This is a genomic window from Pseudooceanicola marinus (genome assembly GCF_002786295.1).
Classification (GTDB): domain Bacteria; phylum Pseudomonadota; class Alphaproteobacteria; order Rhodobacterales; family Rhodobacteraceae; genus Pseudooceanicola; species Pseudooceanicola marinus.
In genome coordinates this window covers 167,866-542,496 of the sequence record NZ_PGTC01000018.1, presented here as the reverse complement: position 1 = coordinate 542,496, position 374,631 = coordinate 167,866, and the positions used below count along the sequence as shown (strand labels likewise).

The following is a 374,631-nucleotide window of genomic DNA, read 5'->3' as shown; positions in this document are numbered from 1 at the left end:
GCTGAAGAGCCACGGCATCGTCGCCCTCCCCATCCATGATGCAGTCCTGGTCCCAGCCTCAGCAGCAGCCAAAGCTATGGCTGTCATGCTGGAGGTCTTCAAGAAGAGGACGGGACAGGAGGGGGTGGTAGACCTCATCACCAAGGAGCAGCTTGAAACAGCTGATGACACTTCGGATGAAGCTGAGGTCCATGCTGAGCCACTACAGCTTGTAGCCTAAGGCTATAGGTTCAAGGGAAGGAGGAGGGGGACTATCAAGCATAAGCAATAGCTACAGCAGGTAGCTACAGGTAGCTCCCCATAGTGGGACCCGTAAGTGAAAGCTGAAGCTCTTCCTCCCCCCTCCCATACCCAAGATGTTTATGGGGCAGATAGCTGAGAGCCCGATCTTATGTATCGAGCTTCGGCGTTTCCCCCGGTGGGGTGGGTCACTATTCGTCCTCTGAGGAAGAGGCCTCCTTAGCTGCGCCGTAGAGGGCCCTAGGCGCTCACCTGCGGTGAAGCTTAGGCCAACCCTAGCTGAACCGTTTAACCACCTCACAGCGCCTCTCTGCGGTCCTGCTACCGTAGACCAAACCGTAGACCAACTGGTGCCTGTTGACGCGGTGACTCCCCGGCTGATAGCCCTTGTTTCGCTGGAGCTACCAGCTGACGCGATGCCTGCAACGGGAATACAACCCGTGTGGGGGCACCATAAAATCAATTACTTAAGAGAAATTCTGTTTCGTCGTTTCGACCTGTTTCGACGGTGTTTCGACGGCAGGTTCACTGCGTGTTCCTGAGCTTCACGACCTTTGCGATGGATTCGTCTCGGCCGCAGGCATAGTGATCGGTTGTTGTCACGTTCAGATGTTACCCCGCGTCGCGCAGAATGTAGGGGCAGCGCCCAGATTCTTCGCCTGGGCGGTGAAGAGTTCGCGCGGCGTGAGTACGCGCATGCGGATGTCGGCGATGACGTAGCGGGTGCCGGCGATATCGAGGGTGACGGACGTCAGCCGTTGGAGGCCACACGAAGGCCGCAGTTCGCCGTCGAACTATTCGCATCGTTCCATGTCCTGGAATGCACATGGTATCGGTCGCAGTAGCTGACATGGCATAGGTAAGAGCCTCCGCGCTGGATACGGGCGCTGCCCGTTTGGGGGCCTGTCGGGTCCTGTTCGGGCAGGCGAGAAGGCGTGGGGCGGGGTCCGTAGAAGTCTTGGACCCACTCCCAGATATTGCCGGTCATGTTGTAGAGACCATAGCCATTGGGCGCATAGCTGCGCACCGGCGCGGTTCCAATGTAGCCATCCTCGCCCGAGTTCGTGTGTGGGAAGTCGCCCTGCCAGGTGTTCATGGCAAAGCCGCTCTCGGGGACCAGCTTGTTGCCCCATGGGAATTTCTTGTTCACCAGTCCACCACGAGCGGCGCGCTCCCACTCGGCCTCGCGGGGCAGCCTCAGCCCGGCCCAGGTCACATAGGCCAACGCGTCGAACCAGGTCAGATGGACCGCCGGGTGATCAGCGCGATTCTCCCAGCTTGAGCCCGGGCCCTCGGGCTGTGCCCATGAGGCACCATGCACAAGTCGCCACCAAGGCAGGCCCGGCGGGTGGAGGGGCCAAAGCGTCGGATCCGCAAGTTGCAGATGGAAGACATAGCTCCAACCCTCGACCTCGCTGACGGTGCGGTAGCCGGTCTCGTTGATGAAACGGGCATATTCAGCATTGCAGACCGTCGCATCGGCGATCCTGAAGCCTGAGACCTTCACCCTGCGGCGAGGGCTGTCCAGGTCCCGAGCGTAGCGAGAGACCCGGGTGCCCATCTCGAAATGCCCAGCGGGGATAGAGACCAGCGCGTCGTGCAGTTCCTGGCGGGTCCCATGTGCAGCCAGCGGAACGGCGAGAGCCGCGGCCATGTAGCTTGCATCATCCTGGCGCATGCAGTCCGGCTTGCGCCCTCTACCGCAGCAACTGCTCTCGTTCTGGTTGACCATCATAATACTCAGGGCTGTGTTGTCTTGGCCTTTCGCTCGGCCCGCGGCAAGCCTGACAGCGCATCGCGGGCTGAGGGGGATATGTCCGGGTCCAGCTATCGTGGCACGGGCGCACAGCCTCTGGTCGAAGGCCGGTGCCGGGGTGGGCCGACCGTGGGTGTTTCAGCTCGTGGCCGCGCATGGAGGGCGGACGTTCTTGCCTGAGGCCAGATCCGGAGGGCAGTCGGGCGAGGCAAATCCTGCCCCGCCCAAGTTCATCTTTGCTAAGGCCCGGTTGACCTGGTTCAGTTGCCGGCTTTCTGAAAGTCATAGATCCACGGTGTGATGTTGTGCGACGGCACAACCACGCGCACCTCGTCATTGGTGAAGTAGACACCGTCAATCTGGTACCAGGGCGCGAACCAGGCGTTATCTACAAGGTAGGTGGTGATCGCCTGGAATGCTGTGTCCTGGTCTTCCAGCGGCGCATTGCGGGCCGTCTCGATCAGCTGGTCCAGTTCGTCGGACTGGCTGCCCGAGGGGTTCCAGGGGGCGTCCGGTCCGATGTACTTCAGCACGTCTCCCCAGGCGGTCTGAGTACCAAGGCGGAAGAGGAACATCGGATACTTGCCGGACAGCAGTTCGGGGATCGTGCCCGTGGGAGAGATCTTGATCCAGTCCACGGTGATTCCGATCTGCGCCAGCTGCTGCTCGACGATGGGGTTGTAGGAGGCCATGGAGGCCACTTCCGGCATCGACACGGTAAAGCCGTCTGCGTAGCCGGCTTCGGCCAGCAGCGCGCGCGCCGCTTCGGGGTCGTAGTCGTAGCTGCCTTCGAGGTCGGGGTTGTTCAGTGCGTTCGGAGAGACCAGCGGCTGGTTGGTCACTTGGCCATAGCCGTTGTCGATGTACTCGAGGATTGAGGCGCGGTCGAAGGCCATGTTGATCGCCTGGCGCACGCGCACATCGCCCAGGGCGGGAACCATCTCACCGGCGCGGTCAGCGATGAAGATGCCGAAAAAGTTGTTCGGGTTCGACGCGACGGTCAGGCCTGTGGCTTCGGCCTCGGACGCCGCACGGGGATCGCCGGCGCCGGCGTCGATCTGGCCGGATCGCAGGGCGTTCATCCGCGCACTCATGTCACGGATCGGGGTAATGGTGATTTGCTCGAAGGGGAAGTCCTGAGGGTTCCAGTAGTCGGGATTGCGCTTGTAGACATACTGCCGTCCAACGACCGAGGCCTCGGTGTCGTAGATGTAGGGGCCAGATCCGACGGGAACGGTCTTGGCCTCTTCGGTGCCCAGGGTCGAGGGCGCGGCCAGCGCGCCGCCGACGGTCGCCAGGCCAAAGAGCAGCGCCGGGTTGGGCTCCTCGATATGCAGCACGACCTCGGTCGGCGACACGACCTCGACCTCGCTGATGCCGCCGACCATCCACTTGTTCTGACCGGTGGCGTTCTGCAGGAACTCAATGTTGGCTTTCACTGCGGCGCCGTCGACCGGCTCGCCATTGGTGAAGCTCAGCCCCTCGCGCAGGATCAGGGTCAGGCTGCTTCCGTCCTCTGCGAAGCTGTAGTCCGTCGCCACGTTGCCCGAGATATTGCCCTCGGCGTCGATGCGCAGCAGCGTGTCGAAGACCGGCTGCCAGTACTTCGCCCAGTGCGAGGCCTGAAGCTGTCCGCGATCAAAGGTGCGGTTGTCGAGAAAACCGCCGATGGCCAGAGTCTCGGCGTCGTTCTGAACCTCGGCCATGGCCGGCGTGACAAGAGCAGTGGTGGTCGCCAGCGTCAGAGCAGCGGCGGAAATGAGTTTGAACATGGTGCCTCCCTTTTTGGTCCGCCGATAAGCCGGACCAACTCTGCCGCCGGTGATACGAGGCAAATAGATGCGGATGAAGTGCATTTAATCGAGTCAGCGATGCGTCAATTTAATCGCTCAGAGGTGCGCGTCCGGGGCGCCATCGAAAGGATCAACGGGATTGCTGCCAGCGAAGGGCGCGCGTCCCATCAGCGCCTCCAGAACCGCCGCCTGCATGGCGGGGTGTGTGGCATAGGCGTTGATGTAGGTGGGGACCCGGGGTGCATCGTAGAGGTAGTACGGGTATCCGAAGGAGATCATCACCGTCGGTAGCTGGTGCCAGGGCCGGGCCATGGACAGCTTGAAATGACCATGCAGGGCGCGCCAGTCCAGGAAGATGCGGCCCCGGGTCAGGAGGGTTTCCTCCCCAAAGAGGTAGAGCACCAGATCCTTTCCCGTCAGGTCAAGCGGGGTGCCATAGGGCGCCACGGTCACCTCGAATCCTTCCTTGCGCAGCATCTGCGGCAGGTCGAAAGGCAGACGGGCATTCTGCATCGGCTCGATGATGCCTGGTGTCAGCACCAGGATGCGCCGGTGCCGCGTTGGGTCGAGGGGGAGCGTTGCGTTGCGGTCCTTGACCAGGGTCGGTGCCTTGGCGAAGGCCCGATTGGCGATGGCCTGTGCCGTGTCGGCTTCCGGCGCCAGACGGGGCTGTGCCGCTCCGGTATGCAGTCCCAGAGAGGCCTTCAGGCCAAGCACCCGCATCAGGGCGGCTTCGAAGCGTTCTCGCGGGATCTCACCCGAGGCGACAGCCTCGCGCACGGCGCGGATCTCGGCCTCCGGATCCGAGGAGAAAAGAACCATGTCACAGCCGGCCTTGATGATCTCGACCTTGGCTTGGACCATCTCGACGACCGACGTCAGTCCGGCCATCTCGCTGGCATCCGAGACGATCAGCCCGTTGAAGCCCAGGTCCCCGCGCAGCAGGTCGATATTCAGGGCGTGGCTGATGGTGGCGGGCAGCAGAGCGGTCTCATCGTCGGTGGCGGGGTCCTTCTCGCGCAGGTAGGCGGGCAGGGCGATATGGCCGGTCATCACGGCGCGGACGCCGGCCTTTATCGCGGCCCTGTAGAGCTTGCCGAAGCTGGCCTGCCATTCGGTCATGGAAAGCGGGTTCACCGTGGTCACCAGGTGCTGGTCGCGGTCGTCATAGCCCTCGCCCGGCCAGTGCTTGACCGTCGCGGCGAGGCCTTCGGCCTCGAAGGCGGCGATCTGGGCCGTGGCATGACGCGCGATCCGCTCGGGGTCCGAACCGAAGCCGCGGGTGGCGACGATGGCGCTGCGCGCCGCCGCGTTGATGTCGATCACCGGCGCAAAGGCCCAGTTCACGCCGATGGAGAGCGCCTCCTGCGCCATCAGTCGTGCCACCTCGGTCGTCAGGTCAGCGTCATCGGCGGCGGCCAGGGCCAGGGGGTTCGGCACGGCAGTGCCGAAGGGCAGGCTCATCCGCGAGCCTTCCAGGTCCGCAGAGACAAGCAGCGGCACCTCCGCCTGCTGCTGGATCTGCGCAAGCGCGTGGCGCTCTGCCGCGCCGTCCTCGCCGAAGAAACGGGTGAGCCCGCCGGGAGAGAGAGTGGCCAAGCGCGCCAGCTCGGCCGCGTCGACGGGGTCACGGGAGTTCAGGTTGAACAGCTGCGCGGTCGCCACCTGATCATCCAGACTCTCTCGGGTGCGCCGAACCCACTCCAGCGCCTCGCGGTCCAGATTGAAAGGCGGGCGGCTCAAGTCTTCCAGGCGCATGATCTCTCCTATTGGTTCAGATGCAGGTGCTGGACCCCGACCGGCCCGGTTTCGGGCAGTCCGAGACGCTGGTACTGTTCGGGCGGAGCCTCACTGGCGCGCATCTGCCGGACCAGCAGCTCGGCCATCCGTGCCTCAAGCCCAGGGGCGTTCAGGGGGTGTTCCTGACCCGGGTCGGACTCCAGGTCGAAAAGCAGCGTCGAGAGGTCGTCGGGGCCACGCTGCGGTGCGCCCGGCATGCGGAGAACCTTTGCCCCCTTGGTGAAGCTGAAGCCCGGATGCAGTTCCGCCCGGGCAAGCTCCGCAAGCGGTTTGAAACCGCGCATCCGCGTCGGCATCAGGGTGTATTCGCGCAGGGGGGCCTCGGTGTCGGATGGGCCGCGCATGTAGACATGGCGCCCGTCGGTGACTGAGACATGCAGGCCGAAGACGCCGAAGAGCCCGGCGTCGCGCACTGGCGTATCGCTGGCGATTGTCGCAGTCAGCGGCTGGCCCTGCATGTGCGGGGTGGGGGCGTGGCCGAAGGCATCCAACAGGGTTGGCGCGATGTCGATGGTCTGTACCAGCGCCTCGCGCCGTTCGCCCGCTATCCGCGATCTTGGGTCCCAGACGAAAAGCGGAGTGTGGATGGCCTCGTCGTACCAAGGCATGACGTTCTTGCCCCACCACCCGCGTTCGCCCAGCAGGAAGCCGTGATCGGTGCAGACGATCAGCATGGTGTTGTCCCACAGGCCTTGGGCGTCGAAGACATCCAGCACGCGGCCAAGGTTGCGGTCGCATTGCGCCAGAACCTTCAGGTAGTGCTGCTGCATCGCCGCAACGCCCTCGGGCGTTTCGGTGACTCGGCCGTAGGTGGGCCAGTCGTCTCCCTCTTCTCCGGGGACGAAAAAGGGCTCGTGCGGGTCGAAGGTTTCGATTTGCAGGAGCCAGTCGTCCTGGTCGGCGTTGCGCTCGAGGAAGTCGAGACCAGCGTCGAAGACACGGGTCTGCGGCATTTTCTCTATGCTGTCGATGGCCTTGCGGTTGGCGGCGTCCTGGGTGCGGGCGCGTTTCGGCGGGACCTGCATCACCGTGCGGTCAAGATCGGCGAGGTAGGGTTTCCAGGCGTCGCCCTCCTGTCCGCGCACCGTCTCATGGGTCGAGAAGCGGGTCAGGTATGTGGCGCCGCCGTCTTCCCAGTAGTGCTGGTGGTCGGTGACGATATGGGTATGCACCCCCTGACGGGCCAGGATCTCGTAGACGCTGTCGTCGAAGGGCTCGATGGGGCCCCAGAACCGGTGCAGGAAGTTGTAGCGTCCCGTGTGCATCTCGCGCCGGGCGGGCATGCAGGGCATCGAGCCCGCGTAGCAAGTGTCGAAGGTAGCCGAGTGTGCGGCCAGCCGGGCGAAGTTCGGTGCCTGCTCGTCCGGCGCGCCCCAGGGGGGCAGCATCCGCCGGTTCAGGCTGTCGTACATGACAATGACGGCGCGCATTGCTCAGCTCCTCGCGTCGAGGGTCAGGAAGTCCTGCCGCCGCTTTGCCTGACGGATCGGATCGGCTACCGGGGCTGCAAGCAGCAGGCGGCGGGTGTAGGGATGCTCCGGGCGGGCCGTCACCTGGTCGCAGTCGCCGAACTCGACGATTTCGCCTCCGCGCATGACGGCGACCCGGTGCGAGATATGACGCACCACCGCCAGGTCATGACTGACGAAGAGATAGGCCACGCCGGTGCGCTCCTGAATCTCGATGAACAGGTCCATGACCGTCGCCTGCGTGGTCAGGTCCAGGGCCGAGACCGGCTCGTCGCAGACGATGAGCCGCGGCGACAGCGCCAGAGCGCGGGCAATTGCTACACGCTGACGCTGCCCGCCCGAGAACTCACGCGGGTAGCGATGCGCGGCATCAGCGGGCAGGGACACCTGATCGAGCAGTTCGCGCACCTTGAGGCGGGCCTCGTCGCGGGTGGCGATATGGCGGGCGACCATGGGTTCGGTCAGGATATCCTCGATCGTCATCGACGGGTTGAGAGAGGTGTAGGGATCCTGGAACACCGCCTGGATTCGGGCGGCATCGCCGACCCGGTCGCGTGGCGCAACATTGGCGATATCACCCCCCTCGAAGAGGATCCGGCCCGAGTTCGCCGGGCCGATCCCGAGGATCGAGCGCCCGATTGTTGTCTTGCCGGAGCCGCTCTCGCCGACCAGGCCGACGGTTTCGCCAGGGCGGATGTCCAGGCACACGTTCTTGATCACTTGGTGTGTCGCGAAGGAGACACAGAGGTCGCGAACCTCGACCAGACTGTCATGGCTCATTGGGCTGCCTCCTGGGGGGCGAATTTGGGCGGGCTGTAGCGGCGCACCTCGACATCGTCCAGAACCGCGGCCAGCAGGTTTTTGGTATAGTCATGGGTGGGGTTGGCGAAGAGATCGGTCACCTTGTTCTGTTCGACGATCTCACCCTGGCGCATCACCGCGACACTGTCGCAGATATCGGCAACGACGCCGAAGTTATGAGTGACCATGACAATAGTCATGCCAAACTCGGCCTGAAGTTCGCGTAGCAGTTCGAGGATCTCGGCCTGCACTGTGACATCCAGCGCCGTCGTCGGTTCATCCGCGATCAGCAGGTCGGGGTAGGTGGCGACGGCGCCAGCTATCAGCACACGCTGTGCCATACCGCCCGAAATTTCGTGGGGGTAGGCGTTGAAGGTGCGTTTGGGGTCAGGCAGGCCAACGCGGCCCAGCATGTCGAGCGCGTGGGCGCGGGCCTCTCTTCGCGACATGCCTTGTGCCGTCATCAGCGGCTCGACCAGCTGCGAGCCGATGCGGAAGCTGGGGTCGAGGTTCGACATCGGCTCCTGTGGGACATAGGCGATACGCTTGCCCCGCAGCCCATGCATTTCCTCGTCGCTCTTGCCGAGCAGCTCTTCGCCGTCGAAGAGGATCGACCCATCCAGCACATGACCTCCGGTTCCGAGCAGGCCTAGAACCGCGAAGGCCGTCTGCGACTTGCCCGAACCACTTTCCCCGACAAGGCCGAGGACTTCCCCGCGGCGTACGTCGAGGTCGACGCCATGGACGACCTCGCGCCAGCCGGACGTCCCAGGGTAGCCGATCTTCACGCCACGCAGCGACAAGAGCACGTCTGCTTCCGCCTGTCTGTCAAAGACGGAGCGGCGCTCGGGCAGCTTGGGCAGGCGCGCGGGCGGGCCGCCGTGCTGCAGCTGGTCACGGATCGAGTTGGCGAGCAGGACAAAGGAGGCCACGGTGATCGAGATCGCGAGACCGGGCCAGATCACCGCCTGCGGCGAGACGTACATGTTCTCGAAGGCCGACTGCAGCACTCCGCCCCAGGTCGGGGTGCCCGGGTCGCCGAGGCCAAGGAACTCCAGACCGGCCTGGATCACCAGGGCGATACCGGCGACGATGGAGGTCTGGATGACCACGGGCGCGCGCACGACGCGCAGGATATGGCGAGAGATGATGCGCAGGTTGCTGAGGCCCGAGACCCGGGCCGCGTCGACGTAGAGCTCGTTCTTGACGCCCTTCACCAGGGTGCGGGTCAGCCGGAAGAAGCCGGGTGAGAGCATCACCCCGAAAACGACCATCGACAGGTGGATCGAGGCGCCAAGGGCCTGGTAGAAGGCAAGCAGCACGATCATCGCGGGCAGCGCCATCAGTGCGTCGAAGAGCCAGCTTGCGCCAACCTCCAGCTTGCGGCCATGGTAGCCGGCGGCCAGCCCGGCAGAGACCCCGACGATCGCTGCGACACCGACTGCGATCAGTGTGCCAAGCAGCGTATTGCGGGCGCCGTAGACAAGGCGGCTGAAGATGTCACGTCCCGAGCCGTCTCCCCCCAACAGATAGCCGTCGCCCGGCGCCGCATTGACCCTGAAGATCTGGATCGCGGCGGGGTCGTTGGCGGCGATCAGGGGGGCGAAGAGTGCGGTCAGCACGACGGCGAGGATCAGCAGCACCGACAGCGCGCCGAGGGGAGACTTCAGGACGGATTTCACCATCGAACGGCGCTGCGGTCCCTGCGAAGCAGTGGCGTTGGTCTGGGGCGAAGCGTCGGTCATTGCAGGCGCACCTTCGGATTAAGCATGGCATTGAGGACGTCGATCATGATGTTCACGATGACCACGACGATCACGAGCGTAACGACCACTCCCATGAGTACTGGCACGTCGCCCTGCAACGCTGCATCCACGGTCAGCGAGCCGAGGCCGGGGATAGCAAAGATTCGTTCGATCACGGCGGCGCCCCCCAATAGGGCGACGAACTGCACCGAAAGCACGGTCAGCGCAGCGGGCAGCGCATTGCGCAGCGCGTGGCGATAGAGGATTGAACTGCGCCGTACTCCGCGTGCGCGCAGCGTGCGCACGTAATCTTGGTTCAGCGCGTCGATGACGGCTCCGCGTACCTGTTGCGAAGAGGAGGCGATACCGGAGAAGACAAGGGCTGCGACAGGGAGCACCAGGGCCGCGGCCCATTGCTTTGGCGAGGCGGAGAAAGAGACGTAGCCCGTGGGCGGCAGCCACTGGAGATGCACGGCAAAGAGCAGCACGAGTAGAAGCCCCAGCCAGAAGTTGGGGATGGCGAAACCGACGACGCTGATCACCTGGATGATCTGGTCGGCGAGGCCCCGGCGCACCGCGGCCGTTACACCCAACACCACCGAGAAGACTCCCGTCAGCAACACGGCGACACCGACGATCGACAGGGTCACCGGCAGGCGGCTTTGCAGGGAGGGGGCAACCCGCTGGTTGCGGGTCCAACTGTCGCCCAGGTCACCGCTCAGCGCGCCCTGCAACCAGCTGCCGTATTGCACCAGCAGCGGGCGGTCGATGCCCAGCTGGTGATTGTATGCGGCGATATCCTCGGTCGTGGCGCTCTCGCCCAGGATATTGCGTGCGACATTCTCGGTCGATCCGAAGATCAGTACGAAAGTCACCGCAGAGACGATGAACAAGAGACAGATACCCGACAATAGCTTTCGGGACAGATACTTCAGCATAGTTCCTCCGACACGGAGATCCGTTGCCGGTCATACCCGGGGCAGGGCAGCCCGATGAGCCGGCGGGATCTCTCGCAAACCTCCCAATGCGCCTGCGAACCGGCCCTGCGAGAGGGCACCGCAAGGCGCGGTTCTTCAGAGCCTGGCACGCCCTAGCACTTGCGGGGTAGAACCAAAAATGAAATTAATGGCGCAAGTGATCTCTTGAACTCATCGCATCGGCACCAATGCTCGACATCGTTACCCATCTCTTCCGACTGCAGGCGATCGTCGAGGAAAGCAGCCTCAGGCGCGCTGCCGCACGGCTGAATGTCACGCAAAGCGCCCTATCGCGCTCGCTCGCCCAGCTCGAGGCCTATTTCGGTCGGCCGATCCTGGAACGACATGCGCGCGGCGTGCGTCCGACGCCCTTCGGTGAGCGGGTTCTGTCGGAATCTATGCGCCTTCAGCGGCAGTGGACGATCTCCGAGCAATCACTGCTGGTCAATGCAGTCCAGGAAAAGCCGGTGCTGCGTGTCGGCGCCGGGCCGGTCTGGCGGGCCCTGGTGCTGCCTGAACTGGTGATTTCAATGCACCAGGCCTTCCCAGACATCCGGTTCGAGCTGCAGAATTCACGGTATTCCCAGTCTCTTTCCGATCTGAGCGAAGGTCGGCTGGACGTGCTCTTTACAGGCCAGCCGCCTATTGAGAGCGCGGCGCGGCGCTTGGTCTTTCACCCGGTAGCTGAGGTGGTCGACAACGTCGTGGCGCGCTGTGATCATCCCATCTTCGACCAAGTGAAGGAAGGGGAGCTGCTGCCAACGGATGTGCTTCTCAACTATTCTTGGGTGATCTACAGCGAAATGCCGATCTATGGTGAAACGGCTCGCAATGCCCTCTTCGAGAAAACCGGAGCCGAGCCGACCATTGCGGTGAGCTGTGAAAGCCTGATGTCGGCTCTGACGATCCTACAGGGCGGAGACTTTATCTCGGTTTTGCCGGGTATCGCCGCCCGGGGAAATTCACGGCTGAGGAATGTACCGGTGGATCTGCGTAGCCGCACCTCCACCGCCTCGCTGGCGTATCGCGAAGAGATGCAGGACTGGGAACCTTTGCAGGGGCTGATCGCCCATGCCGACGCTCTCTTCCGGGATGGGGAATGGATGTGACGCCCTGTGCGTTTGCCCATGCCGCCTCTGATAGACGTCGTGCCGCTGCCAGGGCTTGTGTCTGACCTTTAGTGATCCAATTGACGCATCGCTCTGCGGCTTCTTTGCAATTTTACTGCAACTCGGATCCTTCTAGCCTGCGCGATGAAGTCAAGCTGCCGAAAGAGGACCCATGCGCCCGAATATCATTTTCATCATGTCCGATGACCACGCGGCGAGGGCAATTTCGGCCTATGGGGCGGGTATCAACCAGACCCCCAATATTGACCGCCTGGCCTCGGAAGGGCTGCGCCATGATGCGTGTTACGTGACCAATTCGATCTGCACACCCTCGCGCGCCGCCATCCTGACCGGCACCTACAACCACGTGAACTGCGTCACCACGCTGACCACGGACCTCGACAACCGCCTGCCGAACGTCGCCAAGCTTCTGTCCACCTCGGGCTATGCCACGGGGATGTTTGGCAAATGGCACCTAGGCGAGGGGCCGGCTCACGAGCCGACCGGATTCGATGAATGGCAGGTGGTTCCGGGGCAGGGGGAATACTGGGACCCCGCCTTCATCGGCCCCGAGGGGCGCCGTCGCATCCCGGGCTATGCCACTGATATCATCACCGATATGTCCACCGACTTCATCCGGCGCCACAAGGATCAGCCCTTCTTCCTGATGTGTCATCACAAGGCGCCGCACCGCCCCTTCGAACCGCACCCTCGCCACGATGCCCTATGGGCCGACGAGGACGTGCCGCTGCCCGAGACGTTCAATGACGACTACCGGAACCGTGCGGCGGCAGCGGCGGCGGCGAAGATGCGCATCAAGTCGGACCTGACGTGGGAAGACATCAACCTGGTGCAACCGATCGGCCCGGCAGAGGTGGCCGGCGAACGCGTGGTCGACTTCCTCAACATGCGTCGGGTGCCCGAACTGCAGGAGGGCGAGAGTATCGAGGTCATCTGTGCCTCCACCGGAGAGCGCTTCCGCTTCGACGATCCGCAGGCCTTTGCGGAGTTCAAGTACCAGCGCTTCATGAAGCGCTACCTGCGCACGGTGCAGGCCATCGACGATGGCGTGGGCTCGATCCTCGACACGCTGGAAGAGCTGGGCCTGGCCGAGAACACTTTGGTGATCTACACCTCGGATCAAGGGTTCTTCCTCGGCGAGCACGGCTGGTTCGACAAGCGTTTCATGTACGAGGAGAGCCTGCAGATGCCCTTCCTGGCGCGTCTGCCTGCCGCGATCCCCGCCGGTACCACCACGCGGGACATCTGCTGCAACGTCGATTTCGCTCAGACCTTCCTGGACTATGCAGGGGCGGTCCAGCCGAGCTTCATGCAGGGCCGCTCGATGCGGGCGGTTCTGGAGGGCAGGACGCCCGATGATTGGGACCAGTTGGCCTATCACCGCTACTGGATGCACAACGATGCCTTCCACGGGGCCTGGGCCCACTACGGCATCCGCGATCAGCGGTACAAGCTGATCTACTGGTACAACAAGGCCCTGGATCAGCACGGGGCCAAGGACAATGGCGCCCCGCCCGAGTGGGAGCTCTTCGACTGCGAGCAGGATCCGCACGAGCTTTGGAACCTTGCCGATGATCCCGAACACGCGGGTGTCTTCGACGCCATGCGCGCCAAGCTCGATGCCAGGATGGCTCGCATCGGTGATCTCCCAGAACACTGAAGCGCCCTTCGTCGTCGTGATGTGAAACCCCCGATACTCGCAGAGTTCGAGGGAGCAAGCAGTCGCAGGAACGGAACACGCCTGGGTCAGCTGCCGGAGGAAGAGCAGAAGCTCTACGCGAGCCGACCTTCGTTGCACCGTGCCCGGGCGTCTGCTGTGCGGACGGAGCTGCCGTTCGCCGCTTCCGCTCAGTTTGCGTGGCGGCTAGGAAGCCGTCCGGTGACATGGGCGCGTAGCGAACCTTTGACAGGTGGTGCAAACTGCCATGAACGCAGGAGATGATTGCTCGAAGTTCCTCTCCTCGTTCGTCTGGGCGCTCGTGGCCGAAGGCGCGACAAAGGAGCGGCTCGGTCAGGGTCCGTGCAAGAAAGCTCCTGCACAGGACTATCCGAGATAGACTTTGCTCGCGGGGTACCCAACTCGTGGCTTGGATCGTGTTGCAAGGAAGAAACCCAGGGTCAGGGGGCCAACCCTGCCGACAAACATCACCGCGATGATCACCGCGCGACCGAAGCCGTCCAGCTCTCCGGTGGTCCCCCGTGACAATCCGACCGTACCGAAGGCCGAGGTCACCTCGAAGGCAAGATCGATGAAGTTCCCATCGTGGGACAGGGTCACGAGGAAAATCGCGACCAGTACCGTCATCAGGCTCACCATGGTCAGGGCGAGAACCTTCATGACCTCTTCGGCACCGATACTCCGCCCGAAAACGTGCAACTGCTGACTGCGCCGGAAGAAGGCGACAGTTGCCAGCAGAAGGACGATGAAGGTGGTCACCTTGATGCCTCCGGCCGTCGAGGTGCTGCCTCCACCGATCACCATGAGGGACATGAACATCATGGAGGTGCTGTCATGGATGCCGCCGATGTCGACGGTGTTGAAGCCTGCGGTTCGGGTCGTCACCCCTTGGAACCAACTGGCCCAGAGCCTGTCACCGGTACTGGCAAGCCCGCCGAGCGTCGCAGGGTTGGTCCATTCCAGCACAGCGAAGGTCAGCACGGACCAGACGATCAGAGCCAGAGTGCCGACCACCATGAGCTTTGTATGCAGCGAGAACGCCCTCCAGCTGCGCTTGCCGTACGCCTCGGTCACCACGATGAACCCCAGCCCGCCGAAGATGAAGAGCGCCGGTATCGTGAGGTTGACGATAGGGTTGCCAACATAGCGCGACAAACTGTCGGGGAAGAGCGCAAAGCCCGCGTTGTTGAACGCCGAGACGGTATGGAAAAGCGCCTGCCACAGCCCCTCTGCCCAACCGAATTCCGGCACGAACACGCCGGACAGCAGCGTGACGCCCAGAAGTTCGCAGGCCAGCACGGTCTTAAGGATCCCACGGACGAGGACCAGCAGGTCGCTGATCGAAGTCTGGTTGAGGTCCTCGCGCAGGAAGATGCGCTGCGAGATGGTCACCGGAAGGCCCAGCATCGAAAGCAACAGCACGGCAAAGGTCATCAATCCCAGTCCGCCCAGCTGGATCAGCAGCATAATGATACCCTGGCCGATCAGGGTGAACTGGCTGCCGGTGTCCGAAATCACGAGGCCGGTCACAGTCACGGCGGAGGCGGCGGTGAAGATCGCGTCCGACCAGGTTATTGGCAGCGCCGTCGCTGCGGGCAGCATCAGCAGAGCGCCCCCCAGGACGATCAGCACCGCGTAGAGACCGGCGAGGAGCGCGGGCGGGGGCAGCTGCATGCGCCATACCCCCCTGGACCATAAGGGCCGCATCGGCGCTCAGAGCCCGTCTGCGAAGCGGCGCAGGTTTTCCCTGCGACCGAGGAGCAGCAGCTTGTCGTCGGCCCTGAGTTCGGTCGCCGCATCCCGGCAGTCCACATAGTCGCTGCCGCGCATGAGCCCCAAGGCCCGAAGATCGAATTTCTCGGACAGGCCGATCTTGTCCATTCGAGTGCCGTCAAGGCTTTGCGGCACGCGGAAGTCCACGACGTGGAATCCGTTGCCGAGGCTCACGTAATCGCGGACCAGCGGATTGTGCAGCATCTGGGCGATATGGCGACCGATTTCCTGTTCGGGCAGGATCACCCGGTCGGCACCAAGCTTGGACAGGATGCGATGGTGCGTGCGGTTCATCGCCTTCACCAGGACCGTGGGCACGCCAAGCATCTTGACATTCATGGTGCACAGGATGTTGGCGTCGAGTTCTTCGCCGATGGCGACGACGGCCACATCGTAGCTGCCGACTCCGATCTCGCGCAGGGCCTGCTCGTCGCGGCCATCCGCGATCACCGCTTCGGCAATCGTGTCAGCGACACGTGAGACGTTACGTTCCTGCAGGTCGACGCCAAGCACGTGGTTGCCGAACCGTGCCAATTCAGAGGCGACGGTTGTGCCGAAGGTTCCAAGGCCGATGACAGCGAAACTGCGAGACTTCGGTTTGGGCATGATGGCCTCCTTGAAGAAAGAAGGAGGTAGAGCCGGGTATCAGCGTTGTCAATTGTCAGGCCGGTCGAGAGCTAGCTTCTACAATCAGTATCATCGGTTAGGGGAGGGCAGGGCGCGGCGCCCGTCCGCCTACCTCATGTGCTGAAAGCCCTTGCCGCATTGGGCTCGTGGGGGCGGCGTGTGTGTGGTGAACCTCCCTCGGCGAAAGCGGCAAGGAACGGCCAGGCAGCAGGCTTGGCCCCCGCTTGAGCCTGCGGCGTCTCAATCGCTCCACGTCATGGCCGCTGAAATCCTCCGCTGGATGAGGTCCGGGACACGGCTCAGACCCGGGGCAGCCGGGGCGGCGATGGAAGGCGCTCTGGGCTGCGCGTGCGCGGGGCAATCGGCACGGTGCGTGGGGGGCTGGGCAAGGGGCGCTTTTCGGGGGAAAAGGGGGGGATGATCGGGAAACTCGAAATGTTCATGGCGCTGGCCCGCGAGCAGCACTTCGGTCGTGCGGCCGAAAGCCTCGGCATCACCCAGCCCAGCCTGTCGACGGGCATCCGCCAGCTGGAGGATCAGCTGGGGGTGAAGCTGGTGCTGCGCGGATCCCGCTTCGGCGGGCTGACGCCCGAGGGCCAGCGGGCGCTGGTCTGGGCGCGCCAGATCGTCGGTGACGCCCGGCGCCTGCGCGAGGAAATGCGCTTCGCCCGCGAGGGGCTGGCGGGGCACCTGCGCATCGCCGTCATTCCCACGGCGCTGACCTGGGCCTCGCGCCTGGCCACCGGGTTCCGCGCCAGCCATCCCGGGGTGGAGTTCACCATCCTCAGCCGCAACTCGGCCGAGATCCTGTCGATGCTGGAGAATTTCGAGGTCGAGGCGGGGATTTCCTATCTCGACAATGAACCGCTGGGCCATGTGTCGACCGCCTTTCTCTACCGCGAACGCTATGCCGCGGTCTGCCGGCCCGATCACCCGCTGGCGGCGCGCGAGGTGCTGGACTGGTCCGATTTCGCCGGACAGGACATGTGCCTGCTGACACCTGACATGCAGAACCGCCGGATCATCAATCGCGCCTTCCTGGAGGCCGGGGTGGCGCCGGGGGCGGGGCTGGAAAGCAATTCGACCGTGGTACTGGCCAGCCATGTCGAGGGCGCCGGGCTGATCACGGTCCTGCCTGATGATCTGGCGGCCTTCCTGGTGTCGGGGCGCAACCTGGTGACGGTGCCGGTGGCGCCGGGGGACACCGGCCCGGCCGTCGGGCTGGTCGCGCCCTACCAGGAGCCGCACACCCCCGTCCTGCAGGCCCTGCTGGACACGGCGGAGCAGCTGGCTGCGCCCTGATCCCCCCGCGTCACCGGCCCCCCGCCACGCTGCGCTGCGGTGGATGCGGTTTCGTAGGTTGATAGGCTTTATCAATCGAATGACGGAAATGCGATATTGATCCTGTATCGCCTTTTCGCCATGACTCCCCGACAAGCCAGCGAGGGGAGACGAACATGAACCCGCAGCCACGCGCGCCGCAGGCGCTGCCAGAGGTCGGAGAGGAGGAGATCCGGCCGCTGATCGACCGCAATCTGCACCTGGAAGGGCCCCTGCTGCCAATGTTGCACGACATCCAGGCGGCCTTTGGCCATATTCCGGAAACGGCGGTGCCGATGCTGGCGGCGGCGCTGAACCTCGGCCGGGCCGAGGTGCACGGGGTCATTTCCTTCTACCACGATTTCCGCAAGGCCCCCGCCGGGCGCCACGTCCTGAAGATCTGCCGGGCCGAGGCCTGTCAGTCCATGGGCGGCGAGGCGATGGCCGAACGGCTGCTGGCGCAGCTTGGCCTCGACTGGCACGGCACCTCGGCCGATGGCCGCGTGACGGTGGAGCCGGTCTATTGCCTCGGCCTCTGCGCCTGCGCGCCGGCGGCGATGCTGGATGAAACCCTGATGGGGCGCGCCAGCGAGGCGCGGCTGATGGCGGCTGTCGAGGGAGCGGAATGATGAAGATCTACCTGTCGATGGACAGCGCCGCCAAGGCGCTTGGCTCCGAAGAGGTCGCGGCGGCGCTGAGCGCTGCGCTGGAGGCACGTGGCGAAACGGCCGAGGTAATCCGCGTCGGATCGCGCGGCATGGTCTGGCTGGAACCCCTGCTGGAGATCGATCGCGGCCAGGGCCGTGAGGCCTGGGGCCCCGTGGCCCCCGAGGACGTGGCCGGCATCCTGGCGGGCGAGGTCGAAAGCCTCGGGCCCACCGAGGAGATCCCCTTCTTCGCCCGGCAGACCCGTCTGACCTTTGCCCGCTGCGGCGTGATCGACCCGCTGTCGCTGCCCGACTACGAGGCCCATGGCGGCCTCGCCGGCCTGCGCCGGGCCGCCACCATGACCGGCGAGGCGATCATCGACGAGATGAAGACCTCCGGTCTGCGCGGGCGCGGCGGCGCGGGGTTCCCGACGGGGATCAAGTGGGACACTGTTCGCATGGCCCATGCGGATCAGAAATACATCGTCTGCAATGCCGACGAGGGCGACAGCGGCACCTTTGCCGATCGCATGATCATGGAAGGTGACCCCTTCTGCCTGATCGAGGGCATGGCGATTGCCGGCCTCTGCACCGGGGCGACGAAGGGCTATGTCTACACCCGGTCCGAATATCCCGACGCCGTGGCGGTGATGCGCGAGGCGATCATCCGGGCCCGCGCCGCGGGTGTGCTGGGCGACGACGTGCTGGGATCGGGCCGCGCCTTCGACATGGAGGTCCGTGTGGGCGCGGGCGCCTATGTCTGCGGCGAGGAAACCAGCCTGCTGAACTCGCTGGAAGGCAAGCGCGGCGTGGTCCGCGCCAAGCCGCCGCTGCCCGCGCTGGAGGGCTTCCTGGGCAAGCCCACCGTGGTCAACAACGTGATTTCCCTGGCGACCGTGCCGGTGATCTTCGAGAAGGGCGCGCAGCATTTCGCGGACTTCGGCCTGGGCCGGTCGCGCGGCACCATTCCCGTGCAGATCGCGGGCAACGTGAAGCACGGCGGGTTGTTCGAGACCGCCTTCGGCATGTCCCTGGGCGATCTGGTCGAGGAGATCGGCGGTGGCACCGCGTCTGGCCGCCCGGTGAAGGCGGTGCAGATCGGTGGCCCGCTGGGCGCCTATTTCGGGCGCGAGAAATTCGACACGCCCTTCGGTTACGAGGAATTCGACGGCCAGGGCGGGCTGATCGGCCATGCGGGCGTCGTCGTCTTCGACGACAGCGCCGACATGCTGGGCATGGCGCGGTTCGCGATGGAATTCTGCGCCGTGGAAAGCTGTGGCAAGTGTACGCCCTGCCGCATTGGCGCGGTGCGCGGCGTCGAGACGCTGGACCGGATCAAGCAGGGCGACGGCGCGGCGGTCGAGCTGCTGACCGATCTCTGCGAGACGATGAAGGATGGCTCCCTCTGCGCCCTCGGCGGCTTCACCCCCTATCCGGTGATGTCCGCGCTGGAGGCCTTCCCGGAGGAATTCGGCATGGCGAAGGAGGCGGCGGAATGATCGGTCAGCAGATCAAGGATCGCGCAAACGGACAGGGCGGAGCCATGACGCTCCCTCGCGCACCCCGGAGTGTTTCGAACGAAGTGAAGACGACGGGGCGCGCCCTGTCCGCAGGCGGGAGGACCTGAACCATGAAGGATTTCATCATTCCCAACGACAAGTCCTTTGACGACAAGGACATGGGGACGCCGGCGCGGACGGGCAAGCCGGTGCACCTGACCATCGACGGTGCCGAAGTGACCGTGCCTGCGGGCACCTCGGTCATGCGGGCGGCGGCGGAAGCGGGCCTCGACATTCCTAAGCTCTGTGCCACCGACAGCCTGGAGGCCTTCGGCTCCTGCCGCCTCTGCGTCGTGGAAATCGAGGGGCGGCGCGGCACGCCGGCCTCCTGCACCACGCCGGTGCATGACGGCATGGTGGTGCACACCCAGTCGGAAAAGGTGCGCAAGATCCGCAAGGGGGTGATGGAGCTCTACATCTCCGATCATCCGCTGGACTGCCTGACCTGTTCGGCCAATGGCGATTGCGAGTTGCAGGACATGGCCGGCGCCGTCGGCCTGCGCGACATGCGCTACGAGACGGGCGAGAACCACTATGCGCCGTCACTGGCCGGCATGCTGTCGAAAAGCGACCGCCGCGCCCAGGCACCCGAGGGGGAAGCCAACCCGCAGTATCTGCCCTGTGACGAGAGCAACCCCTATTTCACCTACGACCCGTCGAAATGCATCGTCTGCAACCGCTGTGTCCGCGCCTGCGAAGAGGTGCAGGGCACCTTCGCCCTGACGATCGAGGGTCGCGGGTTCGACAGCCGGGTCTCGGCGGGCACCGGGCTGGATGATTTCCTGTCCTCGGATTGCGTCAGCTGCGGCGCCTGCGTGCAGGCCTGCCCGACGGCGACCCTGCAGGAAAAGAGCGTGGCCGAGATGGGCACGCCGACCCGGTCCGTCGTGACCACCTGCGCCTATTGCGGCGTCGGCTGCTCCTTCAAGGCAGAGCTGCAGGGCGATCAGCTGGTGCGCATGGTCCCGTGGAAACACGGCAAGGCCAATCGGGGCCATTCCTGCGTGAAGGGCCGTTTCGCCTATGGCTATGCCGATCACCCTGACCGCATCCTGTCACCGATGATCCGCGACAGCATCGACGAGCCTTGGCGCGAGGTCGGCTGGAAGGAGGCCCTGAGCTTCGCCGCCGGCAAGATGCGCGGGCTGCAGGAGAAATACGGCCAGAAGTCCATCGGCGTCATCACCTCGTCGCGCTGCACCAACGAGGAAACCTACCTGGTGCAGAAGCTGGCGCGCGCCGTCTTCGGCAACAACAACACCGACACCTGCGCCCGTGTCTGCCATTCGCCGACCGGCTACGGCCTGGGCCAGACCTTCGGCACCTCGGCGGGCACCCAGGACTTCGACAGCGTTGAACAGACTGACGTGATCATCGTCATCGGCGCCAACCCGACCGACGCGCACCCGGTCTTCGGCTCCCGCATGAAGAAGCGGCTGCGCGAGGGCGCCAAGCTGATCGTCATCGACCCGCGCAAGATTGACCTGGTGAAATCGGCCCATATCGCCGCGAACCACCACCTGCCGCTGCGCCCCGGCACCAACGTCGCCGTGGTCTCGGCGCTGGCCCACGTCATCGTCACCGAGGGGCTGGCGGATGAGGCCTACATCCGCGAGCGCTGCGACTGGGACGAATACCTGGCCTATGCCGAGTTCATCAGCGAGGACCGTCACAGCCCTGAGGAGACCCAGGCGCTGACCGGCGTGCCGGCGGAGGAACTGCGCGCCGCCGCGCGCACCTTTGCCACCGGCGGCAATGGTGCGATCTACTACGGCCTGGGCGTGACCGAGCATTCCCAGGGTTCGACCACCGTCATGGGCATCGCCAACCTCGCCATGCTGACCGGCAACGTCGGTCGCCCGGGCGTGGGCGTGAACCCGCTGCGCGGGCAGAACAACGTGCAAGGCTCCTGCGACATGGGCTCCTTCCCGCATGAACTGCCCGGCTATCGCCACGTGAAGGGCCAGGAGGTGCGCGACATCTTCCAGAAGACCTGGGGGGTGGAGATCGACCCCGAGCCGGGCCTGCGCATTCCCAACATGCTGGACGCCGCCGTCGATGGCACCTTCAAGGGCCTCTACTGCCAGGGCGAGGACATCCTGCAATCGGATCCCGACACCAAGCATGTCTCGGCGGGTCTGGCGGCCATGGAATGCGTCATCGTGCATGACCTCTTCCTGAACGAGACGGCGAACTACGCCCATGTCTTCCTGCCCGGTTCCACCTTCCTGGAGAAGGACGGCACCTTCACCAATGCCGAACGCCGCATCAACCGCGTGCGCGAGGTGATGGCGCCCAAGGCGGATTACGCCGACTGGGAGGTGACGCAGCTGCTGGCCAATGCCATGGGCGCCAACTGGTCCTATTCCCACCCGTCCGAGATCATGGCCGAGATCGCCATGACCACCCCCAGCTTCGCCGGCGTCACCTATGACGTGCTGGAGGAGAAGGGCTCGGTTCAGTGGCCGTGCAACGAGGAACACCCCGATGGCACGCCGCTGATGCATGTCGACGGTTTCGTGCGCGGCAAGGGGCGGTTCATCGTGACGGAATATGTCGCGACCGAGGAAAAGACCGGCCCGCGCTTCCCGCTGTTGCTGACCACCGGGCGGATCCTGTCGCAGTACAACGTGGGCGCCCAGACGCGCCGCACCGACAACTCGATCTGGCATGACGAGGATGTGCTGGAGATCCACCCCCACGACGCCGAGGTGCGCGGGCTGACCGATGGTCAGTGGGTGCGCCTGGCCTCGCGGTCGGGCGAGACGTCGCTGCGCGCCAAGGTCAGTGACCGGATGTCGCCGGGCGTGGTCTATACCACCTTCCACCACCCGGACACCCAGGCCAACGTCATCACCACCGACTTCTCCGACTGGGCGACCAACTGTCCGGAATACAAGGTGACGGCGGTGCAGGTGTCGCTGTCCAACGGGCCGACCGACTGGCAGGAGGAATACAACGCGCAGGCCGAACGCTCGCGCCGGATCCTGCCTGCGGCCGAGTGATGGCGCAGCCGGTCAGGACCCTGCCGGGCCGTGCCATCGGCCCCTCCGGCGCGCGGGAGATTACCCGCGCGCTGCCCGAGGAATGGCCCGTGGCGCTGGTCTACGACGGCACCACCCAGGCGGTGATGATGTGCACGCCGCAGGATCTGGAGGATTTCGCCCTGGGCTTTTCCCTCTCCGAAGGGATGATCAAGGGCGCCGAGGAGATCCGCGATTTCGAACTGGTCGAACATGAGACCGGCAGTGAATGCCGGTTCTGGCTGGTGGCAGAGCGGGGCCAGGCCCTGACGCGTCGGCGCCGTGCGATGCTGGGGCCCGTCGGCTGCGGCCTCTGCGGCATCGACTCGCTGGATCAGGCCGTGCGCCCGCTGCCCCGGGTCGGTGCCGGCCCGTGTTTCGATGTGGCCGAGATCGAAAGCGCCACCGAGGCCCTGCGCGCGCAGCAACCGCTGCATGATGAGACCCGCGCGGTGCATGCGGCGGGTTTCCTGCTGCCGGGGCAGGGGCTAGTGTTGGCCCGCGAGGACGTGGGCCGGCACAATGCGCTGGACAAGCTGATCGGCGCGCTTACCCGTGCCGGGATCCGTCCCGCCGACGGCGCCTTCGTGATGACCAGCCGCCTGTCGGTGGAGCTGATCCAGAAGGCCGCCCAGACCGGCTGCACCACCCTCATCGCGGTCTCGGCCCCCACGGCCCATGCCGTGCGCCTGGCCGAAGGCGCCGGCATCACCCTTGCCGCCTTCGCCCGGGGCGAGGGCTTCGACATCTACGCCCATGCGGAGCGGATCCGCGAAGGAGAGACCCATGTCGCCTGAGAAACTCGTCATGATGGCGAACCAGATCGCCACCTTCTTCAAGACCCAGCCGGGCGATGATGCGCCCCAGAAGGTCGCAGCCCACCTGAACGATTTCTGGGAGCCGCGCATGCGTGCCCAGTTCTTCGCCCATGTGGACGCGGGCGGCGAAGGTCTGGACCCGCTGGTCCTCCGCGCGGCCGAACATGTGAAACGGCCTGCAACCGCCTGAGACGGGGCGTATCGACCTGCGGTCGATGGCCTCCGGCGGGAGGTATTTGAGACAAGGTAAACGAGGGGCGGCGCGCGCGACATGATCACGTCCGCGCCTTTCGGCTGGATCGACCGCCTTTTGCCAAAGTCGGGTCCTGCCGTGGCAGAGGCGCGCCAAGCCGGGGCGGTGCGCCTCCCCCTGTCTTCACCTCGACCGAAATACTCCGGGGGAGTCCCGGGCCCCGCCCGGGACGGGGGCAGTGCCCCCTCCGCCCCTCAGGTCAGGCGCAGGATCCGCATCGCCTCGAAGATCGCGGCGTGGATGTTGCGCGCGGCCACCGCGTCGCCGATGCGCACCAGGTCAAAGGCGGCTTCGGGGTGGCGTTGTGGGAACGGATCGCCCTCGGCTGCGACCAGGGCGTCGATCGACACCTCGCCCCGGTTGCGCGACAGGGGCTTCAGCTCGAAATACAGCTCATCCATAGGCGTCGTGCCCGCGTTCACCAGCACGGCGTCGTAGTGCCCTTCGGTCGTCCAGTCGGAATACTCGGTGCCGATCGTGGCGCGCAGGCCGTTGCCGTCACGGGTCAGCGCATCAAGCCGGCGGGCCACGGTGAAGGTCACCCCCTTATCCTGAAGCGCGCGCATGTAGGGGACGAAGTTCATGCCGAGGATCTCTGCCGAGAGGCCGCGTTCGCGGTTCATGATCTCCACCGTGCAGCCAAGCGCCACCAGCTTCTCGGCGGCCTGCAGCGCCGCATGATCGCCCGCCTCGTCATAAATCAGCACCGAGCCGGAGGGTTTCGCGTCACCCGACAACACGTCCCAGGCCGAAAGCGCCAGATCGGCGCCCGCGATGACCTCCGTATGGGGCAGGCCGCCGGTGGCGATCACCACCAGGTCGGGGGAGAGCGCCGTCACGTCCTCGGCCTCTGCGAAGCAGTTGAACCGGAAGGTGACGCCAAGCGCCTCGCATTGCGCCATGCGCCAGTCGATGATGCCGATCATTTCCGCCCGGCGGGCCTGGGCCAGCAGGCGGACCTGGCCGCCGGGCTGATCGGCGGCCTCCAGCACGGTCACCGCATGGCCCGCCTCGGCGGCGATGCGCGCGGCCTCCAGCCCGGCGGGGCCGGCGCCGACGACAACCACCCTGCGCGGCGCAGCGGCCGGCGGCGTGGCATGGGGATGGGTCAGTTCGCGTCCGGTATGGGGATTGTGCACACAGAGCGCGCCGCCGGAGACATAGACCCGGTCGATGCAGTAGGTGGCGCCGACGCAGGGGCGGATCTCATCCTCGCGGCCCGCGGCGATCTTGGCCACGATATGCGGGTCGGCGATATGGGCGCGGGTCATGCCCACCAGGTCCAGCTTGCCCTCTGCTACGGCGTGGCGGGCGGTGGCTACGTCGGCGATGCGCGCGGCGTGGAAGGTGGGCAGGCAGACCTCGGCCTTGATGCGCCCGGCGAAATCCAGGTGCGGCGCGGCCGGCGTGCCGCCGAGGGGGATCACGTCGGTCAGGTTCGGTTCGCTGTCCACGCGGCCGCGGATCACGTTCAGGAAATCGACCAGGCCCGAGGCCTTCAGGCGGTGGCCAATCTCGATCCCCGTCTGTTCGTCGATGGAACCGGGGTGCAGGTCATCGGCCGTGTAGCGCACGCCCACCAGGAAATCCGGCCCGGTGCGGTCGCGGATCGCCTGCAGCACGTCGAGGGAGAACTTCATCCGTGCGTCCAGGTCGCCACCATAGGGGGCGTCCAGCTGGTTCAGCTCCCCCGACCAGAAGGCATCGATCAGGTGGCCGTAGCATTCCAGTTCGATCCCATCGAGGCCGGCGTCCTTCATCCGTTCGGCGCCGAGGGCGAACTCCTCGATCACCCGGGCGATGTCGAACTCCTCCATCACCTTGGGGATGACCCGATGCGCGGGTTCCTTCCGGCGGCCCGGCGCGATCACCGGCAGCCAGTCTTCCACGTCGTAGCGGGTGCGCCAGCCCAGGTGGGTCAGCTGGATCATCACCGCGCAGCCATGGTCATGGCAGGCCTCGGTCAGCTTCGCCATCCAGGGCACGACCTCGTCCTTCCAGGCGGCGACATTGCCGAAGGCCGCCGGGCTGTCGCGGGACACCACCGCCGAGCCGGCGGTCATCACCATGCCCACGCCGCCCTTGGCGCGTTCCTCGTGGTAGGCGCGGTAGCGGTCCTTGGGCAGTCCGTCCTCGGTATAGGCGGGCTCATGCGCGGTGGTCATGATCCGGTTCTTCAGCGTCAGATGCCGGAGCTGATAGGGTTGCAGGAGCGGATCGCGGGAGGCGGTCTGGCGGGCGGCAGTGGTCATTGGGCTGGTCCTGAAGTCTGGCAGACGGGAAGGGCGACGCCAGCCGGGCGGCGATCCGGCAGGGCATGGCGGCCCGGGGCGAGCCAAGCATGCGCGCTGTGAGTCTGCCAAGACGACAGTTCACGCTGACCCGCCGCGCGGGCGCGAATTATCGCGAAAAGAGCCATTGGACTGCCCATTTCAGGCGCCTCTTGCTCCGGCGTTGCCTGCCATAGGGCAGGCGGATCGCGGGAACCTAAAAGCCAAACAAAATACTCGGGATTGACTTAGCCGAGCGTTTTCGTCAGAAAAGCCGCAAAGGAGATCCCATGACCTCAGCTGCCCACTCCCTTTCTCTGCCCTGCCACCTGGCCGCGTGCCGGGGCACGATGGGGTGCCGGGCATGAGCGCGGTGCGCGGCGCCGAGGCGGTGGCGAAGATCACCACCCTGCCGCTGCACGAGGCGCTGGTCATTGGCGCCCTGCGGGCCCGCTGTGACGGCGCCGCGGCCCATGGGACCTTCGTGGACGAACTCGCGGGCCTGATGGGGCCGGCCACGGCCGAGCGGATCGAGGCGGCGCTGGATGGCTTCTTCGACCTGGTGCTGCGGCACGGGCGCCGTCCGGTCCTGCGTCATTCCGCCAGCTGCGCCTGTGTCGGCGCCGACGAGGCGGTCCTGGCGCATCTGGTCAGCATCGCGACCGGCGGCGACAGCGAGGACGCCATGCTGATGGCCTGCCTGCTGGTGCGCGCCGATATGGCGCCCGCCGTGGTCTCCCAGGCGCGACTGCTGGGCCTGGAACTTCAGCGGGGCACACCGGATCACCCGCATCCGCCCGCGGTGCAGGGACGCGCCGTCACCTTGCACTGAGCCTGACGATCAAGACGACTGAAAACGCAGACAACATGCGAACAGAAGGGACTTCCATGACACGCATTCTGAAAGCCGCCCTGGCCACCACGGCCCTGGTTGCCGCCCCCAGCCTGGCCCTGGCCGTCGAGAAGGCCGAGGTGCTGGACACCTACGCCGACATCGCCGCCGCCGCCTACGGCGACAGCCTGAGCACCGCCAAGACGCTGCAGGCCGCCGTGGACGAGTTGATCGCGAACCCCTCGGCCGAGGCGCTGGAGGCCGCCAAGGCCGCCTGGCTGGAAGCCCGCGTGCCATACCAGCAGACCGAGGCCTACCGCTTCGGCAATGCGATCGTGGATGACTGGGAAGGCAAGGTGAACGCCTGGCCGCTGGACGAAGGCCTGATCGACTACGTCGACGCCTCCTATGGCGGCGCGACCGACGAGAACGAATATGCGGTGCTGAACGTCATCGCCAACCCCACCTTCACCCTGTCGGGCGAAGAGGTGGATGCCGCCGCGATCACGCCGGAACTGCTGGAAAGCACCCTGCATGAGGCCGATGCGGTCGAGGCCAACGTGGCCACCGGCTACCACGCCATCGAATTCCTGCTCTGGGGCCAGGACCTGCATGGCACCGAGAAGGGCGCGGGGGAACGTCCCTGGACCGACTACGCCGCCGGTGACGATTGCACCAACGACCATTGCGACCGGCGGGGGGAGTACCTGAAGGCCGCGACTGACCTGCTGGTCTCGGACCTGGAATGGATGGCCGGGCAGTGGGCCGAGGGCGGCGAGGCGCGCGAGACGCTGATGGCCGACGAAGACGCGGGCATCGTGGCCATGCTGACCGGCATGGGCAGCCTGTCCTACGGTGAACAGGCCGGTGAGCGGATGAAGCTGGGCGTGCTGCTGAACGACCCGGAGGAAGAGCATGACTGCTTCTCCGACAACACCCACAATTCCCACTACTACGACGGTCTGGGCATCCGGAACGTCTACTTCGGCAGCTATACCGGCGTCGACGGCACCGTGACCGAAGGCCCCTCGCTGTCCGACCTGGTGGCCGAGGCCGACGCCGACGTGGATGCCACCCTGAAGGCCGACATCAACGACACGATGTTCAAGCTGGCGACGCTGAAATCGGCCGCCGAGGCGGGCTTCAGCTACGACATGATGCTGGAGCGCGGCAACGAGAAGGGCGAGGCCCTGATCATGGATGCGGTCGACGCGCTGGTCACCCAGACCCGTGGCATCGAGCGCGCCGTCACCGCGCTGGAGCTGGACCAGATCGGTTTCGAAGGTTCCGACAGCCTCGACAACCCGGACGCCGTCTTCGAGTGATCCGACACGGGCGCGCGGACAGTCCCGCGCGCCCGCCACCACCCAAGGTCGTGGCGGTGCGCCGCCCCGACCAGCTGTTCAAGAGCCTGCGAAGGACCCCCGCCATGATGGTCTGCCACTGCCATTCGCTCACTGATCGCGACATCCGTTCCGCCGTGGACTGGATGCGCGCCGCCGACCCTGAGACGATCATCACCCCCGGTAAGGTCTACCGGGCATTGGGGAAAAAGGCCGAATGCGGGGGCTGTTTGCCGCTTTTCATGGACACCATGCGCGATTGCGATAGTTTCGAGGTACCAGACATTCTGCGCGGCCTGCGCCGCGCGACGACAAAGGAGACTTCGGATGAAAGGCGACGCAAAGGTCATCGAGTACCTTAACGCAGCGCTGCGTAGCGAGCTGACGGCGATCAACCAGTACTGGCTGCACTACCGGCTGCAAAAGGACTGGGGCTACGGCAAGATCGCGGCCAAGTCCCGTGAAGAAAGCATCGAGGAGATGCACCACGCCGACAAGCTGGTCGACCGGATCATCTTCCTGGAAGGCCACCCGAACATGCAGAAGCTGGATTCGCTTCGCATCGGCGAGACCCTGAAGGAAACGCTGGAGGCCGACCTGGCCGCCGAGCATGACGCCCGCAACCTTTACAAGGAAGCGCGCGATCATTGCGAGAGCGTGGGCGACTACGTCAGCAAGAACCTCTTCGAGGAGCTGATGGCGGACGAGGAAGGTCACATCGACTACCTTGAAACCCAGCTGGAGCTCTACACGTCGCTGGGCGCCGAGAAATACGGCCTGCTCAACGCCTCTTCTGCGGACGAAGCCGAGTAAGCATCTCTGGCGATGCGATGTTAAGGGGGAGGTCCGCTGGGCCTCCTCTTTTGCATTGGGGCGGGCCCTCGTCGCCGGATGGCGACAAGTTGAGAGGGGCCCCGTCGCCGGATGGTGGCAAATTGAGCGAAAGCAGCGGCTCCGACCCTTCGCCCACTGGGCGATACGTCGACGGGGGCGGGAGCTCTGACCCCTTGCGCCCTTGCGGGCTCAATTCCCCCCCCCTCGGGATATTTCTGGCCAACAAATAACAGAAGGCGTCAGGCGGGGGCGGTCTGACCCGGCTGGTTCTGGGCGGGCGTCATGCCGCAGGGTGGGACCGCATTTCTGATTGAACCGCTCAGGAATTGGTGGCAAGCCACGGGGCATCCTGAAGAGCAAGAGTTGCCGATGTCCACGCACCTGACCCATCCGATCCGTCCGGCCGGCAGAGGCCTGGCCTCCGCCCTGGCCTTGACGCTGGCGCTGTCGCCCCTGGCCCTGGGGGCCGAGACCGTGCGGCTGTCCGACACGCTGACCGCCCCGATCCTGGACGTCGTGCCCCGCACCGAGGCAGAGCGCGCGCGCATCGCCGCCGCCACCGCGCCCACGACCGATTTCAGCGCCCCCGAACGGTTCGAGCAGAACCCGGCCGGCGCGGCCACCACGCGGGCACGCACCGACGCCGATGCCTTCAGCCAGTTCTCGGCCAATATCGGTTTCGAAGGAGAGATGACCTTCAAGCTGGGCAACGGGCTGTTCAAGAAGCTCTGGGTCAGCTCTCCCAGCTCCACCAAGGCCAGCGACGGGCTGGGGCCGCTCTACAATGCGCGCGCCTGCCAGCGCTGCCACCTGAAGGACGGGCGCGGCCATCCGCCCGAGGGCCCCGAGGATGACGCGGTGTCGATGTTCCTGCGCGTCTCCGTGCCCGCGGAGGAGGCCGAGCCGATGTCGGAGATCGAGGCCTTCCTGCTGTCCGCCGGCGCGCCGAGCGCGGCGCGCACCCGGCCCGATCCGGTCTATGGCGGCCAGATGCAGGACTTCTCCGTCCACGGCTTGCCGGCGGAATACCGGCTGGGCGTGACCTGGGAGGAAGAGGTCGTCGAACTGGCGGGGGGTGAGACTGCCAGCCTGCGCCATCCCACCTGGACCGCCGAGGACCTGGGCTATGGCCCGCTGGCCCCGGGTGCCATGCTGTCCCCTCGCGTCGCGCCGCAGATGATCGGCCTCGGCCTGCTGGAGGCGATCCCGGCGGAAGACATCCTGGCCAAGGCCGACCCAGAGGATGCCGACGGCGACGGCATCTCGGGGCGGGCGCAGGTGGTCTGGTCTTTCGAGAACGACCGTCCGGAACTGGGGCGCTTCGGCTACAAGGCCGGTGCGCCCAGCATCAAGGAACAGTCGGCGGCGGCCTTTGCCGGGGACATTGGAATCTCCACCCCGCTTTTCGACGCGCCCTGGGGCGATTGCACCGAGGCCGAGGCGGGCTGTCGCGCCGCGCCCCACGGGGATGACGACGCGCGGGGCACCGAGATCGACGCCGAGGGGCTGGATCTGGTCACCTTCTACAGCCGCAACCTTGCGGTGCCGGAACGCCGCGACGTGGGTGATCCGCAGGTCCTGGCCGGAAAACAGGCCTTCTACGAGGCCGGCTGCACCTCCTGCCACACGCCGAAATACGTGACCCACCGGCTTGAGGATCAGGATCCGCAGAGCTTCCAACTGATCTGGCCCTATACGGACCTTCTGCTGCACGACATGGGCGAGGGGCTGGCCGATCACCGGCCCGAGGGCCGCGCCGATGGCACGGAATGGAAGACCCCGCCGCTCTGGGGGATCGGGCTGACGCCGCAGGTCAACGGGCACAGCTACTACCTGCACGACGGCCGCGCGCGTTCGCTGCTGGAGGCGGTGCTGTGGCATGGGGGCGAGGCTTCACAGGCGCAGCAGAATGTGGTCGACATGGACCCCGACACCCGCGCCGCCCTGATTGCCTTCCTGGAGAGCCTCTGATGCGTTTCCTGCCTGCCGCCGCCCTTATCCTGAGCCTGACCGCCACCACGGCCACGGCCGATGTCGCCGACGCGGTGGAGCAGGAGATCCTGCCGGGCACCGCTGCCTTTGCCGAGGGCGCCGAGGCGCTGAAGGCGCAGGCCGATGCGAACTGCCTGCCAAACGTCGAGCTGCAGGAGGCCTGGAACGACGCCTTTGACGGCTGGATGGGCATCTCGCACCTGCGCTTCGGCCCGCTGGAGGTTGATGGCCGGGTCAACGCCATCGCCTTCTGGCCCGACAAGAAGGGCTTCACCCCGCGGATGCTGGGCCAGATGGTCGCCGACGCGGACGAGATCGTCGATCAACCTGATGAATTCCACGAGCTTTCGGTCGCGGCGCGCGGTCTCTTCGCCCTGGAATATCTGCTCTACGATGATCAGTTCGCGGGTTACGAGGCCGACAGCTATACCTGCCGCCTGGTGCAGGCCATTTCCACCGACCTGGCGCGCATGGCCGAAGAGATCGACCAGGAATGGCGCGACGAGGCCGCCCCGGCGCTGCTGAGCGCGGGGGAGGCGGGCAACACCACCTATCTCGACCGGGACGAGGCGGTGCGCGTCCTCTACACCTCCTTGTTGTCGGGGCTGGAGTTCACGGCCGACAGCCGTCTTGGACGGCCCCTGGGCACCTTCGATCGCCCCCGCGCCAGCCGCGCCGAGGCGCGCCGCTCGGGTCGGTCGCTGCGCAATGTCACCCTGTCGCTGGAGGCCCTGCAGGGCCTCGCCCGTGCCCTGATGGCGCCGGAGGAGATGCCGCAGAGCGAGGCGGCCTTCGCCTCCGTCTTCGAGGCGATCGAGGCGGTGGAGACGCCGGACCTGTCGCAGGTCGACGAGACCTCGGGCCGCCTCAAGGTCGAGATCGTGCAGCAGCGCGTGCAGCTTCTGCGCCGGACCGTAGAAGGCGAGGTCGGCGGGCATTTCGGGCTGTCCGCCGGGTTCAACTCGGCCGACGGCGACTGAGCGCGCCGATCGCGCCAGGCTCTCAAATCCGCCCGTGCCGGCCGGACCGGCGCGGGTCCGCATCCGAACGGAGTTCGCCATGATCCCCCGCCGCGCCTTCCTTGCCGCCATGGCGGCCTCGGCCCTGACCCCACGCCTGAGCTGGGCCGACGCCGGGTCCCCCGCCTTCCTGGCCTTCGCCAAGGAACCGGACGGGCAGCATGCGCTCTTCGGGATCGACGTGATGGGCCACGATGTCTTCCGCGTGCCGATGCCGGGGCGCGGCCACGCGGGCGCGGCGCATCCGGTGGCCCCCGAGGCCGTGGGCTTCGCCCGCCGCCCGGGCACCTTCGCCCGCGTCATCGACTGCGCCAATGGCCGGGTCCTGACCGAGCTTCACAGCCCCGAGGGACGGCATTTCATGGGCCATGGCTCCTTCCTTCAGGGTGGCGATATCCTGGCCACGCTGGAGAATGACTACATTTCCACCCGCGGCAAGATCGGGCTGTGGTCGCGCAGCCAGGGCTACAAGCGCGTGGGCGAGATCGAAACCCACGGCGTCGGCCCGCATGAGGCGCTGCAGATGGCCGATGGCACGCTGGTGGTGGCCAATGGCGGCATCCAGACCGATCCCCGGGTCGAGGACGGGCGGGGCAAGCTGAACCTGCCGACCATGCAGCCGTCGCTGGCCTATATCACGCCGGAGGGGGAGCTGCTGGAGCAGGTATTCCTGGATCCCGATCTGCATCTGAACTCGATCCGCCACCTGGCGATGACGGGTGACGGGCTGGTCGGCTTCGCCATGCAGTGGCAGGGCGACACGATGGACGGGGTGCCCCTGCTGGGGCTGCACCGCCGGGGCTGGGCGGAGGCCAAGCTGGCCGAAGCGCCCCTGGGCGAGCAGCTGGCGATGAATGGCTATGCGGGCTCCGTCGCGCTGTCCGGCGACGGGCGGTATTTCGGCATCACCAGCCCGCGCGGCGGGCGGCTGCATATCTTCGACCATGGTGCCAATTTCGTGGCCGTGCACCGTCGCCCGGACATCTGCGGCCTGGCGGCGGGGCCCGAGGGGTTCCTGGCAACCGACGGGCTGGGCGGCGTCTGGCATGCCACCGCGGAAGAATTCCAGCCCTTCACCCGTGCCGAGCGGGCCTGGGACAACCACGTGGTCACGCTCTAGCCCGGGCGCAGGGGACAAGGGGCAGGGGGCAGTTGATCGTGGCAGGGGCCTCGCCTAACGTGGTGCGACCCCGAGGAGGACGGACATGCCGCCCCGACAGTTTGATGCCCGTTTGCGCTCCTATCTTATGGGTTTTCTGCGTCTCCTGACCCTGGCCGCGCTTCTGGCCTTCAGCCTGAAAGGCGCCGCCATGGCCGATACCTCCGCCCCGATGGGCACAGACCACGCGCTGATGCTGGATTTCTCCGTCGCCCCGGAAAGCGGCCCCTTGAGCTATTTCCTGGTGCCCGACGGCGTTGCCACCTTCTGCGCCGTCTCTGCCGGGCAGGATCCAGCGGCCCGGGCGGAGGCCGATCCGCAGGGGGCGGCCTTCTACGCCCGCCTGACCCCGGCCCCGGTGGGCGAGGCGCACCTGCGCCTCGCGGCCTTCGATGCAAAGGGGGATCTGCTGTTGGAACTGGAAGTCGAGGAGAAGCGCGAGGATGGCATCTGGACCATGCTGTCGGGCGTCGAGGCCGTCTGTGCCGCGCCCGAGAAGGTGTCCGCGCGCTTCTCGATCTTCGAGGGCAAGCTGGTGGCGCTGATCGAACCCTGAGGGCCGCTGGTCTGGACCAGGGCAGAAGCGCGCGCGGGACCGGGGCACGTCACTTTCCGCTTTGCCGAGCGGCCGCTCTTCGGCTAGAAGATCCGCACGGACCCGCGCGCCGATGGCGTCGGCGCGCATTCCCGGTCCGATAGGTTCACCCCTGTCCTGTACGCCCGGACGTTTGCGCCGGGTCGTGGACGTCTCTCCCGCTCCGGCCTCCGGAATGAGGATTGAGACATGGCCGATCTGGCAACCCAACTGAACACCCGCGTCGATACCTTCACCTGCCACAATGGCGACAAGGCCCCGCTGCCATTCTCCGCTGCCGAATACGCCGCGCGCCTGGCACGGCTTCGCGCGATCATGGCCGAGATGGACCTGCCCGTGGTCGTGCTGACCTCGATGCACAACATCGCCTATTACTCGGGCTTCCTCTATTGCTCCTTCGGGCGGCCCTATGCCTGCGTTGTGACGGCCGAGGCCTGCACCACGGTCAGCGCCAATATCGACGCAGGCCAGCCCTGGCGGCGCAGCCATTGCGAGAACGTCATCTACACCGACTGGCAGCGCGACAATTACTGGCGCGCGGTGCGGGACCTGGCGGGCGGCGCGCGCCGGGTGGGGATCGAGGGCGATCACCTGACCCTGGCGCAATCGGCGAAGCTGGCCGAGTTCCTGGGCGCGCCCGAGGTGGTCGATGTGGCCCCCGCCACCATGCAGGCTCGGATGATCAAGTCGGCTGAAGAGATCGCCCTGATCCGCGAAGGCGCCCGCATCGCCGATCTGGGCGGCGCAGCGATCCGTGCCGCGATCCAGGAAGGCGCGCGCGAGATCGACGTGGCCATGGCGGGCCGCGACGCGATGGAGGCCGAGATTGCCCGCGCCCATCCCCACAGCGAGCTGCGCGACACCTGGGTCTGGTTCCAGTCCGGCCTGAACACCGACGGCGCCCATAACCCTGTGACCACCCGGGCGCTGGAAATGGGCGACATCCTGTCACTGAACTGCTTCCCGATGATCTCGGCCTATTACACCGCGCTGGAACGCACCCTGTTCCTGGGCGAGCCCGATGCGGCCAGCCTGAAGATCTGGCAGGCCAACGTGGCGACGCATGAGCTGGGCCTGTCGCTGATCAAGCCGGGCATCAGCTGTGCCCAGATCTGCGATGAGCTGAACCGCTTCCTGGCGGAGGAGGGTCTGCTGCAATACCGCTCCTTCGGCTACGGCCACAGCTTCGGCGTGCTGTCGCACTACTATGGCCGCGAGGCGGGGCTGGAGTTTCGCGAGGATATCGACACGGTGCTGGCGCCGGGCATGGTGGTGTCGATGGAGCCGATGCTGTGGCTGCCCGAGGGGATGCCGGGTGCGGGCGGCTACCGCGAGCATGACATCCTGGTGGTGGGCGAAGATGGCGCCGAGAACATCACCAGGTTCCCCTATGGCCCGGGGTCAAACATCATCGCTTAAGCGAGTGGGCGAAGGGCGGGGATGTTCCCGCCCTTTTCCTTGGGGTCGCCCTTTCCGACCGTCCCTGGCAGGGGTGGCCAGCCCGGACCGCACCCCGTGCCGAGACCGGCTTTGCGAAGAGGGACGCGCCCGACCCTGGGCGGGCGCCTTGAGACCTTTCTCCTATCGATGCATCTCAAAGTCCCGCCGTGCCTCAGGCTGCGCATGACATCGCCGTGCGCCCTCCCGGGGGGAGGGGCGGGCGCGGCCCGGGCTTGCAGCCCGCGCCAAAGGCAAGGCTAGAGCGCGCTATTGCGAGGAGACGGGCGCGATCTGCCTCGCTCCGCCTACAGGGGCGATGCGCCGGGCGGTGCCGGCGTCGATGGCCGACAGCCGGTCTGTGCCATAGCGCGCGGTCGAGGCGAGGAAGCCGTTAACCTCCGGGTTCTGGTGCGTCGTGCGGCGGCCCGCCGAGATCGACAGGTCGACCTCGGCCTCCTCCAGCGCCAGCCGGGTGGGAATCGCGTTCAGTCGGTCCTCCATCTGCCCGCCCAGATCGTCGAAACTGACCATGCCCACGAAGAACTTCAGGTCGCGGCAATCCCAGCCTGCCGCCGAGCCGCGCAGCCGCGCCACCTCGGCCAGGGTCAGGGAACAGCGGTAGTCCACCAGATCCTCCTGCCAGCGGTCCAGTTGCAGGCGCATGGCGTCGAATCCGGTGCGCGAGGCCGCGGTCATCGCCGATTGCACGATGGCTCGCGCCAGCTGCCCGCCGCCCGGGCCATGCATCCGGGTCGTCCAGTCGTTGGGCTGCTCGACGCCCGCATCGGCCACCAGGAACAGCAGCCGCGACAGTTTCAACGCCTCGCGCGCCGAAAGCGGCGCGTGCGGCGCCTCGGCGCGGGCCCGTTCCACCGCCAGGCCAGTGGTGCCGAAGTTGTCGGTGATGCCCCCGTCCAGCAGCTTCACGAACCGCATGTCGGGGTCGGTGGCATAGCTTTCCAGCGCCGCCGCATGGGCGCGCATGGCGCCCGTCGCTTCGGAGTTATAGCGCGCCGCCGTCAGCCAGTCGGGCGCGCGATAGGCGCAATCGCCCTGGTGGCTGTCCACGACGATGGGTGAGAAAACCAGCGGATAGGCCGCCGAGGCCGCCACCGCATCCGAGATCGGGAAGCTGGCCAGGTCGGAACAAAGCGCGTCGAAGGTTTCCGGCGTGAACAGGAAGGTGGTCTGGTTGGCCACGTCGGTGGCATTGACCCAGGTGATGATCGGCGATCGCCGCGCCAGGTCGCCGAAGGTGGCGCCGTGAAACAGCGCCTCGTCGAGGAACCGCCCGAAGGTCTTGCGCCCATTGGCCCCGCCCGAGAGGCCGCGCGCGATGGTCACCGGGTTCAGCGGATTGTTGGCCATGTAGCGTTCGCCGTCCTGCACCAGATAGCCGTCGCGGTAGCCATCCACGCCCTCGGCGCCGTACAGCCCGTAGTAGGCCGCCGTGACCGAGCCGCCCGAGACGCCGGTGACCAGCCGTAGCTCCGACAGGATGCCGTCCGGGTCGCCGGGCCGGGCGGTCATGACGCGCAGCTCTTCCACCACCCCATGGGCGAAGGCCGAGGCGCGCATCCCGCCGCCCGAGAAGGCCAGGCCCACCCACAGCTCTTCGTCCCCGGCAGGGGTGGCCCGGGTGGTTTCGTTCACGCCTTGGTCACGCAGCTGGTTCAGGGGCGGGTTCAGGACGGCGCAGGCCGACAGGGCGAGGGCCAGGGGAAGGGCGGTCAAAAGGCGTGTCTGAAATCGCATGCAGGTCCTGGGGTCGGGGGATCAATCCCGCGACAGCTTAGGCCAGGCGATCTCGATCCGGAAACCCTTTTCGCTTGCCGGCAGGGTGAGTTTGGCGCCGTGGCGGGTGGCAATCGCCCGAACCAGCGCCAGACCCAGGCCGTAGCCAGCCACGTCGCGATTGCGTTCGGCCCGGACGAAGCGGCGGGTGATCTCGGCGCGTTGCGCCTCGGGCAGGCCGGGACCGGTATCGGCGAGGGTCATCACCAGGCGGTCGCCCCGGCGGAGAGGAGCATCGCGATGCTGTCGCCGGGGCGGCAGAACGTCATCGCGTTGTCGAGGAGGTTGGACAGAAGCTGGGCGATCAGGCTGCGTTCCCCCATGGCCGCCGCGGCGCGGGTAGGCGAAAGGCCGGGTGCAGGGGTGGGCCCGGTCAGGGTGAAAAGGGCCAGGTCCCGCGCCCGGTCCTGCCGGAGCAGCGTCGCGCTGCGCCTCTGGCCATCGCCGAACCGCGCGACGATCTACGCCTGCCCCGATCACATGGGTATTGGTGACGAGGATCGGTTTCGTCCCGAAGAGGAAGCTGCTACCGAGAAAGGCAGGTGAGCCCATGTCGGTGTAGAGCTCTGCCGTCGCTGCCAGACCGCGCGCCAGCGCCGCGGCGAGCAGGGCGTCCGGCGCGGTCTCGGCCCGCAGGGTGGCCTGGGGTAGATAGATGCGGGCGAGGGTGGCACCGGGGAGAAGCGCTAGGGCCGTCCCCAGTCCAACCATGACCGGCCAGGCCCATCCCCGCGCGGGGCGACATGCGGGCGCAAAAGGCGCGCGAACAGGCGACGGGGCAGGGGCATCGGCAGTCCTTTCAGGCCTCCGGCAGGGACGGTCCTGTCAATTTGTAGTGCTAACGCCGCGATCCGGGCAGCTCACATGACAAGTTGTGCCATGGGGTCGGATGGTGGCCGTAGGGGCGCCCGCATTCCAGATTTTCGTTGAAATGCCTCCGGGTGGGGGCAATCCTTCGGGCAGCATTTCCGACACGAGATTTTCCCATGCCCGTTTCGCTGCCCCGTTTGCCTGTTTTGCCCCGTCCGTCCGTTCCGCGTCGTGCCCCGCGCCGCTCCGCCATGGCGCTGGCCCTGGCGGCCCTTATTGGCCTGGGGGGCACCCTGCCGGCAGCGGCCCAGAGCGTGATCCGCAACGCCGAGCTGTCGGCGCGGCTGTTCGAGGCGGCGCAGGATCTGCGGGATCCGATGCTGGCGGTGGCGGCGGCCCGGTTGCGCAAGTCGGTGCTGGCCATGCAGGTGCAGCGTCAGCCGGTGAAGGAAGGGCCGTCCGCCGAGGGGATCACCCCGGAACCCCGGCTGCTGTCCTGGCAACGGATGCTGGACGCGGCTTTGGAGATGTCAGGCGGATCCGAGACGATTGCAAAGCTGGCCGACGACGTGAGGTTCGCTGGCACCAAGGGGGTCGCCTCGGGGCAGGTCTATTCGATCACCACGATCTCGGGAAATGGCAAGGATACCTATCCGCCGCTGGAATACATCGGCGGGGACTATGCGGAGGTCTATGTCGAGGCGAAGGATACCGGGGCGGACCTGAACCTGTTCGTGCGCGACGGACTGGGGCGGCTGGTCTGTTCGGATACGGACATAAGCGCCATTGCCTATTGCGGCTGGCGCCCGGCCACCTCCGAGGTCTTTACCGTCGAGGTGGTCAATCGTGGCCCCGCCGCGAGCTCCTATTCGCTGATTACCAACTGATCCCATGGGCCGCGTTCCCGCCCTCCTGTCATGGCAGGGCGGCGGGTCCGGTGGCGATGGCGGGGAAAGGACGAGCGGCGTGGCTGGCGATCGGCTCGGCGTGGGGGCCGCCGGGTGACATGGGGGGGCGACCGGCGGTGAGGAGGGACCCTTGAAGGCCTCTGCCGGGGCTATCGGCTTTCAAGCCCTCGCAGAACCTGGTCGAGGAAGGCCTCAGCTGTGATTTTGGGGTCGGCGCGTCCGCCATGCTGTTCCAGGCTGTAGGCCATGATCCAGTTGATGGCGGCGAAGAGGAACAGGGACGTGCTCTCGGTCTCGACCTCGCGCAGGCGGCCTTCGGCCACGGCCCGGTCGAGAAGGCTCTGGATATGCGCGCGCAGCGTTTCGCGACGTTGCACCAGCTGCTGCTGCATCGAGGCCGGCAGGGCGCGGATGTTGACCAGCGTGGCATAGGTGCCGCCATCCTCGATGACGTGGCGCAGAAAGGCGAGGTAGAAGGTGCGAAACCGATCAAAGGCGCCCGGCCCGGCCTCTTCGGTCTCGGCCTTGGCGCGTTCCCCGGCCTTCAGACTGATCTCGATGCACTCGTAGAGCAGCTCTTCCTTGTTACGGAAGTAGTAGTAGAGCGCCGTCTTGGTCACGCCGATACGGTCGGCGATCTCGTCCAGCGATGTCGCGTGGTAGCCCTTTTCGTTGAAGAGACGGGATGCGACCCGAAGTGCGGCGCGGCGTTTGCGTTCACGCAGTTCCTCGCGCGATGCGATCTCCCCATTCCAATCTGCCATTTGCCCCTCAGTCATTTGTTGGTGTGTGATTCGGGATTCGCACCCGTTTCACGACGAAGCTGTAGACAAACAATATTGCCGATTAATCCGGAGCGACATTGTCGCGCAGGAAACTCTCCAGACTCACGGGTCATTGAACTCGCGTCTAAGAATGCCCTATGCGCTAAGCCGGACGCTGGGCACCGAAAACTCCGGTTCTGAGAAACCGGCGGAGCGACCTGCAATAAAACGCAATATGCCCGCATTCCGGTTGGAGCGGCGGGGACGCGCCATATCGGATTTTATTTTGGCCCTTGCCTACGCTGGGGACGGGTCATGTCGCAAGTGGTCTCTGCCGAGCCGCGTCAGTTTTATTCCCTGCAAGTACCGTGTGTATTGGCGCTAAATCACCCCTCAAGGGGCGTGCAGCCTAGGGATGTGGAAAAGTTACGGGCGCCACCCTGGGGTGCGGGGCGGCGCCTGAACAGATGCTCAATTTCTGGGCGGGTATTCGCCGATCAGCCGCGGGTCCAGCCGAGCTGCGCGGCGAGCCGGTCCTGCGCGGCGAGATACTCGGCCTCCAGACGGTCGACCAGTTTCGCGGTCGGAAGGATCTCCTTCACCGCGCCGATGCCCTGGCCCGAGCCCCAGATCTCCTTCCAGCTTTTCGGCTTGGCGCCGCCGAAATCCATCTTCGACGGGTCCGAGATCTCCAGCGCTTCTGGGTCCATGCCGGCCGCCGCGACGGAGGGCTTCAGGTAGTTGCCCCAGACACCTGTGAAGAGGTTGGAATAGACTATGTCGGAAGCACCGCAGTCGGTGATCATCTGCTTGTAGGCCTCGGCCGCGTTGGCCTCCTCGGTGGCGATGAAGGCGGACCCGGCGTAGCCGCCGTCGGCGCCCATGGCCAGCGCGGCCAGCAGGCTGTCGCCGCGGGCAATGGCGCCCGAGAGGAACAGCGGGCCGTCGAACCAGGCGCGGATTTCCTGAACCAGCGCGAAGGGGGATTGCGCGCCCGCGTGGCCGCCGGCGCCGGCGGCCACGGCGATCAGGCCGTCGGCGCCCTTCTCGATGGCCTTGTGGGCGAAACGGTCGTTGATGACGTCGTGCAGCACGATGCCGCCGCCGGCGTGGGCGGCCTCGTTGACCTCGGGCCGGGCTCCCAGCGAGGTGATCCAGACCGGCACCTTGTGCTTCATGCAGATTTCCACGTCCCGCTCCAGCCGGACGTTCGACTTGTGCACGATCTGGTTCACCGCGTAGGGCGCCGCCGGGGTATCGGGGTTGTCTTGGTTATGCCGGTCCAGCTCTTCGTTGATCCGGGTCAGCCAGCGTTCCAGCTCGATCGGCTCGCCCGCCTTCTCGCGCGCATTCAGCGCCGGGAAGGAGCCGACGATGCCGGCCTTGCACTGGGCGATCACCAGATCGGGGTTGGAAATGATGAAAAGCGGGCTGCCGATCAGCGGCAGACGCAGGTTGGAGAGCGCTTGGGGCAGGCTCATGGGTTCCTCCCGGGTGTTTTCCTCGGCTTCAGAGGTGGCACGCGGCAGGCCGGGTGTCACCTCTGTCGCTGCGTCACGGGGGGGCGTCGGGACCCGGTAGCGCCGGCAAGGATTGGAAGGGGCTCTCTGGCCGGGGGCAAGGTCTGCGTCAGGCCATCGCCCAGACCGGGCCGGCGCGCAGGCTGACGGCCTCGCCGCGCTGCAAGGGGCGCGCGCAGGTGAAGGGCAGGGGCTCGGCCAGTCCCGGCACCTCGGCCAGTGCCTCCCAGTGGCCGCCGCGATAGGTCACGCGCGAGACGGTGCCGCGCAGTGCCCCGGGGCTGCCGGGGTCCGTCCGGCTCAGATCGGCGGGGCGGATCACCACGCGGCCCGGGCCCTGCCGGTGGCGCGCGGCCTCGGTCAGCGGCACCTGCGCGGGACCAAGATCGGCCAGGCCATCGGCGAACCGCGCCTGCAGCACGGCGGATTGCCCGATGAAACGCGCCACATGTTCGCTGGCAGGCCGGTCATGGACCTCCTCGGGCGTGCCTTCCTGGGCGAAACGGCCGTTTTCCATGACGGCGATCCGCGTGGCCAGTGCCATCGCTTCGCGCTGGTCATGGGTGATGTAGATGATCGTCGCGCCCGATGCGGCGTGGAAGGCGGCCAGTTCCTCTTCCATCCGCGTGCGCAGATGCGGGTCGAGGTTGGCCAGAGGTTCATCCATCAGGACGATCCTGGCCCCGCTGGCCAGGCAGCGGGCCAGGGCGACGCGCTGGCGCTGCCCGCCCGACAGTTCGGCCGGCTTTCTCGTGGCGTAGGGGGTCAGGGAGACGGTCTGCAGGTGCGTCTGTGCGGCCTCGCGGGCGCGGACCCGGGGCATGCCGTCGCATTCCAGCGGAAAGGAGACATTGCCGGTCACATCCATGTGGGGCCAGAGGGCATAGGTCTGGAACACCACGGCGACATCGCGATCCTCGGGGGGCACGTGGATGCCGGCGCCGGAGGCCGTGGCGCCGCCCAGGCGAATCTCTCCGCCGTCGAGAGGCTCCAGGCCGGCGATCAGGCGCAGCAGGGTGGACTTGCCGCAGCCGGAGGGACCGAGCACGGTGAAGAAGGCGCCCTCGGGAATCTCGACAGAGATCCCGTCGACGGCCGTTTCCGTGCCGAACCTCTTTACTGCATCGGTGATGCTGACCGCCATGACCGCCCCTCTTTTGACCGGCGGTTTAGTATGTGATGCGTATCAAGTTAAGAGCAAGCAGTGTGAAGCTTTTGCGACGTAACAGGGGCGCAGGCGACGTGAGGCCATGCCGTCGGCCCCGAAGGGCGATGATCTGTCATGAAGTGGGAAAGTTGGAGCGGGCGAGGCGATTCGAACGCCCGACCCTTACCTTGGCAAGGTAATGCTCTACCCCTGAGCTACGCCCGCATCCGGTTCGACAGGTGGGTTCCTGTCTGGGGTCCAAAATGGAGCGGGCGAGGCGATTCGAACGCCCGACCCTTACCTTGGCAAGGTAATGCTCTACCCCTGAGCTACGCCCGCTTCCTTTTGGTGAGGCACGATGTACAAAGACGGCCCGGCGGCTGCAAGAGGAAAATTCGGGCTTTTCGCGGAAATTTTCCGATGCGCGTCTGGCCTCAGGGGCGGCTGGTCCGGCGCCCGGGTGATGGGCCAGGACGCGGTGGCGTCCCGGCCTTGGCTGCAAGGCGTGCCGCTTAGGCGCGGCCCACGGTCACGTCGATATTGCCCCGGGTGGCATGGCTGTAGGGGCAGACCTCATGGGCGGCGCTGATCAGCTGATCCGCCGTGTCGGCCTCCAGACCGGGCAGATCGACGGTGATCGCCACCTGCAGGGCGAACCCGTCATCGGCGCGCTTGCCGATGGACACCTCTGCTTTGGTCGTCGCGTTGTCGGGCACCTTGATCTTCTGCCCGCGCGCGACCGCTTTCAGCGCCGAGAGGAAACAGGCGGCGTAGCCTGCGGCGAACATCTGTTCGGGGTTGGTGCCGTCGCCACCGGCACCACCCAGTTCCTTCGGGGTGACCAGGGCGACCGACAGGGCGCCATCGGCAGATTCGGCACGCCCTTCGCGACCGCCGGTTGCGGTGGCGCTGGTGGTGTAAAGCGGGGTGATAGACATGAGGAACTCCTTTAAGGTCGAATGCGATTATATCGTGTGCGATATACTTAAGGCCCCTAGTCCCGCTGGCAAGGCCTTGGCCCGCACTTGCGATAAAATCGCCCGCGATCTATCTCGGAAACATGACGCAGGCCCCCGATCCCTCCGCGCCGTTGCCCGGCGCCGCCGCAACGGAGCCCGACGCGCCCCTGGCTGCGACGGAGGCCCTGCTGTGTTTCAACCTCTACGCCGCCAGCCATGCCTTCATCCGGCTTTACGCGCCCTACCTGGAGCGGTTGTCGCTGACCTACCCGCAATTTCTGGTCCTGCTGCTGCTGCATGAGAAGGACGGGCAGGGAGTGGGCGAGATCGGCCGGGCGCTGTCGATGGAGACTAACACCCTGTCGCCGCTGCTGAAACGGATGCAGGGGGCAGGGTTGCTGGATCGGGTGCGGTCGCAGGCGGATGAACGGCGGGTGGAGATCCGACTGACAGAGGTCGGGCGGACCCGCGCGACCGAGGCGGCAGAGGTGCCGGGCTGCATCGCCCGCGACGGCGGTATGACCGAAGAGAGATATCACCAGAGCCTCGCGACCCTGCGCGCGTTGCGACGCGAGATCGCGGAGACCGAGGCGCGGGCCCAGTCTCGGGTCGAAGGCGATCAGCGGTAGGGCGCGCGCCAGCCGGCGGCCAAGGCCTCGGCCTCGCTGCAGAACCAGCGTTCGCCCCTGGCGGTGTCGATCCGCGTCCGGTCATAGTGGGCGGAATAGGGGGTGTGGTAGATGCGCTGGCCCTTGCCATTGATGTTGCCTTTGATTGGACAATCGGCGCGCGGGGTGCTGGCCGCGGTCTGTTGCCAGCGCCCGGCGCGATAGTCCCAGGGCATCACCGGCGTGCCCCGCGCCCAGAGGCCGCGCCCCTCGATCCGGGCCACCTTTTCCTGGTCGATATAGGTCAGGCCATAGCGGCGGAAGGCGACAGCCTGGCCGGCCAGCACCATCTCGGCGCCCAGATCACGACCGTCGACGGAGCAACGAGCCAGCAGGCGGTCATAGGCATCCATCTCATCCCCCTGGCAAGTGACCTGCTGCCCCGCGGTCAGTCGTTTCAGAAAGGCGGTGGCCTCTGTACCGCAGGGGGCGCCATGGCAGTCCTGCCCGGTTTCCGGCGCGTCGATGTCCAGCAGGCGCACGACCTGGCCGCGCAGCTCCAGCGTGTCGCCATCGATGATCCGCGCGGGGCCCCGCACCTCTCGCGCCAGGGCCGAGACCGGCAGGACGAGGCAGAACAACAGCAGGAGAGGCAGACGCATTGGGGGAGGTCCAAGTGTTAACGAAGGTTAACGCAAGACCTAGTGCCGAAGGGCCGAGGTGAGCAAGCGCTTGCCGGAGCCGTGGTAAAGAGGCATGAGCAGCGACAGCATGGGCCAAGGAGACAGCCATGGATTATTCGAAGATGGGCGCGGCCAGGCCGCACAAGGGTGTGCCGCGTCACACCGAGAAGGGCCAGGATCGCGCCGTCGGGCAGAAGGGGCGTCCGTCGAAGGCCGATCTTCTGGCGCGGATGAAGAAGGCCGCGGCGCGCAAGGAGGGCTGAGGCCTGGCAGGAGCGGTGATCGGGGCAGGAGCTCTGCCGCCGCCGCCAGATCCGCGCCCCCGGGATTGAAGGAATAAGGGCGCCTCGCGGGGCGCCCTTTTTCATATCCGAAAGCTGGAAATACTCCGGGGGAGGCGCCCGAAGGGCGGCGGGGGCAGCGCCCCCTGCCGTCCCCTCACTCCTCGTATTCCACCAGCAGGTCCTTGGCGTCGATCTGCGCGCCCGGGGTGACATGCACGGCCTTGATCGTGCCGTCGCGGTCGGCGTGCAGGCCGGTTTCCATCTTCATCGCCTCGATGGTCAGGATCAGGTCGCCCTGCTTGACCGCCTGGCCTGCGTTGACCCCGATGGAGGCCACGACGCCCGGCATCGGCGCGGCCACATGGGCAGCGTTCGTCGGGTCCGCCTTGGGCCGCGCCGCCGCGCCGCCGGTGGCGGAGCGGTCGGCCACGCGGATCACGCGGGGCTGGCCGTTCAGCTCGAAGAAGACCCGTGCCTCGCCGTCCTCATGGGTTTCGCCCACGGCCTGCAGCCGGATCTCCAGCGTCTTGCCCGGGTCGATTTCCGCCGAGATCTCCTCACCCTGTTCCATGCCGTAGAAGAAGGTCTTCGTGGGCAGGGTGCGGACGGGGCCGTAGAGCTCGTGGCGCGTGGCGTAGTCGAGGAAGACTTTGGGGTACATCAGGTAGGAATTGACGTCCTCGTCGTCGATCTCCCGCCCGCCGAGCTTTTCGGAGATTTCGCGGCGCACCGCCTCGAAATCGACGGGGGGCAGATGGGCGCCGGGGCGTTCCGTATTGGGCGCCTCGCCCTTCAGGATCTTGGCCACCAGCGCGGGCGGGAAGCCGCCCGGGGGCTGGCCCAGGTTGCCGCGCATCATGTCGATCACGCTGTCGGGGAAGGAAATTTCGCGATCCGGGTCCTCGACCTCCTCGCGGGTCAGGCCCTGGCTGACCATCATCAGGGCCATGTCGCCCACCACCTTGGACGAGGGCGTGACCTTCACGATGTCGCCGAACATCTGGTTCACTTGGGCATAGGTGTGCGCCACCTCGTGCCAGCGTTCTTCCAGCCCCATCGACCGGGCCTGTGCCTTCAGATTGGTGAACTGGCCGCCGGGCATTTCGTGCAGGTAGACCTCCGATGCGGGGGCCTGCATGCCGGATTCGAAGGCCACGTATTGCGCCCGCACTGCTTCCCAGTAATCCGACATCTGGCGGATCTGCTCGATGTCCAGCCCGGTGTCGCGGTCGGTGAACATCAGCGCCTCGACGATCGAGCCGAGCGTCGGCTGCGAGGTATTGCCCGAGAAGCTGTCCATCGCCGCATCGGCGGCATCCACGCCGGCCTCGGCGGCGGCCAGGATGGTGGCGCCCGCGATGCCCGAGGTGTCATGGGTGTGGAAGTGGATCGGGATCTGGATCTCGTCCTTCAGCGCCTTGAACAGCACCCGCGCCGCGGAGGGTTTCAGCAGGCCCGCCATGTCCTTCACACCCAGCACATGGGCGCCGGCGGCCTCCAGCTCCTTCGCCATGGCGACGTAGTATTTCAGGTCATACTTCGCCCGGTCGGGGTTCAGGATGTCGCCGGTGTAGCAGACGGTGCCTTCGCAGATCTTGCCGGTGTCGATCACCGCGTCCATGGCGACGCGCATGTTTTCCACCCAGTTCAGGCTGTCGAAGACGCGGAAGACGTCCATGCCGGTCTCGGCGGCCTGTTTCACGAAGGATTGCACCACGTTGTCGGGGTAGTTGGTGTAGCCCACGCCGTTGGACCCGCGCAGCAGCATCTGGGTCAGGATATTGGGGCAGGCGGCCCGGATGTCGCGCAGCCGCTGCCAAGGATCTTCCTGCAGGAAACGGAAAGCAACGTCGAAGGTGGCACCGCCCCAGCATTCCAGGCTGAACAGCTGGCTGAGGTTCGAGGCATAGCTGGGCGCGGCGCGGATCATGTCGACCGAGCGCATGCGGGTGGCCAGCAGCGACTGGTGGCCGTCGCGCATGGTCGTGTCGGTGATCAGCAGCGGCTCATGCGCCAGCATCCAATCCGCCACGGCCTTCGGGCCCTTCTCGTCCAGCAGGGTCTTCGAACCGGGGGGCACCTCCGGCCCGGCGGGCGGCGGGCTGGGCAGCTTGAACCCCTCGGGCAGGCCGGCGCGTCCCTTGGTTTCCGGGTGCCCGTTCACCGTCACGTCGGCGATGTAGGTCAGCACCTTGGTGCCCCGGTCGGCAGGGGTGCGGAAGTCGAACAGCTCCGGCGTCGTGTCGATGAACTTCGTTGTGTATTGGTTGTTGAGGAAGGTCGGGTGCTTCAGCAGGTTCTGCACGAAGGCGATGTTGGTGGAAACGCCCCGGATGCGGAATTCGCGCAGGGCTCGGTCCATCCGCGCGATGGCCTTCTCGGGCGTCTGGGCGCTGGCCGTCACCTTCACCAGCAGGCTGTCGTAGTAACGGGTGATGACCCCGCCTGCGTAGGCCGTGCCGCCGTCCAGGCGGATGCCCATCCCGGTGGCGGAGCGATAGGCGCTGATGCGGCCATAGTCGGGGATGAAGTTGTTCTGCGGATCTTCGGTGGTAATCCGGGTCTGCAGGGCGTGGCCGGTCAGGCGCACGTCGTACTGGCTGGCCTTGCCGGTGGCCTCCGACAGGCTCTTGCCCTCGGCGATCATGATCTGCGCCTGCACGATGTCGATACCGGTCACTTCCTCGGTGACGGTATGTTCCACCTGCACGCGGGGGTTCACCTCGATGAAGTAGAAGGCGCCGGTGTCCATATCCATCAGGAATTCGACCGTGCCGGCGCATTCGTAATTCACATGTGCACAGATCTTGCGGCCCAGCTCGCAGATCTCCTCGCGCTGCGCCTCGCTGAGGTACGGGGCGGGGGCGCGTTCCACGACCTTCTGGTTACGGCGCTGCACCGAACAGTCACGTTCGTAGAGGTGGTAGATATGCCCCTGCTGGTCGCCTAGGATCTGCACCTCGACGTGGCGGGCGCGGGTGATCATCTTCTCCAGGTAGCCCTCGCCATTGCCGAAGGCGGCCTCGGCCTCGCGCCGGCCTTCCAGCACCTTTTCCTTCAGTTCCTCGGGGCCGTTGATCGGACGCATGCCGCGCCCGCCGCCGCCCCAGCTGGCCTTCAGCATCAGGGGATAGCCGATCTCGCCCGCCTCTTTCTCGATGGCGTCGAAATCGTCGCCCAGCACTTCGGTCGCGGGAATCACCGGCACGCCGGCGGCGACGGCCACCTTGCGCGCGCTGGCCTTGTCGCCAAGCGCCCGCATGGTTTCGGCCCGGGGTCCGATGAAGGTGATGCCGGCGGCGACACAGGCGTCGACAAACTCAGGGTTCTCCGACAGCAGTCCGTAGCCCGGGTGGATCGCATCGGCGCCGGACATCTTGGCGACGCGGATGATCTCCTCGATCGACAGGTAGGCGGCGACAGGGCCCAGGCCTTCCCCGATCTTGTAGGCCTCGTCCGCCTTGAAGCGATGTAGCCCCAGCTTGTCCTCCTCGGCATAGATGGCGACGGTTTTCTTGCCCATCTCATTTGCCGCACGCATGATCCGGATGGCGATTTCGCCCCGGTTCGCGATGAGAATTTTCTGGAATTCGGCCATGTCTGCTCCTCGTCTGCAGGCTAGGGTCGCGGCGCGGGCGCCGTCCTTTCCGACAGCAAACGCGATGCCGCAACGCAGCGCAAGTCTGGAAGTAATTTGCGTGAACAATTATCCCGTCTGGCGAATAGCTTGATTGCGCAAACACTCAGCCGGAGTGGCCTTTGCTGTTCCGGGCGCTGTGACGGACCTTGGCGCAGCCATGCGTCTGGCGCCGTGGCCGGATGCGCACGAAAAGCACAGGAACAGAGTGGGAACGTCTCTTTTCCTCAGTGCCGCTTTTCGTTATTCTGGCGCGCATGAGCAGTTATTCCGAAGACGACGCTTTCGAAGCGGCCGCCGCCCCCGCACGTGGATCCCTCAGCCAGCAGGCGATGGCGGGGATGCGCAGCACGGCCTATCTGGACGACCTGAACCCGGCGCAGCGCGAGGCGGTGGAAACGCTGGACGGCCCCGTCCTGATGCTGGCCGGTGCCGGCACGGGCAAGACCAAGGCCCTGATGGCGCGCGTGGCGCATCTGATCACGACTGGGCGCGCACGACCGGACGAGATCTTGGCGGTGACCTTCACCAACAAGGCAGCCAAGGAGATGAAAACTCGACTTGCAGTCACGCCCTACGACGTCAACGCTCCACTGCCTTGGATGGGAACCTTCCATGCGATCTGCGTTAAGCTACTGAGACGCCACGCAGAGCTGATCTCGGAGAAAGCCCTGGCTGCGCAACCTAAGACACAACCGCACCCAAACGCGGTGTTGGAAGACATAGGCGCAAACGAGCGAGTAGGTTGGGGGGGCGGGCTACACCTCAAATCGAATTTCACAATTCTTGATAGCGATGATCAACAGCGCCTGCTCAAACAACTGATCACGGCCGCCGGCATTGACGAGAAACGTTGGACAGCGAGGCAGCTTGCAGGTCTCATCGACCACTGGAAAAACCGCTGCTGGACACCTGGGAAAGTGCCCGCAGCCGAAGCCGCCTCATTCAACAACATCGGAACCGAACTCTACGAACAATATCAGCGCCGCCTACTAGAGCTGAACGCCGTCGATTTCGGTGACCTTATTGTCCACATGGTCACCATCTTCCAGGCCCATCCCGACCTGCTGGCCCAGTACCAGCGGTGGTTCAAGTACATCCTGGTCGACGAATACCAGGATACCAACGTGGCACAGTACATGTGGCTGCGCCTGCTGGCCGGCGGGCACAAGAACATCTGCTGCGTGGGGGACGACGACCAGTCGATCTATGGCTGGCGCGGCGCCGAAGTGGGCAATATCCTGCGGTTCGAAAAGGATTTTCCGGGCGCCAAGGTGGTCCGTCTGGAACAGAACTATCGCTCCACCCCGCATATCCTGGCCGCCGCGACCTCGGTGATTTCCGGCAACGAGAATCGGCTGGGCAAGACGCTCTGGACCCAGGCGGAGGAGGGCGAGAAGCTGCGCCTGATCGGCCACTGGGACGGGGACGAGGAAGCCCGCTGGATCGGGGACGAGATCGAGGCACTGGAAAAGGGCACGCGGGGCCTGCGCCCCTATTCCGCGGACGACATGGCGATTCTCGTGCGCGCCTCGCACCAGATGCGCGCTTTCGAGGATCGATTCCTGACCATCGGTCTGCCGTACAAGGTGATCGGCGGCCCGCGATTCTATGAACGGCTCGAGATTCGCGATGCCATGGGCTATTTCCGCCTGGTGACATCGCCCGCCGATGACCTGGCGTTCGAGCGCATCGTCAATACCCCCAAGCGGGGCTTGGGCGACAAGGCCCGGCAGAAGATCCAGATGGTGGCGCGCGCAAACGGCACCTCGCTGCTGGATGGGGCGCGAATCCTGCTGCAGGACAAGGGACTGACCGGCAAGGGCGCGGCGCAGCTGTCGCTGTTCATCGACCAGATCGACCGCTGGCACGAGGTGGCGCGGCTGCATGCCACCGCCACGACCCTGGCGGACGAGGATGACGTGGTGATGGACGACGACCGCCCGCAGGCGCCGTTTTCCCATGTCGAGCTGGCCGAACAGATCCTGGACGAGTCGGGCTACACGGAGATGTGGCAGAACGACAAGACTCCTGAGGCGCCAGGACGGCTGGAAAACCTCAAGGAACTGGTCAGCCAGCTGGACAATTTCGACAACCTTCAGGGGTTCCTCGAACATGTCAGCCTGGTGATGGACAATGAGCAGTCGGGGGACGAGCCCAAGGTCTCGATCATGACCCTTCACGCCGCCAAGGGGCTGGAATTCCCGGTGATCTTCCTGCCGGGCTGGGAAGACGGGCTGTTCCCCTCGCAGCGCTCCATGGACGAATCGGGCCTCAAGGGCCTGGAGGAAGAACGCCGCCTGGCCTATGTCGGCATCACCCGCGCCGAGGAACTCTGCACGATCTCCTTTGCCGGCAACAGGCGGGTCTTCGGGCAATGGCAAAGCCAGCTGCCCTCGCGCTTCATCGACGAGTTGTCCGAGGAGGACGTGGAGGTGCTGACGCCGCCGGGCCTTTACGGCGGCGGCTATGGCGCGGCCTCGGGCGGATCGGTGCAATCTGGCATGGAAAGCCGCATGGCGGAGACCAATGTCTACAACTCCCCCGGCTGGCGCCGGATGCAGGCGCGTGCCTCTGACCGCCCGGTCAGCCAGCCGCGCGAAACCCGCGGCTCGGTCATCGACATGACGGCGGCCTCGGCCCACACGGTGGGCGAACGGGTCTTCCACCAGAAATTCGGCTATGGCGAGATCCTGGGCGTCGAGGGCGACAAGCTCGAGATCGCCTTCGACAAGGCCGGGGTGAAGAAGGTCGTGGCGAAATTCGTCACCAACCCGGACGACGTGCCCTTCTGAGGGCGCCTGGCCACATCCCGTGGCCACCCCGCTCTGATGTCCCCCGAAAGGACGCCGCAGCCGCAGCCCGGCTGTAGGGTGGCCTACTTTTGCCAAGAGCAGTTGGACCGCCCGATCCCGTGCGGCCCGATGCCCCCGTATTTCGCTGCCCCCTGCTTCACCTTGTCGGAAATACTCACGGAGCTGACCTGCGCCCCGGAGAACACCCGTTGGATGGTGCCAGCGAAGAAGGGCAGCGCCCCGTCCGCGTTTCTCATGTCCTGAAAAAGAAAAACGGCGGCGCTCAGGGAGGAGGAGAGAGCGCCGCCGTCATTCAACGCGGACCCAGGGAGGAGGAGAGGGGCCGCGTATGGGGGGCCAAGCGTCCGGCGGGAGCAGGGAGGAGGAGAGCTCCCGCCGGTCTTGGCATCACCGCTCAGGGAGGAGGAGAGAGCGGCGAAAGACTCGGGATGGACCTTTCGGAACGTCCCCTATGTAGGTCCGGAGATGCCAGGGAGGAGGAGAGGCATCTCCGGGAACAACGCGCGCCCAGGGAGGAGGAGAGGGCGGCGTATGTCTGGGGAAGGACCTTCCGGAACGTCCCCTATGTGGGTCCGGAGATGCCAGGGAGGAGGAGAGGCATCTCCGGAATACAACGATCGCTCAGGGAGGAGGAGAGAGCGACCGTATCTGCGGTCAGTGTCCGGCGGGAGCAGGGAGGAGGAGAGCTCCCGCCGGTCCTGACATCACCACCCAGGGAGGAGGAGAGGGTGGCGAACTGTTGGAGCGTTCAGCTCCGATGTAGGTGCGGCGGTGCCAGGGAGGAGGAGAGGCACCGCCGCCAGTCTCAGTGGCCCAGGGAGGAGGAGAGGGCCGACTGATCCCAAGTGTCGTTACGCCGAGGCGCCGTAAGCTTCCTCGTAGGCGACCGACTTGATCATCGAACGGTGCAGACCCAGGTCCGACAGCTCACGGTTGGTGAGAGCGGACAGCTCGGAGATGCTGCGCCGGTACTTGGAGTAGCGGGCGTAACGGGTCGCGACCGACCCCAGGATCCGGGAGATGCCTTGCTGGGGGGCCAGAGCGGCCGGAGATTGCGTTGCGTATGCCATCTTACTCATCCTTCACGTAACGAACTCGACAACGTTGAAACGGTCGAAACTGGTATTGCGGGTCTGGGTCCGGTCGGTGGCGCCTGGTGTTGGCGCTAACGTTCCGGCTTGCCTCGCCGCTGCTGTTGGAACCTTATTTGCGCATTTGCTGCGGATGCACAATGACCCGTTCTACAACGCCGCTATGCAGCAAGCGCATAAGCATTGATGACCTAAAGTTACGTGGTCCCTGTTGCCCGATTTCTGGGCGGAATGTGAAGGTAGTCCCAGTAAAACAAGCCTGCGCGTCGTGACGCCACGTCGCGCAACATGTTTGCATGAAAATGAAGTGCCTGAGTCAGCTTCGGCTTTTGCGCTGATTTTCCCAGTCGGCATCGAGGGCGCCCCAAACCGCTTTGGTTGCCGCGGATGCTGCGATGCAGAAAGTCTGTGCGCCGCGGCGCAATCGGTTGCGGGGCCTCAAGGGGCCACGCCCCCTTGTTCCGGGCGCCAAAATGCGCACCTTGGCCCAAAGCCCGCCGTTGGCCAGAAGGAGTACCCCCGTGACCGTGACCCGTGACCAGATTCTGGACGAACTGAAACGCCTGACCCTGCCCGACGGGGGCAACCTCGTCAGTCGGGACATGGTGCGCGCGCTGTCCGTCGACGGCCCCCAGGTGCGCTTCGTCATCGAGGCCCCCGATCCCGCCACCGCCCGCAAGATGGAGGCGATCCGCGCCGCCGCCGAGGAACTGGTGCAGGCGCTGCCCGGGGTGGAGAAGGCCAGTGCCGCACTGACCGCCCATGAGGGCAAGCCCACGGGCGCCCCGCGCGGCGCTCAGGCGGCGCCGGCCGGTGGTGACAGTGCCCCCAGCCTGAAGATCGGTGGCCACCCGAAGCCCCAGACCGCGCCGATGAAGCCGGCGGGCATCAAGCATGTCCTGGCCATCGGCTCCGGCAAGGGTGGGGTGGGCAAGTCCACTGTCTCGTCGAACCTCGCCGTGGCCCTGGCGAAACAGGGCAAGAAGGTGGGGCTGCTGGATGCCGACATCTATGGCCCCTCGCAGCCGCGCATGATGGGCGCCACCAAACGGCCCGCCTCGCCCGACGGCCAGACGATCGAGCCGCTGACCGCCCATGGCGTCACGCTGATGTCGATCGGGCTTATGCTGGATGAGACGAAGGCCGTGGTCTGGCGGGGGCCGATGCTCATGGGCGCCCTGCAGCAGATGATGACCCAGGTGAAATGGGGCGAGCTGGACGTGCTGCTGATCGACCTCCCGCCGGGCACGGGCGACGTGCAGCTGACGCTGGGCCAGCGCTCTGCCCTGGACGGGGCGATCATCGTCTCGACCCCGCAGGATGTGGCGCTGCTGGATGCGCGCAAGGCCATCGACATGTTCCAGACCCTGAAGGTGCCGCTGGTCGGCATGATCGAGAACATGGCGTCTTACATCTGTCCCGAATGCGGGCATGAGGCGCATCCCTTCGGTCATGGTGGCGTCGCCGCCGAGGCCGCGAAGCTGGGCGTGCCCCTGCTGGGCGCGCTGCCGCTGGACCTGGAGACGCGGCTGGCTGGGGATGCCGGCACGCCGATTGCCCTGGGCGACGACAAGCAGGCGGCGGCCTATGCCGCCCTGGCAAACCGACTGATCGAAGATGGCTTGGCCTGATCCGTCGGCTGGTGCCCGATCCGTCAGGTGAGGCCACGTCTTCCCGGACCCCCGACGCCGCTGTGCCGGGGGTCTTTTGCTGCCCGTTCTTGATGGCTCCGGCCGGCGCGCGTTCCTGGTGGCTCTTGGTCGGGGGAGGGCATGGGACATTCCCATGGGATCGCCCGGCACAGACCATGGGATCCCACTGCACCGGGTCATGGGATAGCCGGGCACTGGCCGTGGGATCGGATGGGTCAGGGCGTGGGATGGGCCGCCACCGGCGGTTTTGACCGTCCCTCACGAACCAATCGCGTTCCGCTCGCAGCGAATCACCCCGACGTGACCGTGGAATAGGGTGGGCTGACATGGGATTCACCCTGCCTTTACCTCGATTTCTCCCTGTCGGTGGTCTGGCATGGGACATTCCGGCACGCGCGGGGCGGGCCTGCCGGGACTACCATATCTGGTATTTCCGCCCCCGATGTTCCGCTAATTGAGCTCTCCTGGCGGGTCCGGTGCCCCAAGATCTTGTTTCGCGAAGGCCTCACGGACTAGATTTTCCCATGAAATCCCGCAAAAACCATTTGCGTTCCATGAAATCCCGTGACAACCATGGCGACAGATGAGGACGGGAACACATAGGGGCCCAAGAGGCGCAAGACCTCCCAAGATGTCCCAAGGCAGTGAGTAGTACAGGCCCCGCCTTCATCACACATAACCAGAGATCCGGCGCGCGGGGCGAGCAGACATCCCCCCAGGTGGCCGCGCGCAGTCGGACTACCCGGAAACGGGACGAGGGCGGCGGATAGGGCAGTGGCAGCAGTCCTATCCGCCGTTTTCCGTTTCAGGGAATCGCATCTGGAGAATCAGGTCAAGGGGGACAGGGGACGAGTGGAACCTTGAGCGAAAAAAGGTTCACGGGTGAGGAGGAGTTCAAGGTGGACTCCAAGGGTCGGGTCTCCATCCCGGCCAAGTTCCGTGCCGTGCTCGAATCCCAGGACAGCGAATACGCCCCCGGCAAGACCGCCCGCATGTATGCCGTCTTCGGCGGCCACCTCGACAATCACGTGGAATGCTACTCGGCCGAGACCATGTCCGAGACGGTCGAGATGATCCTGCGCCTGCCGCAGTCGAAGCCGCGTACCAAGCTGATGCGCCGCTGGTACATCTCCCAGTCCACCGAATTTGCCATCGACGACACGGGCCGCATCGTCCTGCCCGCCAAGCTGCGCGAGAAGATCGGCGTTGGGGCGGGTGAAACCGTGCTGTTCGCCGGCGTCGGCAAGACGTTCCAGATCTGGCGGCCCGAGGCCTACGACGCCATGGTCGAGGAGCAGGAGGCCCTGCTGGACGACGAGGACGAAGATTTCGATCCCGAGGCGCTGCTGGATGACCTGCGCGCCGAGGCCCAGGCGCGCCCGCATCTCTCTGTTGTCCCGACGGAGGAGTGAGAGATGGCTGATCGCCCCGAGACCCCTTCCACCTCCGGGCCCGAAGCCAAGGCCGAGGCCCCGCATGTGCCCGTCCTGTTGCGCCCGCTGCTGGCGGCCGTGGCCCCTGTCACCGGCACCTGGATTGACGGCACATTCGGTGCCGGCGGCTATGCCCGTGGCCTGCTGGAGGCCGGTGCGGACCGCGTGATCGGCATCGATCAGGATCCGCTGGCCCTGCAGATGGCCGAAAGCTGGGCGCCCGCTTGGGGTGATCGTTTGCAAATCGTGCAGGAGAACTTTGCAAACATGGATGCCGTGGCCGAAACCCATGCGCCCGAAGGGCTTGCAGGGATCGTGCTCGACCTCGGCGTGTCTTCCATGCAGCTGGATCTGGCCGAGCGCGGCTTCTCCTTCCTGCGCGACGGGCCGCTGGACATGCGCATGTCGCAGTCGGGACCGTCGGCGGCGGACCTGGTGAACGAGATGGAGGAGGGGCCGCTGGCTGACACCCTCTACCTTTACGGCGAAGAACGTGCCTCGCGTCGCATCGCCCGCGCCATCGTGCGTGCCCGCGAAGAGGAACCGATCACCACCACCCTGCGCCTGGCCGAGCTGATCGAACGCACGCTGCCGCGCACCAAGCCGGGGCAGAGCCACGCCGCCACCCGCAGCTTCCAGGCACTACGCATCGCGGTGAACGACGAATACGGTGCCCTGGCCGAGGGGCTGATGGCCGCCGAACGCGCCCTGCCGCCGGGCGGCGCGCTGGCCGTGGTCACCTTCCACTCGATCGAGGACCGGATGGTGAAACGCTTCTTCCAGCTGCGCACCGGCCATTCCGGCAACGTGAACCGCTACGCCCCCGTGCAGGAGGCCGAGGCCGCCGCCTTCACCCAGAAGACAAAGAAGGGCATCGGCCCGGATGACGACGAACTGGCCGTGAACCCGCGCTCGCGGTCCGCCCGCCTGCGCGTCGGCTTCCGCACCAGTGCCCCCGCCGAGGATGTCGATCGTGCCGCCATGGGCATGCCCGGCGCCGCGAAGCCCGGCGGCAAAGGAGGAAGAAGACGATGAGGACCTTTCTCTACCTGATTTCCGCGCTGTCGGTGATCGGCCTGGCCTTCTGGGCCTACCGTGAGAACTATGAGACCCAGTCGGCCATCGCACAGTCCGAACAGTTGCAGGACGACATCGCGCGGGCCCGGGCCCGGCTGAATATGCTGCGCGCCGAATGGGCCTATCTGAACCGGCCCGATCGCCTGCGCGACCTGGCCGAGATCAACTTCCCCGACCTGCAGCTGCAACCGCTGGACCCGTCGCAGTTCGGCAAGGTGGCCCAGGTGCGCTTCCCGCCGGCCCCCGCGCCCGCGCCCGAGGCGGAGGTGGTGTTCAACAATCCCGTCGATGTCTCCTCGCTGGGGCCCGCCCCCGACCAGAGCGGCGCCGACGACAGCACGGAGGGCGCGGAATGACACGCACGCCGCTGCGCCCCCTGGCCCGTATCCTCGACGCCCGCGCCCGGGGCGAGAACCCCGACGTGATCGAGCGGGAGAACATTCGCCGCCGGCACGAGGAGATGCGGGACCATTCCCGTGCCCGCGCCGAGACCCGGCTGCTGGTGATGGGGCTGGCCTTCTTCTGTGCCTTCTCGGTCATCGGCCTGCGCATGGGCGTCATGGCCGGCTCCGAAGGGGAGGAGCCGCGCACCGCCCGCGCAGGTGTCGCGTCGCAGATCGTGCCGACGCGCGCCGAGATCGTGGACCGCCGGGGCCGCATCCTGGCGACCAACATGGAGACCTCGGCGCTTTATGCGCACCCGCACCAGATGATCGAGCCCGAGCGCGCGGCCAAGGAACTGGCGAAGATCTTCCCCGAGCTGGATGCCGAGACACTCACCCGCCGTTTCACCACGCCGGGATCGAAGTTTTACTGGATCCGCCGCACCCTCAGCCCCGAACAGCGCCAGCAGGTGCATGACATCGGCGAGCCGGGCCTGCATTTCGGCCCGCGCGAGATGCGGCTTTACCCCAACGGGCCGATCGCGGCGCATATCCTGGGCGGCTCCACCTTCGACAACGAGGGCACCCGCTGGGCCGAGATCAAGGGCTCTGCCGGGCTGGAACATGCCTTCGATGAACGGCTGCGCGACCCGGCCAAGGCCGGTCAGCCCCTGCGCCTGTCGCTGGACCTGACGGTGCAGGCGGCGCTGGAACAGGTGCTGGCGGGCGGCATGTCCCTGATGAAGGCCAAGGGCGCGGCGGCCGTGCTGATGGATGTCAACACCGGCGAAGTGGTGGCCATGGCCAGCCTGCCCGATTTCGACCCCAACGACCGCCCGCACAACCCGACCTCGGGGCACCCCGACGACAGCCCGCTGTTCAACCGCGCGGTGCAGGGCGTCTATGAACTGGGCTCTGTCTTCAAGGCCTTCACCATCGCCCAGGTGCTGGAGGAGGGCATCGCCACCCCCGACACGGTGATCGACATTCGCGGGCCGATCCGCTGGGGGCGCTTCTCGATCTCCGATGACCACTACCTTGGCACCGAAACCGACGTGCGCGAGATCCTGGTGGAAAGCTCGAACATCGGCACGGCGCGCCTGGCGCAGAAGATCGGGCCGGAACGGCAGCAGGTATTCCTGCGTCGGCTCGGCATGATGGAGACGGTGCCGCTGGAGATCGCGGAAGCCTCCAGCGCCGATCCGCGCACCCAGTCGAACTGGTCCGAACTGACCACGATGACGGTCTCCTACGGCCACGGCATGTCCGTGTCGCTGGCCCATGTGGCCGCTGCCTATGCCGCCATCGCCAATGGCGGGCGCCTGCTGAAACCCACGCTGCTGCGGCGCGACACGCCGCCTGAAGGCACCCGCGTGATGTCCGAAGGCACCTCCGCCACGCTGCGCCAGATGCTGCGCGAAGTGGTGACCGAGGGCACGGCCTCCTTCGGCGATGTCGAGGGCTACGAGGTGGGCGGCAAGACCGGCACGGCGAACAAGCTGCGGCCCTCGGGCGGCTATTACGAGGACAAGACGATCGCGACCTTCGCCTCGATCTTCCCGGCTTCCGATCCGCGCTACACGTTGATCCTGATGCTGGATGAGCCGGAAACCCATATCTACGGCATGGACCGGCGCACCGCCGGCTGGACCGCCGTGCCGGTCGCGGCCGAGGTGATCCGCCGGATCGCCCCCCTGTTGGGCCTGCGGCCTGCCGTTGAACCCGTCTCGGCGGCTGATATAACGCTGACATCGAACTGATCCGCCCCGCGATGCCCCGGGCGGGCCGGGCCTGCGGGCTGCGGCCCCCGGGCCACGGCGCCGGGGTGGAGACAGCGCACAGCGTGGGCGGGGGCCCGGAAAGGCGACGCGAATGACCGACGAACAGGGCAGGGCGAACGGAGGCGGCGCACGGGCCAAGAGCCTGGCGGAACTGGGGCTGACGGCCCGTGCGGGCCGCGAGGTGCAGGTCACCGGACTGGCCGTCGACAGCCGCGAGGTGGCCCCGGGCTTTCTCTTCGCCGCCATGCCGGGCACCCGCATTCACGGGGCCGAATTCATCGCCACCGCCCTGACCCAGGGCGCCGCGGCGATCCTGACAGATGCGGAGGGCGCGCGCATCGCTACCGAGGTGCTGACCGGCTCCGACGCCGCGCTGGTGGTGGCCGAGGATCCGCGCCAGGCGCTGGCCTGTGCCGCCGCGCTGTGGTTCGGCGTGCAGCCGCGCATCATGGCCGCTGTCACCGGCACCAACGGCAAGACCTCCGTGGCGACCTTTCTGCGGCAGATCTGGCAGGCCTTGGGCCATACGGCGATCAACCTCGGCACCACCGGGGTCGAGGGGGATTTCACCCATGCGCTGGCCCATACCACGCCCGAGCCGATCACCCTGCACCGGGTCCTGGCCGAGGCGGCGCATGCCGGCGTGACCCATTGCGCGATGGAGGCTTCCTCCCACGGGCTGGCGCAGCGGCGGCTGGACGGCGTGGTGCTGGCCGCCGGCGGGTTTACCAACCTGACGCAGGATCACCTCGACTACCACGCCAGCTTCAACGACTATTTCGAGGCCAAGGCCTCTCTCTTCACCCGCGTCCTGGCGCCTGAGGGCCACGCGGTCATCAACCTCGACGGCGCGCGGGGCACGACGATGGCGACCCGGGCGGAGGAGCACGGGCTGGACGTGCTGACCGTGGGCGAGTCGGCAGAGGCCGAGATGCGCCTGATCGCGCGCCGCTTCACCCCCCACGGGCAGATCCTGCGCGTCGGGTTCAACGGGCAGGAATACCAGGTGCCGCTGGATCTGATCGGCGGCTTCCAGGGGGAAAACGTCATGCTGGCGGCGGGCCTTGCCCTGCTGACCGGGGAAACCCCGGACGAGGTTTTCGGCGTGCTGCCGCATCTCAAGGGCGTGCGCGGCCGGATGCAGCTGGCCGCCACCCGCGACAACGGCGCGGCGGTCTTCGTCGATTACGCCCATACGCCCGATGCCGTGGCCACCGCGCTGAAGGCGCTGCGCCCGCATGTGATGGGCCGCATCCTGTGCATCGTCGGCGCCGGCGGAGACCGTGACCGCACCAAGCGCCCCCTGATGGGGGAGGCCGCGGCGGAAAACGCCGACCTGGTCTTCGTCACCGACGACAACCCCCGCTCCGAGGACCCGGCGGCGATCCGTCAGGCGGTCCTGATGGGCTGCCCCGAGGCGATCGAGGTCGGCGACCGGGCCGAGGCGATCCTGCGCGCCATCGACGCGCTAGGCCCCGGCGACGCGCTGCTGATCGCGGGCAAGGGGCATGAGACCGGCCAGATCGTGGGCGACACGGTCTATCCCTTCGATGATGTGGAACAGGCCTCGGTGGCCGTCGCCGCCCTCGACGGGAGGCTGGCATGAGCACGGATCTGTGGCCCGCCGCCGAGGCCGCCCGCGCCACGGGCGGTGAGGCGCGCGGCGACTGGAGCGCCTCGGGCGTCTCCATCGACACCCGCACACTGGTGCCCGGCGACCTCTTCGTGGCTCTGTCGGCGGCGCGCGACGGGCATGAGTTCGTGGCCCAGGCGCTGGAGAAGGGCGCCGCGGCTGCCTTGGTGACCCATGTGCCCGAGGGCGTGGCCCCCGATGCGCCGCTGCTGATCGTCGACAACGTGCTGGAGGGGCTGGAGGGCCTGGCCCGTGCCGCCCGTGCCCGGATGACAGGCCGCGTGGTGGCGGTGACCGGCTCGGCCGGCAAGACCTCCACCAAGGAAATGCTGCGCGAGGTCTTCGCCGCGCAGCGCAAGACCCACGCCGCCGAGGCCAGCTACAATAACCACTGGGGCGTGCCCCTGACCCTGGCGCGGATGCCGCGCGACACCGACCTGGGGGTGATCGAGATCGGCATGAACCACCCCGGAGAGATTGCGCCCCTGACCCGGCTGGCGCGGCCGCATGTGGCGGTGGTGACCACCGTCGTCGCCGCGCACCTGGAGGCCTTCGACAACATTGAGGGCATCGCACGCGAAAAGGCCACCATCGTCGAGGGGCTGGAACCCGGCGGGGTGGCGGTGCTGAACGGGGATCTGGACACGACGCCGATCCTGGTGGCGGCGGCGCGGGCCCAGAAGGCCAAGGTGCTGCGCTTCGGCGAAAGCCGCAACTGTCACCACCGGCTGATGCAGGTCACCCTGGCCGAAGATTGCCTGGTCTGCGAGGCGCGGGCCTGGCGCACGCCGGTCACCTGGAAGGTACAGGCGGCGGGGCGGCATTTCGCGCTGAACGCGCTGGCCGTGCTGGCGGTGTCGCATGTGCTGGGCCTCGACCGGGCGCTGGCGCTGGCCGCGCTTGGTCGCTGGGTGCCGCCGCCGGGCCGCGGCCTGCGCCAGTGGCGCATCCTCGACCCGCTGGACCGCGCTCTGTCCTTCGAGCTGATCGACGACGCCTTCAACGCCAACCCGGCCTCCATGGGGGCGGCGCTGGACGTGCTGGCCGCCTCGCGTCCGCGCGATAACCTGGGCCGCCATGCCCAGGGACGCCGGATCGCCGTGCTGGGCGAGATGCTGGAGCTGGGCGCGCAGGAGATGGAAATGCACCGTGCCCTGGCCGAGCACCCGGCGCTGGAACGGGTCGATCTGGTCCATTGCGTCGGCACCCGGATGAAACCCTTCTACGATGCGCTGCCCCTGCATCAGCGGGGCCGCTTCTGCGAGACAGCCAAACCCCTGGCGGCGAACGCGCTGCGGTTGGTGGATGCGGGCGATGTCGTGCTCATCAAGGGCTCCAAGGGGTCGAAAGTCTCGACCGTGGTTGACGCCCTGCGCAAACTGAGCCATCCCGCCGACGAGTGAGGCCCCGCCCGACCCGGCGGCTCGCTCCGCCCCCGTATACGCCCGAAAGGACCCTTCCCAGATGCTTTACTGGCTGACCGCCCTGTCCGATGGCGGTGACGTGTTCAACCTCTTCCGCTACATCACCTTCCGCGCGGGCGGGGCCTTTCTCACGGCACTTTTCTTCGGCTTCTTTTTCGGGCCGCGCCTGATCAACGTGTTGCGCCGCAGCCAGGGAAAGGGCCAGCCGATCCGGTCTGACGGGCCGGAGGGGCACCTGTCGAAGGCCGGCACGCCGACCATGGGCGGGCTGCTGATCGTCGGCGCACTGACCACGGCGACGCTCTTCTGGGCACGGTGGGACAACCCCTACGTCTGGCTGGTCCTCTTCGTGACCCTGTCCTTCGGGGCCATCGGCTTTGCCGATGACTACGCCAAGGTGTCGAAGCAGAATACCGCCGGGGTCTCGGCGCGGATGCGCCTGCTGCTCGGGTTCCTGATCGCCCTGGTGGCCTCGCTCTGGGCCTCCTGGTTCCATCCCGAGGACATGCAGTTCGCCCTGGCCTTCCCGATCTTCAAGGACGTGCTGCTGCACCTCGGTGTCTTCTTCGTGCCCTTCGCCATGTTTGTGATCGTCGGCGCGGCCAATGCGGTGAACCTGACCGACGGGCTGGACGGGCTGGCGATCATGCCGGTGATGATCGCCTCCGCCGCACTCGGGGTGATCGCCTATTTCGTCGGCAACACCACCTTCACCGACTACCTCGGCCTGCACTATGTGCCGGGCACGGGGGAGATCGTGATCTTCGTCGCGGGCCTGATGGGCGGCGGCCTGGGCTTTCTGTGGTACAACGCCCCGCCGGCGGCGGTCTTCATGGGCGACACCGGGTCCCTGGCGCTTGGCGGCGCGCTTGGCGCCATCGCCGTGGCCACCAAGCACGAGATCGTGCTGGGCATCGTTGGCGGCCTCTTCGTGGTCGAGGCGCTGTCGGTGATCATCCAGGTCCTCTACTTCAAGCGGACGGGCAAGCGCGTCTTCTTGATGGCCCCGATCCACCACCACTACGAGAAGAAGGGCTGGGCGGAGCCGACCATCGTGATCCGCTTCTGGATCATCTCGCTGATCCTCGCGATCATCGGTCTGGCCACGCTGAAACTGCGCTGAACGGCGCCCTGGCCCGGTGGGGCGGGGTCTTTGCCCGCCTTGAGGCCGTGCCGGGCTCAATTTCCCCCGGGATATTGCCGGCAAAGAGAAGGGGCGGGACAGCGCCGGGGAGGCGACCGCCCTTCGGGCCGGGCCGGTGCCACCTCGGGGCAGGCGAGCGCGGGCGCCTGGCTGGCGCCGCCATCCTGTCTTCACCTTGTTCCAAATACTCACGTCGAAAGGGCGGCGGCGGGGCGTGACCCCGGGGCAGGCCGCCTAGCGGCGGGCAAGCTCCAGCCGCGCGATGAGGCCGTGGGCGCCATCCTGGAAGGACAGGCTGCCGCCGTGCTGTTCGGCCACCGCCTGCACGATGGTCAGGCCCAGGCCGAACCCCTCGGTCGTCGCGGCGTTCTCGCCACGCCGGAAGGGGCGCATCATGGCCTCGACCGCGCGGGCGTCCATCCCCTGGCCCGCATCCTCCACCAGAATCGCCACGCGGTCGGCGGCAACCTCCAGCGCGACCTCGGCGTGACGACCGTATTTCAGGGCGTTGTCGATCAGGTTGCCTATGGCGCGGCCCAGGGCCACGGGGCGGGCGGTGACCAGCACCGGGCCCGCGCCGGGGCCAGGCAGGGCGCCGGCCCGGGCGCCGCCCCTTGGGGCAAAGAGCGTGCCCTGCGCCGCGATCCGCGCGGGCACCGACGCGCGCAGCCGCACCGGGCTGCCCATGTCGCGATAGTCATCCACCAGCGCCTCCAGCAGGGAACTGAGCGACAGCTCACGCGGGGCCTCCGCCGACATCTCGGAGCGGGTGTAGGACAGCACGCTGTCGATCATCCCTGTCATCCGGTCGATGTCATGCTCGAACTTGCCCCGCAGGGCGTCGTCGGCGATCAGGCGCGCGCGCAGGCGCAGCCGGGTGGCCGGGGTGCCCAGGTCGTGACTGACCCCCGACAGGATTTCCGCCCGCCGGGCGAGGCGGGCGCGTTCATCCGCCAGATGATCGTTGACCGCCTCCACCAGCTCCGCCAGCTCGGCCGGGCCATCGGCGGAGTAGCGTTCCGGCCCGCCCGCCACACGCCGCCGGCCCAGGGCGCGGGCGAAGCCGGAGAAGCGCGCGGCCACCTCTGTCACCCGTGTCCACAGCACGGCGAGGGCGATCAGCGCCAACAGCAGCGCGCCCAGCCGGTAATCCCCCGGCGCGGCGGCGCAGCCCCAGACGGCGGCCCCGTCGATCCGCATCCAAGGCGCCTCGCCCGCGCGGGCAAAGAGCACCGGGTCGTTGCAGTAGCTGGCCATCAGCCGGGTGACCTGGCCCAGCTTTTCGGGGGCGGTGCGCGCGCCGCCCTCCAGCCGGGCGACCTCGTAGCGCAGCCCGTCGGACACGATGGCCAGCCGCAGGACGGGGCTGCCGAAGTCCTCCGCCGTGCTGTCGCGGATCGAGGCGCGGGTGACCTGGGCTGGCACCGGCACGCCATCGAGCCGGGCGAAATCCCCGGCCTCGGCCCGCGCCTGGTCGTCGCGGGCCAGCGGGGTCATCACCAGGTCTGCGGGCGGGGTCGAGCCCCGGGTCAGGCTGTCATAGAGGGTGACGCCGGCGATCTGCGCCCGGCCCAGATGTTGGGCCCAGGCGTCGCGCGATCCCATCCACAGGGCGGTGGCCGCAACGCCTGCCGCGAAGGCCACGAGGACCCAGATCGTGCCGATCCCGCGCAGGCCGGGGCGCCAGGGCAGGGTCAAGCCGCGCCCCTCTCCACGTCGCTGGCCAGGACATAGCCGGTGCCGCGCACCGTCTTCAGGATCGCCGGTGCCTTCGGGTCCCGCTCGATCTTGCCGCGCAGCCGGCCCATGAGGACGTCGATGGCCCGGCCCGAACCTTCTTCCTCGGCGCCGAGTGCGGCGGCGATCTCCTCCCGGGTGAGGGGGATGCGCGGGTTGGCCAGCATCACCTTCAGAAGCTCCGTCTCGCGACGAGACAGGGCGACCTGGAACCCGGCGGGGGAGGTCACCTCATCGCGCTTGCCGTCATAGGTCCAGCCGGCGAACTCGAACCGGTCGGAGGCGCGGCGGTAGACCAGCGAGGGCGTGCGCCGGGCACGCTTGAGGACGGCGCGCACCCGCGCCAGCAGCAGGTCGGGGTTGAAGGGCTTGGCGATATAGTCGTCCGCGCCCACCTCGTAGCCCGCCATGCGCTGGTGATCGGCCGAGAGGGCGGAGACCAGGATGATCGGCATGTCATGATCGGCGCGCAGGCTGGCACAGATTTCGACCCCGCTTTCATCGCCCAGCATCACGTCCAGCAGGATCAGGTCGATCCGCCCCGCGCTCAGGGCCGCGTCGATCTCGGCCCCGGTCGCGGCGCCGTTGACGAAGAAGCCCGAGGCGCGCAGATACTCCGTCAGCATCTCGCGCATCTCGGCATCGTCGTCGACAACCAGCAGGCGGGCAATGGTCATGGGGTCTCCCTTTTTCACCCGCGAAGACTAGTGGTTGGCGCGGGACGGAGCAATCGCCGCGATCCGCGCTGCATCGCGGCAATTTTCCCTTTCGTAACAGCCTGTAACAGACGGGCGGAAAATCTGCCCCTTCCCCCGGGGTCAGCCCCTTTGTCGGACTTGTCAAAGGCCCTGCTGCACGGAAAGACTGCCCCATCACCGCGCCGGGAGGGGTGCGGGAGAAATGTTCAAGGGAGGACATTCCTATGAAGACGACATCCGTTCTGGCGGCCTCCGCCGCCGTCACCTGCTTCGCGCTGCCCGCGCTGGCCGAACCCCAGGCAGAGGTGCTGCACTGGTGGACCTCCGGCGGCGAGGCGAAATCCGTGGCAGTGCTACAAGAAGAGTTCGCCGAGCGCGGCGGCACCTGGACCGACATGCCCGTGGCGGGCGGCGGCGGCGACGCCGCGATGACCGCCCTGCGTGCCCGCGTCCTGTCGGGCAACGCCCCGACCGCCGTGCAGCTGAAGGGCCCGGCGATCCAGGAGTGGTACGAGGAAGGCGTTCTGGCCGACATCTCGGACGTGGCCGAGGAACAGGGCTGGGCCGACGTGCTGCCCGAGCAGCTGGCCGCGCATATGAAATGCGACGGCAATTGGTGCGCCGCGCCGGTGAACGTACACCGCGTCAACTGGATGTGGGGCAACACCGAGATCCTGGAAGCCAACGGCATCGAGATGCCGACGACCTGGGAGGAGTTCAACGCCGCCGCGGAGAAGTTGCAGGAAGCGGGCATCACGCCGCTGGCCCACGGCGGTCAGGCCTGGCAGGACGCCACGATCTTCGAGACCGTGGTCCTGGGCATGGGCGCCGACTTCTACCAGCAGGCGCTGGTGGAGCTGGACCCCGAGGCGCTCGGCTCCGACACGATGGTGCAGGTCTTCGACCAGATGCGCACCATTCGCGGCTATGTCGACGACAACTTCTCGGGCCGCGACTGGAACCTGGCCACGGCCATGGTGATGAACGGCGAGGCGGCCTTCCAGATCATGGGCGACTGGGCCAAGGGCGAGTTCCTGGCCGCCGGCAAGGTGCCGGGTGAGGATTTCACCTGCGCCGCGACGCCGGGTGATGGTTTCCTCTACAACGTCGACAGCTTTGCCATGTTCGACGTGGGCGGTGACGAGGATAAGGTGGCAGGTCAGAACCTGCTGGCCGAGCTGATCGTCGGCCCCTCCTTCCAGGAGACCTTCAACCTCAACAAGGGCTCGATCCCGGTGCGGTCCGACGTGTCGCTCGATGCCTTCGACATGTGCGCCCACCTGTCGGCCGAGGACATGGCCGCGGACGCCGAGGCCGGCACGCTGCTGCCTTCCTACGCCCATGGCATGGCCCTGCGCGGGGAACCCGCCGGCGCCATCACCGACGTGGTGACCGCGCACTTCAACTCCGAGATGTCCTCCGACGAGGCCGTCGAGATGCTGGTGGATGCCGTCGCCAACGCGATGTGATCCGCACCACGGACCCACGCCGCCCGGCCCCGCGCCGGGCGGCGCTTTCTCTCCCCGCTTCCTTCTTTCCGCCCGGACGCCCCGCGCGTCCGCCTCTATCCGGACACCCCATGACCAAATGGCTTGAAAATCATGTGCCGAAGCTGGTCCTGGCGCCCAGCTTCGTGGCCATCCTGCTGTTCGTCTACGGCTTCATCGCCTGGACGGCCTGGGTTTCGCTGACCCAATCACGCCTGATGCCCCGCTACGAGTTCGAGGGCTTCGGCCAGTACGTGAAACTCTTCTCCACCCCCCGCTGGGACACGGCGATGACGAACCTTGCCATCTACGGCATCCTGTTCATCGTGATCTCCATGGCGCTCGGCCTGATGCTGGCGATCCTGCTGGATCAGCGCATCCGTGTCGAAGGGGCGATCCGCACCGTCTACCTCTATCCGATGGCGCTTTCGATGATCGTCACCGGCACCGCCTGGAAATGGATCCTGAACCCCGGTCTGGGGCTGGAGGCCATGGTGCGGGGCTGGGGCTTCGAGAGTTTCACCTTCAACTGGCTGATCGACCCGAACATGGCGATCTACACGATCGTCCTGGCGGGTGTCTGGCAATCGGCGGGCTTCGTCATGGCGCTGTTCCTCGCCGGGCTGCGCTCCGTCGATGGTGAGATCATCAAGGCCGCGCAGGTCGACGGCATCCCGCACTGGCGGATCTACACGGCGATCATCATCCCCTCGATGGCGCCTGTTTTCCTGTCGGCCTTCATCGTGCTGTCGCACCTGGCGATCAAGAGCTTCGATCTGGTCATCGCCCTTACGGGTGGCGGTCCGGGCTACGCCACCGACCTGCCCGCGACCTACATGTACGCCATGGCGTTTTCGCGCGGGAACCTGGGCCAGGCGGCCAGCTCCGCCATGGTGATGATGGCCGTCGTCTTCGCCATTGTGGTCCCCTACCTCTATTCCGAGCTGAGGGCGAAACATGACTGACCTCGCTTACGTCTCCCCCCGCGCGGGCCAGCGCAGCACGGCCTCGCGCCTGGGCCGCGTCGCCCTGCGCTGGACGCTTTACCTTCTGCTGGGCCTCTTCGCCCTGTGGTTCCTGATGCCGCTTTTCGTGATGGTCACCACCTCGCTGAAATCGCTGGACGAGATCCGCACCGGATCGCTGGTGGCCCTGCCGCGCGATGTGACCTTCGAGGCGTGGAAGACCGCCTGGGGGTCTGCCTGCACCGGCATCCAGTGCGAGGGGCTGAAGCCCTACCTGTGGAACTCTGTCCTGATCGCGGTGCCCGGCGTGGCGATCTCCACCATCATCGGGGCGCTGAACGGCTATGTCTTCGCCCAATGGCGGTTCCGCGGCGCCAACCTGCTGTTCGCAGCCCTGCTCTTCGGCTGCTTCATCCCCTTCCAGGTGGTGCTGCTGCCCATGGCGCGGATGCTGGGCATTCTCGGGCTGGCGGGCACCATCCCGGGGTTGATCCTGGTGCACACGGTCTACGGCATCGGCTTCACCACGCTCTTTTTCCGCAACTACTACGTGACGATCCCGCAGGAGCTGGTGCGGGCGGCCAAGATCGACGGGGCGGGGTTCTTCCGCATCTTCTGGTCGATCTTCCTGCCGCTGTCGCTGCCGATCTTCGTCGTCTCGGTGATCTGGCAGTTCACCCAGATCTGGAACGACTTCCTCTTCGGCGTCTCCTTCAGCTCGGCCGGCACCCAGCCGGTGACCGTGGCCCTGAACAACATCGTCAACTCCACCACCGGCGTGAAGGCCTATAACGTGGACATGGCCGCCGCGATCCTCGCGGCCCTGCCCACGCTTCTGGTCTATGTCGTCGCCGGCAAGTATTTCATCCGCGGCCTGACGGCCGGATCCGTGAAGGGATAAGCCCATGGCACCGATCCTCGACATCAAGAACCTCGACAAGTCCTACGGTCAGACCAAGATCCTGCGCGACATCAACGTGGCGATAGACCAGGGCGACTTCCTGGTCCTCGTCGGCCCCTCGGGCTGCGGCAAGTCCACGCTGCTGAACTGCATCGCCGGGCTGGAGCCGATCTCCGGCGGCTCGATCGAGATTGCCGGGCAGGACATGACCGACGTCAGCCCCAAGGACCGCAACATCGCCATGGTGTTCCAGAGCTATGCGCTCTACCCGACCATGTCGGTGGCCAAGAACATCACCTTCGGCATGAAGGTGCGCGGCATCGACCAGGCAACGCAAAGCGCGAAACTGGCCGAGGTGGCCGACCTGCTGCAGATCTCGCAGCTGCTGGACCGCAAGCCGGGGCAGCTCTCGGGCGGGCAGCGGCAGCGGGTCGCCATGGGCCGCGCCCTGGTGCGCGATCCCGCGCTCTTCCTCTTCGACGAACCGCTGTCGAACCTCGACGCCAAGCTGCGGGTGGAGATGCGCACCGAGATCAAGAAGCTGCACCAGACCCTGGGTGCCTCGATCGTCTATGTGACCCATGACCAGATCGAGGCGATGACGCTCGCCACCCGCATCGTGGTGATGAAGGGCGGGGTGATCCAGCAGATCGGCACCCCTTCGGAGATCTACAACACCCCCGCGAACCTTTTCGTGGCCGATTTCATGGGCAGCCCGGCGATGAACCTGATCCCTGCGAAGGTCGCAAAGGACGGCAGCGGCCATCGGATCGAGATCGCCCGCGCCTCGGAACCGCCGCTGGTGCTGGCCGATCCGCGCCCGCTGGACCTGCCGGCCGATGTCATCCTCGGGCTGCGCCCCGAGGACATCGCCGAGGCCGGCTATCGCTCGGGCGATCAGGTGCAGGAGGCCGCTTGCCAGGTCGACATGGTCGAGCCGGCGGGGGCGGATACCTACGTGGTGTCGCATCTGGGTGGCAAGCAGGTGACGGCACGGCTGCATGCGGAGACCTCCGCCAAACCCGGCGCGCCGCTGAACCTGGCCTTCGATCTGGCGAAAGTGTCCTACTTCGCGCCGGAAAGCGGTGAGCGCCTGAACTAAGGGGCCAAGGGGGGAGGGGGCCTGCCCCCTCCTTGCGCCTTCGTCGTCTCCGGGGTTCCGCCCCCGTGAGTATTTCGACGAGATGAAGCAGGGGCGCGTCCCCGTTCGTCCTGCCGTCGCGCAGCCCCCCGGGGCGCCTATCCGGGCGCCACCCCCTGTCTTCACCTTGTTTGAAATACTCCCGCCGGAGGCATGGCGCGCAGCGCCATAGCAGGCGCCACGTCGCGCCTGGCCGGGCAGGGTGCCTTGCAACTTCCCCGTCGGCGGGGTCAGTCTCGGCGCGACGCAAATCAGGAGGCGCGCATGATTCCGGTCGATGGGTTTTCAGGTCAGACCGTGGCCATTCTCGGGCTGGGCCGCTCCGGCCTCGCTGCCGCCCGCGCCCTGCGTGCCGGGGGCGCCGAGGTGGTGGCCTGGGACGACGGCCCGCGCGCAGCGGAGATTGCCGAAACCGAGGGGCTGGCGCTGCGCGACCTGACCAAACCCGGCGCCTGCGAGGGGCTGGCCTGTCTGGTGACCTCGCCCGGCATTCCGCATCTCTACCCGCGCCCGCATCCGGCCATTTCCAATGCCCTGGCCGCCGGCGTACCCGTCGACAATGACATCGGTCTTTTCTTCCGCTCGCTGGGACAGGGAGACTGGATGCACTTCGACACCCCGCCCAAGGTGGTGGCGGTCACCGGGTCCAACGGCAAGTCCACGACCTCGGCGCTGATTGCCCATGTGCTGGCCGAGGCGGGGCGCGAGGTGCAGCTGGCCGGCAACATAGGGCGCGGGGTGCTGGACATCTCGCCCCCGGGGGACGGCGGTGTGGTGGTGCTGGAGCTCAGCTCCTACCAGACCGAGCTCGCCCGCGCGCTGACCCCGGACATCGGGGTCTTCACCAACCTGTCGCCGGACCATCTGGACCGTCATGGCGGACTGGGTGGCTATTTCGCCGCCAAGCGACGCCTCTTCGCCGAGGGCGGGCCGGATCGCGCCGTGATTGGCGTGGATGAAGCGGAGGGGCTGTTCCTCGCCGGGCAGCTGTCCGAAGGAGCTGCGGACGACCGGGTGATCCGGATCTCCTCGGGGCAGAAACTGACGGGACCGGGGTGGCTGGTCTTCGCCCGCAAGGGCTTCCTGTCGGAGTACCGCAAGGGCCGTCAGGTGGGGTCGATCGACCTGCGCGAGGTCACGGGGCTGCCCGGCGCCCACAACCACCAGAACGCCTGTGCCGCCTATGCGGTGGCACGCAGCCTCGGCCTGGCGCCGCGGGTGATCGAACGTGCCTTCCACAGTTTCGAGGGCCTGCCGCACCGCTCGCAGCGGGTCGCGGAGGTGAAGGGGGTCACCTTCGTCAATGACAGCAAGGCGACCAATGTCGACAGTGCGAAACAGGCCCTGAGCGCCTTCAAGCGCATCCGCTGGATCTGTGGCGGTCTGCAGAAGGAAGGCGGGCTGGAGCCGCTGCTGGAGGCCGCGGGCGAGGTGGTGAAGGCCTATGTGATCGGGCGCGAGGCGGAGGATTTCGCCATGCAGCTGAAGGGCATCGAGGCCGAGGTCTGCACCGACATGGCCACCGCCGTAGCCCGGGCCGCAGCCGAGGCGCAGCCCGGCGAGACGGTGCTGCTGGCGCCCGCGGCGGCCAGCTTCGACCAGTACGACAGCTTCGAGAAGCGGGGCGAGGATTTTGCCGCCCGGGTGATCGCGTTGTCCGGGAGCTGACCGCGCCGGGGTCTACCGGACCTTGCGCCGGGCTGTGACGTTTTCGTGATCGCCCGGCCGGGGCGGAATTTCGTCTTGCAAGCCGGGCGGTTGCGGCATCGAAGACGACGCAGCGGCCGCCTGTCGCGGTCTTATCGGAAAGGTCTGTCCCATGAAACGTCTCGCCGCCGGTGTCGCCGGAGCCATCCTTCTTGCCAGCGCCGCCCAGGCGCAGCCCGTCACCCGCGCCCAGACCACGGCCGAAAGCGCGCCGGTCATCCACCTCAGCTGCTATCGCGGCCCCACGGAGCGGGTGATCTGGGATCGTCCGGACGGCACCTTCGTCGAGGATCTGGTGGCCTACGGTTACGACTATGCCAATGCCGAGGCGATCGCCCGCACGATCTGCACCGATCAATCGCTGGTCGGCAAACCCGATGCCATGGCCGAGGCCCTGAAGGCGACGGTGCGCAAGGTGCCCCCGGCGGGGCGTCGCTGACCCTGCTGCAGGCGCGGTATCAGCCCGCGCCTGTGTCCCCGGCGCGCAGCGCCCCTGCGGCGGCCATGGCGCTGGCCCAGGCCCACTGGAAATTGTAGCCGCCCAGCCAACCCGTCACGTCAACGCATTCCCCGATGAAATAGAGCTGGGGCAGGCTCTTGGCCGCCATGGTCTTGCTGTCCAGCCCGTCGGTCGCCACACCGCCCAGGGTCACCTCGGCGGTGCGGTAGCCTTCGCTGCCCGAGGGCGTGAGGCGCCAGGCCGTCAGCCGGTCCGACAGCGCCTGCAGCGCGCGGTCCGACTGGTCGGCCAGATTGCCCGACAACCCCCAGGCCTCGCCCAGGTGGTCCGAAAGGCGCGCGGGCAGCAGCATGTCGAGGCTGCGCACTAGGCTGCGGCGCCCGACCTTGGGGCGTGCGGCGCGCAGGGTGTCGAAGGGCGTGGCACCGGGCAGCAGGTTCACCTCGATCTCCTCACCCTCGCGCCAGTAGGAGCTGGCCTGAAGGATCGACGGGCCGGAAAGGCCCCGGTGGGTGAACAGCAGCGCCTCGTCGAAGGCGTGGCCGGTGGTGACGCGGGCCGGCAGCGACAGGCCCGACAGCCCGGCGAAGCGGCCCTCGGGGAAGGTCAGGGGCACCAGCCCAGGGCGCGTGTCCGTGACGGCCAGGCCGAACTGGCGCGCGATGTCGTAGCCCAGCCCGGTGGCGCCCATCTTGGGGATCGACTTGCCCCCCGTGGCCACGACCAGGTTTGGCGCGCGTGCGCTCAGCGGGCGGCCGCGCTCCGTCAGCGCCACGGTGAACCCCTCGGGGCCGTGATCGACCCGCTCGACGGAGGTTTCCAGCGCCAGGCGCACGCCGGCGGCCTCGCACAGGCCGGTCAGCATCGCCACGATCTGTTTCGCGCTATCGTCGCAAAAGAGCTGCCCCAACGTCTTTTCGTGCCAGGCGATGCCGTGTTCGCTGACCAGCGACACGAAATCCCAGGGCGTATAGCGGGCCAGGGCGGATTTGCAGAAATGCTGGTTCTCGCTGAGGAAATTCGCCGGGCCGGTGTCGGTATTGGTGAAGTTGCAGCGTCCGCCGCCTGAGATGCGGATCTTCTCTCCGGGCCGCTTCGCGTGATCCACCAACAGGACGCGCCCGCCTGCATGGGCGGCGCACATCAGGCCGGCCGCGCCGGCGCCGAGGATGATCGTGTCGAAGTCCATAGCGTTCTCTTGAGCGAGAAGCGGGGCGGGCGCAAGGGGGCCGCACGGGTCGGCGCCACGCGGCCCCTGTTTTGCAAGGGCGGAGACCCGCCCCTGACGCCTCCGTGAAAGCTTTGGTGCTGGCCTCAGGGGGGGAAAGGCGCTACAGTTTCCGCCAGAGGTCCTGCCAAGGGACCCGATGAGGCAACAGAGCACCGGGAAACCCGGGCATCGAGCGGACGTCATGACTGAGATGGTATATGGCGCCATCCCCGTGCGGGATGGCGAACCGGTGGTTCCCAAGTGGTGGCGCACGGTGGACAAGCTGACCCTGGCCTGCGTGCTGGGGTTGTTCGGGGTAGGGCTTTTGCTGGGCTTCGCGGCCTCGCCACCCCTGGCCGAACGCAACGGCGAGGCGCCGTTCTACTACGTGCAGCGGCAGGCCTTCTTCGGCGGTCTGGCCCTGTCGGCGATGGTCATCACCTCGATGATGACACCGGCGACGGTCAGGCGGCTGGCGACCATCGGCTTTGCCGTGGCCTTCGTCGCCTTGGCGGCGCTGCCGGTCTTCGGCACCGACTTCGGCAAGGGCGCGGTGCGCTGGTACTCACTGGGCTTTGCCTCGCTGCAACCCTCGGAATTCCTCAAACCCGTCTTCGTCGTGGTGGCCGCCTGGATGATGTCCGCCTCGCAGGAGATCAACGGCCCGCCGGGGCGCGCCTATTCCTTCGCCATGATGTGCGTCATCGTCATGATGCTGATCATGCAACCCGACTTCGGCCAGGCCAGTCTGATCCTCTTTGGCTGGGGCGTGATGTATTTCGTCGCCGGGGCGCCGATGCTGCTGCTGGTGGCGATCGCCGGTCTGGTCGTCCTGGGCGGCACCGTGGCCTACGAAAGCTCTGACCACTTCGCGCGTCGCATCGACGGCTTCCTGGCACAGGACGTGGATCCGACCACCCAGCTTGGCTTCGCCGCCAATGCCATCCGCGAGGGCGGCTTCTTTGGCGTCGGCGTGGGCGAGGGGCGGGTGAAGATGTCGCTGCCCGATGCCCATACCGATTTCATCATTGCCGTGGCGGCCGAGGAATACGGTCTGGTCCTGGTGATGATCATCATCGCGCTTTACGCCACGGTGGTCCTGCGCAGCTTCAGCCGGCTGATGAAGGAACGTGACCCCTTCATCCGCTTGGCCGGCACCGGGCTGGCCGCCGTCTTCGGTGTGCAGGCGATGATCAACATGGGCGTCGCCGTGCGCCTGCTGCCCGCCAAGGGCATGACGCTGCCCTTCGTGTCCTACGGGGGCTCCTCGCTGATCGCGGGGGGCATCGCCGTGGGCATGTTGCTGGCCTTTACCCGAACCCGCCCCCAGAACCAGATCGTGGATCTTCTGGCGGGCCGTGGACGATAAGACGACTATGAACTTGAATGCGCCTCTCCTTGTCATCGCCGCCGGAGGGACCGGCGGCCATATGTTCCCTGCCCAGTCCCTGGCCGAGGAAATGCTGGCCCGCGGATGGCGGGTGAAACTGTCGACCGATGCGCGCGGCGCGCGCTACTCGGGCGGTTTCCCGAAGGAAGTGGAGGTCGAACAGCTGTCTTCGGCCACCTTCGCCCGCGGCGGGCTGCTGGCCAAGGCGGTGGTGCCCCTGCGCATCGCTGCCGGGGTTGTCGGCGCCACCTTCCGCATGTGGCGCGACCGCCCGGCGGCCGTGGTGGGCTTCGGTGGCTACCCGGCGATCCCGGCCATGGCCGCGGCCTTCCTGCTGAAAAAACCGCGCATGATCCACGAACAGAACGGGGTGCTGGGCCGGGTGAACCAGGTCTTCGCCTCCCGCGTCGATGCCATCGCCTGCGGCACCTGGCCGACCGAACTGCCCGAGGGGGTTCAAGGCTGGCACGTGGGCAACCCGGTGCGCGCCGCGATCCGCGACCGCGCCGGTGCGGGCTACATCGCCCCCGGTGACTACCCGATGTCGGTGCTGGTCATGGGCGGCAGCCAGGGCGCGCGGATCCTCAGCGATGTGGTGCCCGCCGCCATCGCGGCGCTGCCGGAGGCCTCCCGCGCGAACATCCGCGTGGCCCAGCAGGCCCGTCCCGAGGACATGGAGCGCGTGGCGCAGGCCTATGCCGAGCAGGGCGTCGATGCCGAGGTCGAGCCCTTTTTCCACGATGTGCCCCGCCGCATGTCCGAGGCGCAGCTGGTCATCACCCGTGCCGGGGCCTCGACCATCGCGGATCTGTCGGTGATCGGCCGCCCGTCTATCCTGGTGCCCCTGGCCATCGCCATCCGCGACGAACAGACCGCCAACGCCCGCGGCCTGGCCGAGGTGGGCGCCGCCATCGTCATGCCCGAAAGCAAGTTCACGCCGGAAACCCTGGCCGAGAACATCCAGCTTGTGCTCGACCACCCGCAGGGGGCAGAGCAGATGGCCCGGGCCGCCCTGTCGCTGGGCAAGCCCGAAGCCGCCACGACCCTTGCCGACATGGTCGAGGACCTGGCCGCCCGCGCCACGACGACGAAAAAGGACTGAACCGATGAATGCCGCCACCAAACTGCCCGGAGACGTGGGACCCATCCATTTCGTGGGGATCGGCGGGATCGGCATGTCCGGCATCGCTGAAGTGCTGCTGAATCACGGCTACACCGTGCAGGGGTCGGACCTGAAACGCTCGCCCATCACCGAGCGGCTGGAGGGCCTCGGCGCGCATGTCTTCGAGGGGCAGAGCGCCGACAACCTGGAAAACGCCCAGGTCGTCGTGATCTCGTCGGCCATCAAGCCGGGCAACCCGGAACTGGACGAGGCGCGCCTGCGCGGCCTGCCGGTGGTGCGCCGGGCCGAGATGCTGGCCGAGCTGATGCGGCTGAAGTCGAACATCGCCGTGGCCGGCACCCATGGCAAGACGACCACCACCACCATGGTCGCCACCCTGCTGGACGCGGGCCATTTCGATCCCACGGTCATCAACGGCGGCATCATCCACGCCTATGGCTCCAACGCGCGCGTCGGCCTGGGGGAGTGGATGGTGGTCGAGGCCGATGAAAGCGACGGCACCTTCAACCGCCTGCCCGCGACCATCGCCATAGTGACCAACATCGACCCGGAACACATGGATCACTGGGGCGATTTCGACACGCTGCGCCAGGGCTTCCTGGATTTCGTCTCCAACATTCCCTTTTACGGCATCGCCGTCTGCTGCACCGACCATCCGGAGGTGCAGGCGCTGGTCGGCAAGATCACCGACCGCCGCGTCGCCACCTATGGCTTCAACGCCCAGGCGGACGTGCGGGCTGTGAACCTGACGTACAAGCAGGGCGCGGCGCATTTCGACGTGGCGCTGCAGGCCGAGGGGCAGGTGATCGAGAATTGCATCCTGCCGATGCCCGGAGATCACAACGTTTCCAACGCCCTGGCTGCCGTCGCGGTGGCCCGGCATCTCGGCATGAAGCTCGATGAGATCCGCGAGGCTCTGGCCGCTTTCAAGGGGGTGAATCGTCGCTTTACCAAGGTGGGGGAGGCCAATGGCGTCGCCATCATCGACGACTACGGCCACCATCCGGTGGAGATCGCCGCGGTGTTGAAGGCGGCCCGCCAGGCAACCGAGGGCCGCGTCATCGCCGTGCACCAGCCGCACCGCTACTCGCGGCTGCATTCGCTGTTCGATGATTTCTGCGCCTGCTTCAACGAGGCGGACGTGGTGGCCATCGCCGAGGTCTACAGCGCCGGAGAGGACCCGATTCCCGGGGCATCCCGCGATGACCTGGTGGCGGGGCTGATCCGTCACGGACACCGCCACGCGCGGGCCATCGACTCCGAGGAGGACCTGGAACGGCTGGTGCGCGAACAGGCGCAGCCGGGCGACATGGTGGTCTGTCTCGGCGCCGGTACGATCTCGGCCTGGGCGAACCGTCTGGCCGGACGCCTGACCGGCTAGGGGCGGGCGCAGCGGGAACCTTTGAAAAGGGGCGCGACGGCGGGTCGGCGGAATGCCGCGCCGTGCGCGGCCCTCCTGGCACCATTTGCATGAGCGTCTTTCTGCCGCCCTGTCGCGGGCGGTCCGGGAACGGCTGCCGTCGGTTTCTGCAAAGACGCTTGCGCGGTCATCGAAGTCAAAAACTTTCTTGTGGATGCAGGGTGTTGCGGGTAAGTTATTGCGTAAGAGCAACAGGCCGCGAAAAAGTGCATTCGGCCGGGGTCGTGCGTCGCCAGGCGGGTCGCACCGGCAAGGCCCCGCCGAAAAGACCCAAGGAGGCAGCACGATGAGTGAATCGATTCTTCTGGCAGCCCTCTGGGGCGTCGCGGCCAATATCCTGGCGATGGTTCCTTCGCGCGACAATCATTGGAGCCGCGCCTATCTGCTGATCGCCTGCGGCATTCCCATCCTCGGTTTCGTCACCATGCAGCACGGGCCTGTCGTCGGGCTGATCGTTCTGCTGGGGGGCATGTCCATCCTGCGCTGGCCGGTTGTCTACCTGGGTCGCTGGGTCCGGTCGCGACTGGACTAGGGCGGCGGGGGCGTGGATTTGTTTCTGCTCCTCGGTATTCCTCTCGTTGCGGGTCTTGTGGTGGCTGTGATCTGCTTTCGCTATGCGCTTGACGATGATCTGGGTCTGGCTTTTGCCCTGCCGGGGATCGGTCTTTTCACCATCCTTCCGATGCAACTCCTCGGGCTTCCCCAGCCCGTGCCGGGGATGAATGCCTCGATGCTGCCCGGGATCCTGCTGATGCTGGGCTGGGCGGTGCTGGTCTTTGGCGCGGGCGGGGCGCTTCTGGGCTGGCTGATCGCGGCGCTGCGCGGCTGACGGGCGGGCGCACCGCTTGTCCGGTCGCTCCGGTGCTGCTATCTCGCGGCAACCGGGCAGGGGGCCTTGCCCAAAGCGCCCGGATTTCCTGCAGGCAAGAAGAAGGCAGCCGCCCCATGGCCCGACCGGACGAGATCGAGATCAGGGGCACCCTGACCCGCGACAAGGCTCTGTCGCGCCTGACATGGCTGCGCGTGGGTGGTCCGGCGGAATGGCTGTTCCAGCCTGCCGACGAAGAGGACCTCTGCAGCTTCCTCGCCGCCCTGGACCCAGAGGTGCCCGTCTTTCCCATGGGGGTCGGCTCGAACCTGATCGTCCGTGACGGTGGGATCCGTGGCGTGGTGATCCGGCTGGGGAAGGGGTTCAACAGCTATGAAATCGCCGAGGGTCAGCTGATCGCAGGCGCAGCCGCACCGGACAGCAACATCGCCCGCAAGGGGGCGCAGGCGGGGTTGGACCTGACCTTCCTGCGGACGATTCCCGGCTCCATCGGCGGCGCGGTGCGGATGAATGCGGGATGCTACGGCGTCTATGTGGCTGACGTGCTGCGCGCCGTGCGCGTGGTCACCCGGGCGGGTGAGGCGCGGGTGATGACGGCGGCGGAGCTGAGCCTCAGCTATCGCCACGCGGATCTGCCCGCCGATTGGGTCATCACCCAGGCCACCTTCGCGCCGCCCGCGGGCGATCCGGAGGCGCTGGCCGCCCGCATGGCCGAGCAGCTGGCGATGCGGGATGCGACCCAGCCGGTGAAGGACCGCTCCGCCGGGTCGACCTTCCGCAACCCGGCGGGCTTTTCTTCCACCGGGCGCGCGGACGACGTGCAGGATCTGAAGGCCTGGAAGCTGATCGACGAGGCCGGCCTGCGCGGCCATGCCATCGGCGGCGCCCAGATGAGCGAGAAGCACTCGAATTTCCTCATCAACACCGGCGAGGCCACGGCGCGCGATCTGGAGCTGCTCGGCGAGGAGGTTCGAAAAAGGGTTTTTCAAAGCCGGGGAATAGAGCTACACTGGGAAATCATGCGGATAGGTGATGTCGCCCCGGGCGAGACCTCGGTCGAGGACGGTCTGGAGGACGCCGCACGATCCGCAAAGACCGATTGATAACAGCGCCTCAAGGCGCGATCATTACGACGCTGAACCGGCCTTTCGGGGTGGGGGAGGTTCCCGGCGCAATTGGGCGCCGGAAGGAACGATAAAGGGCCGCAAAAGGTCCGGGATACTGAGGCAAATGGGTTCGTCGAGCAGGGCAAACCCGAAAGTGGCACTCCTGATGGGCGGCCCCTCCGCAGAGCGCGAGGTGTCTCTGTCGTCGGGGCGTGAATGCGCCGCCGCTTTGCGGGATGAAGGGTTTGAGGTGGTCTGCGTGGATGCGGGGCCCGACCTTGCCGCACGTCTGATTGAGATTTCTCCCGACGCCGTCTTCAACGCGCTGCATGGTCGTTGGGGCGAGGATGGGTGCGTGCAGGGCGTGCTGGAATGGCTGCGTCTGCCTTACACCCATTCGGGCGTGCTGGCCTCGGCGCTGGCCATGGACAAGGAAAAGACAAAGGACGTCTACCGCGCCGCCGGCCTGCCGGTGGTCGACAGCCTGCTGGCCGACAAGGCCGCGATCCGCGCCGCCCATGTCATGGACCCGCCCTATGTGGTGAAACCCTACAACGAAGGCTCTTCCGTCGGGGTCTACATCGTGCCGGAGGGCGCCAATGCGCCGCCCGCCGTGGCCGATGACATGCCCGACACGCTGATGGTGGAGGCCTATGCCCCCGGGCGCGAATTGACCGTGTCGGTCCTGGGCGATAGCGCCCTGGGCGTGACCGAGATCCTGACCGACGGCTGGTACGACTACGAGGCGAAATATGCCCCAGGTGGGTCGCGCCACGTCTGCCCCGCCGAAATTCCCGACGACATCGCCGAGGCCTGCCGCGATTTCGCGCTGCGGGCCCATGCGGCACTTGGCTGCCGCGGGCTGTCGCGCACCGATTTCCGCTGGGATGACGCCAAGGGCCTCGCGGGCCTCGTGCTGCTGGAAACCAACACCCAGCCGGGCATGACGCCCACCTCGCTGTCGCCTGAACATGCCGCGGCCAGCGGCCTGTCCTTCAGTGCGCTTTGTCGCTGGCTGGTGGAGGATGCCTCATGCGAGCGCTGATCCGGTCCCGCCGCAAGACCGGGCGCCACGATCCCGCGCCCTCTCGCTGGGCCTATCGCCTGCAACGGTTCATGCTGACCCCGGGCTACCGCCTGGCGCTGCGCATCGTCCTGCCGGCGGCGATCTGTTTCGGTGCCGTGCATCTCTACATGGCTGACGAGATGCGTCGCGATGCGGTGGTCTCCACCCTCTACGACTGGAAACATCGGTTCGAGACAATGCCGCAGTTCATGGTGCAGGTGATGGAAGTCACGGGCGCCTCGCCGGTGACCGAGGAGGACATCCGCGAGGTGGCCGAGCTGGACCTGCCGCGTTCGTCCTTCGACATCGACCTGCCCGGCCTGAAGACCTCGATCGAAAGCCTGCCGTCGGTGGCCGAGGCGGCCCTCCAGCTTCGCGATGGCGGAGAACTTCGGGTGCGGATCACGGAACGGCTGCCGGTGGCGATCTGGCGCGGGCGCGCCGGGCTCGACCTGGTGGACCCAGAGGGCGTGGTGACCGGCGCCGTGCACAAGCGGCTGGACCGGCCCGATCTGCCCTTGCTGGCAGGGGCGGGCGATCCCGCGGCCATTCCCGAGGCACTGGCGATCATCGCCGCCGCCCAGCCCATCCGCGACAGGCTGCGCGGGCTGGAACGGATCGGCGAACGCCGTTGGGACGTGGTGCTGGATCGCGATCAGCGGATCATGCTGCCCGAGAAGAAGCCGGTGCAGGCCCTGGAACGGGTGCTGGCGCTGGACGAGGCGCAGGAGCTGCTGGCGCGGGATCTGGTGGCGGTGGACATGCGGCTGGCGAGCCGGCCGACCCTGCGGATGAGCGAGGGGGCGGTGACCGAATGGCGCCGCATCCAGGACATGCTGCAGACGGCCAAGGCCGGCAATTGACGACGACGAGCAGATAATTCGGCAACCAAGACCGACAGCAAGAGGCACAGGCGACAGATGATGACGGAGCTCTATCAATCCCAGCGGGCCATGCGGAACATGCGCAAGGCGGCGATGCAGCGTGGTGTCGTGGCGGTGCTGGACGTCGGCACGTCCAAGATCGCCTGCCTGATCCTGCGCTTTGACGGCAACGGCCGGGGCGCCCTGCCGATGGACGGCGTGGGCAGCCTGGCGGGGCAGGCGGGGTTCCGGGTGATCGGCGCCGCCACCACCCGCTCGCGCGGGGTCCGCTTCGGCGAGATCGACGCCATGCCGGAAACCGAACGTGCCATCCGCACCGCCCTGCAGGCGGCGCAGAAGATGGCCAAGGTCCGGGTCGACCACGTGATCGCCTGTTTCGCCGGCGCAGGCCCGCGCAGCTACGGCCTGGCCGGTGAGGTCGAGGTCGAGGGCGATCAGGTGACCGAACAGGACGTCAGCCGCGTGCTGGCCGCCTGCGACCTGCCGGACTACGGCGAAGGCCGCGAGGTGCTACACGCCCAACCCGTCAACTTCGCCCTGGATTTCCGCTCCGGCCTGTCGGACCCGCGCGGGCAGACCGGCAACACCCTGGCCACCGACATGCACATGCTGACGGTCGATGCCACGGCGGTGCAGAACCTGGCCCATTGCGTCAAACGCTGCGACCTGGAACTGGCGGGGATCGCCTCCTCGGCCTATGTCACCGGCATCTCCTCGCTGGTGGAGGATGAGCAGGAACTGGGCGCGGCCTGCATCGACATGGGCGGCGGCACGACCTCTCTGTCGGTCTTCATGAAGAAACACATGATCTACGCCGATGCGGTGCGCATGGGCGGCGAGCATGTCACCGGCGACATCTCCATGGCGTTGCAGATCCCCACGGCCAATGCCGAGCGGCTCAAGACCTTCTACGGCGGGGTCCACGCCACCGGCATGGACGACCGCGAGCGGATCGAGATCGGCGGCGAGACCGGCGATTACGAACACGACCGCCGCACCTGTACCCGGGCCGAGCTGATCGGCATCATGCGCCCCCGGGTCGAGGAGATCCTGGAGGAGGTGCGTCATTGCCTCGACGCTGCGGGCTTCGACAGCCTGCCCAACCAGCAGATCGTGCTGACCGGCGGGGCCAGCCAGATCCCCGGTCTCGACGGCCTGGCGTCCAAGATCCTCGGCCAGCAGGTGCGCCTGGGCCGGCCGCTGCGCGTGCATGGTCTGCCGCAGGCGGCGACGGGGCCGGGCTTTGCCTCCGCCGTCGGCATGTGCCTTTTTGCGGCGCATCCGCAGGACGAATGGTGGGACTTCGATCTGCCGCTCGACCGCTATCCGGCCCGTTCGCTGAAGCGCGCCGTGCGCTGGTTCCGCGAGAACTGGTAACCGCAACATAAAGTGCTTTCGGCGAAATGCCGCGAACGCGCGGGTTTCGCGCGCCAGATTTGGTGTTTTTCGCTGATTTTGGGGTGACGAGCCGTCGGGAAAGCGTTAAAGTTTTACTTGATAGGCAGAAAAAACCCCGCAAAGGGGCCAAGCAGGCGGAAAATTCTATGACACTGAACCTCAGCGTTCCCGGCATGGGAGAAGAGTTGAAGCCGCGTATCACCGTTTTCGGTGTGGGCGGGGCCGGCGGTAATGCCGTCAACAACATGATCGAGAAGGAGCTGGAAGGTGTCGACTTCGTCGTCGCGAACACCGACGCCCAGGCCCTTCAGCAAAGCCAGGCTCAGGCCCGCGTCCAGCTGGGCGTGAAGGTCACCGAGGGTCTCGGCGCCGGCGCCAAGCCCACCGTTGGTGCGGCCGCTGCCGAAGAAAGCATCGAACAGATCGTTGACTACCTTGCCGGCGCGCACATGTGCTTCATCACGGCCGGGATGGGCGGCGGCACCGGCACGGGCGCAGCTCCGATCATCGCGCAGGCCGCGCGGGAACTCGGCGTGCTGACCGTGGGCGTCGTCACCAAACCCTTCCAGTTCGAGGGCGTGAAGCGGATGCGCCAGGCCGAGGAGGGCGTCGAAGCCCTGCAGAAGGTCGTGGACACGCTGATCATCATCCCGAACCAGAACCTGTTCCGTCTGGCGAACGAGAAGACGACCTTCACCGAGGCCTTTTCGCTGGCCGATGACGTGCTCTACCAGGGCGTCAAGGGCGTGACCGACCTGATGGTCCGTCCGGGCCTGATCAACCTCGACTTCGCCGACGTCCGCGCCGTGATGGACGAGATGGGCAAGGCGATGATGGGCACTGGCGAGGCCGATGGCGAAACCCGCGCCCTGCAGGCCGCGGAGAAGGCGATCGCCAACCCGCTGCTGGACGAGATCAGCCTGAAAGGCGCGCGTGGCGTGCTGATCAACATCACCGGCGGTCACGACCTGACCCTGTTCGAGCTGGACGAAGCCGCGAACCGCATCCGCGAGGAAGTGGACCCGGACGCCAACATCATCGTCGGTTCGACCCTGGACGAGTCGATGGAAGGCGCGATGCGCGTCTCCGTCGTCGCCACCGGCATCGATGCCTCCGACGTGCACCAGGACATCCCGGTGCCCCGTCGCCGCATGGCCGAGCCGCTGAAGCAGGCCGTGCAGATGGAAGAACCCGCCGCCGACGCCGAGCCGCAGCCCGCCCCCACGGCGCGCCAGCAAGAGCCGCAGCAGGGCTACCAGCAGCCGGCAGCCCAGCATGTCGAGGACGACTACGACAATGCGCCGGGTCTCTTCGATGACCTGGACGGGCAGGGCGCCCAGGACGACGAGATGGACTACCACCCCATCGACGATGGCCACCGCGGCTACGCACCGCAGCAGCCCGAGGCCTATGAGTCCCGGCCCGCACCGCGCACCGGTTACGCGCCGCAGTCGCAGGATGACCTGCCGCCGCCGGCCTACCAGCCGCGCCGTCCCGAGGCCGCGCCGATGGCCCATGCCGTCGACGATCACCAGGCCCAGCGGGAACAATACGTCGCGCCGCAGCCGCGCCGCGCCGGTCAGCCCTCGCCCGAGACCATGGCCCGCCTTCAGGCTGCCGTGTCCAAGGCGCCGCGCGCTGAAGGGGCCCGTCCGGTGCAGCAACAGCCGCAGCAGCCCGCGCCCCGTGCCGTGCCGCAGCAGCAGGCCCCGCGCGAAGTGCCCCAGCAGAAGCGGGCCGAGTTCGGTGAACCTGCCGGTGGCGAACGCTCCCGCTCGCGGATCAACTCGCTGATCAACCGTATGACCGGCCACGGTGAAAGCGGTGGCGGACAGGCGCCGCAGCAACGCAGCCAGCCCGCCGTTCAGGCGCAGCCGCGGGTCGAGCCCTCGGCCGCACCGGCACCGCGCCGCGCGCCGCAGCAAGAGTCCGATCCTGACCAGGAGCGGATCGAGATTCCTGCCTTCCTGCGCCGCCAGGCCAACTGATCACGCTGGCGGCGCGGCGGGGCTCCGCCTCCCCGCCGCGCCGCGATGTGACAGACTGAAAAGCCGCCTTCGGGCGGCTTTTTTATTTTGTGTCAAGGGTTTGGCGTGGGGTGTCGGAAGGCCCGGGAAATGTTGCAGGCGATGTTTCAAACCGTTGCAAAGAGTGAGTTGAGGGTTTTCGCCCCAGCCCTTACCTAATCAGCAGTTAACGGCCGGGACAGGTCGTATCGGACATTTGGGGTGAGCAACGTGCAACAGACGATCAAAGCGCCGGTCAGCTTCAGCGGTCAGGGCCTGCACTCGGGCGCGCCCGCCACGCTGACCATTCGCCCGGCGAAAGCCGGCTACGGGATCTGGTTCCGTCGCTCCGACATGTCCGAGGAAGAGGGGATGATCCCCGCCCGCTGGAACGCGGTGGAGCGCACGGCGCTCTGCACCCGGCTGATCAACGCGACCGGCGCCACCGTCTCCACGGTGGAACACGTCATGGCGGCGCTGGCCGGCTGCGGCATCTCCAATGCCCTGGTGGAGATCGACGGGCCGGAAGTGCCGATCCTGGACGGCTCCGCCGCTCCCTTCGTGCGCGGCATCCTGTGGCGTGGCCTGATGGCGCAATCCGCGCCGCTGCGCGCCATCGAGGTGCTGCGCCCGGTCGAGGTGCAGAACGGCCCGGCGATCGCCCGCTTGCTGCCCGCCGATCAGCTGGAGATTTCCTTCCACATCAATTTCCCCGATGCCGCGATCGGCGTGCAGAACCGGGAGTTGGTGGTGAAGAACGGCGCCTTTGTGCGCGAACTGTCCGACAGCCGTACGTTCTGCCGCCAGTCCGACGTCGAGGCGATGCAGGCCAACGGCCTGGCCCTTGGCGGGACGCTCGACAATGCGGTGGTTGTGGACGGTGATGCGATCCTGTCGCCCTCCGGCCTGCGCCACACGGATGAGCCGGTGCGTCACAAGATGCTGGACGCCTTGGGCGACCTGGCCCTGGCCGGCGCCCCGATCCTGGGCCGCTACGAAGGCATCCGGGCGGGGCATGCGCTGACCAATACCCTGCTGCGGGCGCTCTTTGCCGATCGGCGCAATTACCGCATCCGCTCCTGCACGCCCGAGGTGGCCGCGCGGCTGCCCGGCGTCGGCGTCAGCCCCGCCGAGATCCCGGCGGTGGCCTGATCCGGCCTGCCGTCCGCCCGCGCCGCAGTCCCTTGATTTCCTGTCCTTCCGGTCTGTCGTGGCCGGCTGACGTCCTTCCGTTTCGGGAGGACGTCGCACATTTGGGGCGCGTCATCAGGCTTTGCCCGCCTGCCGGGCGTAAAGGCGTTTTGCACCGGAATTTTCTGTGCTAGGACCGACCTGCGGCCCCCGTGCGAGGGGCCCATCGAAGATGACGCTGAAGGGGTTTGCAGGCATGAGCGGCGGCGGTTTCCGAACAAAGCTGGCAGGAGGCGTTCTGCTGATGGGTCTTCTGGCATCCTGCGGGGGTGGCCCCGGGGTCAACGACCGCAAGGTGCCGATGGACTCCTACACGGCCGAGCAGATCTTCGAGCGCGGCGAATACGAGGTCGAGGAAGGCGCATACGACGACGCTGCCGAGTACTTCTCCGAGATCGAGCGTCTCTATCCCTATTCCGAATGGGCGCAGCGCGCGCTCATCATGCAGGCCTTTGCCCAGCATTCGGCCCGTAATTACGACGAAAGCCGCGCCGCCGCGCAGCGCTACGTCGACTTCTACCCGCGCTCCGAGGATGCGCCCTATGCGCAGTATCTGCTGGCGCTGAGCTACTACGACCAGATCGACGAAGTGGGTCGCGACCAGGGTCTGACCTTCCAGGCTCTTCAGGCCCTGCGCCAGGTCATCGAACGCTACCCCGACAGCGAATACGCCAAGTCCGCCATCCTGAAGTTCGAGCTGGCCTTCGACCACCTTGCCGCCAAGGAGATGGAGGTCGGGCGCTACTACCTGAAGCGCGACCATTTCGCCGCCGCCATCAACCGCTTCCGCGTTGTGGTCGAAGAGTTCGAGACGACCTCGCATACGCCCGAGGCGCTCTATCGTCTGGTCGAATCCTACCTGTCGCTGGGCCTCACCGACGAGGCGCAGACCGCCGGCGCGATCCTGGGCTACAACTTCCGCTCGACCGAGTGGTACGAGGACGCCTACGCCCTGCTGACCAAGCAGGGGCTGGAGGCCAAGTCGCGCGGTGACAACTGGCTGGTGCGGATCTACCGCCAGACGGTGAAGGGCGACTGGATCTGATGCAGAGCCCGGCGCCTGTCCGCTATTGCCCGGCCCCCTTCGGCGCAGACCGCCGCGGGGGCGCCGCCGCGCCGCGCTGAGGGCCCCGCGATGCTGCGTGGCCTCGACATTCGCGACATGCTGATCATCGACCGGCTGGAGCTCGACTTCCAGCCGGGGCTGAACGTGCTGACCGGCGAAACCGGGGCGGGCAAGTCCATCTTGCTCGATTCGTTAGGCTTCGTGCTGGGCTGGCGCGGGCGGGCCGATCTGGTCCGGGGCGGCGCCGAGCAGGGGGAGGTGACCGCCTGGTTCGAGCTGCCGGAGGATCATCCGGCCCAGGCGGTTCTGGAAGAGGCCGGTTTGCCCACGGGTGAGGAACTGGTCCTGCGCCGCATCAACACCCGCGACGGGCGCAAGACCGCCTGGATCAACGACCGCCGGGCCTCGGGCCAGGTCCTGCGTGCCCTCTCCGAAACCCTGGTGGAGTTGCACGGCCAGCACGATGACCGCGGGCTGCTGAACCCGCGCGGCCACCGTGCGATCCTTGATGAGTTTGCCGGCACCGCACCGCTGCGCGCCGAGCTGCGGGAGGCCTGGCGTGCCCGGTCTTCCGCCCAGAAGAAGCTGGATGCGGCCCGCGCCGCGCTGGCCGCCGCCGCCGCCGAGGAGGAATTCCTCCGCCATGCCGTGGCCGAGCTGGATCAGCTGGCGCCCGAGCAGGGAGAGGAAGCCGATCTGGACGCCCGCCGCCGCCTGATGCAGGGCGCCGAGAAGTTGCGGGCCGATGTGGCCCGGGCCCATCAGGCCCTTGGCAACGATGGCGCCGAGGGGCCGATGAACGATGCGCTGCGCTGGCTGGAGGGCGCCGCCGACGGGGTCGAGGGCCGGCTGGATGAACCGTTGGCCGCGCTGACCCGCGCCCTGGCGGAACTGGATGAGGCCGCCGATGGTGTCGTGCGCTGTCTGGAAGCGCTGGACTTCGATCCGCTGGAGCTGGAGACGACCGAGGAGCGGCTCTTTGCCATCCGGGCCCTGGCGCGCAAGCATGACGTCGCCCCCGATGAGCTGGCCACCCTGGCCGAGGATCTGCGCAACCGTCTGGATGCCATCGACAACGGCGCAGGCGAGATCGCCGCGTTGGAAACCGCGCTGCGTCAGGCTGATGAAACCTATGCCGCCCTGGCGGAGAGACTGACCGCCGCCCGGACCGAAGCCGCAGCGCGCCTGGATGCCGCCGTCGAGGCAGAGCTGGCCCCGCTGAAGATGGAGCGCGCGCGCTTCGTTACGCAGATCGAGGCCGCCGAGCCCGGTCCCGATGGTCGCGATGAGGTGTCCTTCACCGTGGCGACCAACCCGGGGGCCCCTTCCGGTCCGCTGGCCAAGATCGCCTCGGGCGGGGAACTGTCGCGCTTTCTGCTGGCGTTGAAGGTCTGCCTGGCAGGCGACGACACGCAGATCACCATGATCTTTGACGAGATTGACCGCGGCGTCGGCGGCGCCACCGCCGATGCGGTTGGCCGCCGCCTGGCGCGGCTGGCCGAGGACGGGCAGGTTCTGGTCGTCACCCATTCGCCGCAGGTCGCGGCGCGCGCCTCGCATCACTGGCAGGTGGCCAAGCGGGTGGAGGGTGACGCGACCCTGTCGACCGTCCTGTCGCTGACGCCCGAAGCGCGGGTGGATGAACTGGCGCGGATGATTTCCGGCGATGCGGTGACTGAAGAGGCCCGCGCGGCGGCGCGGAAGCTGATCGCCACCGACTGATCCGCGCCTTTGCCCGGGCTGAGCTCATGTCTCCGGGCGCACAGCCCGGCTGAGGCCTCGGTGGGGGGGACCGTGCCGCAGGCGGCGCGAGCGACACCGGGAAGTGCCGACACCACAGCAAACTCGTCACCCTGCTCAGAGTTGCAGATTCGACCCCTGCGGGCATACCCCAACCGGGGGAAGCCGCCTGAAAGCGGGGCGTCAGCTGTCGGGGCTCGCCCGGCCATGGGACCCCGCCGAGCCCCACCGCCTCTTTTACGTTTCAGGCCTTTGTCCTAGAAGGGAAAGGTGGCGACCGCCGCGTTGCGCCCCGGCGACAGGGGCGCGCGGAGGCGGGTGGGCCGGGCACGACAAGGCAGGGGTGTGACTTCGGATGAGCGGGCGTGACGGGAGTTGGCTGGCACGAGGCCTGGCGGTGATCTTCGCACAGCTGCGGTCCTACTGGTCGATCCTGCGCACCCGAGGCCCCAACCAGTTGCAGTTCTGGCTGATCGCCCTGGCGATCGGCGTAGCCGCCGGTGGTGCCGCGCTGGCCTTCCGCCGCGGCATCGCCCTGCTGCAGAAACTCTCCTACGGCGCCGAGGACGTGCACCGGTTGCATTCCTTGGCGGGCGGGCTGCCGTGGTACGTGGTGCTGGTGGTGCCGATCATCGGCGGGTTGATCGCCGGCATCCTGCTGCATGTCTTCACGCCCGACGGGCGCGTGCGCTCCGTGGCCGACGTGGTCGAGGGGGCGGCGCTGAACGAGGGACGGGTCGAAGGGCGCGCGGGCCTCGGCTCGGCGCTGGCGTCGCTGGTCACCCTGGGCACCGGCGGCTCCTCAGGCCGTGAAGGGCCGGTGGTGCACCTCGTCGCGGTCATGTCCAGCTGGGTGCTGAACCGGCTGAAGGCAGACGGTATCAAGGGCCGCGACCTGCTGGGTTGCGCCGTGGCCGCAGCCGTCTCGGCCTCCTTCAATGCGCCCATTGCCGGTGCTCTCTTCGCGCTGGAGGTGGTGCTGCGCCACTTCGCCATCCATGCCTTCGCCCCGATCACCGTGGCCGCGGTGGCCGGCGCCGTGATCTCGCGCCTGCAGTTCGGCGAAACGGTGGAGTTCGTCCTGCCCGGCAGCTCGATCCTGGAGTTCTACGAGGAATTGCCCGCCTTCCTGCTGCTCGGCGCGGTCTGTGGCGTGGTCGCGGGGCTCTTCATGCGGGCGATCTTCCTGTCCGAGGATATCGGCACCCGCCTTCAGGGCCGCTTCCGCATCCCGCGGTTTCTGCGTCCCGCCGTCGCCGGCGCCCTGCTGGGCGTCATGGCGATCTGGTTCCCCCATATCATCGGCGTGGGTTACGAGACGACGCTGCGCGCGCTTTCGGGCGAGCTGCTGCTGCAACAGGCGATCCTCTTTGCCCTGATCAAGGCGCTGGCCACGGCGATCACCATGGGCGGCCGCATGGGCGGCGGGGTCTTCTCGCCCTCGATGATGCTGGGCGCGTTGACCGGCCTGGCCTTCGGCTTCATCGCTACGGGGATCTTCCCCGACCAGTCGGGAAGCCCGTCACTCTACGCCCTGGCGGGCCTGGGCGGTGTGGCGGCGGCGGTGCTGGGCGCGCCGATCTCCACAACGCTGATCGTCTTCGAGCTGACCGGCAACTGGACCACGGCTCTGGCGGTGATGGTGACGGTCTCGATCTCCACCGCGATCGGGTCGAAACTGGTGAAACGCTCCTTCTTCCTGACGCAGCTGGAACGGCGCGGCATCCACCTGGCGGCCGGGCCACAGGAATACCTGCTGGCCATGTTCCGCGTGCGCGACGTCATGCGCCCCTGCGGGGCCGAACGTGCGGCAGCCGAGGCCACCTGCTGGGAGATGGTGGAAAAGGGTCTCTACATCGATGGGGGCGCCACGCTGGAGGCCGCCTTCCCGGTCTTCGAGCGAACGCTGGAGCCCTACTTGCCGGTGGTCTCCTCCCCCCAGCCCGGCAAGGCGCCGGAGCTTCTGGGCGCGCTCTTCCACGTCGATGCCCTGCGTACCTATAACCGCGCGCTCGCGGCCACCGCGCGCGAGGAGCACAGCTAGGCCGGGGCTGCGCCGCGCGCCTCGTTTGCCGCTGCGCCCGACGCCCCTCTCCATTTGTTGGCCGAAACTATCCCGGGGGGAATTGAGCCCGTCAGGGCCCAAGCGGGGCCGAGCCCCCGCCCGCCGCCGTAGCGCCGGGCGGGCGAGGGTCAGGTGCCCTCAGATCTGTTCGATGGTCACGAAATCGGTCGCGTGGAAGGCGATGTGCCCACCGATCTCCTCGACCCCCGCCAGCGGGGCTTCGTAAGACCAGGCGGCATTTTCCAGGGTTTGGCTCTTGGTGGCGATGGAATAATAGGTGGCATCGCCCTTCTTCGGGCAATGGCTGCCGTGGTCACTCGGGTCGAGAAAGGCCATGGCGATGTCGTCGCGCGGAAAATAGATGATGTCCGGGTAGCCCGGTTCGCTCAGCTGCAGGGCGTCGCGGCTTTCGGCCAGGACCGCGCCACCGGCGCGGACCGACCACAGGCCATCGGCCTTGCGGATCGTGATATCACTCATGTCTGTCCCTCATTGCCCCTGCTTCCTGACGCGCCGCTGTAACAGGGGCGTGTCAAAGCCCGCGATCCGGGCCCGAAGTCAGAGTGTCTCCGTGGCCCGATCCAACCACACTGCGGTCGCTTCGTCCAGAAGTGGACGAATGCGGGCACGCACCTCGGCGTGGTAGGCGTCGATCCAGGCCCGTTCCTCGGCGCTCAGCCGGTCCACCAGGATCAGCCGTCGCTCGATCGGCACCCAGGTCAGGGTCTCGAAGGCCAGCATGTCGCGCGCGGCGTCCGCGCCCTCCAGCGCCGGGGCCGACTCGACGGCTATCAGGTTCTCGATGCGGATGCCGAAGGCGCCCTCGCGGTAATAGCCCGGCTCGTTCGACAGGATCATGCCGGGGCGCAGGGGCACGTCCGACACGCGGCTCAGGCGCTGCGGCCCCTCGTGCACGCACAGGTAGGCGCCGACGCCGTGGCCCGTGCCGTGGTCATAGTCCTGACCGGCCAGCCACAGCGGATAGCGTGCCAGCGCATCCAGGTGCTGCCCCGCCAGGCCGCGCGGGAAGCGCAGGCGCGAAATGGCGATCATGCCCTGCAGGACGCGGGTAAAGGCGGCCTTTTCGGCCTCGCCCGTGTCTTTTCCCACCAGGAGGGTGCGGGTGATGTCGGTGGTGCCGTCCAGGTACTGGCCGCCACTGTCCACGACAACCAGCTGGCCGGCCTCCAGCGTGCGATTGCTGTCGGTGGTCACCCGGTAGTGGGGCAGGGCGCCGTTCGGCCCGGCGCCGGCGATGGTGTCAAAGCTGATCTCCATCAGCTGGTTGGTCTCCCGGCGGAAGATCTCCAGCCGGGTCACCAGGTCGATCTCGCTCAGGCTCTCCTGCGGGCCAGCGTCGAACCAGGCGAGGAAGCGGCACATGGCCACCGCGTCGCGTTCATGGGCCGCGCGCATGCCGGCCAGCTCGGCCTCGGTCTTGCAGGCCTTGGGCAGGATGCAGGGATCGCTGTCCCAGTGGATCTCCAGCCCGGCCAGGCGGTCCTGCACCCAGACGGGGCAGCTGGCCGGGTCCAGCCGCACCGGCCGTGTCAGCCGGCCCGCCAGATGCTCCAGCGTCGGGCCGAAGCTTTCGGGGCCTTCGATGTTCACGTCCGGGCCGAGGTGATCCAGCAGCGCCTCGTCGCATTTGGCGTCATCGGCGAAGAGGGCGACCTGCCCGTCGGCGAAGAGCAAGGCGAAGACATGGGGCACCGGGTTGCGGGCGATGTCGCTGCCGCGGATGTTCAGCAGCCAGGCGATGCTGTCGGGCAGGGTCAGCACGACCATGGCCTCGCCGGCTTCGTCCAGCAGGGTGCCCAGGCGGCGGCATTTGTCCTCCAGGCTCTCGCCAGTGAACTCGATGGGCTGCGGCACGATGGGGGCCAAGGGCGGCTCGGGCTGATCCTCCCACACCGCATCCAGCGGGTTCTCCGCCACCGCGCGCAGGCGGATGCCGGACCCTTGCAGCGCCGCCTCAAGCCGGTCGATCTCGCCCCGGGCATGCAGCCAGGGATCGAAGCCCAGCACACCCCCCTGGGGCAGCGCCTGGCGCGCCCAGGCGGCGATGGAGGTTTCCGGCCAGGCGATCACCTCGAAATCCTCGGCGACCTGCGCCGGGGCTTGCACCCGGTAGCGCCCGTCGACGAAGACGCCCGCGCGGGTCCCGGTCACCAGACAGAACCCGGCCGAGCCGGTGAATCCGGTCAGCCAGGCCAGCCGCTCGTCCCGGGGCGCCACATATTCCCCCTGGTGGGCATCGGCGCGCGGTACCAGGAAGGCGTCGAGCGACTGCGCGGCCATGGCATCGCGCAGATCGGCCAGGCGCGGCGGCCCCTGCTCGGGGGAGGACGGAGTCTCAAAGGTCTGGAACATCTTGATCCCTCGGGGTCTTTCGTGTCGCGGCCACTTTAGGGGGGCCGGTTCCGGGGGGCGAGGCGAAAACGCCCGGATCGGTGCGCCTTGCCCCGCCTGTTTCTCTGGGCGCAGCCTCGCGTCGGGGCACAGCGCCACTTTGTCTATTTGTTGGCCGGAAATATCCCGGGGGGAATTGCGTCGCAGACGCAAGGGGGGCAGCGCCCCCGCTTGCTTCTCCCTCAGGCTCAGCTCGCCTTGCGAATGCCGGCAAAGCGCGCCCGGGCGCGCGGGTCATTGTCGAAGAGGCTCGCCAGCTGCTCGGTCATCGCGCCCGCCAGCTGATCGACATCGGTGATGGTGACGGCACGCTGGTAGTAGCGGGTCACGTCGTGGCCGATGCCGATGGCGATCAACTCCACCGCCTTCTTCTTCTCGATCATGGCGATCACGTCCCGCAGGTGCTTTTCGAGGAAGTTGGCGGGGTTCACCGACAGCGTCGAATCGTCCACCGGCGCCCCGTCGGAGATCACCATCAGGATGCGCCGCGCCTCGCGCCGGCCCATCATCCGGCGGTGTGCCCATTCCAGGGCCTCGCCGTCGATGTTCTCCTTCAGCAGGCCTTCCTTCATCATCAGGCCGAGGTTCTCGCGGCTCCGCCGCCAGGGGGCATCGGCCTGCTTGTAGATGATGTGGCGCAGGTCGTTCAGGCGGCCCGGTTGCTGCGGGCGACCATCGGCCAGCCATTTCTCGCGGCTCTGCCCGCCCTTCCAGGCGCGGGTGGTGAAGCCCAGGATCTCCACCTTCACGTTGCACCGCTCCAGCGTGCGGGCCAGCACATCGGCACAGATCGCCGCGATCGAGATCGGGCGGCCGCGCATCGAGCCGGAGTTGTCCAGCAGCAGCGTCACCACGGTGTCGCGGAACTCCATGTCCTTCTCGACCTTGAACGACAGCGGCGTCGTGGGGTTGGCCACCACGCGCGCCAGGCGGCCCGCATCCAGCACGCCCTCTTCCTTGTCGAATTCCCAGGAGCGGTTCTGCTGCGCCTGCAGGCGGCGCTGCAGCTTGTTGGCCAGGCGGCCAACGGCGCCCTTCAGCGGGTCCAGCTGCTGGTCGAGATAGGCGCGCAGGCGTTCCAGCTCGGCGGCCTCGGCCAGTTCCTCGGCGAGGACCTCCTCGTCGTAGGCATCGGTATAGACGGCGTAATTCGGATCGGCATCGCTGACGGGCGCAGGCGCCGGGGGCTCCTGCGGCGCCTCGCCCTCGGGCATCTCGGCCTCTTCGCCCGCCTCCTGGTCGGCCATGTCATCGGCGCTGACCTCGGCTTCGGACTGGTCCTGCTGGTCTTCCTGGCTCTGCTCGGGGCTGGCCTCGGGCTGATCCTCGCTGTCGTCTTGGCCGGTGGAATCCGGATCCTGCTCTTCGTCGTCGGGGGCCTCCTCGGCGTCGTCCGCGGATTCGTCGTCCTCGGCGTCGGGGTCATCGCCCAGCTGGTCCCCATAGCCCAGGTCGTCGATCAGCTGGCGGGCGAAGCGGGCGAAGGCGGCCGGGTCCGACAGGCGCTCCTGCAGGTCTTCCAGCGTGGTGCCGCAGCGTTCTTCCATGAAGGGGCGCCACAGCTCCATCACGTTCTCCGCGCCCTCGGGCATCGGACGCCCGGTGGCCAGGTGGCGGATCATGTAACCGGCGGCGGCCGGAAGGGGGGCCTGTGCGCGGTCCTTGATACCCTCGTAGCCCATACGCCGGGCCTCGGCGCCGATCTTGTGGTCGATGTTGCCGGCGGTGCCGGGCATGTCGCGCGCGCCCATGGCCTCGCAGCGGGCGGTTTCCATCGCCTCGAACAGCTCGCGCGCCATCTGGCCCTCGGGGCGATAGCGGCCGTGGGTGGCGGCGTCGTGGTAGCGGTGGTGCAGGGCCAGGGCATCGGCGGTGCCGCGGGCCAGCAGCACCTCGTCCTTCGACATGCGGCGCGAGATCTGCGGCAGGCGCATCTGATCCGCGGACATGCCGGAGGGATCGACGCTGTACTGCACATTCAGCTCGGAATCGTCGGCCATGACCTTGGTGGCCTCGGCCAGGGCCTTCTTGAACGGATCGGCGGGGTTGTCGCTGGACTTGCTCATGGGGAAGATAAAGCATTCCCCCGGCGTACTCGCAAGCGCGAAGCGACGGCAGCCGGGCGCGGGTCCGGCGGCGGCGCCCGATTGCGAGAGCCGATGGCCCAGGAGTTGCCGGCTTCCGTGGGGGCAAAGGGGCGGTCGGGTCGAGTGGGGGCATTGGGGGCGCTGCCCCTCTTGGGCCTTCGGCCCAATTCACCCCGGAGTATTTTCGACGAAGTGAAGCAGGGGGCGGGGCGCGGGACTGGGCTACGGAGGTACTGGGGGCCTGGCGAGCGTGCGAAACCGGGCCTGCATTGCGTCAGTCGGGCAGCAGGGCGCGGCAGAGGGCGATCTCGGACCGGGCGCGCCGGGCGGCACGGGGGGAGGGGGGCCCAAAGGTGGCCCGCGTCAGCAGGGCGGCCTGGGCCGCCTTGGCCTCGATCCGGGCGGCCAGCAGGGCGCGGGTGATGTCCGCCGCGGGCTCGGGACCCGTGGCGGCGGCGAGCAGGGCAAGCATCCGGGCGCGCAGGTCTTCCGTTTCTGTCGATTCCGGTGCGGCCATCAGCCACTGGTGTTCGAGCAGGGCCGAGAGCCGCCCCGTGCAGTCCGCCAGAAGGCGCGGGGCATCCGGCAGCGCGACCGCCTGCGGCGCGGCGCGGCAGGCCGGGGCCAGCAGCAGACAGGCGAGGGCGGTGGCGAGGGGGCGGACATGACGCATGACGGACCTCCGGGGCAGGAGGCGTCAGGCTGACGGAAAGACGTTCAGATCCGGTTCACGTGGATGACTTCGGAGTGACGGTTGGGGCGGCAGCGGGGAGAACCGGGCAGGAAAAAGGGCGCGTCGCCCGTGGCGCGCGCCCTCGCATATCCTGTCCTGTCCGCGGGGTCAGCTGGCCGCGGCGGCGGCGCTTTCGGGCAGTTCCTCATCGAAGCAGCGCTGGTAGAACTCGGCCACCGTCTGGCGTTCCAGCTCGTCGCACTTGTTGAGGAAGGTCAGGCGGAAGGCATAGCCGGTGTTGCGGAAGATCTCGGCGTTCTGGGCCCAGTTGATCAGCGTCCGGGGCGACATGACGGTCGACAGGTCGCCGTTCATGAAGGCCGTGCGGGTCAGCCCGGCCAGGGTCACCATCTGGCTGATGGTCTTGCGCCCGGCGGCGGTGTTGTAATGCGGCGCCTTCGACAGCACGATCGCGGCTTCGGCGTCATGGCTGAGGTAGTTCAGCGTGGCGACCAGCGACCAGCGGTCCATCTGGGCTTGGTTGATCTGTTGGGTGCCGTGGTAGAGGCCCGTCGTGTCGCCCAGGCCCACCGTGTTGGAGGTGGCGAAGAGGCGGAAATACTTGTTGGGTGTGATCACCTCGTTCTGGTCCAGCAGCGTCAGCTTGCCGTCCGCTTCCAGCACGCGCTGGATGACGAACATCACGTCGGCGCGGCCGGCGTCATATTCGTCGAAGACGATGGCGGCGGGGTTGCGCAGCGCCCAGGGCAGGATGCCCTCGTGGAACTCGGTGACCTGCTTGCCGTCCTTCAGCTTGATCGCGTCCTTGCCGATCAGGTCGATGCGGGAGATGTGGCTGTCGAGGTTGACGCGCACGGTGGGCCAGTTCAGCCGGGCCGCGACCTGTTCGATATGGGTCGACTTGCCCGTGCCGTGGTAGCCCTGCACCATGACGCGGCGGTTGTGAGAGAAGCCTGCCAGGATGGCCAGCGTGGTGTCGGGGTCGAAACGATAGGTCTCGTCGACCTCGGGCACGCGGTCGGTGCGCTCTTCAAAACCCTTCACCACCATATCCGTGTCGATGCCGAAAGTCTCGCGCACGGAAATCTCTTCGGTCGGTTTGGCGTTGCTGTCGAGCGATCCCTCGGCCATGGTCGGTCTATCCCTTCCTGCATTGTTCGCACCCGCAGCATTCCGCGGGTCTGACGTGCACCATATCGAAGCGAACGGCGAGGGAAAGGGCAAAATCGCGCAGGCCGGGACCGCCGGCCGCGAGGGGCAGACGGGGACGGCATGGCGACGCTGGAAGACATCGAGGAGCTGATCGGACAGGTGGCCGAAGGGGATCGCGCGGCGTTTCAGCGGCTTTACGCGCTGACATCGGCCAAGCTATTCGGCGTGTCCCTGCGCATCCTGCGGCGCCGGGCCGAGGCCGAGGAGGCGTTGCAGGACAGCTTCGTCAAGATCTGGCGCCATGCCGATCGCTACCGGGCCACCGGTTACAGCCCGATGACCTGGCTGATCACCATTGCCCGAAATACCGCCATCGACCGTCTGCGTGCGCGCCGCGCGCGGGGCGAGGATCTGTCGGAGGCCGAGGACCTGGCCTCGTCCGCGCCGGGGCCGGAGGCGCAGGCCATTGCGTCCGACGAACGCGCCCGGCTGACCGCCTGCCTGGAGGAGCTGGAGCCTGACCGCGCCGAGGCGGTGCGGGGCGCCTACCTGATGGGCCATTCCTACAAGGAGCTGGCGGAGGCCCATGAGGTGCCGCTGAACACCATGCGGACCTGGCTGCGGCGCAGCCTGCTGAAGCTGAAGGAGTGCCTGGGCCGATGAGCGACACCCCGCCGCCCCCTTCGGACGACACACCGCCGGACAGCGACCTGCTGCGTGCGGCGGAATATGTGCTGGGCCTGCTGGAGCCCGCCGAGGCGGAGACCTTCGAGGCGCGGCTGGCCACGGATCCGGCGCTGCGGGCGTTGACCGCGGCCTGGGCGGATGACCTGGTGGCGATCACCGATACGATCCCTGAGGCTCAGGTGCCCGATCACGTCTGGCAGGCGCTGCAGGCCCGGCTGTGGCCCAAGGCGCGGGCGGAGGGCGGCGCGATCCCGCGCAGCTGGCGCGGCTTCCTCGCCTCGCTGGGGCTGGGGGAGCTGGTCATCGGCACGGTGGCCGCCGCTCTGCTGGCCTTCGTTGCCTGGGAGTTTGGCTGGATGCAGCCCGACCCGGATCTGGCCGCGCCCGAATACGTGGCGGAGATCGGCGAGGTGACCGGCCCCGTGCGCTTTGCAGCCGGTTATGACGCCGACAGCGCCACGTTGGCGCTGGAGCGGCTGGCGGGCACGGCGGCTGCGGGGCGCAGCCTGGAGCTTTGGCTGATCGCCGGGGATGCTGCGCCGGTTTCGGTCGCGGTCTGGCCCGAGGAGGCGGGCCGGCAGGAGATCGTTTTGCCCGCGGGCTTGGCGGCGCGGGTGCCGGAGGCGGTCCTGGCCGTGTCGGATGAGCCAGCGGGCGGTTCTCCCACCGGGGCGCCGACGGGCGCGGTTCTGGCCACCGGCACGGTGCGGGCGGTCGCGGGGTAGGCCGACATCGGGCGGGGGACTATGTTCCCGCCAGGGCCGCCGCGACTCCCCGGGGATATTTCCGGCAAAGAGACGCGCGGGGCGTGGCGCCCGGTGACCTGCCTTGGGGCCGGGCGTTCTGGGGTTCGCGAAGGGCGCGACAGGGCGCCCCTCGCCGAAGGGTCAGGGCTTGCAGGTGAAGCTGGCGGCGGCCATCGGGTCGCCTTCGCCGTTGTAGCGCGGCACCTCGGGGTATTCGCACAGCGGGCGTTCCGCCGTGACCCGGTCGGCCTTGGGGCTGGAATTGACCATCGGCCCCGGCGCCTCGTCCTCCTCGACCCAGGCTTCCAGTGCCGAGAAGAGATCGGCTGCCGCCGGCATGTCCTGCGGACCGATGCCGGCATGGGTGATCGCCGGGAAGATGTAGAAGCGCGCGAAGTCTTCGGCGGGCACATCCGTGGCTTCGGTCATCCGCGTCCAGTAGGCCGCGACCTCCTGCGGGGGAACCTCGGAAGCGCCACCGGCATACATGATGAGCTTCGTGCCGCCTTCGGCCAGGGGCGTCAGGTCCGGGTCGGTGGCGTCGATGATCTCGGCCACTTCCTGAATGCGCGCGCGCAGCGCCGGGTCGTTTTCGTCGAAGGTCAGCGCGTCATATTCGGCGTCCTGGGTCACGAAGAACCGTGCGTAGCCGTCGCCCAGGGCATAGACATAGGCATCCTTGCCCAGCTCCACCGGCGTGCCCGGTTGCGGGCGCTTGCCAAGAAAGCTGCCGGACCAGACGATATTGCCCCAGGGATAGCCGGCGTGGCCAGTCAGCCCGTTGGGCAGCTCGTAGTCCAGCTCCAACGGGGCGTGCAGCTCGTTGATGGCGGCCAGCTGGCCTTCGGTCAGGCAGTCGGCCCCATCCTCGCCCTCGCAGAGCATCACCGACAGATCCGGCTGGCAGCCCTCGAAATCGGCGATCCAGCCGTCTTCCAGCCCGTCCAGCCCGTCGCACTGGGCGATGATCTCGGCGGTGACGGCCTGGGCGGTTTCGGGCGGGACCCAGTTTTCGCCACCGTTTTCATAGAAGACGCGGGTGCCCTTGAGGTGGGTCATCTTCAGCCCCGAAAGCGCCATGACCGGATCTCCGGCCAGGATGCCGTCGTAGTTCTCGGCGTGGCGCTGCGCGGCCACCATGGCTTCCTTGCCGCCCTGGCTGAAGCCGACGAAATAGCTGTACTCGGGCAGGCGGCCGTAATGGGCCTCTACCAGCGTCATGGCCGCGTCGAAGGTCTTGGGTACTGAGGCCCCGGCGTAGTTCTCGAACTCCTCCGGCACCAGGGCGAAGGAGGCGCCGCGCGGGTCCACCTCCGGGCTTTCGGGCAGGTCGCCCTGCTGGTGGCCGCTGTCGCCCTCGAAAGTGACGTGGTTCTTGAACGGAAAGGCCGCTTCGGCCTCGGGCGTCTGCCAGCGGGCGCCCTGGTTGTCGTTGATCACGCCGTTGAAGCCGCCGCCGCCGTATTGCACGCTGCGCCCGCTCCAGTCGGTGGGCAGGGTGACGCGGAAGTTGATCGGCGAGACGCCCTCGCCCTGGGCGAGGCTGGCCATGACGACGCAGGCCTCGGGGCGGCTGTCGTCGGCGGCGACGGTTTCGGCGCTGGTCACGCTCAGGGCGCCGTCCTCGAAATCGGCCAGTGCGGCGCAGTCCCCGGCGGCCAGCGCCTGGCCGGTGCCGCCCAGGGCGGCGAGCGCCGCGATCAGGGCGATGCGCGTGCCGCGGGTACGTCCAAGGGGGCGCCGGATGGCGCCTTGGGTGATTTGAAATGTCATGTCTGAACTCCTCCCGTTCGTCGACATCTCACAGATTTGTATACACTAAATCGGGAGTCAAACCGAAATGCGGGCCTTCATGGGTATGTTTGCGCGCGAGGGTTGAGTGGCGGATGCCGTCATGCATACATTTTGCCAGCAGGTGGCAGGCTAGCGAGGCTTCTTCCGGGCAAGCGCCGCGCGCCGGTCCGGCGTCAGGAACATGTCACGGCGGGTCTCGAACCACGCCCCGCAGGCCGCCTCCAGCGCGGCGGTCGGTGCATCGCGGCGCCAGTCGGCGAGGCGGGCTTGCAAGGCTGGCGCCTGGTCGGCCAGCGCCCGGGCCTCGACCTCGTTGCGGTTAGCCTCGCGGTGCCAGCGGGAGCCGAGATGATACTTGCCGTCATCGGCCTTGCCCTGGCCGTCGCCCCGATCGTTTTTCATCAGGAAGCAATCCTCCGAGCGGACCGCGTAGTGGTAGAGCTGCGCCGCACGCGCCCCGGCTGCGATCTCATGCGGCCGGAAGCGGGCCGATTTCGCCTGGTAGAGGGATCTGTTGGACAGCTCCGCCCCGTCGGGGGTCAGCACCAGCGGGTCGGCGACCTGAGGCTCCAGTGGGTTGTGATCGGTGGCGCGGGCGAAACTGGCAACGCGGAAGAGGCACTTGAACTTGGTCCGCCCCGGTTCGGGGGCGGGTTCGGCCCGGGCGTTGCGCTGCGTGACCAGATCGCCAGGGGACCAGCGGGTGATCCCGCTGTCGCCGAACTTGCGCCAGGGGATCGGCACCACGTCCGCCGCCTCCGTCCGGGCCAGCAGGTCGGCCAGGGTGCCCTCGCGCACGGCGAGAAACTCGTCGCTGTCGATATGCAGCAGGTGCGTCAGCCCGGTGGCACGGGCATGGGCCAGGGCCAGGTCCATGCCGCTGTCCTGTGGCGCCGTGCCGGGGGCCACATCCTGCCGGATATGGGTGACACGGCCCAGCTCTGCCAGCCGGTCCAGCAGCGCGTCGGATCCGTCGGTGCAGGCGTTGGTAACCACGATGATCTCGGCGAATCCCAGGGCGGCGTGATGGGCCAGCCACTCCAGCACGAAGATCCCTTCGTTGCGCATGCAGGCGACGAGGGCGGGGCGTGCGGCTGTCTGCGGGGCAGGGTGCGGGGCGGTCATCGGCGGGGTCCTCGGGGTCCGGTCCCTCCTGCATAGGGGAAAGCCCGACACAGGTCAGGGTTTTCTTCGTTGCGCGGCGGCAGGGAGGGCCAAGGTGGTGTCATCGGCTGTGAAACTTTTGTAACAGGCGGATGACAGCCTGTGGTCCGGTCAGCCTTCCGCGGCCGGTGGTAACGAAAACGGAGGGACGCATGTCCGGTAACAGCAACCTCGATCCCAGTCACCTGGAGACGCTGGATCGCGACCTGGGGCGCCTGTCGACCCTGGAGCGCGCGACCTCGTCGGCCAGCCGTCCCTTGCTGGGGATGGGGGTGGCACTGATCTTCGTGGTCTTCGCGGCGATCCTCGCGGCCCTGATCTTCGGCCATGCGGACAACACGTTGATCGTGGTGATCGCCGCCGCCTTCGGCGCCTACATGGCGCTGAACATCGGGGCCAACGACGTGGCCAACAACATGGGGCCCGCCGTGGGCGCCAATGCCATGTCGATGGGGGCCGCCATCATCATCGCCGCCGTCTTTGAAAGCGCGGGCGCGCTGCTTGCGGGGGGCGACGTGGTGTCGACCATCGCCAAGGGGATCATCGCGCCCGAAAGCATGGGCACCTCGTCAAGCTTCATTGCCGCGATGATGGCCGCGCTGCTGGCCTCGGCCCTGTGGGTGAACCTGGCGACCTGGATCGGCGCGCCGGTCTCCACCACCCACTCGGTCGTGGGCGGTGTCATGGGCGCGGGCATTGCCGCGGCCGGCTTCGCCGCCGTCAGCTGGGGCCAGATGAGCGCCATCGCCGCCAGCTGGGTGATCTCGCCCCTGCTGGGCGGGCTGATTGCGGCGGGCGTGCTGTGGTTCATCAAGGCCAACATCATCTACCGCGACGACAAGATCGCCGCCGCCCGTCGCTGGGTGCCGGTGCTGGTGGGGATCATGGCCGGGGCCTTTGCCAGCTACCTGACGGTGAAGGGGCTGAAGAAGATCGTGTCGGTCGACTTGGGCGGCGCGCTGCTGATCGGGGTGGCGGTGGCCGTGGCGGTCTGGCTCTTGATGATCCCGGTGATCCGGCGCCAGTCGCGCAACCTGGAGAACCGCAACAAGTCGCTGAAGGTGCTCTTCGGCATCCCGCTGATCGCCTCTGCCGCACTGCTGTCCTTCGCCCATGGTGCCAATGACGTGGCCAATGCCGTGGGGCCGCTGGCCGCCATCGTGCAGGCGTCGTCCACCGGGGATTTCACCCAGGCGGTGTCCATCCCGCTGTGGGTCATGGTGATCGGGGCGCTTGGCATCTCCTTCGGGCTGTTCCTTTTCGGACCGAAGCTGATCCGCATGGTGGGCAACCAGATCACCAAGCTGAACCCGATGCGCGCCTACTGCGTGGCGCTGTCGGCGGCGATCACGGTGATCGTGGCCAGCTGGCTGGGCCTGCCGGTCAGCTCCACCCACATCGCCGTGGGCGGCGTCTTCGGCGTGGGCTTCTTCCGCGAATGGGACACCGCACGTCGCATGCGCCGCGCCCGCCAGCCGGTCGCGGGCCTGTCGGTGCCGCCAGAGGAACGCCGCCGCCGCAAGCTGGTGCGCCGGTCGCATTTCATGACCATCGTCGCGGCCTGGGTCATCACCGTGCCCGCCGCGGCGATCCTGTCGGCGGGGATCTTCCTGGTGATCCGCGGCATCACCGGCTGAGGCCGCTGCGCGACACGGCAAACGAAAGGGGCGGCGCCATCGGCACCGCCCCTTTTCCATTGTCTGCACTCCAGCGCCCGCAGGCGCCGCGCCTCACTTGAAGCTGCGGCTGTCCTTGATCTGATCCCAGGCCCAGACGACCTGTTGCAGCTGTTCTTCCTGGCTGCGGTCGCCGCCGTTCATGTCGGGGTGCAGCACCTTGATCAGCGCCTTGTAGGCCTTGCGCACCTCGGCCTTGGACCAGTGATCCTTGGCGTCCAGGATCTCGATCGCCTGGCGTTCCTTGGGGGGCAGGCGACGGGTATGGCCATTGTTGTTGCTGCGCCCGGGGTTCTGGGTGGCGTTCTGGCCCAGCACCTGGTGCGGGTCCTCGATGCCCAGACGGGCCCAGGCGCGGGCCTCGGGGTCGCCCAGGGGCTTCGTCTTGCGTTCCCAGACCTTGTCATCGGATTCCTGGGCGTTCATCTCGGCCTCGGTCTTGCCGTCGAAGAAGCTCCATTTCTGGTTGTATTCCCGGACATGGTCCTTGCAGAACCAGTAGTAATCGTCCAGCACATCGGGGGCCTTCGGCGCGCGGTACTTGCCGGGCTGATCGCAGCCGGGGTGCTCGCAGATACGCGTCGAGGTTTCGGAGGCCCCGGACATGCCGCGGCGACCGCGGTTCTGTTTCTTCTTGGCAGAAGAAACGGACATGTCGAAACCGAAGGGATCGTTCTTGGGCATGGGGGCGGGCCTCCTGGGTCGTGGGGGAGCTTTCCGAGTCAGGCGCTGCAGTTTAGACTTTTGACCGGTAAGTTGAAGAGGCTAGGAGAGAAAAAATGAAGCGACAGGCAGAGATCCGCGAGCGGCTCGAAGCGGCCTTCACCCCCGAGATGCTGGAGGTGATCGACGACAGTGAGAGCCACCGCGGCCACGCGGGCTACCCGGAGGGCGGGCAGAGCCACTTCATCGTGAAAATGAAGGCCGAAGGGCTGGCCGGCAAGAGCCGCGTCGCCCAGCACCGGGCCGTTTACGCGGCCCTGGGCGACCTGATGCCCCAGATCCACGCGCTGAACCTCGACCTCAGCGCCTGAGCGCAGGATTGCCGTGCGCGCTGCACCAGCGGCGCGCGGCGGCTTCTGCCGACGGAGCTTCTGCGACAGCGCCCAGGCGACACCGCCTTCGAGAGGCAAGATCAACGAGCGCGGAGGCCGTGGAGCGCTGCGGCCCTGTCGTCTCTTTGCCGAGAATATCCTGGGGGGAATTGAGCCCGTAGGGGGGCATGGGTGGCAGAGCCCTCTGCCACCGCCTGCATTCGCAGGAGCACTGACGAAAGCACTGATGCCTTTCGCCGCTGCTGCGGTCCGTGAAAGGGGGAGCCGCAAGCAAGGGGCAGGCTGGGCGCCCGTGCCCCTTCACCTGCTGTTTAGAACCGGCGATTAGTCCTGCGTGCGCGGATCGGCCACCGGCGCCTTGGGGGCGCGGCCTTCATCTTCGTCGGGCGTGGCGGTCAGGGGACGCGACGGGCGGCGCATTTCCTCGTGCTGGAACAGCGGCGCTTCGCCCTTGGCCACGACAGGTTCCTGCCGTTTGCCAGGCCGCGCCAGAACCCCATCCAGAAGACGCCCCACACCCGATCGCAGCCGGCCGCCAGGACCGGGACGCTCCGCGACCGGTTCACGCAGGGACAGCTCCTCGGTGCCCTCGGGGGCGGCCAGCCCGGCCTCGCGGCGGAAGACCAGCAGGTTGCGATAGGTGACCCGGCTGCGCCGCTCTTCCTGCGGCAGCATCTCGGCGCGGCAGTATTCCCAGCCCCGGGCGGCCATCTCGTTGATGACGGTCTCCACGGCCAGCGCGAATTGCGCTTCCGCGCCCTTCACGCCGCGCGCGCGGCGCCCCTTCACGGGGGCAGGTATCACCCGGTAGTTCCAGTTCATTTGCGCAATCCCATCGGTTTGCCGACCCAATCCGGCACCGGCTCCTTCTGGTGTTCCGCCAGGGCCGCGTCAAGCCTGGCCTTCACGGCCTCGGGGAAGGGAGCGACCTTCGGCCCGGATTGGTCGACGTGCAGGGTGATCCCTTCGCCGGTGGCGGCCACCCAGCCGTCCTCGTGGATCAGTTCCTGGATGTAGTGGAAGGATTTCGGCCCCACGTCCACCAGCCGCAGGCTGACCCGCAGCTTGGCATCCGCATGCACCTCTTGCAGGTAGCGTGTCTTGAACTCGGCCGCATAGGTCGTGCAGCCGGTCTCGGCCAGGTAGCTCTGCCCCATGCCCATCTCTTCCGTGAAGGGATCGCCGCCGACGTCGAAGAAGACACCGTAATAGGCCATGTTGAGATGGCCGTTGTAGTCGATCCACTCGGGTTTGATGGTCATCAGATCACTGAGATAGGGCATGGGGCCTCCGTTGTTGCGTTGCGGCGAAGGTAGCAGAGGCGCAGGGGAGGGCAAGCGGGTCGGGCTCATGGGGACCGCAGGCGCAGGGAGGATATGGGGCCCGCGCAGCCGGACCGCTCGGGAGGCCAAACGCGAAAAGGGCGGGGTCAGACCCCGCCCTTCCGCTTTATCAATTCTGTCGCGGCGGGCCTTGGCCTTACAGCCCCAGCTTGGCCGAGACGATGTCGTTCACGGCCTTGGGGTTGGCCTTGCCGCCCGTGGCCTTCATCACCTGGCCGACGAACCAGCCCGCCAGCTTGGGGTTCTGCTGGGCCTTCTCGACCTGCTGCGGGTTGGCGGCGATCACCTCGTCGACCGCCGTTTCGATGGCGCCGGTGTCGGTGACCTGCTTCAGCCCCTTGTCCTCGACGATCTGCGCCGGGCTGCCGCCCTCGGTGAAGGTGATCTCGAAGACATCCTTGGCGATCTTGCCCGAGATGTCGCCCTTCTTGATCAGGGTGATGATCTCGGCCAGCTGGTTGGGCGAGACGGGGCTGTCGCCGATGCCGAGGTCGTCCTTCTTCAGACGCCCGAAAAGCTCGTTGATGACCCAGTTCGCCGCCAGCTTGCCGTCGTCGCATTTCGCCACGACGTCCTCGAAGAAGGTTGCGTTGATGACCTCGGCGGTCAGGACGGAGGCGTCGTATTCCGACAGGCCGAAGTCCTTGACGAAGCGGGCCTTCTTCTCATCCGGCAGCTCGGGCAGGGAGGCGGCGATATCGTCCACCCAGTCCTGTTCGATCTCCAGCGGCAGCAGGTCGGGATCGGGGAAGTAGCGGTAATCATGCGCCTCTTCCTTCGAACGCATCGACCGCGTCTCGCCCTTGTCGGGATCGTAGAGGCGGGTTTCCTGCACCACTTCGCCGCCCGATTCCAGAATCTGGATCTGGCGCCGCGCCTCGAAGTCGATCGCCTGCTGGATGAACCGCATGGAGTTCATGTTCTTCAGCTCGCAGCGGGTGCCGAGGTGGCTGAAGTCCTGGGTTTCCATGTACTTCTCGTACTGGCCGGGACGGCAGACCGAGACGTTGACGTCGGCCCGCATGTTGCCGTTCTGCATGTTGCCATCGCAGGTGCCCAGATAGCGCAGGATCTGGCGCAGCTTGGTGACATAGGCGGCGGCCTCTTCCGGGCCGCGGATGTCGGGGCGGCTGACGATCTCCATCAGGGCGACGCCCGTGCGGTTCAGGTCGACGAAGGACATGTTCGGGTCCATGTCGTGGATCGACTTGCCGGCGTCCTGTTCTAGGTGGATCCGCTCGACCCGCACCAGGCGCGCGACGCCCGGGCCCATGTCCACCAGGATTTCACCCTCGCCCACGATGGGGTGGTAGAGCTGGGAAATCTGGTAGCCCTGCGGCAGGTCGGGATAGAAGTAGTTCTTGCGGTCGAAGGCCGAGCGCAGGTTGATTTCGGCCTTCAGGCCCAGCCCGGTGCGGACCGCCTGTTCGACGCAGAATTCGTTGATGACGGGCAGCATGCCGGGCATGGCGGCGTCGACGAAGGCGACGTTGGAATTGGGCTCGGCTCCGAACTGGGTGGAGCCGCCCGAGAACAGCTTGGCCTTGGAGGACACCTGGGCATGGACTTCCATCCCGATGACCAGTTCCCAATCATGTTTCGCGCCCGCGATGACTTTGGGCTTCGGGGTCTCGTAGGTGAGGTCCAGCATGCTCCGTCCTTTCCGGGATTGGCTCGGATCGGGTTCTAGGACAGGGCGGGAAGGGGAGCAAGAGGCGTCGGCGGTCTGCCTAGTGATGACGCGCCCCCGAGCGGCGCGCCTTGACGATGGCGGCGATCTGGGCGGCATCGGCGGCGAGGTCGGCCGGCGACATCGGTTGCTCGGGCAGGGCGAGGGCCGGTCGGGCGCCGCGCAACCACAGCTCGGGCCGGATCTCGGTCATGTGGTGCTCGATGATCGCGTCGGCGGCGCTGTAGAGAACGGTGCGGCTGCTGCGCGCGGCCTCGCTGAGGCCGGCAGGCGCGCGGCCCGGGGCCATGGCCAGGGCGCAGAAGCCGGCCAGAAGGTTCGCCACCTCCTGTTTCTCCACGCGGTCGAGGATGTCGAAAAGGCCCCGGCGCAGGCGGGTGGCGTCGCAGGCCGCCGCCGCTTCGGCATCGGTGGACAGGGCGTCGAGCCAGATCCAGGCATAGGCGCCGTCGCCCCAGATGTCGGCCAAGCGGTCGGCGGTGGCACTGGCGGCGGCGTCGATGGCGGCGGCATCGGTGCCATACCAGTCGGGCGTCAGGTGGAGGCCGAAGGCGCGCAGCGGCCCGGGGTTGGCCGGGTCCAGATCGATCAGGTCCTCGAAGTCGTCGCGCACCCGGGCGCGGGCCTCCACGTCCCCGGCCAGCAGGCCGATCCGCGCCTCGGCCAGCATCGGGCTGTCTTCCTCGATCGGGCTGTAGCCGTCGAGCAGCCGGGTGGCGCGGGCCATATGCGCCTCGAAGGAGATCGAGGGGCGGGCGGGGCGCGACACGGGCGGCAGGTCCCCATGATAGAGCCAGGCCAGGTCCATGTGCAGGCGGGCGACGGTTGCGGCCAGCGGCCAGTCGCCGGCGGAGGCCAGGTCGTCGAGATCCGCGAGCGAGGCATCGCAGGGCTGGACGCCCCGCTGGATCGCCTTGCGCGCGGCGCTGACCATGTCGGAACGTGCCCCGGCGGCCAGCACATCGGACATGCGCACTCCCGCGGGGGAGGTTTCGCGCAGGCGGTCGGTTTCGCGGATCATCCGCGACAGCAGGTCCCAGCGGTCCTGGCGGGCCAGGGTGCGTCCCTTGTCGAAATAGGCGCGGAAGGTGGATTGCTCTCGCGTCGCGTGACGGATGGGCAGCAGCCGACGCACCTCGGTCGAGGCAGGGGCCTCGGCTCGGGCCTCGGCGGCGCTGCGGATGCGGATCTGGCGGCCCCCCTCCGGCGTCACGCCTTCCGACATCAACGCGCCCTGCGGCATCGCTTCGGGCGACGGGGTTTCACCGCCGAAAAGGCTGCGAAGGCTGGAAAGATCTGGCAGGCCGCGCATGGGTATCTCCGCTGTGGTCGTCCCGACGTTTTGTCGGGGCATTTGGGCTGAAACGTGGCGCCCAGGCGGAGATATGGCGTTAAACCGTCGCCAGATCGTTAACATTCGAGAGGAAGAGTGGAGGCTTGTTTCCCGGCGCTGGCGCGCGCCGGGAGGTTTTCCTTTGCGATCAGGGGTATATCAGTCACCCAGGATGCGGCTGACCATTTCCGAGGTGTCGCGGGAAAGATCCTGCTGCGCGCCGATCCGCTCCAGCTGGGTCTTCATCATGGCCTGCCGGTCGGCGTCGAAACGGCGCCAGGTCTGGAAGGCGGCGCACATGCGCGCGGTGGTCTGCGGGTTCAGCGGATCGAGCTTCAGCAGCCAGTCGGCCAGCAGCTCGTAGCCCGCGCCGGAGGCATGGTGGAAGCCCGCGGGGCTCATCGACAGGGCGCCGAAGACCGCGCGGAAGCGGTTGGGGTTCTTCATGTCGAAATCGGGGTGCTCGACCAGGGCGGCGGCGGTCGCGGCCGTCTCCGCCGGCTTGGCATAGGCCACCTGAAGCGAGAACCACTTGTCGATCACCAGCCGGTCGGCCTGCCAATGGTCATAGAAGGCGGCCAGTTCGCCCTTGGCCGCGTCGATGGAGAGCAGGCAGGACAGCGCGGCCAGCTGCTGGGTCATGTTGTCGGCCGAGGCATATTGCGCCCGGGCCTTTTCGCCGCCGTCGAGGCGGGTCAGCAGCGACAGCGCGGCATTGGCCAGCGCGCGGGAGGCGGCGGGGCCGGCGTCGGGCTGATAGGTTCCTGGCACCTGATGGGCATGGAAGAGCTTCTCCAGCAGATCGGGCATCCAGCGGGCCATGGCATCGCGCATCTCTTCGCGCTTTTCCCAGATACGCTGCGGGTCGGGCGTCATGCTGCTCTCATGCAGGGTCTGGGCCAGGTCGTCCTCGGACGGCAGGGCCATGGCCAGCGCCCGGAAGGCCGGGTCCAGGGTTTCGTCCGACAAGAGCGTGTGCAGGGCCCCCAGGTAGGCCTCATCCGGGGCGGCGCCACCTGCGATCATCCGCATCAGGGCCTGTTTCGCCAGGCCACGGCCCGCTTCCCAGCGATTGTAGGGATCGGTGTCATGGGCCATCAGGAAGGCGCGTTCGGCGTTGTCGGTCTCGCGCTGCAGGATCACCGGGGCGGAGAAACCGCGCAGGATCGACGGCACGGGGCGGGCGCCCAGGCCGGTGAAGGCAAAGCTCTGCTCGGCCTCGGTCATCTCCAGCAGGGTCGTTTCCACCACCTCGTCGCCGTTCGGGCCGATCAGGCCGACCTCGATCGGCAGGACCTGTGGCTGCTTCTCGGGCTGGCCGGGGGTCGCGGGCGTTTCCTGGCGGAAATGCAGGGTGAAAGTGCCATCCTCCCAGGTCTCGGTGACATGCAGGCGCGGGGTGCCGGCCTGGGAATACCAGCGCTTGAACTGGCTCAGGTCGCGGCCCGTGGCCTCCTCGAAGACGGCCAGCCAATCCTCGATGGTGCAGGCCTGGCCGTCGTGGCGGGCGAAATAGAGGTCGAGCGCCTTGTAATACTCGTCGTCGCCAACCAGCCGCTTCAGCATGCCGATCACCTCGGCGCCCTTTTCGTAGACGGTGGCAGTGTAGAAGTTGTTGATCTCCTGGAAACTCTCGGGGCGGACGGGATGCGCCAGGGGGCCGTTGTCCTCGCGGAACTGGCGCGCGCGCAGGTCGATCACGTCGCCGATCCGCTTCACCGGCTCGCTGCGCATGTCAGCGGTGAACTGGGCGTCGCGGAAGACGGTCAGCCCTTCCTTCAGGCACAGCTGGAACCAGTCGCGGCAGGTGATGCGGTTGCCGGTCCAGTTGTGGAAATACTCATGCGCGATGATCGCCTCGATCCGCTCGAAATTGGCATCGGTCGAGGTTTCGGGGCTGGCCAGCACGCAGGAGGAGTTGAAGATGTTCAGCCCCTTGTTTTCCATTGCCCCCATGTTGAAATCGTCCACGGCGACGATGTTGAAGATGTCGAGGTCGTATTCCCGGCCATAGACCTCCTCATCCCATTTCATCGACTTCTTCAGCGCCTCCATGCCGAAGGCGCATTTGTCCTCATCCCCGGGGCGGACCCAGATGTTCAGCTCGACCTGCTTGCCGGAGCGGGTGGTGAAGCTGTCGGGGTGGTTGACCAGATCGCCCGCGACCAGGGCGAAGAGATAGGCGGGCTTGGGCCAGGGGTCATGCCATTCGGCGAAGCCCGCGCCGCTGTCCACCGGGTTGCCGTTGGCCAGCTTCACCTTTTCGTCGCCCTCGATGCGGACGGTGAAGGTGGACATGACGTCGGGCCGGTCGGGGTAATAGGTGATCTTCCGAAAACCCTCGGCCTCGCACTGGGTGCAATACATGCCGTTCGACATATACAGGCCTTCCAGGGCGAAGTTCTGCGCCGGGGCGATCTCCACCTCTGCTTCCCAGGTGAAGGGCGCGTCGGGGACGTCGCAGGTCAGGCCCCGGGGCGTGACCTCGGGCGAGACGGGGGCGCCGTCGATCTTCGCCTCGATCAGCTTGAGCTGTTCGCCGTGCAGGAAGAACCGATCCTGGCGGCCCTCGGGATTGGGCGCAAAGCGGATGCGTGAGGTGACGCGGGTCGCGTCGGGGGAGAGGCGGAAGGTCAGGTGCACCTCCTCCACCGTCCAGCCGAAGGGAGCGTAATCGGCCAGGTAGACGGTGTCGTGGGAGGTTGTGGCGGCGGCGTCCTTCATCGGGGGTCCTTTCGCATCTGTCTGGGGCCGATGTTGCGCCGCAGCGCGGGGATTGCAAGGGGCGGGGCGGGAACAAGGCTTGGGGGCTTTGCGTTGACCCGGGAGCAATCTGGAGGAGTAGATGAGCCCACCTGACACCAACGTCGAGACCGAAAGCCGTAAGCACAAGGTGCCGATCTGGGGAATTCTGCTGGCCGTGATCTTCGGGCTGTTGATGATCCTGGCGATCGTCACAACGGCCTTTGAACGTTCGGACGAGGAGGCCGCGGGCGAAGCCGCGGTGGAAGGCCAGCCCTGAGCCGCCCTTGCCCTGCGCGGCGCAGGGACAACGCCCAAGCTAGACAGGCCCGCCGGGGAGGATACCCGCGGCGGGCTTTCTGCATTTCTGCCGGCTTCCGAAGCAATCACAGGTGGCGGTGCGCCCCTGCACATCGATTTCCGTTTAATTCATGCCTCTGAGGGACTAGATTGCGGAGCATAGCAAGGGGCCCGGACATGACACGACCGTTGATCGGCATCATCACCAACCTGCACGTCATCGACGGCAGCTATCGCACCCATGCGGGAGGCGTGATGAATTGCGAAGCGGTGGCCGAGGTCTGCAAGGCGCAGCCGGCGCTGATCCCCGCCGATCCCCGCTATGTTTCGGTCGACGAACTACTGGAAACCTATGACGGCTTCGTCCTGACCGGCGGGCGTCCCAACGTGCACCCCAATGAATACGGCGAAGAGGAAACCGAGGCCCACGGGGCCTTCGACCGAGCGCGGGATTCCATCACCCTGCCGCTTGTGCGGGCCTGCGTCGAGCGCGGCCAGCCCTTCCTCGGCATCTGCCGCGGGTTCCAGGAGGTGGCGGTGGCCATGGGGTCGACCCTGCACCCGGAGATCCGCGACCTGCCTGGCCGGATGAACCACCGGATGCCCCCTGACGGCACGCTGGAGGAGAAATTCGCCCTGCGCCACAAGGTGACCTTTACCGAGGGCGGCGCTTTCCACCGGATCATGGGTGCGCAGGAGGTGATGACCAACACCCTGCATGGGCAGGGGGTGGTGACGCCCGGCAAACGCTTCGTCATCGACGGCCACGCCCCTGACGGCACGCCGGAGGCGGCCTATGTCGACGGCGCCTCGGGCTATACCCTGGCCGTGCAGTGGCACCCGGAATACAACGCCGCCAACGACCCCGTGTCGCGCCCGCTGTTCGATGGGCTGGGCGAGGCGGCGCGGGCCTGGGCGCACGGCCGTCAGGCCTGGCCGGTGCTGCGCAGCGCCTGAGCTGCTCTCGCGGCACTGGATGCGAAAAAGGGCTCCGACCGGAGCCCTTTTGTCGTTTCGAAGGTCGGAAACGCCCGGTCAGACCTGACCGCCGGCCAGGGGCACCTCGGTGCCGTTGACGCTTTCACACAGCGGGTTGCACAGCCACAGGGCGGCGGCGGCCACTTCCTCGGGCGCGATCAGCCGCTTGTGGCGGTTCAGATTCACCATCATGTCGCGCGCCTCCGCCTCGCTGACGCCCGCGCGGGCCGAGATCGCATCGGTGTTGCGGCTGACGATGGGCGTGTCCACGTAGCCGGGGCAGATCGAGTTGAAGGTGTAGGGCTGGCCCAGGAAATCCTCGGCGAAGCTGCGCATCATGCCGATCACCCCGTGCTTGGAGGCCGCATAGGCGCCAGCGCCGGCGGAACCGCGCAGACCCGCAATCGACGACACGGCGATCACCCGGCCCCAGTCTGTGGTCAGCATCGACTGCAGGCTTTCGCGCACGGTGTAGAAGCAGCCGTCCAGGTTGGTCGCCATGATCTTGCGCCAGAAGTCAGAGCTGGTCTTGTGCAGCTTGCGACCCTCGGCGATGCCGGCGTTTGCCACGCAGATCTGCACCGGGCCGCGCGCCTCCACCGCGGCGGCGGTGACATCGCGGATGGCGGCCTCATCCGTCACATCCATCACCGCCGGGTGCAGGCCGGGGCCCGCGACCTCCTGCAGCACCTCCATTCGGCGCCCGGTGATCGTCACCTGCGCGCCGTGGTCCGCCAGGGCGCGGGCGATGGCCAGACCGATGCCCGTGCCCCCGCCGGTGACGAGGGCGTGTTTGCCTTTCAGATCCATGTCTCTCCTCCCATTTGCGGAAAATTTTTCCGCATATCGAAAGAAAGCCTAGGATGAAGGCAAGGGGCGGATCAAGGGGCGCCGAAGTCGGCCATTCGTAAGGCGCCGGCCCATGACTGCCCTGCTGCGGCGGCGCCAGTGTCGTCAAACGGGCGCATTCGGTGTACCAAAGCTTGGATCACAAGGGTTCGGGCTGGAAATCACGACAGCGCGACATATGCTTGTGTTTGACAGGGCGCGGCATTCCGGGCAAACCCGGATCAGCCTGCGCGCAACAATGTTGCGCGTCCAAAGAGCGAGCGGGCCGGAAAATTCCGGAGCCTGCGACAATACGTTGGACCAGAAGGGGGACGACACAGGTGAAGATCGGAACGCCAAAGGAAGTGTTCGAGGGAGAGGCACGTGTCGCGATGACACCGGACTCGGCGCTGCAACTGCAGAAGCTGGGCCACGAGTGCCTGATCGAAAGCGGAGCCGGCACCCGAGCCGGCTTCCTGGATGCCGCCTATGAAGAGGCCGGGGTGACCGTCGTCGCCGATGCCGGTGCGCTCTACGCCCAGGCGGACGTGGTGGCCAAGGTGCGCCAACCCTCCGAGGAAGAAGTGAAGCTGCTGCGGGAAGGCCAGACCCTGATCTCCTTCCTGAACCCGGGCGGCAATGCCGAGCTGCTGGAAGACATCAAGGCGCAGGGCACCACCGCCATCGCCATGGAAATGGTGCCGCGTATTTCCCGCGCGCAGAAGATGGACGCGCTGTCGTCCATGGCCAATATCGCGGGCTACCGCGCCGTGATCGAGGCGGGCAATAACTTCGGCCGCTTCTTCACCGGCCAGATCACCGCGGCGGGCAAGGTGCCCCCGGCCAAGGTGCTGGTCATTGGGGCCGGTGTCGCGGGTCTTGCCGCCATCGGCACCTCCACCTCGCTGGGCGCCATCACCTATGCCTTCGACGTGCGCCCCGAAGTGGCCGAACAGGTCGAGAGCATGGGCGCCGAATTCGTCTACCTGGACTTCGAGGAAGAGCAGCAGGACGGCGCTGCCACCGGCGGCTATGCCTCCGTCTCCAGCCCCGAATTCCGCGAGGCGCAGCTGGCCAAGTTCCGCGAGATCGCGCCGGACATCGACATCGTCATCACCACGGCGCTGATCCCCAACCGCGAGGCACCCAAGCTGTGGCTTGAGGACATGATCAAGTCGATGAAGCCAGGATCGGTCATCGTCGACCTGGCCGCCGAAAAGGGCGGTAACGCAGAGGGCACGGTGGCCGACGAGAAGGTCGTGACCGACAACGGTGTCACGATCATCGGCTATACCGACTTCCCCTCGCGCATGGCGACGCAGAGCTCCTCGCTCTACGCCACCAACATCCGTCACCTGATGACGGACCTGACGCCCGAGAAGGACGGCGTGATCAATCACGACATGGAAGATGACGTGATCCGCTCGGCCACCGTCACCCATGATCACGAGATCACCTTCCCGCCGCCGCCGCTGAAGGTGCAGGCCATCGCCGCGCAGAAGCCGAAGCCCAAGGCGCCGGAACCGACCCCGGAAGAGAAGCGCGCGCAGGAAGTGGCCGCCTTCAAGAAACAGACCAAGACCCAGGTGACCCTGCTGGCCGTCATGGCTGTGCTGATCCTCGGCGTCGGCCTGATCGCCCCGTCGAGCTTCATGCAGCACTTCATCGTCTTCGTGCTGTCGGTCTTCGTCGGCTTCCAGGTGATCTGGGGCGTCGCGCATTCGCTGCACACGCCGCTGATGGCCGTGACCAACGCCATCTCCTCGATCATCATCCTGGGCGCGCTGATGCAGATCGGCTCCGGCTCCTGGTTGGTGATCCTGCTGGCCGCGCTGTCGGTCTTCATGGCCGGGATCAACATCTTCGGCGGTTTCCTCGTGACGCGGCGCATGCTCGCCATGTTCCAGAAATCCTAAGGAGAACAGAAACATGGACTTCGGATTTACGACGGCGGCCTACGTGGTCGCGGCTGTTCTCTTCATCCTGTCGCTGGGGGGCCTCTCGGGGCAGGAAAGCGCGAAACGCGCCGTGTGGTACGGCATCGCCGGCATGGCGCTGGCGGTTGTCGCCACGCTGATCGGCCCGGGTTCCGGCCTGTGGCTGCTCTCGGCGATCCTGATCGCCGGCGGCGGCATCATCGGCTGGTATGTGGCCAAGAAGGTCGAGATGACCGAGATGCCGCAGCTGGTGGCGGCGATGCACTCGCTCGTCGGCCTGGCGGCGGTCTTCGTCGGCTACAACGCCCATATCACCATGGCGCGGATCACCGGCGGCGCGGAGCCCTCGGGTGTCTTCGGCGACCTTGTGGCGCACAAGTCCCCGGTCGAACTGGGTATCCTGTCGGTCGAACTGTTCCTGGGCGTCTTCATCGGTGCCGTGACCTTCACCGGCTCGGTCATCGCCTACGGCAAGCTGGCCGGGAAGGTGTCGTCGAAGGCGGAGAAACTGCCGGGCGGCCACGCCCTGAACATAGCGGCTGCGGCGATCTCTGTGCTCTGCCTGGTGTGGTACATGTCGACCGGCGGGACCTTCCCGCTGATCCTGATGACCCTCGCCGCGCTCTTCATCGGCTATCACCTGATCATGGGCATCGGCGGCGCCGACATGCCCGTGGTGGTCTCGATGCTGAACAGCTACTCGGGCTGGGCGGCGGCGGCCATCGGCTTCTCGCTGTCGAACGACCTGCTGATCGTGGTGGGTGCGCTCGTCGGCTCCTCCGGTGCGATCCTCAGCTACATCATGTGCAAGGCGATGAACCGTTCGTTCATCTCGGTGATCCTGGGCGGCTTCGGCGGCACCGCGGGCCCGGCGATGGAGGTCGAGGGCGAGCAGAAGCCGATCGACGTGGACGGCGTGGCCCAGGCCCTGGACGAGGCCGACAGCATCATCATCGTGCCGGGCTACGGCATGGCGGTGGCGCAGGCACAGCAAAACGTGGCCGAACTGACCCGCAAGCTGCGCGCCAAGGGCAAGGAGGTGCGTTTCGCCATCCACCCCGTGGCAGGCCGTCTGCCGGGGCACATGAACGTGCTGCTGGCCGAGGCCAAGGTGCCCTACGACATCGTGCTGGAGATGGACGAGATCAACGACGACTTCCCCGACACGGATGTGGTCATCGTCATCGGCTCGAACGACATCGTGAACCCGGCCGCGCAGGAAGATCCCAACAGCCCGATCGCCGGCATGCCGGTGCTGGAAGTGTGGAAGGCGAAGCAGGTCTTCGTGTCGAAACGTGGCCAGGGCACGGGCTACTCGGGGATCGAGAACCCGCTGTTCTACAAGGACAACACCCGCATGTACTATGGCGATGCGAAGTCCTCGATCGGTGACCTTCTGGCGAAGATCGACTGATCTGCCAGGCAGAGACAAAGCGAAAGGGCGGCGCGGTGGCGTCGCCCTTTTTCGTTCGGGCAATGGGGGAGGGGGCTCTGCCCCCTCTTGAGCCTGCGGCTCTTCCGGGGCTCCGCCCCTTCGCCGCTGAAATCGTCCACTGGACGATTTTCGGCACGCGGCTCAGCCCCCGGAGTATTTTTGACAAAGTGAAGACAGGGGCGAGGGACCCGGTTCCCGACCTGCCCTGAGGGTGTGGAGCGGCGCGCGCTTTCAGGCAGGCGGTGCGACGCAGCGTCGGGCTGGACCGGAGGCGCGGGGCGGGCAGACTGGGCGGCGAGCAGAGATCGGGAGGATTGGAAATGGATCTGATACCCTTTGGCCAGGAGATCCTGGACGCGCAGCCCTTTTCGAAGGAGGTGGGCATCGAGATCGCGCGGTTCGAGATGGGGTTTTGCGAGCTGACCCTGGAGATCGAGGAGCGCCACAAGCAGCACAACGGTTTCGTCCATGGGGGCGTGACATCGACCCTGGCGGACCTGGCGCTGACGTTCGCGGGTGGCTCGGTCCTGCAAGACGTGCTGACGCTGGAATGGAAGATCAACTTCCTGCGTCCGGGCGTGGGGGAGCGGCTGGTGGCGCGAGGGCAGGTGATGTCCCATGGGTCGACGCAGGCCGTGTGCCGCTGTGACATCTTCGCGGTCACCGATGGCGCGGAGAAGATCGTGGCGGCGGCCCAGGGCACCATCGCCAAGCGGCCGACCAAGATGAAGGGCAGCTAGGCGCGTCATCGCCCTACCGGAACGAGAAACGCCCGGGCCTTGCGGTCCGGGCGTTTGCTCTTGTCGACAGCGGAGGCCTCAGCGGCCGCGAATGCGCGGGTCCAGCGCGTCGCGCAGACCGTCGCCCAGGTAGTTCACCGACAGCACCGTCAGCGAGATGGCGATCCCGGGCATGACCACCCGTTCGGGGTTCTGCTGCATGTAGTCCACCGCGTCGAACAGCAGCCGTCCCCAGGTGGGGAAGTCCGGCGGGAAGCCGAGGCCGAGGAAGGACAGCGCCGACTCGGTGATGATCGCATTGGCGATGCCCAGCGTGGCCGAGACGACGATGGGGGAGATCACGTTGGGCAGGATGTGCCGCATGATCATCATCGCGTTGGTGGTGCCGATGGATTGCGCGGCCAGCACGAACTCGCGTTCCTTCAGGGCGAGGACGTCGCCGCGCACAATCCGCGCCGTGGGCATCCAGGAGGTCACGCCGATGGCCGAGACCATCAGGATGAAGATCCCCGTCTCGATACCGAAGGCGGCGGCCAGCGGTTCGCGGAAGAGCAGAACCATGACCAGCAGCAGCGGCAGCAAGGGCAGGGCCAGGAAGAGGTCCGTCAGCCGCATCAGGATGTTGTCCAGCCGGCGGAAGTAGCCCGCCAGCACCCCGATCAGCGTGCCCAGTACCAGCGCCAGGAGCATCGCGGTGATGCCCACCGAAAGCGACACGCGGCCGCCCTCGATCATCCGGGCCAGCATGTCGCGGCCCAGCTGGTCGGTGCCGAAGGGATGCGCCCAGGTGGGCCCGACGTTGCGGGCGCGGAAGTCGATGGCGGCGGGGTCCAGTGGCCAGAGCCAGGGGCCGAAGACCACGCCCAACAGAATCACCAGGAAGACGATGCCACCGGCCATGGCGCCCTTGTGGTGCCGGAACTGGGTCCAGACCTCGTACCACTGGCTGCGCGGCGGGGTGGTGGGCATCGGCCCGGCAAGGACGCCGCCGGCTTCGGTGGCGCCTCCGGTTGCGGGGACGGTTTCGTCGATGGGGTCAGTCATAGCGGATCCGCGGGTCGAGGATGCCGTAAAGGACATCGGCGATGAGATTGAAGAGCACGATCAGGACGGCAAAGATGAAGGTCAGCGTCTGCACCATGGGCAGGTCATTGGCCTCGATCGCGCCGATCAGCAGGTGGCCCAGGCCGTTCACCTTGAACACCTGCTCGGTGATGATGGCGCCGCCGAAGACCTGCGGCACGCCAAGCGCGATGACGGTCACGACGGGGATCAGCGAGTTGCGCAGCACGTGCACCAAGACCACGACCCGTTCGCCGGCGCCCTTGGCCCGGGCGGTGCGCACGTAGTCCTGGTTCAGGTTGTCCAGCATCGAGGCCCGCATGAAGCGCGAGATCTGTGCCGCGTTGTAAAGCGCCAGCACCATCACCGGCAGGAACATCTGCCGCACCTGGAAGCCGAAGGCGGACCAGCTGTCGACCACATGGGTCGTGTCGTAGATCGAGGGGAACCAGAAGAAGCTTTCGCGCGGCATGTTGACCGAGAAGATCACGATCAGCAGCACCCCGGTGAAGAAGGTGGGCACGGAATAGCCCACCATCGAGATGAACGTCCCGGCCTGGTCGAAGACTGAGTACTGGCGATAGGCCGAATAGATCCCGATGGGCAGGGCGATCAGGATGCCGACGGCATAGGAGGTGCCGACGACCCAGAGCGTCTGCGGCAGGCGCTGCACCACGATGTCCATCACCGGCGAGCGGGTCTGCCAGGAGATGACGCGCAGCTTGCCCTCGGACAGGGAGGTGCCGAAGACATGGTCGATCAGGACCTGGGGTTCGATCCAGAAGAACTGGACCAGCCACTTCCAGAACTGGATGTGGATCGGCTCGCCAAGGCCCAGGGCCTCGCGCATGCGCTGCTTGACCTCCGGGGGGACCGTCAACGGCACGTTGGCCATCGGGTCGCCCGGGGCGAGTTGCAGCAGGCCGAAGATGACCACGGCACTGGCCAGCAGGGTCGGCACGGCGATCAGGAGCCGCCTTAGAGTGAAATTCAGCATGAAGGGTCCCGGCGTCTGTGGCGCTGATCCGGTCCTTGTCCCGGCCTTGGCCCCATGCTCGGGCTCTCCCGGCCCGGGGGTCCTTGGCTGGCGCTGTCAGACGAGATCAGGCGGGAGGGTCGGAGACCCGGGCCCGCAGGCCCGGATCTCCGGGGAAGGATTTATTCCTCGATGCGGTACCAGTCGGCCACGTTCCACAGCTCGGAGTCCCAGGTGTTCAGGACCACGCCACCGAGCGTGTTGGAGTGGGCAGAGACACGGCCACGGTCGACGAGCGGAACGATGGTGTAGCTTTCCTTGGTCAGCATCTCGTTCAGCTTGATCGCGATCTCGCCGCGCTTCTCCAGATCGCCGGTCTTCGCCAGCTCGTCGAGCAGGGCATCGTATTCCGGATCGCAGTAGCGGTTGATGTTCTCACCCTGCCACTGGTTGTCGGGCTGGGGCTCGTTGTCGCAACGGTACTGGGCCAGGTAGGCCTGCGGATCGGTACCGTCGAAGTTGTTGGCGTACATCTCGGTGTCCGCATAGAACTTCTGGAAGGTGTCGGGCGAACCCGCGTCCCCACCGAAGAAGACCGAACCGGAGACGTTGCGCAGCTCGACGGAGACACCGATCATTTCCCACCAGGCCTTGATGGCGTCCTGGAAGTTCTGACGCACGGCGTTGGTCGAGGTCTGGAAGAGGATCTCCATCTCGACGCCATCCTTGTCGCGGATGCCGTTGCCGTTGGTGTCGACCCAGCCGGCTTCGTCCAGCAGCGCCTTGGCGCCTTCCAGGTCCTGCGTCAGGCAGTCGGTGTTGGGCGAGGCGTAAAGTTCGGGCGCGGGGACCAGGTTACAGGTCGCGCGGCCGGCTTCGCCGTAGCCGATTTCCACCAGGATCTCGCGGTCGATGGCCATCGACAGCGCCTTGCGCACGCGCACGTCGCTGAGGAAGGGATGCGGCGCCTCACGGGTGGCGCGCACGTCGGCCGGCAGGTCGGAGGAGGGATCTGTGAGGTTCATCTCGATCCGTTCCACCAGGGTGCCGAAGCCCACGACGGTCTTGCCCTGGCCGCCCTCTTCCATCTCCGCGATGACCTCGGGGGCCAGCTGCAGGTTCCAGGCGTAGTCGAATTCACCGGTTTCCAGCACGGCACGGCCGGCGGAGGCTGCGTCGCCGCCGCCCTTGAAGGTCACGGTGGCGAAGGCGGGCTTGTCCGGATCACGATAGTTCGGGTTGGCCGACATGGAGATCACGTCGTTCGGCTTGAACTCGTCCACCACGAAGGGGCCGGTGCCGATCGGGTTGAAGTTGGCCTCGGTGCAGGTCGATGCCGCTTCGCCAAGGCAGTTCTCGAACTGGGCTTTCTGGAGGATCGGCGACTGGTTGCCCATGAAGGGCAGGTAGGGGTTGGGCTGCGGTGTCTTGAAGGTGACCACCACGGTCAGGTCATCGGGGGTCTCGATCGACTCCACGCTGTCGAACTTGGCGCCCTGGGCACAGCCGAACCCTTCGGCGGTGCAGTAGTCATAGGTGAAGGCGACGTCCGCCGAGGTGAAGGGCGTGCCGTCCGACCATTTTAGGCCGTCTTTCAGCTTCCAGGTGATCACGGTCAGGTCTTCGGACACGCCGCCATTGTCGACGGTCGGGATCTCGGTTGCCAGGAAGGGCACCATGTTGCCGTCCTGGTCGAACCGGCCCAGCGGTTCCAGGATCATCGAGGCGGATTCGATATCCTTGGTGCCGCCCGACATGTAGGGGTTCAGCACCGAGGGGGCCTGCCAGTAGATGATGTTGACGTGGCCATCGGAGCCGCGCTCGGCGAAGGCCGCGGGCGCAATGGCGGACAGGGCCGCTGCGCCGAGCAGGACAGATCTCAGACTCATAGGTATCTCCCAGTTGAGTGCCGGGCCTCTGCGGCCCGATCGTTGACCCGGGTGATATTGAGAACGCCCGGCGCGCCTTTCGGCAGCCGGACGTCAGGTCCCACCCGTGGATACCTTATCGAAAATCGGATTCGATCAAATTGCAACCCTTCGCAGAGCGTCATCCGGGCCGAGCGCGGGTGACCTGAGGGGAATGTACGGAGCCGTTTGACAATGGCGTGACCGCCTCTGTAGCGTTCGGGCAACTCTTTCCGAACAGGTCTCCATATGCTCGACGCTCCCGGCTCCGCCAACCCTATCGCCCGCATTGAAAACCTGCGTGTTTCCTTCGAGACCAAGGACGGCCCGGTGGTTGGCGTGAAGGACGTTTCCTTCCAGATCAACCCCGGCGAGACGGTCTGCATCGTGGGCGAATCCGGGTCGGGGAAGTCGGTTTCCTCGCTCTCGCTGATGCGGTTGATCGAATATGGCGGCGGGACCATCGCCGGCGGGCGCCTAATTTTTGACCGAAAGGACGGAAAGGAGTTGGATCTGGCCTCGGCGGACCAGTCGTTGATGCGCACCATTCGCGGCAACGAGATCGGGATGATCTTCCAGGAGCCGATGACGGCGCTGAACCCGGTCTTCACCGTGGGCCGGCAGCTGGCCGAGGGACTGATGCTGCACAAGGGCATGAAGAAGGGCGAGGCCATGAAGAAGGCCGTCGATCTTCTGCGCGAGGTGCGAATCCCCGAGCCCGAGCGTCGCATCAAGCAGTACCCCCACGAGCTGTCGGGCGGCATGCGTCAGCGGGTCGTCATCGCCATGGCCCTGGCCTGCGAGCCGCGCCTGCTGATCGCGGACGAACCCACGACCGCGCTGGACGTGACCATCCAGGCCGAGATTCTGGCCCTGATGGACCGGCTGAAGCGGGAAACCGGCACCGCCGTGATGTTCATCACCCACGACATGGCCGTGGTGGCCCAGATGGCCGACCGCGTCGTCGTGATGTTCCGCGGCAACAAGGTGGAGGAGGGCCCGGTGGAGGAGATCTTCGCCGCGCCCAAGCATGACTACACCAAGGCCCTGCTGGCGGCCGTGCCCAAGCTGGGCGAGATGACCGGCAAGCCGCTGCCGGAACCGATGAAGCTGTTCGGTGTCGAAGGCCAGAAGATCGAGCCTATCCCTGGCAAGGACGAGGTGCTGCTGTCAGTGAAGAACCTGACCACGCGGTTCCCGGTGAAGGGTGGCGTGCTGCGCAAGACCGTGGCGAACGTGCATGCGGTCGAGGATGTCAGCTTCGACATCAACCGCGGCCAGACCCTCAGCCTGGTCGGGGAATCGGGCTGCGGCAAGTCGACCACGGGCCGGTCGGTCCTGCGTTTGGTCGAGCCGCTGTCGGGGGAGATCAACCTGGACGGCAAGGACATCATGGCGCTGAACGACCGCGACCTGCGCAAGGCGCGTCTGGACATGCAGATGATCTTCCAGGATCCCTTCGCCTCGCTGAACCCTCAGATGCAGCTGTCCGATCAGGTGGCGGAGCCGATGAAGAACTTCGGCACGCTGAAGGGCAAGGAGATGCAGGAGCGGGTCGAGATGCTGTTCGACCGTGTCGAACTGCCACGCAACTTCATGCGCCGCTATCCGCATGAGCTGTCGGGTGGGCAACGCCAGCGGGTCGCCATCGCGCGGGCGCTGGCGCTGAATCCCAAGCTGATCGTCGCCGACGAGGCGGTCTCGGCGCTGGACGTGTCGGTGCAGGCGCAGGTGGTGAACCTGATGATGGAATTGCAGGCGGAACTGGGCCTGTCCTTCCTCTTCATCTCCCACGACATGGCCGTGGTCGAACGGGTCAGCCACCGGGTCGGCGTGATGTACCTGGGCCGCATCGTCGAGATCGGCAGCCGTCAGGCCGTCTTCGAGAACCCTCAGCACCCCTATACCAAAGCGCTGATGAAGGCCGTGCCGATTGCCGATCCGACCAAGCGCAAGTCGGAGCGCGAACTGAACTTCAAGCCGATCCCCTCGCCGATCCATGATCTGGACTATCAGGCCGAACCCTCGGTCTACGAGAAGGTGGGCGAAGACCACTTCATCCTGACCACCGACAGCGGGTACTGATATGCCCGCCGATCCGGTGACGATGCGCCCGGGATGTCCCGGGCAGCCCCGCAGTTATGACCGCGCGCCGCTGTGGCGCGGGACAGGAAAGACCCGACGATGACGTCCCGACTATCTCCGCGTGAGATCCAGGAGAAACTGATCTCCTTCCCCACGGTCAGCCGCGACACGAACATCCCGCTGATCGACTGGGTGCAGAGCTACCTCGAAGAACACGGCGCCACCTGCATCCGCCACCATCACGAAAGCGAACCCAAGGCGGGCCTCTGGGCCTTCGTCGGCCCGGCGGAAGAGGACGGCGTGGTCTTGTCGGGCCATACGGACGTGGTGCCAGTCGACGGGCAAGAGTGGTCCTCCGATCCGTTCACGGTGACCGAACGGGACGGCAAGCTCTTCGGGCGCGGCACGGCGGACATGAAAACCTTCGACGCCATGGCCGTCTGGGCCCTGGCCGAGGCCAGCTCGAAGGCGCTGACGAAACCTTTGCACCTGGCTTTCACCTATGACGAGGAAATCGGCCTTCTAGGGGCGGAGCCGCTTCTGGATGATTGCCTGCCGCAGGTGCCGAAACCCGCCGTGGCCATTATCGGCGAGCCGACGGAGATGAAGGTGGTCGCCGGGCACAAGGCCGGCGTGGCCTTCGATACGGTCGTCAACGGCTTCGAGGTGCACAGCTCCATCGCCTATCGCGGCGTCTCCGCCGTCATGGAGGCGGCGAAGCTGGTCGACTGGGGCAACCAGGTGAACGCCGCCAATGCCGCCAAGGAGGCCACGGGCACGGACGCCATGTTCGATCCGCCCTGGACCAATGCCCATGTCGGCACGATCGAGGGTGGCACGGCCCATAACATCACCGCCAAGACCTGCCGTTTCGTCATGTCCTTCCGCTGCATTCCCAGCGAAAGCCCCGAGATCTACGCGGAGGCCTATGAGACCGAGGTGCGCCGCGTCGAGGCGTCGATGCAGGCGATCCGGCCCGAAACCTCGATCACCGTGACGCGCATGTTCTCTTCCAAGGGGCTGACGCCCGAAATCGACGGCAAGGCCGACGCCCTGGCGCGCAAGCTGACGGGCGACAATGGCAGCCACGTGGTCAGCTATGGCACCGAGGCGGGCTATTTCCAGGCGCGCGGCATCTCTGCCGTGGTCTGCGGACCGGGCAACATCGAACAGGCGCATCAGCCGGACGAGTTCATCACGCTGGAAGAGTTCGACAGGGGCCATGCCTTCATGCGCCACCTGATCGCAGAGCTGGAGGTCTGATCTTGCCGGTCCGCAATCGCATTGCCGAAATGGCCGAGGAGGTGACCGGCTGGCGCCATCACCTGCACGCGCACCCCGAACTGCGGTTCGAGGAACACGAGACGGCGCAATTCGTGGCCGAGAAGCTGCGCGCCTTCGGTGTGGATGAGGTCGCGACCGGGGTCGGGGGCACCGGCGTGGTCGCCGTGATCCGTGGCAGCCAGCCCGGGCCGACCGTGGGCTTCCGCGCCGACATGGATGCCCTGCCGATCCTGGAGGCAACGGGGCTGCCCCATGCCTCGACCATCCCCGGCAAGATGCACGCCTGCGGCCATGACGGCCACACCTCCATGTTGCTGGGTACGGCGAAGTACCTGGCCGAGACGCGCAACTTCGCCGGAACCGTCGTCTGCATCTTCCAGCCCGCCGAAGAGGGCGGGGGTGGCGCCAAGGCGATGATCGAAGACGGACTGCTGGACCGCTTCGCCGTGGATGAGGTCTACGGGATGCACAACTGGCCCGGGATGAAGGTCGGTGATTTCTCCATGCGCCCGGGGCCGCAGTTCGCCGCCCCCGCGCGCTTCGACGTGGTGCTGACCGGCAAGGGCGGCCATGCGGCCATGCCCAACCTCAACGTCGACACGACCCTGGCCGCCGCCCATGTCGTCACCGCGCTGCAGAGCATCGTCAGCCGCAACGTGGATCCGGTGCAGAATGCGGTCGTTTCGGTCTGCGGCTTCCGGACGGAGACCAATACCTACAACGTCATCCCCGAGGTGGTGGAGCTGAAGGGCACCTTCCGCGTCCACGACGATGAGGTACAAAAGCAGGTTCGCCGCCGGATCGAGGAGGTGACGACCCAGACCGCCGCCGCCTTCGGGGTCGCGGCCGAGATCACCTTCCTGCCCGGCCCGCCGGTGCTTATCAACGACGCGGCCTCTGTGGAACACGCCGCCGAGGCCGGCCGCGCCGTCTCCACCGCCGCGACCGACTTCCCGCCCGTCATGGGCGCCGATGATTTCGCCGAGATGCTGCGCCTGCGGCCCGGCGCCTACGTGGTGGTGGGCAACGGCGACAGCGCCGGGCTTCACCACCCGGAATATGACTTCAACGACGCGGTCATCCCCTATGGGATAAGCTGGTTCGCGGAGATGGCCGAGCGCCGTCTGCCGCTGCCTCGCTGACCGCCCCAACCGACACGAGGACCAAACCCATGCCCGTCAAGAACCGCCTGGCCGAGCTGCAGGACGAAATTACCGCCTGGCGCCGCGATCTGCACGAAAACCCCGAAATCCTGTATGAAACGCACCGCACCTCGGCCATCGTCGCCGAGAAGCTGAAGGAGTTCGGCGTCGACGAGATCGCCACCGGCCTCGGCCGCACCGGCGTTGTGGGCGTCATCAAGGGCAAGGCCAACGGGTCTGGTAAGGTGATCGGCCTGCGCGCCGACATGGATGCCCTGCCGATCCACGAGGAAACCGGGGTGGACTACGCCTCCAAGACCCCCGGCGCCATGCATGCCTGCGGCCACGACGGCCATACCGCCATGCTTCTGGGCGCGGCCAAGTACCTGGCCGAGACGCGCAATTTCGACGGCACCGTCGTGGTGATCTTCCAGCCCGCCGAAGAGGGCGGCGCCGGCGGCAAGGAAATGTGCGATGATGGCCTGATGGAACGCTTCGGCATCCAGGAGGTCTACGGCATGCACAACTGGCCAAAGATCCCGGTGGGCCAGTTCGCCATCCGCTCGGGGCCCTTCTTCGCCGGCACCGACCAGTTCGAGGTGAAGATCATCGGTAACGGCGGCCATGCCGCCAAGCCGCACCAGACCGTCGACCCGATCGTCGCGGCCTCGCACGTGGTGGGGGCGATCCAGTCGATCGTCAGCCGCAACGCCGACCCGGTGCATCAGATGGTGATCTCCGTCACCTCGATCGAAAGCTCGTCGAAGGCGTTCAACGTGATCCCCTCGAACGTGGTGATCCGCGGCACGATCCGCACCATGACGCCCGAGATGCGGGCCCTGGCCGAGGAACGGTTCAAGGCCGTGGTGGGCCAGGCGGCGGCGGCCTTCGGCACGCATGCCGACATCCAGTGGTTCCCGGGCTACCCGCCCATGGTCAACGCCGAGGAACAGACCGAGTTCGCGGCCGAGGTCGCGCGCTCCGTTTCCGGCGATTGCGCCCATGCGGAGATGACCCTGGGGGGGGAGGATTTCGCCTACATGCTGGAAGAGCGCCCCGGCGCCTATATCCTGGTCGGCAACGGCGACAGCGCCGACGTGCATAACCCCGCCTACAACTTTAACGACGACGCCATCCCGGCCGGCTGCTCCTGGTGGGCCGAGATCGTCGAGAAGCGGATGCCGGCGGCCTGAGGGTCGGATCCCGTGGAATGACCGGACGTGATGACAGCGGGCGCCCTCGTCTGGGCGCCCGTTTTACGTCAGGGCAGGGGACGTGTCGGGCGGCCCTGAGGGTTGCCGAGCGCCTGAGGCGCCCCACCTTCTCGATCTGAACAAGATCGGAGGCATCCCTCATGGCACAGAAGACACTTTTCATCACCGGCGCATCCTCGGGCATCGGGGCGGCGACCGCACGGCTGGCGGTCGAAAAGGGCTGGAACGTCGGCCTCTTCGCGCGGTCCGAGGACAAACTGCAGGCGCTGGTCGAAGAGCTGGGCGACAAGGCCCTGGCCCTGCCGGGTGACGCCAGCCAGCTGGAGGAACAGCGGAGGGCCGTCGACAAACTCGCCGGCCATTTCGGCGATGTCACGGCCGCTTTTGCCAACGCAGGGCGCGGCACCTCGGCGGCAGGTACGCTGGAGGGCGACCCGGAGGACTGGCAGTCCATGGTGACGCTGAACGTCATGGGCGTGTTGTGGACGGCCAAGGCCATCGCGCCCTACCTGCAGAAGAACAAGGGCGACCTGGTGCTGACCGGCTCCGCCGCCGGGCGCCGCCACATCAAGGGCTCGGTCTATTCCGCGACCAAGTGGTTCGTGCACGGCTATGCCGGCAACCTGGCCGAGGAATTCCGCGAATGGGGCGCCCGCGTCACCGTCGTGGCCCCGGGCATGGTCGACACGCCCTTCTTCGACGAAGCCAAGCCCGACAAGCTGAAGCCCGAGGATATCGCCGCGTCGGTGCTTTTCGCGCTGGAGGCTGAACGCCGTGCCAGCGTGCGTGAAATCTTCGTCATGCCGACCGACTGAGGTCGCGCACGGGCGCCATCAACTGCTCAACGACAAGACCCGCGCCCCCCGGGGTGCGGGTCTTCAAGTTTCATAAAGCTCCAGCGGCAATCCGTCGGGATCGGCAAAGAAGGTGAAACGGGCGCCGGTGCCCCTATCGACGCGAACCGGTTCGACCGGCACGCCCTTCGCCTCCAGCTCGGCCACCGCCGCATCCAGGTCGGCCACGGCGAAACACAGGTGTCGCAAGCCCTGCGCCTCGGGGCGCGTGGCACGCGGCGGCGCGCCGGGGAAGGTGAACAGCTCGATTTGGCCGCCACCGGGCAGTGCGAGATCCAGTTTCCAGCTGTCGCGTTCGGCGCGGCAGGTTTCCGCGATCACCGACAGGCCCAGCACCTCCGTGTAGAAGGCCTTTGAACGGGCATAGTCGCTGGCGATGATCGCGACGTGGTGGAAAGCGGTCAGCAGGGGCATGGGCGCAGCCTGGCGCCGGTATCAGCCCTCGGCAAGAAGATCGCGGTAGATGGCGACCAGGGCAGCAGCCTCCTGCTCGATCCGGCAGCTTTCCAGGACATGGGTGCGGGCGTTGGCGGCCCATTGGGCGCGCCGCGCGTCATCGTCCAGAAGGGCGGCGGTTTCGGCGGTCAGCGCGTTCAGGTCCTCGATGTCGACGATGGCGCCGGCCTGTCCCGCGGGGATGAAATCCTCGAAGGCGCCGGCACGGGTGGCGACGACGGGCACGCCGCAGGCCATGGCCTCCATCGGCGTCAGGCCGAAGCCCTCCCTGCGTTGCGGTGCGATGTAGAGGTCCAGCGCCTTGAACCAGCGCGAGATGTCCCAATGCGGGTCCTCGGGAAGGAACAGGATGCGGTCCGACAGACCGGCCGCCTCCACCTTGGCCTTCAGCCCTTCGTGGAATTCGCGGAACTGGTCGGTCACGCCGCCCATCATCACCGCCGTCACGTCGGGACGGTCCGGCAGCAGGCGCAGCATCATGTCGATGAAAAGGTCATTGCCCTTCTGGGGCCGGATGCGGCCGAAACAACCGACCAGCTTGTGATCCACCGGCAGGTTCAGTTCGGCCCGCAGGGCGGTCTTGTCGGTGGCGGGCTGGAACAGATCCGCGTCGATGCCGTGGTGGATGACCGTCGCCGGCACCTCCAGGAATGAGGCGGAGCGGGCGGAGGTCGCCACCACGCGGTCCATCTGCCGGATCAGCCACTTGGTGAACCCCTTGTGGTCGCGCTGTGCGGCGGAGGTGAACATCAGCTTCAGCCGCTTGCCCAGCAGACGCTTGAGCGCGATGCCCGCCAGCATCTCGTTGTTGCGCCGGGCATGCCAGACACGCGGGCCGGACGGGCCGCGGCGCGACATGGTGGCCAGCGATCGCAGCGACACCTCGGGCACGCCTTCGGGGATGGCGGGGCCGGCGGAGGCGATGGCGATCTCCCGCGCCTGCAAGGGCACCAGCCGGTAGACGGTCGAGGTGACGCCCGACATGCGTTTCTTGAAATTCGGTGCGATCACGTCGATGCGCGCGATGTCTGGCTCGCTCATCCCGGTTCCCTTCGGTTGCCGGACCCGATTACACCAGCGGCGCAGGGTCGGAAAGGGGCGCGAGGCTGTCCAGCAATTCCTGCGCCACCGCGTCCAGCCCGCCACGCTGGTCGGCCGACAGGGCGCGGGTCGCCTCGCTCAGGGCCGTAAGGGCCGCCTCATCCGTCAGCAGCCGCGCGACCTCGGTTCCGAGGGCCCCGGCATCGGGCACTTCCAGCGCGGCGCCGGCACCGTCGAAAGCGGCGTAGGTCTCGGCGAAGTTGGCGTAGCGGGGGCCGTGCAGGACCGGCGTGCCGAAACAGGCGGGCTCATAGGGCGTATGGCCGCCCGCGTCGCAGAGCGACCCGCCGAGGAAGGCGAGCGGGGCGAGGGAATACCACAGGCCCATCTCGCCGAAGGTATCGGCCAGGTAGACCTCTGCACCGTCGGGGGCCTCCCCCTTGGAACGTTGCGCCAGGCCAAGGCCCCGGTCGTGCACCAGCCGGGCGATCTCCTCGGCGCGATCAGGATGACGCGGGATCAGCAGCAGGCGCAGGCCGGGGATCTGCGCCCGGGCGGCCATGTGGGCGTCCAGTACCTGTTCCTCCTCGCCTGCATGGGTCGCGGCGGCGGCCCAGAGGGGGCCGGGCAGGGTGGCGCGCAGCCGCTCCAGCTCCGTGGCATCGACCGGGGGCGGGGCGATCATCGCCTTCAGGTTCGGCCCCTGTGCCACCCGGGCCGGATCGGCGCCAAGCGCCAACAGCCCGTCCAGCGTCGCGCGGTCCTGGGTGCGCACCAGGTCGAACTGGTCAAGCAGGAAGCGGAAGGTGTCGTCGAAGCGGCCCCAGTTGCGCAGCGATCCCTTGGACATGCGCGCGTTGACCAGCGCCAGCCGTGTCCCGGCGGCCCGCGCCCGCACGATCATCTGCGGCCACAGCTCGCTTTCCACGAAGATGCCCGCGTCGGGCCGCCAGTGGCGCAGGAACCGACGCAGGGCTGCGGCGGTGTCGAGGGGGGCGAACTGGTGCCGGGTGCGCTCCGGCAGGCGATCGGCCAGCACCTTGGCCGCGCCGCCGGTGCCCGAGGTCACAAGGGCCTGCGCCCCGGGGCGGGCGGCCAGCATGCGCTCTACCAGCGCGAGGACCGAAACGCTTTCGCCGACGCTGGCGGCATGGAACCAGAACAGCGGACCCTCGGGCCGGGGCAGGGTGGCGTGGCCCTGACGTTCACGGATGCGGGCGGGGGCGATGCCCTCGGCCGTCAGCTTGGCGCGCACGCGGCGCCAGGCCAGCGGCGCCAGCATCGTCGCCACGCCACAGTAGAAACGATAGAAGGGGGTCATCCCCGACGGCTGGGCCATCACCCGCCCGTGTGGCTCATGTGGCGCGAGACCTGACCATCGGCGCGGCGGCGCGAATAGTCGAAATCATGGCCCTCGGGCTTGAGCGAGATCGCGCGGCGGATCTCCTGCTCCAGCGGGCCGTCGTCGTGGGGGAAATTGCGCAGGGCAGGGCGCAGATCCAGCATGTCTTCCTGGCCCAGGCACATGAACAGTTCGCCGGTGCAGGTCATTCGCACGCGGTTGCAGCTTTCGCAGAAGTTATGGCTGAGCGGCGTGATGAAACCGATCTTCTGGCCCGTCTCTTCCACCCGGACGTAACGGGCGGGACCGCCGGTACTCTCGGCCAGGTCGGTCAGGGTGTACTGCTGTTCCAGCTGGGCGCGCAGGTCGCGCATCGACCAGTATTGCCCCACGCGGTCCTCGTTGCCGAGATCCCCCATGGGCATCACCTCGATCCATGTCAGGTCCATGCCGCGCTCGGAACAGAATTCCGCCATGGTGAACAGCTCATCCTCGTTGAAGCCCTTCAGGGCCACCGCGTTCAGCTTCACCTTCAGGCCGGCCTTCTGGGCGGCGTCGAGGCCGCGCATCACCTGGGGCAGGCGGCCCCAGCGGGTGACGCGGGCGAATTTTTCTTCGTCCAGCGTGTCGATGGAGACATTGATGCGCCGCACACCGCAGGCATAAAGCTCATCCGCGAAGCGTTCCAGCTGACTGCCGTTGGTGGTGATCGTCAGTTCCTGCAACGCGCCGCTGTCCAGGTGACGGGACATGTCGCGGAAGAAATGCATGATGTTGCGCCGCATCAGCGGCTCGCCGCCGGTGATCCGCAGCTTTTCGACGCCCAGATGCACGAAGGTCGAACACATGCGGTCCAGCTCCTCCAGTGTCAGAAGCTCCTTCTTGGGCAGGAATTTCATGTTCTCGGACATGCAGTAGACACAGCGGAAATCGCAGCGGTCGGTGACCGAGACGCGCAGGTAGCGGATGGCCCGCTGGAAGGGATCGACGAGAGGTTCAACCATGTGGGGGAAAGTAGGGGCGCGGGGCGTCGCCGACAAGGACTTTCCCCGATTGCCAGTCCCGGCGGATGGGCTAGGTTCGGGATCATGACCATATTGCGCCCCCTCCTGCTGATTCCGTTTCTGGCCGCCTGCCAGTCCCTTGTCCCCATGCGCGGCGATGATGCCCCGCGAATGGAGGCGCCGGCGACAGACGGCGCCCCGCTCTCCGCGGAGGCGCAGGACGACGCGGACGCGGGCGAGGAGGCGTCAGCGGCGCCTGCCGGCGCGCTGACGGGCTCTCTGGGCACGTCCGTCGCGTCGCTGGGCACCGCCACGGAGCAGGGGATGTGGATCAAGACCGCGCTCGTGTCCGCGCCGCAGCCCGGACGCGTGCGGGCCGCTGACACGGGGCGCGAGGTGGCAGTCACACTGCGGCCGCTGGCCGGTGGTGCCGCCGGGGCCGGCGCGCGGTTGTCGCTGCAGGCGATGCAGGGCCTCGGCCTGCCGCTGACGGCACTGGCCGAGGTGGAGATCTTCGGCGGGTGATCGGGCCTAGGGCCGGTCGCGTCTGCCCGCGCCCTTAGCCCGCGTCTGACAGGTACCTTCCGGCTTCCTTGCACGCGAAGGGTCTCATCGCGTCGCCATGGGCCTCAAGGAAGGCGGTGACCGCCGCCGCATCGTGTTTCGACAGGTCGCGCAGCCACCATGCCACGGCCTTCTGGATGAACCACCGCTGATCGCTGACATAGCCAGCGGCCCAGCCCAGCACCCGTTCGCGCGCGACGCGTTCGGCGGCACTCGGGTGGTTGGCCTTGGTCAGGCCCAGGGTCATCACCAGGGCCGCGCGTTTCGTCCAGAGGTGATCGTGGGTCGTCCAGGCTTCGACCTCATCCAGCCGCGACAGGTCGGCCATGATCCGCCGCTGGCCTGCGGTGCAGACGTGATCTGCGATCGCCCAGGCGTCGAACTGCGGCACCCAGGAACAGATCAGCCACCAGACCGAGGCGTCGTCGGGCCGGATCCGCGCCTGGGTCAGCAGCTTGGCGGCAACCACGCGCGCCTCGTGGATGTTCGTGTCCCACAGGCGCGCCGCCAGGGCGATGCGCGCCTGCAACGTCAGCCCGGCGCGCCAGTCGCGCGCCAGGTCGTTCAGCACCGGGTTGGGCACGCCGAGATAGGGGCGATCCACCTTGTGATAGGCGGCCATGCCGTCGGCCCGTTCGGGATCCGCCTGGGCCTGCAGCGCGGCCAGCGCCGCCTCCAGGGTCGGGCCCTGCGCCACCGTCGTCTCGGCCGTTCCGGTCATTCCACCGTCACCGATTTCGCCAGGTTGCGCGGCTGGTCCACGTCGGTGCCCTTGGCCACAGCGGTGTGGTAGGCGATCAGCTGTGCCGGGATGGCGTAGAGGATGGGGGATAGGACCGGATCGACCTGCGGCATCTCGATGCTGCGCCAGATGCCGTCCTGCGCCGCGGTGATCCCGGCGTGGTCGGAGATCAGCAGGACCTGCCCGCCACGCGCCATCACCTCCTGCATGTTCGACACGGTCTTGTCGAACAGCGCGTCGCGCGGCGCCATGACAACCACCGGCACATGCTTGTCGATCAGCGCGATCGGCCCGTGCTTCAGCTCGCCGCTGGCATAGGCCTCGGCGTGGATATAGCTGATTTCCTTCATCTTCAGCGCGCCTTCCAGCGCCAGCGGGTACATCAGGCCCCGGCCCAGGAACAGCACGTCCTGCGCCTCCGCCAGTTGCAGCGACAGGGCCTCGGCGGTGGCGCCGTCGTCGATGGCGCGCCCGATGACCGAGGGCAGGCCGCGCAGCGCCGACAGCAGGTCCGCCAGACGGTCTGCGTCCAGCGTGCCGCGCTGGCGCCCGGCCTCGATCGCCAGCAGCAGCAGGACGGTCAGCTGGCAGGAAAACGCCTTGGTGGAGGCCACGCCGATCTCGGTGCCCGCCAGGATCGGCAGCGCCAGGTCGCTTTCCCGCGCGATGGAGCTTTCGGCGACGTTCACCACGGAGACCACGGTTTCCGCCTTGTCGCGGCAGTAGCGCAGGGCGGCCAGGGTATCCGCCGTCTCCCCCGACTGGCTGACGAACAGCGCCATCGTGCCGGGCGTGACCGGCGGTTCGCGATAGCGGAACTCGGAGGCCACATCGACCTCCACCGGCATGCGGGCGATCTGCTCGAACCAGTATTTCGCGGTCAGGCAGGCGTAGTAGGCCGTGCCGCAGGCGACCAGCGTCAGCCGTTCCAGCTTGGTGAAGTCGATCCCGTCGCCGGGCAGGGTGATCCTGTCGCCCGCCTCGCCCAGGTAGAACCGCAGGGCCTCGCCCAGAACCTGGGGCTGTTCCGCGATTTCCTTGGCCATGAAGTGGCGGTGCCCGGCCTTGTCGACGCGGGCGTTGTCCAGGGTGACCTGTTTCACCGGGCGGTTGGCGATCTGTCCGGCGGCGTCGTAGATCGTGACGCTCTCGCGGGTGACGACGGCCCAGTCGCCTTCCTCCAGGTAGGTGATCCGGTCTGTCAGGGGCGCCAGCGCCAGCGCGTCGGAGCCCACGTAGTTCTCCCCCGTGCCATGGCCGATGGCCAGCGGTGAGCCCTTGCGGGCGGCGATCATCAGGTCATCCTCGCCGTCGAAGAGGAAGAGCAGGGCAAAGGCCCCTTCGAGACGCGGCAGGGTGCGGGCCACGGCCTCCTGCGGGGACAGGCCCTCGGCCACGTATTGGGCGGTCAGCATGGCGACGGTTTCGGTGTCCGTCTCGGTCTCCGGCACCAGCCCTGCCTCGGCCAGTTCGGCGCGCAGCTCGCGGAAGTTCTCGATGATGCCGTTGTGAACCACGGCCACCTTGCCGACCCGGTGGGGGTGGGCGTTGACGGCGGTCGGGCTGCCATGGGTGGCCCAGCGGGTATGACCGATGCCCGACTTGCCGGCTAGCGGCGCATGCACCAGCTCGTCCGAGAGGTTCACCAGCTTGCCGACGGCGCGGCGGCGGTCCAGGTGGCCGTCCTGCACCGTGGCGATGCCGGCGCTGTCATAGCCGCGATATTCCAGCCGTTTCAGCGCCTCGACGAGGAAGGGCGCGGCTTCGTGGTTTCCCAGATACCCGATGATTCCGCACATTATTCCACCCCCTTGGCCGCGCGGGCCTTCTTGAGTTTCAACATTTCGAACAATTTGCGCGCCATGCCCGGTTTCGTCACCTGGCGGGCGCGGCCGATGGCAAGGGCGCCCGGTTCCACGTCCTGGGTGATGACGGACCCGGAGCCGGTCATCGCCTCGTCGCCCACGGAGACGGGGGCGACGAGCATGGTGTTCGACCCGATGAAGGCCCGCGCCCCGATGCGGGTGCGGTGCTTCATCACGCCGTCGTAGTTGCAGGTGATGGTGCCGGCGCCGATGTTCGTCTCCTCGCCGATGTCCGCATCTCCGATATATGTCAGGTGGTTGACCTTGGCGCCACGATCCAGCCGGGCCTCCTTCACCTCGACGAAGTTGCCGATCTTCACGTCCTCGGCCAGTTCCGCGCCGGGGCGCAGGCGGGCGTAGGGGCCGACGACACCGCCACGGCTGACGTGGCAGCCTTCGAGGTGGGAGAAGGCGCGGATGCGGGCGCCGTTCTCGACCGTGACGCCGGGCCCGAAGACCACGTTGGGTTCAATCACCGTGTCGCCGCCGATGAAGGTGTCATAGGCGAAGAAGACGGTCTCGGGCGCCTGCAACGTCACCCCGATCTCCAGCGCCTCGGCGCGGGCGCGGGACTGGAAAAGCGCTTCGGCGACAGAGAGTTCCGCGCGGGAATTCACGCCCAGCGTTTCCTCCTCGGCGCAGGTGACGGCCCCCGAGGACAGGCCTGCGGCATTGGCCAGGCCCACGATGTCGGGCAGATAGTATTCCCCGGCGGCATTGTCGTTGCCGACCTGCTCCAGAAGTTCGAAAAGCACCTTGCGGTTGGCGCAGACAACACCGGAATTGCAAAGGGTTATGCGGCGCTCTTCATCCGTCGCGTCCTTGAATTCGACGATCCGGTCCAGCCGTTCGCCCTGCATCACCAGCCGCCCATAGCGCGCCGGGTCCGCGGCCTCGAAGCCCAGGACGATCACGTCATGCTTGGCGCGGGCGGCCTGCATGGCCTCCAGCGTTTCGGGCCGGATGAAGGGGGTGTCGCCGTAAAGGACGATCACATCGCCGTCGAAATCGGCCAGCGCCTCACTGGCCTGGGCGACCGCATGGGCCGTGCCCTTCTGCTCCTGCTGCAGGACGACCTGGGCGGGCGGGAAAGCCTCTTCGGCCGCTTTTGCCACCGCTTCGGCGCCGTGACCCGCGACGACGATCACCCGCGAGGGTTCCAGCGCCAGGCCGCTGCCGATGGCATGCATCAGCATCGGTGCGCCCGCGATTTCGTGCAGGACCTTGGGCAGGTCCGAGTTCATTCGTGTGCCCTTGCCCGCGGCCAGGATCACCAGTGCCGTGCTCATCTTGCCCCCTCGCCAGGCTTTGCCCGGTCGGTTTGTCGTGCCGGATGCGCCCGCCTCTTGCACGGGCGGCGCGGATCCCCTGCGGCCCACGGGCCCCTTGCACGGGGTCTGGGCCATTGTTCTTTCGTCGCGCCCGTTTTATCCGGTGGGCAGGGGCGTGCAAGGTCAGCCGCGCCGCCCCGCGATCAACTTGGGTTTCGCCCCGCAACAATCGCGGCGAAACGGCGCCTGCCTGTGGCGGGCCGGATATCCGGGAAGGACAGACATGCGCGCGGTGGTTTTCGATCTCGACGGGACGCTGGCGGATACCAGTGGCGATCTGCTGGCGGCGGCCAATGCCTGTTTCCGCTCTCTCGGGGCGGGCGACGTTCTGACGCCGGGGGATGCGGGTACCGCGCTGCGCGGCGGGCGTGCCATGCTGCGCCTCGGGATGGCCCGGCTGGGCCGCGACGGCGACGAGGCGGAGATCCACCGCCTCTATCCCGTCCTGCTGGAGGCCTATGCCGGTGACATCGCGCGCCACACCGTCCTCTACCCCGGCGCGATGGAGGCGGTCGCGGCCCTGCGCGCCGACGGGCATGCGGTGGCCATCTGCACCAACAAGCCGGAAGGGCTGGCGCGGCGCCTGCTGACCGAGCTTGGCGTGCTGGGCGATTTCGCCGCCCTGGTGGGCGCCGACACTCTGCCGGTGAAGAAGCCCGACCCGGAGCCCCTGCGCGAGGCCGCGCGCCGGGCCGGCGCCGATCCCGCGCGCTGCTGCCTGGTGGGCGACAGCGACACCGACCGCAACACGGCCCGCGCCGCCGGAGTGCCCTCGATCCTCGTGGGCTTCGGCCCCTCGGGGGAGGACATGGCGGCCCTGGCGCCCGAGGCGCTGATCGGCCATTTCGACGAACTGCCCGGCGTCGTGGCCGGGCTGTCCCTCTAGGCACGAAAGGAACGCCCATGACCGAGCGGTTCACCGGCAGTTTCACCCAGCAGGAGCCGATCCCCGACGACGCCATCGAGGCCGCTGTGGCGGTGATGCGAAGCGGGCGCCTGCACCGCTACAACACCCTGGCGGGTGAGACGGGCGAGGCCGCGCTGCTGGAGAAGGAGTTCGCCGAGCTGACCGGCGCGAAGTATTGCGTCGCCACCGGCTCCGGCGGGATCGCCATCACCACCGCCCTGCGCGCTGTGGGGGTTCAGCCGGGTGATCCGGTGCTGACCAATGCCTTCACCTTGGCCCCCGTGCCCGGCGCCATCGCGGCTGTGGGCGCGCGCCCGATCTATGTCGAGGTCACCGAGAGCCTGGTGATCGACCTGGACGATCTGGAGTCGAAGATCGGCCAGGCCCGCGTCCTGCTGCTAAGCCACATGCGCGGGCATCTGTGCGACATGGACCGGCTGATGGCGATCTGCGATGCCGCGGGCGTCAAGGTGGTCGAGGATTGCGCCCATACCATGGGGGCCGCCTGGAACGGCCAGATCAGCGGTCGTCAGGGGCTGGCGGGCTGCTATTCCACCCAGACCTACAAGCACGTCAATTCGGGCGAGGGGGGCTTCATGGTCACCGATGACGCGGAGGTTGCCGCTCGCGCCATCATCCTGACCGGCAGCTATATGCTTTATGGCAAGCACCTGGCCGCCCCGGGCCCGGAGGTCTTTGAGCGGGTGAAATACGACACGCCCAATGTCTCGGGCCGCATGGACAACCTGCGCGCTGCGATCTTGCGTCCGCAGCTGCGCAATCTGCAGGCCCAATGCGCCGCCTGGAACGACCGCTACCGCGTGGTCGAGGACGGGTTGCGCGGCACACCCGGCCTGACGGTGATCGAACGCCCTGAGGCGGAGACCTATGTCGGTTCGTCCATCCAGTTTCTGTTGCTGGACTGGTCCGAAGAGGCTGTGCAGGAGGTGCTGGCGCGCTGTGCCGCCCGTGGGGTCGAGCTGAAGTGGTTCGGCGCGGCGGAGCCTCAGGGCTTCACCTCGCGCTACGACAGCTGGCGCTATGCCGACAGCCCGCCGCTGCCGCAGACCGACCGGGTGCTGAAGGGCATCCTGGACATGCGGCTGCCGCTGACTTTCTCCCTCGACGATTGCGCGCTTCTGGCGCGGATCATCCGCGCCGAGGTGGGGGCGGTCTGGCAGGCGCAGGGCTAATCACTCTTTCTTTTCCGGCATTCCATCGACACCGGCCCCGGCAACGGCGCCGGTGTTGTCGCGTCAGCGGGTCAGGTGCCGACATGTCCAGTTATCCGATCGCGTATTGACGTGGGTGGCGGCCCGGCCCTATTGTGTGAACAAGTGTTCATAAACGGGAAGGGAGGAGCCCGATGTTCACCGCATCCATGCGCTTCGATCTGGGCGAGGATATCAACGCGCTGCGCGAGGCGGTTCACGCCTGGGCGCAGGGGCGGGTGAAGCCCATGGCCGCCGAGATCGACAGCGAGAATGTCTTTCCCCCCGCGCTCTGGCGCGAGATGGGCGACATGGGCCTTCTGGGTCTGACCGTTGACGAGGAATATGGCGGCACCGGCATGGGCTACCTGGCCCATGTCATCGCGGTGGAGGAGATCGCGCGGGCCTCGGCCTCGGTCTCGCTGTCTTATGGCGCGCATTCTAACCTCTGCGTGAACCAGCTGCGGCTGAACGGCACGGCTGAGCAGAAGCAGAAATACCTGCCGGGGCTGGTCAGCGGCGAGCATGTGGGCGCGCTGGCGATGAGTGAGCCGGGCGCTGGTTCGGATGTGGTCAGCATGAAGCTGCGCGCGGAGAAGAAGAACGACCGCTACGTGCTGAACGGCAACAAGTACTGGATCACCAACGGGCCGGATGCCGATACGCTGGTGGTCTATGCCAAGACCGACCCGGAGGCGGGCAGCAAGGGCATCACCGCCTTCATCGTCGAGAAGTCGATGAAGGGCTTCAGCACCTCGCCCCATTTCGACAAGCTGGGGATGCGTGGGTCGAACACGGCCGAACTGATCTTCGACGACGTCGAAGTGCCCTTCGAGAACGTGCTGGGCGAGGAGGGCAAGGGCGTGCGCGTACTGATGTCCGGCCTCGACTACGAACGCGTCGTGCTGTCGGGCATCGGCACCGGCATCATGGCCGCCTGTCTGGATGAGATCATGCCCTACATGGCCGAGCGGAAGCAGTTCGGTCAGCGCATCGGGGATTTCCAGCTGATGCAGGGCAAGATCGCCGACATGTACGTGAAGCTGAATTCGGCCCGCGCCTATGTCTACGAGGTGGCTCGCGCCTGTGATCGGGGCGAGGTCACCCGCGCCGATGCCGCCGGTTGCGTCCTTTATGCCTCCGAAGAGGCCATGGTCGTGGCCCATCAGGCGGTGCAGGCCATGGGCGGCGCGGGCTTCCTGGCCGATGCGCCGGTGTCGCGCATCTTCCGCGATGCCAAGCTGATGGAGATCGGCGCGGGCACCTCCGAGATCCGGCGCATGCTGGTCGGGCGCGAGCTGATGTCGGCAATGTCCTGATCATGCGGCCCGGTGCGATGACATACGGCGCGGGGGCCCGGCGCGGAACGCGAAACGGGCGCGCCGCTATGGCGCGCCCGCTGGGCCGGCTCCCGAGGGAGCGGGTCGGCCCTTTGTCTGATCGGGGATCAGAAGGTGTGGACGTAGGAGACGCCCACCACCAGCGGATCAACCTCGGCGGTGCCGATGTCTGCGCCGTTCAGCTTGGCATCCATGTCGATATCCATCCAGCGGACATCGGCGCGGATCTGGCCGCGTTCGCTGATCCGATAGTCGAGGCCGGCATGCAGCGCGAGGCCCCAGCTGTCGTCCAGGTCCAGGTCGCCGAGGGGCGAGTCGACGTCCAGAGCGGTGGTGTAGTTCACACCGGCACCGAGGAAGGGCGTCACGTCGCTGGCGTTCTGGAAGTGGTAGTTCAGGGTCAGGGTCGGCGGCAGATGCTTGACTTCACCGATCTTGGCGCCGTCGAGGTTGATGTCGTGGGTGAAGGGCGTCGCGGCCAGAAGCTCGATGCCGAGATTGTCGGTGATGAAGTACTCGACCGTCAGGGTGATCTGGGTGTCGTCGTCGATGGTCAGTTTGCCACCTGCGACATCGCCGTTGTCATCTTTCGGGTTCACGTAGCCGAGGCCGAGGCCGAGGGTAATGTCGCCAGCTTGCTGAGCGGCGGCACCGGACGCGCCGAGCGCCAGGACGGCGGTGGCGGAGAGGAGAAGGGTCCGGAGTTGCATAGGGTTTCCTTTCAGTCTGTCTCGACCGACCGTTTGCGCCTGTTTGGCGACGCGAACCTTGATCTGAGTCAACCGGAATGGCCCGAGGGTAGGGCTGCGACATTCTGGCATAGGGCGCTGGCCCCGAACGACAATATGAGGAGAGCGGCATGAAGCTCGCGTCAACGATCCTGACCGGTGGGGATGACTTCCGCACCAACCTGGCCGCCCATGAGGCCGCGCTGACCGAAGTGCGCGCCGCCGCCGAGGCCGCAGCGGCAGGCGGCGGGGAGAAGGCGCGCGCGCGGCATCTGTCGCGGGGCAAGATGCTGCCGCGGGACCGGGTCGCGGGGCTGCTGGATCCGGGCTCTCCCTTCCTCGAAATCGGCGCCACGGCGGGCCATGCCCTGTACGACGGCGCCGCGCCGGGCGGGGGCATCATCGCCGGTGTGGGCCGGGTGCAGGGGCAAGACGTCATGGTGCTGTGCAACGACGCCACGGTGAAGGGCGGCACCTACTATCCCATCTCGGTAAAGAAGCACCTGCGCGCCCAGGAGATCGCCGAGGAGAACCATCTGCCCTGCGTCTACCTGGTCGACAGCGGCGGGGCGAACCTGCCCAACCAGGATGAGGTCTTCCCCGACCGCGATCATTTCGGCCGCATCTTCTACAACCAGGCGCGGATGTCGGCCAAGGGCATTGCCCAGATCGCCGTGGTCATGGGCAGCTGCACCGCCGGCGGCGCCTATGTGCCCGCCATGTCCGACGTGACCATCATCGTGCGCGAACAGGGCACCATCTTCCTCGCCGGTCCGCCGCTGGTGCGTGCCGCTACCGGCGAGGTGGTCACGGCCGAGGATCTGGGTGGCGGCGATCTGCACACGCGCCTTTCCGGCGTGGCCGATCACCTGGCCGAGGATGACGCCCATGCGCTGGAGCTGGCCCGCGCCGAGGTCGCCGCGCTGAACCGCACACGCCCCGGCGGGATTGTCCGCCAGTCGCCCGAGGCGCCGGCCTATGACCCCGCCGAACTGCTGGGCGTTGTGCCGGCCGATGCCAAGACCCCCTATGACGTGCGCGAGGTGATCGCGCGGCTGGTCGACGGCTCTCGCTTCGACGAGTTCAAGGCGCGCTTTGGCGAAACGCTGGTCTGCGGTTTCGCGCACATCGACGGCTGGCCCGTGGGGATCGTGGCCAACAATGGCGTGCTGTTTTCCGAAAGCGCCGTGAAGGGCGCGCATTTCGTCGAGCTGTGTTCGATGCGGAAGATCCCGCTGGTCTTTTTGCAGAACATCACCGGCTTCATGGTGGGCCGCAAATACGAGGCCGAGGGGATCGCGCGCCACGGCGCCAAGATGGTGGCCGCCGTCAGCTGCACCTCTGTGCCGAAGATCACCATGGTGGTGGGCGGCTCCTACGGGGCTGGCAACTACGGCATGGCGGGGCGCGCCTATTCCCCCCGGTTCATGTGGACCTGGCCCAACTCCCGCATCGCCGTCATGGGCGGCGATCAGGCTGCTGGCGTGCTGGCGCAGGTGCGGCGCGAGGGGCTGGAACGTCAGGGCCAGAGCTGGAGCGCCGAGGAAGAGGCCGAGTTCAAGCGCCCCATGCAGGAGCAGTTCGCCCGGCAGAGCCATCCGCTTTATGCCTCCGCGCGTCTCTGGGACGACGGGATCGTCGACCCGAGGAAGAGCCGCGAGGTGCTGGCGCTGAGCCTGTCGGCCAGCCTGAACGCGCCCATCGAGGAGAGCCGCTTTGGCATTTTCCGCATGTGACCGGAGGCCGCGTTTGCAGCGGGCGGGGAGGGGGCTCTGCCGCCGTCACGGCTGTGCCGCGGCTGCGCCGGGATATTTTGGGCAACGAGAAGACAGGGGCGAACGATGATCGAGACACGTGTCACCCGGAGGTTCAACCTGCGATATCCGGTGGTCTTGGCACCCATGGCGGGGGTTGCGGGCGGTGCGCTGGCCGCCGCCGTCAGCGGTGCGGGTGGGCTGGGGCTGGTGGGGGGCGGCTATGCCGATCCCGACTGGGTGCGGCGCGAATGGGCGGCGGCGGGCAATGCACGCCGAGGCTTGGGCTTCATCACCTGGGCGCTGGCCGAGACCGGCGCGGCGGGCGAGGCCCTGCTGGACGAGGTTCTGGCGGAGGCGCCCGAGCTTCTGTTCCTGTCCTTTGGGGATCTGGCGCCTTTTGCCGCCCGGGCGCAGGCGGCGGGCGTGCCGGTGATGGCGCAGGTGCAGAACCTGGCGCAGGCCCGCGCGGCGCTGGAGGCGGGCGCGATGGCGCTGGTCGCCCAAGGCACCGAGGCCGGGGGCCATGGCGCGCGCCGGGCCACGATGACCCTGGTGCCCGAGCTGGTCGATCTGCTGGCGCGCGAGGCGCCCGACGTGCTGCTCTTGGCCGCCGGCGGCATTGCCGACGGGCGCGGCCTGGCCGCCGCGCTGATGCTGGGGGCCGAGGGCGTGGTCTGCGGCACGGCCTTCTGGGCCGCTGCCGAGGCGCTGGTGCCCGAGGGGCAACACCGCGCGGCGATGGCCGCCGGGGGCGATGCCACCTACCGCAGTAAGCTCTGGGACGTGGCGCGGCAGAAAAACTGGCCCGAGGGGTTCGATCTGCGGGGCATGCGCAATGCTTTTTCCGAGGAATGGGAAGGGCGGCTGGACGCGCTGGCCCAGGACGAGGCCGCGCGGGCGCGCTGGCTGGACGCCGCCGCAAAGGGCGAGGCCGACATCGCGGGCCCCATCGTGGGCGAGGGGATCGGGCTGATCGACCGGGTGCGCCCGGCGGCCGAGATCCTGGAGGATATGGCAACGCAGGCCGAGGGGCTGCTGGCGGGCGGGTGGAGGCGGACATGAGCCTGACCGTCTGGCAGGGCGACATCACCACCCTGGCCGTAGACGCCATCGTCAACGCGGCCAACCCGCAGTTGCTGGGCGGCGGGGGCGTTGACGGCGCCATTCACCGCGCCGCCGGGCCGGGCCTGCTGGCCGAGTGCCGCACCCTGGGCGGTTGCCCGCCCGGTGAGGCGCGCATGACGGCCGGGCACGGTCTGCCGGCGCTGCACGTCATTCACACGGTGGGGCCGGTCTGGAAGGGTGGCCAGGCGCAGGAACCCGAGACGCTCGCGGCCTGCTATGGCCATGCGCTCGATCTGGCGGCCGAGGCGGGGCTGCGGTCCATCGCCTTTCCAGCGATCTCGACCGGGGTCTATGGCTACCCGGCGCGGGCAGCGGCGCAGATCGCCGTCTGTGCCTGCCGGGCCTGGCTCGCCGAGGCCCGGCACGAGATGGAGATCACCCTGGTCGCCTTTGATGCGCGACAGGCAGAGATACTGAGGGAGGCCGTCGATGGCTGAGGGGCAACTGTTCACCAAGATCCTGATCGCCAACCGGGGCGAGATCGCCTGTCGGGTGATCGAAAGCGCCCGGGCCATGGGCATTGCCACCGTCGCGGTGCATTCCGACGTGGATGCCGAGGCGCGCCATGTGGCCCTGGCCGACGAGGCGGTGTCGCTGGGCGGGGCGCGGCCCGATGAAAGCTACCTGCGGGGCGATGCGATCATCGCCGCTGCCCGGGCCACCGGCGCACAGGCGGTGCATCCGGGCTACGGCTTCCTGTCCGAGAACCCCGATTTCGTCGAGGCGCTGGAGGATGCAGGCCTCGTGTTCATCGGCCCGTCGGCCAGGGCGATCCGGTCCATGGGGCTGAAGGGCGCGGCGAAGGCGCTGATGGAGGAGGCGGGCGTGCCGGTCGTGCCGGGCTACCACGGGGCCGAGCAATCCGAGGCGCATCTGGCGGCGGAGGCAGAGCGCATCGGCTATCCCGTCCTGCTGAAGGCCGTCGCAGGGGGCGGCGGCAAGGGGATGCGCCGCGTCGATGCGCCGGCCGCGTTCTCGGAGGCGCTGGCTGCGGCCAAGGCCGAGGCCAAGGGCGCCTTCGGCAATGACGAGATGCTGGTGGAGAAATACATCCTCAGCCCGCGCCACGTGGAGGTGCAGGTCTTCGGCGACGGCACCCGCGCGGTGCATCTGTTCGAACGTGACTGTTCCCTGCAACGGCGCCACCAGAAGGTGATCGAGGAGGCCCCCGCGCCGGGCATGTCCGAAGAGGTGCGCGCCGCCATGACCGGCGCCGCCGTGCGCGCGGCCGAGGCCATCGGCTACAAGGGGGCGGGCACGATCGAGTTCATCGCCGACGGCAGCGAGGGCCTGCGCGCCGACGGGTTCTGGTTCATGGAGATGAACACCCGCCTGCAGGTGGAACATCCCGTAACGGAGGCGATCACCGGGGTCGATTTGGTCGAATGGCAGATCCGCGTGGCGGCGGGCGAGCCTCTGCCCTGCGCCCAGGCGGACCTGGCGATCCGGGGCCATGCGGTCGAGGCCCGCCTTTACGCCGAGGATGCCGCCGCCGGTTTCCTGCCCGCCACCGGACGGCTGGACCGGCTGGCCTTTCCCGACGGCCTGCGCGTCGATACCGGCGTGCGCGAGGGGGATGAGATCAGCCCGCACTACGACCCGATGATCGCCAAGGTGATCGCCCAAGGCCCGACCCGCGATGTGGCCCTCGCCCGTCTGAAGGCGGGGCTGCGCGGGACCGAAGTTGCGGGCAGCGTCACCAATCTCGGCTTCCTTGAACGGCTGGTGGCGCAGGAGGACTTCCGTGCCGGTGAGGTGGACACCGGTCTGATCGAACGGCACCAGGCGGCGCTCTGCGAGGCGCCGGTGGCCGATGCCGCCGCGCTGGCCTGGGCGGCGATGATTGCGCTGGACCTCGAAGGCGCCCCCGCGCCGCGTCGGGGCTTCACCCTCTGGGCGCCGCTGCGGCGGATCGTGACGCTGGCCCACCAGGGCGAGACGGTCGAGCTCGCGGTTGAGAGCCGCGATGACGGCAGCCATGTCATCACGCCCGTTGATGGCGAGGGCACGGCCATCGAGGCCCGCTGGCAGGCCGATGGCTGGCGCCTCGACGGCCAGCGGGCGCCGGGTTGGCACCGCGAGGGGCAGCGCATCACCCTCTTCGGCGGCTGGCCGCTGGAAATGGAGCTGATCCTGCCGGGGCAGGGAGGCGAGGCCGCCGCCGGGGGCGACGTGATCCTGGCGCCGATGCCCGGTCTAGTGCGCGCCATCTTCACGCGCGCGGGTGAAACGGTTGCTGCCGGGCAGCGATTGGCTATCCTTGAGGCCATGAAGATGGAACACGCGCTTGTCGCCCCGCGAGATGGTATCGTTGCCGAAATTCTGACCACGGAAGGCGGCCAGGTCGACGCCGGCGCCGCGCTCATCCGGCTGGAGGCGGCGGAGGCGGGAGACGCCGCATGATCACGCTGCATCACTGTGCCGGGTCGCGCTCCATGCGGGTCTTGTGGCTGCTCTACGAGCTCGGCGTGCCCTTTGAAATGTCGATCCGCCCCTTCGACGCCTCCCTGCGCCAGCCTGACTACCTGTCGCTGTCGCCCGCGGGCCGCGTGCCTGCGCTGGAGATGGACGGCGAGACCTATTTCGAAAGCCTGGCGATCATGGAGATTCTCTGTGAACGCTTCCCGGAACGTGGCCTGGGCCGCTCGGCGGGCGACTTGGACCGCCCCGACTGGCTGGTCTGGCTGCATTTCGCCGAGACGATCTCGCAGCACTGCGCGGCGCTGACGCAGCAGCATCTGGTGCTGCACGAGGACTGGATGCGCTCGCCCACCATCATGAAGATCGAGGTCGCCAGGCTGAAGAAATGCTTCGCCGCCATCGAGGGGCGCCTGTCGACCCTGGTCGAGAACCGCGACTACCTGCTGACCTCTGGCTTTTCCGCCGCCGACATCGCCGTCGGGCAGGCGGTGTGGATCGCGCTGCATTTCACCGACATGGAGGGCTTCCCGGAGATGGCCGCCTGGTACGAGCGGATCACCGACCGGCCGAGCTTTGCCAATGCCCGGCCCGATCCGGGCACCGGGGTCTATGCGCAGGAGTTCTATCCCGCGCTGGAGGAGACGGTGCCGCAGTAAGGCGCGACAGGAGAGGGAGGGGGAACCATGGCCGAGAGGGTCGAGATCTTCGAGGTGGGTCCGCGTGACGGGCTGCAGAACGAGGCGCGGGCCATTCCGGTGGCCGAGAAGATCGCGCTGGTCGATTGCCTGAGCCGCGCGGGCTTTGCCCGGATCGAATGCGCCAGCTTCGTCAGCCCGAAATGGGTGCCGCAGATGGCCGGCAGCGCGGAGGTGCTGGCGGGGATCACCCGCGCGCCCGGCGTGCGCTATACCGCGCTGACCCCCAACATGCGGGGCTTCGAGGACGCGGTTGCGGCGGGCGCGGATGAGGTCGCGGTCTTCGGTTCAGCCTCCGAGGGGTTCAGCCGGGCCAACATCAACGCTTCCATCGCCGAGAGCCTGGAGCGGTTCCGCCCTGTGGTCGAGGCCGCGCGTGCGGCCGAACTGCCGGTGCGCGGCTACGTCAGCTGCGTGACGCATTGCCCCTACGACGGGCCCGTGGCGCCGGGCGCGGTCGCCGAGGTCGCCGTGGCGCTCTTCGAGATGGGCTGCATCGAGATTTCGCTGGGCGAGACCCTGGGCCGCGCCACGCCCGAGGAGGTCGCGCCGATGCTGCGCGCCGTCCTGCATGAGATCCCGAGCGATCACGTCGCCGGGCATTTTCACGACACCGAGGGTCGGGCGCTCGACAATATCGACGTGGCGCTTGAGCAGGGGTTGCGCATCTTCGATGCCGCCGTCGGCGGTCTGGGCGGCTGCCCCTATGCGCCGGGCGCCAAGGGCAACGTGGCCACCGAGGCGGTCCGCGACCGGGTCGAGGCGCGGGGCTTTGCCACCGGGCTGGACGCGGCGGTGCTGGCGGAGGCGGCGGCGATGGCCCGCCAGATGCGGCAGGGAGAGACGGCATGAGCTACGAGACGATCCGGATCGAGCGCGACCCGCGCGGCGTGGCCCATCTTTGGTTGGCCCGGGCGGAGAAGCACAATGCGATGAACGCGGTGATGATCGACGAGCTGACGGCGGCGGCGGCAGACCTGGGGGCCGATCCGGCGGTCCGCGCGGTCGTGCTGGGCGCGGAGGGGCGGACCTTTTGTGCCGGGGGTGACCTGGGCTGGATGCAGGACCAGATGCGCGCCGACAGTGCCACCCGCCGGCTGGAGGCGCGCAAGCTGGCGGACATGCTGGGCGCGCTGGACGCGCTGCCGAAACCGCTGATCGGGCGTGTGCAGGGCAATTGCTTCGGCGGCGGGGTCGGGCTGGCGGCGGTCTGTGATGTGGCGATCGGCGCCGATGTGGTGAAGATGGCCCTGACCGAGACCCGGCTGGGGCTGATCCCGGCCACCATCGGCCCCTATGTGGTGGCCCGCACCGGCCCGGCTGGCGCCCGGCGCATCTTCTTCCAGGGCAACCGCTTCGACGCGCCCATGGCACAGTCGCTGGATCTTCTGGCCCGGGTGGTCCCGGCGGCGGAACTGGACGCGGCCGTCGAGGCCGAGCTGGCCCCGATCCTGGAGACCGCGCCCGAGGCCGTGGCACGGGCCAAGCGGCTGGCCCGACGCCTGGGCGGCGCCCCCTCCGAAGCCGAGGTGGCGCATTCGGTGGAGGAACTGGTTGCCTGTTGGGAAGGCAGCGAGGCGCAGGCGGGCATCGCCGCCTTCTTTGCCAAGACCACGCCTCCCTGGCAGGCCTGAGTGGCCTCTGCCGCGGGACGTGGCGCGCTGAGGGGGACCAAGGTCCTGCTCGACGACGTTGTTGCCGGCCCCGGCGTGGCCTGCCGGTGTCCTTTTCCATACGCTGCAGTGCAGAGCCGGTCACAACGCCCGCCCGGGGGCGCAGGCTATGATGCTGACGACGGGGCACTTTCCGCGCTCTGCGCCGCGGCGCCGCGGGGCGTGCCGCAAAACCAAGTGATTCCGTCATGTATTTCCGAGTGATTCCGTTGGGTACCGTTCCCGATGCGGCAATGCGGCGTTAACCGTCGAGGCGAAGATCAATTCCTTGGTATTCAATTGTTTACAAAGGGAGTTCACGACACATCGTGACCGTCTAAAACGCGCGCCCTCGGTTGACCCTGCCGGGGGGCGGGCGTAAAACCCGTCACAGCCTTGAGGGTCCGGACGCGCGGACCCCCGCCGCCCATGAAAGGAGCCATTCGTGGAAGAGATGCTGCGGGAATACCTTCCCATCCTCATCTTTCTCGCGGTCGCGATCGCCCTTGGCCTGGTCTTGATCCTCGCCGCGCTGATCCTCGCCGTGCGCAACCCTGATCCCGAAAAAGTCAGCGCCTACGAATGCGGCTTCAACGCTTTCGACGATGCGCGGATGAAATTCGACGTCCGGTTCTACCTGGTCTCGATCCTGTTCATCATCTTCGACCTCGAAATCGCCATGCTGTTCCCCTGGGCCGTGGCCTTCAAGGACATCTCGATGGTGGGCTTCTGGTCGATGATGGTCTTCCTGTTCGTCCTGACGATCGGCTTCGCCTATGAATGGAAGAAGGGAGCTCTGGAATGGGAGTGATGACCTCTGCCAATACCGCCCAGGCCGACAAGGAAGTCGGGACCCAGGCCCTGAACCGCGAACTTCAGGACAAGGGCTTCCTGCTGACCTCCACCGAGGACCTGATCAGCTGGGCCCGGACCGGGTCGCTGCACTGGATGACCTTCGGCCTGGCCTGCTGCGCCGTGGAGATGATGCACGTGTCGATGCCGCGTTACGACGTGGAACGCTTCGGCACCGCGCCGCGCGCAAGCCCGCGCCAGTCCGACGTGATGATCGTTGCCGGCACGCTGACCAACAAGATGGCGCCGGCGCTGCGCAAGGTCTATGACCAGATGCCCGAGCCGCGCTACGTGATCTCGATGGGGTCCTGCGCCAACGGCGGCGGCTACTACCACTACAGCTATTCCGTGGTGCGTGGCTGCGACCGGATCGTGCCCGTGGACATCTACGTTCCCGGCTGCCCGCCGACCGCCGAAGCCCTGCTTTACGGCATCATGCAGCTGGCGCGGAAGATCCGCCGCACCGGCACTCTGACGCGCTGAAGGGGGCGAGATCATGAGCGAAGCTCTGAACGAACTGGGCGCCCACATCGAAGCCAAGCGCCCCGACTGCGTCGCCGCCTGGGAGGTCTCCTTCGGCGAGCTGAACGTCGACGTGACGCCCTCGAACATCGTGGGCTTCGTCGAATTCCTGCGCACCGACAGCAGCTGCAAGTTTTCCTCGCTGGTCGACATCACGGCCGTGGACTACCCCGAGCGGGCCAAGCGGTTCGACGTGGTCTACCACTTCCTGTCGATGTACCAGAACCAGCGCATCCGCCTGAGGGTCGCGGTGCGCGAGGATGAGATGCTGCCCTCGATCACCAGCGTGCACAAATCGGCCGACTGGTTCGAGCGCGAGGTGTTCGACATGTTCGGCATCGTCTTCTCCGGCCACCCGGACCTGCGCCGCATCCTGACCGACTATGGCTTCCGCGGTCACCCGCTGCGCAAGGACTTCCCCACCACCGGCTACACCGAGGTGCGCTACGACGAGGTGCAGAAGCGCGTCGTCTATGAACCCGTCAGCCTGGTGCAGGAATACCGCCAGTTCGATTTCATGTCCCCCTGGGAGGGGGCCGAGTACATTCTTCCCGGTGACGAGAAGACCGAAGAGGGGGCGAAGTGATGGACGGATCCAAAGGTTTCGACGACGCCCAGACGGGCGAACAGCAGATCCGCAACTTCAACATCAACTTCGGGCCCCAGCACCCGGCGGCACACGGCGTGCTGAGGATGGTGCTGGAACTGGACGGCGAGATCGTGGAGCGGGCCGACCCGCACATCGGCCTGCTGCACCGTGGCACCGAAAAGCTGATGGAAAGCCGGACCTACCTGCAGAACCTGCCGTACTTGGACCGGCTCGACTACGTTGCGCCGATGAACCAGGAACACGCCTGGTGCCTGGCTATCGAGAAGCTGACCGGGGTGGAAATCCCGAAGCGCGCCTCGCTGATCCGCGTACTGTTCTGCGAGATCGGGCGGATCCAGAACCACCTGCTGAATGTCACCACGCAGGCCATGGACGTCGGCGCGCTGACGCCGCCGCTGTGGGGCTTCGAACCGCGTGAAGATCTTTGCATCTTCTACGAACGGGCCTCCGGCGCGCGCTTCCACGCGGCCTATTTCCGGCCCGGCGGCGTCCACCAGGACCTGACCGACAAGCTGATCGACGACATCGAGGAATGGGCGATCGAATTCCCCCAGAAGCTCGACGACATCGACAGCCTGCTGACCGAGAACCGGATCTTCAAGCAGCGCAACGTCGACATCGGCGTAGTCAGCGAACAGGATATCCTCGACTGGGGCTATTCCGGCGTCATGGTGCGCGGGTCGGGCCTGGCCTGGGACCTGCGTCGCAGCCAGCCCTACGAATGCTACGACGAGTTCGACTTCCAGATCCCCGTCGGCAAGAACGGTGACTGCTATGACCGCTATCTCTGCCGCATGGCGGAGATGCGCGAGTCGACCAAGATTATTCGCCAGGCCATCGTGAAGCTGCGGGAAACCCCCGGCGACGTGCTGGCCCGCGGCAAGCTGACCCCGCCGAAGCGCGGTGAGATGAAGACCTCGATGGAGGCGCTCATCCACCACTTCAAGCTCTACACCGAGGGCTTCCACGTCCCGGCGGGCGAGGTCTATGCCGCCGTCGAGGCGCCCAAGGGCGAGTTCGGCGTCTACATGGTCTCCGATGGCACCAACAAGCCCTACCGGGCCAAGCTGCGCGCGCCGGGCTTCCTGCACATGCAGTCGATGGATCACATCGCCTCGGGCCACCAGCTGGCCGACGTGGCCGCAATCATCGGGACGCTCGACATCGTGTTCGGCGAGGTCGACCGTTGATGATGGGCGACGTCACGATTTCTCTCTGGCAGGTGCTGGTCGGCGCCGTTTGCGGTGTCGCGGCGGTGCTGGCGGCACGCGGCGGATCGCGCCTGCTGATCGGGGCGATCGTGGGAGCCGCCGTCGCGGTTCTGATGGATATCGGTCGGGGGTACCTGTGATGAAGACGCACCGTATTGCTTCGCGCCTGGCCCTGATGGGAGGTCTTCTGGGGCTGGCCGCCTGCGCCATGCCGCCCAGCGACCTGCCCGCAGGTGCTGCGGAGAATTTCAACGACGCCGTGGCCTCGGTCGGCTGCGTGCTGCGGACCGAACGAGATTACCTGCCGGTTGAACTGCAGACCGGCTTGACCCGGGAACAGACCATCGCGCTGGCGCAGTACAAGATCGTCAGTGGCGAGGCGATCTCGCTGCCCGACGGGGCGGTCCAGCTGACGGTCGGTGACTGCGCCGTCTGAGGCGCCGGGCCGACGACAGGCGGGCCCCCCGCCGAGGACGACAGCGACGGGCGACCGTTGCAAGAGAACAGGCCCGAGGGGCCGGAGCGGGGCCTCCCCCGCGCCAACGACAGAGTAAAGGACGGGACCTGAGCCGATGCTGAGACGCCTGCACCACGAACAGCCGGAGAGCTTCGCCTTCACCGAGGCGAACATGAAATGGGCCGAGGGCCAGATTTCGAAGTATCCGGAAGGCCGTCAGGCCTCTGCCATCATCCCGCTGCTGTGGCGCGCCCAGGAGCAGGAAGGCTGGCTGAGCCAGCCTGCGATCGAATACGTGGCCGACCTTCTGGGCCTGGCCTATATTCGCGCGCTGGAGGTTGCGACCTTCTACTTCATGTTCCAGCTGCAGCCCACGGGCTCGGTCGCGCATATCCAGATCTGCGGCACCACCACCTGCATGATCTGCGGCGCTGAGGACCTGATCGGGGTCTGCAAGGAAAAGATCGCGCCGAAGGCGCACGCGCTGTCCGCCGACGGCAAGTTCTCCTGGGAAGAAGTCGAATGCCTGGGCGCCTGCGCCAATGCGCCGATGGCCCAGATCGGCAAGGACTACTACGAGGATCTGACCGCCGAGGGTCTGGCCAAGCTGCTGGACCAGCTGGCCGCAGGCGAGGTGCCGACCCCGGGGTCCGAGATCGGTCGTTTCTCCTCCGAGCCGGCGGGTGGACCCGTGGCGCTGAAGCAATGGGCCGACGACAAGCTGGAGCATAACGCCTCCGTCGCGTTGGCCGTCGAACTGGGCGACACCGTCAAGCGGATCGACGGCACCGAGGTGCCGATCCTGACCCCCTGGCTGAACGCCAAGCCCGCGACGAAGCCCGAAGGCCCGGCTGAAAAGCCCGTGGTCGAGCAGGAGGCGACGCCCGCAGCCGGCAAGCCCGCCGACGAGACCGGCGTGACCAAGCAGGCCGCCGAGGCGGAAGCCACTGGCAAGCCCGAACCCGCGATTTCCGTCGAGGCGATCGAAGCGGCGGGCGAGGGAGAGAAGCCCGAGGCGCTGGACGGTCCGCGCGACGGCAAGGCCGACAACCTGAAGGAAATCTCCGGCGTCGGGCCGAAGCTGGAAAGCGTGCTGAACGAGATCGGCATCTACCACTTCGACCAGATCGCCGCCTGGGATGCGGCACAGGTCGCCTGGGCGGACCAGAACCTGGTCGGCTTCAAGGGCCGGGTCAGCCGTGACGATTGGGTGGGGCAGGCGCAGGCGCTGGCCTCCGGCGACAAGGACAAGTGAACTAGGTCATGGCGATGATGAGCAGCGATCTTTGCAGGACGACGGGGCAGGCGCTTGGCGCTGCTCTGGCGCTTGCGCTGCTCATCGGTCTGACCGCCCCGCTGGGGTTCCTGGGCGCGCTGGTGCTGGCCGTTCTGGTCGGTGCGGGCCTGGTGATCGGACTGCAACGCTTCGTCTGTCAGGACAACGCGGGGCAGGGGCCCGTGGCAACCGCCGGAACGCAGGCCGCCGATGCGGTCGCGGCGCCGCGTGGTGAGGTCCAGCCGGGCCCGGCAGCGCGTAAGGCGCCCGAGGCCGAGGGGATTGCCGCGCCGGTCGCGACACGTGCCGAGGCGGCCCCGGAAGACGCCGAGGCGGCCCCTGCCGCTGCCAAGCCGTCCGCTGCCGCGCCTGCCGCTACGCCGGATGACCTGCAGCAGCTGAAGGGCGTGGGGCCCAAACTGGCCGAGGCGCTGGCCGCTGCCGGGATCACCCGGTTCGATCAGATCGCCGCCTGGACCGAGGCCGACCTGGCCTGGGTCGACGAGAACGTGAAAGGTGCCCGGGGCCGGGCCAGCCGTGACGGCTGGATCGCCCAGGCGCAAGAGCTGTCCGCCGCCAATGGGGCGGGCTGAGGAATGGAGATGACGGAAGACAGGGCAAAAGACCTGGAGCTGGCCCGCAAGGGGCGCCTGGTGGGAATCGTGATCGCGGTGACCATGGTGCTCTGGATGGCGCTTCAGGTCGTGGGCGGCCAGCTTGGCCTGCCTGAACGTTTCGTCTTCCTGTTCGATTTTGCCGCCATTGCCGCCTTCGTCTGGGCGCTGGTGGTTGTGGCGCAGATCTGGCGTGCGCGCCGGGATGACAAAGGGTAAGACATGCTCAAGGATCAGGATCGTATCTTTACCAATCTCTACGGCATGAACGACCGCACGCTGAAAGGCGCGCAGGCACGTGGCCATTGGGATGGCACCGCGGGCATTCTTGCCAACGGGCGCGACTGGATCATCCAGCAGGTGAAGGATAGCGGGCTGCGCGGCCGTGGCGGCGCGGGCTTCCCCACCGGGCTGAAGTGGTCCTTCATGCCGAAGGAAAGCGACGGCCGGCCCGCCTATCTGGTGGTCAACGCCGACGAATCCGAGCCCGCGACCTGCAAGGACCGCGAGATCATGCGCCACGATCCGCATACGCTGATCGAGGGCTGCCTGATTGCCGGTTTCGCGATGAACGCGGTCGCGGCCTATATCTACATCCGCGGCGAATACATCCGCGAGAAGGAAGCCCTGCAGGCGGCCATCGACGAGGCCTACGAGGCCGGTCTGATCGGCAAGAACGCCAGCAAGTCGGGATATGACTTCGACATCTACCTGCACCACGGGGCAGGGGCCTACATCTGCGGCGAGGAAACCGCGCTGATCGAAAGCCTGGAAGGCAAGAAGGGCATGCCACGGATGAAGCCGCCGTTCCCGGCCGGTGCCGGCCTCTATGGCTGCCCGACCACGGTGAACAACGTCGAATCCATCGCCGTCGTGCCCACCATCCTGCGCCGCGGCCCGGAATGGTTCAGCAGCTTCGGCCGTCCGAACAACGCCGGCACCAAGCTGATGGCGCTGACCGGCCACGTGAACACGCCCTGCGTCTTCGAAGAGCAGATGTCGCTTTCGGTCCGTGAGATCATCGAGACCCACGGCGGCGGCATTCGCGGCGGCTGGGACAACCTGAAGGCCATCATCCCCGGTGGCGCCTCCTGCCCGGTTCTGCCGAAGGAGAAGCTGGAAGACGCGATCTTCGACTTCGACTGGATGCGTCAGAACCAGTCGAGCTTCGGCACCGGCTGCATGATCGTCATGGACAACTCCGTCGACGTGGTGAAGGCCGTGTGGCGCCTGGCCAAATTCTTCAAGCATGAGAGCTGCGGCCAGTGCACGCCCTGCCGCGAAGGCACCGGCTGGATGATGCGGGTCATGGATCGCCTGGTGACCGGCGAGGCCGAGCCGGAAGAGATCGACATGCTGCTGGACGTGACCAAGCAGGTCGAGGGCCACACCATCTGCGCCCTGGGCGACGCGGCCGCCTGGCCGATCCAGGGCCTGATCCGCCACTTCCGCGACGAGATCGAGGACCGGATCAAGCGCCAGAAGACCGGCCGGTCCACCACCATCCTGACCGCGGCGGAATGATCGCATGATGACCCTGTCCGCCTCCAAGATCGCGACCCGGCTGGCCCTCGTGGCCTGCGTCGGGCTGAGCCTGAGCGCCTGCTCGCGGCTGACCCCCTGGGCCAGCAGCAACCGTCCGGTGTTCGACGGGCAATACTTCCGCGCCAAGGTGGCCTTCGAGAAGGAGTCCCCTGCGGCCTTCACCGTCACCGTCCGCGACGCAGGCAAGAGCCTGGCCGGTGCGCGCGAGGCGGGACGCCTGGAGGCGACCACCCACTGCATCGCATACTTCGGTGACAGCCGGATCGAATGGGGCGCCAGCAATCCCGATGCCGAGGAGGGCGCGCTGCTCTTCCAGGACGGGTCGCTGGTCATGTCCGGAACCTGCCGCGGATGGTGATCCGCGCCGCATATCCCCCGGCCCAGCGGGCCGCGATCCGTCCGGGGCCGTCCGGCACGGGCCTCGCGGCGCGGGCGGGATCTGCGGTGCTGCGCCGCGTCTTGGGCGGTCTTCGGCGCATGGGCGCCCACGCGCGGGCCCTGCTATTGAATAGCAAGGCGTCGGATCTCGATCTGCGGGGGATCACCCCGCAGAAAGGACATCCCATGAAACCTGCATTCTCCGCCTTTGCCCCTGTTGCCGCCACCGCGCTGGCCCTCACCCTGGTCCTGCCCGGCGCCGCGCGTGCCAGCAATGACCTGCCGCCCCTGCGCGAGGTCGAGGAGATCGACCGCAACATGCTCTGGGTCGCCCTGGCGATCGAGATCAGCGACAAGTGCGATCAGATCGCGCCGCGCAACCTCAAGGGGCTGCTGGTGCTGAACGACCTGCGCGGCCAGGCCCGTAACCTGGGCTATTCGAACGCGCAAATCGAGGAATACGCCACCAGCGATGCCGAAAAGGCGCGCATGCGCGAGCTGGGCGAGCAATACGTGAAATCCCAAGGACTGGACCCCGATGTCTCGGCGGACCTGTGCAGCCTCGGCAGCGCCGAGATCGCACGGAACAGCCGGATCGGCGCCCTCTTGAAAGCAAAGTGAGCACCCATGTCTGACCTTCGCAAGATCATCATCGACGACCAGGAGATCGAGGTCGATCCGGCCCTGACGCTGCTGCAGGCCTGTGAACAGGCCGGGATCGAGGTGCCGCGCTTCTGCTACCACGAACGTCTGTCCATCGCCGGCAACTGCCGCATGTGCCTGGTCGAGGTCGTCGGCGGCCCGCCGAAGCCCGCCGCGTCCTGCGCGATGCAGGTCAAGGACATGCGCCCCGGTCCCGACGGCGCGCCGCCGGTCATCAAGACCACCTCGCCGATGGTGAAGAAGGCGCGCGAAGGCGTGATGGAGTTTCTGCTGATCAACCACCCGCTGGATTGCCCGATCTGCGACCAGGGCGGTGAATGCGACCTGCAGGACCAGGCGATGGCCTATGGCGTCGACTTCTCCCGCTACCGCGAGGCGAAGCGGGCGACCGACGACCTGGACCTGGGCCCGCTGGTCGAGACCCACATGACCCGCTGCATCTCCTGCACGCGCTGCGTGCGCTTCACGACCGAGGTCGCGGGCATCAGCCAGATGGGCCAGACCGGGCGCGGCGAAGATGCTGAGATCACCAGCTACCTGAACGAGACGCTGAACTCGAACCTGCAGGGCAACATCATCGACCTGTGCCCCGTGGGCGCGCTGGTGTCGAAACCCTACAGCTTCACCGCCCGTCCCTGGGAGCTGACCAAGACCGAGAGCATCGACGTGATGGACGCGCTCGGCTCCAGCATCCGCGTGGACACCAAGGGGCGCGAAGTCATGCGTTTCCTGCCGCGCAACCATGATGGCGTGAACGAGGAATGGATTTCCGACAAGACTCGCTTCGTCTGGGACGGCTTGCGCCGTCAGCGCCTCGACCGTCCCTATGTGCGCGTCGACGGCAAGCTGAAGCCGGCCACCTGGCCTGAGGCGCTGGCCGCCGCGGCGAGTGCGATGAAGGGCAAGAAGATCATGGGCCTGGTCGGTGACCTGGCCTCCACCGAGGCGGCCTTCGCCCTGAAGGAGCTGGTGACCAGCCTGGACGGCGAGGTAGAATGTCGAGTCGATGACGCCAAGCTGCCCGCCGGCAACCGCTCGGCCTATGTCGGCACGGCTAAGATAGAGGACCTGGATAGCGCCCGGAACGTCTTCCTGGTCGGCACCAACCCCGCCGTCGAGGCGCCGGTGCTGAACGCCCGGATCCGCAAGGCCTGGCTGAAGGGCGCGACCGTGACGATGATCGGCGAAGATGCCGATCTGACCTACGAACACGCCCATGCCGGCGACGGTCGCACCGCCCTGACCGATGCCGCCAAGGGTGTCTCGGACGAGGTGAAGGATGCACCGTCGGTCGTCGTGGTGGGGCAGGGCGCCCTGACCGCCGAGGATGGCGCCGATGTTCTGGCTGCCGCCCAGGCCCTGGCCGAGGCAACTGGCTCGAAATTCATGGTTCTGCACACCGCCGCCTCGCGCGTCGGTGCGATGGACCTGGGCGCCGTCTCGGAAGGGGGCATTGCCTATGCCGCCTCCGCCGAGGTGGTCTATAACCTGGGCGCCGACGAGATCGAGATCCCCGAGGGTCCCTTCGTGATCTACCAGGGCAGCCATGGCGACCGCGGCGCACACCGCGCCGACGTGATCCTGCCGGGCGCGGCCTACACTGAGGAAAACGGCCTGTTCGTGAACACCGAAGGTCGTCCCCAACTGGCCATGCGCGCGGGCTTCGCCCCCGGCGACGCCAAGGAAAACTGGGCGATCCTGCGGGCCCTGTCGGCCGAGCTGGACGCGACGCTGCCCTTCGACAGCCTTGCGCAGCTTCGCCAGAAGCTGGTCGCCGCGGTGCCGCACCTGGCCAAGATCGACCAGGTGCCGGAAAACGACTGGACCCCGGTCAGCGGCAAGGCCCTGGGCAGCGCGCCCTTCGGCTCGCCCATCCGCGACTTCTACCTGACCAACCCGATCGCCCGTGCGTCGGAAGTCATGGCGGAACTGTCGAAGATGGCGGCAGACCGCGCCGCTGCGCCGATGGCGGCTGAATGAAGGTTTCCGCGATCATAGGTTCCGGGGCCCTCGCGGTCCTCAGCGGGTGCGGTACGCCCTGCGCCGGTCCGGAGGGCAGCTGCGCGTCGCAGCCCGCCACCCGTGCCGCGCAGATGCCGGCCGCCGCGCTGGCCTATGACGGGATCGAGACCCGCCTTCTGGATGGGGACCTGGTGAATTTCCACGTCTCCATGCGGGGGGCGCGCGGGCCCGAGGATGTCTCGGACTACGCGGAATGTGCGGCGGCGCAATATGCGCTGATCCGCGGCTACGGATTTGCAAGACATCTGCGCACAAATGTCGCCGAGGTCTCTGGTCACTGGGAAGCAGATGCGGTTTATACCGTCTCGGCAGCCCTGCCCGAGGGTTTGCGCACGATCGATGCGGAAGTTGTCGCTGCGCATTGCGCGGAAAACGGAATACCGACGGTGTGAGGACACATGGCTGAGTTTTTCACCTCTAACCCGCTAGGCATCCTACTGACGATTGTTGGACAGGTGCTTTTGATCGTGGTGCCCCTGCTGGTGTGCCTCGCCTTTCTGCTTTATGCGGATCGCAAGGTCTGGGCTGCTGTCCAGCTGCGTCGCGGACCCAACGTGGTCGGCGTCTTCGGTCTGCTGCAGAGCTTCGCCGACTTCGGCAAGTATATCCTGAAGGAGGTCGTGGTGCCGGCGGGCGCCGACAAGTTCGTCTTCTTCCTGGCACCCCTGATGAGCTTTGTCCTGGCGATGGTCGCCTGGGCGGTCATCCCCTTCAACGATGGCTGGGTCCTGTCGGACATCAACGTGGCGATCCTCTATGTCTTCGCCGTCTCCTCGCTTGAGGTCTACGGCGTGATCATGGGGGGCTGGGCGTCCAACTCGAAATATCCCTTCCTGGGGTCGCTGCGCTCTGCCGCGCAGATGATCTCCTACGAGGTGTCGCTGGGTCTGATCATCATCGGCATCGTCATCTCGACCGGCTCGATGAACTTCGGTGACATCGTGGCGGCGCAGGATACAGGCTACGGCATCTTCAGCTGGTACTGGCTGCCACACTTCCCGATGCTCTTCCTCTTCCTGATCTCGGCCCATGCCGAAACCAACCGCCCGCCCTTCGACCTTCCGGAAGCGGAATCGGAACTGGTGGCCGGTTACCAGGTGGAATACAGCTCGACCCCGTTCCTGCTGTTCATGATCGGGGAATATGTCGCCATCGTGCTGATGTGCGCGCTGACCACCACGCTGTTCTTCGGCGGCTGGCTGTCGCCAATCCCGGGTCTGCCTGACGGCTTCCTGTGGTTCTTCGGCAAATGCGCGCTGGTGTTCTTCATCTTCGCCCTGACCAAGTCGGTGGTGCCGCGTTACCGCTACGACCAGCTGATGCGCATCGGCTGGAAGGTCTTCCTGCCGCTGTCGCTGGGCTGGGTCGTGCTGGTGGCGTTCCTCGCGAAATTCGAACTCTTCGGCGGTGCCTATGCCCGCTGGATGATTGGAGGCTGATCATGGCAAGCGTCGACTACACCCGCGCCGCCAAGTACTTCCTGCTGATGGACATCTTCAAAGGCTTCAAGATGGGCCTGAAGTACCTGGTGAAGCCGAAAGCCACGCTGAACTACCCGCATGAAAAGGGGCCGCTGTCGCCCCGCTTCCGCGGTGAACATGCGCTGCGTCGCTACCCCAACGGGGAAGAGCGCTGCATCGCCTGCAAGCTGTGCGAGGCGATCTGCCCCGCGCAGGCCATCACCATCGACGCCGAACCGCGTGAAGACGGCTCCCGCCGGACCACGCGCTACGACATCGACATGACGAAGTGCATCTACTGCGGCTTCTGCCAGGAAGCCTGCCCGGTGGATGCCATCGTCGAGGGCCCGAACTTCGAGTTCGCGACCGAAACCCGGGAGGAGCTGTTCTACGACAAGGACAAGCTTCTGGATAACGGCGCCCGCTGGGAAGCCGAGATCGCCCGCAACCTGGAGCTGGACGCGCCGTACCGATGATCTGTTCCAGGGGACATACGACAGGGAAGGGGGGCGCCCGTGGCTGACTCCCAGAACCCGTTCGAGATGTTCATCCGGCATGCCCAGGACATGGCCAAGTCCATGAACCCGGCGCTGGAGAGCTTCACCCCCAAGGGGTTCGAGGCGCTCTGGCCGACGATGCCCAAGGAATGGATGGAGTTCGCCTTCGGCAACACCGTCAACAAGGATGGGCTGGACGCAAAGACCCGCCTGTTCCTGACCCTCGCGGGTCTGACGATGCAGGGCGCACAGGCCGAAAGCCAGTTGCGCGTCACCGTGCGCCACCTTCTGGAGGCGGGCGCGAAGAAACAAGAAATCGCCGAGGCCATCGCACAGATGTCGATGTTCGCCGGTATTCCCGCCATGACCAAGGCCGCCCAACTGGCGAAAGAGGTCATGGACGAGCAAGAGGATGATGAGACATGACTGTCGCCGCCTTCTCCTTTTACCTTTTCGCGCTCTGCGTGCTGGCCGGTGGCCTGTTCACGGTGATCTCGCGAAACCCGGTGCATTCGGTGCTGTGGCTGATCCTGTCGTTCCTCAGCGCGGCGGGCCTCTTCGTCCTGCTGGGCGCCGAGTTCGTCGCGATGCTGCTGGTCATCGTCTACGTCGGGGCAGTCGCCGTGCTGTTCCTCTTCGTGGTGATGATGCTGGATGTCGACTTCGCCGAGCTTAAGGCGGAAATGGCCAAGTACATGCCGCTGGCGCTGCTGATCGGTGTGATCCTGCTGATGCAGTTCGGCCTGGCCTTCGGGTCCTGGACCGAGGCGGAAACGGCAAAGGCCGCGCGCCTGGCCGTCGCGCCCACGGATGTGCAGAACACCGCGGCCCTGGGCCTGCTGATCTACGAACAGTACTTCCTGGTCTTCCAGCTGGCGGGCATGGTCCTGCTGGTCGCGATGATCGGGGCGATCGTGCTGACCCTGCGCCACCGTCCGAACGTCAAGCGCCAGAACGTGCTGCACCAGATGTGGCGCGACCCGGCCAAGGCGATGGAACTGAAAGATGTGAAACCGGGGCAGGGGCTTTGAGCCTCTGACCGGTGTCAGATTGGCCCCGGGTGCGCCCGGGGCGAAATAAACCCGGAGCAGGCCGAGGCCGGCTTCAAAGAAATTGAAAAGCGACCCCGGACCGATCCGGGGGAGGGAAACGGGACAGCGATGAGCATTGCCAGCTGGATAGCCATCATTTTCGCGGGCGTCTTCCTGCCCGTCACCGTTGGCCTCGCCAAGGGCTGCAAGGCGGGACCGAAAGCAGAAGGAGACCGCGGATGATCGGAATCGAACATTACCTCACGGTGGCGGCGGCGCTGTTCGTCATCGGGATCTTCGGGATCTTCCTGAACCGGAAGAACGTGATCATCCTGCTGATGAGCATCGAACTGATCCTGCTGTCGGTGAACATCAACCTTGTGGCCTTCTCCAGCTTCCTCGGGGATCTCGCCGGCCAGGTCTTCACCCTTTTCGTCCTGACGGTGGCCGCAGCGGAGGCGGCGATCGGGCTTGCCATTCTCGTCTGCTTCTTCCGCAACCGCGGCACCATCGCCGTGGAAGACGTCAACGTGATGAAAGGCTGAGCCCATGGTCCCCATCATTCTTCTCGCGCCGCTTGTCAGCGCCATCATCGCCGGCTTCGGCTGGCGGCTGATCGGCGTGAAGGGCGCGCAGATCCTCACGACCGGCGTTCTGTTCCTGATCTGCCTGCTCAGCTGGATCACCTTCTTCACCACCCCCGATGAGGCGCAGCACATCGAACTGCTGCGCTGGATCGAAAGCGGCTCGCTCTCGACCTCCTGGGGCATTCGCCTGGACCGGCTGACCTCGATCATGCTGATCGTGGTGACCACCGTCTCGGCGCTCGTGCACCTCTACAGCTTCGGCTACATGGCGCATGACGAGAACTTCAAGGAGGGCGAGGAATATCGCCCCCGCTTCTTCGCCTACCTGTCCTTCTTCACCTTCGCGATGCTGTCGCTGGTGACCTCGGACAACCTGGTGCAGATGTTCTTCGGCTGGGAAGGCGTGGGCGTCGCCTCCTACCTGCTGATCGGCTTCTACTACAAGAAACCCTCGGCGGGCGCGGCGGCCATGAAGGCCTTCGTGGTGAACCGGGTCGGTGACTTCGGCTTCCTGCTGGGCATCATGGGCCTGTTCTTCCTGACCGACAGCATCTCGCTGGACGTGATCTTTGCCTCGGGTGCGATCCTGGGTGAGACGACGCTGCACTTCCTGTGGCGCGACTGGAACGCGGCGAACCTGATTGCCTTCCTGCTGTTCATCGGTGCGGCCGGTAAATCGGCACAGCTGTTCCTGCACACCTGGCTGCCGGACGCGATGGAAGGCCCGACGCCCGTGTCGGCGCTGATCCACGCGGCCACCATGGTCACCGCGGGTGTCTTCATGATCTGCCGCATGTCGCCGATCATGGAATACGCCCCCGAAACCATGGCCTTCATCACCTTCATCGGCGCGACCACGGCCTTTTTCGCCGCGACCGTCGGCCTGGTGCAGAACGACATCAAGCGCGTCATCGCCTATTCGACCTGTTCCCAGCTGGGCTACATGTTCGTGGCGGCTGGCGTCGGCGTCTACTCCGCCGCAATGTTCCACCTGCTGACCCACGCCTTCTTCAAGGCGATGCTGTTCCTCGGCGCCGGCTCGGTCATCCACGCGATGCACCACGAGCAGGACATGCGGAACTACGGCAACCTGCGGAAGAAGATCCCCTACACCTTCGCCGCGATGATGATCGGCACGCTGGCCATCACCGGCGTCGGCATCCCGCTGACCCACATCGGTTTCGCCGGCTTCCTGTCGAAGGATGCGATCATCGAGAGCGCCTATGCAGGCACCCAGGGCGGCTATGCCTTCTGGATGCTGGTGATCGCCGCGCTGTTCACCTCCTTCTACTCCTGGCGCCTGATCTTCATGACCTTCTACGGTCCCGCGAAGGGCGACAAGCACACGCATGACCACGCGCATGAAAGCCCGATGGTCATGCTGATCCCGCTGGGCGTGCTGTCCCTTGGCGCGATCTTCTCGGGCATGCTGTGGTACGGTCAGTTCTTCGGCGATCATGACAAGGTCAACAGCTTCTTCGGGATCCCGCATCACGTCGAAGCCGCGGCTGAAGGCCATGGCGCAGAAGGCGAGGGCGCGGCGCTGACGACCGAAGCGCAGGCCACCGAGGAGGCCGCGGAGGACCACGGCACCGCGGCGGCAGATGCCGGTCACGCCGTGGCCACGGGCGAGGCACCGCAGGGCGCGATCTACATCTCGGCCGACAACCACGTCATGGACGAGGCGCACCATGCCCCCACCTGGGTCAAGGTCAGCCCCTTCATCGCCATGCTGATCGGTTTCGTCACCGCCTGGGTCATGTACATCAAGCAGCCCGGCCTGCCGGCCCGCGTGGCCGAGGTGAACCGCCCGCTGTACCTGTTCCTGCTGAACAAGTGGTACTTCGACGAAATCTACAACTTCATCTTCGTGCGGCCCGCGGCGTGGCTTGGCCGGCTGTTCTGGAAAGGCGGTGACGGCAAGATCGTCGACGGCGGTATCAACGGGCTGGCCATGGGGATCATTCCCTTCTTCACCCGCCTCGCTGGTCGCGCGCAGTCCGGCTACATCTTCACCTACGCCTTTGCGATGGTCATCGGCATCGCGGTCTTCGTAACCTGGATGACGCTCACCGGAGGGGCGGAATAATGAGCAATCTTCTCTCCATCGTCACATTCATGCCCGCGATCGCCGCGGTGATCCTGGGCGTGTTCCTCCGGGGCGAGGACAAGGCGGCACAGCGTAACGCGAAGTGGGTGGCGCTGATCGCCACCACGCTGACCTTCCTGGTGTCGCTGTTCATCCTGGCGGGTTTCGATCCGGCGGATACCGGCATGCAGTTCGTGGAGGAACGCGACTGGCTCCTGGGTCTGCAATACAAGATGGGCGTTGACGGGATCTCGGTCCTCTTCGTCCTGCTGACCACCTTCATCATGCCGCTGACCATCTGGTCCTCCTGGGAAGTGAAAACCCGGGTGAAGGAATACATGATGGCCTTCCTGCTGCTGGAGACCCTGATGCTGGGTGTCTTCATGGCGCTGGACCTGGTGCTGTTCTACCTCTTCTTCGAGGCCTCGCTGATCCCGATGTTCCTGATCATCGGTATCTGGGGCGGCAAGAACCGCATCTACGCCTCGTTCAAGTTCTTCCTCTACACCTTCCTCGGGTCGGTCCTGATGCTGGTCGCGATGGTGGCGATGTTCGCCGACGCGGGCACCACCGACATCCCGACGCTGATGGCGCATGAGTTCAGCTCCTCGCCGGTCACCGTTCTGGGCATGACCATCACCGGCGGCATGCAGACGCTGCTGTTCGTGGCCTTCTTCGCCTCCTTCGCGGTGAAGATGCCGATGTGGCCGGTGCACACCTGGCTGCCCGACGCCCACGTGCAGGCGCCGACCGCCGGGTCGGTCATCCTGGCCGCGATCCTGCTGAAGATGGGCGGCTACGGCTTCCTGCGCTTCAGCCTGCCGATGTTCCCGGTGGGGGCCGACGTGATGTCGACCTTTATCCTGGCGATCTCGGCCATCGCGATCGTCTACACCTCGCTGGTGGCGCTGGTGCAGGAAGACATGAAGAAGCTGATCGCCTACTCCTCGGTCGCCCACATGGGCTACGTGACCATGGGCATCTTCTCCGCCAACCAGCAGGGCCTCGACGGCGCCATCTTCCAGATGCTGTCGCACGGCTTCATCTCGGGCGCGCTCTTCCTCTGCGTCGGTGTGATCTACGACCGGATGCACACCCGCGAAATCGACGCCTACGGCGGCCTGGTGAACCGGATGCCGGCCTATGCGATGATCTTCATGTTCTTCACCATGGCCAACGTCGGCCTGCCGGGCACCTCCGGCTTCATCGGGGAATTCCTGACCCTGGTCGGCGTCTTCCAGGTGAACACCTGGATCGCCCTGATCGCTGCCTCCGGCGTGATCCTGTCCGCCTCCTACGCGCTGTTCCTCTACCGTCGGGTCGTCATGGGTGACCTGATCAAGGAAAGCCTGCGGTCGATCACCGATATGAAGGCCCGCGAGAAGTGGATCTTCGCGCCGCTGGTCGCCATGACCCTTCTGCTGGGGGTCTACCCCAGCCTCGTGATGGACATCATCGGCCCGTCGGTCGGGGTGCTCGTCGACAACCATGAAACCGCGCTGGCCGCTGCGGATCGCCTCGGCGATACCGGTGCCACCGTGGCCGCATCGCACTGAACCGGAGGCCAAGAGACAATGCTTCAGGCTGATCTGAATGTCATCCTGCCGGAAATCGTTCTGGCAATTTACGCGATGCTCGCGCTGGTCGGTGCGGTCTACACCGGCAAGGACAAGCTGACGGCGCCCCTGACCTGGGCGACCGCCGCCGTCTTCGTCCTGCTGGGCCTGTGGATCGCCGGTCGCGACGTGGCCGACCTGGCCTTCGGCGGGTCCTTCCACGCCGACGGCTTCGCCAAGTTCGCCAAGGTGGCGGTGCTGTTCTCCGCCGCGGCCGTTCTGGTGATGGGGCAGGACTACCTCGCCCGTCGCAAGGTGACCAACTTCGAATACCCCGTGCTGGTGGCCCTGTCGGTCCTCGGCATGATGGTGATGGTCTCCGCCGGGGATCTGATCGTGCTCTACATGGGCCTCGAACTGATGTCGCTGGCCCTCTACGTCGTGGCCTCGATGCGCCGTGACAGCATCAAGTCGACGGAATCCGGCCTGAAGTACTTCGTGCTGGGCTCGCTGTCCTCGGGCATGCTGCTTTACGGGGCCTCGCTGGTCTACGGCTTCTCGGGCACCACGCTGTTCTCGGGCATCATCCAGGCTGCTGAAGACGGTCGCGCGCCTCTGGGCCTGTTGTTCGGTGTCGTCTTCATGATCGCCGGCATGTCCTTCAAGGTCTCGGCCGTGCCGTTCCACATGTGGACGCCGGACGTCTACGAAGGCGCGCCGACGCCGATCACCGCCTTCTTCGCCACCGCGCCGAAGGTCGCCGCCATGGCCCTGTTCGCCCGCGTGACGCATTCCGCCTTTGGCGGCATCGTTGCCGACTGGCAGCAGATCATCGCGCTGATCGCCGTGCTGTCGATGTTCCTCGGCTCCATCGCCGCCATTGGCCAGACCAACATCAAGCGCCTGATGGCCTATTCCTCGATCACCCACATGGGCTTCGCCCTGATGGGCCTGGCCGCAGGCACCGCCTTCGGCGTGCAGGCGATGCTGATCTACATGGCCATCTACGTGGTGATGAATATCGGCGTCTTCGCCTTCATCCTGACCATGGAACGCGACGGACAGCCGGTCACTGACATCGCCGCGCTGAAGATGTATTCGACGGCCTACCCGGGCCGGGCGCTGGCGCTGCTGATCCTGATGTTCTCGCTGGCAGGCGTGCCGCCTCTGGTCGGCTTCTTCGGGAAGTTCTACGTGCTGCGCGCCGCCTATGACGCCGGCCTGATCTGGCTGGCCGTGCTGGGCGTGGTCGCCTCGGTCATCGGTGCCTTCTACTATCTGCGCATCGTCTACTTCATGTACTTCGGCGAGGCCGAGGAGCCGCTGGACAAGCCGAAGGGCGCGATCCTCTGGGGCTTCCTCATGGCCTCCGCCGCGATCATGCTGCTTGGCGTGGTGAACCTCTTCGGGATCGAGGGCATGGCCCAGGCCGCCTCGCTCGCCCTGGTGAACTGAGCCTGACGTGACGGCCCTTGACAGCTGGCCATCCGGTATCGACCGGGTGGTCCTGGCAGAGACCACATCGACTTTGGACGAGGCCAGAACCCGCTTTGCCGCGGGTCTGGCCTCACCGCTTTGGATCCTGGCGCTGAACCAGACCGCCGCGCGTGGTCGGCGCGGGCGGCCTTGGGTACACCCCAGGGGCAACTTCGCGGCCTCCCTGGTGCTGCCCCTGCAGGCCGGCCCGCAGGAGATGGCCCTGCGCAGCTTCACCACATCGCTGGCCCTGCATGACGCGCTGGTCGCCCTGACCGGCCGGGCCGAGGCCTTCGCGCTGAAATGGCCCAACGACGTACTGCTGCACGGCGGCAAGCTGGCGGGGATCCTGCTGGAGACGCTGAGCCGGGGCAATCGCCCGGCGGCGCTGAACATCGGCATCGGCGTCAACCTGGCCCAGGCCCCCGAGGCGGGGGAGGTCGAGGCGCGCGCGCTGCGGCCCGTGTCGCTGTCGGGGGAGCTGGGCGTCGCCGTCCCCCCCGAAGACATGCTGAACGCCTTGGCGCCCGCCCATGCGCATTGGGAAGCGGTGCTGACCAGCCGGGGCTTTGCGCCGGTGCGCGACGCCTGGCTGGCCCGCGCCGCGCGCCTGGGCGAAGAGGTGACGGCACGTTTCGGCACACATGAGCTGACGGGCATCTTCGAAACGGTGGACGCGCAGGGGCAACTTGTGCTTTCCACCGGCGGCAAGCGCCATGCGGTGGCGGCGGCGGATATCCACTTCGGAACCGACGGCCACGCCTGAGGGGGAGGGAACTTATGCTTCTGGCAATCGACTGCGGCAACACCAACACCGTGTTCTCCATCTGGGATGGCGAGCGGTTCCTGTGCACGCTGCGCACCTCGACCGAACATCAGCGGACGGCGGATCAGTATTACGTCTGGCTGTCCACGCTGCTGGCGCACCACAGGATCCCGATGGACATCGACGCGGTCATCATCTCCTCGACCGTGCCGCGCGTGGTCTTCAACCTGCGGGTCCTGGCGGATCGCTATTTCAACTGTCGCCCGCTGGTGGTGGGCAAGCCCGAATGCGGCCTGCCGGTGGAGCCGCGGGTGGACGAGGGCACACAGGTCGGCCCCGACCGGCTGGTGAACGCCGCAGGTGCCTATGACCGCTACGGCGGGGACCTGATCGTCGTCGATTTCGGCACCGCCACCACCTTCGACGTGGTGGGGCAGGACGGCGCCTATGTGGGCGGTGTCATCGCGCCGGGCGTCAACCTGTCGCTGCAGGCCCTGCACGAGGCAGCCGCCGCGCTGCCCCATGTGGACGTCACCAAGCCGCAGAAGGTTATCGGCACGAACACCGTCGCCTGTATGCAAAGCGGGGTCTTCTGGGGCTATGTCGGCCTCGTCCGGGGCATCTGCGACCAGATCAAGGGCGAATATGAACGGCCCATGACGATTATCTCGACCGGGGGGCTTGCACCCCTGTTCCAGCAGGGCGATACGCTGTTCGACCATTTCGATGAGTTCCTGACCATCCACGGCCTCAGGATCATCCACGACCACAACCAGTCATTGGGGACCGCATGAGCAACGAACGGCTGATCTACCTGCCTCTGGGCGGCGCCGGCGAAATCGGCATGAACGCCTACGTCTACGGCTATGGCGAACCCGGGCAGGAGCGGCTGATCCTGGTCGACATGGGCGTGGCCTTCCCGGATATGGACACCACCCCGGGGGTCGACATCATCTTTGCCGATATCTCCTGGCTGGAACAGAACCGCGATCGGCTGGAGGCGGTGTTCATCACCCACGCCCACGAGGACCACGTCGGTGCCGTCGGCCACCTGTACGACCGTCTCGGCCAGCCGAAGATCTACGCCCGTGCCTTCACCGCCAATATCGCCCGCGGCAAGCTGGCGGAATACGGCGTGGCGGACGATGCGGTGACCACCGCCTCCGCCTGGCCGGAACAGATCAAGGTGGGGCCCTTCAAGATCGGTTTCCTGCCGATCTCCCACTCCATCCCCGAAAGCTCGGGCCTGGTGATCGACACCAACGCGGGCCGCGTGCTGCACACCGGCGATTTCAAGCTGGACCGCAATCCGCTGGTCGGTGAGGCCTGGGATCCGGATCTCTGGGCCGACGTGGCCAAGGGCGGCGTCAAGGCGCTGGTCTGCGACAGCACCAACGTCTTCAGCCCGAACCCCGGCCGCTCCGAGGCCGAGGTGGGCCCCGAGGTCGAGAAGCTGATCGCCGAAGCCAAGTACATGGTTGTCGCCACGACCTTTGCTTCCAATGTGGCCCGGGTCCGCACCCTGGCCGAGGCCGCCGAACGCGCGGGCCGGTCGATCTGCCTGATGGGCCGCGCGATGCGTCGCATGGTCGAGGCGGGTCTGGAAACCGGAGTGCTGTCCAGCTTCCCCACCGTGGTCAGCCCGGAAGAGGCGCGCGATATCCCGCGCGAGAACCTGATGCTGCTGGTCACCGGCAGCCAGGGCGAACGCCGGGCAGCCTCCGCCCAGCTGGCGCGCGGCAAGCATCACGGCATGACCCTGAAGGAAGGGGACCTGTTCCTCTTCTCCTCGAAGACCATTCCGGGCAACGAGAAGGGCGTCATCGCCATCATGAACCAGCTGAGCGAGCTGGGCGTGGATGTGGTCGACGACAGTTCGGGGCGCTACCACGTGTCCGGCCATGCCAACCGTCCGGACCTGGAAACCATGCATCGCGTGACGGATCCCCAGATGGTGATCCCGATGCACGGCGAACACCGCCACCTGCGCGAACACGCCAAGATCGCCATGGCCGCCGGCCGCGGCGCCGAGGTCTGCGTGAACGGCATGATGCTGGACCTGTCGGGCAATGCCCCCAAGGTGGTCGAGCATATCGAGACCGGGCGCACCTACCTCGATGGGTCGGTGCAGATCGGCTACCTGGACGGGGTCGTGCGCGACCGGATCCGGATGGCCCTGAACGGCCATGTCACCGTGACCGCCGTGCTGGATGAGCAGGACGAACCCCTGGGCGATCCCTGGTGCGACCTGATGGGCCTGCCGGAAACCGGCAAGTCCAAATCGCCGCTGTCGGACATCCTGGAACATGACCTCAGCCAGTTCCTGGGCCGGGCCGATGCCAAGACCCTGCGCGACGACGACAAGCTGGAAGAGGCCCTGCGCCGCATCGTGCGCAACTCCGCCAACGACGAGATCGGCAAGAAGCCCGAGGTCACGGTTGTGGTGTCGCGCCTGACCGCCTGATCAGCGCCTCGCGGGCGGCCAGTGCGGCCGCCTGCGCCGCCCCCTTACGCCCGTGCCCACGGGCGGTGACGCGGGCGAAATCGAGGTCATCGCCCGCGGTGACCAGTGGTGGGGCGCCCGCATGGGTCTCCTCCAACTCTGCCAGCAGGTTCAGAAGCGCCGGCGCCCGGTGTGCGACGGGCGCGAACTCCAGCCCCATGCGGCGGTCCGAGGACCAGCGCGGGCTGGCGCGGAAATGTCCCACATCCTCCAGTCGGAACAGCATGCGGCCCGGGGTGCCACCCGAGGCGCCGTAGTTGGCGACATGCATCGGCAGGCAGATCCCCGCGCCCCCCAGCGAAATATCCACCAGCATGGCGGAGATCGTCAGGTCGCCCATGGTCAGCGAGCAGGGGCGCCGCAGCGGATAGCGCGGAAAGCGCCGCCGGTTCTGCTGGTTCTGCGGCGGTAGAACGATGCTCATGCGCGTGGCCCTTTCCCGTGATGCCCTTCGGCCTGCCATAGCATCGGGAGCAGGGGTTACCTTTCCCTGAAGTCCTGCCGCTAGAGTGAGGCGAATTCAGCAGATCACAGAAGGGGGCAGGGGCCACGAAAAAGGCCGCCCGAAGGCGGCCTTGTCGATCTTCATGGAGGGGCGCCTCAGCTGGCGCGACGCTCGTCGAAGGACAGCGCGATGAAGCTGGGCAGGTGGTCGCCCATGCCGACCACGGCCTTGTCGTTGCCACGGCCCTTGCCGCCGCGCGAGGACGACCCGCGCGACCGGTCGGAGCCGCCGCCGCGGTTGTCCTGACGGTCGTTGCGCTCGGCCTTCGGCTCATTGCGGGGCTGTTCGGCAGCCTCGGCCTTGGCAGGGGCCGCAGGAGCCTTGTCCTCGGCCTTGGGCGCCTCTGCGGCGGCCTCGGTCACGGCCTCGGGGGTCGGGGTCTGCTCTTCGTTAGGCTTGCGCGAGCGCGAACGGGTGCGCGACCGGCTGGGCTTGCCCTCGGGCTTGGCGTCCTTTGCCTCTTCACCAGCGGTCTCGGGGGCCTCCGCCTTGGGGGCGGATTTCACGCCCGGCAGTTCCAGGCGCGGGATCTCGCGCTCCACCAGCTTTTCGATGTCGGCCAGGTTCTTCTCGTCGCGGGGCACGCAGATCATTACCGCCTTGCCCTTGCGCCCGGCGCGGCCGGTGCGGCCGATGCGGTGCACGTAGTCCTCGGAATGCGAGGGCACGTCGAAGTTGAACACGTGAGAGACCGAGGGCACGTCGAGACCGCGCGCGGCCACGTCGGAAGCCACCAGGATCTTCAGCGAGCCGTCGCGGAAGCCGTCCAGCGTCTTGGTGCGGTGCGACTGGTCCAGATCGCCGTGGATCGGCGCAGCGTCATAGCCGTATTTCTTCAGCGACTTGGCGGTGACATCGACATCGGTCTTGCGGTTGCAGAACACGATGGCGTTGGTCAGGGCCTCGCCTTCCATGTCGATCAGCTGACGCAGGATGCGGCGCTTCTCGCTGCCTTCGCGGTCCTTGCGGCTGGGTTTGTACATCACCACCGATTGCTCGATGTTCTCGCCGGTGGTGGCCTGGCGGGCGACCTCGATCCGCTCAGGCGCGGAGAGGAAGGTGTTGGTGATGCGCTCGATCTCGGGCGCCATGGTGGCCGAGTAGAACATGGTCTGACGGGTGAAGGGCGTCAGCGAGAAGATGCGTTCGATGTCGGGGATGAAGCCCATGTCGAGCATCCGGTCGGCCTCATCCACCACCATCACCTCGACGCCGGTCAGCAGCAGCTTGCCGCGCTCGAAATGGTCCAGCAGGCGGCCGGGGGTGGCGATCAGCACGTCGACACCACGGTCGATCAGCGCGTCCTGCTCCTTGAAGGACACGCCGCCGATCAGCAGGGCCTTCGTCAGCTTCATGTACTTGGTGTACTGGTCGAAGTTCTCGGCCACCTGCGCGGCCAGTTCCCGCGTGGGGCAGAGCACCAGCGAACGCGGCATGCGAGCCCGCGCACGGCCCTTGGCCAGGCGGGTGATCATCGGCAGGGTGAAGGAGGCGGTCTTGCCGGTCCCGGTCTGCGCGATGCCCAGCACGTCCTTGCCCTTCAGGGCATGGGGAATCGCCCCGGCCTGGATGGGCGTCGGGGTTTCATACCCGGCGTCGGCGATGGCTTTGAGGACCTTCGGGTCCAGGTCGAGGTCAGAAAACTTGGTCATTTGTATCCGATCTATACGGACACATCTTGGCCCGTAGCGTCTAACGTCGTGGGGCAGAGCGCCCCCGCGCGCCTCACGGCATCGCGATTTACGTGCCGTCGCATACCTTAGACGGGCCAAAAGGTCAACGAGCGTGGGATCTTGTGACGCTGTCTGACACGAAACAGAGGGTTTCGCGCCGCCTCAGGCGCCCACATCGGGAAAATGGCGGGCCCGCAGGGCGGCAAAGTCCATGGTCACCTCGCGCAGCAGGCCTTCGGCGGCCAGCCGGTCGCGCAGGGCCGGGGTGTCGGCGCAGACCTCGTCGAAGAAGCGGCGCAGGCCGGGGTCCCCTTCGCTGTCCTCAAGGGTCGACAGCAATGTGTGCAGGTTGACCGATCCCGCGTCGGCCCGGCGCGGTGGTTTCAGCTCTGCCCGGTAGGCGCCGCGATCCAGGCGGAAGCGGTAATGGGCCTGCCAGTCCGCCCAGGACGTCGCGTGGAAATGCGCCACCGGGATCTCCGGCAGCTCTTGCTGGCCGGGGTCGGCCTCGCCCGCACTGAGGACCCGGTGGATTCGGAACCGGACATCGGGCAGCCCCCTGCGGACGAAGAGCTTACCCGCAACATGCGACAGCATCCCGCCATTCAGGAAGGCGCCGAACTCGGGGTAGATCCGTTCCGTTTGCGCATGGCGTTGCGCCAGGGGCAGGGAGAAGGCGCGCAGATGCACTGGCGCCTCCGTGTCTGATCCCTCCGCGTCGGGCCCCTGCTCCTCAGGGCGGTCGGGGCGGGCCAGCACCTCCATCGGGCGCATGCGGGCCGAGAGGACGTCGGGTGGCAGGGCCGCCAGGATCTCCGCCACGGGGCGGTCGGGCAGCAGGAACTCGTCTACGTCGATATGCGCCAGCCAGTCGTGCCGGTTCTTGGCGTTGTAGCAGTGGCTGGCGTTCAGGGTTTGGCGCATCTGGTGCTTGTCGGGGCGGCCGTCCCGCGCCACGCGCCGCCAGTAGCGGTCGTCGCATTGCATCGCGCGGATCTTCGGATGGGCCTTCAGGATCGGGTAGGCCGGGTCCTCCGGGTCATCCAGGTAGATGTGCAGCCTTGCCGCCCCCAGCTCCAGGTGCCAGGCGGCGAAGGACAGCACCTCTTCGACCGGCGCCTTGACGGTGGCGACGGCGGCCCAGCTGTCGCTCATGCCGGCTGCTCCTCCGGCAGACGCCCGAAGACCCGGCGACAGCAGTCGTCCAGCTCCAGGTCGCGGGTCAGCAGCATGCCGTATTGTCCCAGCCTCTCCCGCAGTTCGGGCGTGTCCGCGCAGACCTCCTCGTAAAGCTGGTGCAGCCCGGTTTCCCCCTCGCTCTCGCGCAGGAATTCGACCACGTCGTAAAGGCCGAAACGGTCGTCCTTCTTGCGGTAAGACCCTTCGGTCAGGCGGAAGTCCAGCTTCTCGCGGAACTCGGCCCAGGACCGGACATGGGCATGGCCCACGTAGCCGCCCAGCAGGACCGCGCGGTTCTGCACGTTGGCCCCGTTCAGGGTCAGGTGATGCACCGACAGGCGCACGTCCTCCAGCCCGGTGCGCACGATGACCTTGCCGGTCACATGACTGAGGAAGCCGCCCTTCAGATGGCCACCGAAGGTGGGATAGACGGCGGCCAGGGCGTATTTCTCATGCCCCGCGTCGCGATCGGTCAGCTTGAAGTGCCGCTCGGACCCGGCCAGCATCTCGGCCGGGCGGATCTGCAGTGCGGCGATCTTGTCGGGCAGATGGGCCAGCACCCAGTTCATCGGCTGCGGCGGCATCAGGTATTCGTCAACGTCGATATGGGCGAGGAAATCCAGCTCGCTGGCGCGGTAGGCCAGGGTGGCATTGCGCAGCTGGCGCAGCTGGTGCGTTTCGGGGCGGGGTTTGTCCTGCGCCTGCCAGTAGGCCTCGTCGCACTGGGTCACGCGCACCCGGGGCTCGTCCCCGAAGAACTGCCCCACGACGGGATCGGGTTGATCCAGGTAGAGGTCGATCTGCGCCGCGCCTTCCTTCAGGTGATAGGCGGCGAAGCGGGCGATCCGCGCCAGTGGTGCCTTCACCGTGCTTACGACCCCCCAGCGGATCTTGTGCGGATCGTGTTCGATGCGCTGCCCGGCGGTGGAGGCCACGCGGGAGCGGTCGCTCACTCTCTTGATTTCGAACAGCTTCTTCGACTCGCGTGCGGTCTTGGTCTGCCGCGCCTCGCGCATCAGCTTGAACCGGCGGAAGACATTGCGGTCGTCCCCGTCCAAGAGCAACAACAGGCGTTGCGCCAGGGGCCAGATCACCGCGTCCTCCGAGGCGTCCTGCCACAGCCGGCCCAGCATGTTCACGTCCAGCCCACCGGAATGGATCGCATAGGCGTCCATCTTCAGCGCCAGGCGGCGCGGGCGCTTGCGGATCTCGGTGAAGGCCTCCCAGGGCTCAATGCCGGAATGCAGCCGCTCGGTTTCATAAAGCTTGATGGTGGAGAAGAGCACGGTCAGCGCCTGGCCCAGGCGCCGCTGCACCTCTGTCTCGCCATGGTCGGCGAAGGTGGTCACCGCCGAAATCAGCCAGCGCGCGTCCAGGTGTTCCAGCAGGAACTCCGGCTCTTCGCGCCACATGCGCAGGAACAGCGGCGCTGTCTGGGCGGGCTGGTCCCGCCGCCGCAGGCTGGCGATCAGCAGCCCGTGCAGGGCCAGCAGCTCTGGCTCGCCCTCGAACTGGGCCGACAACTCGCGCAGCTTGTAGGCGAAGGTGCTGTCGGAGGAGCGGAAGGGCTCTTCGACCGGGCGCACCAGCCGAGTCTTCAGTGGGGCAAAATCCAGATCCTCGGGGGGCAGGGCCTCGCCGGGGCCGAAGGTCATGGGCGCGCGGCGCCCTTCCATCTGGGTGATAACGCGGCGAAAACCGCCGTATGTCGAGGAGCCGCTCATGGCGCGACAATGCCCACTGGGCGGCTCCCCTGCAAGTCAGACCATCATCTCTTTCGTGGCCGACAGGGTGATGTCCGGGTAATCCCGGTCGACCCGGTCGATGTCCCACTGCAGGCGCGTCAGGTAGACGACGTCGCCGTCATGGTCGTAGGAAATGTGCTGCTTGTTGGCGTTGACGAACTTGTCGACCGCCAGGCGGTCCCCCTTCACCCAGCGGGCGGAGGTGAACTGCGACGGCTCGAACCGCACCGGCAGGCCGTATTCCATCTCGATCCGGCTGCCCAGCACCTCGAACTGCAACGCGCCGACGACGCCGACGATGAAGCCGGAGCCGATGGCGGGTTTGAAGACCTTGGCGGCGCCTTCCTCGGCGAACTGCATCAGCGCCTTTTCCAGGTGCTTGGCCTTCATCGGGTCACCCGCGCGGACGCTTTGCAGCAGTTCCGGCGCAAACGACGGGATGCCGCTGACGCGCAGCGCCTCGCCCTCGGTCAGCGTGTCGCCGATGCGCAGCTGGCCGTGGTTCGGAATGCCGATGATGTCGCCGGCCCAGGCTTCCTCGGCCAGTTCCCGGTCGGAGGCCAGGAACAGCACGGGGTTGGAGATCGACATGGGCTTCTTGGTGCGCACATGGGTCAGTTTCATGCCGCGCTTGAAGTGGCCCGACGCCATGCGCAGGAAGGCCACCCGGTCGCGGTGCTTGGGGTCCATGTTGGCCTGCACCTTGAAGACGAAGCCCGCGACCTTGGTTTCTTCCGGCGCGATCTGGCGCGGCTCGGCCGCCTGCACCTGCGGCTCGGGGCCGTAGGTGCCGATGCCGTCCATCAGCTCCTTCACTCCGAAGGAATTGATGGCGGATCCGAACCAGATCGGCGTCAGCGTCCCGTCCAGCAGGGCCTGACGGTCCAGCGGCGGCAACAGTTCGCGCGCCATCTCGACCTCTTCGCGCAGCTTCTCCAGCAGGTCGGCGGGGATGTGTTCATCCAGCTTGGGATCGTCCAGACCGTCGATGCGGATGGATTCCGCCACCCGGTTGCGGTCGGCGCGGTCCATCAGCTCCAGCCGGTCGTTCAGCATGTCGTAGCAGCCGAGGAAATCGCGGCCCATGCCGATGGGCCAGCTGGCCGGCGTCACGTCGATTGCCAAGTTCTCCTGGATCTCGTCGATGATGTCGAAGACCTCGCGGCTTTCACGGTCCATCTTGTTGCAGAAGGTCAGGATCGGCAGGTCGCGCAACCGGCAGACCTCGAACAGCTTCTGGGTCTGGCTCTCCACGCCCTTGGCCCCGTCGATCACCATGATCGCCGCATCCACCGCCGTCAGGGTGCGATAGGTGTCTTCGGAGAAGTCGCTGTGGCCGGGCGTGTCCACCAGGTTGAAGCGGAATTCCTTGAAATCGAAGGACATGGCGGAGGCCGAAACGGAAATGCCCCGGTCCTTCTCCATCTGCATGAAGTCCGACCGCGTCCGCCGCGCCTCGCCCTTGGCGCGCACCTGGCCGGCCATCTGGATGGCGCCGCCGTAGAGCAGGAATTTCTCCGTCAGGGTCGTCTTCCCCGCATCCGGGTGAGAGATGATGGCGAAGGTCCGGCGCCGGGCGATCTCGGGCGGCAATTTGGGGCGGTTGGAAGCGGTATCGAGCATGTTGCGGCGTATATCAGGGATCGGAAAAAGGGCAAGCGCGCTGCGTGGCCGTGCGGCTGACTGCCCATGGCTGGCGGCAGCGAAAGGCGGGGAGCGTGGTGCCTGCGGCGACTGTCGCGCAGATGAGTATTTGAAACAAGGTGAAGACAAGGGCGGGCGCCCGGGGCCGCCGGCCATCCGTCGGCTCCAACCGGCGCGACGGGGCATCTTCGGCGGTCCGGCCCGCCCGGGGCGCCCTTTCCCCCCATACGTTGGCCGGAAATACTCCGGGGGAGTCTCCGGCACGGAGACGGGGGCAGCGCCCCCTCTGCCCGTGCCGTCAGTGGCGCCGGGCGGTGGGGGGCGTCACCCCGCGCAGGGCGTCGCGCAGCAGCTCCAGCGCATCGGGGCGGTCTAGCGTCTTGGGGGCCACCTCGAACCGCAGGTGCGCCTGATCCGCATGGCGGGGCAGTGCGTTCTTCAGCACGCGGCCCAGCTCCGGGTCCAGTTCGGGCGGCAGGGCCGCCATGGTGCGGGTGTCCAGCAGCAGGGTCTCGGCGGCGATGCCCTCGGCATAGATGATCTCGTGCCGGTCGAAGAGCAGCTGGAAATAGTCAACGAACCCGCCGTCCTGACGATAGATCGTCTCGCCGTCGACCAGGTGACGGGCGCGCACCAGCACCTCCTTGCGGCCCAGGCCCAGCCGGTCCTGGCGCTGGTAGATGAACAGCCGGTGTTCGGGGCTGACCACCAGGTCGTTGCTGTTCGACAAGGCGCCGGCCTTGATGACGATCGGGGCAAACTCGCCCGTGGCCCGATGGGTCTGGTGGCCGATCCATCGGATCTCCTGCGGGCCGTCGTCGCGGGTCAGCACCCGGTCGCCGACCTGCAGATCCTCGATGGCGCGCTGCGCGCCGGAGGCCATGGTGATCATCGTGCCCCGGGTGAAGGAGACGCAACCCACCTCGGCGAACTTGCGCGGCGCGCCCTGGCGGTCGATGCCGACAAGCCGGTAGTCGTGGCGCGGCATAAGGGGCGCCAGGGGCAGGGCGTAAACCTCGTCCACGTCGCCCTCGTCGTCCACCGCGACCAGCACCAGCACCTCGCTCGTCTCGCCATCGGGCGACATGAAGATCAGGCAGCTGTCGAGGTGCAGCGCCTGGCCCGCCTCACCCGTGGGCGAGCCGGCCGCCACCTGCATGGCGCCATCGGCGCGCATCTCGACCATCATCCGGGCCTGCAGGGCGCGGCCATCGAACCAGTAGATATCATCCGGCACCAGGTCATCGGCAAAGGACAGGGCGTCGCCCTCGTTGACGCCATGGACGACTTCGAGCGCGGCGGATACAAACACCGGGATGGCGGTAGCCGGTTGGCTGGGCAGGTTTGTCATGGCGTTCAGGTTACCTCCGGTCTCGGTCCTGCCGAAAGGCCTAAGCGGCGATTGTGGCGGGATACGGGCGAGTAACGGATCATTTCGCGGAAAGTTTCCAGTTGGTTAACCACAATTGGGTCGGCTGCCGCAGCACAGGAGGACGATGACATGGATCTGGGAATCAAGGGAAAACGCGCGCTGGTCACCGCCTCGTCCAAGGGGCTGGGGCGCGGCTGCGCCCTGGCGCTGGCCGAGGCGGGCGTGGATCTGGTGCTGAACGCGCGCGGCGCCGAGGCGCTGGAGGCGACGGCGGAGGAGATCCGCACCTCCTACGGGGTCGAGGTCACGGCCGTCGCCGCCGACATCGTCAGCGAAGAGGGGCGCGCCCAGGTGCTGGAGGCCGCGGGCCAGGTGGACATCCTGGTGACCAACGCCGGTGGCCCGCCCCCGGGCATGTGGACCGACTGGGAACGCGAGGATTTCATCCAGGCGCTGGACGCCAACATGCTGACGCCGATCGCGCTGATGAAGGCACAGCTTCCGGGCATGATCGAGCAGGGCTGGGGCCGGGTGGTCAACATCACCTCGCAGTCGGTGAAATCCCCGATCGGCGTGCTGGGCCTGTCGAACTCGGCCCGCGCGGGCCTGACCGGCTATGTCGCCGGCACCGCGCGCCAGGTGGCGCCGCATGGCGTGGTGATCAACAACCTGCTGCCCGGCATCCATGACACGGACCGCGCGGCCTCGCTGGACGGGGCAGTGGTGAAACAGCAGGGCATCACCATGGAAGAGGCCCGCGAGGCCCGCATGGCGAACATCCCGGCGCATGCCTATGGCACGGCCGAGGCCTTCGGCCAGACCTGCGCCTTCATGTGCTCGGCCCATGCCGCCTTCATGATCGGGCAGAACGTTCTGCTGGACGGCGGCGCCTTCAACTCGACCTTCTAGGCTCGACGCCTGAGGCAATCCGCCCCCGACGGCCTGTCCCGCCCGCGATTGCGCGGGCCGGGGCGGGCTGCTATTGGGGCGGAACCTGACGTAATTCATCGGAAAAGAGCCAAAGTGCCCGAGCAGCAGACCCCGCGCCTGGAGATCCGCAACCTCTGCCGGTCCTACGATGGGCGCGCGGTCGTGCAGGATGTGTCGCTGTCGGTGATGCCGGGGCAGGTGACCTGCCTGCTGGGGCCGTCGGGCTGCGGCAAATCCACCACGCTGCGGATGATCGCGGGCGTCGAGATGCAGGACAGCGGCACCATCCACGTGGACGGCAGCCTGATCTGCGACACCCATTTCCGCATCCCGCCCGAGCGGCGCCGCATCGGGCTGATGTTCCAGGATTTCGCCCTGTTTCCCCATCTGACCGTGGCGCAGAACGTCGCCTTCGGCCTCGACGGCGGCAGGGCCGAACAGCGCGCCCGGGTCGAGGAACTGCTGACCCGTGTCGACCTGATGCGCCACATCGACAGCTACCCGCACCATCTGTCGGGCGGCGAGCAACAGCGCGTGGCCCTGGCCCGCGCCCTGGCGCCGAAGCCGCGCGTGATGCTGATGGACGAACCCTTTTCCGGTCTCGACAATCGCCTGCGAGACGAGATTCGGGACGAGACGCTGGACGTGCTGAAGGAGGAGGGCGCCGCCGTCCTGCTGGTCACCCATGAGCCGGACGAGGCGATGCGCATGGCCGACGAGATCGCGCTGATGCGCGGCGGGCGGATCGTGCAGCAGGGCGCACCCTACAACATCTACAACGCCCCGCGCGACAAGGCCGCGGTAGCTTTCTTCAGTGACATCAATGTTATACGCGGTACAGTTCAAGGCGCCCTGACCGAGACGCCCTTCGGCCGCTTCCTGGCGCCGGGTCAGCCCGATGGCGCCGAGGTGGAGATCGTGATCCGCCCGCAGCACCTGCGCATCGACTTCGACCGCAGCGGCCAGGGGCCTCTGCCCACGGCGGAACATGGCACCCCGGCGCGGGGCGTCGTGCAGCGCGCCCGATTCATGGGCAACGAGTCCCTGGTGGAATTCCGCATGGATCACGACGGCTCGGTTCTGAAGGCCACGGTGCCCAATGTCTTCCTGCCCAAACCGGGCAAGGCGCTGTGGCTGACGATCCGGCGCGACCGCTGCTTCGTCTTTCCCGCCGGGCGGGGCTAGACGCCCTGCGCGGGCCTCTGCGACCTGTCGCGCGAAAACGCACGCTGGCTCAAAAAACCGGGTGGCGCGTGCATTGGTTCTTTCAACCCGCCGCGCGAGATATTAGATAGTCAACCACCAAGGAGGCGAGGCCTCCGATCCAGGGGAGAGCTGCAAAATGCTGAACAACATCGGTCCCATGGGCCTTCTGCTCATCGCCGTCGTGGTGCTGGTCCTCTTCGGACGTGGCAAGATTTCCTCGCTCATGGGCGAAGTCGGCAAGGGCATCACCGCCTTCAAGAAGGGCGTGAGCGACAGCACCGAAGAGCTCGAAGAGCAGAAGTCGGCTGAGGCGCGCGACGTGACGCCGGAAGAAACCAAGGACAAGGCCTGATCACGGCATGTTCGGAATGGGCGGCACGGAGGTCCTGCTGGTCGGGATCGTAGCCTTGATCGTGGTCGGACCGAAGGAATTGCCGGGGCTGTTTCGCTCCGTCGGGCAGTTCGTCGGCAAGGCCCGGGGCATGGCGCGCGAGTTCTCTCGCGCCATGGAGGACGCGGCCGACCAGTCGGGCATGAAAGAGGCCACCGACAGCCTGAAAGGGGCCAGCAACAGCCTGAAGGGCCTGTCGAACCCGAAGAAATACGGGCTGGACAAGGTGAAGCAGGCGGCCAACCCGCTGAAGTGGGAAGAGGGCAGCGAAACCGCGAAGCTGGCGGCGGACCGGGCCGAGGCCGCCAAGAAGATCCACGAGTCCACCGCAAAGGCCGCGCAGACGCGCCTGGACGCCGAGGCCGCCGCCGCGAGCGAGACCGCCAAGACGACCACGGGCCAGGGTCTCGCTGTACCGGAGCTGCCCAAGGCGCCCGTGCCCGCGCCCAAGGCGCTGCGCATCGACCCGGAGCCCGCCGCGCCCGCACAGACCGAAGGCCTGCGCCAGACCGCCGGTCAACGGGCCGCAGGGGCCGCGCGCAAGCCCGCCCCCGTGCAGCCGCGCCGCAATCAGAAGGCTGGCGCCACAGCCGCCCGCCGCCGCCCCGTCCGCAAGGGCTGAGGCGCATTGACGAGGAACCCCATCCATGGCTGACCAGATCGAGCAGGACGAGCTTGAAGACAGCTCCGCGCCGCTGATCGAACACCTGGCGGAGCTGCGCACGCGGCTGATCCGCTGCGTTCTGGCCTTCGTCGTGGCCATGGTGCTGTGCTTCTCCATCGGGGGGCAGCTTCTGGACTTCCTGCTGGTGCCGATCGAGAAGACGATGCGCGCGCTTGGCAACCCGAACCCGGTGATGCAATACACCGCGCCGCAGGAATACTTCTTCACCCTGGTGCGGATCTCGATGGTGGGCGGCCTCGTCCTGGCTTTCCCGATCATCGGCCACCAGATGTGGCGCTTCGTGGCGCCCGGTCTCTACAAGAACGAGAAATCGGCCTTCCTCCCCTTCCTCATCGCCTCGCCGCTGCTGTTCCTGATGGGCGCGGCCTTCGCGCAGTATGTCGTTGTGCCGATGGCCATGACCTTTTTCCTGGGCTTCGCCGACGTGCCGTCGCTGGTCGCCGCGCTGGCATCGGGCGCCAACGACCTGGGCGAGGCGGTGGAAAGCACCGGCATCGACATCGTGTTCAACGGCAAGGTCAACGAAAGCCTCGACATCACGCTGAAGATGATCGTGGCCTTCGGACTCTGCTTCCAGCTGCCCGTGCTGCTGACCTTGATGGGCAAGGCCGGTCTGGTCAGCGCCCAGGGCCTGAAGGACGTGCGCAAATACGCCATCGTCGGCATCCTGGTGCTGGCCGCCCTGGTGACGCCGCCCGATGTCGTGACGCAGGTCGTCCTCTTCGTCGTGGTCTACGGCCTTTATGAGATCTCCATCTGGCTGGTCCAGCGGGTCGAGAAGAAGCGCGAGGCCTATCTGAAGGCCGAAGGTCTGTGGGACGAAGACATCCACGGCAAGGGCGCGAATGACGACGATGAGGCCGAAGAGACCAAGTAAGCTCTCTAGGGGGGACGCATGACCGAGGATCTGACGCGCATCGCCGCGGCGCTGGAACGCATGGCGCCCGCGCCGTTGGAGGCCCCCGATCTCGACAGCGCCGATGCCTTCGTCTGGCACACCGCGCCGGAACGGTTGGAACCCATTGCGCAAGTGTCCCGCGTGGACCTGTCGCTGCTTTTGGGCATCAACCGATCGCGCGACACCCTGCTGGCCAACACCCTGCAATTCGCCCGTGGTTATGGCGCCAACAATGCGCTCCTCTGGGGCGCGCGCGGGATGGGGAAATCGTCGCTGGTGAAGGCGGTCCATGCCGAGGTGCTGCGCCAGGGCCTGGACCTGAAGATCATCGAGCTGCAACGTGAGGATCTACCCTCGGTCAGTCGCCTGCTGTCGCTTCTGGCGGGCAGCGATCATCGTTTCCTGCTGTTCTGCGACGACCTGTCGTTTTCCCATGACGACCAGCATTACAAGTCGCTGAAGGCCGTGCTGGATGGCGGCATCGCCGGGCGCCCGGAGAACGTGCTGTTCTACGCCACCTCGAACCGCCGCCACCTGATGCCCCGCGACATGATCGAGAATGAACGCAGCTCGGCCATCAACCCGGGCGAGGCGGTGGAGGAAAAGGTCTCGCTGTCGGACCGTTTCGGCCTCTGGCTGGGCTTCCATCCCTGCGATCAGGACGAATACCTGGCGATGATCGACGGCTATTGCGCGGCCCACGGGCTGTCCATCGATCCGGACACCCGGCGCGCCGAGGCGATCGAATGGCAGGCGACGCGCGGCGGGCGCTCGGGCCGGGTGGCCTGGCAGTTCTTCCTCGACCTGGCCGGGCGGCACGGGGTTGCGGTACGCTGAGACCCCTGGACAGTTGACGCAGGGCAGGGCGCGCGGCACCCTTTCCCCGACAGCCCTGTAGGGGGCCGGACCCGGGGGACCCCATGCTGCGCCTGTTCTTTGCCCTTCTGCTCAGCTCCCTGGCCGCGCCCGCGCTGGCGCAACCCCTGATGAAGAACTTCGCCGAGGTGGCCGTGCGCGGCGAGGTGGCGCCAGAGGCCAGCGCCAATTCCTACGCCCTGATCATCGCCAATTCCGCCTACCGCGATGGGGCGATCAGCGATCTGGCGGTCACCGCCAATGATGCCCGCGCCATGGAAAAGCTGTTCCTGGGTATGGGCTATCCGGCCGACAACGTGACGCTGCTGGAAAACCTCGATCGCGACCGGCTGGAGGAAGAGGTGCTGCTGTTTGCCGGCCGCCTGCGTCCCGACGCGACGGTGGTGGTCTACTACTCGGGCCACGGGCTGACCTTCGAGGGGGATCCGCAGAACTACCTGGTGCCGGTGGACATGGATCCGAACGTCGGCACCACGGCGATGGCCCTGCGCCAGCAGATCTTCAAGCGCCGCGCGCTGCCGCTGGAAAGCGCGGTTCTGGACATCCTGAAATCGGTGGACCCGGCGGGCATCGTCGTCTTTTACGACGCTTGCCGCAACGCCCCCTTCGCCGTCGATCCCAATGCCCGCAAGAGCGTCGGCGGCGGCGACAGCTTCGTGCCGGCCCGTGTCGACGGCACGGCGATCTTCTATTCCGCCAAGCGCGGGCAGGAAAGCATCGCGAAGCTGGCCGGTGACGGGGACGAGGTGAACCTGTCGCTCTACACCCGCGTGCTGGTCAGCGAGCTGTCCGCCAATCCGGCCATTCGCCTGCGCGACCTGCATCCCGTGCTGAACGGCCGCGTGGCGGCGCTGGCGCGCGAAGGCACCAATGGCGCCCGCAGCCAGGACCCGTCGATGGAGCAGGAGCTGGACTATTCGCGCGCGCCCCGGCGGGAATTCTGTCTTGCCTCCGTCCTGCGCGGCGGTGAGGCGGTCTGTACCGGGCCGGAGGCGCAGCCCGCGGCCCAGGTCACGGCCCCGGCGCCCATGCCCGATGTCGAAGCGGCCTTCTGGGCCGAGATGCGCGCCCGGCACACGGCCTTCCATTACCGCCAGTACCTGCAAAGCTATCCCGACGGCGCCCATGCGGTGGAGGCGCGGCAGCTGATCTCGCGGCTGGAGGCGGAGGCGGCCAATGCGGAGATGCTGCACGACTGGCAGGTGGCACAGCAGATGGATGAGCTGGAAGGCTATCGGCATTTCATCAGCCGCTATCCGGACACGGATCAGGCGCGCCTGGCCGAACAGTTCATCACCCTGCGCGAGGCCGAGATGGCGCAGGTCGCCGATGCCGGCGCCTGGGACGCGGCGCAGCGGATCGGCACGGTGCACGCCTACCGCGAGTATCTGGCGGCCTTCCCGCAGGGCGGTTTCCGCGCCGCCGCCCAGGACCGGATCGAGGCGCTGACCCCGCGCTATCGGGTCTGCTACGTGGATGACGTGCGCCCGCCCGACGCCTGGCTGTCGCTGCGCACAGCGCCGAGCCAGGGCCAGACGATCGCCAACATGCCCTCGGGCACGGCGATGGAAATGCTCGGCCCGGAGCAGGGTGACTGGCACCAGGTGCGCACCGCCTATGGCACCGGCTGGGTCAGCTGGAAAGTGGCGCGTTGGATCCGCTGCTAGGGGGCCGGGGGGCGCCTAGTTGCCCGATAGCATCTGCGCGATGCGCAGCGCGTAGCGATCCGTCATGCCGGAGGTGAAATCGGCCAGCCCGTGCAACGCGGTTTCCGGGCTGTCGACCTCGGACAGGTCCAGCGACAGCGCCCGGCGCAGCTGCTCCATCGGACCGGACAGCCTGTCGGCCTCCCAGCCCTTCGTCGCCAGCTCCTCATAGACCGGCAGCACGCCGGTCAGCACGTTCTGCACGATGCGGCGGCCCGAAACCTCCAGCTCCGTCTTGCGCGGCGAGGTGAAGAGACGGTTGCGCGCCAGCCCCTTGATCGCGGCAAACTCCGCCGCGCGGTCCGAGGCGTCGATCAGCGCCTTCGGGAACTGACCGGCCATGATGGCGTCGTAGTGCCGGTCGAAGGCCTCGACGCAGGCGGTGACGGCGGCGCCGATGGCCACGGCGCGCAGGGTGGCGACGTGGTCGGCCTCGCTCTGGTCCGGGCGGCGGTCCTTGGGCGTGCCGCCGATCAGCGCCTCCAGCGGCGCGCGCACCTCGTCATAGCGCAGGTCGCGGGTGGTGAACCCGTCTTCCAGGTCGACGATATTGTAGCAGATGTCATCGGCCGCCTCGACCACCAGCACCAGCGGGTGACGCCGCCACCAGGGCGCCTGCGGCAGCCCCTCGCGCGGCAGGCCGAGGGTTTCGGCCACATCGGCGAAATAGGCCGCCTCGGTGGAGAAGACGCCAAATTTCTTCAGCCCGTCATAGCTGCCGCGCGTGCCCTCGGGCAGGGCGGCGCGGGTGGCGGCGGTCAGCGGGTACTTGGTGAAGGCGCCCAGCACGGCCTTCGACAGGCGCATGCCGCCGCGACCGCGGTACATTTCCAGCCGGGTCAGGATGCGGAAGCCCTGGGCGTTGCCCTCGAACGCCGTGAACTCCTCCCGCAGGCTGGGGGCCAGATCGCCGCAGATGCCGGTGCCCGCGTCGAAGCGTTCGGCGAACCAGTCGCCGATGCTTTCCTCGCCGGAATGGCCGAAGGGTGGGTTGCCGATGTCATGGGCGGCGCAGGCCGCCTGCACCACGTTGGCCAGGGTGTATTCCTCGCCCGCCGCCAGCGCGCCGCGCTCCACCAGACGTTCCCCGATGCGCATCGACAGCGACCGGCCGACGCTGGCCACCTCGATCGAATGAATCAGCCGGTGGTGGATATGGTCATGCTGGTAGAGCGGGTGGACCTGGGTCTTGTTCGCCAGCCGCCGGAAGGGCTCGGAAAAGACGATCCGGTCGTAGTCCTGCACGAAGACGGATCGTCCCGGCGTGCCCCGGTAGCCGTCGTCGCCCAGCCGTCGTGCCGACAGAAGCCGTTCCCAATCCATTGCCCGCGCCTTCTCTTGCTGCATCCCGTTCGCCGTAGGGCGTGGCCGCCGTCAGGCGCCCGCGCCGGCCGGTCAGGGCAGGTAGTCCTTGGGATCCACGGTCTCCAGGCCGCGCCGCACCTCGAAGTGCAGGTAGGCGTCGGAGCCGGAGGGCAGTCTGGCGATCTGCTGGCCGCGGCTGACGCTGTCGCCCTTGGCGACGGAGATGCCGGCGATGTTGGAATAAAGGCTCAGCAGGTTGTCGTCGTGCTTGACCACGATGACCGAGCGCTGGTCAGTGTCCTCGATGATCGCCGCGACGGACCCGTTGCCGGCGGCTTTCACCGGCGTCCCGGGGTCGGCGGCGAGGTCGATGCCGTCGCTGCGGCCCTTCTCGTAGTCGCGGATGATGCGCCCGCGCAGCGGGTAGTCGAAGGTGGTCGTCGCCGGGGCCTGTTCCGAGGACAGGTCGGGGGCCAGATCCTCGCGCGCTTCGGCGGCCTGTTGCTGCGCCTGCTGCTGCGACGGCGGGGTCTCTTCCGGCAGGGGCTGAGAGGCGGAGGGCGGCACGGGGGTCGCCGATCCGGTGCCGGGTTCCTCGACCACCGGGGCGCGGCTGGTGCGGCTGCCGTCTTCGGCGACCAGCGGGATCAGCAGGTACTGGCCTTCGCGGATGGTGAACTGGCTGTCCAGGCCGTTCCAGTCCGACAGGGCCCGCACCGACACGCCGTAGAGGCGGGCGATGGTATAGGCCGTCTCGCCCCGCTGGACGCGGTGACGGATGGGTTCGTTGCCAACCTGGCGCGCGGGTTCGCCTGGGGTGGCGGGGGGCAGGGTGGCCACCGAGACCTCGTTGCCCGAGGCGCGGTCGATGGCGGAGCCGGCCATGGCCGAGATGTCGACCGCGCCGGGGTTCATGATCGGACCGGTGCCGGGCGCGCCGGTGGCGGGCGAAGGTTCGGCCACGCGGGTCGGCAGGGCCAGGATCTCGCCATCGCGCAGGCGGCTGTCGACCTCCAGCCCGTTGTAGCGGGCCAGTTCCGCCGGGTCCGTCCCGATGCGCAGGGCCACGTCGCCCACGCGATCGTCGCGCCGGGCCACGACGACCTGGTAGTTGGGGTAGGAGATGATGCCTCGGTTGTCGGGGCTGGGCCGAGGGGCGGTGGCGTTCAGCGCGGCGTCCCGCGTCGAGAAGGTGTCGAACCCGCTGCGCAGGTCGCTGTCGAAGGTGCATCCGGCCGCAACGGCCAGCAGGCAGGTGGCCGCGAGAAGGCGGGCCGGGCTGCGTTTCTGTCCGGTCATCTGTTCGATCCTCATCCGTGCGCCCCTGGCGGGGCCTGTCCCCTCCGGTCTGCGGCCGGAGTATCGCGGGCCTCGAAGGCCCATGGCGCCGGCTGGCTCCGGCGGCGGTGTCGGGGCCCGTCTGCGGGACCCCGGGTGTTCAGTCCTTGCCCATCCCCTCGACCAGCGGCACGAAACGGACGGGGCGCAATTCGTCGTAGTCCAGGCCCGTCTCCGTCTTGCGCACGCGGATCAGGCTTTGCACGTGGTCCGACTGGCCCACGGGCAGGACCATGATACCCCCCGGCTTCAGCTGAGCCAAGAGCGGCCCCGGCGGGTCTTCGGCGGCGGCGGTCACGAGAATGCGATCAAAGGGCGCGTGATCCGGCAGACCGAAGGAGCCATCGGCGGCGAAGGTGGTCACGTTGACCAGCCCGAGGGCGTCGATCACCTTCTTCGCCTCGCGCACCAGGCGCGGGTGGCGGTCGACGGTGTAGACGCGGCGCGCCAAGTGCGACAACACGGCCGCCTGGTAGCCGGATCCTGTGCCCACCTCCAGCACCTTGTCGCGCGGCTGCACGTCCAGAGCCTGGGTCATCAGGGCCACGACGGAGGGCTGCGAGATGGTCTGGCCGCAGGCAATGGGCAGCGGCATGTCTTCATAGGCGCGATCGGCGAAGATGCCGCGGATGAAGGCGCCGCGGTCGACCTTCTCCATGGCTTCCAGCACGCGTTTGTCGGTGACCCCGCGGGAACGGAGCGCAAAGAGGAACTGCATCTTTCTTTCCGCGATGGAAATGTCGTTGTCGCTCATGCGGGTGGGCCGGCGGTGCGGCGCTCTCCTCTTGTCGGCGTGGGCACGGTCGGCAGAGGATCGCCCAAACCGGGCCGCAGGAAAAGGGGGGCTGGCCTATTCGATGGCGCGAAGACCCTCCAGCAGGTCGTGGGCGGTCAGATCCGCCCGCATCGGCGTCACCGAGATGTAGCCGGCCATGTTGGCGTCCACGTCGCCGCCCGGGGTGGCCGGGCTGTGCTGGTCGCCGCCCTTGGCCCAGAGGAAGCGGCGGCCCGAAGGCGAGGTGTCGGGGATGACCGAAAACCGCGTCTCGGGGCGGTAGCCCTGGGGGACGACCCGCACGCCTTTCACGCCGGCGGCGGGCTGGGCCGGGAAGTTGATGTTGTAGAAGGTGTTGTAGCTGCCCGAGACGGGTTTGTGCTGCGCCAGCACCTTGCGCACCACCTCGGCGCCGTGCTGGGCGGCGGCCTCGAATGGATCGTCGAGCTGGTAGTTGGCCGGGCCGTAGTATTGCGACAGGGCCATGGCGGTCAGCCCCTGCAGCGCGCCTTCCATGGCGCCGCCCAGGGTGCCGGAATAGACCGCGTTCTCGCCCGAGTTGTTGCCCCGGTTCACACCCGAGAGCACCAGGTCGATGGTCTGGCCGGCCAGCACGTCATGGACGCCGGCCAGCACGCAGTCGGCGGGCGAGCCTTCGGCGGCGAAACGGCGCGGGCCCATTTCAGAGATCATGGTGGGATGGGCGTAGGAGATGCAGTGGGCCACGCCCGACTGTTCGAAGGCAGGTGCCACGACCCAGACCTCGCCCTCGGGGCCGGCGAGCTCCGCCGCGATGCCTTCCAGCACCTTCAGCCCCGGCGCGTTGATACCGTCGTCGTTGGTGATGAGAATGCGCATGCCTATGCTCCTGCCCCTGTCCGCCTGGTTCGCGCCCTGCATAGGGGAGGGGGGGCAGAGGAGCAAGCGCTCGCGGCGGTGGGACTGGCGGGTCCGTGGCCCGGGGGCGACAGGCGGGGACGGGCGTGTCCCCGGCGGGGGCTCTGCCCCCCTTTGAGCCCTCGCGGGCTCAATTCCCCCCGGGATATTTCCGGCCAACAAATGGACAGGGGCGGGGCGCGTCAGGGGTGTGAGGCGCCCGGTGACCGGGCGCGGTGAGGGGGCCGAGGGGGTACCCTTTGCCCATCTCCCTGCCGCGCGCCTGTCAGGCGATCTCGGCCAGCAGGCGGCGGGCCTCGGCGCCGGGATCGGCCAGGGGCGTGCGGTCTTCGCCGGGGAAGAAGCGGGCGCGGGTGGCCGTGGGCATGGGGTTCGGCGTCATGACATGGACGCGAGGACCAGTGTTCACCGTCTCCGCCGCCCAGGAGCGGGCCATGGCGATCTGCGCGGCCTTGGTGGCGCCGTAGGAGGCGAAGAACTTCGCCGCCGGTGCCCCCGGGTCGTCAAAGAACAGCGCCTGGCCGTTGCGCCCGAGCAGGGGCGCGATATAGGGCACCAGATGGCCCATGGCACTGACGTTGGTGGCCACCGACTTCGACCAGTCCTTCGCATCCACATGCGAGGCGGGTGTCAGCGGCGCGGCGTGGACCGCCGTATGGGCCCAGACAGAGAGGGTGCCCCAGCGGTCGTAGATCGACCGGCAGAGCTGGGCCATGGCCTCGGGCAGGCAGATGTCCATCGGCGCCAGGGTGGCCGAGCCCCCGATGCTCTTGATCTGGTCGTCGAGCTCTTCCAGCCCGCCGACGGTGCGCGCCACGGCGACGACATGGTGATCGCGCGCCAGTTCCAGCGCGAGCGCCGCGCCGAGGCCACGGGAGGCGCCGGTCACCAGCGCAACGGAGGTCTTTTCGGTCTGTTCCATGCGCCGGGGTGTGCGGCTTTTGCGAGCGTCGGTCAAGAGGGCGCGCGGGCCGAGGGCTGCGGCGGATTGCGCCTCAGCCGCCGGGGACGAGCAGGCGGTAGGTCTTGCCGTGTTGCAGGACGTGCACCACGCCGGGCGCGATGGCCGCGACCTGCAGCCCGGCCACCTCGTCCCCCGGTTGGGCGCGGGCGATCTTGCCGCCGGGCAGGCGCAGCAGGGCCTCGGGGACGGGTTTTCCGGTCAGGGTGCCGATGAGGGACAGTTCGCGCATCGGCAGGCTGTCGGGTTGGGTGGCGGTGGCCGCCGGATCCCGGGGGGCGTCGGTCATTCAGGCTCTCCAGTTCTTGCGAGAGGAGGTCCTGACACGGGGCGCGTGCGATGCAAAGAGGCCCCGCAGGCGCCTGCCGGGGGATCGGCGGCGGGACGCCCGGGGGCCTTGTTTTACAGGCGGCAGGCTGCCTGTCGGGCGCGGGGGTTGCGCTCAGTCGGCGGAGAGCTGCGCGCGGATGTCGTGATCCGTCGCGGCGTAGAGATCGAGGAGCTGATCGAAGGAAATGCCCTCGTCCTGCGCCTCGGCCAGGGGGCCATCGGTGGCCACCAGCAGCGGTCGCGCGCCTTCTCCGCCGGGTTGCAGCTCGACCTCGGCGCCAAGGCTGCCGGCGAAAAGCGGCAGATCGTTGGCCAGCTGCCCGGTGCCGGGCGCGAAGGGCGCGCCGTCGGTGATGTGATCCAGGTAGCCGTAGAAGGTGTCCGCGCCGACCTCGACCCAGGGCGCGATGAAGAGCGTATCGTCGGCGCCCCGGATCGGCAGCGGCAGGATGACGTGGAGGAACCGGCTGTCGCCCAGGCGGCAGAGTTCCGGCGCCAGGCGATCGGGGCCGGCCACGACCTCGGGCGCCTCCTCGGTGGGTTCGGCGTGGGGCCAGGCAGCCGGCATGTCGAAGCCGATGTCGAAGACGCCGCCGAACTTGTCCTGAAGGCGGCGCCAGCGGGCGTCGAGAGCGAGGAGAGACATGGGCGGGTCCTTTCGTTTGAGCCTGTGTAGCAGGGGGGCTGGCAGGATCAACTGTTGCGGCGGGGGGGCTGTTCCATCTTCAGAAGTCGGGAAGGGCAAGCCTCCGCAAGGGAAGCCGTGACGACCAGGGGCTGCGGCGCCGGTTGGAGCTCTGACCGGTGCCTCAAGTCTCTAGTCAGATGCAGGCAGGCCGGGTCTGTGGACTGACCCAAGGGACGGAGTCGTCCGCGGGTGGACGCATCGCGCCCGCCCGAGGGGGCGGACGGGCGCGGCCCGGGCCGTTAGCGTCCCGGGCGGGACAAGTCGTGACGGTGTGCAGAAAGACAGTTGCGCGCGCAGCTGTCTTTGCGGACGTGGGAACCGCCGCTGACCCGCGAGGATCGCAAACGAACACATGTTTTCGTGACGCGAGGTCCAGGAGGGAGGTCGCCTCCTGTCAGATGCGCAAAGAAAAAGGCAGCCCGGAGGCTGCCTTTCACGATGGATCTGACCAAGGCGCGCCTTACTCGGCGGCCTTCAGCTGGAAGCCCTTCTCGATCTGGTCCGAGGGCGCCACCGGGTATTCGCCGGAGAAACAGGCATCGCAATACTGCGGACAGCTGTTGTCGCGGCCTGCGGCCTCGCCCGCGGCACGGTAGAGACCGTCCAGCGAGATGAACTTCAGGCTGTCCACCTGCAGGTGGTCGCGCATCTCGTCCTCGGACATGGTCGCCGCCAGCAGCTTCTCCCGCTCCGGCGTGTCGACGCCGTAGAAGCAGGGCCAGGCCGTGGGCGGGGAGGCGATGCGGAAGTGCACCTCGGCCGCGCCGGCATCCAGGATCATCTCCTTGATCTTGCGCGAGGTCGTGCCGCGCACCACCGAGTCGTCGACCAGGATCACCCGCTTGCCCTTGATCAGGGCACGATTGACGTTCAGCTTCAGCCGGACGCCCATGTTGCGGATCTGCTCGGTCGGTTCGATGAAGGTCCGGCCCATGTACTGGTTGCGGATGATCCCCATGGCATAGGGGATACCGCTTTCCTGGCTGAAGCCGATGGCGGCGGGGGTGCCACTGTCGGGGACGGGGCAGACCAGATCGGCGTCGACCGGGGCCTCGCGGGCCAGTTCCACGCCGATCTGGCGGCGGGTTTCATAGACCGACCGGCCGCCGATGATCGAATCGGGGCGGGAGAAATAGACATGCTCGAAGATGCAGAACTTCGACGGCTGCGGGCGGAAGGGCATGCGGCTTTCGACGCGGCCATCCTCGGTGATGATGACCATCTCGCCCGGGGCCACTTCGCGCACCAGTTCGGCGCCGATGATGTCCAGCGCGCAGGTTTCCGAGCTGAGGCAGTAGGCATCGCCCACCCGGCCCAGCACCAGTGGCCGCACGCCCAGCGGGTCGCGCACGCCGATCAGCTTGGTGCGGGTCATGGCGATGACGGAAAAGGCGCCTTCGACCCGGCGCAGGGCATCTTCCATGCGGCTAGGGATGTCCTTCTGCAGCGAGCGGGCCATCAGGTGGATGATGCATTCGCTGTCCGAGGAGGACTGGAAGATCGAGCCGCGCTCGATCAGCTCGCGACGCAGGGCGTCGGCATTGGTGATGTTGCCGTTATGGGCAATCGCCGCGCCGCCCCGGGAAAACTCGCCGAAGAAGGGCTGCACGTCGCGGATCACCGCGGCCTTCTTGCCGGCGGTGGAGTAGCGCACGTGGCCGATGGCCAGCGGCCCCGGCAGCGTCTGCATCACGTCCTGGGAGGTGAAGTTGTCGCGCACGTAGCCGAAGCGGCGGGCGGAGTTGAAGCCGAACTCGGGGTGGTGGCAGACGATGCCGCCGGCTTCCTGGCCGCGGTGCTGCAACGCGTGCAGGCCGAGGGCGACAAAGTTGGCCGCGTCGGTCACCCCGGTCATGCCGAAGATGCCGCATTCCTCCTTCAGCTTGTCGTCGTCGAAGGGGTGGGCGTGAAACCGTTTCTGGGCGGCAAGCGAGGCGGGGGGCGCGTTACGGGCGGCCTTGGTCATCTGTGCGACGTCCTGGGCTGAGGGCTTGGGCTGCAAGGGAGATGCTCCGAATCCGGTCATTCCGTCGCGCCCCTCTTACGCCGGGTGACGCGCAGTGTCACGAAAGGATCACATGGAATCTTGTGTCAGTCCATGTCGGGACGATCACGACAGGGATCAAGGGGCGGAAAATGACCTTTGCCGGGCCGCGCGGGGCCTCAGCCCTCGACGGCGGTGCAGGTGGAGGCCAGCTCTTCGTACTTGGTGGTGATCCAGCCGAGGGCGCGCTCGGGGTCTTCGCTCTCGATCTTGTTGGTCAGCTTGTCGAAGACCACGGCAGAGCGCGAGTTGTCGACCATAGGCACCGCCTGGCTGGTCAGCATCGTCTTGTAGACGAAGAAGGCCAGCGCCACGAGCAGGACGCCGCGCGCTACGCCGAACAGGAACCCGGCCGCCTGGTCGATGCCGCCGAGGAAGCTGCGCTGAACCACCGAGGCGAAGGCCGGGGTGAAGAGCGAGGCCACGGCCAGCGCCAGGGCGAAGATCACGCCGAAGGCGGCGATGATGGTCAGTTCACAGCTGTCGCCCAGGTATTCCCCGATCACCGGGATTTCCTTCATCAGCGGTTGCAGCTGCGGTGCGAAGACGAAGGCCACCACGGCGGCGACGATCCAGCCGAGGATGGCCAGACCTTCGCGGACCATGCCGCGCGAATAGGCCAGGATGGCCGACAGCAGGATGACCGCCGCAACGATTCCGTCGATCAGAGTGAAACCTTCCATACGCCCGCGTCCCCGCCTTGCTATTCCTGAGCGGGATCGCCTTTGGCGAACGATCCCAGGGTGTTAACGCCTCATCCGGCGCCGAAAACCTCTCCGACGAAGCTGGTCAGATCGCTCATTTGCATCAGACGCAGCCCCTGATCGCCGCCGGGCTTTCCCCCGGCAGGGGCGATCGCGGACGAGAAACCAAGTTTCGCCGCCTCTTTCAACCTGTTTTCGGTCTGGCCCACGGGCCGCAGGGCGCCGGAGAGCGAAATCTCTCCGAAAACCACGCAGTCCGCGGGCAGGGCGCTGTCCTCGCGGGCGGACAGAAGGGCCGCCGCAACAGCCAGATCCGCCGCCGGTTCGCTGACCTTCATGCCGCCGGCGACGTTCAGGTAGACATCAAGCCCCGCGAAGGGGATGCCGCAACGCGCCTCCAGCACGGCCAGGATGGTGGCCAGCCGCCCGCCGTCCCAGCCCACGGTCGACCGCCGCGCCTGGCTGTGCGGCGAGGGCGCGACCAGCGCCTGGATCTCCACCAGCACGGGCCGCGTGCCCTCGATGCCCGCGAAGACCACCGAGCCGGGGGAGGGCTGGCCGCGTTCGCCCATGAACAGGGCAGAGGGGTTGGACACCTCGCTGAGGCCGCCGCCGGTCATCTCGAAGACGCCGATCTCGTCGGCGGGGCCGAAACGGTTTTTCACCGCGCGCAGGATGCGAAACTGGTGGCCGCGCTCGCCCTCGAAGTAAAGCACCGTGTCGACCATGTGTTCGACCACGCGGGGGCCGGCGATCTGGCCTTCCTTGGTGACGTGGCCCACCAGGATGACGGCGGCACCGCGCCGCTTGGCGAAGGTCGTCAGCTCATGCGCGGCGGCGCGCACCTGGCTGACGGATCCGGGGGCGCTGTCGACGGTGTCGGACCACATGGTCTGGATCGAATCGATGATGACCAGATCGGGCCGTTCGTCGTCCAACGTGGTCAGGATGTCGCGCAGCGCGGTGTCGGCGCCCAGTTTCACCGGCGCGTTTTCCAGGCCCAGGCGGGCGGCGCGCATGCGCACCTGGGCCGAGGCTTCCTCGCCGGAGATATAGAAGGTTTTCAGACCCTTGTTGGCAAAAGCTGATGCAGCCTGAAGCAGCAGGGTCGATTTGCCGATGCCCGGATCCCCGCCCACCAGGACGGCGGAGGCCGGGACGAGGCCGCCGCCCAGCACGCGGTCCAGCTCATCCAGGCCGGACGAGGTGCGCGGCGGCGGGGTTTCCCGCGCCGACAGGTCGGTCAGCGCGACCTTCTGGCCGCGCATCGACCCCAGCCCCTTGCCCTTGGGGCCGGTGGACAGGGGCACGTCCTCGGTGATCGAGTTCCAGGCGCCACAGGCCTCGCAGCGGCCCGACCACTTGGGGAAGGAGGCGCCGCATTCGGAGCAGGAGAAGGTGGTGATGGGTCTTGCCATGCCCCGGTTCTGCCCGAGCGAGGGCGGCCGGGCAAGGGGCGATGTGAACAAAAGGGGATCGCCGCGCGCCGTGCCGGTTTTCTTGCGTCCCCGCATCTGATTCTCTTTGCCTGAAATAGCCGGGGGGCTCCGTCACGGAGACAGGGGGCAGCGCCCCCTTCCCCCGCCGTCAGACGCGCGGTCCTCACGCGGCGCCCAGGAACCAGGCCCAGCCGAGCAGGCCGATCAGGGCCACCAGCAGCACGATCGTCATGACGTCGGCCACCCGCCAGCGGGCATGCGGCAGATTGCGCGCCCAGTCCCACAGCACCGAGACCGCCAGACCCAGGGTGATCAGCGTGCCGAGCGGAGGGTGCAGCGCCGCCGGGCGCAGGCCCAGGGTCCAGCTCACGGCCCAGAGCACCCAAAGCACCCCGGCGATCAGCCCCAGGCGGAAACCGTCGCCCGATTCATGCGCCTGCAGCCGCTGCCACAGGGAGATCGCCGCCAGGATGGGGATGGTCCAGATCAGCAGGGCCGCCGCCCAGCCCCAGCCGATCAGGGCGCCTTCGGTCAGGCCGGGAAGATGCATCCGGGGACTCCCTTCGTCACATGCAGGTCACGCCCTTGGTAGCGCCAACACCGCCCCGGGAAAAGGCGACAGCGCCGCGCAGCCGGCCCGAGCGTCAGCGCAGTGCGGCGATCGGCCCGGTGGAAGAGCCGGTGATGAACTGTTCGACGTAGGGATCGCCGGAGGCGTCCAGCTCGGCCACCGGCCCGGTCCAGCGGATCTTGCCGCCGTGCAGCATGGCCACCTCGTCGGCGATGGCGCGGACCGATCCCATGTCGTGGGTGATGGTCAGGGCAGTGGCCCCCATCTCGGCGGTGATCTCGCGGATCAGGTCGTCAATGACGCCGGCCATGATCGGGTCGAGCCCGGTGGTCGGCTCGTCAAAGAAGATGATCTGCGGCTCGGCGGCGATGGCGCGGGCGAGGCCCACGCGTTTCTGCATGCCGCCCGACAGCTCCGCCGGGAACTTGTCCGCCACATCCGGCGACAGGCCGACGCGGCGCAGCTTTTCTATGGCGATCTCGCGCGCCTCCGCCTTGGGGCGTTTCAGCGCGCCGCGCAGCAGGCGGAAGGCGACGTTCTGCCAGACGGGCAGGCTGTCGAACAGCGCGGCGCCCTGGAACAGCATGCCGAAGCGGGCCAGGAAGGCATCGCGGTCGCCCTTGGTCGCGTCCTGGCCATCCACTAGGATGCGCCCGCCGTCGGGCGTTTCCAGCCCGAGGATACATTTCAGCAGCACCGACTTGCCACTGCCCGAGCCGCCGATGATGACCATCGACCGACCCTGAGGCACGGTCAGGTCGACACCGGCGAGCACCTTGTGGGGGCCAAAGCTTTTCTGCAGGTTTTCCAGCTGGATCATACCGAGAAGAAGACCCCCGTCAGGATGAAGTTCGCGGTCAGGATCAGCACCGAGGCGCTTTCGACCGAGGACTTGGTGGCCTCGCCCACGCCCTGGGCGCCACGGCCCGACCGCATGCCCGCATAGCAGCCCATCAGGGTGGAGATGAAGCCGAAGGCCACGCCCTTCACCAGCGAGGAGATCACGTCCAGCGGTTCGAGGAAATCCCAGGTGTTGCGGATGTAGACCGCCGGGTTGAAGCCCAGGGATTTCACGCCGACGGTGAAACCGCCGAGGATGCCGATCACGTCGCCCAGCCCCACCAGGAGCGGCACCACGATCAGCCCGGCCAACACGCGCGGCACGGTGAGGTATTTCATCGGGTGGGTCGACAGGGTCACCAGGGCGTCGATCTGTTCGGTCACCTTCATCGTGGCGATCTCGGCGGCGATCGACGAAGTCACGCGCGCCGCGATCATCAGGCCGACCAGAACGGGGCCCAACTCGCGCACCATGCCAAGCGCCACGATCTGCGGCACCACGGCTTGGGCGTCGAAGCGCGAGCCGCCGGCGTAGATCTGCAGCGCCAGCGCGCCGCCGGTGAAGAAGGCGGTCATGCCCACGACCGGCAGCGACAGCCAGCCGATATTGCCAAGCGACACGACGAACTCCCGCCCGTAGAAGGGCGGGGTCAGCAGGTGGCGGAAGAACGACAGGGCGAACAGCGTCACCCGGCCGATCATGGCCAGCAGACCCAGGACGGCCCCGCCGAGGCCCGCGAGCGCGCGAAGGGGAAGGGAGGCGGCGTCGCGCATCAGGCCGCGGCGCCGGTGAAGCTGCGCGCGTAGCGGCCACCCAGCGACGTCAGGATCTCATAGCCGATGGTGCCTTCGTTGGCGGCCAGCCGGTCCACGCCCTGCACATCGTTGAGAAGCGCCAGGTAGTCGGGCACCTCGGTCAGCGCGGTCACGTCGACGGTGATCAGATCCATAGAGATGCGGCCGACCAGGGGACAGGCGGTGTCGCCCGCGTAAAGCATCGTGCCGGGGGCCATCAGCCGGTGCAGCCCGTCGGCATAGCCGGCCGCGACCGTGGCGATGGTCGACGGGCGGTCCGCCACCCAGGCATTGCCATAGCCCACCGACTCGCCCGGTTCGATCTGCCGGGTCTGGATGACCGGCAGGTCCAGGTGCACGACGGGCTTGGCGTCTGCATAGGGCAGGCCGCCGTACATGCCGCAGCCGGCGCGGGTCACCTGGAAGTGATAATCGGGACCGTTGATGATGCCGCCGGTGGCAGCCAGCGAGCAGGGCGCCTCGACGCCCGCGACCATCTCGCGGAAACAGTTCAGCTGCTGGCGGTTCATCGGATGCTCGGGCTCATCCGCGCAGGCCAGGTGCGACATGACCAGAACCGGGTCCAGCGCCAGCGCCTCGTCGCGCAGGGCGGCCCAGTCGGCGGGCTCCAGCCCCAAACGGTTCATCCCGCTGTCCAGCTGGATGCCAAAGGGCGCCTCGGGCAGGGCCTCGCGATGGCGGCGGAACTGCTCAATCGAATTCAGCATCGGCGTCAGCCCGGCCTGCGCCAGCAGGGCGGTATCGCCCTCCATATGGCCCGAAAAGACATGGATCGCCGGCCCGTCGCCGAGCGCCTGACGCACGGCCAGACCCTCTTCGGCGGCGGCGACGAAAAAGGTGCGCGCCCCGGCTTCGGCGAGGGCGCGGGACACGGGCGCGGCGCCGAGCCCGTATCCGTTGGCTTTGACGACGGCGCCGGTTTCGACTGCCGGCGCAGACATGGCGTCGAGCGCGCGCCAGTTGGCCCGGAGCGCGTCGAGATCGATGAGGAGACGAGAGGTGGTCATGCCCCTTTTCTTGATCCGACCGCCGGGCAGAGGCAAGGGGAAAAGCCGCGTCCCCCTTCGATGTCGCGGGCGGGCGGATGGCGCGCCGGGGGCATGGTTCCCCAAGGTCACCCGTCTTGGCCCCTAAGTCACCACAATTTTCCCCAAATTCAGCCCCGGGCAGGCTCTACGACTTTCGTCTAGGGACTATGTGTGTGTGGCCGGCTGCCGGTCGTAAGAGTGATAGAGACAGTATGTTAAAGAATTTCAGAAAGCCCGCGACCGATGTCCGTCCGCGGCGGATCGTGCCGCAAGCCAGGCAGCAGTCGATACATGACACCTCCGACACCTGGGTCGAGGTTCCCAAGGACTACACCGCAGCGGCCAAGTGGACCCCCAGTATCGGCGAGTATTTTCCCAACTTCTCCGGGATGTCGACGGAAGGGCGCATCACCTTCCATCCCTATGTCAGCGGGCACTGGACGATCTTCTTCAGCGTCGCCGACGCTTTCTCGGAAACCTGCACGCGCGAGCTGTGCGCGATGGCGCCGGTGCAGGATGACCTGCGGCGCGAAGGCGTGCGGATCATCGGCGTGGCGCGCAACCCGGTCGCAGAACTGGACCGTTGGCGGGACGAGATCCACCTGCGCAGCGGCCACAGGGTATCCATTCCGATCATCGCTGACACCGACGGCATCCTGACCAACACCTTCGGCATGATCCATCCGCTTCAGGCCGAGGCCTCTGCCATCCGCAAGACGATCATCATCGACCCCAACCTGCGGGTCAGCATGCTGTTCGAATATCCCCTCTACATCTCGCGGTCGATGGAAGAGACGCTGCGCACGCTGGACGCCGCGCGGGGTTTCTATGAGGAGCAGGATGCCGTGAGCGGCGGCTACTAGGGGACATCGCGATCTGCCTGCATGGGGGACGTGGGACTGACAACGGGGCCGGAGGATCCTCCGGCCCCGTTGCCTTTTCTGGCCCCTGACGCCGGGGATGCCGCGCCTCACGCGCGGACACGAGGCCGTGGGGCGGATGCTTTGTCGGGCCCGGACCCTCGACGGGCGGGACAAGGGGCATAGGTTTATTTGAGGACCGGAAGGGCTGTTGCCCTGCGCGGTCCGCAACGACGCGCCGCCCTGCAAGAGGACCCCGCCATGACTTCCATCCGCCTTTCCGCCCTTCTTCTGACCGGCGCCGCGCTGGCCGCCCCCGCCAGCGCGCAGGATTTCAACGCGGCACCACCCAATGCCGCCGATCAACAACCCGCCTTCGAGGGACAGACCCGTGCGCCCGTTCTTGAGGACGAAGTGACCCTGGACCGCGCCGTGGTCGCGGAGGGGCTGGACCATCCCTGGGGTATGGATCAGCTGCCCGATGGCCGCTTGCTGGTGACCGAACGCCCGGGGCGGCTGCGCATTATCACGCCCGGGGGGGAGGTTTCGGACCCGGTCGAGGGGCTGCCGCAGGTCGATGCCCGCCGCCAGGGTGGCCTGCTGGACGTGCAGGTGCGCGATGATTTCGACGTGACCCGCCGCGTCTGGTGGAGCTATGCCGAACCGCGCGAGGGGGGCGAAACCGGCACTGCCGTCGCCACCGGCCTGCTTTCAGAAGATGGCAGCACAATGGAGGAGGTCGAGGTGATCTTCCGCCAGATGCCCGGCTGGGCCTCGACCATGCACTATGGCTCCCGCCTGGTCTTCGACGGCTCGGGTGCGCTGTTCATCACCACCGGGGAACGGTCCCTGCCGGAACCGCGCCAGCTGGCGCAGGATCCAGCAACCCATCTGGGCAAGGTTTTGCGCATCGATCCCATGGGCGGCGCCATGCCCGGCAATCCGCAGATCGAGGGCGGCGCGCCGGAGGTCTGGTCGCTGGGGCACCGCAACATCCAGGCCGCGGCCATGGGGCCAAACGGGGCGCTCTGGACGATCGAACACGGGCCCCGGGGCGGGGATGAGCTGAACCGGCCCGAGCCGGGCGGCAACTACGGCTGGCCCGTCATCACCTACGGGATCGATTACAACGGCAGTCCCATTGGCAACGGCGAGACGGCCTCGCCCGAGATGCAGCAGCCGCTCTATTACTGGGACCCGGTGATCGCCCCCTCCGGCATGGCCTTTTACGAGGGCGAGATGTTCCCCGACTGGCAAGACAGCATCCTGGTGGGCGCCCTGGCGGGCCAGGCGCTGGTGCGGCTGGAGCTGGATGGCACGTCGGTCACTGGCGAGGCGCGGTATCTGCAGGGGCAGGGCCGGGTGCGCGACGTGGACGTGGCCGCCGATGGCGCCGTGATGATCCTGACCGACGCCGACAATGGCGAACTGCTGCGGCTGACGCCGTCGGAGTGATCTGGCCCCGGGCGGGGTCTGCCCGCCCGGGATCATACCGGGGCCTTCGCGCCCTTACTTGCTCACCGCCTTGTCCGCGATCTGCAGCATCAGGCTGGTCGCCACTTCCATGTCCTGGACGGAGATCCATTCCAGCGGCCCGTGGATGCATTGCATGCCGGTGAAGAGGTTGGGCGTGGGCACCCCCATTTCCGTGAGGCGCGAGCCGTCGGTGCCGCCGCGGATCGGCACCGAAATCGGCTCCACCCCAAGCGCGCGGGTGGCATCGCGGGCCAGTTCCACCGGCGTCATGTCGTTTTCCAGCCAATAGCGCATGTTGCGATACTGCTCGGTGATCTCGCATTTGATCTGCGCGCGGGGCTCTGACGCGCCGACGGCATCGCAGATCTTCGTCAGGATCTCCCCCTTCTGCGCCAGCCCGTCCCGCTCAAAATCGCGCAGAATGAAGGTCAGCTTCATCTCGGCGGCGTCGCCTGTCATGTCGGTGCAGTGGATGAAACCCTCGTAGTCCTTCGTGGTGTCCGGGGTCATCGTATGGGCGGGCAGGGCAGTGATGACCTTCGACGCCAGCTGGATGGCCGAGACCAGCTTGCCCGTGGCCTGCCCGGGATGGATCGAGACGCCGGTGACGGTGACATGGGCGATGTCGGCGGAGAAGGTCTCATAGATCACTTCCCCCACCTCGGCGCCGTCGTAGGTATAGGCGAAGTCGCAGGCGAAATCTTCCGGCAGGCGCCTGTCCACGCCACGGCCGATCTCCTCGTCCGGGGTGAAGGCGATGCGAATCTTCGGGCGGGCGATTTCGGGATTGTCGATCAGGTGCTTGGCCGCCGTCATGATGATGGCGATGCCCGCCTTGTCGTCGGCGCCCAGAAGGGTCAGGCCCGAGGCGGTGACGATGTCATGGCCCTGCTTTTCGGCGAGATAGGGGAAATCCTTTGGCGACAGCACCAGATCCGGCGCGTCTGGGTAGGTGATGTCGCCGCCGTTGTAGCCCCGGATGACCCGCGGTTTGACGTCCGTCGCATTGTACTGCGGAGCGGTGTCGAAATGGGCGCAGAAGCCGACCGTCGGCCCCGGGGCGGTGCCCGGCACGGTGGCCAGCACGGCGCCGTAGTCGGTGACCTCGACCTCCTCGGCGCCGATCTCTCGCAGCTCGGCCTCCAGCAGGCGGATCATGTCCCACTGGATCGTGGTGCTGGGCGAGGTGGGCGACAGGGCGTCGGACTGGCTGTCGACGGCGCAGTAGCGGGTCAGGCGGGTTTCCAGATCGGGGGCGAACGTGGCGGACATGGGAGGCTCCTTCGGTTTGCGCGAAGGGTTGGGCGCCGGGGCGCAAGTGTCAAGCGGGGTCGCGCGGTGGGTCGGTTGGGGGCGGGGGCGCTGCCCCCGTCGCTGGCGCGACTCCCCCCGGGATATTTCCGGCCAACAAATGAGGAAGGCGGGTGCGCGGTGTCTTGGTCGCGAGAGATGTGGGGGAAGGTTCCCACATATCAGGGGTTTGGGGGCTGCCACGGATTGGTGACCATGTCACTGAGGGCCGCGGGAAAGGGGCGTAGGATCGGATCAGATATCCAATGGAGGATTTGATGATGTCCCGCGTGACCCGTCCGGCTGACCAATGGTCGCCGCTTTATTACCTGACTTCGGTCGGGGCCGGTGGCCTCGCCGTGACCTTCTTCATGTACCTGATGTTCTGGGTGCCGCACCCCGGTCAGCCGGTGCCGGTGGCCGAAGACATCGGCGCGGCTCTGGTCACCGCCAGCCCGCCGTTTGCCGCGACCATCTACCTGGCCCTGGCGGGCATTGCCGTCTTCGCCGCGATGAACCTTTACCTGCTGGTCTGGAACCTGCGGCGCACCGGGGCCTTCCTGCGCTCGCCCGCCGGCACGGCCCTGGCGGGCGGGCAGGGGCAGACCCAGATGACGGCGATGCCGCTGGCGCTGGCCATGTCGATCAACGCCCTGTTCATCCTCGGTCTGGTCTTCGTGCCCGGCCTCTGGGGCGTGGTGGAGTACCTTTTCCCGCTGGCTCTGGCGGCCTTCCTCGCCGTGGGTCTGCTGGCCTTGCGCCAGGTGGGGCGTTACCTGTCCCAGGTGATCGGCCATGGCGGCTTTGACTGGACCGCCAACAATTCCCTGTCGCAGATGCTGCCCGCCTTCGCCCTGTCGATGGTCGGCGTGGGCCTGGCAGCCCCGGCGGCGATGAGCGGCGTGACGGCGACCGCCGGAGTGGCCTTTGTTCTGGCCACCGTCTTCTTGGTGATCGCGGTGATCTACGGCGCGGTGAAGCTGGTGTTGGGCGTGCGGTCGATGCTGGAACATGGCGTCGCCGTTGAACAGGCGCCGACCCTGTTGATCGTGATGCCGATGGTCACCGTCCTCAGCATCCTGCTGGTGCGTCTGGATCATGCGCTGCACGTCCATTTCGGCGGCCATTCCACCCCGGCGGACATGCTGGTCTTCCTGACGCGGATGCTATCAGTGCAGCTGGGCTTCACCCTCTTCGGCCTGACGATCCTGGCGGCCACGGGCTATATCCGCCGCTTCGTCACCGGGTCGGAGGCTTCGGTCGGCTCCTACGCGCTGATCTGCCCGGGCGTGGCCCTGTCGGTGCTGATGCACTTCTGGATCAACAAGGGTCTGGTCGCGGTCGGACTGATCGCCAAGTTCGGCACCGCCTTCTGGATGCTGAGCGGGGTGGCCGTGGCGCTGCAGCTGTCGATGATCCTGCTGCTGGTGGTGCTGAACCGCCGCCACTTCCTGGCGCGGCGCGCCCCGGCCCAAGTGCCCGCGGAATGATCCGCGCGCCCCGGTCCTGGTGACCCCCGACCCCGCCCGGCAGCTGCCCGGGCGGGGTCTCTCCTCGCGACCCGTAGCCCAGGAGCCGCTGCCATGCCCCCTGTTTCCCATGCCTTCGGGACCCCGCCGGAGACCTCCGCCCGGTCCGGGCCGCGGGTCCCCCTGGACGCGCCCTGTCCCGACGCCCCCACAGCCGCGGCGGCCCGCGACCTGGTGGCGGCCGTGCGCGCGGCGGGCGGACGCCAGCAGGAGGCCGCGGCCGGGGCCCTTGCCTTCCGCTGGTTCGGCCCGCCGCGGGGTTTTGTCCTGCTGGTGACGGGACGCCTGTCGGTGCGGTTTCACACGCGCAACCGGTTGGTGCCCATGGCGGAATGCCGGGCCAACGCGGGGCAGGACTGCATGCCGGTGACGGCAGCGATCCTGTCGGGTACCGGCCTGTCGGTGGCCGCCCATTGCCTGGAGAGGACCCGCTGGCTGACGCTGGATCCTGCGGCGTTCCGTCGCCTCGTGGCGGAGGACGCAGGCTTTCGTCAGGCGTTGTTTGCCCAGCATGCAAGGCGTTTGCCCTATTTCTTCCAGCGTGTTGCGGGGCCTGTCACCCTCAGCATGGAACAGCGCGTGGCGGAATGGCTACTGGCAAATGCGCGCGCGGATACGGTAGAGACGACGCACCAGGCCATGGCCGCCGATCTGGTCACTGCGCGCGAGGTCATTTCCCGCCGCCTGCGGGCGTTCGCCCGCCAAGGCTGGATCGAGCAGGGGCGCGGCACGATCCGTCTGACCGGGGCGGCGGCGCTGAGCCGCGTGGCGCGGGGCCAGACCGCCTGGGGCAGCACATCGGGCCAGCGGCCCGAGAACGACAGGACGCGCGAGCGGGAGGCCAGCGCCGACAACAGCAAGACCGGGCGCCGCTGAGCCCCGGCAGGGCAGAAGAGGCGAGGCCAGATGCAGGACGTTGCGTTGCCGGACGGTGCCGGGTTGGATCCCGAAACGGCACAGGCGGTGCCCGATGCGGCTCCGCCCGGAGACCGCCGGGCCGCCCGCGCCGCCATGCAGGACCGCATCATCGCCCCGGTGAAACCTCTGCTGCGCCGAGCCGGCCTCCTGAGCATCCTGTCGGGTCTTCTCTGGCCGGTGCAGGCCGCCGCCATCGCTTGGGCCGTCTCGGGCTGGGCCAGCGGCGCCCTCGCGCTGGAGCGCAGCCTCTGGGCGGCCGGGATCTTCTTGCTCTGCGGGTTGATCCGCGCAGGGCTCGACCGGGTGGCGGGCGGCATCCTCTACCGCGCAGCGGATGAGACGATCGCGCGCGAACGCGAGCTGCTGATCGGCCGCGAGGCGCGGCGTCCCGGCGGGGCAGGCTCCGCCGCCGTGGCCGCGCTGGCGGTGCAGAAATTGCCGCTACTGCATCCCTGGATCACCCGCTACCACGTCGCCATGCTGCGCACCTCGGTCATTCCGCTGGTCTATCTGGCCGTGGCCTTCTGGTTCTCCTGGGCCATCGGGGTCGTCCTGCTGGTCGCCGGGCCGCTGATCCCCGTCTTCATGGCCCTGGTCGGCATGGCGGCCGAGGACGCCAGCCGCCGCCAGATGGATGAGATCGGCGACATGAACTCCATGCTGATGGACCGGCTGTCGGCCTTGCTGGACATACGCCTGCTGGGGGCGCGGGCCCGCGCGGCCGAGGATTTCGAGACCCGCGCGGACCGCCTGCGCGAGAAGACCATGGCGGTGCTGCGCATCGCCTTCCTCAGCTCCACCGTGCTGGAGCTCTTCGCCGCCATCGGCGTGGCCATGGTTGCGGTCTTCGTCGGTTTCACCCTGCTGGGCGAGGTCGGCTGGGGCAGTTGGGGCAATGGGCTTACGCTTTACGAAGGGATATTCCTGCTGCTGATCGCCCCGGAGTTCTTCCAGCCCCTGCGCGATCTGGCCGCCGCCTGGCACGACCGCGCCTCGGGTGTGTCGGTCGTGGAGGAGTTGGAGGCGATGGACGCCGCGCCGCGCGTCGCCTTGCTGGGGGAGGGGGCGCAGGCCACGCCGCTGCCCGGGCCGCTGTCGGTTTCGATGCGGGGCGGGGTTGCCTTCCTCCCGGGCCGAGCGCTGCCCCTGCCGGACCTGGACGTCGGGGCGGGACAGAGCCTGGCGCTCGTCGGGCCCTCTGGCGTGGGCAAGTCCACGGCGCTGTCGGCGCTGGCCGGGCTGGTGCCGCTGGTCGAGGGCCGGATCGAGGTCTGCGGGCAGGAGCTGAACGCCGGCACGGCAGACGGCTGGCGCGCGCGTCTCGCCGTTGTGCCGCAGCGGGTGCATTTCCCGGACCTGCCCCTGAGCGACTGGCTGTCGGGCGGGCGAGCGATGGGCGAAAGCACGATCACTGAGGCGCTGGATCTGGCCGAGGCCCGCGCCGTGATCGATCGCCTGCCCGAGGGTCTGCAAACGCGGCTGGGCGAAAGCGGTGGCGGCGTTTCGGGCGGCGAAGCGCGGCGGCTGATGATCGCCCGCGCGGTGCTGCAGGACGCCGATCTGGTGCTGGCGGATGAACCGACGGCGGACCTGGATGCGCTGACCGCCGACCGGGTGACCCGCGCGTTGCGCCGGTTGCAGGGGCAGGGGGCGGCGCTGGTCGTGGCGACCCATGACCCGGCGCTGGCCGGGGAGATAGATGCGCAGATCGTCATGACCGGGGAGAACGAGGCATGAGGGCGCTCTGGCGGGTTCTGAAGCTGTTGCTGGGCGCCAGCCCCAAGGCCATGGCGCGCGGCGCGGCGCTGGCCGTCACCGTTTTGCTGATGGGCGTGGCCCTGCTGGGGCTGTCGGGCTGGTTCATCACCGCGACCGGGCTGGCGGGACTTGCGGGGATCGGCATCGCCTTCAACGTCTTCCAGCCCTCGGCGGGCGTGCGGCTGCTGGCCCTGGGGCGGACGGCGGCGCGCTATGGCGAGCGTCTGCTGACCCATGACGCCACGCTGCGGGCGCTGGCTGCGCTGCGGGTGGACCTGCTGCGCCGCCAGGCGCGGGCCGGGGGGCGGGCGCTGGCGCGACTGCGCAGCGAGGCCACGCTGACCCGCATCCTGGCAGATGTGGATGCGCTGGACGGGCTGGTGCTGCGCCTGGCGCTGCCGGTCTTCGCGGCGCTGCTGACCCATGCGGTCGTCTTCGCGATGCTGGGCTGGCTGGCGGGGTGGCCTGTGGCGCTGACCGTGGCCGCGATTTACCTGCCGCTGGCGGCGCTGGTGCTGGCACTGCTGGCGCGGTCGGGCATGGCCCCCTCGCGGGAGGGCGAGCGCGAGGCGCAGGCCCTGCGCCGTGGCATGATCGACATGATCCGCGACCGCGAGGCGCTGATCCTGGGCGGCCAGCTGGCGGCCCGGGAAACGGCGCTTCGCGCGGGCGACCAACGTGCGCGCGCCGCCTCGGGGGCGCTGGATCGCGCCGAACGGCGCGCCGGCGCGCGGCTCTCGGCGCTGGTGGCACTGTCGGTGGCGGGCGCGCTGGTGGCGGGCGGCTGGCTGGCCCAAGCGGGCGGGCTGGACCCGGCCCGTGCGGCCATCGGCATCTTCGTGGCGCTGGCCCTGGCCGAGACCGTGCTGCCGCTGCGCCGGGGCTTTGCCGAGCTGGGCCGCATGGTCGATGCGGCCTCTCGCGTCGATCCCGGGGCATCTGCGCCCGGCGACGACAGGGAAGGACAGGAGACGGAGCGGGCAGAGGCGCCGATCCTGTCGATCGACCGCCCCGAGGCTCGGTTCACCCTGAACCGGGGCGAGGCGCTGGCGCTGGAAGGGCCCTCGGGCGTGGGCAAGACCACGCTGCTGCTGCGCATCGCGGGCCTGATGGCGGGTGAAGGGATCGCCATCGCCGGCCATGCGCCCGAAAACTGGACCGAGGGCGCCCTGCGCGCCCGGGTCGCCATGCTGCCGCAACGCTCCGCCCTGATCGCCGGGACGATCCGCGACAACCTGGCCCTGGCCGCGCCCGAGGCCACGGATGATACGCTCTTGCAGGCGCTGCAGGTCGTGGCCCTCGACGCCGTTGTGCGCGATCGCGGCGGGCTGGACGCCCGGCTGGGGGAGAGTGGCGCGGGCCTCTCGGGCGGGCAATCGCGGCGCCTGGCGCTGGCGCGCTGTGTTCTGCGCGCGCCCGATCTGCTGCTGCTGGACGAACCGACCGAGGGGCTGGACCTGGAAACCGCGACCCGCGTGCTGGACAATCTGCGCGCCGCGCTGCCCGACAGCGCGATCCTCGCGACATTGCACCGTGGCGGGGATCACGTAATCTTTACCGAGCGACTCACCATTTCCCGCCCCTGAGGCTGTCGGTTTTGCCTCAGGTCAAAAACTGAACTCGAAATTCCAGTAAGTATTGTGACGACGTCACTGCCCTTGGTGACGAAGTCACACAGGAATTCAGTCCGGCGGGGCTATGCCCGGGACAATTGGAGAGTGGCCGAGTCGTGTTTTCTCCCCCGCGGCGCTCTCCCAAGCAAGGAGGCCAGAGATGGAGCTCGACATCGTTGAGCTGTCACGACTGCAATTTGCAATGACAGCCATGTACCACTTCCTCTTCGTGCCGCTGACGTTGGGTCTTTCGATCCTCGTGGCGATCATGGAGACGGTCTATGTCATGACCGGACGCCCGATATGGCGCCAGATGACCAAGTTCTGGGGGACGTTGTTCGGTATCAACTTCGTCCTCGGCGTTGCTACCGGCATCACCATGGAATTCCAGTTCGGCATGAACTGGAGCTATTACAGCCACTACGTTGGCGACATCTTCGGGGCGCCTCTGGCGATCGAGGGGCTGATGGCCTTCTTCCTCGAAGCGACCTTCGTCGGCCTTTTCTTCTTCGGTTGGGACAAGCTGAGCAAGGTGGCTCACCTCGTCGTTGCCTGGCTGGTCGCGCTCGGCTCCAACTTCTCGGCGCTGTGGATCCTGATCGCCAACGGTTGGATGCAGAACCCGGTGGGGGCGGAGTTCAACCCCGACACCATGAGGATGGAGATGACCAGCTTCTTCGACGTGCTGTTCAACGAGGTGGCCCAGGCCAAGTTCGTGCACACCGTCAGCGCGGGCTACGTCACTGCCTCGGTCTTCGTGCTGGGGGTCTCGGCCTTCTACATGCTGCGGGGGCGTCATACGCGCCTGGCCAAACGCTCGATCACCGTCGCCGCCAGCTTCGGCCTGGCCTCGGCCCTGTCGGTCGTCGTTCTGGGGGACGAGTCGGGCTATTCCGCCAGCCACACCCAGAAGATGAAACTGGCCGCCATTGAGGCCATGTGGGAGACCGAGGAAGCGCCAGCGCATTTCACCCTGGTCGGCATCCCCGACAAGGAGGCGCGCGAAACCCATTACGCGGTGCATATCCCCTGGGCCATGGGCCTGATCGGCACCCGGTCCCTGACCGAGGAGATCCCCGGGATCAACGAATTGGTCGACGAGGCGCATGATCGCATCGAAAATGGCATCATCGCCTATGACGCGCTGATGACCATCCGCGAACAGCGCGACGCGACCCCGGCCGATGTCCGCGCCACCTTTGAGCAGCATTCCGAGGACCTCGGCTTTGCCATGCTGCTGATGCGCTATACCGACGATCCGCGCACCGCCACGCCCGAGATGATCACCCAGGCCGCCAATGACACCATCCCCGGCGTCTTCCCGCTGTTCTGGGCCTTCCGGATCATGGTCGGTCTCGGCTTCGGCTTCATCGGCATGATGGCCTACTTCTTCATCCGGTCGAGCTTCTACGGGCAAAGCTACCCCCGTTGGGCCCTGCATGCGGCCGTCTGGCTGATCCCGGCGCCCTGGATTGCCGCCGAGCTGGGCTGGTTCGTGGCCGAGTTCGGACGCCAGCCGTGGACCGTCGACGGGGTCCTGCCAACCGCGCTGTCGGTCAGCCACCTGTCGGTCGGTGACCTGCTGCTGACGCTTGCCGGCTTCGTCACCTTCTACAGCGTGCTCTTCATCATCGAGATGGGTCTGATGATCAAATACATCCGCAAGGGCCCGACCGAAGATGTCGACGAAACCGAAATCTGGGAAGAGCGGCACGCGGCCCGGCTTCAGGCCGATCCCGCCATCGCTGCCGCGGAGTAAGAACCATGATCCTTTACGAACTTATCAGCTATGACGTGCTGCGGGTGATCTGGTGGGTGCTTCTGGGCGTCCTTCTGATCGGCTTTGCCCTGACCGACGGTTTCGACATGGGGGTTGGCGCGCTGCTGCCCTTCGTGGCCAAGACCGACGTGGAACGCCGGGTGGTGATCAACACCGTCGGCCCGGTCTGGGAAGGCAACCAGGTGTGGTTCATCCTCGGCGGTGGCGCCATCTTCGCCGCCTGGCCGCCACTCTACGCGGTCAGCTTCTCGGGCTTCTACTTGGCGATGTTCGCCGTGCTGGCCTGCTTCATCCTGCGGCCCGTGGGGTTCAAGTACCGCTCGAAACGCGAAAGCGCGCGCTGGCGCTCGGGCTGGGACTGGGCGCTGTTCGTCGGCGGGGCCGGTCCGGCGCTGCTCTTCGGGGTGGCCGTGGGCAATGCCATGCTGGGCGTGCCCTTCCACCTGAACGACCTCTTGATGCCGATGTATGACGGCACCTTCTACGGCAAGTTCCTAGGCCTGCTGCGGCCCTTCGCGATCCTGTCGGGCGTGGTCAGCTTTGCCATGCTGATAATGCACGGCGCCGCCTGGCTGGCGCTGAAGACGGAAGGCGAGATCAATGCCCGCGCCCGTCGCATGGGCTCTGTCGCGGGGATCGTGGCCATCGTCGCCTATGCCCTGGCCGGGGTCTGGCTGGCCTTCGGGGTGGACGGGTTCACCCTCACCTCCGACGTGGTTGCCAATGGTCCGTCGAACCCGCTCTACAGCGAGGTCGCACGCGGCGGTTCCTGGCTTTCGGCCTATGCCGAGCGGCCCTGGATCGCCATTGCGCCCGCGCTCGGCTTCCTCGGGATGGGGCTGGCGGTGCTGGGCCTGCGGTCCCGGCGTGAGGTCTCGACCCTGCTGTTCTCGAAGCTGGGGATCCTCGGCGTCATCAGCTCGGTCGGGCTGACGATGTTCCCCTTCATCCTGCCGTCCACGGTGGATCCAGCCTCCTCGCTGACGGTCTGGGACGCCTCGTCGTCGCATCGCACGCTGTTCATCATGCTGGTCTGCGCGCTGATCTTCATGCCGCTGATCCTGGCCTACACCGCCTGGGTCTACAAAGTCCTGTGGGGCAAGGTGACCGAAGATGACGTGACCGGCTCGTCGCACAGCTACTGACACGAAAGGAACAGTTCAAATGTGGTACTTTGCCTGGCTTCTGGGCCTTCCGCTGGCCGCCATCTTCGCCGTGATGAACGCGATGTGGCTGGAAATGCAACGCGACCGTCGCCTGGCCGACGAGCATGACGAGGCAGGCGGCAACTGACGCCAACTGCCCCGGCCGGGGATCCTCATGGGGAGGGGGCCGGCCGGGGCATTTCGAAGGGACCGGGTCCGTGGGGTGCCCCGAACGTGGTGGAGGAGAGCGGCATGGTAGACCGCAGAGATTTCCTGAAACTGGCGGCGCTCGGGGCGACCGCCAGTATCGCGACGGGCACACAGGCCGCGCCGCAACCTGATCCGGTCGAAACGACCGCCCGGATCGTCATCATCGGCGCGGGGGCCGCAGGTACCTCCCTGGCCAACCGGCTGGTGCGGCGTCTGGACGGGGCGCAGATCACCCTGATCGACCCGCGCCGCGATCACCTTTACCAGCCCGGGCTGTCGCTGGTGGCAACAGGGCTGAAGCCCGCCGATTACGTGGTGTCGATGACCACAGACTGGCTGCCCGACGGCGTGGATCTGATCCCCGACCGCGTGGCTGCCGTCGACCCGGAGGCGAAGACCGTCGCCACCGAGGGCGGCGAGGTCCTGGACTATGACTGGCTGGTCGTGGCGCCGGGGCTGGTGCTGGACCACGACGCGATCGAGGGCTTCTCGCTGGATCTGGTGGGCCGCGACGGCATCGGAGCGCTTTATGCCGGGCCGGACTACGCCGCGAAGACCTGGGAGGCCGCGGGCCGTTTCACCGAAGAGGGCGGGGTGGGCATCTTCACCCGGCCCGCGACAGAGATGAAATGCGCCGGTGCGCCGCTGAAGCATACCTTCCTGATCGACGATATCGCCAAGCGCCACGGCGCCGCGCGCGAGGTGGTCTATGCCGCGCCGCAGGGCAGCCTGTTCGGCGTGCCGATCGTGGCGGAAAAGGTGCGGATGCTGTTCGAGGATCGCGGCATCGATACGATGATGCAGTCGACCCTGGTCGCGGTCGAACCGGGTGCCAAACGCGCCACCTTCCGCACCGAGACCGGGCTGGAGGAACGCGATTACGACTACCTGCACGTCATCCCGCCGCAGCGCGCGCCGGATTTCGTGGTGCAATCGGGCCTCGCCTGGGCCGACCGATGGGTCGACCAGGGTTGGGCCGAGGTCGACATGCACAGCTTGCGCCACCTGCGCTACCCGTCGATCTTCGCCCTGGGCGACGTCGCGGGCGTGCCCAAGGGCAAGACGGCGGCGAGCGTAAAATGGCAGGTGCCGGTGGTCGAGGATCACCTCGTCGCCGCCATCGAAGGCAAGGAGGGGACAGGCTATTACGACGGCTACACCTCTTGCCCGTTGATCACCCGCGTGGGCCGGGCAATGCTGGTGGAGTTCGACTACCACAACAACCTGACCCCCAGTTTCCCGGGCGTGATCGCGCCGCTGGAAGAGCTGTGGATCAGCTGGCTGATGAAGGAAGTTGCGCTGAAGGCCACCTATAACGCCATGCTGCGCGGCCGCGCCTGAGGAGGAGGACAGACCATGAAGGACATGACATTCAGCACCCTGATCGCCGTCTTCGAGGAGATTTTCGGGCGCGGGCTGTTCTGGGCCATGGTTGCCGCCGCCGCCGTGGTGACGCTGGCCTATCTCTACGTGCTGATCCGTGACCGCGCGGTCAGCTGGCGCAAGTTCCTGCTGGCGCAGCTGTCGATGCCCGTGGGCGCCGTGGCCGCCGTGATCTTCGTGCAGGCGATGACCCATTCCGGGTTCGAGGACATCGGCGGGCCGATCGACGTGATCGTCCTGTTGGCGGTGGCCGTGGTCGGGGCCATCGGCATGGCAATCCTCGTCTACACGGCGCAATCCCTTCTGACCGGACGGAGATCTGAGGAATGACCGACGCCACCAGTGCCCCGCGGCCCTCGCGGCTGGAACATTTCCCGATCTCCTTCTTCGGCATGTCCATGGGGCTGTTCGGCCTGGCTCTGGCCCTGCACGCGGGCGGTCTGACGACCTCTGCCCACTGGGTCGGGGCAGCGGCGCTGGTGGTCTTCGCCGCGCTGGTTCTGGCGCTGGCCGCCAAGGCCGCGCTGCACTGGGAGGCGTTGAAGGCCGAATGGCACCATCCGGTGCGGCTGGCCTTCTTTCCGGCTACCTCGATCTCGCTGATCCTGCTGGCCACCTTCCTGCGCGAGGTCTCGCCGCCCGCGGCAGAGGGCATCTGGCTGGTTGGCGTGGCAGTGCAGGCGGTGCTGACGCTGGTCGTCATCTCCGCCTGGATCTCGGCCCGGGCCTTCGGGCCGCAGCAGCTGTCGCCGGCCTGGTTCATCCCGGCCGTGGGCAATGTCATCGCCCCGCTGGCCGGCGTACCCCTGGGCTATGTCGAGCTCAGCTGGTATTTCTTCGCCGTCGGCATGATCTTCTGGGTGGTGCTGCTGACGCTGGTCTTCAACCGGCTGATCTTCCACGATCCGCTGCCGGGCAAGTTGCGCCCGACGCTGGTCATTCTGGTGGCCCCGCCCGCCGTGGGGTTCCTGGCTTGGATGAAATTGCAGGGCGGGCAGGTGGACGCCATGGCGCGCATCCTGCTGAACGTGGGCTATTTCTTCACCGCGCTGGTGGCGATCCAGGTGCCCGCGCTGCTGAAACTGCCCTTCGCCCTCAGCTTCTGGGCGCTGTCCTTCCCGCTGGCGGCGATCACCACGGCCAGCTTCCGCTTTGCCGCGCTCACCGGCTCGGGCTTCCATCTGGGGCTTGGCCATGTCCTGCTGGCGGTCCTTGTGGTGACCATCGCGGCGCTGATCCTGCGCACCGCCCGGGCCGCCGCCGCCCATCAGATCTGCATACCGGAGTGAAACGGAGATGAGCCAGACCGCCAATCTCGATACCGACGACAGGATCGAGGCCAGTCTGACCAACTGGATCGACCGGTTCGACGGGCTGAAGTCCCTGCCGGACGACACCCGTAACCGCCTGGCGCGGGGCAGCCGCGTGCGCCGCTTCCCGGAGGGTGCGGTGCTGTTCGAACCGGGGCAGGAGGCCGACCGCCTGCTGCTGCTGCTGTCGGGCACGGTCCGGGTCCAGCAAAGCTCCGACCAGGGGCGCGAGGTCTTCCTCTACCGGGTGAACGCCGGGGAAAGCTGCGTTCTGACCACCGCCTGCATGCTGGCCTTCGAGGATTACGCGACCACCGGCATCGCGGAAACCCCGGTGCTGGCCGCCGAGATCCCGCGCGGCACCTTCGACGCGCTGGTGGCCGAAAGCCGGGTGTTCCGCGAGTTCGTCTTCCGCGCTTATGCGCGGCGGATCACCGATCTGTTCACCCTGATCGACGACATCGTCTTCCAGCGGCTGGATGTGCGCCTGGCCGGGCGGCTGGTCGAGCTGGCGGATGCCGATGGCGTGGTCCATGCCACCCATCAGGTGCTGGGCACCGAGCTGGGCACGGCGCGAGAGGTCATCAGCCGCCTGTTGTCGGATTTCCAGAAACGGGGTCTGGTGAAACAGGCGCGCGGTGCGGTCTGCCTGCTGGACCGGGACGCGCTGGACCGGTTGGCGCGGGGCGGAGAGCGCTGATCGTCACGGGATCCCGCAGGTTTGGTGACAAGGTCACCGTGGGTCCGGGGGCATCGGTGGCAAGATGGCGTTCTGAAATCCTGGAAAGGAATGCGATATGTCCGTGAACATGGGAAAGATCGACCGCGCCCTGCGCCTGGTCATTGCCGCGGTGCTGGTCTGGCTGGCCTTCGGCAGCGCGGTGGCCGCCGCCGGCCTGCTGCACTGGCTGGCCCTGATCGTGGCCGCGGTGATGGTGCTGACCGCCGTGATCGGCAACTGCCCCCTCTACAGCCTGATCGGCCTGAAGACCTGCAAGAGCTGCTGACGGCGCCTTGGCGCGTGGCGGCCAAACTGACGACAAGGGCCGGGCGATCTGTCCGGCCCTTCGTCGTTTCCGGGCCCCGTGCATAGAAAAGGCCGCCCCGAAAGGCGGCCAGGCTGGGAGGAGGGACGGGAAGTGCGGGTCACGGCTCCCACTGGTTGCGGAAGCGTTGCCAGGCCTTTTCGCCCGCCAGGCAATCGGCGGCGGGGCTGCGCCCGGCGGCGGGGCGGGTCAGCACGGTGCCGGCGGGGATGACGCGGGGCTGGGCGGCCGCGATTTCCAGCACGATCTTGCGGCGGACAGCATCGGCGAACTCATCCCAGCTGCGCACCGGGATCATGAAGGCACCATGGCCGCCGATCACGCAGTCGCGGTAATAGACATCCAGATCGTCCAGTGACCAGCGCGAGCCGACGCCTTCCTCGGTCATCAGCGGCAGCCCGTTGATCGTCACGCCCTGGGCCAGAAGCCGGTCGCGGGACGGTTCCACCGGCATGCCTGAGTTGTTCGGCCCGTCGCCGGAGATGTCCACGACGCGGCGCAGCCCCTGAAAGCCATTGGTGCGCAGCGTATCGGCGGCATAGTCCAGCGCAGATGAGATCGAGGTGCGTTGCATCCCCACCGGACGCGCCTGCATCAGCAGGGCCGCGACACGGGCAGCCTCCTCTGGGCCGGCGATTGTGGTCCAGTCGACCACGACGCGGTGTGAGCCCGGTCCTGCCCATTCGACGTAGGTGATGGCGATCCGGCCCAGGAAACCGTCCCCGATGACCCCCAGCACGGCGTCCGAGGTCAGCGCCGAGGCATAGCCGCGCCGCTGGATGTCCAGCTCGTTCGGGGTCATCGAGCGGGACACATCGACCATCAGGGCCAGTTCCACGTCCACCTCGACGACAGTGGGATCATAGGCGAACAGCTCGGCGCTGTCGGCCAGCGCAGGGGCGGGGAGAAGGAGGAGGGAGAGGAGATGTAACAGGCGCATGACAAACTGTCCGGTGACTTGGGCAGAGCTGTCCAGTGCGCGTGCTGCGTTGCAGCATATGTGAACGGTAACTGCCGCGTGAGATGCGCAAGAAACTAGCTAATTTACCTTAACGGGAGATTGTGGCCTGCGGACTCTCAACAATTGTCCATATTTTGCAACTCGACTCAATTCACCTTTCTTGAACAATCAAGTGAGTACGGAAATGCTGCGCATGCGAAGGGATCCCCCTGCGGTCTGGCCGCAGGGGGCAGACAGGCATCGGGCGCGCCGGAGGGCGCGGCCACAGAAGCCGGTTTTCGTCCCGAAGATCAAACCTTGGGCACGCCCCGCGGCGCTGCCCGGATCAGTAGTCGCCCTGACCGTTCTGCCAGGGTTTCACCAGGTTGCCGAAGCGGGTGAAGCGGCCCTCGAAGGACAGTTCCACGGTACCGATGGGGCCGTGACGCTGCTTGCCGATCACCACTTCCGCCTTGCCGTGCAGACGTTCCATCCGCTCCTGCCAGGCGGCCATTTCCTCCAGCTTGTCGTCCGAGGGTTTTTCCCGTTCGACGTAGTATTCCTCGCGGAACACGAACATCACGACGTCCGCATCCTGTTCGATCGAGCCGGATTCCCGAAGGTCCGACAGCTGCGGGCGTTTATCGTCGCGGCTTTCCACCGTCCGGCTCAGCTGGGACAGGGCGATCACGGGGATGTTCAGCTCCTTCGCGATCGCCTTCATGCCCATCGAGATCTCGGCGATCTCCTGCACCCGGTTGTCGGCGGTGCCGCGGCAGAGCTGCAGGTAGTCGATGATCAAGAGGTCGAGACCATGGGTCCGCTTCAGCCGTCGTGCCCGTGCCGCCAGCTGCGCGATCGGCAGGGCGGGCGTGTCGTCGATGTAAAGCGGGCAGGCCTCCAGCGACTTGGCGGCCTCGACGAAGCGGCGGAATTCCTCCTCCGTCATGTCCCCCTTGCGGATCTGCTCGGACGGCACCTCGGCCGCCTCCGACAGGATCCGCGCGGCCAGCTGTTCGGCCGACATTTCGAGCGAGTAGAAACCGACGACGCCGCCCTCGATGGCGCCTTCGGTGCCGTCATGGCGCAGGCCGCGCTTGTAGGCCTTGGCAACGTTGAAGGCGATGTTGGTCGCGAGCGAGGTTTTCCCCATCGAAGGACGGCCGGCAAGGATCAGAAGATCGGAGGGGTGAAGCCCCCCCAGCTTGCGGTCCATGTCGATCAGCCCGGTGGAGATACCGGCCAGCCCGCCTTCGCGCTGGTAGGCGGCATTGGCCACGTTCACCGCGTCGGTGACGGCCTTCAGGAAGGACACGAAGCCCGATTCCGACGTGCCCTGTTCGGACAGCTTGTAGAGCTTCTGTTCCGCCTGGACGATCTGTTCCTTGGGGTCGTTGTCCACGTCGACCTTGGCGGCCCCGTCCGAGATGTCACGCCCCAGACGGATCAGCTCGCGCCGGATCGCCAGGTCATAGATCATCTGGGCGTAGTCGCGCACCGCGTAGGACGACACGGCGGCGCCGGCGAGTTTTGCCAGGTAGGCGGGGCCGCCCAGTTCCTTCAGGCCCTCGTCGTCGGACAGGAAGGCCTTCAGCGTGACCGGCGAGGCCAGCTGGTTCTTGGCGATCCGTGCCGCCGCGATCTCGTAGATGCGGGCATGGACCGGGTCGTAGAAATGGGTGGCGTTGATGATCTGGGCCACGCGGTCGTAGACGTCGTTGTTGGTCAGGATCGCGCCCAGAAGCTGCTGTTCGGCCTCGACCGAATGGGGCAGGGCCTTCGACAGCTCTGCGTCTTCGCCGGTCGCGTTGAAAGTGGTGATTTCGTTCATGCCTGTCCCCGGATCTGCCCTGGTTTCGGGATCTGCGCGATCCCGCGGCGGTTGCCCGGATCGCTCCGGCACCAGCCGCGGGACGGACCTGCCTCGGCCGTCCGTGCTGTGCCGCCGGATCGTCCCCCGTGGACAGAGGTCTTAGCCCGCCCGGGCGCCTCGCGACAATCTGGAAAAGCTGTGGATAAGCTGTGCATGACTGGAGCCTACCATATGCGGTGGGTCCTTGCATCGGCTTCCGCCAGATTTCGCAAATCCCCCAAGCGGAGCGAGCGTCAAAGGCGCCTCGGCTGGCGGCATTCCGCCCGTGAATTCGGCAACGGCCCCGCGCGGGGGCCGTTCCGGTCGATCTGGCGCCGCGCCTGCGGCAGCGCGGCGAGTCGCGGCTCAGCCCTTGCGGGCCTCCTGCCAGGCGCGCGGCGCCTTCAGGAACTCCTCGACCTCGTCCAGGGTGGCGGCGTCGAAGGCGCCGCGGGCGCGGGCCTCGGCCAGCACGTCCCACCAGGTGCACAGGTGATGCAGGCTCACGCCATGCTCGGCCAGGCGTTCGGTCGTGCCTTCGAAGATGTCGTAGTAGAAGATGACGGCGGTGTGGTTGCAGCTGGCCCCGGTGTCACGGATCGCATCCACGAAGGACAGCTTGGAGCCGCCGTCGGTGGTCAAATCCTCGACCAGCAGAACGCGCTGGCCCTCGGTCATCACCCCTTCGATGCGGGCGTTGCGGCCATATCCCTTGGGCTTCTTGCGCACGTAGGTCATCGGCAGGGCCATGCGTTCGGCCACAAGCGCGGAGAAGGGGATGCCCGCGGTTTCACCGCCCGCGATGTTGTCGAAGGCCTCAAGGCCGGCGTTGCGCATCACGGTGCAGGCCATGAAATCCATCAGCGCCGAACGGATGCGCGGGAAGGAGATCAGCTTCCGGCAATCCACGTAGGACGGCGACGGCAGCCCCGAGGCCAGGGTGAAGGGCGTCTCGGTGTTGAAATCCACCGCCTTGATATCCAGAAGCATGCCGGCCGTCAGGCGCGCGATCTCTTCTTTCGACGGGTAGGAACTGGGGATCATCGTCGGTGTCCTCTCATTGCGCTTATGTTCATCCGGCAGCTGAAAATACTCCCGCCGGAGGCTCGGGGCGCCCGCAGGGCGTCCCGAACGGGGCGCGCCGGTCAGTCGGCGCTGACGGCGCTGACGTGCCAGGCGGGGGTGAAGCCGGGATCGAAGACGGTCACGGGGCCACCGGCCTGCGTCTCGATCTTGGCGGGATAGTCGATGGGCGAACGCTCCAGCGTCAGGGTGCCGGGGTTCGGCGCCAGACGGTAGAAGGCCGGACCGTTGAGGGAGGTGAACCCCTCCAGCTTGTCCAGCGCGCCTTCCTCCTCGAAGACATGGGCCAGGATCGCCATGGTGTTGGTGGCCGTAAAGCAGCCGGCGCAGCCGCAACCGCATTCCTTGGCCGGGTCCACGTGGGGCGCGCTGTCGGTGCCCAGGAAAAAGCGCGGATCGCCGGAGGTCGCGGCCTTGCGCAGGGCCTGCTGATGGGTGGCGCGTTTCGCTACGGGCAGGCAGTAGTAATGCGGCTTGATGCCGCCCACCAGGATGTGGTTGCGGTTGATCACCAAGTGGTGCGTGGTGATCGTGGCGCCCAGGCCGGCATTGGCCGAGCGCACGTAATCGGCGGCGTCGGAGGTGGTGATATGTTCCATCACCACGCGCAGCTGCGGGATCTCGCGGCGCAGCGGATCCAGCACGGTGTCGATGAAGACGGCCTCGCGGTCGAAGATGTCGATCTCCGGGTTGGTGACCTCGCCGTGGGTGCAGAGCGGCAGGCCGATCTCGGCCATGCGCTCCAGCACCGGCACCACCTTGCGGAAATCGGTGACGCCCGAGGCGGAGTTGGTCGTCGCGCCTGCCGGGTAGAGCTTCACCGCCTTGACCAGGCCGGAGGCGGCGGCGGCGGCCACGTCCTCGGGGTCGGTGTCCTCGGTCAAGTAAAGCGTCATCAGCGGCTCGAAGGACATGCCCTCAGGCAGGGCGGCCAGGATGCGGTCGCGATAGGCACCCGCTTGGGAGCCGGTGACGACGGGGGGCACCAGGTTCGGCATGATGATGGCGCGGGCGAAATGGCGCGCAGTTTCAGGCAGGACGGCCCGAAGCATCTCGCCGTCGCGCAGATGCAGGTGCCAGTCGTCGGGGCGGCGGATCGTGAGGCTCTGGGTCATGCCCGCGCTTTACGACATGCGCGCCGCGCGCGCCAGATATTAGTCGTCGATGATCCGCGCAGCCTCGTTCATCTCTCCGGCGACGCCGGGCAGGCGCCGCAGCCGGCGGCGGAAACGCGGCAGGTTCATCCGCTGGGTCACGTTCTGACACAGCGCCTGGATCAACGGCTCGCGTTCGTCGACCTCCAGCTGGGACAGGAGGTTGCGCAGGTAGGGCGGATAACGCCGGCGGCGGCGATAGAGCGTGGCGAAGCTGTGCCGGTCCAGCCGGTCGGTGCCCACGAGGCGCAACAGCGTGTGCAGCATCCCCATGCGCAGCAGCGCCCCTTGCAGCGCCGCGCCCATGTGGCGCAGCCGCAGCAGCGTGACATTGGGCCGGGCGAAAAGGGCAGCATGCATCGCGTCCAGCCGGTCCATCGGATCGTAGAGCACGAAGGCCTTTTCGGCGGCGTCCAGCATGTCGGGGGCGTAGCCATAGCGCGAGGTGAAATCGAGGCGGCGCATCTCGCGGAACCGTTCGTCCCATTCCGTCATCGCCGGGTCCAGTGTCGCCTGGGGCTGCACCGCCAGCACATGGGCGCCCGGGGCGGCGACCGAGAAGGCACAGGCGGCATAGGCGCAGGGCCCCGCGCCGTAGAAGATCACCCGCTCGAACTCCTCGAAGAAGCCCCGGTCGACCAGATCGTCGAAATAGGCATAGACCGCCTCGTCGCGGAACCAGGTGTCGCCGTCGGAGGCCAGGCACAGGTTCGACCAGCCCGCCTCGCGGACCAGGCGCCATCCCAGCGGCTGCGCCTCCTCGGTCAGGCCCTGGATGCCCGCCTGGGTCTCGAAGGTGACAAGCAGGGTCGGCCCGGCGGAGATGAAGGCCGCGAAATGCCGTTTTCCCAGTTCGCGGAACCCGCCGCGCGAACTGGCGATGCCGGCCAGCCGGTTCAGCCAGTCGGACTTGCCCAGCCCCTGCAGGGAGGCCGGCAGTTCTTCGGGCGTTTTGGCGGTGCGTCTGGCGGACATGGAACCTCTGTGACAGGAGGCGGCGCGTGCCGCTGGATGGCTTCCCAGTCTAGGCGGGGATTTGGGCGAAATTGAGATATTTCGGGCCGCTGGGGAAGGGGCTTCGCGGGGTCAGGCGTCGCCCTGCCGACCCGGCGTCGTCCCCGTCGTCTGCGTGTCGCCCTGGCGGCGCGCCTCGTTGGCGAAGCGGGCGAGATATCGCGCCGCCGGCAAGGGCAGGGGGCGGGTCGGCGGCGTCAGCAACAGCCGCCCCATGAGGGCCCGGAAGGGCTCAGCCAGCATCAGCTGCTTCAGCCGGTCATGGCGCCAGGCGACGGCGGCGGCGTGCAACTCGGCCAGGCGCGCGTCCTGCATCAGCCGCGTGCGTTCCGCCTCCATCGCCGGAGCCAGGCGCAGGATCGTCCGGTCGTCGTCGCTGGCGAAGTTGCGTTCGACCCAATAGTCGAGATCGAGCATGTGATCGGCATGGACAGCCCGACCCCGGTCGGCCTTCAGCACATAGCTTTCCATTGCGCCCAGGGCATAGTGATTCAGCTGGGCCAGCCCATAATTCGGCCGCCCGAAGGTCGAAAAGATCCGCTCTGTGCGGAATTTCTCCGGCAGCGCCCGCCCGTGGCTGTCGTACCAGCGGGCCTCGTCCAGACGGTCCTTCACCGGGGATCGGGGCCGGTGCACACCGACCTTCCGGTAGGTGCCGTCGTTGCGATAGAGCGTCTTGAACATCGACGCGCGCCAGGGCCAGTGCAGCACCTCGGGCGCGGCGCGGGTGAAGGTCTGGGTGACGGGGCGGTCCTCATAGTGCACCACCCCGCCATTGCCGAAAAGCCGCCAGGTCAGGGTGATCGCCGTGGCGTCCGGCAGGGCCGCCAGCAGGTCGGGCAGGGTGCCGTCGCCTGCGTGAATGTTGACGAACTCGTCGATGTCGAAGGGCAGGATCCAGTCGGCCTGCCGCACGATCTCCAGCTTTTCGCACTGCTTCAGCGCCGTGAACTGGATGCCGCGCGCGTCATAGGGGCCGTCGTTGCGGATGTGGGTCACCTCCCCCATCTCCGCCAGCCGGTCCAGCATCGCGTCGGTGCCGTCCTGGCAGTCGTTCGAGAAGACCAGGAAATCGGTGAACCCCACGGCGCGGTGATGGGCCAGCCATTCCATCAGGAAGGCGGCCTCGTTGCGCACACAGAGGATGGCGAGGAAGCGCATCAGCTGTGGCCCTTTGGGCGGAGGGCGTCAGCTTTCGACATCAAGGGCCAGCGCGTAGGCCACGCGCTCCGTTTCCGTCAGTTTCAACTGCAACGCCTGGGTATAAAGCTCTTCGAACTCGGGCATCCCGTGCAGTTCGGCGGCCTTGGCGCGGTGCCAGGCGAAACCGGACTCATGCAGGGCGCGCAGCCGGTCGTCGGCCAGCAGCCTGTCCAGTTCCTCGCGGACTCGGGGGATATTACGCTGGATCGTCACGTCGCGATTGTCGGACCAGTCCATGCGCACCCAGTAGTTCAGCCCGATGGAGCGGTCGACGTGCAGGGCGCGGCCCCGCTGCCGCTTGACCAGGTAACTCTCGGCCGAGCGCAGCGCGTAGTGGTTCAGCTGCAGCAAGTCGTATCCCACGGTCTTCTTCGAGGACCGCCAACCGTTCTTCAGCACGTCCTTGGTCATCGGCTGGCCCGAGCCATTGACCCAATGCACCTGTCCCTCGGCCCCTTCGGTCAGCTTGTTGGGCCGGTGGCAGGAGATCTTCTGATAGGCGCCCATGTTGCGGAACATGGTCTTGAAGCCCCAGACCGTATGCGGTTTCGGGCAGAATTTCGGCGCCGCATGGTCGAACTGGGCGATCACCAGATCGTCCTTCAGTCTGGTCACCCCGTTATGGCCAAACAGGCGCCAGGTCATGGCAACATTGGTGGCCTCCGGCACGCGGGCAAAGAAATCGTCCAGCGTGCCATTGCCGCAGCGGATATTGACGAACTCGTCGACGTCGAAATGGGCGATCCATTCGGAGTTCTGGATCACCGGCTCTTCCAGGGCACTGTCCAGCGCCCATTGCTGCGGCGAGTTGCCCTTCCAGTTGTCGTTGTTGCGGTGCTGGACCACGCCCAGCTCCTGCAAGCGATCCAGGATCTCGGAGGTGCCGTCGGAACAGTCGTTGGTGTAGATCAGGAAATTGTCGAAGCCTATGGCGCGGTGGTAAGCGACCCATTCCAGGATATAGGGCGCCTCGTTCTTCATGCAGCCCAGCACCACGCGGCCCGAGTTGCCATCGGGCAGGTCGCGGGGGGCGATTGGATCGTAGGGCGGCAGCTCTGCCACCTCGTCCACCTGTCCCAGCCGGTTGTGCGGCGCGAAGGCCCCGCCTTTCAGCGCGTCGAAACGGGCCACGGCCTCGGGGGGCAGGATGGCGCGGGCCTCGGGCGACAGGCCGGTGCCTGCGGGCGCGGTGTCGGTCTTCGGCGCAGGGGCTTCGCCCGTCACGACCTTGGCCTCGGCGATCTTGCCGTCGCGTTCCTCCTTGGTGGCTTTGGCGATCCGCCAGCGGAAGGACAGCAGGTATTGCGAGGCGCGGTAGCCGAAGAGGGGATTGGCCTCGGTCCAGTCGCCTGCGGGGGCGGGCAGGGCCAGGTGGCCTGCCTCGAGCGCCGGATGGGCCGCGACCAGCGCGGCATTGCCTGGCGCGAAGCGGGAGCAGAGGGCGGACAGCGTGGCGGGGTCGGTGACCGGGCCGTCTACCGCGATTTCGCGCAGGAAGCGCATCCACAGCTGCCGGGGCAGGATCGCGTCATGTTTGCCCAGGTAGGCCAGCAGTAGGTCGTTCATCTGTCGCGCCCGGGTCAGACTCGCTGCGGGCTCTTGCCCCGGCGCCGGGGTCACTGGGCCGCGCCCGATCTGATCCTCGATGCCGAAGGCCGCGCGGATCTCTTCCGTGATCGCCTCGGAATGGAAAACCTCCGGCACGTAAGGCCGCAGGGTCAGGGCACCCGCGCCAAAGACGCTCTCCCAATGGGCCTGAAGGGCGGCGTAGTCGAGCCAGAAGAGCGGGCGTTGGATGGCGGGGAAAGAGCCGCGCAGCGGGTCGGCCTCGGGCGTCTGATCCAGGCAGGCCTGCCACCAATCCGCCTCGGGCGCGATGCCCTGTTCGACCGCCAGAGAGGTGGCGCGTCCCTCCATCACCTGCGCCGCATAGGCCCGCGCCATGGTCGAGGCCTGATCGCCCACATGCATCAGCAGCGAGATGTCTTCGGAGATCGGGCGCAGCAGGTCGCGCAGGGTTTCCAGCTCTGACACCCAGGTCAGGGCGCTGGCGGCCTGGGTCATCGACAGGATCAGCGTCTGGGCGCCCGCCGCCTGGGCCTCGCGCGCCAGATCGCTGGCCACTTCCTCGCGCAGCGCGCGTTGCTTTTCCTCCAGGATGAAACCCCGGTTGAAGCGCAGCGGGTCCACCTGGTCGGGATCGGTGACGGCCATGAAGAGCCGCGCATGGTTCTTCTTGCCGACCGAGCGGGCATAAAGCACGCCCTTGGCCGCCAGCTGCTCGCGCTTGTCGTGCAGCGCGGTTTGCAGGGCCAGGGCGCCGGTGGCTTCTGTGCCGATATGCAGGATGATCTTCATGCGGGATCCTCGGCGGGGCGGTCGGTGTTCTCGTTCGCGCGGCCCCACCAGGGCAGGTCGAATCCCAGGAAATCCTGCAACCTGGCTTGTGCCTCCGGCTCGGCCACGTCGAATTGCAGGAAGCCCGGGTCGCCGGCAAAGATCGCCTCAAGATGCGCATAATGCCCGTCGATCCAGCGCGTCAGTTGCCCCTCGTCTCCGCCGAAGCCCACGGGCAGGCCGGGCAGGGCGTTGCCCTCCAGCCGGGTGGCCATATTCGTCCAGCGCATCATGGAATTGGCCAGCTTGGCGGCATCGCGCCGCGTGGCGGTGAATTTTACATGGGGGTGCCGGTCGCGGATCGCCATCAGCAGCGCATGGTCCATCTGCGGCCAGGCCTGCCGCCCGCCGTGCAGAAAAGACGCCTCGGCCACCGCGTCGAAGTCGCCCAGTTCCGCCAGCGGGTCGCCCGAGCCGTAAAAACCGCGGTAGAGCGCCTGGCCGACGAAATTCCGCGTCAGTCCCGGGTCGCTTGCCTGACCCCGCCGGATGCGGTGATCGGCGACGTTCAAACCGGCGGCGGTCATCGCCTCGGCAAAGCTGGTGGTGCCCGATTTAGGCAGGCCCAGGTTGATGACGCGCATGCGGTGTTGGGTCATCACAGCCTCTCCAGATCGGCCAGCAGGGCCTCTTCCATCGGCGGCAGGGTCGGCGTGGCGCGCAGCTGGTCACGCATCGCGCGATAGCCGGGCTGGGCCAGCAGTTCGTCGCGGCGGGCACGGTGCAGGGCGCAAGCCTCCTCGTGCAGATCGGCCACCCCGGGCAGCGCCTTCAGCCGCTCCATCTCGGCGCGCAGGGCGGGCAGGTAGCGGGCGATGGACAGGTCTTGCCAAGCCACATCCGCCCGCTCACGCCAGTAGCTGTCATCAAAAGCGCGGTACTCGCGGTTCACGTCGCCGCGGTCGTTCTTCACCAGATAGCTGTCGAGGGACCGCAGGGCGTAGTGGTTCAGCGTCGCGAAGGCGCGCGCGCCCTTGGCGGGGAACTTGCGGATGCGGCGCGGGTTGTCGGCCAGCAGGAACTTTTCCGGCACCGCGCGGCCCGCGCCATCGGTCCAGCGGGGCCGCTTGGCAGGCGCCAGCCGTTTGCCGAAGAAGGGCCGGTGCGCGCCGTAATAGCGCAGGGGAAAGTCCTGGCGCACAAGGGTTTTCACCTCGATCGCCGTTTCGCCGCACCAGATGTCGGGGTTGTGAGAGCGGGTGAACTGCTCGATGACAGGGCGGTCCTCGAACCCCTCGATCCCGTCATTGCCGAAGAACTGGAAGGTCACGGAAATCGCCTGCGGGTCGCCGCAGGCCGCGATCAGCGCGGGGATCGTGTGATCGCCCACATGGATGTTCAGGAACTCGTCCACATCGGCGATCCAGACCCAGTCGGCCTCGGTCACGAGGGTCTGTTTCGCCGCGTCCTTCAGCGCCTCCATCTGGTAGTTGCGCCCCTGGGCGGGATTGGGCAGGTGCCACAGCAGGTCGTGCCCTTGCAGGCAGTCCAGCAGCCGGTCGGTCGCATCTGTGCAATCGTTGGAATAGAACAGGAAATCGGTCACCCCGATCACCCGGTTGAAGGCGATCCATTCCAGCAGGAAGGGCCCCTCGTTCTTCACGCAGGTGACGGCGGTCACGCGCATGGGCAGGCCTCCATGTTGGCCGGGCCACACGGGCCGCAAGGCTGTCCGATCATCTGCACTCCGCCCTTCACCGCTGCTTCTGGCGCGGTCCCCGACCTGACGGCCGAATGTGGTTCTTCTTGGGCGGAAAGATCGCAATTTCCGGCCTTTGCGTCAATCGCGCCCCGGCGCCGCAGGGGGCGGACGCGTGACGTGACGCTTGACGGCGCCGGCCGCGAATGCAGGCTGGACGGGAGGAGAGAGGGAGGATGCCATCATGGCCGAGGAGCGGATCGCGCTGCCCACCGATATCGACGCGCTGACGGCGCTGCTGGCGGGGCAGGATTACGTGGCGGGCCGGCCGCTGGCGACGGTGGCCTTCCTGGCGCTGCGCCTGGGTCGGCCGCTGTTCCTGGAAGGCGAGCCGGGCACCGGCAAGACCGAGATCGCCCGCGCCCTGGCCACCGGGCTGGGGCGGCGCCTGATCCGCTTGCAATGCTACGAGGGCCTGGATGCCACCCAGGCGCTCTGCGACTGGAACTTCCCGGCGCAGATGATCGCCATCCGCACGGCGGAGGCCGTGGGCGAGGCCGGCGGCGCGCTGGACCGCACCGCCCTGCAGGAGGAGCTGTTCGGCCCCGATTTCCTGATCGAGCGCCCGCTGCTGCAAGCCCTGCGTCCCACGCCGGAAGGCCCGCCGGTCCTGCTGATCGACGAGCTGGACCGCACCGATGCCCCCTTCGAGGCTTTCCTGCTGGAGATCCTGTCGGACTACCAGGCGACGATCCCTGAACTGGGCACCATCCGCGCTGTCGAGCCGCCGATCGTCATCCTCACCTCCAACCGCACGCGCGAGGTCCATGATGCGCTGAAGCGGCGCTGCCTCTACCACTGGGTCGATTACCCGGCGTTGGACCGGGAACTGGCGATCCTGGCGGCCCGCGTGCCCGACGCCTCGGCGCGGCTGTCGCGTGAGATCGTGGGCTTCGTCCAGCGCCTGCGCACCGAGGATCTGTTCAAGAAACCCGGTGTGGCGGAGACCATAGACTGGGCGAAATGCCTGCTGGCGCTTGATGTCATCAGCCTCTCGCCGGAGGTGATCGCGGATACCATCGGCGCGATCCTGAAATACCAGGACGACATCGCCCGGCTGGAAGGCTCGGAGGCGAAACGCCTGTTGGAAGAGGTGCGCGCGGCCCTGCCGATGGAAGGCCCCTGATCCATACGATGGCTGAAAATACTCTGCAGGGGGTGCGGGGGATGCAAAATCCCCCGTGGCGCGGCGCGCGCCCTCAGAACGCCATCTGGTAGGTGACCGAAACGCTGCCGCCGGTGAACCCGGGCCCCGGATCCTCGCCCCGGTTCCAGGGAAAGCGGTTGTTGCTGTAGTTCTGGTAAGACACCAGCCAGTCGTCGTTGATCCGGTAGCTGGCCGTATAGGTGTAGTCGGGCTGATAGGTGTCCTGGGCGTCGGCCAGGTAAAGATGTGTCGAGGCTCCCAGGCGCAGTTTCTCCGCCACCAGGTAGCTGCAGGACAGGCTGAACGCCGTCCGGTCCGGGCGCGGCAGGCCCAGCGAGGCGCTGCAGGGCAGGTTCTTCTCCGTCCCCAGGGGCAGGGGCGGCAGGCGATAGGTGGCGCGCAGGGTGCCATCCAGCAGCCCGGCCAGGTCGCCGCTGCGGAAGCGGGCAGAATAGTTGCTGTAGCTCAGTGTGATGCTGTCGCTGAAGCGATAGGAGAGAGCGTAGGTGTAATCGGGATCCCAGGACCGCTGCTGATCGGGGTTGAAATAGCCGATCAGGCTGGTGCGCAGGGTTAGCTTCTCGGTCAGCCGCGCACCGCAGCCGAGACTTGCACGCGGTTTGGCCACGCCCCGGCTGTCCGACCCGCCTGTGGCGGCCAGACCCGCCAGGCCAGCACTCACCGTGACGGAGCAGGAGATATCAAAGCGCTCGATGAGCGAGGGGCGCGGCTCGGGCGTGCCCTCTGCGGATGCCGCAGAGGTTGGCGCAGCGGTTGGCCCCGGGCGGGCGACGCCGGACAGGCGCGCGGCGCCGTCGCCGGGGGTTCCTAGGGGCGCATCAGGCGGCGGGGCGGCGGCCACGGCGCAGGCACCGGGCATGAAAGGATCGGGCTCCGCGCAGGTCGGGTCGGTGCTGTCGACCCGTTCGGACCCCGCGCCGGTCTCGGCGGTGCGGGTCTGATCGGGTGCTGCCCCGGCGGGCGGGGTCGTTATGGCGGGCGGGGGCGTCCCGGCGGCGTCGGACAGGGGGACGGCGGGCACGCTCGCCGGCTCGGGCTCGGTCGGTTGCTCCGGGGGCAGGGGCGGGGCCGTGCCGGCCAGCAGCCAAGCCGCCAGGTAGCGGGCGACGCTGTCCAGGTCGGTCCGCGCGGGCAGCTCGGGGCGCAGGCCGCGCCCCACCTCGACTGTGAAACCCATGCCGTCGCGCCTGCGGATCCGGCAGGCCACGCCCGCCTCGCAGGTCAGCTCTGCCGCGATGGTCTTGCGATCCGCGCCCTGCAGGATGCGCGCGGTGCCGTCCGGGAAGAAGACGTAGTGCCATTCGCCCAGTTGGCCGCGCTGTTGGCGAGACCAGTGCAGGGCGTTGGGAATGTCCTGCACGATCTCGCGGGCGTCGGGGGCGGCGGGATCGGCGGTGTTGACGAAGGGCGGGCCGGGGCGTGGCGGACCTGGCGCCGCCGTCTGGGCAATTGTCGGCGCCGCCGCAGAGACCAGGCCGCCGGCCACCGCGGCCCGGATCGGCACAGCACGCCACCACCGCCGCGCGATCATGCGCGGCGCCCTTCGCGGTTGGGGGCGGAGGCCAGGGGTGCCGGTGTCACTGCTGTTGCCGTTTCGGTTGCCGGGGCCTTGTTGTCGGTCAGCCCTTCTGAGGTAATTTTGCCAGAACCGGGCGATCTTTGCGACTGCCTTTTACCGTCCCCCGCCGGGCCGCGAAGTTTCGCGCGTCCGGTAGGCGGAGGGGCGGCGGGTCGGACCGCCTCTTCACTTTGACGGGAGTGGGTTCTTCGCTAGGCTGGCGACGGGAGGATCCATCATGAGACCGACAGCCCTGCGCCCGGCCTGGCGGGCGGAGCGATGAGCGTGGCCGCGCCCCTCGACCTGCCGGAGCATCCGCGCCTGGTCGAGAACCTGGCGCATTTTGCCCGCGCCCTGCGCCGGGCCGGCCTGCCCGTGGGGCCGGGCCAGCTGATCGAGGCCATCCGCGCGGTCGAGGCGACGGGGTTCGCCGAGAAGCGCGATTTCTACTGGTGCCTGCATGCGTGTTTTGTCACCCGCCCCGAGGAAAGCCGCGCCTTCGCCCAGGTCTTCCGGCTGTTCTGGCGTGATCCACGCTACATGGAACACATGATGGCGATGATGCTGCCCAGTCTGCGCGGCGTGGCGGAGGAGCGCGCGCCGCAGGCCGCCGAACGCCGCGCCGCGGAGGCCCTGCTGGCCGATGCCGACCGCGATTTGCCGCCCCCGCAGGCGCAGGAGGAGGAGCAGGAGGTGCAGATCGACGCCCGCGCCACCGCCTCGGAGGAGGAGAAGTTGCGGCAACTCGACTTCGAGCAGATGAGCGCGGAGGAGATGGCGCGCGCGCGCCGCATGCTGGCCGAGCTGGCGCTGCCGGTGCCGCCGATCCGCACCCGGCGCCTGCGCGCGGTGGCGGCGGGGGATCGGATCGACCGCCGCAGGCTCCTGCGGGATGCCGGGCGCAGGGGCGGCGAGATCCATCGTTTGCCCCGTGCCGCGCCGCGGACCCGCTGGCCGGACCTGGTGGTGCTCTGCGACATCTCCGGATCCATGTCGGCCTACAGCCGCATGGTCTTGCACTTCTTGCACGCCGTGGCCAACCGGGAGGGACAGGGCTGGGCGCAGGTCCATGCCTTCACCTTTGGCACGCGGCTGACCAATATCACCCGCCAGCTACGCCAGCGCGATGTCGACGCGGCCCTGGCCGCCGCCGCGGGCCAGGCGCGGGACTGGGAGGGCGGCACACGCATCGCCGAAAGCCTGCATGCCTTCAACCGCGACTGGGCGCGGCGGGTGCTGGCGCGCGGGGCCGTGGTGCTGTTGATCACGGACGGGTTGGACCGCGACGGCGCCGAGGGGCCGGATCTGGGACGCGAGACGCAGCGCCTGCGCCTGATGTCGCGACAGCTGATCTGGCTGAACCCGCTGCTGCGCTGGCAGGGATTCGCGCCACGCGCAAAAGGGGTGGCGGCGATGCTGCCGCATGTCGACAGCCTGCGCGCCGGACACTCCGTCGCCTCCCTCCAGGCGCTGGCAGAGGCCCTGACACGACCCGGCGACGATGGTGAAAAAGCCAGACTTCTCAGGTCTTTGGGCTGATGTTATCCAATATCATTCAGTCGTCATTGAACCGCAACCCGTCCTTGGGTGTTGGTGTGGGGATTGAGGACGCACCACGCGTCCGCCGACGACAGAAGGACTGTTCGAATGACGAGTCGTGTTTTCCGCAACGGGACGGCCCTGGCGCTGAGCCTGGCGATGGCCATTCCGCACGGGGCCGTGGCGCAAAGCGCCCAGGGCCAGAACAACGGTCAGGACAATGGCCGCGCCGCCGAAGCCTGCGAGGGGCTGGACGGCGACGCGCTGCAGGACTGCCTGCAGGCGCCGGAGCGAGCTGAGGGCCAGGAAGCGGCTCCGGAGGCTGAACTCTCCGATGAAGACCGGCTGCGCCAGGCGCTGGAGGGCGAGCAGGGCGAAGCTGACGCCCCGGCAGAGGAACAGGCGCCGGCTGCCGAGGCCGAGTCTGAACTGCAGGCCCGTGAGACGCAGCCGGAGCCTGAAGCCCAGGAAAGCACAGACCGCGATCGGCTGCGCGAGGCCCTTGAGGGGGAACAGAGCGAAGGCGACGCCGCCGAAGCCGTAGAGCAGGCACCGACCGAACAGCCGCAGGCTGAGGCCGAAGCCGCTGAGCCGGAAGCCACTGACGGCGCCGAAGCGACCGACGAGGAACGTCTGCGCGAAGCCCTCCGGGGGGAGCAGAGCGAAGGTGACGCCGCCGAGGCCGTAGAGCAGGCGCCGGCCGAACAGCCGCAGGCCGAGGCTGAAGCCGCTGAGCCGGAAGCCACTGACGGCGCCGAAGCGACCGACGAGGAACGTCTGCGCGAAGCCCTCCGGGGGGAGCAGAGCGAAGGTGACGCCGCCGAGGCCGTAGAGCAGGCGCCGGCCGAACAGCCGCAGGCCGAGGCTGAAGCCGCTGAGCCGGAAGCCACTGACGGCGCCGAAGCGACCGACGAGGAACGTCTGCGCGAAGCCCTCCGGGGGGAGCAGAGCGAAGGTGACGCGGCCGAGGCCGGAGAGCAGGCGCCGACCGAACAGCCGCAGGCCGAGGCCGAAGCTGCTGAGCCGGAAGCCACTGACGATGCAGAGGCGACCGACGAGGAACGTCTGCGTGAGGCCCTTCAGGGGGAGCAGGGCGACTCCGCCACCGCCGACGCAGAGACCGAGGAACGTTCTGCCGAGGACACGCCGCTGACCGAGGAAGAGCAGCGCGAGCTGGAGCGCCTGCAGGCCCGCCAGCAGGCCGAGCGCCAGGAAGAACGCTCTCAGGCCGCCGCGGCCCAGGCCGATGCCGAGGCCGAGAACGTCGAGGAGCAGGAGGTGACCGAGGAGAACAGCCGGTCCTCCGATGAGGAGTTCGACAACAGCGTCAACGACACCGCCCCGGCGGCCCGCGAGGAAACCCGCGCCCGCGAGGACGATGACGACGACGATGACAAAGACGAGCTGCTGCGGGCCTTGGGCACCGCAGCCGCCGTGGGGCTCGGCGCCTATGCGGTCGGTCGCATTATGAACAACGGCGACGAAGTGGTCTCCAACTCGGGTGACCGCGTCGTGGTCGAGCGTGACGGCCGCTACGTCGTGCTGAAGGACGATGACACCCTGCTGCGTCAGCCGGGCAACGATGTGCGCACCGAGACCTTCAACGACGGCTCAACCCGGACGACGGTGACCCGCGATGATGGCAGCCGCGTGGTGACCATCCGCGCCGCCGACGGCACGGTGCTGCGCCGGACCCGCGTCCTGCCCAACGGCCAGGAGGTGCAGCTCTTCGATGACACCCGCCAGTTCGAGCGGGTCGAGGTCGAGGACCTGCCGCAGGCGCCGCGCCGCGAGTTCACCTTCGACGAACGCAACTCCGATGAACTGGAACGCGCCCTGGCGTCCTACCGTCCCGATGTCGACCGCAGCTTCTCGCTCGGCCAGGTCCGTGACATCCGCGCGGTGCGCAACCTGGTGCCGGAGATCGCCGTGGAGAACGTCAACTTCGAGACCGGCAGCGCCGTGATCCGCCCCGATGAGGCCCGCGACCTGGCCGAGCTGGGGCAGCTGATGGCCGACATGATCGAGGAAAACCCCGGTGAAGTCTTCCTGGTCGAAGGGCACACCGATGCCGTGGGCCGTGCCAGCTACAATCTGGCCCTGTCGGACCGCCGCGCTGAAAGCCTGGCCCTGGCCCTGACGGAGTATTTCGACGTGCCGCCCGAGAACATGATCGTTCAGGGCTACGGCGAAAGCGACCTGAAGGTGGCCACCCAGGACGCAGAACGCGCCAACCGCCGCGCCGCCGTGCGCCGCATCACGCCGCTGCTGGAAGATCGCTGACGGCGACTGACGGGAAAATGAAAAATGGGCGGGGCCTCTCGGACAAGGGGCCCCGCTTTTTGGGGGCCGCGCCGCCGTGCCGCCTCTTCACGATCTTCCGGTCCGGCCCGCCCCTTGCTTGTATCCCGTCCCGGCTTGCCCCTAACTGGGGCTGAACCAAGGGAGACGTCCGATGGACCGCTTTGACAACATTCCCGAACAGGCGCTGGACTGGCACCTGGCCGGGCGCCGCGCCGCGCTGGCCACGGTGGTCGAGACCTGGGGCAGTGCGCCTCGCCGCGTGGGCAGCCAACTGGCCGTCTCGGGCACCGGCGAAATGGCCGGCTCCGTCTCCGGGGGCTGTGTCGAGGGTGCGGTGGTGACCGAGGCGCTGGAGGCGCTGGAGGATGGCGCGCCGCGGATGCTGGAATTCGGCGTCAGCGATGGCGATGCCTTCGCCGTTGGCCTGGCCTGCGGCGGCACGATCCGTGTGCTGGTGCAGCCCGTGGGCGAGGCCTTCGCCCCGGACCTGTTGCAGGAGCTGGTAACGGCCCGGGCCGATCGGGTCGCGGCCGCCGTGATCTCCGACCCCGAGGGGCGGGTGATCGAGGTGACGCAACAGGGTTACCCCGAGCGGTTCCGCCTGGATCGGTCGGGGTTCGAGGACGATGGCCGCTTCGTCGCCGTGCACAATCCGCCGCTGCGGCTGGCGGTGGTGGGGGCGGTGCATATCGCCCAGACACTGGTGCCCATGGCCCGCGCCACCGGATTCGACCCCGTGGTCATCGACCCGCGCGACAGTTTCGCCAGCCCCGACCGTTTCCCCGACACGCGCATCCTCTCGGACTGGCCGGATGAGGCGGTGGCCGAGATCGGGCTGGATGCGCGCACCGCGCTGGTATTGTTGACCCATGATCCGAAACTGGACGACCCGGCGCTGGAGGCCGCGCTGGCGGGGACATGCTTCTACATCGGCGCGCTTGGCTCCAGCCGGACCCATGCCAAACGCCTCGACCGGATGCGCGAGAAGGGCTTTGACGAGGGGGCGCTGGCGCGGATCCACGGCCCTGTGGGCCTGGACATCGGCGCCGCCAACCCCGCCGAGATCGCCGTGTCGATCCTGGCGGAGATGGTGCAGGTCCTGAGGAAGGGCGCATGAAGTTCGGACCTGTCGCGGTGTCCGCCGCTGAGGGCGCGATCCTGGCCCATTCGCTGGACCTTCCCGACGGGTCGCGCCTGCGCAAGGGCCTGCGCCTGGGCAAGGTGGAGATGGAGCGCCTCGACTGGTACGGCGTGGAAGAAGTCGTGGCCGCGCGTCTGGAGGCCGGCGACGTGCATGAGGATGCCGCCGCCGACGCCCTGGCCCGCGCCCTGGTGCCGGAATTGGACGGGCTGCGCCTGGGCGTGCCCGGCACAGGCCGCGTCAACGTCTTCGCCGAGACGACCGGCGTGGCCGAGATCGACGCCAAGAAGATCAACGCGGTCAACGCCCTGCACCCGATGATCACCGTGGCCACCGTGCCGCCCTGGCAGCGGATGGCGGTGCGCGGCATGGTGGCGACGGTCAAGGTGATCTCCTACGCCGTGCCCGGCGCGGCGCTGGAGGCCGCCTGTGCCGCGGGGCAGGGCGCCCTGCGCCTGCGCCCCGTCACCCGGCGGCGCGCCACGCTGATCCAGACCTTCGTGGGCGAGGAGCTTCAGGGCAAGGGGCCGGAAGCGGTGGCGAAACGGCTGCATCGCCTAGGGGCAGACCTGGTCGCCGAAAGCAACGTGCCCCATGAGGAGGAGGCGCTGTCCCTGGCGCTCGCGGCCGCGCGGGAGGCGGCGCAGAGCGACGTGATCCTGATCCTCACGGGCTCTGCCACCTCCGATCCCGACGATGTGGCGCCTGCCGCCCTGCGCCACGCGGGGGGGCATATGGAACGCTTCGGCATGCCGGTCGATCCCGGAAACCTGCTGTTCTTCGGCGATCTGGCCGGGCTGCCGGTGATCGGGCTGCCGGGCTGCGCGCGCAGCCCCGCCCTGAACGGCGCCGACTGGGTGCTGGAACGCATCCTCTGCGATGTGCCGGTGACGGATGCCGATGTGGCCGCCATGGGGGTCGGCGGGCTCTTGAAGGAAATCCCGACACGCCCGCAGCCGCGCGACCCGAAATAGCGGCAGGGCCGGGCGCGGCCCTTGCCCCCGACGCGGCGCCATGGTTTGCTGCCCCCAAGGCCCGCAACCCAAGGCGACGAGGAAGCCATATGCCCAGCATCAGCTTGAAAATGAACGGAAAGACCCGGACGGGCGAGGTCGAGGGCCGCACCCTGCTGGTGGATTTCCTGCGTGAGGGGCTGGGCCTGACCGGCACCCACGTCGGCTGTGACACCTCGCAATGCGGCGCCTGCACGGTGCATGTGGATGGCATGCAGGTCAAAAGCTGCACCATCTTCGCGGTGGAGGCCGATGGCGCCGAGGTCACCACGATCGAGGGCATGGCTGAACCGGATGGCACGCTGAACAAGCTGCAGCAGGCATTTCAAGATCACCACGGGCTGCAATGCGGTTTCTGCACGCCCGGCATGGTGATGTCGCTGGCCAAGCTGATCGAGGAGACCCCGAAACCCAGCGAGGCGCAGATCCGCGACCACCTGGAGGGCAACATCTGCCGCTGCACCGGGTACCACAATATCGTCAAGGCGGCGCTGGCGGCCACGGATCAGCTTTAATCCACTGGCCTGCGTCTGCCTGATCGCCCGTGCCAGGCGATGCCTCCGGCGGGAGTATTTGCGACAAGGTGAAGACGGGCCGTGCGCCTTGAATTCCTGATGGCGCCCCGGCTGCAAGGGCCGCCGACGGGGCGGCGGGCAGGCGCAGGCGGGCAAAGCACGCGCCCTGTCTTCTTCTTGCCGTAAATATCCTGGGGGACTCTCAGCTTGCTGAGAGGGGGGCAGGGCCCTTTCTGACCTTCGATCCTGAAAGAGCCCACGGGTGAACGAAAAACGCCCCCCGGAAACCGGAGGGCGTAGATCTGTCGGCGGTGCCGGAGGAGAGATCAGCGCGCGAGCGGGCCGATCATCATCACCATCTGGCGACCTTCCATCTTGGGCATGTTCTCGACCTTGCCGAGTTCCTTCACGTCTTCGGCGACACGTTCCAGAAGCTCGCGACCGAGGTTCTGGTGCGCCATCTCGCGGCCCCGGAAGCGCAGGGTGACCTTCACCTTGTCGCCCTTTTCCAGGAACTTGATGACGTTGCGCATCTTCACTTCGTAATCATGCTGGTCGGTGTTGGGGCGGAACTTCACCTCCTTCACCTCGATGATCTTCTGCTTCTTGCGGGCTTCGGATTCGCGCTTCTGCTGTTCGTACTTGAACTTGCCGAAGTCCATGATCTTGCAGACCGGCGGTGTGGCGTTGGGAGAAATCTCGACAAGGTCGAGACCGGCCTCCTCGGCCATGGCGAGGGCCCGGGCGGGCGGGACAACGCCAACGTTTTCTCCCTCGGCGCCGATCAGGCGCACTTCGGGGGCACGGATGCGGTCGTTTACGCGGGGGCCGGTATCACGGGTCGGCGGCGCGTTGTGGGGTCTGCGAGCTATGGTTTTCGTCCTTTGATCGTTGATCTTAATTAGGCCGGCAAAATAGGCCCGGGCCGGGATTCTTTCAAGCGGCAATTCCAATGGCCGTCTTGCCGTTCCGTTGGGGATAACGCAAGTGGGGCGGCCCCGGTTCCGGCCGCCCCACTGCATTTTTTCAAGCACTTGTCCGGTTGGCACCGGCCGGCGTCGCGGATCAGTCCACGAAGGCCTTTTCGACGACGTATTGCTTGGGATCGGAATTGGCGCCCTCTTCGAGGCCGTAATCTTCCAGCATTTCCTTGATCTCGAGGTTGAAGGCCAGGTTGCCGCAGACCATGGCGCGGTCATCCTCGGGGTTGATCGGCTTGATGCCCAGATCCTCGAAGACCTCGCCCTTGCGCATCAGGTCGGTGATGCGGCCCATCTTGGGGCTCTCCTCGCGGGTGGTGGTGGGGTAGTAGCGGATCTTCTTGTGGAAGTCCTCGCCCATCAGTTCCGCCAGCATCTCGTCCTGCTTGATCTCCTCGATCAGCGCGGCGCCATAGGCCAGTTCGCCCACGGTGCGGCAGGTGTGGGTGATGACCACCTCTTCGTAATCCTCGTAGGTCTGCGGTTCGCGCAGCAGCGAGGCGAAGGGGGCGAAGCCGGTGCCGGTGGCGAAGAACCAAAGGCGCTTGCCCGGCAGCAGGGCGTCATGGACCAGGGTGCCCACGGGCTTGGGCCGCAGGATGATCTGGTCGCCTTCCTTGATGTTCTGCAGCTTGGAGGTCAGCGGGCCGTCGGGCACCTTGATCGAGTAGAATTCCAGTTCCTCGTCCCAGGAGGGGGACGCGATGGAATAGGCGCGCAGGATCGGTTTCTGCTTGCCGGTCTTCTCGTCCGGGTCGCCCATAAGACCGATCATCACGAACTCGCCCGAGCGGAAACGCAGGGAGGCCGGGCGGGTCACGCGGAAGGAGAACAGGCGGTCGGTCCAGTGCTTGACGAAGGTCACGGTCTGGGCATCCGGCAGGGCAGGCGCCTTGGGCGCGGTCTTCGGCTGGGTCGCTTGATCGGTCACGGCAAGGCTCTCATTCATTAGCACACAAATGGATTTCTCAATCCATCCTCTAGCGCGGTTGGGCACCGCTTGAAAAGGGGTTTAACATGGATCAGCCCGCGCGGAGGCGTGACTGATAGTCATGGGCGCGCCAGTCTGCCCGAAATTTCCACTGTTCTTCCGGCTGGCGCGCGGCGAGTTCGTCCGAGATTTCGACATCGTCGAAGCCGCTGCGGCGGGCCATGGCATATTGGTCGGCGATCACGTGGCCGGAGGCTCGCAGGTGACCGGTGAAACCGCGCTGGCGCAGTTCGCGGGCAATGGTGAACCCGCGCCCATCGGAGAAGGAGGGGAATTCGACGCGCACCAGGGCGGCGCCGTCGAAGTCCACTTCGCGCGGGTTGCTGTCCGAGGGCAGGGTCAGGACCTCGGCCTCGGAGCAGGCCGCGGCGGCATCGCTTTCGCTGCCTGCGGAGACGAAGCCCTGGTCGGTGACGATGATACTCATGCTTGCGGTCCTCTCACGATCTGACCATCCACGACGTGGATGCCGCATTCAACCTTGTCCTGGCCGCGCCAGCGGCCCGCCCGCGGGTCTTCGCCGGGCTTGACGGGCGTGGTGCAGGGCCAGCAGCCGATCGACGGGTAGCCCTTGGCGACCATCGGGTGTTTCGGCAGCCGGTTCTCTTCCATGTAGGCGCGCACGTCCTCGGGGTGCCAGTGGGCCAGCGGGTTCACCTTGATCCGGTCGACGCCGTCGGCCTCGAAGAAATCGAGCGCCGCGCGGGTCGAGGACTGGAACCGCTTGCGCCCGGTGATCCAGCCGTCGAAGCCCGAGAGCGCCCGTTCCAGCGGCACCGTCTTGCGCAGGGCGCAGCAGGCGTCGGTGTCGAACTGGTGCAGCGTGCCGTCCGGGTCCTGGCGCGCCAGGTCGGTGTCGGTGGCGCGGATGATGCGCATGTCCTTCAGGTTCAGCCGCTCGGCCACCTCCTGCTGGTATTCCAGCGTCTCGGTGAACAGCAACTGGGTGTCGATGAAAAGCACCGGCACCGTGTTGTCGATCACCGACACCAAGTGCAGCAGCGCCACGCTTTCGGCTCCGAAGGAGGAGACCATCGCAAGGTCGCCCACGTCGTGATCCTTCAGCGCCGCTTCCAGCACCGAGGTCGCGCCGTGGTGCCGGTAGCGGTCGTTGAGGCGCGCGATCCGCGCCTCCAGTTCTGGCGAGATCTCGGTCGCGCCGAAATCCATTGCGGCTTCAGGCGGCATTGGCTTTCTCTTTCTCCGGGTAGAGCGCGGCCTTGAAGGGGCCGGGCCCGGTCCGGCGATAGGCTTCGAGGAAGGTCTCGTCCTCGCTTTCACGCAGATCGAGATAGGTCGTCAGGATGGTTTCGATGGCGCCGGTGATCTCGTCATAGGCGAAGCCCGGGCCGACGCGCTGGCCGATGGTGGCCTCTTCCGACCCGTCGCCGCCCAGGGTGATCTGGTAGTTCTCGACCCCCGCGCGGTCCAGGCCGAGGATCCCGATGTGACCCACATGGTGGTGGCCGCAGGCGTTGATGCAGCCGGAGATCTTGATCTTCAGCGGGCCGATGTCGTGTTCCAGCTTCAGCTCGTCGAAGCGGGTCGCGATCTGCTGGGCCACGGGGATCGACCGGGCCGTCGCCAGGGCGCAGTAGTCCATGCCGGGGCAGGCGATGATGTCCGACACCAGGCCGATGTTGGCCGTGGCCAGATCCGCCGCCTTCAGCGCCGCGTGTAGCGCCGGCAGGTCGGACTTGTGCACATGGGGCAAGATCACGTTCTGCTCATGGCTGATGCGGATGTCGTCGTGGCCGTATTGCTCGGCCAGATCGGCGATCACGCGCATCTGCTCGGAGGTGGCATCGCCCGGCGTCTGGCCGTGCTTCTTCAGCGAGATCGACACGATGGCATAGCCCGGCGCCTTGTGGTCGGACAGGTTGGTGTCGGCCCAGGCACGGAAGACCGGATCGGCCTCTCGGGCCGCATCGTATTCCATCGTCGGCGCATTGCGGAAGGCCGGCGGGGCGAAATGGGCGCGGATGCCGTCCAGCATCTCCTGGTCGACGCCGGTGAACAGCGGCTTCAGCTCGGCAAAGCGGGCCTCGGTCAACTCTCGGAAGGTATCCAGGCCGTTCTCGTTGACGGTGATCTTGATGCGGGCCTTGTACTTGTTGTCGCGGCGGCCCAGCACGTTGTAGGTCGACACGATCGCCTCGGAATAGGGCAGCAGGTCTTCCTCGGGCAGGAAGTCGCGGATCACCTTGCCGATGACCGGCGTACGGCCCAAGCCACCGCCGACCAGCACGCGGTAGCCGCGCTTGCCGTCCTTTTCCACCAGTTGCACGCCGATGTCATGGGCCCGGATCACGGCGCGGTCATGCTCGGCGCCGGTGACGGCGAACTTGAACTTGCGCGGCAGGAACTGGAATTCCGGGTGGTCGGTGGACCACTGGCGCAGCAGTTCGGCCACGGGACGCGGGTCGCCCACCTCATCGGCGGCGGCGCCGGCGAAATGGTCTGCGGTCACGTTGCGGATCGTGTTGCCGGAGGTCTGGATCGCGTGCAGCTGCACCTCGGCCAGGGCATCCAGGATGTCCGGGATGTCGGGCAACTTCGGCCAGTTGTATTGGATGTTCTGACGGGTGGTGAAGTGGCCGTAGCCCTTGTCCCACTTGTCCGCCACATGGGCCAGCTGGCGCATCTGGGTGCTGCCAAGGGTGCCATAGGGGATGGCCACCCGCAGCATGTAGGCATGCAGTTGCAGGTAGAGGCCGTTCATCAGGCGCAGCGGCTTGAATTCGTCCTCGGTCAGCGAGCCGTCGATGCGGCGCGCGACCTGCTGGCGGAACTGGGCGTTGCGCGTCGCCAGGAAGGCGGCGTCGAAGTCATTGTAGCGATACATCTCAGGCCTCCGCTTGCTTGCCGTGGAAATAGTTGGAGGGGCCGGTGCGCCGGAAATCCTCGCGGAAATGGGTGGGTTCGGGGCCTGCCTCGCCGGGGGCCATGTCGGCCAAGTAGGGGCCGACGACCTCGTGCTGGCGGGCGTTGGCGTCGATCAGGCGCAGCTCCGCATGGGCTTCGTCGGTCAGCAGCTCGGCCTCGCTCAGGTCGCGGGTCCAGCGGTCGTCGGCAGTCAGGTAGACCACATCGCCTTCCAGCAACGCGTTGGCGGTGACGACTTTGGGGGTGAACGGACGGGGCATATCAGGCGGTATCCTTCAGTTGCGCCGCGTCCTGCGCGGCGATGCCGGGAATGAGGTCGACAGAAAGGCCGGCGCGGCGACAGCTGGCCAGCAGCTTGCGCGGCAGGGGCGCGGCAGAGAGGTAGACGACATCGGCGCCGCCATCGGCCTCGGTCAGCAGGATCTGGTCGAGGGGCGGCACGTCGAGAGGTTCGGGCAGGGCGACGAGGCGGGCCTCGCGCCGGGCGAGTTCCAGCACCGCGGGCGAGATCGCGGCGTCATGGACGACGACATCGGCGCGGTCAAGCGCGCGGCGCGCCTTCATGGTCAGCAGGTCGGGATCGTCCGAACCGGTAAAGGTCAGCGTCAGCCGGCCTTCGGGGGCGGCGTGGTCCAGGTGGCGGGCCAGCAAGGCGTGCAGGGCGTCGGTCAGGTCGCGGCCGGCGTCCTGGGCGGCGGGGCCGGCGGTGTCGAACCACTCGGCCCAGAAGGCGCGGCGCGGGGCCCCTTGGGCCAGCGCCTCGGCGTCGGCGCGGAAATCGCGGGCCGCGGCGGTCAGCGCGGCGGTCCCGGCGGGCAGGTACTCTTCCAGATGGCGTTTGACCTTGCGCGCCAGCATCGGGGCGGCGCCCTCGGTGCCGATGGCGACGGTCAGCGGCGCGCGGTCGACCATGGCGGGGGTGATGAAGGCCGAGGCCTGCAGGTCATCGACCACATTCCACAGGACCCCGGCGGCCTTGGCGATCTCGACCGTTTCGGCGTCGGTCAGCGCCTCCTCGTCGGCGGCATAGACCAGGGTGGCCCCCGCGAGGGCCGCGGGGGTCAGTGGGGCGTCGGTGAGGATCAGGCGCCCCTCGGCGGCCCAGGCGCGGATCTCCTGCGCCGGCTCGGTGGCATGGACGATGATCCGCGCGGAGGTCTTCAGCAGCAGGCGCAGCTTGGCGATCGCCGCCTCGTCCCCACCCGAAAGGACCACGCGGGCGCGGTCCATGTCGAGGAAGATCGGGAAGTGACGCATCTGGATGGCCTCGTCGCTGTCGTTGACTTGGTCCCAATTTAGGAAATAGTCCTGTGCCGGCGCCATGGGGGCGCGGAAATAAGAAAAACGGTTCCTTCGGGGCAGGTGCCCGTGGTCCGCGTTCCATAGATAGGGGGAAAGGGCGAATGGCTGTCCGCCTCGACCAGACGGATCGGAAAATCCTTTTGCAGCTGCAGCAGGACGCGGCGCAATCGCTGGATGATATCGCCAAGCAGGTGGGGTCTTCCAAGACGCCGGTGTGGAACCGGATCCGCAAGATGAAGGAGGCCGGAATCATCGGCCCTCAGGTGGCCCTGCTGGATGCCGAGGCCCTGGGCTTTGACGCCTGCTTCTTCGTGCTGATCCGCACCAGCGAGCATGAGGCCGAGTGGCAGGTGAAATTCCTCAAGGCCCTGAAGGAACGCCCGGAGGTGCAGGAAGCGCACCGGCTGGCGGGCGACATCGACTATATCCTGAAGGTCCGGGTGAAGAACGCCCGCGCCTATGACGCCTTCTACCAGGCGCTGATTTCAGAGGTGAAGGTGCACAACGTCACCGCGCTGCTCAGCATGGAAGAGATCAAGTCGACCACCGCGCTGCCGCTCTGACCCTGCTGCGCGCCCGGTCTGACCCGGTGCAGATGAGTATTTGGAACAAGGTGAAGACAGGGGGCACGCGCCCCGGATCGGCCTACTTTTGAGGACGGGCGCGTGGCACGCTCCTGATTGCCGAAGGAGGCCGCCTCGGGGGCGCCGTCCCACCTCTTCACCTTGTCGGAAATACTCCGGGGGGAGCCGCAGGCGGGGGGCAGAGCCCCCCTCCCGTCGGTGCCGTCAGCGACGGACCATCAGCCGTTCCAGCCCGTGGAAATGGTAGAGATCGGCGAACTGCGGCTCTTCGGTCAGCGCGAGGTTCGGACAGCGGGCGAAAAGCACCGGCAGCGCCACCTGCAGCTCCAGCCGGGCCAAGGGCGCGCCGATGCAGAAATGCGCTCCGGCGCCGAAGGCCGCATGGGTGCGTACGGGGCGCGTCGGGTCGAAGCGGTCGGGATTGGGCCAGACGTCGGGATCGCGGTTAGCCGCGCCCAGAAGGAGGGCCACGCGGTCGCCGCGTTCAAAATGGCGCCCGGCCACTTCGCAGGGTTCATGGGCGTAGCGGGTGAACATGTGAAGCGCGGGGTCGTGGCGGAAGATCTCCTCCACCGTGCCCTCGACGCGGTCCGGCGCCAGCCAGTGCGCGGCGTCACCGTGGCGCAGCAGGTGCATGGTGCCGATGCCCAGGGTGTGCACCGTCGCCTCGTGGCCCGCGTTCAGCAGCAGGATGCAGGTGGTGATCAGCTCGTCCGTCGACAGTTTCTCGCCCGCTTCCTCCGCCGCCAGCAGCTCGGAGATCAGGTCGTCTGAGGGCGTCTTGCGGCGCTCTTCGGCGTAGCTGCGGATGTAGGCGGCGAACTCGGTGGCGGCCGCGGCGGCGGCCTCCTCGATCGCGCGGTCGCGGCGGGCCTGGTACATGGCCACCATGCGGTTCGACCAGTCCAGCAGCTGTGGCGCCATGGTCTCGGGCACGCCGAGCAGGCGGCAGATGACGATCACCGGCACCTGGGTGGCGAAGGCGGACAGCAGGTCGAAGGGTTCGTCCTTCGGGAAGGCATCGACCAGGGATCCCGCGATCTCCTCGATCTCGGGGGCCAGGGCCTTGATCCGGCGCGAGGTGAAGGCGCGCAGCACGAGCCCGCGCAACCGGCGGTGCACGTCGCCGTCCAGTTCCAGCATCGAGTGGTCCTCGATGTCGTAGAAGGGGCGTTGATGGGCCGGGATCTCGGGCGCCAGTTCCGGCGGGCACTGGCGCCCGAACCGGCGGTCGCGCAGCAGCGTGTTGACCAGATCGTAGCTGACGGCGCAGGGCAGGCCGTAGTCGGCCCAGTCGATCAGCGGGCCTTGCGCGCGAGCGCGCGCGTAGAAGGGGTAGGGGTTCTGGACGAAGGCGGGATCAGTAGGAGATTGGGTGAGCGTGACCATGCGCTCTTGTGACGGGATGCGCTTTCCAAGACAAGAGGGAGAGGCGCGCGGTCGCGCCGGGTGGAGGGGAAATGTCGCGACGTCTGATGGTGCTGGGGTTCCTGCTGCTGACCACCGCAGCGCTGTCGCTGGCGGTGTTCCATGCCGCCTATCGCCAATCGCTGCGCGCCCTGGTCGAACGTGGCGAGGCCGACCTGAGCCTGGCGGCAGACCGGCTGACCGGACAGTTGCAACGCTACCAGGACCTGGCCGTTTTGCTGAACGCCCATCCCTCGGTGGCCGCCGTCCGTTTCGGCGCCTCGGGCCGGGCGGAGGCGGAGGAGCTGCTTCAGTGGGCCATCGACCGGACCGGGGTGCTGAATGCTGCCGTTGTGGCGCCCTCGGGCCGGGTGCAGGCGGCGGCGCGCCCTTTGCCCGACGCGGCCTGGCCCGACTACGTGGCGGGCGCGCTGGACCGGGCGCGGGACGGGGCGCTTGGCACGGGCCACGGGACCACCGCCGACGGGCTGCGCGTCTATGTCTTCGCCGCGCCGCGCTTTCGCAGCCAGGGCGGTGTCGCGGGGATCCTGCTGCTGTGGGTCAATGTTGAACTTCTGGAACAGGAATGGCGCGGAGATCGCCCGGCGGTCTATTTCACCGATGCGGGGGGCGATGTCTTCATCTCCAACCGCTCCGAGATCCTGGGCTGGCAGCGGCGCCCGGACGGCGGGCTGATCCCCGGCGACGCCTCGGCGCCCGAGATGACGCGGCGCGACGTGGCCGGGCTGGACCTGTGGCGCATCGACTGGGGGCCCTACCTGCCGCGCCGGGCGCTGCACCTGGTGCGCGACCTGCCGCAGGTGGACATGCGGGCCGAGACGCTGGTGGATGCGGCGCCGGGGCGGCGCGTGGCGTTGTTGCAGGCGGCGGTCGCGGGGCTGGTGCTGCTGGTCGCAGGCGGCACGCTGGCCATCGTCACCGCGCGCCGCCGGGCACTGGCCCAGGCCAACCAGCTGCTGGAACAGCGGGTCGAAGCGCGCACGATCGAGCTGAAACGCGCCCAGGATGAGCTGGTGCAGGCCGGCAAGCTCTCGGCCCTCGGGCAGATGTCGGCCGGGCTGAGCCATGAACTGAACCAGCCGCTGATGGCCATCGGGCAGTTTGCCGAGAACGGCGCGCTGTTCCTGGCCAAGGGCAAGACCGACCGCGCCGCGCAGAACCTGGAGAGGATCGCCGAGCTGTCGGCCCGCATGGGGCGGATCATCCGCAACCTGCGCGCCTTCGCCCGGCAGGAGGCGGAGCCTGCTCGCCGGATCGAGCTGGGCGCGGTGCTGGACACCGCTCTGGAGATGACCGAGGCGCGCATCGCCAAGGAGGGCGTCACGCTGGAGGTGATCCGCCCCGACGGCCCGGTTCCCGCGCGCGGCGGCGAGGTGCGGCTGGCCCAGGTGCTGGTGAACCTGATCACCAATGCCGTCGACGCCATGGCCGCCAGTGAACCCCGGTGCCTGACCGTCACGCTGGAGGGCGGGCGCGCCCCCCGCATCCGCGTGGCCGACACCGGCCCCGGCATCGCCAGCCCGGAGAAGATCTTCGATCCCTTCTATTCCACCAAGGAGGTGGGCGCCTCTGAAGGCATGGGGCTGGGCCTGTCGATCTCCTACGGGTTGGTGCAGAGCTTCGGCGGGGCGATCCGGGGGCGCAACCGCGCCGAGGGAGGTGCCGAGTTCACCGTCGAGCTGGAAGGCATCGGGGGCGCTGGCTGAGGCCGGGGCAGGGGGACGCTGTCCCCCGGCGCGCGGCCGCGCCTCCCCCCGAAGTATTTTCAGCTTCAGGATCGGGTGGGGTGCGCCCTGGCGGTGCGGTGCCGCAGGGCCGGCGGGGCATGGTCTTTGCCGCCGCCGGGCGCTAGGTTTTCGCGGGGAGGTCCGGGGTGATGATGAGCGAGACGGGAATGGTGAGCCGGGTTCTTCTGGTCGATGACGATGCCGCCGTGCGCGAGGCGCTGGCGCAGACGCTGGAACTGGCGGACCTGGAGCCGCTGTTGGCGGGCAGTTTCATCGAGGCCAAGGATCATATCGGCGCCGGGTTCGAAGGCGTCGTGCTATCCGACATCCGCATGCCGGGCCGCGACGGTTTCTTCCTGCTGGATCACACGCTGAAGACCGATCCCGAGCTGCCGGTCATCCTGCTGACCGGCGAGGGCGACATTCCCATGGCCGTCGACGCCATGAAGCGCGGCGCCTTCGGATTCCTTGAAAAACCCTGCAAGGGGACCGAACTGCTGCCCGTGCTGGAGCGGGCGCTGAAGACCCGCGCCCTGGTGCTGGAGAACCGCCGGTTGAAGGCGCAGCTGGAAAGCGGTGACCCGGCGGCGCGGATGATTTTCGGGCGCAGCGAACAGAGCCAGGCCCTGCGCCGCCGGGTGCGGCAGGTGGCCGGCACGGGGGCCGAGGTCCTGGTGACCGGCGCACCGGGGGCAGGGATCTCAAAGGTGGCGGAGGTGATCCACCTCAGCTCCCGCCAGGCGCAGCGACCCTTCGTCAAGCGTGCGTCCGCCGCGCTGTCGGTGGCGGCGCTGGAAGGGGCCTTTCAGGAGGCGCTTGGCGGCTCGCTCTACCTCGATGAGATCACGCAGCTGCCCGGGGACACCCAGTTCGCCCTGTCGGAGGTGCTGGAACGTCAGCCCGGCGCGCGGCTGATCGCCGGCAGTGCCGCCGCGCCCGAGGAGGCGGTGGACGCGGGCCGGTTCAGCCCTGACCTTTTCTATCGCCTCGACGTGATGCGGGTGCATATCCCGGCCCTGTCGGAACGGCCCGAGGATATCCCGGTGATGTTCCGCCAATACGTCGCCCAGGCCGCCGAACAGGCGGGCCTGGCCGCACCGGAGGTGACGCCCGACCATGTGGCCTGGCTGATGGCGCGGGACTGGCCCGGCAATGCCCGCGCGCTGATGTCGGCCGCCATGCGCTTCGTCCTGTCGGGGGGCGAGGGCGAGGCGGAGGAGCAGAGCGACCTCGGCCTGGCGGAGCAGATGGCGCAGATCGAGAAGAGCTTGCTGGTCGCCGCCCTGCGTCGCCATGAGGGCCGCGCCGGCGCCGCGGCCGAGGCGCTGAAACTGCCGCGCAAGACCTTCTACGACAAGCTGGCGAAATATGCGCTGAAACCGGGCGAGTACCGCTGACGGCGTCGGCCCTGGGTGCTCTGCCCGATGGTCCTAGTGGTGCAGCAGTTGGACGGCAGCCAAGTGGGGGCAAAGCCGCGCTGCGTAGGAGGCCGGCCTATGTATCGCGTGACGCGCAAGACCTGTGAAGGTGAACCGTAGACCGAGCTCACGGCCCTGTGATTCCGCATCCCGAATGTGCGGAAATCCGCACGTTACCGGGAATAGTCTGTGCGAAATGTCGCACATTTTCTGCATGGCGGACTTGCGCTCAGCGCATGACGCTCTGCCAAGTCTCTGGCAGAGCGTACTTTTTCATCTGATGGGTACAGGGGGTGACTTTTCCTTGAGCGGGGCTCCGCCGTTCCCGAATGTCTCCGCATCGGGGCAGGACGCCCCAGACAGACCGTTCACTCCGGGGAGGAGACCCAGATGAAATTCCTGACCAGCACCGCCATCGCCCTTGGCCTGGCCATCACCGCATCCGCCGCATCGGCGGACTGCGACGACGGCGAGATGGTGATCAAGTTCAGCCATGTCACCAACACCGACAAGCACCCCAAGGGCATCGCCGCGGAGCTGCTTCGCACCCGCGTCAACGAGGAGATGGACGGGACCGCCTGTATGGAGGTCTACCCGAACTCCACCCTCTACGATGACGACAAGCTGCTGGAAGCCATGCTGCAGGGCGACGTTCAGCTGGGTGCCCCCTCGCTGTCGAAATTCGAGACCTTCACCAAGGTCTTCCGCATCTTCGACCTGCCCTTCATGTTCAAGAACATGGAAGCCGTGGACGCCTTCCAGAACTCCGAGAACGGCCAGGAGATGATGTCCTCGATGGAACGTCGTGGCCTGGCGGGCCTGGCCTTCTGGCACAACGGGCTGAAGCAGTTCTCGGCCAACAAGCCGCTGCTGATGCCCGAGGACGCCGAGGGTCTGAAGTTCCGCGTGCAGCCTTCCGATGTGCTGGTCGCCCAGATGGAAGCCATCGGCGCGAGCCCGCAGAAGATGGCCTTCTCCGAGGTCTACGGCGCGCTGCAGCAGGGCGTGGTCGACGGGCAGGAGAACACCTGGTCGAACACCCTGGGCCAGAAGTACTACGAGGTGCAGGACGGCATCACCGAGACCAACCACGGTCTGCTGGACTACATGGTCGTGGCCTCGGTCGACTGGCTGGACAGCCTGGATGACGACGTGCGCGAGCAGTTCCTGACCATCCTTCAGGAAGTGACCGAAGAGCGGAACGCGGCGATTGCCGAGGTCGACGCCGCCGCCCGCCAGGGCGTGCTGGACGCCGGCGGCACCATCCGCGAACTGACGCCCGAGCAGCGTGAGGCCTGGGTCGAGGCGATGAAGCCCGTCTGGGAACAGTTCACCGCCGACGTTGGCCAGGAAAACATCGACGCGGCGCAGGAAATCAACGCCAGGTTCTGATCGCTCCTCGGGGAGATCCGGCGGGGCGCAACCGAAAGGTCCGCGCCCCGTTTCGGTCCCGTGCCGCCCACCCGCGGCGCGGGCTTTGCGCAGGACGCGCCCGCCGCGCGCCACCTTCTGAGACCAACAAAAAGAGAGGGACGGGCCATGCATCCTCAGCCCGGGGAAAGTGTCGTCGACCGCATCGAGGAGACCCTCATCGCGGTCATTCTGGGCGCCATGACGCTCATCACCTTTGCCAATGTGGTGGCCCGCTATGTGTTCAATTCGAACATCCTCTGGGCGTTGGAAGCCACGGTGTTCCTGTTCGGCTGGCTGGTCCTGCTGGGCGCCTCCTATGCGGTGAAGAAGAACGCCCACCTGGGCGTCGACGCGGTGATCGACATCGTGTCGGCCCCGGTGCGTCGGGTGCTGGCGATCATCGCCATCACCATCTGCCTGGTCTTCGCCTTCCTGCTGCTGAAGGGCGCCTGGGACTACTGGGCCAACTTCGCCAATCTGCCGCAGACCGAGGGCCGCTGGTTCCCGACCGGTTTCGAGGAGAGCTTCCGCCCGAAATCCTGGTATGAGGTGAACGATATTCCCATGCCCGAATGGCTGCGCTTCCTGGAAGGGGCGATGAACGAGGGCGAGGAATACGAGAAGCTGCCGCGCTTCATCCCCTATGCCATCCTGCCGGCGTCCATGGCGCTGCTCCTGTTCCGTTTCGCCCAGGTCGCCGTCGGCATCTGGAAAGGCAAGTTCGACCGTATCGTGGCCAGCCACGAGGTCGAGGACGACATCGCGGAAGTCCGCGAACAGCGCGGGGAGTTCTGATCCATGTCCGTCGCCATTCTCTTTGGCCTCGTCGTTGGCTTCATGCTGATCGGCGTGCCGATCGCGGTTTCGCTGGGCATGAGCTCGGTCCTGTTCCTGCTGTTCTACAGCGACACCTCGCTGGCCTCGATTGCCCAGACCCTGATGGGGGCCTTCGTCGGCCATTTCACTCTGCTGGCGATCCCCTTCTTCATCCTGGCGTCGTCCTTCATGTCGACGGGGGGCGTGGCGAAACGGATCATCCGCTTCTCCATCGCCTGCGTCGGCCACCTACAGGGCGGTTTGGCCATCGCGGGCGTCTTCGCCTGCATGATCTTCGCCGCCCTCTCGGGCAGCTCGCCCGCCACCGTGGTCGCCATCGGCTCCATCGTCATCGGGGCGATGACCAAGGCGGGCTATTCCAAGGATTTCGCCGCCGGCGTGATCTGTAACGCGGGGACCCTGGGCATCCTGATCCCGCCGTCGATCGTGATGGTGGTCTATGCCACTGCCACTGACGTCTCGGTCGGGCGCATGTTCCTCGGCGGCGTGATCCCGGGTATCTTGGCGGGCCTGATGCTGATGATCGCGATCTGGATCATGGCGCGGATCAAGAACATGCCCAAGGGCGAGTTCGCGGGCATGGGCGAGGTGCTGTCGTCCTTCCGCGAGGCTTTCTGGGGTCTGATGCTGATCGTCATCATCATGGTCGGCATCTACGGCATTCCGGGCGTCACCGGCGCGATCTTCACGCCGACCGAAGCCGCCGCCGTGGCCTCCGTCTATGCCTTCATCGCCGCGAATTTCATCTACCGTGACATGGGGCCGCTGGCGACCGAAGGCGAGGGGCGCAACAAGTCCCTGCTGCAGAAACCCGTGGCCCTGGTGACCGCCTGGTTCCACCGCGATACCCAGAAGACGCTGTTCGAGGCGGGCAAGCTGACCATCACGCTGATGTTCGTGATCGCCAACGCCCTGATCCTGAAACATGTTCTGACGGATGAGCAGATCCCGCAGATGGTGGCCGAGGCGATGCTGTCGGCGGGCTTCGGCAAGATCATGTTCCTGGTCGTCGTGAACGTCATCCTGCTGATCGGCGGGCAATTCATGGAACCCTCGGGCCTTCTGGTCATCGTGGCGCCCCTGGTCTTCCCGATCGCCATCGAGCTGGGCGTGGATCCGATCCATCTGGGCATCATCATGGTGGTCAACATGGAGATCGGCATGATCACCCCGCCCGTCGGCCTGAACTTATTCGTCACCTCGGGCGTGGCGGGGATGCCGATGATGCGCGTGGTGAAGGCGGCGGCGCCCTTCCTGGCGGTGCTCTTCGTCTTCCTGATCCTGGTGACCTATGTGCCGGCGATCTCCACCGCGCTGCCGAACGCGGTGATGGGGCCGGAGATCGTGACGAACTGAGGTTTGGAAAGGTGATTGGTTGTGTGGAAGCGGCGGTCCTTCAGGGCCGCCGTTTTTACATCCGCCGGGCAGGGGCGGGATCGGCCTTCGGCCGACGCCTCCGGCGGGAGTATTTGTGCCTCGGTGAAGGAGTGGGACAGCGCCCAGTGAGGCGGCCGGTTTTCGCAGGAGCGGCGTGCCACGCGCCTCTTGCAAAGGCCCGTCGCCCGGACAGGCAGGTGCTGTGCCTGTCTCTTGGCTGGGTTTTGGGGGACGCGCGGCGGGGGCACGGCCCCCTTTGCGTCAGGCGTTTTCCAGCGCGGTGATGATCGGGGCGAAATCCGCGGCCTTCAGCGAGGCGCCGCCCACCAGTGCGCCGTCGACGTTGGAGATGGCGAAGATCTCATCGGCGTTCGAGGCCTTCACCGACCCGCCGTAGAGCAGGCGCACGGATTTGCCGACGCCGTAGCCGAAGCGGTTCTCCAGCCGGTCGCGCATGAAGTCATGCACCTCACCGATCTGGTCGGCGGTGGGAACCTGGCCGGTGCCAATGGCCCAGACGGGTTCATAGGCCACCACCAGGTTCTCTCCGTTGGACCCGTCGGGGATCGACAGCGACAGCTGGCCGCCAATGATGTCCAGCGTGTTGGTCGCCTCGCGCTGGAACTCGCTTTCGCCGACGCAGATGATGGTGGTCAGCCCGACCTCTTGCGCGGCCTGGGCCAGCAGGCGCACTTCCTCCGAGGTCTCGCCATGATCGGCGCGGCGTTCGGAATGGCCCAGGATGACGGCGGTGGCGCCCACGTCCCTCAGCATCTCGGCGGAGATGTCGCCGGTGTGAGGGCCGGCCAGCTTGTGGTGGCAGGTCTGGCCGCCGACGAAGAGCGGGCTGGACCAGCACATATCGACGGCCGGGGCCAGCAGCGTGGCGGGCGGGCAAATCAGGATGTCACAGCCCGGATCGGGGTGTTCATCCTTGAGCTTCTCCAGCTCCTTCAGCGAGGCGCGGAGCCCGTTCATCTTCCAGTTGCCGGCGGCGAGTTTTCTGCGCATTCCCTGATCCCTTTTTCGGGCGATTTCCACGGTCTCCCCGGGGCTTAGCCCGGGGCGTCGTGGGGCCGGGACATGGCGCCCCGGTATCCTTGTCCGCATTCTTGCCCTTCGGCGGGCAAGGTCAAGGGGACGGTAGCGCTCACAGCCGGGCAATCCACCCCAGAGGCCGGCACGCGCCGATCCCTGCCGGCGTTCAGCCTTTTCGACGGGCCGCCCTGCGCGCCTTGGCGGCCCGTTTCGCCAGTGCCGCCTCCCGGGCGGGGCCAAGCGACAGCCGCGCCCAGTGCAGTGCCTCCTCGGGATCGTCGAGGGCGCTTTCGGGCAGGGACATCAGGCTGGGAACCACCCGCGGGCCCGTCTTGCGGGAATAGGTGAAGGGCTCGGATCCGGCGGCGCGGAAAGCCGCTTCGGTCGTTTCATCGGATTTCATGTAGATCGTGCCGGAGGCGGAGATCATGGCGATCATTACGTCCTGCTCGACGTAGAGCGCCGCGCCCGAGAACATACGCCCGACCCGCAAGGGGCCGAGGTCGGCGAAAAGATCACGCAGGTGTTCGAGGAAGTCGGGATCGACGGCCATTGTGCCCTCCGGAATGGGCGCAGACTGGCCGGAGGGGGCGCGGCGCGCAAGAGGCGCGGCGCCCGGGGCTCACATATCGGCGAACTTGATCGACTCGCCGCAGCCGCAGGCTTCGGTGACGTTCGGGTTGTTGAACTTGAACCCGGATTCCAGCAGCGCGACCTCGTAGTCGATCTCGGTGCCGAAGAGGAACATCTGCGCCATGGGGGCGATCATCACCCGTGCGCCGTCCTGTTCGACGACCTCGTCGTTGGGATCGACGCTGTCCACGTAGTCCATGGTGTATTCCATGCCCGCGCAGCCGCCCTTCTTCACGCCGATGCGCAGGCCTTCGTGGCCGTCCTTCTTCATCAGCTTGACGATCTGCTGTGCCGCGCGCGGGGTCATGGTGACCGCCTGTTTGCCGGGAATGCTGAACATGGTGTCTCCTTTGGCGCCCTTTGGGGCGGGGCGCTTTGACCCCAAGATAAGGGGAGCGGGCGGCGATTCCAAGGGACCCTGGCGGGGCAGGGTGTGGCTATGCGCGCAAGGGTCTGTGTCCGGCCAGCAGATCCGCGTTGTCCCGGTAGAGCGCGGCGAGGCGGGTGATCAGGCGCCTCAGGGGCGGGCGGTGGCGGTCGTCGGCGTGAAAGACGAGGTGCTGGGTTTCCTCCAGCGCCTCGATCGGCGGGCCGGCGCGGGTCAGGGCCGGGTCGCGGTCGCCGGTCATGCAGGGCATGACGCCGATGCCGGCGCCGGCGCGGACCAGCTCGTGCACCGTGGCGACCGAATTGGCCAGCACGGCGACGGGCAGGTCCTGGTCATGCAGCCAGCGGGCGGCAGGATGGCGGGCGTGGTCGGGGTCCATGGCGACCCAGCCCAGCCCTTCCGCGCCGGGCAGGGAGTGGCTGCGGTAGGGGGCGAAGTGCAGGCGGCCCAGGGGCCGGGAGGCCAGGTTGCCGGCCTCCGGCGCGCGGTTGCGGATGCCCGCGTCGATCTCGCGGTGCGCGATGTCCAATGTGGCTTCGGTGGTGATGAAATGCAGGCGGAAGCCGTCACCGGGACGACAGATCTCGGCCACCCGGTCGGCCAGGAAATGCGCGGTGGCAGTCCCGGCGGAGAGGCGCAGGAAGGGCGTCTCGGATGCCTCGCCGAAAAGCGCCGCCACAGGCTGTGCCGCGGCCTGCATGGCGCGGACCCGCTCGTGCAGGGCGCGTCCCGCCGGTGTCAGCTCGTAGCCCGTGGGGCCGCGCCGAAAGAGGCTCTGGCCCGCCATCTCCTCCAGCGCCAGCATGCGACGCCCGATGGTGGGCGCGCTGAGCCCGCAGCGCCGGGCGGCGCCGCTGAGGCCGCCGGCCTCGGCCACGTGATAGAAGATATGCAGGTCGTCCCACTTCAGATCTTTCATCTGTGAAAAGCCCCTTGCCGAACCAGGCGCAGAAACCCGCCTTTCCGCAAGTTACCTTTCCACATACGAAAGGAAAAGGACGGCCAATGCTACCACTCCTGCCACCCTCGCCGCGGCGCCTGCTTTCAGAACAGGAGGTCTGGGATCTGGGCGCGCAGACCCCGCGCAACCGGATGCGCGCCCTGTGCGCCTGGCTGCGCCGCAACGCGAAAAGGGCGCCGCCGTGGCGCCGCCCTTCGCAAACTTCAACCGATGCGGTCGGTCAGGCCACGGCGCCCACGCGCTGCGGCACCATCGGGCTGCCCTCGACCTCGGCCAGCGCCTCCGACAGGGCAGGGTAGCCCGCGCCCATCAGGGCCTGGCGCACGGCCTGGCGGGTGATCCCGAGGCTTTCGGCCACGGTGGAATGGGTCGGTGCGTCCTGCGACAGCATCGGTAGGACGGCCTTGGCCTGGGCCGCGGTCCAGCGGGCCGAGACATGATCCACGAGCCGCGCCACGGCGGCCAGTTCAGATCCATCGCCGTGGCCGAAGCGCGCGCCGCGCAGACCGTCGAGGATCCCCAGCGAGGTCAGGAAGGCCAGCCCCTCGGCTTGGCCGAGGTCGCGGCTGGCCGGGATCGCGCCGGGGCCGCTGACCATGGCGATGGCGGTGTCGAATTGCCGGCCCTTCTGGCGGATGCCGGCGCGCATTGCCAGCGCTTCGCGCAGGGCAGGGCGGGCGGGACTGAGCACGAGTTGCCAGCCGTACTGGCCGATGCGCGTGAAACAGACCGGCATGTCCTGCCAGGATCGGATCAGCCGGGCCGCCTGGCCCAGACCTTCGTAGCACTCCGCCAAGGCGGACTCGTCCATCTTCGCCCCGGCCTCGATAGTGCCGGAGAGGACGGTGATTTTCTGTGACATACTGCTCTACCTTGCCCGTTTTATATCTTGGTTGCCTGTTTGATTTTTTGTGGAAAGGTTAACCCCTTTCGCGAGATCTGGGAAGCCCGAAAGCTTCCTGTCAGGATCTGTGGCCCCGCCGCTACATCTCGCGTGGGCGCCAAAACACGCCGCAATGGATGGGTTCAGACAGGCCGGTTTTCAGGGCAAAGGCGCGATCGTCGCGCGCAGAAGCGCATCGGAGGCCGGGGTCGGCGGGCGGGAACAACGCGCGCGGGACGGGCGGATGTGCGCCCAAAAGAAAAGGCCCCGGGTCTACCGGGGCCTTCGGATCACATGAAGCCCAGTTCCAGCCGGGCCTCGTCGCTCATCATGTCCATGCCCCAGGGCGGTTCCCAGGTCAGTTGCACGTCCACCGTCTTCACCCCGTCCAGCGGCTCGACCGCATCGGCGATCCAGCCCGGCATGTCGCCAGCCACCGGGCAGCCGGGGGCGGTCAGGGTCATGATGATGCGAACGTCGTTCTCGTCCGTGATGTCGATGGTATATATCAGCCCCAGGTCGAAGATGTTCACCGGAATTTCCGGGTCGTAGACCGTGCGACAGGCCTCGGCCACCTTGTCGTAAAGCGGGTGGTCGGTCGAGGAGGGCGCGATCAGCGGGGCGCCTTCGAGGGGCTCTGATTGCTCGGTCATGGTGTCTCCGTCCTATTCCTGACCCGCCATATAAGGATTACACCCCGCGAGGTCCAGTGCCGCGCAGGTGTTCCGGCCCGCTCAGAGCCGCTCGATGTCGCCCTGGTCGCGTGTGGCGTGGAAATCCTCTTCCCAGGCGTCGAAGCGGCCCGCGGCGATGGCATCGCGCATGCCCTGCATCAACTCCTGGAAGTAATGCAGGTTGTGCCAGGTCAGCAGCATGCCGGAAATCATCTCGCCGGCGCGGTAGACATGGTGCAGGTAGGCGCGCGAGTAGTGGCGGCAGGTCGGGCAGGTGCACTGTTCGTCCAGGGGCCGGGGGTCGTCGGCGTGGCGGGCGTTTTTCAGGTTGACCTGACCTCGCCGGGTCCAGGCCTGGCCGGTGCGGCCGGACCGCGAGGGCAGCACGCAATCCATCATGTCGACGCCGCGTTTCACCGCACCGACGATGTCGTCAGGCTTGCCCACCCCCATCAGGTAGCGCGGCTTGTCGACGGGCAATTGGCCGGGCGCGTAGTCGAGAACCTGGAACATGATCTCCTGGCCTTCGCCCACGGCCAGGCCGCCGATGGCGTAGCCGTCGAACTCGATGCCCTTCAGCGCCTCGGCGCTTTCCGCGCGCAGCTCTTCCACGTCACCGCCCTGCTGGATCCCGAACAGCGCATGGCCCTGCCGGTCGCCGAAGGCATCGCGCGAGCGCTGCGCCCACCTCATCGACAGGCGCATGCTTTCGGCAATGCGCGTGTGATCCGCCGGAAGGGCGGGGCATTCATCGAAACACATGACGATGTCCGATCCTAGGAGCTTCTGGATCTCCATCGACCGTTCCGGCGTCAGCTTGTGCTTCGAGCCGTCCACGTGGCTGCGGAAGGTCACGCCCTCCTCGGTCAGCTTGCGCAGCTCCGCAAGGCTCATCACCTGGAAGCCGCCCGAGTCCGTCAGGATCGGCTTCTGCCAGTTCATGAACTGATGGAGCCCGCCCAGGCGCGCGATACGTTCCGCCGTGGGCCGCAGCATCAGGTGATAGGTATTACCCAGCAGGATGTCGGCGCCGGTGGCCGCCACGCTTTCGGGCATCATCGCCTTGACGGTCGCCGCCGTGCCCACGGGCATGAAGGCAGGGGTGCGGATCTCGCCCCGGGGGGTGGAGATCACGCCGCTACGGGCGCGGCCATCGGTGGCCTGCAGGGAAAAGGAGAAACGCGTGCTCATGACGGGGCCATAGCGCGCGGGACGGCGCTTGGCTAGAGGGTGGGGCGCTGCCCGGCGGCCCCTTGTGCCGGGCCCCCGTTCATCCGACAGCTGAAAATACTCCGGGGGAGTCTTCGCCCGGCGAAGACGGGGGCAGCGCCCCCGCACCCGGCCTGCTGACCGCCCGCCCTGTGGACAAGTGTCTCCGGGCTGGTTTTTCCCCGATGGCGCCTTATATCCCGCTTGCTGCCGCCTCGCCCCACGGGCAGGATGGCCGGAACCACGGTTGAAGATCGCGGGCCTCGCGCCCAGATTAAGAGACTGTAAACCGGAGAAGGCCATGGTTGCCGCCGCGCGGGGCCGGTGCCTTCTGCCCAAGATCAAGGATAGAGCATGCAAGAGCCTCTCAACCCGTCCTACGCCGTCCTGCCCCTGCGTGACATCGCGGTCTTCCCGCATATGATCGTGCCCCTCTTCGTGGGGCGCGACAAATCCGTGCGGGCGCTGGAAGAGGTGATGACGGAGAACAAGCAGATCCTGCTGGCCAGCCAGAAGGATCCGGCGGAGGACGATCCCACCGCCGAGGGCATCCACCGCACCGGCGTGCTGGCCAATGTGCTGCAGCTACTGAAACTGCCCGACGGCACCGTGAAGGTGCTGGTCGAAGGCTCGATCCGCGTGCGGATCGCCGAATACCTGGACAACGACGATTTCTTCGAGGCCCGTGCCGAGCTGCTGGAAGAGGAACCCGGCGACGAGGCAACGACCGAGGCGCTGCTGCGCACCGTGGCCGAGGAATTCGAGCGTTACGCCAAGGTGAAGAAGAACATCCCCGAGGAGGCGCTGACCGCCGTGGCCGAAAGCCATGAGCCCTCGCGCCTGGCCGACCTGGTTGCCGGTCACCTGGGTATCGAGGTGGAGCAGAAGCAGGAGCTTCTGGAGACCCTGTCGATTTCCGACCGGCTGGAGAAGGTCTATGGCCTGATGCAGGGGGAAATGTCCGTCCTGCAGGTCGAGAAGAAGATCAAGACCCGCGTGAAGTCCCAGATGGAGCGGACGCAGCGTGAGTACTACCTGAATGAGCAGATGAAGGCCATTCAGAAGGAGCTGGGCGACGGCGAGGACGGCGAAGGGGAGATCGCCGAGCTGGAACAGCGGATCTCCGAGACCAAGCTGTCTAAGGAAGCCCGCGAGAAGGCCGAGGCCGAGATCAAGAAACTGAAGTCGATGTCGCCGATGTCGGCCGAGGCGACCGTCGTGCGCAACTACCTCGACTGGATGCTGTCCATTCCCTGGGGCACCAAGAGCCGCGTGAAGAAGGACCTCGGCCTGGCCGAGCGGACCCTCGATGCGGATCACTACGGGCTGGAAAAGGTCAAGGAACGCATCGTCGAATACCTCGCGGTGCAGCAGCGCTCGAAGAAGCTGAAGGGGCCGATCCTGTGCCTCGTCGGCCCGCCGGGCGTCGGCAAGACGTCCCTGGGCAAATCCGTGGCCAAGGCCACCGGGCGTGAGTTCATCCGCATCAGCCTCGGCGGCGTGCGAGATGAAAGCGAGATCCGCGGTCACCGCCGGACCTACATCGGCTCCATGCCCGGCAAGATCATCCAGGCGCTGAAGAAGGCGAAGACGACGAACCCGCTGATCCTGCTCGATGAGATCGACAAGATGGGCCAGGATTTCCGCGGTGACCCGTCCAGCGCGATGCTGGAGGTGCTCGACCCGGAACAGAACGGCACCTTCGTCGATCACTACCTCGAAGTGGAATACGACCTCAGCAACGTCATGTTCCTGACCACGGCGAACTCCTACAACATGCCGGGCCCGCTTCTGGACCGGATGGAGATCATCAGCCTCGCGGGCTACACCGAGGACGAGAAGCGCGAGATCGCTCGGCAGCACTTGGTCGATCAGGAGGTCAAGAACCACGGCCTGAAGAAGGACGAGTTCGAGATCACCGACGGCGCCCTGACCGAGATGATCCAGCGTTACACCCGCGAGGCGGGGGTGCGGAACCTCAAGCGCGAGATCGCCAAGCTGGCGCGGAAGGCCGTGACGCAGATCGTCAAGAAGGAGACCGACAAGGTCGTCATCACCGAGGAGAACCTCGACGACTTCCTGGGCGTGAAGAAGTACCGCTACGGCCTGGCCGAGAAGGAAGACCAGATCGGTGTCGTCACCGGGCTGGCCTGGACCAGTGTGGGCGGCGATCTGCTGTCCATCGAGGCGCTGCGCCTGCCGGGCAAGGGCCGGATGAAGACGACCGGCAAGCTGGGCGACGTGATGAAGGAGTCGATCGACGCCGCTTCCAGCTACGTCCGTTCGGTCGCGCCCGAGATCGGTGTGAAGCCGCCGCGCTTCGACCACTGGGACATCCACGTCCACGTGCCCGATGGCGCCACGCCGAAGGACGGCCCCTCGGCCGGTCTGGCAATGGTGACCTCCATCGTCTCGGTGCTGACGCAGATCCCGGTGCGCAAGGATGTCGCCATGACCGGGGAGGTCTCCCTGCGTGGCAACGCCATGCCGATCGGCGGGCTGAAGGAGAAACTGCTGGCCGCGCTTCGGGGGGGCATCAAGACCGTCTTCATCCCCGAGGAGAACGAGAAGGATCTGGCCGACATTCCCGACAACGTGAAGGAAGGGCTGAAGATCATTCCCGTGACCCACGTGAAGGAGGTTCTGGAACAGGCGCTGGTGCGTCAGCCGGAGCCCGTGGAATGGGACGAAGAGGCCGAGGAGGCCGCCGCGGCGGCCCGCGCCAAGGCTGCCGAAGAAGCCGCCCGCCAGGCGGTTGCCCACTGATGCAAGGGTCGGCGCCCCTGTCGCGGGCGTCGTCACCCCGGCAGATAACGCTCAGGCCGTGCCTTCCCACCGGAGGGTGCGGCCTTTCTTCTGGGCATCCGCCGAAGCGTCGCCACGGCACGCCCGGGGTAGGGCATGCGGTGTTGGCCACGCGGCATGCGTCTTGCTAGGCTTCCACGAACCGAAGCCGCGCAATCCAGAGGGACGAACCATGGCCACCAAACCGACCAGCACCAGCGGCAAGACCGCCGCCAGCCGCGCGGCCACCGCCAGCCGGCGCGCCGCGCAGAGCAGCCGAGCATCCCGCGCCGAGGCGCCTGACGAGGAAACGCCAATGGGGGAAGGGGCCCCCGACGATGGAATGACCTCGGACATGGGGACAGAACAGACGCCACTGAAGAAGAAGGAGTTGATCGACCGCGTCGTGGCTCGCTCGGGTCTGAAGAAGAAGGACACCAAGCCGGTGGTCGAGGCGCTGTTGACGGTGCTGGGCGAAACCCTGTCCGAGGGGCGCGAGGCGAACCTGCAACCGCTGGGCAAGATCAAGGTCACCCGGAGCAAGGATCTGGCCAATGGTCGGGTCATGACCGCCCGGATCCGACAAAGCGGGCCAGCCCTGGCGGAGCTGGATCAGGCCACGGCAATCGAGGGTGAAATTTTGTCGAATTCGCCTCTTGCAGATGGCGAAGAGTGACGGTAGAGAACGCGGCACGGCGGGTGATTAGCTCAGTGGTAGAGCGCTTCGTTCACATCGAAGATGTCAGGAGTTCAAATCTCTTATCACCCACCATCCAGCTAACTGAAAAGCCCCGGTCAATTCCGGGGCTTTTGGTTTTTGGCGACATGTTCCTTGGTCCATTGAACCAGTCACCCGGATGTCAGGGACGTGAGGTCCAGGACATTGACGGCATCCAGCATGTGTTCTCGCAGATGGCGTCCAGAGGTCGAGAAGGTCACCGGTGCATTCGAGTGGCTCTGGACCTGCGAAACCTTCTCCCGGGGGATGCCCTGCGACAGCATCGTGGCCGCCGTGATGTGGCGCAGGAGGCCGCGCAGGATAGTGTTGCTGGCGTGAAGCAAGTCGCAGCCGGAAGCTCTTAAAGGTTGCGTTCGCAGTAGGGCCCATTTTGCAAAAATGGCTAGGGTCAGGAAGCATTGATTTCGCGCGAACAGCATGATTCACGGCTTTGAAAACGGAGCGGCGACATGAGCGATCTCTTCTGGCGGACCGACGCGCACCCGATATGACCGGTGCCCGAGGGTCTTCCTTTCGGCCATCGCCCTCGCCGCCCTCGTCATCTACTGGGTATGAATCCTGACCCTAAGCCGCCCTTCGTGCCAAGCGCCGCGGGTGACCGCTCGCAGCCTTTCCACGATATTCGTGCCAGGCGCTGCAGGACGCTAGGCGCGGGCAGGAAGGGCGGGAAGCGGGCTTTCGCTGTGGCTTGCGCCAAGGTTTGCTCAGGCGACCATTTGGACCTGCGATGTGGCACTGCGCCATGGCCCGGCTTGACGCCGCAAGACGATGGCGACCTCCGGCTTACCAGCCCCCGCCGCCGCCGCCCCCTCCGCCGCCGCCGGAGAAGCCACCGCCGGAAAAGCCGGAGGAACCGGAGCCCGAGCCGGACGTGGTGCAGGCGTTGACGCCACTCGTCATTGCCTGGCACGCCGCCGAGATCCCGCCGCCGAAGGATCCACCGTTCATATTCGTGCCGTGATACCAGGGCGGCATCCAGACATGGGTCGGCACGCGCCCGCGGGACATGGCGCGCGTGAGGGCGTCTTCGTAGGCCCCGGCGAATTGCTTTTCCACGCCAAGAGCGATGGCATAGGGCAGGAAGGCCTCGAACCGGCGGCGGGCGTTGCGGCGGGAACGGCCCTTGAGGCGGGCCGCGGAAAGGTAGCGGCGAAAGCCCTCGATCTCGATCTTGTGGGCCCGTCCGGTGGCCGTTGTCAGGCCGATGCGCGCGGCGAAGACGGCAAAGATCACCGGCAAGGCGATCAGGCCCGCCCCCGACAGCAGGCCGAGCGCCCCTGCCAGCGCACCGAAGATCAGCCACATGAGGCAAGAGATGCCCAATGCGATGCCCAGCATCAGCGCGACGTCCCGCAGGGTGCCGCCGACCAGCGCCGTCAGAAGCGGAATGGCAAGCGGAAGCGCCGGCATGATGTGCAGAAGCCAGGTTTGCCCGGCCAGCGCCTGCCACATGATCGCAAATGCCAGCCCATAGCCGCCAACACCGGCCAGAAAGATCCAGTTGGCATGTGAAATGTGGAAGGTTTCGCCGTGTTCGTCCCGCATCACCGCGGAGAACACATCCAGCAGGGCAAGGACAGCCTTGCGATTGTCGGGGGATATGACGAGTGGCTCCTCCAGTTCGTCCAGGTACGTCAGGATCGCGGCCTCGCCCACAGGCAGGGTGCCGTCATTGGTCTTCCCGGTCCGTGTGACCGACCATGTGGTGTCGTTTTGCGAAATGACGACGAAGCCCTTGACGCCCAGGTTGATCGTCGCCGCCACCATCGCGGAATTGGTCACCCCGCCGTTCGCGCGGATATATTGGGCCAGCGCAGGCGAAATCCCCTCGGGCGGGGTGCTGCGGAGACGGATGCGACCCAGCGGCGCGTCCTTGCCCTTGCGCCGCCAGATCAGCCACAGCGCAGCCCCCAGAAGCAGGGTGCCGAACAGGGCGATCATGTCGGCAGGACGGTCACGGAACGTGAAAAGGATGCGGTCAATGACCGAGGGGCGGGTCACGATGCCGGTGGGAAAGGCGATGGCCGTGGTCAGGCCCTCGTGCCAGTCCAGCGCGCCGTCGGCCATGACATAGACTGTGCCTCCGCCGTCCTCGATCTGTTCGAAGGCGTCCTGTTCCCGCGATCCCAGGGGGCCGGTGAACGTTTCGACCTCCGTGGCCACGGCCCCGTCGGGCAGGCTGATCCGGGCAGCGGCCCTGTCGATACGGAAGGCCCAGGCGTTGCCTGTGACGTTCCAGTAAAGTTCGTCATGATCGTCAAGGAACCGGACCTGCCGCTCCACGTCGTAGCGCAGGCGGAAACGGTGCTCGCCCGGGCTGACGACCGTATCCTCATCCCCCAGGTAGATGCGGATCATCCCGTCCCGGCGTTGGATGCGGGTGTCCACCGGTGCGCCATCCATCGTGGCCTCGACCAGATCGAACCCGCCCCAGCGGATCCCGTCCTTTGTCAACGGCAGGTCCCGGAAGATGCCGTGGCGGATGCGCTGCCCTTCGGCCTGCACGTCCAGCGTCTCGATCACCTGCAGCCCGCCGGCGTCGTCTATCGTGATTTCACTGATGAAGCTGCGGATGCGTTCATCCGCGTGAAGCGATGCTGCGGACAAAAGGATGAGGAGAAGGGCGGAGAGGGTACGGAATGGAAAAAGCATGCCGCCATTCTATGACCGGCAATATTCCGAGCACAACCAATGACTTGGGTTCACATCAGAAACCTGTCTGTTAACTTCGCACCCAGCCACAGGGGGACGCATGACATATCGAACACTTGGCTTCGGCCCGATCCTTGCGATTTTCGCTAGTGCCGCAGCTGCGGAAACGGTCACCTTCGATCCACAGCCGGGCGCGGCGCGCACATGGCGGATGGAGATGTCGGTTCGCCCCGGGCGCGAGGGGGAACCACCGGACTATAGCTATGGCACGCAGCGTATCTCGTCGCTGACCCGGATGGAGGTCACCGACGCCCAAACGCTGCATATCCTGCCACTGTGGTTTCAGACGGTGGTGGCCGGCGAAACCTACGGCACGCAGGGGCCGCTGCCCGACACGATGCGGCAGGCCATGACGGATGGATTTGACGCCATGCTGAAGGCCGGGGTCATCACAGACGTCACGCCCCACGGGACCGCAGATGTCCCGCAGGAGGTGATGACGGGAATGAGCCAGCAGTTCGGTGCCGTCCTGCCCCCCGCGCGCCTTGAGGCCAAGACGGGGTGGAGCACGACCATCGCGGAGTTCTCGGGCGTGCCGGACGTGACCGTGACCGTCACTCACGTCACGGACGACAGCGTCTTCCTGAGCTATGCGGGCGATGATGCGTCGTTTCGCCTCGCGGGGCTTGCGGTGCTGGATCGTGAGGAGGGCTGGCTGCGCCGCGTCGTCATGACCACCGACCAGACCGCCGATGACGGCACGACCCTGCGCACCACCCTTGCGATGGCACCGGAGGACTATCCTTTCCCCATCCATGCCGACTACACCTATGAGCGCCCCGACTGGCATCCCGTGTCCGATGGCCTCTCCGCCGTGGAGCCGCTGCCGACCGAGGCCGATATCTTTGCCCACGATCAGGGCCGCGTGCGGCTGGAGAACGACCTTCCGTCGCTGGATTTCACCCATCTGCATGAGAAAATGCCCAGCACCGGGCGCCTGGTGGTCAGCGACCCGCAGGTGTTCCGGGGCGAGCAGCCGGTGGATATGCCGATGCTGGCCCTGCCGTCGATCACCCTGCCGAACTATCATGAGGAAGACGGTGATCCGACCTTCACCTCCACGACCCTGATCCCCACGGAGCAGACGCAGATCCTGCCGGATGTGCTGGATGCGACCGAGATCCGCGCGACCGTGGCGTGGTATCCGGCGTCCCCCTTCACGATGACGCTGACCCCAGACGAGACCGGCCATGCCGAGGTGACAAAGAACGGCGCCACCGCGCGGCTCTCTCCCACCGACGAGGGCTACGACCTGATCGTGACGGGGCGTCAGGGCGACGACTTCATGTGGGCCGTCGACGAAGGCACCGAGGCGGGCAGCATGATCTATGCCGCCGATCGCGGGCCGGATTGGCTGACGCCCGCCGAAAGCCTTGCCCGCCGCATCGCCTCTCCCCAATACAGCAGCGTGCTTGTGGCACTTAAGACCGATGCCCCCATGCCCACCCTGTCGGTGCGGGTGATCCGTCACCCGGACACCCCTGCCGTGACGCGCGAGATGGCGTTCCTGACCGATCACGGGCGCCGCATGGACCCTGACCGGGCCCCCGACAAGGTGCTGCTCTTCAAGGGCGCGCCGCCGCCCTCGCTGGATGACGTGCGCCCGGAGGGGCTGGACGCCGCCGCGCTGCACTTCCGCATGGGCACCCTTCAGGCCGCACGCTGCTCCGCGGAGTTCGCGTTGCCGCAAACGGAGGCGGTCTTCGCCGAGGTCACGCCGAACTCCGACGGCTATGGCGGCACCCGCCTGTTGCGGATGCAGTCGCCTGATGGCACCCGCACCCATTTTTACGAACACGGCACGCAGGACGTGACTCTGACCTGCGATGCTACCGTGACGTGGGAGGAGACGGAGGTGCAGCCCGATCCCGACCACCCGTGGCAGATCGACGCCGAGGCGCTGGATATCTCGCCCGATCTGACCTACGCGCAGCTGATGGACCAGATCCGCTTCGTGGACGCGCACGGCGACGCGCTGGCGCTGACCACGCCTAACGGCCGGGGTCTGGCGCTGTCCGACAGGATCAAGTGGGCAATCTTCCCCGACGGAACGCTGCGGGTTGCAGGCAGGCCCGCCCGCATCCTGCGCGCCGTCAGCCGCCCTGATCCCTTCACCCGCAGCTTCACCGTGACCTTCCCCGACCTTCCCGTGCCGGAGGAGGCGCCGCAATGATCCGCACGGCAGCTCTGCTGATCTGTATCGCGACGCCCGCCCTGGCCCAGGCGCCCGATGGCCTGCAGAAGCAATACTACGACGACGGCACCCTGGCAGGGGAGATCACGCGCAGCGAGGGCAAGCTGGATGGTCCCTGGCGCTCCTACTATCCCTCGGGCCAGCTGCGGGAGGAAGCGTTCTACAAGGCGGGCCGCATCGATGGAGTCGAGCGAAAGTTCCACGAGAACGGCCAGCTTGCCGCCGAAGTTCATTGGACGGACGGAGAGCGCGACGGAGCCTTCCGCGACTATGATCGTGACGGCAACCTGACCATGCAGGGCACCTATGACATGGGACAGCCCTCCGGCACGCGCGAGGCATTCTGGCCCTCGGGCGCTCTGCGCGCGGTGCGGCATTTCGACGAAGGCCGCGAGGTAGGTCTGTCACGCCGCTGGACGCGCGACGGCGTACTGACGCGCGAGACGGAATATACCGACGCCGGCGTCTTCGTGCGGGAACGGCGCTGGAAGGAGAAGACGCTGATCTCCTTGCGCGAACCCGTGCAGATCGACGGCCATGGCGAAGGCGAGAAGCTGACGGAATACCAGGGGAATTTCACCGAAACCGACATCAAGGCCGAGGGTTACCGCCTGACCACGCGAAGCCTGAACGGAGAGCTGATCGACCGGTCCGAGGTGATCGACGGCCAGATGCAGGGCCTCTACATCAGCACGGACCCGATCCAGGGCGACGTGACCCGCGTCACCTATGTCGACAACCAGCCACATGGATTGTTCACCCGGACGTGGAAAGGCAGGGTTCTGGACCGGGGCATGTACGACCACGGGAAGCGTGTCGGCGAATGGCGGCGCGAAGAGACGACGCCTTTCGTGGAGCTGGAGACCTACGACGCAAAGGGACGGCTGGACGGCGAACAACGCACTCTGGGCCAGGACGGAAAGGTGCGCATGCGCGTGACCTATGCCGCCGGAACGCTGGACGGGCCGTATGAAACCTTTGGCTCCGGTGGTGAGATACTCGAAGTGGGGCAATATGACATGGGCCAGAAGACCGGCCTGTGGCAGGAGATATCCGGCAACCTGGAGGACCTCCACTCCGGCAGCTATGTCGAGGACAAGCGCGACGGGCGCTGGACCATCACGGGTGCGGATGGCCATCCGGTCGAGGTCATCCACTACGACATGGGCGAGGAGGACGGACTGCATTACCTCTTCGCCCCCGATGGCGCGGTGGACGAGGTGCAGGCCTGGCGCGACGGTGTGCGCGACGGCTACACCACGTACTATCAGGACGGTCGCCCGGTCCTGCGCGATCTGTGGCAGGACGGAACACTGACACGAACCGACCTGCCGGTGGTCCCGGAATGACGTTCGGTCGGGCCATCCGAACGTGCCTGCGCAAGTTCGTCCGCTTCGGCGGCCGGGCCTCCCGCGCGGAATACTGGTTCTTCGTGCTCGCCCTGGTCATCGCGACCTGGGTCACCGGGACACTGGATTACATGCTCTTCGACGGGCGGCATCCCCTTGGCTTGTTCCTTACCGTCGTCACCTTCCTTCCGGTAACATCTGCCGGATGGCGGCGTCTGCACGATGTGGATCGGCGCGGCTGGTGGCTGCTGTTGCCAGGCGTCGCGTCGCTGATCTTCCTCGTCGGGGCCTTCGCCATTCGCGGCCTGACCGCGCAGCCGATGGCGGAGATCCCCACTGTCACCAACTCCGAAGGCTGGCTTTACACCATCCTGCTGGGGTTTCCTGTGGTGTCGCTTGTCTCGACGATCTGGCTCGTCGTGCTGCTGGCGCGAAAGGGCGATCCGCAGGACAATCGCTTCGGTCCCGCACCGCAGGACGGCGAGGGGGTAGCGGATGCGTAGTGCTCTGATGCCAACGGGCGTACCAGCCAGCCTCGGCACAGCTGCCGCCGCTCGGGACCGGCTGACGGCCGACATCCTGCACCCGATCTGCAGGCCGACATGATCCCTGTCGCACAAGGTGGGCTGACCCTCCTGCTTCTCGGCTGGCAGGCGATCGCGGTGATCGGCGTCGTCGCCCTGGCCGTCGCGCACAAGGACGGGCAACGACGCCCGTTCTTTCGCCGCCATTCGTTTCTCTATGGCCTGCTATGGCTGATCGTCGCGCCGGTGGTGGGCGCTTACCTGCTGCTGACGTTGGCAGGGGTGGCCGCTCTTCTCTGGATGTGGATCAGCGGTGATTTCGGCTGAACATGAAAGGACTTCCCATGCGCACACTCCTCCTGATTTCACCACTGCTCTGGGCCGGCACCGCCCTTGCCGAACCGGTGATCTTCCAGCCCGCCCCGGACAGCACGCGAAGCTACAGCCTCTCGGTTGGCGACGAGGCACGCCCGCTGGCCTACGACGCGCTCTATGGCCGGTATCTCGACACATATTTGGACGTGACGGCGACGGAAGACGGGGTTCATACGATCCCCACGCGCGTCGAACTGCGGGAGGATGACCAATACGCAAGCTCGTCCTCGCCGGGACAGTGGTCAGACGCGCTGACTGCTCTGCAACGCGCCGGTTATGACACGGTGATCTCAGGCGACGATACGGCCCGCACCGTCACCAGCGCCGCGCCTGACGTGGAGCAGGGGGCAGGTGACAAGGCCGCTCAGCTGCACGCCGCCCTGTCCGATCCCTTCGCCAGCCCCGCCTTCCCGATCACGGTTCAGGCCGAGGAAGGTTGGTCGACCACCCTGCCGGAACTGGGCAGCTATGAGGACGTGGAGGTGCGCGTGACGGCGGTGACCGAAGACGAGGTGCGCGTCGCCTTCACGGGCGGTACCGGCCCCGACACGCCCCCCGACGCCGACGATCCCCGCCCGTGGCGCACGCGCGGCCACCGCATCGCCGGGCTCGCCGTTCTGGATCGTGCCGAGGGATGGGTGATCCGTCAGGTGGTCACCCGCGAAACGACGCTGACGCTCAATGGCCAGAAGCTGCCTTCGCGCCGCACCACCGTGCTGACGCCACTGACCGACGGCGAGGAAAGCTTTGCGCCCGAAGGCAGCCGGTGGCCCCGTGACATCGAGAAGGTGATGGCGCCCACGGATCTGCCCCCCGCCACCGAGGACCAGATGTTCGGAGACGAGGCGACCTTCGAATTCTACGGCGCGCCCGCCCTTCTGGCCATTCCTGCCGAGATGGAGAGCTTCATTCAGGCCGGCAGGATGACCTTCAACGACCTGCGCCTGTTCGATGAGGCCGGAGAGCCGGTCGATCTCCGCACACATATCGGCACGGTCTATGCGCAACCGGATTTCGGCTACCCCGACAGCCTGCGGTCTGCCGCCCTCGTGACGCCGAACGTGATCGGCCCCGTCATGTTGGACCAGATGTCCCGCATGACCGCCGAGGTCGCCTGGTATCCCTCGACGACGCAGGTCATCGAGATGACGGCGGACGAGGACGGGCGCGCGTCTGTCGACAGCAACGGCCTGCGGGCCCAACTGCATCCCGGCGACAGGCCCGGCACCTACATCCTGCGCTACAGCGGGCAGAAGGATGACCTGATCACATGGTCGGTGCCGGAGGAGATTTCGGGTCAGGCCGCGCTCTACGCTCATGATCGCGGTCCAGACTGGCTGTCACCCGCGGAAAGCCAGGTCCGCATGTTCGCGGCCGAGCACCCCGAGGGGCAGACGCTGGTCCTGGACACCGAAACCGCCCCGCAAGCCATTCACCTCCGACTGGCCCGCCCTGCCGAACAGCCGCAGGTGCGTCGTGAAATCACTTTCGCACCACGCGAGTACGGTCGCTGAGGAGGCACCTCGCCGAGGCCTCCGTCCCTGAGCGCGCTGCGCCCAAACGGGCATAAGCAGGCGCTTAGGGTGGGCAAAAGCAGCGTGCGTGCAATCGACCCCACCCACGGGGAGGGACTTTCTGCGGATCAGCCGGGGCGCCCTGCCGCCGGTCTCCAAGGAAAGGATCCCTGACATGAAACTGCTCGTGACCACCTGTGCCCTGGTGCTGGCCCCGCTGGCTGCCGCCGCCCTGCCGGCCGTCGGTGACATGGTCGGCACCGATCCCGCCTCCGCCACCACCGCGCTGGAGGCCGCTGGCTGCATGGCGCCCCGGTTCGAGGCCGAGGACGGCAAGATCGAGGCCAAGTGCCATGACGCCGAGATGCGGAAGTGGGAGATCTACATCGACCCGCAAAGCGGTCAGGTGGCCAAGGTGAAGGCGGATGACTGACGCCCGCCAGCCGGCGGAGGAGGGCGGGGCCGTCGCGCCGCCCGATCCCTGGGACCCGCTGGTGCGGGTGACCCACTGGCTGATCGCCCTGGCCGTGCTGCTGAACGCTGTGCTGGATGAGGGTGGCTCGGCGCTTCATGTCTGGGTCGGCTGGATGGTGCTGGCCGTGCTGGCGATCCGCCTGCTCTGGGGGCTCATCGGGCCGGCAGAGGCGCGGTTCTCGGCCTTCCCGCCCGCGCCGCGCGCGGCTCTACGCCACCTGAAGACGCTGCTGCGCGGTCGCCCGCGCGAACACCGCTCGCACAATCCGGCGGGGGCGCTCATGGTCTATGCGCTCTGGGCCTGCCTGGCGCTGATTTCCGCCACCGGTCTGGTGATGACCGATGCCCGCAGCCCCGTGACCCTCGCCGAGGAAAAGGCCGCCGTGGCCGCAGGGGACTGGTCGGTGCTTGCCTCTGCCGACGACAGGGCGGAGAATGGCGAGATCAAGGAGATCACCGAGGAGATGCATGAGATGCTGGCCAATCTGTTGCTTCTGCTGGTGGCGGCCCACGTGGCCGGGGTGGCGGTCGAAAGTCGTGCCCTGCGTCGCAACCTCCTGCGTCCCATGCTGACGGGATCGCGCCGGGGATGACCTCCGGCGCCGTCCCTTCCCGCGGGCCCCGCAGCGCGCGCCGCTTCTCCGCCGCGCTGGCGGTCACCGTGGTCCTTCAGACCATGGCGGCGCTGTTCTTCGTGGCCGATGCCCTGGCCGACCTGGCCGAGGATCCGGCCGCCCCGCACAGCATCTTCGAGTCGCTGGTGGCGCTGGCGCTGATCCTGGGCGTGGTCATGGGGGTCTGGCAATTGCGTCGGACCCTGGCGCAGATGCGGCAGCAGGAACGCGCCCTGGACACGGCGCGTGGATCGCTGGCGCAGGTGATCGAGGACCAGTTCGATGCCTGGAAACTGACGCCGGCGGAACGCGACGTGGGGCTGCTGGCGCTGAAGGGGCTGGACGTGGCGGGCATCGCCGAGATCCGCGGCGCGGCCCAGGGCACGGTGCGGGCACAGCTGACACGGATCTATGCCAAGGCCGGGGTCAGCGGGCGGGCACAGTTCGCCTCCTGGTTCGTCGAGGACCTGCTGGACCCCGACCCAAGTTGATGGATGACGGACCGGATCCCTCCGGCCGAAAGGACGATCATGAAACGCAAGATACTTCGGACCCTCGGCGTGGCCGTCGCGCTGTTGCTGGTGCTGACCGCCGGGGAGCAGCAGGTGTTCCGCTTCGGCGCGGATGAGGCCCAGGCCGCCATCCTTGGCGATTTCCCCGCCCGCGATGACCGCGCAACGCCGCAGCAGGTGCTGGACCAGGTGGCCGGGCAGGGCGACGAGCTGACCCTTCTGGCCGCGGGCGACGTGGCCGAATGCGGGCGCGAGGATACCCTGGGACAGGTCTGGCCCGCGCTGACCTACGACCTGGGCCTGCCGGTCGAAGTGGATCGAGACGGGGCCGGGGCATTGCAGACCGCCGCCCTGGCTGACCGCTATCCCGACGACCTGGTCCTGGGACTGGGGGACCTGGCCTACCATCGCGGCACGCGGGCCGAGTTCGACACCTGTTTCGATCCGCTTTGGGGCGCGCTGGTGCCACGCCTGCTGCCGACGCCGGGCAATCATGAGTATCGGGTGCCGGGCGCCAACGGATATTATGAGTATTGGGGACAACAAGCGGGCGCGGACCGCACGGGCCACTATGCGCTGAGCTGGCGCAACTGGCTGTTGCTGTCGCTGAACTCGGAAGACGATGCCGACGAGGGCTCGGCGCAGCGCGCCTGGCTGGATGCCCAGCTGGCAGCGCACCCCGATGCCTGCGTCCTGGCCTATTTCCACAAACCCGCCTGGTCGCTGCGGGACCGCTCGGGCAGCGAGGCGGCGCGGGCGCTCTTTGCGCGGCTGGAGGAGGCCGGGGCAACCGCCGTGCTGAACGGACACAACCACTTCTACGAGCGCACGCGGCCCCTGGATGCGGTGGGGCAGCCGGCGCCCGAGGGGCTGATCGGTTTCACCATTGGCGTCGGCGGGGAGACGAGCCACGCCACACCCACAAAGGCCAGCACCGCGCGCGCCGTCTTCGGGGAAACCGGGCTGCTGCGGTTGACACTGGGTCAGGACAGTCTGGGTTGGGATTTCCTGTCGGCAGGTGACGGTGAGGACCTGGACAGCGGCGTGATCCCCTGTCGCGCGCGCGGGCAGGACGCCTGAGCGTGGGGCTGGTCGCCGGAAAGGGGCAGACATGAAAAGGGTCCGGGACTAGCTGGCCCCGGACCCTGCCGGAAGGCGTCTAGACCCGCTGGCCCGGCCAGGGGCGCTCAGGCGCCATACTCTTCGTCGGTGACCTTTTTGCATCCAGGTGACGGGGGAGCCGTCGGTGCTGTCCTGGATGGCGATGTGGTTCATGGCGTTCTCGGGGGTGGCGCCGTGCCAGTGCTTCTCGCCGGCGGGGAAGAAGACCACGTCGCCCTTGGATATTTCCTCGATCGGGCCACCTTCACGCTGAACCCAGCCACGACCGTAGGTGATGAGGATGGTCTGGCCCGCCGGGTTGGGGGTGCCAGGCGGTACGGTCACCGGGCTCGAAGGTGACATGGGCGCCGGAGGTGCGGCCCGGTTCATCGGCCTGGGAAAAAGAAAGACCGGCGCCCGGCGCCGGTCTTTCGCGTTCCGGCCAGGCCGACCGGGAGTTTGGAGACAGGACGGCCTGTCCGGGCGCGTCCGGCCCGGGGCGGGGCCGGGCGCGCCGCGCATCGCAGGGAGGGGGCGATGCGCAATCCCAAGGCCGCACCCTCGCCCCCGGGACGAGGGGAGGGCCCGGCTTGATCATCCCGCCGGTCTTGGACCGGGCCCGGCACCGGGGGCGAGATGGAACGGCGACCCCCGGTTTCCGGACCGCGCCAGCGGGACGACGCGGGCGCTGGCCTTAGAAGAAGCCCAGCTTGTTGGGGTTGTAGGACATCAGGATGTTCTTGGTCTGCTGGTAGTGGTCCAGCATCATCTTGTGGTTCTCGCGCCCGATGCCCGATTGCTTGTAGCCGCCGAAGGCCGCATGGGCGGGGTAGGCGTGGTAGTTGTTCACCCAGACCCGGCCCGCCTGAATGGCGCGGCCCACGCGGTAGCAGCGGCTGGCATCGCGGGTCCAGACACCGGCGCCGAGGCCGTACATCGTGTCATTGGCGATCGCCAGTGCCTCTTCCTCGTCCTTGAAGGTACAGACCGAGACGACGGGTCCGAAGATTTCTTCCTGGAAGACGCGCATCTTGTTGTGGCCCTTCAGGATCGTCGGCTCGATATAGTAGCCGCCATCCAGTCCTTCGACCTGCGCGGCCTTGCCGCCCGTCAGCACCTCGGCGCCTTCCTCGACCCCGATGGTCAGGTAGGAGAGGATCTTCTCCTGCTGCTCGCGGCTCGCCTGGGCGCCCACCATGGTGTCCATGTCGCGCGGGTCGCCACGCACGATGGCCTCAACCCGGGCGATGGCACGCTTGATGAACTCCTCGTAGATGTCTTCCTGGATCAGGGCGCGCGACGGGCAGGTGCAGACCTCACCCTGGTTGAAGGCAAAGAGGACGAAGCCCTCGACCGCCTTGTCAAGGAAGGCGTCATCCTCCGCCATGACATCGCTGAAGAAGATGTTGGGGGACTTGCCGCCCAGTTCCAGCGTGACGGGGATCAGGTTCTCGGTCGCGGCCTGCATGATCTTGCGGCCCGTCTCGGTCGAGCCGGTGAAGGCGATCTTGGCGATCCGCGGTGAACTGGCCAGGGCCGCGCCCACCTCGCCGCCGAAGCCGTTGACGATGTTCAGCACGCCGGCGGGCAGCAGATCCTGGATCAGGTCCATCAGCACCATGATCGCGGCGGGCGTCTGTTCGGCGGGTTTCAGCACGATGCAGTTGCCGGCGGCCAGGGCGGGCGCCAGTTTCCACGCCGCCATAAGGATCGAGAAGTTCCACGGGATGATCTGGCCGACGACGCCCAGGGGCTCATGGTAGTGGTAGGCCACGGTATCCGCGTCGATCTCGGACATGTTGCCTTCCTGGGCGCGCAGCACACCGGCGAAGTAGCGGAAGTGGTCTACCGCCAGGGGAATGTCGGCCAGGGTCGTCTCGCGGATCGGCTTGCCGTTGTCCCAGGTCTCGGCCCGGGCCAGCAGGTCCAGGTTCTCCTCCAGTCGGTCGGCGATTTTCAACAGGGTGTTGGCGCGTTCGGTGGCCGAGGTGCGGCCCCAGGCGTCCTTCGCCAGATGGGCGGCGTCCAGCGCCAGGTCCACGTCGGCCGCGCCGGAGCGGGCCACCTGGCAGACCACCTCGCCGGTGATCGGCGTCACGTTGTCGAAATAGGTGCCGCTGACGGGTGCGGTGAACCGCCCGCCGATGAAGTTGTCGTAGCGGCTCTGGAAGGGTGAGGTGCGGCTCAGGTCGGGTTGGCTCATCTCGTTCATGACAGGTCTCCTCCGTCTGTCGGAATTCCTCCGGCACCCTCCTCGGCGCCGGTGAAGAAGATCTGGCATTCTGGGGACGGCATTGTCAGCGGGGGCAAAGCGGGGGATGGGGCAAAACTGTCTCAGCGGTGAGACACCTTGCGGCGGGCGGCCATGTTGCAGCTGCGAGATGCGGGGCGTCGGGGTCAGTCCGCGCCGGAAATGCCCAGCCGTTTCATACGGCGGTAGAGCGTCGCGCGCCCGATGCCGAGCGCGCGGGCCGCGGCGGAGACATTGCCGTTGGCGCGCGCCAGGGCGCGGGTCAGCGCGGCCTTCTCGGCGCCCGACAGCCCTTCAGAGGTCTCCCCCAGAACGTCGCGCAGGGGCACCGGGCGCAGGGCGCCCTGACGTGCCAGGCCACAGCCGATCCGCGCGCTGCGCGTGGCGCCCACGACCAGCCCGTCGCGATCCACCGCCAGCAGGGCGGTGCCGGCGCGGTCATCGCCGACCAGGACGATCTGGCGGTCGCTGTGGATGTCGCGGAAGAGGTCGATCTCGATCTTGCTGGCAATGCCGCTGACCATGGCGCCGATGAGCTGGTTGAACCCGTCGCTTTCGGCGCGGGGCGAGGACACGTCCAGGGCCGCGATCAGCGTACCTTCGTGATCGAAGACCGGCGCATCGATGCAGCTCATGGCAATATTGCGCGCCAGGTAGTGCTGGTCGCGGTGGATGATCAGGGGGCGTTTCTCGGCCAGGCAGGTGCCGATGCCGTTGGTGCCCTGGGCCTCCTCGCTCCAGTCGCCGCCCGCGACCAGGCCGGAGCGGATGAAATCCGCCTCGTCCGCCGCCCGTTGCCGCGCCCGCAGGATCAGCCCGCGCGCATCGGTCATGAAGACGCCGTGGCCGCTTTGGCCAATGGTGGAGAACAGCTCGTCCAGGCGGGGGCTGGCGACATGCAGCAGCCGGCCCAGCATTTCCTCCTGTTCGGCCAGGCGCGTGGTGTCGCGGTCCTGCGGTGGGGCGGCGGCCGGATCCAGGCGGTGATGGGCGAAGGACCGTTGCCAGGAGGCGGCAAGGCGAGAGCGCGCGGCGGAGGCGTCACAGCTGACGGTCCGCATCACGCGGGTCACATGGTCGTGGTCACGGCCGGTCATCGGGCGCCTCCTCCCTTCCTCCCGGGTGGCCCGGCTGTCCGCCGGGCGACCCGAGGTTAGAGTATGACCGGGCCGCCGCGCGGCTGGCAAGACCCAGTTTGCGACAGGGTAACGGCGACCGAGGCACAGGGGTATCGCGTCAGCCGGCCTTGTCGATCAGGCCGAAGTGGATGTGGCGATTGCTGCCTTGCTGCAGGCGCGTCCGGTCACCGGGGCCCGCAGCGGCCTCCAGCAGGCGCGCCAGCGGCGCAGCGTCGCGGTCGGGCAGGTGCTGGTATAGGCGAAGATGGCGCGGCCGAGGGCGGTCGAGGCGGGCGCGGGCCGCGTCGGGCTGGGCGGGCAGATTGGCCGCCTTGGGCGTGGTGGTGGGCGGCATCCGGTTGCGGGGATGGGAGTGCATCGTGGCGCGCAGGGTCGCGCTGGAAACAGGGGATGGCATCGGACATCTCTCGAATTGCGGAAGGAAGCGATCCGCGTCGGGGCAGCGGATCGGGGCCAACGGGTTAGGCGGCAGTGGCAAGGGGGGAGCCAGGCCGGTGCGGGGCATCTGGCCTGGCAGGATCGGCAGGCGATCCTAGATCAGGCCGAACCAGCGACGCGGCGGCAGGTCGTGCCGGGTCAGGCCGATATCCTCCAGCAGGTAATCGGGCAGGTCGTGCAGGCGCCGGTAGTCCTGTTGCGTGGCCAGAGGCGAGCGCGGACTGTGATCGGGACCGAGGCGCGGGGTCGGCCGGGTCATGCCGGATACGAAGCCGCCGAAGAAAAGCTGGGTGAGCATCTGTTTGTCTCCTGGAAATGTGCTGGGAAATGCGTGGGGGATGAAATCCGTGGCCCCGGGGGATCAGCGGGCCATGACCCGGGCGTTGGTCGCGGGGCGACGGGGGTGGTTCGCGGCCGCGGACGGGGCAGGCGCCGCCGCTTTTTCGGTTGCAGGCCTCTGGGGCGGGCCGCCAGCCGTGCCCATCGCCGCCAGCGCGGTTTCCAGGTCCGGGGCAAGGGGCAGAAGGTGGCGCATGCTGACACGGTGCAGCCAGCCTGCCAGCTCGGCCTCTGCCACCAGGCGGAACTGTCCCCGGGCCGCGCGGATCAACGTGGCGGCGACGATCAGGCCGCGCACCGCGGGGCGGGCAAATTCCACCCCCGGAGCGCAGACCACGATCAGGCGCCGGTCACCGTCGCGGATCCTGTGCACCAGGTGATCGCAGAGCGTGCCGGTCTGGGTGGCATCGATCCGGCCCTCCAGATGCAGGATGCAAAGACCATCGATGCTGTCGAAATAACTATTCATAATAAAGTCCCTGAATGTAGCCCCGCGCCAGGGCGCGCTCGGCGCCCAGTGAAGCAAGGAGGGTGGAGAAGAGCGGCCTGCAATCCTAGCCTGATTTAAGTCTATACCTTTGGGTTGGATTGCCTTGCCCGCCGACCGTGGTGGCGAACGTTGTCATCAGCGTTGTTTTCTGGCCTGATCAGGGTGGTTTCAGGGTGTTTCGGGCCTGATGCCATTCAAATGCGATTGCCATTTTCCGAAGCCAAACGGATGGTGCGCCAATGAATGAAATTAATGAATTTAAAATATCTCTTTTTGGGGAGCTGACAGTCAGTGACGGCAACGGGCCCGTCCCGTTGCCCGCGTCGCGCAAGGCGCGGGCGCTTCTGGCCTTCCTGGTGACCACCGACCGGCCACATCGCCGTGAACGATTGTGCGAGATGTTCTGGGACCTGCCCGATGATCCCAAGGCGGCCCTGCGTTGGGCCCTGAGCAAGCTGCGCAAGGTCGTGGATCGACCAGGGGCGCCGCATATCCTGGCGGACCGGGAACGTGTCGCGTTCTGCGGCGAAGGCGTGGCTGTAGATCTACGTGATCTGCGCGCGCGCCTGCGCGAAGGCCCCTCGGCCATGAGCCTGACCGAATTGGAGGCCGCCGCCGCGCAGATGACCGGTGTGCTGCTGGACGGGCTGGACGGTGCCGGGGACGAGGTCTTCGACAGCTGGCTGATGGCGGAGCGCGATGATGCCGAAGCGGATCGGATCGAGGTCCTGCGCCGCCTTGCCCGGCATCCGCAGGCCACCCGCGCGGCTGCCGCGAAGTGGCGGCGCCTGTGGCAGCGGGCCGACCCGGAGGCGGAAGACGCCGCCGCCGCGCCCGATGGACCATCCGTCACCACGCCGGAGACGGGCGGTCCGGCCACATCGAGTCCCGCCGGGCCGGGGGCCTTCGAGGCGGCCGATCGCCGGGCGCATCTGCGCGACCAGAAGATCGGCTTCTGCCAAGTGCGCGACGGCACCAAGATCGCCTATGCCACCGTCGGCGACGGGCCGCCGCTGGTGAAGGCGGCGAATTGGCTGACCCATATCGAACATGACTGGGATACCCCCATCTGGGGCGCCTGTTTTGCCGACATCGCCCGCGACCGCAGTTTCGTGCGCTACGACGAGCGCGGCTGCGGCCTGTCGGACTGGCACGTGGAGCGGCTGGACCTGACGGCCTTCGTGGATGACCTGGAGGCGGTGGTCGACAAGCTGAGGCTGGAGCGGTTCCCGCTTCTGGGGATTTCCCAGGGCGCGGCGGTCTGCATCGAATATGCCGTGCGCCACCCCGATCGGGTGTCAAGGCTGATCCTGATCGGCGCCTATGCCATCGGCTGGCGCCACCATGCCAGCCCCGAGGAGATCGCCCGGCGCGAGGCGGTTCGGCAGTTGACCGAGCTGGGCTGGGGCACGGACAATCCCGCCTATCGCCATATCTTCTCGCAGACCTTCATGCCCGACGCGACGCCGGACGACCTGAAATGGTTCGATGCCTTCCAGCGCCAGACGACCTCCGCCGCCAATGCGGCGCGGTTCCAGGAAGCTTTCGGCGACATCGACGTGCGCGACCGGCTGGACCAGGTGCAGGCGCCGACCATCGTGCTGCATGCGACGCAGGACCAGCGGATCCCGGTTGAACAGGGGCGCCTGATCGCCCGCAGCATCCCGGGGGCACGGTTCGTCCCGCTGGACAGCCGCAACCACGTGCTGGTGGATTATGAACCGGCCTGGGCGGTCTGCATGGCGCAGATCCGCAGTTTCCTGCAGGAGACCGGAATCTGAGAGCGGACAAGGAAAAGGCGCCGCCCCGAGGGACGGCGCCTTTCATCCGGCGGCCCTGCGCGCGCGTCAGCGCAGGATATTCAGGCTGTCGAAGTCGACACTGTCGGTGGCGCCGGCGAGGTCCTCGATCGAGTCGTAGAGCAGTTCCAGGGCGTAGTGCGGATTATGCGCGTAGATGCCCGGATCTGCGGTGACCAGCTTCCAGTTGTAGGCCGCCTTCAGCGAGCGCGGCGTCCAGGCGGCATAATTGACACTGCTGCCGTCCACCTGGTCGGCCACCCCGTCGCCATTGGCGTCGGCGAAGAAGTAGGGATAGTGCGGCTCAAAGACCAGCGCGGTGCCCGCGACCTCGCCGGTGTAGGTCACCAGCGTTTCCATCAGCAACTGCGCATTGGCCGCGATGTCCGAGCGGATGCCAACCGACAGGTTGCCGGAGCCGTCATAGCTTTGCTTGCGGATGCGGATCGCCTCCGGGGTTTCGGCATCGTGGCAGGTGGCGCAGGTCTCGACCTTCACCTCCAGGCTGTGCGGGTTGTGGCAGGACACGCAGGAGGCCACCGGGCGGGCATGGAAGAAGCGGCCCGAGTAGGTCTTGCCCGGGTAGTGATAGCCCGCGCCCCCGTAGCCGCCCAGCCAGCTGGCGGCGGCGGTGGCATAGTGCGGGTTCACGAACCGCAGCTCTGCGTCGACGGTGTCATCGGGTTTCGACGCCGTCGCATTTTCCACCGTCACCCCGGCGGCGCGTCCCTGGTGGCAGGTCATGCAGGCGGCTTCGACGCCCACGACGGGATGCACGACGCCCGACGGCAGGGTCAGTTCCGAAATCGAGGCGAGGCCGTCGTTGTGACAGGTCTCGCAATCCACGACGCCACCGGCGGGAATGGGCGCTTCGGGCAGGCCCGGTTCGCTACCATCCAGCCCGTGGAAGCTGCGGAAGCCGGCGCCTGCGTGACAGACCGAACAGTTGGGCGGCACCGCGCCTTCGTCATCCCAATGCGTGAAGGCCTCGGCGGTGGCATCCGCATGGCCGCCCTTCAGCCAGGCGGTGATCGCGGCGGTGTTCTGTTCGCCCAGGGATTTCGGCTCGAACGGGCCGGCGTCCGGCAGCAGGAAGGGCGTGATCGCCTCCTCGCCGGAGGGGGCGGATGAGTCCTGTGCCTCTGCGCTCGGCGTTCCCGTCAGGAAACAGGCGAACAGCAGGGCGAGGACCGATGAAACGGTAATAAATTTCCCACGCATTGGTTTTCCCCGGCAGTTGGCTATCAATTAGGCTACGGATCCGATGATACCTTGGGATAGCGTTCGGGCAATGACATGAACGTGAATGTGGCGAAAAAACTCTCATTCAAATATATGTTGCAAAAGCACTTTTTAATTATCGCGCGGAATTGTCAGGGTTTTGTGGACGTGGTGCGTAATTTGGCAGAAACCTGTCCCAAGGGTGAATGCAGGTAGGAGAGACAATGCTGTCGCAGCTCATGCAGGCAGGGCTTAGTCCGAATGTGCGTTCGGCGCCGCTGACAGGCGGTGAGCCGGTGGAGCATTGGACGGAGGAGGCTGCGGTCGTGCCGCAGCACCGTGAACACCTGCGTGTCGACATGGTCGTGCGGGAAGGCGAGGCCGTGGCCGGTGGCGCGCCCGTGGCCCGCCTGCGGGACCATCCGGAGATCGCCCTTGTCGCGCCGATGCCCGGCCGCGTGGCGAAGGTGCACCTCGGCCCGGGGCGACAGCTGCATGAGATCGTTCTGTTCCGCGATGCGGGCGGAGACATGCGCCGCCACGACACCGAGGCGGCCGGGGCGGGCGACGGCAGCGCGCTGCGGGCCCTGCTGCAGGACAGCGGGCTATGGCGACAGTTCCGCGCCCGGCCTTTCGGCCGGATGCCCGCGCCCGACGCCAAACCGGCGGCCATTCTCGTCATGGCCGCGGACAGCCGTCCCCTGGCGCCCGACCCGCTGGCGATGCTGGAGGCGCGCGGGGAGGATCTGATGTGGGGGCTCGCCGCCCTTGGTCACCTGACCGAGGGGCCTGTCTACCTGTGTCAGCGCTCCGGCCCCGCGCTGGCTGGGCCGGGCGCGGTCGAAGGGCGGCTGCGCCTGCTGCGCAGCGGCCCGCGACACCCGCAGGGCCTGGCGGGACACCAGTTGCACCATCATCACCCCGCGTCCGTCGCCGCGCCGGTCTGGGACATCCACGCCGAGGATGTGGCCGACCTCGGTACGCTGCTGGAGACCGGCCTGCGCCCCGCGCTGCGCACCGTTTCGGTGACCGGCCCGGCCCTGAGCGAGGCGCGGCTGCTGCGTTGCCAGGACGGGGCGCATCTGGCCGGGCTGTGCCACGGGCTGACCGTGCCGGGGCCGCATGACCTGGTGTCGGGCTCGGCGCTGGACGGGCACAGGGCGGTCTGGCTGGCGCCGCGGGACCGGCAGCTGTCGGTGATGACCCATCACCATGGCGCGCCCCGGGGCCACTGGTTCCGCAACGCGCTCAGCCGGGCCGCGCGGCCCGTGCCGCTGATCCCCACGGCCGCGCTGGAACAGGCGCTTGGCGGGGCCCTGCCGGCCGTCGCGCTGCTGCGGGCCCTGTCGGCCGGCGATGACGAGACCTTGGCGAAGCTGGGCGGGCTGACCCTGCTGGAAGAGGATTTGGCCCTGGCTGATTATGTCACCGGGGCCGAGCCGCGCCTGTCGGCGCTCCTGCGTGGGGCGCTCGATCGGATCGCGGCGGAGGAGGGTGCATGATGCGCGGCATCTGGGATCGTGAAACCGTGGCCCTGCTGCTGCTGGCGGCGCTGATGCCGCTGGCGCTGGCCTGGCTGTGGTACGGCGGGGTCGAGGCGGCGGGCCGGCTGGCGCTGACCCTGCTGGTCTCCGGCCTCTGGCACCTGATCTTCATGCTGGCCCGGGCCCAGCCCCCCAGCTTTGCCGGCGCCCTGACGGCTTTGGCCGTGGCCATGCTGGCGCCCGAGGATCTGGGGATCTTCCGCCTGGTCATGGGCATCAGCTTCGGCACCGTGATGGGGGAGCTGGTCTTCGGCGGCTGGGGGCGCAATGTCGTCAATCCGGCGACGATCACCCTGGCCTTCCTTGGCTTCGGCTTCCCGGCGGCGCCCTGGCCTGACTTCGTGCTGCCGGTTGCCTGGGCGGCGATCCCGGCGGCGGGGCTGGGGATCCTGCTGGGCGTGATATCGGGGCGCATCATCGCGGGGGCGCTGCTGGCGGCGCTGTTGGCCTGGGCGATCCCGGGCGGGGCCTGGCCCGCGAGTCTGGAAAAGGTGCTGCCGGTGGCCTGGATCGGGCTGGTCCTGCTAGTCTGCGATCCCGTCGCCAGCGCCGCCACGCGGCCCGGTCGCTGGGGCAACGGCCTGCTTTACGGCGCGCTGATCGCGCTGTTCGCCACCGGCTGGGACGGCGGGGCGCCGGTGCAGATCACCGTTTCCGCCGCCCTTCTGGCCTCTCTCGCCGCCCCCATCCTGGACGAAGCCGCCATCGCGCTTTGGCGCGCAAGACGCCATCGCGCGCTGGCGCGCAAGACGGAGGACACATCTTGGCTGACCTGAACCCTTTCTCGGCCTGGCGTCGCCTGCTGGCCCTGCCGAATGAAAGCCGGACCAAGACCGTGCTGGTGGCCTTCCTGGTCTCCGCCTGCTGCGCGGTGATGGTCAGCGGCGCCACCGTCGTCCTGCGCCCGATCCAGGCGGCCAACCGCGCCGCCGAGGAACAGGCGCGGCTGTCGGCGCTGGTGGCGGGCATCCCCGGCATGTCGACGCTGCTTGAACAATCGGGCGGGGCCCTGTCGACGGTGGTGATCGACCTGGACACCGGGCGCGCGGCGACCGAGGTGAGCCCGGCGACGCTGGAAACCACCCTGGCCGATGCCGGCAACTGGACGGTGCTGGAGCCGGGCGAGGATATCGCGGGCCTCGTGCAGCGCCCCGACTATGCGCAGATCTACCTGCTGCGCAGCGAGGGCGAGGTCTCCCTGCTGCTGCTGCCGTTCAGCGGGCAGGGCTACAACGGGCGCATCGACGGCATCCTGGCGTTGAAGGGCGACATGCACACCATCGCCGGGCTGACGATCACCGGCCAGTCCGAAACCCCCGGCCTCGGCGCCCGGATCGAGGAACCGGCCTGGCAGGCGTCTTTCAACGGGGTGGAAACCACGGATGACAGCGGCGAGATCCGTTTCGCCGTCGCCCGCGGCCCGGCCTCGACTGAATATGAGGTCGACGGGATCACCGGTGCCACCCGCACCTCCTCGGCCATGACGCGCATCATCCGCTTCTGGCTGGGCGAGCAGGGCTATGGCCCCCTGATCGAGGCCGTCCGGCGCGGGGAGTTCTGAGCCATGACCGCGCCGTCCCCCCTCTGGTCCACCTTCACAGATCCGCTGGTGCGGCAGAACCCGGTGACCCTGCAGATCCTCGGCATCTGTTCGGCCCTGGCGGTCACCACTTCGCTGCCCACGGCGCTGACCATGGCGGCCTCGCTGACCACGGTGCTGGTGCTGTCGGCCGGCGTCATCAGCCTGATCCGGCGGCATATCCCCGACACCATCCGGCTGATCGTGCAGATTGTCATCGTGGCCTCGCTGGTGATCGTCATCGACCAGCTGTTGCAGGCCTATCTGTTCGAGATCAGCCAGAGCCTTTCGGTCTTCGTCAGCCTGATCACCACCAACTGCCTGGTGCTGGGCCGCACCGAGAGCTTCGCGCGGCTGAACCCGCCGGGGCGCTCGATGGTGGACGCGCTCGGCAACGGGCTGGGCTATTCGCTGATCCTGTGCCTCGTCGGCGCCCTGCGCGAGCTGTTCGGCGCGGGCAGCCTTATGGGCCTTCAGGTGTTGCCGCTGGTTGAACAGGGCGGCTGGTTCACGCCGCTGGCGCTGATGCTGCTCGCGCCCTCGGCCTTCTTCATCCTGGGCGGGCTGGTCTGGGCCATCCGCTCGATCTGGCCAGACCAGGCGGAGGCGCCCGACACGGTGCCGCCAGAGGTGGAGGAGGGCACGTGATGGCAGACCTCTGGTCCCTCTTCCTGTCGGCGGCCTTTGTCGAGAACCTGCCGCTGACGCTGTTCCTCGGCCTCTGCACCTTTCTGGCGCTGTCGAAACGGCCCGAGACGGCCGTGGGCCTGGGCATCGCCATGATCGCCGTCATGGGCGTGACGGTGCCGCTGAACCAGCTGATCTACCACGCCCTGCTGGCCCCCGGCGCCTGGGCCTGGGCGGGCTATCCTGAAATCGACCTGTCCTATCTCAGCCTGGTGGCCTTCATCGGGGTCATCGCCGCCATTGTGCAACTGCTGGAAATGCTGCTGGATCGCTTCCTGCCCAAGGTCCACGCGGCCTTCGGGGTGTTCCTGCCGCTCTTGACGGTGCAATGCGCCATCCTGGCGGGCAGCCTCTTCATGGTCGAACGCAACTATGACCTGGCCGAAAGCTTCGTCTTCGGGATCGGCGGCGGCACGGGTTTTGCGATCTCGGTCATCATGCTCTCGGCGATCCGGGCGCGGCTGGCCTATGCCGACCTGCCCGCCGGGCTGCGGGGCCTGGGCATCACCTTCATCCTGGCCGGGCTGATGTCGCTCGGCTTCTCCTCCTTCGCACAGATGGCCGCGCAATGACCGACGAGATCCTCCTCGCCTCCCTCATCGTTGTCCTGCTGGTGGTGGGGCTGACCTTGGGCCTGCTGCTGGCGCGGCGGCGGCTGGTGCCGCAGGGGGGCATCACTATCACCGTGAACGGCACGAAGGAGATCGAGGCGCATCGCAGCGACCGACTGCTGGGCGTGCTGCATGGCGCGGGCATCGGCATCCCGGCGGGCTGTGGTGGCTCGGGCACCTGCGGGCTCTGCCGCGTGGTGGTCGAGGGGGAGGGCGCAGGCGAGGCGGGCGCCACCGAACGCGGTATCCTGTCGGCGGCGGAACGCAAGGCGGGCAAGCGGCTGGCCTGCCAGACGCAGCTGCGTGGCCCCTGTTCCGTCACCGTCCCGGAGGATTTCCTGTCGGGCGGCGGTGGCTTCGACTGCACCGTGGTGTCGAACCGCATGATGGCCCCGCTGATCCGCGAACTGGTGCTGGAGCTGCCCAAGGGGCACGACTTCAACTTCCGCGCCGGGGGCTTCATGCAGCTGAACGCGCCGGCCTACAGCCTGGATTTCGCCGATATGCCGGTGGATGAGACCTTCCGCGCCGCCTGGCACCAGGCCCGCTGGTACAGCCTGACCTCGGAGATCGACGATCAGGTGACCCGCGCCTATTCCATCGCCTCGCGCCCCGAGGATACCGCTGCGGGCCGTGTCGTCTTCAACATCCGCCTGGCCGTGCCGCCCGCAGGGCGCGAGGAAGAGATCCCGCCGGGGCAGGTGTCCTCCTGGCTCTTCGCCCGCCAGCCGGGCGACGTGGTCGAGGTGTCGGGACCGTTTGGGGAGATCCACGTGCAGGACACGACCTCGGACATGGTGTTCATCGGCGGCGGTGTCGGCATGGCGCCGCTCAGGGCGATGATCCACGAACAGATCGGGGCGGGGACCACGCGCAAGATGCGCTATTTCTACGGTGCGCGCTCCGTCGCGGATCTTTTCTACGTCGAGGAGTTCAATGCCATCGCCGAGGCGCACCCGAACTTCGACTGGACACCGGCCCTGTCAGACCCCGCGCCGGGCGACCGCTGGACCGGGGCGACAGGATTCATCCACGAGACGGTGATGCGCGCCATGCAGGGCCATCCCGCGCCCGAGGATTGCGAATACTACCTCTGCGGCCCGCCGGTCATGATCTCGGCCGTGCTGGCCACACTGGAGCGGCTCGGGGTCGAGCCGGAGAACATCTACAAGGACGATTTCGGAGCCTGAGCCATGCAAAGCGACTTCTCGAAACGACCGACCCGCCGCGCCCTGCTGGGCGGGGCCGCCGCGACCCTGGCCCTGCCGGGACTGTTGCGGGCGGGTACCCGCGCGGTGGAAACGCTGACCGGCCCGGCCTTCGGCACCAGCTGGCAGGTCACCTTGCCTGCGGGCCGGGGGATAGAGACGCTGCGCGGGCCGATCATGGATCTGCTGGCCGGGATCGACAGGCAGATGTCGCCCTGGCGCGCCGACAGCGACATCAGCCGCTTCAACGCCGCCGGGGCGGGCACCTGTGCGCTGCCCGCCGAGACGCTGGCGGTGACCCGCGCGGCGCTGGCTCTGGCCGAGCGGAGCGGCGGGCATTTCGACCCCACGGTCGGCCCGCAGGTCGCCCGCTGGGGCTTCGGCCCGATCAACGGTGATGGCGCGGCGAACTGGCACGGGCTGACGGCGGACGACGGCGCCGTCATCAAGGCGTGGGCCGGTCTGACGCTGGATCTGTGTGGCATCGCCAAGGGCCATGCGCTGGACCGGATGGTGGCGCTGGTTCAGGCCGCGGGCCACGACGACCTGCTGATCGACCTGGGTGGAGAACTGGCCGCGCGCGGAGGGCACCCCGAGGGGCGCGCCTGGCAGGTCGCGGTGGAGGATCCGCGCCCCGGGACCACCGGCCTCGCGGGCATCCTGTCGCTGACCGGTGCCGTTGCGACCTCCGGCCTGAAGACGCAGAGCTATACGCTCGACGGCGCCCGCTACGGCCATATCATCGACCCGGAGACCGGCGCGCCCGTGGCCTCTGGCCCGCTGTCCGTTTCGGTGCTGGGCGCCTCCGCCATGGAGGTCGACGGCTGGGCCACCGCGCTTTTCGCCGCAGGCGCCGAGGGGCCCGCGCTGGCCCGCCGCGCCGGGATCGACGCGCTGTTTGTCAAGGCCGCGCCCGGCGGGCTGACGTCCGAGACCACCGGCGCCTTCGCCACCCACCTGAAAGGGGTCTGAGATGGAACTGTTCCTCGTCCTCGCCATCTTCCTGCTGGCCGCAGGCGGTCTGGCCCTGGGCCTGGCCTTCGGGCGCGACCCGGTGCAGACCTCCTGCGGGGGCGTCGCGAAATGCGGCAAGGCCTGCGAGATCTGCCCCAACCGGATCGCGGCCAGGGAGGGCGAGGCATGAGCACCGAGGCCCGCGTCTCCGTCCTGATGCAGACCGACTGGGTGGAAGTGACCCCCGAGACCCCCATGCGCCGCGCTGCCGCCCTTCTGGTCGAGGCGCGGGCGGCGGCCGCTGCGGTGGTCGACGACGAGGGGCTGCTGGTCGGCATCCTCAGTCAGAAGGACTGTTTCCGCCCCGCGCTCTATGCCTCCTACTACCAGGAATGGAAGGGCAACGTGGCCGAGAATATGAGCCGGGGCGCCATCACCTGCAACGCCGAGGACGACCTGATCTCTGCCGCCGAGGCCTTCACCAACTGCCCGCACCGGGTCTTCCCGGTCGTGGAAGAGGGCCGCGTGGTGGGTATGCTGCGCCGGTCCGACGTGCTGGCGGCACTGATGGACATGGGCTGAGACCGGGGGGAGAGACGGGCGGGCGCGCTTTGCGCCTTGCCGGTCTCCGCCGGATCGGATAGCCCGGCAGGCTCTTCCGACGCAGGAGCTTGTCATGTCCGCCTCCGAACCTGTCCTGGCCATCGATTTCGGCACCTCCAATTCCGCTGCGGCGATCCTGGAGGGCGGGACGCTGCGCCGCATCGCCATCGAGGCGGGCGAGGAAACCCTGCCGACGGCCGTCTTCTTCGACAGTGACACCGGCGCCATGCGGATCGGCGCGGCGGCGGCGGAGGCGCTGATCGCCGGCGATGAAGGGCGCTACATGCGGGCGCTGAAATCCGTGCTGGGCACCAGCCTATTTCACGAAAAACGGCTGGTCGGCGGCAAGCGCCGCACCCTGGCCGAGATCGTGACGGCCTTCCTCGTGGCGATGAAGACCCGTGCCGAGGCGGAAACGGGCCGGACCTTCACCCGCGCCCTGTCGGGCCGCCCGGTCCATTTCCACAGCAACGACCCAGAGCGTGATGCCCAGGCCGAGGCGGATCTGCGCGGCTGCTATGCCGCCGCCGGGTTCAGCGAGGTGCAGTTCATGTTCGAACCCGAGGCCGCCGCCCTGGCCAGCCTGGGCGACGGCCACCCGGGCGAGGTCGGCCTGATCGTCGACATCGGCGGCGGCACCTCGGATTTCACCCTCTTTCGGGCCGAGGGCAATGGCATCGGCATCATCGCCAGCCACGGCATCCGCCTGGGCGGCACGGATTTCGACCACGCGGTGTCGATGACCCATGCCATGCCCGAACTGGGCCTGGGCGGAGAGCTGCGCCGCACCTTCGGGGAGGGGCTGCTGCCGGTGCCGAAACCGATCTATGTGGACCTGTCGACCTGGGCCAAGATCCCCTTCCTCTACACCGCCGAGACCGCCCGCGCGGTGGCCGACATGGAGGTCCATGCGGTGGATCCCGCCCGCATGGGGCGCCTGGCCAGGGTGATCGAGGACCAGCTGGGGCACGAACTGGCTTTCGCCGTGGAACGCGGCAAGATCGGTGCCAATGGCCCCGAAGGGGCCGGGGAGATCGACATGGGCATGGTGGAACGCGGCCTCACGGTGCGCACCACCGCCGGGTCGGTCAACGCGGCCCTGTCGGAGGCGCGCGAGGCGCTGCGCGGTGCGATCTACGACACGCTGGTGGCAGGCGGCGTGGCGTCGGGGCAGGTCAGTTCCGTGATCCTCGTCGGCGGGTCGTCCCTGATGGGGCTGGTGCAGGAAGAGGCGCAGGGCATCAGCCCGACCGCCACCCTGCGCCGATCCGAAGCCTTTACGGCCGTTGTGGACGGGCTGGCGCTGGCCACCGCCTGAGCGGGAGGCCCGAGACCCTAGAGACCCGCCAGCCGGTGCAGCGTGTCGCGCAGCGCGCCGAACAGGTCGGGCAGGCCCAGGGCCGCCTTCAGATCCTCGCCCCAGAAGACCGCGGTCAGCAGCGGATCCATCAGGGCGTCGGGCAGGGGCAGCTCGAACGCCCAGTCGACGATCCGCTCGCCCGAAAAGGCCCAGAGCAGGACCAGCGCGGCGCAGAGGGTGAGGAAGAAACGCAGGTTGCGGGCCATACTCATCCCCCTAGAACTGGAAGTAGATGAAGGGCGCCACGCCCTCCTGCGCCATGGCGAAACAGAGGACCAGCCCGGCGGCCAGCGCCAGGGCCTGCACCTCGGGCGCGACGCGCGCCAAAGCCTGGCCAGACCGGGTGAACCAGCGCAGCGGCAGGGCGTTCAGCGCCAGCCCGGCGGCGATCAGCAACAGCGCGAAGCCGTGCAATGGCACGGCGTAATCGCTGGCCGGACGGGTGAGGGCGGCTAGCATCTGACCCACCTGGTCCATGTCATGCGCGCGGAAGGGCAGCCAGAGCAGCGTGACCAGCGCGAAGACCACCGCGATGCGCAAGCCCCGCGCACGCGTCGCGCGGTGCTGCCCGGTCAGCCGTTCGACGGCCACCAGCGCCCCATGGGCCAGCCCCCAGAGGACGAAGGTCCAGGCCGCCCCATGCCAGAGGCCCGCCAGCCCCATGACCACCAGCAGCGTGACCGCCTGCCGGCCCTTGCCGCCCTTGCTGCCGCCCAGCGGGATGTAGAGGTAGTCGCGGATCCAGGTCGACAGAGAGATATGCCAGCGCTGCCAGAACTCGCGGAACGACGCCGCGCGGTAAGGCTGGTTGAAGTTGGCATTGAACCGATAACCCAGCAGAAGCGCCACGCCGATGGCGATGTCGGAATAGCCCGAAAAGTCGCAGTAGATCTGAACCGCATAGCCCAGCATAGCCGCCAGCGCCTGCGGCGCGGCCTGGGACGCGGGATCGGTATAGGCCGGATCGACCAGCAGCACGGCGATGTAATTCGCGATCACCAGCTTCTTCACCATCCCTGCCAGGATCAGCGCCACGGCCATCCCGCGCATGGCGGCGTCGGGCCGTTCGGGCCGGTCGAGCTGCGGCAGGAAATCGGCGGCGCGCACGATGGGGCCCGCCACGAGCTGTGGAAAGAAGCTGACATACAGGGCCACGTCGAAGGGGTTGCGGCGCTCGGCGCAGTCACCGCGCGCGCAGTCGACGATATAGCTGATCCCCTGGAAGACGTAGAAGGAGATCCCCACGGGCAGGACCACCTGCGCCCAGCTGAAATCACGCGACAGGCCCGCATCCCCCAGCAGGTTGGAAAAGGACAGCAGGAAGAAGTTGAAATACTTGAAGAACGCCAGGCACCCAAGCAGCCCCGCGATGCAGAGCGCGCGCAGCGCCGTGGCCTTGCGCCGCCCCGGCAACCCGCCCAGCCAGGCCAGGACGATCACCCCGGTCATCAGGGCCAGGAAACGGACATCCCAGGCGGCGTAGAACCAGTAGGAGGCCGCCAGCAGCATCCCCTTGCGCCAGCCGTTCCAGGCGAACAGCACCAGGTTCAGCCCCAGAACAGCCGTGAAGAACAGCACGAAGTCGAGTGTCGGAAAGACCATTGCCCGGGCTTACTGCAAGGCGATGAAGGTCAGCTGCTCCGGGGCCGGTGCCAGCGACGGGAAGCGCCGCACCAGGTCGTCCAGCACCAGGTCTGCGACCATCTGGTAGCCGCGGATGGTGAAATGCGACCCGTCGCCGGAACGGATGGTCAGCGTCTGGTCCCCCAGTTGTGTTGTCGGCACCCAGGTGAACCCTTCGCCGGAGGCATGGGGTTCCAGCGGGAAGTAGATCCCGCCGTTCTCCTGCGCAGCCTGGGCCAGCAGCGGGTTGATATGGTCCAGGTGGGCGTTGAGATTGGTGTTCCGGTCGGGCGCCGGCCCAAGCATGTAGAACAGGGTCCCGGCTTGTGCCGCTTCGGCCACGATGCCACTGGCGCGGGCCTTGTAGGCGCTGTCCCAGGCCTCGGTCTGGAAGGGTACGGTGCCCTCGGCGGTACGGATCGACTGCATGTCGTTCGAGCCGAAATGCGCCACGGTGAAATCGGGCCGGGTGGCGGCGAGCATTTGGGAGAAATTGCCGGGCCAGTCGTAGAAATCCCCGCGGCTGAGCCCGGTGGAATTGCGCCCGCGATTGACGACCCGCAGGTGCAGCCCGCGCGCCTGGGCCCTCTGGATCAGCAGCATGCCGAAGCCGTCGGACAGGCTGTCGCCGATGACCAGAAGCGTCGCGGGCGCCTCCGCCGAGAAGCGGCGCGAGGGCTGGGCGACGGGTAGGGCGCGGGCATTGCCCTCGGGACGGGTCAGCAGCTGGCCCAGATCCTGGGCGGAGGTGCAGCCCGCCACCGGCAGCGTCGCCAGCAGCATCAGCCCGAAGGCGCGGCGGACCTTACTGAAGCGCTGCATTGCCGAAGATCGCCTTGCGTTCACGGGTGGCCATGGCGTCCTTGATCTCGGGGGCCAGGGCAGCGGCGATCAACTCGTACCCCAGTGGGGTGAAGTGGATCTTATCGGGCGCGCGCAGCTGACGGGTGCTGCCGTTGACCACGGCGTTCATGGCGAAATCCTCGGCGCCGAAACGCGACAGCTCGCGGATGTCGTGGAAGGGCAGGTTCAGCGCGGTCAGCGTCTGCGAGATCAGGGCGTTGACGTGTTGATACTCGGGTTCGAATTTGCCTTCGCCCACCACCGGCAAGCCGACCCAGAGGAGGCGGTCGGCGCGGTCCGACAGGGCGCTGGCCAGCTCGCCCACGCGCTTGGCGTAGAGCGTGTCCCATTCGGGGGTGCCGTAAGGCACGCGGCTGCGGTCGTCGCGCAGCGGGCGTAGGTCGTTGGCGCCGATCTGGACGATGAAAACGTCTTGTGCATCAGTGCTTTGCGTGGCGGCGTTGAAGCGTTGGATCCATTCCTCGGGGGGCGTGTGGGTCAGCCCGTCACTGACCTGCGTGAGGCGCAGAACCTCGACGCTGCCGCATTGGCCAAGGGCGCGTTGCACGGCGCCCCAGAGGCCGTCGGCCAGGCTGTCGCCCAGCACGCCTAGGCGCACGGTGGAGCGCGGGCAGGACAGGCTGTCGAGGCCCATGGTGGTCACAATGGGCACCACGCCCTGGGCGCGGGCCGCGTCGGGCGCCAGGGGCAGGGCCAGCGCGGCGGCGGCCAGCGTGCCCAGGGCCGCGTGGCGCAGGCGGGTCATGCGGTTTCGGTTCGGTGTCATGCGTCTGTCCCCTGTTGGCCCGACCCCACGCGGGCCGCTGTCTGTTGTGCCTGTGTTCCGACCCTGTCGCGACCGCCGCCGGGGCGGGGCCGTGGGCTAGTGCTGTCGTGTCTCAATTGTCGGGCAGTGCCGCGTAGGCCTCAACCGCGTTGATCGTGCCCGGACCCGGCAGCCCGTCCAGGGCGCCCCGGTAAACGCCAGCCTCCTGCAGGCGAGACTGCACGGCGCGCACCACGGCGCGGTTGCGTTCGCGCAGCTGGGTCGTCAGCTTTTCCAGCGCCAGCCGGTCGTCTTCGTAAAGCGCATCGAGGTAGAGCGCGGCAGCCTCGGTGGCTGCCTCCGGCTCCTGCGCCACGGCGGTTTCCAGCGTTTCGGCCAGCAGGGTCATTGCCGGGACATAGCCCGCGTCGACCGAGTGCTTCAGCCACTCCCGAGCGGCCTCCGGATCCGGCCGGCCCGAGGGGCCATCGCCGCGCAGGAAGAAGAAGCCGAGGAAATACTGCGACACCGGATCGCCCTCGGCGGCGACGGTCTCGGCCACGGCGAAGGCATCATCGGCGCCTTTGCCGTCGATGAAATTCTGCGAATAGAGCAGGACCAGAAGCTGCTGCGACAGCCAGTCGCCCAGGGCGGCGCCGGCCAGGCCCAGCTCTTCGGCGCGGTCGTAGTCCGGGGCGCCGTCGCCCTCGGCCGGGTCGAACAGCATGTAGCCTGCCAGGCCGTGCGCCATGGGCACGCCCGCAGCGATGCCGGCCTCATAGGCCTGCCTGGCGGCGGCGGTGTCACCGGCGGCCTGGGCGATGCGTCCGGAGATCGTCAGGAAGGCCGGGTCGTTAGGGAAGGCGGCCAGGGCGGCGTCGCAGGCGGCGCGGGCCGCGGCCTGGTCGATGTCGCTCAGAAGGCGCGGCCCCCCCAGTTGCGACACGGCGGCCGCGCGCAGGCAGGGGCCGGCCAGTTCGGCCCGGCGGGCGAGATCGTCCAGCGCGGCTTCGGCCTGCGGGCGACGGTCGCAATAGGCGCAGTCCTCGATCCAGGCGCGGATCGCGTCGGTGTCGCGGGCGCGGATCGCCTGCTCCAGCGCCTCGGCCTCGGCGTCGTAGGCGGCATCGGCCTCGATCTCCGCGATGCGGGCCCGGGCGGCCTCGACATGTTCGCAGGTCACGCAGCTCTCGACGTAGTCGCGCAGCCCCTCCAGGTCGAAGGAGGCGGCGAGCTTCGCGTAGAGACGGCTTTCGGCCTCGGCGGCCTCGGCCTTGGCAGCCAGGCGGGCCAGGGTCTCTTCGGCCTCGGTGCGATGCGCACAGAGCTCGCAGCGGTCCAGGTAGACCTGCAGGCGAGCGGCGTTCTCCGGCGCGCTGGTGATACGGGTCCAGATCTGGTCCTCGATCGCCGCCTGGGCGGCGCGGCGGTCGATCTCGGTCAGCCGCGCCTCCAGCTGCGGGGCCGTCGGGCAGAACCGGCAGCTGTCCAGGTAGGCGCGGATCGGGGCCGGGTCGGTCCCGGCGGCCAGGAACTCGGCCTCGAATTCCTCCAGTGTCAGGTCGGCCTGCAGTGCGGGGATGTAGACCGGGCTGTCGTGTTGCAGCACCGGCGCCGCGGCCTCGCCGCCGTGGTCGAAGACGACCGCATAGGCACCGGGACAGCCGGTGTCCCGGGCCAGGGCGCGGGTCAGGCTGCGGGTGACGAAGGTTTCCGCCTCGGCGAAGGAGGTGGCGCCATCTCCGTCCCCGAAGGCCGGGCGATCGGCCACGCCCGCCAGCAGCGACAGGGTGACGGCGCGGGCCAGCGGCGCGGCGCAGGCGCTACGGGCCTCGGCCTCGGGGCCGGGAGCGATCAACAGCACCCAGAGGCCGAAATCACTGACCCCCAGCATCTCGCGCAGGGGGCCGATCTGGCCTGGGAACAGGTCCTGCGGATCAGACATGACGGCGACGGCCGCCGCCTGATCCCCGGGGCCGAACCCGCTGGCGAGGGCCGCGATACCGGGGCCAAAGTCCTGCGGAGACAGATCCTGTCCACCCTGGCGCAGCCCGAGGGGCTGGTCCTGGCCGCCGGTCAGCTCAAAAGCGGTTTCCAGCACCAGCTGCTTGGGGGCGCTGGCGGCCGTCAGACCACTGTCGCCGGGGCCGGCGGCGCCGATGGTCGACACGGCGCGGCTTTGCAGCATAGTGGCGGTGATCAGGGTCGAGACGGCGTCGGCGTCCGGCAAGGTGGCCAGGGGATAGAACCCGATACCTTCCGCTTCCGGCGCGCTGGCCTCGGTGGCGAGGCTCAGAAGCGCCATCTCCGGGGACGGGGGTGTCTGCGCCCGGGCTGCGGGAAGACCCGACAGACCTGCCAGCAGACCCGCGCCGAGAAGGGTCTGCGTGCTGAGACGGGACAAGCGCGGCTTCGGGAAAAGCATGCCGGGGCCAAACCGCATTAAGAACCTCTTACGTCATTCCAGATCCGGCCGTTGGTTCCGTTCCGTCTATCCCGAAGGCGGGCAGGGAGGCTAATGGCTCCGTCGCATCGGCCCGTACCTGCGTGCGATCCGGCCACAGGGCCTGTCGGGTGGTGCAGCCGGGGCGGACAAATGCCGGATAAACAACCGATAATTCCCGACATTGGGCGGAGCGCCCCGGCATCTGTCAACCCTGTTTGGGTCCGGTTTCGGCCTTGCTGGCCCGGAACGTCACCCGGCAGACACGGGTTTCGGGCATCGGGGCGTGTAAAGCGGATATGCTTTCCCGTCTGCCTCAACTCAGACGTGCGGCGTTGCCACGGGATGTAGTGCCGAACGGGTCGCGGCGGGCCGCATGGTGACCACGGCGAATCGTGCGGCCCGGCGCGCGCCGCCGGTGGCTGTGCACAGGTTACGGCCATTTGCAGCGCCGGCGGGCCTTGCGAGAGGCCCGACCGGGGCACGGCGGCGCTGCGCGCTTGAAACCCCTTGCGCGATCTGGGACATCAAGAGGACGTCACAAGGGAGCCACGCTCACATGACCGCAGAGTCCTCGTCGACCTTCCACCACAAGCTGGAAACGCTGGTGCGCCAGATCTATCCCGATCACGAGGTCGAGACCCTGGCAGAGGAGCTGGCCGAGGCCTTCTGGCCCGAGGGTACGACCCGCCGCCGCCGGGGCCGGGTGCCGGGCAATCGGCAATGGTCGGAACGGGATGCGCTGGTCATCACCTATGGCAACTCGATCGTCGACGGCCAGCACAAGCCGCTGGATCTGCTGCGCCACTTCCTGCACACGCATCTGTCGGGGGTGGTCAACGGGGTGCATATCCTGCCCTTCTTCCCCTGGACCTCCGACGACGGCTTCGCGGTGACGGACTACCGCGCGGTGAACCCGGTGCTGGGCGACTGGTCGGACATCCAGCGGATCGGGTCCGAGTTCCTGCTGATGTCGGACCTGGTGCTGAACCACGTCTCCAGCAGCTCTGCCTGGTTTAACGCCTACCGTCAAGGCCATGATCCTTATGACAAATTCTTCTTCGAGGCCTCGCCCGACGACGACCTCAGCGACGTGGTGCGCCCACGGACCCACCCGCTTCTGCGGGAGGTGAACACCTCGCGCGGGATCCGCCATGTCTGGTGCACCTTCAGCCATGACCAGGTCGACCTGGACTTCCGCAACCCCGAGGTGCTGAAGGAATTCCTGCGGGTGATGCGCCTGCATGTCGACAACGGCGTGCGGATCATCCGGCTGGACGCGGTGGCCTTTATCTGGAAGCAGATCGGCACCAAGTCGATCCACATGCCGCAGACCCACGCCATTGTGCGCCTGATGCGGTTGTTCGCGGATTTTTCCAGTGAATCCATTATCTTGCTGACCGAAACGAATGTGCCGAACGCGGAGAACCTCAGCTATTTCGGCAACCGGAACGAGGCCCATGCGGTCTACAACTTCTCCCTGCCGCCGCTGGTCCTGCATGCCATGCTGTCGGGCACGGCGAAGAACCTGATCCGCTGGCAGGGCTCCATGCCGCCGGCGCAACTGGGCTGCGCCTACCTGAACTTCACCGCCTCCCATGACGGGATCGGCATGCGCCCCGCCGAGGGCATACTGACGCCGGAGGACACCGGCGAGGTGGTGCAGAAGATGAAGGACTTCGGCGGCCGCGTGTCGATGCGCGCGCTGCCGGGCGGGGGCGAGGCGCCCTATGAGCTGAACATCACCTGGTTTGAAGCGATGAAGGGCACCTTCGCGGGCGAGGACGCGCACCAGATCGAACGCTTTCTGGCGTCGCAGTCGCTGGTCATGGCGCTGGAGGGCATCCCGGCCTTCTACATCCACTCACTGCTGGCCACCCCCAACGACCAGGACGGGGTGGAGAAGTCGGGCCACAACCGCGCGATCAACCGTCACCGCTGGGATTACGAGGAGCTGCACGGGCTGTTGGAGGATCCCTCGACCACCCAGCACCAGGTGCTGGAGGAAATGCGCCGCCGGATCGGCATCCGCCGCCGTCAGCGCGCCTTCCACCCCAATGCCACGCAGTTCACCCTGCAACTGGATCACCGCATCTTCGGCCTCTGGCGGCAGAGCCTGGATCGCGATCAGTCGATCTTTGCCCTGCACAACGTCTCCGACGATGCGCTGGAGATCGACGCGATGGCGATCAACCTGATCGACGGCGAGGACTGGGTGGACCTGCTCTCGGGCGAGGCGATCCGCCCCGATGGCGGTCCGATTCCCTTCGCGCCCTACCAGTGCCGCTGGATCACCAACCGCGGCTAGGCCGGGCGCGTGATCGTTTCAGGGCGTGGATCTGACTGGCACCTGCCTTCGGCGAGAGTATTTTTTCCGAGGTGAACGAGGGGGCGGGGCCCGGAGAGGTGACAGCCTCCCGGACGTCGGGCGTGGCACGCGCCCCTTGCGAAAGTCGGCCGCTACGGGGGCCACCGTCCCGCCTCTTCACGTCGTCAGAAATACTCCGGGGGAGTCTCCGGCACGGAGACGGGGGCAGCGCCCCCTGCCTCGGGGCGCGTTACTTGTATTCTTCGAGATCCGCGGCCACGCCCTTCAGCATGTCCGACATCAGGTCCGGGTCGGCAGAATGGACGCGGTTCCAGGTCGGGATGAAGGGGGTTTCGTGCGGGTTGGCGAGGAACATGTGCCCGGCGGCGATGATGTTCTCGGCAAACAGCTCCACCGCCGTTTCCTCGGCATGGCGGTCGACGTAGAGGCCATTGGCCTTGGCGTCGTTGTAGTAGCTGTCCAGAAGGTCCAGGGCGGAGCGGTAGTAGGTGGCCTTCAGCGTGCGGAAAACCTCCTCGTTGAAGACGGTGCCGTCGGCGGCCAGTTTGCGGAACATGGCCTTGCAGATGTCGATGGACATGCGCGACAGGCCCTTGGTCTTGTCCTCCGGCGAAAGATCCTGGTGCTTGTGGTCGTAGTTGTCCGCGATCTCCACCTGGCAGACGGATTTTGGTGCCAGGTTGCGCCAGGCCTCTGACAGCACCCCGATCTCCAGCCCCCAGTCCGAGGGGATGCGCAGGTCGGGCAGGATGCCGGTGCGCATCGCCATCTCGCCGGACAGCGGGTAGCGGAAGGCACGCAGGTAGTCGAGGTAGTCGCGATCCCCGATGGTGCGTTTCAGCGCGATCAGGATGGGCGAGACCAGGGTGCGGCTGACCCGGCCGTTCATCTTGTTGCTGCCGACCCGCGCGTAGAACCCCTTGGAAATCTGGTAGGGGAAGGAGGGGTTGGCCACCGGGTAGACCAGCCGGTTGAGCAGGTCCTTTTCATAGGTGACGATGTCGCAATCATGGATCGCCACCACCGAACTGTCGGCGCAGGCGATCAGAAAGCCCAGGCAGGACCAGACGTTCTTGCCCTTGCCGTCCTCGATCGGCCCCAGGCCCAGTCCCGCCAGCCGGTCCTGGATCGCCTGCATGCGGGGCGAGGAATTCCAGATCACCACGTGGTTCTGCGGCAGCACCGAGAAGAACTCCCGCGCGTGGCGGTACTGGTCTTCGGTCGCCTGGTCGAGGCCGATGACGATCCGGTGCAGATAGGGCACCTGCGCCAGTTCGTTGAGGATGTTGGGCAGCGCGTCGCCTTCCAGTTCGGAATAGAGCGAGGGCAGCACCAGGGAGATCTTGCGACTGGCGCCGAAGCTGTTCAGTTCGCGGGTGATATCCTCGGACGAGCGCGTGCGCAGGTTGTGGATGGTGGCAATGTTGCCGTTCTGGTGAAAGTCTGCCACCGGGTGTCCCCCTCGTCGTTCAGGTCAGTCTTGATATTAACTTCAGCATCATCTCGTTCCATCCCGCAGGGCCGATTTTGCTACTGCGCAGGATGCTGCCGCTACGTTCGCCGCAAAGTTCGGGCATCGGCGCACCATGGGGATTGGCGATGATGACGCCGATGTCGGCATGGTCCAGCATCTCGCGGTCATTGGGCGCGTCGCCGAGTGCGATGGTATGGGGGCGATCGAAGAGGGCGCCAGCCTCGTCCATGCGATCGGCCTTGGTGCCGCCGAACGAGAGCGTCAGGTAGCGGCCGCCACGTCGGGCGTGCAGGCCTTTTTCTTTCAGCGCCTCCAGGAAGGCGCGACGCTCTTCGGCGCTGCCGTCCCAAAGACCCGGTTCGGAATAAGCGCGCTGGCAGGCCAGGCGCGCCTTGTCGGCGGGCAGCCCCGCATCGGCCATCACACCTTCGGGTCCCATGTCTCCGAAGCCGCGGAAATGGCGGCGCAGCGCGGGGGCGATCTCGTCCAACGCGGCGCGCAGCCGCTGGTAGGTCTCGGGCGCCTCTGGCGGGGCCTCGTGCGGCATCAGCAGCCCGGCGCCGTTTTCCACGATGGCGGGCGAGGCGGTCAGCCGCAACTCCTCGCGCAGGGCATGCAGCTCCGGCGCGGTCTTGGAGGAGGCCAGGACCACAGGCACGTTGCGCGCACGCAGCTGCGACAGGGCGGGCAGGGCGGCCGCGTAGGAGTAGGTCTCGTGGTCCAGCAGGGTGCCATCGAGATCGGTGAAGACCATGAACGGAGGTTTTGTCATGTCACCACTTGCACCCCTCTGCCGCTTTGGGGTAATCGGGCGTCCGTCGGGTGATTAGCTCAGTTGGTAGAGCGCTTCGTTTACACCGAAGATGTCGGGAGTTCGAGTCTCTCATCACCCACCACTTTTCACTAATATTATCAGTCACTTGTTACTGCCTTGCTGCTCCTTGACGAAGCGCGCTCTGGGTCTTTGAACCTAGTTCAGCTTGGAGATGGACGCGAAGTCCAGAACATTCGCCGCATCCTGCATGTGTTCGGGTAGATATCTGCCATAGGTCGAGTAGGTGACGGATATGTTAGAGTGTCCGAGAACCTGCGCCACCTTCTCGATGGGGATTCCGCGGAAAGCATCGTGACCGCCGCAGTATGACGCAAATCATGGATCCGAACGTGCCCGATTCCTGAGCGCTCGACAGCGTTTGAGACGCCCTTCTTGATGGATTTGACCTGCCGTCCGCCGTACTCGATCACGAAGTCGACAGCGCTGCGCCGTGGGCCACCTGTAGTGCTGCTCTCGTGCTGCACTTCATCGGAACGATGGCGCGCCCTTTCCGGGTGGCGGCATCCGCGAGCCGCAAATTGATCACTCCGCGCTCGAAGTCGATGCGATCCCAGGTGAGTTCGAGCAGCCGCCGCAGGACCTTCACGTCGTAGCCGCGCCCCTTGGCCTCGGCCATGACCTCCTTCTGTTGTTCGGCGATGTCCTTCTTCTCCGCCGCCAGGTGCTCGAGGCGCTCGATGAAGCTGCGAAGCTCGCCTGCCGCCACGCGGAAAGCGCCGTCTCGCACCTCGCGGTCCGCGTCGGTCTCTTTCAACCCGGCATCGTCCTTTGATGCCTTTGGGAACCCCATGTCCTTCATCGCCCCACCCCCTCAGTCGCGCGTCGGCATGAGAACCCAGAGCGCGTCGGGATCCTCGGTGACGATGCGGGCGGGCTCTCCGCGCGCGGCGCTGGAGAGGGTGAAGGCGGGCGCGATCCGGGCGAACTCAGAGAGCAGGGCGAGGCTATAGGTGGCGGTCTGGTCTTCCCCTGGACATCGTACCAGACGTCGGCGGTGATGCAGCCGTCTGCCAGCTTGGGCAGAAGCCCCTCAGGCGGCCACAGCCGAAGACCGCGCTGCAGTCGTCGGCGCGCCGGTTCGCGGTGGCTCGGGCACCTTTGCGGAGCCGGAACTCTGGCAGGTCGATACCTCTCACGACAAGGTAGCGTCGTCGAACCTGTGACGTTGCCCAGTCTGCGCCTTTGAGTGCGCTATGCTTGCCCCGATGCCGACAGGACTAAAGCAAGGCCACCGGGCGGCACCAGCCGGCGGAGCCGCGGGCCACTTTCACCGGGAAGCAGATGACCTCGAAGCCGTTGTCGGGCAGTTGGTCGAGATTGGCCATCTTCTCCATGTGGCAATAGACGGTCTCGGCGCCGGCCTTGTGGCCTTCCCAGAAGAGATCCCACTGGCCGGTGGCCTTGGCCTTGTCTGCCACGCCCTTCAGCGGCGCGTCCCAGCTCCAGGCGTCGGTGCCGCAGACCTTCATGCCGCGTTCGGTCAGCCAGAGCGTCGCCTCGCGTCCGATGCCGCAGCCCGCCGCCAGGTAGCCCGGCTCTCCGTAGAGGGCGCCTGCGCGGGTGTTGACCAGCACGATGTCGCCCGGCTTCAGCTCATGGCCGATGCGGTCGAACTCCGCTGCCATCTCGGCGGCGGTGACCACGTGGCCGTCGGGCATGTCGCGGAAGTCGAGCTTCACGCCCGGCCCCATGCACCATTCCAACGGCACCTCGTCGATGGTGATGGCGCGCTCGCCTTTGTTCATCGTCGGGTGATAATGCCAGGGCGCATCCAGGTGGGTGCCGTTGTGGGTGGTCAGCGAGAGCTTTTCTGCGGCCGCGCCGGCCCCGTCCAGCTGGTGCTCGACGGGGATGCCGAACATGCGGGCATAGTCCTCGGCGCCGGTGTCATGGGCCTTGTACTCGATCGAGGGGCCCATGCCCGGCGGATCGGTGGGGAAGGCGTCGGTCAGCGTGACCGAGAGATCGATGATACGGCGGCTCATGCGCGGCCTCCCTTGACGACCTGCTGGTCGATGGCCCCGAAGAGCGGTGACTGGTCGCGGCTGCGGCACTCCATGAAGACGCGGTCGCCGAAGTGCATGTAGGGGGTGCTCTGCTTGCCCTCGTCCAGCAGTTCGATGGCCCGGCGCTCGGCGATGCAGGTCGACCCCACCTCGCGGTAGGTCTCGTTCGAGACCGTGCCGGAGCCCAGCACCGTACCCGCCACCAGGTCGCGCGACTGCGCGGCATGGGCGATGAGCTGGTCGAAGCCGTAGCTCATCGGGTAGCCTTCGGCGAGGCCGAAGCGGTTACCGTTGAGGTCTACCTGAAGCGGCAGGTCGATGCGGCTGTCGCGCCAGGCCTCGCCCAGCTCGTCGGGGGTGAGCGCGACGGGGGCCACGGCGCAGGCGGGCTTGGCCTGCACCCAGCCGAATCCGGTCTTCATCTCGACGGGGGCGATGGCGCGCAGCGACCAGTCGTTGATCTGCACCAGCAGGCGGATGCGCGCGGCGGCCTCGGCGGGCGTGCTGCCCATCGGGACGCTGTCACAGATCACGCCGAATTCGCCCTCGAAGTCGATGCCGTCGTCTTCCGAGGGCAGCGGCACGTCCTGCGCCCCGCCAAGGAAGCAATGCGACATGCCCTGGTACATCAGCGGGCGGCCTTCCGGGTTCGGATCGGCGCCGAAGACCTTCTGCATCAGCGCGCCGTGGCTGTCATAGGCCGACCCGTCCAGCCATTGCCACGCGCGGGGCAGGGGGGCCAGCGCTTCGGCGGGCTGGAAGGGGGCGCCGCCGCCGTCGTTCAGGGCGGCATATTCCGCCTCGAGCGCCGGGGCGAAGCTGTCCCAGTCCTCCATCAGCAGCCTCAGGCTGGAGACCGCCGCCGCAGGAATGCAGCGACTGTTGTCACGGCTGACCAGGTGCAGCCGCCCGTCGGAGCTGCCGTCTGCGAGAGTGGTAAAGCGCATCTCAGCCCTCCACGCCGGTGCGACCGCCGAGGGTCTCGGCGAACCAGTCGGCGATGTAGTTGCGGCCGAAGCTCATGTTGTCGGCGCCCACGTGCTCCACGCCGCCTTCACGCTCGGTGAAGATCTTCAGCTTGCGGAGCGGTGAGTTGACCAGCTGGTCGTAGGACTGATGCGCGTAGTCGAGCGCGATCTGGCGGTCCTTGGACCCATGGGTGACCAGGAAGGGCACCTTGATCTTCTCCATCTGGCCGTCGAGGCAGAAGCCCGCTGCCTTCTCGAAGAAGGTGTCCATATCCTTGGCACCGAAGACCCACTTCACGTGGTCCCAGTAGTGCGGCACGGGGTTCTCGCCCTCGCGCTTCAGGCGCTTCTGCTGCACTTCGGCCCAGTTGTGGTTGGCGCCCCAGACGGCACCGGAGGCAAAGCGCGGCTCGTTGGCGCAGACGCGGGGCGCGTAGTAGCCACCCAGCGAGATGCCGGTGATGCCGATGCGCGCGGCGTCCACGTCGTCGCGAGCCGCCAGCCATTCGTAGATCGGGGTGCCCCACTTCTCGCTGTCGTAATGCGCAGGCAGGTCCAGCAGGCGCAGGCTTTCGCCGGTGCCGGGCTGGTCGACGCAGAGCGTGGCGATGCCGCGCTTGGCCAGTTCATGGGGCAGCCAGGACCAGTAGAGCAGCTCCTTGCAGCTATCCAGGCCGTTCAGGTAGACCACCGCAGGGGCCGGGCCCTCGACTCCCTCGGCGGGGGTGTAAAGCACGGGGATGACCTTGTCGCCGTAGGGAACCTCGAAGCGCTGGACCTTGTCGCCGGCCTGCCGGGTGCCCTGCGCGAAGTTCGCGAGGCCCTTCTTGTAGGTGACCATGCGTTCCGGATCGCCCTGGCCCTGCATGCGTTCGGCGACGATGTAGTAGAGCGCCGCGCGCTTGCGCATCTCTCCAGCCGAGAAGAAACGGCCCTCGGCTTCTTCCTCTTCCGCCAGCCCGATCAACTTATCGGCGACGCGAACCCAAGCGTGCATGAACTCGCGCGTGCCTGCGTCTTCGCCGTTCTTCGCCTTTTCAAGCAGCGGCTGGCACATGTCCATGATCTCGCCGATCTGGCCGCCGGAGCCGAGCGCGATGGAGACGGTCAGGTTCCAGACGTAGTTGGGGAAATAGTTGAACATCGCCATGGGGAGGGTCCTTTGATCTTCGGGAATTGTCCCGGGGGACGAGGCCCCGGTCAGAGTGAGCTATGTGGCCTCGTTCCATTCGGGAAATGGAAAGTTATGATGCGGGGCATTCACTTGATGAATGCCCCGTCTTGTTCAGCGGTTGGCGCGGATCCCGCGTGCGAAGCTGGCGACGGAGAGGGCTGCGACGACGACTGCCATCAGGCCAAGCGCTTCGATGGAGAAGCCTTCGATCAGCGCGCCGCCGATGATCGGGCCAAGGGCTGAGCCGATCATCAGCATCGCCGGGGTGGCTGCGGCCGTGCGGCCGGAGGTATCCATTTTCGACAGCAGGCCGAACGCGAAGGTGTGCGTGAAGACCTGTACCGCAACGAAAACCGCCGCGACGGGTGCCCAGATCGTGAAGACCGTGGCGAAGGTGATGACAAGAGCCAGCACCGCCTGGACCATCGGCCCCGCGATCACCACGCTGCCCGCCGCGATGCGCTTTTCCAGCAGGGCGGCCAACGGGGCGGGGCCGACGAAGTTCACCAGGCCGAGCGCGATCAGCGTGCCGACGATGGCTTGCGGTGCAAAGCCACGGGTCGAGCCGATCACCTCGACGAAGGAGAAGACCATCGCCTGGTTGAAGGTCATCAGGCTGACGCCAACAACCACGGCGAGAACTCCGGGCGCAAGGGGGCTGCGGGGGGCGACATCAACGCTACGTCCGCCGACATCGGGAAAGGCCAGCAGGGCGGCCAGAGACGCCAGCGCCATGATCGCGCCAAAGCTGAAGAACAGCACCGTCCCGCCATGCTGAAGCATCAGCTGCGGGACGAGTCCCATGTAGATCACGCCGAAGAGGCCAAGGCCGATGCCCGCGTAGGCAAACAGCCGGTGCGGGTTGGCAGCGCGGCCCATTGATCCGTGCACCAGGCTCAGAGCCATGCCGTTGGCCAGGCCGCCCAGCACATGCAGCAGGGCCAGCGGCAGGAAGGCGCTTTGTTGCGAGGCCAGAAGGAAGGCCAGCGCGGCCAGGGCGAATCCCATCACGGCCAGTGCCTTGCGCGGCAGCCGGGTGAAGTTGCGCGCGGTCAGGACGCTCGCCACCACGGCACCGATCAGAAACAGCGTGACAAGGGCTCCAGCCTCTCGCGGGCCGAAGCCGAAGCGCGAGATCAGCGCGCCGACCCAGACGGGCAGTGCAACGAGGTCGACCAGACCTGCGCAGTGCCCGACCACGAGCGCGGCAGCGCCGCTGCGTTTCATGCCGCGCGCGGGGGGCATCGCGGCCGCAGGCGTTCCAATATCAGTCATTTAGGGTCCTCCTCCCTGTCGGTCGGCTCCTCAACCGACCTTTTCATTGGTCCGCCCCCGGGGAGGGGACGGGATGGCGCGTTGACGGGTCAGACCGGCTCGGTCAGGGCCATCATGGACTGTCCCATGATCGTGTTGTGCTCGGCCTGATCGCCGCGCTGCACCTCGATTTCGGAGAGCCGCGCGGAATTGTTGACCACCATGTTGCAGCGGTCCCAGCGGCGGGCCTCGTGCGCGGTGAAAGCCTCCGCCACGGTTCCGGCGCGCAGCAGTTCCTCCGCCAGGACGACGCCGTCCTCCATGCCAATACAGGCCCCGGCGCCCAGATGCGGGGTAGTCGCGTGGACGGCATCTCCGATCAGCATGACGCGCCCGACGTGCCAGGGCTGGGGCAGCAGCAGCTTTTCAAGCGGGCGATAGATCAGCTTGCTGTCCTCGCTCAGACCCTCCTTGACCGCGGTCAGGATCGGCGAGGGGAAGCGGTCCAGCATGGCCTTCATGGCGGGCAGCAGGTCGTTCTGCTCGATCCAGTCGTTCTCGGGCCGGTCCTCGGTGATGAACATGTAACTGCGGCCTTCGGAGACCGGGTTGATCCCCACCTTCAGACCTTCGCCCAGCCACATGTTGAGGGAATTGAGGCCCTCGGGCGTTGGCAACTCGGCACGCCAGACGGCCTGGCCCACATAGTCAGGCTTCGGTGCGTCGGGCATCAGCGTGGTGCGGGTCTTGGAATAGAGGCCGTCGGCACCGATCACCGCGTCGTAGCGACCCGAGGTGCCGTCGGTGAATGTGATGGTCACGCCCTCGGCATCCTGTTCGATGGTCTCGAAGCTGTGGCCCAGCTTGACCGAGACCCCGGCGGCGCGGGTAGCCGCCGAAAGGATTGCGGCCAGCGCGGGGCGCATGATCGCGGCATTGCCGGGCAGGCCGGTGCCGGGCATCGGCGGGGTTGGCAGGGTGACGATTTCCTGGTCGTTGTGCGGCATCCGCACGATCAGGCCATCGGTCGCCGCTCCTTCCCGCTTGAAGGCGTCGAGGATGCCGAGTTGCTGGAAGATGCGCAGCGTCGCGCCGTGCAGGCTGATGCCGGCCCCATAGCTGCGCCAGCCGGCGTCGATCTCCACCAGGTCGGTCTCGATGCCGCCGCGGGCCAGCATGATGGCCGCGGACATGCCCGAGAAGCCGCCGCCGATGATCAGGACCTTGCGGGCACTTGCCATGATCTCTCCTCCCGTTTTCACTGTCAGCTCTCCCGTGCTGCGCGTCCGGCGACCTGGGCCGGTACGCTGATGGACCCGTCCGGCGCCTCGCTAAGGGGCACGCGGGTCAGTTTTCTTCCCAGGCAGGGGCCTGACACGCAGGCCCCCGTTTCAATGTCGAAGAGGGCGCCATGGGCATGACAGGCGAGATGCGCGCCCTCGCTGTCGAGGTAGGCATCCTTGCGCCAGGCCATGGGTGTGCCGCCGCGGTAGTGCGGGCAGGAATCCATGTAGGCATGGAGCTGCCCGCCGCGGTTCACGACGATGACATTGCGCGGCGCGTCGGGCAGCGGCAGGAAGCCGCGGGCGGCGCCTTCGGGAATGTCATCGCGGTGACAAAGTCTCAGCTGGTTTGCGCTCATGCGCCGGAACCGCCTTCGGGACCTCCGCTGGGCGCCCATTTCTCGCGCCATTGCAGCAGGAAGATCTGGCTGGCCTCGGGGCCGTTCGGCGCTTCGCGTGCGACCCAGCTGTCATCGTGCTTGTCCATGTCGGCGTCGTATTCGAAGTGCACGCCGAGGGGGCTGTTGAAGTACCAGAACCAGTTCGACCCGAACTTGTGCCGACCCGGTCCCCAGAAGCTCTGGTAGCCCTTGCGGACGAAACGATCGCCCGCGACCATCAGCTCGGTCGGGCCGCCCATATGGAAGGCCAGGTGTTCACAGCCCTGCATGTAGGCGGGGGTGCGGATGAAGAAATGGGTGTGGTGGTCGTCGTTGGCCTGGGGGCGCAGGAAGGGACCGGCGCCGGTCAGCACATCGGTGACCACGAAACCCAGACGGTCGCAGAAGAAACTGACCACCTTGTCCATGTCGGGCACGAACAGCACGACGTGGCTGAGCGAGCGGGGCAGGGCCGCCATGTCGTCGGTCACGCCCAGTTCGTTCGGCGCGCGTTGCGCCGGGGCGCCGGGGGCGTTGATCTTTTCAGCGGGCATCGACAGCTCGCGCCGGATCGTCACCTGGAAGCGCAGCTCAAAGCCCAGGTCATCCTTGAACTCGATCCCACCGTCCGACAGCCGGGTGACACGGCGGTCTTTCGACATCTCGGCCTCGATCTCGTTCAGAACGCTGGCATCCTCGACGCCGTAGATCTGCTGGCGCAGCATGTTCTTTGTCTCAAGCGGCGCGGGCAGCTTGGGGTCGGCCTTGGGACGGATGATGACCCCGGTGCCGTCCAGCGCCTCGTAGAGCCAGCCGGTGTCGTCCAGCTGCACCGGCTTCAGGCCGAAATCTTCGAGGTAGGTCTTCGATCCCTCCAGATCGTCAACGCCGAACACCAGGTAGTCGGGTCCGATGATACGCATGGCTGAGCTCCTCCGTCTGCCTGCACCCGGATCGGACCGGATGCGAATCCTGCTTGCCAATCGTGTAGCTCTGGTAGAGGTATTTAAGAAATTGCTCCGATGAATGTCTGGCATTCACGTGGTAAATTCGAAGGGGGGAGAGGCACATGCGTTTCAACAAACTCGACATGAACCTGCTGGCGGCGCTGGATGTTTTGCTGAAGACGCGAAGCGTCACGCGGGCGTCGGAGGAGATGTTCATCACCCAGTCGGCGATGTCGAATGCGCTTGGCCGTTTGAGGATCTTCTTCGACGATCCGCTGCTTGTGCAGGTGGGCCGTGGGATGGAGCTGTCGCCGCTGGCTGAAACCCTGCGCGAGCCGGTGCGCGAGATCATGATGCGGGTGGAAAGCGCGACGCGGATCCGGCCGCTCTTCGATCCCCTTACGGACGCGCGCACTTTCAACATCGTCCTTTCGGACTATTCGCTGGCGGTGCTGGGGGTGCATCTGGCCCGTGCCGTGGCTGAACAGGCGCCGAACATTCGGCTGAACCTGCGTCCGCAGCACGCCGATCCGAGCAAGCTTCTGGACCGGGGTGAGGCGGACATGCTGATCGTGCCTGACTATCTCGGGCCAAATGACCAGGATCACGAGATCATTTTCGACGATGGTCTTGTCGTCCTCGTTGATGGCGAGGGCCCCTACGCAGAGGGTGAGATGACGGCAGAGCGGTTTGCCGCCGCGCCCCAGGTGCTGATGGAGCCGCTGAGCGGACAGAAGAGCTATTCCGAGGTCGCGATGCGGAATGCGGGCATCGTGCCGCGGACAGTGATGTGGTCCTATCTCTTTTCCGCGATCCCCGATCTGATCCGGGGGACGGACCGCGTTGCGCTGATCCAGCAGCGCCTGGCGCGGATCGCGGTTGCGCGCGGGGGACTGCGCACCCACCCGGCGCCCTTTGCGATTGCGCCGCTGAAGCAGAGCATGCGCTGGCACAAGCACCGGACCCGAGACCCGGGGCTGATCTGGCTGCGCGGTATCGTGAAGGCCTGCGTGACGGCCTCCGAGGCCGGGATGTGAAACGGCGTGAATGCCATGGCATTCACGCTGTAAATACATGCATGCAGTACAATCAATTTTTAGTTTGCCCCGGCCTCTCGTTACGGTCCGAGTCGTGAGGAGAAGCGCGGTCGACGGGGGACGTTGCGACCGCGCGGAGGAGGAAAGGACAACTTTGTAGGCAGTCCGCTGTCTCGGGGCCTCTCGGTGCCGGGCCACCGGGTCTGCAAATCCGCGGCAGGTCTGCGGCAGGCGGGTCCCAGCTTTGACCAGCGGGGCGCGACCGGTCGGATCTTGCCCGTAGACTGGCCGCGCAGCTTTGCGTGCCATCTGACCCGCGGGGGCAGGAGGGCCCTCGCATCATCATAGATCAGTGGAGGAGCGAGATGCTCAAACTCATTGCGACCTGCGCTTTGGGCGCGGTAACCCTGTGCCCGGCAACGGCAGCCCAGGCGGACGGGGCGCCACCCATGGGAGCTGGCGGCCCGCCGCCCCTTTCGATCCAGGTTCTTGCCAACATGGGCAAGAGCGGGCTGCTCGGGCTCATGGCCTCGAACGAACGCTACGGAACCGTGCAGTCCCGCGTCGGCGTTGGTCGGGCGATGTCGGCGCTGGCGGATCTGCCCGGTTCCCCGACATCCGGCTACTCGGATGATCTTGGTGATCTGATCATGCCGCTCGGAGCTACGGTGCGCCTGAACGCCGGACCCAGCGAAACAGCCTCCTATCTGCGCTTCAGCACTGACAACCGCTGGACGGATGCGGCGCGGACCCGCAACGGTGGCACCGAACTGGAAACCGATAGCGAGGAGCACGGGGTCTCCGTGCAGTACCTCTATGCGCCTAGCCGCGACCTTCTGATGGGACTCGGTGTCGAGGTGAGCCGGAACGAGATCGATTTGCGCCACAACGGCGGCAGCATCGAGAATGACACTCTGTCGTTGCGCGCGGATGTGCTGAAAGTGGTCAATGACCACTGGGGCCTGGCAATGCGTGCCCAGTGGTTCGATGAAACCTCGGACACCAGCATTCCGCTGCCCATGGCAACCCTGACGTCGGAGCAGGATCTGCAGCGCCTTTATCTGCAGTTCGATGCGGTCGGCACCTATACCAAGGCGGATATCCCGGCGCTGCCCGCGGACTGGATACTGCGCCCGAATATCGGCGCCGCTTGGCAGAAGGTCTGGTTCGATGAAACCACGGATTCCTTCGGCGGGACGGTGACCGGTCCTGGTGGCGACAGCACCGAGACCTATGGGTCGGTCTATGCCAAGGCTTCCCTTCATCATGTCGGTCCAGGGAACATCCACCCCTATGTCGGCCTGGGCGTCGATCTGGAATTCGCAAATTCCTACGAGAACCTCGTCGATGAGGCGGCCTATCTGAACAGCTTCATCGGCGCGACGGCCACTCTGTCTCGTTCCGCGATGCTCCATGCGGTGTACGGACGCTATGATGGGTTCAACGGACATCGCACGAAAGAAACGCTGGTGGTCGGGCTCGACATTACCTTTTGATCTGGCGGTAGGCGCTCACCGCAGCAGTTGACAGCAATGCCCCGGAGTTTCCGGGGCATTCTGCGAAGTGTGACCGTCAGAGCGTATTTCCTGTGGTTGGGCGCTGCCGGCTTTATGGTCAGGCGTAGTAATTTTGTGCTGTCGGCGCCGGATCTCGGTGTCTTTCTCACCCTGTCCCGGTGAAGCCTTCGCGCACCTCTGCCTCTAGGCGTATGCGCTCTCTATGTCAGCGCCTGGCGTCGCCCGGCATTCTGTAGGCATGTCTTGAGAAAGTTGGGGACATTCATTCGTCGCGAGTAGTCAAAGCGTGCGCTGCGAACCGGTCGCGCCGCGGCGCACCCGAGTGTCTTCCCTTTCCTGCGCGGCTGGTTGGAGAGTAAATCCAACGTATGCAGGCAGGCCGGTCCATGGGGCCTGAGCCTATCGCATCATGCGGGCGGTGATGGGACCGGCAAAAAGGACAACCACCGCAAGCACGGGCATGGCCACGGTGAAGGCGCTGGCGGCGCCCTGGGCTTCGACCAGCGATCCCAGCATCGGCGGCACTGCGAAAAGCGCCAGCAGCGAGACCAGGGAATAGGCCGCCATGGTCCGCGTGGGCGACCGGGTCGGGTGGCGCATGGCCAGCGACGTGGCAACCGGCGCCGCAAGCGCGACACCGCCGCCGATCATGGCAAAGCCTGCGCCTAGCCCGAACGCCCCAAGCCCGAGACCGGGCGCAACCAGGCTCAGCAGCAGTCCCGTCAGGCAGAGGATGGCCATGCTGCGCAGCAGCAGCGGCACGGACATCCGAGCGCGCAGCCCGTCCCCGATCATCCGCGCGGCGAACATGCCCAGGGTGAAGGCGGCATAGATGCGGGCGGCTCTGACGGCGTCCATCTCCAGCGTATTGCGCAGGTAGAACATCGACCAGTCATAGACGACGCCCTCGGTCACGCTGAAGCCCGCGACAAGCACCAGCAGGCAGAGGACGAAGGCATCGGGCCGGGCAAAGCGCGGGCCGTCATCGGGCACCGGCGGGGCGGCGGGATCGCGGTGGCGCAGCAACAGCGCGATCAGCGGCAGGCAGGCAACGCCGAGCAGCAGAAGTTCACGGCTGGGCGACAGCCCGGCATCGGCAGCGCGCCCGCCCAGAAGCGCGCCGACGAACAGCCCCGCGGACCAGAATCCGTGACTGCGGGAGATCACGTTGCGGCCGCTGTCTTCCTCGATCCGGGCGGCAATCAGGTTCTTGGCGACCTCCATGATCGCCATGGCGACGCCGTAGCCGAAAAGGGGCAGGGCCAGTCCCAACAGCCCCGGAGCCATGACGCCCGAAGCCGCGAGAGGCAGCAGCGCCATCGCCGCGAGCAGCGTTGCCCCCGCCACCCGGCGCGCGCCCAGCCGGTCGATCAGGCGCGCCGCCAGCGGAAAGCCCAGAAGAGTGCCTGCCATCTGCGCCAGCAGCGCCAGCCCAAGCGTCGAAGGACCGATGCCCTGCGCCGCCGTGACCTCCGGCAGGCGCGAGAACAGCGTGACGTACAGCAGCGCATTGGCGAAGAAGATGCTGGCGGGCAGGGCGAAAAGAGGCAGGGAGAGGGGCCGGGTCAGGGGGCGGGACAGCTGGGGGATCATGGGGTCTTCCTTGAGGCACGGCCCGCCTGACCAGTTTTCCGGGCCGCTGTCAAAATCCATTGCCATGTCGAGCCGCAAAATCATCAAGCCGTCATCAAGCCCTTACAAAAGCGTAACATTTCGCTCCTATCAGCCCGGCTCGTAGCCTGCCGAACTCCCCGGCGGGACAAATGACCATGCAGGAGCTCCCATGTCCTCCCCTCTTTCGCGCCGCGCCTTCCTCGGCACCGCCGCTGCTTCGACCGCCGCCCTGGCATTGCCCCGCATCACGCTGGCGGCCGACGGCTTCGTCAACGTCTATACCGGTTCCGACAGCAACATTTCCGACTTCTGGACCAACGTGATCCTGCCCGGCTTCAAGTCCGTGAACGCTGATGCGCGCGTGCGTGTTGTCGATGCGGGCGACGGCGCCGGCCTGCGGGCGATGGCCGACCGCGCCATGGCGGCACTGGGCACCGACAGCGACCCCCAGGTCGACCTGTTCGAAGCCTACACCCCCGATCAGACCGAAGGGTCGATCGACGCGGGCCTGTGGGTCAACTTCGCCACTGCCGGCATCGACAACATGGAAAAGGTCAACCCGGCCGCCAAGCAGACCGATTTCGATCTGCCCTATCGCGGCAGCCAGGTCCTGCTGGCCTATGACGCCTCCAAGGTGTCAGCCGAAGATGCGCCCAAGACCTGGGACGAGATGACCGCCTGGATCCACGCCAACCCTGGCCAGTTCATCTACAACCGTCCCGACAAGGGCGGGTCGGGCGGCAACTTCGTGCGTCGCGCCATCCACGAGGCCAACGGTCGTGACCCGCAGAAGTTCACCCTGGACAACTACTCCGACGCCTACGCGGAAGAGACGCTGCCGGGTGCCTGGGACATCCTGAACGGCCTGGCACCCAGCCTCTACGAAGGCGGCTCCTACTCCTCGGGCAATACCCAGTCGATCCAGCTGCTGGCCCAGGGCGTCGTCACCATGACCCCCGTCTGGTCCGACCAGGTGCTGCAGTCGATCACCATGGGCGTTCTGCCGGAAAACACCGGCCTGGTGCAGCTGCAGGACCTCGCGCTCTGCGGCGGTTTCTCCCGTATCACCATCCCGACCAACGCGGCCAACCTGGAGGTGGCCAAGCAGCTGGCGGCCTATGTCCTGTCGGAAGAGGTCCAGTCCAAGATCATCACCGAACTGGGCGGCTTCCCGGGTGTGACCTGGGACAGCGTCGATGCCGCCCTGCGCGAGAAATATGCCGACGTCATTCCCGCCTCCATCCCGACCTTCCCGGGCGGCGACTGGGACGCGGCGATCAACGACCGCTGGTATCGCAACGTCGCCCCCGGCATCGCGCGGGGCTGATCGCGATGACCGATCTTTCGTCCACCGGCCCTGTCCGGACGGGCGGCACGGCAAGACGCAACGGAAGGGGGCTCACGGGCCTCCTTCTCGTTTCTGTGCCGGTCGCCCTTCTTGGCTGGCTCATCATCTACCCGATCTTCAATGCCATCGGCCGCACAATCCTGCGCACGGATGGGACCGGCCCCGGCTTCAGCCTGGATACCTACGTGCGGTTCTTCAGCGATGGCTACTCGCTGGCAAACCTCTGGCTGACGCTATGGGTCACGGCGGTCTGTGCGGCACTTCTGCTGGCGATCTGCCTGCCGCTGTCGCTGTACCTGCGTTTCGCGAAAAGCCGAGTGGCCGCCGTCGTGCAGGGCCTGTCGCTCTTCCCGATGTTCGTGCCCTCGGTCATCCTGGCCTATGCTCTGATCCGCACCATCGGCCCGAACGGCGGTGTCGACCTGGTGTTGAACGCCCTTGGCCTGCCCAAGATCAATAGCCCCTACCTGACCCCCTGGGGGCCGATCATCGGCTTGGTGTGGGACAACATTCCGCTGACCACCCTGATGCTGGTGGCCGGGCTCGGGGCGGTGTCCGACAATGCCGTCGAGGCCGCCCGCGACGCCGGCGCCCGCCCTTGGGCCGTGCTGCGCCACATCATCCTGCCGCAGATCGGCAACGCGGTGCTGGTCGTGCTGTCCTTCACGGTGCTGTCGATCTTCTCCGCCTTCACGCTGCCTTACGTCCTCGGTCCTGCCTCGCCCGAGATGATGGGCCCCTTCATGCAACGGACCTTCGGACAGGTCATGGATACGCGCATGGCCGTCACCCAGGCGGTGATTACCTTCGCCATCTGCGCGGTCTTTGGCGCCTTCTACGTCCGGTCCATCGCGCGCAACCGAAAGAACGGCCGATGACCATCGCAGAGACTTCCCTTGCCACGGCCAATCCCGTGGCCAGCCGCAAGACGCGCCGCCCCGACTGGATCGGGGGGCTGCTGGCCGTCCTGCTGGGCATCGTGGTGGTGGTGCCGCTGATCGTGGTGGCGATCTGGGCCTTCGCCGAGGTCTGGCGCTATCCCAGCCTGCTGCCGCAGGAATGGGGCCTGCGCTTCTGGACGGCGACGCTGTCGCGGCCCGATGTTTGGACTGCCATGTCGTTGTCGATCCGGCTATCGCTGGTCGTCACCGCGCTCTCCGCGCTGATCTGCCTGCCCGCAGCCTATGCCTTTGCGCGCATGGATTTCCCGGCCAAGAACGTGCTGTTCCTGTCCTTCCTCGCCTCCCACGCCTTCCCGAAATTCGGCCTGCTGGTCGCCATCGCCGGGATCTTCCTGAACCTCGGGCTGATCTCGACCTTCTGGGGCGTGGTGCTGATCCAGCTGGTCGGCACCCTGATGATGATGATCTGGATCCCCGTCGCGGCCTTCCAGAACGTCGACCGCGCGATGGAAGAGGCGGCGCGGGATGCGGGCGCCGGACCCATCCGCGTCTTTTGGTCCGTCAGCCTGCCGCAGGCCGCCCCCACCATCTTTGCCGCCGTCCTGCTCAGCTTCGTCGGCACCTTCTATGAAACCGAGGGCGCCTGGCTGATCGGCGCGCCCGAGATCCGCACCATGCCGGTGCTCATGATCACCTACATCAACAACCAGATCGTCGTGCAATATGGCGCGGTGCTGTCGGTCCTGCTGTGGATCCCCAGCTTCGTCGCGCTGATGTTCACCCGCCGCCTTGTCGGGTCGTCATCCTTTGCCAAGGGCTTCGGCGTGTGAGGAAACTGAAATGGCACAACTGACACTCAAGAACCTGGGCAAGTCCTTCGACGGCACCGATGTGATCGCCGACCTGTCGCTGGACGTGGCCGACGGCGAACTGGTTTGCCTGCTGGGCCCGTCCGGGTCGGGCAAGTCCACCGTGTTGCGCATGGTCGGCGGCTTCGAGACGCCGGAACGCGGCGCCATCCTGATCGACGGCGAGGATGTCACCGAGGTCCCGCCCGAAAAGCGTCCCACCGGCATGGTCTTCCAGAGCCACGCGCTCTGGTCTCACATGACCGTGGCCGACAATGTGGCTTTCGGCCTGAAGCTGCGCCGCCTGCCCAAGGCCGAGATTCGGCGCAAGGTGACCGAGGCGCTGGATTTGGTGGGCCTGGGCGATTTCGGCAACCGCCGGGTCTGGCAGCTGTCCGGTGGCCAGCAACAACGGGTCGCCATCGCCCGGGCCCTGGTGCTGGAGCCGAAGATCCTGCTGCTGGACGAACCCTTTGCCAGCCTCGATCAGCACCTGCGCGAACGCCTGCGCGAGGAACTGCGCGATATCCAGCGGCGCCTCGGGATCACCACGCTTTTCGTCACCCACGGCCAGGACGAGGCGCTGGCGCTGGCCGACCGTATCGTCGTACTGCGCGGGGGCGAGATCGAACAGGCGGCCAGCCCCGACCGCATGTACCGCGCCCCGGAGACCCGTTTCGTCGCGGGGTTCATCGGGTCGATGAACTTCCTGGCCTGCGACATGCGCGGCGGTCGGGCGGATCATCCGCTGTTCCCCGTCGCGGCAGTGGTGCCCGACGGCCCGGTGGAACTGGCGATCCGTCCCGAGGCGCTGACCGTTTCGCCGGGACGCAGCGCCGGCATGTCGGCGCGTGTCCATCGGAAGACCGACTACGGCACGCACCTGCTGCTGGACATCGTACTGGAGGATGGCGCGCGGGTGAAGGCGATGTGCCCGCCCTCGGGGGCGTTTGAGGCGGGGCAGGAGGTGCGCCTCACGGCCTCCCAAGTGGCGCTCTTCCGGGACGAGGTGAAACTGGCGGAGGTGCGGACGGAGGCGCGCGAGGTGGCCCATGTCTGAAGGCGCGCGGTCTGATGGCGCGGGCCGCCCCCCGGTGCGCATCGCTCACGCCGCCGGGGAAACCTGGCTGAAGTGGCATAGGGGCCGCAGGGCCGGCGGGGATTTCGAATTCGATCCGCGCCGCATTCTGGAGGGCATGCGCCTGGGTGCATCGGTGGAGGTGGACCTGCGCGCACATGCGGGCGACGGCTTTGCGGTGCTGCATGACGAAGGGCTGGAACGGGCGACGACCGGTGCAGGGCAGGTGGCCGACGCATCGACCGAGGCACTGCGCGCGCTGACCCTGCGCGACAACGCGGGCCGGGATACCGGCGTGCCGGTCGCCCTTCTGGGCGATCTTTGCCGCGACCTGGCCCAGGGTCAGATTGGCGATGGAGCGCTGTTACAGCTGGACCTGAAGGAAACCTCTGCCACCCTGACCGACGCCGATGTCGCGGCTTTTGCTCGCGATGTTGGCCCGGTGCAGCGGCACGTGATCCTGTCGGGCGGCGATGCGACCGCGGTTCAGCGGCTGGCTGCGGCCCTGCCCGGGATGCAACTGGGCTATGATCCCTGTCACAACGGCACGCGTGAGACGCTGGCGGTATCGGGAGACGACGCCGGGTTCCTTGCGCGCGCCTTAGCCGGGGCGGGCCCTGCGCGCATGATCTACCTGGATATCCGGCTGATCCTGGATGCCTTGTCGCGCGACTTCGACATGATCGGGGCCTTTCATGCAAAAGGCTGCCGGATCGATGGCTACACGGTGCAACGGCCCACGCCGCAGGCCGTCGCGCTTTGCAAAAGGCTGATGGGGCTGGGGGTCGACCAGATCACCACGGACGACCCCGAAGGGCTTTACGCCGCGCTGACGGGCTGATCGGCGAAGCCCTGCAGAAGCCAGGGGTGCATCCCGGCGCTTCCCGCGAGGATGGCGCCGGGATTGCGGATGTCGCCGCCGTCAAACCCGGTGACGATCCCGCCCGCCTCGCGCAGGATCAGCACCGAGGCGCCGTAATCCACCAGCGACAGGCTGTCTTCGAAGAACCCGTCGAGGCGCCCCGCCGCCACATAGGCGATCGACAGCGCAGAGCTGCCCAGTCGCCGCACGCCCGAGGTCTGGTCCATCGCGCGCCGCAGTGCCGCGTGATAGACCTGTTCCGGTACGCTGCGCACCTGGCCACGCACGGGCAGGCCGGCGCCGATCACGGTGTTTTCCACGTCCGACACGCCGCGCGCATCCAGTGGCGCACCGTTCAGCCAGGCGCCCTTGCCCTTTTCGGCGGCGAACAGCTCTCCCATCATCGGGTCATGGGTGATGCCCGCCGTGACCTCGCCCCGATCCATGCGGGTCACCACGACGCCGAAATGCGGGATGCCCCAGGCATAGTTGGTGGTGCCGTCGATCGGGTCGATGACGAAGGTGGGGTGATCCTCCTTTGCGATCCGGTCGCCCACTTCTTCCTCGCCGCGGATGCCGCAGCCGGGGAAAGCCTCCTTCAACACGGTCAGGATCGCCGCCTCGGCGGCAATGTCGCCATCGGTCTGGTAATCGTGGCGGCCCTTCAGGACCATGTCTGCCGCGCGGCGACGCGCCAGGCTGTTGCGGGCGGTTTCGCCCCCGGCCAGGGCGGCACGCGCCATGGCACGCAGGCTGTCGGAGGCCTCCCGGGGCAGAAGGGTGGCAAGATCGGTCATCTGGGGAAGGGGCATTGCAGGCTTTCCAGTGGTCGTTGGTCGGTCTTTCCCTGTCGCGGCTGAACGGGCGCCACAAGTGAACCTTTGATGACAAGAAGAGGGGTGGCCAAGGGAACGAACAGATCGTTCAACCAAGAAGAGAAATATGCAGATCAAAGTCACAGATGTTGTCTATCCTGACAACTTCGAAAGGGGTTCGTTCAGGTTCACTGTGCCCAAAGCCGACCTAGTTGACAGCAGTATGACGGCTGCGCGCGAGCAAGTAAAAGAACAGGCTGCATTTGCATTGGCGGGATTGCTGCCTTCGCTAACGCGGTGGCTCGGGCACTACGGTGGAACCTCGCTGTTTGCACTGCTCCTCGACAGCATATCTCCGGAAGAGCACGACTTCGGCGAAAAAGGTACCAACGACCAGTTGGCCACGGAACTGCTTGCCGCCTTTGGTACACCGGTCTCTTCGTTATCAGCGCGAAGGCCAGGTCCGTGAGTGCCCTGAGGGTGCGGACGCGGCATGTCGCTTCGGAGAGGACGTCGGTCCGCAGGGAAAGGCAGGTGGCCGAACTTTGACCAGGGTTCGATATCTCGACCCAGGCCTTCGGCAGCCGGCGGCTGAAGAAGTAGCCTGGGGGTGTTTTCGAGATGAGGGGGGGCGACTCCGGCCATGTGGGCCGCCTCCGAAACGGGTTCCAGGGCATCCGGGAGTCTGGATTAGTGCACCGGTGCGGGCACGCGTTTGTGCACCTATTTGTGCATGTGCGCGCTTGGCTCCGACCCCGGTCGGGGCTAACGCAGCGAAATCAAATGCTTATAAGGATTTTGGCTCCGGCGGTAGGGATCGAACCTACGACCAATTGATTAACAGTCAACTGCTCTACCGCTGAGCTACGCCGGAGCATTTGGCGTCGGGCGGGGCGCTGTGCGCTGCCGTCCTGCGGTGTGGGCGGGGTATAGCAATGAGATTCCGGGTCGGCAAGAGGCATTCGGACAGAAAATCGGGATTTTTTGCCGGGGCCTTTGGAGGCGCTGCGCGTGGGCCTGCTACCGGCTGTCAGGCTAGGGAGAAAACCGTCTCCGTGCCTAGCTCGCCATCGTGGGTCACCCGGGATTTTCCCGTCAGGTCAATGAGATGCGCCAGGACGTTGCGGGCGGCGGCCGGCAGCATGGCGGGGGAGATGTCGGTGTAGACACGAGCGGCGAGATCCGCGGCGGACCCGGGGCTCAGGGCTAGGGCTTGCAGCAGCTGCGCCTCGCGCATTTCGCGGTGGCCGATCAGCCAGTCAAGGCGGTCCTGCGGGGCGGTGACCGGCGCCCCATGGCCGGGCAGGAAGAGCCGGGCCGGTCGATGGCGCAGTCGCCGGCAGGAGGCCATGAAATCGGTCAGATCCCCGTCGGGCGGCGAGACGAGGGTGCTGGCCCAGCCCATCACCAGGTCGCCGGTGAAGACCAGATCTCCCATGGCGAAACACAGGTGGTTGCCGAAATGCCCCGGCGTCCAGATCGCCTCGACCTCCCAGTCGGACCCGGCGATGCGGGCGCCATCCTCCAGCGCCACGTCGGGCAGGAAGGCATGATCGGTGCCTTCGCCTCCGCCCAGGTCACCCGCGGCGGCGAGGCGTGCCATCACTTCGGACCGCCCGGCCAGGGCCGGGCCGTGGGCCAGCACCGGGGCGCCGGTTTCGGCGGACAACCGGCGGGCCAGCGGCGAATGGTCCAGATGTGCATGGGTCACCAGGATATGCGTCAGGTGCTGGCCGGGGCCGAGGGCTGATAGCAGCGCGTCGAGGTGCCGCGCATCCTCTGGCCCGGGGTCGATGATGGCGATGTCGGGGCCGTCGCCCAGCAGGTAGCTGTTGGTGCCCGGCCCGGTGAGGGGGGAGGGGTTCGGCGCCAGCACACGGCGGATGCCCGGCGCCAGGGTCACCACCCGCTCCGGGATCAGATCATCGCTTGCCTCTGCCTGCATCTCGCTTTTCCTCCGCGCGGCCCGGGGCTAGGGTAGCGCATGTTTTTCGATTGGCTCAAACGATATGTGCCCCGGGGGATCTACGGGCGGGCGGCGCTGATCCTGGTGCTGCCGGTGGTCACGCTGCAGCTGGTGGTCTCGGTCGTCTTCATCCAGCGCCATTTCGAGGGGGTCACGGTACAGATGTCCCGTTCCGCCGGGCGCGACGTGCAGATGGTGTTGCAGGAAACGATCGAGGGGGAGGGGCGGGAGGCGGCCGCGGTACTGGAGATGCAGGTTTCGCAGGTGCCAACCGCCTCTGTGCCGGATGCGGGCCGCCTGCGCTGGTTCGACCTGTCGGGCCGGGTCATCAGCCGGGTCCTGCGCGAGGAGGTGCCGGCACTGCGCATCGTCGACCTGCCCGATGACAACGATGTCAGCCTCTACCTGGTCCAGCCCGGGCTGGAGGGGGAACTGCTCCGGTTGGATTTTGACCGCACGCGGTTGTCGGCCTCGAACCCGCATCAGCTGTTGGTGAATATGGTGTTCTTCGGGGTGCTGATGACGGTCATCTCCTTCATCTACCTGCGCAATCAGCTGCGCCCGATCACCCGCATGGCCCAGGCCGCCGAGGCCTTCGGACGGGGGCGCCACGTGCCCTACAAGCCGGCAGGCGCGGTGGAGGTGCGGGCGGCGGGGCATGCCTTCCTTGACATGCGGGCGCGGATCGAGCGGCAGATCGAGCAGCGCACGCTGCTGCTGTCTGGGGTCAGTCATGACCTGCGCAGCCCTCTGACGCGGATGCGCCTGGCGGTCTCGATGCTGGAGGAGGCGGACCGCAAGGAGCTGGAGCGGGATATCGACGACATGCAGCGCATGCTGGACGAATTCCTGTCCTTCGCCCGGGGCACCGCCGAGGAGGTCGAGACCCGCGTCGATCCGATCCAGCTGGTGCGCGAGATCGTTCATGATGCGGGCCGGGCTGGCCAGGACGTGACCCTGGTCGAGGCGGTCGGGGAGGGCGAGATGCCCCTGCGGCCCATGGCGATCCGGCGTGCGGTCGAGAACCTGATCGGCAACGCCGTGCGCTATGGCTCCCGCGCCGAGGTCAGCGTGGACCTGACGCCCAAGGCCCTGCGTATTCGCGTGGAGGACGATGGGCCGGGCATCCCGGCGGAGAAACGGGACGAGGCGGTGAAGCCCTTCAGCCGGCTTGATACCGCGCGCAACCAGAACCGGGGGTCGGGCGTCGGCCTGGGCCTGTCGATCGCGGTGGATACGGCGCGGGCCCATGGCGGGGCGCTGCGCCTGGGCGAAAGCAATGGGATGGGCGGGCTGCAGGCGGATATCGTCATCGCCCGCTGATCGCCGCCTGTCGCGGCGTCGGCCCGCACGCTAAGGGGATGGGGCGTGTCCCCGGCGCTTCATGCGCTGCTGCCTTAGGCGTTTGTCTTGTGACATTGCCGCTCTACCATAGTCTGGGGGCGATGCGGCTTTCTGCCGACTGTTCCGTACGTTAGACAGGGATACCGTCCCGATCACGGGCCAGACAGAGACACAGGATGACAGACGACAGCCGTTCGGTGCCCCCGCCCCAGGAGGCGGGCTTTCACAAGGCCAACTGGCCCTTTTACTGGATCACCCAGACGTCCAACCGTTACATGCAGGTGATGGAACGGCGGCTGAAGACCATCGGCATGGATGTCGCCTACTGGCGTGTGCTGATGTCTCTCTACGAGGATCAAGCGCTGTCGATCTCCGAGATCTCCAGCTATTGCATCATCAAGCCCAACACGGCGACCAAGATCATCCAGAGGATGACGGCGCAGGGGTTGGTGACGACCGGGCCGCGGCCCAGTGACGGGCGGGTGACCGAGGTCTGCCTGACGCCAGCCGGCCATGAGATGCGGCGCAATGCCCGGTCCATCGCTGACGAGGTTTTCGTGACCGCCTTCCAGGATCTGTCGCGCGAAGAGCAGATGGTACTTAACCTTCTGCTGGAAAAGGTCTACCGCAAGCTGGAGTGATCCGGGCGCCGCTCCGCTGTCACCGGCTACGGTCGACCAGCGCGACAGCACATCGGTGGTCTTGCCCGCCTCTGAAAATACCATGGCGCAGGTGTAGTCTGTGATGTCCTGGGGGACGGTGACCTTGCCCTTAAGGCCCCAGCCCTTGGGATGCACCACGCGCTCGGGGATGCGTTCGCGGTTTGGTGGGCTGGCTCTTTCAGAAGGTCGTGATCCTCCATCAGGATCCGGTCGTGCTCGACGGCGGTCTTGGCGGAATAGGGCGTGCCGGAGGACGAGGTCAACGTCGGCCCTCGGCACGGTCTCCATCGATGAGGTCAGGGCGCGGTGTCGCGTCCGCGATCAACGAGGGGGCGGAGCGTGAGTCCCATACGCTAAGGGAACCCGCCCCGCCGGGTGATCCGGCGAGGCGGGGCATCAGGGGGAGCGTGATCAGACGCCCAGTTCGCGCTTGGCGAAGTCGAGCATCTCGTCGGTGACCTCATCGGGGGTCATGGTGCCATTACCGGTGCTGTTGTAGGCGGCGGCAAGGGCCTCGCGCAGCGCCTCGTCGCCGGAGGCGGCAGCGGTTTCCAACTCGGTCGCCTCGGCGGCATCGAGAACGGCCTTGTCGGCCAATGCCTGATCCAGCGCAGCCTCGGCGGTTTCGAGATCGGCCAGGGTTTCCTGGTAGTCCTCGTAGCCCGCTTCGCCTTCGGCGACGGGACCGGCCTCCAGTTCGGTGCGCAGATCCTCGATCTCCTCCGCCCAGGTTTCGGGCGCGCCGGTGATGCCCAGGTCCTCGACGGCGGTGGCCAGAACGTCGTAGCTCTCGGCGTAGACTTCCTGTGCGTCTTCGAGGGCCTCGACGGCCTCGTCGTGCGCCGCCACGGCTGCAAGGTACTCGCGCGCCGGCTCCATCTTCGGATCGGCCGAATTGACGATGCCGTTCATGTTCCGCTTCAGGGAGTTGAGCGACTTCAGGGATGCGGCGAGGGGGCGACGATCTTCCGGCGCCACGGCGCTGTTGCCACGTCCGTTGGCTGCTGCGGCGTTGCCGCTCATGCCGGAGTTGCCGCGCTCGGAGGCATTGCCAGCACCGTTGCCGCCGCCATTGCCGCCACCATTGCCGTTGCCACCGCTGTTGCCTTGCGCCTCAACGGCGCCGGTGCCGGTGATGTCGGCCACGATCACGGGGGCTGCGAACGTCAATACCGTGCTACTGATCAACAGATTCATAATTAACTTCACGGGATTGGCTCCTCTTTTGGCTATCCGTTCCGAAATGAGACCATGCTCACGCTTCCGTGTCCAGAGGGGCGGTCGGGTCGGACGCTTCCTGCCGTGGGGCGGAGCCGGGCAAAGCAAAACCGCCCGGCGCGGGGCCGGGCGGTTGGTGGGTCATCAGGGGGCGGGTCGGTTCAGGCGAACTCGGGGCGCTCGCGCTTCATCTTGCGGACCATGGCGTCGAAGAGCAGCGTGGCGAAGGAGGCGCTGTCCTTCAGGCGCTGCGCATCGGCGGCGCACTTCTGCTTGATCTCTTCCGGCAGCTGGCTGTCGGGGCCGGGGATGGCGGCGGCGGCGCATTGGATCTCCGCCGCGCGCTGGAAGGTCCAGAGCAGGAAGAAGGTCAGCGGAATGTCCGCCTCCATGCAAGCCACGCCGTGGTTCTTCAGGACCAGCACGTGCTTGTCGCCAAGCGAGTTCAGCATCCGCTCGCGCTCTTCGTCGTAGATCGTGATGCCCTCGAAGGCGTGGTAGGCAACCCGGCCATAGAGCTGCGCGCCGTAGAAGGAGTTATGGTCGATGCCGTAGCCCTTCATGGTGATCGCCGAGACGGGGGTGGTGTGGGTATGCACCACGCAGCCCACGTCGGGGCGGTGTTCGTGGATCACGCCGTGCAGGGCGAAACCGGCGGGGTTCGGCTTGTACTCGCTGTCGCGCTTCAGCTTGCCGTCGACACCGACGACCAGCAGGTTTTCCGGCGTGACCTCGTCGTAGTGCAGGCCCATGGGGTTGACCAGGTAGGCATGCTCGGCGCCCGGCAGGCGGACGGAGATGTGGTTGAAGATCAGCTCGGTCCAGCCGAGGTAGCTGACGAGGTGGTAGAAATCCGACAGCTGCACGCGCAGCTCTGCCTCTGTCATTCCGTCCATCGGGGGCGACATCTCGTTCATGACGGGGTCCTTTCCAGGGAGGTGAGGGAAGTGAGGTCGGACAGGGCGGCGGCGCATGCGGTGCCGTCCAGCGGCAGCGTCGTGGCGATGTCCAGGGCGTGGACGATGGCCGCGAGGCAGCGCATCGGCTGCCCTTGGTCTTCGGCCAGGGTCATGGCGGCGCGGGCGATCGCGTCCAGTTCCAAGGTGCGGCCCGCGCGGGCGTCCTGCAACATGGAGGTGGCGAAGGGCCCGGCGTCCAGCAGCAACTCGCGCAGCCACGGGTTGGGCGGCAGGTCTCGGCCCAGGTCGGCCTTGGCCCAGGCGCGGAATTCATCCGCCACCGCAAAGGCCAGGGCGCAAAGGTCGTCGCGCTGGCCGATCTCTTCCAGGGTGCACCCGACCAGGGCCGACAGGGGGTTGGTGGTGACATTGGCCATCAGCTTCACCAGCACCTTGGCGCGGATGTCATCAGACAGGTCGGTGACCACGCCGCCTGCGTTCAGCGACTCGATCAGTGCGTCCACCTTGGCCCCGTCCGCTCCGGGGGCCACGGGGGCCAACGACAGGGTGGGGGTGTTGGTCGACAGCGCCACGCCCGTCTCGTCCATCGAGACGGTCATCAGCAGCACCGCGCCCAGCACCTGTTCGGGGCGCAGCAGGCGGGCCAGGATCCCCTCGGGGTCGGTATGGGGCACGGGCCGCGCATCGGGCAGGAAGAACCAGAAGGGCAGGCCGTTGACCATGGGTATGACCAGGGTCTCGGGGCCGATGCCCGCGCGGTTGGTGTCCAGCGCCGCGCCAAGCTGTTGCGACTTCACGCAGAGGAAGACCGCGTCCTGCACCTCGCTCAGCGCCTCGGTGGCCTTGGGGCGCGCGTCATGCCGCGTGCCCCGGTCGTCCAGCGCAAGCCCGCCCTCGGCAATCGCCTGTAACCGGGCGCCCCGGGCCACGACGGTGACCTCGGCGCCCGAGTTGCAGATCAGGGCGGCCATGGCGGTGCCGATATTGCCAGCGCCTATGATGGCTATCTTCATAGTCTTGCCTCCGTCAGGTCAGCAGCAGGACAAGGCCCGGCACCGCCGTCAGCAGCGCCACGCGAACCACGTCCATGGCAACGAAGGGGAAGAGCCCGCGGAAGATCGTGCCCAGCTTCACATCCGGCACGACCGAGCGCAGGACGAAGGCGTTCATGCCCACGGGCGGGGTGATGTAGGAAATCTCGGTCACCATGACGACGAAGATGCCAAACCAGATCAGGTCGATCCCCTGTGCCGCGGCGATGGGATAGAAGACCGGCACGGTCAGCATGATCATCGACAGGCTTTCCAGCACGCAGCCCAGCACAAGGTAGATGCACAGGATCACCAGGATCGTCACCAGCGGCGTATCCCCGAAGAGGGTCAGGAACGCCTGGATGTCGCCGGTCATGCCCGACATGTTCACGTAGTTGGTGAAGGTCAGCGCCCCGAAGAGGATGAAGAACATCATCGCCGTGGTCTTCATCGTGTCGAAGAGGACGGAGATCATGCTGTCGATGCTGAACTTGCCCGACAGGATCACCAGAAGCAGCGCGCCCCCGGCACCCATGCCGGCGCTTTCGGTGGGGGTGAAGACGCCCAGGTAGATCCCGCCCATCACGAAGACGAAGAGAACCAGCGCCCCGGCCGTGCCCTTCAGCGCTTTGATGCGGTCGATCAGGGGCAGCTTCTCTTCGGTCGGCAGTTCGAGGTTCTGCAGCTTCATCGAGATGCGCACGGCGATGGCATAGCCGATGACGCCGATGACGCCGGGGATCAGCCCCGCCATGAAAAGGCGCCCGATGTCCTGCTGGGTCATGATGCCGTAGAAGACCAGGATGACCGAGGGCGGGATCAGGATGCCCAGGGTGCCGCCGGCGGCGATCGAGGCGGTCGACAGCTGGTCGGGATAGCCGTAGCGGCGCATCGAGGGCAGGGCGATCCGGGTCATTGTCGCGGCCGTCGCCATGGACGAGCCGCAGACCGACGAAAAGGCGCCGCAGGCCACGACGGTGGCCGTGGCCAGCCCGCCCTTGCGGTGGCGCAGCCAGGCATAGGCGGACTTGTAGAGCTCTTCGGCGATGCCCGATTGCACCACGAAGTTGCCCATCATCAGGAAGAGGGGAAGCACGGACAGCGAGTAGTCGCGCCCGTTGTCGAAGAAGGTGGACCCCAGGAGAGAGAAGGCGGGGGTCCAACCGATGATCGAGGCGACGCCCACGAGCCCGACGCCCGCAAGGGCGAAGGAGATCGGGACGCCGATCAGCAGCAGCAGGCTGACGACGGCCATGCCGACGGGCCAGTATTCCATGGGGTCAGGTCCTGTTCTTGAGCCGTCGCACGAGGTCCAGCAGGGGCACGGCGACGGAGAGGAGGGCACCGGCGGCCGTGCAGACCGCGCAGAAGTAGCCGAGCGGGGCAATGGGGATACGCAGCGAGGTGGTCACGCCGCCATAGCCGCCGATCTGTCCGGCATAGATCCAGATCCGCCAGGCGACGATGGCCAGTATGACGGCCGAGAAGATCCCGGTCAGCGCCAGCCGCCAGGGTTGCAGGCGGAAGGGCAGGCGGTCGGTCAGCAGGTCGACCGTGACATGGTCGTTGGCCAGTGACACGGCCGGCAGGCCGAGGAAGATGGTGGCGGCCAGCAACAGCTCGGTCAGTTCCGTGGCGCCCTGCAGCGGCGAGTTGAAGAGGTAGCGGCCGATCACGTCGACGACCGTCAGCCCCATGAGCACCATCAGAAGCACCCCGCCCAGCACGGCCAGGATCATGCGCAGATCGAAGGGGTTCCGGGACGCCGGCAGCAGATCTTCTGCCGGCTCCTCGGACACGTGGGTAGACGTGGCGGGCTTCATTCGGCCGCCATTTCCTTGGCGATCTCGGCCTTGAAGAAGTCATAGGCGGCTTCGGCGTCGACGCCGGTGGAGGCCACTTCTTCCATCTTCTCGGCGACCAGCGGCTCCAGCATGGCGGTCCAGGCCGTCATCTGTTCCTCGGTGGCCGGGGTGACCTCGATCTTGCCTTCCATGTTCTCCAGGCCCTTGGCATCGACGCGATCCCACATCTGGCCGGCCATGCGGGCCAAGGCCTCGCCGGTGACGCTGTCGATCTGCTCCTGCTGTTCGGGCGTCAGGCTGTCCCACTTGGCCTGGTTCATCACGATGAAGAACGAGGTGTTGTAAAGGCCGCCGGGCACGGAGACACCGACGTTCAGCTGCGGGATCAGGCCGAAGAAGTCGACAGACTCGTAGGGGAAGAGGATGCCGTCGGCGACGCCCTGGCTCAGCAGTTCATAGGCCTTGGAGGAGGGACCTTCGACCGGCACGGCGCCGAGGCCGGTGGCGATCTCATGCACGAAACCGCCGCCGACACGGAGTTTCTTTCCTTCCAGGAAGTCGGGGTTGCTGGCGTCGCCCTCTTTCACGAAGATCTCGCCGGGGCCGTGGGTGAAGACGGCCAGGACCTTCACGCCGTCATATTCGCCGGCGGGTTTCAGGTACTGTTCCCAGGTGCGCCAGTAGGCGACCGAGGTGGCCTCGGCGCTGTCGCCAAGGAAGGGCAACTCGCCCAGGTTGGTGGTCTTGAACCGGCCGGCGCTGTAGCCCTGCACGCCGAAGGTGATGTCGGCCACGCCGTTGACGGCGAAGTCGAAGTGGGCGGGCGGCGGGCCCAGGGGGGCGGGCAGGATGTTGGCGGTGACCGAACCGTCGGTGGCTTCGGCGATCTGCTCGGTCATCGGCACGACGACTTGGGAGACCAGCGGGTGCGACGGCGGCAGCCAGTTGGCGACGGTCAGCACGGTGTCCGCGGCGGCGGCACTTGCCATCGACAGACCGAGGGCGGTAGCGGCAAGAAGATGTTTCATTGTTGGCGTTTCCCTGTTGGTTTTACGGGTCATGGTCCCGGGTTGTCCCGGTTGGTCGTGTGGCCCGCGGCGATCAGCTCGCCGCGCGCAGGTGGTGAAAATCGCGGCCGAACCAGATGAGACCGGACCGGTCCCCCTCGTTCAGCGCGATCTCTTCGACTTCGCAGAAGAAGACGGAATGGGTGCCGACCTCGGACCGGCCGGTGATCCGGCAGTCGAAGGCCGCCAGCGCGTCGCCAAGCACCGGGGCCCCGGTGGCATGGGTGGTCCAGCCGGTGTCGGCGAAGCGTTCCTCGGTTCCGGCGCGGGCGAAGATGCCCGACAGGTCCTGGTGCTGCGGCCCCAGGACGTTGACGCAGAGCGTCCCGTTTTCCAGGAACATGTCGTGGCTGCGGTTGTTCCGGTTCACGCAGACCAGAAGGGTGGGCGGCGTGTCGGTGACCGAGCAGACCGCCGAGGCGGTCATGCCGTGGCGGCCGGCCGACCCGTCGGTCGTCAGAACCGTGACGGCGGCGCCCAGGCGGCACATGCCTTCACGAAAGAGGTCCTTCATTTCCATGCGCTCGTCCTCCGTCAAATGTCCAGGACCAGGCGGCCCTTGGCGCGCGAGCAGCAGCAACAGATCTGGTCGCCGTCCTCGCGTTCCTCTTCGGTCAGGAACTGGTCGCGGTGGTCGATCTCACCCTCCAGAACGTCGGTCACACAGGTGCCGCAGATGCCTTCCTCGCATTTCACCTCGATCTTCAGACCCTCGCGGGCCAGGACCTTGGCGATGGTTTCATCCGGTCCGACGGTGACCGTCAGGTCGGATTGCTCGCAGTACACTTCGAAGCTGTCCCCGGTGGCATCGACATCCGCCGAGAAGTATTCGCGGTGGATCTGCTTCCCGGGATAGCCTGCCTTTTCGGCCTCTCCAATCACCCAGTCCATGAAGCCCTGCGGACCGCAGACATAGACGTGCGTGCCTGCCTCCGCCTTGGGCAGATCGCGCGCCAGGTCCAGCGGTTCGGCGCCCTGGCCGTCATCGTGATGCAGCACGATATTGGCGCGGAAGGGCAGGCCTTCGATCTGGTCGAGGAAGGCCGTCCGCTCGGCCGAGCGGGTGGCGTAATGCAGGGTGAAGGGCGCATCGCGGTCGTGCAGCTCCCAGGCCATGGCCAGCATCGGGGTCACGCCGATGCCGCCACCAAAGAGTACGGTGTTGGTGGCATCCGTCGCCAGGGGGAAATGGTTGCGCGGGCCTTCCACGTGCACCTTCTCGCCGGTTTTCACCAGCCGGTGCAGGGCGGTGGAGCCGCCCCGGCTTTCGGGATCCTTCAGGATGCCGAGGCGGTAGCAGTCGCGGTCGGCGGGATTGCCGGCCAGCGAATACTGCCGCCACAGAGGGCCTTCGGGCGTCTCGACCAGCAGGTCGATATGGGCGCCGGCGGTGAAGAGCGGCAGTGGCCCGTCGCCCTTCAGGGTCAATTGCATGATGTCCCCGCGGTCGTCGAAACGCTCGGCCACGGTCAGGATCATGGTTTTGGTATCGCTCATGTCCTTCATGTCTCCCTCAGCGCATGTAAAGGCCGCCGTTGTAATCCCAGCAGGCGCCATTGACGAAGGCAGCCTCGGGACCGGCGAGCATGGTGACAAGCTGACCAACGAAGGCGGGATCGCCCAGTTGGCCGACGGGGATGTTCTTCAGCATCTGGGGCATGTTCTCGCCCACCAGTTCGTGCACCATCGGGCTGTCCATCGGACCGGGCGAGATGCAGTTGCAGGTGATGCCGTACTGGGCCAGGTCGCGGGCGAAGACCTTGGTCAAGGTCATGATCGCGCCCTTGGAAGCGGCGTAATGTGCCCCCGTGGTCGTGCCTCCGTTCTGGCCCGCCAAGCTCGCCATGTTGATGATCCGGCCATAGCCGCGCTCGATAAAATGCCGCCCGAAGATCTGGGAGCCGGCGAAGACGCCGCCGGCGTTGATCCCCATCACCTCGTTGAAGGTGGCTGGGTCGATCTCCATCAGCGGTTGCGCGCGGGTCACGGCGGCGTTGTTCACCAACACCTCGACCGAGCCCCAGCGATCCACAACCTTGTCGAGGACGGTCTGGAAATCTTCGGGCTTGGACACGTCCAGGGTGGCGGTCAGGGCCATCTCGGAGGCGAGGTCCAGCTCCTCGGCAAGCTTGTAGGTCGCGTCACCATCCACATCGGTGATGATGACCCGGTATCCGGCCGCGTGGAGGGCACGCGTGATTTCCGCCCCGACGCCGTTTCCGGCGCCGGTGATGACGGCTGTCTGTGTCTCAAGGGGAAGCGGTTTCGACATCAGAACAGATAGCTGATCGACGTCAGCACCCCATCGGAATTCAGCAGGCGGATGACCTTGTCGCGGATCATGAAGCCGTCCTCGGTCACCTTCAGTTTCCAGGTGACATTGGCGGCGAACATGCGCTGGCGGCCGAACTTGTCCTCGATCACGTGCTGGGCGGCACGGACGGTGACGGTATCGCCCTCGGCGCCCTCGATGACGAAGCGCGACAGGGTGCGCACGCTATCCGCCGGCGGGGCGGAGGAGATCGAGAACCCGGCCTGGAACCGCTCGACGCGCATCTTGCGCATCTTGGCGTCATCATAGGCGATGTTCAGGCGGTTGGCGAAATCATCGCCTTCCTTGTCGACGGGGATGACGTAGAAGCCTTCCTCGGTCCACAGGTCCAGCCAGGTGTCGTAGTCGCGCCGGTCCAGAAGATCGGCTTCCATCCACAGGAATTCGGCGATGTCCTGCAGTTTCACGTCGGTTGCGGCCATGTCTTTCATTGGTCCATCACCTTCTTCCACTGTTTGTAGGCGGCGCGCATGCCGGTCTCGGCGGAGATGTCGCCGACGGGCAGGCCGTTCTTGCTTTCCTTCTCCAGGCCCAGGCCACGGTTGACCATCACGTCCACGTCGCCCGCGCCGGCGGAGCCGCGCTGCACCCGTTCCCAGACCTCGGCGTCATCCGGCGAGCCGAAGCCCATCGGGCCCTGGAAGTGCTCATGCAGGCGCATGCGCATCTGGTTGGCGACTTCGGGGCCACCGTCCATGCCGAGCGCGATATGACGGATCTCGGTCTCGTTCACCGAGACGGGGCGCAGGATGCGGAAGAAGGACAGCGAGCAGCCGGCGTTCGGGAAGAGGTTCAGGTTGAACCCGCAGCCGCCCACGGCGCGCACGATGCGACGGACCTTCTCGTCCTCGTAGCCCTGTTCGGCCAGCTCGGCCGCCAGTTCCTTGAACCGCTCGGGGATGGGCGCGTCCAGGTTCTCGTCCAGGTCGATCAGTTCCGGCATCATCACCATGACGGAGTGGCCGTTGCCGAGATCTTCGACGTAGCCGTCGTCATCATCCATGAAGGAGAAGGTCTCGTTCGCCTCGCCGTCCAGCGATTGCAGGAAGGACTTGTGCACGATGGGGAAGTGGTAGGCGTCAGTGGTGTTTTCCAGCTGCACCTTCCAGTTCATCGGCACCTTGAACTGGTGCTCGCCCAGGGTCTTCACCGGGAAACCGCCGCCCTGCTTCATGAACAGGCGGATCCAGGGCTTGGCGTTGCCCAGGAAATCTTCCAGCGGCTCGGCGTCATGGTCGAAGTTGGCGAAGACCATGCCTTCGAAGGTCTCCACGCGGAGCTTCTTCAGGCCGAAGTTCTCCTTCTTGAAGTCGTCGCTGTAGCCCTCGGAGTAGGGGATCGCGCGCAGGTCGCCGTTCAGGGCGTAGCCCCAGCCGTGGTAGGGACACTGGAAGGAACTGGTCTTGCCCTTCTTGATCTCGCAGACCGAGGCGGCGCGGTGGCGGCAGCGGTTCACCAGGACGTGGATCTCGCCCTTGCGGTCGCGCGAGACGATCACCGGCTGGGTGCCGACCCAGGACAGCACGAAGTTGCCCTTGCCGGGCACTTCGGATTCATGGGCCACCCAGACCCAGGATTTGCCGAAGATCCGTTCCATCTCCACGTCGAAGAGCGCGGGATCCTCGTACATGGGCGTCGCGACGCGGTCGCCCTTCATCAGCTCGTCGGTCTGCGGACCGCTGGGAAATTCATCCAGAGACATGTCGAATTCCTTTCAATGGCCGGCGGCAGGCGCCGGGATTTGGGCGGGAGCGTTCCAGTCACCGACCGGACGCGCGTAAAGATTGCGGGTGGAGAAGCGGTGCATGCGCCAGGCGCCCGCCTCATGGGCAAAGTCGATCTCCAGCCGGGCGGCCATCAGGAAGCTCTGCCCGTCGTGGAAGGTCGGCGTCTGCAGCATCAGCCAGCGGCCGGTGACGGTACCGTCGTCACTGTGGGTGATCGCCTCGGACGACAGGAAATGCGCGTTCATCGCGAAATGCGGCGGGGTGGTGCAGAACTGCCCCAGCCAGCCGATGATCGCCGCGCGCCCGTGGTGGGCGCCGAAATCCTTGGCATAGCGGTCGCCCGCGCCTCCCCAGACGGCCTCTTCGGTGAAGAGGGCGCCCAGGGCGTCGAGATCCGTCTCCGCGTCCAGCCGGTCGCAGATGTCCATGTAGTCGGACAGGCAGCGGCGGCAGGCGTTTTCGGCCTCCAGCCGGTCGAGCCGCGCCAGGATCTCGCCTTGGATTTCGGACAGATCGCTCACAGGTCGGGGATCTCCAGGGCACGGCCCATGCGGGCCTCGACGGTCATGTACTTCCACAGGCGGTCGTTGCCTTCGCCCACGACGATGGTGCGCAGCAGGTTGCAGGCGGCCTGCACGGCTTCGCGGTTGGGGAAGTCGGCCAGGATGTACCAGGTGTAGGGGAAGCCCTGGGAGGCGCCGACGAAGGTCTGGTCATCATCGAAGGTGCCGACGATTTCCACGCCGTCCAGCTTGTTGATGCCGGACATCAGCTCCTGAGTGGCCTTCCAGACCGGGCCGATCTGGTCGAAGGGCAGCGAGAAGAAGGTGCCGTGGTTGTTGAAGCACAGAAGAGTGCGCAGTTTGGGCTCGCTCATGGGATGGCTCCTGTCGGTAGGTGTTCCGGTTTTCTGGTGCCGGGCCTGGGGCGGCCCGGCGGGGTTTCGGGATCAGGGGAAGCCCGGGGGGGTCTTCTCGCCGAACATGGCGGCGCCGGCGGCGGTCCAGGTGCCTTCACCCATGAAGGCGTGCTGGGCGACACAGGCCGCGTCGATCATCATCCGGCCTAGCGGGTGGCCCTGCATCATCGTGCCCGCGCCGCCCATCAGGAAGGCTTCGCGCGCCACCTCGGCGCCGTCATGGGCGGCCACGGTGGAGGCCAGGCGCAACTGCACCTTGGTCTCGGGCGAGACCTCGTCGTCGTGTTGCAGCTCTTCCCAGGCCTTGGCGGTGGCGTCGTAGAACTGGGCGCGGGCGCCGGCCAGGGTGCCCTCTGCGCGGGCCAGGTGGGCCTGCACATAGGGGCGGGCGCCGGGGTTCGGCGCGCCGGTGATCGAAGCGCGCTGCGCGGCGTCGGACTTGATGAAGTCGAGCGCCTCGCGCGCCGCACCGAGCGCCACAACGGCCAGCACCTGGGCGGCCAGCGCCATGGCGGGATAGCGGAAGATGGGGTCGGTCATCTCGGACTTGGAGCCGCGGATGAAGGTCCATTCCTCGGGCACGATCACCTTGTCGGCGACCAGGTCATGGCTGCCGGTGCCCTTCAGGCCGATGGTGTGCCAGGTCTCGTCGATAGTGACCTTGGACTTGGGCATGACGGCGGTGCGGGGCAGGGGCGTCTCATCACCCTCGATCTTGATGCCACCGCCCAGCAGGTCGGCGCCCATAGAGCCAGAGCACCAGGACCAGCGGCCCGACACTTCAAGGCCGCCGTCGACGCGGTAGGCGGGCTGCGGCGGGAAGAGACCGCCGGCAAAGACGGTATCGGGGTTCTCGCCATAGATCTTGTCGAAGGTCTCCGGCGGCAGGGCCGCGAGATAGGTCGAGGACACGCCGAAGGAAGCAACCCAACCGGCGGACGGGTCGGCGGCGGACAGCGTCTCGATCAGCTCCAGGAACTGCATCGGGTCGATGTTGTCGCCGCCCAAGCGGGTGGGAACGAAGGCGCGGTAGACGCCGATCTTCTTGAAGCCCGCGACGATGTCGTCGGGGATGTGACGCAGCGTGTCGAACTCGGCCCGGCGGCCGCGGATCTCCTCGCAGAGCGCAGACAGCTCGGCTGCCTTGCCCAGGGTGGGGTCGGGTTTGTTCATGGCGTTTCCTTCGAGGTGTCGGCGGGGGTGCAGCGATCGGCAAGGCATTCGGCCAGCGCGCACAGGCGCGCCTCGGCGCCCTTGCGGGCCACCAGTTGCAGACCGGCGGGAAGCCCGTCTGCGGTGCGGATCGGCAGGGTGACGGCGGGGTGGCCCGACAGGTTGAACGGGCGCACCAGAAGGGTGAGCGGGATCAGCGCGCGGGGATCCGTCGCCTTGTCCAGGGTGGGGGGCACGGTCGGCATGGTGGGCAGCACCAGTGCGTCCAGCCCCTCCAGCGCGGCGTCCACCTCGGCGGTGAAACGGGCGCGGATCTCTTCGGCCTCGGCCATGTCTTCGGGCGTCACTGCCAGGGCGGCGCGGACGCGGCCCTGGATGTCGGCGCCCAGCGTGGCGTTGGACCGGGCCAGCTGGCCGAACTCGCCCGCCAGTTCGTAGTTGATGACGGTCAGACCGGCGCGGTAGGCATCGGCGAAGGAGGGCAGAGAGGCCTGCGCCATCTCCAGCCCGGCCAGGGCCGCATCGGTGGCGGCTGTGATCTCGGGGGCGACCTCGACCTCGGCGGGCAGGGCGACGCGGCCTAGGCGCGGGGTGTCGATGGTCTCAGACGCGAAGCCCGCCAGCATCATCGACGCGGCCTTGGTCAGCATTGGCGCGGAGGCGGCGAAGGGGCCGATCACGTCCAGCGAGGAGCCGCGCGGGATCGCGCCGCGCCGGTCGATGGCACCGAAGGTCGGCTTCAACCCGAAGACGCCGCAGCAGCAGGCGGGTTGACGGACCGAGCCGCCGGTGTCGGTGCCGATTGCGAAATCGCACAGGCCGGCGGCAACAGCCGCGGCGGAGCCGGAGGAGGAGCCGCCCGGGATACGGTCGGGCCAGCCGGGGTTCACGGCGGTGCCCGCGAAGGCGTTGACCCCGGTGACCCCGAAGGCCAGCTCATGCATGGTGACGGTGCCGATGACATGGGCGCCGGCGCCCAGCAGTGTCTCGACCACGTGGGAATGGGCAGTTTCGGCAGGGGCCTCGGCGAAGGCGGCTGAGCCGCAGCGCGTGGTGATCCCCTCGATCCCGAGGCATTCCTTCACCAGGACGCGCGGGCCGCTTTCAGGGCCGAGGTCCAGGTAACGGGTCACGATGGAGTTGGCTGTGTCGGTCATCATCGCTCACTCAGAGTAGTTAAGTGAAAATTACCGTAAATTCGTTTTCGGGGAACCCACTTCGTGATCGGAGGCAGTCCAGGGAGCCGTTTAAGGGGGTGTGTGACGCCAATATGAACCCTGTGAAACAATGATTTAGATCAATTTGCACAAAATATGTGCGGGATCGGTTTTGGCTCTTCTTGAGCGCTAACATTGCCGGAGAGCGGCGGCCATACGGCGCGGAATAGGGCCTGGATTCGGCCGAAAATACCTCGATCTAGAGGTATATCCGTCGTGCCTGTATTCTGCTGGTCGCTATTTAAATACCTGAAACTAAACGATAAATATTTGGACTGTACTAGTTTCTGCTTTGCTTCGATTCGGAGGGCTGCCTGACATGGCACTGTCTCAGTTGGGGTCTTGGTGTCGCGCAAATTCCTTAGAGAAGTCATCAGATTTCGATTCGCGCAGGTACTCACGGCGCGTGAACAAAAGAGTGAATTTTATCACAATTTTGCCGCAATCTTCGGCAAACCATGAAAATTCACGCAATCTAAATGGGCAAGATCGGTTTCCGCCGGAAGCAGCCTTGCCCGCCATTTGCCCGGAGTGCGCCCTCAGACTCATCTACTTCAACCGCTCCCGGGCGGTCTTCCCCGCACATAGCCAGAAACGAAGGACCCATGACCAGATCCAACTTCCTTTCCCGTACCGCCCGTAACGTCGCAGGGGCCCTGGCGGGCGCCGCGCTTCTGTCTTCCGCTGCGGCCGCCGCCGACATGTCCATCGACGTGCAATCGGCCTGGCCGCTGACCCTGCCGGCCTCCGGCCAGAACGCCCAGCATTTCGCCGACACGATCAACGAGATCTCCGGCGGCGCGCTGGAGGTCGATCTGTACGGCGCCGGCAAGCTGGTTCCGCCGCTGCAGATCTTCGACGCCGTGCAGCAGGGCACCCTGGATGCGGGCTATACCTCGCCGCTCTATGTCGCCGGTCGTTTCCCCGCCGTGCAGCTTTTCGGTGGCGTGCCCTTCGGCCCCGATGCCATCGACTACATCGGCTGGATCTACAACGGCGGCGGCCTGGAAATCTGGCGTGAGATCTACGAGGCCCAGGGCGTCGTCACCGTTCCCTGTGGCGTGATGGATGCCGAGGCCGGTGGCTGGTACACCTTCGAGATCGACAGCCCCGAGGCGATGGAAGGCAAGAAGATCCGCTTTGCCGGTCTCGCCGGTGAGGTGATGAAGAAGATGGGCGCCTCCATCGTGCTGCTGGCCGGGGGCGACATCTACCCGAACCTGGAACGCGGCGTGATCGACGGCACCGAGTTCTCGATGCCCGCCATCGACGTGGCCATGGGCTTTGAGAAGGTCGCCGACTACTACTACCTGCCCGGCTGGCACCAGCCCGCGGCCTTTAACGAGCTGATCATCAACAAGCGCAAGTGGGACAGCATGACCGAGGCCCAGCAGGGCCAGATCGAAGAGGTCTGCAAGGCCACCAACATCTGGTCGCTGACCTCGACCGCGCCGGGCAACGCCGCCGCGATCGCCCAGTTCGAGGAAGCCGGCACCGAGATCAAGACCTTCCCGCCCGAAGTCCTCGCCGCCTTCGAGGAAGCCAATGACGAAGTGATGGCCGAGCAGGCCGAGGCGGATGAGACCTTCGCCCGCGTGCTGGAGAGCCTCAACAGCTACCGCGCCTCGGTCGAAACCTGGTCGGCGCACAAGGAATAATCCTGCGTGCCACGGACAACGGGCGGGCCTTCGGGCCCGCCCAGTGACTTTTCAGGACCCTCCGCATGTTTTCCTCGCTGACCCGCTTCATCGACCGGGTGGCGGAACTGACCGGCAAGGCCGGTTCCTTTGTTCTGCCGCTGCTGGTCGTCACCATCCTTCTCAACGTCATCCTGCGCTACGTCTTCAACATCGGCATGATCGAGCTGGAAGAGCTGCAATGGCATCTCAACGCCCTGGTGGTCATGTCCTGCCTGGCCTGGGCCTACCAGACCGACACCCATGTGCGCGTCGACGTGCTGCATGCGCGCATGCGCCCGCGCACCCAGGCCCTGGTCGAGGTGCTGGGGGTGATCTTCCTGCTGCTGCCCTTCGCCGGCCTTGTGTCCTGGCACGCCTGGAAGATCTTCTCCTTCTCCTGGGCGCTGAAGGAAGGCTCGCCCATGCCCTCGGGCCTGCCCGCGCGCTACATCATCAAGGGCGTCATGGCCGCAGGCATGAGCCTGCTGGCCCTTCAGGGCGTGTCGATCCTGATCCGCAGCCTGCAACGCCTCGGCACCGCCTGGTCGGAGGCCCGCTGACATGGACGCGCTCTTCATCTTCCTGTTCTTCGCCAGTTTCATGGCGATCCTCTTCTCCGGCTACCCGGTGGCCTTCGTGCTGGGCGGCGTCGGCGTCCTTTTCGCGGCCCTCGGCACGCTGATCGAGCCGCTTCAGATCGCCGACGTGGCCGAGCTGCGGATGATCGGGTTCGTCGCCAACCGCGTCTTCGACACGATCTCCAGCTATTCGCTGATCCCCATGTCGATGTTCATCTTCATGGGCTTCATGCTGGACCGCTCCGGCGTTGCCGAACGGCTGCTGAAGTCAATGCGCGGTCTGCTGGGCCCGGCGCCCGGGGGGCTGGCCATCTCGGTCGTGGCCATCGGTGTCGTGCTGGCGGCCTCGACCGGCATCATCGGCGCCTCTGTGGTGCTGCTGGCGACCATTGCCGTACCAACCATGTTCCAGGCGGGTTACAACCGTTCCGTCAGCCTCGGCATCGTCGGCGCAACCGGTTGCCTCGGCATCCTGATCCCGCCCTCGATCATGCTGGTGGTCATGGGCGACCAGCTGCGCATCCCGGTGGGCGATCTGTTCATGGGGGCCATCGTGCCGGGCGCGGGGCTGGCGCTGCTGTTCATCCTCTTCATCGTCGCCACCGCCGTCATCGCGCCGCACGCCATGCCGCGTTATCAGCGCGAGGGGGGGCGTCTGCCGCCGATGAAGGCCCTGGCCGAGTTCACCGGCGCGCTGTTCGCGCCCCTGGCTCTGGTGCTGGCGGTGCTGGGCTCGATCGTGGCGGGCATCGCCTCTCCGACCGAGGCGGCGGGCATCGGCGCGGCGGGCGCGACCCTGCTGGCGGCGCTGAACGGCAAGCTGAACCGCGACGCTTTCAAGCAGGTCTGCTATGACACGGGCCGTACCAGCGCGTTTCTCTACATGCTGATCTTCGGCGCGTCCTGCTTCTCGGTCGTGCTGCGCGGCTATGGCGGGGACGAGACGATTGAGGCGGCGCTGCGCGCCCTGCCACTGGGACCGCACGGCGTGCTGGCCTTCATTATCTTCATCGTCTTCCTGCTGGGCTTCTTCCTGGACTGGATGGAGATCGTGCTGATCGTCGCGCCGCTGGTGATGCCGATCCTGACCAGCTTCGGCTTCGACCCGGTCTGGGTGGCGATCCTGCTGGCGATCTGCCTGCAGACGTCCTTCCTGACGCCGCCCGTGGGCATGGCGCTGTTCTACCTGCGCTCTTCGGTGCCCGGGGCCTCGATCACCGAGGTCTACAAGGGCGCCTTGCCCTTCGTGCTGATGCAGGTGGCGGCGCTGATCACCGTGGCGCTGTTCCCGCAGCTGGCGCTGTGGCTGCCAAGCGTCGCCGGGCGCTGAGGCAAGCCTGCATGATGGCAAAGAAGAAGGCGGGGCCGTGTCGGACCCCGCCTTTTTCATGTCCGTCGACCGGGTCGGGCGTCACTCCGTCGCCGCGTTCTCGATCTCGGCGCAAAGCGCACGGTCGAGCGCGGCAATCGCCTCGGTGACCGTCAGCCCGGTGGCGCTGTCTCCCAGGGCGCGCTGCAGGGCCTGCCGGGTTCTCGGCCCCATCATCCCGTCTGCCGCGCCGGGGGCGAAGTCGCCCTCCTGCAAGAGTCGTTGCAGCGTCATGACCGGTGAACTGCCCTCGTCGATCGCCGACAGCCCGCACTGTCCCGAAGGCAGCAGGTTCGGTCCCAGCCGGACCGTGTCCTGTTGCGGTCGTGCGGGGGCCTCGGTTTCGCCGAAGGCTAGGGGTCGGTCATCCTCCGGGACCTCGGGGATCACCGGCGCGGCCGTGTTGTCGGGGTTGCGCAGCCCCTCCAGCGCGGCTGCGGCGGCCAGGCCGGCGGCCGGGTTCTCCGGCCGATCCGCGTCGGAGGAGACGCCGGCGCCGGGCGGCAGGCCGGTGGCGGGGCGCGCATTTTCGGATGGGGCGAAATCCTCCGCCGTGACCAGCCCGCCCAGCAGGCAGCGGCCCAGCACCTGCGCGGTGCGCGAGGCGGCGATCGGCGCCAGCCCGTCGAAGCTCTCGTCGCAGAGGCCGGAGGCGGGATCACAGGTCAGGTAGACCTGCCAGGCAGGGTTGGTAGAGCCGTCGTTCACCTCGGCCGTGAGGTCCATGAACAGCCGGTAGGTGAACCCGGCGACGCGGCCCTCCTGCCAGATCCCGGGATAGCGCGCCGAGGGCACGTCGGCGTAGCGGCGCTGCACGTTCTCGGCCCCGGGCAGGGGCTGGTCGAAGGCCGGGCCGACACATGGCTGGGCCATCCCGGTGGTGGGCAGAAGCGACAGGGCGACAAGCGTGGAGAAACGGGCGGAGACGAAGCGGCACAGGGTCATTCAGGGTCCCGCATCAGGGGGCCGGTGGCCTTGAACGACAGCGCGGCCAGAACCACCGCGTTGGTGTTGGTGGTGGTGGAGGTGTTCACCTCGCCGGTCTGTTCATAGATCCCCTCGGGCCAGCCCTTGCCGGCCTGGGCGGTCTCGGCGATCTCGGCCACCAGCGCGGCGGTGTATTCGGTCCCGAAAAGGGCATCCCAGCCGAAGGCGGCCTTGGTCGCCACGGTGCGCTTGCTGTCGATCCGCTCCCCCTGGAAGGTCAGCACGGCCCAGGGTGCGCCCCCGCCCCAGACGGTGGAATAGGCGAAATAGGGGGCCTCGTTCAGGTGGCTTTCGGTGACGGCAGTGAACTGGCCGGTTTCGGCATGGCGCGCTTCCTGCGCCCGGTAGATCGCCGAGGCGAAACGGTGCGAGCGCGCGTCAAAGCCGAACTCCAGCCCGTCGAAAAGGTAGGGTTCGCTGACCACGAAGGCGGGCGTGGTGGCGCGGTGCAGCCGGGTGTCCACCGGAATGGGCTGGCCCAGCACCTCCTGCACCATCAACTGCGGACGCACGTCATAGGCGCGGTACGTGTCGAACCCGAAGAGCATCATGCCCTTGGCGGCATATTGTTCATAGCCGACGCGGCCTTCCTGGTTGGGGCGCGGCGTGCCCTCGACCACGTTCATGCCGATCAGTTCGCCATCCTCGACCATCCGCTCCAGCGCCCAGGTGTCGATCAGCGCCTCGACCGCCCCCGACAGCTCTGGGTGATTGCGTTCCACCAGGCCCAAGGTCGCGACGACCCGCGCGATGTCCAGCGCGGACCAGCCCAGGCCCAGTTCCACGGGTTCGTTCGCGTAGTTCACCAGTTCCAGCGTGCGGGCGTGGTAGGCCTTGTTGGGCAGGGTGTCGTCGAAGAGCCGCAGCGATGCCAGGCTGTCGAGGACGCGGGCAATGCGGTTGTGCGCCTCCTCGGCGGAGATGAGGTCCAGCCGCTCGGCCGATAGCACCGCGACGAGATAGGAGCCGGTCTCCCACATGGTGGTCGAGGGGTAGTTGTCGACCGAGTTGACCAGCCCGGTTTCCTCGTTGGTGTTGTTGCGGAAATAGCTCCAGGCGATGCGGGCATACTCCTCGTCGGTCTCCGACAGGGGCGCGGGGTCGCGCAGGGGCAGGGGCTCCAGGTCTTCGAAGGGCTGCATCGGGTCCTCGGGCAGGGGGGCGGCGATCTCGGGCGCGGCGGCGACGGTGTCAGCGCCGTCGCTCTCAACGGCATTTGTCGCAGGTGGCTCGCCGAGCTTTTCAAGCTGCAGCACCAGAATGAGGCCGCAGACGAGGGCGACGAGAAAAACGATATGGCCGCGGGCGCGGGTCAGATTCTGGCGGAAGCTCACGTCGGGGTCTCCTCGGCTTTCATCAGGGGGGGCTCGGCGGTGTCGGCGGGGGTTTCGGGCGGCTGCCAGAGGGCAGCGGCGATCATGCCCCACATGGCGACGCAGTTGTTCAGACCCCAGAGGCAGTTGGTCACGACGCCGGTCAGGCTGTGCTGGGTGCCGCCCAGCCACAGCGCGCCGAGGCCCCAGAGGCCGCCAAGGGCGGTGAGCGCCAGCACGGCGATCTGAGGTTTCACCAGCCGCAGGAAGGTGTCGGCGTTGCGGTCCTTGGGCGTCACGGTGAAGGAGATCTTCTCGCCCCGCAGGACGGTCCAGATCGCTTTCAGCCCCAGGGGGAAGAAGGACAGGTAGCTGGCCTTGGCCGCATAGCCCGCAATGCCCCAGGTGCCCACCATCATCGCCAGTTCCAGCGTCACCAGGAAGGGGATCACATGGGCGAAGAAATCGTTGGAATAGGCTGACACCGGCGCGATGCCGGTGAACAGATAGACGATGGGCGCAAAGAGGAAGATCACGTTCCAGATCGAGCCCAGGTAGCTGTAGAACGTCGCCCCGTACATCATCCGCTGGGCGAAGGTCAGTCCCTTTCGGAACAGAGGGTTGTCATGGAACAGGATGTCCAGGCTGCCGCCGGCGTATTTGTAGCGCTGGATGGTCCAGGTCAGCAGGTCCTGCGGCGACAGCATCTTACTTTCGACGTAGGGGTGCTGGTAGGATTTCCATTCCCGCTCACGGTCCGAATGCAGCACGATGGAGGTATAGATGTCCTCGGAGACGTGGAACTTGTAGGGGGTCAGCACTTCCTCGGTGACGGCGGCGGTGCGCAGCGCCTCCAACAACTCGGGGGAGACGCGGTTTTCGCGGCTTTCCAGGGTGATCTCCTCCTCGGCGGCGATCACCCGGCGTTCGACACTGGCGCCGAAGCTGCGCAGCGAGGCTTCCAGCACCGCTTCGCGGCGGTGGATCGACCCGGCGCCACAGCAGAAGGACGCGTTGGCGTGGTTCCGGCGGCGCTGGATGATGTCGTAGAACATCTTGGGGTCGTTGACGAAAGGATCCTCGCCCAGGCGGATCTCACCCAGCACGCCCTCGACCGCGCGCCCCGTCCAGCGCCCCAGCAGGCCCAGTCGGCGGTGCATCACGTCATGCAGCCGCTCACCCGCCGGCAGATCGTAGAACCACTGCGGGGTCTGCACCCAGGCCATCTTGGGGTCGCGGAAATAGCCCAGCGTGCGTTCCAGCAGCGTCGGGAAGGGGCGGGTGTCGGCGTCGCAGATGACGATCAGGTCGCCCGAGGTCTGCTCCATCGCGTTGCGCAGGTTGCCGGCCTTGAAGCCCTCGTTCGTCTCGCGGGTGATGTAGCCGACGCCCTCTTCCTCGGCCACGCGACGCATGTTGGCGCGCTTGCCGTCGTCGAGGACGTGGATCTTCACCTCGATCTCGTGCGGGTAGTTCAGGGCCTTGGAGTCCAGAATGCCCAGCCGGACCAGCTCCGGTTCCTCGTTGTAGGTGGCAAAGAGGATGTCGATGGTCAGGGGCCGGTCGCCCTCGGGCGAGGTCGGGTCGATGTCGCCCAGGGTGGCGGGGGGATCGCGGATCTCGATCGGCTGGTCGCGCCAGAGGTTGTAGACGAAGAGGATCAGCCCGACGTAGGCGAAGGTTTCGGCCAGCACAAGCGGGATGGCGAACCACATCGCGTCGGGGTTCAGCGAGCTGGTCCAGCGCCACCAGATGTACCAGCCGCCGACGACCAGGGCGAGGGTCGCCAGGAACTGCCACAGCATTTCCCGCGCGGGGGAATAGGGCAGCGGCTCTGGCGGGCGCCGGTCCTCGAAGGCGCGGAAATAATCGTCCATCAGCTCAGCCCTTCGTTTCCGCGGTGCCGCGCTTGCGCGACCATTTCCAGGGCGCGGGGCCGAGGCCGATGGTCCAGGCCAGCAGTCGCGTCTTTTCGAGCGCCATGGCCAGACCGAAGGCGCAGGGCAGGGCCACGGCATAGCGCAGCAGCACCAGCAGCGTGGGCGTCAGCAGGTCGGCCAGCCCGGTCTTCGCCACGGCGATGTCGAACAGGTCGATCACCGCCGGGTGCACCAGGTAGACGCCGAAGGTGTATTTCGCCAGATGCGACCAGCGCGGCGACCAGTCGGCGAACTGCCCGCCCATGAACAGCGCGAACATGAAGATCGGCATCAGGAAGTGGCCGTAGTAGTCCCAGCCGGTGCGGATCCCCCAATGCCCCTCGAAGAGGGCGGTGCCGAAGAAGGGCAGGGTGGCGATATAGGCCATCGAGGCGAAGTAGAGCGCACCGCGCCGGATCAGTTTTGACTCGCCGCGCGGGATCCCGTCGCTCCATAGAGAATAGAGCGCGAAGGCGGCAAAGCCGTAGCCGACGTAGCCCCAGACCTTGGTGATGCGCACCAGGTATTCGCGGGTCAGCGACGTGAGATCGAGCGACCATAGCCAGCTTTGCACGTGGTCCATGGCGCCCAGGGTCGCAAACAGCAGCACGCCCATAAGCGGATAGCGCCAGGCCAGTCGCATCACCGGGAAGAACAGGAAGATGGCGAAGAGCGTGGGCAGGAAGTGCATGTGGTACTGCGACTTGCCCAGCAGGAAGAAGGAGACCCAGACCCGCGTCTGGCTCAGCTGGTCGAGATACCAGTCCTCGTAGTTGAAGGCATAGGCCTTCACCAACCGGAAGGCGGCATAGAAGAACGTCCAGAAGACAAAAGGCACCAGCAGCCGTTCGGCCTGGGTCATGATCGCCTGCCGGTAGGGCGGGCGGTGCCGGTCCACCCGCATGGCCATCAGGAACAGCGAGAAGAAGAAGAACATCTCCGAGCCGGAGAATTCCCCGAGCGAGCGCAGGAAGACCGGCACTGCCCGTTCCGCCACGGAGGCGTCGGGGAAGGGTTGCCCGCTGAAGTCGGTGGTCGAATGGATCAGCACCACGCCGATCGCCGCGCAGACACGGTTGGCGTCGAACCACAGAAGTCTCGGTTTGCCGCTCGCGCTGCTCATCATTGCCCCCAGGGCACGCGACACGCCTGCGGCAGGACGTAGCGCGGTTCGGGCTTGGCAAAGCTCTGTTCCGTCGTGCCGCAGTCGGTGGCGCCCAGGCCGTAGGGGCCGTTGACGGGTCGGCAGAACAGGAACTCCTCGGCGGTGACGGCGGGTTTCGGCTGCGGCAGGTCCTCGCAGGCACAGCAGGTCAGCTCGACCACCTGGGTTTCCGGCAGGCACTTGTTGGCCCGGATGTCGGTGCCGGCCCAGGCTGTGTCCCAGTAGCTGGTGTTGTCATTGGTAAACTGCAACACCGGCCCCTGCGCCTTGTAAAGGAGAGCGGCCAGGATGATGCCGTTGTTGTTGGCGGTCTGTAGCGGAATGAAGCCGTTGCCGTTCTCGTAGAGCCCTTCGTAGAAGCCGCCCTCGGCCTCCGACAGGTCGGCCACGGTTTCGAACAGCAGGTCGGTATAGTCGTCTTCCCAGAGCGCCCACATGCCGATGGCCGCCTTGGCGGCGACCGCGGCGCGGTCCGGCTGGTAGGTGTCCGACGGGTCCAGAGTGTTCCAGGCATAGCCGTCGGCAAAGATGCTATCGTAGACGAAGTATGGCTGCCCATCGACCTGGTGTTCGGAGCGTGCGGTGATCACGCCCGTCGCCTCGAACCGGCGCTTCTGCACCTCGAAGATGCGATGCGCGAACTCGGCACGCCAGCCGTGGCTGGCATTGCCCGCTCCGGCGGGATCGGACACCGGCAGATCCCAGCCCAGTTCCAGGCCGTCCAGCAGGTAGCTTTCGGTCAGCACGTAGTTCTGGTTGTGGAAGACGCGCGGGTCGCGACCGTCGTAGGGAATGTCGATGTCGTAGATGCGGGTGTAGTTCAGCGGCTGCGGATCCAGCGCCGCGGTGACGTCGAAGCCCCAGAGCGCGAAGCCCTTGGCGGCATATTCCTCGTAGCCCAGCCGGCCTTCCTGCACGTAGCGCGTCTCGCCATCTCCCCGCACGAGAGAGCCGAAGAGCCGCCCGTCATCGTTGACGATATTACAGTAGTTCCAGCGTATCGGCACGTTGTCGACGCCGTTGGCCAGGTAGGGATAGCGTTCCTTCAGGATCCGCAGCCAGACCAGCATGCGGCCCATGTCGAGCACGGAATAGCCGATCTCGCCGGGCTGGTTGGCATAGTTCACCTTCTCGCCGGTCTGGGTGTTGTAGACCTTGTTGGGCGCCTCGCCACGGAACAGGTCGAGGTTGCGCAGGGTGCGGATCAGCTTGGTCGCGCGGGTGTCGAAGGTGCGCTTGTCGATGATGCCCAGCTCATAGGCCGCGACCAGGCCGCTGATGTAGGAGGCGGTGTCCCACAGCGTCGTCGACGGGTAGGAGCCGACGGCATTCACCAGCCCGGTTTCCGGCTGGTAGCGTTCGACGAAATAGGACCAGGCGGTGCGCGCCATCTCCATCTCGCGTTCGGTCAGTTCGCCATGGCGACCGAAGGGGCGGGGATGCGTCTCGACCGGCTCCGAAGGAGCCTCGGCAGAGGCCAGCGGGGCCAGGCTCTGGGGCAGGGTGGTGCCGCTTTCCTGCGCTGGGGCGGGGCTGGCGCCCAGTCCCAGCGTGGCGCAGGCCAGGGTCAGCAGAGGACGCATCGGGCGCGTGGAGGGACGCGTCAGGCGCATTTCGAGTTCCTTTTCTCTTCGGCGAGGTCGGCGACCTCGTCGCGCATCAGGCGGACCTGGTCGATCAGGGACTGCACCAGATCGGGCGCATCGGCACGGGCGTCGGGCAGCGTTTCCAGAAGGCGGCAGTGGTTGGTCATCTTTCCGCAACCGAGGGTGGAGGCGATCCCGACCAGCGAATGGAAGGAGCGGTACAGCAGGACATCGTCGCGCGCCTCGCCCTCGGCGCTCTGCTGCGCCTCCAGCGTGGAAATATGGCGCGTCAGGTCCGAGACGGTGGCCTTCAGGATGCCCTTCACGGTGTCGGCGCCGAAATCGCGGTCCATCTCGAGCAGTTTCTCGTTCAATGCCTCGGCATCGCAGAACTCCGACACCTGGCCCGCGATTGGCGTCCCGCCGGCGTCGTCCGCCGCGCTGCGCGCCCGCCCCAACGATTTCGTCGTGACGGCTTCCTCGTCCGCCGAAGGCAGCTCGATCCCGTCCTCTGCGCCGCTTTTCTGCAGTGCGAACTGCTTCCAGCGGTCCAGGGCGCGCTCCAGCTCATGCTTCAGGATCGGCTTGGTCAACACCTCGTTGAAACCGGCCTTGAGGTAGAAACTGACCTGATCGTTGCCGGCGTGGGCGGTCAGCGCCAGGATCGGGATGGCGCTGACATCGGTGGGCAGGGCGCGGATGCGTTGCGTGGCGGTGGGGCCGTCCATCACCGGCATCGACACGTCCATCAGCACCAGATCGTAGTCGAATTTCTGCACCGCCTCGACGGCTTCGGCGCCGTTGACCACCAGGTCTACGTTCTGCCCGAGGCGTTCAAGCATGGAGCGGGCGACCAGCTGGTTGGTGCTGTTGTCCTCTGCCACGAGGATCCGCATGCGCGGCACGTCCAGCCCCTCGGCCGGGGGCTCTTCGGGGCCGCGTTCCAGGGCATTCTCGGCCGGCTCGACCGGCAGGTCCAGCCAGAAGGATGAGCCTTCGCCCTCGGCGCTGTCGAAGCCCATCGTGCCGGACATCAGTTCGGCCAGACTCTGGCTGATCGACAGACCCAGCCCGGTGCCCATGCGGCGATTGTTGCCCGAGGCGCCCAGCTGTTCGAAACGTCCGAAGACGCGGGAATGGTATTCCTGCGGGATGCCGGCGCCCGTGTCCTCGACCCGGAAGCGCAGCCGCAGCGGTGCGCTGTCCGTCTGCGGCAGGGCCGAGACGTAAAGCATCACATGGCCGCTGTCGGTGAACTTGATGGCGTTGCTGACGAGGTTCGACAGGATCTGGCGGATCCGTCCGCTGTCGGCGCGGATCCAGGGCGGGATGTCCGCGTCGATCCGGCTGTCCAGCACGATCTGCTTCTCCGACGCGCGCTGCGCGTAGAGGTGGATCACGCTGCGCACCATGCTGTTCAGCTCGAATGACTCCTCTTCGATCTGCAGGCGGCCCGCCTCGATCTTCGAGGCGTCCAGAATGTCGTTGAGGATCACCAGCAGGGAGTTGGCGGAGTTGCGCGCGATCTGCACCTGTTCACGCTGCGCATCGTCCAGCTTGGTATCGTTCAGCGCGCCCAGCATGCCCAGCACCCCGTTCATCGGCGTGCGCAGCTCGTGGCTGATGACGGCCAGGAACTCGCTCTTGGAGGCATTGGCATGTTCGGCGGCGGCCACCGCGTCATGCAACTCCGCCTCGCGTTTCACGTCTTCGGTGACGTCGCGGATCACGCCCGACAGGGTGTCGGGTCGACCATCGGCATCATGGGTGACCTCCAGCTCGATCCGGGCGTGGATTTCTTCGCCGTTGCTGCGGGTCAGGCGCAGGGACAGGCGGTTGTGATTGGGATCCTGGGCGGTCTCGGCGGCGCGCATCTTGTTCAGCGCGGCACGGTAGGCGGGCAGATCCTCGGGACGGATCAGGGTCGACAGCGACACCGGCCCCTGCGCCGGGTCGCGCCCGGTCAGCGCATAAAGGCTGTCCGACCACGTGATCTTGCCGTCCTTCAGGGTCTTGCGCATCCAACTGAGGTCGGCCACGCGCAGCGCGCCCGCCAGATTGCTCTCGCTCGTGCGCAGCTCGGCCTGTCGTTCCATCTCTTCGGTCACGTCGCGGATGGTCGAGATCATGTAGAGCGGCCGTCCCTCGCGATCGGCTTTCAGTTCGGACAGGGCAGAGACGTCCATGATCCGACCGTCGTGGCTTTTCACGCGATAGACGATTTCCCGCCGCGCGGGCTTTCCGGTTTCGGCTGAGACCTGCAGCGCGCGTTCCTCACTGGACACCACCCGGTCGACGTATTCCGGCAGCAGCATGCCGGCGAACTGCGTGCCGGTCATCTTCCCGCCGGGTTCCAGCCCGAGAAGACGGGCGTATTCGTCGCTCCATACCACCTCGTCGCGGACGAAATCCCAGCGGACCGTCCCGATACGGGCGATCCGCTGAGCTTCCTGCAGATCCTGGGCGACCTGCGCCAACCGCCGACCGCGGGCGCGGTAGGCATAGCCCTGCAGCACCAGCGCAACAATCGCCAGCACCACCGACAGGAGGGCAACGGGGTATCCGGGTTCGATCAGCAGGCTCATCATGTTTCGAGGTCCGGGTGAAAGAGAAGTTCCAGCCGGTTGTGACCGGGGGCGGGCTCGAAGGTCAGGTCATCGACGCAATGCCGGATCAGCGACAGGCCACGGCCGCTCTCGGCCATCAGGTCGATCGCATCGGGGCTGGCTAAATCCTCGTAAAGATCCTCGGGGCCCTGTGTGCCCGCGTCAATGATTTCGATCAGCAACCCGCGCGGACTGTCCGAGAGTGTGACCTTGATCGGCTGATCGGGCGCCACGCTGCCCTCCGACGACGCTAGGCCGTGACGCACCGCATTGGTCAACGCCTCCGACAGGGCGATCTCGAAGGTGGCCAGCTTCATCTCTGACAGCGCCTTGCCCGCGGCCTCCTTCAGGGAGGTCACGACCATGTCCACCTCGGACAACTCCGGGCGCATCTCCAGCGACAGAAGCGGCACTAGGCGTTTTCTCTCAGCGCCCGCAACGCCGCCTCGGCGGTGTCGTAGCTGGAAAAGACACGGTCCATCCGGGTGATGCGGAACATCTGGCTGACATTGTCCGACAGGCCGGAGACGACGATTTCGCCGCGGTGGCCGATCCGCTTCAGCAGGCCGACCAGCGCCCCGATGCCGGAGGAATCGACGAAGTCGACCTTGCTGAGGTCGATGACGAGGCGGCTGGTGCCCGCGTCGATCAGGCCCAGAACGTCGTCCTTGAACGAGGTGGCGTTGGCGGCGGTCAGCCGGTCGGTGCCGGGCTCGACGATGCCAAGGCCGTCCGCGGCATCACCGTGAAACTTGATCATTTTGTTGGGTCCTTTCGCACACGAGGATGGTCAGATCGTCTTGCAGGGTGCGGCCGTTGCGCCAGCGGGTCAGGGCCTCGACCATCTTGCCGGGGATGGTGTCGGGCCGGGGCGCGGCCTCTTCCAGCACCGCCCGGAATCGGGCCTCGCCAAAGCCCTCGCCGGTCAGGCTTTCGGCCTCGGTGGCGCCGTCGGAATAGACGACCAGGGTTTCTCCGCTGTCGAGCTGGTCACACCGGTTCTCGAAGGTGACCATGTCCAGCAGCGCGACAGGGAAGCCGCCGTCGCCGATCTGGCGGGTCACGCCGGTCGGGCCGATCGCGACCGGGGAGGGGGCCCCGGCCTGACAGTAGTGTAGCCGGCCGCTCTGTTGTTCGAGGATACCACAGAACATGGTGAAATACTCGGTGCTGTCCTGACGGAAAAAGCGTTCGTTCAGCGTCGCCACCAGGGCCGCGGGATCCGGCGCGCCGGTGTCGTCGAAGGCCCGGCGGCGGAAGTATTCCGCGGTCAGCAGGTGCCCCAGGGCCACGGACAGCAGCGAGGCGTGCACGCCATGGCCGGCCACGTCGATGGTATAGAACCCGATGTAGCCCGGCGCGACCTGGTAATAGGCGAACATGTCGCCTGACAGGATGTTCGAGGGCATGAAGGCGGAATGGAAGCTGCAGTCGCCGACGCGCGCTTCGGGCTCGGGCAACATGCGGCGTTGCGCTGTCGCGGCGGCCCGCAGGTCCGCTTCGATCTGCTCCTTGGCCTCGGCCAGCACGCGATTGCGTTCGGCCAGCAGCATCTCGTGGCGCAGCAGGCGGTCGGCCGAGCGGATGCGTGCGGTCAGGCTGGCGCGGTCCAGCGGCTTGGCCATGAAATCGTCCACCCCGGCCTCCAGCGCTCGTTCGCGCTCCGCGCTCTGGCTCTGGCTGGTGACCATGATGATGTGCACGTAGTGATCGGCCTTGTCCTCGCGCACGCTGCGGGCCAGCTCGTGCCCGTCCAGGCCGGGCATGTTGAGATCGCACAGCAGGATTCGCGCGCCCAGCTGGCGCACCAGATCCAGCGCCGCCGCGCCATCCTCGGCCTCGTAGGGGTCATAACCCAGCTTGCGCAGCAGCGCGGAGGCATGGGCGCGCTGCAGGGCATCATCATCTGCGACCACCACTTTCAGCGGCGGAACCAGGATCGGATCGGTCATGGTCAATGGCATTCTGCGCACTGGCCTCACTCTGGGTCGAAAACAGGCGACCAAGGGGCCGCCGCGAACTCTCTGAACTGGTGCTCACTATTGTGTCAGAAGATGGCGATTTTTGGACCCGGGCGCCGGTTAATTCTGCTCTTTCAATGGCAAGGGGCCGTCGTTTTCCGACCCGATGTCCGCCGCGAGGCTGCGAGGAGGGTTCTGGCCGCGCGCCGTGGCGCCCTGGCGCCTTCCGCTGAGTCGCGAGAGGGACCCCGAAGCGGTGCGTTGGCGCTGTCCTGACCCATCCGGGCAGGGAGGAGGTGCCGCGCCCCGGCCTCGGGTAGACCGCCCGGGTGAGGCGCCACCCCATCGGGCTACACCCTTCGGGCAATGCCCCATCCCAGCCTCCCCGAAACGGGCGATGCCCGTCACGTCAATTGCTGGCGATTGGTCCGGAAAAGTAAGTTGATTGGGAGGCTTAGACCTCAACTCGACGGCTCGGCCGACGGTGACGCCGGTCGGGCGAAAGTGAAACCAGCAGGAGGAATTGAAATGAGACTTTTCGTTATTTTGGCATCTGCCGCCGCCCTGGCCGGGGGTAGCGCCTCGGCACAGGTCGTGCTGGGCACCGGGTCCTGGTCGGGCTCCGAAAGCGGGGTGATCGCCTCGGGTGGTTCGGGCGCGGGGACCTTCGGTGGTCTCGCCGGGGCGACCAACAGCACCTCGATGGAACTGGCCAGCGCCGGCACCGCGGAAGGCTACACGGTTCTCGGACCGGGCGGCGCGATTTCCGGCTCGTCGTCCTCGACCGCCACGGTCGGCGGGGTCGAGAACACCTCGACCGCCGGCGTCTTAGGCTTCGGCGCGGCAGGGGCCACCGGCGGCTACACCGTCGGCAACGGCAGCAGCAGCGGCGCCTTCGGCGGCCTTGGCATCATGTTCTAGGACCTGATGCCAAAGCCCGGTCCCGTGTCCCATCGGGTCGGGCTGGCCGGAGCAGCTATCCGAACGTACTGCTCCGGCCTCAACCTAGACCTCTGCGTTCGGGGAGGAGAAACCCATGTTCAATGATATCCAGAAAGCACCCGCCAAGTTGCTGGTCAACGCTGCCGGCGCCATCTGCGTCTCGGCCATGCTGGCCACGACCGCCGCCGGCCAGAGCGCCAGCAGCGGTTCGAGCTCCAGCTCGTCCAGCTCCGCCCAGGTGTCGACCAGCTCGACGTCCTCGGCCGCGGGCGGCCATTCCAACGCCCAGATCTACCTCGATCAGCGGACCCCGGGGGAGATCACCACCAATCATCGCTACGGCGGGTCCTACACCGTGCGCAACGCGCCGGCCGTTCAGCCGCCCTCTATGGGCTCGGGGCATCCCTGTTCGCTGTCCTCCAGCGTCGGCATCTCGCTGATCGGCGGCGGGGCGGCCGGGGGCAACTCCCGCGTGGACGAGGCCTGCCTGCTGGCGCAGATGGGCCAGGGCCAGGCGGCGCTCATCATGATCGCGCGGCGTGATTCCGAGGCCTGCCAGGCCCTGCGGCAGGTCGGCACCCTCCCGCCCAGCAGTGTTTGTACCGCCAACGAGCGGCGGCAGGCGGCCCAGGTACAGCGCGCGTCATTCGCGGCCACCACAACGCCGCAAAGCGCCACCACTCAGGCGCCGCGCCCGCTGTCGAGCTATGTGACGTGCTCTCGTCGTGATGACGGGGTGATCCTTGCGCGGAAGCAGCGCGGCACCCCGTTCAACGATGAACAGGTGGCTGACTACTGTCGCTCGAAGATGCAGTGATCGTCCCCCCATCACTGCATCGGTCCTGCCCCGGATGTCCCGACCGGGGCAGGACTTTTTCCAGGGTCATCACGCCGGTTTCGCCGGCGCGATGGCGCATGAAACGCGCGATCGCATCGGGCCGCAGGGCCGCAGGTGACAGGGCCCGGGCGTAGTGATCCCGGAGGGCGGCGGACAGGTTGCGGAAGTAGCGCGCGAAGGAGGGGACGGCCATCAGGTGGCGCGGCATGACCACGACCATCGCCTGGGAGGTCAGGCCGGTCTCATAGAAGGCGACGGTGTCGTGGATCCGTTCCGGCAGGTTGGCCCGCAGGGTCATCGAGACATGGCAGGTGGCCAGCCCCGCGGCGACGATCTCGACCGCGCCGACGTGTAGGTCGCTGACATAGGAGGGCGCGGCATCGGGTAGCCGGGTCCTGTACCAGTTGGCGCCGACGTCGGACCATTCGTGCGGGGCCCGCACCACGACACGTTTTTGCAACGCCGGCGGCAGGTCCCGCGCCCCGGCATCGCCTGACAGCACCGCGCGCACCAGCCCTGGGTCGATCGAGCGTGGCACCGCCCAGACGATCTGATCCATGTAGATCTCTTCTGACATGAGCGAGCGCGTCTGCCTCAGCTCCTCGGTCATGGCCAGCAGGCCGATCCTGGCCTTGCGGATCGCGAGGTAGTCGAGCAGGTCGGCACTCGACGGGGCGAGGCTGACCGAGACCTCGGAGAAGCCTGGGATGGCCCGCGCCACCGCCGCCGCGATCCCCAGCGACCGCCCGGCATGGGAGGGGATCGTCGCGAAGCTCATCGTGTAGCCTTCATGGCCGAAGATCTCGCCGTGGCGTGTCCGGCCTTCCTCCAGTTCGGTCAACACGCTGCTGGCGGTGCGCGCCCAAAGCTCGCCGGCCCCGGTCAGGACACCGGGATGCCCCTGGTCGCGGCTGACCAGTTCGGAGCCGAGCGCGGTTTCCAGTTTGGCGAGCTGCGCGGAGATGGTGGGCTGGGTCAGCCCGAGAAGCTTGGCGGCCTTGCGGATTGAACCGGCGGTGGCGATCCCGTCGAGCACCTCCAACTGACGAATGGTAATCGGTTTCGAGCCTGTCATGTCACAGCTCCGGAAAAGATACGGTCCCCGCTGGACGCTTCTTTTCCCGACCTCGGGTGTCCCGCGGATCTCAAGCAATTGTTGAAGCTAATCATGAAGTTCGACGTTTGCGCCAGAACGGATTCCGGTCAGCTTCCGAGCCGCGCCGCCGCATTTCTCGCGCCGCGGGGCAGCAATCGAGGGCCTGCGGGGCAGGGCGCGCGGCGGGGCGTCAGCTGTTGGAGGGGGAGGGCGCCTGTGCCGAGGCGTGGCCGTCACCGGCGCCCTCGTGCAGGAAGAGTATCGCCGCTTCGGTGCGGTTGCTGACCCCCAGCTTGCCCATGATCCGGTGGATGTGCAATTTCACCGTATGGGCCGACACGGACAGGTCGCGGGCGATGACCTTGTTGGGCCGGCCCGCCGCCACGAGGCGCAGAACCTCCTGCTCTCGTGGGGTCAGGACGGTCAAGGCCTCGGTCGGGGTGTAGTCGCCCTCCCCCCCGGCGTCCGGGGGCGTCGCGCCCTCTGCATAGGGGGGCGTCAGGTCGAACGCGCAGGACGGCAGGTAGTGTTCGCCGCAGTCCAGCAGGCGCAGCAGCTGGATCCAGGCCGTCAGGTGCAGGTTCATCGGAAGGATGCTGACGTGGTGCTGCACCAGGTTGTGCCCGTCGCTGCGCACCAGTTTGGCCGCCCCCAGGGACGTGCGCGCGGCCAGGGCCAGCCGGGTGTTCTCCATCTCAGTCGGGCGCCGTCGGAGAAGCAGGAACAGGTCGTCGACCTGCCGTTCATCCACTACCAGCAAACGGGTTGGCGGAGGCGGGTCGGTCGGGTGATCCAGCACCGTCAGCGCCCAGGTGGCGAGCTGCGGGTATCTGGTCGCGCAAATGCCGGCAAACTCGGTGTCGATCGTGCGCAGAACCACGTCCGAAAACAGCGTGCCGGAGCCGATGAAGGTGAAATGACTGAGCTCGGCCGTACCGTTGCCTTGGCTCTGTGGCGCAGAGCCGCTCTCCGTTCCTCCCGGTGCACTCATCGGATCCCCTTTCCTGGCGCATGAGGTGATGTGCGAGAGCCCGGTGCAGTCGCGGGCAGTCACCTCTTCTGCTTGGCCTCGACGCTAGCCAGAAATTACTGTCGCGTTAATCTATTCACAGGAAAGGCTTTTCCTATCACCTCGGGTGCATTTCTGCCGCGCCTTGGCGTCAGGGAGCTTTTGGCCGCCCGGGATGGAAATCGCTGCAGCCGGCCTTCCGGGCGGGGCTGGGGCTGGGGCCGCCTGCTGTGACCCTGTCGGTCTCGTGATCCCGAGGTGTCAGCCGCCGTCCCGTTCGGCCAGGGCCTGTTCCAACAGGGCGATCGTCTTGTCGTAGGAATTGCGCGACTTGGGAAAGAGGTCACGCTGTTCGCGGTAGAAGGCCAGCCACCGCTCCAGCGTGTCCAGCGGGTAGGTGTTGCCCCATGTCTCCAGGTTCAGGGTAAAGGTGCCCGCGGCCCGGTCGATCTCGCATGTATTCTCGCTCATGGGCGCCTTCTGCCGCGCCTCTCGGGGAGGCTCAAGAGCCATTGTCGCCGGGGATGACGATCCCGCCTGTCGCCCACCGCGGGGGTGCCGGGGGACGGGCCCTGCCATGGGCGGCGAGGCCATATCCCGCTGGCCCTGCCATCGTGCTGCGCTGCGTCATGAAAAGCAGGGGCGGATGTGCTAGACCAGAGGCAACGTGCCAGAAGAGGCACGCAGAGAGGAGGACCCATGCAACCGATCAACGCATCCCAGCAGGCGAGCGCGCTCTACCGTGCGCACGGCCCGGCCGCCGAGGCGAAGGTGGCGGAAAAGATCCGCGCCTGCGAGGCGTCCGGTGAAACGGATCAGGCTCGCGACTGGAAGCTGATCCGCCACGCGCTCCGCGAGTTGAAGCACTAACGGCAGCCTGCCATGGCCGGGAGCGGGGCCAGGTCCCCCGTCCCGACAGTCTGCGATCGCGGTGAGAGGCCAACCGAGGCAGGTCCTTGGCTGAGCCCTGGGGGCCGCCTTGTGGTCGCCGACGTCGCGCGGAGAGTTGGAGGTCTGGTAGGCCCGGCAGGGATGGCAGGCATCAAGTAAAGGGATTAAATAACAGATGCTTAAGGGGTAATGTGGACCACGCGAAAAGGGTGCGTGGTCCACATTTGCCTGATGCTGCCGCCCTCCGGGGCGACGCTGGTCTGTCTATCGGAGCGGGCCAAGCATTGTGGACCGCCCGCTTTGATCCTAGAGATTGCCCCCGTCATTTCAGGGGGTGCCGATGATCAGCTCACAAACAGCAGAGCACTACAAATGGGGTGAGGATTGCGATGGCTGGATCCTGGCCTCGGGAAGCGACCTGCTCATCATCGAAGAGCGCATGCCGGCGAACACGAAGGAAGTTCGTCACTATCATGCTAAAGCGCAGCAATTCTTCTACGTCCTCTCCGGGTCCCTGACGATGGAGCTGGACGGGGTGACGCAGACCGTGCCCGCGCGAAGCGGCATCAACATTCCTGCGAACGCCCCTCACCAGGCCCGGAACGACAGCGAGTCCGAGGTCGTCTTCCTGGTGATCTCGGCGCCGACCTCCCGGGGTGACCGTCACGACGCCCCGTTCGCTTGAATGGCAAGGCGGATCATCGGTTCGGCCTTCAACTCGTCGAAGGTGAGGTCGGGTGTGCGGTGCCTTAGAGCGCCTTTTTAGCCTCTGCCGCCCGCGTGCCCGGCGGGCGGATGTCGTCATGCTGTGGCAGCGATCAGCACTTTCGGGCGGCGGCCCCAACCGGACAGCGGTTGGGCTGTCAGGGGCCGGCCAGGGCGTTGCATTAGCCGTTGTCGACGGCAGCCGTCGTGGGGGCGCTGAGGTCGAGTTCAGCCAGGCAGGCCTTCGCGAGATCGCGATCCGGGCTTTCAGTTCCGGGCATCGTAGCCCAACCAGCGTCCATCACTGCATCACGCTGGCGATAGCTCGACGCGGCGCGGACGGTCTCCAGCTTGGAGCGCAGTTGCGGATCCCGGCGCGCCTGTTCAAGGCAGACGGGGACCATCGCGGTGGTCAGTTCGGATGCAGCCAGTTCCTCGGCGCGCTCCTGCGAGGTGCCGTCGGTGACCCAACCGCCCCAGGTGAAGCCGATGATGCCAAGTGCTGCCGCGCCGATGAGGGCACCGTAGATGCCCGGCTTGAGCCATTCGGGAGTGGTCATGAGAAGTCCTCCCGCGGAGAAAGCGCCGCGTCGCTATATGTGTGGTGAAGGTCGTCGGCGTGAGGCGAAGAGCGCATCAATCGGTCCGGCGGCGTCAGACGCGGTCGGTGTCCGTACACGGCGCAATGGACCGCGGCGTTGCCCGGTTTGTCACCATGGTGTCGATGTCGTGGAAGTTCTGCTGCCCTTCGCAGCAAGACGTGATCGTCTCAAGAACCAATAGCCTATCCCGGCGCGAAATACAACTTCCGTGCGGCCCCGCTGGGGGTGTTTCGCTCTATGTGAGTTGGTCGATCCGGTGGGCTGTTTCGCAACCTCAGCCCCCGGGGCATCGGGAGTGACTTCGGCTCGGGCGACCGCCGCTGATCTTCACGCCGCGTCGGTCGCGGCGCTGTGGCTGGGTTCATTCGGTTGCCCCGGGATCGAGGCCCGGAGCAACCGTTGAGCCTACAGGAAGGTGAGGCCGAGCGAGATCACGACCCCGCTCAGGACCAGGTGCAGGGTGCAGAAGCCCATGATGTCCTTCGCCTTCAGGCCGGCGATCCCGAGGATCGGCAGGGCCCAGAAGGGCTGCACCATATTCGTCCAGGCATCGCCCCAGGCCACGGCCATTGCCGCGCGGGCCGGATCGACGCCCAGCTCTGCCGCAGCGGGCAGGATCACCGGGGCCTGCACGGCCCACTGTCCGCCGCCCGAGGGCACGAAGAAGTTCACCACGCCGGCGCTGAGGAAGGACCAGAGGGGCAGGGTGGCCTCGGAGGCGAGAGAGACCATGCCCGAGGAGATCGACTCGGCGAGCCCAGAGTCGACCATGATCGCCATGATGCCGGCATAGAAGGGGAACTGGATGACGATCCCGGCGCCGCCCTTGATGCCGTCGTTCAGGCTGGCCAGCAGGTTGCGCGGGGTGCCGTGCAGGATGATCGCCACAAAGAGGAACAGGAAGTTGACGATGTTGAGCGTCAGCGTTCCGCCGTTGACGAAGTAGTCGAACAGGAAGGCCAGGCCCGAGAGGCCGATCAGCCAGGTCAGGATCCGGCTGCCCTCCAGCCGCTCGGCTGGGGTGTCGCCCTTCGCCACCGGGGGCTCGGATTCGGTCAGCAGCTCGGGATCGACGTAGACACTTTCATCCGGCTTCGGCAGCATCATGCGGTTCAGCAGCGGCACAACGATGAAGAGGCACAGGACGATCGCCAGGTTGAAGAAGGAGAAGATCGTCTGATCGGTTCCGATAACGCCGATCATGCTCTCGAAGGGGTGTCCCTCTGTGGCGATGGCCAAGGGCACGGAGCCCGCCAGCCCGCCATGCCAGACGATGAAGCCGGAATAGGCAGAGGCCACCAGCAACCGGTAGTCGACCTTCACCTTGCGCGCGACCTCCTTGGCAAAGAGCGCGCCGACGACCAGGCCGAAGCCCCAGTTGAGCCAGCTTGCCGCCAGGGCGGTGTAGGTCACCAGCAGGATCGCCGCGCCTGGTGAGCTGGCGAGGCCGGCCAGTTTCTGCAGACCGCCTTTCACCAAGGGCGTGGAAGCCATCATGAAGCCGGTGACCAGGACCAGCAGCATTTGCATGGCAAAGGCCAGCAACCCCCAGAAGCCGCCGCCCCACATCTCGACCACGGCGACGGGGCTCTGTTGCTCGAAGACCATCGCGGAGACCATGACGATCAGGGTCAGGATGACGACAAAGATATAGGGGTCGGGCAACCAGCGCTCGACCAGGCGCACCAGTGGGCGCGACACGGCATTCAGCATGGGGATCCTCCAATCCGTCAGGCTTGGGCCGCGGTGCGGCCTCCTCCTAAGATGGGATTTGTGTCGCCGGTGGCTCGGGGCAACAGAGAATAGGCGCCGATCGCTGCAAACCTGCTACGTACGCTTCTGCTTCCTGGCATGTTCCTTATCGCCGACGATGCCCTAATGGTTTTCCTCGCCGCGGCCTGGCTCGCCTGGCACTTCGCGGGCGAAGTCGACCGCCTGCAGGCCCGTGCCCGGACTCTCAACACCATGCTGGCCGGCTGCAACGGCCGGGTGGCGGACCTTCACCAGGACAAGGAGCGCGACCATGCGCTGGACAGCATTCCCGGTTCCGATCTCGGCCCTTTTGCGCCTGACCGCTGGCTCTTACCTGCGGAGTGATCCTGTGCCGGCAGCGCCGCCGCCCGGCCCGGCCTTTTGCGACGTGGAGGAGATGCGGATCTTCAGCGAAGCGGAGATCGACTGGCGGGCCACCCATGCGCCCTGGAACCTGCGGCGGGACCTGAAGACAAATGCGACCTGGGAGGCCGAATGCCCCGCTACTTCGTGACCATGAGCAACGAGGCTCACGGCTACTACTACCCGCCGCGCGAGGTGCCCTTCGAGGCGCCCGACGCTCGCGCCGCGCGCGAGGCTGCCCAGGACTGGGACCATATCGCGGAGATCCACTCGGTTCGCGCGGCCGATCCGGCCGAGTTGGACGACTAGCGCCCGGATCGGGGGCAGCGGTGCGCAAACACCGCTGCAGCCCCAGGGCGCCTTTGAACTGCATCGGGGCACTTTTCTCCGGGCTTGGGCCCGTACCGGTGGCTTTAGTCCAGTGCGATTGTCAGGCGGAGGGTGATGACGCTCGCGTCCGCACCGATCTCATACTCCTGCGGCGCGCCCAGGCCGGAGATCTCACCGGAAGCGGTGCGCGCCTGGAAGTCGACGTAGCGATAGTTGATGCCGACCGCATACCGATCCGTGATCCGATAGTCAGCGCCGATGCCGGTAAGGAAACCCGTCGACATGCCATCCAGCGAAACCCTGCAGGGGGTCGGGCAATAGGGGGCCTCATTGGGCACGCTAAGTTTTGCGATCGCCACGCCGGCTTCGCCGTAGAACAGCCAGTTGCCGTAATCTTTGCCGACCCGGCCTGCGAGAGAGGCCATCGGCCCGATCTCGGTCGCGAGCGTTTCGCCCGGGGAGAAGGGGGAGGCCTTTCGTTCTTCATGATCGAGACTCGTCAGGCCAACCGACCAACCGAGCAGGAAGTCGCCTCGGCGGTACATCTGACCGACTTCACCACTGATCGCCAGGCTGTCGGCGGTGCCGTGATCCTCGTAACCGGTAGGGGCGAAGATGGGTACGCCTCCTGCGGTCCAGTCCAGCCGGCTGTGGCTGCTGCCGAGGCCGATTGAGGCGAACGGTCCAGCCCAGTCGTCGGCATTGGCCGATCCTGCCAGGCATAGCCCTGTCAGTGCGGCGGCTGTAAAATGCCGGAGCGTTTTGTTGCGAGTGATCATTGCGAAGTCCCCTAATCGAGTGTTTGGCGACGCTAGGACTTCTGGAGCATTGTGCCAATGAAAATACATGCGGTTCGCATCTGAAATTAAGATGCATCGTCTGAAAAGCCACGCCGGACCCTTGCGCTTTCGAGATGAGGGTAGTGCAGGGAAGCCTTTGGGAACGGGCCAATTGACAGGTGCTCGTCTGGCCTTTCGGCGATTGCCGTCGCTGCAACCGCCGTGTTCCTGCTCTGAAGATAACGCGCCTGGCCCCCTAGCGTTCGGGATGGAGCGTGTGAACGGTGCCAGCACTATCCCCGTGTTCGACCATCTCGTCGTCGCCCGGTGTTTCAATGCTCTTTGCGATTTTCTGGGTGATCGCCGACGCCATCATCAATCCTGAAACGCCCTCAGCGCAGGTGCGCCCGACAAGTTGATACCCTAGACTTTCTAGCCGGGCGGAGATCTCTTTCAGCTCCTTGACCTCGAGCTCAAGCTCCTTGGCTTTCGCAACAAGATATCCATCAAGACTTATGGCCACTGGTACAGTCCTTCGAACGAGATAGCAGGCAGTAGATTGCCGCGAGCTAGGAAATATTGTGGGAGTGCAGACTCCCGTCAGGTTACGCGACGCGTTCCACATCGAAGTTTCAAAGTCAGAGAATTCGGCCTGACGTCATTTCGGGGCGTCGATGAGTATTCTCCGAAGCCTGTCGAGCAACAGGTTCTTTCCACCTTTGGGGGAACCGCCCGCGACGTGTCAACGCTTACATCTTTGGCTATCCGTTTGGGTATTGTGCTTGAAAATAAGGGTTGGAGCTTTGGAGTTTAAGCGTGACAACGCCTTCTGAGAGGGGCGGGACATCGCATATCTCGTGACTGCCAATCTAGGGCGGTCGTGCCAGGTTTGCGACGACCTGCGAAGTCGGCGTGACCGAGCGGGGCCGCGGCCCACGGACAGGAGCGTTGTTGTCCGGGCCTGGCGGTCAGGCGTGTCAGGCCTTGTGCTCTTATGAGCTTCTTTGCGTGTAGACTGGGCACCTAAGAACCTGAGCGAAGGGTTTCTTCGAAACTCCCGCTTGAGTGGCTGCCCGCCGCTTCATATGCGGGGCCCGACGCGATACATTTAGGTGAAAATTATCGTAATCAGGTAGGGAATCGCCCGTGTCTCAAGAATACATCAACGCCCTGGAAACACGTGTCGCGGTCCTAGAGGCCGAAGCCGAGGTGCGCCGCCTGCAGGCGCGCTACATGTTCTTATGTGATACGCCCAACCCGGAATATGGGTGCGACAGCGATGCAGAGCGCATTGATCGCATCATGGAGCTCTTCGCGCCCGAAGCTGTCTGGGAAGGCGTTGGTGAGTACTACGAAGGTCAGTTCGGCCGCGCCGAGGGCTGGGATGCGGTGAAGAAGCATTTCGAGGGGTTCTGGGGCGGTAAGACCGATCCCGCTCTCATCCTGAACTGCCACTATCTGACCTCTGAACAGATCCGCGTGTCCGATGATGCCATGACCGCAGAGGGCAATTGGGTGCATATGCAGCCCTGGCTCTTCTCGGATGGAAAGGCCCTTCTGCGGTCCTCCCGGCTGTTCAACAAGTTCCGCAAGTGTGAGGATGGCGTCTGGCGCTACACCCACAACCGCACGGAAAATGTCTTTGTCGCACCGCTCCCGGCCACCTGGGCGTCCGACTATCCGTCTAATTCGGTGCTTATGCAGCCCTGAAGACGTTGCAGTCCCTGCGCCGGTTGCCTGATCGGTCCCGCTTTGCGGCGGGGCCGTGCGTGGCCTCAGTATGAGGCTCTTCCGTCCGTCCGGTCGGGCTATTCCTGGAAAAGGCGCCCCAGAGAGGCGCGAGTTTCAGCGATCGGGTGTTCCTCTGACAGCCCCAACATGAAGTCGTCCCAAGTCAGCGCCCCTGCATTTAGGACCGTTTGTGCGGGAGATGTCATGTGGCGGCTCGCGTGTGCTGGTTTCTTTTCGTTCATGTGGTTCAGGTTCCTCGCTGTGTCGTTGGATGCTGCCACTTCTTCGGACCTAAATCCGGCCGGTGGCGCTATGGTGACGGGCGCCCGTGCTACGCCAGCTTGGCCGGGACGAACCCGGCAGATCGCGCTGCCGCGATGAAGGCCTGCCTGGCTTCCGCAACAGATCCCATGCATTCCATGGCGTCTTCGATCCGGGCCAAAGCCTTTCGGTGGGTCGCATCGCTGGTCGGCCATTTGCGGCGCAGCCAGTGGTGGGCGGTCTCAATCGTGCCGACACGTGCGACGTTGTCGCCCTTCGTGTCGATGAGGGCGAAGGGTTCGCCCCAGGGAATATCCATCATTGTCGTATCCTAATGTCTGGGGGAGGCAGCGGTTCATACTGCCGCGCTCCGGGGTGGCACCGTCCGGCGCCTGTAATCTTGTGTCGTGTTTCGCAGTCGGGCGGCGATCGGCCTGCAGGGCAGAGCCAGTCCGGGAAAAACCCGGCCCGACCTCGCCCGGTCGGGCGAGCCGCATCGGCCGACCGGGCGGATCAGCTGTCCGAAGGCGCCTCGGAATCGCTCTTTTCGGTCGGGGCATCGTCCTGCGACATGGTGGGCGCCGCGGGGAATCTTCGATACCCGAACTTCTTGGCGCCGGGCCGCTTCTTCGCGGGCGTGCTGAGGAACTCCTTGAGATCCAACTGCTTCTTTGGCTGTGAATAGCCCATGGTGATCCTCCCTGATCCGTTATGTAGGTGGCGTCTCGCGCCATCGTCCGCCGCCTGGGGCGGCCACGATGCGCTGCACCGGCGCGCCGTCGGACTGGGTCCGAGATGGGCGCTCCGGGCAGAACGTGTCGCGAGAGGTATTGGAACTGACCTCGTGCGGGCCCTTGGCGGGCCGCAGGGGATCAGGTGTTGTCTTCCCGCCCTAGCGCTCGGCGGGCGGCACTGAGGCGCGCGATCTTGTCCGCGCGCTGCTCGGCTTCTTCTGACAGCAAGCGCTTGGCGCTGGCCGAAATCTTGTCGAGTTGCGTCTCGGACCGCGCATCGGCCTTCTTGGTGGGCGACAATGGTTTGCCACCATTGCCGCTCTGTTCGGGAACGCCGTTGAGGATATCGTCCAGAGTTGGCTTCACACCAGCTCCAGAGAACCAGCGGATTCGCGGCCATCGCGGCCGGCCTCGAGGGTGTAGCTCACCTTCTTGCCTTCGGGCAGGTCAGACAGACCTGCGCGTTCGACCGCAGAGATATGTACGAAGATGTCCTTACCGCCGTCGTCGGGCTGAATGAACCCGAAGCCTTTGGTGGTGTTGAACCATTTCACTGTGCCTTGAGCCATGTCGGTCTCCTCCTGATTTCTGCTGCCCGCGATATGCGGCAGCCCGGCAAAGTCGATCCAAGTCGATCAACCGAAACCGTTTCAGGCAGCAGAATGTCGAAGAGAAAAGCGTAAGCTATACTCACATGGCCCTTGCGGACCGGGTTTACAAGGCCGCGTCGGATCATTGCCGTATTCAGGCGCCATCTCCTCTGCCACGGCCGGCTAGCATGACGCGGCATCGAACCCCCCGGAAAACGTGGTCCACTTGCCCCGTAACCCATTGAAAAGTGATGGGCGTTCGTGGGTCGGCGTGGTCCACATTGCCCTTGATTTTATTGGGAAAAATCGGATTTCTGGTAGGCCCGGCAGGATTTGAACCCGCAACCAAAGCGTTATGAGCGCTCTGCTCTAACCGTTGAGCTACAGGCCCGACCGCGCTCAGGCATATGGCGCGGAGCCGCGAGGGTCAAGCGCGCGGCGGGGCAGGCGGGTACGTTCGGGGGCGGACGTGGCTGCGACGCGTCAACCCTGGCCTCGCTGCCGCCCCGAGGACGCGGGGCCCGAGGCCATGGTAGGACTTCAGTGTGAGCTGCGCGCGCGGCGCCCGTCGTGCGGTGCATGAGGGCAGATCGTGACGAAACAGGGGCGGCACGTGGCTTTCGGGCGGGCGACCGCCGCCGCGTCTGCCGTTGCGGCAGCGGCGGGCCGCTTTGTCGTTGCGCGAAGGGGGGGGATCGGCTACTGACCGGCCCAATTTCCAAGGCTTCGAGGGCAGGGTCATGAGTGACGGCAAGAACGGGATCACCTACGCGGACGCAGGTGTGGACATTCAGGCCGGGAACGACCTGGTCGACCGGATCAAACCGGCGGCCAAGGCCACGGACCGGCCCGGCACCATGTCGGGGCTGGGCGGGTTTGGCGCGCTCTTCGATCTGAAGGCGGCCGGCTACGACGATCCGATCCTGGTGGCGGCCACCGACGGTGTGGGCACCAAGCTGCGCATCGCCATCGACACCGGCCACGTGGACACCATCGGCATCGACCTGGTGGCCATGTGCGTCAATGACCTGGTCTGCCAGGGCGCCGAGCCGCTGTTCTTCCTTGACTACTTCGCCACCGGCAAGCTGGAGCTCGACCAGGCCGCGGCCATCGTCGAAGGGATTGCCAAGGGCTGTGCCAACTCCGGCGCCGCGCTGATCGGCGGTGAAACGGCGGAAATGCCGGGCATGTACGCCAAGGGCGATTTCGACCTGGCAGGCTTTGCCGTGGGTGCGATGGAACGCGGGCAGGATCTGCCGGCGGGCGTGGGGGCTGGGGATGTCCTGCTGGGGCTCGCCTCCGACGGGGTGCATTCCAATGGCTATTCTCTGGTGCGCAAGCTGGTTGAAACCTCGGGGCTGGGCTGGGATGCGGATTGCCCCTGGGCCGACGGCTCGCTGGGGGCCGCGCTGCTGACACCGACCCGTCTCTACGTCAAATCCTGCCTCGACGCGGTGCGCGCGGGCGGTGTGCATGCCCTGGCCCATATCACCGGCGGCGGCCTGACCGAGAACCTGCCGCGCGTCCTGCAGGGCCTGGGGGCCGAGATTGATCTGACCGCCTGGGAGAAACCCGGCGTGTTCACCTGGCTGCAGGCGCAGGGCGGCATTTCCGAGGCGGAGATGCTGAAGACCTTCAACTACGGTGTGGGCATGGTGCTGGTGGTGGATACAGCCGAGGCCGACGCCCTGACCGCGCTGCTGACCGAGGCCGGCGAGACCGTCAGCCGCATCGGGACGGTCACCGAAGAGGCAGGCATCCGTTACCCGGCGCTGCAGGGCTGATCCCTTGAAGCGCGTTGCAATCCTGGTGTCCGGCGGCGGGTCCAACATGGTCCGCCTCGTCGAAAGCATGACCGGCGATCACCCCGCGCGCCCCGTGCTGGTCGGGTCCAACGATCCGCAGGCGGGCGGTCTGGTAAAGGCCACCCAGATGGGCGTGCCGACCTTCGCGGTCGATCACCGCCCCTTCGGGAAAGACCGCGCGGCCTTCGAGGCCGAGCTGATCTGTCACCTGGATGCGGCGCGCCCTGACATCCTGTGCCTGGCGGGCTTCATGCGGATCCTGACGCCCAGCTTCATACGGCATTACGAGGGGCGGATGCTGAACATCCACCCCTCGCTTCTGCCCAAATACAAGGGTTTGCACACCCATGCGCGGGCGCTTGAGGCTGGCGAGACCGAGGCCGGCTGCACCGTGCATGAGGTGACGGCAGAGCTGGACGACGGTCCGATCCTTGGCCAGGCGCGGGTCGCCATCGAACCGGGCGACACGCCTGAAACGCTGGCCGCCCGGGTGTTGGTGCAGGAACATCAGCTGTACCCGGCCATGCTGCGCAAGTTCGCCGAGAGCCTTTAGCGGATCATCTCCAGCGAGCCGGAGTTGCCGCGCCAGGCCATGTCGGGCGCGACTTCGGTCTGCGGCACGACGGTGGACAGCGCCACCATCCCCAGAACGAAGGCCAGGGCGACGGCTGCCTTCAGCGGCAGGCGCACGGGCGAGGTGGCGGGGGCAGGGGCGCAGTGGGGGCGGTTCAGATTGATGGCTTGGGCCATGACGGGTCCTTTCGGGGAAGAGGGAAGGAAGGTCCTTGCCTGTTTCTACCCCGCGGCCACGTCTAACGAAAATGAATGATTGATCGTCTCACGCTAACGTATTTTGATGGGTGCGGGGTCTTGTTTCTTGCCGGCAGGGTGGTTTCGCGCGCCCTTCGCCCTCTTTCCATCCCGTGACAAGGCAAGTATGACGGGGTCATGACGGCAGGACGTGAAGCGATCAGAAGAAAGCCTTAGATGCAGACGATTACCCGTACCGAGGACCTTGCAGCCTATTGTTCCATGGCCCGGTCCAAACCCTATGTCACGGTCGATACCGAGTTTCTGCGCGAGCGCACCTATTACTCCCAGCTTTGCCTCGTGCAACTTGCGGTGCCCGGCAAGGACGACGAGACCGATGCGGTACTGGTCGATCCGCTGGCCGAGGGCCTGTCGCTGGATCCCCTCTACGAGCTTTTCCGGGACACCAACGTGGTCAAGGTCTTCCATGCCGCGCGGCAGGACCTGGAGATCTTCTACGTCGATGCCGGGCTGATCCCGGAACCGCTGTTCGACACCCAGGTCGCGGCCATGGTTTGCGGGTTCGGCGAACAGGTGGGCTACGAAACGCTGGTGCGCAAGATCGCCCGCGAGAGCCTCGACAAATCGTCCCGTTTCACCGACTGGTCGCGTCGTCCTCTGACCGAGGCGCAGAAGAAATACGCCATCGCCGACGTGACCCACCTGCGCCAGATCTACGAATACCTGGCCCGTCAGCTGGAAAAGGATGGGCGCGCCGCCTGGGTGGCGGAGGAAATGGGTATCCTGACCAACCCCGAGACCTATATCGTGCGCCCCGAAGAGGCGTGGAAGCGCGTGCGCACCCGCACCAACTCGGGCCGTTTCCTCGGCGTGTTGCGGGAGCTGGCGAAGTTCCGGGAATCCTACGCCCAGTCGAAGAACGTGCCGCGCAACCGCGTCTACAAGGACGACGCCCTGGTCGAACTGGCCTCGACCAAGCCACAGACCCCGCAGGATCTGTCCCGCGCGCGCCTGTTGCTGCGAGAGGCCCGCAAGGGCGAGATTGCCGAGGGCATCATGGCGGCGATCAAGACGGGCTTGGAATGCCCGGACGCGGACCTGCCCAAGCCTGACAAGACCAAGGAAAAGCTGCAGGTGAATCCGGCGCTGGCCGACCTGCTGCGCGTCCTGCTGAAATCGAAGTCGGACAATTCCGGCGTCGCGGCCAAGCTGATCGCGGCCACCTCCGAACTGGACGAATTGGCCGCCGGGGAACGCGACGTGCCCTCGCTGCACGGCTGGCGACGCGATGTCTTCGGCGCCGATGCGCTGCGGCTCTGCGATGGCAAGATCGGTCTGGCGACCAAGGGCCAGAAGGTCATCACCGTCGACCTGGATTGATCAACACGGCCAGAGAAGACAAAGGGCGCAGCCATCCGGCCGCGCCCTTTTGCGTTGTGGTGATGCCACGGATCAGCGGCGCGAGGTCAGGACGTTGGAGGCGCTGATGACCTCGATGGAGCTGACATTGGTCAGCTCGATGTTCGACAGCCGTGCCGCGGCGGTGACGCGGCGGGTCTGGATCGGGCCGGCGGTCCCGCCAGGGGCCTGATAGGCGACCATCACGTAGCGGGCGACACCGTCCACCGGGTCACCGTCGTTCTCTGGGCGCAGTTCCACGTCGTAGGCACCGGTCTGGGCCGTGACGCCGGTCACGCGGATGATCGCGCCGCCGGGGATACGTTCAACCGTCAGGTTTTCCAGGCCCGCGATCGGCTGGCGCAGATCCTGGTCCGGCTTCCGGGCGAAGGCGCTGCGCTTGGGGATCAGGGGGTTGGTGCTCTCGACCTCCTGCGGGGTCGCCGGGCGCGAACTGCTCTGGCCGAACCAGTTGAACGGGTTCAGGCGGCTGTCCCGCACGTATCCACATCCCGACAGCCCAATGGCGGCGATCAGGACGACGGGAAGAAACTTGCGCATGGATCGGAGCCCCCCTGGCTTTCCCTTGTACTTCCTTCCTCCTCTAGCGCAGTGGCGAGGGCTTGAAAAGCCAAGCCTTTGCCGTAGCTGGAAGGTGCGGCCCCTTTGCCGGGGCTGGACCTTCCGCCGCCTGCGGCGTAACCCCGGGGCAGGCAGACAGACGGACCACGCAAGGAGAGCCCCATGGCGCAGCCCGCATTCGAGGAAATCGTCGAGGATTTCGAGTTTCTCGAGGATTGGGAAGACCGCTATCGTCACGTGATCGATCTGGGCAAGGCGATGGAGCCGCTGCCCGACGCCCTGAAGGTGCCAGCGACCAAGGTCGAAGGCTGTGCCAGCCAGGTCTGGCTGCACATGCGCCCCGAGGGCGGCATCTTCCATTTTGATGGTGAAAGCGATGCGATGATCGTGCGTGGCCTGATCGCGGTGCTGAAGGCGCTTTACGATGGTGTGCCGATGGCAGAGCTGGGTCAGGTGGACCCGATGGCGGAGCTAGGGCGGCTGAACCTGCAGGAACACCTTTCGGCACAACGGTCCAACGGGTTGCGTGCGATGATCGAGCGGATCCGCGAACAGGCCTGAGCCACATCCGGACGCCGTGGATAGGGGAAGGGGGCTACGGCCCCCTTTTGCATGTCGAAGCGTCTAGCGCTCGGGCATGTATTTCCGCAGGCCGTGGAAGAAGATGTCGATCTCCAGCGCCAGGCCGACCTCGAAATCGTTCAACTCCTGCCCGCTCCAGCGGTGCTGTTCCAGTCGGGCCAGGTAGTCGCGCCGGGTCTGGTCGTCGCGCGCCTCCAGCGGCAGCGTTTCGGCGGCGCGCAGCAGGTCGATACGCTTGTGCACCTCGCGCATGCCGGAGAACGCTTCCATCATCGGACGGGTCAGGCGCGGTTCGTCCTGCCAGCTGCGCCCGGCGAAGACCTCCTGCACCACGCGGTTGCCGGCGCCGAGGCAGTCATAGGCGACGCAGCCGGGGAAGCCCTTCTCGGTCAGGCTGTCGTGGATCGAGCACATATGGCCCGAGAGGTTGCGACAGGGCTCGCCCGGGTTCTTGTCGAAGGCGAAGTCCTTACCCTTGTCGAAGGCCAGCGCCAGGCAGCAGAGCGCGGCGCATTTGGAACAATCGGTTTTCAGCAGGTCGAGGGTGTCAGAGGTCACGAGGGCTTCCGGGTCAGGGCGGTGGCGAGATCGCCATATCCCGTGAATCGCCGGGTGAATTCAAGGCCCAGCCTGTCGGCGGCCTCGCGCGCCTTCGCAGTCAGCGCCGGATCTTCGGTCTGGGCCAGGTAGACCAAGTGGGTGTAATGGCCGAAATACATCGGCAGCAGGTCCGGGTGACGGTCCAGGCCCAGGGGTTCCCAGACGAAGGCGTCGAACTGCCGGGCGAGGAAGTCGGTCAGGTAGAAGGCGGTCAGCTCGTCGCGCGCCTCGAACCGCTCGACCCCGTCGAAGAAGGCGTAGCAATGGGCGCCGGGCAACATCTCCACCCCCAGGCGGTCGCATTCGGCGGCCAGCAGCCCGCCGGTGCCGCAATCGGCGTAGAGCACGTGGATGCGCGCGTAGCGGTCGCGGTGCCGTTCCGCAGCGGCGCGGACGGCATCGGTGATCTTCTCGGGCGTGTTGTGCAGAATGGCGGGCAGGCAGATCAGGTCGAGGTGATCCAGCCCGTTCATGCGTTTCAGCGCCAGCACCTCATGGGCCAGAGCCCCGCAGGCGATCAGCAGGGTGGAGGCCTCGCCCTCGGTCAGGCGCGTTTCCGTCAGGCTGGCGCCGGATTGGGTCAGGGTCTGGTCATCGGGAAGATCGGTCATCGGGTGGCCTCCCCGCGCACAGGGTAGAGACGATCCGCCTCCGGGAGGGGCGCGGGCCGGGGCCCGCGCCGGGCTGGGATCAGGCCGTGGCCTGGTTGTGCTTGCGCGCGATGAAGGTCTTGGCGGTTTCCACCGCCACGGCGGCGTCGCGGCAATAGGCATCGGCGCCGATGGCGCGTCCGAACTCCTCGTTCAGCGGCGCGCCGCCCACCAGGATGATGTAGTCATCGCGGATGCCCTGTTCCTTCATCGTGTCGATCACGACCTTCATGTAGGGCATGGTGGTGGTCAGCAGGGCGGACATGCCGAGGATGTCGGCTTCTTCGCGCTTGATCGCCTCGATGTACTCTTCGACCGGGTTGTTGATGCCCAGATCGACGATCTCGAAACCCGCGCCTTCCATCATCATCGACACCAGGTTCTTGCCGATGTCGTGGATGTCGCCCTTCACCGTGCCGATGACCATCTTTCCGATGGTGCGTGCGCCGGTTTCGGCCAGCAGCGGCTTCAGGATGGCCATGCCGCCCTTCATCGCATTGGCTGCCAGCAGCACCTCCGGCACGAAAAGGATCCCGTCGCGGAAGTCGGCGCCGACAATCGTCATGCCACCCACCAGGGCCTCGGTCAGGACACGATAGGGGGTCCAGCCGCGTTCGAGCAGGATGTTCACGCCCTCTTCGATCTCTTCCTTCAGACCGTCATAGAGGTCGTCCATCATCTGCTGGACCAGTTCGTCGTCGTCCAGTTCGGACAGGATGATTTCTTCTTCTTCGTCGGACATGTTCTTCCCCGATCTGCTGCGCGCGGGCCTGGCCCATTCCCCGACCTTTGTCGCAAAGCGACCCGCTGACTTTGCGGAATGCGACAAAACGGACGATGCGGACGACCTATGGCATGCAAGGCCCAAAGAAATCCTGAAAGGAATCATGGAGGTTTGTCCCGAGAGGACCTATGTTCATCATATGTTCCATGATTCCGCTGCCCCGCACCCTTCCATGGCTGAAAACATCGACACCCCGCCCGAAACGACACCGCCCCATGGCATCGACACCCGCGCCCGCCGCGGGCGCGGCGCCGTTAGCAACGCCCCCGGACGCTACGAGGCGCTGGAGACGGTGGCGGAAGATGATGGCTGGGAGGTGATCGAGGAGCCGGTGCAGATCCGCACCGAAGTGCGCGAGGAGCGCGCGCGCAGCCTGATCACCTACAATCGCTCGCCCGATCTGCCCTTCGACCGCTCGATCAATCCTTACCGCGGCTGCGAACACGGCTGCATCTACTGCTTCGCCCGGCCCAGCCACGCCTACCTCGGCCTGTCCCCTGGGCTGGATTTCGAGACCCGGCTGGTGGCGCGTCCCAATGCGGCGGAGGTCCTGACGGCCGAGCTGGGCAAGCGTAGCTATAAGGTCGCGCCGATCGCCATCGGGACGAACACCGACCCCTATCAGCCGATCGACAAGACCCACGGGCTGATGCGCGAGTGCCTGCAGGTGCTGTGGGAGCATCGCCACCCGGTCGCCATCGTCACCAAGGGCACCGGGATCCTGCGCGATCTGGATATCCTGCGGAAGATGGCCAAGCTCGGCCTGGTGCGCGTGGGCATTTCCGTCACCACGCTGGACCGTGACCTGTCCCGCCGGATGGAGCCGCGCGTGCCTGGCCCGGAGAAACGGTTGCAAGTGATCCGGGCGCTGGCGCGGGCGGGGGTGCCGGTGCGCGCCATGGTTTCGCCCGTGGTGCCCGCTCTGACCGACGCCGAGGTGGAGAAGATCCTGGAGGCCTGTGCAGGCGCCGGGGCCACGGCCGCCAGCTGGATCATGCTGCGCCTGCCGCGCGAGGTGTCACCGCTGTTCCAGGAATGGTTGGCCGAGCACTATCCCGACCGGGCGAAACGGGTGATGACCCGCCTGCGCGAGATGCACGGCGGTCAGGATTACTCGGCCCAGTGGCACAAGCGGATGCGCGGTGAGGGACCCTATGCGGCGATGATTGCCCAAAGGTTCCGCGCGGCGGTGAAGCGCCACGGATTGGACGTGCCGCAGCCCGAGCTGCGTTGCGACCTGTTCCGCGTGCCGGTGAAACCCGGAGAGCAGCTGTCGCTTTTCGACTAAATGGGGCTGGAAAGGGGGGGGCTCCGCCCCTTCGCTGCTGAAATCGTCCACTGGACGATTTCCGGGACGCGGCTCCGTCCCCGGAGTATTTCGAACAAGGTGAAGCAGAGCCGTGGCGCGCGATCCCGCGTGCACGGCGGTCGCGGGCGCCCGTCCGGGCCATTTCAGGCATCGCTGCGGACTGCTCAGCCCCGGCTGCGCCGGCGCGGTCGGCGGGCCGGGGTGGCATCGTCGCCGGTGCCGTCGGAGGCGGAGGAGAAGCCGCCCAGCTTTTCGGTGATCTGATCGAGGGTCGGACGCGGGCCGCGGGGGCGGGTCGAGAGCGCCTCGCGCATCTTCTCCAGGTGTTCGGGCATGGTGCCGCAACAGCCGCCGATGATCGTGGCGCCGCAATCGCGGGCCAGGACCGCGTATTCGGCCATCAGCTCCGGCGTGCCGTCATAGTGGATATGGCCGTCTTCGTATTTCGGGATCCCGGCATTGCCCTTGGCGATGATCGGCCGCTCGATCCCGAGGGCGGAGAAGCCCAGTACGGTGCGCAGCAGGTCCGAGGCGCCGACGCCGCAATTGGCGCCGAAGGCGATCGGCGGGTTGTCCAGTTTCTCGACCGTCCGCGCCATGCCTTCCGAGGTCAGGCCCATCATCGTGCGCCCGGCGGTGTCGAAGCTCATGGTGCCGCACCAGGGCATGTCGGCCAGTTTGAAGGCCTCGGCGGCAGCGCGGTATTCCTCGGGGGCGGAGATGGTTTCCAGCCAGAGCACGTCGGCGCCCCCGGCCTTCAGGCCCTCGGCCTGTTCGTGGAACATCTCCACGGCCGTTTCATGGGTCAGCGGACCCATCGGCGCCATGATGTCCCCCGTCGGCCCGACGGAGCCGGCGACCACGACCGGGCGGCCTGCGGCATCGGCCACCTCGCGGCCCAGCTCGGCGCCGATGCGGTTCAGCTCGCTCACCCGGGACTGTGCGCCGTGCAGTTTCAGCCGGGAGGCATTGCCGCCGAAGGTATTGGTCAGGAAGATGTCCGACCCGGCCTCGACCGCCGAGCGGTAGAGGGTGCGGATGCGGTCGGGGTGCTCAACGTTCCAAATCTCGGGGGCGTCGCCCGCGGTCAGCCCCATGTTGAAGAGGTTGGTGCCGGTGGCGCCATCGGCCATCAGCCAGTCGCGGGATTGCAGCAGTCGGGACAGGGCATCGGTCATCGGGCTCTCCTGGCAGGGGCGTTCCGGCCGCGCCGGGGGCCGCGCTTGTTCAAGACCTCTCATACGCAAGCGCGCTCTCCGTGGGAAGGGGCTGTGCCCGGGTTCGGGCAGGACGCCGCATGGCAAGGGCCAGATCGGCGGCTGCCAGCGCCAGCGCGCCGCGCCCGGGGGCGGCCATGTAGAGAGGCTGGTGGCGCGGGGCGAAACTGTCCTTGAACCGCGTCAGGCCCATGCCGCCGGTCCGCGCCGCGACCTGGGCGCGGGCCCAGGTCATCATGCGTCCCTCATTCCCGGGGCGGGCGGGAATGGCCGCCAGCGACAGCGGCAGGCCCAGCCGGGCGGCCTCTCGCGCCGCGGCCGTGACAAGGGCGTGCATCGTGCCGTCGGGCAGATCTGCGCCGTGCCGCATCAGGTCGAGGCAGAGTTGGTTCTGGTTCTCGTGCAGGGTGATATAGGCGACCGGATCGCCGTCGATCCGCGCGCCGAAGACCCGTTGCCGGGCGACGTAGGAGGGGGCGAAGCGCCCGGTCGACAATCCGCGGGCGACCCCGTGCAGTGCTTTCCATTCGGCGTCCAGTCGCGCAAGGTCGGCCAGGGGCAACTTCGTCTCGCAAGAGATTGTCACGCCGGCCTTTTCCGCGTTGCGCAGCTTGCGGCGCAACTGCCGGAATGCGGCGCCGTCGAGGGTCAGCGCGCCGGGGTCGATGACGGCGTCATCGGCGACATGCAGGATCTGCCAGCCCGCCTTGCGGGCTGCCAGCGCCTGCCGGGCGGAGCATTTGTAGACGACGGGGATGCGGTTCGAGCTGCGCGCGGCGGCGGAAAGACGCGGCAGCAAGGGGCCCAGGCTGCCGGACAGCGGGTCGAAGAGCAGGGTCAGCGTCTGGGGCGTGTCGATGCACAGGGCGCCGCTGGCGGCACAGCCCAGGAGTCGCGCGCCGTTCTGCCGCGCGACGCCGCATTCCGCGCGCGGCGCATGGTCCAGCAGCAGGTCGGGGATCCGGCGGGAGGTGCGCCGACGGGGCGGCGCCTCGACCACCGGGCGGGGGCGGAAGATATGCAGCGTGGCCAGCGCCGCGGGCAGCAGGTAGTAGACCAGGCGGAAGGCCAGAACGGCGGCGAAGAGGTCACTTTCCGGCAGGGCGGGCAGAAGCGCCAGCAGCGACAGCTCGAACGGGCCGACCCCGCCGGGTGTCCCGGCGAAAAGACCGGCGCCCAGGGCCAGCAGGAAAACCGGCAGGAAGGCGGCAAAGCCCGGCGGCTCGGGCAGCAGGGCATAGAGCGCCAGGCCTGCGGCGCAGGTGTCGATGGCGGCGAAGAAGGTGATGGCCCCCATGGCCTTGAGCGATGGCAGGCGCAGGCGCAGCCGGGCAAACCGCAGTTCCGGCGCGAAGAGCGAGGCCGCCGGTAGGGTCAGGAAGAACACCAGCCCGAGCAGGGCCAGCCATTCCGGCAGCAGGCGCGGGGCGAGCAGCAGGCAGGCCAGCGCGGTGACCAAGGCCCAGGCGATGAGGAAGGAGGCCGAGACGGCGGCGGTGACCTGGGTCACGCGCAGGGGCCCGAGTTGCGGCAGCAGGCGCCAGCGCGCCAGCGTACCGGTCACCACGCCTAGGCCGAGGAGTTGGGCCAGCGCGATCGAGGACATGCCCGAAAGCTGGGCATCACGGGCCGAGATGCCGGTGCGGAGATGTCGGTGTATCACCGCGTCGTAGCGTCCGAGCGACCAGAAGGAGACGGCCGTGGCCACCAGCGCCAGGGCCCATTGCGCCGGGCTGACCGCGAGGAAACTCTGCCACAGCGCGTCGGGGTCGAGCGTCCGCAGGCGGTTCCAAAGCAGCCAGAGACAGGCGCTTCCGACGGTCAGGGGCGCGACGTAGCGCAGCCAGCGCGTCCGGTCCTTGCGTGCCACGCGCATCACCTCGGTCATTCCGATCCCCTTCTCCCGGTCCCGGGTTCAGGGGTAGGCGAGGTTTCTTTCCGTAGACTTAAAAGGCACTCAGCCGCTCTGTTGCATTCTACGGATTGCGCGGACAGGATTGCAGAGGACCGCGAAAAGCAGCCCTGGAGTGAGCGATTTTCCTTACGTTTTAGTCGCTTGCGCGGTGACGTTGAAGTTCTCGTGTTCGGGTGTCACTCCTCCGCTAGCGCGGCCTTCGCCGTCGCCAGGGCCTCGGCATGGCGGGCGCGGATCGTGGCTTCGTCCGCCAGACCGTCGAGGTCTGCGACCAGCTTGGCGATGACGTCCTCATGACCGGGTTCGGTCAGGTCGGCCTTCACCAGCGACGCGGCATAGCCCTGTTCCTCGTCCCCGGTCTTGCCCAACAGGCCTGCGGCCCAGTGGCCCAAAGCCCAGTTGCAGCGCGCCTCGGCGCGGAACAGCATCTCGCTGTCATGGGCGAACTTCGACTCGAAAGCGGCTTCGCGGTCCTTCAGGTGGCTCATGAGATGATCTCCTCCCTCTGCCTGGGACGCCCCGTCTGGTCGGGACGCGATCAGGTTAGTCGCTCCTTGACGCTGCGTGAAGACGGGACGGGGCAGGGCGTGACACTTTGGAGGTTTCGCCGGCGATAGGGCGCGGGGTCCGGCAAGGCGCCACGCTTGCTCCACTGCCGCGCTTGCACTAAGAGAGCGCGAAAGCGGGCGAGTCCCGTTCCCGACCAGAGCCCGTGAGAGAGGCCGCACGCCCATGGCAAGACGCAAGAAAATCTACGAAGGCAAGGCGAAGATCCTGTACGAAGGCCCGGAACCCGGCACCATCGTGCAATATTTCAAGGACGATGCCACCGCGTTCAACGCCCAGAAAAAGGACGTGATCGAGGGCAAGGGCGTGCTGAACAACCGCCTGAGCGAATTCTTCATGACCGGGCTGGCGAACATCGGCGTGCCGACGCACTTCATTCGCCGCCTTAACATGCGTGAACAGCTGGTGCGCAGCTGCGAGATCATCCCGCTGGAGATCATCGTGCGCAACACCGCCGCCGGTTCCATGTCGAAGCGCCTCGGCATCGAGGAAGGCACGCAGCTGCCGCGCCCGATCGTGGAATACTGCCTGAAGAACGACGAGCTGGGCGATCCGCTGGTCAGCGAAGAGCATATCGCCGCCTTCGGCTGGGCCAGCCAGCAGGACATGGACGACATCGTCCACCTGGCGCTGCGCGTGAACGATTTCCTGTCCGGTGTCATGCTGGCCGTCGGCATCAAGCTGGTCGATTTCAAGATCGAGGTCGGTCGCGTCTACGAGGGCGACTTCCAGCGCCTGATCGTGGCCGACGAGATCAGCCCCGATAGCTGCCGCCTGTGGGATATCGAGACGGGCAAGCACCTGGACAAGGACGTGTTCCGTCGCGACCTGGGCAGCCTGACCGATGCCTATACCGAAGTGGCGCAGCGCCTTGGCGTGATGCCGCGGTCCAACGGGGCCACCAAGCCCACGCTGATCAACTGAAGGAGCCGCCCGATATGAAAGCCCGTGTGCATGTCATGCTGAAGACCGGTGTTCTGGACCCCCAGGGCGAGGCCGTGCGCCACGCGCTCGGCGGTCTGGGCTTTGAGGGCGTCGAAGGCGTCCGCCAGGGCAAGGTGATCGAGCTGGACCTGGCCGATGGCACCACTGAGGAAACGGTGACCGAAATGTGCGAGAAGCTGCTCGCCAACACGGTGATCGAAAGCTACTCGATCGAGATGGGCGCCTGAGCCAGCGCGCCCCGCTCAAGGATTTGGGAAGGCCCCGTCGCAGGATCTGCGGCGGGGCCTTTTCGTTGTGTGGCAGGGCGCTTGAACGGTAGGGGGCTGGCACGGCAGGGCCGAGCCGCTGGCTCAGAGCCGTTCGGCGGCGAAGGCGGCCATCAGTTCGGGAAAGCTTTCCATCTCCGGGAAACGGTCGAAGCCGTGGGGGGCAAGCTCCGGCACCCAGGGCAGGGCTTCCGCCCGCTGGGTTTCAATGAAGGGGCGGGTCCAGGTCGGGTCGTCGAAGAGCGCGGAGCGCAGGTTGACGAAATCGAAGCCCGTCATCTGGGTGTAGACCCAGCTGTGGCACTCCGGGCAGGCGTAGTGGGTCAGGTCGGGGGATCCGGCCCCGGCGGTCACCGGGGTGCCTTCGGTCACGCGAAAGGCGTCCGCGGCCACCATCATGGTCAGGGAAAAGGCGCTGGAGGCCATCCGCTGGCAGCCGGTGCAGTGGCAGGCGGCGGTCATGAAGGGCGGGGCTGTGATCTCCATCCGCAGGGCGCCGCAGCGGCAGGCGCCGCTGAGCGGCGTGTCGGGGGTTGGCAGGGGCATGGCGGGTCTCCTTCGGGGTTTCCGCGGATCCTAGCATCCCGGCGAGGGCCGGGCGAGTGGCCTGATCCGGGGCGCGCAGGCTTGATCCGTCTGTCCCTTGCGCGTATGAGCCGCATCAGATCCCTTCCCGCGCCACGGAGCCTGCCATGAAAGCCGCCGTCCTCGTCTTCCCCGGGTCCAACTGCGACCGTGACCTGCAAGTGGCCTTCGAGAAGGCCGGCGCCGAGGTCACCATGGTCTGGCACAAGG

At 67.0% G+C, this 374,631-nt stretch carries 350 protein-coding genes, 6 tRNA genes and 1 pseudogene (1 of these 357 only partly in view); 188 read left to right on the top strand and 169 right to left on the bottom strand.

The window, feature by feature from the left end:
* Positions 1–220, top strand: a 220-nt coding sequence (locus CVM50_RS22005; RefSeq protein WP_085890271.1) for a hypothetical protein, incomplete at its 5' end; no start/stop codon positions are given.
* A 771-nt stretch (positions 221–991) separates the two neighbouring features.
* Here CVM50_RS22005 and CVM50_RS16560 read toward each other — a convergent pair.
* From CVM50_RS16560 to CVM50_RS16530, 7 genes are all read right to left on the bottom strand, one after another.
* A complete protein-coding gene (locus CVM50_RS16560; protein WP_085888568.1) occupies positions 992–1,972 on the bottom strand; it encodes a formylglycine-generating enzyme family protein in 981 nt (326 codons plus the stop codon).
* A gap of 284 nt (positions 1,973–2,256) precedes the next feature.
* On the bottom strand, positions 2,257–3,768 hold the full coding sequence (locus CVM50_RS16555) for an ABC transporter substrate-binding protein (protein ID WP_085888536.1): 1,512 nt from the start codon (positions 3,766–3,768) through the stop codon (positions 2,257–2,259).
* 117 nt (positions 3,769–3,885) lie between these two features.
* Positions 3,886–5,547, bottom strand: a complete 1,662-nt coding sequence (locus CVM50_RS16550) for a glycoside hydrolase family 3 protein (protein ID WP_085888535.1) — start codon at positions 5,545–5,547, stop codon at positions 3,886–3,888.
* A gap of 8 nt (positions 5,548–5,555) precedes the next feature.
* Positions 5,556–7,019, bottom strand: coding sequence for a sulfatase (locus CVM50_RS16545; protein ID WP_085888534.1), 1,464 nt, complete (start codon positions 7,017–7,019; stop codon positions 5,556–5,558).
* Between the two features lie 3 nt (positions 7,020–7,022).
* The gene (locus CVM50_RS16540) at positions 7,023–7,838 is read right to left on the bottom strand and encodes an ATP-binding cassette domain-containing protein (protein ID WP_085888533.1); all 816 of its coding nucleotides are present in this window, start codon (positions 7,836–7,838) and stop codon (positions 7,023–7,025) included.
* Entirely contained in the window at positions 7,835–9,604 is a 1,770-nt protein-coding gene (locus CVM50_RS16535) for a dipeptide/oligopeptide/nickel ABC transporter permease/ATP-binding protein (protein ID WP_085888532.1), read from the bottom strand. Before CVM50_RS16535 ends, CVM50_RS16540 begins: the two co-directional genes overlap by 4 nt.
* Positions 9,601–10,542 (bottom strand): ABC transporter permease, encoded by a 942-nt coding sequence (locus CVM50_RS16530; protein ID WP_085888531.1) that lies wholly within the window; start codon positions 10,540–10,542, stop codon positions 9,601–9,603. The genes CVM50_RS16535 and CVM50_RS16530 overlap by 4 nt, the downstream gene beginning before the upstream one ends.
* Before the next feature lie 227 nt (positions 10,543–10,769).
* Between CVM50_RS16530 and CVM50_RS16525 the strand changes: the two genes are divergently transcribed.
* Both CVM50_RS16525 and CVM50_RS16520 read left to right on the top strand, forming a co-directional pair.
* Positions 10,770–11,690 carry a LysR family transcriptional regulator gene (locus CVM50_RS16525; RefSeq protein WP_085888530.1) on the top strand — a complete coding sequence of 307 codons (921 nt, stop codon included), beginning with the start codon at positions 10,770–10,772 and terminating at the stop codon, positions 11,688–11,690.
* A gap of 172 nt (positions 11,691–11,862) precedes the next feature.
* Positions 11,863–13,371 carry a sulfatase family protein gene (locus CVM50_RS16520; protein WP_085888529.1) on the top strand — a complete coding sequence of 503 codons (1,509 nt, stop codon included), beginning with the start codon at positions 11,863–11,865 and terminating at the stop codon, positions 13,369–13,371.
* A 384-nt stretch (positions 13,372–13,755) separates the two neighbouring features.
* Here CVM50_RS16520 and CVM50_RS16515 read toward each other — a convergent pair whose 3' ends face one another.
* Entirely contained in the window at positions 13,756–15,063 is a 1,308-nt protein-coding gene (locus CVM50_RS16515) for a TrkH family potassium uptake protein (protein WP_085888528.1), read from the bottom strand.
* Positions 15,064–15,102: 39 nt separating this feature from the next.
* Positions 15,103–15,768, bottom strand: coding sequence for a potassium channel family protein (locus CVM50_RS16510; RefSeq protein WP_085888527.1), 666 nt, complete (start codon positions 15,766–15,768; stop codon positions 15,103–15,105).
* A 438-nt stretch (positions 15,769–16,206) separates the two neighbouring features.
* Here CVM50_RS16510 and CVM50_RS16505 point away from each other — a divergent pair, with 438 nt between their 5' ends.
* From CVM50_RS16505 to CVM50_RS16480, 6 genes are all read left to right on the top strand, one after another.
* Positions 16,207–17,091: a LysR family transcriptional regulator gene (locus tag CVM50_RS16505; RefSeq protein ID WP_085888526.1), complete on the top strand. Its 885-nt coding sequence runs from the start codon at positions 16,207–16,209 to the stop codon at positions 17,089–17,091.
* 155 nt (positions 17,092–17,246) lie between these two features.
* Entirely contained in the window at positions 17,247–17,738 is a 492-nt protein-coding gene (locus CVM50_RS16500; protein ID WP_085888525.1) for a formate dehydrogenase subunit gamma, read from the top strand.
* Positions 17,738–19,255: an NADH-ubiquinone oxidoreductase-F iron-sulfur binding region domain-containing protein gene (locus CVM50_RS16495; protein ID WP_085888524.1), complete on the top strand. Its 1,518-nt coding sequence runs from the start codon at positions 17,738–17,740 to the stop codon at positions 19,253–19,255. The genes CVM50_RS16500 and CVM50_RS16495 overlap by 1 nt, the downstream gene beginning before the upstream one ends.
* A gap of 131 nt (positions 19,256–19,386) precedes the next feature.
* On the top strand, positions 19,387–22,320 hold the full coding sequence (gene fdhF / locus CVM50_RS16490) for a formate dehydrogenase subunit alpha (RefSeq protein ID WP_085888523.1): 2,934 nt from the start codon (positions 19,387–19,389) through the stop codon (positions 22,318–22,320).
* The gene (gene fdhD, locus CVM50_RS16485; protein ID WP_085888522.1) at positions 22,320–23,135 is read left to right on the top strand and encodes a formate dehydrogenase accessory sulfurtransferase FdhD; all 816 of its coding nucleotides are present in this window, start codon (positions 22,320–22,322) and stop codon (positions 23,133–23,135) included. Before fdhF ends, fdhD begins: the two co-directional genes overlap by 1 nt.
* Positions 23,125–23,346: a formate dehydrogenase subunit delta gene (locus CVM50_RS16480; protein WP_085888521.1), complete on the top strand. Its 222-nt coding sequence runs from the start codon at positions 23,125–23,127 to the stop codon at positions 23,344–23,346. Before fdhD ends, CVM50_RS16480 begins: the two co-directional genes overlap by 11 nt.
* A 257-nt stretch (positions 23,347–23,603) precedes the next feature.
* On the opposite strand, the gene CVM50_RS16475 is transcribed toward CVM50_RS16480, so the two are convergent.
* Positions 23,604–25,661, bottom strand: coding sequence for an NADH:flavin oxidoreductase (locus CVM50_RS16475; protein WP_085888520.1), 2,058 nt, complete (start codon positions 25,659–25,661; stop codon positions 23,604–23,606).
* 382 nt (positions 25,662–26,043) lie between these two features.
* On the opposite strand from CVM50_RS16475, the gene CVM50_RS16470 reads away from it, so the two are divergent.
* From CVM50_RS16470 to CVM50_RS16430, 9 genes are all read left to right on the top strand, one after another.
* Positions 26,044–26,511 carry a hypothetical protein gene (locus CVM50_RS16470; RefSeq protein ID WP_085888519.1) on the top strand — a complete coding sequence of 156 codons (468 nt, stop codon included), beginning with the start codon at positions 26,044–26,046 and terminating at the stop codon, positions 26,509–26,511.
* Between the two features lie 56 nt (positions 26,512–26,567).
* Positions 26,568–27,836, top strand: a complete 1,269-nt coding sequence (locus CVM50_RS16465; protein WP_085888518.1) for an imelysin family protein — start codon at positions 26,568–26,570, stop codon at positions 27,834–27,836.
* Positions 27,837–27,940: 104 nt separating this feature from the next.
* Positions 27,941–28,216 (top strand): (2Fe-2S)-binding protein, encoded by a 276-nt coding sequence (locus CVM50_RS16460; protein WP_085888517.1) that lies wholly within the window; start codon positions 27,941–27,943, stop codon positions 28,214–28,216.
* Positions 28,182–28,667, top strand: a complete 486-nt coding sequence (gene bfr / locus CVM50_RS16455; protein ID WP_085888516.1) for a bacterioferritin — start codon at positions 28,182–28,184, stop codon at positions 28,665–28,667. Before CVM50_RS16460 ends, bfr begins: the two co-directional genes overlap by 35 nt.
* 390 nt (positions 28,668–29,057) lie before the next feature.
* A complete protein-coding gene (locus CVM50_RS16450; RefSeq protein WP_085888515.1) occupies positions 29,058–30,659 on the top strand; it encodes a di-heme oxidoreductase family protein in 1,602 nt (533 codons plus the stop codon).
* Entirely contained in the window at positions 30,659–31,660 is a 1,002-nt protein-coding gene (locus tag CVM50_RS16445; RefSeq protein ID WP_085888514.1) for an imelysin family protein, read from the top strand. The genes CVM50_RS16450 and CVM50_RS16445 overlap by 1 nt, the downstream gene beginning before the upstream one ends.
* Before the next feature lie 79 nt (positions 31,661–31,739).
* Positions 31,740–32,819 (top strand): DUF1513 domain-containing protein, encoded by a 1,080-nt coding sequence (locus CVM50_RS16440; RefSeq protein ID WP_085888513.1) that lies wholly within the window; start codon positions 31,740–31,742, stop codon positions 32,817–32,819.
* Between the two features lie 85 nt (positions 32,820–32,904).
* Complete coding sequence (locus CVM50_RS16435) at positions 32,905–33,414, top strand: hypothetical protein (protein WP_085888512.1); 510 nt, start codon at positions 32,905–32,907, stop codon at positions 33,412–33,414.
* Between the two features lie 228 nt (positions 33,415–33,642).
* Positions 33,643–34,872: an aminopeptidase P family protein gene (locus CVM50_RS16430; protein WP_085888511.1), complete on the top strand. Its 1,230-nt coding sequence runs from the start codon at positions 33,643–33,645 to the stop codon at positions 34,870–34,872.
* Positions 34,873–35,160: 288 nt separating this feature from the next.
* On the opposite strand, the gene CVM50_RS16425 is transcribed toward CVM50_RS16430, so the two are convergent.
* Positions 35,161–36,648: a patatin-like phospholipase family protein gene (locus CVM50_RS16425; RefSeq protein ID WP_085888510.1), complete on the bottom strand. Its 1,488-nt coding sequence runs from the start codon at positions 36,646–36,648 to the stop codon at positions 35,161–35,163.
* Between the two features lie 21 nt (positions 36,649–36,669).
* Positions 36,670–36,891 carry a sensor histidine kinase gene (locus tag CVM50_RS21440; RefSeq protein ID WP_157792212.1) on the bottom strand — a complete coding sequence of 74 codons (222 nt, stop codon included), beginning with the start codon at positions 36,889–36,891 and terminating at the stop codon, positions 36,670–36,672.
* 782 nt (positions 36,892–37,673) lie between these two features.
* On the opposite strand from CVM50_RS21440, the gene CVM50_RS16415 reads away from it, so the two are divergent.
* On the top strand, positions 37,674–38,384 hold the full coding sequence (locus tag CVM50_RS16415) for a hypothetical protein (protein WP_157792211.1): 711 nt from the start codon (positions 37,674–37,676) through the stop codon (positions 38,382–38,384).
* A 170-nt stretch (positions 38,385–38,554) separates the two neighbouring features.
* Here CVM50_RS16415 and CVM50_RS16410 read toward each other — a convergent pair whose 3' ends face one another.
* The 6 genes from CVM50_RS16410 to CVM50_RS16385 form a co-directional block, all read right to left on the bottom strand.
* Entirely contained in the window at positions 38,555–39,169 is a 615-nt protein-coding gene (locus tag CVM50_RS16410) for a TetR/AcrR family transcriptional regulator (protein ID WP_157792210.1), read from the bottom strand.
* Between the two features lie 497 nt (positions 39,170–39,666).
* The gene (locus tag CVM50_RS16405; protein WP_085888506.1) at positions 39,667–40,650 is read right to left on the bottom strand and encodes an NAD(P)H-dependent flavin oxidoreductase; all 984 of its coding nucleotides are present in this window, start codon (positions 40,648–40,650) and stop codon (positions 39,667–39,669) included.
* Positions 40,651–40,798: 148 nt separating this feature from the next.
* Positions 40,799–41,833, bottom strand: a complete 1,035-nt coding sequence (locus CVM50_RS16400; RefSeq protein ID WP_085888505.1) for an ABC transporter ATP-binding protein — start codon at positions 41,831–41,833, stop codon at positions 40,799–40,801.
* Positions 41,834–41,986: 153 nt separating this feature from the next.
* Positions 41,987–42,061: transfer RNA gene (locus CVM50_RS16395), tRNA-Gly, on the bottom strand.
* A gap of 39 nt (positions 42,062–42,100) precedes the next feature.
* A tRNA-Gly gene (locus CVM50_RS16390) sits at positions 42,101–42,175 on the bottom strand.
* 173 nt (positions 42,176–42,348) lie between these two features.
* Positions 42,349–42,774, bottom strand: a complete 426-nt coding sequence (locus tag CVM50_RS16385) for an organic hydroperoxide resistance protein (RefSeq protein ID WP_085888504.1) — start codon at positions 42,772–42,774, stop codon at positions 42,349–42,351.
* Between the two features lie 122 nt (positions 42,775–42,896).
* Between CVM50_RS16385 and CVM50_RS16380 the strand changes: the two genes are divergently transcribed.
* The gene (locus CVM50_RS16380) at positions 42,897–43,424 is read left to right on the top strand and encodes a MarR family winged helix-turn-helix transcriptional regulator (protein ID WP_085888503.1); all 528 of its coding nucleotides are present in this window, start codon (positions 42,897–42,899) and stop codon (positions 43,422–43,424) included.
* Here the strand turns inward: CVM50_RS16380 and CVM50_RS16375 are convergent.
* Entirely contained in the window at positions 43,415–44,065 is a 651-nt protein-coding gene (locus CVM50_RS16375) for a thermonuclease family protein (protein ID WP_085888502.1), read from the bottom strand. The genes CVM50_RS16380 and CVM50_RS16375 overlap by 10 nt on opposite strands.
* Before the next feature lie 128 nt (positions 44,066–44,193).
* Between CVM50_RS16375 and CVM50_RS21755 the strand changes: the two genes are divergently transcribed.
* On the top strand, positions 44,194–44,349 hold the full coding sequence (locus tag CVM50_RS21755) for a hypothetical protein (protein WP_100148521.1): 156 nt from the start codon (positions 44,194–44,196) through the stop codon (positions 44,347–44,349).
* A 175-nt stretch (positions 44,350–44,524) separates the two neighbouring features.
* Here the strand turns inward: CVM50_RS21755 and CVM50_RS16365 are convergent, their stop codons facing one another.
* Positions 44,525–47,968, bottom strand: a complete 3,444-nt coding sequence (locus CVM50_RS16365; protein ID WP_085888501.1) for a pyruvate carboxylase — start codon at positions 47,966–47,968, stop codon at positions 44,525–44,527.
* 296 nt (positions 47,969–48,264) lie between these two features.
* Here CVM50_RS16365 and CVM50_RS16360 point away from each other — a divergent pair, with 296 nt between their 5' ends.
* Together CVM50_RS16360 and CVM50_RS22000 are read left to right on the top strand one after the other, a co-directional pair.
* A complete protein-coding gene (locus CVM50_RS16360; protein WP_085888567.1) occupies positions 48,265–50,802 on the top strand; it encodes an ATP-dependent helicase in 2,538 nt (845 codons plus the stop codon).
* A 449-nt stretch (positions 50,803–51,251) separates the two neighbouring features.
* Complete coding sequence (locus CVM50_RS22000; protein ID WP_085888499.1) at positions 51,252–51,662, top strand: hypothetical protein; 411 nt, start codon at positions 51,252–51,254, stop codon at positions 51,660–51,662.
* 12 nt (positions 51,663–51,674) lie between these two features.
* Here CVM50_RS22000 and CVM50_RS16345 read toward each other — a convergent pair whose 3' ends face one another.
* Positions 51,675–51,893, bottom strand: a complete 219-nt coding sequence (locus tag CVM50_RS16345) for a DUF1127 domain-containing protein (protein ID WP_085888498.1) — start codon at positions 51,891–51,893, stop codon at positions 51,675–51,677.
* Between the two features lie 542 nt (positions 51,894–52,435).
* Here CVM50_RS16345 and CVM50_RS16340 point away from each other — a divergent pair.
* The 8 genes from CVM50_RS16340 to mraY all read left to right on the top strand — a co-directional run bounded on the left by CVM50_RS16340 (position 52,436) and on the right by mraY (position 62,420).
* Positions 52,436–53,545, top strand: a complete 1,110-nt coding sequence (locus CVM50_RS16340) for an Mrp/NBP35 family ATP-binding protein (RefSeq protein ID WP_085888497.1) — start codon at positions 52,436–52,438, stop codon at positions 53,543–53,545.
* Between the two features lie 881 nt (positions 53,546–54,426).
* Positions 54,427–54,978, top strand: coding sequence for a division/cell wall cluster transcriptional repressor MraZ (locus CVM50_RS16335; protein WP_085888496.1), 552 nt, complete (start codon positions 54,427–54,429; stop codon positions 54,976–54,978).
* Between the two features lie 3 nt (positions 54,979–54,981).
* On the top strand, positions 54,982–56,034 hold the full coding sequence (gene rsmH / locus CVM50_RS16330; RefSeq protein WP_085888495.1) for a 16S rRNA (cytosine(1402)-N(4))-methyltransferase RsmH: 1,053 nt from the start codon (positions 54,982–54,984) through the stop codon (positions 56,032–56,034).
* Positions 56,031–56,432, top strand: a complete 402-nt coding sequence (gene ftsL, locus CVM50_RS16325; RefSeq protein WP_085888494.1) for a cell division protein FtsL — start codon at positions 56,031–56,033, stop codon at positions 56,430–56,432. The genes rsmH and ftsL overlap by 4 nt, the downstream gene beginning before the upstream one ends.
* Positions 56,429–58,219: a peptidoglycan D,D-transpeptidase FtsI family protein gene (locus CVM50_RS16320; protein ID WP_085888493.1), complete on the top strand. Its 1,791-nt coding sequence runs from the start codon at positions 56,429–56,431 to the stop codon at positions 58,217–58,219. The genes ftsL and CVM50_RS16320 overlap by 4 nt, the downstream gene beginning before the upstream one ends.
* Before the next feature lie 112 nt (positions 58,220–58,331).
* Positions 58,332–59,846 (top strand): UDP-N-acetylmuramoyl-L-alanyl-D-glutamate--2,6-diaminopimelate ligase, encoded by a 1,515-nt coding sequence (locus CVM50_RS16315; RefSeq protein WP_085888492.1) that lies wholly within the window; start codon positions 58,332–58,334, stop codon positions 59,844–59,846.
* Positions 59,843–61,276, top strand: coding sequence for a UDP-N-acetylmuramoyl-tripeptide--D-alanyl-D-alanine ligase (locus CVM50_RS16310; RefSeq protein WP_085888491.1), 1,434 nt, complete (start codon positions 59,843–59,845; stop codon positions 61,274–61,276). The genes CVM50_RS16315 and CVM50_RS16310 overlap by 4 nt, the downstream gene beginning before the upstream one ends.
* A 61-nt stretch (positions 61,277–61,337) precedes the next feature.
* The gene (gene mraY, locus CVM50_RS16305) at positions 61,338–62,420 is read left to right on the top strand and encodes a phospho-N-acetylmuramoyl-pentapeptide-transferase (protein ID WP_085888490.1); all 1,083 of its coding nucleotides are present in this window, start codon (positions 61,338–61,340) and stop codon (positions 62,418–62,420) included.
* Between the two features lie 255 nt (positions 62,421–62,675).
* Here mraY and CVM50_RS16300 read toward each other — a convergent pair whose 3' ends face one another.
* Positions 62,676–64,139 carry a sensor histidine kinase gene (locus tag CVM50_RS16300; RefSeq protein ID WP_232618270.1) on the bottom strand — a complete coding sequence of 488 codons (1,464 nt, stop codon included), beginning with the start codon at positions 64,137–64,139 and terminating at the stop codon, positions 62,676–62,678.
* Positions 64,136–64,855, bottom strand: a complete 720-nt coding sequence (locus CVM50_RS16295; RefSeq protein ID WP_085888489.1) for a response regulator transcription factor — start codon at positions 64,853–64,855, stop codon at positions 64,136–64,138. Before CVM50_RS16295 ends, CVM50_RS16300 begins: the two co-directional genes overlap by 4 nt.
* Positions 64,856–65,100: 245 nt before the next feature.
* Between CVM50_RS16295 and CVM50_RS16290 the strand changes: the two genes are divergently transcribed.
* The 6 genes from CVM50_RS16290 to CVM50_RS16265 all read left to right on the top strand — a co-directional run bounded on the left by CVM50_RS16290 (position 65,101) and on the right by CVM50_RS16265 (position 71,516).
* Entirely contained in the window at positions 65,101–66,345 is a 1,245-nt protein-coding gene (locus tag CVM50_RS16290; protein WP_085888488.1) for an ABC transporter substrate-binding protein, read from the top strand.
* Positions 66,346–66,455: 110 nt separating this feature from the next.
* Positions 66,456–67,328, top strand: coding sequence for a carbohydrate ABC transporter permease (locus CVM50_RS16285; RefSeq protein ID WP_085888487.1), 873 nt, complete (start codon positions 66,456–66,458; stop codon positions 67,326–67,328).
* Positions 67,321–68,229: a carbohydrate ABC transporter permease gene (locus CVM50_RS16280; protein ID WP_085888486.1), complete on the top strand. Its 909-nt coding sequence runs from the start codon at positions 67,321–67,323 to the stop codon at positions 68,227–68,229. The genes CVM50_RS16285 and CVM50_RS16280 overlap by 8 nt, the downstream gene beginning before the upstream one ends.
* 4 nt (positions 68,230–68,233) lie before the next feature.
* A complete protein-coding gene (locus tag CVM50_RS16275; protein ID WP_085888485.1) occupies positions 68,234–69,331 on the top strand; it encodes an ABC transporter ATP-binding protein in 1,098 nt (365 codons plus the stop codon).
* Positions 69,332–69,523: 192 nt separating this feature from the next.
* Positions 69,524–71,038, top strand: a complete 1,515-nt coding sequence (gene murD / locus CVM50_RS16270) for a UDP-N-acetylmuramoyl-L-alanine--D-glutamate ligase (RefSeq protein WP_143515613.1) — start codon at positions 69,524–69,526, stop codon at positions 71,036–71,038.
* Positions 71,039–71,189: 151 nt separating this feature from the next.
* Positions 71,190–71,516 (top strand): hypothetical protein, encoded by a 327-nt coding sequence (locus CVM50_RS16265; protein ID WP_085888483.1) that lies wholly within the window; start codon positions 71,190–71,192, stop codon positions 71,514–71,516.
* Positions 71,517–71,535: 19 nt separating this feature from the next.
* Here CVM50_RS16265 and CVM50_RS16260 read toward each other — a convergent pair whose 3' ends face one another.
* Entirely contained in the window at positions 71,536–72,726 is a 1,191-nt protein-coding gene (locus tag CVM50_RS16260; protein WP_085888482.1) for a BaiN/RdsA family NAD(P)/FAD-dependent oxidoreductase, read from the bottom strand.
* Between the two features lie 223 nt (positions 72,727–72,949).
* Between CVM50_RS16260 and ftsW the strand changes: the two genes are divergently transcribed.
* The 14 genes from ftsW (at position 72,950) to CVM50_RS16190 (ending at position 90,010) form a co-directional block, all read left to right on the top strand.
* Positions 72,950–74,116 (top strand): putative lipid II flippase FtsW, encoded by a 1,167-nt coding sequence (ftsW, locus tag CVM50_RS16255; protein WP_085888481.1) that lies wholly within the window; start codon positions 72,950–72,952, stop codon positions 74,114–74,116.
* A gap of 7 nt (positions 74,117–74,123) precedes the next feature.
* Complete coding sequence (murG, locus tag CVM50_RS16250; RefSeq protein ID WP_198431917.1) at positions 74,124–75,239, top strand: undecaprenyldiphospho-muramoylpentapeptide beta-N-acetylglucosaminyltransferase; 1,116 nt, start codon at positions 74,124–74,126, stop codon at positions 75,237–75,239.
* A 4-nt stretch (positions 75,240–75,243) separates the two neighbouring features.
* Positions 75,244–76,641: a UDP-N-acetylmuramate--L-alanine ligase gene (gene murC, locus CVM50_RS16245; RefSeq protein WP_085888480.1), complete on the top strand. Its 1,398-nt coding sequence runs from the start codon at positions 75,244–75,246 to the stop codon at positions 76,639–76,641.
* 325 nt (positions 76,642–76,966) lie between these two features.
* The gene (locus tag CVM50_RS16240; RefSeq protein WP_085888479.1) at positions 76,967–77,212 is read left to right on the top strand and encodes a DUF2484 family protein; all 246 of its coding nucleotides are present in this window, start codon (positions 76,967–76,969) and stop codon (positions 77,210–77,212) included.
* 60 nt (positions 77,213–77,272) lie between these two features.
* Complete coding sequence (locus CVM50_RS16235) at positions 77,273–77,509, top strand: hypothetical protein (RefSeq protein ID WP_085888478.1); 237 nt, start codon at positions 77,273–77,275, stop codon at positions 77,507–77,509.
* Between the two features lie 116 nt (positions 77,510–77,625).
* Positions 77,626–78,612: a UDP-N-acetylmuramate dehydrogenase gene (gene murB / locus CVM50_RS16230; RefSeq protein ID WP_085888477.1), complete on the top strand. Its 987-nt coding sequence runs from the start codon at positions 77,626–77,628 to the stop codon at positions 78,610–78,612.
* A 127-nt stretch (positions 78,613–78,739) separates the two neighbouring features.
* Complete coding sequence (locus CVM50_RS16225) at positions 78,740–79,660, top strand: D-alanine--D-alanine ligase (protein ID WP_198431916.1); 921 nt, start codon at positions 78,740–78,742, stop codon at positions 79,658–79,660.
* Positions 79,648–80,544, top strand: coding sequence for a cell division protein FtsQ/DivIB (locus CVM50_RS16220; protein ID WP_085888475.1), 897 nt, complete (start codon positions 79,648–79,650; stop codon positions 80,542–80,544). The genes CVM50_RS16225 and CVM50_RS16220 overlap by 13 nt, the downstream gene beginning before the upstream one ends.
* Positions 80,545–80,604: 60 nt before the next feature.
* On the top strand, positions 80,605–81,942 hold the full coding sequence (gene ftsA, locus CVM50_RS16215; protein ID WP_198431915.1) for a cell division protein FtsA: 1,338 nt from the start codon (positions 80,605–80,607) through the stop codon (positions 81,940–81,942).
* A 167-nt stretch (positions 81,943–82,109) separates the two neighbouring features.
* On the top strand, positions 82,110–83,951 hold the full coding sequence (ftsZ, locus tag CVM50_RS16210) for a cell division protein FtsZ (protein WP_085888474.1): 1,842 nt from the start codon (positions 82,110–82,112) through the stop codon (positions 83,949–83,951).
* 249 nt (positions 83,952–84,200) lie between these two features.
* A complete protein-coding gene (lpxC, locus tag CVM50_RS16205) occupies positions 84,201–85,121 on the top strand; it encodes a UDP-3-O-acyl-N-acetylglucosamine deacetylase (protein WP_085888563.1) in 921 nt (306 codons plus the stop codon).
* Between the two features lie 235 nt (positions 85,122–85,356).
* Positions 85,357–86,205, top strand: a complete 849-nt coding sequence (locus CVM50_RS16200; protein WP_085888473.1) for an outer membrane protein assembly factor BamD — start codon at positions 85,357–85,359, stop codon at positions 86,203–86,205.
* A 90-nt stretch (positions 86,206–86,295) separates the two neighbouring features.
* Positions 86,296–87,948 (top strand): DNA repair protein RecN, encoded by a 1,653-nt coding sequence (gene recN, locus CVM50_RS16195; protein WP_085888472.1) that lies wholly within the window; start codon positions 86,296–86,298, stop codon positions 87,946–87,948.
* Between the two features lie 373 nt (positions 87,949–88,321).
* Positions 88,322–90,010 carry a chloride channel protein gene (locus CVM50_RS16190; RefSeq protein WP_085888471.1) on the top strand — a complete coding sequence of 563 codons (1,689 nt, stop codon included), beginning with the start codon at positions 88,322–88,324 and terminating at the stop codon, positions 90,008–90,010.
* Between the two features lie 159 nt (positions 90,011–90,169).
* Here the strand turns inward: CVM50_RS16190 and CVM50_RS16185 are convergent, their stop codons facing one another.
* The 5 genes from CVM50_RS16185 to cobS all read right to left on the bottom strand — a co-directional run bounded on the left by CVM50_RS16185 (position 90,170) and on the right by cobS (position 96,355).
* Positions 90,170–90,511, bottom strand: a complete 342-nt coding sequence (locus CVM50_RS16185) for a DUF427 domain-containing protein (RefSeq protein ID WP_085888470.1) — start codon at positions 90,509–90,511, stop codon at positions 90,170–90,172.
* A gap of 78 nt (positions 90,512–90,589) precedes the next feature.
* Positions 90,590–92,404: an aminopeptidase P family protein gene (locus tag CVM50_RS16180; protein WP_085888469.1), complete on the bottom strand. Its 1,815-nt coding sequence runs from the start codon at positions 92,402–92,404 to the stop codon at positions 90,590–90,592.
* Positions 92,405–92,631: 227 nt separating this feature from the next.
* On the bottom strand, positions 92,632–94,509 hold the full coding sequence (cobT, locus tag CVM50_RS16175) for a cobaltochelatase subunit CobT (protein ID WP_085888468.1): 1,878 nt from the start codon (positions 94,507–94,509) through the stop codon (positions 92,632–92,634).
* Between the two features lie 295 nt (positions 94,510–94,804).
* Complete coding sequence (locus CVM50_RS16170; RefSeq protein WP_085888467.1) at positions 94,805–95,203, bottom strand: hypothetical protein; 399 nt, start codon at positions 95,201–95,203, stop codon at positions 94,805–94,807.
* Between the two features lie 168 nt (positions 95,204–95,371).
* Positions 95,372–96,355, bottom strand: coding sequence for a cobaltochelatase subunit CobS (gene cobS, locus CVM50_RS16165; RefSeq protein ID WP_085888466.1), 984 nt, complete (start codon positions 96,353–96,355; stop codon positions 95,372–95,374).
* A gap of 141 nt (positions 96,356–96,496) precedes the next feature.
* Here cobS and CVM50_RS16160 point away from each other — a divergent pair, with 141 nt between their 5' ends.
* Both CVM50_RS16160 and CVM50_RS16155 read left to right on the top strand, forming a co-directional pair.
* The gene (locus tag CVM50_RS16160) at positions 96,497–97,039 is read left to right on the top strand and encodes a sigma-70 family RNA polymerase sigma factor (protein WP_085888465.1); all 543 of its coding nucleotides are present in this window, start codon (positions 96,497–96,499) and stop codon (positions 97,037–97,039) included.
* Positions 97,036–97,788, top strand: coding sequence for an anti-sigma factor (locus tag CVM50_RS16155; RefSeq protein WP_085888464.1), 753 nt, complete (start codon positions 97,036–97,038; stop codon positions 97,786–97,788). Before CVM50_RS16160 ends, CVM50_RS16155 begins: the two co-directional genes overlap by 4 nt.
* Before the next feature lie 162 nt (positions 97,789–97,950).
* Here the strand turns inward: CVM50_RS16155 and CVM50_RS16150 are convergent, their stop codons facing one another.
* A complete protein-coding gene (locus CVM50_RS16150) occupies positions 97,951–99,582 on the bottom strand; it encodes a tannase/feruloyl esterase family alpha/beta hydrolase (protein WP_157792208.1) in 1,632 nt (543 codons plus the stop codon).
* Positions 99,583–99,732: 150 nt separating this feature from the next.
* Complete coding sequence (locus CVM50_RS16145; RefSeq protein WP_085888462.1) at positions 99,733–100,728, bottom strand: glycosyltransferase family 2 protein; 996 nt, start codon at positions 100,726–100,728, stop codon at positions 99,733–99,735.
* Between the two features lie 191 nt (positions 100,729–100,919).
* Here CVM50_RS16145 and CVM50_RS16140 point away from each other — a divergent pair, with 191 nt between their 5' ends.
* A complete protein-coding gene (locus CVM50_RS16140; protein ID WP_085888461.1) occupies positions 100,920–102,404 on the top strand; it encodes an inorganic phosphate transporter in 1,485 nt (494 codons plus the stop codon).
* Between the two features lie 93 nt (positions 102,405–102,497).
* Here the strand turns inward: CVM50_RS16140 and CVM50_RS16135 are convergent, their stop codons facing one another.
* Positions 102,498–103,127, bottom strand: a complete 630-nt coding sequence (locus CVM50_RS16135) for a J domain-containing protein (protein WP_085888460.1) — start codon at positions 103,125–103,127, stop codon at positions 102,498–102,500.
* 95 nt (positions 103,128–103,222) lie between these two features.
* On the opposite strand from CVM50_RS16135, the gene CVM50_RS16130 reads away from it, so the two are divergent.
* Positions 103,223–103,477, top strand: coding sequence for a BolA family protein (locus CVM50_RS16130; RefSeq protein ID WP_085888459.1), 255 nt, complete (start codon positions 103,223–103,225; stop codon positions 103,475–103,477).
* Positions 103,478–103,822: 345 nt separating this feature from the next.
* On the opposite strand, the gene CVM50_RS16125 is transcribed toward CVM50_RS16130, so the two are convergent.
* The 5 genes from CVM50_RS16125 to pepN all read right to left on the bottom strand — a co-directional run bounded on the left by CVM50_RS16125 (position 103,823) and on the right by pepN (position 110,588).
* Positions 103,823–104,320 (bottom strand): hypothetical protein, encoded by a 498-nt coding sequence (locus CVM50_RS16125; protein WP_143515611.1) that lies wholly within the window; start codon positions 104,318–104,320, stop codon positions 103,823–103,825.
* Positions 104,317–104,781 (bottom strand): thioesterase family protein, encoded by a 465-nt coding sequence (locus tag CVM50_RS16120; RefSeq protein WP_085888457.1) that lies wholly within the window; start codon positions 104,779–104,781, stop codon positions 104,317–104,319. Before CVM50_RS16120 ends, CVM50_RS16125 begins: the two co-directional genes overlap by 4 nt.
* Before the next feature lie 196 nt (positions 104,782–104,977).
* A complete protein-coding gene (gene gatB / locus CVM50_RS16115; RefSeq protein ID WP_085888456.1) occupies positions 104,978–106,492 on the bottom strand; it encodes an Asp-tRNA(Asn)/Glu-tRNA(Gln) amidotransferase subunit GatB in 1,515 nt (504 codons plus the stop codon).
* 79 nt (positions 106,493–106,571) lie between these two features.
* On the bottom strand, positions 106,572–107,843 hold the full coding sequence (locus CVM50_RS16110; protein WP_085888455.1) for a hypothetical protein: 1,272 nt from the start codon (positions 107,841–107,843) through the stop codon (positions 106,572–106,574).
* A 180-nt stretch (positions 107,844–108,023) separates the two neighbouring features.
* Positions 108,024–110,588: an aminopeptidase N gene (pepN, locus tag CVM50_RS16105; protein WP_085888454.1), complete on the bottom strand. Its 2,565-nt coding sequence runs from the start codon at positions 110,586–110,588 to the stop codon at positions 108,024–108,026.
* Positions 110,589–110,709: 121 nt separating this feature from the next.
* Here pepN and CVM50_RS21430 point away from each other — a divergent pair, with 121 nt between their 5' ends.
* Complete coding sequence (locus CVM50_RS21430) at positions 110,710–110,886, top strand: hypothetical protein (RefSeq protein WP_157792207.1); 177 nt, start codon at positions 110,710–110,712, stop codon at positions 110,884–110,886.
* A 197-nt stretch (positions 110,887–111,083) separates the two neighbouring features.
* Positions 111,084–111,863 (top strand): gamma-glutamyl-gamma-aminobutyrate hydrolase family protein, encoded by a 780-nt coding sequence (locus CVM50_RS16100; protein ID WP_085888453.1) that lies wholly within the window; start codon positions 111,084–111,086, stop codon positions 111,861–111,863.
* 78 nt (positions 111,864–111,941) lie between these two features.
* Here CVM50_RS16100 and CVM50_RS16095 read toward each other — a convergent pair whose 3' ends face one another.
* Positions 111,942–112,694, bottom strand: coding sequence for an SDR family NAD(P)-dependent oxidoreductase (locus CVM50_RS16095; protein WP_085888452.1), 753 nt, complete (start codon positions 112,692–112,694; stop codon positions 111,942–111,944).
* A 359-nt stretch (positions 112,695–113,053) separates the two neighbouring features.
* Here CVM50_RS16095 and CVM50_RS16090 point away from each other — a divergent pair, with 359 nt between their 5' ends.
* The 3 genes from CVM50_RS16090 (at position 113,054) to CVM50_RS16080 (ending at position 116,824) form a co-directional block, all read left to right on the top strand.
* Positions 113,054–114,628, top strand: a complete 1,575-nt coding sequence (locus CVM50_RS16090; RefSeq protein ID WP_085888451.1) for a Re/Si-specific NAD(P)(+) transhydrogenase subunit alpha — start codon at positions 113,054–113,056, stop codon at positions 114,626–114,628.
* Positions 114,629–114,641: 13 nt separating this feature from the next.
* Entirely contained in the window at positions 114,642–116,063 is a 1,422-nt protein-coding gene (locus tag CVM50_RS16085) for an NAD(P)(+) transhydrogenase (Re/Si-specific) subunit beta (protein WP_085888450.1), read from the top strand.
* A gap of 341 nt (positions 116,064–116,404) precedes the next feature.
* Positions 116,405–116,824 (top strand): PaaI family thioesterase, encoded by a 420-nt coding sequence (locus tag CVM50_RS16080; protein WP_085888449.1) that lies wholly within the window; start codon positions 116,405–116,407, stop codon positions 116,822–116,824.
* A gap of 78 nt (positions 116,825–116,902) precedes the next feature.
* On the opposite strand, the gene CVM50_RS16075 is transcribed toward CVM50_RS16080, so the two are convergent.
* The 3 genes from CVM50_RS16075 to CVM50_RS16065 form a co-directional block, all read right to left on the bottom strand.
* Entirely contained in the window at positions 116,903–117,868 is a 966-nt protein-coding gene (locus tag CVM50_RS16075; protein ID WP_085888448.1) for an ABC transporter permease, read from the bottom strand.
* A complete protein-coding gene (locus tag CVM50_RS16070; RefSeq protein ID WP_085888447.1) occupies positions 117,861–118,883 on the bottom strand; it encodes an ABC transporter permease in 1,023 nt (340 codons plus the stop codon). Before CVM50_RS16070 ends, CVM50_RS16075 begins: the two co-directional genes overlap by 8 nt.
* A 161-nt stretch (positions 118,884–119,044) precedes the next feature.
* Positions 119,045–120,751, bottom strand: a complete 1,707-nt coding sequence (locus CVM50_RS16065) for a peptide ABC transporter substrate-binding protein (protein ID WP_085888446.1) — start codon at positions 120,749–120,751, stop codon at positions 119,045–119,047.
* Between the two features lie 267 nt (positions 120,752–121,018).
* Between CVM50_RS16065 and CVM50_RS16060 the strand changes: the two genes are divergently transcribed.
* The 5 genes from CVM50_RS16060 to CVM50_RS16040 all read left to right on the top strand — a co-directional run bounded on the left by CVM50_RS16060 (position 121,019) and on the right by CVM50_RS16040 (position 127,309).
* A complete protein-coding gene (locus CVM50_RS16060) occupies positions 121,019–122,854 on the top strand; it encodes an ABC transporter ATP-binding protein (protein WP_085888445.1) in 1,836 nt (611 codons plus the stop codon).
* Between the two features lie 99 nt (positions 122,855–122,953).
* Entirely contained in the window at positions 122,954–124,117 is a 1,164-nt protein-coding gene (gene argE / locus CVM50_RS16055; protein WP_085888444.1) for an acetylornithine deacetylase, read from the top strand.
* Positions 124,118–124,119: 2 nt separating this feature from the next.
* Complete coding sequence (locus tag CVM50_RS16050) at positions 124,120–125,280, top strand: M20 aminoacylase family protein (protein WP_085888443.1); 1,161 nt, start codon at positions 124,120–124,122, stop codon at positions 125,278–125,280.
* A gap of 29 nt (positions 125,281–125,309) precedes the next feature.
* Positions 125,310–126,473 carry a M20 aminoacylase family protein gene (locus tag CVM50_RS16045; RefSeq protein WP_085888442.1) on the top strand — a complete coding sequence of 388 codons (1,164 nt, stop codon included), beginning with the start codon at positions 125,310–125,312 and terminating at the stop codon, positions 126,471–126,473.
* A 161-nt stretch (positions 126,474–126,634) separates the two neighbouring features.
* Positions 126,635–127,309, top strand: coding sequence for an SDR family oxidoreductase (locus CVM50_RS16040; RefSeq protein WP_085888441.1), 675 nt, complete (start codon positions 126,635–126,637; stop codon positions 127,307–127,309).
* A 63-nt stretch (positions 127,310–127,372) separates the two neighbouring features.
* Here the strand turns inward: CVM50_RS16040 and gloA2 are convergent, their stop codons facing one another.
* The 4 genes from gloA2 to moaA are packed head-to-tail and all read right to left on the bottom strand — an operon-like array spanning position 127,373 to position 131,191.
* On the bottom strand, positions 127,373–127,762 hold the full coding sequence (gene gloA2, locus CVM50_RS16035; RefSeq protein WP_085888440.1) for an SMU1112c/YaeR family gloxylase I-like metalloprotein: 390 nt from the start codon (positions 127,760–127,762) through the stop codon (positions 127,373–127,375).
* Positions 127,763–127,783: 21 nt separating this feature from the next.
* Complete coding sequence (locus tag CVM50_RS16030) at positions 127,784–128,845, bottom strand: glycosyltransferase family 4 protein (RefSeq protein WP_085888439.1); 1,062 nt, start codon at positions 128,843–128,845, stop codon at positions 127,784–127,786.
* Between the two features lie 28 nt (positions 128,846–128,873).
* Complete coding sequence (locus CVM50_RS16025; RefSeq protein ID WP_085888438.1) at positions 128,874–130,184, bottom strand: 3-deoxy-D-manno-octulosonic acid transferase; 1,311 nt, start codon at positions 130,182–130,184, stop codon at positions 128,874–128,876.
* Positions 130,184–131,191, bottom strand: coding sequence for a GTP 3',8-cyclase MoaA (gene moaA, locus CVM50_RS16020; RefSeq protein ID WP_085888437.1), 1,008 nt, complete (start codon positions 131,189–131,191; stop codon positions 130,184–130,186). Before moaA ends, CVM50_RS16025 begins: the two co-directional genes overlap by 1 nt.
* Positions 131,192–131,275: 84 nt before the next feature.
* Here moaA and CVM50_RS16015 point away from each other — a divergent pair, with 84 nt between their 5' ends.
* A complete protein-coding gene (locus CVM50_RS16015; RefSeq protein ID WP_100148520.1) occupies positions 131,276–131,716 on the top strand; it encodes a hypothetical protein in 441 nt (146 codons plus the stop codon).
* Between the two features lie 34 nt (positions 131,717–131,750).
* Here the strand turns inward: CVM50_RS16015 and CVM50_RS16010 are convergent, their stop codons facing one another.
* From CVM50_RS16010 to glmU, 3 genes are read right to left on the bottom strand one after another with little or no spacing between them, the layout of a single operon-like run.
* Positions 131,751–132,476, bottom strand: a complete 726-nt coding sequence (locus CVM50_RS16010; RefSeq protein WP_085888436.1) for a DNA alkylation repair protein — start codon at positions 132,474–132,476, stop codon at positions 131,751–131,753.
* Positions 132,473–134,296, bottom strand: coding sequence for a glutamine--fructose-6-phosphate transaminase (isomerizing) (gene glmS / locus CVM50_RS16005; protein WP_085888435.1), 1,824 nt, complete (start codon positions 134,294–134,296; stop codon positions 132,473–132,475). The genes CVM50_RS16010 and glmS overlap by 4 nt, the downstream gene beginning before the upstream one ends.
* Entirely contained in the window at positions 134,296–135,651 is a 1,356-nt protein-coding gene (gene glmU, locus CVM50_RS16000) for a bifunctional UDP-N-acetylglucosamine diphosphorylase/glucosamine-1-phosphate N-acetyltransferase GlmU (RefSeq protein WP_085888434.1), read from the bottom strand. Before glmU ends, glmS begins: the two co-directional genes overlap by 1 nt.
* 265 nt (positions 135,652–135,916) lie before the next feature.
* Here glmU and CVM50_RS15995 point away from each other — a divergent pair, with 265 nt between their 5' ends.
* From CVM50_RS15995 to CVM50_RS15985, 3 genes are all read left to right on the top strand, one after another.
* On the top strand, positions 135,917–136,579 hold the full coding sequence (locus tag CVM50_RS15995; RefSeq protein WP_085888433.1) for an HAD-IIIA family hydrolase: 663 nt from the start codon (positions 135,917–135,919) through the stop codon (positions 136,577–136,579).
* 17 nt (positions 136,580–136,596) lie between these two features.
* Positions 136,597–137,793 (top strand): DegT/DnrJ/EryC1/StrS family aminotransferase, encoded by a 1,197-nt coding sequence (locus CVM50_RS15990; RefSeq protein ID WP_085888432.1) that lies wholly within the window; start codon positions 136,597–136,599, stop codon positions 137,791–137,793.
* A 173-nt stretch (positions 137,794–137,966) separates the two neighbouring features.
* On the top strand, positions 137,967–139,130 hold the full coding sequence (locus CVM50_RS15985) for an isovaleryl-CoA dehydrogenase (RefSeq protein ID WP_085888431.1): 1,164 nt from the start codon (positions 137,967–137,969) through the stop codon (positions 139,128–139,130).
* A gap of 128 nt (positions 139,131–139,258) precedes the next feature.
* Here the strand turns inward: CVM50_RS15985 and CVM50_RS15980 are convergent, their stop codons facing one another.
* Positions 139,259–139,861: an OmpW/AlkL family protein gene (locus tag CVM50_RS15980; RefSeq protein ID WP_085888430.1), complete on the bottom strand. Its 603-nt coding sequence runs from the start codon at positions 139,859–139,861 to the stop codon at positions 139,259–139,261.
* A 149-nt stretch (positions 139,862–140,010) separates the two neighbouring features.
* On the opposite strand from CVM50_RS15980, the gene CVM50_RS15975 reads away from it, so the two are divergent.
* The 32 genes from CVM50_RS15975 to CVM50_RS15825 all read left to right on the top strand — a co-directional run bounded on the left by CVM50_RS15975 (position 140,011) and on the right by CVM50_RS15825 (position 169,605).
* Positions 140,011–141,615: a carboxyl transferase domain-containing protein gene (locus CVM50_RS15975; protein ID WP_085888429.1), complete on the top strand. Its 1,605-nt coding sequence runs from the start codon at positions 140,011–140,013 to the stop codon at positions 141,613–141,615.
* A 105-nt stretch (positions 141,616–141,720) separates the two neighbouring features.
* Positions 141,721–142,698 carry an NAD(P)H-dependent flavin oxidoreductase gene (locus CVM50_RS15970; RefSeq protein WP_085888428.1) on the top strand — a complete coding sequence of 326 codons (978 nt, stop codon included), beginning with the start codon at positions 141,721–141,723 and terminating at the stop codon, positions 142,696–142,698.
* The gene (locus tag CVM50_RS15965; RefSeq protein ID WP_085888427.1) at positions 142,695–143,198 is read left to right on the top strand and encodes an O-acetyl-ADP-ribose deacetylase; all 504 of its coding nucleotides are present in this window, start codon (positions 142,695–142,697) and stop codon (positions 143,196–143,198) included. Before CVM50_RS15970 ends, CVM50_RS15965 begins: the two co-directional genes overlap by 4 nt.
* Positions 143,191–145,164 carry an acetyl/propionyl/methylcrotonyl-CoA carboxylase subunit alpha gene (locus tag CVM50_RS15960; protein ID WP_198431914.1) on the top strand — a complete coding sequence of 658 codons (1,974 nt, stop codon included), beginning with the start codon at positions 143,191–143,193 and terminating at the stop codon, positions 145,162–145,164. Before CVM50_RS15965 ends, CVM50_RS15960 begins: the two co-directional genes overlap by 8 nt.
* Positions 145,161–145,838 (top strand): glutathione S-transferase family protein, encoded by a 678-nt coding sequence (locus CVM50_RS15955; RefSeq protein ID WP_085888426.1) that lies wholly within the window; start codon positions 145,161–145,163, stop codon positions 145,836–145,838. Before CVM50_RS15960 ends, CVM50_RS15955 begins: the two co-directional genes overlap by 4 nt.
* A gap of 27 nt (positions 145,839–145,865) precedes the next feature.
* Positions 145,866–146,729 (top strand): hydroxymethylglutaryl-CoA lyase, encoded by an 864-nt coding sequence (locus tag CVM50_RS15950; protein ID WP_085888425.1) that lies wholly within the window; start codon positions 145,866–145,868, stop codon positions 146,727–146,729.
* Positions 146,726–147,511: a crotonase/enoyl-CoA hydratase family protein gene (locus CVM50_RS15945; RefSeq protein ID WP_085888424.1), complete on the top strand. Its 786-nt coding sequence runs from the start codon at positions 146,726–146,728 to the stop codon at positions 147,509–147,511. Before CVM50_RS15950 ends, CVM50_RS15945 begins: the two co-directional genes overlap by 4 nt.
* Before the next feature lie 463 nt (positions 147,512–147,974).
* Positions 147,975–148,340: an NADH-quinone oxidoreductase subunit A gene (locus CVM50_RS15940; RefSeq protein ID WP_085888423.1), complete on the top strand. Its 366-nt coding sequence runs from the start codon at positions 147,975–147,977 to the stop codon at positions 148,338–148,340.
* Positions 148,340–148,864 (top strand): NuoB/complex I 20 kDa subunit family protein, encoded by a 525-nt coding sequence (locus tag CVM50_RS15935; protein WP_198431920.1) that lies wholly within the window; start codon positions 148,340–148,342, stop codon positions 148,862–148,864. Before CVM50_RS15940 ends, CVM50_RS15935 begins: the two co-directional genes overlap by 1 nt.
* A gap of 13 nt (positions 148,865–148,877) precedes the next feature.
* On the top strand, positions 148,878–149,489 hold the full coding sequence (locus CVM50_RS15930) for an NADH-quinone oxidoreductase subunit C (protein WP_085888421.1): 612 nt from the start codon (positions 148,878–148,880) through the stop codon (positions 149,487–149,489).
* A complete protein-coding gene (locus CVM50_RS15925; RefSeq protein WP_085888420.1) occupies positions 149,489–150,703 on the top strand; it encodes an NADH-quinone oxidoreductase subunit D in 1,215 nt (404 codons plus the stop codon). The genes CVM50_RS15930 and CVM50_RS15925 overlap by 1 nt, the downstream gene beginning before the upstream one ends.
* Positions 150,703–150,864 carry a hypothetical protein gene (locus CVM50_RS21425; RefSeq protein WP_157792206.1) on the top strand — a complete coding sequence of 54 codons (162 nt, stop codon included), beginning with the start codon at positions 150,703–150,705 and terminating at the stop codon, positions 150,862–150,864. The genes CVM50_RS15925 and CVM50_RS21425 overlap by 1 nt, the downstream gene beginning before the upstream one ends.
* Positions 150,864–151,160 carry a hypothetical protein gene (locus CVM50_RS15920; RefSeq protein WP_232618269.1) on the top strand — a complete coding sequence of 99 codons (297 nt, stop codon included), beginning with the start codon at positions 150,864–150,866 and terminating at the stop codon, positions 151,158–151,160. Before CVM50_RS21425 ends, CVM50_RS15920 begins: the two co-directional genes overlap by 1 nt.
* A 136-nt stretch (positions 151,161–151,296) precedes the next feature.
* Complete coding sequence (locus CVM50_RS15915) at positions 151,297–152,436, top strand: NADH-quinone oxidoreductase subunit E (protein WP_085888419.1); 1,140 nt, start codon at positions 151,297–151,299, stop codon at positions 152,434–152,436.
* Between the two features lie 8 nt (positions 152,437–152,444).
* Positions 152,445–153,050 (top strand): helix-hairpin-helix domain-containing protein, encoded by a 606-nt coding sequence (locus CVM50_RS15910; RefSeq protein ID WP_085888418.1) that lies wholly within the window; start codon positions 152,445–152,447, stop codon positions 153,048–153,050.
* A 3-nt stretch (positions 153,051–153,053) separates the two neighbouring features.
* Entirely contained in the window at positions 153,054–153,290 is a 237-nt protein-coding gene (locus tag CVM50_RS15905; protein WP_085888417.1) for a DUF5337 domain-containing protein, read from the top strand.
* Positions 153,291–153,293: 3 nt separating this feature from the next.
* Positions 153,294–154,595, top strand: a complete 1,302-nt coding sequence (gene nuoF / locus CVM50_RS15900; RefSeq protein WP_085888416.1) for an NADH-quinone oxidoreductase subunit NuoF — start codon at positions 153,294–153,296, stop codon at positions 154,593–154,595.
* A 7-nt stretch (positions 154,596–154,602) separates the two neighbouring features.
* On the top strand, positions 154,603–154,974 hold the full coding sequence (locus tag CVM50_RS15895; RefSeq protein ID WP_085888415.1) for a hypothetical protein: 372 nt from the start codon (positions 154,603–154,605) through the stop codon (positions 154,972–154,974).
* Between the two features lie 206 nt (positions 154,975–155,180).
* Positions 155,181–155,615 (top strand): DUF5333 domain-containing protein, encoded by a 435-nt coding sequence (locus CVM50_RS15890; protein WP_085888414.1) that lies wholly within the window; start codon positions 155,181–155,183, stop codon positions 155,613–155,615.
* Between the two features lie 6 nt (positions 155,616–155,621).
* On the top strand, positions 155,622–157,637 hold the full coding sequence (gene nuoG, locus CVM50_RS15885; protein WP_085888413.1) for an NADH-quinone oxidoreductase subunit NuoG: 2,016 nt from the start codon (positions 155,622–155,624) through the stop codon (positions 157,635–157,637).
* Positions 157,634–158,071 carry a hypothetical protein gene (locus CVM50_RS15880; protein ID WP_085888412.1) on the top strand — a complete coding sequence of 146 codons (438 nt, stop codon included), beginning with the start codon at positions 157,634–157,636 and terminating at the stop codon, positions 158,069–158,071. The genes nuoG and CVM50_RS15880 overlap by 4 nt, the downstream gene beginning before the upstream one ends.
* A gap of 6 nt (positions 158,072–158,077) precedes the next feature.
* On the top strand, positions 158,078–159,118 hold the full coding sequence (gene nuoH / locus CVM50_RS15875) for an NADH-quinone oxidoreductase subunit NuoH (protein ID WP_085888411.1): 1,041 nt from the start codon (positions 158,078–158,080) through the stop codon (positions 159,116–159,118).
* Positions 159,119–159,120: 2 nt separating this feature from the next.
* A complete protein-coding gene (gene nuoI, locus CVM50_RS15870; RefSeq protein WP_085888410.1) occupies positions 159,121–159,615 on the top strand; it encodes an NADH-quinone oxidoreductase subunit NuoI in 495 nt (164 codons plus the stop codon).
* Between the two features lie 39 nt (positions 159,616–159,654).
* Positions 159,655–160,062 carry a carboxymuconolactone decarboxylase family protein gene (locus CVM50_RS15865; protein ID WP_085888409.1) on the top strand — a complete coding sequence of 136 codons (408 nt, stop codon included), beginning with the start codon at positions 159,655–159,657 and terminating at the stop codon, positions 160,060–160,062.
* Complete coding sequence (locus CVM50_RS15860) at positions 160,059–160,667, top strand: NADH-quinone oxidoreductase subunit J (RefSeq protein ID WP_085888408.1); 609 nt, start codon at positions 160,059–160,061, stop codon at positions 160,665–160,667. Before CVM50_RS15865 ends, CVM50_RS15860 begins: the two co-directional genes overlap by 4 nt.
* 239 nt (positions 160,668–160,906) lie before the next feature.
* Positions 160,907–161,212: an NADH-quinone oxidoreductase subunit NuoK gene (gene nuoK / locus CVM50_RS15855; protein WP_010141392.1), complete on the top strand. Its 306-nt coding sequence runs from the start codon at positions 160,907–160,909 to the stop codon at positions 161,210–161,212.
* Between the two features lie 4 nt (positions 161,213–161,216).
* Positions 161,217–163,343, top strand: a complete 2,127-nt coding sequence (gene nuoL / locus CVM50_RS15850) for an NADH-quinone oxidoreductase subunit L (protein ID WP_085888407.1) — start codon at positions 161,217–161,219, stop codon at positions 163,341–163,343.
* Entirely contained in the window at positions 163,343–164,899 is a 1,557-nt protein-coding gene (locus tag CVM50_RS15845) for an NADH-quinone oxidoreductase subunit M (RefSeq protein ID WP_085888406.1), read from the top strand. Before nuoL ends, CVM50_RS15845 begins: the two co-directional genes overlap by 1 nt.
* Positions 164,900–164,917: 18 nt before the next feature.
* Complete coding sequence (gene nuoN, locus CVM50_RS15840; RefSeq protein WP_085888405.1) at positions 164,918–166,354, top strand: NADH-quinone oxidoreductase subunit NuoN; 1,437 nt, start codon at positions 164,918–164,920, stop codon at positions 166,352–166,354.
* Positions 166,355–166,361: 7 nt separating this feature from the next.
* Positions 166,362–167,141, top strand: coding sequence for a biotin--[acetyl-CoA-carboxylase] ligase (locus CVM50_RS15835; RefSeq protein ID WP_085888404.1), 780 nt, complete (start codon positions 166,362–166,364; stop codon positions 167,139–167,141).
* A gap of 14 nt (positions 167,142–167,155) precedes the next feature.
* Positions 167,156–167,935 (top strand): type III pantothenate kinase, encoded by a 780-nt coding sequence (locus tag CVM50_RS15830; protein WP_085888403.1) that lies wholly within the window; start codon positions 167,156–167,158, stop codon positions 167,933–167,935.
* Positions 167,932–169,605, top strand: coding sequence for a ribonuclease J (locus tag CVM50_RS15825; RefSeq protein WP_085888402.1), 1,674 nt, complete (start codon positions 167,932–167,934; stop codon positions 169,603–169,605). Before CVM50_RS15830 ends, CVM50_RS15825 begins: the two co-directional genes overlap by 4 nt.
* Here CVM50_RS15825 and CVM50_RS15820 read toward each other — a convergent pair.
* The 6 genes from CVM50_RS15820 to CVM50_RS15795 all read right to left on the bottom strand — a co-directional run bounded on the left by CVM50_RS15820 (position 169,574) and on the right by CVM50_RS15795 (position 177,741).
* Entirely contained in the window at positions 169,574–170,068 is a 495-nt protein-coding gene (locus CVM50_RS15820; protein ID WP_157792203.1) for a PilZ domain-containing protein, read from the bottom strand. The genes CVM50_RS15825 and CVM50_RS15820 overlap by 32 nt on opposite strands.
* 176 nt (positions 170,069–170,244) lie before the next feature.
* The gene (locus CVM50_RS15815; RefSeq protein WP_085888400.1) at positions 170,245–171,801 is read right to left on the bottom strand and encodes a DEAD/DEAH box helicase; all 1,557 of its coding nucleotides are present in this window, start codon (positions 171,799–171,801) and stop codon (positions 170,245–170,247) included.
* A gap of 183 nt (positions 171,802–171,984) precedes the next feature.
* Positions 171,985–172,977, bottom strand: a complete 993-nt coding sequence (locus CVM50_RS15810) for a glycosyltransferase family 2 protein (protein WP_085888399.1) — start codon at positions 172,975–172,977, stop codon at positions 171,985–171,987.
* Positions 172,974–174,656 (bottom strand): glycosyltransferase family 2 protein, encoded by a 1,683-nt coding sequence (locus CVM50_RS15805; protein WP_232618268.1) that lies wholly within the window; start codon positions 174,654–174,656, stop codon positions 172,974–172,976. The genes CVM50_RS15810 and CVM50_RS15805 overlap by 4 nt, the downstream gene beginning before the upstream one ends.
* Before the next feature lie 105 nt (positions 174,657–174,761).
* Positions 174,762–176,369, bottom strand: a complete 1,608-nt coding sequence (locus CVM50_RS15800; protein WP_085888397.1) for a peptide chain release factor 3 — start codon at positions 176,367–176,369, stop codon at positions 174,762–174,764.
* Between the two features lie 319 nt (positions 176,370–176,688).
* Complete coding sequence (locus CVM50_RS15795; protein ID WP_085888396.1) at positions 176,689–177,741, bottom strand: Hint domain-containing protein; 1,053 nt, start codon at positions 177,739–177,741, stop codon at positions 176,689–176,691.
* 150 nt (positions 177,742–177,891) lie between these two features.
* On the opposite strand from CVM50_RS15795, the gene CVM50_RS15790 reads away from it, so the two are divergent.
* The 7 genes from CVM50_RS15790 to CVM50_RS15760 all read left to right on the top strand — a co-directional run bounded on the left by CVM50_RS15790 (position 177,892) and on the right by CVM50_RS15760 (position 184,415).
* Positions 177,892–178,671 carry an SDR family oxidoreductase gene (locus CVM50_RS15790; protein WP_085888395.1) on the top strand — a complete coding sequence of 260 codons (780 nt, stop codon included), beginning with the start codon at positions 177,892–177,894 and terminating at the stop codon, positions 178,669–178,671.
* Positions 178,672–178,785: 114 nt separating this feature from the next.
* Positions 178,786–179,877: an ABC transporter ATP-binding protein gene (locus CVM50_RS15785; RefSeq protein WP_085888394.1), complete on the top strand. Its 1,092-nt coding sequence runs from the start codon at positions 178,786–178,788 to the stop codon at positions 179,875–179,877.
* 157 nt (positions 179,878–180,034) lie between these two features.
* On the top strand, positions 180,035–180,250 hold the full coding sequence (tatA, locus tag CVM50_RS15780; RefSeq protein WP_085888393.1) for a twin-arginine translocase TatA/TatE family subunit: 216 nt from the start codon (positions 180,035–180,037) through the stop codon (positions 180,248–180,250).
* 7 nt (positions 180,251–180,257) lie between these two features.
* Positions 180,258–180,911 (top strand): Sec-independent protein translocase protein TatB, encoded by a 654-nt coding sequence (gene tatB, locus CVM50_RS15775; RefSeq protein ID WP_085888392.1) that lies wholly within the window; start codon positions 180,258–180,260, stop codon positions 180,909–180,911.
* 25 nt (positions 180,912–180,936) lie between these two features.
* Positions 180,937–181,851 (top strand): twin-arginine translocase subunit TatC, encoded by a 915-nt coding sequence (tatC, locus tag CVM50_RS15770; RefSeq protein WP_085888391.1) that lies wholly within the window; start codon positions 180,937–180,939, stop codon positions 181,849–181,851.
* A gap of 18 nt (positions 181,852–181,869) precedes the next feature.
* Complete coding sequence (locus CVM50_RS15765) at positions 181,870–182,709, top strand: ATP-binding protein (protein WP_085888390.1); 840 nt, start codon at positions 181,870–181,872, stop codon at positions 182,707–182,709.
* Positions 182,710–182,792: 83 nt separating this feature from the next.
* On the top strand, positions 182,793–184,415 hold the full coding sequence (locus CVM50_RS15760; RefSeq protein ID WP_085888389.1) for a caspase family protein: 1,623 nt from the start codon (positions 182,793–182,795) through the stop codon (positions 184,413–184,415).
* 15 nt (positions 184,416–184,430) lie between these two features.
* On the opposite strand, the gene dgt is transcribed toward CVM50_RS15760, so the two are convergent.
* The 14 genes from dgt to alr all read right to left on the bottom strand — a co-directional run bounded on the left by dgt (position 184,431) and on the right by alr (position 198,169).
* Positions 184,431–185,777: a dGTP triphosphohydrolase gene (gene dgt, locus CVM50_RS15755; RefSeq protein ID WP_085888388.1), complete on the bottom strand. Its 1,347-nt coding sequence runs from the start codon at positions 185,775–185,777 to the stop codon at positions 184,431–184,433.
* A gap of 72 nt (positions 185,778–185,849) precedes the next feature.
* The gene (locus CVM50_RS15750) at positions 185,850–187,058 is read right to left on the bottom strand and encodes a M23 family metallopeptidase (RefSeq protein ID WP_232618267.1); all 1,209 of its coding nucleotides are present in this window, start codon (positions 187,056–187,058) and stop codon (positions 185,850–185,852) included.
* 139 nt (positions 187,059–187,197) lie between these two features.
* Positions 187,198–187,851, bottom strand: a complete 654-nt coding sequence (locus CVM50_RS15745; protein WP_085888386.1) for a protein-L-isoaspartate(D-aspartate) O-methyltransferase — start codon at positions 187,849–187,851, stop codon at positions 187,198–187,200.
* A gap of 96 nt (positions 187,852–187,947) precedes the next feature.
* On the bottom strand, positions 187,948–188,730 hold the full coding sequence (gene surE, locus CVM50_RS15740) for a 5'/3'-nucleotidase SurE (RefSeq protein WP_085888385.1): 783 nt from the start codon (positions 188,728–188,730) through the stop codon (positions 187,948–187,950).
* Positions 188,731–189,034: 304 nt separating this feature from the next.
* Positions 189,035–189,691, bottom strand: coding sequence for an SDR family NAD(P)-dependent oxidoreductase (locus tag CVM50_RS15735; protein ID WP_085888384.1), 657 nt, complete (start codon positions 189,689–189,691; stop codon positions 189,035–189,037).
* Positions 189,692–189,764: 73 nt separating this feature from the next.
* The gene (locus CVM50_RS15730; RefSeq protein WP_085888383.1) at positions 189,765–190,019 is read right to left on the bottom strand and encodes a hypothetical protein; all 255 of its coding nucleotides are present in this window, start codon (positions 190,017–190,019) and stop codon (positions 189,765–189,767) included.
* 153 nt (positions 190,020–190,172) lie between these two features.
* Positions 190,173–190,706 carry a DUF2199 domain-containing protein gene (locus CVM50_RS15725; protein ID WP_085888382.1) on the bottom strand — a complete coding sequence of 178 codons (534 nt, stop codon included), beginning with the start codon at positions 190,704–190,706 and terminating at the stop codon, positions 190,173–190,175.
* A 502-nt stretch (positions 190,707–191,208) separates the two neighbouring features.
* Positions 191,209–192,714 carry an amidophosphoribosyltransferase gene (gene purF / locus CVM50_RS15720; RefSeq protein ID WP_085888381.1) on the bottom strand — a complete coding sequence of 502 codons (1,506 nt, stop codon included), beginning with the start codon at positions 192,712–192,714 and terminating at the stop codon, positions 191,209–191,211.
* 197 nt (positions 192,715–192,911) lie between these two features.
* On the bottom strand, positions 192,912–193,475 hold the full coding sequence (locus tag CVM50_RS15715; RefSeq protein WP_085888380.1) for a CvpA family protein: 564 nt from the start codon (positions 193,473–193,475) through the stop codon (positions 192,912–192,914).
* A 71-nt stretch (positions 193,476–193,546) separates the two neighbouring features.
* Positions 193,547–194,914, bottom strand: a complete 1,368-nt coding sequence (gene radA, locus CVM50_RS15710) for a DNA repair protein RadA (RefSeq protein WP_085888559.1) — start codon at positions 194,912–194,914, stop codon at positions 193,547–193,549.
* A 184-nt stretch (positions 194,915–195,098) separates the two neighbouring features.
* A complete protein-coding gene (locus tag CVM50_RS15705) occupies positions 195,099–195,485 on the bottom strand; it encodes a hypothetical protein (RefSeq protein ID WP_085888379.1) in 387 nt (128 codons plus the stop codon).
* Positions 195,486–195,579: 94 nt separating this feature from the next.
* Positions 195,580–196,326, bottom strand: coding sequence for an ABC transporter ATP-binding protein (locus CVM50_RS15700; protein WP_085888378.1), 747 nt, complete (start codon positions 196,324–196,326; stop codon positions 195,580–195,582).
* Complete coding sequence (locus CVM50_RS15695; RefSeq protein WP_085888377.1) at positions 196,323–197,120, bottom strand: MlaE family ABC transporter permease; 798 nt, start codon at positions 197,118–197,120, stop codon at positions 196,323–196,325. Before CVM50_RS15695 ends, CVM50_RS15700 begins: the two co-directional genes overlap by 4 nt.
* Positions 197,120–198,169, bottom strand: a complete 1,050-nt coding sequence (gene alr / locus CVM50_RS15690) for an alanine racemase (RefSeq protein WP_085888376.1) — start codon at positions 198,167–198,169, stop codon at positions 197,120–197,122. The genes CVM50_RS15695 and alr overlap by 1 nt, the downstream gene beginning before the upstream one ends.
* A gap of 233 nt (positions 198,170–198,402) precedes the next feature.
* Between alr and CVM50_RS15685 the strand changes: the two genes are divergently transcribed.
* Positions 198,403–199,053 carry a redoxin domain-containing protein gene (locus CVM50_RS15685; RefSeq protein ID WP_157792202.1) on the top strand — a complete coding sequence of 217 codons (651 nt, stop codon included), beginning with the start codon at positions 198,403–198,405 and terminating at the stop codon, positions 199,051–199,053.
* Positions 199,054–199,311: 258 nt separating this feature from the next.
* Entirely contained in the window at positions 199,312–200,505 is a 1,194-nt protein-coding gene (locus CVM50_RS15680; protein ID WP_085888374.1) for a PQQ-dependent sugar dehydrogenase, read from the top strand.
* Positions 200,506–200,559: 54 nt separating this feature from the next.
* Here the strand turns inward: CVM50_RS15680 and pepT are convergent, their stop codons facing one another.
* Positions 200,560–201,798, bottom strand: coding sequence for a peptidase T (pepT, locus tag CVM50_RS15675; protein ID WP_085888373.1), 1,239 nt, complete (start codon positions 201,796–201,798; stop codon positions 200,560–200,562).
* 299 nt (positions 201,799–202,097) lie between these two features.
* Here pepT and CVM50_RS15670 point away from each other — a divergent pair, with 299 nt between their 5' ends.
* The 12 genes from CVM50_RS15670 to CVM50_RS15615 all read left to right on the top strand — a co-directional run bounded on the left by CVM50_RS15670 (position 202,098) and on the right by CVM50_RS15615 (position 214,469).
* Complete coding sequence (locus tag CVM50_RS15670) at positions 202,098–203,306, top strand: TsoY family (seleno)protein (protein WP_100148530.1); 1,209 nt, start codon at positions 202,098–202,100, stop codon at positions 203,304–203,306.
* 93 nt (positions 203,307–203,399) lie between these two features.
* Positions 203,400–204,221, top strand: coding sequence for a Crp/Fnr family transcriptional regulator (locus tag CVM50_RS15665; RefSeq protein WP_085888371.1), 822 nt, complete (start codon positions 203,400–203,402; stop codon positions 204,219–204,221).
* A 30-nt stretch (positions 204,222–204,251) separates the two neighbouring features.
* Positions 204,252–206,000, top strand: a complete 1,749-nt coding sequence (locus CVM50_RS15660; RefSeq protein WP_232618266.1) for an ABC transporter ATP-binding protein/permease — start codon at positions 204,252–204,254, stop codon at positions 205,998–206,000.
* Positions 205,997–207,607: an amino acid ABC transporter ATP-binding/permease protein gene (locus tag CVM50_RS15655; protein ID WP_085888370.1), complete on the top strand. Its 1,611-nt coding sequence runs from the start codon at positions 205,997–205,999 to the stop codon at positions 207,605–207,607. Before CVM50_RS15660 ends, CVM50_RS15655 begins: the two co-directional genes overlap by 4 nt.
* 187 nt (positions 207,608–207,794) lie before the next feature.
* Positions 207,795–209,393, top strand: a complete 1,599-nt coding sequence (locus CVM50_RS15650) for a cytochrome ubiquinol oxidase subunit I (RefSeq protein WP_085888369.1) — start codon at positions 207,795–207,797, stop codon at positions 209,391–209,393.
* A 5-nt stretch (positions 209,394–209,398) separates the two neighbouring features.
* Positions 209,399–210,559, top strand: coding sequence for a cytochrome d ubiquinol oxidase subunit II (gene cydB, locus CVM50_RS15645; protein WP_085888368.1), 1,161 nt, complete (start codon positions 209,399–209,401; stop codon positions 210,557–210,559).
* Between the two features lie 19 nt (positions 210,560–210,578).
* Positions 210,579–210,707, top strand: coding sequence for a cytochrome bd-I oxidase subunit CydX (gene cydX, locus CVM50_RS15640; protein ID WP_085888367.1), 129 nt, complete (start codon positions 210,579–210,581; stop codon positions 210,705–210,707).
* Between the two features lie 104 nt (positions 210,708–210,811).
* Positions 210,812–212,110, top strand: coding sequence for an NAD(P)/FAD-dependent oxidoreductase (locus CVM50_RS15635; protein ID WP_085888366.1), 1,299 nt, complete (start codon positions 210,812–210,814; stop codon positions 212,108–212,110).
* A 15-nt stretch (positions 212,111–212,125) separates the two neighbouring features.
* Positions 212,126–212,482: a DUF5368 domain-containing protein gene (locus tag CVM50_RS15630; protein ID WP_085888365.1), complete on the top strand. Its 357-nt coding sequence runs from the start codon at positions 212,126–212,128 to the stop codon at positions 212,480–212,482.
* Positions 212,479–213,441 carry an SLAC1 anion channel family protein gene (locus tag CVM50_RS15625; protein ID WP_085888364.1) on the top strand — a complete coding sequence of 321 codons (963 nt, stop codon included), beginning with the start codon at positions 212,479–212,481 and terminating at the stop codon, positions 213,439–213,441. Before CVM50_RS15630 ends, CVM50_RS15625 begins: the two co-directional genes overlap by 4 nt.
* Positions 213,442–213,448: 7 nt before the next feature.
* Entirely contained in the window at positions 213,449–214,162 is a 714-nt protein-coding gene (locus CVM50_RS15620) for a Crp/Fnr family transcriptional regulator (protein ID WP_085888363.1), read from the top strand.
* 97 nt (positions 214,163–214,259) lie between these two features.
* Positions 214,260–214,469, top strand: coding sequence for a YgaP family membrane protein (locus tag CVM50_RS15615; RefSeq protein ID WP_085888362.1), 210 nt, complete (start codon positions 214,260–214,262; stop codon positions 214,467–214,469).
* 139 nt (positions 214,470–214,608) lie between these two features.
* Here CVM50_RS15615 and CVM50_RS15610 read toward each other — a convergent pair whose 3' ends face one another.
* From CVM50_RS15610 to CVM50_RS15570, 9 genes are all read right to left on the bottom strand, one after another.
* Complete coding sequence (locus CVM50_RS15610; protein ID WP_085888361.1) at positions 214,609–215,448, bottom strand: DUF1194 domain-containing protein; 840 nt, start codon at positions 215,446–215,448, stop codon at positions 214,609–214,611.
* Positions 215,449–215,794: 346 nt separating this feature from the next.
* Positions 215,795–217,279, bottom strand: coding sequence for a replicative DNA helicase (locus CVM50_RS15605; RefSeq protein WP_085888360.1), 1,485 nt, complete (start codon positions 217,277–217,279; stop codon positions 215,795–215,797).
* 387 nt (positions 217,280–217,666) lie between these two features.
* A complete protein-coding gene (locus CVM50_RS15600) occupies positions 217,667–218,344 on the bottom strand; it encodes an orotate phosphoribosyltransferase (RefSeq protein ID WP_085888359.1) in 678 nt (225 codons plus the stop codon).
* A gap of 101 nt (positions 218,345–218,445) precedes the next feature.
* Positions 218,446–219,498, bottom strand: coding sequence for a dihydroorotase (gene pyrC, locus CVM50_RS15595; RefSeq protein WP_085888358.1), 1,053 nt, complete (start codon positions 219,496–219,498; stop codon positions 218,446–218,448).
* A gap of 39 nt (positions 219,499–219,537) precedes the next feature.
* Complete coding sequence (locus tag CVM50_RS15590) at positions 219,538–220,512, bottom strand: phosphoadenosine phosphosulfate reductase (protein ID WP_085888357.1); 975 nt, start codon at positions 220,510–220,512, stop codon at positions 219,538–219,540.
* Positions 220,513–220,623: 111 nt separating this feature from the next.
* Positions 220,624–221,712 carry a glycosyltransferase family 2 protein gene (locus CVM50_RS15585; RefSeq protein ID WP_085888356.1) on the bottom strand — a complete coding sequence of 363 codons (1,089 nt, stop codon included), beginning with the start codon at positions 221,710–221,712 and terminating at the stop codon, positions 220,624–220,626.
* 27 nt (positions 221,713–221,739) lie between these two features.
* Positions 221,740–224,112 carry a glycosyltransferase family 2 protein gene (locus tag CVM50_RS15580; RefSeq protein WP_085888355.1) on the bottom strand — a complete coding sequence of 791 codons (2,373 nt, stop codon included), beginning with the start codon at positions 224,110–224,112 and terminating at the stop codon, positions 221,740–221,742.
* Positions 224,109–224,750, bottom strand: a complete 642-nt coding sequence (locus CVM50_RS15575) for a sulfotransferase (RefSeq protein WP_232618265.1) — start codon at positions 224,748–224,750, stop codon at positions 224,109–224,111. The genes CVM50_RS15580 and CVM50_RS15575 overlap by 4 nt, the downstream gene beginning before the upstream one ends.
* Positions 224,750–225,778 (bottom strand): glycosyltransferase family 2 protein, encoded by a 1,029-nt coding sequence (locus CVM50_RS15570; protein ID WP_085888354.1) that lies wholly within the window; start codon positions 225,776–225,778, stop codon positions 224,750–224,752. The genes CVM50_RS15575 and CVM50_RS15570 overlap by 1 nt, the downstream gene beginning before the upstream one ends.
* 256 nt (positions 225,779–226,034) lie before the next feature.
* Between CVM50_RS15570 and CVM50_RS15565 the strand changes: the two genes are divergently transcribed.
* Positions 226,035–226,976, top strand: coding sequence for an AAA family ATPase (locus tag CVM50_RS15565; RefSeq protein WP_085888353.1), 942 nt, complete (start codon positions 226,035–226,037; stop codon positions 226,974–226,976).
* A 73-nt stretch (positions 226,977–227,049) separates the two neighbouring features.
* Here CVM50_RS15565 and CVM50_RS21420 read toward each other — a convergent pair whose 3' ends face one another.
* The gene (locus tag CVM50_RS21420) at positions 227,050–228,549 is read right to left on the bottom strand and encodes a hypothetical protein (RefSeq protein WP_085888352.1); all 1,500 of its coding nucleotides are present in this window, start codon (positions 228,547–228,549) and stop codon (positions 227,050–227,052) included.
* A 306-nt stretch (positions 228,550–228,855) separates the two neighbouring features.
* Here CVM50_RS21420 and CVM50_RS15555 point away from each other — a divergent pair, with 306 nt between their 5' ends.
* The 5 genes from CVM50_RS15555 to CVM50_RS15535 all read left to right on the top strand — a co-directional run bounded on the left by CVM50_RS15555 (position 228,856) and on the right by CVM50_RS15535 (position 235,088).
* Positions 228,856–230,115 carry a vWA domain-containing protein gene (locus tag CVM50_RS15555; RefSeq protein ID WP_085888351.1) on the top strand — a complete coding sequence of 420 codons (1,260 nt, stop codon included), beginning with the start codon at positions 228,856–228,858 and terminating at the stop codon, positions 230,113–230,115.
* A gap of 108 nt (positions 230,116–230,223) precedes the next feature.
* Entirely contained in the window at positions 230,224–232,398 is a 2,175-nt protein-coding gene (locus CVM50_RS15550) for an OmpA family protein (protein ID WP_100148518.1), read from the top strand.
* A gap of 172 nt (positions 232,399–232,570) precedes the next feature.
* A complete protein-coding gene (locus tag CVM50_RS15545; protein ID WP_085888349.1) occupies positions 232,571–233,536 on the top strand; it encodes an XdhC family protein in 966 nt (321 codons plus the stop codon).
* Positions 233,533–234,534, top strand: a complete 1,002-nt coding sequence (locus CVM50_RS15540; RefSeq protein WP_085888348.1) for a molybdopterin-binding protein — start codon at positions 233,533–233,535, stop codon at positions 234,532–234,534. The genes CVM50_RS15545 and CVM50_RS15540 overlap by 4 nt, the downstream gene beginning before the upstream one ends.
* An 89-nt stretch (positions 234,535–234,623) precedes the next feature.
* A complete protein-coding gene (locus CVM50_RS15535) occupies positions 234,624–235,088 on the top strand; it encodes a (2Fe-2S)-binding protein (protein ID WP_085888347.1) in 465 nt (154 codons plus the stop codon).
* A 326-nt stretch (positions 235,089–235,414) separates the two neighbouring features.
* On the opposite strand, the gene infC is transcribed toward CVM50_RS15535, so the two are convergent.
* The 7 genes from infC to CVM50_RS15500 all read right to left on the bottom strand — a co-directional run bounded on the left by infC (position 235,415) and on the right by CVM50_RS15500 (position 241,268).
* Positions 235,415–236,110 carry a translation initiation factor IF-3 gene (gene infC / locus CVM50_RS15530; protein ID WP_322788271.1) on the bottom strand — a complete coding sequence of 232 codons (696 nt, stop codon included), beginning with the start codon at positions 236,108–236,110 and terminating at the stop codon, positions 235,415–235,417.
* Positions 236,111–236,153: 43 nt separating this feature from the next.
* Positions 236,154–237,017: a ferredoxin--NADP reductase gene (locus CVM50_RS15525; protein ID WP_085888346.1), complete on the bottom strand. Its 864-nt coding sequence runs from the start codon at positions 237,015–237,017 to the stop codon at positions 236,154–236,156.
* A gap of 73 nt (positions 237,018–237,090) precedes the next feature.
* Entirely contained in the window at positions 237,091–237,486 is a 396-nt protein-coding gene (locus tag CVM50_RS15520; RefSeq protein WP_085888345.1) for a DUF934 domain-containing protein, read from the bottom strand.
* Complete coding sequence (locus CVM50_RS15515; protein WP_100148528.1) at positions 237,483–238,229, bottom strand: phosphoadenylyl-sulfate reductase; 747 nt, start codon at positions 238,227–238,229, stop codon at positions 237,483–237,485. Before CVM50_RS15515 ends, CVM50_RS15520 begins: the two co-directional genes overlap by 4 nt.
* 7 nt (positions 238,230–238,236) lie before the next feature.
* Positions 238,237–239,904, bottom strand: coding sequence for a nitrite/sulfite reductase (locus CVM50_RS15510; protein WP_085888343.1), 1,668 nt, complete (start codon positions 239,902–239,904; stop codon positions 238,237–238,239).
* A 1-nt stretch (position 239,905) separates the two neighbouring features.
* Positions 239,906–240,205 (bottom strand): DUF2849 domain-containing protein, encoded by a 300-nt coding sequence (locus CVM50_RS15505; RefSeq protein ID WP_085888342.1) that lies wholly within the window; start codon positions 240,203–240,205, stop codon positions 239,906–239,908.
* 1 nt (position 240,206) lies between these two features.
* A complete protein-coding gene (locus CVM50_RS15500) occupies positions 240,207–241,268 on the bottom strand; it encodes an NAD(P)-dependent oxidoreductase (RefSeq protein ID WP_232618264.1) in 1,062 nt (353 codons plus the stop codon).
* Between the two features lie 80 nt (positions 241,269–241,348).
* Here CVM50_RS15500 and CVM50_RS15495 point away from each other — a divergent pair, with 80 nt between their 5' ends.
* A complete protein-coding gene (locus CVM50_RS15495; protein ID WP_085888341.1) occupies positions 241,349–241,810 on the top strand; it encodes an Lrp/AsnC family transcriptional regulator in 462 nt (153 codons plus the stop codon).
* Positions 241,811–242,035: 225 nt separating this feature from the next.
* Here the strand turns inward: CVM50_RS15495 and CVM50_RS15490 are convergent, their stop codons facing one another.
* The gene (locus CVM50_RS15490; RefSeq protein ID WP_085888340.1) at positions 242,036–243,220 is read right to left on the bottom strand and encodes a cytochrome P450; all 1,185 of its coding nucleotides are present in this window, start codon (positions 243,218–243,220) and stop codon (positions 242,036–242,038) included.
* Positions 243,221–243,291: 71 nt separating this feature from the next.
* On the opposite strand from CVM50_RS15490, the gene CVM50_RS15485 reads away from it, so the two are divergent.
* The 5 genes from CVM50_RS15485 to CVM50_RS15465 all read left to right on the top strand — a co-directional run bounded on the left by CVM50_RS15485 (position 243,292) and on the right by CVM50_RS15465 (position 250,010).
* Positions 243,292–244,965 (top strand): ATP-binding protein, encoded by a 1,674-nt coding sequence (locus tag CVM50_RS15485; protein WP_085888339.1) that lies wholly within the window; start codon positions 243,292–243,294, stop codon positions 244,963–244,965.
* Between the two features lie 188 nt (positions 244,966–245,153).
* Complete coding sequence (locus CVM50_RS15480) at positions 245,154–246,383, top strand: sigma-54-dependent transcriptional regulator (RefSeq protein ID WP_085888338.1); 1,230 nt, start codon at positions 245,154–245,156, stop codon at positions 246,381–246,383.
* 411 nt (positions 246,384–246,794) lie between these two features.
* A complete protein-coding gene (locus CVM50_RS15475; protein ID WP_085888337.1) occupies positions 246,795–247,796 on the top strand; it encodes a DctP family TRAP transporter solute-binding subunit in 1,002 nt (333 codons plus the stop codon).
* Positions 247,797–247,943: 147 nt separating this feature from the next.
* Positions 247,944–248,612: a TRAP transporter small permease gene (locus CVM50_RS15470; protein ID WP_085888336.1), complete on the top strand. Its 669-nt coding sequence runs from the start codon at positions 247,944–247,946 to the stop codon at positions 248,610–248,612.
* A 3-nt stretch (positions 248,613–248,615) separates the two neighbouring features.
* A complete protein-coding gene (locus tag CVM50_RS15465) occupies positions 248,616–250,010 on the top strand; it encodes a TRAP transporter large permease (RefSeq protein WP_085888335.1) in 1,395 nt (464 codons plus the stop codon).
* Between the two features lie 282 nt (positions 250,011–250,292).
* Here CVM50_RS15465 and tpiA read toward each other — a convergent pair whose 3' ends face one another.
* The 7 genes from tpiA to tgt form a co-directional block, all read right to left on the bottom strand.
* Complete coding sequence (gene tpiA / locus CVM50_RS15460; protein ID WP_085888334.1) at positions 250,293–251,042, bottom strand: triose-phosphate isomerase; 750 nt, start codon at positions 251,040–251,042, stop codon at positions 250,293–250,295.
* Positions 251,043–251,235: 193 nt separating this feature from the next.
* Positions 251,236–251,622, bottom strand: a complete 387-nt coding sequence (locus CVM50_RS15455; protein WP_085888333.1) for a TfoX/Sxy family protein — start codon at positions 251,620–251,622, stop codon at positions 251,236–251,238.
* 69 nt (positions 251,623–251,691) lie between these two features.
* Entirely contained in the window at positions 251,692–252,042 is a 351-nt protein-coding gene (locus CVM50_RS15450) for a HesB/IscA family protein (RefSeq protein WP_085888332.1), read from the bottom strand.
* Positions 252,043–252,139: 97 nt separating this feature from the next.
* Positions 252,140–253,009 carry a LysR family transcriptional regulator gene (locus tag CVM50_RS15445; RefSeq protein ID WP_085888331.1) on the bottom strand — a complete coding sequence of 290 codons (870 nt, stop codon included), beginning with the start codon at positions 253,007–253,009 and terminating at the stop codon, positions 252,140–252,142.
* A gap of 262 nt (positions 253,010–253,271) precedes the next feature.
* Entirely contained in the window at positions 253,272–253,913 is a 642-nt protein-coding gene (locus tag CVM50_RS15440; RefSeq protein WP_085888330.1) for a hypothetical protein, read from the bottom strand.
* A 311-nt stretch (positions 253,914–254,224) separates the two neighbouring features.
* Complete coding sequence (locus CVM50_RS15435) at positions 254,225–254,587, bottom strand: SUF system Fe-S cluster assembly protein (RefSeq protein ID WP_085888329.1); 363 nt, start codon at positions 254,585–254,587, stop codon at positions 254,225–254,227.
* Positions 254,588–254,668: 81 nt separating this feature from the next.
* A complete protein-coding gene (gene tgt / locus CVM50_RS15430; protein WP_085888328.1) occupies positions 254,669–255,799 on the bottom strand; it encodes a tRNA guanosine(34) transglycosylase Tgt in 1,131 nt (376 codons plus the stop codon).
* 372 nt (positions 255,800–256,171) lie between these two features.
* Here tgt and lon point away from each other — a divergent pair, with 372 nt between their 5' ends.
* The 3 genes from lon to CVM50_RS15415 all read left to right on the top strand — a co-directional run bounded on the left by lon (position 256,172) and on the right by CVM50_RS15415 (position 259,373).
* Positions 256,172–258,583 (top strand): endopeptidase La, encoded by a 2,412-nt coding sequence (gene lon, locus CVM50_RS15425; RefSeq protein ID WP_085888327.1) that lies wholly within the window; start codon positions 256,172–256,174, stop codon positions 258,581–258,583.
* Between the two features lie 211 nt (positions 258,584–258,794).
* The gene (locus CVM50_RS15420) at positions 258,795–259,277 is read left to right on the top strand and encodes an HU family DNA-binding protein (RefSeq protein WP_232618263.1); all 483 of its coding nucleotides are present in this window, start codon (positions 258,795–258,797) and stop codon (positions 259,275–259,277) included.
* 21 nt (positions 259,278–259,298) lie between these two features.
* Positions 259,299–259,373 (top strand) — tRNA-Val (locus CVM50_RS15415).
* Positions 259,374–259,450: 77 nt separating this feature from the next.
* Here CVM50_RS15415 and CVM50_RS15410 read toward each other — a convergent pair.
* Together CVM50_RS15410 and CVM50_RS15400 are read right to left on the bottom strand one after the other, a co-directional pair.
* Positions 259,451–259,759: a hypothetical protein gene (locus tag CVM50_RS15410; protein WP_143515610.1), complete on the bottom strand. Its 309-nt coding sequence runs from the start codon at positions 259,757–259,759 to the stop codon at positions 259,451–259,453.
* Between the two features lie 364 nt (positions 259,760–260,123).
* The gene (locus CVM50_RS15400) at positions 260,124–261,992 is read right to left on the bottom strand and encodes a DUF2207 domain-containing protein (RefSeq protein ID WP_085888325.1); all 1,869 of its coding nucleotides are present in this window, start codon (positions 261,990–261,992) and stop codon (positions 260,124–260,126) included.
* A 100-nt stretch (positions 261,993–262,092) separates the two neighbouring features.
* Between CVM50_RS15400 and CVM50_RS15395 the strand changes: the two genes are divergently transcribed.
* The 9 genes from CVM50_RS15395 to CVM50_RS15355 all read left to right on the top strand — a co-directional run bounded on the left by CVM50_RS15395 (position 262,093) and on the right by CVM50_RS15355 (position 270,688).
* On the top strand, positions 262,093–264,225 hold the full coding sequence (locus CVM50_RS15395) for a hypothetical protein (RefSeq protein WP_143515609.1): 2,133 nt from the start codon (positions 262,093–262,095) through the stop codon (positions 264,223–264,225).
* Positions 264,222–265,595 (top strand): toxin-antitoxin system YwqK family antitoxin, encoded by a 1,374-nt coding sequence (locus CVM50_RS15390; protein WP_085888323.1) that lies wholly within the window; start codon positions 264,222–264,224, stop codon positions 265,593–265,595. The genes CVM50_RS15395 and CVM50_RS15390 overlap by 4 nt, the downstream gene beginning before the upstream one ends.
* On the top strand, positions 265,592–266,098 hold the full coding sequence (locus CVM50_RS15385; RefSeq protein ID WP_085888322.1) for a DUF805 domain-containing protein: 507 nt from the start codon (positions 265,592–265,594) through the stop codon (positions 266,096–266,098). The genes CVM50_RS15390 and CVM50_RS15385 overlap by 4 nt, the downstream gene beginning before the upstream one ends.
* Before the next feature lie 99 nt (positions 266,099–266,197).
* A complete protein-coding gene (locus CVM50_RS15380) occupies positions 266,198–266,446 on the top strand; it encodes a hypothetical protein (RefSeq protein ID WP_085888321.1) in 249 nt (82 codons plus the stop codon).
* Between the two features lie 17 nt (positions 266,447–266,463).
* Positions 266,464–268,008 (top strand): hypothetical protein, encoded by a 1,545-nt coding sequence (locus tag CVM50_RS15375; RefSeq protein ID WP_085888320.1) that lies wholly within the window; start codon positions 266,464–266,466, stop codon positions 268,006–268,008.
* A 175-nt stretch (positions 268,009–268,183) separates the two neighbouring features.
* On the top strand, positions 268,184–268,441 hold the full coding sequence (locus CVM50_RS15370) for a PepSY domain-containing protein (protein WP_085888319.1): 258 nt from the start codon (positions 268,184–268,186) through the stop codon (positions 268,439–268,441).
* Complete coding sequence (locus CVM50_RS15365; protein ID WP_085888318.1) at positions 268,434–269,075, top strand: cytochrome b/b6 domain-containing protein; 642 nt, start codon at positions 268,434–268,436, stop codon at positions 269,073–269,075. The genes CVM50_RS15370 and CVM50_RS15365 overlap by 8 nt, the downstream gene beginning before the upstream one ends.
* Positions 269,072–269,587, top strand: a complete 516-nt coding sequence (locus tag CVM50_RS15360; protein ID WP_085888317.1) for a helix-turn-helix transcriptional regulator — start codon at positions 269,072–269,074, stop codon at positions 269,585–269,587. Before CVM50_RS15365 ends, CVM50_RS15360 begins: the two co-directional genes overlap by 4 nt.
* A gap of 39 nt (positions 269,588–269,626) precedes the next feature.
* The gene (locus tag CVM50_RS15355) at positions 269,627–270,688 is read left to right on the top strand and encodes a metallophosphoesterase family protein (protein ID WP_085888316.1); all 1,062 of its coding nucleotides are present in this window, start codon (positions 269,627–269,629) and stop codon (positions 270,686–270,688) included.
* 48 nt (positions 270,689–270,736) lie between these two features.
* Here the strand turns inward: CVM50_RS15355 and CVM50_RS15350 are convergent, their stop codons facing one another.
* The 6 genes from CVM50_RS15350 to CVM50_RS15325 form a co-directional block, all read right to left on the bottom strand.
* Positions 270,737–271,072, bottom strand: coding sequence for a cupin domain-containing protein (locus CVM50_RS15350; RefSeq protein ID WP_268808208.1), 336 nt, complete (start codon positions 271,070–271,072; stop codon positions 270,737–270,739).
* 331 nt (positions 271,073–271,403) lie between these two features.
* Positions 271,404–272,921, bottom strand: a complete 1,518-nt coding sequence (gene adh / locus CVM50_RS15345; protein WP_085888315.1) for an aldehyde dehydrogenase — start codon at positions 272,919–272,921, stop codon at positions 271,404–271,406.
* 185 nt (positions 272,922–273,106) lie between these two features.
* A complete protein-coding gene (locus CVM50_RS15340) occupies positions 273,107–274,057 on the bottom strand; it encodes a helix-turn-helix domain-containing protein (RefSeq protein ID WP_085888314.1) in 951 nt (316 codons plus the stop codon).
* Positions 274,058–274,196: 139 nt separating this feature from the next.
* Positions 274,197–274,496, bottom strand: a complete 300-nt coding sequence (locus CVM50_RS15335) for a hypothetical protein (protein WP_085888313.1) — start codon at positions 274,494–274,496, stop codon at positions 274,197–274,199.
* A gap of 135 nt (positions 274,497–274,631) precedes the next feature.
* Positions 274,632–274,835 (bottom strand): DUF1127 domain-containing protein, encoded by a 204-nt coding sequence (locus CVM50_RS15330; protein WP_085888312.1) that lies wholly within the window; start codon positions 274,833–274,835, stop codon positions 274,632–274,634.
* A gap of 63 nt (positions 274,836–274,898) precedes the next feature.
* Complete coding sequence (locus CVM50_RS15325; protein ID WP_085888311.1) at positions 274,899–275,345, bottom strand: STAS domain-containing protein; 447 nt, start codon at positions 275,343–275,345, stop codon at positions 274,899–274,901.
* 335 nt (positions 275,346–275,680) lie between these two features.
* Between CVM50_RS15325 and CVM50_RS15320 the strand changes: the two genes are divergently transcribed.
* Positions 275,681–277,147 (top strand): alpha/beta hydrolase, encoded by a 1,467-nt coding sequence (locus tag CVM50_RS15320; RefSeq protein WP_232618262.1) that lies wholly within the window; start codon positions 275,681–275,683, stop codon positions 277,145–277,147.
* 66 nt (positions 277,148–277,213) lie between these two features.
* Here the strand turns inward: CVM50_RS15320 and CVM50_RS15315 are convergent, their stop codons facing one another.
* On the bottom strand, positions 277,214–278,386 hold the full coding sequence (locus tag CVM50_RS15315) for a cytochrome c3 family protein (RefSeq protein WP_085888309.1): 1,173 nt from the start codon (positions 278,384–278,386) through the stop codon (positions 277,214–277,216).
* 224 nt (positions 278,387–278,610) lie between these two features.
* Here CVM50_RS15315 and CVM50_RS15310 point away from each other — a divergent pair, with 224 nt between their 5' ends.
* From CVM50_RS15310 to CVM50_RS15270, 10 genes are all read left to right on the top strand, one after another.
* Positions 278,611–279,888, top strand: coding sequence for a Na(+)-translocating NADH-quinone reductase subunit A (locus CVM50_RS15310; protein WP_085888308.1), 1,278 nt, complete (start codon positions 278,611–278,613; stop codon positions 279,886–279,888).
* Complete coding sequence (locus CVM50_RS15305) at positions 279,885–280,706, top strand: RnfABCDGE type electron transport complex subunit D (RefSeq protein ID WP_085888307.1); 822 nt, start codon at positions 279,885–279,887, stop codon at positions 280,704–280,706. The genes CVM50_RS15310 and CVM50_RS15305 overlap by 4 nt, the downstream gene beginning before the upstream one ends.
* On the top strand, positions 280,694–281,491 hold the full coding sequence (locus tag CVM50_RS15300; RefSeq protein ID WP_085888306.1) for an FMN-binding protein: 798 nt from the start codon (positions 280,694–280,696) through the stop codon (positions 281,489–281,491). Before CVM50_RS15305 ends, CVM50_RS15300 begins: the two co-directional genes overlap by 13 nt.
* A gap of 3 nt (positions 281,492–281,494) precedes the next feature.
* Positions 281,495–282,157, top strand: a complete 663-nt coding sequence (locus CVM50_RS15295; RefSeq protein WP_085888305.1) for an NADH:ubiquinone reductase (Na(+)-transporting) subunit D — start codon at positions 281,495–281,497, stop codon at positions 282,155–282,157.
* A complete protein-coding gene (gene nqrE / locus CVM50_RS15290; RefSeq protein ID WP_085888304.1) occupies positions 282,157–282,768 on the top strand; it encodes an NADH:ubiquinone reductase (Na(+)-transporting) subunit E in 612 nt (203 codons plus the stop codon). Before CVM50_RS15295 ends, nqrE begins: the two co-directional genes overlap by 1 nt.
* Positions 282,765–283,997, top strand: a complete 1,233-nt coding sequence (nqrF, locus tag CVM50_RS15285; RefSeq protein ID WP_085888303.1) for an NADH:ubiquinone reductase (Na(+)-transporting) subunit F — start codon at positions 282,765–282,767, stop codon at positions 283,995–283,997. Before nqrE ends, nqrF begins: the two co-directional genes overlap by 4 nt.
* 3 nt (positions 283,998–284,000) lie before the next feature.
* Positions 284,001–284,987, top strand: coding sequence for an FAD:protein FMN transferase (locus CVM50_RS15280; protein WP_085888302.1), 987 nt, complete (start codon positions 284,001–284,003; stop codon positions 284,985–284,987).
* Between the two features lies 1 nt (position 284,988).
* Complete coding sequence (locus tag CVM50_RS21750) at positions 284,989–285,159, top strand: hypothetical protein (protein ID WP_198431912.1); 171 nt, start codon at positions 284,989–284,991, stop codon at positions 285,157–285,159.
* Positions 285,156–285,551 (top strand): CBS domain-containing protein, encoded by a 396-nt coding sequence (locus CVM50_RS15275; RefSeq protein ID WP_085888301.1) that lies wholly within the window; start codon positions 285,156–285,158, stop codon positions 285,549–285,551. Before CVM50_RS21750 ends, CVM50_RS15275 begins: the two co-directional genes overlap by 4 nt.
* Before the next feature lie 94 nt (positions 285,552–285,645).
* A complete protein-coding gene (locus CVM50_RS15270) occupies positions 285,646–286,890 on the top strand; it encodes an Hsp70 family protein (RefSeq protein ID WP_085888300.1) in 1,245 nt (414 codons plus the stop codon).
* A gap of 17 nt (positions 286,891–286,907) precedes the next feature.
* On the opposite strand, the gene CVM50_RS15265 is transcribed toward CVM50_RS15270, so the two are convergent.
* The 5 genes from CVM50_RS15265 to CVM50_RS15245 form a co-directional block, all read right to left on the bottom strand.
* Positions 286,908–287,138 carry a hypothetical protein gene (locus CVM50_RS15265; protein WP_085888299.1) on the bottom strand — a complete coding sequence of 77 codons (231 nt, stop codon included), beginning with the start codon at positions 287,136–287,138 and terminating at the stop codon, positions 286,908–286,910.
* A 10-nt stretch (positions 287,139–287,148) separates the two neighbouring features.
* The gene (locus CVM50_RS15260) at positions 287,149–288,534 is read right to left on the bottom strand and encodes an MBOAT family O-acyltransferase (RefSeq protein WP_085888298.1); all 1,386 of its coding nucleotides are present in this window, start codon (positions 288,532–288,534) and stop codon (positions 287,149–287,151) included.
* 9 nt (positions 288,535–288,543) lie between these two features.
* Positions 288,544–289,377 carry a DUF459 domain-containing protein gene (locus CVM50_RS15255; RefSeq protein WP_085888297.1) on the bottom strand — a complete coding sequence of 278 codons (834 nt, stop codon included), beginning with the start codon at positions 289,375–289,377 and terminating at the stop codon, positions 288,544–288,546.
* On the bottom strand, positions 289,361–290,185 hold the full coding sequence (locus CVM50_RS15250) for a DUF459 domain-containing protein (protein ID WP_085888296.1): 825 nt from the start codon (positions 290,183–290,185) through the stop codon (positions 289,361–289,363). The genes CVM50_RS15255 and CVM50_RS15250 overlap by 17 nt, the downstream gene beginning before the upstream one ends.
* Positions 290,186–290,297: 112 nt before the next feature.
* A complete protein-coding gene (locus CVM50_RS15245; protein WP_157792201.1) occupies positions 290,298–292,568 on the bottom strand; it encodes an SEL1-like repeat protein in 2,271 nt (756 codons plus the stop codon).
* 598 nt (positions 292,569–293,166) lie between these two features.
* On the opposite strand from CVM50_RS15245, the gene CVM50_RS15240 reads away from it, so the two are divergent.
* Positions 293,167–294,915, top strand: a complete 1,749-nt coding sequence (locus CVM50_RS15240; RefSeq protein ID WP_085888294.1) for a sugar phosphorylase — start codon at positions 293,167–293,169, stop codon at positions 294,913–294,915.
* 250 nt (positions 294,916–295,165) lie between these two features.
* On the opposite strand, the gene CVM50_RS15235 is transcribed toward CVM50_RS15240, so the two are convergent.
* Both CVM50_RS15235 and CVM50_RS15230 read right to left on the bottom strand, forming a co-directional pair.
* Positions 295,166–296,386, bottom strand: a complete 1,221-nt coding sequence (locus CVM50_RS15235) for a glycosyltransferase family protein (protein ID WP_085888293.1) — start codon at positions 296,384–296,386, stop codon at positions 295,166–295,168.
* A 19-nt stretch (positions 296,387–296,405) separates the two neighbouring features.
* Positions 296,406–297,182, bottom strand: a complete 777-nt coding sequence (locus CVM50_RS15230; protein WP_085888292.1) for an HAD-IIB family hydrolase — start codon at positions 297,180–297,182, stop codon at positions 296,406–296,408.
* Positions 297,183–297,230: 48 nt separating this feature from the next.
* Here CVM50_RS15230 and CVM50_RS15225 point away from each other — a divergent pair.
* Positions 297,231–297,306, top strand: a tRNA-Val gene (locus CVM50_RS15225).
* 345 nt (positions 297,307–297,651) lie between these two features.
* On the opposite strand, the gene CVM50_RS15220 is transcribed toward CVM50_RS15225, so the two are convergent.
* The 8 genes from CVM50_RS15220 to CVM50_RS15185 all read right to left on the bottom strand — a co-directional run bounded on the left by CVM50_RS15220 (position 297,652) and on the right by CVM50_RS15185 (position 305,233).
* On the bottom strand, positions 297,652–298,044 hold the full coding sequence (locus tag CVM50_RS15220) for a DUF2312 domain-containing protein (protein WP_085888291.1): 393 nt from the start codon (positions 298,042–298,044) through the stop codon (positions 297,652–297,654).
* 418 nt (positions 298,045–298,462) lie between these two features.
* On the bottom strand, positions 298,463–299,230 hold the full coding sequence (locus CVM50_RS15215) for a cyclase family protein (protein ID WP_085888290.1): 768 nt from the start codon (positions 299,228–299,230) through the stop codon (positions 298,463–298,465).
* Positions 299,227–300,198 (bottom strand): fumarylacetoacetate hydrolase family protein, encoded by a 972-nt coding sequence (locus CVM50_RS15210; RefSeq protein WP_085888289.1) that lies wholly within the window; start codon positions 300,196–300,198, stop codon positions 299,227–299,229. Before CVM50_RS15210 ends, CVM50_RS15215 begins: the two co-directional genes overlap by 4 nt.
* Position 300,199: 1 nt before the next feature.
* Entirely contained in the window at positions 300,200–301,369 is a 1,170-nt protein-coding gene (locus CVM50_RS15205) for an alpha/beta hydrolase family protein (RefSeq protein WP_085888288.1), read from the bottom strand.
* Between the two features lie 135 nt (positions 301,370–301,504).
* Entirely contained in the window at positions 301,505–302,668 is a 1,164-nt protein-coding gene (locus tag CVM50_RS15200) for an MFS transporter (RefSeq protein ID WP_085888287.1), read from the bottom strand.
* 89 nt (positions 302,669–302,757) lie between these two features.
* On the bottom strand, positions 302,758–303,888 hold the full coding sequence (locus tag CVM50_RS15195) for an FAD-dependent oxidoreductase (RefSeq protein WP_085888286.1): 1,131 nt from the start codon (positions 303,886–303,888) through the stop codon (positions 302,758–302,760).
* 23 nt (positions 303,889–303,911) lie between these two features.
* Complete coding sequence (locus CVM50_RS15190; RefSeq protein WP_085888285.1) at positions 303,912–304,289, bottom strand: Rieske (2Fe-2S) protein; 378 nt, start codon at positions 304,287–304,289, stop codon at positions 303,912–303,914.
* A complete protein-coding gene (locus tag CVM50_RS15185) occupies positions 304,286–305,233 on the bottom strand; it encodes a VOC family protein (RefSeq protein ID WP_085888284.1) in 948 nt (315 codons plus the stop codon). Before CVM50_RS15185 ends, CVM50_RS15190 begins: the two co-directional genes overlap by 4 nt.
* Positions 305,234–305,379: 146 nt before the next feature.
* On the opposite strand from CVM50_RS15185, the gene CVM50_RS15180 reads away from it, so the two are divergent.
* Together CVM50_RS15180 and CVM50_RS15175 are read left to right on the top strand one after the other, a co-directional pair.
* Positions 305,380–306,294 carry a LysR family transcriptional regulator gene (locus CVM50_RS15180; protein WP_085888283.1) on the top strand — a complete coding sequence of 305 codons (915 nt, stop codon included), beginning with the start codon at positions 305,380–305,382 and terminating at the stop codon, positions 306,292–306,294.
* 365 nt (positions 306,295–306,659) lie between these two features.
* Positions 306,660–307,790: an autotransporter outer membrane beta-barrel domain-containing protein gene (locus CVM50_RS15175; protein ID WP_143515607.1), complete on the top strand. Its 1,131-nt coding sequence runs from the start codon at positions 306,660–306,662 to the stop codon at positions 307,788–307,790.
* Positions 307,791–308,210: 420 nt separating this feature from the next.
* Here the strand turns inward: CVM50_RS15175 and CVM50_RS15170 are convergent, their stop codons facing one another.
* Positions 308,211–309,404 (bottom strand): MFS transporter, encoded by a 1,194-nt coding sequence (locus CVM50_RS15170; protein ID WP_157792200.1) that lies wholly within the window; start codon positions 309,402–309,404, stop codon positions 308,211–308,213.
* A 190-nt stretch (positions 309,405–309,594) separates the two neighbouring features.
* Here CVM50_RS15170 and CVM50_RS15165 point away from each other — a divergent pair, with 190 nt between their 5' ends.
* From CVM50_RS15165 to CVM50_RS15145, 5 genes are all read left to right on the top strand, one after another.
* Positions 309,595–310,752, top strand: a complete 1,158-nt coding sequence (locus CVM50_RS15165) for an extracellular solute-binding protein (RefSeq protein WP_085888280.1) — start codon at positions 309,595–309,597, stop codon at positions 310,750–310,752.
* Positions 310,753–310,847: 95 nt separating this feature from the next.
* On the top strand, positions 310,848–311,651 hold the full coding sequence (locus CVM50_RS15160) for an ABC transporter permease (protein WP_232618261.1): 804 nt from the start codon (positions 310,848–310,850) through the stop codon (positions 311,649–311,651).
* Positions 311,648–312,505 (top strand): ABC transporter permease, encoded by an 858-nt coding sequence (locus tag CVM50_RS15155; RefSeq protein WP_085888278.1) that lies wholly within the window; start codon positions 311,648–311,650, stop codon positions 312,503–312,505. The genes CVM50_RS15160 and CVM50_RS15155 overlap by 4 nt, the downstream gene beginning before the upstream one ends.
* A 10-nt stretch (positions 312,506–312,515) precedes the next feature.
* Positions 312,516–313,583 carry an ABC transporter ATP-binding protein gene (locus CVM50_RS15150; RefSeq protein WP_085888277.1) on the top strand — a complete coding sequence of 356 codons (1,068 nt, stop codon included), beginning with the start codon at positions 312,516–312,518 and terminating at the stop codon, positions 313,581–313,583.
* Between the two features lie 136 nt (positions 313,584–313,719).
* On the top strand, positions 313,720–314,442 hold the full coding sequence (locus CVM50_RS15145) for a glycerophosphodiester phosphodiesterase (protein ID WP_232618260.1): 723 nt from the start codon (positions 313,720–313,722) through the stop codon (positions 314,440–314,442).
* Here CVM50_RS15145 and CVM50_RS15140 read toward each other — a convergent pair.
* Positions 314,421–315,275: an inositol monophosphatase family protein gene (locus tag CVM50_RS15140; RefSeq protein ID WP_232618259.1), complete on the bottom strand. Its 855-nt coding sequence runs from the start codon at positions 315,273–315,275 to the stop codon at positions 314,421–314,423. The genes CVM50_RS15145 and CVM50_RS15140 overlap by 22 nt on opposite strands.
* A gap of 130 nt (positions 315,276–315,405) precedes the next feature.
* Here CVM50_RS15140 and CVM50_RS21415 point away from each other — a divergent pair, with 130 nt between their 5' ends.
* Entirely contained in the window at positions 315,406–315,747 is a 342-nt protein-coding gene (locus CVM50_RS21415) for a hypothetical protein (RefSeq protein ID WP_143515606.1), read from the top strand.
* Between the two features lie 330 nt (positions 315,748–316,077).
* Here CVM50_RS21415 and CVM50_RS15135 read toward each other — a convergent pair.
* A tRNA-Asn gene (locus CVM50_RS15135) sits at positions 316,078–316,152 on the bottom strand.
* A 156-nt stretch (positions 316,153–316,308) separates the two neighbouring features.
* A complete protein-coding gene (locus tag CVM50_RS15130; protein WP_085888276.1) occupies positions 316,309–317,223 on the bottom strand; it encodes an MBL fold metallo-hydrolase in 915 nt (304 codons plus the stop codon).
* Positions 317,224–317,262: 39 nt separating this feature from the next.
* Here CVM50_RS15130 and CVM50_RS15125 point away from each other — a divergent pair, with 39 nt between their 5' ends.
* Both CVM50_RS15125 and CVM50_RS15120 read left to right on the top strand, forming a co-directional pair.
* The gene (locus CVM50_RS15125) at positions 317,263–318,567 is read left to right on the top strand and encodes an ATP-binding protein (RefSeq protein WP_085888275.1); all 1,305 of its coding nucleotides are present in this window, start codon (positions 317,263–317,265) and stop codon (positions 318,565–318,567) included.
* Positions 318,568–318,764: 197 nt separating this feature from the next.
* On the top strand, positions 318,765–319,229 hold the full coding sequence (locus CVM50_RS15120; protein WP_085888274.1) for a MarR family winged helix-turn-helix transcriptional regulator: 465 nt from the start codon (positions 318,765–318,767) through the stop codon (positions 319,227–319,229).
* A gap of 66 nt (positions 319,230–319,295) precedes the next feature.
* Here the strand turns inward: CVM50_RS15120 and CVM50_RS21995 are convergent.
* The 16 genes and pseudogenes from CVM50_RS21995 to CVM50_RS15040 form a co-directional block, all read right to left on the bottom strand.
* Positions 319,296–319,538 (bottom strand): annotated as a pseudogene (locus tag CVM50_RS21995) (catalase); the annotation flags it as partial.
* A 123-nt stretch (positions 319,539–319,661) separates the two neighbouring features.
* Entirely contained in the window at positions 319,662–320,420 is a 759-nt protein-coding gene (locus CVM50_RS15110; RefSeq protein WP_157792199.1) for a hypothetical protein, read from the bottom strand.
* A 209-nt stretch (positions 320,421–320,629) separates the two neighbouring features.
* Entirely contained in the window at positions 320,630–321,385 is a 756-nt protein-coding gene (locus CVM50_RS15105; RefSeq protein ID WP_198431911.1) for a class II aldolase/adducin family protein, read from the bottom strand.
* Complete coding sequence (locus CVM50_RS15100) at positions 321,382–322,401, bottom strand: ketopantoate reductase family protein (RefSeq protein ID WP_085888272.1); 1,020 nt, start codon at positions 322,399–322,401, stop codon at positions 321,382–321,384. Before CVM50_RS15100 ends, CVM50_RS15105 begins: the two co-directional genes overlap by 4 nt.
* A 13-nt stretch (positions 322,402–322,414) precedes the next feature.
* Entirely contained in the window at positions 322,415–323,695 is a 1,281-nt protein-coding gene (locus tag CVM50_RS15095) for a TRAP transporter large permease (protein ID WP_085888271.1), read from the bottom strand.
* 4 nt (positions 323,696–323,699) lie between these two features.
* Complete coding sequence (locus CVM50_RS15090) at positions 323,700–324,242, bottom strand: TRAP transporter small permease (protein WP_085888270.1); 543 nt, start codon at positions 324,240–324,242, stop codon at positions 323,700–323,702.
* Entirely contained in the window at positions 324,239–325,252 is a 1,014-nt protein-coding gene (locus tag CVM50_RS15085; RefSeq protein WP_085888269.1) for a TRAP transporter substrate-binding protein, read from the bottom strand. The genes CVM50_RS15090 and CVM50_RS15085 overlap by 4 nt, the downstream gene beginning before the upstream one ends.
* 73 nt (positions 325,253–325,325) lie before the next feature.
* Positions 325,326–325,811, bottom strand: a complete 486-nt coding sequence (locus tag CVM50_RS15080) for a flavin reductase (protein WP_085888268.1) — start codon at positions 325,809–325,811, stop codon at positions 325,326–325,328.
* Between the two features lie 14 nt (positions 325,812–325,825).
* A complete protein-coding gene (locus CVM50_RS15075) occupies positions 325,826–326,788 on the bottom strand; it encodes a PDR/VanB family oxidoreductase (protein ID WP_232618258.1) in 963 nt (320 codons plus the stop codon).
* A 16-nt stretch (positions 326,789–326,804) separates the two neighbouring features.
* Positions 326,805–327,563 (bottom strand): SDR family NAD(P)-dependent oxidoreductase, encoded by a 759-nt coding sequence (locus CVM50_RS15070; protein WP_085888266.1) that lies wholly within the window; start codon positions 327,561–327,563, stop codon positions 326,805–326,807.
* Positions 327,563–328,054: an aromatic-ring-hydroxylating dioxygenase subunit beta gene (locus tag CVM50_RS15065; protein WP_085888265.1), complete on the bottom strand. Its 492-nt coding sequence runs from the start codon at positions 328,052–328,054 to the stop codon at positions 327,563–327,565. The genes CVM50_RS15070 and CVM50_RS15065 overlap by 1 nt, the downstream gene beginning before the upstream one ends.
* On the bottom strand, positions 328,051–329,325 hold the full coding sequence (locus CVM50_RS15060) for an aromatic ring-hydroxylating oxygenase subunit alpha (RefSeq protein ID WP_085888264.1): 1,275 nt from the start codon (positions 329,323–329,325) through the stop codon (positions 328,051–328,053). The genes CVM50_RS15065 and CVM50_RS15060 overlap by 4 nt, the downstream gene beginning before the upstream one ends.
* Positions 329,326–329,337: 12 nt before the next feature.
* Entirely contained in the window at positions 329,338–329,871 is a 534-nt protein-coding gene (locus tag CVM50_RS15055) for a nuclear transport factor 2 family protein (RefSeq protein ID WP_198431910.1), read from the bottom strand.
* Positions 329,868–330,227, bottom strand: a complete 360-nt coding sequence (locus tag CVM50_RS15050; RefSeq protein ID WP_085888263.1) for a hypothetical protein — start codon at positions 330,225–330,227, stop codon at positions 329,868–329,870. Before CVM50_RS15050 ends, CVM50_RS15055 begins: the two co-directional genes overlap by 4 nt.
* Before the next feature lie 72 nt (positions 330,228–330,299).
* A complete protein-coding gene (locus CVM50_RS15045) occupies positions 330,300–331,442 on the bottom strand; it encodes an acyl-CoA dehydrogenase family protein (RefSeq protein WP_085888262.1) in 1,143 nt (380 codons plus the stop codon).
* Entirely contained in the window at positions 331,439–332,599 is a 1,161-nt protein-coding gene (locus CVM50_RS15040) for an amidase (RefSeq protein ID WP_232618257.1), read from the bottom strand. The genes CVM50_RS15045 and CVM50_RS15040 overlap by 4 nt, the downstream gene beginning before the upstream one ends.
* A 665-nt stretch (positions 332,600–333,264) precedes the next feature.
* Here CVM50_RS15040 and CVM50_RS15035 point away from each other — a divergent pair.
* The 3 genes from CVM50_RS15035 to CVM50_RS15025 all read left to right on the top strand — a co-directional run bounded on the left by CVM50_RS15035 (position 333,265) and on the right by CVM50_RS15025 (position 336,246).
* Positions 333,265–334,317 (top strand): TRAP transporter substrate-binding protein, encoded by a 1,053-nt coding sequence (locus CVM50_RS15035; protein ID WP_085888260.1) that lies wholly within the window; start codon positions 333,265–333,267, stop codon positions 334,315–334,317.
* 65 nt (positions 334,318–334,382) lie between these two features.
* On the top strand, positions 334,383–334,898 hold the full coding sequence (locus CVM50_RS15030) for a TRAP transporter small permease subunit (RefSeq protein WP_085888259.1): 516 nt from the start codon (positions 334,383–334,385) through the stop codon (positions 334,896–334,898).
* Position 334,899: 1 nt separating this feature from the next.
* Positions 334,900–336,246 (top strand): TRAP transporter large permease, encoded by a 1,347-nt coding sequence (locus tag CVM50_RS15025; protein WP_085888258.1) that lies wholly within the window; start codon positions 334,900–334,902, stop codon positions 336,244–336,246.
* An 81-nt stretch (positions 336,247–336,327) separates the two neighbouring features.
* Here CVM50_RS15025 and CVM50_RS15020 read toward each other — a convergent pair whose 3' ends face one another.
* From CVM50_RS15020 to CVM50_RS14980, 9 genes are read right to left on the bottom strand one after another with little or no spacing between them, the layout of a single operon-like run.
* Entirely contained in the window at positions 336,328–337,230 is a 903-nt protein-coding gene (locus tag CVM50_RS15020) for a peptidoglycan-binding domain-containing protein (RefSeq protein WP_085888257.1), read from the bottom strand.
* Complete coding sequence (locus tag CVM50_RS15015) at positions 337,227–338,606, bottom strand: DUF3131 domain-containing protein (RefSeq protein ID WP_085888256.1); 1,380 nt, start codon at positions 338,604–338,606, stop codon at positions 337,227–337,229. The genes CVM50_RS15020 and CVM50_RS15015 overlap by 4 nt, the downstream gene beginning before the upstream one ends.
* Positions 338,603–340,462, bottom strand: coding sequence for a glycosyltransferase (locus CVM50_RS15010; protein ID WP_085888255.1), 1,860 nt, complete (start codon positions 340,460–340,462; stop codon positions 338,603–338,605). The genes CVM50_RS15015 and CVM50_RS15010 overlap by 4 nt, the downstream gene beginning before the upstream one ends.
* Positions 340,463–340,466: 4 nt before the next feature.
* Positions 340,467–341,627, bottom strand: a complete 1,161-nt coding sequence (locus CVM50_RS15005) for an acyltransferase (RefSeq protein ID WP_085888254.1) — start codon at positions 341,625–341,627, stop codon at positions 340,467–340,469.
* On the bottom strand, positions 341,627–343,282 hold the full coding sequence (locus tag CVM50_RS15000; protein ID WP_232618256.1) for a DUF3131 domain-containing protein: 1,656 nt from the start codon (positions 343,280–343,282) through the stop codon (positions 341,627–341,629). Before CVM50_RS15000 ends, CVM50_RS15005 begins: the two co-directional genes overlap by 1 nt.
* A complete protein-coding gene (locus CVM50_RS14995; RefSeq protein ID WP_085888253.1) occupies positions 343,273–345,843 on the bottom strand; it encodes a hybrid sensor histidine kinase/response regulator in 2,571 nt (856 codons plus the stop codon). The genes CVM50_RS15000 and CVM50_RS14995 overlap by 10 nt, the downstream gene beginning before the upstream one ends.
* The gene (locus CVM50_RS14990; RefSeq protein WP_085888252.1) at positions 345,840–346,274 is read right to left on the bottom strand and encodes an ATP-binding protein; all 435 of its coding nucleotides are present in this window, start codon (positions 346,272–346,274) and stop codon (positions 345,840–345,842) included. The genes CVM50_RS14995 and CVM50_RS14990 overlap by 4 nt, the downstream gene beginning before the upstream one ends.
* A complete protein-coding gene (locus CVM50_RS14985; RefSeq protein ID WP_085888251.1) occupies positions 346,274–346,621 on the bottom strand; it encodes an STAS domain-containing protein in 348 nt (115 codons plus the stop codon). The genes CVM50_RS14990 and CVM50_RS14985 overlap by 1 nt, the downstream gene beginning before the upstream one ends.
* Positions 346,602–347,813, bottom strand: coding sequence for a PP2C family protein-serine/threonine phosphatase (locus tag CVM50_RS14980; RefSeq protein WP_232618255.1), 1,212 nt, complete (start codon positions 347,811–347,813; stop codon positions 346,602–346,604). The genes CVM50_RS14985 and CVM50_RS14980 overlap by 20 nt, the downstream gene beginning before the upstream one ends.
* A 537-nt stretch (positions 347,814–348,350) precedes the next feature.
* Between CVM50_RS14980 and CVM50_RS14975 the strand changes: the two genes are divergently transcribed.
* Both CVM50_RS14975 and CVM50_RS21410 read left to right on the top strand, forming a co-directional pair.
* The gene (locus CVM50_RS14975) at positions 348,351–348,743 is read left to right on the top strand and encodes a hypothetical protein (RefSeq protein ID WP_085888250.1); all 393 of its coding nucleotides are present in this window, start codon (positions 348,351–348,353) and stop codon (positions 348,741–348,743) included.
* 115 nt (positions 348,744–348,858) lie between these two features.
* Positions 348,859–349,581 carry a hypothetical protein gene (locus tag CVM50_RS21410; protein ID WP_085888249.1) on the top strand — a complete coding sequence of 241 codons (723 nt, stop codon included), beginning with the start codon at positions 348,859–348,861 and terminating at the stop codon, positions 349,579–349,581.
* On the opposite strand, the gene CVM50_RS14965 is transcribed toward CVM50_RS21410, so the two are convergent.
* The 3 genes from CVM50_RS14965 to CVM50_RS14955 form a co-directional block, all read right to left on the bottom strand.
* On the bottom strand, positions 349,535–350,677 hold the full coding sequence (locus CVM50_RS14965) for a LysR family transcriptional regulator (protein ID WP_085888248.1): 1,143 nt from the start codon (positions 350,675–350,677) through the stop codon (positions 349,535–349,537). The two genes, CVM50_RS21410 and CVM50_RS14965, sit on opposite strands and share 47 nt — an antisense overlap.
* Positions 350,678–350,888: 211 nt before the next feature.
* The gene (locus CVM50_RS14960; RefSeq protein WP_085888247.1) at positions 350,889–351,689 is read right to left on the bottom strand and encodes a helix-turn-helix transcriptional regulator; all 801 of its coding nucleotides are present in this window, start codon (positions 351,687–351,689) and stop codon (positions 350,889–350,891) included.
* Between the two features lie 279 nt (positions 351,690–351,968).
* The gene (locus CVM50_RS14955; protein ID WP_085888246.1) at positions 351,969–352,178 is read right to left on the bottom strand and encodes a hypothetical protein; all 210 of its coding nucleotides are present in this window, start codon (positions 352,176–352,178) and stop codon (positions 351,969–351,971) included.
* Positions 352,179–352,406: 228 nt separating this feature from the next.
* Between CVM50_RS14955 and CVM50_RS21745 the strand changes: the two genes are divergently transcribed.
* Complete coding sequence (locus CVM50_RS21745) at positions 352,407–352,577, top strand: hypothetical protein (protein WP_198431909.1); 171 nt, start codon at positions 352,407–352,409, stop codon at positions 352,575–352,577.
* Positions 352,578–352,938: 361 nt separating this feature from the next.
* On the top strand, positions 352,939–353,283 hold the full coding sequence (locus tag CVM50_RS14950; RefSeq protein WP_085888245.1) for a cupin domain-containing protein: 345 nt from the start codon (positions 352,939–352,941) through the stop codon (positions 353,281–353,283).
* 202 nt (positions 353,284–353,485) lie between these two features.
* Here CVM50_RS14950 and CVM50_RS14945 read toward each other — a convergent pair whose 3' ends face one another.
* On the bottom strand, positions 353,486–353,863 hold the full coding sequence (locus tag CVM50_RS14945; protein ID WP_085888244.1) for a hypothetical protein: 378 nt from the start codon (positions 353,861–353,863) through the stop codon (positions 353,486–353,488).
* A 447-nt stretch (positions 353,864–354,310) separates the two neighbouring features.
* On the bottom strand, positions 354,311–355,618 hold the full coding sequence (locus tag CVM50_RS14940) for a short-chain fatty acid transporter (RefSeq protein WP_085888243.1): 1,308 nt from the start codon (positions 355,616–355,618) through the stop codon (positions 354,311–354,313).
* A gap of 138 nt (positions 355,619–355,756) precedes the next feature.
* Here CVM50_RS14940 and CVM50_RS14935 point away from each other — a divergent pair, with 138 nt between their 5' ends.
* The 3 genes from CVM50_RS14935 to CVM50_RS21405 are packed head-to-tail and all read left to right on the top strand — an operon-like array spanning position 355,757 to position 356,329.
* On the top strand, positions 355,757–356,002 hold the full coding sequence (locus CVM50_RS14935; RefSeq protein WP_085888242.1) for a hypothetical protein: 246 nt from the start codon (positions 355,757–355,759) through the stop codon (positions 356,000–356,002).
* 4 nt (positions 356,003–356,006) lie between these two features.
* The gene (locus CVM50_RS21990; protein ID WP_159457056.1) at positions 356,007–356,171 is read left to right on the top strand and encodes a hypothetical protein; all 165 of its coding nucleotides are present in this window, start codon (positions 356,007–356,009) and stop codon (positions 356,169–356,171) included.
* Complete coding sequence (locus CVM50_RS21405) at positions 356,153–356,329, top strand: hypothetical protein (protein ID WP_157792197.1); 177 nt, start codon at positions 356,153–356,155, stop codon at positions 356,327–356,329. The genes CVM50_RS21990 and CVM50_RS21405 overlap by 19 nt, the downstream gene beginning before the upstream one ends.
* Positions 356,330–356,433: 104 nt before the next feature.
* Here the strand turns inward: CVM50_RS21405 and CVM50_RS14930 are convergent, their stop codons facing one another.
* Both CVM50_RS14930 and CVM50_RS14925 read right to left on the bottom strand, forming a co-directional pair.
* A complete protein-coding gene (locus tag CVM50_RS14930) occupies positions 356,434–357,129 on the bottom strand; it encodes an outer membrane protein (RefSeq protein ID WP_157792196.1) in 696 nt (231 codons plus the stop codon).
* 256 nt (positions 357,130–357,385) lie between these two features.
* A complete protein-coding gene (locus tag CVM50_RS14925) occupies positions 357,386–357,652 on the bottom strand; it encodes a hypothetical protein (RefSeq protein ID WP_085888240.1) in 267 nt (88 codons plus the stop codon).
* Between the two features lie 623 nt (positions 357,653–358,275).
* Here CVM50_RS14925 and CVM50_RS14920 point away from each other — a divergent pair.
* Positions 358,276–358,839 carry a nuclear transport factor 2 family protein gene (locus tag CVM50_RS14920; RefSeq protein ID WP_085888239.1) on the top strand — a complete coding sequence of 188 codons (564 nt, stop codon included), beginning with the start codon at positions 358,276–358,278 and terminating at the stop codon, positions 358,837–358,839.
* Positions 358,840–359,191: 352 nt separating this feature from the next.
* On the opposite strand, the gene CVM50_RS14915 is transcribed toward CVM50_RS14920, so the two are convergent.
* The 5 genes from CVM50_RS14915 to CVM50_RS14900 all read right to left on the bottom strand — a co-directional run bounded on the left by CVM50_RS14915 (position 359,192) and on the right by CVM50_RS14900 (position 360,836).
* Entirely contained in the window at positions 359,192–359,443 is a 252-nt protein-coding gene (locus CVM50_RS14915; protein WP_085888238.1) for a DUF982 domain-containing protein, read from the bottom strand.
* Between the two features lie 191 nt (positions 359,444–359,634).
* Positions 359,635–359,811 (bottom strand): hypothetical protein, encoded by a 177-nt coding sequence (locus CVM50_RS21400; protein WP_157792195.1) that lies wholly within the window; start codon positions 359,809–359,811, stop codon positions 359,635–359,637.
* A gap of 182 nt (positions 359,812–359,993) precedes the next feature.
* Positions 359,994–360,221, bottom strand: coding sequence for a hypothetical protein (locus tag CVM50_RS14910; RefSeq protein ID WP_085888237.1), 228 nt, complete (start codon positions 360,219–360,221; stop codon positions 359,994–359,996).
* Positions 360,218–360,424, bottom strand: a complete 207-nt coding sequence (locus tag CVM50_RS14905; RefSeq protein WP_085888236.1) for a cold-shock protein — start codon at positions 360,422–360,424, stop codon at positions 360,218–360,220. Before CVM50_RS14905 ends, CVM50_RS14910 begins: the two co-directional genes overlap by 4 nt.
* 336 nt (positions 360,425–360,760) lie before the next feature.
* Positions 360,761–360,836 (bottom strand) — tRNA-Ile (locus CVM50_RS14900).
* Positions 360,837–361,185: 349 nt separating this feature from the next.
* On the opposite strand from CVM50_RS14900, the gene purM reads away from it, so the two are divergent.
* Positions 361,186–362,229, top strand: coding sequence for a phosphoribosylformylglycinamidine cyclo-ligase (gene purM, locus CVM50_RS14895; RefSeq protein WP_085888235.1), 1,044 nt, complete (start codon positions 361,186–361,188; stop codon positions 362,227–362,229).
* A gap of 4 nt (positions 362,230–362,233) precedes the next feature.
* Positions 362,234–362,803, top strand: coding sequence for a phosphoribosylglycinamide formyltransferase (purN, locus tag CVM50_RS14890; RefSeq protein WP_085888234.1), 570 nt, complete (start codon positions 362,234–362,236; stop codon positions 362,801–362,803).
* On the opposite strand, the gene CVM50_RS14885 is transcribed toward purN, so the two are convergent.
* Complete coding sequence (locus CVM50_RS14885) at positions 362,800–363,000, bottom strand: hypothetical protein (RefSeq protein WP_085888233.1); 201 nt, start codon at positions 362,998–363,000, stop codon at positions 362,800–362,802. The two genes, purN and CVM50_RS14885, sit on opposite strands and share 4 nt — an antisense overlap.
* Positions 363,001–363,237: 237 nt before the next feature.
* Here CVM50_RS14885 and rnd point away from each other — a divergent pair, with 237 nt between their 5' ends.
* A complete protein-coding gene (rnd, locus tag CVM50_RS14880) occupies positions 363,238–364,401 on the top strand; it encodes a ribonuclease D (protein ID WP_085888232.1) in 1,164 nt (387 codons plus the stop codon).
* A gap of 72 nt (positions 364,402–364,473) precedes the next feature.
* Here the strand turns inward: rnd and CVM50_RS14875 are convergent, their stop codons facing one another.
* Positions 364,474–364,980: a hypothetical protein gene (locus tag CVM50_RS14875; protein WP_085888231.1), complete on the bottom strand. Its 507-nt coding sequence runs from the start codon at positions 364,978–364,980 to the stop codon at positions 364,474–364,476.
* Positions 364,981–365,163: 183 nt separating this feature from the next.
* On the opposite strand from CVM50_RS14875, the gene CVM50_RS14870 reads away from it, so the two are divergent.
* Positions 365,164–365,562, top strand: a complete 399-nt coding sequence (locus CVM50_RS14870; protein WP_085888230.1) for a SufE family protein — start codon at positions 365,164–365,166, stop codon at positions 365,560–365,562.
* 63 nt (positions 365,563–365,625) lie between these two features.
* Here CVM50_RS14870 and CVM50_RS14865 read toward each other — a convergent pair whose 3' ends face one another.
* From CVM50_RS14865 to CVM50_RS14855, 3 genes are all read right to left on the bottom strand, one after another.
* Positions 365,626–366,141 (bottom strand): hypothetical protein, encoded by a 516-nt coding sequence (locus tag CVM50_RS14865; protein WP_085888229.1) that lies wholly within the window; start codon positions 366,139–366,141, stop codon positions 365,626–365,628.
* Positions 366,138–366,794 (bottom strand): DUF1638 domain-containing protein, encoded by a 657-nt coding sequence (locus CVM50_RS14860; RefSeq protein WP_085888228.1) that lies wholly within the window; start codon positions 366,792–366,794, stop codon positions 366,138–366,140. The genes CVM50_RS14865 and CVM50_RS14860 overlap by 4 nt, the downstream gene beginning before the upstream one ends.
* Positions 366,795–366,873: 79 nt before the next feature.
* Positions 366,874–367,575, bottom strand: coding sequence for a corrinoid protein (locus CVM50_RS14855; protein WP_085888227.1), 702 nt, complete (start codon positions 367,573–367,575; stop codon positions 366,874–366,876).
* A gap of 214 nt (positions 367,576–367,789) precedes the next feature.
* Between CVM50_RS14855 and CVM50_RS14850 the strand changes: the two genes are divergently transcribed.
* The gene (locus CVM50_RS14850; RefSeq protein ID WP_085888547.1) at positions 367,790–368,905 is read left to right on the top strand and encodes a PA0069 family radical SAM protein; all 1,116 of its coding nucleotides are present in this window, start codon (positions 367,790–367,792) and stop codon (positions 368,903–368,905) included.
* A 185-nt stretch (positions 368,906–369,090) separates the two neighbouring features.
* On the opposite strand, the gene bmt is transcribed toward CVM50_RS14850, so the two are convergent.
* The 3 genes from bmt to CVM50_RS14835 all read right to left on the bottom strand — a co-directional run bounded on the left by bmt (position 369,091) and on the right by CVM50_RS14835 (position 372,546).
* Positions 369,091–370,104, bottom strand: a complete 1,014-nt coding sequence (gene bmt / locus CVM50_RS14845) for a betaine--homocysteine S-methyltransferase (protein WP_085888226.1) — start codon at positions 370,102–370,104, stop codon at positions 369,091–369,093.
* A gap of 49 nt (positions 370,105–370,153) precedes the next feature.
* Positions 370,154–372,031 carry a phosphatidylglycerol lysyltransferase domain-containing protein gene (locus CVM50_RS14840; protein ID WP_085888225.1) on the bottom strand — a complete coding sequence of 626 codons (1,878 nt, stop codon included), beginning with the start codon at positions 372,029–372,031 and terminating at the stop codon, positions 370,154–370,156.
* A gap of 203 nt (positions 372,032–372,234) precedes the next feature.
* Positions 372,235–372,546 (bottom strand): DUF1476 domain-containing protein, encoded by a 312-nt coding sequence (locus CVM50_RS14835; protein WP_085888224.1) that lies wholly within the window; start codon positions 372,544–372,546, stop codon positions 372,235–372,237.
* 244 nt (positions 372,547–372,790) lie between these two features.
* Here CVM50_RS14835 and purC point away from each other — a divergent pair, with 244 nt between their 5' ends.
* Together purC and purS are read left to right on the top strand one after the other, a co-directional pair.
* Positions 372,791–373,549, top strand: a complete 759-nt coding sequence (purC, locus tag CVM50_RS14830; RefSeq protein ID WP_085888223.1) for a phosphoribosylaminoimidazolesuccinocarboxamide synthase — start codon at positions 372,791–372,793, stop codon at positions 373,547–373,549.
* A gap of 14 nt (positions 373,550–373,563) precedes the next feature.
* Positions 373,564–373,797 carry a phosphoribosylformylglycinamidine synthase subunit PurS gene (purS, locus tag CVM50_RS14825; RefSeq protein ID WP_085888222.1) on the top strand — a complete coding sequence of 78 codons (234 nt, stop codon included), beginning with the start codon at positions 373,564–373,566 and terminating at the stop codon, positions 373,795–373,797.
* Positions 373,798–373,920: 123 nt separating this feature from the next.
* Here the strand turns inward: purS and CVM50_RS14820 are convergent, their stop codons facing one another.
* Entirely contained in the window at positions 373,921–374,382 is a 462-nt protein-coding gene (locus CVM50_RS14820; protein ID WP_085888221.1) for a GFA family protein, read from the bottom strand.
* Between the two features lie 146 nt (positions 374,383–374,528).
* Between CVM50_RS14820 and purQ the strand changes: the two genes are divergently transcribed.
* Positions 374,529–374,631: the beginning of a phosphoribosylformylglycinamidine synthase subunit PurQ gene (purQ, locus tag CVM50_RS14815; RefSeq protein WP_085888220.1), read on the top strand. The gene runs 566 nt beyond the window's last position; the window shows 103 of its 669 coding nt (coding positions 1–103); its start codon is at positions 374,529–374,531; the stop codon falls past the right edge of the window.

Bases quoted from the DNA above. Each gene is read 5' to 3' on its own strand.
- CVM50_RS16560 (WP_085888568.1), bottom strand. From the start codon at position 1,972: ATGGTCAACCAGAACGAGAGCAGTTGCTGCGGTAGAGGGCGCAAGCCG.
- CVM50_RS16555 (WP_085888536.1), bottom strand. From the start codon at position 3,768: ATGTTCAAACTCATTTCCGCCGCTGCTCTGACGCTGGCGACCACCACT.
- CVM50_RS16550 (WP_085888535.1), bottom strand. From the start codon at position 5,547: ATGCGCCTGGAAGACTTGAGCCGCCCGCCTTTCAATCTGGACCGCGAG.
- CVM50_RS16545 (WP_085888534.1), bottom strand. From the start codon at position 7,019: ATGCGCGCCGTCATTGTCATGTACGACAGCCTGAACCGGCGGATGCTG.
- CVM50_RS16540 (WP_085888533.1), bottom strand. From the start codon at position 7,838: ATGAGCCATGACAGTCTGGTCGAGGTTCGCGACCTCTGTGTCTCCTTC.
- CVM50_RS16535 (WP_085888532.1), bottom strand. From the start codon at position 9,604: ATGACCGACGCTTCGCCCCAGACCAACGCCACTGCTTCGCAGGGACCG.
- CVM50_RS16530 (WP_085888531.1), bottom strand. From the start codon at position 10,542: ATGCTGAAGTATCTGTCCCGAAAGCTATTGTCGGGTATCTGTCTCTTG.
- CVM50_RS16525 (WP_085888530.1), top strand. From the start codon at position 10,770: ATGCTCGACATCGTTACCCATCTCTTCCGACTGCAGGCGATCGTCGAG.
- CVM50_RS16520 (WP_085888529.1), top strand. From the start codon at position 11,863: ATGCGCCCGAATATCATTTTCATCATGTCCGATGACCACGCGGCGAGG.
- CVM50_RS16515 (WP_085888528.1), bottom strand. From the start codon at position 15,063: ATGCAGCTGCCCCCGCCCGCGCTCCTCGCCGGTCTCTACGCGGTGCTG.
- CVM50_RS16510 (WP_085888527.1), bottom strand. From the start codon at position 15,768: ATGCCCAAACCGAAGTCTCGCAGTTTCGCTGTCATCGGCCTTGGAACC.
- CVM50_RS16505 (WP_085888526.1), top strand. From the start codon at position 16,207: ATGATCGGGAAACTCGAAATGTTCATGGCGCTGGCCCGCGAGCAGCAC.
- CVM50_RS16500 (WP_085888525.1), top strand. From the start codon at position 17,247: ATGAACCCGCAGCCACGCGCGCCGCAGGCGCTGCCAGAGGTCGGAGAG.
- CVM50_RS16495 (WP_085888524.1), top strand. From the start codon at position 17,738: ATGAAGATCTACCTGTCGATGGACAGCGCCGCCAAGGCGCTTGGCTCC.
- fdhF (WP_085888523.1), top strand. From the start codon at position 19,387: ATGAAGGATTTCATCATTCCCAACGACAAGTCCTTTGACGACAAGGAC.
- fdhD (WP_085888522.1), top strand. From the start codon at position 22,320: ATGGCGCAGCCGGTCAGGACCCTGCCGGGCCGTGCCATCGGCCCCTCC.
- CVM50_RS16480 (WP_085888521.1), top strand. From the start codon at position 23,125: ATGTCGCCTGAGAAACTCGTCATGATGGCGAACCAGATCGCCACCTTC.
- CVM50_RS16475 (WP_085888520.1), bottom strand. From the start codon at position 25,661: ATGACCACTGCCGCCCGCCAGACCGCCTCCCGCGATCCGCTCCTGCAA.
- CVM50_RS16470 (WP_085888519.1), top strand. From the start codon at position 26,044: ATGAGCGCGGTGCGCGGCGCCGAGGCGGTGGCGAAGATCACCACCCTG.
- CVM50_RS16465 (WP_085888518.1), top strand. From the start codon at position 26,568: ATGACACGCATTCTGAAAGCCGCCCTGGCCACCACGGCCCTGGTTGCC.
- CVM50_RS16460 (WP_085888517.1), top strand. From the start codon at position 27,941: ATGATGGTCTGCCACTGCCATTCGCTCACTGATCGCGACATCCGTTCC.
- bfr (WP_085888516.1), top strand. From the start codon at position 28,182: ATGAAAGGCGACGCAAAGGTCATCGAGTACCTTAACGCAGCGCTGCGT.
- CVM50_RS16450 (WP_085888515.1), top strand. From the start codon at position 29,058: ATGTCCACGCACCTGACCCATCCGATCCGTCCGGCCGGCAGAGGCCTG.
- CVM50_RS16445 (WP_085888514.1), top strand. From the start codon at position 30,659: ATGCGTTTCCTGCCTGCCGCCGCCCTTATCCTGAGCCTGACCGCCACC.
- CVM50_RS16440 (WP_085888513.1), top strand. From the start codon at position 31,740: ATGATCCCCCGCCGCGCCTTCCTTGCCGCCATGGCGGCCTCGGCCCTG.
- CVM50_RS16435 (WP_085888512.1), top strand. From the start codon at position 32,905: ATGCCGCCCCGACAGTTTGATGCCCGTTTGCGCTCCTATCTTATGGGT.
- CVM50_RS16430 (WP_085888511.1), top strand. From the start codon at position 33,643: ATGGCCGATCTGGCAACCCAACTGAACACCCGCGTCGATACCTTCACC.
- CVM50_RS16425 (WP_085888510.1), bottom strand. From the start codon at position 36,648: ATGCGATTTCAGACACGCCTTTTGACCGCCCTTCCCCTGGCCCTCGCC.
- CVM50_RS21440 (WP_157792212.1), bottom strand. From the start codon at position 36,891: ATGACCCTCGCCGATACCGGTCCCGGCCTGCCCGAGGCGCAACGCGCC.
- CVM50_RS16415 (WP_157792211.1), top strand. From the start codon at position 37,674: ATGCCCGTTTCGCTGCCCCGTTTGCCTGTTTTGCCCCGTCCGTCCGTT.
- CVM50_RS16410 (WP_157792210.1), bottom strand. From the start codon at position 39,169: ATGGCAGATTGGAATGGGGAGATCGCATCGCGCGAGGAACTGCGTGAA.
- CVM50_RS16405 (WP_085888506.1), bottom strand. From the start codon at position 40,650: ATGAGCCTGCCCCAAGCGCTCTCCAACCTGCGTCTGCCGCTGATCGGC.
- CVM50_RS16400 (WP_085888505.1), bottom strand. From the start codon at position 41,833: ATGGCGGTCAGCATCACCGATGCAGTAAAGAGGTTCGGCACGGAAACG.
- CVM50_RS16385 (WP_085888504.1), bottom strand. From the start codon at position 42,774: ATGTCTATCACCCCGCTTTACACCACCAGCGCCACCGCAACCGGCGGT.
- CVM50_RS16380 (WP_085888503.1), top strand. From the start codon at position 42,897: ATGACGCAGGCCCCCGATCCCTCCGCGCCGTTGCCCGGCGCCGCCGCA.
- CVM50_RS16375 (WP_085888502.1), bottom strand. From the start codon at position 44,065: ATGCGTCTGCCTCTCCTGCTGTTGTTCTGCCTCGTCCTGCCGGTCTCG.
- CVM50_RS21755 (WP_100148521.1), top strand. From the start codon at position 44,194: ATGGATTATTCGAAGATGGGCGCGGCCAGGCCGCACAAGGGTGTGCCG.
- CVM50_RS16365 (WP_085888501.1), bottom strand. From the start codon at position 47,968: ATGGCCGAATTCCAGAAAATTCTCATCGCGAACCGGGGCGAAATCGCC.
- CVM50_RS16360 (WP_085888567.1), top strand. From the start codon at position 48,265: ATGAGCAGTTATTCCGAAGACGACGCTTTCGAAGCGGCCGCCGCCCCC.
- CVM50_RS22000 (WP_085888499.1), top strand. From the start codon at position 51,252: ATGGACCTTTCGGAACGTCCCCTATGTAGGTCCGGAGATGCCAGGGAG.
- CVM50_RS16345 (WP_085888498.1), bottom strand. From the start codon at position 51,893: ATGGCATACGCAACGCAATCTCCGGCCGCTCTGGCCCCCCAGCAAGGC.
- rsmH (WP_085888495.1), top strand. From the start codon at position 54,982: ATGGCTGATCGCCCCGAGACCCCTTCCACCTCCGGGCCCGAAGCCAAG.
- ftsL (WP_085888494.1), top strand. From the start codon at position 56,031: ATGAGGACCTTTCTCTACCTGATTTCCGCGCTGTCGGTGATCGGCCTG.
- CVM50_RS16320 (WP_085888493.1), top strand. From the start codon at position 56,429: ATGACACGCACGCCGCTGCGCCCCCTGGCCCGTATCCTCGACGCCCGC.
- CVM50_RS16315 (WP_085888492.1), top strand. From the start codon at position 58,332: ATGACCGACGAACAGGGCAGGGCGAACGGAGGCGGCGCACGGGCCAAG.
- CVM50_RS16310 (WP_085888491.1), top strand. From the start codon at position 59,843: ATGAGCACGGATCTGTGGCCCGCCGCCGAGGCCGCCCGCGCCACGGGC.
- mraY (WP_085888490.1), top strand. From the start codon at position 61,338: ATGCTTTACTGGCTGACCGCCCTGTCCGATGGCGGTGACGTGTTCAAC.
- CVM50_RS16295 (WP_085888489.1), bottom strand. From the start codon at position 64,855: ATGACCATTGCCCGCCTGCTGGTTGTCGACGACGATGCCGAGATGCGC.
- CVM50_RS16290 (WP_085888488.1), top strand. From the start codon at position 65,101: ATGAAGACGACATCCGTTCTGGCGGCCTCCGCCGCCGTCACCTGCTTC.
- CVM50_RS16285 (WP_085888487.1), top strand. From the start codon at position 66,456: ATGACCAAATGGCTTGAAAATCATGTGCCGAAGCTGGTCCTGGCGCCC.
- CVM50_RS16280 (WP_085888486.1), top strand. From the start codon at position 67,321: ATGACTGACCTCGCTTACGTCTCCCCCCGCGCGGGCCAGCGCAGCACG.
- CVM50_RS16275 (WP_085888485.1), top strand. From the start codon at position 68,234: ATGGCACCGATCCTCGACATCAAGAACCTCGACAAGTCCTACGGTCAG.
- murD (WP_143515613.1), top strand. From the start codon at position 69,524: ATGGCGCGCAGCGCCATAGCAGGCGCCACGTCGCGCCTGGCCGGGCAG.
- CVM50_RS16265 (WP_085888483.1), top strand. From the start codon at position 71,190: ATGAAACGTCTCGCCGCCGGTGTCGCCGGAGCCATCCTTCTTGCCAGC.
- CVM50_RS16260 (WP_085888482.1), bottom strand. From the start codon at position 72,726: ATGGACTTCGACACGATCATCCTCGGCGCCGGCGCGGCCGGCCTGATG.
- ftsW (WP_085888481.1), top strand. From the start codon at position 72,950: ATGACTGAGATGGTATATGGCGCCATCCCCGTGCGGGATGGCGAACCG.
- murG (WP_198431917.1), top strand. From the start codon at position 74,124: ATGAACTTGAATGCGCCTCTCCTTGTCATCGCCGCCGGAGGGACCGGC.
- murC (WP_085888480.1), top strand. From the start codon at position 75,244: ATGAATGCCGCCACCAAACTGCCCGGAGACGTGGGACCCATCCATTTC.
- CVM50_RS16240 (WP_085888479.1), top strand. From the start codon at position 76,967: ATGAGTGAATCGATTCTTCTGGCAGCCCTCTGGGGCGTCGCGGCCAAT.
- murB (WP_085888477.1), top strand. From the start codon at position 77,626: ATGGCCCGACCGGACGAGATCGAGATCAGGGGCACCCTGACCCGCGAC.
- CVM50_RS16225 (WP_198431916.1), top strand. From the start codon at position 78,740: ATGGGTTCGTCGAGCAGGGCAAACCCGAAAGTGGCACTCCTGATGGGC.
- CVM50_RS16220 (WP_085888475.1), top strand. From the start codon at position 79,648: ATGCGAGCGCTGATCCGGTCCCGCCGCAAGACCGGGCGCCACGATCCC.
- ftsA (WP_198431915.1), top strand. From the start codon at position 80,605: ATGACGGAGCTCTATCAATCCCAGCGGGCCATGCGGAACATGCGCAAG.
- ftsZ (WP_085888474.1), top strand. From the start codon at position 82,110: ATGACACTGAACCTCAGCGTTCCCGGCATGGGAGAAGAGTTGAAGCCG.
- CVM50_RS16200 (WP_085888473.1), top strand. From the start codon at position 85,357: ATGAGCGGCGGCGGTTTCCGAACAAAGCTGGCAGGAGGCGTTCTGCTG.
- recN (WP_085888472.1), top strand. From the start codon at position 86,296: ATGCTGCGTGGCCTCGACATTCGCGACATGCTGATCATCGACCGGCTG.
- CVM50_RS16190 (WP_085888471.1), top strand. From the start codon at position 88,322: ATGAGCGGGCGTGACGGGAGTTGGCTGGCACGAGGCCTGGCGGTGATC.
- CVM50_RS16185 (WP_085888470.1), bottom strand. From the start codon at position 90,511: ATGAGTGATATCACGATCCGCAAGGCCGATGGCCTGTGGTCGGTCCGC.
- CVM50_RS16180 (WP_085888469.1), bottom strand. From the start codon at position 92,404: ATGTTCCAGACCTTTGAGACTCCGTCCTCCCCCGAGCAGGGGCCGCCG.
- cobT (WP_085888468.1), bottom strand. From the start codon at position 94,509: ATGAGCAAGTCCAGCGACAACCCCGCCGATCCGTTCAAGAAGGCCCTG.
- CVM50_RS16170 (WP_085888467.1), bottom strand. From the start codon at position 95,203: ATGCGTCATGTCCGCCCCCTCGCCACCGCCCTCGCCTGTCTGCTGCTG.
- cobS (WP_085888466.1), bottom strand. From the start codon at position 96,355: ATGGCCGAGGGATCGCTCGACAGCAACGCCAAACCGACCGAAGAGATT.
- CVM50_RS16160 (WP_085888465.1), top strand. From the start codon at position 96,497: ATGGCGACGCTGGAAGACATCGAGGAGCTGATCGGACAGGTGGCCGAA.
- CVM50_RS16155 (WP_085888464.1), top strand. From the start codon at position 97,036: ATGAGCGACACCCCGCCGCCCCCTTCGGACGACACACCGCCGGACAGC.
- CVM50_RS16150 (WP_157792208.1), bottom strand. From the start codon at position 99,582: ATGACATTTCAAATCACCCAAGGCGCCATCCGGCGCCCCCTTGGACGT.
- CVM50_RS16145 (WP_085888462.1), bottom strand. From the start codon at position 100,728: ATGACCGCCCCGCACCCTGCCCCGCAGACAGCCGCACGCCCCGCCCTC.
- CVM50_RS16140 (WP_085888461.1), top strand. From the start codon at position 100,920: ATGTCCGGTAACAGCAACCTCGATCCCAGTCACCTGGAGACGCTGGAT.
- CVM50_RS16135 (WP_085888460.1), bottom strand. From the start codon at position 103,127: ATGCCCAAGAACGATCCCTTCGGTTTCGACATGTCCGTTTCTTCTGCC.
- CVM50_RS16130 (WP_085888459.1), top strand. From the start codon at position 103,223: ATGAAGCGACAGGCAGAGATCCGCGAGCGGCTCGAAGCGGCCTTCACC.
- CVM50_RS16125 (WP_143515611.1), bottom strand. From the start codon at position 104,320: ATGAACTGGAACTACCGGGTGATACCTGCCCCCGTGAAGGGGCGCCGC.
- CVM50_RS16120 (WP_085888457.1), bottom strand. From the start codon at position 104,781: ATGCCCTATCTCAGTGATCTGATGACCATCAAACCCGAGTGGATCGAC.
- gatB (WP_085888456.1), bottom strand. From the start codon at position 106,492: ATGCTGGACCTCACCTACGAGACCCCGAAGCCCAAAGTCATCGCGGGC.
- CVM50_RS16110 (WP_085888455.1), bottom strand. From the start codon at position 107,843: ATGCGCGGCCTGCCAGATCTTTCCAGCCTTCGCAGCCTTTTCGGCGGT.
- pepN (WP_085888454.1), bottom strand. From the start codon at position 110,588: ATGAAGGACGCCGCCGCCACAACCTCCCACGACACCGTCTACCTGGCC.
- CVM50_RS21430 (WP_157792207.1), top strand. From the start codon at position 110,710: ATGAGCCCACCTGACACCAACGTCGAGACCGAAAGCCGTAAGCACAAG.
- CVM50_RS16100 (WP_085888453.1), top strand. From the start codon at position 111,084: ATGACACGACCGTTGATCGGCATCATCACCAACCTGCACGTCATCGAC.
- CVM50_RS16095 (WP_085888452.1), bottom strand. From the start codon at position 112,694: ATGGATCTGAAAGGCAAACACGCCCTCGTCACCGGCGGGGGCACGGGC.
- CVM50_RS16085 (WP_085888450.1), top strand. From the start codon at position 114,642: ATGGACTTCGGATTTACGACGGCGGCCTACGTGGTCGCGGCTGTTCTC.
- CVM50_RS16080 (WP_085888449.1), top strand. From the start codon at position 116,405: ATGGATCTGATACCCTTTGGCCAGGAGATCCTGGACGCGCAGCCCTTT.
- CVM50_RS16075 (WP_085888448.1), bottom strand. From the start codon at position 117,868: ATGACTGACCCCATCGACGAAACCGTCCCCGCAACCGGAGGCGCCACC.
- CVM50_RS16070 (WP_085888447.1), bottom strand. From the start codon at position 118,883: ATGCTGAATTTCACTCTAAGGCGGCTCCTGATCGCCGTGCCGACCCTG.
- CVM50_RS16065 (WP_085888446.1), bottom strand. From the start codon at position 120,751: ATGAGTCTGAGATCTGTCCTGCTCGGCGCAGCGGCCCTGTCCGCCATT.
- CVM50_RS16060 (WP_085888445.1), top strand. From the start codon at position 121,019: ATGCTCGACGCTCCCGGCTCCGCCAACCCTATCGCCCGCATTGAAAAC.
- argE (WP_085888444.1), top strand. From the start codon at position 122,954: ATGACGTCCCGACTATCTCCGCGTGAGATCCAGGAGAAACTGATCTCC.
- CVM50_RS16045 (WP_085888442.1), top strand. From the start codon at position 125,310: ATGCCCGTCAAGAACCGCCTGGCCGAGCTGCAGGACGAAATTACCGCC.
- CVM50_RS16040 (WP_085888441.1), top strand. From the start codon at position 126,635: ATGGCACAGAAGACACTTTTCATCACCGGCGCATCCTCGGGCATCGGG.
- gloA2 (WP_085888440.1), bottom strand. From the start codon at position 127,762: ATGCCCCTGCTGACCGCTTTCCACCACGTCGCGATCATCGCCAGCGAC.
- CVM50_RS16030 (WP_085888439.1), bottom strand. From the start codon at position 128,845: ATGAGCGAGCCAGACATCGCGCGCATCGACGTGATCGCACCGAATTTC.
- CVM50_RS16025 (WP_085888438.1), bottom strand. From the start codon at position 130,184: ATGGCCCAGCCGTCGGGGATGACCCCCTTCTATCGTTTCTACTGTGGC.
- moaA (WP_085888437.1), bottom strand. From the start codon at position 131,191: ATGGTTGAACCTCTCGTCGATCCCTTCCAGCGGGCCATCCGCTACCTG.
- CVM50_RS16015 (WP_100148520.1), top strand. From the start codon at position 131,276: ATGACCATATTGCGCCCCCTCCTGCTGATTCCGTTTCTGGCCGCCTGC.
- CVM50_RS16010 (WP_085888436.1), bottom strand. From the start codon at position 132,476: ATGACCGGAACGGCCGAGACGACGGTGGCGCAGGGCCCGACCCTGGAG.
- glmS (WP_085888435.1), bottom strand. From the start codon at position 134,296: ATGTGCGGAATCATCGGGTATCTGGGAAACCACGAAGCCGCGCCCTTC.
- glmU (WP_085888434.1), bottom strand. From the start codon at position 135,651: ATGAGCACGGCACTGGTGATCCTGGCCGCGGGCAAGGGCACACGAATG.
- CVM50_RS15995 (WP_085888433.1), top strand. From the start codon at position 135,917: ATGCGCGCGGTGGTTTTCGATCTCGACGGGACGCTGGCGGATACCAGT.
- CVM50_RS15990 (WP_085888432.1), top strand. From the start codon at position 136,597: ATGACCGAGCGGTTCACCGGCAGTTTCACCCAGCAGGAGCCGATCCCC.
- CVM50_RS15985 (WP_085888431.1), top strand. From the start codon at position 137,967: ATGTTCACCGCATCCATGCGCTTCGATCTGGGCGAGGATATCAACGCG.
- CVM50_RS15980 (WP_085888430.1), bottom strand. From the start codon at position 139,861: ATGCAACTCCGGACCCTTCTCCTCTCCGCCACCGCCGTCCTGGCGCTC.
- CVM50_RS15975 (WP_085888429.1), top strand. From the start codon at position 140,011: ATGAAGCTCGCGTCAACGATCCTGACCGGTGGGGATGACTTCCGCACC.
- CVM50_RS15970 (WP_085888428.1), top strand. From the start codon at position 141,721: ATGATCGAGACACGTGTCACCCGGAGGTTCAACCTGCGATATCCGGTG.
- CVM50_RS15965 (WP_085888427.1), top strand. From the start codon at position 142,695: ATGAGCCTGACCGTCTGGCAGGGCGACATCACCACCCTGGCCGTAGAC.
- CVM50_RS15960 (WP_198431914.1), top strand. From the start codon at position 143,191: ATGGCTGAGGGGCAACTGTTCACCAAGATCCTGATCGCCAACCGGGGC.
- CVM50_RS15955 (WP_085888426.1), top strand. From the start codon at position 145,161: ATGATCACGCTGCATCACTGTGCCGGGTCGCGCTCCATGCGGGTCTTG.
- CVM50_RS15950 (WP_085888425.1), top strand. From the start codon at position 145,866: ATGGCCGAGAGGGTCGAGATCTTCGAGGTGGGTCCGCGTGACGGGCTG.
- CVM50_RS15945 (WP_085888424.1), top strand. From the start codon at position 146,726: ATGAGCTACGAGACGATCCGGATCGAGCGCGACCCGCGCGGCGTGGCC.
- CVM50_RS15935 (WP_198431920.1), top strand. From the start codon at position 148,340: ATGACCTCTGCCAATACCGCCCAGGCCGACAAGGAAGTCGGGACCCAG.
- CVM50_RS15930 (WP_085888421.1), top strand. From the start codon at position 148,878: ATGAGCGAAGCTCTGAACGAACTGGGCGCCCACATCGAAGCCAAGCGC.
- CVM50_RS15925 (WP_085888420.1), top strand. From the start codon at position 149,489: ATGGACGGATCCAAAGGTTTCGACGACGCCCAGACGGGCGAACAGCAG.
- CVM50_RS21425 (WP_157792206.1), top strand. From the start codon at position 150,703: ATGATGGGCGACGTCACGATTTCTCTCTGGCAGGTGCTGGTCGGCGCC.
- CVM50_RS15920 (WP_232618269.1), top strand. From the start codon at position 150,864: ATGAAGACGCACCGTATTGCTTCGCGCCTGGCCCTGATGGGAGGTCTT.
- CVM50_RS15915 (WP_085888419.1), top strand. From the start codon at position 151,297: ATGCTGAGACGCCTGCACCACGAACAGCCGGAGAGCTTCGCCTTCACC.
- CVM50_RS15910 (WP_085888418.1), top strand. From the start codon at position 152,445: ATGGCGATGATGAGCAGCGATCTTTGCAGGACGACGGGGCAGGCGCTT.
- CVM50_RS15905 (WP_085888417.1), top strand. From the start codon at position 153,054: ATGGAGATGACGGAAGACAGGGCAAAAGACCTGGAGCTGGCCCGCAAG.
- nuoF (WP_085888416.1), top strand. From the start codon at position 153,294: ATGCTCAAGGATCAGGATCGTATCTTTACCAATCTCTACGGCATGAAC.
- CVM50_RS15895 (WP_085888415.1), top strand. From the start codon at position 154,603: ATGACCCTGTCCGCCTCCAAGATCGCGACCCGGCTGGCCCTCGTGGCC.
- CVM50_RS15890 (WP_085888414.1), top strand. From the start codon at position 155,181: ATGAAACCTGCATTCTCCGCCTTTGCCCCTGTTGCCGCCACCGCGCTG.
- nuoG (WP_085888413.1), top strand. From the start codon at position 155,622: ATGTCTGACCTTCGCAAGATCATCATCGACGACCAGGAGATCGAGGTC.
- CVM50_RS15880 (WP_085888412.1), top strand. From the start codon at position 157,634: ATGAAGGTTTCCGCGATCATAGGTTCCGGGGCCCTCGCGGTCCTCAGC.
- nuoH (WP_085888411.1), top strand. From the start codon at position 158,078: ATGGCTGAGTTTTTCACCTCTAACCCGCTAGGCATCCTACTGACGATT.
- nuoI (WP_085888410.1), top strand. From the start codon at position 159,121: ATGGCAAGCGTCGACTACACCCGCGCCGCCAAGTACTTCCTGCTGATG.
- CVM50_RS15860 (WP_085888408.1), top strand. From the start codon at position 160,059: ATGACTGTCGCCGCCTTCTCCTTTTACCTTTTCGCGCTCTGCGTGCTG.
- nuoK (WP_010141392.1), top strand. From the start codon at position 160,907: ATGATCGGAATCGAACATTACCTCACGGTGGCGGCGGCGCTGTTCGTC.
- nuoL (WP_085888407.1), top strand. From the start codon at position 161,217: ATGGTCCCCATCATTCTTCTCGCGCCGCTTGTCAGCGCCATCATCGCC.
- CVM50_RS15845 (WP_085888406.1), top strand. From the start codon at position 163,343: ATGAGCAATCTTCTCTCCATCGTCACATTCATGCCCGCGATCGCCGCG.
- nuoN (WP_085888405.1), top strand. From the start codon at position 164,918: ATGCTTCAGGCTGATCTGAATGTCATCCTGCCGGAAATCGTTCTGGCA.
- CVM50_RS15830 (WP_085888403.1), top strand. From the start codon at position 167,156: ATGCTTCTGGCAATCGACTGCGGCAACACCAACACCGTGTTCTCCATC.
- CVM50_RS15825 (WP_085888402.1), top strand. From the start codon at position 167,932: ATGAGCAACGAACGGCTGATCTACCTGCCTCTGGGCGGCGCCGGCGAA.
- CVM50_RS15820 (WP_157792203.1), bottom strand. From the start codon at position 170,068: ATGAGCATCGTTCTACCGCCGCAGAACCAGCAGAACCGGCGGCGCTTT.
- CVM50_RS15815 (WP_085888400.1), bottom strand. From the start codon at position 171,801: ATGACCAAGTTTTCTGACCTCGACCTGGACCCGAAGGTCCTCAAAGCC.
- CVM50_RS15810 (WP_085888399.1), bottom strand. From the start codon at position 172,977: ATGAGCGACAGCTGGGCCGCCGTCGCCACCGTCAAGGCGCCGGTCGAA.
- CVM50_RS15805 (WP_232618268.1), bottom strand. From the start codon at position 174,656: ATGACCTTCGGCCCCGGCGAGGCCCTGCCCCCCGAGGATCTGGATTTT.
- CVM50_RS15800 (WP_085888397.1), bottom strand. From the start codon at position 176,369: ATGCTCGATACCGCTTCCAACCGCCCCAAATTGCCGCCCGAGATCGCC.
- CVM50_RS15795 (WP_085888396.1), bottom strand. From the start codon at position 177,741: ATGACAAACCTGCCCAGCCAACCGGCTACCGCCATCCCGGTGTTTGTA.
- CVM50_RS15790 (WP_085888395.1), top strand. From the start codon at position 177,892: ATGGATCTGGGAATCAAGGGAAAACGCGCGCTGGTCACCGCCTCGTCC.
- tatA (WP_085888393.1), top strand. From the start codon at position 180,035: ATGCTGAACAACATCGGTCCCATGGGCCTTCTGCTCATCGCCGTCGTG.
- tatB (WP_085888392.1), top strand. From the start codon at position 180,258: ATGTTCGGAATGGGCGGCACGGAGGTCCTGCTGGTCGGGATCGTAGCC.
- tatC (WP_085888391.1), top strand. From the start codon at position 180,937: ATGGCTGACCAGATCGAGCAGGACGAGCTTGAAGACAGCTCCGCGCCG.
- CVM50_RS15765 (WP_085888390.1), top strand. From the start codon at position 181,870: ATGACCGAGGATCTGACGCGCATCGCCGCGGCGCTGGAACGCATGGCG.
- CVM50_RS15760 (WP_085888389.1), top strand. From the start codon at position 182,793: ATGCTGCGCCTGTTCTTTGCCCTTCTGCTCAGCTCCCTGGCCGCGCCC.
- dgt (WP_085888388.1), bottom strand. From the start codon at position 185,777: ATGGATTGGGAACGGCTTCTGTCGGCACGACGGCTGGGCGACGACGGC.
- CVM50_RS15750 (WP_232618267.1), bottom strand. From the start codon at position 187,058: ATGACCGGACAGAAACGCAGCCCGGCCCGCCTTCTCGCGGCCACCTGC.
- CVM50_RS15745 (WP_085888386.1), bottom strand. From the start codon at position 187,851: ATGAGCGACAACGACATTTCCATCGCGGAAAGAAAGATGCAGTTCCTC.
- surE (WP_085888385.1), bottom strand. From the start codon at position 188,730: ATGCGCATTCTCATCACCAACGACGACGGTATCAACGCGCCGGGGCTG.
- CVM50_RS15735 (WP_085888384.1), bottom strand. From the start codon at position 189,691: ATGGAACAGACCGAAAAGACCTCCGTTGCGCTGGTGACCGGCGCCTCC.
- CVM50_RS15730 (WP_085888383.1), bottom strand. From the start codon at position 190,019: ATGACCGACGCCCCCCGGGATCCGGCGGCCACCGCCACCCAACCCGAC.
- CVM50_RS15725 (WP_085888382.1), bottom strand. From the start codon at position 190,706: ATGTCTCTCCTCGCTCTCGACGCCCGCTGGCGCCGCCTTCAGGACAAG.
- purF (WP_085888381.1), bottom strand. From the start codon at position 192,714: ATGACCAAGGCCGCCCGTAACGCGCCCCCCGCCTCGCTTGCCGCCCAG.
- CVM50_RS15715 (WP_085888380.1), bottom strand. From the start codon at position 193,475: ATGGAAGGTTTCACTCTGATCGACGGAATCGTTGCGGCGGTCATCCTG.
- radA (WP_085888559.1), bottom strand. From the start codon at position 194,914: ATGGCAAGACCCATCACCACCTTCTCCTGCTCCGAATGCGGCGCCTCC.
- CVM50_RS15705 (WP_085888379.1), bottom strand. From the start codon at position 195,485: ATGCATCTTCCCGGCCTGACCGAAGGCGCCCTGATCGGCTGGGGCTGG.
- CVM50_RS15700 (WP_085888378.1), bottom strand. From the start codon at position 196,326: ATGATCCAGCTGGAAAACCTGCAGAAAAGCTTTGGCCCCCACAAGGTG.
- CVM50_RS15695 (WP_085888377.1), bottom strand. From the start codon at position 197,120: ATGCGCGACGCCGCCTCCCTTCCCCTTCGCGCGCTCGCGGGCCTCGGC.
- alr (WP_085888376.1), bottom strand. From the start codon at position 198,169: ATGACCACCTCTCGTCTCCTCATCGATCTCGACGCGCTCCGGGCCAAC.
- CVM50_RS15685 (WP_157792202.1), top strand. From the start codon at position 198,403: ATGTTAAAGAATTTCAGAAAGCCCGCGACCGATGTCCGTCCGCGGCGG.
- CVM50_RS15680 (WP_085888374.1), top strand. From the start codon at position 199,312: ATGACTTCCATCCGCCTTTCCGCCCTTCTTCTGACCGGCGCCGCGCTG.
- pepT (WP_085888373.1), bottom strand. From the start codon at position 201,798: ATGTCCGCCACGTTCGCCCCCGATCTGGAAACCCGCCTGACCCGCTAC.
- CVM50_RS15670 (WP_100148530.1), top strand. From the start codon at position 202,098: ATGTCCCGCGTGACCCGTCCGGCTGACCAATGGTCGCCGCTTTATTAC.
- CVM50_RS15665 (WP_085888371.1), top strand. From the start codon at position 203,400: ATGCCCCCTGTTTCCCATGCCTTCGGGACCCCGCCGGAGACCTCCGCC.
- CVM50_RS15660 (WP_232618266.1), top strand. From the start codon at position 204,252: ATGCAGGACGTTGCGTTGCCGGACGGTGCCGGGTTGGATCCCGAAACG.
- CVM50_RS15655 (WP_085888370.1), top strand. From the start codon at position 205,997: ATGAGGGCGCTCTGGCGGGTTCTGAAGCTGTTGCTGGGCGCCAGCCCC.
- CVM50_RS15650 (WP_085888369.1), top strand. From the start codon at position 207,795: ATGGAGCTCGACATCGTTGAGCTGTCACGACTGCAATTTGCAATGACA.
- cydB (WP_085888368.1), top strand. From the start codon at position 209,399: ATGATCCTTTACGAACTTATCAGCTATGACGTGCTGCGGGTGATCTGG.
- cydX (WP_085888367.1), top strand. From the start codon at position 210,579: ATGTGGTACTTTGCCTGGCTTCTGGGCCTTCCGCTGGCCGCCATCTTC.
- CVM50_RS15635 (WP_085888366.1), top strand. From the start codon at position 210,812: ATGGTAGACCGCAGAGATTTCCTGAAACTGGCGGCGCTCGGGGCGACC.
- CVM50_RS15630 (WP_085888365.1), top strand. From the start codon at position 212,126: ATGAAGGACATGACATTCAGCACCCTGATCGCCGTCTTCGAGGAGATT.
- CVM50_RS15625 (WP_085888364.1), top strand. From the start codon at position 212,479: ATGACCGACGCCACCAGTGCCCCGCGGCCCTCGCGGCTGGAACATTTC.
- CVM50_RS15620 (WP_085888363.1), top strand. From the start codon at position 213,449: ATGAGCCAGACCGCCAATCTCGATACCGACGACAGGATCGAGGCCAGT.
- CVM50_RS15615 (WP_085888362.1), top strand. From the start codon at position 214,260: ATGTCCGTGAACATGGGAAAGATCGACCGCGCCCTGCGCCTGGTCATT.
- CVM50_RS15610 (WP_085888361.1), bottom strand. From the start codon at position 215,448: ATGCGCCTGTTACATCTCCTCTCCCTCCTCCTTCTCCCCGCCCCTGCG.
- CVM50_RS15605 (WP_085888360.1), bottom strand. From the start codon at position 217,279: ATGAACGAAATCACCACTTTCAACGCGACCGGCGAAGACGCAGAGCTG.
- CVM50_RS15600 (WP_085888359.1), bottom strand. From the start codon at position 218,344: ATGATCCCCAGTTCCTACCCGTCGAAAGAAGAGATCGCGCGCCTGACG.
- pyrC (WP_085888358.1), bottom strand. From the start codon at position 219,498: ATGACCCAGAGCCTCACGATCCGCCGCCCCGACGACTGGCACCTGCAT.
- CVM50_RS15590 (WP_085888357.1), bottom strand. From the start codon at position 220,512: ATGTCCGCCAGACGCACCGCCAAAACGCCCGAAGAACTGCCGGCCTCC.
- CVM50_RS15585 (WP_085888356.1), bottom strand. From the start codon at position 221,712: ATGCGCTTCCTCGCCATCCTCTGTGTGCGCAACGAGGCCGCCTTCCTG.
- CVM50_RS15580 (WP_085888355.1), bottom strand. From the start codon at position 224,112: ATGAAGATCATCCTGCATATCGGCACAGAAGCCACCGGCGCCCTGGCC.
- CVM50_RS15575 (WP_232618265.1), bottom strand. From the start codon at position 224,750: ATGACCCAACACCGCATGCGCGTCATCAACCTGGGCCTGCCTAAATCG.
- CVM50_RS15570 (WP_085888354.1), bottom strand. From the start codon at position 225,778: ATGCGCGTGACCGCCGTCACCTGCGTGAAGAACGAGGGGCCCTTCCTG.
- CVM50_RS15565 (WP_085888353.1), top strand. From the start codon at position 226,035: ATGGCCGAGGAGCGGATCGCGCTGCCCACCGATATCGACGCGCTGACG.
- CVM50_RS21420 (WP_085888352.1), bottom strand. From the start codon at position 228,549: ATGATCGCGCGGCGGTGGTGGCGTGCTGTGCCGATCCGGGCCGCGGTG.
- CVM50_RS15555 (WP_085888351.1), top strand. From the start codon at position 228,856: ATGAGCGTGGCCGCGCCCCTCGACCTGCCGGAGCATCCGCGCCTGGTC.
- CVM50_RS15550 (WP_100148518.1), top strand. From the start codon at position 230,224: ATGACGAGTCGTGTTTTCCGCAACGGGACGGCCCTGGCGCTGAGCCTG.
- CVM50_RS15545 (WP_085888349.1), top strand. From the start codon at position 232,571: ATGGACCGCTTTGACAACATTCCCGAACAGGCGCTGGACTGGCACCTG.
- CVM50_RS15540 (WP_085888348.1), top strand. From the start codon at position 233,533: ATGAAGTTCGGACCTGTCGCGGTGTCCGCCGCTGAGGGCGCGATCCTG.
- CVM50_RS15535 (WP_085888347.1), top strand. From the start codon at position 234,624: ATGCCCAGCATCAGCTTGAAAATGAACGGAAAGACCCGGACGGGCGAG.
- infC (WP_322788271.1), bottom strand. From the start codon at position 236,110: ATGCAGTGGGGCGGCCGGAACCGGGGCCGCCCCACTTGCGTTATCCCC.
- CVM50_RS15525 (WP_085888346.1), bottom strand. From the start codon at position 237,017: ATGAATGAGAGCCTTGCCGTGACCGATCAAGCGACCCAGCCGAAGACC.
- CVM50_RS15520 (WP_085888345.1), bottom strand. From the start codon at position 237,486: ATGAGTATCATCGTCACCGACCAGGGCTTCGTCTCCGCAGGCAGCGAA.
- CVM50_RS15515 (WP_100148528.1), bottom strand. From the start codon at position 238,229: ATGGATTTCGGCGCGACCGAGATCTCGCCAGAACTGGAGGCGCGGATC.
- CVM50_RS15510 (WP_085888343.1), bottom strand. From the start codon at position 239,904: ATGTATCGCTACAATGACTTCGACGCCGCCTTCCTGGCGACGCGCAAC.
- CVM50_RS15505 (WP_085888342.1), bottom strand. From the start codon at position 240,205: ATGCCCCGTCCGTTCACCCCCAAAGTCGTCACCGCCAACGCGTTGCTG.
- CVM50_RS15500 (WP_232618264.1), bottom strand. From the start codon at position 241,268: ATGGCGCCGGCACAGGACTATTTCCTAAATTGGGACCAAGTCAACGAC.
- CVM50_RS15495 (WP_085888341.1), top strand. From the start codon at position 241,349: ATGGCTGTCCGCCTCGACCAGACGGATCGGAAAATCCTTTTGCAGCTG.
- CVM50_RS15490 (WP_085888340.1), bottom strand. From the start codon at position 243,220: ATGGTCACGCTCACCCAATCTCCTACTGATCCCGCCTTCGTCCAGAAC.
- CVM50_RS15485 (WP_085888339.1), top strand. From the start codon at position 243,292: ATGTCGCGACGTCTGATGGTGCTGGGGTTCCTGCTGCTGACCACCGCA.
- CVM50_RS15480 (WP_085888338.1), top strand. From the start codon at position 245,154: ATGGTGAGCCGGGTTCTTCTGGTCGATGACGATGCCGCCGTGCGCGAG.
- CVM50_RS15475 (WP_085888337.1), top strand. From the start codon at position 246,795: ATGAAATTCCTGACCAGCACCGCCATCGCCCTTGGCCTGGCCATCACC.
- CVM50_RS15470 (WP_085888336.1), top strand. From the start codon at position 247,944: ATGCATCCTCAGCCCGGGGAAAGTGTCGTCGACCGCATCGAGGAGACC.
- CVM50_RS15465 (WP_085888335.1), top strand. From the start codon at position 248,616: ATGTCCGTCGCCATTCTCTTTGGCCTCGTCGTTGGCTTCATGCTGATC.
- tpiA (WP_085888334.1), bottom strand. From the start codon at position 251,042: ATGCGCAGAAAACTCGCCGCCGGCAACTGGAAGATGAACGGGCTCCGC.
- CVM50_RS15455 (WP_085888333.1), bottom strand. From the start codon at position 251,622: ATGGCCGTCGATCCCGACTTCCTCGAACACCTGCGTGATCTTTTCGCC.
- CVM50_RS15450 (WP_085888332.1), bottom strand. From the start codon at position 252,042: ATGTTCAGCATTCCCGGCAAACAGGCGGTCACCATGACCCCGCGCGCG.
- CVM50_RS15445 (WP_085888331.1), bottom strand. From the start codon at position 253,009: ATGAAAGATCTGAAGTGGGACGACCTGCATATCTTCTATCACGTGGCC.
- CVM50_RS15440 (WP_085888330.1), bottom strand. From the start codon at position 253,913: ATGTCACAGAAAATCACCGTCCTCTCCGGCACTATCGAGGCCGGGGCG.
- CVM50_RS15435 (WP_085888329.1), bottom strand. From the start codon at position 254,587: ATGACCGAGCAATCAGAGCCCCTCGAAGGCGCCCCGCTGATCGCGCCC.
- tgt (WP_085888328.1), bottom strand. From the start codon at position 255,799: ATGAGCACGCGTTTCTCCTTTTCCCTGCAGGCCACCGATGGCCGCGCC.
- lon (WP_085888327.1), top strand. From the start codon at position 256,172: ATGCAAGAGCCTCTCAACCCGTCCTACGCCGTCCTGCCCCTGCGTGAC.
- CVM50_RS15420 (WP_232618263.1), top strand. From the start codon at position 258,795: ATGGCCACCAAACCGACCAGCACCAGCGGCAAGACCGCCGCCAGCCGC.
- CVM50_RS15410 (WP_143515610.1), bottom strand. From the start codon at position 259,759: ATGCTGTTCGCGCGAAATCAATGCTTCCTGACCCTAGCCATTTTTGCA.
- CVM50_RS15400 (WP_085888325.1), bottom strand. From the start codon at position 261,992: ATGCTTTTTCCATTCCGTACCCTCTCCGCCCTTCTCCTCATCCTTTTG.
- CVM50_RS15395 (WP_143515609.1), top strand. From the start codon at position 262,093: ATGACATATCGAACACTTGGCTTCGGCCCGATCCTTGCGATTTTCGCT.
- CVM50_RS15390 (WP_085888323.1), top strand. From the start codon at position 264,222: ATGATCCGCACGGCAGCTCTGCTGATCTGTATCGCGACGCCCGCCCTG.
- CVM50_RS15385 (WP_085888322.1), top strand. From the start codon at position 265,592: ATGACGTTCGGTCGGGCCATCCGAACGTGCCTGCGCAAGTTCGTCCGC.
- CVM50_RS15380 (WP_085888321.1), top strand. From the start codon at position 266,198: ATGATCCCTGTCGCACAAGGTGGGCTGACCCTCCTGCTTCTCGGCTGG.
- CVM50_RS15375 (WP_085888320.1), top strand. From the start codon at position 266,464: ATGCGCACACTCCTCCTGATTTCACCACTGCTCTGGGCCGGCACCGCC.
- CVM50_RS15370 (WP_085888319.1), top strand. From the start codon at position 268,184: ATGAAACTGCTCGTGACCACCTGTGCCCTGGTGCTGGCCCCGCTGGCT.
- CVM50_RS15365 (WP_085888318.1), top strand. From the start codon at position 268,434: ATGACTGACGCCCGCCAGCCGGCGGAGGAGGGCGGGGCCGTCGCGCCG.
- CVM50_RS15360 (WP_085888317.1), top strand. From the start codon at position 269,072: ATGACCTCCGGCGCCGTCCCTTCCCGCGGGCCCCGCAGCGCGCGCCGC.
- CVM50_RS15355 (WP_085888316.1), top strand. From the start codon at position 269,627: ATGAAACGCAAGATACTTCGGACCCTCGGCGTGGCCGTCGCGCTGTTG.
- CVM50_RS15350 (WP_268808208.1), bottom strand. From the start codon at position 271,072: ATGTCACCTTCGAGCCCGGTGACCGTACCGCCTGGCACCCCCAACCCG.
- adh (WP_085888315.1), bottom strand. From the start codon at position 272,921: ATGAACGAGATGAGCCAACCCGACCTGAGCCGCACCTCACCCTTCCAG.
- CVM50_RS15340 (WP_085888314.1), bottom strand. From the start codon at position 274,057: ATGACCGGCCGTGACCACGACCATGTGACCCGCGTGATGCGGACCGTC.
- CVM50_RS15335 (WP_085888313.1), bottom strand. From the start codon at position 274,496: ATGCCATCCCCTGTTTCCAGCGCGACCCTGCGCGCCACGATGCACTCC.
- CVM50_RS15330 (WP_085888312.1), bottom strand. From the start codon at position 274,835: ATGCTCACCCAGCTTTTCTTCGGCGGCTTCGTATCCGGCATGACCCGG.
- CVM50_RS15325 (WP_085888311.1), bottom strand. From the start codon at position 275,345: ATGAATAGTTATTTCGACAGCATCGATGGTCTTTGCATCCTGCATCTG.
- CVM50_RS15315 (WP_085888309.1), bottom strand. From the start codon at position 278,386: ATGCGTGGGAAATTTATTACCGTTTCATCGGTCCTCGCCCTGCTGTTC.
- CVM50_RS15310 (WP_085888308.1), top strand. From the start codon at position 278,611: ATGCTGTCGCAGCTCATGCAGGCAGGGCTTAGTCCGAATGTGCGTTCG.
- CVM50_RS15305 (WP_085888307.1), top strand. From the start codon at position 279,885: ATGATGCGCGGCATCTGGGATCGTGAAACCGTGGCCCTGCTGCTGCTG.
- CVM50_RS15295 (WP_085888305.1), top strand. From the start codon at position 281,495: ATGACCGCGCCGTCCCCCCTCTGGTCCACCTTCACAGATCCGCTGGTG.
- nqrE (WP_085888304.1), top strand. From the start codon at position 282,157: ATGGCAGACCTCTGGTCCCTCTTCCTGTCGGCGGCCTTTGTCGAGAAC.
- nqrF (WP_085888303.1), top strand. From the start codon at position 282,765: ATGACCGACGAGATCCTCCTCGCCTCCCTCATCGTTGTCCTGCTGGTG.
- CVM50_RS15280 (WP_085888302.1), top strand. From the start codon at position 284,001: ATGCAAAGCGACTTCTCGAAACGACCGACCCGCCGCGCCCTGCTGGGC.
- CVM50_RS21750 (WP_198431912.1), top strand. From the start codon at position 284,989: ATGGAACTGTTCCTCGTCCTCGCCATCTTCCTGCTGGCCGCAGGCGGT.
- CVM50_RS15275 (WP_085888301.1), top strand. From the start codon at position 285,156: ATGAGCACCGAGGCCCGCGTCTCCGTCCTGATGCAGACCGACTGGGTG.
- CVM50_RS15270 (WP_085888300.1), top strand. From the start codon at position 285,646: ATGTCCGCCTCCGAACCTGTCCTGGCCATCGATTTCGGCACCTCCAAT.
- CVM50_RS15265 (WP_085888299.1), bottom strand. From the start codon at position 287,138: ATGGCCCGCAACCTGCGTTTCTTCCTCACCCTCTGCGCCGCGCTGGTC.
- CVM50_RS15260 (WP_085888298.1), bottom strand. From the start codon at position 288,534: ATGGTCTTTCCGACACTCGACTTCGTGCTGTTCTTCACGGCTGTTCTG.
- CVM50_RS15255 (WP_085888297.1), bottom strand. From the start codon at position 289,377: ATGCAGCGCTTCAGTAAGGTCCGCCGCGCCTTCGGGCTGATGCTGCTG.
- CVM50_RS15250 (WP_085888296.1), bottom strand. From the start codon at position 290,185: ATGACACCGAACCGAAACCGCATGACCCGCCTGCGCCACGCGGCCCTG.
- CVM50_RS15240 (WP_085888294.1), top strand. From the start codon at position 293,167: ATGACCGCAGAGTCCTCGTCGACCTTCCACCACAAGCTGGAAACGCTG.
- CVM50_RS15230 (WP_085888292.1), bottom strand. From the start codon at position 297,182: ATGACAAAACCTCCGTTCATGGTCTTCACCGATCTCGATGGCACCCTG.
- CVM50_RS15220 (WP_085888291.1), bottom strand. From the start codon at position 298,044: ATGAAGGACATGGGGTTCCCAAAGGCATCAAAGGACGATGCCGGGTTG.
- CVM50_RS15215 (WP_085888290.1), bottom strand. From the start codon at position 299,230: ATGAGCCGCCGTATCATCGATCTCTCGGTCACGCTGACCGACGCCTTC.
- CVM50_RS15210 (WP_085888289.1), bottom strand. From the start codon at position 300,198: ATGCGCTTTACCACTCTCGCAGACGGCAGCTCCGACGGGCGGCTGCAC.
- CVM50_RS15205 (WP_085888288.1), bottom strand. From the start codon at position 301,369: ATGGCGATGTTCAACTATTTCCCCAACTACGTCTGGAACCTGACCGTC.
- CVM50_RS15200 (WP_085888287.1), bottom strand. From the start codon at position 302,668: ATGACTGATATTGGAACGCCTGCGGCCGCGATGCCCCCCGCGCGCGGC.
- CVM50_RS15195 (WP_085888286.1), bottom strand. From the start codon at position 303,888: ATGGCAAGTGCCCGCAAGGTCCTGATCATCGGCGGCGGCTTCTCGGGC.
- CVM50_RS15190 (WP_085888285.1), bottom strand. From the start codon at position 304,289: ATGAGCGCAAACCAGCTGAGACTTTGTCACCGCGATGACATTCCCGAA.
- CVM50_RS15185 (WP_085888284.1), bottom strand. From the start codon at position 305,233: ATGCGTATCATCGGACCCGACTACCTGGTGTTCGGCGTTGACGATCTG.
- CVM50_RS15180 (WP_085888283.1), top strand. From the start codon at position 305,380: ATGCGTTTCAACAAACTCGACATGAACCTGCTGGCGGCGCTGGATGTT.
- CVM50_RS15175 (WP_143515607.1), top strand. From the start codon at position 306,660: ATGCTCAAACTCATTGCGACCTGCGCTTTGGGCGCGGTAACCCTGTGC.
- CVM50_RS15170 (WP_157792200.1), bottom strand. From the start codon at position 309,404: ATGATCCCCCAGCTGTCCCGCCCCCTGACCCGGCCCCTCTCCCTGCCT.
- CVM50_RS15165 (WP_085888280.1), top strand. From the start codon at position 309,595: ATGTCCTCCCCTCTTTCGCGCCGCGCCTTCCTCGGCACCGCCGCTGCT.
- CVM50_RS15155 (WP_085888278.1), top strand. From the start codon at position 311,648: ATGACCATCGCAGAGACTTCCCTTGCCACGGCCAATCCCGTGGCCAGC.
- CVM50_RS15150 (WP_085888277.1), top strand. From the start codon at position 312,516: ATGGCACAACTGACACTCAAGAACCTGGGCAAGTCCTTCGACGGCACC.
- CVM50_RS15145 (WP_232618260.1), top strand. From the start codon at position 313,720: ATGCGCCTGGGTGCATCGGTGGAGGTGGACCTGCGCGCACATGCGGGC.
- CVM50_RS15140 (WP_232618259.1), bottom strand. From the start codon at position 315,275: ATGCCCCTTCCCCAGATGACCGATCTTGCCACCCTTCTGCCCCGGGAG.
- CVM50_RS21415 (WP_143515606.1), top strand. From the start codon at position 315,406: ATGCAGATCAAAGTCACAGATGTTGTCTATCCTGACAACTTCGAAAGG.
- CVM50_RS15130 (WP_085888276.1), bottom strand. From the start codon at position 317,223: ATGCAGGCAGAGGCAAGCGATGATCTGATCCCGGAGCGGGTGGTGACC.
- CVM50_RS15125 (WP_085888275.1), top strand. From the start codon at position 317,263: ATGTTTTTCGATTGGCTCAAACGATATGTGCCCCGGGGGATCTACGGG.
- CVM50_RS15120 (WP_085888274.1), top strand. From the start codon at position 318,765: ATGACAGACGACAGCCGTTCGGTGCCCCCGCCCCAGGAGGCGGGCTTT.
- CVM50_RS15105 (WP_198431911.1), bottom strand. From the start codon at position 321,385: ATGAACGAGATGTCGCCCCCGATGGACGGAATGACAGAGGCAGAGCTG.
- CVM50_RS15100 (WP_085888272.1), bottom strand. From the start codon at position 322,401: ATGAAGATAGCCATCATAGGCGCTGGCAATATCGGCACCGCCATGGCC.
- CVM50_RS15095 (WP_085888271.1), bottom strand. From the start codon at position 323,695: ATGGAATACTGGCCCGTCGGCATGGCCGTCGTCAGCCTGCTGCTGCTG.
- CVM50_RS15090 (WP_085888270.1), bottom strand. From the start codon at position 324,242: ATGAAGCCCGCCACGTCTACCCACGTGTCCGAGGAGCCGGCAGAAGAT.
- CVM50_RS15085 (WP_085888269.1), bottom strand. From the start codon at position 325,252: ATGAAACATCTTCTTGCCGCTACCGCCCTCGGTCTGTCGATGGCAAGT.
- CVM50_RS15080 (WP_085888268.1), bottom strand. From the start codon at position 325,811: ATGGAAATGAAGGACCTCTTTCGTGAAGGCATGTGCCGCCTGGGCGCC.
- CVM50_RS15075 (WP_232618258.1), bottom strand. From the start codon at position 326,788: ATGAGCGATACCAAAACCATGATCCTGACCGTGGCCGAGCGTTTCGAC.
- CVM50_RS15070 (WP_085888266.1), bottom strand. From the start codon at position 327,563: ATGTCGAAACCGCTTCCCCTTGAGACACAGACAGCCGTCATCACCGGC.
- CVM50_RS15065 (WP_085888265.1), bottom strand. From the start codon at position 328,054: ATGAAAGACATGGCCGCAACCGACGTGAAACTGCAGGACATCGCCGAA.
- CVM50_RS15060 (WP_085888264.1), bottom strand. From the start codon at position 329,325: ATGTCTCTGGATGAATTTCCCAGCGGTCCGCAGACCGACGAGCTGATG.
- CVM50_RS15050 (WP_085888263.1), bottom strand. From the start codon at position 330,227: ATGAGCGAGCCCAAACTGCGCACTCTTCTGTGCTTCAACAACCACGGC.
- CVM50_RS15045 (WP_085888262.1), bottom strand. From the start codon at position 331,442: ATGAACAAACCCGACCCCACCCTGGGCAAGGCAGCCGAGCTGTCTGCG.
- CVM50_RS15040 (WP_232618257.1), bottom strand. From the start codon at position 332,599: ATGACCGACACAGCCAACTCCATCGTGACCCGTTACCTGGACCTCGGC.
- CVM50_RS15035 (WP_085888260.1), top strand. From the start codon at position 333,265: ATGACCAGATCCAACTTCCTTTCCCGTACCGCCCGTAACGTCGCAGGG.
- CVM50_RS15030 (WP_085888259.1), top strand. From the start codon at position 334,383: ATGTTTTCCTCGCTGACCCGCTTCATCGACCGGGTGGCGGAACTGACC.
- CVM50_RS15025 (WP_085888258.1), top strand. From the start codon at position 334,900: ATGGACGCGCTCTTCATCTTCCTGTTCTTCGCCAGTTTCATGGCGATC.
- CVM50_RS15020 (WP_085888257.1), bottom strand. From the start codon at position 337,230: ATGACCCTGTGCCGCTTCGTCTCCGCCCGTTTCTCCACGCTTGTCGCC.
- CVM50_RS15010 (WP_085888255.1), bottom strand. From the start codon at position 340,462: ATGGACGATTATTTCCGCGCCTTCGAGGACCGGCGCCCGCCAGAGCCG.
- CVM50_RS15005 (WP_085888254.1), bottom strand. From the start codon at position 341,627: ATGAGCAGCGCGAGCGGCAAACCGAGACTTCTGTGGTTCGACGCCAAC.
- CVM50_RS15000 (WP_232618256.1), bottom strand. From the start codon at position 343,282: ATGCGCCTGACGCGTCCCTCCACGCGCCCGATGCGTCCTCTGCTGACC.
- CVM50_RS14995 (WP_085888253.1), bottom strand. From the start codon at position 345,843: ATGATGAGCCTGCTGATCGAACCCGGATACCCCGTTGCCCTCCTGTCG.
- CVM50_RS14985 (WP_085888251.1), bottom strand. From the start codon at position 346,621: ATGATCAAGTTTCACGGTGATGCCGCGGACGGCCTTGGCATCGTCGAG.
- CVM50_RS14980 (WP_232618255.1), bottom strand. From the start codon at position 347,813: ATGACCGATCCGATCCTGGTTCCGCCGCTGAAAGTGGTGGTCGCAGAT.
- CVM50_RS14975 (WP_085888250.1), top strand. From the start codon at position 348,351: ATGAGACTTTTCGTTATTTTGGCATCTGCCGCCGCCCTGGCCGGGGGT.
- CVM50_RS21410 (WP_085888249.1), top strand. From the start codon at position 348,859: ATGTTCAATGATATCCAGAAAGCACCCGCCAAGTTGCTGGTCAACGCT.
- CVM50_RS14965 (WP_085888248.1), bottom strand. From the start codon at position 350,677: ATGACAGGCTCGAAACCGATTACCATTCGTCAGTTGGAGGTGCTCGAC.
- CVM50_RS14960 (WP_085888247.1), bottom strand. From the start codon at position 351,689: ATGAGTGCACCGGGAGGAACGGAGAGCGGCTCTGCGCCACAGAGCCAA.
- CVM50_RS14955 (WP_085888246.1), bottom strand. From the start codon at position 352,178: ATGAGCGAGAATACATGCGAGATCGACCGGGCCGCGGGCACCTTTACC.
- CVM50_RS21745 (WP_198431909.1), top strand. From the start codon at position 352,407: ATGCAACCGATCAACGCATCCCAGCAGGCGAGCGCGCTCTACCGTGCG.
- CVM50_RS14950 (WP_085888245.1), top strand. From the start codon at position 352,939: ATGATCAGCTCACAAACAGCAGAGCACTACAAATGGGGTGAGGATTGC.
- CVM50_RS14945 (WP_085888244.1), bottom strand. From the start codon at position 353,863: ATGACCACTCCCGAATGGCTCAAGCCGGGCATCTACGGTGCCCTCATC.
- CVM50_RS14940 (WP_085888243.1), bottom strand. From the start codon at position 355,618: ATGCTGAATGCCGTGTCGCGCCCACTGGTGCGCCTGGTCGAGCGCTGG.
- CVM50_RS14935 (WP_085888242.1), top strand. From the start codon at position 355,757: ATGTTCCTTATCGCCGACGATGCCCTAATGGTTTTCCTCGCCGCGGCC.
- CVM50_RS21405 (WP_157792197.1), top strand. From the start codon at position 356,153: ATGCCCCGCTACTTCGTGACCATGAGCAACGAGGCTCACGGCTACTAC.
- CVM50_RS14930 (WP_157792196.1), bottom strand. From the start codon at position 357,129: ATGATCACTCGCAACAAAACGCTCCGGCATTTTACAGCCGCCGCACTG.
- CVM50_RS14915 (WP_085888238.1), bottom strand. From the start codon at position 359,443: ATGATGGATATTCCCTGGGGCGAACCCTTCGCCCTCATCGACACGAAG.
- CVM50_RS21400 (WP_157792195.1), bottom strand. From the start codon at position 359,811: ATGGGCTATTCACAGCCAAAGAAGCAGTTGGATCTCAAGGAGTTCCTC.
- CVM50_RS14905 (WP_085888236.1), bottom strand. From the start codon at position 360,424: ATGGCTCAAGGCACAGTGAAATGGTTCAACACCACCAAAGGCTTCGGG.
- purM (WP_085888235.1), top strand. From the start codon at position 361,186: ATGAGTGACGGCAAGAACGGGATCACCTACGCGGACGCAGGTGTGGAC.
- CVM50_RS14885 (WP_085888233.1), bottom strand. From the start codon at position 363,000: ATGGCCCAAGCCATCAATCTGAACCGCCCCCACTGCGCCCCTGCCCCC.
- rnd (WP_085888232.1), top strand. From the start codon at position 363,238: ATGCAGACGATTACCCGTACCGAGGACCTTGCAGCCTATTGTTCCATG.
- CVM50_RS14875 (WP_085888231.1), bottom strand. From the start codon at position 364,980: ATGCGCAAGTTTCTTCCCGTCGTCCTGATCGCCGCCATTGGGCTGTCG.
- CVM50_RS14870 (WP_085888230.1), top strand. From the start codon at position 365,164: ATGGCGCAGCCCGCATTCGAGGAAATCGTCGAGGATTTCGAGTTTCTC.
- CVM50_RS14860 (WP_085888228.1), bottom strand. From the start codon at position 366,794: ATGACCGATCTTCCCGATGACCAGACCCTGACCCAATCCGGCGCCAGC.
- CVM50_RS14855 (WP_085888227.1), bottom strand. From the start codon at position 367,575: ATGTCCGACGAAGAAGAAGAAATCATCCTGTCCGAACTGGACGACGAC.
- CVM50_RS14850 (WP_085888547.1), top strand. From the start codon at position 367,790: ATGGCTGAAAACATCGACACCCCGCCCGAAACGACACCGCCCCATGGC.
- bmt (WP_085888226.1), bottom strand. From the start codon at position 370,104: ATGACCGATGCCCTGTCCCGACTGCTGCAATCCCGCGACTGGCTGATG.
- CVM50_RS14840 (WP_085888225.1), bottom strand. From the start codon at position 372,031: ATGACCGAGGTGATGCGCGTGGCACGCAAGGACCGGACGCGCTGGCTG.
- CVM50_RS14835 (WP_085888224.1), bottom strand. From the start codon at position 372,546: ATGAGCCACCTGAAGGACCGCGAAGCCGCTTTCGAGTCGAAGTTCGCC.
- purC (WP_085888223.1), top strand. From the start codon at position 372,791: ATGGCAAGACGCAAGAAAATCTACGAAGGCAAGGCGAAGATCCTGTAC.
- purS (WP_085888222.1), top strand. From the start codon at position 373,564: ATGAAAGCCCGTGTGCATGTCATGCTGAAGACCGGTGTTCTGGACCCC.
- CVM50_RS14820 (WP_085888221.1), bottom strand. From the start codon at position 374,382: ATGCCCCTGCCAACCCCCGACACGCCGCTCAGCGGCGCCTGCCGCTGC.